The organism is Pseudomonas sp. Z3-6, assembly GCF_051131985.1.
In the GTDB taxonomy this organism is placed as follows: Bacteria; Pseudomonadota; Gammaproteobacteria; order Pseudomonadales; family Pseudomonadaceae; genus Aquipseudomonas; species Aquipseudomonas zanjanensis.
In genome coordinates, this window is record NZ_CP071644.1 from 4,302,336 (window position 1) to 4,763,708 (window position 461,373).

At 61.1% G+C, this 461,373-nt stretch carries 402 protein-coding genes, 4 tRNA genes, 6 pseudogenes and 2 riboswitches (2 of these 414 running past the window's edge); of the genes and pseudogenes, 198 read left to right on the forward strand and 214 right to left on the reverse strand.

Annotated elements, in window-relative coordinates; all coding sequences use genetic code 11:
- On the forward strand, window positions 1–883 hold the 3' portion of the coding sequence (locus J3P88_RS18505; protein WP_434570842.1) for an alginate export family protein. Its footprint begins 446 nt before the window's first position; only the last 883 of its 1,329 coding nucleotides appear in the window; its start codon lies beyond the left edge, outside the window; the stop codon is at window positions 881–883.
- Window positions 884–987: 104 nt separating this feature from the next.
- Here J3P88_RS18505 and J3P88_RS18510 read toward each other — a convergent pair.
- Window positions 988–1,176: pseudogene (locus tag J3P88_RS18510) on the reverse strand (methyl-accepting chemotaxis protein); the annotation flags it as partial.
- Window positions 1,177–1,281: 105 nt separating this feature from the next.
- Window positions 1,282–1,944, reverse strand: a pseudogene (locus J3P88_RS18515) (PAS domain-containing protein); the annotation flags it as partial.
- A 208-nt stretch (window positions 1,945–2,152) separates the two neighbouring features.
- Here J3P88_RS18515 and J3P88_RS18520 point away from each other — a divergent pair.
- Complete coding sequence (locus J3P88_RS18520) at window positions 2,153–3,640, forward strand: aldehyde dehydrogenase family protein (protein WP_434570844.1); 1,488 nt, start codon at window positions 2,153–2,155, stop codon at window positions 3,638–3,640.
- A gap of 452 nt (window positions 3,641–4,092) precedes the next feature.
- Here J3P88_RS18520 and J3P88_RS18525 read toward each other — a convergent pair whose 3' ends face one another.
- Window positions 4,093–5,031 carry an ABC transporter substrate-binding protein gene (locus J3P88_RS18525; protein WP_434570846.1) on the reverse strand — a complete coding sequence of 313 codons (939 nt, stop codon included), beginning with the start codon at window positions 5,029–5,031 and terminating at the stop codon, window positions 4,093–4,095.
- 273 nt (window positions 5,032–5,304) lie between these two features.
- A complete protein-coding gene (locus tag J3P88_RS18530; protein WP_434570847.1) occupies window positions 5,305–6,261 on the reverse strand; it encodes a threonine dehydratase in 957 nt (318 codons plus the stop codon).
- A 93-nt stretch (window positions 6,262–6,354) separates the two neighbouring features.
- Between J3P88_RS18530 and J3P88_RS18535 the strand changes: the two genes are divergently transcribed.
- Complete coding sequence (locus tag J3P88_RS18535) at window positions 6,355–7,158, forward strand: helix-turn-helix transcriptional regulator (RefSeq protein WP_186707393.1); 804 nt, start codon at window positions 6,355–6,357, stop codon at window positions 7,156–7,158.
- Window positions 7,159–7,389: 231 nt separating this feature from the next.
- Here J3P88_RS18535 and J3P88_RS18540 read toward each other — a convergent pair whose 3' ends face one another.
- Together J3P88_RS18540 and J3P88_RS18545 are read right to left on the reverse strand one after the other, a co-directional pair.
- Complete coding sequence (locus J3P88_RS18540; protein ID WP_434570850.1) at window positions 7,390–8,154, reverse strand: SDR family NAD(P)-dependent oxidoreductase; 765 nt, start codon at window positions 8,152–8,154, stop codon at window positions 7,390–7,392.
- 389 nt (window positions 8,155–8,543) lie between these two features.
- On the reverse strand, window positions 8,544–9,140 hold the full coding sequence (locus J3P88_RS18545; RefSeq protein ID WP_186707381.1) for a TetR family transcriptional regulator: 597 nt from the start codon (window positions 9,138–9,140) through the stop codon (window positions 8,544–8,546).
- Between the two features lie 513 nt (window positions 9,141–9,653).
- On the opposite strand from J3P88_RS18545, the gene J3P88_RS18550 reads away from it, so the two are divergent.
- From J3P88_RS18550 to J3P88_RS18585, 8 genes are all read left to right on the forward strand, one after another.
- Window positions 9,654–10,667: an SDR family oxidoreductase gene (locus J3P88_RS18550; protein WP_186707380.1), complete on the forward strand. Its 1,014-nt coding sequence runs from the start codon at window positions 9,654–9,656 to the stop codon at window positions 10,665–10,667.
- A 78-nt stretch (window positions 10,668–10,745) separates the two neighbouring features.
- On the forward strand, window positions 10,746–12,266 hold the full coding sequence (locus J3P88_RS18555; RefSeq protein WP_434570853.1) for a class I adenylate-forming enzyme family protein: 1,521 nt from the start codon (window positions 10,746–10,748) through the stop codon (window positions 12,264–12,266).
- A complete protein-coding gene (locus tag J3P88_RS18560) occupies window positions 12,256–12,867 on the forward strand; it encodes an HAD-IB family hydrolase (protein WP_434570855.1) in 612 nt (203 codons plus the stop codon). Before J3P88_RS18555 ends, J3P88_RS18560 begins: the two co-directional genes overlap by 11 nt.
- A 3-nt stretch (window positions 12,868–12,870) precedes the next feature.
- Window positions 12,871–14,634, forward strand: coding sequence for an FAD-dependent monooxygenase (locus tag J3P88_RS18565; RefSeq protein WP_434570857.1), 1,764 nt, complete (start codon window positions 12,871–12,873; stop codon window positions 14,632–14,634).
- Window positions 14,635–14,752: 118 nt separating this feature from the next.
- Window positions 14,753–15,832, forward strand: a complete 1,080-nt coding sequence (locus J3P88_RS18570) for an acyl carrier protein (RefSeq protein ID WP_434570859.1) — start codon at window positions 14,753–14,755, stop codon at window positions 15,830–15,832.
- A 77-nt stretch (window positions 15,833–15,909) separates the two neighbouring features.
- Window positions 15,910–19,320 (forward strand): beta-ketoacyl synthase N-terminal-like domain-containing protein, encoded by a 3,411-nt coding sequence (locus J3P88_RS18575; protein WP_434570860.1) that lies wholly within the window; start codon window positions 15,910–15,912, stop codon window positions 19,318–19,320.
- A gap of 57 nt (window positions 19,321–19,377) precedes the next feature.
- A complete protein-coding gene (locus J3P88_RS18580; RefSeq protein ID WP_018603832.1) occupies window positions 19,378–19,848 on the forward strand; it encodes an SRPBCC family protein in 471 nt (156 codons plus the stop codon).
- Window positions 19,849–19,933: 85 nt separating this feature from the next.
- On the forward strand, window positions 19,934–20,632 hold the full coding sequence (locus J3P88_RS18585) for an outer membrane protein (protein WP_434570862.1): 699 nt from the start codon (window positions 19,934–19,936) through the stop codon (window positions 20,630–20,632).
- 72 nt (window positions 20,633–20,704) lie between these two features.
- Here J3P88_RS18585 and J3P88_RS18590 read toward each other — a convergent pair.
- A pseudogene (locus tag J3P88_RS18590) lies at window positions 20,705–20,833 on the reverse strand (hypothetical protein); the annotation flags it as partial.
- A gap of 203 nt (window positions 20,834–21,036) precedes the next feature.
- Between J3P88_RS18590 and J3P88_RS18595 the strand changes: the two are divergent.
- The 4 genes from J3P88_RS18595 (at window position 21,037) to J3P88_RS18610 (ending at window position 25,976) form a co-directional block, all read left to right on the forward strand.
- The gene (locus J3P88_RS18595; protein ID WP_434570864.1) at window positions 21,037–22,743 is read left to right on the forward strand and encodes a molecular chaperone HscC; all 1,707 of its coding nucleotides are present in this window, start codon (window positions 21,037–21,039) and stop codon (window positions 22,741–22,743) included.
- On the forward strand, window positions 22,740–24,404 hold the full coding sequence (locus J3P88_RS18600; RefSeq protein ID WP_434570866.1) for a J domain-containing protein: 1,665 nt from the start codon (window positions 22,740–22,742) through the stop codon (window positions 24,402–24,404). Before J3P88_RS18595 ends, J3P88_RS18600 begins: the two co-directional genes overlap by 4 nt.
- Window positions 24,401–25,090, forward strand: a complete 690-nt coding sequence (locus J3P88_RS18605; RefSeq protein WP_434570868.1) for a DUF3829 domain-containing protein — start codon at window positions 24,401–24,403, stop codon at window positions 25,088–25,090. Before J3P88_RS18600 ends, J3P88_RS18605 begins: the two co-directional genes overlap by 4 nt.
- Window positions 25,091–25,187: 97 nt before the next feature.
- Window positions 25,188–25,976, forward strand: a complete 789-nt coding sequence (locus J3P88_RS18610) for a nucleotidyltransferase domain-containing protein (protein WP_434570870.1) — start codon at window positions 25,188–25,190, stop codon at window positions 25,974–25,976.
- An 87-nt stretch (window positions 25,977–26,063) separates the two neighbouring features.
- Here J3P88_RS18610 and J3P88_RS18615 read toward each other — a convergent pair whose 3' ends face one another.
- From J3P88_RS18615 to J3P88_RS18630, 4 genes are all read right to left on the reverse strand, one after another.
- The gene (locus J3P88_RS18615) at window positions 26,064–26,564 is read right to left on the reverse strand and encodes a GNAT family N-acetyltransferase (protein WP_434576533.1); all 501 of its coding nucleotides are present in this window, start codon (window positions 26,562–26,564) and stop codon (window positions 26,064–26,066) included.
- Window positions 26,565–27,121: 557 nt separating this feature from the next.
- Window positions 27,122–28,366: a saccharopine dehydrogenase family protein gene (locus tag J3P88_RS18620; RefSeq protein ID WP_122565818.1), complete on the reverse strand. Its 1,245-nt coding sequence runs from the start codon at window positions 28,364–28,366 to the stop codon at window positions 27,122–27,124.
- A gap of 25 nt (window positions 28,367–28,391) precedes the next feature.
- Entirely contained in the window at window positions 28,392–29,489 is a 1,098-nt protein-coding gene (locus J3P88_RS18625) for a carboxynorspermidine decarboxylase (protein ID WP_053122737.1), read from the reverse strand.
- A gap of 250 nt (window positions 29,490–29,739) precedes the next feature.
- Complete coding sequence (locus J3P88_RS18630; RefSeq protein ID WP_434570872.1) at window positions 29,740–30,675, reverse strand: Ppx/GppA phosphatase family protein; 936 nt, start codon at window positions 30,673–30,675, stop codon at window positions 29,740–29,742.
- Between the two features lie 210 nt (window positions 30,676–30,885).
- Here J3P88_RS18630 and ppk2 point away from each other — a divergent pair, with 210 nt between their 5' ends.
- The 9 genes from ppk2 (at window position 30,886) to yghU (ending at window position 40,731) form a co-directional block, all read left to right on the forward strand.
- Entirely contained in the window at window positions 30,886–31,803 is a 918-nt protein-coding gene (ppk2, locus tag J3P88_RS18635; protein WP_434570874.1) for a polyphosphate kinase 2, read from the forward strand.
- Between the two features lie 1,660 nt (window positions 31,804–33,463).
- Window positions 33,464–34,315: a putative selenate ABC transporter substrate-binding protein gene (locus J3P88_RS18640; protein WP_186707370.1), complete on the forward strand. Its 852-nt coding sequence runs from the start codon at window positions 33,464–33,466 to the stop codon at window positions 34,313–34,315.
- Entirely contained in the window at window positions 34,312–35,109 is a 798-nt protein-coding gene (locus J3P88_RS18645) for a phosphonate ABC transporter ATP-binding protein (RefSeq protein ID WP_186707369.1), read from the forward strand. The genes J3P88_RS18640 and J3P88_RS18645 overlap by 4 nt, the downstream gene beginning before the upstream one ends.
- Window positions 35,103–35,930 carry a PhnE/PtxC family ABC transporter permease gene (locus tag J3P88_RS18650; protein ID WP_434570877.1) on the forward strand — a complete coding sequence of 276 codons (828 nt, stop codon included), beginning with the start codon at window positions 35,103–35,105 and terminating at the stop codon, window positions 35,928–35,930. The genes J3P88_RS18645 and J3P88_RS18650 overlap by 7 nt, the downstream gene beginning before the upstream one ends.
- Window positions 35,927–36,694, forward strand: a complete 768-nt coding sequence (gene phnE, locus J3P88_RS18655; RefSeq protein WP_434570879.1) for a phosphonate ABC transporter, permease protein PhnE — start codon at window positions 35,927–35,929, stop codon at window positions 36,692–36,694. Before J3P88_RS18650 ends, phnE begins: the two co-directional genes overlap by 4 nt.
- Before the next feature lie 287 nt (window positions 36,695–36,981).
- Window positions 36,982–37,740 (forward strand): substrate-binding periplasmic protein, encoded by a 759-nt coding sequence (locus tag J3P88_RS18660; RefSeq protein WP_250963663.1) that lies wholly within the window; start codon window positions 36,982–36,984, stop codon window positions 37,738–37,740.
- Between the two features lies 1 nt (window position 37,741).
- The gene (locus tag J3P88_RS18665) at window positions 37,742–39,085 is read left to right on the forward strand and encodes a GGDEF domain-containing protein (RefSeq protein ID WP_434570881.1); all 1,344 of its coding nucleotides are present in this window, start codon (window positions 37,742–37,744) and stop codon (window positions 39,083–39,085) included.
- Between the two features lie 28 nt (window positions 39,086–39,113).
- Window positions 39,114–39,848: a substrate-binding periplasmic protein gene (locus J3P88_RS18670; protein ID WP_434570883.1), complete on the forward strand. Its 735-nt coding sequence runs from the start codon at window positions 39,114–39,116 to the stop codon at window positions 39,846–39,848.
- Window positions 39,849–39,891: 43 nt separating this feature from the next.
- Window positions 39,892–40,731, forward strand: a complete 840-nt coding sequence (yghU, locus tag J3P88_RS18675) for a glutathione-dependent disulfide-bond oxidoreductase (protein WP_434570885.1) — start codon at window positions 39,892–39,894, stop codon at window positions 40,729–40,731.
- Between the two features lie 794 nt (window positions 40,732–41,525).
- On the opposite strand, the gene J3P88_RS18680 is transcribed toward yghU, so the two are convergent.
- The gene (locus J3P88_RS18680) at window positions 41,526–41,816 is read right to left on the reverse strand and encodes a DUF3077 domain-containing protein (protein WP_434570886.1); all 291 of its coding nucleotides are present in this window, start codon (window positions 41,814–41,816) and stop codon (window positions 41,526–41,528) included.
- Window positions 41,817–43,001: 1,185 nt separating this feature from the next.
- The gene (locus J3P88_RS18685; protein ID WP_434570888.1) at window positions 43,002–43,475 is read right to left on the reverse strand and encodes a DUF2247 family protein; all 474 of its coding nucleotides are present in this window, start codon (window positions 43,473–43,475) and stop codon (window positions 43,002–43,004) included.
- 361 nt (window positions 43,476–43,836) lie between these two features.
- Between J3P88_RS18685 and J3P88_RS18690 the strand changes: the two genes are divergently transcribed.
- Window positions 43,837–44,406 (forward strand): DUF4291 domain-containing protein, encoded by a 570-nt coding sequence (locus J3P88_RS18690; protein ID WP_434570890.1) that lies wholly within the window; start codon window positions 43,837–43,839, stop codon window positions 44,404–44,406.
- Here the strand turns inward: J3P88_RS18690 and J3P88_RS18695 are convergent.
- The 8 genes from J3P88_RS18695 to J3P88_RS18730 all read right to left on the reverse strand — a co-directional run bounded on the left by J3P88_RS18695 (window position 44,395) and on the right by J3P88_RS18730 (window position 49,069).
- A complete protein-coding gene (locus J3P88_RS18695; RefSeq protein WP_434570892.1) occupies window positions 44,395–44,670 on the reverse strand; it encodes a hypothetical protein in 276 nt (91 codons plus the stop codon). The genes J3P88_RS18690 and J3P88_RS18695 overlap by 12 nt on opposite strands.
- A 278-nt stretch (window positions 44,671–44,948) precedes the next feature.
- Complete coding sequence (locus tag J3P88_RS18700) at window positions 44,949–45,179, reverse strand: hypothetical protein (protein WP_434570893.1); 231 nt, start codon at window positions 45,177–45,179, stop codon at window positions 44,949–44,951.
- A gap of 135 nt (window positions 45,180–45,314) precedes the next feature.
- A complete protein-coding gene (locus tag J3P88_RS18705) occupies window positions 45,315–45,767 on the reverse strand; it encodes a hypothetical protein (RefSeq protein ID WP_434570895.1) in 453 nt (150 codons plus the stop codon).
- A 139-nt stretch (window positions 45,768–45,906) separates the two neighbouring features.
- Window positions 45,907–46,170, reverse strand: a complete 264-nt coding sequence (locus J3P88_RS18710) for a hypothetical protein (protein ID WP_434570897.1) — start codon at window positions 46,168–46,170, stop codon at window positions 45,907–45,909.
- A 605-nt stretch (window positions 46,171–46,775) separates the two neighbouring features.
- On the reverse strand, window positions 46,776–47,420 hold the full coding sequence (locus tag J3P88_RS18715; RefSeq protein ID WP_434570899.1) for a T6SS immunity protein Tdi1 domain-containing protein: 645 nt from the start codon (window positions 47,418–47,420) through the stop codon (window positions 46,776–46,778).
- Between the two features lie 106 nt (window positions 47,421–47,526).
- Window positions 47,527–47,925, reverse strand: a complete 399-nt coding sequence (locus J3P88_RS18720) for an SMI1/KNR4 family protein (protein WP_434570901.1) — start codon at window positions 47,923–47,925, stop codon at window positions 47,527–47,529.
- Between the two features lie 400 nt (window positions 47,926–48,325).
- Window positions 48,326–48,619 (reverse strand): hypothetical protein, encoded by a 294-nt coding sequence (locus tag J3P88_RS18725; protein ID WP_114730989.1) that lies wholly within the window; start codon window positions 48,617–48,619, stop codon window positions 48,326–48,328.
- A gap of 69 nt (window positions 48,620–48,688) precedes the next feature.
- Entirely contained in the window at window positions 48,689–49,069 is a 381-nt protein-coding gene (locus tag J3P88_RS18730; protein WP_434570903.1) for an SMI1/KNR4 family protein, read from the reverse strand.
- Between the two features lie 378 nt (window positions 49,070–49,447).
- On the opposite strand from J3P88_RS18730, the pseudogene J3P88_RS18735 reads away from it, so the two are divergent.
- A pseudogene (locus tag J3P88_RS18735) lies at window positions 49,448–50,554 on the forward strand (FIST signal transduction protein); the annotation flags it as partial.
- A 3-nt stretch (window positions 50,555–50,557) separates the two neighbouring features.
- Window positions 50,558–51,475, forward strand: a complete 918-nt coding sequence (locus J3P88_RS18740) for a methyl-accepting chemotaxis protein (protein ID WP_434576536.1) — start codon at window positions 50,558–50,560, stop codon at window positions 51,473–51,475.
- A gap of 190 nt (window positions 51,476–51,665) precedes the next feature.
- Here the strand turns inward: J3P88_RS18740 and J3P88_RS18745 are convergent, their stop codons facing one another.
- A complete protein-coding gene (locus J3P88_RS18745) occupies window positions 51,666–52,061 on the reverse strand; it encodes a DUF4280 domain-containing protein (protein ID WP_003202818.1) in 396 nt (131 codons plus the stop codon).
- 198 nt (window positions 52,062–52,259) lie between these two features.
- Here J3P88_RS18745 and J3P88_RS18750 point away from each other — a divergent pair, with 198 nt between their 5' ends.
- From J3P88_RS18750 to J3P88_RS18760, 3 genes are all read left to right on the forward strand, one after another.
- The gene (locus J3P88_RS18750) at window positions 52,260–53,327 is read left to right on the forward strand and encodes a phosphotransferase family protein (protein WP_434570904.1); all 1,068 of its coding nucleotides are present in this window, start codon (window positions 52,260–52,262) and stop codon (window positions 53,325–53,327) included.
- A gap of 24 nt (window positions 53,328–53,351) precedes the next feature.
- The gene (locus J3P88_RS18755; protein WP_025213231.1) at window positions 53,352–54,119 is read left to right on the forward strand and encodes an SDR family oxidoreductase; all 768 of its coding nucleotides are present in this window, start codon (window positions 53,352–53,354) and stop codon (window positions 54,117–54,119) included.
- 236 nt (window positions 54,120–54,355) lie between these two features.
- On the forward strand, window positions 54,356–55,471 hold the full coding sequence (locus J3P88_RS18760; RefSeq protein WP_434570907.1) for a Gfo/Idh/MocA family protein: 1,116 nt from the start codon (window positions 54,356–54,358) through the stop codon (window positions 55,469–55,471).
- Window positions 55,472–55,653: 182 nt separating this feature from the next.
- Here J3P88_RS18760 and J3P88_RS18765 read toward each other — a convergent pair whose 3' ends face one another.
- From J3P88_RS18765 to J3P88_RS18775, 3 genes are all read right to left on the reverse strand, one after another.
- Complete coding sequence (locus J3P88_RS18765) at window positions 55,654–57,087, reverse strand: FAD/NAD(P)-binding protein (protein WP_434570909.1); 1,434 nt, start codon at window positions 57,085–57,087, stop codon at window positions 55,654–55,656.
- 261 nt (window positions 57,088–57,348) lie between these two features.
- Window positions 57,349–57,714: a hypothetical protein gene (locus J3P88_RS18770; protein ID WP_434570910.1), complete on the reverse strand. Its 366-nt coding sequence runs from the start codon at window positions 57,712–57,714 to the stop codon at window positions 57,349–57,351.
- A gap of 132 nt (window positions 57,715–57,846) precedes the next feature.
- Window positions 57,847–58,410, reverse strand: a complete 564-nt coding sequence (locus tag J3P88_RS18775) for a helix-turn-helix domain-containing protein (RefSeq protein WP_186729067.1) — start codon at window positions 58,408–58,410, stop codon at window positions 57,847–57,849.
- Between the two features lie 12 nt (window positions 58,411–58,422).
- Here J3P88_RS18775 and J3P88_RS18780 point away from each other — a divergent pair, with 12 nt between their 5' ends.
- The 7 genes from J3P88_RS18780 to J3P88_RS18810 all read left to right on the forward strand — a co-directional run bounded on the left by J3P88_RS18780 (window position 58,423) and on the right by J3P88_RS18810 (window position 65,848).
- Complete coding sequence (locus J3P88_RS18780; protein ID WP_434576540.1) at window positions 58,423–59,427, forward strand: DMT family transporter; 1,005 nt, start codon at window positions 58,423–58,425, stop codon at window positions 59,425–59,427.
- 360 nt (window positions 59,428–59,787) lie between these two features.
- Entirely contained in the window at window positions 59,788–62,712 is a 2,925-nt protein-coding gene (locus J3P88_RS18785) for a monovalent cation/H+ antiporter subunit A (protein WP_186707347.1), read from the forward strand.
- The gene (locus J3P88_RS18790) at window positions 62,712–63,056 is read left to right on the forward strand and encodes a Na+/H+ antiporter subunit C (protein WP_003202835.1); all 345 of its coding nucleotides are present in this window, start codon (window positions 62,712–62,714) and stop codon (window positions 63,054–63,056) included. Before J3P88_RS18785 ends, J3P88_RS18790 begins: the two co-directional genes overlap by 1 nt.
- Window positions 63,053–64,738, forward strand: a complete 1,686-nt coding sequence (locus J3P88_RS18795) for a monovalent cation/H+ antiporter subunit D (protein WP_186707346.1) — start codon at window positions 63,053–63,055, stop codon at window positions 64,736–64,738. Before J3P88_RS18790 ends, J3P88_RS18795 begins: the two co-directional genes overlap by 4 nt.
- Complete coding sequence (locus J3P88_RS18800) at window positions 64,735–65,223, forward strand: Na+/H+ antiporter subunit E (RefSeq protein WP_186707345.1); 489 nt, start codon at window positions 64,735–64,737, stop codon at window positions 65,221–65,223. Before J3P88_RS18795 ends, J3P88_RS18800 begins: the two co-directional genes overlap by 4 nt.
- The gene (locus J3P88_RS18805; protein WP_018612749.1) at window positions 65,220–65,498 is read left to right on the forward strand and encodes a K+/H+ antiporter subunit F; all 279 of its coding nucleotides are present in this window, start codon (window positions 65,220–65,222) and stop codon (window positions 65,496–65,498) included. The genes J3P88_RS18800 and J3P88_RS18805 overlap by 4 nt, the downstream gene beginning before the upstream one ends.
- Window positions 65,495–65,848, forward strand: a complete 354-nt coding sequence (locus tag J3P88_RS18810) for a Na+/H+ antiporter subunit G (protein ID WP_434570914.1) — start codon at window positions 65,495–65,497, stop codon at window positions 65,846–65,848. Before J3P88_RS18805 ends, J3P88_RS18810 begins: the two co-directional genes overlap by 4 nt.
- 187 nt (window positions 65,849–66,035) lie before the next feature.
- On the opposite strand, the gene J3P88_RS18815 is transcribed toward J3P88_RS18810, so the two are convergent.
- From J3P88_RS18815 to J3P88_RS18825, 3 genes are all read right to left on the reverse strand, one after another.
- Window positions 66,036–66,473, reverse strand: coding sequence for a DUF3995 domain-containing protein (locus J3P88_RS18815; RefSeq protein ID WP_434570916.1), 438 nt, complete (start codon window positions 66,471–66,473; stop codon window positions 66,036–66,038).
- 134 nt (window positions 66,474–66,607) lie between these two features.
- Window positions 66,608–67,618, reverse strand: coding sequence for an ABC transporter substrate-binding protein (locus J3P88_RS18820; RefSeq protein WP_434570918.1), 1,011 nt, complete (start codon window positions 67,616–67,618; stop codon window positions 66,608–66,610).
- Between the two features lie 153 nt (window positions 67,619–67,771).
- A complete protein-coding gene (locus tag J3P88_RS18825) occupies window positions 67,772–68,221 on the reverse strand; it encodes a hypothetical protein (protein ID WP_434570920.1) in 450 nt (149 codons plus the stop codon).
- Between the two features lie 427 nt (window positions 68,222–68,648).
- Between J3P88_RS18825 and J3P88_RS18830 the strand changes: the two genes are divergently transcribed.
- The 3 genes from J3P88_RS18830 (at window position 68,649) to J3P88_RS18840 (ending at window position 69,560) form a co-directional block, all read left to right on the forward strand.
- Window positions 68,649–68,885: a hypothetical protein gene (locus J3P88_RS18830; protein ID WP_434570922.1), complete on the forward strand. Its 237-nt coding sequence runs from the start codon at window positions 68,649–68,651 to the stop codon at window positions 68,883–68,885.
- Window positions 68,886–69,008: 123 nt separating this feature from the next.
- Window positions 69,009–69,239 carry a hypothetical protein gene (locus tag J3P88_RS18835; protein WP_186707341.1) on the forward strand — a complete coding sequence of 77 codons (231 nt, stop codon included), beginning with the start codon at window positions 69,009–69,011 and terminating at the stop codon, window positions 69,237–69,239.
- An 84-nt stretch (window positions 69,240–69,323) separates the two neighbouring features.
- The gene (locus J3P88_RS18840) at window positions 69,324–69,560 is read left to right on the forward strand and encodes a DUF2789 family protein (RefSeq protein ID WP_434570924.1); all 237 of its coding nucleotides are present in this window, start codon (window positions 69,324–69,326) and stop codon (window positions 69,558–69,560) included.
- Window positions 69,561–69,769: 209 nt separating this feature from the next.
- Here J3P88_RS18840 and J3P88_RS18845 read toward each other — a convergent pair whose 3' ends face one another.
- The 14 genes from J3P88_RS18845 to J3P88_RS18910 all read right to left on the reverse strand — a co-directional run bounded on the left by J3P88_RS18845 (window position 69,770) and on the right by J3P88_RS18910 (window position 87,128).
- The gene (locus J3P88_RS18845; RefSeq protein ID WP_186729057.1) at window positions 69,770–71,374 is read right to left on the reverse strand and encodes a methyl-accepting chemotaxis protein; all 1,605 of its coding nucleotides are present in this window, start codon (window positions 71,372–71,374) and stop codon (window positions 69,770–69,772) included.
- Window positions 71,375–71,551: 177 nt separating this feature from the next.
- Window positions 71,552–71,956: a TraR/DksA family transcriptional regulator gene (locus J3P88_RS18850; protein ID WP_003202859.1), complete on the reverse strand. Its 405-nt coding sequence runs from the start codon at window positions 71,954–71,956 to the stop codon at window positions 71,552–71,554.
- 327 nt (window positions 71,957–72,283) lie between these two features.
- Window positions 72,284–73,306 (reverse strand): ABC transporter permease, encoded by a 1,023-nt coding sequence (locus J3P88_RS18855; protein WP_186710404.1) that lies wholly within the window; start codon window positions 73,304–73,306, stop codon window positions 72,284–72,286.
- A gap of 146 nt (window positions 73,307–73,452) precedes the next feature.
- Window positions 73,453–75,006: a sugar ABC transporter ATP-binding protein gene (locus tag J3P88_RS18860; protein ID WP_186729056.1), complete on the reverse strand. Its 1,554-nt coding sequence runs from the start codon at window positions 75,004–75,006 to the stop codon at window positions 73,453–73,455.
- A gap of 73 nt (window positions 75,007–75,079) precedes the next feature.
- On the reverse strand, window positions 75,080–76,003 hold the full coding sequence (locus J3P88_RS18865; protein WP_434570928.1) for a sugar ABC transporter substrate-binding protein: 924 nt from the start codon (window positions 76,001–76,003) through the stop codon (window positions 75,080–75,082).
- 51 nt (window positions 76,004–76,054) lie between these two features.
- Window positions 76,055–76,207: a hypothetical protein gene (locus J3P88_RS18870; protein ID WP_186710408.1), complete on the reverse strand. Its 153-nt coding sequence runs from the start codon at window positions 76,205–76,207 to the stop codon at window positions 76,055–76,057.
- Between the two features lie 142 nt (window positions 76,208–76,349).
- Window positions 76,350–77,402 (reverse strand): Gfo/Idh/MocA family protein, encoded by a 1,053-nt coding sequence (locus J3P88_RS18875; RefSeq protein WP_434570930.1) that lies wholly within the window; start codon window positions 77,400–77,402, stop codon window positions 76,350–76,352.
- Window positions 77,403–77,801: 399 nt separating this feature from the next.
- Window positions 77,802–78,812: a Gfo/Idh/MocA family protein gene (locus tag J3P88_RS18880; RefSeq protein WP_434570932.1), complete on the reverse strand. Its 1,011-nt coding sequence runs from the start codon at window positions 78,810–78,812 to the stop codon at window positions 77,802–77,804.
- 29 nt (window positions 78,813–78,841) lie between these two features.
- Complete coding sequence (gene iolD, locus J3P88_RS18885; RefSeq protein ID WP_434570934.1) at window positions 78,842–80,773, reverse strand: 3D-(3,5/4)-trihydroxycyclohexane-1,2-dione acylhydrolase (decyclizing); 1,932 nt, start codon at window positions 80,771–80,773, stop codon at window positions 78,842–78,844.
- A gap of 167 nt (window positions 80,774–80,940) precedes the next feature.
- Window positions 80,941–81,762: a TIM barrel protein gene (locus tag J3P88_RS18890; protein WP_434570936.1), complete on the reverse strand. Its 822-nt coding sequence runs from the start codon at window positions 81,760–81,762 to the stop codon at window positions 80,941–80,943.
- Window positions 81,763–81,798: 36 nt separating this feature from the next.
- Window positions 81,799–83,301, reverse strand: a complete 1,503-nt coding sequence (locus tag J3P88_RS18895) for a CoA-acylating methylmalonate-semialdehyde dehydrogenase (RefSeq protein WP_434570937.1) — start codon at window positions 83,299–83,301, stop codon at window positions 81,799–81,801.
- A 30-nt stretch (window positions 83,302–83,331) separates the two neighbouring features.
- Window positions 83,332–84,141, reverse strand: coding sequence for a 5-deoxy-glucuronate isomerase (iolB, locus tag J3P88_RS18900; RefSeq protein WP_411385000.1), 810 nt, complete (start codon window positions 84,139–84,141; stop codon window positions 83,332–83,334).
- Window positions 84,138–85,031, reverse strand: coding sequence for a myo-inosose-2 dehydratase (gene iolE / locus J3P88_RS18905; protein WP_434570939.1), 894 nt, complete (start codon window positions 85,029–85,031; stop codon window positions 84,138–84,140). The genes iolB and iolE overlap by 4 nt, the downstream gene beginning before the upstream one ends.
- Window positions 85,032–85,190: 159 nt before the next feature.
- Complete coding sequence (locus J3P88_RS18910; RefSeq protein ID WP_434570941.1) at window positions 85,191–87,128, reverse strand: bifunctional 5-dehydro-2-deoxygluconokinase/5-dehydro-2-deoxyphosphogluconate aldolase; 1,938 nt, start codon at window positions 87,126–87,128, stop codon at window positions 85,191–85,193.
- Window positions 87,129–87,439: 311 nt separating this feature from the next.
- On the opposite strand from J3P88_RS18910, the gene J3P88_RS18915 reads away from it, so the two are divergent.
- Both J3P88_RS18915 and J3P88_RS18920 read left to right on the forward strand, forming a co-directional pair.
- Window positions 87,440–88,363 carry a MurR/RpiR family transcriptional regulator gene (locus tag J3P88_RS18915; RefSeq protein ID WP_003202885.1) on the forward strand — a complete coding sequence of 308 codons (924 nt, stop codon included), beginning with the start codon at window positions 87,440–87,442 and terminating at the stop codon, window positions 88,361–88,363.
- A 29-nt stretch (window positions 88,364–88,392) separates the two neighbouring features.
- Window positions 88,393–89,004: a glutathione S-transferase gene (locus J3P88_RS18920; protein WP_186729050.1), complete on the forward strand. Its 612-nt coding sequence runs from the start codon at window positions 88,393–88,395 to the stop codon at window positions 89,002–89,004.
- 1,103 nt (window positions 89,005–90,107) lie between these two features.
- Here the strand turns inward: J3P88_RS18920 and J3P88_RS18925 are convergent.
- Window positions 90,108–91,133, reverse strand: a complete 1,026-nt coding sequence (locus tag J3P88_RS18925; RefSeq protein WP_434570944.1) for a hypothetical protein — start codon at window positions 91,131–91,133, stop codon at window positions 90,108–90,110.
- A gap of 360 nt (window positions 91,134–91,493) precedes the next feature.
- Between J3P88_RS18925 and J3P88_RS18930 the strand changes: the two genes are divergently transcribed.
- The 10 genes from J3P88_RS18930 (at window position 91,494) to J3P88_RS18975 (ending at window position 104,721) form a co-directional block, all read left to right on the forward strand.
- Window positions 91,494–92,363 (forward strand): esterase/lipase family protein, encoded by an 870-nt coding sequence (locus J3P88_RS18930; RefSeq protein ID WP_434570946.1) that lies wholly within the window; start codon window positions 91,494–91,496, stop codon window positions 92,361–92,363.
- A 97-nt stretch (window positions 92,364–92,460) separates the two neighbouring features.
- Window positions 92,461–92,742: a peptidylprolyl isomerase gene (locus J3P88_RS18935; protein WP_186710432.1), complete on the forward strand. Its 282-nt coding sequence runs from the start codon at window positions 92,461–92,463 to the stop codon at window positions 92,740–92,742.
- 204 nt (window positions 92,743–92,946) lie between these two features.
- Window positions 92,947–94,815, forward strand: coding sequence for an extracellular solute-binding protein (locus J3P88_RS18940; protein WP_434570949.1), 1,869 nt, complete (start codon window positions 92,947–92,949; stop codon window positions 94,813–94,815).
- On the forward strand, window positions 94,815–95,873 hold the full coding sequence (locus J3P88_RS18945) for a microcin C ABC transporter permease YejB (RefSeq protein WP_434570951.1): 1,059 nt from the start codon (window positions 94,815–94,817) through the stop codon (window positions 95,871–95,873). The genes J3P88_RS18940 and J3P88_RS18945 overlap by 1 nt, the downstream gene beginning before the upstream one ends.
- The gene (locus J3P88_RS18950) at window positions 95,873–96,895 is read left to right on the forward strand and encodes an ABC transporter permease (RefSeq protein WP_186710437.1); all 1,023 of its coding nucleotides are present in this window, start codon (window positions 95,873–95,875) and stop codon (window positions 96,893–96,895) included. The genes J3P88_RS18945 and J3P88_RS18950 overlap by 1 nt, the downstream gene beginning before the upstream one ends.
- Before the next feature lie 25 nt (window positions 96,896–96,920).
- Window positions 96,921–98,501, forward strand: a complete 1,581-nt coding sequence (locus J3P88_RS18955) for an ABC transporter ATP-binding protein (protein WP_434576542.1) — start codon at window positions 96,921–96,923, stop codon at window positions 98,499–98,501.
- 144 nt (window positions 98,502–98,645) lie between these two features.
- Window positions 98,646–100,061 carry a sigma-54 interaction domain-containing protein gene (locus tag J3P88_RS18960; RefSeq protein WP_186729035.1) on the forward strand — a complete coding sequence of 472 codons (1,416 nt, stop codon included), beginning with the start codon at window positions 98,646–98,648 and terminating at the stop codon, window positions 100,059–100,061.
- 300 nt (window positions 100,062–100,361) lie between these two features.
- Window positions 100,362–101,753 (forward strand): GntP family permease, encoded by a 1,392-nt coding sequence (locus J3P88_RS18965; RefSeq protein WP_186706698.1) that lies wholly within the window; start codon window positions 100,362–100,364, stop codon window positions 101,751–101,753.
- An 8-nt stretch (window positions 101,754–101,761) separates the two neighbouring features.
- Window positions 101,762–102,538 carry a 3-hydroxybutyrate dehydrogenase gene (locus J3P88_RS18970; protein ID WP_434570953.1) on the forward strand — a complete coding sequence of 259 codons (777 nt, stop codon included), beginning with the start codon at window positions 101,762–101,764 and terminating at the stop codon, window positions 102,536–102,538.
- A gap of 227 nt (window positions 102,539–102,765) precedes the next feature.
- Window positions 102,766–104,721 carry an acetoacetate--CoA ligase gene (locus tag J3P88_RS18975; RefSeq protein ID WP_434570955.1) on the forward strand — a complete coding sequence of 652 codons (1,956 nt, stop codon included), beginning with the start codon at window positions 102,766–102,768 and terminating at the stop codon, window positions 104,719–104,721.
- A gap of 271 nt (window positions 104,722–104,992) precedes the next feature.
- Here J3P88_RS18975 and J3P88_RS18980 read toward each other — a convergent pair whose 3' ends face one another.
- Complete coding sequence (locus J3P88_RS18980) at window positions 104,993–106,117, reverse strand: PilT/PilU family type 4a pilus ATPase (protein WP_434570956.1); 1,125 nt, start codon at window positions 106,115–106,117, stop codon at window positions 104,993–104,995.
- Window positions 106,118–106,249: 132 nt separating this feature from the next.
- Here J3P88_RS18980 and J3P88_RS18985 point away from each other — a divergent pair, with 132 nt between their 5' ends.
- Window positions 106,250–108,787 carry a PAS domain-containing protein gene (locus J3P88_RS18985; protein WP_434570958.1) on the forward strand — a complete coding sequence of 846 codons (2,538 nt, stop codon included), beginning with the start codon at window positions 106,250–106,252 and terminating at the stop codon, window positions 108,785–108,787.
- 48 nt (window positions 108,788–108,835) lie between these two features.
- A complete protein-coding gene (locus J3P88_RS18990; protein WP_003182808.1) occupies window positions 108,836–109,111 on the forward strand; it encodes a peptidylprolyl isomerase in 276 nt (91 codons plus the stop codon).
- Window positions 109,112–109,256: 145 nt separating this feature from the next.
- On the opposite strand, the gene J3P88_RS18995 is transcribed toward J3P88_RS18990, so the two are convergent.
- The 17 genes from J3P88_RS18995 to J3P88_RS19075 form a co-directional block, all read right to left on the reverse strand.
- Window positions 109,257–110,174 carry a sugar kinase gene (locus J3P88_RS18995; RefSeq protein WP_434570961.1) on the reverse strand — a complete coding sequence of 306 codons (918 nt, stop codon included), beginning with the start codon at window positions 110,172–110,174 and terminating at the stop codon, window positions 109,257–109,259.
- Window positions 110,175–110,327: 153 nt separating this feature from the next.
- Entirely contained in the window at window positions 110,328–111,545 is a 1,218-nt protein-coding gene (locus tag J3P88_RS19000; RefSeq protein ID WP_434570963.1) for an amino acid deaminase, read from the reverse strand.
- Window positions 111,546–111,585: 40 nt separating this feature from the next.
- A complete protein-coding gene (locus tag J3P88_RS19005) occupies window positions 111,586–112,350 on the reverse strand; it encodes an IclR family transcriptional regulator (protein WP_058543922.1) in 765 nt (254 codons plus the stop codon).
- Between the two features lie 165 nt (window positions 112,351–112,515).
- Complete coding sequence (locus tag J3P88_RS19010; RefSeq protein ID WP_186706691.1) at window positions 112,516–112,905, reverse strand: RidA family protein; 390 nt, start codon at window positions 112,903–112,905, stop codon at window positions 112,516–112,518.
- Between the two features lie 38 nt (window positions 112,906–112,943).
- The gene (locus J3P88_RS19015) at window positions 112,944–113,750 is read right to left on the reverse strand and encodes an amino acid ABC transporter ATP-binding protein (RefSeq protein ID WP_434570965.1); all 807 of its coding nucleotides are present in this window, start codon (window positions 113,748–113,750) and stop codon (window positions 112,944–112,946) included.
- Entirely contained in the window at window positions 113,747–114,409 is a 663-nt protein-coding gene (locus J3P88_RS19020; RefSeq protein ID WP_053121514.1) for an amino acid ABC transporter permease, read from the reverse strand. Before J3P88_RS19020 ends, J3P88_RS19015 begins: the two co-directional genes overlap by 4 nt.
- Window positions 114,410–114,418: 9 nt before the next feature.
- Complete coding sequence (locus tag J3P88_RS19025; protein ID WP_014338685.1) at window positions 114,419–115,081, reverse strand: amino acid ABC transporter permease; 663 nt, start codon at window positions 115,079–115,081, stop codon at window positions 114,419–114,421.
- Window positions 115,082–115,135: 54 nt separating this feature from the next.
- Window positions 115,136–115,984, reverse strand: coding sequence for a transporter substrate-binding domain-containing protein (locus tag J3P88_RS19030; RefSeq protein WP_207961909.1), 849 nt, complete (start codon window positions 115,982–115,984; stop codon window positions 115,136–115,138).
- A gap of 411 nt (window positions 115,985–116,395) precedes the next feature.
- The gene (locus J3P88_RS19035) at window positions 116,396–116,737 is read right to left on the reverse strand and encodes a hypothetical protein (RefSeq protein ID WP_186706687.1); all 342 of its coding nucleotides are present in this window, start codon (window positions 116,735–116,737) and stop codon (window positions 116,396–116,398) included.
- Between the two features lie 56 nt (window positions 116,738–116,793).
- Window positions 116,794–118,440, reverse strand: a complete 1,647-nt coding sequence (locus tag J3P88_RS19040) for a phospholipase D-like domain-containing protein (protein WP_434570969.1) — start codon at window positions 118,438–118,440, stop codon at window positions 116,794–116,796.
- Window positions 118,441–118,644: 204 nt separating this feature from the next.
- Window positions 118,645–119,376: a vWA domain-containing protein gene (locus J3P88_RS19045; RefSeq protein WP_434570971.1), complete on the reverse strand. Its 732-nt coding sequence runs from the start codon at window positions 119,374–119,376 to the stop codon at window positions 118,645–118,647.
- Entirely contained in the window at window positions 119,301–120,305 is a 1,005-nt protein-coding gene (locus tag J3P88_RS19050; protein ID WP_434570973.1) for an ATP-binding protein, read from the reverse strand. Before J3P88_RS19050 ends, J3P88_RS19045 begins: the two co-directional genes overlap by 76 nt.
- Before the next feature lie 171 nt (window positions 120,306–120,476).
- Window positions 120,477–124,250, reverse strand: coding sequence for a cobaltochelatase subunit CobN (cobN, locus tag J3P88_RS19055; protein ID WP_434570975.1), 3,774 nt, complete (start codon window positions 124,248–124,250; stop codon window positions 120,477–120,479).
- Window positions 124,251–124,253: 3 nt separating this feature from the next.
- Entirely contained in the window at window positions 124,254–125,318 is a 1,065-nt protein-coding gene (gene cobW, locus J3P88_RS19060; protein ID WP_186706683.1) for a cobalamin biosynthesis protein CobW, read from the reverse strand.
- Window positions 125,319–125,414: 96 nt separating this feature from the next.
- A riboswitch (cobalamin riboswitch) is annotated at window positions 125,415–125,629 on the reverse strand.
- 170 nt (window positions 125,630–125,799) lie between these two features.
- Window positions 125,800–126,036 carry a hypothetical protein gene (locus tag J3P88_RS19065; protein WP_434570977.1) on the reverse strand — a complete coding sequence of 79 codons (237 nt, stop codon included), beginning with the start codon at window positions 126,034–126,036 and terminating at the stop codon, window positions 125,800–125,802.
- A gap of 75 nt (window positions 126,037–126,111) precedes the next feature.
- Window positions 126,112–126,330 carry a hypothetical protein gene (locus J3P88_RS19070; protein WP_434570979.1) on the reverse strand — a complete coding sequence of 73 codons (219 nt, stop codon included), beginning with the start codon at window positions 126,328–126,330 and terminating at the stop codon, window positions 126,112–126,114.
- A 618-nt stretch (window positions 126,331–126,948) separates the two neighbouring features.
- Complete coding sequence (locus J3P88_RS19075) at window positions 126,949–127,422, reverse strand: toxin-activating lysine-acyltransferase (protein WP_434576545.1); 474 nt, start codon at window positions 127,420–127,422, stop codon at window positions 126,949–126,951.
- A gap of 195 nt (window positions 127,423–127,617) precedes the next feature.
- Window positions 127,618–127,841, forward strand: a riboswitch (cobalamin riboswitch).
- Between the two features lie 101 nt (window positions 127,842–127,942).
- On the opposite strand from J3P88_RS19075, the gene J3P88_RS19080 reads away from it, so the two are divergent.
- The 4 genes from J3P88_RS19080 (at window position 127,943) to cobM (ending at window position 130,064) form a co-directional block, all read left to right on the forward strand.
- Window positions 127,943–128,131: a CbtB domain-containing protein gene (locus J3P88_RS19080; RefSeq protein WP_186729008.1), complete on the forward strand. Its 189-nt coding sequence runs from the start codon at window positions 127,943–127,945 to the stop codon at window positions 128,129–128,131.
- 11 nt (window positions 128,132–128,142) lie between these two features.
- Window positions 128,143–128,838 (forward strand): CbtA family protein, encoded by a 696-nt coding sequence (locus tag J3P88_RS19085; protein ID WP_434570981.1) that lies wholly within the window; start codon window positions 128,143–128,145, stop codon window positions 128,836–128,838.
- Window positions 128,835–129,239, forward strand: a complete 405-nt coding sequence (locus J3P88_RS19090; RefSeq protein ID WP_434570983.1) for a cobalamin biosynthesis protein — start codon at window positions 128,835–128,837, stop codon at window positions 129,237–129,239. Before J3P88_RS19085 ends, J3P88_RS19090 begins: the two co-directional genes overlap by 4 nt.
- A 78-nt stretch (window positions 129,240–129,317) precedes the next feature.
- Entirely contained in the window at window positions 129,318–130,064 is a 747-nt protein-coding gene (gene cobM, locus J3P88_RS19095; protein ID WP_434570985.1) for a precorrin-4 C(11)-methyltransferase, read from the forward strand.
- Window positions 130,065–130,430: 366 nt separating this feature from the next.
- Here the strand turns inward: cobM and nfuA are convergent, their stop codons facing one another.
- Together nfuA and J3P88_RS19105 are read right to left on the reverse strand one after the other, a co-directional pair.
- Window positions 130,431–131,015, reverse strand: coding sequence for a Fe-S biogenesis protein NfuA (gene nfuA, locus J3P88_RS19100; protein WP_003182850.1), 585 nt, complete (start codon window positions 131,013–131,015; stop codon window positions 130,431–130,433).
- Window positions 131,016–131,130: 115 nt separating this feature from the next.
- Window positions 131,131–133,422 (reverse strand): fatty acid cis/trans isomerase, encoded by a 2,292-nt coding sequence (locus J3P88_RS19105; RefSeq protein ID WP_434570987.1) that lies wholly within the window; start codon window positions 133,420–133,422, stop codon window positions 131,131–131,133.
- 154 nt (window positions 133,423–133,576) lie between these two features.
- On the opposite strand from J3P88_RS19105, the gene metH reads away from it, so the two are divergent.
- Entirely contained in the window at window positions 133,577–137,287 is a 3,711-nt protein-coding gene (metH, locus tag J3P88_RS19110) for a methionine synthase (RefSeq protein WP_186706676.1), read from the forward strand.
- 73 nt (window positions 137,288–137,360) lie between these two features.
- Here the strand turns inward: metH and J3P88_RS19115 are convergent, their stop codons facing one another.
- Window positions 137,361–144,245: an NEL-type E3 ubiquitin ligase domain-containing protein gene (locus J3P88_RS19115; RefSeq protein WP_434570988.1), complete on the reverse strand. Its 6,885-nt coding sequence runs from the start codon at window positions 144,243–144,245 to the stop codon at window positions 137,361–137,363.
- 171 nt (window positions 144,246–144,416) lie between these two features.
- Between J3P88_RS19115 and J3P88_RS19120 the strand changes: the two genes are divergently transcribed.
- The 3 genes from J3P88_RS19120 to J3P88_RS19130 all read left to right on the forward strand — a co-directional run bounded on the left by J3P88_RS19120 (window position 144,417) and on the right by J3P88_RS19130 (window position 147,314).
- Window positions 144,417–144,635 carry a DUF2970 domain-containing protein gene (locus J3P88_RS19120; protein WP_092255470.1) on the forward strand — a complete coding sequence of 73 codons (219 nt, stop codon included), beginning with the start codon at window positions 144,417–144,419 and terminating at the stop codon, window positions 144,633–144,635.
- Between the two features lie 542 nt (window positions 144,636–145,177).
- Window positions 145,178–146,836: a nitrite/sulfite reductase gene (locus tag J3P88_RS19125; protein ID WP_434570990.1), complete on the forward strand. Its 1,659-nt coding sequence runs from the start codon at window positions 145,178–145,180 to the stop codon at window positions 146,834–146,836.
- Complete coding sequence (locus J3P88_RS19130) at window positions 146,820–147,314, forward strand: DUF934 domain-containing protein (protein ID WP_123413203.1); 495 nt, start codon at window positions 146,820–146,822, stop codon at window positions 147,312–147,314. Before J3P88_RS19125 ends, J3P88_RS19130 begins: the two co-directional genes overlap by 17 nt.
- Before the next feature lie 210 nt (window positions 147,315–147,524).
- Here J3P88_RS19130 and sohB read toward each other — a convergent pair whose 3' ends face one another.
- Window positions 147,525–148,556: a protease SohB gene (sohB, locus tag J3P88_RS19135; protein WP_186706673.1), complete on the reverse strand. Its 1,032-nt coding sequence runs from the start codon at window positions 148,554–148,556 to the stop codon at window positions 147,525–147,527.
- A gap of 226 nt (window positions 148,557–148,782) precedes the next feature.
- Between sohB and J3P88_RS19140 the strand changes: the two genes are divergently transcribed.
- The 4 genes from J3P88_RS19140 (at window position 148,783) to J3P88_RS19155 (ending at window position 152,924) form a co-directional block, all read left to right on the forward strand.
- The gene (locus tag J3P88_RS19140; RefSeq protein ID WP_434570993.1) at window positions 148,783–149,493 is read left to right on the forward strand and encodes a histidine phosphatase family protein; all 711 of its coding nucleotides are present in this window, start codon (window positions 148,783–148,785) and stop codon (window positions 149,491–149,493) included.
- Window positions 149,494–149,544: 51 nt separating this feature from the next.
- Window positions 149,545–149,859 carry an SCP2 sterol-binding domain-containing protein gene (locus tag J3P88_RS19145; RefSeq protein WP_186706671.1) on the forward strand — a complete coding sequence of 105 codons (315 nt, stop codon included), beginning with the start codon at window positions 149,545–149,547 and terminating at the stop codon, window positions 149,857–149,859.
- A 214-nt stretch (window positions 149,860–150,073) separates the two neighbouring features.
- Window positions 150,074–151,792, forward strand: coding sequence for a hydrogenase maturation protein (locus J3P88_RS19150; protein ID WP_434570995.1), 1,719 nt, complete (start codon window positions 150,074–150,076; stop codon window positions 151,790–151,792).
- 268 nt (window positions 151,793–152,060) lie between these two features.
- Window positions 152,061–152,924, forward strand: coding sequence for a LysR family transcriptional regulator (locus J3P88_RS19155; RefSeq protein ID WP_434576548.1), 864 nt, complete (start codon window positions 152,061–152,063; stop codon window positions 152,922–152,924).
- Between the two features lie 150 nt (window positions 152,925–153,074).
- Here the strand turns inward: J3P88_RS19155 and J3P88_RS19160 are convergent, their stop codons facing one another.
- On the reverse strand, window positions 153,075–153,317 hold the full coding sequence (locus J3P88_RS19160) for a YdcH family protein (RefSeq protein ID WP_186731019.1): 243 nt from the start codon (window positions 153,315–153,317) through the stop codon (window positions 153,075–153,077).
- Window positions 153,318–153,534: 217 nt separating this feature from the next.
- Here J3P88_RS19160 and J3P88_RS19165 point away from each other — a divergent pair, with 217 nt between their 5' ends.
- On the forward strand, window positions 153,535–154,056 hold the full coding sequence (locus J3P88_RS19165; RefSeq protein WP_434570997.1) for a DUF4142 domain-containing protein: 522 nt from the start codon (window positions 153,535–153,537) through the stop codon (window positions 154,054–154,056).
- Window positions 154,057–154,154: 98 nt separating this feature from the next.
- On the opposite strand, the gene J3P88_RS19170 is transcribed toward J3P88_RS19165, so the two are convergent.
- Together J3P88_RS19170 and J3P88_RS19175 are read right to left on the reverse strand one after the other, a co-directional pair.
- A complete protein-coding gene (locus J3P88_RS19170) occupies window positions 154,155–154,940 on the reverse strand; it encodes a pyrroline-5-carboxylate reductase family protein (protein WP_434570999.1) in 786 nt (261 codons plus the stop codon).
- Window positions 154,930–155,634 carry a TetR/AcrR family transcriptional regulator gene (locus tag J3P88_RS19175; RefSeq protein ID WP_186706666.1) on the reverse strand — a complete coding sequence of 235 codons (705 nt, stop codon included), beginning with the start codon at window positions 155,632–155,634 and terminating at the stop codon, window positions 154,930–154,932. Before J3P88_RS19175 ends, J3P88_RS19170 begins: the two co-directional genes overlap by 11 nt.
- Window positions 155,635–156,088: 454 nt before the next feature.
- Between J3P88_RS19175 and choW the strand changes: the two genes are divergently transcribed.
- The 5 genes from choW to J3P88_RS19200 all read left to right on the forward strand — a co-directional run bounded on the left by choW (window position 156,089) and on the right by J3P88_RS19200 (window position 161,622).
- Entirely contained in the window at window positions 156,089–156,937 is an 849-nt protein-coding gene (gene choW / locus J3P88_RS19180; protein WP_434576551.1) for a choline ABC transporter permease subunit, read from the forward strand.
- Window positions 156,934–158,157, forward strand: a complete 1,224-nt coding sequence (gene choV / locus J3P88_RS19185; protein ID WP_434571001.1) for a choline ABC transporter ATP-binding protein — start codon at window positions 156,934–156,936, stop codon at window positions 158,155–158,157. Before choW ends, choV begins: the two co-directional genes overlap by 4 nt.
- Before the next feature lie 64 nt (window positions 158,158–158,221).
- On the forward strand, window positions 158,222–159,478 hold the full coding sequence (locus tag J3P88_RS19190; protein ID WP_434571003.1) for an aromatic ring-hydroxylating oxygenase subunit alpha: 1,257 nt from the start codon (window positions 158,222–158,224) through the stop codon (window positions 159,476–159,478).
- Window positions 159,479–159,487: 9 nt separating this feature from the next.
- Window positions 159,488–160,624: an FAD-binding oxidoreductase gene (locus J3P88_RS19195; protein WP_434571005.1), complete on the forward strand. Its 1,137-nt coding sequence runs from the start codon at window positions 159,488–159,490 to the stop codon at window positions 160,622–160,624.
- Between the two features lie 83 nt (window positions 160,625–160,707).
- Entirely contained in the window at window positions 160,708–161,622 is a 915-nt protein-coding gene (locus J3P88_RS19200) for a LysR substrate-binding domain-containing protein (RefSeq protein ID WP_434571007.1), read from the forward strand.
- Between the two features lie 13 nt (window positions 161,623–161,635).
- Here the strand turns inward: J3P88_RS19200 and J3P88_RS19205 are convergent, their stop codons facing one another.
- Window positions 161,636–162,076, reverse strand: coding sequence for a hotdog fold domain-containing protein (locus J3P88_RS19205; RefSeq protein WP_186706660.1), 441 nt, complete (start codon window positions 162,074–162,076; stop codon window positions 161,636–161,638).
- A gap of 163 nt (window positions 162,077–162,239) precedes the next feature.
- Between J3P88_RS19205 and J3P88_RS19210 the strand changes: the two genes are divergently transcribed.
- From J3P88_RS19210 to J3P88_RS19220, 3 genes are all read left to right on the forward strand, one after another.
- Window positions 162,240–162,872: a TetR/AcrR family transcriptional regulator gene (locus tag J3P88_RS19210; RefSeq protein WP_186706659.1), complete on the forward strand. Its 633-nt coding sequence runs from the start codon at window positions 162,240–162,242 to the stop codon at window positions 162,870–162,872.
- A gap of 290 nt (window positions 162,873–163,162) precedes the next feature.
- Entirely contained in the window at window positions 163,163–164,041 is an 879-nt protein-coding gene (locus J3P88_RS19215) for a glycosyltransferase family 2 protein (protein ID WP_434571009.1), read from the forward strand.
- Entirely contained in the window at window positions 164,042–164,902 is an 861-nt protein-coding gene (locus J3P88_RS19220) for an NAD-dependent epimerase/dehydratase family protein (RefSeq protein WP_434571011.1), read from the forward strand.
- 436 nt (window positions 164,903–165,338) lie between these two features.
- Here the strand turns inward: J3P88_RS19220 and J3P88_RS19225 are convergent, their stop codons facing one another.
- The 4 genes and pseudogenes from J3P88_RS19225 to J3P88_RS19240 all read right to left on the reverse strand — a co-directional run.
- Entirely contained in the window at window positions 165,339–167,492 is a 2,154-nt protein-coding gene (locus J3P88_RS19225; protein WP_434576554.1) for a glycosyltransferase, read from the reverse strand.
- Window positions 167,485–168,171, reverse strand: coding sequence for a 2OG-Fe(II) oxygenase (locus J3P88_RS19230; protein WP_434571013.1), 687 nt, complete (start codon window positions 168,169–168,171; stop codon window positions 167,485–167,487). The genes J3P88_RS19225 and J3P88_RS19230 overlap by 8 nt, the downstream gene beginning before the upstream one ends.
- Complete coding sequence (locus J3P88_RS19235) at window positions 168,165–169,685, reverse strand: polysaccharide pyruvyl transferase family protein (protein ID WP_434576557.1); 1,521 nt, start codon at window positions 169,683–169,685, stop codon at window positions 168,165–168,167. The genes J3P88_RS19230 and J3P88_RS19235 overlap by 7 nt, the downstream gene beginning before the upstream one ends.
- Window positions 169,665–170,888 (reverse strand): annotated as a pseudogene (locus J3P88_RS19240) (ABC transporter ATP-binding protein); the annotation flags it as partial. The gene J3P88_RS19235 and the pseudogene J3P88_RS19240, both read right to left, overlap by 21 nt.
- Before the next feature lie 186 nt (window positions 170,889–171,074).
- Between J3P88_RS19240 and J3P88_RS19245 the strand changes: the two are divergent.
- The 11 genes from J3P88_RS19245 (at window position 171,075) to J3P88_RS19295 (ending at window position 184,627) form a co-directional block, all read left to right on the forward strand.
- On the forward strand, window positions 171,075–171,893 hold the full coding sequence (locus J3P88_RS19245) for an ABC transporter permease (protein WP_434571015.1): 819 nt from the start codon (window positions 171,075–171,077) through the stop codon (window positions 171,891–171,893).
- A 140-nt stretch (window positions 171,894–172,033) separates the two neighbouring features.
- Window positions 172,034–174,481 (forward strand): glycosyltransferase, encoded by a 2,448-nt coding sequence (locus J3P88_RS19250; RefSeq protein ID WP_434571017.1) that lies wholly within the window; start codon window positions 172,034–172,036, stop codon window positions 174,479–174,481.
- 130 nt (window positions 174,482–174,611) lie between these two features.
- On the forward strand, window positions 174,612–177,020 hold the full coding sequence (locus J3P88_RS19255; RefSeq protein ID WP_434571019.1) for a phospholipid carrier-dependent glycosyltransferase: 2,409 nt from the start codon (window positions 174,612–174,614) through the stop codon (window positions 177,018–177,020).
- A gap of 12 nt (window positions 177,021–177,032) precedes the next feature.
- On the forward strand, window positions 177,033–178,055 hold the full coding sequence (locus J3P88_RS19260; protein WP_434571021.1) for a glycosyltransferase family 2 protein: 1,023 nt from the start codon (window positions 177,033–177,035) through the stop codon (window positions 178,053–178,055).
- A 92-nt stretch (window positions 178,056–178,147) separates the two neighbouring features.
- Window positions 178,148–178,834, forward strand: a complete 687-nt coding sequence (locus J3P88_RS19265; protein ID WP_434571023.1) for a class I SAM-dependent methyltransferase — start codon at window positions 178,148–178,150, stop codon at window positions 178,832–178,834.
- On the forward strand, window positions 178,831–179,238 hold the full coding sequence (locus J3P88_RS19270; RefSeq protein ID WP_250962195.1) for a GtrA family protein: 408 nt from the start codon (window positions 178,831–178,833) through the stop codon (window positions 179,236–179,238). The genes J3P88_RS19265 and J3P88_RS19270 overlap by 4 nt, the downstream gene beginning before the upstream one ends.
- A 2-nt stretch (window positions 179,239–179,240) precedes the next feature.
- Window positions 179,241–180,524: an NAD-dependent epimerase/dehydratase family protein gene (locus tag J3P88_RS19275; protein ID WP_434571025.1), complete on the forward strand. Its 1,284-nt coding sequence runs from the start codon at window positions 179,241–179,243 to the stop codon at window positions 180,522–180,524.
- Window positions 180,514–182,100: an FAD-dependent oxidoreductase gene (locus J3P88_RS19280; RefSeq protein ID WP_434571027.1), complete on the forward strand. Its 1,587-nt coding sequence runs from the start codon at window positions 180,514–180,516 to the stop codon at window positions 182,098–182,100. The genes J3P88_RS19275 and J3P88_RS19280 overlap by 11 nt, the downstream gene beginning before the upstream one ends.
- Entirely contained in the window at window positions 182,097–183,206 is a 1,110-nt protein-coding gene (wecB, locus tag J3P88_RS19285; protein WP_434571029.1) for a non-hydrolyzing UDP-N-acetylglucosamine 2-epimerase, read from the forward strand. The genes J3P88_RS19280 and wecB overlap by 4 nt, the downstream gene beginning before the upstream one ends.
- Window positions 183,197–184,303, forward strand: coding sequence for a glycosyl transferase (locus J3P88_RS19290; RefSeq protein ID WP_434571031.1), 1,107 nt, complete (start codon window positions 183,197–183,199; stop codon window positions 184,301–184,303). Before wecB ends, J3P88_RS19290 begins: the two co-directional genes overlap by 10 nt.
- Before the next feature lie 60 nt (window positions 184,304–184,363).
- On the forward strand, window positions 184,364–184,627 hold the full coding sequence (locus J3P88_RS19295) for a hypothetical protein (RefSeq protein ID WP_434571033.1): 264 nt from the start codon (window positions 184,364–184,366) through the stop codon (window positions 184,625–184,627).
- Window positions 184,628–184,901: 274 nt separating this feature from the next.
- On the opposite strand, the gene J3P88_RS19300 is transcribed toward J3P88_RS19295, so the two are convergent.
- Together J3P88_RS19300 and J3P88_RS19305 are read right to left on the reverse strand one after the other, a co-directional pair.
- Complete coding sequence (locus tag J3P88_RS19300) at window positions 184,902–185,219, reverse strand: type II toxin-antitoxin system RelE/ParE family toxin (protein ID WP_250962201.1); 318 nt, start codon at window positions 185,217–185,219, stop codon at window positions 184,902–184,904.
- A 2-nt stretch (window positions 185,220–185,221) separates the two neighbouring features.
- Complete coding sequence (locus J3P88_RS19305) at window positions 185,222–185,452, reverse strand: type II toxin-antitoxin system ParD family antitoxin (protein WP_250962202.1); 231 nt, start codon at window positions 185,450–185,452, stop codon at window positions 185,222–185,224.
- 109 nt (window positions 185,453–185,561) lie between these two features.
- Here J3P88_RS19305 and J3P88_RS19310 point away from each other — a divergent pair, with 109 nt between their 5' ends.
- Window positions 185,562–187,583 carry a DKNYY domain-containing protein gene (locus J3P88_RS19310; RefSeq protein WP_434571036.1) on the forward strand — a complete coding sequence of 674 codons (2,022 nt, stop codon included), beginning with the start codon at window positions 185,562–185,564 and terminating at the stop codon, window positions 187,581–187,583.
- On the opposite strand, the gene J3P88_RS19315 is transcribed toward J3P88_RS19310, so the two are convergent.
- The 11 genes from J3P88_RS19315 to thrS form a co-directional block, all read right to left on the reverse strand.
- Entirely contained in the window at window positions 187,580–188,620 is a 1,041-nt protein-coding gene (locus tag J3P88_RS19315; protein ID WP_411385046.1) for a zinc-dependent alcohol dehydrogenase family protein, read from the reverse strand. The genes J3P88_RS19310 and J3P88_RS19315 overlap by 4 nt on opposite strands.
- A gap of 119 nt (window positions 188,621–188,739) precedes the next feature.
- Window positions 188,740–188,979 (reverse strand): YceK/YidQ family lipoprotein, encoded by a 240-nt coding sequence (locus J3P88_RS19320; protein WP_434571038.1) that lies wholly within the window; start codon window positions 188,977–188,979, stop codon window positions 188,740–188,742.
- Window positions 188,980–189,133: 154 nt separating this feature from the next.
- Window positions 189,134–189,210, reverse strand: a tRNA-Pro gene (locus J3P88_RS19325).
- An 89-nt stretch (window positions 189,211–189,299) separates the two neighbouring features.
- A complete protein-coding gene (locus tag J3P88_RS19330; RefSeq protein ID WP_003179985.1) occupies window positions 189,300–189,656 on the reverse strand; it encodes a MerR family transcriptional regulator in 357 nt (118 codons plus the stop codon).
- Entirely contained in the window at window positions 189,637–189,939 is a 303-nt protein-coding gene (ihfA, locus tag J3P88_RS19335; RefSeq protein ID WP_002553164.1) for an integration host factor subunit alpha, read from the reverse strand. The genes J3P88_RS19330 and ihfA overlap by 20 nt, the downstream gene beginning before the upstream one ends.
- Window positions 189,940–189,942: 3 nt before the next feature.
- On the reverse strand, window positions 189,943–192,321 hold the full coding sequence (gene pheT / locus J3P88_RS19340) for a phenylalanine--tRNA ligase subunit beta (RefSeq protein WP_434571040.1): 2,379 nt from the start codon (window positions 192,319–192,321) through the stop codon (window positions 189,943–189,945).
- 26 nt (window positions 192,322–192,347) lie between these two features.
- Entirely contained in the window at window positions 192,348–193,364 is a 1,017-nt protein-coding gene (pheS, locus tag J3P88_RS19345) for a phenylalanine--tRNA ligase subunit alpha (RefSeq protein WP_186706639.1), read from the reverse strand.
- A gap of 109 nt (window positions 193,365–193,473) precedes the next feature.
- On the reverse strand, window positions 193,474–193,830 hold the full coding sequence (gene rplT, locus J3P88_RS19350) for a 50S ribosomal protein L20 (protein ID WP_002553161.1): 357 nt from the start codon (window positions 193,828–193,830) through the stop codon (window positions 193,474–193,476).
- Between the two features lie 30 nt (window positions 193,831–193,860).
- Window positions 193,861–194,055: a 50S ribosomal protein L35 gene (gene rpmI, locus J3P88_RS19355; RefSeq protein ID WP_002553160.1), complete on the reverse strand. Its 195-nt coding sequence runs from the start codon at window positions 194,053–194,055 to the stop codon at window positions 193,861–193,863.
- Between the two features lie 60 nt (window positions 194,056–194,115).
- Entirely contained in the window at window positions 194,116–194,667 is a 552-nt protein-coding gene (infC, locus tag J3P88_RS19360) for a translation initiation factor IF-3 (protein WP_169432615.1), read from the reverse strand.
- On the reverse strand, window positions 194,667–196,589 hold the full coding sequence (gene thrS / locus J3P88_RS19365; RefSeq protein WP_014337550.1) for a threonine--tRNA ligase: 1,923 nt from the start codon (window positions 196,587–196,589) through the stop codon (window positions 194,667–194,669). Before thrS ends, infC begins: the two co-directional genes overlap by 1 nt.
- 371 nt (window positions 196,590–196,960) lie before the next feature.
- On the opposite strand from thrS, the gene J3P88_RS19370 reads away from it, so the two are divergent.
- Window positions 196,961–197,263 (forward strand): hypothetical protein, encoded by a 303-nt coding sequence (locus J3P88_RS19370; RefSeq protein ID WP_186706638.1) that lies wholly within the window; start codon window positions 196,961–196,963, stop codon window positions 197,261–197,263.
- 289 nt (window positions 197,264–197,552) lie between these two features.
- A complete protein-coding gene (locus tag J3P88_RS19375; protein WP_003179963.1) occupies window positions 197,553–197,765 on the forward strand; it encodes a cold-shock protein in 213 nt (70 codons plus the stop codon).
- Between the two features lie 68 nt (window positions 197,766–197,833).
- On the opposite strand, the gene J3P88_RS19380 is transcribed toward J3P88_RS19375, so the two are convergent.
- Complete coding sequence (locus J3P88_RS19380) at window positions 197,834–198,148, reverse strand: I78 family peptidase inhibitor (RefSeq protein WP_434571044.1); 315 nt, start codon at window positions 198,146–198,148, stop codon at window positions 197,834–197,836.
- A 155-nt stretch (window positions 198,149–198,303) separates the two neighbouring features.
- Window positions 198,304–198,609: a hypothetical protein gene (locus J3P88_RS19385; RefSeq protein WP_186706636.1), complete on the reverse strand. Its 306-nt coding sequence runs from the start codon at window positions 198,607–198,609 to the stop codon at window positions 198,304–198,306.
- Window positions 198,610–198,736: 127 nt separating this feature from the next.
- Between J3P88_RS19385 and J3P88_RS19390 the strand changes: the two genes are divergently transcribed.
- Entirely contained in the window at window positions 198,737–198,934 is a 198-nt protein-coding gene (locus J3P88_RS19390) for a hypothetical protein (RefSeq protein WP_186706635.1), read from the forward strand.
- Between the two features lie 46 nt (window positions 198,935–198,980).
- On the opposite strand, the gene J3P88_RS19395 is transcribed toward J3P88_RS19390, so the two are convergent.
- From J3P88_RS19395 to J3P88_RS19430, 8 genes are all read right to left on the reverse strand, one after another.
- Entirely contained in the window at window positions 198,981–200,009 is a 1,029-nt protein-coding gene (locus J3P88_RS19395; RefSeq protein WP_003203636.1) for a nucleoside hydrolase, read from the reverse strand.
- 30 nt (window positions 200,010–200,039) lie between these two features.
- A complete protein-coding gene (gene rbsD, locus J3P88_RS19400; RefSeq protein ID WP_186730390.1) occupies window positions 200,040–200,444 on the reverse strand; it encodes a D-ribose pyranase in 405 nt (134 codons plus the stop codon).
- A complete protein-coding gene (gene rbsK / locus J3P88_RS19405) occupies window positions 200,441–201,355 on the reverse strand; it encodes a ribokinase (RefSeq protein ID WP_434571048.1) in 915 nt (304 codons plus the stop codon). The genes rbsD and rbsK overlap by 4 nt, the downstream gene beginning before the upstream one ends.
- A 23-nt stretch (window positions 201,356–201,378) precedes the next feature.
- Window positions 201,379–202,398 (reverse strand): LacI family DNA-binding transcriptional regulator, encoded by a 1,020-nt coding sequence (locus J3P88_RS19410; protein WP_186706632.1) that lies wholly within the window; start codon window positions 202,396–202,398, stop codon window positions 201,379–201,381.
- A 3-nt stretch (window positions 202,399–202,401) separates the two neighbouring features.
- A complete protein-coding gene (locus J3P88_RS19415) occupies window positions 202,402–203,379 on the reverse strand; it encodes an ABC transporter permease (protein ID WP_434571050.1) in 978 nt (325 codons plus the stop codon).
- Complete coding sequence (locus J3P88_RS19420; protein ID WP_186706630.1) at window positions 203,376–204,929, reverse strand: sugar ABC transporter ATP-binding protein; 1,554 nt, start codon at window positions 204,927–204,929, stop codon at window positions 203,376–203,378. The genes J3P88_RS19415 and J3P88_RS19420 overlap by 4 nt, the downstream gene beginning before the upstream one ends.
- Window positions 204,930–204,984: 55 nt before the next feature.
- Window positions 204,985–205,944, reverse strand: coding sequence for a sugar ABC transporter substrate-binding protein (locus J3P88_RS19425; RefSeq protein WP_186706629.1), 960 nt, complete (start codon window positions 205,942–205,944; stop codon window positions 204,985–204,987).
- Window positions 205,945–206,090: 146 nt separating this feature from the next.
- Window positions 206,091–206,543, reverse strand: a complete 453-nt coding sequence (locus tag J3P88_RS19430; RefSeq protein ID WP_434571052.1) for a hypothetical protein — start codon at window positions 206,541–206,543, stop codon at window positions 206,091–206,093.
- A gap of 205 nt (window positions 206,544–206,748) precedes the next feature.
- Here J3P88_RS19430 and J3P88_RS19435 point away from each other — a divergent pair, with 205 nt between their 5' ends.
- Together J3P88_RS19435 and J3P88_RS19440 are read left to right on the forward strand one after the other, a co-directional pair.
- Window positions 206,749–207,048, forward strand: coding sequence for a DUF1654 domain-containing protein (locus J3P88_RS19435; RefSeq protein WP_186706627.1), 300 nt, complete (start codon window positions 206,749–206,751; stop codon window positions 207,046–207,048).
- A gap of 5 nt (window positions 207,049–207,053) precedes the next feature.
- Entirely contained in the window at window positions 207,054–207,743 is a 690-nt protein-coding gene (locus J3P88_RS19440) for an endonuclease (protein WP_434571054.1), read from the forward strand.
- Between the two features lie 135 nt (window positions 207,744–207,878).
- Here the strand turns inward: J3P88_RS19440 and J3P88_RS19445 are convergent, their stop codons facing one another.
- Window positions 207,879–208,244: an SPOR domain-containing protein gene (locus J3P88_RS19445; protein WP_186706625.1), complete on the reverse strand. Its 366-nt coding sequence runs from the start codon at window positions 208,242–208,244 to the stop codon at window positions 207,879–207,881.
- Window positions 208,245–208,491: 247 nt separating this feature from the next.
- Here J3P88_RS19445 and csrA point away from each other — a divergent pair, with 247 nt between their 5' ends.
- Entirely contained in the window at window positions 208,492–208,686 is a 195-nt protein-coding gene (gene csrA / locus J3P88_RS19450) for a carbon storage regulator CsrA (protein WP_003179932.1), read from the forward strand.
- A gap of 193 nt (window positions 208,687–208,879) precedes the next feature.
- Here the strand turns inward: csrA and J3P88_RS19455 are convergent, their stop codons facing one another.
- From J3P88_RS19455 to J3P88_RS19465, 3 genes are all read right to left on the reverse strand, one after another.
- Window positions 208,880–209,335 (reverse strand): DUF2214 family protein, encoded by a 456-nt coding sequence (locus tag J3P88_RS19455; protein WP_186706624.1) that lies wholly within the window; start codon window positions 209,333–209,335, stop codon window positions 208,880–208,882.
- Window positions 209,336–209,648: 313 nt separating this feature from the next.
- Complete coding sequence (gene cysS / locus J3P88_RS19460; RefSeq protein WP_186730387.1) at window positions 209,649–211,031, reverse strand: cysteine--tRNA ligase; 1,383 nt, start codon at window positions 211,029–211,031, stop codon at window positions 209,649–209,651.
- Window positions 211,032–211,052: 21 nt separating this feature from the next.
- Complete coding sequence (locus tag J3P88_RS19465) at window positions 211,053–212,750, reverse strand: glutamine--tRNA ligase/YqeY domain fusion protein (RefSeq protein WP_186730386.1); 1,698 nt, start codon at window positions 212,748–212,750, stop codon at window positions 211,053–211,055.
- A gap of 248 nt (window positions 212,751–212,998) precedes the next feature.
- On the opposite strand from J3P88_RS19465, the gene J3P88_RS19470 reads away from it, so the two are divergent.
- Window positions 212,999–213,502: a peptidylprolyl isomerase gene (locus J3P88_RS19470; RefSeq protein ID WP_053121103.1), complete on the forward strand. Its 504-nt coding sequence runs from the start codon at window positions 212,999–213,001 to the stop codon at window positions 213,500–213,502.
- A complete protein-coding gene (locus J3P88_RS19475; RefSeq protein WP_434571058.1) occupies window positions 213,499–214,248 on the forward strand; it encodes a UDP-2,3-diacylglucosamine diphosphatase in 750 nt (249 codons plus the stop codon). Before J3P88_RS19470 ends, J3P88_RS19475 begins: the two co-directional genes overlap by 4 nt.
- 128 nt (window positions 214,249–214,376) lie before the next feature.
- Here the strand turns inward: J3P88_RS19475 and J3P88_RS19480 are convergent, their stop codons facing one another.
- The 7 genes from J3P88_RS19480 to J3P88_RS19510 all read right to left on the reverse strand — a co-directional run bounded on the left by J3P88_RS19480 (window position 214,377) and on the right by J3P88_RS19510 (window position 225,608).
- On the reverse strand, window positions 214,377–215,906 hold the full coding sequence (locus J3P88_RS19480; protein WP_186706620.1) for a DHA2 family efflux MFS transporter permease subunit: 1,530 nt from the start codon (window positions 215,904–215,906) through the stop codon (window positions 214,377–214,379).
- A gap of 194 nt (window positions 215,907–216,100) precedes the next feature.
- A complete protein-coding gene (locus tag J3P88_RS19485; RefSeq protein ID WP_186730384.1) occupies window positions 216,101–217,300 on the reverse strand; it encodes an efflux RND transporter periplasmic adaptor subunit in 1,200 nt (399 codons plus the stop codon).
- 15 nt (window positions 217,301–217,315) lie between these two features.
- Entirely contained in the window at window positions 217,316–218,785 is a 1,470-nt protein-coding gene (locus J3P88_RS19490) for an efflux transporter outer membrane subunit (RefSeq protein WP_434571060.1), read from the reverse strand.
- Window positions 218,782–219,255 (reverse strand): MarR family winged helix-turn-helix transcriptional regulator, encoded by a 474-nt coding sequence (locus J3P88_RS19495; protein ID WP_186706617.1) that lies wholly within the window; start codon window positions 219,253–219,255, stop codon window positions 218,782–218,784. The genes J3P88_RS19490 and J3P88_RS19495 overlap by 4 nt, the downstream gene beginning before the upstream one ends.
- 232 nt (window positions 219,256–219,487) lie before the next feature.
- Window positions 219,488–223,174 carry a translocation/assembly module TamB domain-containing protein gene (locus J3P88_RS19500; protein WP_434571063.1) on the reverse strand — a complete coding sequence of 1,229 codons (3,687 nt, stop codon included), beginning with the start codon at window positions 223,172–223,174 and terminating at the stop codon, window positions 219,488–219,490.
- Complete coding sequence (locus J3P88_RS19505) at window positions 223,171–224,898, reverse strand: autotransporter assembly complex protein TamA (protein WP_434571065.1); 1,728 nt, start codon at window positions 224,896–224,898, stop codon at window positions 223,171–223,173. The genes J3P88_RS19500 and J3P88_RS19505 overlap by 4 nt, the downstream gene beginning before the upstream one ends.
- Before the next feature lie 65 nt (window positions 224,899–224,963).
- Entirely contained in the window at window positions 224,964–225,608 is a 645-nt protein-coding gene (locus J3P88_RS19510; RefSeq protein WP_186706615.1) for a GNAT family N-acetyltransferase, read from the reverse strand.
- A gap of 177 nt (window positions 225,609–225,785) precedes the next feature.
- Between J3P88_RS19510 and xthA the strand changes: the two genes are divergently transcribed.
- The 3 genes from xthA (at window position 225,786) to J3P88_RS19525 (ending at window position 228,986) form a co-directional block, all read left to right on the forward strand.
- The gene (xthA, locus tag J3P88_RS19515) at window positions 225,786–226,598 is read left to right on the forward strand and encodes an exodeoxyribonuclease III (RefSeq protein WP_434571067.1); all 813 of its coding nucleotides are present in this window, start codon (window positions 225,786–225,788) and stop codon (window positions 226,596–226,598) included.
- A 216-nt stretch (window positions 226,599–226,814) separates the two neighbouring features.
- On the forward strand, window positions 226,815–228,149 hold the full coding sequence (locus J3P88_RS19520; RefSeq protein WP_186706613.1) for a substrate-binding domain-containing protein: 1,335 nt from the start codon (window positions 226,815–226,817) through the stop codon (window positions 228,147–228,149).
- A 492-nt stretch (window positions 228,150–228,641) separates the two neighbouring features.
- Entirely contained in the window at window positions 228,642–228,986 is a 345-nt protein-coding gene (locus J3P88_RS19525) for a DUF6124 family protein (protein WP_434571069.1), read from the forward strand.
- Window positions 228,987–229,306: 320 nt separating this feature from the next.
- Here J3P88_RS19525 and J3P88_RS19530 read toward each other — a convergent pair whose 3' ends face one another.
- On the reverse strand, window positions 229,307–230,545 hold the full coding sequence (locus J3P88_RS19530; protein WP_186708662.1) for a M20/M25/M40 family metallo-hydrolase: 1,239 nt from the start codon (window positions 230,543–230,545) through the stop codon (window positions 229,307–229,309).
- 85 nt (window positions 230,546–230,630) lie between these two features.
- Window positions 230,631–231,716 carry a diguanylate cyclase gene (locus J3P88_RS19535; protein ID WP_434571071.1) on the reverse strand — a complete coding sequence of 362 codons (1,086 nt, stop codon included), beginning with the start codon at window positions 231,714–231,716 and terminating at the stop codon, window positions 230,631–230,633.
- A gap of 268 nt (window positions 231,717–231,984) precedes the next feature.
- Here J3P88_RS19535 and J3P88_RS19540 point away from each other — a divergent pair, with 268 nt between their 5' ends.
- The 3 genes from J3P88_RS19540 (at window position 231,985) to J3P88_RS19550 (ending at window position 235,266) form a co-directional block, all read left to right on the forward strand.
- Complete coding sequence (locus J3P88_RS19540; RefSeq protein WP_434571073.1) at window positions 231,985–232,914, forward strand: alpha/beta fold hydrolase; 930 nt, start codon at window positions 231,985–231,987, stop codon at window positions 232,912–232,914.
- 144 nt (window positions 232,915–233,058) lie between these two features.
- Window positions 233,059–234,447 (forward strand): 2-oxoadipate dioxygenase/decarboxylase HglS, encoded by a 1,389-nt coding sequence (hglS, locus tag J3P88_RS19545; protein WP_434571075.1) that lies wholly within the window; start codon window positions 233,059–233,061, stop codon window positions 234,445–234,447.
- Between the two features lie 300 nt (window positions 234,448–234,747).
- Complete coding sequence (locus tag J3P88_RS19550) at window positions 234,748–235,266, forward strand: Hcp family type VI secretion system effector (RefSeq protein ID WP_434571077.1); 519 nt, start codon at window positions 234,748–234,750, stop codon at window positions 235,264–235,266.
- Window positions 235,267–235,767: 501 nt separating this feature from the next.
- On the opposite strand, the gene J3P88_RS19555 is transcribed toward J3P88_RS19550, so the two are convergent.
- The 6 genes from J3P88_RS19555 to J3P88_RS19580 all read right to left on the reverse strand — a co-directional run bounded on the left by J3P88_RS19555 (window position 235,768) and on the right by J3P88_RS19580 (window position 242,524).
- Window positions 235,768–235,941, reverse strand: coding sequence for a hypothetical protein (locus J3P88_RS19555; protein WP_434571079.1), 174 nt, complete (start codon window positions 235,939–235,941; stop codon window positions 235,768–235,770).
- 26 nt (window positions 235,942–235,967) lie between these two features.
- Window positions 235,968–236,210, reverse strand: coding sequence for a hypothetical protein (locus J3P88_RS19560; RefSeq protein WP_186730067.1), 243 nt, complete (start codon window positions 236,208–236,210; stop codon window positions 235,968–235,970).
- 66 nt (window positions 236,211–236,276) lie between these two features.
- Entirely contained in the window at window positions 236,277–237,347 is a 1,071-nt protein-coding gene (locus J3P88_RS19565) for a lipocalin-like domain-containing protein (protein ID WP_434571081.1), read from the reverse strand.
- Window positions 237,337–239,805, reverse strand: coding sequence for an FtsX-like permease family protein (locus J3P88_RS19570; protein ID WP_434576560.1), 2,469 nt, complete (start codon window positions 239,803–239,805; stop codon window positions 237,337–237,339). The genes J3P88_RS19565 and J3P88_RS19570 overlap by 11 nt, the downstream gene beginning before the upstream one ends.
- On the reverse strand, window positions 239,805–240,473 hold the full coding sequence (locus J3P88_RS19575) for an ABC transporter ATP-binding protein (protein WP_434571083.1): 669 nt from the start codon (window positions 240,471–240,473) through the stop codon (window positions 239,805–239,807). Before J3P88_RS19575 ends, J3P88_RS19570 begins: the two co-directional genes overlap by 1 nt.
- Window positions 240,474–240,826: 353 nt before the next feature.
- Complete coding sequence (locus tag J3P88_RS19580) at window positions 240,827–242,524, reverse strand: sulfatase-like hydrolase/transferase (protein WP_434571085.1); 1,698 nt, start codon at window positions 242,522–242,524, stop codon at window positions 240,827–240,829.
- Between the two features lie 375 nt (window positions 242,525–242,899).
- On the opposite strand from J3P88_RS19580, the gene J3P88_RS19585 reads away from it, so the two are divergent.
- The 16 genes from J3P88_RS19585 (at window position 242,900) to J3P88_RS19660 (ending at window position 261,071) form a co-directional block, all read left to right on the forward strand.
- Entirely contained in the window at window positions 242,900–244,264 is a 1,365-nt protein-coding gene (locus tag J3P88_RS19585; protein WP_411385072.1) for a UDP-glucose dehydrogenase family protein, read from the forward strand.
- The gene (locus J3P88_RS19590) at window positions 244,261–245,316 is read left to right on the forward strand and encodes an NAD-dependent epimerase (protein ID WP_434571087.1); all 1,056 of its coding nucleotides are present in this window, start codon (window positions 244,261–244,263) and stop codon (window positions 245,314–245,316) included. Before J3P88_RS19585 ends, J3P88_RS19590 begins: the two co-directional genes overlap by 4 nt.
- On the forward strand, window positions 245,313–246,059 hold the full coding sequence (locus J3P88_RS19595) for a sugar transferase (protein ID WP_411385074.1): 747 nt from the start codon (window positions 245,313–245,315) through the stop codon (window positions 246,057–246,059). The genes J3P88_RS19590 and J3P88_RS19595 overlap by 4 nt, the downstream gene beginning before the upstream one ends.
- Window positions 246,060–246,704, forward strand: coding sequence for a CpsD/CapB family tyrosine-protein kinase (locus tag J3P88_RS19600; protein ID WP_186708626.1), 645 nt, complete (start codon window positions 246,060–246,062; stop codon window positions 246,702–246,704). It abuts the gene before it with no gap.
- Window positions 246,705–246,724: 20 nt separating this feature from the next.
- On the forward strand, window positions 246,725–247,747 hold the full coding sequence (locus tag J3P88_RS19605; protein WP_186708624.1) for a polysaccharide biosynthesis/export family protein: 1,023 nt from the start codon (window positions 246,725–246,727) through the stop codon (window positions 247,745–247,747).
- A 15-nt stretch (window positions 247,748–247,762) separates the two neighbouring features.
- Window positions 247,763–249,355: a GumC family protein gene (locus J3P88_RS19610; RefSeq protein WP_411385076.1), complete on the forward strand. Its 1,593-nt coding sequence runs from the start codon at window positions 247,763–247,765 to the stop codon at window positions 249,353–249,355.
- On the forward strand, window positions 249,352–250,455 hold the full coding sequence (locus tag J3P88_RS19615) for a glycosyltransferase family 4 protein (RefSeq protein WP_186708620.1): 1,104 nt from the start codon (window positions 249,352–249,354) through the stop codon (window positions 250,453–250,455). Before J3P88_RS19610 ends, J3P88_RS19615 begins: the two co-directional genes overlap by 4 nt.
- The gene (locus J3P88_RS19620) at window positions 250,452–251,822 is read left to right on the forward strand and encodes an O-antigen ligase family protein (protein WP_434571091.1); all 1,371 of its coding nucleotides are present in this window, start codon (window positions 250,452–250,454) and stop codon (window positions 251,820–251,822) included. Before J3P88_RS19615 ends, J3P88_RS19620 begins: the two co-directional genes overlap by 4 nt.
- Window positions 251,819–252,778 (forward strand): glycosyltransferase, encoded by a 960-nt coding sequence (locus J3P88_RS19625; RefSeq protein ID WP_434571093.1) that lies wholly within the window; start codon window positions 251,819–251,821, stop codon window positions 252,776–252,778. Before J3P88_RS19620 ends, J3P88_RS19625 begins: the two co-directional genes overlap by 4 nt.
- Window positions 252,771–253,907, forward strand: coding sequence for a glycosyltransferase family 2 protein (locus tag J3P88_RS19630; protein WP_434571095.1), 1,137 nt, complete (start codon window positions 252,771–252,773; stop codon window positions 253,905–253,907). The genes J3P88_RS19625 and J3P88_RS19630 overlap by 8 nt, the downstream gene beginning before the upstream one ends.
- A gap of 12 nt (window positions 253,908–253,919) precedes the next feature.
- On the forward strand, window positions 253,920–254,924 hold the full coding sequence (locus tag J3P88_RS19635) for a polysaccharide deacetylase family protein (RefSeq protein ID WP_434571097.1): 1,005 nt from the start codon (window positions 253,920–253,922) through the stop codon (window positions 254,922–254,924).
- Window positions 254,921–256,225: an oligosaccharide flippase family protein gene (locus J3P88_RS19640; protein WP_434571098.1), complete on the forward strand. Its 1,305-nt coding sequence runs from the start codon at window positions 254,921–254,923 to the stop codon at window positions 256,223–256,225. Before J3P88_RS19635 ends, J3P88_RS19640 begins: the two co-directional genes overlap by 4 nt.
- A gap of 263 nt (window positions 256,226–256,488) precedes the next feature.
- Window positions 256,489–258,438, forward strand: a complete 1,950-nt coding sequence (locus J3P88_RS19645; protein ID WP_434576563.1) for a hypothetical protein — start codon at window positions 256,489–256,491, stop codon at window positions 258,436–258,438.
- On the forward strand, window positions 258,435–259,124 hold the full coding sequence (locus J3P88_RS19650; RefSeq protein WP_434571100.1) for an N-acetyltransferase: 690 nt from the start codon (window positions 258,435–258,437) through the stop codon (window positions 259,122–259,124). Before J3P88_RS19645 ends, J3P88_RS19650 begins: the two co-directional genes overlap by 4 nt.
- Window positions 259,125–259,129: 5 nt before the next feature.
- Window positions 259,130–260,305 carry a GNAT family N-acetyltransferase gene (locus tag J3P88_RS19655; protein WP_186708601.1) on the forward strand — a complete coding sequence of 392 codons (1,176 nt, stop codon included), beginning with the start codon at window positions 259,130–259,132 and terminating at the stop codon, window positions 260,303–260,305.
- Window positions 260,277–261,071: a carbohydrate deacetylase gene (locus J3P88_RS19660; RefSeq protein WP_434571102.1), complete on the forward strand. Its 795-nt coding sequence runs from the start codon at window positions 260,277–260,279 to the stop codon at window positions 261,069–261,071. The genes J3P88_RS19655 and J3P88_RS19660 overlap by 29 nt, the downstream gene beginning before the upstream one ends.
- A 139-nt stretch (window positions 261,072–261,210) precedes the next feature.
- Here the strand turns inward: J3P88_RS19660 and J3P88_RS19665 are convergent, their stop codons facing one another.
- Window positions 261,211–261,753, reverse strand: coding sequence for a hypothetical protein (locus J3P88_RS19665; protein ID WP_434571104.1), 543 nt, complete (start codon window positions 261,751–261,753; stop codon window positions 261,211–261,213).
- 161 nt (window positions 261,754–261,914) lie between these two features.
- Here J3P88_RS19665 and J3P88_RS19670 point away from each other — a divergent pair, with 161 nt between their 5' ends.
- Window positions 261,915–262,853, forward strand: a complete 939-nt coding sequence (locus J3P88_RS19670) for an alpha/beta hydrolase (protein WP_434571106.1) — start codon at window positions 261,915–261,917, stop codon at window positions 262,851–262,853.
- A 324-nt stretch (window positions 262,854–263,177) separates the two neighbouring features.
- Here J3P88_RS19670 and J3P88_RS19675 read toward each other — a convergent pair whose 3' ends face one another.
- The gene (locus tag J3P88_RS19675) at window positions 263,178–263,891 is read right to left on the reverse strand and encodes a FadR/GntR family transcriptional regulator (RefSeq protein ID WP_186708587.1); all 714 of its coding nucleotides are present in this window, start codon (window positions 263,889–263,891) and stop codon (window positions 263,178–263,180) included.
- A gap of 300 nt (window positions 263,892–264,191) precedes the next feature.
- Here J3P88_RS19675 and gudD point away from each other — a divergent pair, with 300 nt between their 5' ends.
- Window positions 264,192–265,535 (forward strand): glucarate dehydratase, encoded by a 1,344-nt coding sequence (gene gudD / locus J3P88_RS19680; protein WP_186708585.1) that lies wholly within the window; start codon window positions 264,192–264,194, stop codon window positions 265,533–265,535.
- A 354-nt stretch (window positions 265,536–265,889) separates the two neighbouring features.
- Here gudD and glgB read toward each other — a convergent pair whose 3' ends face one another.
- The 3 genes from glgB to J3P88_RS19695 all read right to left on the reverse strand — a co-directional run bounded on the left by glgB (window position 265,890) and on the right by J3P88_RS19695 (window position 273,688).
- Window positions 265,890–268,124 carry a 1,4-alpha-glucan branching protein GlgB gene (glgB, locus tag J3P88_RS19685; RefSeq protein ID WP_434571109.1) on the reverse strand — a complete coding sequence of 745 codons (2,235 nt, stop codon included), beginning with the start codon at window positions 268,122–268,124 and terminating at the stop codon, window positions 265,890–265,892.
- Between the two features lie 11 nt (window positions 268,125–268,135).
- The gene (gene treS / locus J3P88_RS19690) at window positions 268,136–271,480 is read right to left on the reverse strand and encodes a maltose alpha-D-glucosyltransferase (RefSeq protein ID WP_186708567.1); all 3,345 of its coding nucleotides are present in this window, start codon (window positions 271,478–271,480) and stop codon (window positions 268,136–268,138) included.
- A 210-nt stretch (window positions 271,481–271,690) separates the two neighbouring features.
- Entirely contained in the window at window positions 271,691–273,688 is a 1,998-nt protein-coding gene (locus J3P88_RS19695) for an alpha-1,4-glucan--maltose-1-phosphate maltosyltransferase (protein ID WP_434571112.1), read from the reverse strand.
- A gap of 212 nt (window positions 273,689–273,900) precedes the next feature.
- On the opposite strand from J3P88_RS19695, the gene J3P88_RS19700 reads away from it, so the two are divergent.
- Window positions 273,901–274,065, forward strand: coding sequence for a hypothetical protein (locus J3P88_RS19700; protein WP_434571113.1), 165 nt, complete (start codon window positions 273,901–273,903; stop codon window positions 274,063–274,065).
- Between the two features lie 160 nt (window positions 274,066–274,225).
- On the opposite strand, the gene J3P88_RS19705 is transcribed toward J3P88_RS19700, so the two are convergent.
- Window positions 274,226–274,726, reverse strand: coding sequence for an MgtC/SapB family protein (locus J3P88_RS19705; protein ID WP_186708554.1), 501 nt, complete (start codon window positions 274,724–274,726; stop codon window positions 274,226–274,228).
- Between the two features lie 140 nt (window positions 274,727–274,866).
- On the opposite strand from J3P88_RS19705, the gene J3P88_RS19710 reads away from it, so the two are divergent.
- From J3P88_RS19710 to mapR, 3 genes are all read left to right on the forward strand, one after another.
- Complete coding sequence (locus J3P88_RS19710; protein ID WP_434571116.1) at window positions 274,867–275,100, forward strand: DUF3203 family protein; 234 nt, start codon at window positions 274,867–274,869, stop codon at window positions 275,098–275,100.
- A gap of 375 nt (window positions 275,101–275,475) precedes the next feature.
- The gene (gene ccoG, locus J3P88_RS19715) at window positions 275,476–276,888 is read left to right on the forward strand and encodes a cytochrome c oxidase accessory protein CcoG (RefSeq protein ID WP_434571118.1); all 1,413 of its coding nucleotides are present in this window, start codon (window positions 275,476–275,478) and stop codon (window positions 276,886–276,888) included.
- 198 nt (window positions 276,889–277,086) lie between these two features.
- On the forward strand, window positions 277,087–278,496 hold the full coding sequence (gene mapR, locus J3P88_RS19720) for a GntR family transcriptional regulator MpaR (RefSeq protein ID WP_186730080.1): 1,410 nt from the start codon (window positions 277,087–277,089) through the stop codon (window positions 278,494–278,496).
- A gap of 149 nt (window positions 278,497–278,645) precedes the next feature.
- On the opposite strand, the gene J3P88_RS19725 is transcribed toward mapR, so the two are convergent.
- Both J3P88_RS19725 and J3P88_RS19730 read right to left on the reverse strand, forming a co-directional pair.
- A complete protein-coding gene (locus J3P88_RS19725) occupies window positions 278,646–279,392 on the reverse strand; it encodes an SDR family oxidoreductase (RefSeq protein ID WP_186708540.1) in 747 nt (248 codons plus the stop codon).
- A gap of 78 nt (window positions 279,393–279,470) precedes the next feature.
- Window positions 279,471–280,349 (reverse strand): Dyp-type peroxidase, encoded by an 879-nt coding sequence (locus tag J3P88_RS19730; protein WP_434571121.1) that lies wholly within the window; start codon window positions 280,347–280,349, stop codon window positions 279,471–279,473.
- Between the two features lie 226 nt (window positions 280,350–280,575).
- On the opposite strand from J3P88_RS19730, the gene ampC reads away from it, so the two are divergent.
- A complete protein-coding gene (gene ampC, locus J3P88_RS19735) occupies window positions 280,576–281,724 on the forward strand; it encodes a class C beta-lactamase (protein WP_434571122.1) in 1,149 nt (382 codons plus the stop codon).
- Window positions 281,725–281,901: 177 nt separating this feature from the next.
- On the opposite strand, the gene J3P88_RS19740 is transcribed toward ampC, so the two are convergent.
- From J3P88_RS19740 to J3P88_RS19755, 4 genes are all read right to left on the reverse strand, one after another.
- Window positions 281,902–282,450 carry a DUF4174 domain-containing protein gene (locus J3P88_RS19740; RefSeq protein WP_186730082.1) on the reverse strand — a complete coding sequence of 183 codons (549 nt, stop codon included), beginning with the start codon at window positions 282,448–282,450 and terminating at the stop codon, window positions 281,902–281,904.
- 136 nt (window positions 282,451–282,586) lie between these two features.
- Window positions 282,587–283,945, reverse strand: coding sequence for an erythromycin esterase family protein (locus J3P88_RS19745; RefSeq protein ID WP_434571125.1), 1,359 nt, complete (start codon window positions 283,943–283,945; stop codon window positions 282,587–282,589).
- Window positions 283,946–284,014: 69 nt separating this feature from the next.
- Complete coding sequence (locus tag J3P88_RS19750; protein ID WP_186708523.1) at window positions 284,015–284,800, reverse strand: sulfite exporter TauE/SafE family protein; 786 nt, start codon at window positions 284,798–284,800, stop codon at window positions 284,015–284,017.
- A 106-nt stretch (window positions 284,801–284,906) separates the two neighbouring features.
- The gene (locus J3P88_RS19755) at window positions 284,907–285,611 is read right to left on the reverse strand and encodes a hypothetical protein (protein ID WP_250964640.1); all 705 of its coding nucleotides are present in this window, start codon (window positions 285,609–285,611) and stop codon (window positions 284,907–284,909) included.
- Window positions 285,612–285,952: 341 nt separating this feature from the next.
- On the opposite strand from J3P88_RS19755, the gene J3P88_RS19760 reads away from it, so the two are divergent.
- Window positions 285,953–287,101: an aldose epimerase family protein gene (locus tag J3P88_RS19760; protein ID WP_434571127.1), complete on the forward strand. Its 1,149-nt coding sequence runs from the start codon at window positions 285,953–285,955 to the stop codon at window positions 287,099–287,101.
- Between the two features lie 161 nt (window positions 287,102–287,262).
- Window positions 287,263–288,084 (forward strand): aldo/keto reductase, encoded by an 822-nt coding sequence (locus J3P88_RS19765; RefSeq protein WP_186708516.1) that lies wholly within the window; start codon window positions 287,263–287,265, stop codon window positions 288,082–288,084.
- Between the two features lie 149 nt (window positions 288,085–288,233).
- On the opposite strand, the gene J3P88_RS19770 is transcribed toward J3P88_RS19765, so the two are convergent.
- A complete protein-coding gene (locus tag J3P88_RS19770) occupies window positions 288,234–290,597 on the reverse strand; it encodes a DNA polymerase II (protein ID WP_434571129.1) in 2,364 nt (787 codons plus the stop codon).
- Window positions 290,598–290,972: 375 nt separating this feature from the next.
- On the opposite strand from J3P88_RS19770, the gene J3P88_RS19775 reads away from it, so the two are divergent.
- The 5 genes from J3P88_RS19775 to J3P88_RS19795 all read left to right on the forward strand — a co-directional run bounded on the left by J3P88_RS19775 (window position 290,973) and on the right by J3P88_RS19795 (window position 294,928).
- Complete coding sequence (locus tag J3P88_RS19775; protein ID WP_030138503.1) at window positions 290,973–291,413, forward strand: CBS domain-containing protein; 441 nt, start codon at window positions 290,973–290,975, stop codon at window positions 291,411–291,413.
- A 69-nt stretch (window positions 291,414–291,482) separates the two neighbouring features.
- Window positions 291,483–292,079 carry a paraquat-inducible protein A gene (locus tag J3P88_RS19780; protein WP_186708496.1) on the forward strand — a complete coding sequence of 199 codons (597 nt, stop codon included), beginning with the start codon at window positions 291,483–291,485 and terminating at the stop codon, window positions 292,077–292,079.
- Entirely contained in the window at window positions 292,076–292,735 is a 660-nt protein-coding gene (locus J3P88_RS19785; RefSeq protein WP_186708494.1) for a paraquat-inducible protein A, read from the forward strand. Before J3P88_RS19780 ends, J3P88_RS19785 begins: the two co-directional genes overlap by 4 nt.
- Window positions 292,716–294,374 (forward strand): intermembrane transport protein PqiB, encoded by a 1,659-nt coding sequence (locus J3P88_RS19790; RefSeq protein ID WP_186730088.1) that lies wholly within the window; start codon window positions 292,716–292,718, stop codon window positions 294,372–294,374. The genes J3P88_RS19785 and J3P88_RS19790 overlap by 20 nt, the downstream gene beginning before the upstream one ends.
- A gap of 17 nt (window positions 294,375–294,391) precedes the next feature.
- Window positions 294,392–294,928 (forward strand): PqiC family protein, encoded by a 537-nt coding sequence (locus tag J3P88_RS19795; protein WP_434571132.1) that lies wholly within the window; start codon window positions 294,392–294,394, stop codon window positions 294,926–294,928.
- An 85-nt stretch (window positions 294,929–295,013) separates the two neighbouring features.
- Here the strand turns inward: J3P88_RS19795 and J3P88_RS19800 are convergent, their stop codons facing one another.
- Window positions 295,014–295,643: a glutathione S-transferase family protein gene (locus J3P88_RS19800; protein WP_186708663.1), complete on the reverse strand. Its 630-nt coding sequence runs from the start codon at window positions 295,641–295,643 to the stop codon at window positions 295,014–295,016.
- Window positions 295,644–295,865: 222 nt separating this feature from the next.
- On the opposite strand from J3P88_RS19800, the gene J3P88_RS19805 reads away from it, so the two are divergent.
- Window positions 295,866–296,300 carry a phage infection protein gene (locus tag J3P88_RS19805; protein WP_434571134.1) on the forward strand — a complete coding sequence of 145 codons (435 nt, stop codon included), beginning with the start codon at window positions 295,866–295,868 and terminating at the stop codon, window positions 296,298–296,300.
- Window positions 296,301–296,499: 199 nt separating this feature from the next.
- Here the strand turns inward: J3P88_RS19805 and J3P88_RS19810 are convergent, their stop codons facing one another.
- The 4 genes from J3P88_RS19810 to J3P88_RS19825 all read right to left on the reverse strand — a co-directional run bounded on the left by J3P88_RS19810 (window position 296,500) and on the right by J3P88_RS19825 (window position 300,497).
- The gene (locus J3P88_RS19810) at window positions 296,500–297,594 is read right to left on the reverse strand and encodes a DUF1615 domain-containing protein (protein ID WP_186710864.1); all 1,095 of its coding nucleotides are present in this window, start codon (window positions 297,592–297,594) and stop codon (window positions 296,500–296,502) included.
- A gap of 259 nt (window positions 297,595–297,853) precedes the next feature.
- Window positions 297,854–298,828: a porphobilinogen synthase gene (gene hemB, locus J3P88_RS19815; RefSeq protein WP_434571136.1), complete on the reverse strand. Its 975-nt coding sequence runs from the start codon at window positions 298,826–298,828 to the stop codon at window positions 297,854–297,856.
- 116 nt (window positions 298,829–298,944) lie between these two features.
- Window positions 298,945–299,802 (reverse strand): PhzF family phenazine biosynthesis protein, encoded by an 858-nt coding sequence (locus J3P88_RS19820; RefSeq protein WP_434571138.1) that lies wholly within the window; start codon window positions 299,800–299,802, stop codon window positions 298,945–298,947.
- Window positions 299,799–300,497: a glutathione binding-like protein gene (locus J3P88_RS19825; protein ID WP_434571140.1), complete on the reverse strand. Its 699-nt coding sequence runs from the start codon at window positions 300,495–300,497 to the stop codon at window positions 299,799–299,801. Before J3P88_RS19825 ends, J3P88_RS19820 begins: the two co-directional genes overlap by 4 nt.
- A 307-nt stretch (window positions 300,498–300,804) precedes the next feature.
- Between J3P88_RS19825 and J3P88_RS19830 the strand changes: the two genes are divergently transcribed.
- The gene (locus J3P88_RS19830; RefSeq protein ID WP_411387534.1) at window positions 300,805–301,479 is read left to right on the forward strand and encodes a histidine phosphatase family protein; all 675 of its coding nucleotides are present in this window, start codon (window positions 300,805–300,807) and stop codon (window positions 301,477–301,479) included.
- Between the two features lie 134 nt (window positions 301,480–301,613).
- Here the strand turns inward: J3P88_RS19830 and mnmH are convergent, their stop codons facing one another.
- Together mnmH and selD are read right to left on the reverse strand one after the other, a co-directional pair.
- Window positions 301,614–302,717, reverse strand: coding sequence for a tRNA 2-selenouridine(34) synthase MnmH (gene mnmH / locus J3P88_RS19835; RefSeq protein WP_434571142.1), 1,104 nt, complete (start codon window positions 302,715–302,717; stop codon window positions 301,614–301,616).
- Complete coding sequence (gene selD / locus J3P88_RS19840) at window positions 302,717–303,751, reverse strand: selenide, water dikinase SelD (protein WP_186710062.1); 1,035 nt, start codon at window positions 303,749–303,751, stop codon at window positions 302,717–302,719. The genes mnmH and selD overlap by 1 nt, the downstream gene beginning before the upstream one ends.
- A gap of 182 nt (window positions 303,752–303,933) precedes the next feature.
- Here selD and J3P88_RS19845 point away from each other — a divergent pair, with 182 nt between their 5' ends.
- Both J3P88_RS19845 and J3P88_RS19850 read left to right on the forward strand, forming a co-directional pair.
- Window positions 303,934–304,218, forward strand: a complete 285-nt coding sequence (locus tag J3P88_RS19845; RefSeq protein WP_186710061.1) for a hypothetical protein — start codon at window positions 303,934–303,936, stop codon at window positions 304,216–304,218.
- 263 nt (window positions 304,219–304,481) lie between these two features.
- Window positions 304,482–305,069: a hypothetical protein gene (locus tag J3P88_RS19850; RefSeq protein WP_186730093.1), complete on the forward strand. Its 588-nt coding sequence runs from the start codon at window positions 304,482–304,484 to the stop codon at window positions 305,067–305,069.
- A gap of 181 nt (window positions 305,070–305,250) precedes the next feature.
- On the opposite strand, the gene J3P88_RS19855 is transcribed toward J3P88_RS19850, so the two are convergent.
- From J3P88_RS19855 to J3P88_RS19870, 4 genes are all read right to left on the reverse strand, one after another.
- Window positions 305,251–305,967, reverse strand: coding sequence for an alpha/beta hydrolase (locus tag J3P88_RS19855; protein ID WP_434571145.1), 717 nt, complete (start codon window positions 305,965–305,967; stop codon window positions 305,251–305,253).
- Between the two features lie 65 nt (window positions 305,968–306,032).
- A complete protein-coding gene (locus tag J3P88_RS19860) occupies window positions 306,033–307,145 on the reverse strand; it encodes a succinylglutamate desuccinylase/aspartoacylase family protein (protein ID WP_434571147.1) in 1,113 nt (370 codons plus the stop codon).
- Between the two features lie 102 nt (window positions 307,146–307,247).
- Window positions 307,248–308,027 (reverse strand): ABC transporter substrate-binding protein, encoded by a 780-nt coding sequence (locus tag J3P88_RS19865; RefSeq protein ID WP_186710055.1) that lies wholly within the window; start codon window positions 308,025–308,027, stop codon window positions 307,248–307,250.
- 416 nt (window positions 308,028–308,443) lie between these two features.
- Window positions 308,444–308,878 carry a rhodanese-like domain-containing protein gene (locus J3P88_RS19870; RefSeq protein ID WP_186730695.1) on the reverse strand — a complete coding sequence of 145 codons (435 nt, stop codon included), beginning with the start codon at window positions 308,876–308,878 and terminating at the stop codon, window positions 308,444–308,446.
- A 103-nt stretch (window positions 308,879–308,981) separates the two neighbouring features.
- Between J3P88_RS19870 and ftrA the strand changes: the two genes are divergently transcribed.
- Window positions 308,982–309,941 carry a transcriptional regulator FtrA gene (gene ftrA / locus J3P88_RS19875; RefSeq protein ID WP_434571150.1) on the forward strand — a complete coding sequence of 320 codons (960 nt, stop codon included), beginning with the start codon at window positions 308,982–308,984 and terminating at the stop codon, window positions 309,939–309,941.
- A gap of 210 nt (window positions 309,942–310,151) precedes the next feature.
- Here ftrA and cobF read toward each other — a convergent pair whose 3' ends face one another.
- Both cobF and J3P88_RS19885 read right to left on the reverse strand, forming a co-directional pair.
- A complete protein-coding gene (gene cobF / locus J3P88_RS19880; RefSeq protein WP_434571152.1) occupies window positions 310,152–310,910 on the reverse strand; it encodes a precorrin-6A synthase (deacetylating) in 759 nt (252 codons plus the stop codon).
- Window positions 310,907–311,485, reverse strand: coding sequence for a histidine phosphatase family protein (locus J3P88_RS19885; protein WP_434571154.1), 579 nt, complete (start codon window positions 311,483–311,485; stop codon window positions 310,907–310,909). The genes cobF and J3P88_RS19885 overlap by 4 nt, the downstream gene beginning before the upstream one ends.
- A 299-nt stretch (window positions 311,486–311,784) precedes the next feature.
- On the opposite strand from J3P88_RS19885, the gene J3P88_RS19890 reads away from it, so the two are divergent.
- From J3P88_RS19890 to J3P88_RS19925, 8 genes are all read left to right on the forward strand, one after another.
- On the forward strand, window positions 311,785–312,639 hold the full coding sequence (locus tag J3P88_RS19890) for a MurR/RpiR family transcriptional regulator (protein ID WP_053183441.1): 855 nt from the start codon (window positions 311,785–311,787) through the stop codon (window positions 312,637–312,639).
- A 2-nt stretch (window positions 312,640–312,641) separates the two neighbouring features.
- Complete coding sequence (locus J3P88_RS19895; RefSeq protein ID WP_434571156.1) at window positions 312,642–313,286, forward strand: isochorismatase family cysteine hydrolase; 645 nt, start codon at window positions 312,642–312,644, stop codon at window positions 313,284–313,286.
- Window positions 313,283–314,635, forward strand: coding sequence for a glutamine synthetase (locus tag J3P88_RS19900; protein WP_434571158.1), 1,353 nt, complete (start codon window positions 313,283–313,285; stop codon window positions 314,633–314,635). Before J3P88_RS19895 ends, J3P88_RS19900 begins: the two co-directional genes overlap by 4 nt.
- Window positions 314,619–315,371, forward strand: a complete 753-nt coding sequence (locus tag J3P88_RS19905; RefSeq protein WP_186730699.1) for an N-formylglutamate amidohydrolase — start codon at window positions 314,619–314,621, stop codon at window positions 315,369–315,371. Before J3P88_RS19900 ends, J3P88_RS19905 begins: the two co-directional genes overlap by 17 nt.
- A 73-nt stretch (window positions 315,372–315,444) precedes the next feature.
- A complete protein-coding gene (locus tag J3P88_RS19910; RefSeq protein ID WP_434571160.1) occupies window positions 315,445–316,794 on the forward strand; it encodes an APC family permease in 1,350 nt (449 codons plus the stop codon).
- A gap of 111 nt (window positions 316,795–316,905) precedes the next feature.
- Window positions 316,906–317,922: an arginine N-succinyltransferase gene (locus tag J3P88_RS19915; RefSeq protein WP_186730701.1), complete on the forward strand. Its 1,017-nt coding sequence runs from the start codon at window positions 316,906–316,908 to the stop codon at window positions 317,920–317,922.
- A 61-nt stretch (window positions 317,923–317,983) separates the two neighbouring features.
- Entirely contained in the window at window positions 317,984–319,018 is a 1,035-nt protein-coding gene (gene astA / locus J3P88_RS19920) for an arginine N-succinyltransferase (protein ID WP_434571162.1), read from the forward strand.
- 173 nt (window positions 319,019–319,191) lie between these two features.
- Entirely contained in the window at window positions 319,192–320,061 is an 870-nt protein-coding gene (locus J3P88_RS19925; protein ID WP_053120909.1) for an isocitrate lyase/PEP mutase family protein, read from the forward strand.
- 139 nt (window positions 320,062–320,200) lie between these two features.
- On the opposite strand, the gene J3P88_RS19930 is transcribed toward J3P88_RS19925, so the two are convergent.
- Window positions 320,201–321,430 (reverse strand): acyl-CoA dehydrogenase, encoded by a 1,230-nt coding sequence (locus tag J3P88_RS19930; protein ID WP_434571165.1) that lies wholly within the window; start codon window positions 321,428–321,430, stop codon window positions 320,201–320,203.
- Between the two features lie 177 nt (window positions 321,431–321,607).
- Between J3P88_RS19930 and J3P88_RS19935 the strand changes: the two genes are divergently transcribed.
- The 3 genes from J3P88_RS19935 (at window position 321,608) to J3P88_RS19945 (ending at window position 324,188) form a co-directional block, all read left to right on the forward strand.
- Window positions 321,608–322,540 (forward strand): LysR family transcriptional regulator, encoded by a 933-nt coding sequence (locus tag J3P88_RS19935; RefSeq protein ID WP_186710034.1) that lies wholly within the window; start codon window positions 321,608–321,610, stop codon window positions 322,538–322,540.
- Between the two features lie 205 nt (window positions 322,541–322,745).
- On the forward strand, window positions 322,746–323,147 hold the full coding sequence (locus J3P88_RS19940; protein WP_186730703.1) for a MerR family transcriptional regulator: 402 nt from the start codon (window positions 322,746–322,748) through the stop codon (window positions 323,145–323,147).
- A gap of 141 nt (window positions 323,148–323,288) precedes the next feature.
- Window positions 323,289–324,188, forward strand: a complete 900-nt coding sequence (locus tag J3P88_RS19945; protein WP_434571167.1) for a hydroxymethylglutaryl-CoA lyase — start codon at window positions 323,289–323,291, stop codon at window positions 324,186–324,188.
- A gap of 856 nt (window positions 324,189–325,044) precedes the next feature.
- On the opposite strand, the gene J3P88_RS19950 is transcribed toward J3P88_RS19945, so the two are convergent.
- Complete coding sequence (locus J3P88_RS19950) at window positions 325,045–326,742, reverse strand: AMP-binding protein (protein ID WP_434571168.1); 1,698 nt, start codon at window positions 326,740–326,742, stop codon at window positions 325,045–325,047.
- 354 nt (window positions 326,743–327,096) lie between these two features.
- On the opposite strand from J3P88_RS19950, the gene J3P88_RS19955 reads away from it, so the two are divergent.
- Genes J3P88_RS19955 through J3P88_RS19970 form a run of 4 tightly spaced genes read left to right on the forward strand, consistent with a single transcriptional unit; the run spans window position 327,097 to window position 332,657 of the window.
- Window positions 327,097–328,260: an isovaleryl-CoA dehydrogenase gene (locus tag J3P88_RS19955; RefSeq protein WP_434571170.1), complete on the forward strand. Its 1,164-nt coding sequence runs from the start codon at window positions 327,097–327,099 to the stop codon at window positions 328,258–328,260.
- Between the two features lie 11 nt (window positions 328,261–328,271).
- On the forward strand, window positions 328,272–329,879 hold the full coding sequence (locus J3P88_RS19960; RefSeq protein ID WP_434571172.1) for a carboxyl transferase domain-containing protein: 1,608 nt from the start codon (window positions 328,272–328,274) through the stop codon (window positions 329,877–329,879).
- A gap of 13 nt (window positions 329,880–329,892) precedes the next feature.
- The gene (locus J3P88_RS19965) at window positions 329,893–330,711 is read left to right on the forward strand and encodes a gamma-carboxygeranoyl-CoA hydratase (RefSeq protein WP_186710025.1); all 819 of its coding nucleotides are present in this window, start codon (window positions 329,893–329,895) and stop codon (window positions 330,709–330,711) included.
- Window positions 330,708–332,657, forward strand: coding sequence for an acetyl/propionyl/methylcrotonyl-CoA carboxylase subunit alpha (locus J3P88_RS19970; RefSeq protein ID WP_434571174.1), 1,950 nt, complete (start codon window positions 330,708–330,710; stop codon window positions 332,655–332,657). Before J3P88_RS19965 ends, J3P88_RS19970 begins: the two co-directional genes overlap by 4 nt.
- A gap of 29 nt (window positions 332,658–332,686) precedes the next feature.
- Here the strand turns inward: J3P88_RS19970 and J3P88_RS19975 are convergent, their stop codons facing one another.
- The gene (locus J3P88_RS19975) at window positions 332,687–333,334 is read right to left on the reverse strand and encodes a LexA family protein (protein ID WP_186710021.1); all 648 of its coding nucleotides are present in this window, start codon (window positions 333,332–333,334) and stop codon (window positions 332,687–332,689) included.
- A gap of 131 nt (window positions 333,335–333,465) precedes the next feature.
- Between J3P88_RS19975 and J3P88_RS19980 the strand changes: the two genes are divergently transcribed.
- The gene (locus tag J3P88_RS19980; protein WP_434571176.1) at window positions 333,466–333,807 is read left to right on the forward strand and encodes a DUF6124 family protein; all 342 of its coding nucleotides are present in this window, start codon (window positions 333,466–333,468) and stop codon (window positions 333,805–333,807) included.
- A 259-nt stretch (window positions 333,808–334,066) separates the two neighbouring features.
- Here the strand turns inward: J3P88_RS19980 and J3P88_RS19985 are convergent, their stop codons facing one another.
- Window positions 334,067–334,282 carry a hypothetical protein gene (locus J3P88_RS19985; protein WP_434571177.1) on the reverse strand — a complete coding sequence of 72 codons (216 nt, stop codon included), beginning with the start codon at window positions 334,280–334,282 and terminating at the stop codon, window positions 334,067–334,069.
- Window positions 334,283–334,302: 20 nt separating this feature from the next.
- On the opposite strand from J3P88_RS19985, the gene J3P88_RS19990 reads away from it, so the two are divergent.
- Entirely contained in the window at window positions 334,303–335,454 is a 1,152-nt protein-coding gene (locus J3P88_RS19990) for a M14-type cytosolic carboxypeptidase (protein WP_186710017.1), read from the forward strand.
- Window positions 335,455–335,632: 178 nt separating this feature from the next.
- Here J3P88_RS19990 and J3P88_RS19995 read toward each other — a convergent pair whose 3' ends face one another.
- On the reverse strand, window positions 335,633–336,169 hold the full coding sequence (locus J3P88_RS19995) for a cytochrome b (protein ID WP_434571179.1): 537 nt from the start codon (window positions 336,167–336,169) through the stop codon (window positions 335,633–335,635).
- Window positions 336,166–337,248 carry a catalase family peroxidase gene (locus J3P88_RS20000; RefSeq protein ID WP_186710014.1) on the reverse strand — a complete coding sequence of 361 codons (1,083 nt, stop codon included), beginning with the start codon at window positions 337,246–337,248 and terminating at the stop codon, window positions 336,166–336,168. Before J3P88_RS20000 ends, J3P88_RS19995 begins: the two co-directional genes overlap by 4 nt.
- Before the next feature lie 169 nt (window positions 337,249–337,417).
- On the opposite strand from J3P88_RS20000, the gene J3P88_RS20005 reads away from it, so the two are divergent.
- Window positions 337,418–337,924 carry a sigma-70 family RNA polymerase sigma factor gene (locus J3P88_RS20005; RefSeq protein WP_186730707.1) on the forward strand — a complete coding sequence of 169 codons (507 nt, stop codon included), beginning with the start codon at window positions 337,418–337,420 and terminating at the stop codon, window positions 337,922–337,924.
- Window positions 337,921–338,673, forward strand: coding sequence for an anti-sigma factor family protein (locus J3P88_RS20010; RefSeq protein WP_434571182.1), 753 nt, complete (start codon window positions 337,921–337,923; stop codon window positions 338,671–338,673). Before J3P88_RS20005 ends, J3P88_RS20010 begins: the two co-directional genes overlap by 4 nt.
- 266 nt (window positions 338,674–338,939) lie before the next feature.
- Here J3P88_RS20010 and J3P88_RS20015 read toward each other — a convergent pair whose 3' ends face one another.
- A complete protein-coding gene (locus tag J3P88_RS20015; protein WP_434571184.1) occupies window positions 338,940–339,776 on the reverse strand; it encodes an IclR family transcriptional regulator in 837 nt (278 codons plus the stop codon).
- 246 nt (window positions 339,777–340,022) lie between these two features.
- On the opposite strand from J3P88_RS20015, the gene J3P88_RS20020 reads away from it, so the two are divergent.
- The 8 genes from J3P88_RS20020 (at window position 340,023) to J3P88_RS20055 (ending at window position 348,836) form a co-directional block, all read left to right on the forward strand.
- Entirely contained in the window at window positions 340,023–341,048 is a 1,026-nt protein-coding gene (locus tag J3P88_RS20020; RefSeq protein WP_434571186.1) for an ABC transporter ATP-binding protein, read from the forward strand.
- Entirely contained in the window at window positions 341,045–341,914 is an 870-nt protein-coding gene (locus J3P88_RS20025) for an ABC transporter permease (RefSeq protein WP_434571188.1), read from the forward strand. Before J3P88_RS20020 ends, J3P88_RS20025 begins: the two co-directional genes overlap by 4 nt.
- 6 nt (window positions 341,915–341,920) lie before the next feature.
- On the forward strand, window positions 341,921–342,715 hold the full coding sequence (locus J3P88_RS20030; protein WP_186710008.1) for an ABC transporter permease: 795 nt from the start codon (window positions 341,921–341,923) through the stop codon (window positions 342,713–342,715).
- A gap of 7 nt (window positions 342,716–342,722) precedes the next feature.
- Window positions 342,723–343,013, forward strand: coding sequence for a (2Fe-2S)-binding protein (locus tag J3P88_RS20035; RefSeq protein WP_186710006.1), 291 nt, complete (start codon window positions 342,723–342,725; stop codon window positions 343,011–343,013).
- Between the two features lie 706 nt (window positions 343,014–343,719).
- Window positions 343,720–345,075, forward strand: a complete 1,356-nt coding sequence (locus J3P88_RS20040; RefSeq protein WP_434571191.1) for an FAD-dependent oxidoreductase — start codon at window positions 343,720–343,722, stop codon at window positions 345,073–345,075.
- Entirely contained in the window at window positions 345,072–346,187 is a 1,116-nt protein-coding gene (locus J3P88_RS20045; RefSeq protein ID WP_434571193.1) for an NAD(P)/FAD-dependent oxidoreductase, read from the forward strand. Before J3P88_RS20040 ends, J3P88_RS20045 begins: the two co-directional genes overlap by 4 nt.
- 18 nt (window positions 346,188–346,205) lie before the next feature.
- Complete coding sequence (locus J3P88_RS20050; protein WP_186710617.1) at window positions 346,206–347,267, forward strand: ABC transporter substrate-binding protein; 1,062 nt, start codon at window positions 346,206–346,208, stop codon at window positions 347,265–347,267.
- 243 nt (window positions 347,268–347,510) lie between these two features.
- On the forward strand, window positions 347,511–348,836 hold the full coding sequence (locus J3P88_RS20055) for a leucine-rich repeat-containing protein kinase family protein (RefSeq protein ID WP_434571195.1): 1,326 nt from the start codon (window positions 347,511–347,513) through the stop codon (window positions 348,834–348,836).
- A 183-nt stretch (window positions 348,837–349,019) separates the two neighbouring features.
- Here the strand turns inward: J3P88_RS20055 and J3P88_RS20060 are convergent, their stop codons facing one another.
- Complete coding sequence (locus tag J3P88_RS20060; RefSeq protein WP_186710613.1) at window positions 349,020–349,724, reverse strand: YebC/PmpR family DNA-binding transcriptional regulator; 705 nt, start codon at window positions 349,722–349,724, stop codon at window positions 349,020–349,022.
- 219 nt (window positions 349,725–349,943) lie between these two features.
- Here J3P88_RS20060 and J3P88_RS20065 point away from each other — a divergent pair, with 219 nt between their 5' ends.
- Together J3P88_RS20065 and J3P88_RS20070 are read left to right on the forward strand one after the other, a co-directional pair.
- Window positions 349,944–351,350, forward strand: a complete 1,407-nt coding sequence (locus J3P88_RS20065; RefSeq protein WP_434571197.1) for a type VI secretion system Vgr family protein — start codon at window positions 349,944–349,946, stop codon at window positions 351,348–351,350.
- A gap of 125 nt (window positions 351,351–351,475) precedes the next feature.
- Window positions 351,476–352,024 carry a cytochrome b gene (locus J3P88_RS20070; protein WP_434571199.1) on the forward strand — a complete coding sequence of 183 codons (549 nt, stop codon included), beginning with the start codon at window positions 351,476–351,478 and terminating at the stop codon, window positions 352,022–352,024.
- 6 nt (window positions 352,025–352,030) lie between these two features.
- Here J3P88_RS20070 and J3P88_RS20075 read toward each other — a convergent pair whose 3' ends face one another.
- Both J3P88_RS20075 and J3P88_RS20080 read right to left on the reverse strand, forming a co-directional pair.
- Entirely contained in the window at window positions 352,031–352,939 is a 909-nt protein-coding gene (locus J3P88_RS20075; protein WP_434571201.1) for a 1-aminocyclopropane-1-carboxylate deaminase/D-cysteine desulfhydrase, read from the reverse strand.
- Window positions 352,940–353,165: 226 nt separating this feature from the next.
- Window positions 353,166–355,205, reverse strand: coding sequence for an FAD-dependent oxidoreductase (locus J3P88_RS20080; RefSeq protein ID WP_434571203.1), 2,040 nt, complete (start codon window positions 355,203–355,205; stop codon window positions 353,166–353,168).
- 242 nt (window positions 355,206–355,447) lie between these two features.
- Here J3P88_RS20080 and J3P88_RS20085 point away from each other — a divergent pair, with 242 nt between their 5' ends.
- The 3 genes from J3P88_RS20085 (at window position 355,448) to J3P88_RS20095 (ending at window position 359,008) form a co-directional block, all read left to right on the forward strand.
- Window positions 355,448–356,665: a DUF3422 domain-containing protein gene (locus J3P88_RS20085; RefSeq protein ID WP_186710597.1), complete on the forward strand. Its 1,218-nt coding sequence runs from the start codon at window positions 355,448–355,450 to the stop codon at window positions 356,663–356,665.
- 172 nt (window positions 356,666–356,837) lie between these two features.
- Window positions 356,838–357,968, forward strand: a complete 1,131-nt coding sequence (locus J3P88_RS20090; protein WP_186710595.1) for a carbon-nitrogen hydrolase family protein — start codon at window positions 356,838–356,840, stop codon at window positions 357,966–357,968.
- A gap of 2 nt (window positions 357,969–357,970) precedes the next feature.
- Complete coding sequence (locus tag J3P88_RS20095; RefSeq protein ID WP_186710594.1) at window positions 357,971–359,008, forward strand: AraC family transcriptional regulator; 1,038 nt, start codon at window positions 357,971–357,973, stop codon at window positions 359,006–359,008.
- A gap of 27 nt (window positions 359,009–359,035) precedes the next feature.
- On the opposite strand, the gene J3P88_RS20100 is transcribed toward J3P88_RS20095, so the two are convergent.
- The 3 genes from J3P88_RS20100 to J3P88_RS20110 all read right to left on the reverse strand — a co-directional run bounded on the left by J3P88_RS20100 (window position 359,036) and on the right by J3P88_RS20110 (window position 361,468).
- Window positions 359,036–359,170 (reverse strand): hypothetical protein, encoded by a 135-nt coding sequence (locus J3P88_RS20100; RefSeq protein WP_264083855.1) that lies wholly within the window; start codon window positions 359,168–359,170, stop codon window positions 359,036–359,038.
- Between the two features lie 119 nt (window positions 359,171–359,289).
- Complete coding sequence (locus tag J3P88_RS20105; RefSeq protein ID WP_186710593.1) at window positions 359,290–360,174, reverse strand: DUF2242 domain-containing protein; 885 nt, start codon at window positions 360,172–360,174, stop codon at window positions 359,290–359,292.
- A gap of 250 nt (window positions 360,175–360,424) precedes the next feature.
- Window positions 360,425–361,468, reverse strand: coding sequence for an AraC family transcriptional regulator (locus J3P88_RS20110; RefSeq protein ID WP_186730888.1), 1,044 nt, complete (start codon window positions 361,466–361,468; stop codon window positions 360,425–360,427).
- Between the two features lie 207 nt (window positions 361,469–361,675).
- Between J3P88_RS20110 and J3P88_RS20115 the strand changes: the two genes are divergently transcribed.
- On the forward strand, window positions 361,676–362,620 hold the full coding sequence (locus tag J3P88_RS20115; RefSeq protein ID WP_186710591.1) for a SphA family protein: 945 nt from the start codon (window positions 361,676–361,678) through the stop codon (window positions 362,618–362,620).
- A 247-nt stretch (window positions 362,621–362,867) separates the two neighbouring features.
- On the opposite strand, the gene J3P88_RS20120 is transcribed toward J3P88_RS20115, so the two are convergent.
- From J3P88_RS20120 to J3P88_RS20130, 3 genes are all read right to left on the reverse strand, one after another.
- Window positions 362,868–364,166: a D-arabinono-1,4-lactone oxidase gene (locus tag J3P88_RS20120; RefSeq protein ID WP_434576566.1), complete on the reverse strand. Its 1,299-nt coding sequence runs from the start codon at window positions 364,164–364,166 to the stop codon at window positions 362,868–362,870.
- Between the two features lie 116 nt (window positions 364,167–364,282).
- Window positions 364,283–364,654, reverse strand: coding sequence for a c-type cytochrome (locus J3P88_RS20125; protein WP_434571207.1), 372 nt, complete (start codon window positions 364,652–364,654; stop codon window positions 364,283–364,285).
- Between the two features lie 320 nt (window positions 364,655–364,974).
- The gene (locus J3P88_RS20130; RefSeq protein WP_186710588.1) at window positions 364,975–365,859 is read right to left on the reverse strand and encodes a LysR family transcriptional regulator; all 885 of its coding nucleotides are present in this window, start codon (window positions 365,857–365,859) and stop codon (window positions 364,975–364,977) included.
- Between the two features lie 130 nt (window positions 365,860–365,989).
- Between J3P88_RS20130 and J3P88_RS20135 the strand changes: the two genes are divergently transcribed.
- Window positions 365,990–367,633, forward strand: coding sequence for a GMC family oxidoreductase (locus J3P88_RS20135; protein ID WP_434571209.1), 1,644 nt, complete (start codon window positions 365,990–365,992; stop codon window positions 367,631–367,633).
- Window positions 367,634–367,838: 205 nt separating this feature from the next.
- The gene (locus tag J3P88_RS20140) at window positions 367,839–369,461 is read left to right on the forward strand and encodes an MFS transporter (protein WP_434571211.1); all 1,623 of its coding nucleotides are present in this window, start codon (window positions 367,839–367,841) and stop codon (window positions 369,459–369,461) included.
- A 43-nt stretch (window positions 369,462–369,504) separates the two neighbouring features.
- Here the strand turns inward: J3P88_RS20140 and J3P88_RS20145 are convergent, their stop codons facing one another.
- From J3P88_RS20145 to J3P88_RS20160, 4 genes are all read right to left on the reverse strand, one after another.
- Complete coding sequence (locus tag J3P88_RS20145) at window positions 369,505–371,982, reverse strand: TonB-dependent siderophore receptor (protein WP_434571213.1); 2,478 nt, start codon at window positions 371,980–371,982, stop codon at window positions 369,505–369,507.
- A gap of 96 nt (window positions 371,983–372,078) precedes the next feature.
- Entirely contained in the window at window positions 372,079–373,038 is a 960-nt protein-coding gene (locus J3P88_RS20150) for a FecR domain-containing protein (RefSeq protein WP_434571215.1), read from the reverse strand.
- Window positions 373,035–373,556: a sigma-70 family RNA polymerase sigma factor gene (locus J3P88_RS20155; RefSeq protein ID WP_053184044.1), complete on the reverse strand. Its 522-nt coding sequence runs from the start codon at window positions 373,554–373,556 to the stop codon at window positions 373,035–373,037. The genes J3P88_RS20150 and J3P88_RS20155 overlap by 4 nt, the downstream gene beginning before the upstream one ends.
- Before the next feature lie 102 nt (window positions 373,557–373,658).
- Window positions 373,659–374,066, reverse strand: coding sequence for a response regulator (locus tag J3P88_RS20160; protein WP_411385145.1), 408 nt, complete (start codon window positions 374,064–374,066; stop codon window positions 373,659–373,661).
- 240 nt (window positions 374,067–374,306) lie between these two features.
- Here J3P88_RS20160 and J3P88_RS20165 point away from each other — a divergent pair, with 240 nt between their 5' ends.
- Together J3P88_RS20165 and J3P88_RS20170 are read left to right on the forward strand one after the other, a co-directional pair.
- A complete protein-coding gene (locus tag J3P88_RS20165) occupies window positions 374,307–376,253 on the forward strand; it encodes a DNA topoisomerase III (protein ID WP_434571217.1) in 1,947 nt (648 codons plus the stop codon).
- A 672-nt stretch (window positions 376,254–376,925) separates the two neighbouring features.
- Window positions 376,926–377,255, forward strand: coding sequence for a hypothetical protein (locus tag J3P88_RS20170; protein WP_186710489.1), 330 nt, complete (start codon window positions 376,926–376,928; stop codon window positions 377,253–377,255).
- A 62-nt stretch (window positions 377,256–377,317) separates the two neighbouring features.
- Here J3P88_RS20170 and glsB read toward each other — a convergent pair whose 3' ends face one another.
- Window positions 377,318–378,226 (reverse strand): glutaminase B, encoded by a 909-nt coding sequence (gene glsB / locus J3P88_RS20175; RefSeq protein ID WP_186710491.1) that lies wholly within the window; start codon window positions 378,224–378,226, stop codon window positions 377,318–377,320.
- A 322-nt stretch (window positions 378,227–378,548) separates the two neighbouring features.
- Here glsB and J3P88_RS20180 point away from each other — a divergent pair, with 322 nt between their 5' ends.
- Window positions 378,549–378,743, forward strand: a complete 195-nt coding sequence (locus J3P88_RS20180; protein WP_053123348.1) for a hypothetical protein — start codon at window positions 378,549–378,551, stop codon at window positions 378,741–378,743.
- 9 nt (window positions 378,744–378,752) lie between these two features.
- Here J3P88_RS20180 and J3P88_RS20185 read toward each other — a convergent pair whose 3' ends face one another.
- The 12 genes from J3P88_RS20185 to J3P88_RS20240 form a co-directional block, all read right to left on the reverse strand.
- Complete coding sequence (locus J3P88_RS20185) at window positions 378,753–379,772, reverse strand: hypothetical protein (protein WP_434571219.1); 1,020 nt, start codon at window positions 379,770–379,772, stop codon at window positions 378,753–378,755.
- Window positions 379,773–379,984: 212 nt separating this feature from the next.
- Complete coding sequence (locus J3P88_RS20190; protein ID WP_434571221.1) at window positions 379,985–381,391, reverse strand: saccharopine dehydrogenase C-terminal domain-containing protein; 1,407 nt, start codon at window positions 381,389–381,391, stop codon at window positions 379,985–379,987.
- 115 nt (window positions 381,392–381,506) lie between these two features.
- The gene (locus J3P88_RS20195; RefSeq protein WP_434571223.1) at window positions 381,507–382,316 is read right to left on the reverse strand and encodes a DUF3618 domain-containing protein; all 810 of its coding nucleotides are present in this window, start codon (window positions 382,314–382,316) and stop codon (window positions 381,507–381,509) included.
- A complete protein-coding gene (locus J3P88_RS20200; protein ID WP_186710499.1) occupies window positions 382,313–382,744 on the reverse strand; it encodes a phage holin family protein in 432 nt (143 codons plus the stop codon). Before J3P88_RS20200 ends, J3P88_RS20195 begins: the two co-directional genes overlap by 4 nt.
- Window positions 382,744–383,397 (reverse strand): hypothetical protein, encoded by a 654-nt coding sequence (locus J3P88_RS20205; RefSeq protein ID WP_434571225.1) that lies wholly within the window; start codon window positions 383,395–383,397, stop codon window positions 382,744–382,746. The genes J3P88_RS20200 and J3P88_RS20205 overlap by 1 nt, the downstream gene beginning before the upstream one ends.
- Before the next feature lie 338 nt (window positions 383,398–383,735).
- Window positions 383,736–384,236, reverse strand: coding sequence for a ferritin-like domain-containing protein (locus J3P88_RS20210; RefSeq protein WP_434571227.1), 501 nt, complete (start codon window positions 384,234–384,236; stop codon window positions 383,736–383,738).
- A gap of 153 nt (window positions 384,237–384,389) precedes the next feature.
- Window positions 384,390–385,319, reverse strand: coding sequence for a ZIP family metal transporter (locus tag J3P88_RS20215; protein ID WP_186710504.1), 930 nt, complete (start codon window positions 385,317–385,319; stop codon window positions 384,390–384,392).
- Between the two features lie 64 nt (window positions 385,320–385,383).
- Window positions 385,384–386,265 carry a manganese catalase family protein gene (locus J3P88_RS20220; protein ID WP_186710505.1) on the reverse strand — a complete coding sequence of 294 codons (882 nt, stop codon included), beginning with the start codon at window positions 386,263–386,265 and terminating at the stop codon, window positions 385,384–385,386.
- Window positions 386,266–386,524: 259 nt separating this feature from the next.
- Complete coding sequence (locus tag J3P88_RS20225) at window positions 386,525–386,902, reverse strand: general stress protein (RefSeq protein ID WP_186710506.1); 378 nt, start codon at window positions 386,900–386,902, stop codon at window positions 386,525–386,527.
- Between the two features lie 662 nt (window positions 386,903–387,564).
- Window positions 387,565–387,813: a metallothionein gene (locus tag J3P88_RS20230; protein WP_186710507.1), complete on the reverse strand. Its 249-nt coding sequence runs from the start codon at window positions 387,811–387,813 to the stop codon at window positions 387,565–387,567.
- A 27-nt stretch (window positions 387,814–387,840) separates the two neighbouring features.
- Window positions 387,841–388,107 carry a hypothetical protein gene (locus J3P88_RS20235; RefSeq protein WP_434571230.1) on the reverse strand — a complete coding sequence of 89 codons (267 nt, stop codon included), beginning with the start codon at window positions 388,105–388,107 and terminating at the stop codon, window positions 387,841–387,843.
- Between the two features lie 62 nt (window positions 388,108–388,169).
- Window positions 388,170–388,679 carry a ferritin-like domain-containing protein gene (locus J3P88_RS20240; protein ID WP_186710509.1) on the reverse strand — a complete coding sequence of 170 codons (510 nt, stop codon included), beginning with the start codon at window positions 388,677–388,679 and terminating at the stop codon, window positions 388,170–388,172.
- Window positions 388,680–388,856: 177 nt separating this feature from the next.
- Here J3P88_RS20240 and J3P88_RS20245 point away from each other — a divergent pair, with 177 nt between their 5' ends.
- Window positions 388,857–389,684 carry an NAD-dependent protein deacetylase gene (locus J3P88_RS20245; protein ID WP_434571232.1) on the forward strand — a complete coding sequence of 276 codons (828 nt, stop codon included), beginning with the start codon at window positions 388,857–388,859 and terminating at the stop codon, window positions 389,682–389,684.
- 116 nt (window positions 389,685–389,800) lie between these two features.
- On the opposite strand, the gene J3P88_RS20250 is transcribed toward J3P88_RS20245, so the two are convergent.
- Entirely contained in the window at window positions 389,801–390,703 is a 903-nt protein-coding gene (locus J3P88_RS20250; protein WP_434571234.1) for a LysR substrate-binding domain-containing protein, read from the reverse strand.
- A gap of 241 nt (window positions 390,704–390,944) precedes the next feature.
- On the opposite strand from J3P88_RS20250, the gene J3P88_RS20255 reads away from it, so the two are divergent.
- Genes J3P88_RS20255 through J3P88_RS20265 form a run of 3 tightly spaced genes read left to right on the forward strand, consistent with a single transcriptional unit; the run spans window position 390,945 to window position 393,537 of the window.
- Window positions 390,945–391,643, forward strand: coding sequence for a CoA transferase subunit A (locus J3P88_RS20255; RefSeq protein ID WP_003200117.1), 699 nt, complete (start codon window positions 390,945–390,947; stop codon window positions 391,641–391,643).
- Between the two features lie 35 nt (window positions 391,644–391,678).
- Window positions 391,679–392,344 carry a CoA transferase subunit B gene (locus J3P88_RS20260; protein WP_003180355.1) on the forward strand — a complete coding sequence of 222 codons (666 nt, stop codon included), beginning with the start codon at window positions 391,679–391,681 and terminating at the stop codon, window positions 392,342–392,344.
- A gap of 11 nt (window positions 392,345–392,355) precedes the next feature.
- Entirely contained in the window at window positions 392,356–393,537 is a 1,182-nt protein-coding gene (locus J3P88_RS20265) for an acetyl-CoA C-acetyltransferase (RefSeq protein ID WP_434571236.1), read from the forward strand.
- Window positions 393,538–394,546: 1,009 nt separating this feature from the next.
- Here the strand turns inward: J3P88_RS20265 and J3P88_RS20270 are convergent.
- From J3P88_RS20270 to J3P88_RS20285, 4 genes are all read right to left on the reverse strand, one after another.
- The gene (locus tag J3P88_RS20270; protein WP_434571238.1) at window positions 394,547–395,434 is read right to left on the reverse strand and encodes a DMT family transporter; all 888 of its coding nucleotides are present in this window, start codon (window positions 395,432–395,434) and stop codon (window positions 394,547–394,549) included.
- Between the two features lie 97 nt (window positions 395,435–395,531).
- Window positions 395,532–396,425, reverse strand: coding sequence for a dihydrodipicolinate synthase family protein (locus J3P88_RS20275; protein WP_434571240.1), 894 nt, complete (start codon window positions 396,423–396,425; stop codon window positions 395,532–395,534).
- A 98-nt stretch (window positions 396,426–396,523) separates the two neighbouring features.
- Complete coding sequence (locus J3P88_RS20280; RefSeq protein ID WP_434571241.1) at window positions 396,524–397,759, reverse strand: aromatic ring-hydroxylating oxygenase subunit alpha; 1,236 nt, start codon at window positions 397,757–397,759, stop codon at window positions 396,524–396,526.
- Window positions 397,760–398,034: 275 nt separating this feature from the next.
- Window positions 398,035–399,003 (reverse strand): LysR family transcriptional regulator, encoded by a 969-nt coding sequence (locus tag J3P88_RS20285; protein WP_434571243.1) that lies wholly within the window; start codon window positions 399,001–399,003, stop codon window positions 398,035–398,037.
- A gap of 333 nt (window positions 399,004–399,336) precedes the next feature.
- On the opposite strand from J3P88_RS20285, the gene proV reads away from it, so the two are divergent.
- From proV to J3P88_RS20325, 8 genes are all read left to right on the forward strand, one after another.
- Complete coding sequence (gene proV / locus J3P88_RS20290) at window positions 399,337–400,497, forward strand: glycine betaine/L-proline ABC transporter ATP-binding protein ProV (protein ID WP_434571245.1); 1,161 nt, start codon at window positions 399,337–399,339, stop codon at window positions 400,495–400,497.
- 93 nt (window positions 400,498–400,590) lie between these two features.
- Window positions 400,591–401,544 carry a glycine betaine/L-proline ABC transporter permease ProW gene (gene proW, locus J3P88_RS20295; protein WP_250963964.1) on the forward strand — a complete coding sequence of 318 codons (954 nt, stop codon included), beginning with the start codon at window positions 400,591–400,593 and terminating at the stop codon, window positions 401,542–401,544.
- Window positions 401,545–401,598: 54 nt separating this feature from the next.
- Window positions 401,599–402,627 carry a glycine betaine/L-proline ABC transporter substrate-binding protein ProX gene (gene proX, locus J3P88_RS20300; protein WP_186728272.1) on the forward strand — a complete coding sequence of 343 codons (1,029 nt, stop codon included), beginning with the start codon at window positions 401,599–401,601 and terminating at the stop codon, window positions 402,625–402,627.
- A 200-nt stretch (window positions 402,628–402,827) separates the two neighbouring features.
- Window positions 402,828–404,147: an NAD(P)/FAD-dependent oxidoreductase gene (locus J3P88_RS20305; RefSeq protein ID WP_434571248.1), complete on the forward strand. Its 1,320-nt coding sequence runs from the start codon at window positions 402,828–402,830 to the stop codon at window positions 404,145–404,147.
- 132 nt (window positions 404,148–404,279) lie between these two features.
- Window positions 404,280–405,182, forward strand: coding sequence for a dihydrodipicolinate synthase family protein (locus J3P88_RS20310; RefSeq protein ID WP_434571250.1), 903 nt, complete (start codon window positions 404,280–404,282; stop codon window positions 405,180–405,182).
- 1 nt (window position 405,183) lies between these two features.
- On the forward strand, window positions 405,184–406,674 hold the full coding sequence (locus tag J3P88_RS20315; protein WP_434571252.1) for an aldehyde dehydrogenase: 1,491 nt from the start codon (window positions 405,184–405,186) through the stop codon (window positions 406,672–406,674).
- A gap of 164 nt (window positions 406,675–406,838) precedes the next feature.
- Window positions 406,839–408,185: a dimethylsulfonioproprionate lyase DddP gene (gene dddP, locus J3P88_RS20320; protein WP_434571254.1), complete on the forward strand. Its 1,347-nt coding sequence runs from the start codon at window positions 406,839–406,841 to the stop codon at window positions 408,183–408,185.
- A gap of 10 nt (window positions 408,186–408,195) precedes the next feature.
- On the forward strand, window positions 408,196–409,152 hold the full coding sequence (locus tag J3P88_RS20325; protein WP_434571256.1) for a GlxA family transcriptional regulator: 957 nt from the start codon (window positions 408,196–408,198) through the stop codon (window positions 409,150–409,152).
- A 90-nt stretch (window positions 409,153–409,242) separates the two neighbouring features.
- Here the strand turns inward: J3P88_RS20325 and J3P88_RS20330 are convergent, their stop codons facing one another.
- The 6 genes from J3P88_RS20330 to J3P88_RS20355 all read right to left on the reverse strand — a co-directional run bounded on the left by J3P88_RS20330 (window position 409,243) and on the right by J3P88_RS20355 (window position 414,254).
- Window positions 409,243–409,521: a transcriptional regulator gene (locus tag J3P88_RS20330; protein WP_186708361.1), complete on the reverse strand. Its 279-nt coding sequence runs from the start codon at window positions 409,519–409,521 to the stop codon at window positions 409,243–409,245.
- Window positions 409,522–409,572: 51 nt separating this feature from the next.
- Window positions 409,573–410,193, reverse strand: a complete 621-nt coding sequence (locus J3P88_RS20335; RefSeq protein WP_434571258.1) for a dimethylsulfonioproprionate lyase family protein — start codon at window positions 410,191–410,193, stop codon at window positions 409,573–409,575.
- 39 nt (window positions 410,194–410,232) lie between these two features.
- A complete protein-coding gene (locus tag J3P88_RS20340) occupies window positions 410,233–411,231 on the reverse strand; it encodes an Ldh family oxidoreductase (protein WP_434571260.1) in 999 nt (332 codons plus the stop codon).
- Between the two features lie 85 nt (window positions 411,232–411,316).
- On the reverse strand, window positions 411,317–412,216 hold the full coding sequence (locus J3P88_RS20345) for a glycine betaine ABC transporter substrate-binding protein (RefSeq protein ID WP_434571262.1): 900 nt from the start codon (window positions 412,214–412,216) through the stop codon (window positions 411,317–411,319).
- 353 nt (window positions 412,217–412,569) lie between these two features.
- Window positions 412,570–413,505 (reverse strand): electron transfer flavoprotein subunit alpha/FixB family protein, encoded by a 936-nt coding sequence (locus J3P88_RS20350; RefSeq protein ID WP_434571264.1) that lies wholly within the window; start codon window positions 413,503–413,505, stop codon window positions 412,570–412,572.
- On the reverse strand, window positions 413,505–414,254 hold the full coding sequence (locus J3P88_RS20355) for an electron transfer flavoprotein subunit beta/FixA family protein (RefSeq protein WP_434571266.1): 750 nt from the start codon (window positions 414,252–414,254) through the stop codon (window positions 413,505–413,507). The genes J3P88_RS20350 and J3P88_RS20355 overlap by 1 nt, the downstream gene beginning before the upstream one ends.
- Window positions 414,255–414,465: 211 nt before the next feature.
- On the opposite strand from J3P88_RS20355, the gene J3P88_RS20360 reads away from it, so the two are divergent.
- A complete protein-coding gene (locus J3P88_RS20360; RefSeq protein ID WP_434571268.1) occupies window positions 414,466–416,502 on the forward strand; it encodes an FAD-dependent oxidoreductase in 2,037 nt (678 codons plus the stop codon).
- Between the two features lie 322 nt (window positions 416,503–416,824).
- On the forward strand, window positions 416,825–417,208 hold the full coding sequence (locus tag J3P88_RS20365; protein WP_186708349.1) for a VOC family protein: 384 nt from the start codon (window positions 416,825–416,827) through the stop codon (window positions 417,206–417,208).
- A 335-nt stretch (window positions 417,209–417,543) separates the two neighbouring features.
- Here the strand turns inward: J3P88_RS20365 and J3P88_RS20370 are convergent, their stop codons facing one another.
- The 15 genes from J3P88_RS20370 to J3P88_RS20440 all read right to left on the reverse strand — a co-directional run bounded on the left by J3P88_RS20370 (window position 417,544) and on the right by J3P88_RS20440 (window position 435,691).
- On the reverse strand, window positions 417,544–417,813 hold the full coding sequence (locus J3P88_RS20370) for a hypothetical protein (protein WP_434571270.1): 270 nt from the start codon (window positions 417,811–417,813) through the stop codon (window positions 417,544–417,546).
- Window positions 417,814–417,909: 96 nt separating this feature from the next.
- Complete coding sequence (locus tag J3P88_RS20375; protein WP_434571272.1) at window positions 417,910–420,021, reverse strand: ATP-binding protein; 2,112 nt, start codon at window positions 420,019–420,021, stop codon at window positions 417,910–417,912.
- Window positions 420,022–420,293: 272 nt separating this feature from the next.
- On the reverse strand, window positions 420,294–423,374 hold the full coding sequence (locus J3P88_RS20380) for an error-prone DNA polymerase (protein WP_434571274.1): 3,081 nt from the start codon (window positions 423,372–423,374) through the stop codon (window positions 420,294–420,296).
- Complete coding sequence (locus tag J3P88_RS20385; protein WP_434571276.1) at window positions 423,371–424,792, reverse strand: Y-family DNA polymerase; 1,422 nt, start codon at window positions 424,790–424,792, stop codon at window positions 423,371–423,373. The genes J3P88_RS20380 and J3P88_RS20385 overlap by 4 nt, the downstream gene beginning before the upstream one ends.
- Before the next feature lie 7 nt (window positions 424,793–424,799).
- Window positions 424,800–425,432, reverse strand: a complete 633-nt coding sequence (imuA, locus tag J3P88_RS20390) for a translesion DNA synthesis-associated protein ImuA (RefSeq protein WP_434571278.1) — start codon at window positions 425,430–425,432, stop codon at window positions 424,800–424,802.
- On the reverse strand, window positions 425,432–426,049 hold the full coding sequence (lexA, locus tag J3P88_RS20395) for a transcriptional repressor LexA (RefSeq protein ID WP_434571280.1): 618 nt from the start codon (window positions 426,047–426,049) through the stop codon (window positions 425,432–425,434). The genes imuA and lexA overlap by 1 nt, the downstream gene beginning before the upstream one ends.
- 371 nt (window positions 426,050–426,420) lie before the next feature.
- On the reverse strand, window positions 426,421–428,292 hold the full coding sequence (locus J3P88_RS20400; protein ID WP_186708334.1) for a SurA N-terminal domain-containing protein: 1,872 nt from the start codon (window positions 428,290–428,292) through the stop codon (window positions 426,421–426,423).
- Between the two features lie 224 nt (window positions 428,293–428,516).
- Window positions 428,517–428,789: an HU family DNA-binding protein gene (locus J3P88_RS20405; RefSeq protein WP_002552737.1), complete on the reverse strand. Its 273-nt coding sequence runs from the start codon at window positions 428,787–428,789 to the stop codon at window positions 428,517–428,519.
- A 149-nt stretch (window positions 428,790–428,938) separates the two neighbouring features.
- Entirely contained in the window at window positions 428,939–431,335 is a 2,397-nt protein-coding gene (gene lon, locus J3P88_RS20410) for an endopeptidase La (protein WP_014339302.1), read from the reverse strand.
- A gap of 161 nt (window positions 431,336–431,496) precedes the next feature.
- Window positions 431,497–432,780: an ATP-dependent Clp protease ATP-binding subunit ClpX gene (gene clpX, locus J3P88_RS20415; RefSeq protein WP_063322129.1), complete on the reverse strand. Its 1,284-nt coding sequence runs from the start codon at window positions 432,778–432,780 to the stop codon at window positions 431,497–431,499.
- Window positions 432,781–432,892: 112 nt separating this feature from the next.
- Entirely contained in the window at window positions 432,893–433,528 is a 636-nt protein-coding gene (gene clpP / locus J3P88_RS20420) for an ATP-dependent Clp endopeptidase proteolytic subunit ClpP (RefSeq protein WP_186609760.1), read from the reverse strand.
- Between the two features lie 93 nt (window positions 433,529–433,621).
- Window positions 433,622–434,932: a trigger factor gene (tig, locus tag J3P88_RS20425; RefSeq protein WP_122568033.1), complete on the reverse strand. Its 1,311-nt coding sequence runs from the start codon at window positions 434,930–434,932 to the stop codon at window positions 433,622–433,624.
- A gap of 422 nt (window positions 434,933–435,354) precedes the next feature.
- A tRNA-Leu gene (locus J3P88_RS20430) sits at window positions 435,355–435,439 on the reverse strand.
- A gap of 58 nt (window positions 435,440–435,497) precedes the next feature.
- A tRNA-His gene (locus J3P88_RS20435) sits at window positions 435,498–435,573 on the reverse strand.
- Window positions 435,574–435,614: 41 nt separating this feature from the next.
- Window positions 435,615–435,691 (reverse strand) — tRNA-Arg (locus J3P88_RS20440).
- A gap of 281 nt (window positions 435,692–435,972) precedes the next feature.
- Between J3P88_RS20440 and folD the strand changes: the two genes are divergently transcribed.
- Window positions 435,973–436,827 carry a bifunctional methylenetetrahydrofolate dehydrogenase/methenyltetrahydrofolate cyclohydrolase FolD gene (gene folD, locus J3P88_RS20445; RefSeq protein WP_053120836.1) on the forward strand — a complete coding sequence of 285 codons (855 nt, stop codon included), beginning with the start codon at window positions 435,973–435,975 and terminating at the stop codon, window positions 436,825–436,827.
- 357 nt (window positions 436,828–437,184) lie between these two features.
- A complete protein-coding gene (gene pbpG / locus J3P88_RS20450) occupies window positions 437,185–438,123 on the forward strand; it encodes a D-alanyl-D-alanine endopeptidase (RefSeq protein ID WP_434571292.1) in 939 nt (312 codons plus the stop codon).
- Between the two features lie 684 nt (window positions 438,124–438,807).
- Here the strand turns inward: pbpG and J3P88_RS20455 are convergent.
- Window positions 438,808–439,002, reverse strand: coding sequence for a DUF6021 family protein (locus tag J3P88_RS20455; RefSeq protein ID WP_207961385.1), 195 nt, complete (start codon window positions 439,000–439,002; stop codon window positions 438,808–438,810).
- 101 nt (window positions 439,003–439,103) lie between these two features.
- Entirely contained in the window at window positions 439,104–439,781 is a 678-nt protein-coding gene (locus tag J3P88_RS20460; RefSeq protein WP_186708329.1) for a peptidase C39 family protein, read from the reverse strand.
- A 224-nt stretch (window positions 439,782–440,005) separates the two neighbouring features.
- Between J3P88_RS20460 and J3P88_RS20465 the strand changes: the two genes are divergently transcribed.
- Window positions 440,006–440,170 (forward strand): hypothetical protein, encoded by a 165-nt coding sequence (locus J3P88_RS20465; protein ID WP_186708327.1) that lies wholly within the window; start codon window positions 440,006–440,008, stop codon window positions 440,168–440,170.
- Between the two features lie 86 nt (window positions 440,171–440,256).
- Here J3P88_RS20465 and J3P88_RS20470 read toward each other — a convergent pair whose 3' ends face one another.
- Complete coding sequence (locus J3P88_RS20470) at window positions 440,257–441,006, reverse strand: TerC family protein (protein WP_053120828.1); 750 nt, start codon at window positions 441,004–441,006, stop codon at window positions 440,257–440,259.
- 26 nt (window positions 441,007–441,032) lie between these two features.
- Entirely contained in the window at window positions 441,033–441,284 is a 252-nt protein-coding gene (locus J3P88_RS20475; protein WP_024619156.1) for a hypothetical protein, read from the reverse strand.
- Window positions 441,285–441,422: 138 nt separating this feature from the next.
- Here J3P88_RS20475 and nhaR point away from each other — a divergent pair, with 138 nt between their 5' ends.
- Window positions 441,423–442,319: a transcriptional activator NhaR gene (gene nhaR / locus J3P88_RS20480; RefSeq protein WP_092472701.1), complete on the forward strand. Its 897-nt coding sequence runs from the start codon at window positions 441,423–441,425 to the stop codon at window positions 442,317–442,319.
- On the opposite strand, the gene J3P88_RS20485 is transcribed toward nhaR, so the two are convergent.
- A complete protein-coding gene (locus tag J3P88_RS20485; protein WP_434571296.1) occupies window positions 442,316–443,476 on the reverse strand; it encodes an MFS transporter in 1,161 nt (386 codons plus the stop codon). The two genes, nhaR and J3P88_RS20485, sit on opposite strands and share 4 nt — an antisense overlap.
- A 437-nt stretch (window positions 443,477–443,913) precedes the next feature.
- Between J3P88_RS20485 and sstT the strand changes: the two genes are divergently transcribed.
- Window positions 443,914–445,146 (forward strand): serine/threonine transporter SstT, encoded by a 1,233-nt coding sequence (gene sstT, locus J3P88_RS20490; RefSeq protein ID WP_434571298.1) that lies wholly within the window; start codon window positions 443,914–443,916, stop codon window positions 445,144–445,146.
- A 218-nt stretch (window positions 445,147–445,364) separates the two neighbouring features.
- Here the strand turns inward: sstT and J3P88_RS20495 are convergent, their stop codons facing one another.
- Entirely contained in the window at window positions 445,365–445,874 is a 510-nt protein-coding gene (locus tag J3P88_RS20495; RefSeq protein ID WP_186708319.1) for a DUF1993 domain-containing protein, read from the reverse strand.
- Between the two features lie 130 nt (window positions 445,875–446,004).
- On the opposite strand from J3P88_RS20495, the gene J3P88_RS20500 reads away from it, so the two are divergent.
- Complete coding sequence (locus tag J3P88_RS20500; RefSeq protein WP_411387015.1) at window positions 446,005–446,652, forward strand: YceH family protein; 648 nt, start codon at window positions 446,005–446,007, stop codon at window positions 446,650–446,652.
- A 124-nt stretch (window positions 446,653–446,776) separates the two neighbouring features.
- Here the strand turns inward: J3P88_RS20500 and J3P88_RS20505 are convergent, their stop codons facing one another.
- Window positions 446,777–447,598 (reverse strand): shikimate 5-dehydrogenase, encoded by an 822-nt coding sequence (locus tag J3P88_RS20505; protein WP_434571301.1) that lies wholly within the window; start codon window positions 447,596–447,598, stop codon window positions 446,777–446,779.
- 256 nt (window positions 447,599–447,854) lie between these two features.
- Here J3P88_RS20505 and J3P88_RS20510 point away from each other — a divergent pair, with 256 nt between their 5' ends.
- The gene (locus J3P88_RS20510; protein WP_434571303.1) at window positions 447,855–448,205 is read left to right on the forward strand and encodes a hypothetical protein; all 351 of its coding nucleotides are present in this window, start codon (window positions 447,855–447,857) and stop codon (window positions 448,203–448,205) included.
- Between the two features lie 171 nt (window positions 448,206–448,376).
- Here the strand turns inward: J3P88_RS20510 and J3P88_RS20515 are convergent, their stop codons facing one another.
- The 5 genes and pseudogenes from J3P88_RS20515 to J3P88_RS20535 form a co-directional block, all read right to left on the reverse strand.
- Window positions 448,377–449,897 carry a nucleobase:cation symporter-2 family protein gene (locus J3P88_RS20515; protein WP_186728258.1) on the reverse strand — a complete coding sequence of 507 codons (1,521 nt, stop codon included), beginning with the start codon at window positions 449,895–449,897 and terminating at the stop codon, window positions 448,377–448,379.
- A gap of 123 nt (window positions 449,898–450,020) precedes the next feature.
- Entirely contained in the window at window positions 450,021–450,845 is an 825-nt protein-coding gene (locus J3P88_RS20520) for an arylamine N-acetyltransferase family protein (protein WP_434571305.1), read from the reverse strand.
- Window positions 450,846–450,946: 101 nt separating this feature from the next.
- Window positions 450,947–451,741: an exodeoxyribonuclease III gene (xth, locus tag J3P88_RS20525; RefSeq protein WP_186728256.1), complete on the reverse strand. Its 795-nt coding sequence runs from the start codon at window positions 451,739–451,741 to the stop codon at window positions 450,947–450,949.
- A 70-nt stretch (window positions 451,742–451,811) separates the two neighbouring features.
- A complete protein-coding gene (locus J3P88_RS20530; RefSeq protein ID WP_434571308.1) occupies window positions 451,812–454,388 on the reverse strand; it encodes a bifunctional diguanylate cyclase/phosphodiesterase in 2,577 nt (858 codons plus the stop codon).
- A gap of 204 nt (window positions 454,389–454,592) precedes the next feature.
- Window positions 454,593–456,165: pseudogene (locus J3P88_RS20535) on the reverse strand (sensor domain-containing diguanylate cyclase).
- A 277-nt stretch (window positions 456,166–456,442) separates the two neighbouring features.
- Here J3P88_RS20535 and chrA point away from each other — a divergent pair.
- Window positions 456,443–457,801, forward strand: coding sequence for a chromate efflux transporter (gene chrA, locus J3P88_RS20540; RefSeq protein ID WP_434571310.1), 1,359 nt, complete (start codon window positions 456,443–456,445; stop codon window positions 457,799–457,801).
- 156 nt (window positions 457,802–457,957) lie between these two features.
- On the opposite strand, the gene arsN2 is transcribed toward chrA, so the two are convergent.
- A complete protein-coding gene (gene arsN2, locus J3P88_RS20545) occupies window positions 457,958–458,389 on the reverse strand; it encodes an arsenic resistance N-acetyltransferase ArsN2 (RefSeq protein WP_434571311.1) in 432 nt (143 codons plus the stop codon).
- A 289-nt stretch (window positions 458,390–458,678) separates the two neighbouring features.
- On the opposite strand from arsN2, the gene J3P88_RS20550 reads away from it, so the two are divergent.
- Complete coding sequence (locus J3P88_RS20550) at window positions 458,679–459,167, forward strand: hypothetical protein (protein WP_186728251.1); 489 nt, start codon at window positions 458,679–458,681, stop codon at window positions 459,165–459,167.
- Between the two features lie 579 nt (window positions 459,168–459,746).
- Here J3P88_RS20550 and J3P88_RS20555 read toward each other — a convergent pair.
- Complete coding sequence (locus J3P88_RS20555) at window positions 459,747–460,964, reverse strand: MFS transporter (RefSeq protein ID WP_434571313.1); 1,218 nt, start codon at window positions 460,962–460,964, stop codon at window positions 459,747–459,749.
- A 310-nt stretch (window positions 460,965–461,274) separates the two neighbouring features.
- On the opposite strand from J3P88_RS20555, the gene J3P88_RS20560 reads away from it, so the two are divergent.
- Window positions 461,275–461,373, forward strand: partial view of an AraC family transcriptional regulator gene (locus tag J3P88_RS20560; protein ID WP_434571315.1) — the 5' portion only. 819 nt of this gene lie beyond the right edge of the window; the window shows 99 of its 918 coding nt (coding positions 1–99); the start codon lies at window positions 461,275–461,277; its stop codon lies beyond the right edge, outside the window.

Consider the following 461,373-nt stretch of genomic DNA (forward strand, 5'->3'; position numbering starts at 1 on the left):
CGGCGACGGTTTCATCATCAATGACGATGGCCTGAACCTGGGCAAAGGCGTGGCCGATGGCGAACTCAACCGTGGCGGCGCCTATTACCTGGCGGCCCGGCATGCCTTCGACGAAACCGCCGTCGTGCGCCTGGGCGGCAAGGACGGCGTGCATGGCAGCCTGATGTGGATCAAGTCCGACAACCGCGCCCAGGCCAACACTGAAATGGCCGCCGGCACCCTGGAATACACCGCCGCACCAGGCACCCTGGGACTGACCTATATCCATGGCCTCGATGTCGACGACCGCTACGCCAGCGATTTCCAGAAGCAACGCGACGGCATGGACATCTACAGCCTGCGTGGCGCCGGCAATGCCGGCATCGAAAATGCTCATTTCTCTTTCGAGTATGCCTGGCAGGACAAGGACGCGGGCCCGGAGAAGGCCTGGTACGCCGAAGCCGGCTACACCTTCGCCGACCTGCCCTGGACGCCGGACCTGACCTATCGCTACAGCCGCTATTCCAAGGATTGGGACTCGATGTTCAACGGCCAGAACCGTGGCTACGGCACCTGGTTCCAGGGTGAAGTGGCGGGCAACTACGCCGGGCCCTTCAACAGCAACACCGCCATCCAGCACGTCGGCCTCAAGCTCAAGCCGGCGGAAAACGTGACCCTTGGCGCGCTGTTCTTCGACTACCAGACCCTGCACAGCCGCCAAGCGCCGAACCTCGATGCCCGGGAGCTGGACCTGTACGTGGAATGGGCGGTGAATGAACATCTGATCGTCACGCCGCTGGTGGGTTTGTACACGCCTGAGAAGGATGCGGACAACGGGGGCAATCAGGTGGGCGGCAACGGCACCAACGTCTACAGCCAGTTGGTGGTGGCGGTTCCGTTCTAGACGACCGACCTTAGGAGCTGCCGAAGATGCGATCTTTTGATCTTTCGCTTGAGATTCAAGTGTCTGGGGAAAGATCGCAGCCTCGTTGCACTCGTCAGCTCCTACTGCAACATGGTCTGGATCTGATGGGTTGCCTGCCGGGTGCTTTGCGCCAGCTTGCGCACCTCATCGGCCACCACCGAGAAACCGCGCCCGACATCTCCGGCCCTGGCCGCTTCGATCGCGGCGTTCAAGGCGAGCAGATTGGTCTGGTCGGCAATGCCCTTGATCACCCCCACCACCGTGGCAATCTGGGCGTAGGTCACCTGGTTCTGTTCCAGCATGCGCTGGTGGGTGGACTGGGCCGAGCGCTCATCGCTGATATCACGCACCGCACCGATGACCCGCACCAGTTGCCCATGGGGGTCACGTACCGCCCGACCGCGTTCGCGGCACCAGATGTAGTCCCGGCTCTTGTGGCGCATGCGGTATTCGAAGACGTATTCGCCGCTGCCCTGGGAACCGAGAATCTCGCGGTCGAAAATGGCCATGATCTTCGGCAGGTCATCCGGGTGGGTGATGCCGACCTGGGCATCCCAGCCATCGGGCAGGTCGCCAGGACCGTACCCCAGCAGCGCACGGAACTGACTGGAAAAACGCATGCCACTGGCCGGGTGCTGGAGATCGCCGTCGACCACGGTAATGTCCCAGCAGCCTTCCGTCAGGGTCGACTGCAGCAGTTCCCAGATCTGCGCGTCCTGGCGATGTTGCTGTAGCTGCTGGTTGTATTCGCCCAAACGATGTTCAAGCACCTGCTCACGCTCGCGGGCTTGCTCCAGTTGCTGGCGAGCCAGGTGCAACTCATGCTCGCTTTGCTGCCGGCGCAAGGTTTGCGCTTGCACTTGTGCCTCGGCCTGGTGCAACCGCGCGGCGACGCTCGCCATTTGCCCCGCATACTGTTCAAGGACCGTCCGCAGTGGCGGATACGCATCGAGCATCGGCGTGGCCTGCCTTTCACCGGCCAGCACACGCTGCACCTGGGCAATCAACGCCAATTTCTGTTTGTTGGTCTGGAGAAACATCGCCCGCCCCTTTGCCCATCAAGTCAAAACCGAATCTGATCGCAAACCGGCCAGGCTGGCTTGTCCCTGGCTGCACAGGACCTTGCTCCTGGCTGCCAATCGCTCGGGCTGGCAGCCACAGACATACCGCGCGGCAGGCACAGTCAAGCCGGGCGGTGGCGCCGGGATTACCCTCGGGCTTTCCCTTGTTCGCGATCAGGAAACCCTCATGAGCGATATTGCCCTGCTGCCTCAGGTCGAAGCCTTCCTCGCTAGACATCACGCCCTGTTCATCGACGGTGGCTACGTCGAAAGCCAGAGCCGCCAGACGTTGGACGTCGTCAACCCCGCCACCGGCCAAGTCATCGCCCAGGTCAGCGACGCCGCCCCCGGCGACATCGATGCGGCGGTGGATTCGTCCCGTCGCGGTTTCAAGCAATGGTCGCAAACCGCGCCAGCGGTTCGCGGCCATGTGCTGCTCAAGTTGGCGGACCTGTTGGAGCGCAACCGCGAAGAACTGGCGCAGATCGAAACCTGCCAGTCGGGGAAGATCATCCACATCTCCCGGGCCTTCGAAGTCGACCAGGCCGCGCACTTCCTGCGTTACTACGCCGGCTGGGCGACCAAGATCGGTGGCGAGACGATCACCCCCTCGTTGCCGTCCTTCGCTGGGGAACGCTACACCGCGTTCACCTTGCGTGAACCGGTCGGGGTGGTGGTCGGTATCGTACCGTGGAATTTTTCCACCATGATCGCCATCTGGAAACTGGCCTCGGCCCTGGTCACCGGCTGCAGCATCATCATCAAGCCCAGCGAGTTCACCCCGCTGACCATCCTGCGCATCGCTGAACTGGCCATGGAAGCCGGCCTGCCGGCCGGTGCCCTGAACGTATTGACCGGTGGCGGCCAGGTGGGCAAAGGACTGATCGAGCATCCTGGGACCAATAAGGTGTCATTCACCGGTTCCGTGCCCACCGGCCTGGCGGTGGGCCAGGCGGCCATGGGCGCCGGGCTGACCCGTGCGACCTTGGAACTGGGCGGGAAGAATGCCGCGGGGTTCCTGCGCGATATCGATCCCGAGGTGGCGGTCAACGGCATCATCGAGGCGGGCTTCCTGCATTCGGGACAAATCTGCGCGGCGGCGGAACGGTTCTTCGTCCATCGCTCGCAGATCGAGTCGATCATGGACAAACTGGCCCAGCGCTTGAGTAAGCTCACCATTGGCTCGCCCCTGGACGAACGCACCGAATTCGGCCCGGTGACCAACCGCCAGCACCAGCACAAACTCGGGGAGTTCTTCGCCAAGGCCCGCGCGCAGAACAACACCATCGTCCACGGCGGCAAGCTGATCGATGGGCCGGGTTGCTACGTCGAGCCGACCATCATCCTCGCCAACCGCCGCGACGACAGCCTGCTCAACGAAGAGACCTTCGGCCCGATCGCCACTTTTTTTCCTTACGACACTGAGGAAGAACTGCTGGAACTGATGAACGACACGCCCTACGGCCTCAGCGCCAGCCTCTGGACCAATGACCTGGGCAAGGCCCTGCGCATGGTTCCCGCCATCGAAGCCGGCACCGTATGGGTGAACATGCACACCCTGCTCGACCCGGCCGTGCCATTTGGCGGCAGCAAATCTTCCGGGATGGGCCGTGAATTTGGCAGTGCATTCATCGATGACTACACCGAACTGAAATCGGTGATGATCCGCTACTGAGCGGCAAAAGGGCTCTGGGACACTGACCCAGAGCCTCATTCACCACACATACATTGTGGGAGCTGAGCTTGCTCGCGATAGCGGTGGGTAGGCTTGCATTCATGTTGAAGGTGCCAACGCCATCGCGAGCAAGCTCGGCTCCCACAGGGTAATGGGCTTGCACAAATCCGGGGTTCACCACGAACCCCCTGTGGGAGCTGAGCTTGCTCGCGATAGCGGTGGGTAGGCTTGCATTCACGTTGAAGGTGCCAACGCCATCGCGAGCAAGCTCGGCTCCCACAGGGTAATGGGGTTGCACAAATCCGGGGTTCACCACGAACCCCCTGTGGGAGCTGAGCTTGCTCGCGATAGCGGACTGTCAGTCAATGATGATACCGACTGACCGAAAGCCTTCGCGAGCAAGTCCGCTCCCACGGGGCCTGCGGGTGAGTCAGGAAACGTGTTCGCGCGAGTTATTCGCCCAAGGCCTGGTTGAAGGACGTGTCGATAATCCCGGCGGTGGTCAGCGGGGCCGGCAGCGCCTTGACCTTGAACAGGAAATCCGCCGTGCTTTGCAGGTCGGCGGCGGCCTGTCGGTCCACCGGGCCGATGCTCATGTGAGCCTGGCGCAACCAATGGCGCGAGACGTTCTGGTCGAGGTTGGCCTTTTTCGCCCACAGGTCCGCGTATGCGTCGGTGTGGGTGTCGACCCAGGCACGTGCCTGCTTCACCCGCCCGAGGAAGTCGGCAATGGCTTCGCGCTTGTTGTCGATGGCCGGTGTCGAAGCGGCAATGGCGCTGAGGCCGGGCATGAGGTTTTTCGCCGTCAGGATAGGCCGGGCGCCGGAGAACAGGATCTGCTGCGAGATGTAGGGTTCCCACACCGGAAAAGCATCAATGCTGCCCTGGGGCAAGGCCGCCGCCGCGTCGATAGGCATCAGCTTGATGAAGTCCACATGGTGCTCCGGCAGGCCGGCCTGTTCCAGGGCACGCAGGGTCAGTTGCTGGCTCCAGGCGCCTGGCCAATAGGCGACCTTCTTGCCCTTGAGGTCGGCGATGGTCTTGACCGGTGAGTCCTTGGGCACCAGCAGCGCGATGGTGTCCGGGTTCTGCCGCGAAACACCGATCAGTTTCACCGGAGCCTGTTTGGCAGCCAGGAACAGGAACCCCGAATCGCCGAGGAAACCCAGGTCCAGGTCGCCGGTATTCAGTGCCTCGGCCAGGGGCGCGGCGGCCTGGAAATGTTTCCAGTCGACGCGGTAGGGAGCGCCCTCAAGCACACCCGAAGCCTCCATCGAGGCCCGCACGTTGTAATAGTTCTGGTCGCCGACATGCAGGACCAACGGCTCGCTGGCCTGGGACAACGGTGCGGCGAACAATGTGCTGAGGAGCAGAGAACGGAAGAACTTCATGAAGGCATTCCTGAATGGATTTCATAGAACATAACGCTCTTATAATCCCCACTAGAAATTCTTTTAACGCATAAGCTCATCGCCACAAAGCAGCCAGTGTCCAGGGTGCAACAATGCCGCAACAGACTGTTGGTTGGGTAACATCTCCTTGAAGCCACATTTCCCAGGCGACCGCTTCGATTCTTCGGTCATGGGTATACCCTCCAAAGCTATATCAATAACCGTAAGAAATAATCGATCTAAGCTGAGTCCTGAAGTGCCCACCGCGCCGGCTCAACCGATCAACCTCGCATACACTGGCCGGTCGATATTCCCCCCGGTCAGAATCACCGCCACCTTTTTCCCCTGCATCGCTTCACGCTCCTGCATGAGCGCCGCCAAGGCCGCGGCGCCCGCGCCTTCGGCGAGGTTGTGGGTGTCGGTGTAATACACCCGCATGGCCTCGGCAATTTCAGCGTCGCTGACCGCTACGATCCGCGCCGCAGCGGCACCGTAGATGGCCAAGGCCTCGGGAATGGGTTTGCGCACGGCCAGTCCGTCGGCAAAGGTATTGGCCGAAGGGGTTTCGCAAAGTCTTCCCGTTTCAAAGGACGACTTCGCCGCGTCGGCCTCGGTGGACACGACGCCCACCACGCGGGTTTTCAGGCCCAAGGCATCGCGGGCGGCGATGACTGCGCAAATCCCCGATCCGCAGCCTATCGGCACGTAGACCGTATCCAGGTCCGGCACCGCCTGGAACAGCTCAAGCCCGTAGGTCGCCACACCCTTGACCAATTCGGGATGAAACGGCGGCACCAGGTAGAGTCCCTGGGCGTGGGCCAAGCGTAAGGCCTCTTCGCGGGCCTCATCGAAATCGCGGCCATACTCGACCACCTCGCCGCCAAAGCCACGCATGGCGTTGTTCTTCTCCACCGAGTTACCTTGCGGCACGACAATCAGCGCTTTCAAACCCAAGGCAGTGGCCGCCAGCGCCAGGCTCTGGCCGTGATTGCCGCGCGTCGCCGTGACGATGCCTTTTGCCTCCGGGTGTTCGCGCTTGAGCCAATGCACGAAGGTCAGGCCACCGCGCGCCTTGAAGGCCCCGGTCGGGGTGTGGTTTTCATGCTTGACCCACACGGTGCAACCCAACCGTTCAGCCAACAACGGCCAGGCGTATTGGGCAGTGGCGGGCATGAATTGATAGAGATGGCGGGCAGCCTGTTCAATGTCGTCGCGGGTCAGTGTGTGCATGGTGGGCCTCCAGGTTTTTGCCCAGTCTAATCAGCGCGCCATCGACGGGCTTTCAGAAAACTGACCTGACTTTCGGGCCCGCTCTTCACTACTATGCAGTCCATGAGCTCGCGAAACCGCCAACCGCCGCCCCCACCTGAACCGGTCCGTCGTATCGAGGCCGGTCCCTGGGCGATCGAATTGCTGCCCGGCTGCGCCTACGCCACTCGCTATGTCGCGGCCCAGTCAGCCATCGGCTTTGCTTTCGACAGCCAGCGTGGCCTGCACGCCATCGGCAGCGACCGGGTCCGGCCGTTTGACGCGTTGCCCAACGGCCTGGCATTCGTTCCCGTCGGATGCGACGTGTTTTCCGAATCTCCCGCTGGCGGTGAATACCTGCGAGTCGTGCGTACCGACGGTATGGCGTTACCGGGGACGCATGCATTCAACAATCGCATTGACCCGCAGGCCATCACCCTCGCATTGAGAATGCGCAGCGCGCTGTTGCGTGCCACCGCAGAGGACGATTGGGAAGCCTGGGCGCTCGGGTTGGCTGAACGCGTGATCGATCACAAAGCGTTTTCACCACGCCCTCAAGGCTCCATCACGGACAGCCGGATGCGCCTGCTCGACGACTTCATCGACGCCAGTCTCGACAGCCCGGTGGGGGTCCAGGCCATGGCGGGGCTGCTTGGCTTGTCCGAGGGTTATTTCATGCGGGCGTTCAAGCAGGCGACTGGCAAAAGCCCGCACAGCTACCTGATCGACCGGCGCCTCGCCAAGGCACGGGCGCTGATGCGTGACTCAACCGCCCGGCTGACCGACATCGCACACACCTGTGGCTTCAACTCCCAGGCGCACATGACCACGCTGTTCAAGCAACGCCTTGGCATCAGTCCGGCGCAGTTGCGCAGGTAGTTGTTCGGGTCTGATACACCGTTATCGCGAGCAGGCTCGCTCCCACAAAGGTCGGCGGTGGATTCCGATCCCTGGAACGCCTCGAAACCACTGTGGGAGCGGGCTTGCTCGCGAAGACGGCGTTACATCCAACATCTTCACCAACTGACCCACCGCTTTCGCGAGCAAGCCCGCTCCCACAAGGTGACCGCGTTCGCTTCAAGTCATGCGCGTGCGCAGCACGATGCCCGACTAACCAGCGGTAACAGTCATGCCGCCGTCCGCCATGACCACCGCACCGACCACAAAACTCGCACGGTCCGAGGCCAGGAACGCCACCACCTCGGCAATTTCCTGCGGCTGTGCAGCCCGACCGATGGGCGCAGCTTCACCGTGCCGGGCGAGGAACGCCGGACCGTCCTCGACCACGTCATTGAGGATGTTGGTGACCACATCGCCAACCCCGATGGCATTGACACGAATACCCTGCTCGATGACTTCCAGCGCCAAGGTGCGCGTCAGTTGCGCCAGGGCCCCCTTGGAGGCGGTGTAGGCGGCAATGGTCGGGAAGGCAAAATAGGACGCGTAGGAGGCAATGTTGACGATGGCCCCCGATTGGTTGGGCATCATCGCCTTGACCGCTTCGCGTGAGTGCAGAAAGGCGACGGTGGCGTTGACCGCCTGGATGCGTTCCCAGTCCTGGCGCGTCATGTCGATCACTAACTTGTTGATGATGATCCCGGCGTTGTTGACCAGGATGTCCAGCCGGCCGAACTGCTCGACGGCCAGGCCCACGGCGCGCTCGGCGGCGCCATCCGCGGTGATGTCGGCCTCCAGCGGCACCAGCCCCGGACGGGCCAGCTCATGGACGGCGGGGTTGATGTCTTCAGCCACCACCTTGGCGCCGCGGGCATGCAACAGCAATGCGACAGCCCTGCCGATGCCACTGGCAGCGCCGGTGACCAGCGCAACCTTGCCTTCGACTTCGTGGGGAATAGTGGGTTGGATATCGGTCATGATCGCTCTCCTGCGTGAGCGGGCAGACGAGACATTCGCCGGCCCGGCGCCCATGGGCGCTGTCGTTATCGACGGCTTCACTGTCTCGCATCGGCGGATGCCGGGCTTTCGCAGGCTTGCTGGGACTGTCGGGGTCTTGCGCGAATCTGTCCGTGAGGGCCAAAGCATTGCTCTAGCTGAACCATCGCCATCGCGAGCAAGCTCGCTCCCACAGGGGAGTGGCGGTGGATGAGCCTCTCGCAGGCGCCCCAAAAAATGTGGGAGCGAGCTTGCTCGCGATGACGGTCGCACCGTCAACATCATTTCATGAGCTGTTGATCCAGGCAGCGGCATTAGCGAACCAGATGCTGGACGCCAATCGCTGGCCTGTCGGGAATAATGGCGGCGGACTACAAAGACTCTGCGGTCTGGATGAGCGAATTGAGCACCAGCTTTATTTCAGTCGCTGGATCTTTATGCCCTTGCAATATCAAGCCTTCGGCCAAGGCCGTGAAGGTCTTCGCAAGCGCGGCATGTTCCAGCGGTGGTTTCTTGCCAGCATGGTTGAATATGACAGTAATCAACTTGCCCAAGGCCTCGCTGTTTTCCTCATGCAGGTCATAGTAATGCTGCGAGAACGCTTCATCACGCAGGGCAATCAATTGCAACTCGGCGTCGAGGATCGCACAGCGGGTATTGTTCTTCAGGGTGTCGATATAGGCGTTCAAGCCATGGCTCAACTGCTCCGACGAATACCCCGACGTCAGGGTCGTACTCAATCGATCGATTTCAACGCGCTTGAAGCGTTGAGTCAGTTGCAGGAGCAAGTCCGATTTACTGGAAAAATTGGAAAAGAAGGCGCCTTTGGAGAAGCCGGCCTCCTCGGCAATGACGTTGACGCTGGCGGCATGAAAGCCTTTGCTGATCATCAGCTCAGTAGCGGTGTCGAATAATTTGTCTCTTGTTATTTGCTGGCTCTCTTCTCGACCTAGTCTCTTTTTAATCACGCCCTCGGCTCCTTTGGCCAGTCAAAATATGCACCTGTATCTGAATGCGACGAAGCGATTACTCACTGTAGTGAACCCGTGTTCGCCATCATATCTTATACGCGCCTCATTCAATCATTTACATTTTAACTTTCAAGAAGTGCCATGTATGTGCCATGTAACCGGGACAGCCTGCCGTGATGCAAGATGGACTATGCAGTCACGTTTTTCACACCGGGAACAGGTGAATCCAAACCATCGAGGCTCGTTGCTCGCGGGCGGGCTGGCCCTCTTTTTGACCTTCCTCAAGGCCGCATTTTCCGCATCTCCACGCCACGCTATCGGATGAAAAAATCCACGTAACGGCCGGTTCAGAGCCATCGATTCGCTAGCTTTGCGAAATACCGCTTGATTTCCAGATACCGAATGGTTTTTACTTGCGCCGTTGGTGGAGCCCAACGCCTGATCAGGGCATCGAGTCAGTGACACCGATCTCAATGCAATGACAGGTCACCTCACAGGAGCGGGATTTTAATGGAATATGCCTTCGTTACAGGCGCTACTGGCCTGCTCGGGAATAATGTCGTTCGTGCGCTGTTAAAACGAAACATCAAAGTAAAAGCCCTGGTTCGTTCCGCAGAGAAGGCCAAGAAACAGTTCAGCGGCCTGCCCGTCGAATGGGTCGAAGGCGACATGCTCAATGTCGACGCCTTCAGTCATGCACTGCAAGGGTGCGATGCCTTGTTCCATACGGCGGCTTATTTCCGCGACAGTTACAAAGGCGGGAAACACTGGCAAAAACTCTATGACACGAATGTGACCGGCACCGAGCGCTTGCTGCAAGCTGCTTATGACGCCGGCATCCGTCGTGCCGTGCACACCTCGTCCATTGCGGTGTTGAAGGGCAATAAAGATCAAGTGATCGATGAAACCATGTCTCGCAGTGAACAGGAGGCTGATGATTATTACTTGAGCAAAATATTGTCCGAACAGAAAGTCCAGCAATTCCTGGCGCAGCACCCGGACATGTTCATTGCCATGGTCTTGCCAGGGTGGATGTTCGGCCCGGGGGATATCGGCCCGACGTCCTCAGGGCAGTTTCTGCTGGACTTTGTCGGACAAAAACTGCCCGGCGTACTTCCCGGCAGCTTTTCCGTCGTCGATGCCCGGGATGTGGCCGAACATCAAATCGCGGCCATCACCCGCGGCAGGTCCGGAGAGCGTTACCTCGCCGCCGGCAATCACATGGACATGAAGAGCATCTTCCAGGCGCTGGCCAGCGTCAGTGGCGTAAAAGCCCCGGAACGAAAAGTGCCTTTGTTCATGCTGCGACTGATCGCGCTGATCTATGAAGGCTATTACCGAATTACCAAGAAGCCGGTACTGATCAGTACGTCTACGGTCAAGCTGATGGCGCAAGAACAAGACCGCACGCATTTCAGCCACAACAAAAGTTCAAGGGAGTTGCAATGCCAATTCCGCCCTGTCGCTGAAACCCTGACCGATACCCTGGACTGGTATCGGAACAACAACTACACAGATGCTTAATTGAGACCATTCATAAAGCCTGCCTCTGTAGTACTTTTTTGACACGCCCTATATCCAAGGATTGAAAGAGGTTGGTAAATGAAAAGCCTTTCATATAAAGAAGGTTTTCTGCATCGTTTTGTCGGTTTTTCGGAATCCTTTCCCGAGCAAGTGGCTATCCGACACTTGGACACGGAAGAAGACACCGTTACTTATCGCGAGCTGCGCATCAAGGCCGAAGCCTGCAATGGCGCCCTGACGGCACTCGGTGTATTGCCAGGTGATAAAGTCGCGCTGGTGCTGCCCAACGGGGTGGCCTTCATCGCTTATTACCTGGCGATTATCGGGCGGGGTGCCATTCCGGTCATCCTCAACTACAAGTTGACCTCTTTTGAAATGAACAGTGTGGTCAGCCTCGCCAGGCCGACCCTGGTGGTCACGACCCCAGTGCTATGGGTGCAACACAACGAGATATTCCAGCCCAACAACGGCGTCAGACACGCCCTGGTGCTGGACGACGGGAGCGAACCTTCATCGCCCCTGCCCGCCAGTGCAACGGCCGCCTCTCACTTGCCTCGACAGCTCGAACCCTTGTTGCTGCCCGAAGGCAATCCGATCGTCTCGGTGCAGTTCACTTATCGAGGCATCGGCAGGCCCCTGGCGGTTTCTCACCGCTACCTCGACCTGACGCAATCGAGCGATGGGCTGCACGAGCATTTTCACCTGCAAGGCGTCGGCTCCGTGCATCTGGTGACACTGCCGCTGTATGCCATCTTCGGCCTGTCGGTGATGATGGTGTTTCCCTTGAGCGTGGGCGCCACCCTGCTCATGACCAACACCCTGCTCAACCGGGACCTGGCAGAAGTCCTGTCCGAGCACCAGGTCACCTTTGCTTGCCTGGTGCCCGATGTCATTCGCTACTTCAATACGCGGCTGGCAAAACGCAAAGGCCCGCGGTTGCCGTTGCACCCGCAACTGATGCTCTACTCGGGCGGCAGCCACCTGCCGGCCGATGAAGCCGAAAAGCTGGGCACGCTGCTGGGCTGCAATCCGGTACTCCAGGGCTACGGCTTGACCGAAAGCATGCCGGTGCTCGTGCAGAGTTCGATTGGCCCGGTCCACCGCGGCGCCATGGGCCAGCCGATCAGCGGCGTGGAACTGCGCATCGTCGATGCCGAGGGCCAGGACGTGGCACCCGGGCGCATCGGCGAGTTACTGATCCGCGGCGCGATGGTGATCGGCGGCTACAACGATGCCGAGGACACCAATGCCCGATTCTTCCGCGACGGCTGGTTCCACAGCGGTGACCTGGTCTGGCGCGACGACGATGGGCATGTATTTTTCTTTTGCCAACGCCTGCGCATCTCGAAGATCAAGGCGCAGATGGTCGACCTGGTGGAAATCGAATCCATCGCCCTCAAGCACCCCGACGTGGTGCGCGCCAGGGCCTATATCGTCCCGGATCACAAGGAAGTCAACGTGCTGCACCTGTGCGTCGAAGGGACCGGCGAGCTGACCCAGAACGCGCTGGGCACCCTGCTTTCGCGTGACCTGTCGGGCTTCAAGCTGCCCAAGACCATCGAGATCATCCAGCTCAAGGAAGAGGCACATGCACATTAACAGCACCCAACCGGTACTGGCCGTTTTTGACTTCGACGGCACGTTGACCGACCGGCACACCTTCTGGCGCTACATGCGCTACATCGTCGGCACCCGTTCGTTCTGGCTGCGGATCATTCCCCTGCTGCCCAAGATGCTCAGCGTGATCCTGGGCATCACCCCACTGATGCAAGCGCGCCTGGCCTTCATTGCCTGTTACCTGGGCGGGCTGTCGGTGGAGCAAGAACGCGAGCACGCCAAATACTTCATCAGCGAACAGCTGCCGCTCTGGCTCAGGCCCGAGGCGCTGCGGCGACTGCAATGGCATCAGTCCATGGGGCATATCACCGCGCTGGTCAGCAACTCGCCGGAAAACTACCTGATCCCTTGGGGCCAGGCCGCGGGGTTTGACTATGTGTGCGGCACGCGCCTGGCCACGGCAAAAAACAAACTCACCGGCGGGATCGCCGGTACCAATTGTGTAGAGCGAGAGAAAGTCACGCGCCTGAAAGGCTGCCTGAGCAATCTGGATGATTTTTATATTTATGCCTACGGCGACTCATCAGGCGACGCTGACCTGCTCGGCATCGCCAACTCTCCCTTCTACAGAAACTGGTACTGATCGATGAACACGCTGAGCAACTTGGCCCCCAAGCATTTCAAGCGCCCTGACAGCGCCCCGACCGTCATGATCGTCGGCGCCGGGCCCATCGGCCTGTCCTTGGCAATCATGCTGAAAAAATGGGGCGTGGCGTTTCGCATCATTGAAAAGAACGCCGGCCCCTCGACCGCGACCAAGGCAATGGCGATCCATTCCCGCACCCTGGAAATCTTTCGAGACCTGGGGGTTGCCGAGCAAGCCATTCACGACGGTTTCACGATCAACCAGTTTTCCGTGCAGTCGAATGCCAAGCGAGTGTTGAACTACAACTTCTCCTACCTGGACGCGACCTACCCCCTGCTCTTGAGCCTGCCACAGCCGCAAACCGAGAAGATTCTCCTGGAGCGGTTGAAGGAACTGGGCGCGGAGGTGGAGTGGAACACCGAACTGGTGGACATCGAAAACCTGCCGGGTTCGGTGCGCATGACGCTCAAGCATGCCGACGGCACCGACGAAACCTTCGCCAGTCGCTGGGTGGCCGCCTGTGACGGTGCTCGCAGCAACATTCGAAAACGCCTGGACATGACCTTCGAAGGTTCGTCCTATGACCGCTTTTTCATGCTCGCCGATGCCGATATCCAATGGTCCGGCAGCCAGGATGAGGGCGCGTTTTTCCTCGGTGCACAAGACGGTTACGTGGCGGTTGCGCCGATCAGCGCCCAGTCCCGTTATCGGCTGTTCATCGAAATGCCCTACAACCTGCCGCCAGAAGGCGAGCGTCCGTCGCTGAGCCTGGAGAACTTCCAGCGCCTGTGCGAAGGACGTGGGCAGAAGATGACGTTGTCCAATATTTCCTCGACGACCATCGCCTCGTTCCAGCATCGCCGCGTGCAAACGATGCAACAAGGCTCGGTGTTCCTGCTGGGGGACTCGGCGCATATCGGCAGCCCCATCGGTGGCCAATGGATGAACCTGGGGGTTTCCGAGGCCTATAACCTGGCCTGGAAAATCGCCTATGTCGATCAGGGCCTGGCGGATCCGTCCTTGCTCGACAGTTACAACGAGGAGCGTTATCCGGTTGCCCTGGAAGTCGAGAACACCGCCCACCGGTTGACGGGACTGATTACCGTCCGGCGGCGCGCCCTGGTCTGGCTGCGTGACAACGTCCTGCCGTTGTTGAGTAAACGGAAAAAGGTCCAGCGTAAGTTGCCGTCAATGATTTCCGGTCATCAGTATCACTACGAAAAGAGTGATTACATCCAGGAATCGCTGACGAAGAAACAGCGCTACAACTGGAACAAGAAAGGTAAAAAAACCGAGTTCCCGAGTGCAGCACCTCGCGCCGGGCAACTGGCACCCGATGTCGAGTTGTGGCAACTGCAAGGGCTGCCCACAAAACACTTGATCGACCTGTTCCACGGAACGTTCACGCTGTTGATCTTCAGCGCGGCCGATCAGTTTTCACCTTTATTGCCGGGCCATTACGCCTTGGCCGAGTCGGTGGAAAAGGACTACCCAGGCATCAAGGCTTATTGCGTGATCGATGCCCTGAGCAGCGCCGGGCTGCCCTCCTGGCACTCGACACTGCTGGATCCCGATTGGCGACTGCACAAGCGCTACCACGCCAAGGCAGGCACGTTGATGCTGATTCGTCCTGACGGCTACATCGCTTTCCAAGGTGCCAATGCGATAACGCTGGCGACTTACCTGAACGTAAGGTCCGGGTTGCTCAAGGGCGCCAGAAAAACCACCTCTTATGAGATCGACGCAGTGGAACTCCAACTTTAAGTCGCCCAATGGCTATTGCCAATTTGCTTCATTGATATAAACAAGGCCCAGTCCTGGGCCATGATTTTTGATCTTTCTTTTGTATAGAAATATCGACCGACTTGGTTAGGAGAACCTGATGCGCTTGCAACTTAACGATGTGGTGCAGGAATTCATCGTGTCCAACGGGAGAATAGCCCACAGCTATTTCTCTCTGTCTGAAAAGATCATTGAGTCATTGTGCGAATCCAATGTCGCCAAGGAAGCGATATTGCTGCGCGTGTTGGAACAGGCCGAAACCGTCACGGCCCATTACTTCAATGCTCATCAACAAGTTCTCGAGGGCGTTTATGCCCATGGGATCGAAACCTCCGTCAGCCAAAGTGTTGCAGTGCTGGAGCCTGTTCACGCTAAACCGACCATATTGGCCCCGATGCCCGTCGCCGAAACCGTCGCAGAGACATCGGCACTCAGCTACGGGCAATGGTTGCGCGGCGAAATCAGCGCCGTCACCGGCTTCCAGGCACAACAGATCGACTTCGATCAAAGCTTCGAGAGCCTGGGGATCGACTCGCTGGGACTGGTGGATATTTTCGAGTCCCTGGCCCAGCACTTCCCGGAAAAGAAAGCGCTCACCGCTCAGCTCTTCGATGCCCCTACCCCGACCGCCTTGCTGGCCCGACTTGAAGCCGATCCACAGGCGCCGGCGGTGGATGTCCAGGGTTGGGTACTCGATCAACTCGCGGCGATCACCGGCTTTATGGTTGAGCAGATCGACCCGACACAAAGCTATGAAAGCCTGGGCCTGGATTCGCTCGTGCAGCTGGATTTCCTCGAGTCGGTCGTCGCCCTGTGGCCACAGCTCAAGGCTCACAGCTCCGAGCTGGCCAATGCCAAATTCCCGCAGGCAACCATTGCCCTGATCCAAGCCGCCCTGGCCGATCCCCAACCGCAAGCGACGCCCTCACCTGCCGCGGCCGCCACTCAAGGGCAGGCGGAAAACCTGCTGCTCAACGCCCTGTCGCCGTTGATCCCGGACGCCGCGCAGTCCATCGATATCCAGACGCCGTTCGCCCAACTGGGCCTCAACGGCTTCGCTCGGGAGGCGCTCTGCCATTCCATGGCGCAACAGTGCTCGGCCAGCGAGTTTGCCGGTGAAGCGTTGATGTCCCGTCGCACGCCCCAGGATGCCTTGTCGCTGCTGGCCAGACTGAGCTGAGCCCAGCAACGAGCAACAGGAATGGAATCCGGGTGACGAACCCGTCACCCAGCAGTTTGGCGATCAGGAGACAGGGTATGAGTGGCGCAGCAACAACAGCGGGCGATTTTTGCTTCAGCGCGATGGCGGGCGAGTTTCCAGGGGCGCCGTCAACGGAAGCGCTTTGGCAGTTGCTTTCCCAAGGGCAGGTCGCACCGATCGAATCGATGCCGACACGCTGGGACGTGGACAAGGCGTCGATCTATTCAACCAAGGCCGGCGAGAAAGATCGCACCTACCTGGACAGCGCTTTTTGCCTGACCGACGACGCTTCGACTCCGTCACGGCACGAAGGCCGACAGGTCGCCATTGGCAAGAAAGTGCTCCAGACGCTGTTCAGCCAACTGGCCGCACAGGGCTCGCCATTGAGTAGCGAACGCACGGCATTGGTGGTCGCAACCTCCTGGAGTGACGAGAGCTATTTCGTCACCGGCATGTCCGGAAAACCTGATGCACCGCTGGGCTTTACCCCGGGTGAACAAGTCGCGGCGCTGGCCGCGGCCTTTGCCTTGGGTGGGCCGGCGCTATCGGTGGACACCGCGTGCAGCTCGTTCCCCTACGCCTTGGACATGGCCCAGGCACTGGTCAATAGCGGCCAGGCGGACAACGCGATTGTCATGGCCCTCAACACCGTGCTGCCGCCGGCGCTGTTCCTGGGTTTCTCGCAGTTGACGGCGTTTTCCGCGCGGGCGCGGATGGAAGCCTTCGGCCAGGACGCCGACGGCATTGTACCGGGCGAATGTGCCGTTGCATTCCTGGTCGAACCACTCGCCCGGGCCCTGACCGCGCAGCGCCGTCCAATGGGCGTCTTGCGCGCCTTGGGCATGTCCGCCGACGGCGCCGAAGGCTCGGTGTTTGCCCCCGGCAAACAGGCCCAATACTCGGCTTACCAACGTGCTTATCGCGGCCTTGATCCAAAGGACGTGGACTACATCGAAACCCACGGCACCGGTACACCGCTGGGGGATGCGACGGAACTGGCATCGCTGGACAGCTTCTTCGCACCCCATCGCACGGGCGGCGAGAAAATCACCATCGGTTCGATCAAGTCGGTCATCGGCCACCCCCTGGCCGCTGCCGGCGGCGCTTCGCTCGCCAAGGCCCTGATGATATTGCGCCACAAAGGCATTCCCCCACAGCCGGGCTACCGCCCCAGCGCAAAAGTCGACGCCACCTGCCTGCGACTCGCCACCCAGCAGGTACATCCTCTGGAGGCGCGTCAGTCGGCGATCCGGATTGGCATCTCCAGTTTCGGCTTTGGCGGCGCCAACGCTCACCTGGTGGTGGATGAATACGTTCCCAACGAACGGCCTGCCGCAGCCCCCGCCAACACCTGCGGCGTGGTGATGCTGGACCTTGCCATCGTCGAGGCTGAGGCCGCGCTGGGTAGCCACCGTTCGTTGCAGGCATTCCAGCAGCAGCTCGACCAACCCGCGGCGCCTTCGGTCGTGTTCCCTTATGGGCGCTTCGTCGATTACACCCCGGCGCCCGGTCAGCCTTTGCTGGGCAAATTCCTCGCCCAGGACCACGTCATCGATATCGACGGCTTCGGCATGGGGCCCAAGCCGCTGGCCCACGTCGACCCGTTCAAACTGTTGATCACCGATCGCGTCAACCACTTGCTGCGACGCTTGCCAGGCGTGGCCGGTTCGCCCGGCACCGCGATGGTCATGTGCTGCAACATGGGCGGCGAGCGCTTCAGCAACGCCTACAGCAGCGCCCACAACTTCTTTGCGCGGACACAAGGCGCGGCGCCGGGCGTCGAAGTGACTGACGTGGCAACCATGCTGCCGAACATGCTGTCCGGCTACCCGGCGCAGATTTTTGACTTCAAGGGTTTCCATCAGACCCTGGTCGGCACCGCGGGCCTGTTCTGGCAAACCTTGCTGGCTTCGCCGCAATGGTTCGACAACGGCATCACCACCCTCCTGCTCGGTGCCGGGCGTTTTCTCAGCGGTGAAATCGAGGTCGAGCGTGCCCGGCGTACCGAAACCCAGCAGGGTGAAGGACTGGGGCTGCTGGCGGTGCGTCGCTATCAGCCGCAGGCCTCAGACAAACCGTTGCTGGTGATCCGCGCCGCAGTCCTCGCCCACGCCGCCGACTCGTTGGAAGCGGCTTGCCGGTTGGTGGGCAAAGCGCCGAGCGATTATCCGAACGTTGATGTCTGTGAGTTGCAGCCTGCTGCGACGCCTGCCAGCGGATCACTGCAGGAGATCACCGGCTTCCTGGCTGAAGCCAGTGGTATCGAAGCCCTGTTGGCGGTGATGTTGAAGGGCGCGACCCATAGCGTGATCGAGGTGCGTGAGGCCGGCAAGACGGTGATGTGGCTGTTTACCGAACGGCTTCGCCAATGGAGCCCGACCACAGCCGAGGCCAGCTCGCCCATCAAGCATCCGTTCATGCTGCGCTTTGCCCATTCGTCATCCCAGGAACTGCAGCAGGTCATCACGCCTGTCAGCCTGGTCCGCGAGCCACAGAACGATGGCGTCGACGTGCAACAGCTCAGCGACATGCTCACCAGTACCCTGCTCTCCGGGCTGCGGGTGCGGGTGCGCGCCATGGAAAGCCTGTTCGCCCTGCACCGTGGCGATACCACCCAGCGCCCGACACCCTGGCAGCGCAGCGCGGAACATAGCGTGATCACCAACGCCCGGCGCAGCCCTCAGTCGCTGCACGCCCAACTGGTGGTGAATGAAGCGCACCCCTACTTCTTCGACCACCCCTTGGATCACATTCCGGGCATCTTGCTGCTGGAGGGCGTGCTGCAATTGCTCGAACTGGCCATGCCGCCACTGAGCGGACGGGTCGCCTACATCAAGACCCTGACGATCAAGTTCCAGCACTACGTACAGAAGCACGGCACGGTCGATCTGCATGTGGAGCAAGGCGAAGATTCCCAGGTGTTCCATGGGAAGGTCATGCAGGCCGGGAAAGTGATGTGCACCTGCATCCTCGAAATGGCCTACAGCTCGGCGTTCGAGACCTCGCCGGCCAGCGACTTCACCGCCACGCCCTGCCGCGACAAGGCCCTGTTGCACAAGGCCCGGGCGGAAAACGTCATCGTCAGTGACATGAGCGGTGTCGCCCAGGGCCTGAGCGTGGACACGGTGAAACTGCCGCCGGAGCACTTCTTCCAGGCAGGCGATCCCCAGCACTATTCCATGGTGTATTTCCTCGAGGTGGCTCGCCAGTGCTACATGCAGATCGCCCACAGCCATTTGCGCATCCCGCTCAACACCCCGATGAACCTGCTGGCCTTGAGCTTCACCCTGGGTCGTCCCATCCCCAGGAACAGCCCGCTGTCCTTGGCGCCGCAGGCCGGTTTTGACGCTGCGCTCCAGGCCTTCAAGACCAACCGCATCTACATCGACCTGTTCAACCGGGGCGAAAAAATCGGTCAAGCGAGCATTACCGCCCAGGTGCTGAGTCAATCCGCACCGGCGGCCTGAGCATTGAATGGATCTGCCCTCCAGCATGACCGTGCCCCCCACAACCAAGGTGTCGCCGTGAACGATGTCAAAGTGCAAGTCATAGTTAAATCGCCTCCTTCTGAAATCTGGAAGATCTGGAGCAATTTTGCAGAAGCGCCGCTATGGGATACCGACGTCCGCCAGTGTCAACTCGACGGCCCGTTCCAGGTGGGGACGCGCGGCAAGTGTGTGCTCAAGAATGGCTTGAACATGCCACTGAAACTGGAAGCCGTGAGCCTGCACGAAAGCTATCGCAACAGCGCACGGCTGCTGTGGATCGACCTCGAATTCGATCACCAGATGCGCAGGATTTCTCCCGATGAAACCCATGTCATCCATAGCGCGAAGATTTCCGGCCCGCTGAGCTTCCTCTACCGCGGGCTGCTGCGCAAAGCGTTGACCGCAGCGATGACCACGGCACTGGACAACCTGTGCACGCTGGCTGAACAACGGGCCATCGGCGCCCCAGGACACGAGAAAACCGCGACGCCTTTGCACCTCGTATGAATACCTCCCGGCAGGAGGCGCGCTGAACGCGCCTTCCCGGACTCGCTTCGCCTACTTATCGATAACAGCACATTTCGGATCTAGCATGAACCTACAAAAAAACACCCAGTATCTTGTCATGGGCATCGTTGGCCTGGGTGTCATCGCCCCAGCATCGACCTTCGCCGACACACTTGGCCCTTATGTCAGTGCCATGGGTGGCGTGAACTGGGTCTCTAATCAGGACCTGACCCAGAACAACCTCGACTTCGTCGAGATGGAATACAATCAACCGCTGCACTCGGGCTACGCTACCGGGCTGGCACTGGGCTGGCGGTTCCCGGTCGGGCTACGGCCCGAGGTGGAGCTGAGCTACCGCCGCAACACCATGGACCAGTTCAATAACCGGGTCTACGAAGGCGGCACCAGCATCGAGGGCAAAGGCGAACAGGAAGCCACCAGCCTCATGGCCAACCTCTGGTATGACATCTCGAACCTGCCGGCCCCCTTGAGCCGCTTCACACCTTATGTAGGCGGTGGCCTGGGCTACGCCGTGCTGACCATAACAGGCCTGGAAGCTGGCGGCGTCGAGTTCGGCGGCACCCATCGCGACACCGTCACGGCCTGGCAACTCGGCGCCGGCGTCGCTTACGAGCTCAGCGAACATTGGTCCATGTCCCTGGATTATCGCTACTTCAAGACCGGCGAAGCGAACTTCGGCAAGATCCAGGGCCTGCCCCAGGCCGATGTGGAAACCGAATACAATGCCCAGTCCTTGATGGTCGGTTTGCGGTACTGGATGTAAGCGCTGGACGGATCGGCGCCTGGCCTTGGCCGGGCGTCGATTATCATCCCGACTAACGCAAAGTGCCTGGCGCCCAGCTTGTTCAATCATTGCCTCAGGTATCAGGCGCTCCAGTAACAGCGTCATCCCCTCTCGGAACAGCGGGTGTTCGTCTGCCACGATGATTCGACAAATCTTCTGGCCCCGAAACGCATCGTTCATTGCGCCTCAAACTGCATCTTGATGACTTCACTGATTCTCTGCGCAACGCCATTGGCCAGCGGCGTGACGGATCGGATCGACTTCATGCAAACTCGCCCATGATCACCCCAAAGTTTTCCATGAATACGCCGATACATGCCTGATAAACTGACCGGCTCGCAGATAGCCCCTTGCGACGCATCGATTAAGGAGATCCAACGGACATGATTGTCGGCATTGACCTGGGCACCACCCATAGCCTGATCGCAGCATGGCGCGACGGCGCGACGCAACTGGTGCCCAACGCATTGGGCGAGTGGCTGACACCGAGCGTGGTAGGCCTGGACGACGAAGGCCGCGTCATGGTCGGCCGCGCGGCGCTGGAGCGCCTACAGACCCATCCCCAGGTCACCGCCTCGCTTTTCAAGCGCTATATGGGCAGCGCCCGCCTCACCACGCTTGGTCATCAACAGTTCCGGGCCGAGGAACTCTCGGCCATGGTATTGCGCAGCTTGCGCGAGGATGCCGAGCGGCATTTCGGCGAACCCGTGGAAGAAGCCGTCATCAGCGTCCCCGCCTACTTCAGCGATGCCCAGCGCAAGGCCACGCGAATTGCCGGTGAGCTAGCGGGCTTTAAGGTCGAGCGACTGATCAATGAACCCACCGCAGCCGCACTCGCCTATGGCTTGCACCAGCGCGATAGCGCCAGCACCTTCCTGGTTTTCGACCTCGGCGGCGGGACTTTCGACGTGTCCATCCTGGAGCTGTTTGAAGGCATCATGGAAGTGCGCGCCAGCGCCGGCGACAACTACCTGGGTGGGGAAGATTTCGACACGCTGCTGCTCCAGGATTTCGTTGCCGCCCAGGCGGACAACACCGAGGGCCCGCTAGCCCTTGAAGACGCTCAGCTCTACGGTCGACTGCGCCGTGAAGCCGAACGTGTACGCAAATTCCTGGGCCAGGAATCAAGCGCAACGTTTGCAGTACGCCAGGGCGAGCGCGAATGGCGTCGCGAATACACCCAGGCCGGTCTGACCGATCTGTATGCGCCCCTGTTCAGCCGCCTTCGAGCCCCTATCGAAACCGCTTTGCGCGATGCCCGTATCCGTGCCAGTGAGCTGGACGAAGTATTGCTGGTGGGCGGCACCACCCGTATGCCACTCGTGCGCAAATTGGCCGCCAGCCTGTTCGGACGTTTTCCCTCGATCCAGCTCAACCCCGATGAAGCCGTGGCATTGGGCGCCGCCGTGCAGGCAGGGCTGAAAAGCCGCGACGCGGCACTTGAAGAAGTCGTGCTCACCGACGTCTGTCCTTATTCCATGGGCATCGAAATTGCGGTCGAGTATGGCGGCAAGCTCGAAAACGGCCATTACCTGCCGATCATCGAACGCAACTGCGTGGTGCCCGTGAGCAAGGTCAACCGCGTGTTCACACTCCAGGACCAGCAAAAGTTCGTGCTGCTGAAGGTCTATCAGGGCGAAAGCCGTCGGATCAGTGAAAACATTCTCCTGGGCGAACTGGAAATTCCGGTGCCGCCTATGCCTGCCGGGGAAGTGGGGATCGACGTACGCTTCACTTACGATACCAACGGCCTCCTGGAAGCCGATGCGCAGATCGTCCAGACAGGAGAGCGACGCAACCTGGTGATCGCCAATAACGCCGGCGTGCTGAATAGCGAAGAGATCAGCCAGCGCCTCAAGGCCCTGGAAGCGCTGAAGATCCATCCACGGGACGAACAACCCAATACCTTGCTGATCGCCCGGCTGGAACGCCTTTATCAGGAAAGCCGCGGTGATCTTCGCCAGCGGATCGATGAGCTGGCGACCCGCTTCGCCCAGATGCTCGATTCCCAGGAGTTGCACGACATCCGCGCGCTCCGGCTGCAAATCAGCGCCCAGCTCAACAGCCTGGAAGAAGGTGTCTGGCGATGACCTGTTGGGTGGTACTCGGGCTACCGGAGGACGCCGATAAGCGCAGCATCAAGCGCCAGTATGCAAGCCTGCTCAAACAGCATCGTCCAGACGAAGATCCCGAAGGGTTCCAGCGCCTGCGAGAGGCCTACGAGCAGGCTTTGGCGTGGGCTGATTGGCAGCAGGAAGTGGCCGTCGACGAAGAACAGCCCGCCCCCATCGAGCTACCCCTCATGGAACTGCCAACCCCGAGGCAGGCACCGACAGGGCCTTCCCCCAGCCAGCGTCTGGCGGCGCAATGCCTGGAGGCGATAGACGCGACCAACCTCGCCAGCCGCCTGACGCAGGCGCGTCTTTATGCCTGCGAGCGTGAATTCGAACACGGCCTGCTGGAGTTTTGCCTGGCGCAGGAAGATACCTACGACCTGGCCGAAGCGGCCATCGCCCAATTGCACTGGCTGACCCCTTGGCAACGCGAGGACCTGCCCAGCGCCGCCACCGAGCAACTGCGCGGCAGGCTCATGGATCTGGCATGGTCTCGCCTGACCGGGGCCTGGCACGATAGCCAACGCTTTCTCGATCTCGCCCGCCAGCTCGACGCCAGTCCTTGGCTACAGAGCCTGGACGCTCGGCAATGGCTGAACCGCTGCCTGGCCATGGCCCTCCTGCAGGCACCGACTTGGTCGGAACAGTTGTTCGACGCCATCTGCGCGCAACAGGGCTGGAAGCAGACCGGCCACCATAGTCCGTGTCCAGAACCCTGGTGGAGTCAACTGCTTGCCCGCAGCCACTGCGCTACGTTCCTTCAGCAGCAGGCTCGCCTCGCCCAGGGTTCCCACAGCAGCGAATCCCAGGCTGCACGCATGCTGTTTGGATCGGCCGATGAAAATGCCCGGATGCACTTGAGCATGAGCTTCAGCGCCGAAGATTGGGCAGCTGGCGAAACGCTGTATCGCAACGTCCAGCTTCGCTACCCCCGTCTACTGGACGAAATGCCTCAGTTGGCCCCGGAACTTTGGCGCCCGCTACGTCGCCACCCGCCGATCCTGGCCGTGCCACTGGCCCTGCTCGGCGCTTCGGCCTACATGAGCTGGGCCTTGGAGTATCAGCTTGGCGGCGCGTTCTACAGCAGTGTGATCAACATGTTCCTCCGCGCCCTGCTGTTCGGCGTTATCGCCTGGGGGCTCAAGGCATTCTGCAAAACACTGAGCCGTGGTGCCTGGCGCCTCGACCAATCGATCAATGCACGCTACGGCCACTGGTTGAGCTTGCGACGCCCCACCCCGCTGCCGATCCGCGAGAGCCTCTGGGTCGGCTTGCTAGGCATGCTCGTCTACATGGTTGGTGGCATTCTTGCAGCGGGAGCGTATTTCGGCATTCTCGGCGCGTTGGCGGGCTTGAGCCGGTGGGCCACGTCTAAACCTCACATTCCTTTCTTTTCTCGATTCTCTGAGCGGGTACCTCGAGGTGTCCTTATCGCATTACGCCTAGGGATGATCATTCCTGTGGTCTTGCTGGGCGCCGCCTTCGCCAAAAACAAGCCCCTCGCCGCAAACGAAGGCCTCCAGGCTTGGCCGCAACGAACATGTGCCGCTCCCAAGCAAACTGATTCGCCCTGCCCAACCCAACTGTCCGCAGCTCAGTGGCATACGCTTAAAAAACCACAGGTCAGTGAACCGTGATCAATACCCGATCCTTCATTTTTGTGGTTCTCGTTTTGGTGACATTGACCTGGCAAGCCCAGCGTTGGGCCGACCGGACAGATTCACGCAACAGCTACGTCAAGGCCTACGAACACTTGCGTCCGCCAGCTCAAGCCTTGAACTGGGAGTTGGAACATCAGCCGAACCCGCTTCTCGTGGAACAGCTCGACCAAAACCCACGTTTGCAAGCGGAGAGTAGTCAGGCCGCACCTTCGCAAGAAGCGTTAGAGCGACCACAATTGCTACTACGCGAGCAACAGTTGGCATCCATCGAAAAACGCCTGGGACATGACCAGCATTGGCACACGCTGCGCTTCATGATCCTGGCACGCCAGACCATCAACGCCCTAGACGCAATGACCGAAGGCGCCCCGCTGACCCCGCAACAACTGCTTGTCATGCATCAAATGCTGGCAACCGTCTGGACAGACGCCGATACCTTCGTGCTGGCTCTGCCCCGTCTACGCTCAGCCAACGACAGCCGCCCCGTGTGGACCCAGATCAACTTGGCAGCCAAAGATTGGATCACCGCCCTGGAGCGTCTGCAGCAGCACTGGGCCTCAGGGGCCGACGCCGCAGAACTGAACCAGGACCTCGCTGAAGCACGGGCCGGCTATGATGAGTTGCTGTCGCGATATAACGCTGCGGTGGAGCATCAGTATTAAGAAGTCGGGATTGTTATTCGAAGGGGCCCCTGCTTTAGAATCGCACAGTCACAAATGGTGATAGCGCATGCAAAATTCATCTGGTTAGAGTGAGCTTATGGTTCCCATAGCTGTTCAGGAAGAAGTTCGAGGCCGTCTGCGCCGTGCTGAAAATGAACATGAGGTGAAGGTCCTGCTCGCCGTAGAGTCAGGCAGCCGCGCCTGGGGCTTCGCATCCCCTAATAGCGACTACGACGCGCGCTTTATCTACGTCAATAAACCCGAGTGGTATCTCTCGGTCGGCCTTGAGGAGCAACGCGACGTCATCGAGTACCCAATCGTCGATGACATGGACATCAATGGCTGGGATCTGCGCAAGGCCTTGAGGCTGTTCTGGAAGTCAAACCCGGGGTTTGTCGAGTGGGTGCAGTCCACCATCGTCTACGAACATTCCGGCTCCTTTCACGAACGCGCCAAAGCGTTGCTACCGCAGGTGTACTCGGTTGAAAGCGGTATCTACCATTATCGCAGCATGGCGAAGACCAATTACCGGGGGTACTTGCAGGCCCCTGAAGTACCGCTGAAAAAATATTTCTACGTACTGCGGCCATTGCTATCGGTACGGTGGCTGGAGCGCTTTGATAAACCAGCGCCCATCGAGTTTGACAAGCTGCGCGAAGTCATCGACGGCGAACCCGAATTGCACCGGGCCATTGATGACTTGCTTGCGATCAAGCGCGCATCACCAGAAATGGGGCTTTCCCCGCAGATCATGCCGATTCAGAAATTCATTGAGCGTGAACTGCATCGACTCGAGGCCATCAAGCCGACCCGCAGCGAACGCAAGGAAGTCGAGCCGCTATTGTCGGAGCTGTTTCGCTCGGTACTGAAGGAAACGTGGGGATAGCCCAAGACATTGGCTGTATCGAAAGTCGCTTGGACGGATTTAAAACGTACAAGCGACTCCTGACACTGTCCGGCGTGGATCGAGTTTCTAGATCGAAAGCACAAGGCGGCTTCCATTCTCGATGTCCTCGCCATCCGACAGCGCTCCAGGCACAAACCCGCACCGTTCAAGGACCTTCTTTGAGCCGACATTGCTCTCATAAACATAAGCCACCAACTGCGTGAGGTTCCAACGCATCCGTGCCTCTTGGATCAGATGTTTCAGAGCCAGCGTTGCCAGCCCTTGCCCGCAAGCGCGTTGATCAATGCGATAGCCCACCTCGGCGCAACCGTGTGATGAATGGATGCCTTTCAGATTCGCTCGCCCCACTATCCTCCCGTTGGAATCTTCGATGACAAACGGGTGCCAGGCACCCTCAGCGAAATCGGCCAGGTAGCTTTCGATGTGATCGGCGACACCTGTCAATGAATAAAAGGCCGGGTCGCGTGGGTCGATCTGCGACTCGAACCATTCACGGTTGTGGATTTCGAAGGCCAGCAGCGCTTGTGCATCAGTGCTTTCCAACTCGCGAATTCTGAATGGTTTCACTGATTGTTTCTCCGGGGCCTGGAAGCGCAATCGTAAGGTCGGATGATCGTTCATGACCAGGGTTTCTGCTTGAGCCGTCTGGCGCTGGGGGCTGCTGCGCAGCCCAGCGGGAGCAAGCTCCCTCGCCACAAAAGCGGCGCAGGTGCGTTCGAGAGAATAGATAGATGGAGAAATCCGAAAGGCCTTTGTGGTTATACCGGTGGATGACTCACGACTCCCCCAAGCCAAACACAACACCGTGGCGAGGGAGCTTGCTCCCGCTGGGCTGCGCAGCAGCCCCAATAAAGCCGAATGCGGTCTGCTGAAACACCACTGGTGTCTGGCTTGAGGGTCGCTTCGCGCCCCAGCGGGAGCGAGCTCCCTCGCCACGGGTTCATTTTGATGGGGGTATAAACGAAAAATGCTCCGTACCTTTCGATACGGAGCATTTCTTCAAGGCTTCCTCAGATGGCCAGGGCTTCACGCGGTGGTGAATCGCCTGGTTCAATCGCCTGCAGAATTCAAAGGGATTCTGCAGTTCCTGTCGGGGAGTCGGAACGGAACCTGCCTGGCGTCCTTCAGGCGTTCTGGTTCCAGGGACGATCTCCATGCTCGTCCTTGATGCGCGTCGGCAAGCCCATCACATCCAGCGCCTCGAGGAACGCCTCGGCAGGCAGCTCCTCGACGTTGACCATGCGCTGCACGTCCCACTCGCCACGGGCCACCAGCAAGGCTGCGGCCACGGGTGGCACGCCGGCGGTGTAGGAAATGCCCTGGCTGTCGGTTTCGGCGTAGGCATCCTCGTGGTCGGCTACGTTGTAGATGAACATCTCGCGCGGCTGGCCATCCTTGGTGCCCTTGACCAGGTCGCCGATGCAGGTCTTGCCGGTGTAGCCCGGCGCCAGCGAGCTCGGGTCAGGCAGCACGGCCTTGACCACTTTCAGCGGCACGACTTCCAGGCCTTCGGCGGTCTTGACCGGTTGCTCGGAGAGCAGGCCAAGGTTCTTGAGCACGGTGAACACATTGATGTAGTGCTCGCCGAAGCTCATCCAGAAACGCACGTTGGGCACGTCGAGGTTCTTCGACAGCGAGTGCACTTCGTCGTGACCGGTCAGGTACAGGTTCTGCGAGCCTACGACTGGCAGGTCGTCGGTGCGCTTGACTTCGAACATGGTGTTGCTGGTCCACTGGCTGTCCTGCCAGCTCCACACCTGTCCGGTGAATTCGCGGAAATTGATTTCCGGGTCGAAATTGGTGGCGAAATATTTGCCATGGGAGCCGGCATTGACGTCGAGAATGTCGATCGAATCAATGCGGTCGAAATGCTGTTGTTGCGCCAGTGCCGCATAGGCATTGACCACACCCGGGTCGAAGCCCACGCCGAGAATGGCGGTGATGTTCTTCTCCTGGCACTCCTGGAGATGGTTCCACTCGTAGTTGCCGTACCAGGGCGGCGTCTCGCAGACCTTGCCCGGTTCTTCGTGGATGGCGGTGTCCAGGTAGGCCACGCCGGTATCGATGCAGGCACGCAGCACCGACATGTTGAGAAAGGCAGAGCCGACGTTGATGACGATCTGCGACTCGGTTTCGCGAATCAGCGCCTTGGTCGCTTCGACATCCAGAGCGTTCAGTGCAAAGGCCTTGATGTCGGCGGGTTGCTTGAGGCTACCCTTGGCCTTGACGCTGTCGATGATGGCCTGGCATTTGGAGATGTTGCGCGACGCGATAGCAATACGACCGAGCTCGTCGTTGTGCTGCGCGCACTTGTGGGCCACCACCTTGGCGACACCTCCTGCACCAATGATAAGTACGTTCTTCTTCAATTTCTTTATTTCTCCTTCCGCCAGCTCAAGAGAGGCTGGACAAGTAGTCGTCGTAAACAAACTCGCGAACCACCTCGACGCTGCCGTCGAGTTGCTTCACAACGATGGACGGCATCTTCAGGCCGTTGAACCAGTTTTTCTTGACCATGGTGTAGCCCGCTGCGTCGATGAACGACAGCCGATCGCCGATGGACAACGGACGATCAAATTTGTACTCGCCAAAGATGTCTCCGGCCAGACAGGATTTGCCGCACACCATGTAGGTGTGTTCGCCCTCGCTCGGTGCCAGCTTGGCGTCCAGGCGATAGATCAGCAGATCGAGCATGTGCGCCTCGATGGAGCTGTCCACCACGGCCAGGTGCTTGCCGTTGTAGAGCGTATCGAGCACGGTGACTTCCAGCGACGCGCTCTGGGTGATCGCGGCCTCGCCCGGCTCCAGGTAGACCTGCACGCCATACTTTTGCGAGAAGGCCTTGAGCCGTGCGCAAAAGGCGTCCAGGGCGTAGCCCTCGCCGGTGAAATGGATGCCGCCACCGAGGCTGACCCACTCGACCTTATGCAGCAAGTGACCAAAGCGTTCTTCGATAGTGCCCAGCATCTGGTCGAACAGGCCGAAATCGCCGTTCTCGCAGTTGTTGTGGAACATGAAGCCGGAGATGTGCTCGATGACCTGCTCGATCTTCACCGGATCCCACTCGCCCAGGCGACTGAACGGTCGCGCCGGGTCGGCCAGCAGGTAATCGGAGCTGCTCACCTGCGGATTGACCCGCAAGCCACGGACCTTGCCGGCGGACGCTTCGGTGTAGCGCTGCAATTGGCCGATGGAGTTGAAGATGATCTTGTCGCAGTTGGCGAGCATCTCCTCGATCTCATCGTCGGCCCAGGCCACGCTGTAGGCATGGGTCTCGCCGGCGAATTTCTGCCGGCCGAGCTTGAGCTCGTAAAGCGACGACGAGGTGGTGCCGTCCATGTACTGCTGCATCAGGTCGAACACCGACCAGGTGGCGAAGCACTTGAGCGCCAGCAAGGCCTTGGCCCCGGACTGCTCACGCACATAGGCGATCTTCTGCATGTTCGCCAGCAGCTTTTGTTTGTCGATGAGGTAGTACGGCGTTTTGATCATTTTCGAGGCCTCCGGGCAAGGCGAGCCAAAAAAGGATGCGCATTGTGCCTTCACTGACTGCAGATCGAAAGAGCGAAAAGCCCCGTTCGCGCAATCATCCTGATCCAGGCCGACGCTTTGCGATAACCGGACGTACCGGCCGCCCAGGCGACAAGAGGCTGGATCTGGCAACGAAGGGATAATCAAAAAGCGCTGACGCTCGACCTTGAGCCGTCACGGATAAGCGGCACGGCGGGTCAGCCGTCCGTGATCAGCTTTTATATATCAGGCCATGGAGCACACCGAACCTGAGGCCCGCTTCGCTAGCGAGCATGTCTGTAATACCGAAGACCTTGAACGCCGCCAGCATGATCGCCAGGCCACCGGGCAAGATGCCCAGGCGATGGCGTTGCAAGCCGGCCAACCTGAGTTGATCGACATGCCCGACTTCCAGCAGCCGCAGCGACAGGCGCAGCAACCCGCCGTAGGTGATGCCGCCTTGTCCGAAGTCGTTGAGGCCATTGGCCTTGAGCACCTTGGCCAACATCCGCGCCGTACCGGATGAGCCGATCACTTGCTGCCAGCCCTGCGCGCGATAATGCGCCGCCACGGCCTCAAACTGCAGGACGGCTACGCGTTCAGCCTCCAGCAGCGCCTGAGCGGTGATGCGTCCGCCCGGAAAGTAACGCGCGCCAAAGGTGCCACTGCCAATGGCAATGCTCTCCGTCAACAGCGGTTGGGCGCCCTGCCCCAAGATCAGTTCGGTCGAGCCACCGCCGATGTCCACCACCAATCGCGTCTGTTCGACGCCGGGCACCGTATGGGCCACGCCGGCATACACCAGCCGGGCTTCTTCATGCCCCGACAGCACGTCGATCCGAAACCCCAGGTGCCGCTCGGCACTGGCCAGGAACAGCTGGGCATTGGCCGCTTCGCGCACGGCACTGGTCGCCACCGCCCGCACTCGCCCGGCTTCAAAGCCGCGCAGTTTCTTGCCGAATCGGGCCAGGGCCTGCCAGCCTCGATCCAGCGCCAGCTCGTCCAGCGCCCCGGCCTGCAAGCCCTCGGCCAATCGGACCGGCTCGCGCAAGGTTTTCACTTCCTGGATCACCCTCTGTCGATTGCGCCTGACCGACTGGCCAATCATCAGGCGAAAGGCGTTGGAGCCCAGGTCAATGGCCGCGAACAGGGGGGCGTCGCCTTTCATAGCGGTATTCCTTGATTCATCAGCCAGCAGGCACAAGCGCTGCCAGACATACCACGATGGTTTGCGAGGATCCTGCCATGGGTTCGATGACATCTGGATGACACTCCCTGTTTTAGCCAACGACAAGCTCATGAAGCGTAGATGACCGTCACGACTATGTAACAAAGTGCAAATAGCGTGGACCGTGCCCCCACGACCGAGCTTTCCATCATGCTTTCCACCCAGGACACCTTGGTACAGCGCATTCACCGCGAATTGCTCGATCACAGTGACGAAGAACTGGAGCTGGAATTATCCGAAGACGGGTATGACCTGAACGCCCTGTTCGATGAACACACCCCGCAGAGCAGCGAAAAGGAAGCCCGCCGACTGTATTTCAGTGAACTGTTCCGCCTCCAGGGCGAACTGGTGAAGCTGCAAAGCTGGGTGGTCAAGACCGGGCACAAGGTCGTGATCCTGTTCGAAGGGCGTGACGCCGCCGGCAAGGGTGGCGTGATCAAGCGCATTACCCAGCGGCTCAATCCCCGGGTGTGCCGCGTCGCCGCCCTGCCCGCCCCCAACGACCGTGAACGGACGCAATGGTACTTCCAGCGCTACGTTTCGCACCTGCCGGCGGCAGGTGAGATCGTGCTGTTCGACCGCAGCTGGTACAACCGCGCCGGGGTCGAACAGGTCATGGGCTTCTGCACCGACGACCAGTACGAAGAGTTCTTCCGTACCGTGCCGGAATTCGAGCGGATGCTCGCCCGCTCCGGCATCCAGCTGATCAAGTACTGGTTCTCCATTTCCGACCAGGAACAGCACCTGCGCTTTCTCAGCCGCATTCATGACCCGCTCAAGCAATGGAAGCTCAGTCCCATGGACCTGGAGTCCCGTCGGCGCTGGGAGGCCTATACCAAGGCCAAGGAAATCATGCTTGAGCGCACGCACATCGCCGAGGCCCCCTGGTGGGTGGTGCACGCCGACGACAAGAAAAAGGCCCGGCTCAACTGCATTCATCACCTGCTGGGGCAAATGCCCTATGAAGAAGTGGAACTGCCGACCATCGAGCTGCCGCAGCGGGAACGGCAGGAAGACTATTCCCGCAGCCCGACGCCACCGGAGCTGATCGTGCCCCTGGTCTATTGAGACCCGCCTGGCAGGGACGCCCGGCATCGGCTTGTTCACCTACTGCCGTCACATATCTATGTGGGAGCGAGCCTGCTCGCGATAGTGGTGTGCCAGCCAACATCCATTCAACTGTCCGGACGCCTTCGCGAGCAGGCTCGCTCCCACACTGTTCCGAGGCGCTGCGAGTATTGATGTCTGGCCCAATTCCCCTGTGGGAGCGAGCCTGCTCGCGAAAGCGGTGCATCAGCCAACATCCATTCAACTGACCGGACGCCTTCGCGAGCAGGCTCGCTCCCACACTGTTCCGAGGCTCTGCCACTATTGATGCCTGGCCCAATTTCCCCTGTGGGAGCGGGCTTGCTCGCGAAAGCGGTGCATCAGCCAACATCCATTCAACTGTCCGGACGCCTTCGCGAGCAAGCCCGCTCCCACACTGTTCCGAGGCTCTGCGAGTATTGATGTCTGGCCCAATTCCCCTGTGGGAGCGGGCTTGCTCGCGAAAGCGGTGCATCAGCCAACATCCATTCAACCGACCGGACGCCTTCGCGAGCAGGCTCGCTCCCACACTGTTCCGAGGCGCTGCCACTATTGATGCCTGGCCCAATTTCCCCTGTGGGAGCGGGCTTGCTCGCGAAAGCGGTGCATCAGCCAACATCCATTCAACCGACCGGACGCCTTCGCGAGCAGGCTCGCTCCCACACTGTTCCGAGGCGCTGCCACTATTGATGCCTGGCCCAATTTCCCCTGTGGGAGCGGGCTTGCTCGCGAAAGCGGTGCATCAGCCAACATCCATTCAACTGTCCGGACGCCTTCGCGAGCAGGCTCGCTCCCACACTGTTCCGAGGCGCTGCCACTATTGATGCCTGGCCCAATTTCCCCTGTGGGAGCGGGCTTGCTCGCGAAAGCGGTGCATCAGCCAACATCCATTCAACTGTCCGGACGCCTTCGCGAGCAGGCTCGCTCCCACACTGTTCCGAGGCGCTGCGGAGTATTGATGTCTGGCCCAATTCCCCTGTGGGAGCGAGCCTGCTCGCGAAAGCGGTGCATCAGCCAACATCCATTCAACTGTCCGGACGCCTTCGCGAGCAAGCCCGCTCCCACACTGTTCCGAGGCGCTGCCACTATTGATGCCTGGCCCAATTTCCCCTGTGGGAGCGAGCCTGCTCGCGAAAGCGGTGCATCAGCCAACATCCATTCAACTGTCCGGACGCCTTCGCGAGCAGGCTCGCTCCCACACTGTTCCGAGGCGCTGCCACTATTGATGCCTGGCCCAATTTCCCCTGTGGGAGCGGGCTTGCTCGCGAAAGCGGTGCATCAGCCAACATCCATTCAACTGACCGGACGCCTTCGCGAGCAGGCTCGCTCCCACACTGTTCCGAGGCTCTGCGAGTATTGATGTCTGGCCCAATTCCCCTGTGGGAGCGGGCTTGCTCGCGAAAGCGGTGCATCAGCCAACATCCATTCAACCGACCGGACGCCTTCGCGAGCAGGCTCGCTCCCACACTGTTCCGAGGCGCTGCGACTATTGATGTCTGGCCCAATTCCCCTGTGGGCTGGGTGAGTTCATAGCCAGAAACGGTTAACATCCCTTTCCTTCGTCTACCCTCACAGAACGGCGTACCACCCCTGTGGGCTGACGCTTCAATATTTCCTTGCCTTCCTGTATCGGAGATCCTTCATGCTCAAGCCGTCCTTGGCGTTGGCCGCTGGTGTTGCCCTGTCGTTTTGCAGTTGGCTGGCGCAGGCCGCCGACACCCTGAAAGTCAGCGCGATTCCCGACGAAGCCCCGACCGAGCTGCTGCGCAAGTTCAAGCCACTGGGGGCTTACCTGGAACAGCAGACCGGCATGAAGGTCGAGTTCGTCCCCGTGAGCGACTACCCGGCCGTGGTCGAGGCGCTGGCCACCGACCGGATCGACATGGCCTGGCTGGGTGGCTTCACCTTCGTACAGGCGCGCCTGAAAACCGGCAACGCCATCCCCCTGGTCCAGCGCGAACAGGACGCCCAGTTCACCAGTAAATTCATCACCGCCGACCCTGCCGTCAAATCCCTGGCCGACCTCAAAGGCAAGAGTTTCGCCTTTGGTTCGGTGTCGTCGACGTCCGGCAGCCTCATGCCGCGCTATTTCATGCTCCAGGACGGCATCAAGCCGGAAACCTACTTCAGCCGCGTGGGTTATTCGGGCGCCCATGACGCCACCGTCGCCTGGGTCCAGGCCGGCAAGGTCGACGCCGGGGTGCTGAACGCCAGCGTCTGGGAAAAACTGGTCGCGGCCGGCAAGGTCGATACGGCCAAGGTCAAGGTGTTCGCCACCACCCCCACCTACTTCGACTACAACTGGACCGTGCGCGGAACCCTCGACCCGGCGTTGGCGGCCAAGATCAAGGCGGCCTTCCTGGCCCTCGATCCGGCCAACCCGAAGGACAAGGAAATCCTCGACCTGCAAGCCGCCAGCCGCTTCATCGAAACCAAGCCTGAGAACTACAAGGGCATCGAGGAAGCCGCGCGCGCCGCCGAACTGCTCAAATGACCCTGCAACTGACCCAGGTCAGCGTGACCCATGCCAACGGCGTCCAGGCGTTGCGGGGCATCGACTTGCACATCGGCGCCGGCGAACAGGTCGCGGTCATCGGCCCGTCCGGTGCCGGCAAGTCGAGCCTGCTCAATCTGCTGGCCACCGCCCTGCGCCCGGGCAACGGCGAGGTGCAGCTGCTCGGCGAGCGTGCCTGGCAGCTGCCTGCCCGTCAGCGGCAGCGCTTGCGCGCGCGCATCGGCCTGATCCACCAAGCGCCGCCCCTGCCGCCACGCCAGCGGGTGGTCACGGCGGTCCTGGCCGGAAAGCTCGGTCAGTGGGGCATCGGTAAAAGCCTGTTGAATCTGCTGCACCCGCTGGACATTCCCGGCGCCAGGGCGGCATTGGCCCGGCTGGACCTGGGCGACAAACTGTTCGCGCAATGCCAGCAACTGTCCGGCGGTCAACTACAACGCGTGGGCATCGCCCGGGTGTTGTACCAGGCGCCGGAGGTGTTGCTGGCCGACGAGCCGGTTTCGGCCATGGACCCGGTATTGGCCGAACACACGCTTTCGGTGCTTTGCCAGCATGCCCGGGAACACAACGTGACCCTGGTCGCCAGCCTGCACGCGGTGGAACTGGCCTTGGCGCATTTTTCCCGGGTCATTGGCCTGCGTGAGGGGCAGATCCTGTTCGACCTGCCCACCGAGGCGGTCGACCGTCCGCTGCTCGACACGCTCTACGCCAACGATCAACTGCAGCCTTCACCAACGCCCCCTACTACCTTGAGCGTGCAGATCCCCCGATGCTGACACGCGATACCCGAGACCCCGCCACCCGCCCTCGCCTGCTGATCAGCTTGCTGGCCCTTGTGCTGCTGTGGCCGGGCATCCGGTTCAGCGAATTGGACCTCAGCGTATTGGTGGCGAGTGACAGCCAGAGCGAGATGGGCCGCTTTGTCGCGGCGTTCTGGCCGCCCGCCCATGGCGACGAGTTCGTTGAACTGCTGTGGCAGGCCACCTTGCAGACACTGGCCATCGCCACGGCGGGCATGGCCCTGGCGTTGCTGCTGGCGGTGCCCGCGAGCCTGCTGGCCAGCCGCGCCCTGTCACTGTCGGCGGCCTCCCGTGCCGGCCACCCGGGCTATTGGGGCCAACTGCTGCGCTGGCCGGTACGCGGCCTGTTGATCTTCTTGCGCAGCGTCCCGGAAATCGTCTGGGCACTGCTCTTCGTCCGCGCCGTCGGCCTCGGCCCAACGGCCGGCGTACTGGCGATCGCGATCACCTACAGCGGCATGCTGGGCAAGGTCTACGCGGAAATCTACGAATCGGTCGACCAGCGTCCGGCCCACGCACTCTTGCAGTCCGGCAGCAGCCGACTCGTCGCCTTCTGCTACGGGATCCTGCCCAATGTCGCGGCGGAACTGTTGTCGTACACGGTGTATCGCTGGGAGTGCGCGATCCGCGCCTCGGTGGTGATGGGTTTCGTCGGTGCCGGGGGCCTGGGCCAGCAGATGGACCTGTCGCTGCGCATGTTCGCCGGCGGCGAAGTGGCCAGCCTGCTGCTGACATTCCTGGCACTGGTGCTGCTCGCCGATCAACTCAGCCGCCTGCTGCGCTGGAGGCTGGCATGAATCGCCTGATCAACGCGGCCATTGTCCTGTGCCTCGGCGCGGCGGTCATCGCCTCGTTCGTTTACCTCGGCATCGACCTGGGCGAGCTCGGCGACAGTCGCAATCTGCACCAGATGGGCGCTTATGCGCAGCGTTTCTTCAGTCCAGACCTGAGCCTGGCTCATTTGAAGGCGATCGGTCACGGCGCCCTGGAAACCCTGGCCATGTCGGCCCTGGGCACCCTGCTCGCGGCGGTGTTCGGCCTGCTGTTGGCCTTGCCGGCAGCCGGGCGCTTTGGCTGGCCCCTGCAGAGCGCATCGCGCCTGGTGCTCAACGCCTTGCGTGCCGTTCCAGAACTGGTGTGGGCCGCGCTGATGGTCCTCGCCGCGGGGCTCGGCCCGAATGCCGGCACCCTGGCCTTGGCGCTACACACCACCGGCGTGCTCGGCCGGCTGTTCGCCGAAGCCCTGGAAAATACCCCCTCGGAACCTGCCGACGCCATCCGCCTGCAGGGTGGCAACGCCGTGTTGGCGTTCTGTTACGGCACGCTGCCCAATCTCCTGCCGCAACTGCTGGCCTATGTCCTGTATCGCTGGGAAAACAATATCCGCATGGCCAGCGTGCTCGGCTTCGTCGGTGCCGGGGGCTTGGGGCAAATGCTCTACGTCAGCCTCAGCCTGTTCCAGGAAGCCCAAGGCAGCACGGTGATTCTGGCGATGCTGTTGCTGGTGTTGGCCGTCGATACGTTAAGCGGTTGGAGTCGCCAGCGTTGGGTCAAGGCTTGAGGGCGTTACCTTGCATTGATGTGGCATGAGCACAACTGCGCAACCCTGTGGGAGCGGGCTTGCTCGCGAAGGCATTATCAGATTCAACATCATCGTTGGCTGACAGTCTGCGTTCGCGAGCAAGCCCGCTCCCACAAAAGCTTTCCCCTGGGCATTTACCGCCCCCCATCGGCTGGGCTGGCGGTTCCGACAGGCCGGATTCAAGCCGGCGCCAGCCCAGCCGATAACCCTATCAATGATAGCCCCTGGCCTTGCCGGGCTCTGCCAGTTGCATAGGGTAATGATCAATGGGTTTGCCGCTGAATCGCCTGCTGATGTGGGGCGTCCTGATGTTCCTCGCTGCAAGCGCTTGCGCGGCAGAGACACCGTTGCGCATCGTGACGGAGGAGTTGCCGCCCTACAACATGACGCAGGACGGGCGCGTGACCGGCATGAGCACCGAGGTGGTCCAGGCCGTGCTCAAGGAAGTCGGCATGGACGCACCCATCCAGCCCATGCCCTGGGCCCGGGCCTACGAAATGGCGCTCAATGAAAGCAATGTGCTGATCTATTCGATCGTCCGCACGCCTGCACGGCAATCGCTTTTCCAGTGGGTCGGCACCATTGGCCCGACGCAGTGGTACATCTATTCCCTGGCAGACCGGCCGGTCAAACTCAACTCGCTGGCCGATGCCCATGGTCACCAGATCGCCACGGTCAATCAGGACGTGGGCGAGCAGTACCTGGTCTCGAAAGGCTTTCGCATCGGCGAAGACTTGCAGTCGAGCACCAAGTACGAACACAACTACCGCAAGCTCAAGGTCGACCACGTGGAGCTGTGGATTTCCAATGAGCTCAACGCGCTGTACCTGACGCGCCAGAACGGCGAAGACCCGGACAAGGTGCTGATCCGCTCCCTGGCGCTGCCCGAGCTGAGCAGCCCGGACGGCCTGAGCATGGCGTTCAGCCGCAAGACGCCGGCCGAAACCGTGGAGAAGTTCCGCGTTGGCCTTGAGACCATCCGGCGCAACGGGGTCTACGACGCCATCCTGCGCAAATGGTTATGACATGGATAACCCTTTCCGCACGACGTCCTCCCTGCCACCAGAGACCAAGGCGTTCAGCTCCCTGGGCCGGCGCCTGGTGCTGGCAACGCTGTTGTTCTGCCTGGTCTTTACCCTGGCCATGGTCACCTGGCGCACCTGGCAGGCTTGGGAAAACAACCTGGCGGACATGAATTCGGAATTGGCCCTGATCGATCAGGTGTTCCAGAACACCCTGGCCTACGCCATTTGGGAACTGGACCGTGAATCCCTCGACCAGCAAATCACCAGCGTCGCCGCGGCCGCTCCCGTGGGTCGCGTGGTGTTGAACATCTTGCGCCCGGGACAAGCGCCGGAAGTCATCGAACTCAAGCGCTACACCGTCGATCAATCGGGCGTGGTGCCGGTGCTGCATCGCCAACTCATTGCCCACCCCTACGCCGGGGCCCATGAAAAAGTCGGTGAGCTGACCATTGAAGGCGACAATAACCTGCTGTGGGAGCGCCTCTGGAGCGAAGCACGCGGCATCGTCATCACCCAGCTTATCCAGTCCTTGCTGCTGGCTGGGTTGGTCATGACCATGTTCAACCGCCTGGTGACCGTGCATGTGGTGCATATCGCCCGTCACCTGGGTGAACTCGCGCCGCACACCCTCAAGCATCATCTCAAGCTGCAACGAGCGGTGCAGCGCCAGGACGAACTGAGCCTGCTCGAGTTCCAGGTCAATGAACTCCAGGACAATCTGCGCGCGCACCTCGAACGCCAACACTCGGACGAACTGGCCTTGGCCGCCAGCCGCGATCAAATGGCCGAACTGGTCGAGGCACGCACGGCGGAACTGAAGGCGGCGAACCAGTCGCTTGAAGCGCTGTCCCGTCACGATGCCTTGACGGGCCTGGCCAACCGTCGCTATTTCGACGAATTGAAGGAGATCGAGTTTCGCCGGGCGATCCGCCACAACACCCCGCTGGCCGTGCTCATGTGCGACGTCGATTTCTTCAAGATCTACAACGACACCTACGGCCACATGCAGGGCGACCTGTGCCTGAAAGAGATCGCCGAAACCCTGCGCACTGTGTTCGGTCGCTCAGGCGAACTGACCGCCCGCGTAGGCGGCGAAGAGTTCGTCGTGGTCCTGCCCAACGTCGACGCGGCCCAAGCCTGCGAAGCCGCCCAACGCTTGCGCGCCAGCCTGGCGGAACGTGAGCTGCCCCACAGCGGTTCCAAGGTTTCACCTTTCGTCACCGTGAGCATCGGCGTCGCCGTCCTGGACCCGCAGACCATGGACCATTTCGATCAACTGTTGCAACGCGCCGACCAGGCGCTGTACCGGGCCAAACACCAGGGACGCGACCGCGTCGCCCTGTAATTACTCTCGCGCGCCATGAGGTCTATCTATGCACTATCGCCTGATACTCTGCTCGTGCTTGCTACTCGCCTCGATCAGCCTGCACAGCCACGCCGACACGATCGAAGTCGTGACCGAAGACTCCCTGTACGCCCATCAGCGTGACGACAAGGTCATCGGGCCGGGCATTCGCATCGCCGAAGAAACGCTGAAAAGCGCGCAGCTCACCGATTACAGCCTGTCGCTGTACCCATGGGCCCGGGCCTACGAAAAGGCGCTGCACGAGCCCAACGTGCTGATCTTCCCGCTGGACCGCACCCCGGCCCGCGAACAATTATTCAAATGGGTGGGTGAAATACATCGCGTGGCGAGCCGGCTCTATAAATTGCGCGACAATAAAGACATCGCCGCCAACAGCCTCGAAGAAGCCAAGCAGTACAGCATCGGCGTGGTGCGAAACGACGCCAAGCAGATCTACCTGCAACAACGTGGATTCACCCGGCTGGTCATCTCGGCCAACAACCACGACAACTTTGAAAAACTGCTGAATCGCCAGATCCAGTTACTGCCGATGCCGGAGAATACCGCGCGCCTGATGAGCAAGGATGCCCAGGTGGATTTCACTTCGCTGGAAGAGGTCTATACCCTCGACGAACAACCTCACAGAGTCCACTTGGCCTTCAGCCTGAGCACGCCGGATGACGTGGTCGCCAAGGCCCAACTCGCTTTCGAAAAACTCAAGGCGTCCGGTGAAGTCGCACGAATCATGAACGAACAGCGGTAGACTCTGGGGGATCACACCGCAAGCAACGATGAGGTATGTCCCGATGAGTAAAGCGTCCTACGTTCCGCCCAAGGTCTGGAAAAACGACGCCCCGTCTGGCGGCCATTTCGCCAGCATCAACCGCCCAGTCGCCGGGCCGACCCATGACAAAACCTTGCCGGTTGGCAAGCACCCGCTGCAGCTCTACTCCCTGGCCACGCCCAACGGCGTGAAGGTGACCATCCTGCTGGAGGAGCTGCTGGCGCTGGGTCATGCGGGCGCGGAGTACGACGCCTGGCTGATCCGCATCAACGAGGGCGACCAGTTCTCCAGCGGCTTTGTCGAGATCAACCCCAACTCCAAGATCCCGGCCCTGCTGGACCGCAGCGTGGAACCCGCCATCCGTGTCTTCGAGTCCGGTTCGATCCTGCTTTACCTGGCGGAAAAATTCGGCGCCCTCCTGCCCACCGACCCGGCAGGTCGCACCGAAACCTTGAACTGGCTGTTCTGGCAGATGGGCTCTGCGCCCTACCTGGGCGGTGGCTTCGGGCATTTCTACGCCTACGCGCCGGAGAAACTCGAATACCCGATCAATCGCTTCACCATGGAAGCCAAGCGCCAACTCGACGTCCTGGACCGCCGCCTTGGCGAAAGCCAATACCTGGCCGGCGATGACTACACCATCGCCGACATCGCGGTCTGGCCCTGGTATGGGCAACTGGTGCGCAACAACGTGTACGGCGCCGCCGAATTCCTGAGTGCTCACGAATACACCCATGTGCAGCGCTGGGCGGAAGAGATCGCCAAGCGCCCGGCCGTACAACGTGGGCAGCGGGTCAACCGCACGTGGGGCGATGAAGCGAGCCAAGTGCCGGAGCGGCATGCGGCTGGGGATTTGGGCTGAGGCCCTGTGGGAGCGGGCTTGCTCGCGAAAGCGGTGAATCAGCTAACATCGATGCTGAATGTGCCGATACCTTCGCGAGCAAGCCCGCTCCCACACTGGATCGGCGGTGAACCTCAGTTTTCTGACCAACACAGCCCCCTGTGGGAGCGGGCTTGCTCGCGATGGCGGTGGATCAGTTGGCATCGATGCTGAATGTGCCGACATCATGGCGAGCAGGCTCGCTCCCACACTGGATGGGTGGTGAACCTCGGTTTCTCGACCAGCACAGCCCCCCTGTGTGCGGGGCTTGCTCGCGATAGCGGTGGATCAGTTGGCTTCGATGCTGAATGTGCCGCCGTCATCGCGAGCAAAGCTCGCTAATTCCCGCTCTGCAAAAAAATCTGTTTGCCAGCTTACGAGGCCCATTGAGTTTTTTCAGGATATACACCTTCCTTCCAGAGCCTCGCCAATTTCATGCTTGCCCTCTGCGTCCATTCCCCGTCTTGGTCTAATGGGCACGCAGCAAGTACCGTTAGCGTTCCCCGTACTTTGTTTAGCCTAAGAACACCTACATCCGTACCCCGCCCAAAAGAGTAGTCAACGTAATCCTCGGTATCAGCAATCTTGTCCATTTCAATGTAAAAGGCCATATTTTTTCAGTCCTACCTTCATTACTTCAACAGCGAGGTTGGATATCGTGGAAAACCGGGGGGCAGAACACGATCTGGGTTCACCAATACCCCCCCCATATCCCGGGTCTGCCCCAGCCTGTCCTCATTCCGACGAATCGGAATGCTTGCAGTCCCGGTGTGTCGTTAGCTATTGGAGTGCTTCGATTCCCCGGGTCTAACCGTCATGACTTTCACTACATCGTCAATCACTGCCTTGCTCATCTCCATTAAATAATGAGCGGCCCAAGCATGACGGTCCGTCTTCCTTTCGAAAGTTGCGTCCTCTGCAAGCCGGTAGGCGAGATGCAAGAGATCTAACGCTTGTTGCAGCGCTTCATTTAACGGAACACCGCCGTTGACGCGGAACAGCGGACGATCGGAGCAATAATGGAATGGGGTGTAGCCGATGGTTTTTGCTTCTGCTGGTTCGGTCATTTGCGATCTCCACTGACTGAGATGCAGCAGGACCTCGATACAGAGCTGCGGAGCAGATGAGGCCGTTTTCTTGATCTATTGATATGCATTGTTCAACTCCCTTGATTCGAAGAGCTGCCGCATCCGTTACCAAGCGAATGGGTGGCAGCTGTGCGCAGGTTGGTAAACCGGGGAATCAAGGAAACCGGCACGTCAGAAGACGTCCCACGCACAGCTGCCATAAAACAAAATCGCAGGCCTGGAAGCCTGCAATCCTGTCCGTGCACTGTTACGCCTTATTCCACCGGGTTACCAAGCCCGGTCGCTGAATGTGCAGCGACATCCAGAGCGTAACGCGACAGAAAACCTTCGGCGAGAGGCTTAGGAATAGAATAATGCTTTTGGTGGGATTTTCAGAAGTTTCCTACGCGAGAGCCCGATGCGCGCGCAGAACCCTCCGGGACAGACACGTTCTGCGGACGCGGCTCAAATTCTCGAAGCACCTTTAAGAGGCTTGAGCACGCGTTGCGAGCAGAGGTACATCAAGAGGCACTGGTATTGGAGTAGATTTATGGGGATCCCTCAGAATTTGTCCCCCGTTATCCTGATACCTCCGACTGGCAAAACGTATCGCTCACCGAAGTGTCGATGATGATCTCGAAATGATCTTTGTCATGCTCGACTACCGGTGAAACTGAGCTGATTAGCTTGAGTTCAACGAGCTTCCCACAGATCTTGATCTTTTGGCGATTGAATGACCTTAGCTTCTCTTCATCAGTGCGATTTTCGACGTACGAACTGAAAATTTCTCGCTCGCTCCCTCCACTCTGGACCACGTTAGGACAAGACGCAGCTTCGAAGTCTTCACAGTAAGCTATTGGCACGGCAAGTTTATTTCAATGCGTAACTCGTAAAAAAAACTTGTTCTTCCAAGTTCTGTGCCAGAAAACAACCAGACAACACCAGCGGCAAACCCAATATTCTAAGGACGCCTAGAGATACAAATAAAATTCTTGACATCGCTCTCACTCGCAATTAACCGGTCAAATTTTATCCTAACGCTATCGGCTTCGTAGTATTTCATAAAATTCATTTCACCAGTTTTTACGAGTAAACGGGGACAGACCACATTTCCAAAAACCAAGACAGCAATCGCTGCGCTGCCCCTCCCGGCCGGCCTCGCTGAGTTCCCCGTCCGATAATTGCTTAAACGTGGTCTGCCCCGCTTCTCACAAGCAAAAACCGTTCTTTCAATGCAGCCACAACATCACGCATTGCTAAAAGCGGAGGAATCTCATCGTGAGAATATACGCTGCAAGAAGACATATCCTCTGGGTAGTCAAAATCCGCATAAGCTTCCTGAAGGAAATTTATCTTCTCTTCGTAAGAGCCATCTAATGCTTCTATCCGTAATAAGAATCCCAGTCGCCACTTATCTACGTCTGATGCACTATTTGTGCTCTCTAGCGTTAAAATCAGACCAACAAGTTCATCATCATTTAAATCCTCCCCCCCAGCAATGATAGCGACATTCTCATTGCTAGCATGACTGCCACTCACAAGCTGATTGACAGCGTAATCAAAAATGTCCTCTCTCTTTACCCACCCCCTTCTAAACCCAAAAACAAGTGTCGACCAACTCATCAAACCCAACCCAATCAGTATCTTGAACGGACACATTTTTTCCATCTTGTTTTTGGGACTCTGGTTAGGCAGCCGGGGGGAAACGGAGATAGACCACGTTTTCTAAATTAAGACAGCAATCGCTTTCCCAGGCGCCCCGGACGGCCTCGTTGAGCTCGCCGTCCAATCTTTGCTTCAATTTCATCAGAAAATGCGGCTTACCTCCATTTTTCCTGCCTGGCGGGGACGAATGGTGGTGGTTCCTTGGTTTACCGTAGAGAGGCCCCATTCCCAGCCGAGGGGGCTTCAGGCTTTTCCCATAGGGTGTATTCTTGGCCCATCATGCACGATCTCTCCTTCATTCGCGGCGCCCCCATAAAAAGACCTTTCAAACCGATCAGTTACAGCGAGAAAAGCAATGAATCAAACTGCTCTCCAACAAATTCGCGCTGTTTATGACGATAAAACCATTCGTGTTTATCAAGCCTATTCCGATGCCATTGCCGACAGCGCCTTAACACGCGGAACGTTTGTTTCGCCTCCCTTTAAAATGGAGCGCATGACGTGGATTAAGCCATCATTTCTGTGGATGATGTATCGCGCCGGTTGGGGATTCAAGGACGAAGGCCAAAAACGCATCCTTGCCATCGACATAACACGCGAAGGTTTCGAGTGGGCACTGGCACATAGCTGCTCTAGCCATTCTGAGCCTAACATGAGCCACGAGGAATGGAAACAACTCAAAAGCCGCTCCCCGGTACGTGTTCAGTGGGACCCAGAGCGCAATCTACTACTGCAACCACTGCCGTATCGTGCCATCCAGATAGGCCTCAGCCAAGAGGCCGTCCGTTTATATACCGAAGAATGGATTCAGCGGATTACTGACATAACACCACTGGCCCACAAGATCAATTCACTTGTAATGAATCAGCAGATGGATGAAGCAAAAAAACTACTACCTCCAGAAGCTCCACTGCTAGGAATATGAACCAAAAGGCCCATATACCACTTTGTTGTTCTGCATCGCCTCTTCAAACTCAAGCTGCGTTGGCATAGATTCAAAGTGATCTACCCACTGCTCTTTTATGTGTTCGAACCAGTCTCCAGAGTTCATCTCATGGATTGGCTCCAGAATTTCAATTGGACACAGACCATCATCAGAGAGCCGCTTTAGCGATTTCTGAGTAGCATCAACATAATCAATTCCAGACGCATAGCAACTTACATATGCCCCAGAAAAATCGGACGGCATGATTGACGACTCAAGCGGCCGAACATGAAAAGGAATAATAAAAATTATCGCCACCTTTACGCCTCTACTTAAGGAAAAAACGGAGACAAACTACGTTTCCAAACCAAGACAGCATCGCTTTCCGGGTGCCCCGGTCGGCCACACTGAGCTCCCCGCCCGATCATTGCTTCAATTTCATCAGAAAACGTGGTCTGCCCCCCGCTTCTCGCAAACTCAAGCTGCGTTAGCAGAGAATCAAAGTGATCTGCCCACTGCTCCTTTATGTCTCGGACCAGTCTTCATAGGGAAACGATTTTTATCAAATAAATTCGAGTTTCAACAAGACGATTTCGCACTTGATTCACATCAAAAACAAAATCTCCACCTTCAGGGCGATAGCACGCCAAAACTTCCACCGTCGCTTGCAAAAAATCATCTTCTGGATAAGCGTTATCAATCAACACTTCTAAACGATTTGCAGCTTCAATACTTGTATCTCTCCCATCAATAAAATGATCTAACAACGTCACTATCACCTCCATATTAACTTCTCTTTGATAAATTAAAGCGGAAATCCACTCTCACTTCTAGCTCAACAAAAAAATCGTCCCATACTGGAAAACAGTGACCGCGTGCCGCTATCCGTCTCCGCGCCTCATACCACCTCAGAAGTCCTCAAAATAATTTACTACCAAATCCAACTGCTCGATCAAATTTCTAGGCGGTCGAGTATCGACATATGCTTGAGCCAAAGAAAATGGATCTATGGTTTTTTCTGACCCAAAGGTCCCAAACTCTCCAATCACATACCTCGAAAAGGTCTTTGACTCAACGCTTTCATCAACTACCCAGCACCCGTCAAATTTACCAACAAGCCACTCCCCAATAAAATAGCCAATCCTTGTCATCAACCAAATGCGATTGCTATCGCTCACATCTTGCACTGCCATATATCTACTTATATAAGGTAAAAACTTTTCAGGCACAATCAGGATTTCATGAGGACTTTCACAACCTAATATTTTCGCAAAATCATGTAGAACGGGCATACGTTCCTTGCGAAACACATCAAACCTGTCCTTTCTCTTTTTCAACTGAACCTTTTCTTCATCCGTCATTTTTCTCATTAAATTTTCTCACATTATTTATAAATTACACAAATACTAATACAGGGACAGACCACACCTCCAACCAAAACGGTAGGGACTTTCCCAGATGCCACACAGAAGACGTGCCCCCCGCCAACCCGTCTTTACTTTATTCTACAAGCAACTGCCAACGCCCACTTCTTGCTTCCTCTTGCGACAGCTCCACAAAATCTATTATTTCAATAACCGTGTAATCAAGATTTGATTGTTGATTTAGCATCTTACGCTCACCAACTACCGTCAGAGCCTGTCGAACCTCATCACCAGAAACCGGGTAAAATCGCTTACCGACAACATCAATACTTGAATTACAGCCTTTACAAGCGAGGATCGTAACCCCACCTGAAAGCTCAAATTTCTCGACTACGGTCATCGTAAATTTCACTTATTAGAGTCCCTTTTCTCGAAGAGATGTTGCCTTCCGACTTCTCTAGCGCGTTGGTCGATGCGCCCAACCCAAAAGGTTCATTGCTGGCAAAATTTATCGCTTACTGCCCTATCGATGATGATCTCGGAATGGTCCTTGTCACGTTTGACTATTGGCGACACTGAGCGAATCAGCTTGATATCGAGGACCTTTCCACAGACCTTAATGTTTTGACGATCAAATGACTCTAACCTCTCTTCGTCACTATCATTATCAACGTGCGAAACGAAAATTACGCTGTAGCTTCCGCCGCTCTGGACTACCTCAGAACAGGTCGTAGCATCGAATTCGTTGCAATATATTATTGGTATTGCTAGCTTGTTCTCAATACGAAGCTCGTCAAAAAAAACCTGCTCCATCTCTATCAGACAACAACTAGACAACGCCAGCGGCAGAACCACCACTATCATGGCGCGTAGAAATATAGATAGAATTTTCGACACAACTCTCACTCGCAATAGATTGGGAATATTTTTAAGGCATTATTTTATTAGTCACTTCAGCAGCTATTGAAGACACCACTAAGACTCTCGACCGCATTGTTAGCCTCATCAGACTCTACCCTCCTCCCCCTCATCAGTAAGCACAATATTCGCCAGCAATGAACCTAGAGGAAGCCCCATCGTTTTCCTAATTATTTGGCCTATTAATGTCCAGTAGACATCAAGGTCTGAAACCTCTAGGTTTTCGACAACATCTTTACCATTGAGAAATAATGGCACCTTGTATCCGATACATTCTTCATAGCCAGGAGCAGAACCTTGAGCTAGCCACTGAATATGGAAGCTAACAGCTAAAGCCGCTTCTCGGTGTTCAATCAATTCTTTGTTATGGAAAGTCACGATATTGCAAGGAATCTCTAGCGCCTCTCCGGTTCCTGGCTCAAACATAACAACTCCAGGATGCCCCTCTTCCAACCGGCCTGAATCAAGCGCAAATATACGCCCTAGCCAATCGCAACCAAAGCATTGCACGCGTCCATCGAAATTGGGAAACGCATATTCAATAGTTTGGTTCCACTCCTCAACCGAGCTAGGCGTCATCACTCGGTATAATGCTCTATCAAATGAACACCCTCCAAACTCCGACGTCAGTTTAGACACTCTATAGTCATCGCCTTGAATATCCAGAGTAGCCAGGCTTTCATCGGCCACACGATAATCCTTGGAGAAAGAACTGCGAAAAATATCATACATGCATCAATCTCCAATCTTCCATATTGTCAACTCTAAAAAAACATGGAAGCAACTCACATTTTCTACAGCGTCCGCTTTTGTCTCCATGCCCTTGGGGCGCACTGGCTTATTCATCCTCGTTAGCTAAATAAGCAAACAGCCCCGGGAGATCGTAGGCTAGCGTTTCGGCATACCGTCGATCCATGCCTATAAACGGGATGCGTACTATCGGCATCGCTGCGTCATTGGTATCGAAGCCATACCCCTCTCCGCCTCCGCTCGAAGCGAATAAGAAAATGCCGGGAGCATAGATTTCTACTTCGTACTCCCGATTGAAGTCGGCCAACTCCTCTGCACTCCAAAAAACAATGTAATTCTCGCCTATGAAACCTTCGCCACCATTATGCTGCTTGAGGAAGTCGATATAGTTTTGGGGAAGTGCGACACCCGAGTGAATCGCGAGATCATTAAGGATCTCGAATTCAGCAGGGTCATTGAGCTCCCCCTCTATCAAATGATATTTCATAGCTAACAATACCTACTCCAATCACTTGGTTCGTCTGACGAATTTTCCTTACCAACTATAGCCCACAGCATCAGCTTCTCTCCCGTCAACCAAAGGGGAACTCCTGGCGTATCAGATACCTCTTCAATAGGAGCCAGAATTATTAACTCACCCTGTAATATTAGACGACAGTCTCCAAAACCTCGCTCCCCAACCCTAAGATCTATCAATCGATGTACGTCAGGTACTCACCACACGTTTCCGAAAATATTTCCGGATGGGCGCTGAACACTTTAAACAACTCCACGCCATCACCAAACTCAAGGTATTGAAGTAGAGCAGACTTAAGTCGGCATTGAACGCTCAAGCAAGCTCTCCAATAGCAGAAAACCGAAGGAAGTACAGGAACGGCCCCCACCCCTCACATCATCTTTCTTTGCCAAACACTTGATTTAGAGCTCCGCCACGCATGCCACCCAAGCGGAAGATCAGCCAACTCAATAACAGTTGGGTCGAGCATCACAATGCTTTGCAAACTCACGACCATTGCATCTTCTTCGCTGACAGGCTCCGATTGACTGGTATGAAACTGCCAAGCACCATCATCGCTATCATGCGAAACATAGGCTATCCAGCCACCCGATAAAACTATTTTCTGACTTGCAACGACCGCGACGTTCGGAGGATCACTAAACTGCCAACCTGCCGTTACCATACTTATCATCCTTAACTGCTTTTTGTTTTTTCTGTTTCCGTCTAATCACTACAGCCCCACTCGGCATAGTTAAATCATACACCCGCCAGCAATCCAACTCGTTAACGATATACCGATCCTTTTAAACTCATCAGGATCCATACTGCCCTGATCCACCAAGTACACACCTTCACCTGCAAGCGGAAGCATTATAGAACGACCACCACTATCGTCACCTATAGCAAGATAGGCCGGTGCATATTTTTCCACCTCGAAGGTCTTATTCCTCTCAACAAGGTCACTAGGAGAATATAAGACCACACCATTTTGCAATGAAAATCCGCCTACTGAATTAAGCACTTCCACATAAGGACTTGGCAGTTTCACGTGAAAACTTGCTTGCAACTCAGCTAGCTGAGCGCTCGGAATCGCATCATTAGCTACAGCCCCTTTAATATTTGAAATTTTCATCTAACCTCTCAGAAATCTGCCCCCATTACCACCTCATGAACCGCACCTGCAAGAGGAGACGACAAGTAGGTTTCCGTCTCACGCCAAGGATTGCTTCTGTCGGCCAAAAAAAGTAGCAAGAGGCCATCACCGAAGCATAGCGGCTACCATTTTTTCGTCTAGAGGTCAGAGACTGTTTTTTCATCGCCCTCCCCTGGCACCCATACGAAAGTCGCTAACCAACAGACCCAACAAACCCCAACCAAAAGCCCCTATGGCCCCCCCCCGCAACTAGCCCAAGCTCACGCTCACACAAGCCCCCCAGCCGTGACCGCTACAGCGAAAGGACTCCCCACGCATCCCTCGTACGCATCACGTCGCGCTCAACCGAGTCCAGCCATGAACCTACCGAACCTCTTCAACAAAGCCCGAACCCGCACCCAAGGGACGGTCAGCGTGGCCTGCACTTCGGGTGAACTTGACCAAACGCTGGCCGACCTACGTATCACCCCAACACTGATCACCGGTTTCGTCTCCCCTCACCTGGACATCGACCAGATCGCCGCCAAGATCAAGAAACGCTTCGCCCACAGCACCATCAGCCTGTGCACGACCTCGGGTGAGTTGTGCAACGGCGCCAATGCGCTGTATTGCCAGACCGGTGAAACCTGGGATCGGGTGGTGCTGCAGTTGTTTGACGCCAGTGTGATTGTGTCGGCCGAGGTGGTGATGGTGCCGCTGGAGTGCGAGGACATTCGCGGTGGCGGCAAGCGCTTGGCCATGCGTGAGCGGATCACGCGGTTGGTGAATAACATCAAGCAGGCGCAGGTGAGCACGCCCATCGATCATCGCGACACGTTGGCCTACGTGGTGTTCGATGGTCTTTCGGCTTCCGAGTCGTTCTTTATGGAAGCGCTGTATGAATCTGGCCGCTTCCCCTGCCTGTTCGTTGGCGGCTCGGCCGGTGGCAAGGCTGATTTCAAGAAGACCCTGATCAGTGATGGGCAGCGCAGTTATCAGAACCATGCGCAGATTGTCTTCCTGAAAACCGCGGCGGATGTGCGCTTCGGGGTGTTCAAGAGCCAGAACTTCCAACCCGCCGGGCTGACGTTCAGCGTGCTGACCGCGTCGGTCGAAGACCGTACCATCGACCAGGTCATCGACAGCCGTGGCAATATCAAGAGCATGGTCCAGGCGCTGTGCGATGCATTCGAGTGCAGTGCCCAGGCATTGGAGAAGAAGCTGGCCGATTATTCATTTGCGATTCGCGTGGGTGATGAGCTGTTCGTGCGGTCCATTGCCCGCATCGACCATCAACAGCAGATCATCCAGCTGTTTTGCGACGTGGCGCCTGGCGAAGAGTTGGTGATGGTCAAGCGCACGCCCCTGCGCGAGGCGACCCGGCTCGACTACGATAAATTCCTCAAGGGCAAAGGCGGCCAGCCGGTGGCCGCTATTCTCAATGACTGCATCCTGCGTCGGCTCAACAACAGCAGCGACCTGGGCAGCATGGCCGGTATTTTCGGGGATGTGCCGTTGGCTGGTTTCTCGACGTTCGGGGAAATTCTCGGCCTGAACCTGAACCAGACGCTTACGGCGATTTTCTTCTTCAGGGTCACCAAGGGCGCAGGTTTTGTTGATGAGTATGTCGACAACTTCATCGCCCACTATGGCGAGTTCAAGGCGTTTTTCCTACGCCGCCAGATCAAGAAGTTGGCGGGGCTGAACCATGTGGTGGTCAAGCAGATCAAGGCGTTCAAGCAGAATGATTTCAGCAGCGCCTTGGACACCCGTGGCCTGGACCCGACGATCCTGCCGGTGTTCGATGGCCTGACGGACCTGGGCCAGGTATTGGCGCAGGCCAGCCAGCAGCAGGCGCAGATGGCGACGAAGATCAAGCATTACTCTGGCGAGTTGCACCTGTCGATGGATGACCTGACAGGCACGATCGACCGGCAACACAACGTCGCCGAGCAGGCCGGCACGACCGTCGAGCAGTTGGCCACGCAAGCGGGTGAAGCGGTGGTCGGTGCCCGTGCGCTCGCCAGTTCGAGCTTGCGCATTCAGTCGATTGTCCAGGTCATCCAGCAAATCGCCGGTCAGACCAACCTGTTGGCCCTCAACGCCGCCATCGAGGCCGCGCGGGCCGGTGAAATGGGCAGAGGGTTTGCGGTGGTGGCCGATGAGGTCCGCAAGCTGGCGGAGATCACCCGCAAGAATGCGGCGGAAATCGGTGTGGACATTGATCTGCTCTCGACGGAGATCCAAGGGGTCGCCCAGCAGATCGAAGACCAGTCCGTCGCTGTGAGCGCCTTGCGGGCGATGCTCGACGCCTTGGAAGACTCGAGCCGGACCACCGAAGGCACGGCACAACGCACGAAAGCCATTGCGGATACCTTGACCGGGCTGACCCATGCCAATGCTTGAGATCGAATCGCCCAGACAGTGAATCGAGGGTAAGCGCCTGCCACAGATCCCCTTGTGGAACACTCCCTTGTGGGAGCGAGCCTGCTCGCGATGACGGCGGCCCAGTCACAGCATCACTGCAAACTGATCCACCGCTATCGCGAGCAGGCTCGCTCCCACAGGGTCAGTGCAATGCCTGCAAGATCGCCGGTCAGGGAATCAACATCTGCACCTGCCCCGGCACGACGATCTTGATCACCCCGGCCCAGGTGCACATCAAGGTGCTGTTGGCGTCGATGGCCGGCATGTTGCCCAGCAACAGGGTCGGGGCGCCGCCGGGGATCCATGGGGCGGCGGTGGCCGGGATGCAGGGCATGGGGGTCAGCACGCCCAGGGCCGCTGCGGTGGCGGCGGCCACGGTGGGGTTTGCCAGGCTCATGCACATGCCGAAGGTAGTGATGTTCACCAGCGGGATGTGATCCATGATGTTCGCCGCCGGCATCCCGCCGGTCAGCAGGCGATTGACCGGCAGCACATTGAGCACCGCCGGGGCTGCGCCGAAGCTGCATTGCAGGGTCGCGGTGCCACAGACTTGCGGGCATCCCATCGCGGTTGCTCCTTTGAAAGCGACAGATCCCAAAACCTTAGCTCGCCCCCATCCAACGCGCACGCCGCCATGCATCAAGCCCGCTGATTATCCGGCAACACGCTAACCTATAAGACCCTGGCGTGCTTGTGACGCCTCCCACGCGCCATTAGATTAGCCAATGATCGATGGCCTCCAAAATAAGCAGAAGGGATAAGCATGGCGTTTACTGATCAGTCCACCCGCGTGCGCGACGGTGAAGAACTCGATGCCAACCTGATCGACCCGTACCTCAAGGCCCACATTCCCGGCCTGACCGGCCTGCCGCAAATCAGCCAGTTCCCCGGTGGCGCGTCGAACCTGACCTACCTGCTGGAGTACCCCGAACAGGAATTCGTCCTGCGCCGGCCGCCGTTCGGCCACAAGGCCAAGTCCGCCCATGACATGGGCCGTGAGTTCCGCATCCTCAACCAATTGCGCGATGCTTTCCCGTACTGCCCCAAAGCCTATGTGCACTGCACCGACGAGTCGGTGATGGGCGCCGAGTTCTACGTGATGGAGCGGGTCAAGGGCATCATACTGCGCGCCGAACTGCCGCCGGAGCTGGGTTTTGACGCCGAGCGCACCGAAGCGCTGTGCAAGAGCTTCATCGACCGCCTCGTCGAACTGCACCGCGTCGACTACAACGCTTGCGGCCTGGCCGACCTGGGCAAGCCCGAAGGCTACGTGGCCCGGCAGATCCGTGGCTGGAGCGATCGTTACGAAAAAGCCCTGACCCCTGACGCGCCGAAGTGGGAGACGGTCAAGGCCTGGCTCAACGACAAGATGCCCGCCGACCACCCGACGTCGAGCATCGTCCACAACGACTACCGCTTCGACAACGTGATCCTCGACCCGGAAAATCCGATGCGGATCATCGGGGTGCTGGACTGGGAGCTGACCACCCTTGGCGATCCGTTGATGGATTTGGGCAACAGCCTCGCCTACTGGATCGAGGCCGAAGACCCGGCGCCGGTACAACTGTTGCGCCGTCAGCCCAGCCACGCGCCGGGCATGTTGACCCGCCGTGAGTTCGTCGACTACTACGCCGAACGCGCAGGGATCCGCATCGACAACTTCGACTTCTACTACACCTACGGCCTGTTCCGCCTGGCCGGGATCGTCCAGCAGATCTACTACCGCTTCTTCCACGGCCAGACCCAGGACAAACGCTTCGCGCAGTTCGTTCAGATGAACAAATTGCTGGAGCAGATGAGCCTGCAGGTCATCGCTAAATCCACGCTCTGAGCGCCCTCATAACAAGGAAACAGCATGTCCAAGACCCAGTTGTTCGACCTCGACGGTAAAATTGCCTTCGTTTCCGGCGCCAGCCGCGGCATCGGCGAGGCTATCGCCAAACTGCTGGCCCAGCAAGGCGCCCATGTGATCGTGTCCAGCCGCAAGCTCGACGGTTGCCAGCACGTGGCCGATGCGATCATCGCCGCCGGCGGCAAGGCCACCGCCATCGCCTGCCACATCGGTGAAATGGAACAGATCAGCCAGGTGTTCGCCGGCATCCGCGAACAGTTCGGGCGCCTGGACATCCTGGTGAACAACGCCGCCACCAACCCGCAATTCTGCAACGTCCTGGACACCGACCTGGGTGCGTTCCAGAAAACCGTGGACGTGAACATCCGCGGCTACTTCTTCATGTCGGTGGAAGCCGGCAAGCTGATGCGCGAGAACGGCGGCGGCAGCATCATCAACGTGGCGTCGATCAACGGTATTTCGCCAGGTGTCTTCCAGGGCATCTACTCGGTGACCAAGGCTGCGGTGATCAACATGACCAAGGTCTTCGCCAAGGAATGCGCGCAGTTCGGCATCCGCTGCAACGCCCTGTTGCCGGGCCTGACCGACACCAAGTTCGCCTCGGCGCTGGTCAAGAACGACGCCATCCTGAAGACCGCCTTGGCGCAGATCCCCCTCAAGCGCGTGGCCGACCCGAGCGAAATGGCCGGCGCGGTGCTGTACCTGGCCAGCGATGCGTCGAGCTACACCACGGGCGTGGCGTTGAATGTGGATGGTGGGTTTCTGTCCTGACAGCGGGCGCCATAAAAGACCTGTGAAATCCCCCAGTGGGAGCGGGCTTGCTCGCGAATGCGGTGTGTCAGTCACAGCTGTATTCACTGATCCACCGCATTCGCGAGCAAGCCCGCTCCCACAAAGGGATCTTCAGCAATCACGGAAATGAATATTTATTCCAATATTTGCAATTAGCGAATATTTATTCCATAAAGAACCCTTCTGAAAATAAAAACTCAAAAGGGCTCTTTCTCATGCGTGAACTCGGCATCGGTCTGATTGGCACCGGCTTCATGGGCCGCGCCCATGCCTTGGCGTTCCACAATGCCAAGGCGGTGTTCGACCTCCCCTTGAACCTGAAACTGGCGGCCCTGGCCGACGCCGATCCGCAGCGTGCCCGGCAATGTGCCCAGAGCTGGGGGTTCGAGACGGCCCACAGCGACTGGCAACAGCTGATCGACGACCCGAAGGTTCACCTGGTCGCCATCACCACCCCCAACCACCTGCACTTCCCGATGGCCATGGCCGCGTTGGCGGCGGGCAAGCCGGTCTATTGTGAAAAGCCGTTGGCGGTGTCCCTGGAACAGGCCGGGCAGATGCGCCAGGCGGCCAAGGCCGCCGGGGTGGTGACGCGGGTCGGCTACAACTACCAGCACAACCCGATGATTCAACGGGCGCGGGACATGATCCAGCGCGGCGAACTGGGACGGATCATCAGTTTCCAGGGTGAATTCAGCGAAGATTTCATGGCCGATCCGACCTCACCTTGGTCATGGCGCTGCGAAGCGAGCCATGCCGGTGGCGCGCTGGCGGACCTGGGCAGCCACTTGCTGGCCATGGCGCGGCACTTGTTGGGCGATGTCGAGGCCGTCTGTGCCGACAGCCAGACCGTGCACCACCAACGCCCTGCCAGCGCCGGCAATGCCGAACAGCGGGCCATCGCCGTGGATGATCAAGTCCATGGGCTGCTGCGTTTCGCCAATGGCGCCCGGGGCACGGTGAGCAGCAGTTGGCTCAAGCACGGCTACAAGAATCACCTGGGTTTCGAGATCAGCGGCACCCTTGGCACCCTGGCGTTCGATCAGGAACGGTTGAATGAACTTCGCCTGTGCCGCGTCGGCCAGCCCGGCTTCCAGCGTTTGCTGGCCGGCCCGGATCTGCCCGGCTATGCCGCGTTCAGCCCGGCTGCCGGGCACCAGTTGGGCTACAACGAATTGAAGACATTGGAAGTGCAGGAACTGATCATGGCGCTGGCCGGCGAAGGCGCCGGCGGGACGGACTTTGACGAGGCCTGGGAAGTGGAGCGATTGGCGGCGGCAATTCGCATCGCGGCGCGGGAGGAGCGCTGGGTCAAGGTCAACGAGCTATAACTTGCTGAGCAAACCGCTCATGTAAACGGCTCTTGTGGCGAGGGAGCTTGCTCCCGCTGGGTTGCGCAGCAACCCCAGAGAGGCTGAATGCAATCAATCTGACATACCGGGGTGAATGGTTTTGGGGCTACTTCGTAGCCCAGCGGGAGCAAGCTCCCTCGCCACGGGGGGCTGTGTTCAACCTAAAGAAGGGTTTGCAGTTCAACCAATCGCCCCGCCAACGCCTTGGCCTGGCTCGCCACATCAGTCACCGCCGTGCTCTCCCACCACATCCCCCGCAGCGGCGGGCCCATGGCGAACAGGCGGCTGGCCGGCTCGCCTTGAGCATCCAGCACCGCACCATCGGCACGCGCGGCGATGCCCAAAGCCAACGGCCCCGGTTGGATCAATCCTCGAGCCAACAACTGTTGCGGCAACGGTCGCGCAACACGACGCCAGTCATATTCAATGCCACTGGAGTTGATCAACGCGGCGCCCTGCACCACTTCCAATCCAGCCTCGCCCCGTCGACGAATATTGATCGCTACCGATCCTTCGCCAGACGCCGCCAACCCCTTGAACGACGCCGCCTGAATCCGCAACCGCCCTTCCCCATGCAGGCGCGCCACCAGCTCCGCGCTCAACGGTGGCGAGCGATGATGATGACTCTCCCACCACGGCCGCACATGCCGCACGAATTGCCGGCGCTGCAAATCGCTGGCCTGGTTCCACAAGCGCCCGATGTGCGCGCGCACCGTGTCCAGCGGCGCCTGCCAGTCGATCCCTTGGGCTTGGGCCTGGCGGCATTGCTCGCGCAGAGCGCGCATCAACTGGCGTGGCGAACGCAGGCTGTGATCTTCGGCGAGGAAATCCACCCAGGCGGGTGGCTGGCGGCGCACATGGGGCAGCAGGCCATGGCGGGAAAACACTTCGATCGGCCCGCGATGCCCGGCCTGTTCCAGCGACACCACGGCGTCGACCATGGTCAGCCCCGAGCCGATGATCAGCACGGTGGACTGCGGATCGAGCTGGCGCATCGCAGCGACGTCCCAAGGGTCGAGGGCTGCAGCGTTCAAGCCGCTGGATTCGGTCTGCGGGGTGCGCGCCGCCGGGAACATGCCGGTGGCCAGCACTGCAAAACGGCCACGCAAGCGTTGGCCGTCATCCAGCGTCACCATCACGGCGTCGTCGGCAAGCCGCAGGTCCACGGCCTCCCCGCGCACGTGCTCGGCGGTCGAGCCATTTTGTGCGCCCAGCTCGCGAGCCTCGGCCAGGCGTTGCTGCACATAGAGGCCAAACATCCCCCGGGGTGGAAACAACTCGCTGATGGGCACGTGCTGCTGATCCGACTCGGGCCAGCCGCCGGCCTCGATGAACGCGGTGAGCCATTGGGTCAGGTCATCGGCGTTGTCCGGGTCGACGCTCATCCGCGCCGCGTTGCCGTTCAAGGTATGGCCCAGCTCTACGGCGCTGTAGGCCTCTCCCCGTCCCAACTCGCTACGCGGCTCGACGATCAGCACCTCGCGCCGGCCCGGCAGGCGCAGCAGTTGCGCGGCGAGCATGGCGCCGCTCAAGCCGCCACCGATGATCAGGATGTCGGCGAGAGGTGGCGCGAGCGCAGTCGAGTCATTTTTCATTGAACGCTTCCATAAAAACAGTAAACGCCTCATTGATTACTCGTCATCGGCCAGGTGCACGGTGCGAGTTCCAATGAGATGAGCCACCTTACTGTCTTGCCTGATTTTTCGGAAGCTGGTTATAAAGCAGTTCACTTCATGCAGGGTCTGAGGGCCAAGAGATTAGCGATAGCTGAGCGAAGCCAGTAACGACTCTGCCCAATTTCCTGCTAGCTGACAACTGCCCCAGGGGCTCTAACCAGACTCAATCGCCGCGTCCAATCAGCTTGCAACAACCTTATAGATCTGTATGTCGGAGCTAATTGGGTCATCTTGAGATATCCGGGAAACCAACGACACCTGCGAACCCACAGGTAGGGGGTTGATACTACTTCCTAAGCTCCAACTCACCTTGCCGGCCTCCACGTGCTCATTATTGATCCACGTTGTGAACCTAAACATCCCCCCTTCGAAAAACATGTCACATTCGAGCATTTCCCCTAAGCCGGTTTTTGGAGGGAGGTCAGCAGTAACAGTAAAACCTCTAACAATCTCGGGCGGCACCGTCCCATTTATCGCACCCTCAATTCTTGGTTTTGGAAGAAATTTGGACATCCGATAAGTTCTGATTTCTTCTTTAGCGTTCATTTTTAGATCCTCGGTGATAATAGAATTTACAAGCGACGGACTATCACTTCATCCACCGCCAATAAAAGACTACGGATCCTATTCACAAGAAACTACTGTCAGAGTTGACAGGTGCCTAAATGAGTGGCGGACTCAAATCACCACATTGCGCACAAACCGCGTCGCCACCGAGCCATCGTTGCGATAGGCATGGGGCTGGTTGCTGGCGAACATGAAGAACTCACCAACGCCTATGCGGCGCTCTTCGCTGCCCAGCAGCAATGTCAGGCAGCCTTCGAATACATAAAGTTGTTCGCTCCATCCATCTGCGTCGCACTCAGAATGGTAATGCTCGCCTGGCTCCAGCCGCCATTCCCAAAGTTCTACCTCCCGGCTGGCGGTGGCCTTGGCGAGCAACACAGCTTTGCTGCCCGGGATCACACCGGCCCAGACCAGTTCGTTGATGCGGCTCGAGTCGCGGGCTTCGGGGGCTTGGATCAAGTCGCTGAAGGCGACATCGAGGGCTTCGGCGACCCGGTCCAGGGTCGTCAGGCTGACGTTCTTTTCGCCGGCCTCGATGGCCACCAGCATCCGCCGACTGACCCCCGACAGCTCGGCCAGCGCCGCCTGGCTGAGCTCGGCGGCATGCCGCAGACGACGGACGTTCTGGCTGACGTGTTGCAGGACGGAGGCCCGCTGGCCGGATTCTTTGTGCACTATATTGCTCACATGGCAGGGTTGCGCATTATACTGCCCAACTTCGGGCGCATTGTGCGTCCGCCTCAAGTGGCGCGCAAGGTCATGGCATCGGTGAATTCCCCCCAAGCTTCCTCCCGTTTCTCAAGGTTCAGCAAGGCCGAATGCGTGCTGGTGCTGATTACCATGATCTGGGGCGGGACTTTCCTGTTGGTGCAGCACGCCATGACGGTCAGCGGGCCGATGTTTTTCGTAGGCCTGCGCTTCGCTGCCGCGGCCGCGTTTGTCGCGCTGTTCTCCTGGCGGCATCTGCGTGAACTGACGCTGTTCGAACTCAAGGCGGGGTGCTTCATCGGCGTGGCGATCATGCTCGGCTACGGTTTGCAGACCGTCGGCCTGCAAACGATACCCAGCAGCCAGTCGGCGTTCATCACCGCCCTCTATGTGCCGTTCGTGCCCTTGTTGCAATGGCTGGTGCTGGGCCGGCGGCCAGGCTTGATGCCGAGCATCGGCATCATGCTGGCGTTCACTGGGCTGATGCTGGTGTCCGGTCCGGCCGGGGCCTCGCTGAACTTCAGCCCCGGTGAAATCGCCACGTTGATCAGCGCCATCGCGATTGCCGCCGAAATCATCCTGATCAGCGCCTATGCCGGCCAGGTCGATGTGCGCCGAGTGACCGTAGTGCAACTGGCGAGCACGGCGGTGCTGGCGTTCCTGATGGTGGTGCCGACCCAGGAAGCGATCCCGGATTTTTCCATGTTGCTGCTGGTCAGCGCCGTGGGCCTGGGGGCCGCCAGCGCAGCGATCCAGGTGGCGATGAACTGGGCACAGAAAAGCGTCTCGCCGACCCGCGCCACGCTGATCTATGCCGGTGAACCGGTATGGGCCGGCATCGCCGGACGCCTGGCGGGCGAGCGGCTGCCGGCGATCGCATTGTTCGGCGCGGCGCTGATCGTGGCGGCGGTGATTGTCAGTGAGCTGAAGACTCGCAGCAAAGGTGTTGTCGAAGTGGATGAGGGGCTTGAGCGCGAGCAGTGAGGCCGGTTACCGGCAACGGTGATTGAACCTGTGGCGAGGGAGCTTGCTCCCGCTGGGTTGCGCAGCGACCCCAAGGAAGCCGAATGCAATCAACCTGACACACCCGGGTGACTGGTCTCGGGGCTACTGCGTAGCCCAGCGGGAGCAAGCTCCCTCGCCACAGGGATAAGCGCGACATTGCGCAAGACCTCGCCCCAACGGCTCCAATACGCGTGCTGATTCCTGAGCGGTGTCCGCTGACCCAAACACGCAAAGTCAGAAAACTCCACCTACCTTGTAGGATTCTGCGACACCCTTGCGGTTGGTGATCGGGAATACGCCACGTATGATCCCTCACAACCTTCCGCCGAATAGAAGCCTATGTCACTGATAGTTCTATTGCTTTTGCCCTTCATCGGCAGCTGTGTCGCGGCGCTGCTGCCGCATAACGCCCGTAACGCCGAATCACTGCTGGCCGGCCTCGTCGCCCTGGCCGGCACGGTACAGGTGGCCTTGCTGTACCCGCAGATCGCCGACGGTGGCGTGATCACCGAGCGCTACACATGGCTGCCCAGCCTGGGCCTGGATTTCGTGCTGCGCCTGGACGGTTTCGCTTGGCTGTTTTCGTTGCTGGTGCTGGGCATCGGCACGCTGGTGTCGCTGTACGCCCGCTACTACATGTCGCCGGACGACCCAGTGCCACGCTTCTTTGCCTTTTTCCTGGCGTTCATGGGCGCCATGCTCGGGTTGGTGATCTCCGGCAACCTGATCCAGATGGTGTTTTTCTGGGAACTGACCAGCCTGTTCTCGTTTCTGCTGATCGGCTACTGGCATCACCGTGCCGACGCTCGACGCGGTGCCTACATGGCCTTGATGGTGACCGGCGCCGGCGGGCTTTGCCTGTTGGCCGGGGTGATGCTGCTCGGCCATGTGGTGGGCAGCTATGACCTGGACAAGGTCCTGGCCGCCGGCGACCTGATTCGCGACCACGCCCTCTATCCGATCCTGCTGCCGCTGATCCTGATCGGCGCATTGAGCAAAAGCGCTCAGTTCCCTTTTCATTTCTGGCTCCCCCACGCCATGGCCGCCCCCACGCCGGTGTCGGCGTACTTGCACTCGGCGACCATGGTCAAGGCCGGGGTGTTCCTGCTGGCGCGGTTATGGCCGTCGCTGTCGGGCAGTGAAGAATGGTTCTACATCGTCAGCGGCGCGGGAGCCTGTACGTTGCTGCTGGGCGCCTACTGCGCGATGTTCCAGAATGACCTCAAGGGTCTTTTGGCCTACTCCACCATCAGCCACCTCGGGCTGATCACCCTGCTGCTGGGCCTGAACAGTCCGCTGGCGGCCGTGGCGGCGGTGTTCCATATCCTCAACCATGCCACGTTCAAGGCGTCGCTGTTCATGGCCGCCGGGATCATCGACCACGAAAGCGGCACCCGGGACATTCGCAAGCTCAGCGGCCTGGTGCGGCTGATTCCGTTCACCGCGACCCTGGCGATGGTGGCCAGCGCTGCGATGGCCGGGGTGCCGCTGCTCAATGGTTTCCTGTCCAAGGAAATGTTCTTCGCCGAGACCGTATTTATTTCCGCCACGGCCTGGGTCGAGCTGGCGCTGCCGATCATCGCCACCCTCGCCGGGACGTTCAGCGTCGCCTACTCCCTGCGCTTCACCGTGGACGTGTTCTTCGGTCCCACCGCCACCGACTTGCCCCTGACGCCCCATGAACCGCCACGCTGGATGCGCGCACCGGTTGAGCTGTTGGTGTTCACCTGCCTGCTGGTGGGGATTTTCCCCGCCCAGGTGGTGGGTTCGTTGCTGGCCGCCGCCGCGCTGCCCGTGGTGGGCGGTCCGCTGCCGGAGTACAGCCTGGCGATCTGGCATGGCCTGAACGCGCCGATGATCATGAGCCTTGTGGCAATGTCGGGGGGGATCGTCTTGTACCTGCTGCTGCGCAAACAATTCAAGCAAGGCCACATCAACCGGCCGCCGTTGATCGGTCGCCTCAGCGGCAAGCGGCTGTTCGAGCGTTGCCTGGTGTTGATGATGCGCCAGGGCCGGCGACTGGAGCGCAGGATCAGCACCCGGCGCCTGCAAGCCCAACTGTTTTTCCTGGTGCTGGCGGCAGTATTGGCCGGGCTGATCCCGATGTTGCACAGCACGCTGGTCTGGGGCGACCGGCCGAAGATTCCCGGCTCCATCGTCTTCGTGACCCTGTGGCTGCTGGCGATCGCCTGCGCCCTGGGCGCGGCCTGGCAGGCCAAGTATCACCGGCTCGCGGCCCTGACCATGGTCAGCGTCTGCGGCCTGATGACCTGCGTGACCTTTGTCTGGTTCTCCGCCCCTGACCTGGCCTTGACGCAACTGGTGGTGGAGGTGGTCACCACGGTGCTGATCCTGCTGGGCCTGCGCTGGCTGCCACGGCGGATCGAGGACGTCTCGCCGCTGCCCAACAGCGAGCGGCGGGCGCGTATCCGGCGCGTGCGGGACTTGCTGCTGTCCATCGCCGTCGGCGGCGGCATGGCGCTGTTGTCCTATGCGATGCTTACGCGGCAGACGCCCAACGACATTTCGTCGTTCTACTTGAGCCGGGCCTTGCCCGAAGGCGGCGGCAGCAACGTGGTCAACGTGATGCTGGTGGATTTCCGGGGCTTCGACACCCTGGGGGAAATCACCGTGCTGGTGGCGGTGGCCCTGGCGGTGTTCGCCCTGTTGCGACGGTTCCGTCCACCGAAGGAAAGCATGCAACTACCGGCGCAACAGCGCCTGCTGGCGCCGGACGTGGTCACCGACCTGGTCAACCCGCGCCATGCCAGCGATACCGCCCTGGGTTTCATGATGGTGCCGTCGGTGCTGGTGCGCCTGCTGCTGCCGATCGCCCTGGTGGTGTCGTTCTACCTGTTCATGCGCGGCCACAATCAACCCGGTGGCGGCTTCGTGGCCGGGCTGGTGATGTCCGTCGCGTTCATCCTCCAATACATGGTCGCCGGCACTCAGTGGGTCGAGGCGCAAATGAGCCTGCGACCGCTGCGCTGGATGGGCACCGGGCTGTTGTTCGCCACCGCCACCGGCCTGGGGGCGATGGCCGTGGGGTATCCGTTCCTGACCACCCACACCTGGCATTTCGAACTGCCGCTGCTGGGGGATATCCACCTGGCCAGCGCGCTGTTCTTCGATATCGGCGTGTACGCGGTGGTGGTCGGTTCCACCCTGTTGATCCTCACCGCCCTGGCGCACCAGTCGGTACGGGCCCATAAACCGGGCCTGCAACCCAAACCCGTCGCCGCCGTCAAAGGAGCCACCGCCTGATGGAAGAAGTCATCGCAATCGCAATCGGCGTACTGGCCGCCTCCGGTGTCTGGCTGGTGTTGCGGCCACGGACCTTCCAGGTGGTCATGGGCCTGTGCCTGCTGTCCTACGGCGTCAACCTGTTCATCTTCAGCATGGGCAGCCTGTTCATCGGCAAGGAGCCGATCATCAAGGACGGCGTACCCCAGGATCTGCTGCACTACACCGACCCGCTGCCCCAGGCACTGGTGCTGACCGCCATCGTGATCAGCTTCGCCATGACCGCGCTGTTCCTGGTGGTGCTGTTGGCCTCCCGGGGGCTGACCGGTACCGACCACGTGGACGGTCGGGAGCCCAAGGAATGATGTTGACGCCTCATCTGATCGCCGCGCCCATCCTGCTGCCGCTGCTGACCGCCGCGTTGATGCTGATGCTGGGCGAGAAGCACCGCCCGCTCAAGGCCCGGATCAATTTGTTGTCCAGCCTGCTCGGCCTGGGCATCGCCGTGCTGTTGCTGCGCTGGACCCAGGACCAGGCCCTGCCCGCGTCCATTGGTGTGTACCTGCCGGGCAACTGGCAGGCGCCGTTCGGCATCGTCCTGGTGGTCGATCGCCTGTCGGCGCTGATGCTGGTCCTGACCGGCATCATCGGCGTCAGCGCCCTGCTCTTCGCCATGGCCCGCTGGGACCGCGCCGGTGCCAGTTTCCATGCGTTGTTCCAGATCCAGCTGATGGGCCTCTACGGCGCCTTCCTGACCGCGGACCTGTTCAACCTGTTCGTGTTCTTCGAAGTGCTGCTGGCGGCTTCCTATGGCTTGATGCTGCACGGTTCGGGCCGGGCGCGGGTGTCCTCGGGCCTGCATTACATTTCCATCAACCTTTTGGCGTCGTCGTTATTCCTGATCGGCGCGGCGCTGATCTATGGCGTCACCGGCACATTGAACATGGCCGACCTGGCCCTGAAGATCCCGCTGGTGCCGGAGGCCGACCGCGGCTTGTTGCACGCCGGCGCCGGCATCCTCGCGGTGGCGTTCCTGGCCAAGGCCGGCATGTGGCCGCTGAACTTCTGGCTGGTGCCGGCCTACAGCGCCGCCAGCGCACCGGTGGCGGCGCTGTTTGCAATCATGACCAAGGTCGGCGTCTACACGATCCTGCGCCTGTGGACGCTGCTGTTCTCCGGCCAGGCCGGCGCCTCGGCGTATTTCGGCGCCGACTGGCTGGTCTACGGCGGCATGGCGACCATCGTCTGCGCCGCCATCGCCATTCTCGCGGCCCAACGCCTGGAGCGCATGGCGAGCCTGAGCATCCTGGTTTCGGCGGGGATCCTGTTGTCGGCCATCGGCTTCGCCCAACCGAACCTGGTGGGCGCGGCGCTGTTCTACCTAGTGAGCTCAACCTTGGCGCTCTGCGCGCTGTTCTTGCTGGCGGAGCTGATCGAACGTTCGCGCTCGGCCAATGAACTGTCCCTGGACGACGACTTCGACACTTTGCCGCGGCCGTTGGAATCCTTGCAGCCGCCCAAGGGCATCAACCTCGATGACGAGCAGAAAGCCGTGGTCGGCCAAGTGATTCCCTGGACCATGGCCTTCCTCGGCTTGAGCTTTATCTTTTGTGCGCTGTTGATCATCGGCATGCCGCCGCTCTCGGGGTTCATCGGCAAGCTGAGCCTGCTGAGCGCCTTGCTCAATCCCCAAGGATTCGGCGCCAGTGCCGGGGCGCCGGTGTCGAACCAGGCGTGGGGCTTGTTGGCGCTGCTGATCCTCTCGGGGCTGGCCTCACTGATCGCCTTCTCGCGCCTGGGCATCCAACGCTTCTGGACACCTCAGGAACGCCCGTCACCGTTGCTGCGGCCGTTCGAATGCCTGCCGATCGTCGTACTGCTGGGCCTGGGCATCGCCCTGACCTTCAAGGCCGAGCCGTTGCTGCGCTATACCCAGTCGGCCGCCGACGCGTTGAACACTCCGGAACATTACGTGATGTCGGTACTCGCCACCCGCGCCGTGCCCAACCCCGAAGCCCGCGCCGCGTTGCGGGAGGTACAGCCATGAAGCGCCTGTTTCCCGCCCCGTGGTTGTCCCTGGCGTTGTGGCTGCTGTGGCTGGTGCTGAACGTGTCCGTCAGCGCCGGCCATCTGCTGATGGGTGCTGCATTGGGGTTCCTGGCGCCGTTGCTGATGCGTCCGCTGCGCCCACGGCCCATCCGTATCCGCCGGCCGTGGGTGGTGTTGCGCCTGTTCCTCCTGGTGGGCCGCGACGTGCTGGTGTCCAACCTGGCGGTGGCCTGGGGGGTGCTGAACGCCGCCCGCCGCCCGCCTCGCTCGCGATTCATCAAGGTGCCGCTGGACCTGCGCGATGCCAACGGCCTGGCCGCGCTGTCGATGATCACCACGGTGGTTCCCGGGACCGTCTGGTCGGAACTGGCCCTGGATCGCAGCATCCTGTTGCTGCACGTATTCGACCTGCCGGACGAGGCGTCATTCATCGCGCACTTCAAGGCCACCTACGAGCGCCCCTTGATGGAGATTTTCGAATGAGCCCGTTGCTGTCCAATGCGATCCTGTTGAGCCTGTTCCTGCTCTCCCTGGCGATGGTGTTGACCCTGTGGCGACTGTTCAAGGGCCCGTCGGCCCAGGATCGGGTACTGGCCCTGGACTACCTGTACATCGTGGCGATGCTGATGATGCTGGTGCTGGGCATCCGATATGCCAGTGACACCTATTTCGAGGCGGCGCTGCTGATCGCCCTGTTCGGCTTTGTCGGCTCGTTTGCCCTGGCCAAGTTCCTGTTGCGTGGCGAGGTGATCGAATGAACGGCGAACTGTCGATGTGGGTGGAAATCCCAGTGGCGATCCTGCTGGTGCTCAGCAGCTTCTTCGCCCTGGCCGGGGCGATCGGCCTGGTGCGCTTGAAGGATTATTTCCAGCGCATGCATCCACCAGCCCTGGCCTCCACATTGGGCGCCTGGTGCGTGGCATTGGCCTCGATCATCTACTTTTCGGCACTCAAGTCCGGGCCGGTGTTGCACGCCTGGCTGATTCCGATCCTGCTGTCGATCACGGTACCGGTGACCACCCTGCTGCTGGCCCGGGCGGCACTGTTCCGCAAGCGCATGGCGGGGGATGATGTGCCGGCCGAAGTGAGTAGCCGCCGGACCGACTGACAGGTATCTCGCGCCGGTACAGCTTTTGTGGCGAGGGAGCTCGCTCCCGCTGGGGTGCGCAGCAGCCCTTGGACCTGTCACCTCGGTGTGTCAGGCTGACTTGTGTTCAGCTTTTTAGGAGGGCTGCGCCCTCCAGCGGGAGCAAGCTCCCTCGCCACAACTGTGTTCGGCCGGGTGACGGCGTGAGTCAGGCCCACGCCACCGTCAACAATCCGGCCCCGAGCACCACGCACAACGGCGAGTAGACCCAGGTGTCGAGCCTGGCGAAGGTCGAGCCCTTGACCTCCTTGAAGAAACCCACCAACTCCGACTCGCCAATGGCTCGGGCGAACATCAGCAAGGCAATCGCGCTGATCAGCCACTGCAACGCCCGATGGGTGACCGGCTGGGCGAGCAGGCCGACCCGCAGGCATACCAGCAGCGCAATCATCAGCAGCGCCAGGGCCACCAGCAACGTCAGCCAGCCCGAGGGGTCGAACGCCGGTCGCAACGCGTCCCCCTGCTTCACCGGCACCTGGGGCACCACCGCCAGGGCCGCCCACCGCCCGCCCAGGGCCCAATACAAATGAATCAAGCTGATGGTCGCAAACACTGCGACCAGCGACCGAGCCAATAAAAGCGTCATTCGCCAGCCTCCTCAAAAAGGTTGAACAATCATCCTAGCTCGAATTTGGCATTTCGCTGGACGGGCGCAGGTTGCCAGTTTTCAGCGAATGACGACTTGCCCAGGATCAACTGTTCAATTGACTGACGTACTCGCTACAGACCGGCGGACACCTTGTCGGCGACGTCCTTGGGCAGCCAGGCCTGCCAGACCTCGGGATGGGCCTTGAGGAACGCCTCGGCGGCTTCACGGGGTGGCGTGCGTTTCTCGCTCATGTCGGCCAGGGCCTTGTTCAACGGCTCGATGGGCAAGTCCACCTTGCTGAAGAACTCGGCAATGTCCGGGTATTGCTTCTGGAACGGTGCGGAGACGCCAATCGACAGTTTCGAGGCCAGCGAGCGGGTCGGCTTCGGGTTGGGGTTGTCGGCGTCGGTCAGGGTTTTCCAGGCCTCGGCATCGAAAGGCGGCTCTTGCAACTGCACCAGCTTGAAGCGCCCGAGCAGCGGCGTGGGCGACCAGTAGTAAAACAGGATCGGCTTGCCCCGGCGGATCGTCGAGCTGATTTCCGCATCCAGCGCCGCCCCCGAGCCGCTGCGAAAATTCACGTAGCTGTCGGACAGGCCATAGGCCTTGAGCTTCTGCTTGTTGACCACCTCGGAGGTCCAACCGATGGGGCTGTTGAGAAAGCGGCCCTTGTCGGGGCTTTCCGGGTCCTTGAACACGTGCTTGTAGCGCGCCAGGTCCTCGACGCTGCGCAGGTCTGGCGCCAGGGGCTTGATGCCCTTGGCCGGGTCGCCCTTGATGACATACTCGGGCACCCACCAGCCTTCGGTCGCGCCTTTGACCGTATCGCCCAAGGCGACCACCTTGCCTTCGGCCTCGGCCTTGACCCACACCGGGCTGCGGCCGGCCCACTCCTCGCCGATCACCTGGATATCGTTATTGGCCAGGGCGGTTTCCAGGGTGATGGTGGTGCCGGGCAAGGTGTCGGTCTGCAATCCATAGCCCTTTTCGACGATGACCCGTAGGATATCGGTGATCAGGCTGCCGCTTTCCCAGTTCAAGTCGGCAAAGTGGATCGGCGCTGTGGCGGCCGACGCCGGAAGGGGTGAAACCAACACAGCGAAGGTGGCCCAGGCAGCCAGCCACTGTCGAACTCGTCTCATGCTTTGCACCTCGTGCCAGATAACAGCAATCCCTGAACGGCCCTGCGTAACGAAACGCAAGCCCCTGAATAGTTCAGTCAATTGACTGTAGCCGAGGTTCCAGCGAGATCTTGCGAAACTGTCAGCGGTTTGGGTGCACAGGCGCCGAAACGGTCACTCACTGGCCTTGAAAGTGACCAGTTCGCCCTTGCGCCACTTGGCGGCCTTGGCGGTTACCGCTTTCAAGGTCTTGGTCAAGCCTTCCTGCAGCTGTTCGTTGGCCGCGAACACGGTCACTACGCTGCGGCCTTCCTTGAACAGGATGGCCTGGCCCCCGGGAGTCGTGACGAAGGCGTAATCGCCAAGGCCATAGACCGTCAGCTTGATTTCGCGAAAGCGGATTTCAAACTTGCCGCCTTCGCGGCTAGGCAATACCGCCGCGCGAAAATGATCACCGACCTTGAGCTCAAGCCTGGGTTTGTCATCGACTACCAGGGCCGATTCGGTGTCGATTTCGGCAACATAAATACCTTCGGCGGTCTGCTCGGTGATGTAGACGAAACGTGACTGGAATTGTTTGACCAGTTTTGCCCGCAGGTCACCAAGTACAAATAACGCATGCATGTCGAGATTACTTACTGCCAAGGAAACATCCCCATCTTTGAAAAAGACCCGCCCCGCGCAAAGGACGGACCACGAGAACCCGTACCGACTGTAATGTCGTAATGGACCTGTCACTGAAATTCTAAATGAACGGCGCGCCCTGTCCCGGGCCGAGAGCAGACTAAAGGTTGCCGCTCTCGCCGTCTTTCCCGGGGAGTCGCCAGAGGCTGAAGGAAAACGCCACTCTGAGCTTCGGAAAAGATGGGACTACTAACTTTAGGGAAATTTCTCACTTAAAAAAGCATTTTTCTGACATCGAGCCCAAAAAAAATTGCTTTAGATAGGCGCAACCGTCCACACGGCACTGCTGATTCTAGAGCAGCCCAAGGCGTGGAGACTACTCGAAGTCGCCGGCAATTCGTCGGTAAATCATGAAAAGGAATTCATAATGATCGCTTTCCCTCCCCTGCCCTACCCCTTCGCCCCTTGCATCGCTGAAGCAGCCAACAGCTTTGACGGCGTCGATCGCCTGCCAATTTCGTTGATTCAACCGCGTTACCGGGTGGTCTTGGCCGGCAAGTGTTTTTTTCATATAGAAGAAACATCGACTGGACGTGTAAGAGGATTCCGAACCGACCATAACGAGGCCTGTCACCTGGCCAGGCGTCTCGAACAGAGCGCCTGAATGCCTCGTCCATGACTTAACTCAGCCGCCGACGGGCAACTGCTGCCATACTGCCCGTCCAGCGAAGATCGTCGTCCAATGGCGGATCGCGCACCCATAATGATTTTGAGGAGCAGGCGCGACGTGACGGAATTTGATATTGGCGAATTTTTTATCCGGGGCGAGGCCAGGGAAGTCGAAGGCGAGTTCCAAGCGGTCATTGTAATGCGTGCCAAACCACCGTTGACCACCGTCACCTGCCACCAGGTGGAAAAGGATCGCTGGTTCAAGACTTCGCAAGTCGCCGCCGAGGCCGCCAGGGAAGCAGCCAGGGCGCTGAAGGCCGCCGTGGACGAAGGCGCCTTGAAAGCCTGATTCCAATCGAACTCCTGATAAGCGCTTGCCTCAGATAAAGGAAGCACAGACGCGCCATGACGGCGCCGACCAGAGGAGACTCCCATGGAACAGCCTTCCCACGACCTCAAGACCCTGTTCGACCAACTCGGCCTGCCCTCCGATGGCAAGGCCATTGATGATTTTATCGTGGCCCACCCACTGTCCCCGGAAATCAAGCTGGTGGAAGCTGATTTCTGGTCGGACCAGCAGAAAGCGCTGCTCCAGGAATGGCTGCTCGCAGACGGCGAAGAAGCGGTGCTGGTGGACCAACTGAATGTGCGCCTGCACGACGGCAAGTAGCGGCAAGTAGCGGCAAGGCCCATTAATAGCATTCACCACCGCTCTTGTGGCGAGGGAGCTTGCTCCCGCTGGGGTGCGCAGCAGCCCTTGGACCTGCCGCCTCGGTGGGTCAGGTTGAGGAGGGTCAGCCTTTGGGGCTGCTGCGCAGCCCAGCGGGAGCAAGCTCCCTCGCCACAAAAGCTTCCTTGTCACATCCGTGGCGCTGAGGTCTAGCGCGGCTTCTCGGGTTTGTAGCCCAAGCGCAAGCCGCCCCAATGACGCCCCTTGAGCATGATTGGCACGGACAGGTCATGCATCAACTCCCCCGTGTCCCGGGTGTAGGTCTGCAACAGCACCGGTTGCTGGTGGCTGCCGCAGCGGATCCCGGTGCGATCGGAGAACTTGCGCTTGGTGCGGTTATTCAGCGTGTCCACCTGGGGATCGCCGGTCAGCGGCTGGCTGAAGACCTTATTGTGGGTCGGCACATAACCCTGTTGGGTGCAGGCAATCGCAAACACCAGGCCCTCGTGACGGGCCAGCAGCGGTTCCTGGATGGCGGGCAGGACCTGGTCGGTGTAGCGGTCGAAGCGTGTCTGGTATTTGGCCGGCTGGGTATTGGGGATCGGTTGATAGTTACGGTCGAACAAGTCCTCGAGGCTGACACGGCCCTGGTCGATATCGGCCTCGAACTGCGCGGCGATCTGGCTTGCCCCTTCCCGCGCGAGGTCGTAGACCCGCTGGTGATAATCGTCGAGGCCCACCTCGGCCAGGCGTTCGCTGATGGTTTCGGCCTGGCCTTCCATCTGCACCGCCGCCTCGGCCAGGCGCTGGGTCTGCTGGTCGCTGATGGACAGGTCGCTGCGCATCTGCTCGATGGCGTGGAACAGGCTGTCGAGTTGTTCGCGATTGGTGTCAGTGCCCTGGGCAATGGCACCGACCTGGGTTTCAACCCCTTCTGCAAGGCGGGCGATGTTCTCCAGGTGCTGGCCGGTGTGCTCGACCTGCTGCACACCACTGTCCAGGTCGGCGGCCAGTTGGCGGATCTGCTCCACCACCTGGGCGGTGCGCTGCTGGATGTCGGCCACCATCACCCCGACTTCGCCGGTTGCCGCGGCGGTACGCCCGGCCAGGCCGCGAACTTCATCGGCCACCACCGCAAACCCACGGCCATGCTCACCGGCCCGGGCCGCCTCGATGGCCGCGTTCAGCGCCAGCAGGTTGGTCTGGCTGGCGATCGATTGGATCACCAGGCTGACCCGCTGGATTTCATCGCTGCGTACGCTCAGGGCTTCGATCAATTCCCGGCTGTCATTCGCCCGCTGGCTGAGCTGGTGCATGCGGCTGATGGACTCCACCAGTTCGCTGCGCCCGGCCACGCTGCTGCGATGGGCCTCGCTGGCGGCGCCCAGGGCTTGCTGGCTGAGTTGTGAAGTGGCCTGTTCAGTGGCGATCATCGATTCGGCATTGCTGACGATCTGCGCCGCCGCATCGAGTTGGGACTGGACCTTGCCGGCCAGTTGCTTGACCGAATAGGCAACACCGGCGGCCGACAGGGCGTTATGGCTGGTGGTGTAGGACAAGTCGCGGGTCAACTCGGCCAGGGTGTCAGTGCTGGGTGCGGCTGCCGCGGCCACGCGTGAACGCAGGCGCGGCAACCAGACGATCAGCATCACCAGCGGCAGGCCCAAGTACAGCGACCAGCCGCCCAAGGCCATGCCGCACAGCAGCAAGGCCAGGGCCAGACTCTGCAAGGTCGGCGTCAGCCAGCGCGCCGCGCCTTTCGTTTCGGCTACCGAGGCCGGCACCGCACCCGCCAGCGTTCCGTCTGTCGCCATGTTCGTCACCCACATTCTCGTTGTTATGACCGCATTAAACGCCACTACCGAGCCATTATCCATGGTCCATTAGTCGTGTTCTTGCAGCAGGTCAACGGGAGTAGACGAACAGGTACCGGCGAAAGCAAAAGATCGCGGCCTTCGTCAAAAGGTCGCGATCTTTTTGAACAACGCGAATCAGGCCTGACGCTGGTGCTTGTCGATTTGTTCGTGACGTTCCTGGGCTTCGATGCAGTACTTGGTGGTCGGGCTGATCAGCAGGCGCTTGAGGCCGATCGGCTCGCCGCTGTCGTCGCACCAGCCGAAGCTGTCGTCGTTGATACGGTCCAGGGCCTGCTCCAGTTGAGGCAGCATGCGCTGGTCGCGATCGATGGCGTTGACCAGCCAGGTACGCTCTTCTTCTACGGAAGCAGCGTCCGCCGGGTCGGCCGGGGTGTCCAGGCTCTCAATGGCGATTCGGTTCTGTTCGATGCGCTCGTGGGTTTCGACTTTCATGTTCTGCAACAGCTTAGTGAAGAAAGCCAGCTGCTCGGCATTCATGTAGTCATCCGCCGGCATGGCCAGCAACTTTTCCTTTGTCATTGATTTCTCTATAAAAAAACGTGCATTAAGGCGAATTATGGAGCGTCCCGCAGCGCAGCTGCCACGCTCATCGGGTAAGGCGCCGTCTATTCCAAGCGCCACCCGGCACTCAATTTACGAGGGGCGGCAGTCTAAGGCCGAGTCGAGGCCTCAGCAACTGAAAACATAGGGAAAATGTCCGACAACCCCCTCAAATGTTCTCTGACAGGCTTTTGGCAGTCATCGGAGTGCGTTTATAACAAGAAATTCGGTGCAATTGCTGTATTAAGAAGACAAATGGCTACGCCACGCGGGTCAGGCGTGGCGCTTTGTCGCAACTTTCGGCTATCAGCGCTTGAGTTTGCGCTTGTTGCGGTACTGGTCGATGACCACCGCCACCACGATGATCAAGCCCTTGATGATGTCCTGAATGTAGGCATCGACCCCGACGAAGGTAAAGCCGCTGGCCATCACGCCGAGGATCAGCGCCCCGATCACCGTCCCGGTGATGCGCCCCACCCCACCCGCCAGGCTGGTGCCGCCGATCACCGCCGCCGCAATCGCGTCCAGCTCATAGGACATGCCCATGCCCGCCTGCCCGGTCGCCGCCCGCGCCGAGGCCACCACGCCGGCCAACCCCGCCAGCAACCCGGCAATGCTGTAGACGATCACCAAGTGGCGCTTGACGTTGATGCCCGATGTGCGCGCCGCCTGCATGTTGCCGCCAATGGCGTAGGTGTACTTGCCGTACTTGGTGTAGCGCAGGGCAATGTGGAAGATCACCGCCACCACCAGGAAGATGATCACCGGCATCGCGCCATGGCCAATGGCGGTATAGGAATCGGACAGCATGCTCACCGGCTGGCCTTCGGTGTAGTAGCGTGCCAGGCCACGGGCCGAGACCATCATGCCGAGGGTGGCGATGAACGGCGGGATGCCGGTAATGGCGATGATGCTGCCATTGATCGCCCCGGCCAGCAGCCCGACCCCAAGCCCCGCCACCACGGGTATCCACACCGGCAAGTCCGTCAGCGAGGGAAACACCGCCCGGGCGAAGTCCGAGGTCTGGGCCAGGCTGGCGGCGATCATCGCCGACAGCGCCAGCACCGAGCCGGACGACAGGTCGATGCCGGTGGTGATGATCACCTGGGTCACGCCGATGGCCAGCAGGCCGATGATCGACACTTGCAAGATCATCAGCACCAGGCGCTGGGAGTTCATCAGGAAACTCTGGTCACGCATGATCCAGCCGAACATTTCGAACACCAGGCCGATGCCGATCAGCACCAGGAAGATGCTCAGTTCCGTCGGCAACCGCCGCCGGGTCCTGTTCGGTGCTGCCGCGGGTTTGTTTTCCAGTATCGCGTTCATAGCCAATCACCTTTTTTGATCCGTGGCCAGGGAACTTGCTCCGCTGGGCCGTATTGCGAGCCGACACAGGGCCGCTTCGCGCCCCAGCGGGAGCAAGCTCCCTCGCCACATTTTTGCTCGACTTTATTTACCTGAGCCAAAAGGCATCAGGACAGGCCCGAGGCCAGTTGCATCACGCGTTCCTGGGTCGCTTCGCTGCGGTCGAGCGTGCCCATCAGGTCGCCTTCGTGCATCACCATGACCCGGTCGCTCATGCCCAATACTTCCGGCAGTTCCGAGGAAATCATGATCACCGCCATGCCTTCGCTGGCGAGATAGGCGATGAGCCGGTAGATCTCGGCCTTGGCACCGACATCGATGCCGCGGGTCGGCTCGTCGAGGATCAGGATGCGTGGATTGGTCATCAACCAGCGCGCCAGCAAGGCTTTCTGCTGGTTGCCGCCGGACAAGGTGTCGATGCACTGTTCCAGCGACGGGGTCTTGACCCGCAGCTTCTTGCACATGTCCTCGCACAAGGCGCGCAGGGCTTTCTGTTGGATGAAGCCGTTGCCGACGTAATGGGGCAGCACGGCCATCTCCATGTTTTCCAGCACCGACAGGCACGGGAACAGGCCACTGAGCTTGCGGTCCTCGGTCAACAGCGCGAAGCCTTTTTCGATGGCCATGTGCGGGTCGGTGATGCGCACCGGTTGGCCGTCCAGGAGGATTTCGCCGCCGGTGCTCGGGGTCACGCCGAAAATCGCTTCGGCCACGTTGGTCCGGCCCGAGCCCATCAACCCGGCGATCCCCAGGATCTCCCCGGCATGCAGGTCGAAGGACACGCCTTTGAAGATGCCGTCCAGGCTCAGGTCGCGCACCGACAGCACCAACTCACCGATGGGTTGCTCGCGCACCGGGAACAATTGGCTCAGCTCACGCCCGACCATCATCGAGATCAGGCTGTCGCCGTCCATGCTGTCGGCCCGTTGCAGGCCGATATAGGCGCCGTCGCGAAACACCGCCACTTCATCGGCGATGGCAAACACTTCGTTCATCTTATGGGTGATGTAGATGATGCCTTTGCCCTGGGACTTGAGGTCGGCAATGATCGAGAACAGGTGGGCGACTTCGGTCTCGGTGATGGCCGAAGTCGGCTCGTCCATGATCAGGATGTCGGAGTCATACGAGACCGCCTTGGCAATCTCCACCATCTGCCGCTCGGCAATGCTCAGGTTGCCCACCTGCTCCTCGGGGTCGAGCTTGATGCGCAGGCGCTCCAGCAGCCGGGCGGTGCAGCGGTGCATTTCGCCATGGTCGACCATGTGCAGGCCGTTGAGCTGCTCGCGGCCGATCCAGATGTTTTCGGCGATGCTCATGTGGGGCATCAGGTTCAGTTCCTGATGGATCATCGCGATGCCGGCCTGCAACGCCGCCAGCGGCGTGTCGAACGTCACCGGTTTGCCGCGCAGGCGCAGTTCGCCGGCGTCCGGCTGGTAGATGCCGGCGATGATCTTCATCAAGGTGGATTTGCCCGCACCGTTTTCACCCATCAGGGCCAGCACGGAGCCGGGGCGCACCCGCAGTTGAACATCGGACAAGGCCACCACACCGGGAAAGCCCTTGCTGACGTTGACGACTTCCAGCAGGTACGGCTCATCAAGTAATACGTCCGGCTGGAAAGTCATGGCCGGGGCGCTCGAAGCAGTCGCTGAAGCGAACATGATCAGGTACTCCCTCGGCAAGGTGGCGTTGCAACCTTGCCTGCTTATTGTTGTGGTGGGACCGGGTTGAACGTCACTTGAACTGATCGACGTTGTCCGGCGTGATCAAGCGGTACGGCACCACGACGGACGCCATTTTCTCGCCCTTGGCCATTTTGACCGCCGTGTCGATGGAGCCATCGGCCTGGCCCTTGGCGTCCTGGAACACCGAGACCGCCATTTGGCCTTTCTTGATGGCGTTCAAACCGTCCGGCGTGCCATCGACCCCGGCAATCAATACGCTGCCTTTCTCTTTACCCGCTTGCTTGAGGGCCATGGCCGCGCCGATGGCCATTTCGTCGTTGTTGGACACCACCGCGTTGAACTCGCGGCCTTGGGTCAGCCAGTCGTTGACCAGGGTCATACCCTTGTCCCGCGACCAGATACCGGTCTGTTCCTGTTCGATCTTGATGCCCGGGTACTTGGCCAGCACTTCCTTGACGCCCTTGGTGCGGTTGGTGGTGGAATTGTTCGCCAGGTCACCCAACAGGATCACGATGTCGCCCTTGCCGCCCATCTTGTCGGCCAGGTATTGCATTTGCATGCGCCCGGCTTCGAGGTCATCGGAGGCCACGGTGACCACCCCTTCCGGCAATTTCGGATCGTCCGGGCGGCGGTTGACGTACACCAGTGGGATACCGGCAGCCACCGCGGCCTTGGTGATGCGCTGGGTCGCGGCGGTGTCCACCGGGTTGACGATGAGCGCATCGACCTTCTGGCTGATGAAGCTTTCCACCTGGCTCAGTTGCTTGACCACGTCACTGCGCGCATCTTCGAACTGCAGGGTGACGCCATCGGGCAAGGACTTGGCCTTCTTGTCCATGGACTCGCGCAGGTAGGTCAACCAGGTGTCATCGAATTGGGACATGCTGACGCCGATCTTCAGGTCCGCCAGGGCAGCGCCGCTGGTGAGCATCAACGACAGGGCCAGCGAGGCGATACGGGTCTTGGTCTTCATGAACGGTCTTTCTCCACTTTTTTGTTGGTTTTATGGATAAGGCGTGACGGATCAGGAACGGGGCAAGCGCACGATAGGCGCACCGGGCATGCAACAGACCATGGCGCCCTTGCGCTGGATACACAGGGATTCGAACAGGGGGAGGACTGCGGACAGGCGCAGCAGATGTGGCAGGTGAAACGCAGAGCGGCTGAAGGTTTTCATCGACGGTACCTAGCTGTGTTTCTTGTTTTTGTTTCGTCTGTCGTCCGTTCAAGGTTGGCTTGGCGGGAGGCAGACAGGGTTGTCGGTAACCTGGAATCGACTTTATTGGAAAATATTTTCCATATCAACTGATTTTAGAATTTTATTCGTTTTTTATTCCATGTCCCACAGGCGCGGATAAACACACCACTTCGCCCTGCTCGGCACTCTGCCTGGCCGCATCGAGGAGGCGCGTGGTGGCCAACGCGTCACGGGCCTTCACCGGCAGCGGGCCAGCGTCCTGCAACGCGCTTTGCAGTTGTTGGTAGAACGCCAGCCAGCAGCCACGTTCGGAAGTCACTCGCTCGCGCTCGGTGCCGTGTTCGAACCAGCCCCAGCGTCGATGTTCTTCCGCCCCCCAGCGTTCGCCCTCGGTCGCCGGGCTCAAGCCGGCCAGCGCCTGGGCCTCTTGCCCATCCAGGCCTTCGACGGTGTAGCAGCCCTGGGTGCCGTTGACCCGAAAACGCGGGCGCGCTGCGTTTTGCACGCAATTGCCGCTCAAGTGGGAAATCACGCCGCTGGCATGGGTCAGGGACATGAAGAAACCGTTGTCGAACACCTGGTCCGGCTGCCGATAATCCAGCTCGGCGTAGACCCGCACCACCGGGCCGAACAATTGCAGCGCCTGGTCCACCAGATGGCTGCCGAGGTCGCGCAGAAACCCGCCGCCGCTGCCTTTGCCCACCGACGTTGGCGAATAACGCTCGACGCTGGATTCAAAACGGATGATTTGCCCGAGGGCACCAGAGGCCAGCAGTTTGCGCAAGGTCAGGAAATCCGAATCCCAGCGACGGTTCTGGTACACGCTCAGCGGCACGCCGCGTTGTTCGGCGGCCAACACCATGGCCTCGGCCTGGGCGGCGTCAGGGGCGAATGGTTTGTCGCTGACCACCGCCACGCCGAGTTCGATGGCTTGCATCACAATGGCCGGGCGACCGTCCAAAGGGGTGGACACCACCACCGCATCGACGCCGGCCGCCACCAATTGTTCGAGGGTGTCGAAGGCCTGGGCATCCGGGTGATCGCTGGCCAATTGTTGACGGCGCTCGGCGGACCGCGTCACCACGCCGACAAACGTAGCCCCTGGCAGGCTGCTGATCAGCGGCGCATGAAAGAACCGCCCACCCTTGCCGTAGCCGACTAGTCCGATTCGCATGAAAGCTCCTTATCTGGAAATAACGCCGGGCCCTGTGGGAGCGAGCCTGCTCGCGATGGCGGTGGATCAGCCAGCATTGCGTTGACTGACCCACCGCTATCGCGAGCAGGCTCGCTCCCACAGTTTGTTCCCGGATGACTGCGGGAACTCTGCTCACCACAAATCCCTTGTGGGAGCTGAGCTTGCTCGCGATGGCGGTGTACCAGTCGACATCAATGCAAGCTGACCCACCGCCACCATCGCGAGCAAGCTCGGCTCCCACAGTTTGACCGAGTACCTTTGAGGGGAACGCAGCCGACTGTGGGAGCGGGCTTGCTCGCGAAGGCGGCGGTACATTTAGCATTGATAGCGACTGACACTACGCCTTCGCGAGCAAGCCCGCTCCCACAGAGAATGAATCTAGCCGTAAAAATGTGGGCGCTCGGGCAAGTCGACCTTGACGATCTGCCCACTCTGTTGCGCCTCGACACAAGCATCCGCCGCCACCGCCGCGGCAAACCCATCCCAGGCCGACGGCCCGCCCACTTGCCCGGCGCGCACGCCATCGATGAAAGCCTGCAACTCGACGTCGTAGGCGGCGATGAAGCGGTCCTTCCAATCCATCAGGATCGCATTGGACAGCTTGGCGCCGCTGCGCAGTTGCACCTGGGACGGTTCCGGCAGCTTGGCGATGCCGGTCTCCCCCACCACTTCGCATTGGATGTCGTAGCCGTACTGGCAGTTGACGAACACTTCGACGTCGATGCGCGTGCCCCGGGCGGTTTCCAGCAGGACAATCTGCGGGTCCCGCAGGTGGGCCAGGGCCTTGCTGGTCTTGCGGGGGAACACCACTTGCACCGAGACGTAGTCATCGGCCAACAGCCAGCGCAACACATCCAGTTCATGAATCAAGGTGTCGGTGATCGCCATGTCGGCCTTGTAGTTCTCGCCCACGCTCGGGTTGCGGTGGGCGCAGTGCAGCATCAGCGGTTCACCGATCTGGCCACTGTCGATCACCGCCTTGAGCGCGCGATAGCCTTCATCGTACGGACGCATGAAACCGACCTGCACCAGGCGCTTGCCATGGGCCACTTCGGCGTCGACGATCTTGCGGCAGCCTTCGGCCGTGACCGCCAGGGGCTTTTCACAGAACACCGGCTTGCCCGCCGCAATTGCCGCCAGCACGAACTCTTCATGGCTCGGGCCCCAGGAGGTGACGAGGATCGCCTCCACGTCCGGCGCCTTGATCAATGCATGACCGTCGGGATAGACCTCGGCGGTCAATTTCAAGTCGGCCACCACCTTCGCCGCCTGGGCGAGGTTGATGTCGGTCACCGCCACCACCTGGCTGTTGAGCAAGGTCTGGCTGCAACGACGGATATGGTCCTGGCCGATGGCCCCGGTGCCGATGACGCCCAGCTTCAAAGACATTTGGAACTCCTTTCGTAGGGTTGGGGCAATCAGTATTGACGGGCCTTGGCCAGTCGTTCGTTGAGGGTTTTGGCGACGGCATCGGTGCGGGCGCTGGTGGACACTTGCGCCACGCCAACCCGCCACCACGACAGGTATTTGTGGATCATGGTCTTGGGCAGAACCTTGATGTCGATCAGCGTCGAGACCGTCTGGCGCCGCGCATCGGCCAGGGCCGCGTGCAACTCATCCAGCGTCTTGACCTTGTAGGTCTTGCAACCGTAGGCCGCCGCGCTCATGGCGAAATCCACTGGCACAAAGGCACCGTCGAGCTTGCCGGTCTCGGAGTTGCGGAAACGGAACTCGGTACCGAAGCTGTCCATGCCGTGTTCCATTTGCAGGTTGTTGATGCAACCGAACGTCATGTTGTCCAACAGCACCACGTTGATCTTGCGGCGCTCCTGGATCGAGGTCGCCAGTTCCGAATGCAGCATCATGTAGGAGCCGTCGCCCACCAACGCATAGACCTCTTTGTCCGGCTCGGCGAGCTTCACGCCCAGGGCGGCATTGACCTCGTAGCCCATGCACGAATAACCGTACTCGACGTGATAAGTGTCGACGCCCTTGCTGCGCCAGCTGCGCTGCAAATCGCCGGGCAGGCTGCCGGCGGCGGCGACGATGATGGCGTCATCCGCCAAGGCTTGGTTGAGCGTACCGAGCACGCGGCTCTGGGTCAGGCAGGAACCGGTGAGCTCGATGAATTCGCGAAACACCGCCGGGTCCATGTGGTCGTTGATTTCCGGGACGAAATCCTCAGCCTGGTAATCCGCCTGGTAGATACGGTCCACTTCGGCGTCGAGCTGGGCCTTCGCATCGGCAACCTGCCCGCCCCATTCGGCACGATAATCCCCCATCGCGGCCGACAAGGCCTCCAGGCCCGAACGGGCGTCGGCCAACAGTTGCACGCCGTCGAGCTTCAAGGCATCGCACGAGCTGATGTTGAGGTTGAGGAACTGCACATCCGGGTGCTGGAACAGCCATTTCGACGCGGTGGTGAAATCGCTATAGCGGGTGCCGATACCGATGATCAGATCGGCTTTCTTGGCCAGCAGGTTCGCCGCCAGGCAACCGGTTTCGCCGACACCGCCGACGTTCAGCGGATGGCTGGACACCACCGCGCTTTTCCCCGCCTGGGTCTCGGCAAAGGGAATCTCGAAGCGCTCGGCAAACGCCTGTAGCGCGGCGTTGGCGCCGGAGTAGCGTACGCCGCCACCGCAGATGATCAACGGCTTGCGCTTGCCCTTGAGCAACGCCAGGGCATCGCCGAGCATCGCTTCGGTGGCCGGCCGGCGGTCGATGCGGTGCACGCGTTTTTGCAGGAAGTAATCCGGGTAGTCGTAGGCTTCGGCTTGCACGTCCTGGGGCAGCGCCAGGGTCACCGCGCCGGTTTCGGCCGGGTCGGTCAGCACCCGCATCGCGTGAATCGCGGCGGTCATCAATTGCTCGGGGCGGTTGATGCGGTCCCAGTATTTGCTCACGGCCTTGAAGGCATCGTTGGTGCTGATGCTCAGGTCGTGGAACTGCTCGATCTGTTGCAGCACCGGGTCCGGCTGGCGACTGGCGTAGACATCGCCGGGCAACAGCAGCAGCGGAATGCGGTTGGCCGTGGCGGTGGCCGCGGCGGTCAGCATGTTCGCCGCACCGGGGCCGACCGAGGAACTGCAGGCGTAGATCTTGCGCCGCAGATGCTGCTTGGCAAACCCGATGGCGGCATGGGCCATGCCCTGCTCGTTGCGGCCCTGATGGACCACCAGGTCGCCGCTGTCCTGCTCCAGCGCCTGGCCCAGGCCCAGCACGTTGCCGTGGCCGAAAATGGTAAAGACCCCGGCGACGAACTTGCTCTGGACGCCATCGACTTCGATGTACTGGTTATCGAGGAATTTCACCAAGGCCTGGGCCATGGTCAGTCGTGTTGTGGTCATGCTTGCACCTTGTCTGGAATGCAAATCTGGCGGTTTGCTCACTCCCCTGTGGGAGCGGGCTTGCTCGCGAAAGCGGTATGTCAGGCCACATCAATGTTGGATGTACTGCCGCCTTCGCGAGCAAGCCCGCTCCCACAAGGGGGATCTTCATCAGGTTGATAACGGGCTCAGGCCCGTGAGCTTTGCAGGTGATTCATGCTCGCCCCCAACGCCTGGCGAATGTCGGCCAGCTCATGGACGCTCTCGGCAAATGGCTCGAAAGACAGGTAGCCGTCATAACCGCCGCTGAGCAACGCCTCGATCTGCTTGGCATTGCCAAGGATGTCAGCCTTGCCCACCAGCACCCGGTGGCCGTCACGAATGGTCGCCAGAGGTGCCTGGGCATCCTCGACGCCGGAGATGTGCACCAGCCCGGTCAGTTCGGGGAAGAACTCCTGCTCGCCGGCCAGATGATGGTGGAAGGTGTCGTGCACCAGGCGGAACACATCCAGCCCGCCAATGCTCTTGATCGCTTCCACCGCCGTGCGCTTGCGACGCAGCGAGCACTCTTCGAACCCCAGGGGCTCGATGAAACCGTAGATGCCGAAGGCGCGCAGGATCGGTGCCAGTTCACTGAGGGCAGTACGCAGCCCAGCCGCACGCTCGGCTTCGCTGCGCGGGTCGGCGCGGTCATTGAGTGGGCACATCACCAGCCCCTCGGCGCCGCACTCGCGGGCGTAGTCGGCCAGCCGCACGGCCTGGGCGCGGCGCTCTTCGTTCCACACATCGAAGGGGTACAGGGCGTTGATCGACAGCACCTTGATGCCGCGGGCCTCGCACAATTCACGGACGCGAGCCGGCGGCATGCCGTCTTCGATCTCGACACCCTTCAGGTCGTTGCGAATCTCGATGGCATCGGTTTTCAACGCCAGGGCCAAGTCGATGAATGCCGGCAGTGACAGGCGCGGGGCAACCATTCGGTTCAAGGCAAAACGCAGGGGCTTGTTCATTGTTGTTCTCCCTCCGGCAGTCATTCGAAAAATGCGTTATTGGGCAGTCGGCATGCTGAATTCAGGGCCCTTGGCGATGCTGTCGGGCCATCGCTGCATCACGCTCTTATAGCGGCTGTAGAAGCGTAGGCCTTCCTCGCCGTAGGCGTGGTGGTCGCCGAACAACGAGCGCTTCCAGCCGCCAAAGGAATGCCAGGCCATGGGCACCGGAATCGGCACGTTGATGCCCACCATGCCGACCTTGATACTGCGGGCGAACGCCCGGGCGATGCCGCCGTCGCGGGTGAAGCACGACACGCCGTTGCCGAACTCATGGGCGTTGATCAACGCCACCGCCGTGGCGAAGTCCGGCACACGCACGATCCCCAGCACCGGGCCGAAAATCTCTTGCTGATAGATGCTCATCTCGGCAGTGACCTGATCGAACAGCGTCGCCCCGACAAAGAACCCCTGCTCCGCCCCCGGCACTTTGAAGCCTCGGCCGTCGACAATCAGCCGGGCGCCCTCGGCCACGCCGGCATCGATGAAACCTTCGACCTTGGCCTTGTGCTCGGCGGTGACCAGGGGCCCCATGTCGGTGCCGGGTTGCTGGCCGTTGCCGACGTTCAACTGGTCGATGCGCGGCAGCAGCCGAGCGATCAGTTCGTCGCCGACGTCGCCCACTGCCACGGCGATGGAAATGGCCATGCAGCGTTCACCGGCCGAGCCGTAGGCGGCACCGATCAAGGCGTCCGCCGCCTGGTCGAGGTCGGCATCGGGCATGACGATCATGTGATTCTTGGCCCCGCCCAGGGCCTGCACACGCTTGCCGTGGGCCGTGCCCTGCTGGTGGATGTACTCGGCGATGGGCGTGGAGCCGACAAAGGAAATCGCTTCGATGTCCGGGTGCTGCAACAGCGCATCCACCGCCACTTTGTCACCCTGGACCACGTTGAACACACCGTCCGGCAGGCCGGCTTCGGTCAGCAAGCGGGCCATCAGCAAACTGGCGGACGGGTCGCGTTCCGAAGGCTTGAGGATGAAGCAGTTGCCGGCAACCAGCGCCAGGGGAATCATCCACAGCGGCACCATCACCGGGAAATTGAACGGCGTGACCCCGGCGCAAACGCCCAGGGGCTGGCGCAGGTTCCAGTTGTCGATGCCGCCACCGATGTTGTCGCTGAAATAGGTCTTGAGCAGGTTCGGCGCACCGCAGGCGTACTCGACGATCTCGATGCCGCGGGTGACCTCGCCGTGGGCATCGGACAGCACCTTGCCGTGTTCACGGCTGATGATTTGGGCCAGTTCGTCGTGGTGACGATCGAGCAGTTCCTTGAACTTGAACATCACCCGCGAACGGCGCAATGACGACTGCTCGGACCAGGCTGGGAACGCCGCCAGCGCCGAGGCCACCGCCGCGTCGACGGTACTCGGTTCGGCCAGGGCCACCCGCGCCTGCACCGCACCGGTGGCCGGATTGAAGACGTTGCTGGACCGCGGACTTTCGCTGTCCTGCACCTGACCGTTGATGTAATGGCCTACTACCGGGGCGTCGCTCATCGTGCTTGTTCTCCCTGCGTATGTGTGGGGTCAGAGATCCAGCAGCCAGCTGTGCTGCGGATCGTTGTGGAATTGCCAGACCCGCTTCGGGCCGGCCATGACGTTCAGGTAATACGACTCGTACCCGTAGGGCACGCTGACTGGGTGATAGCCCTTGGGGACGACCACCAAGTCGTTGTTCTCCACCGCCATGGCCTGGTCGATGCTGCGGTCGTCGGTGTAGACCCGCTGGAACACGAAGCCTTGGGACGGATTGACCTGGTGGTAATAGGTCTCTTCGAGGAAACTCTGGTGCGGCAGGTCGTCGGTGTCGTGCTTGTGGGGCGGGTAACTCGAGGAATGCCCCGACGGCGTGCGCACCTCCACCACCAGCAGCGAGTGCGCCGGTTCGCTGTCCGGCAGGATGTCGCAGACATAGCGGGTATTGGCGCCTTTGCCGCGCACGCTGCGCTTCATGCTGTCCGGGCGGATCAGCCGTGGGCCATGACTGTTTTGCGCCGAACCCGGTGCGGCGCACACGGCAATCTGCACGTCGCTCAGGGCGGTGACCTGGGCCTGGCTGCCGGGCGGCAGGTAAGCGGCATAAGGTGATTTGTCCTCGAACACCGACTGGCGATCACCGAGGTTGTCCCAATCGAAGGCGCCCTGCCCCGGCGCTTCGCCCTTGAGGCTGACGCGACCACTGAGCAGCACCAGGCACAATTCCTTGTCCCCGGCGGCCACTGGCAGGGTTTCACCGAGACGCAGGCGGTAGGCAGCGAAGCCGACGTATTCCAACTCGCCCGCCGGCAACTGGACCATGGTCCGGCCGCTGGATTGGCTCTTGATCAACAGGCTCATGACGGGCTCCTTTCGTTCAGCAAGGCGCGCAGGGTGTCGTAGCCCTTCTTGGCGTAGGCATAACTTGGGGCTACGGCAGGGTCCTGCTCGGCTTCCACCACCAGCCAGCCTTGGTAGTCGGCGGCCAGCAGCACGTCGAGCAACGCGGCGAAGTCGATGTCGCCATCCCCCGGCACGGTGAAGGTGCCGTTGATGATGCAGTCGGGGAAGCTCCAGAGGTTGTTGCGGGCCAGTTGCACCACCGGTTTGCGCACGTCCTTGAAGTGCACGTGGCAGACCCGCTCGATGTGTTTGCGCAGCACCTGCAACGGCTCGCCACCGCCCATGTAGCAGTGACCCGAGTCGAACAACAGGCCCACTTCGCTGCCGGTCAGGGCCATCAGTTTGTCGATGTCCGTGGGCGATTCGACGTAGGCGCCCATGTGGTGGTGGTAGGCCAGGCGCACGCCTTGGGATAGGGTGAAGCGCGCCAGTTCGGTGAGTTTGTCGGCGTAGGCTTGCCAGGCGTCATCCGTATGGAAACGCGGCCGCTCGACCAATGGAATCCGATGGCCCTGGATGGAATCGGCCACTTCGCCGTAGACCAGCACCGTCGCGCCGTTCTGCGCCAACAGCTCGACGTGGCTGGCGATGGCGTCGATTTCTTCCGCCGCCGAACGCCGGGCCAGGCGACTGGAATACCAACCGGAAACCAGCGCCAGGTCATAAGGCCGCAGCACATCGCCGACGCCCTTGGCGTCCTTGGGGAATTTGCCGTTGAGCTCAAAACCTTCGTAGCCGATGGCCTTGCCTTCACTCAGCGCCGTACTCAACGGCGTCTCGCCGCCCAACGACGGCAAGTCATCGTTGCTCCAGGAAATCGGGTTGATGCCAATTCGAATAGCGGGCATGGCTGCACCTTTTATTGTTTTCACAATCAGTAAGAACGACGCTGAACACTTGTGGGAGCGGGCTTGCTCGCGAAGGCGGCGGCATATTCAACATTGATGTTGCCTGACACACCGCTTTCGCGAGCAAGCCCGCTCCCACATTGGATCTGCGTTAACTCATCAAGCACGGGCACTGCGCCACGCCTCGATCAATTCCACAAACCTGCCCTGCACATCCCGGATCAGCGTTTCGTCGTCGATTTCCCCGGCCAGCCAGGCCCGGCTCGGCTCCTGGAAGATCGTACGGCCCACGGCAAACCCACGGCAGGTGGTGCTCCGACGGGCCTGGCGAAAGCCTTCGGCCAACGCGGCGGCCGGGGCATTGAGGCCCAGCAGGACCACGCCACGGCAATACGGGTCGCGCTGCTGGATCAGCTCGTCGAGCTGCTGCCACTCCTGCGCGCCCTGGGCCTCGATCTTCCACCACGCCGGGAAGATACCCAGGTTGTAGAGGCGCTTGAGGGCACGATAGAGCACGTCCGGGTGCGGTGATGGGTGATCCTTGGGCGGTATGATTTCCAGCAGCAATTCATGGCCGCTGGCCTGGGAGGCCTTGTACAACCCCATCAACTGCGCCTCTTGCTCCAGGCGCAGCAGCGGTTCGTCGTCAGGGTGAAATTGCACCAGGCACTTGATGATCTGCTCCTGTGGCCAAGCGATCAGGTTGCTGCCAATGGAACGCCCATGTTCGAAGGCCAGCGGCCGCGAACCTTGCACCTCCACCGGCCGCGCCACCCACCAGCCGCGCCCGGTGGCAGCGTTCAGCGAATCCTGGCCGAAGCGCTGGTCGGCCAGCAGACCGACGTCAGCCTCGATGCCCTGATGCCGCAGGTCGGCTTCGACCCGCGCCACCGCCTGGATGAATAGTTGCTTGAGCTCGCCGATGCTGCTCAACTCGCGACCGCCCTTCTGGGCCAGTTCCACCAATTGTCCGCGATGGTCGAAGGCAAAGATGAACAACTGTTTCCAAGCCTTGCGGGGTACGCTGACCTGGTGCAGCCGTTGCAACACGACATCCTGGTCGGGCCGGGTGATCGGCACCGGGCTCTGGAATAAATAGTCGAGCTCGGCCCGGGTCGGCATCGCCGGGGCGCAGGCATGGCGCGACACCACCAGGCCGCCACAGGCATTGGCCAACTGACAGCAGCGTTCATCGCTGGCATCTTCCAGCCAGCCGGCAAGAAAGCCCGACATGAACGCATCACCGGCGCCCAGTACGTTCAAGACTTCGACGCGAACACCTGGGTAAATCGCACCGTCTTCGAGCCGGGCCGGGATAGCGCCATGGATCACCGTGCAGCCCTGGGGGCCGAGCTTGACCACCAAGGTCGCCGCCGTCAGCGAGCGTACGGTGCGCAGCGCGGTCAGCAGGTCTTCGCTGCCACCGGCGATGAGGAATTCTTCTTCGGTGCCAACGATCAGGTCGAAACGCGGCAGGATGCCTTGCACGTGCTGGCTGACCTTCTGGTCGGCGACAAACCGGGTTTCTCCGTCAGCCTTGGCCGCCAGGCCCCAGAGCACCGGCCGATAGTCGATGTCGAGGACGCGCTTGACCTGGTGCTTTTGCGCATAGTCCAGCGCCTGGATACTGGCCTGGTAGACGCCATCGGTGGAGAAATGCGTGCCGGTGATCAGCAGGGCCTTGCTGGAGGCAATGAAGGTTTCGTCGATGTCTTCGGCGCGCAGCGCCATGTCCGCGCAATTTTCCCGGTAGAACACCAGAGGGAAGGTTTCCCGGTCCTTGATCCCCAGCAGGACCATGGCCGTCAGGCGCTCGGGATCGACCTTGATGCCGCTGACATCGCAGCCTTCGCGGGCCAGGGACTCCACCAGGAAACGCCCCATGTGGTCGTCCCCGACCCGGCTCAGCATCGCCGACCGAAGCCCCAGGCGCGCCGTGCCGAACGCGATGTTGGCAGAGGAACCGCCCAGGTACTTGGCGAAGCTCGAAACATCTTCCAGGCGCGCGCCGACTTGCTGCGCATAGAGGTCGACGCCCAGGCGTCCCAGGCAGATCACATCCAATTGACGCCCACTGGCAAAACGAGTCTGGCCCATGCTGGCTCCTGTTATTTTTATCAGCCTGCGCTTGTCGCCGACACCGGCGCCAACGCTGTTGGTGAATGCAGACTAAAACGAGCCGCAGGCAAGAATCAATAATTATTCTATAAATTTTTTACGTGGAATATTTTTTCCAATACGCTATGACCCAAGCGAACCAGGCACAGTGCATCGTTTCAGCACTGCTGCAACATTTGTCCGCCCATGATTTTCCCTGCGCCTACGCTGTAGACTGCGACCAGCCAACCTATTGTCGAGGGCCGGTCTTTTTTGGGCCGCCCTATAAGAACAAGCCAGAAGGATTTCCTATGACCCGCCCCGATGATCTGCCGGCGCCGTCCGAGAGCGCGTCCGAACCCGCCCTCCCGAGCCCACCGATCAATGCCGAGCGCCTGTTGCAACTGATCACCGACGAATACGAAAGCCTGCCGCGCCAGCTCAAACGCATCGCCAGCTACATGAGCCAGCAGAGTGACCGGATCATGGTGGATCGCATCAGCGACATCGCCCGGGAATGCGAAGTGCACCCCTCGGCCATCGTCCGGTTTTCCCAGCGCTTCGGCTTCAGCGGGTTCAGCGAAATGCAGGCGTTGTTTCGCGAGGCCTACACTCACAAGACCACCCCGGTGCAGAACTACCAGCAGCGCATCCGCAGCATGATCGCCAACAAGTCGCAGAAGGCCAGCGGTGGCGACCTGGCCCGCGAATGCGTCAACGCAACCTTGTCGGGCATCGAGCGCCTGGGGTTGGAGCTGGACGACCAGGCGTTCGAAAAGGCCGTGGACCTGGTGGTCAACGCCGACAACATCTATGTGGTGGGTGTACGCCGTTCGTTCGCGGTTGCCGACTATCTGGTCTACAACCTGCAGCACACCAACAAGCGCATTCACCTGGTGTCCGGCCTGGGGGGCAGTTACCGCGAGCAGATGCGCAGCGTGCGGGCCAACGATCTGGTCATTGCCATCAGCTTCACACCCTATGGCAAGGAAACCCAGCACTGCTTGCGCATCGCCCAGCATCACCAGGCCAAGACCCTGATCATCACCGACAGCAACCTTTCCCCCCTGGCCAAACGGGCCAATGCGGTGTTGCTGGTGAACGAAGGCAGCTCGTTCGCCTTCCGTTCGCTGAGCGCCACGTTGTGCCTGTGCCAGGCGTTGTTCATCGCCGTGGCTTACCGGCTGGAACTCAAGGTCGATGAAATCCATGAACAGGTCGGGTTCGAGGATTAACACCCACAAGACTTTCTGAAGGAGATGTCATGAAACTGATCGGCATGCTGGACTCGCCCTATGTGCGACGCGTCGCCATTTCCGCCAAGTGCCTGGGGGTTGCCCTGGAACACGAATCCGTTTCGGTGTTCAGGCATTTCGACCAGTTCCAGCGCATCAACCCGGTGGTCAAGGCTCCGACCCTGGTGCTGGACGATGGCAACGTGCTGATGGACTCGACGTTGATCATCGACTATCTCGAGGCCTTGGCCGCGCCGGGTAAAAGCCTGATGCCGGTCGACAGTGGGCAGCGGCTGCGCTCCCTGCGCCTGATTGGCCTGGCCCTGGCGGCGTGCGAGAAATCGGTGCAGATCTACTACGAACGCAACCTGCGCCCGACGGAAATCCAACACGCCCCCTGGGTTGAACGCGTGGAAGGCCAACTGGCGGCAGCCTATGACTTGCTAGAGCAGGAACTGGGGAAACAGCCACTGGTCACCGATGGCACACTCGATCAGGCCGGTATTACCGTGGCGGTGGCCTGGAGCTTCACCCACCTAGTGGTACCGGACCAGGTGCAGGGTAAGTCATTCCCGTCGATCAGCGCGTTCACCGCCTATGCCGAAGGGCTGGAGGCGTTTGTCAGCACGCCGATGGAATAGCGAACGAGCGCAACTTCTGTAGGAGCGGGCTTGCTAGCGAAGACGGTGGCACATTCAACATCATCGTTTCAGATAGACCGCCTTCGCGAGCAGGCTCGCTCCCACAACTGGTCCTGAGTGACTGCCGGCCTAATGGTCAACTCAAATCCCTGTGGGAGCGAGCCTGCTCGCGAAGACGGTGGCACATTCAACATCATCGTCTCAGATAGACCGCCTTCGCGAGCAGGCTCGCTCCCACAACTGGTCCTGAGTGACTGCCGGCCTAATGGTCAACTCAAATCCCTGTGGGAGCGAGCCTGCTCGCGAAGACGGTGGCACATTCAACATCATCATTTCAGATAGACCGCCTTCGCGAGCAGGCTCGCTCCCACAACTGGTCCTAGGTGATTGCCGGCCTAATGGTCAACTCAAATCCCTGTGGGAGCGGGCTTGCTCGCGAAGACGGTGGCACATTCAACATCATCGTCTCAGATAGACCGCCTTCGCGAGCAAGCCCGCTCCCACCACTGGTCCTGGGGACTGCCGGCCTAATGGTCAACTCAAATCCCTGTGGGAGCGAGCCTGCTCGCGAAGACGGTGGCACATTCAAACATCATCGTTTCAGATAGACCGCCTTCGCGAGCAGGCTCGCTCCCACAACTGGTCCTGAGTGACTGCCGGCCTAATGGTCAACTCAAATCCCTGTGGGAGCGAGCCTGCTCGCGAAGACGGTGGCACATTCAACATCATCGTTTCAGATAGACCGCCTTCGCGAGCAGGCTCGCTCCCACAACTGGTCCTGAGTGACTGCCGGCCTAATGGTCAACTCAAATCCCTGTGGGAGCGAGCCTGCTCGCGAAGACGGTGGCACATTCAACATCATCGTCTCAGATAGACCGCCTTCGCGAGCAGGCTCGCTCCCACAACTGGTCCTGAGTGACTGCCGGCCTAATGGTCAACTCAAATCCCTGTGGGAGCGAGCCTGCTCGCGAAGACGGTGGCACATTCAACATCATCATTTCAGATAGACCGCCTTCGCGAGCAGGCTCGCTCCCACAACTGGTCCTGGGCGACTGCCGGACTAATGGTCAACTCGCTCCCACAAAGGCGGCGCACGCCTTGAGTCAGCCTGGCGCGCGGGAGCGGACCTGGACCGTCACCCACTCGGACCGCTGGCTGACGTCATCCAGGCGCTCGACCTGATAAAACACGCTCACTGACCTGTCGCGCTGTTCCTGCCAATAACTGGCAGGAATCACAAACTTGAGCGATTGACCTGCCGTGGCCTCGGTGATTTCGCGTTCAAGCACATGAGTGGAGTTGCCATTGCACTGCAACCAGACCCACTCTCCCGCCTCAAGCCCAGGGTCATCGATGACAATCGTCACCCCTTCTTGCAGGGCGTCGACCTCCAGCCATCCGGCGTTCATTTCTAGAATCTGGAGCGCCTTCAGCGCAGGACGCCGCAGCGGACCGATGTGCAGCGACAAAGGCTCGGCACGACGCACCGAATGCCCGTGCCGGACCACATAGACCAAGGCCAGGTCGTGCCCTTCATGGGGTGCGATCAACGAATGATCGATCCAGAGCGATACCTTACGCCCCACCGCGTGGGCTTCTATGTCCAGCACATCGCGCCACAGCACGTTGGAATCCTTGCTGGCCGTCAGGATCAAGCGATCGCCGACCGCCATCCTGGCGTAGGGCCGGATGCTCACCCAGGTTCCTTCAGGCACCCGGTTCGGATCGAGACTGCCACCCACCGCATCGTTGGCAATGACGGGCAGCAGTTGCGGCGCGGCATCGCCGATCCCCAGTTGCAGGTGTTCCGACGCCAGCGTGCCCGGCAACCGTTTGCCCGTCACTTGGTAGGAGATCTCCAACGAGCCACCGTCCAACTCGGCGATATGCGGTTCGCGCACGACGAACACGACATCTCGCCCCACTTGCCGTTCGGTGACGAACCCGGCCACTTCATGCCGGTAGGGTTCGCCATCGTTGTTGAGGCCGTGCCAACGCAGCAACACCTCATCCCCGCACGTCATCATGGGATACGGCTTGACGGTAATCACAGCCCTGCGCCAAGCGGGGTTGATCACCCCGTCCCTGGCCGCCGCCAGGACCGGTGGTGGCAACCTGGTTTCGGACATTGAACGGGTTCGTTGAAGCGATGGATAGGTGATCATGTGCAAGCTCCAGTCCTTGGATGAAGGCACCGTTCCGATAACGGCGCCTGATGGAGCCATTAAAACCCGCCCGCGGCAAACCCACAGCCAGACAAGGCGACAGCGGGAGTGAGCCCTTGGCGCTCGAACCTGTAGCTGCAAACGACAATGGTTATCGGAGGTCTCCTACACCTTTGAGCGCCACCGGGTTACCTCCCACTATTCCCACTGTTTTTATTCCGATTTCCTTGGATCAGGGCGGTTCCTTCCTACACCACACAGGATGAGCCTGCATTAGAGTGAAGTCGCAAATTCAAGGTGAACCTCTTCGAAAAAGGTACGAACATGCAACGGAATGCAACCACTCAATTTCCCATCCTGCTGGTCCATGGGTTGTTCGGGTTTGACCAGATCGGCGGCTTCGAACTTTTCCATGGCATCAAACAGGCCCTACGCGCAGGCGGTGCCCGGGTGTTCATCCCGTACTTGTCGGCCACCCACTCCAACGAGGCCAGAGGCGAACAACTGCTGGCGCAGATCGATCGGGTCCTGGCCGGCGCCGGTACTACTCGGGTCAACCTGATCGGCCACAGCCAGGGCGCGCTGGCCGCCCGATATGCCGCCGCGCAGGCACCTGACATAGTGGCCTCGGTCACCTCGGTCAGCGGCCCCAACCATGGCTCCGAACTGGCCGACTTCCTGCGCAAGGCCCTTATCCCTGGACGACTGCCGGGGCATGTGGCACGGGGTGTCGCCACGCTGTTCGCTGACTTCATCTCGTTGCTGGACGGCCAGGCGCAGCTATCGCCGGCCGCCGTCGCCGCCCTGGCGGCTATGACCACAGAGGGCGTTGGTGCCTTCAATGACAAATACCCCCAGGGCCTGCCTAAGCACTGGGGCGGGAACGGACCGGAGCGGGTCAATGGCGTGCACTACTACTCATGGAGCGGCACGTTGCAAGAACCGATGGGTAAAGAACAGGCGCCTTTGCAGGCTTTCTGCCGCGCCTTTTCCGAATACTTCATCACCGAAGCCGGGCAGAACGACGGCCTGGTCGGGCGTTTCAGTTCGCACTTGGGCAGGGTCATTCGCTCCGACTACCCCATGGACCACATGGAGGCCATCAACCCTGGAAGCGGCAAGGCATGCTCGGGAACAGACCCCGCAGAGCTTTACCTGCGCCACGCCGAGCGCCTGCGCAAGGCCGGCCTTTGATCGCCGGGCCCAAGGTTTTGACGCAATTTTGACAACACCCCGTCGATGAATCCGGTAGGCTCAACACCTTTAAATACATTGAAAGGAATTTTGCCCCATGGCCAAAGCCACTGCCCGCCACATCCTGGTTTCCAGCGAAGACAAGTGCAACGAACTCAAGGCCCAGATCGAAGCCGGCGCCGATTTCGCCGAAATCGCCAAGGCCAACTCTTCCTGCCCATCCAGCCGTCAGGGCGGCGACCTGGGTTCGTTCGGCCCGGGCCAGATGGTCAAGGAATTCGACACCGTGGTGTTCAGCGCGCCGATCAATACGGTCCAGGGCCCGGTCAAGACCCAGTTCGGCTACCACTTGCTGGAAGTCACCAGCCGCCAGGATTGATTCCGGTACAGAGCCCCTTCACTCAAGGGTGATGTGATTCATTGTGGCGAGGGAGCTTGCTCCCGCTGGACTGCGAAGCGGGCCCAACCATTGGCGGCTGCTGCGCACCCGAGCGGGAGCAAGCTCCCTCGCCACAAGGGCTGGCGATTCAGCCGCTGCTCGCGTACAAATCATGTCAACGTTCACCCGGCTTTAAGGCTGACAATGCGACTGGCGTTTTCTTCACTGCTATTGACTGCCGCAGTCCTGCTCACAGGCGCCCCAGGCGTCGATGCAGCACCGCAACATGCTCTGACCGTCTATGGCGAACCCGCCAAATATGCCGAAGGCTTCGGCCACTTCGCCTACGCCAATCCCCAGGCCCCCAAAGGTGGGACCATGCGCCGCTCGGCCATCGAGATCGGCCACTTCGACCACATCCTGCCCTACATCGACAAAGGCATCGGCGTCAGCCAGATCGACGGGATGCTGTATTCACCACTGGCCCAGCGCTCGCTGGACGAGCCCTATACCGTTTATGGCCTGGTGGCGCAGAAGATGGAGGGTGCCGACGATGGCCTGTCCCTGCGCTTCTACCTGAACCCCAAGGCCCGCTTCGCCGATGGCAAGCCCATCACCGCCGAGGATGTGCGCTATAGCTTCGAGCTGCTGATGACCCAAGGCAGCCTGCGCTATCGCACCCAGTTCGCGGCGGTCAAGGACGTCGTGGTCGAGGACGCGCGCACCGTGCGCTTCAACTTCAAGAACAACGAAAGCCGCACGCTGCCCCTGGACGTCGCCACCCTGCCGGTCTTTCCCGAACACTGGTGGAAGATCCGCGATTTCGCCAACGGCGGCGGCTACGAGGCCCCACTGGGCAGTGGCCCTTACCGAGTGAGCAAGGTCGATTCCGGGCGCAGCATTACCTTCGAACGCAATGCCGATTGGTGGGGCAAGGACTTGCCGGTCAGTCGCGGGCTCTACAATTTCGACCATTTCAGCATCGAATATTTCGGCGACACCGACGTCGCCCGCCAGGTGCTGCGCGGCGGCGCCTATGACTACAACCGCGAATTTTCCGCCACCGGCTATTCCATCGGCTATGACGGCCCGCCCCTGCAGGACGGGCGCCTGCAAAAGGCCCACCTGGCCAAAGAGGCGCCCCAGACCGCCCAGGGTTTTGTCTTCAACCTGCAAAAACCGCAATTCCAGGACCGCCGCGTGCGCCAAGCCTTGGCGATGCTCTGGGATTTCGAATGGAGCAACCGCCAGATGATGCGCAACCTTTATGTGCGTCAGCAGAGTTTTTTCTCCAACACCGACCTCGCCGCCCGCAAACTGCCGGACGCCGGCGAGCTGGCGATTCTCGAGCCGTTGCGCGGGCAGATTCCCGACGAAGTCTTCACCCAGGTCTTCCAGGCCCCGAAAACCGATGGCAGCGGCGTGATCCGCGACAAACAACTGCAAGCCCTGGCCTTGTTGGAACAGGCCGGCTGGAAACCCGAGGGCGACCGCCTGGTGAACGCCGAGGGTAAACCGCTGAGCTTCACCTTCCTGAACAGCCAGAACGGTATCGACCGCCTGCTGCTGCCCTACAAGCGAACCCTGGCGCAGATCGGCATCGACATGAGCATCCGCCGCATCGACGCCTCCCAGTACGTCAATCGCCTGATGAGTCGCGACTACGACATGATCATCACCGGCTATCCCGTCAGCACTTCGCCGGGCATGGAACTCTACAATTACTTCGGCTCGGCAGCGGCCAACGACCCGGGGGCCAACAACTACATGGCCTTGAAGAACCCGGCGGTAGACACGCTGATCGACGGCCTGGTCAAGGCCAGCACCCAGGCCGACATGCTGCACCATGCCCACGCCCTGGACCGGGTGCTGCAATGGAATTACTACTGGATCCCCAACTATTACCCGCCTGGCAGCTCGACCGTGTGGTGGAACCGCTTCGGCATGCCAAAGGTCCAGGCCAGCAATGACGAAGCCATCGAAAGCTGGTGGGAAGTGAGCACCACACCGCTGACCAACGAGCAGATGCGCGCCGAACGCCTCAGGCGCGGCACACCCGGAGGGCCGCATTGATGTGGGCTTATATCGCACGGCGCCTGCTGCTGATCATTCCCACCCTGGTGATCATCCTGCTGGTGAACTTCGTCATCGTGCAGGCCGCACCCGGCGGCCCGGTGGAACAGGCCATCGCCCAGCTTCAAGGCATCGGCGGCGGCAGCGTCGGCAGCTCGGGCGGTGAGATGACCGGCAGCTCCCGAGCCAGTCGCGGCCTCGACCCGCAGTTGATCAAGGACATCGAAAAACAATACGGCTTCGATAAGCCGGCCCATGAGCGCCTGTGGCTGATGCTCGGCAGCTACGCCCGCCTCGACTTCGGCAAGAGCTTCTTCCGCGGCGCCACGGTCACCGACCTGATCCTGGAAAAAATGCCGGTGACCATCTCCCTTGGGCTCTGGGCGACCTTGATCACCTACCTGGTGTCGATCCCCCTGGGCATTCGCAAGGCCGTGCGCCACGGCTCGGCATTCGATGTGTGGAGCAGCACGGCGATCATCATCGGCTACGCCATGCCGGCGTTTCTTTTCGCGATGTTCCTGATCGTGATGTTTGCCGGCGGCACCTCGCTGAACTGGTTTCCGGTGCGCGGGCTGGTGTCGGACAACTTCGAGTCGCTGTCGACGCTGGGCAAGATCGCCGATTACTTCTGGCACCTGGTGCTGCCGGTCACCTCCCTGGTGATCGGCGGCTTCGCCACGCTGACGATCCTGACCAAGAACTCGTTCCTCAATGAAATCACCCGCCAGTACGTGGTCACCGCGCGAGCCAAGGGCATGAGCGAACGCCGGGTGCTGTACGGCCACGTGTTCCGCAATGCGATGCTGTTGGTGGTCTCGGGCATTCCCCAAGCCTTTATCAGCGTGTTCTTCGCCGGTTCCTTGCTGATCGAAGTGATCTTTTCCCTCGACGGCCTGGGACGCATGAGCTACGAGGCCGCCGTGTCGCGGGATTATCCGGTGGTGTTCGGCTCGCTGTTCATCTTTACGCTGTTCGGCCTGCTGATCAAACTCATCGGCGACCTCTGCTACACCTTGGTGGATCCGCGCATCGACTTCGCCGCGAGGAACGCCTGATGTTCAAGCTTTCCCCCTTGGGCCGCCGACGTTTCGAACGTTTCAAGAAAAACCGCCGGGGCTGGTGGTCATTGTGGCTGTTCATCGGCCTGTTCATCCTGAGCCTGGGCGGCGAGTTGATAGCCAATGACAAACCGCTGGTGGTCAGCTATCAGGGCTCGCTGTATTTCCCGGTGTTCAAGCGCCATACCGAACAGGAGTTTGGTGGGCAGCTGCCGTTCCAGGCCGACTACCGCAGCAGCTACGTGCAGAACCTGATCCACAAGGACGGCGGCTGGCTGTGGTTTCCACCGATCCCGTTCAGCGACGACACGCCCAATTACGACCTCAACCAGCCGGCTCCGAGCCCGCCCTCGGCGGTGAACTGGCTGGGCACCGATGACCAGTCCCGGGACGTGCTGGCCCGGGTGATCTTCGGCGCGCGGGTGTCGATCCTGTTCGCCCTGGCCCTGACCACCATCAGCGCGTTGATCGGCATCGCCGCCGGTGCGTTGCAGGGCTATTACGGCGGCTGGGTGGATCTGCTCGGACAGCGCTTGCTGGAAGTCTGGTCCGGGCTGCCGGTGCTCTACTTGTTGATCATCCTGTCCGGCTTCGTCGAGCCGAATTTCTGGTGGCTGTTGGGGATCATGGCGCTGTTTTCCTGGCTGGCCCTGGTGGACGTGGTCCGCGCCGAGTTCCTGCGTGGGCGCAACCTTGAATACGTCAAGGCCGCCAGGGCCCTGGGCCTGTCCGACCGCAAGGTGATCGTGCGGCATATCCTGCCCAATGCGATGAACGCCACCCTGAGCTACCTGCCCTTTATCCTCACCGGGGCGATCTCCACCCTCACCGCCCTGGATTTCCTCGGTTTCGGCATGCCAGCCGGCAGTGCATCGCTGGGCGAGTTGATCGCCCAAGGCAAGCAGAACCTGCAAGCGCCGTGGCTGGGGTTGACGGCATTTTTCACCCTGGCACTGATTCTTTCCCTGCTGGTATTTATCGGCGAGGCGTTGCGCGACGCCTTTGATCCACGATCTTGAAACAGCCATGAAGCGGAACCTTGAGATGAGCGACAACCTGATCGAAATCCGCGACCTGAGCGTGGCCTTCAACGACCAGACGGTGGTGCGCAACCTGTGCCTGGACATCCGCCCCGGCGAATGCCTGGCCCTGGTGGGCGAGTCGGGCTCCGGCAAGTCGGTGACGGCCCATTCGATCCTGCAATTGCTGCCCGAGACCGGCACTCGCACCACCGGCAGCATTCGCTACCGTGGCCAGGAACTGCTGGGGGCCGAGGCCAAGACCCTGCGGGAATTGCGCGGCAACCGCATCGCCATGATCTTCCAGGAACCGATGACCTCGCTGAACCCACTGCACAGCGTCGAAAAGCAGATCGGTGAAACCCTGATGCTGCACCGGGGCCTGGGCGGCAAGGCGGCGCGCCAGCGCATCCTGGAACTGCTGGCCCTGGTGGGCATCCAGAAACCCGCCGAGCGGCTCAAGGCCTACCCCCATCAACTGTCCGGCGGCCAGCGGCAACGGGTGATGATCGCCATGGCCCTGGCCTGCGAGCCGGAGCTGTTGATTGCCGACGAACCGACCACGGCGCTGGACGTGACCGTGCAGCGCAAGATCCTGCTGCTGCTCAAGTCCTTGCAGCAACGACTCGGCATGTCCTTGCTGCTGATCAGCCACGACCTCAACCTGGTGCGCAGCATCGCCCAGCGGGTGTGCGTGATGCAGGCCGGGGAAATTGTCGAGCAGGCACCCTGCGAAACCCTGTTCAGCGCACCGAAACATCCCTACAGCTGCGAGCTGCTGCACGCCGAACCGGAAGGCGAGGCCCTGCCCCGGGACGAACGCGAAGACGTGTTGCAGGTGCGGGACCTGCGGGTGAGTTTTGCCTTGGGCGGTGGGCTGTTCCGACGCAAGGAATACTTGCGCGCCGTGGACGGCATCAGCCTGAGCATCCAGCGCGGCAAGACCCTGGGCATCGTCGGCGAATCCGGTTCCGGCAAGTCCACCCTGGGCCAGGCAATCCTGCGGCTGATCGAATCCGAAGGCAGCATCCACTTCCAGGGCCATGCCCTTGAACAGTTATCCCACAAGGCCCTGCGGCCGTGGCGCAAAAAGATGCAGGTGGTGTTCCAGGACCCGTTCGGCAGCCTCAGCCCGCGCATGTCGGTGCAACAGATCATCAGCGAAGGCCTCGAAGTCCACAGCCCGTCCAGCGCCGAGGCGTGTGAGGCGCAGGTGATCCAGGCCCTCAAGGAAGTCGGACTCGACCCCCAGAGCCGCCACCGCTACCCCCATGAGTTTTCCGGTGGCCAGCGCCAACGCATCGCCATCGCCCGGGCCCTGGTGCTCAAGCCGGCCCTGATCCTGCTGGACGAACCGACCTCGGCCCTGGACCGCACCGTGCAGAAACAAGTGGTCGCCCTGCTGCGCCAGCTCCAGGAAAAGCACGGCCTGACCTACCTGTTCATCAGCCATGACCTGGCGGTGGTCCGCGCCCTGGCCCACGACATGATCGTGATCAAGGACGGCAAAGTGGTCGAGCAAGGCGCCAGCCATGACGTGTTCGACTCGCCCCAGCATCCCTATACCAAGGAGTTGTTGGCGGCGGCGCATCCGGGGTGGGCATAATCGGCGTCATGCCGTTGGACCGCGTCGCGGCCTTCGCGAGCAAGCCCGCTCCCACATTGGATCTTCAGCACACCGAAGATCCCCTGTGGGAGCGAGCCTGCTCGCGAAGAGGCCCGAACAGAACCCACACATTCTGGAACTAGCATGAACCCCACCGAAAGCCTCAAGGATTACAAGCGCGTGCGCACGCTGGCGATCCGTTCGTTGTTCGAGATCATCGAGCAGTCCAGCGAAGGCACGGTGATTGTCGACCGTGACGCGAATATCGTCTGGATGAACGAGCGCTACGCCCGTCGTTTCGGCCTGAACTCGGCGCAGGAGGCGATTGGCCGGGCCTGCGAGAGCGTGATCCCCAGCAGCCTGCTGCGGGAAGTGGTGCGCACCGGGCGGCCGATCCTGCTGGACATGCAGGACACCCCCAAGGAGCCGCTGGTGGTGATGCGGCTGCCGATCCACGACAGCGCGGGTGCGGTGATCGGCGCCATCGGTTTTGCCTTGTTCGATGAATTGCGCAGCCTGTCGCCGATGCTCAAGCGTTACCTGAGCATGCAAGAAGAGCTGGCCTCCACCCGTTCGCTGCTGCGGGCGCGGCAAACCAAGTACAACTTTGCCCATTTCATTGGCACCAGCAGCGCCGGCCTTGAGGTCAAGCGTCGTGCCCGGCGCAGCGCCAGCGCCGATTCGCCGGTGCTGCTGCTCGGCGAAACCGGCACCGGCAAGGAGCTGCTGGCCCAGGCCATCCACAGCGCTTCGCCGCGGGCACACAAGCCGTTCGTCAGCATCAATAGTGCAGCGATTCCTGAATCGCTGCTGGAAGCCGAGTTCTTCGGCACCGCGCCGGGGGCCTTTACCGGGGCCGACCGCAAGGGCCGCGCCGGCAAGCTGCAGATTGCCCAAGGCGGCACGCTGTTCCTCGACGAGATCGGCGACATGCCGTTGCCGCTGCAAAGCAAACTGCTGCGGGTGCTCCAGGAAAAGGAATACGAGCCGGTGGGCTCCAACGAGGTGCTGCAAAGCGACGTGCGGGTGATCGCCGCCACCTCTATGGACCTGGAAGCGGCGATCAAGCGTGGAGAGTTTCGCGCCGACCTGTATTACCGCCTCAACGTGCTGCCGATCCAGGTGCCGCCGCTGCGCGAGCGCCTGGATGACTTGCCGGCCTTGAGCGAAGCGATCCTGGAAGAGCTGCGCAGCCAGCACGAATTGAACCCCGCCGCCCTCGACCTGCTGCGGCAACACGCCTGGCCGGGCAACATCCGCGAACTGCGCAATGTGCTGGAACGGGCCGCACTGCTCAGCGATGACCTGGTACTCACGGCAACGGACATCCGCGCGGCCATCGGGACGTTCACGCCGGTGGCGCGGCCAGCGGACGTGAGCATTGAACCCCTGCCCCATGAAACCTTCAGCCAGGCCCGGGCGCGCTTCGACCGGCAATTGATCGAAACCACCCTCGCGCAATGCGGGGGCAAGGTGGTCGAAGCGGCCGAGCGGTTGGGGCTGGGAAGGTCGACGCTGTACAAGAAGATGGTGGCGTTGGGGATTGCCGAGTCTCAATAAAGAGACTCATATCTCTATATTTAGACTCCTGTTTTGGAGCGCTTCGCGCTCATCGCGAGCAGGCTCGCTCCCACATGGGGACAGCGTTTCTCCTGTTCAACGCGGTCAACTGAGGGAGCGAGCCTGCTCGCGATGAGGCCCGCACAGCTCCAGAAATCTCAAAACAGAGACTAAATCTTCAGATCACCTCCACAAAATCAAACAATATCCTTATATTTCAGCCAGTTACGCATCTGGCACAAAACTCGCTATAGCCCCGCCACCGCTTCACCACAACAATAACAATCCAGGAGACACACCATGAGTGTGATCATTGCCTTGGCAGCTCTCACGCTGCTGATGGTCGCCGCCTACCGTGGCTACAGCGTTATCCTCTTCGCCCCCATCGCCGCCCTCGGTGCCGTCCTGCTCACCGACCCGTCCGCCGTCGCCCCTGCCTTCACCGGGGTGTTCATGGAGAAAATGGTCGGTTTCATCAAGCTCTACTTCCCGGTGTTCCTGCTCGGTGCGGTGTTCGGCAAGCTGATTGAATTGTCGGGATTCTCCCGTTCCATCGTCGCCGCGGCGATTCGCTTGCTGGGGACGCGCCAAGCCATGCTGGTGATCGTGCTGGTCTGCGCCGTGCTGACGTATGGCGGCGTGTCGCTGTTCGTCGTGGTGTTCGCGGTGTACCCGTTCGCCGCCGAGATGTTCCGCCAGAGCAACATTCCCAAGCGGCTCATCCCGGCCACCATCGCCCTCGGCGCGTTCTCGTTCACCATGGACGCCCTGCCCGGCACGCCGCAGATCCAGAACATCATCCCCAGCACGTTCTTCAACACCACCGCCTGGGCGGCACCGTGGCTGGGGGTGATCGGTACGATCTTCGTGTTCAGTCTTGGCATGCTGTTCTTGCAACGCCAGCGCAACAAGGCCCAACGCGAGGGCGAAGGCTACGGCACCGAGCTGCGCAACGAGCCGGAAACCGCCGAAGACATCCAGCTGCCCAACCCCTGGATTGCCGTTTCACCGCTGCTGGCGGTGGGGGTCATGAACCTGCTGTTCACCCAGTGGATTCCCCAATGGTATGGCAAGACCCACAGCCTGGCGCTGCCGGGCATGAGCGCCCCGGTGACCAGCGACATCGCCAAGCTCACCGCGATCTGGGCGGTGCAGGCGGCGTTGCTGGTGGGCATTATCATGGTCCTGCTGTTCGGCTTCCGGGCCATTCGCAGCAAACTGGCCGAAGGCAGCAAGAGCGCGGTGGGCGGTGCTTTGCTGGCGGCGATGAACACCGCGTCGGAATACGGCTTCGGCGCCGTCATCGCGTCCTTGCCCGGCTTCCTGGTACTGGCCGACTGGCTCAAGAGCATTCCCAACCCATTGGTCAACGAAGCGGTGACCGTCACGCTGCTGGCGGGCATCACCGGCTCCGCCTCGGGCGGCATGAGCATCGCCTTGGCGGCGATGTCGGAAACCTTCATCAGCGCCGCCCACGCCGCCAACATCCCCCTGGAAGTGCTGCACCGGGTGGCCGCCATGGCCAGCGGCGGCATGGACACCCTGCCCCACAACGGCGCGGTGATTACCCTGTTGGCAGTGACCGGGCTGACCCATCGCGAAGCCTATAAAGACATTTTCTGCATTACGCTGATCAAGACCCTCGCGGTGTTCTTCGTGATCGGTGTGTTCTACGCCACTGGCATTGTGTGAGGTTCCCCATGACAACCCCTCTTTCGGGCAAGACCGCCCTGGTTACCGGCTCCACCAGCGGCATCGGCCTGGGCATCGCCCTGAGCCTGGCCAAGGCCGGCGCCAACCTGATCCTCAACGGCTTCGGCGATGCCTCGACGGTGATCGCCGAGGTGAAACAGTTCGGCGGCAAGGTCGGCCATCACCCGGCCGACGTCAGCGACCCGGCACAGATCGCCGACATGCTCGCCTACGCCGAGCGTGAGTTCGGTGGCGTCGACATCCTGGTGAACAACGCCGGGATCCAGCACGTGGCCGCCGTGGAGGATTTCCCCGTGGAGCGCTGGGATTCGATCATCGCCATCAACCTGTCCTCGGTGTTCCACGCCACCCGCCTGAGCCTGCCGGGCATGCGGGCCAAGGGCTGGGGACGGATCGTCAATATCGCTTCGGTACATGGCCAGGTCGGTTCGGTGGGCAAGGCGGCGTATGTCGCGGCCAAGCACGGGGTGATCGGCCTGACCAAGGTGGTCGGCCTGGAAACCGCCACCAGCAACGTGACCTGCAACGCCATTTGCCCGGGCTGGGTGCTGACGCCGCTGGTGCAAAAACAGATCGATGATCGCATTGCCACGGGCGTCGACCCGCAACAGGCACAGCATGACCTGCTGGCCGAGAAACAGCCGTCCCTGGAATTCGTCACCCCGCCGCAACTGGGGGAACTGGTGCTGTTCCTGTGCAGTGAAGCCGGCAGCCAGGTGCGGGGCGCGGCGTGGAATATCGATGGTGGGTGGTTGGCTCAATAGATACGCAACCTTGTGTGGTGAAAGCGCCCTTTGTGGCGAGGGAGCTTGCTCCCGCTCGGCTGCGTAGCGGCCGCCTATTGGGTCTGCTTCGCAGCCCAGCGGGAGCAAGCTCCCTCGCCACAGAAGCGACCTGGCTACAGGAAGCACCGTTTCACCGCTTGCTCCCTCGCCACAAAGTGCGCCTTGTGCTGCAATGTTTATAAGCCCGAAAAAACAAGAGGCACCCCATGTCCGACATCCTCTGGCAACCCAGCCCCGAACGCATCGCCCAGTCACGCATGGACGCCTTTCGCCGGTTCGCCAACGCGCGGCATCAGTTGCAACTGAACGACTACCCTGCCCTGCACGCCTGGAGCATCGACCAGCGCGAGGCCTTCTGGCAGGCCATCGTCGATTTCTTCGAGATTCGCTTTCACCAAGCCCCCGACGCGGTACTGGTGGAAGGCGTGCAAATGCCCAGCGCCCAGTGGTTCCCGGGCGCCACGCTGAACTTCGCCGAACACCTGCTGCGCCGCCGCGATGACGCCCTCGCCGTGGTAGCGCTGGCCGAAAACGGCGACGAGGAATACCTGACCTGGGCCGAACTCGCCGCCCATGTCGCCGGCCTGCAAAAAAGCCTGCAAGCGGCCGGCGTGACCCGGGGCGACAGGGTCGCCGCCTGCATGCCCAACACCTGGCAGACGTTGGTGGGAATGCTCGCCAGCACCAGCCTGGGCGCCATCTGGTCGTGCTCATCGCCGGATTTTGGCACCCAGGGCGTCATCGACCGCTTCGGCCAGATCGAGCCCAAGGTGTTGATCACGTGCGCGGGTTATCGCTATGCCGGGAAAACCATCGACCAACGGCCCAAGATCAACGAGATCCTTGAACGATTGCCATCATTGCAGCAATTGATCGTGCTGCCTTATGCCGAGCCTGACGCCCGCGTCGAAGACTTCAAGACCTCGGCTGCCGTCGCGTTGTGGAACGACTTTTACCAAAGCGGCGGCGAACCGGAGTTCGTCAGCGTCCCGTTCGACCACCCGCTGTACATCCTGTACTCCAGTGGCACCACCGGCGTGCCGAAGTGCATCGTCCATGGCACCGGCGGCGTGCTGCTGCAACACGTCAAGGAACATGGCCTGCACGTCGGCCTCGGCCCCGAGGATCGGCTGTTCTACTACACGACCTGCGGCTGGATGATGTGGAACTGGCTGGTGTCGGCCCTCGCCGTGGGCAGCGCAGTGGTGCTCTACGATGGTTCGCCGTTCCACCCCGGCCCCGCGCGCTTGCTGGACCTGATCGATCAGCAGCGCATCAGCGTGTTCGGCACCAGCCCCAAATTCCTCGCGACCCTGGAAAGCGAGGGCCTCAAGCCACGGCAGACGCACCGCTTGGACAGCCTGAAAACCCTCCTGTCCACCGGCTCGGCACTGGCGCCCCATAGCTACGACTACGTGTACCGGGACCTCAAGCCCGACATCTGCCTGGCCTCGATGTCCGGCGGCACCGACATTGTGTCGTGCTTCGTCAACGGCAACCCGCTGTCAGCGGTCCGCCGGGGCGAGATGCAGGGCAAGAGCCTGGGCATGGCCGTGCAGGTCTGGAACGAGGCCGGCACGCCGGTCATCGGTGAAAAAGGTGAGTTGGTGTGCACCCGGCATTTCCCGGCGATGCCCATTGGTTTGTGGAACGACCCTCGGCAGGAAAAACTTCGCGCGTCCTACTTCGCCCAGTTCCCCGGGGTATGGGCCCAAGGTGACTACGCCGAGGAACTGCCCCACGGCGGCCTGTTGATCCATGGACGCTCCGACGCCGTGCTCAACCCGGGCGGTGTGCGCATCGGCACGGCGGAAATCTATCGGCAGGTGGAAAAGGTCGAGCAGGTGCTGGACAGCGTCGCCATCGGCCAGCAATGGCAGGGTGATGTCCGGGTGGTGCTGTTCGTGCGCCTGCGTGATGGCGTGATGCTGGATGAGGCCTTGGAACAACGGATTCGCCAGGTCATCCGGGCCAACACCACACCACGGCATGTGCCGGCGAAGATCCTCGCCGTCACTGATATTCCGCGGACCATCAGCGGCAAGGTAGTGGAGTTGGCGGTGCGCAACGTGGTGCATGGGGAGGCGGTAAAGAACACCGATGCCTTGGCCAATCCCGGGGCGCTGGAGCAGTTTCGCGGTCGGCCTGAGCTGGCGAACTGACCGTCAGGGCCTCATCGCGAGCAAGCTCGCTCCCACAATGGATCTCCGGTGAAACGCGGGCCACTGTGGCGAGGGAGCTTGCTCCCGCTGGGCTGCGAAGCGGCCCCCATTGGGTCGCCTCGATCACTCCAATAGACCGCGCAAGCCGTTTTACGACGGCTGCGCCGCCGAGCGGGAGCAAGCTCCCTCGCCACAAGGTGAGTGTTTGCCTGGAATAGTCAGTCTCTGAGCATCAGAAAAGCGAGATTGCCCGCGGTGCACGATCACCTGATCAATCCATCAACCCCCACTCACCCGCCGACGGATCGGCCGGTGGCGCCGCCGCGCCCGACTCGCTGTGCAGCTTCAAACGCAATCGCAGGTTGTTCGCCGAGTCGGCATTTTTCAGCGCTTCTTCCTCATCGATGGCCCCTTCGACTACCAGGTTGAACAGCGCCTGGTCAAAAGTCTGCATGCCCAGTTCCTCTGACTTCTCCATGATCCCCTTGAGCTCACCAAGTTCGTTGCGCCGGATCAGGTCGGCCACCGTCGGTGAACCCAGCATCACCTCCACCGCCGCCCGCCGCTGGCCGGTGCGGGTGCGGGTGCGCACCAGACGCTGCGAAACAAAAGCCTTGAGGTTGTTGCCCAGATCATGCAGCAACTGCGGCCGGCGTTCTTCCGGGAAGAAATTGATCACCCGGTCCAAGGCCTGGTTGGCGTTATGGGCATGCAAGGTGGAAATCACCAGGTGCCCGGTGTCGGCGAAAGCCAGGGCATGCTCCATGGTTTCCCGATCGCGGATCTCGCCGATCAGCACAACATCCGGTGCCTGGCGCAACGTGTTCTTCAGCGCGGCATGAAAACTGCGGGTGTCGACACCGACTTCCCGTTGGTTGATGATGGATTTCTTGTGCCGATGGATGTACTCCACCGGATCCTCGATGGTGATGATGTGACCGCTGCTGTTGCGATTGCGGTAATCGATCAGCGCCGCGAGGGAGGTCGACTTGCCCGAGCCTGTCGCACCGACGAACAGCATCAAGCCCTGTTTCTGCATGATGGTGTCCAACAACACCCGGGGCAGCTTCAGGTCTTCGAAGCGCGGGATATCCAGCTTGACGTTGCGGATCACCATGGACACGTCGTTGCGCTGCTTGAAGATATTGACCCGGAACCGCCCGACGCCCGCCAGGGAGATCGCCAGGTTCATTTCCAGTTCCCGATCGAACTCAAGGCGCTGTTCGGCGTCCATCAAAGACTCGGCGAGACGGGCAATGTCGCCGACCTTGAAGGCCTCGTTAGCCAAGGGCTTGATCACCCCCTCGAAACGCGCGCATGGCGGCGCACCCGTGGACATGTAAAGGTCGGAACCATTCTGGCTCGCCAGGATTCGCAACAACGGATCGATTTCCATGGACTGAAACTTCCGCGAGACATCAATGAAACAAGCTGAGCCGAACATGAAATCTTTCAGCCCCACTCGCACTTACCTTCCTCAAAGGATAGTAGACGCCGTGGTACAGACACGACAGGCAGGGAGCGCGTGATGAACGCGACACCCGCCAGCAGCGATACACAACGCCTGGTCAGCCAGGTGGACTGGGCCCAGACCCCGTTGGGCACGGCCCGGGACTGGCCGCAGAGCCTGCGCACCGCCGTGGACATCGTGCTCCATTCGCCCATGCCCATGGCGTTGCTGTGGGGCGCGCAGCTGTCCCACCTCTACAACGACGCCTTCGGCCGACTGGCTGGTGACAAACACCCTCGGGCGTTCGGCCAGCCAACCCATGCAGCATGGCCCGAACTCAAAGGCACGACCGAAGGAATTTATCAGCGGGTGTTACAAGGCCAGACCCACACTTGCCGCGATCAGCGATGGCGCGTGCCCTTCGCCGGCCGTCTCTGCGATGTCTGGCTGGACCTGACCTACAGCCCGGTGCGGGACGAACGCGGCAGTGTCGCCGGCATTCTGGTCACCGCCATCGAGACCAGCGAGCGACGCCGCCTGGCCATGGAGTTCGAGCGGCGTTCCGAGGCCAGCCTCAAGGCCCAGCACGAAAGCGAAGAGCGCCTGCAACTGGCCCTGGCCGCCGCCGACGCGCTGGGCACCTGGGATTGGGACATCAGCGAGGACCGCTTTATTGCCGACGCGCATTTCGCCCTGTTGCATGGCGTCGATCCGGACCTGTCGCGACAATTGCCCATCAGCGCCTATCTTGAAGGCGTGCATCCCGAAGACCGGGCGATGGTTGCCCGCAGCATCAAGCACTGCATCACCCACGGCACCGAATACGCCGAGGAGTACCGGCTGCTGCAGCCCGACAATGAGTTGCGCTGGGTGTATGTGCGCGGCCGCTGCTACAAGGACCGCCACGGCCGGCCCAAGCGTTTCCTGGGCGCGGCCCTGGACCTGACCGAACGCAAGCGCACCGAGCAGGCCCTGCGCCAGAGCCAGACCGAGCTGCAACTGATCATCAACGCCATGCCGATCCTCATCAGCTACGTGGACCGCGAGGAGCGTTTCCGGCTGAACAACAGCGCCTATTTGGACTGGTACGGCATGACTCCGCAGGAGCTCTACGGCAAGACCATCCGCGAAGTGCTCGGCGATGAGGCCTATGCCGCCCGCGCCCAACAGATCGCCGACGCCCTGGCCGGCAAGCCGTGCAGCTTTGCCGTGCAGTCGGATCATCGCGACGGTCGCCCGCGCCATTCCTTGATCAATTACCTGCCGCGCCACGGCGCGGATGGTGCGGTGAACGGCTTCTACATCTTTGTGATCGACGAAACCGAGAGTCGGAAAACCGAGGAAGCCCTGCGCAACCTCAACGAAACGCTGGAGGAACGGGTCATCGCTCGAACCCAGCAACTGGCCGAGGCCAACCACCGGCTGCAGAGCGAGATGTTCGAACGCGAGCGCGCCGAAGAAGCCTTGCGCCATGCGCAGAAAATGGAAGCCGTGGGCCAGCTCACCGGCGGCATTGCCCATGACTTCAACAACATGCTGACCGGCATTCTCGGCAGCCTCGACCTGATGCAACGCTACATCGCCGCTGGCCGTGCCGCCGAGATCGGCCGCTTCACCGAAGCGGCGGTGTCCTCGGCCAACCGCGCCGCGGCCCTGACCCATCGGTTGCTGGCGTTTTCCCGTCGCCAATCCCTGGACCGCAAGCCGCTGGACGCCAACGAGCTGGTGCACTCGCTCGAAGACCTGCTGAGCCGGACCACCGGCGATCACATCGTGCTGCGCCTGCAACTGGCCAATGAGCTGTGGCCGGTCAGCACCGACGCCAGCCAGCTGGAAAACGCCCTGCTCAACCTGGTGATCAACGCCCGCGATGCGATGCCCGAGGGCGGCGAATTGATCGTCGAAACCGCCAATGTCTATCTCGACGGCACGGACATCAATACCCTGGAGCCGGTCAAGGCCGGCGACTACGTGATGATCGCCGTCAGCGACAACGGCAGCGGAATGACCCCCGCCGTGCTGGCCAAGGCCTTCGACCCGTTCTTCACCACCAAGCCCATCGGCCAGGGCACCGGCCTGGGCTTGTCGATGATCTACGGGTTTGCGCAACAGTCCGGTGGTCACCTCAACCTGGACAGCGTGCCGGGCCAGGGCACGCGGGTGCAGCTGTACCTGCCGCGCTTGCACGTTGCGCCGGCCCAACAACCCGCCACGCCGGAGACGGTCGAGGCACCACCGGCCATCGCCGGGGAAACCGTACTGCTGGTGGAAGACGAACCCGCCGTGCGCATGCTGGTGCTCGACCTGCTGAAGACCTTGGGCTACACCGCACTCGAGGCCCAGGACGCCATGATGGCACTGCCCCTGCTGGAATCGGAGCAACGCATCGACCTGTTGGTGACCGACGTCGGGCTGCCGGGCATGAATGGCCGGCAACTGGCGGAAATCGCCCGCCAGCACCGTCCGGGGCTCAAGGTGTTGTTCATGACCGGCTACGCGCAGAAAGCCGCCGAACGCCAAGGATTCCTCGAACAGGGCATGGACATGGTCGCCAAGCCTTTCACCCTCGATCTGTTGGCCAACAAGATTCGGACGATGATCAACCATGGCGGCTGACTTGAGGCATAATCGCCGCCCCGTCGCACCCTTCAGGTCACCGCTGCAATGAAAGCCCAAGCCCGCCATATCCTGGTGAAAACCGCCGAAGAAGCCGAACAGCTCAAGCAACGCATCGCCAAGGGCGAAGCGTTCGATGTGCTGGCCAAGAAATACTCCACCTGTCCCTCGGGCAAGCGCGGCGGTGACCTGGGCGAAGTACGGCCGGGGCAGATGGTCGGGGTGATCGATGCGGTGATTTTCAAGAAGCCACTGCGGGTGGTGCATGGACCGATCAAGAGCAAGTTTGGCTATCACCTGGTGCAGGTGTTCTACCGGGATTGAAGTGAATTGCCCTGACAACGCGATCCTGTGGCGAGGGAGCTTGCTCCCGCTGGCCTGCGCAGCAGGCCCATTTTTGCGACTGCTGCGCAGCCGAGCGGGAGCAAGCTCCCTCGCCACAAAGGCATAACCTGATTCCAAGGAGATGTCAGTCCTTGGGCATCAACGCCCCCGGCACCTGGATCACCCGGCTCGCCAACCGATGCCCCGCCTCGGCCGCTTCCACCGGGCTGCCGCCCAGCAAGCGGTTCGCCAGGTAGGCGGCGCTGAAGGAATCTCCCGCCGCCGTGGTGTCGACAACACGCTCTACCCGCACGGCAGGCACTTCATAAGACTGCCCATCGCAACGAATCAAACAGGCCTCGGCACCGCGCTTGAGCACCACTTCCGGCGTGCCCAACTGCGCATACGCAGCGAATACCGCCTCGTCATCGACATGGCCGAACAGCGCCTGTTCGTCATCCACGGTCAACAGCGCCAGCTCCACGTAAGGCAGTACGCTGCGATACGCCAGGCGCGCCGCCTCGACCGAGGCCCAGAGCCGTGGTCGGTAGTTGTTATCGAACACCACCTGGGCGCCGCGGCGCCGTGCCTCGATCAGGGCCTCAATGAGTTTGCGCCGCCCCTGCTCGCCGAGTACCGCCAGGGTGACGCCGCTGAAATACAGCACATCGTAATCCGGCAATGCGGCCAGGATCGGTGCGGCGGCCGGGGTGGTAAAACACTCGCGCACCGCCGCTTCGTTGCGCCAGTAGAGGAATCGCCGCTCGCCCGCCGCATCGGTCTGGATGCAATACAGACCCGGCAGGCGTCCAGGCAAGCGTTGGACCCTTTGCAACCCGATGTTTTCTTCGGCCCAGCGCTCACACATGGCATCGCTGAAACTGTCGTCGCCCAGGGCGGTGACGTAATCCACCGAGCCCCTGTCGCCCAAGGCGCGGGACAGGTACACGGCGGTGTTCAGGGTGTCGCCGCCGAAGCTTTGCAGCAAGCTGCCGTCGGCGCGTTGTTGCAGTTCGATCATGCATTCGCCGATCAGGGCGATGCGGGGTGTGGGGTTGCTCATGGATGTTCCTGATATTTCAGCGGTGTTTTACAGGCCGTCTTCGCGAGCAGGCTCGCTCCCACACTTAGGGGGTTGTGAACACAAAATTTGTGACACCTAAGGTCCCCTGTGGGAGCGGGCTTGCTCGCGAAGGGCGCGACTCGGTCTCAAGCCTCAGAAACAAGTCTCCATAGCCTCGACCACCCTCAGTTGCTCATCCACCAGGCATCCCACTCGCCACTTGTCGAACGTCAGGCACGGGTGGGAAGTCCCAAACGAAATGATGTCGCCCACACGCAGCTCACCCCCCGCCGCCACGCTCATGAACGCATGCTGGTCCATTACCGCCGTCACCTTGCAAGCGCTGACATCGTCCCCCACCACCGCGTCCGATCCGGGCGTGTAGCGCTTGAGCGGCACCGGTAACCCGGCGTCGTAGGCGACGTCGCGCTTGCCCAGGGCGATCACCGCGAAGCCCGGCTCCGGCAGCGATTGCACATGGGCCCAGACCTCCAGGGCCGGGTGCAGGCCTTCGTGCAGGTCGCTGCGGCGCTCCAGCACGCAGCACTGGGCCTCTTTGTAGATGCCATGGTCATGGGCCACGTAGCTGCCGGGCCGCAGCACGCTGAGGAACCGCCCGTGGGCATTCTGGGCTTCGAAGGATTCGGCGATCAGGTCGTACCAGGCCGACCCCGAGGCGGTGATGATTGGTTTGTCGATGGCAAAGACACCGCCGTCCTGTAACTGCACCGCCAGCCGTACCAAGGAGGCTGCGAACGCCCGGATGCCGCTGATGGCGTGGTCGCCGTGGATCACCCCTTCGTAGCCTTCGATACCGGTCAACGCCAGCGCCGGTTGACTGCGGATCGCCTCGGCCAGGGCCAACACCTCGGCTTCGGTCCGGCAGCCACACCGACCACCGACCACACCGTACTCGATCATCACATTGAGCCGCACGCCGCGAGAAGCGAAGTAAGCGCCCAGGTCAGCGACGTTGTCTGGATGATCCACCAGGCAATGGAATTCGAACGCCGGGTCGGCGAGCAGATCGGCAATCAGCGCCATGTTTGGCGTGCCCACCAATTGGTTGGCCATCAACACTCGACGCACGCCGTGGGCGTAGGCGGCACGGGTCTGCACGGCGGTGGCGAGGGTCAGGCCCCAGGCGCCGGCCTCCAACTGTCGGCGAAACAACGCGGGGGTCATGCTGGTCTTGCCGTGGGGCGCCAGTTCGGCACCGCTGCGGGTGACGAAATCCTGCATCCAGCGGATATTGTGCTCCAGGGCCGCGCGGTGCAGCACCAGCGCTGGCAGGCTGACGTCCCGCAGCAGGTGGGCGCCGACGGTGGCAGCGCCCTTCTCGACGCCGGCATTAAGGATGGCAGATGACATGTTCGAACTCCTCGCGCACGGCCGCTAGTGCCGTTGCTGTCTATTCATTGATGCGACGGGCCAGGTTGTTGGCGCTTTCGATCAGCACCCGGCGGTAGTCGGCGTAATTGTTCTTGGCGTCGGCCCGTGGGGCGACGATGCACAGGGTGGCGATGGCCACGCCGCCGGGGTCTTTGACCGGTGCGGCGAAGCAATGGGTGAAGGTATCGGCGACGCTGTCGAAGGAGAAAAAACCATCGAGGCCGGCCTGACGGATTTCCTTGAGAAATTGCTCCAGGGGCAGGCGCTCGCCGTCCGGCAGGATGAAATCGTCGGGGTCGATCAGGTCGACGATCTGCTGGTCGCTCAGATGCGCCAGTAGCAGGCGCCCGGACGCGGTCCATGGGATCGGCGCGTTTTCACCGATGTCCGAGGAGATACGGAAATGCCGCTCGCCTTCTTTCATCAGCGCGACGGTGTATTTGCGCCCGTTGAGCAGGCACATCTGCGCCGTTTCCCGGGTCTGGCGCACGATCTCCTGCAAGGCCTGGTCGGCCTCGCGGCTCAGGTCGAAATGCCGCAAGTGCGCCTGTCCAAGAAAATACAACTGGCGGCCCAGGTAGACGTGACCGTCCTTGCCCACCGGCTCGAGGATGCGTCGCTCCAACAGCGACGCCACCAGTTCATAGACCGTGGACTTGGGGCTGCCGATGCCGCTGGCAATATCGTTCGGGCGCAGCGGTTGGCCAATTTCCTTGAGAAAATCGAGGATATCGAACGCCCGATCCAATCCCCGGGCCCGGCGTTTGATGGTGTCTTCGGTCATGTTTTCGGTTCCTGAAATTTCACCCATAGTCGCATGTATCTTTACTGTGGCGAGGGAGCTTGCTCCCGCTGGCCTGCGCAGCAGGCCCAGTTTCTCGCGACTGCTGCGCAGCCGAGCGGGAGCAAGCTCCCTCGCCACAGAAGCGAATTTTCCAGAATATCGTGTTCAGCCTTTTTTCTTGTAGGCAATGCAATCGATCTCGACCTTGCAATCGACCATCATGCTCGCCTGCACGCAGGCCCTGGCCGGGGCGTGTTCCGGGTTGAAGTATTCGCCGAACACTTTGTTGAAACTCCAGAAATCCCGCGGGTCCTCCAGCCATACGCCGCAGCGCACCACATCTTCCAGGCCGTAGCCGGCCTCTTCGAGAATGGCGACCAGGTTCTTCATGGTCTGGTGGGTCTGCTCGACGATGCCGCCGACAATGATCTCGCCGTTCACCGCCGGCACCTGGCCAGACACGTGCAGCCAGCCATCAGCCTCCACGGCGCGGGCGAAGGGCCGTGGCTGGCCGCCGCCTGCGGTGCTGCCGGTGCCGTAACGCGTAATGCTCATGGGTATCTCCTTGTTGAATTGATTGATAGCTGAATGGATTAAAAACGGGTGTTCTTGAGGAATTCCGCCAGACGCGGCGATTGCGGCCGCTCGAACAGTTCCTTGGGTGGCCCTTGTTCTTCGATGCGGCCCTGGTTCATGAACACGATCTTGTCGGAGACCTCAAAGGCGAAGCGCATTTCGTGAGTCACCAGCAGCATGGTCATGCCGTCTTCGGCCAAGCCCTTGATCACGTTCAGCACCTCACCGACCAGCTCCGGATCCAGGGCCGAAGTGACTTCGTCGAACAGCATCAGGCTGGGGTTCATCGCAATCGCCCGGGCAATCGCCACGCGTTGCTGCTGGCCGCCGGACAACTGGCCGGGAAAGTGGTCGCGCCGCTCCAACAGGCCGACCCGCTCCAGCCATTTTTCGGCCAGGGCCACCGCTTCGTCCTTGTGCAGTTTTTTCACCTTGAGCAGGCCCAGGGTGACGTTCTGCAACGCGGTCAGATGCGGGAACAGGTTGAACTGCTGGAAGGCCATGCCGGTCATGGCCCGATGGCGGGCGATGACTTTCTCGGGGTGGCGCACGCGCTTGCCAGCCACCGCGTCATAACCGATGGACTCGCCGTCGAGCACGATCCGGCCGCCCTGGAATTCTTCCAGCATGTTCACGCAACGCAGCAATGTGGTCTTGCCCGAACCGCTGGAGCCGATCAGCGTGACCACATTGCCGCGCTGCATGCTCAGGTCCACGCCCTTGAGCACTTCCAGCGGGCCGTATTGTTTGCGCAGGCCGCGAATGTCCAGCAGCGGTTGGTTGTTTGAGAGCTTTGTACTGGAGAGTTTCGAAACGTCAGTCATGGCAACGCCACCCGCTTTTCAATGTGCCGCCCGAGCAATTCGATGGCGTAATTGATGATGAAAAAGAGAAACCCGGCGAACAGGTAAAATTCCAACGTCATGAAGGTCCGGGCGATGATCTGCTGGGTGCTGAGCAGCAATTCGGCGACGCCGATCACCGACAGCAAGGTCGAGGCCTTGACGATCTCCGTGGAGGAATTGACCCAGGTCGGCAAGATCTGCCGCAACGCCTGGGGCAACAGCACGTAACCCAGCGCCTGGTAGAACGTCAGGCCGATAGCCTGGCTCGCTTCCATCTGTCCACGGGGCAATGCCTGCAAGGCACCGCGCACGATCTCGGCCACGTGGGAGCCGCAGAACAGCGTCAAGCCCAGCACGCCGGCCTGGAACGCGCCGATCTGCCAGCCCAGGGCCGGGGCCATGTAGAAGCAGGCCAGCACCAGCACGAACACCGGCGTGCCGCGAATCAGGTCGACGTAGAAACGAAACGGCGCACGCATCCAGACACGGCCGTACGTCAACGCCAACCCGGCGACGACACCGATCAAGGTGCCCAACACAATCGCCAACAGCGAACACTGCACGCTGGTCAGGAAACCGGCCCACAGGGTGTCCCGGGCGACCCACAACTCATGCAACCAACTGGGGGATTCGTACATGGCAGACTCCTAACGGCGGATCGCCAGGCGCTGCTCGAAATACCGCAGCAGCATGGCAATGAGGTAACAGGCCGCGACATACAGGGCCGTGGTCACCAGCCAGGTTTCGATCACCCGGTAGCTCTCCACGTTGATCTTGCGGGCGTAGTAAGTCAGCTCCGGCACGGCAATCGCCGCCGCCAGGGAAGTGTCCTTGAACAGCGAGATGAAGTTGTTCGACAACGCCGGCAATACGTTGCGCAGCATCACCGGCACGGTGACGTAGGCCTTCACCTGCCACTCGCCCAGGCCGATGGCCAATCCCGCTTCACGCTGTCCCTTGTGAATGCTCAACAGCCCGCCGCGAAACACTTCGGTCAAGTAGGCCCCGGCGTACAGCGAGAGCGTGATGACGAACGACGGCAGCTTGTCCAGGCGAATGCCCAGGCTTGGCAGGGCGAAGTAGATCAACAGGATCAGCACCAGGATCGGCGTATTGCGGATCACCGTGACATACACCGACGCCAGCACCCGCAACACGCGATGCTTGCTGAGCAGCGCGAACGCCATCGCCAGGCCGATCACGCAACCGATGGCGATCGACACCAGCGCCAGGGAAAGCCCCAGGCCGAGCCCCGCCAGCAAGGTGTCGAAATCGCGCCAGACGGCGGCAAAGTTCAACTGATAATTCATGGTCGGCAGTACCTTCGACGGTGCGCCCACAAAGGGCGCCCCGGGCTCACAGGGTCATTTGAATTCAACGGGGAAACCGATCGCCGGCGACGGCAGCTCGACGCCGAACCACTGCTTGAACGACGCCGCGTAGGTGGGGAATTCCACACCGGTCATGGCCTCATGCAAGGTGGTGTTGACGAAGTTCAGCCAGTCCTGGTCGCCGCGCTTGACCGCGCAGGCGTAGGTTTGTGGGCTCCAGGCGTAGGCCGGGCTGCGGTAGCGCCCAGGGTTCTGCACCATCAGGTATTTGACCGAGGACTGGTCGGTGGCGGCGGCATCGGCACGGCCGGAGTTCACCGCCTGGTACATCAGGTCGACGCTGTCGTATTGGTCGACCTTGGCCTTGGGCAACGCCTGGTGCACCAGTTCTTCGGCGTAGACGTTCTGCAGCACCGCCACGGTAACGTCGTCATCCGCCGCCTTGAGGTCTTCGATTTCCTTGTACTTGCTGTTGGCCGGCAGCAGCAGGCCCACGCCTTCGCGGTAGTACGGCAGGGTGAATGCCACTTGCTGGGCGCGACTGGCGGTAACGGTGATGAACTGGCAGCTCATGTCGACCTTGTCGGTCAGCAGGTTGGGAATCCGCGCATCGGACGACTGCACCACGAACTCGACTTTCTCCGGGTCATTGAACAGGCCCTTGGCGACCATGCGCGCGATGTCGATATCGAAGCCCTGCAACTTGCCATCCGCTCCCTGGAAGTGCCACGGCGCATTGGTACTGCCCGTGCCCACGATCAATTTCCCCCGCTGCAGCACGCTGTCCAGCTTGCTGTCGGCCGCCTGAGCGACCCCCATGGCAGCCGTCGTGGCCACGAAGAGAAAAACACACGCTTTGAACAAGGAAGGTCGGCGTTGCATGGCAAGCACTCCAGATTGAGTTTATTCCGCTATACCGGAACATGGTATGTAACAACGGAATAGACAGCAGAAAGTGTGCCACAGGCTCGACGACCCCGGGTGAGAAAAATAGAAATTGAGGGAAATCAGGGAGATGGAAAACAAGATGATTGACGGCGTCCTGCAGGTCGCACCGCCATTGCTACCGTTGACCACGGCTGGCGGGTAGCAAGGACCCAACCCGGTGCAACTGCACCGAAACGAAACGGCGAGCGCAACGCAGAAGTGGAATTGCGAATAGGTACATGTGGGAGCGGGCTTGCTCGCGAAAGCGGCGTGCCAGGCAACCAAGAATTTGAATGTGCCGGCCTCTTCGCGAGCAAGCCCGCTCCCACAATGAATCAGCGGTGTTTTCAGGGGTGAGAGGGCGCGCTATTTGCGCTTGTAACTCTTGCTGCCGCCAGGCGTGAGGCAATAGACCCCGCCCCGGGGCCCGACGCAGTAATTGCCACTGCCGCACTGGCAACCGTCGGATGATTTGAGCAGCGATTGCGGCCGGGCATCGTTGCGAAGCCCCAGCACCGCGGAACAGGACTTCTTCGAAGCGCTGATGGAACCGTCGTTGCACAAGAAAGTATCGCCGTCACACCCGGCAATACCGCCCTTGCGCCCGGAACACGGTTGATTGGCGGCAAGGGCCGAAGTCCCCAGGGCCAACAACAGGATCGCTACACTGGTACGAAGTAGAGTTGACGTTCCGTGACAGGGTTTCATGGCAGCTTCCAGGCCGATAGATGGCCCTATGCTAGCACCTGATCAACTACTTACACCTAACGCCCGCAAAACCTCACCCGGGACAACATCCGCAAATCCCCCTCGCGGTAATAGTCATCGCTCCAGCTGTCATTCACCGCCAGCGGCTTGACCTGCTTGAGGGCGAGTTTTTTCGCGAAATAACGAAAGCGGTAATGCTCATAGAAACGCAGCAGTTCCAGGCCATAGCGGTCGGCCAGGTCGGTGTCGCCCTGGATGATCAGGTAATTCTCGTCGTTGCCACTGCTGGCCGCGGCGCTCAGGTTGTGACTGCCGCTGAGGATGGTCGGCGTGTCGCTGGTGAAGTCGGTGACGATGGCCTTGGTGTGCACCAGCAGATTGCCCTTCTGGCCTTTCATATTTTCCCGCAGCCAGCCTTCCAGGCCGGTGTTGAGCAACGCGGTGGCGGCGAACTCGGCGGTGCGGTCGGCATGGAAGCCGGTGATGCGGCTCCGGGTGTTTTGCAGGCCATAGCGCAGCACATCGTCATTGGGCGCGCCGAGCAAGGCGTCGAGGATGCGGTCGGGCAATACAAAGGCGGTGACGAACAACAGGTCCTTTCGCGCCCCCTTGATGATGTCGACGAAACGATCCAGGTCGCCCTCCCCGGTGCGCGGCGAGAACCCGGCGAACAACGCCTCTTGGGGCGCCATGGCGTTGTTCAGGTTCAACCATTGGCGAGTGGCATCGACATCTTGGGGTGTCGCCCAGATTTGCTCGAACACCTTGAGATAGCTGCTGCTGATCCGAGGATCGTCCAGCACATGCACGACGTTGGCCTGGCGGTAGACACCGTTGGCGGTGAAGTTGGTGCTGCCGCACAGCACGGCCTCCGGTTGTAACGAACCGCTGCCCTGCACCTTGCTCAGCACAATGAATTTGTTATGGAAAATGTTGTGGGTGACCCGCCCACGTTTGTTGGCCGCCGGCATGCTCTCGAGACTGGCTTCGTTGCGCGCGGTGGTGTCGTCTCCCGGCTCGGCGTGGTACAGCACTCGCACCCGGGCGCCGCGAGCGTGAGCGGCGGTCACCGCGTCGACGATCACTGGCAATTCGTATTCATAGATAGCGACGTCCAAGGCCCAGCTGGCATCCAGCGCCCGGTCGATGAAACCGATCAAGCGCCCCAGCAAACCGTTTTCCAGCCAGCGACGCGGGGCGTCGGGCCAGTCGTCGATGGACAGGTGCTTGTTGGCGTCGATCAACGCGTCCAGTTCGGGAAACTTGCGCTGGAACGCCTGGCTGGCGGCCACGGCACGGTTGAAAATCACGCGCTGGTTGGTCGGTTGCCCGTCGTCGCTGGTGACGGTGACTTCCAGGGATTCGCCCAACTGCGGTGCCTCGGGGCTGCCATAGGCCAGGTGCACACGGTAATGGATCGTCACGCCGGGGTTGACGGCGTAGTCGGCCCAGCGAAATTTCTGCAGGGGCGCCTTGTCACTGGGGGTGGCATGGAATTGGGGAAAGGTATGGGCCTTGTCGGGGAAGGTCAGGCTGTTGAACAGGAACAGCCAGGGCTTGTTGCCCTGCTGCTTCTCGATGGCAAAGCCCAGCAAGCCCTGGCGCCGGTGTTCAGCCAGGTCCATGGCGAGCAGCACGCCGTTGGTGCCAGCATAGGCCTTGACCCGAAAATCGTCCTGGGGATTGGTGACGAGTACGCGCATGGTTCACTCCTGTGAGGGGCTGGCTGAGCATAGTGCAGTGATGCGGGTTGGGTGGGCATATCCAGAACCGAGGTGATGCCTTCGCGAGCAGGCTCGCTCCCACATGGGTTCTGCGGCGTTCACGCATGATCTGTTCACAGAGATCAAATGTGGGAGCGGGCTTGCTCGCGAAAGCGTCCGACCAGACTCCTCACATTCAAGTCATCACATTTGATCGATATGCCGATACTCAGCCCCCAACAGCCTCGCCAACTGCCGGGCCCGGCCCAGGCGAATCGGGCCTCTTTCGATGTCGATCAACAGGCACGGGCAATCGAGGACCGGCGGTGAAAGCGCTTCCTTGACGCGTCCGTCGGTCATTACCAGCACCCGATGCTGCTCCGCCGGGTAGCGCTTGCGCCGCGCCACCAGCCAACGACCGGCCTCGTTCAACGCCGCCAGCAACGGCGTTCCGCCCCCTGCACCCAAGCCATCGAGCCAGTCGCGCAGACCGGCCGAGGCCTTTAGCCCCTGCACCTGCCAGTTCGGTTGCGTGCCGCTGGCTGTCAGCAGCGCCAAGCGGGCGCGTTGTCGGTAGGCGTCGTCGAACAATTGCGCCAACAGGCCTTTGCCGTCACTCAAGGCGCGGTGACGCCGGGTCGAGGCCGACGCATCGACGATGACCAGCCACAGCTCATGGGGAGACCGATGGCGATCGTGCCAACGCAAATCTTCATGTCGGCGTGGTCGGCCGTTGAGCAACGTCCCCGGCCAGTTCACCGCACCGCTGGCCGCCGCTTTGCTCCGGCCCTGGCGACCCTGGTCGAGACTTCCGGCGCGGGGTCTGGCATTCGCCCCCGCCGGCGAACGGGGGCGAATGCCTAGGGCTTTTTTGGCCAGCTCGGCACGTCGCGCCGGGCCCCGGTCGGCAATGCCCGCGCTGGCAGGTCGCCCCACTGGCCCTGGCCTTCGTTGGGTTCAGCGGTTTTTTCCGCCCCCGCCCCCCCCGGCGTCTGGGACGGCGCCGGTGCCGAATGCCCGCGCCGCCGGTGCCGCAAGGCAAACTCGGCGACCGCATCGATATCTTCGTCGGTAATCGCCGCGGCGCCGCGCCAGGCGGCATGGGCCCGGGCCGCCCGCAGCCAGACCAGGTCGGCGCGCAAGCCATCGACCCCAGCGGCAAAACAACGCTCGGTGATCTGCGCCAGCGCCGCATCATCGAGGGCGATCCCGGCCAAGCGCTCGCGCGCCTGTTGGCAGCGTTCGCGCAACTGCTGCTGGGCCGTCTCCCAATCGGTGCAGAACGCCAACGGATCGCTGTCGAAATCCAACCGCCGCCGAATGATCTGGCCGCGCTCGGCCGGTGCGGTGTGACCATCGAGGGCGACGTTCAGGCCGAAACGGTCGAGCAACTGCGGACGCAGCTCGCCCTCTTCCGGGTTCATGGTACCGATCAGTACAAAGCGCGCCGAGTGCCGATGGGAAATGCCGTCACGCTCGACCAGGTTGGTGCCGCTGGCGGCCACATCAAGCAGCAGATCCACCAGGTGGTCGGGCAGCAGGTTCACTTCATCGACATACAGTACGCCACCGTCGGCCTTGGCCAATACGCCGGGAGAAAACTGCGCGCGCCCTTCCCCCAACGCCGCGTCCAGGTCCAGGGTGCCCACCAGCCGCTCTTCGGTCGCACCGAGGGGCAAGGTGACGAACTGACCGCTGGCCAGCAGGTCCGCCAGGCCCCGGGCCAATGTGGACTTGGCCATGCCCCGCGGACCTTCGATCAGCACACCGCCGATTTTCGGGTCGATCGCGGCCAGGCACAGGGCCAGTTTCAGGTCATCGGCACCGACCACGGCGGAGAGTGGAAAATGGGGGGTGTGGGTCATGTTGAATGTCTCATGAGTGTTCGATAGTCCCCTGTGGCGAGGGAGCTTGCTCCCGCTGGGCTGCGCAGCAGACCCGAATCGGGCACCTCGGTCTGACAGATGGATTGAGTCACGGCTTTTGGGGTTGCTTCGCAACCCAGCGGGAGCAAGCTCCCTCGCCACAAAGGTACTTCAGCCATCCTCTTCAATGTCCAACAACAAATTTTCCAACGCCTCGCGATACTCGCCTGGATCCTGCCACATCCCTCGCTGCTGCGCTTCGAGCATGCGCTCGGTCATGTCCCGCAGGGCGTCGGGGTTGTGCTGGCGAACGAACTCCCGGGTGTCCGGGTCGAGCAGGTAGGCATCGGCCAGCAAGGCGTACTGATGGTCATCGATCAACTGCGTTGTGGCATCGAAGGCAAACAGGTTGTCCACCGTCGCCGCCAGTTCGAACGCGCCTTTGTAGCCGTGCCGCTTCACGCCGTCGATCCACTTCGGATTGGCGGCGCGGGAACGGATGACCCGGTTGAGTTCCTCCTTCAGGGTACGAATCCTGGGCAAGTCCGGCTGGCTGTGATCGCCATGGTAACTGGCCGCCGCATCGCCACTGAGGGTCTCGACCGCCGCCAGCATGCCGCCTTGGAATTGGTAGTAATCATTGGAGTCGAGCAGGTCGTGCTCGCGGTTGTCCTGGTTCTGCAACACCGCCTGCACCTGGCTCAAGCGCCGGGAGAACTGCTCCCGGGCGGCGGTGCCTTCATCGCTGGCACCGTAGGCGTAGCCGCCCCAGTTCAGGTACACCTCGGCCAGGTCCTCGCGGCTCTGCCACAAACGACCGTCAATCGCACCCTGCACGCCCGCGCCATAGGCACCGGGCTTGGCCCCGAAAATCCGCCAGCCGGCCTGGCGCGCCGCGGCTTCCGGCTCAAGACCCGACGCCTGCAAGGCTTCGCGCTCGCTGCGCACCTTGGCCGCCAAGGGGTTCATGTCGTCCGGCTCATCAAGGGCGGCGACGGCCTGCACGGCGGCGTCGAACAAGCGGATCAGGTTGGCAAAGGCATCCCGGAAGAACCCGGACACCCGCAACGTGACATCGACCCGGGGCCGGTCCAGCAGGCTCAGCGGCAGGATCTCGAAGTCATCGACCCGCTGGCTGCCGGTGGCCCACACCGGACGCACGCCCATCAACGCCATGGCCTGGGCAATATCGTCACCGCCGGTGCGCATCGTGGCGGTGCCCCATACCGACAGGCCGAGTTGGCGCAGGTGATCGCCGTGGTCCTGCAAGTGCCGTTCAAGGATCAGGTTCGCCGACTGGAAACCGATGCGCCACGCCGTGGTGGTGGGCAGGTTGCGCACGTCCACCGAGAAAAAGTTACGCCCGGTGGGCAACACGTCCAGACGCCCGCGGCTCGGCGCGCCGCTGGGGCCGGCCGGTACGAAGCGCCCGCCCAGGGCATCGAGCAGGCCACGCATTTCCGCCGGGCCGCAGGCGTCCAGGCGCGGGGCCACGATGGACCGCAGGTTTTCAATAATGTCGAAAACCGTCTCCCAGCCCACCCCCTCCAGTGGCTCGACGACACCGTCCAGCGCCCGCTCGATCAACTGCGCCGCGAACAACTCCAGGCGCTCGCGAGTATCACCGGCGGTGCGCCAAGGCTCGGTACTGACCTGACGCAACGCGTCGGGGCGCTCCCCCGTCCAGGGCTCGGCCAAGGCACAATCCAGCGGATCGAAACCCAGCCCGAACGCCTTCGCCAACGCTCGCAGCAGGCTCGACTGGGCGCCTTTGCCATCGCCCCGGGGAATGCGCAGCAACGCCAGCAACGTATCGATGCGCAGCCGCCCGCTGGGCGACTCGCCAAAAACGTGCAGGCCGTCGCGGATCTGCGACTCCTTCAAGTCGCACAGATAGGTGTCCAGGCGTGGCAGCCAGATCGCCGCGTCGGCATCGCTGTCCAGGGCGGCATCCAGTTGCAGCTCACGGTCGATGTGCGTCTCGCGCACCAGGTTGAGGATGTCCCGCTGCAGCTCCCGGGCGCGGCGCGGATCGAGCAATTGCGCCTCGTAGTATTCGTCGGCCAGCAGCTCGAGGTTACGCAGCGGCCCATAGGTTTCGGCCCGGGTCAGCGGCGGCATCAAGTGGTCGATGATCACCGCCTGGGTCCGTCGCTTGGCCTGGGCGCCCTCGCCCGGGTCGTTGACGATGAATGGATAGATATTCGGCAGCGGCCCCAGCAGCACGTCCGGCCAGCAGTTTTCCGAGAGCCCGACGCCCTTGCCCGGCAGCCATTCGAGGTTGCCGTGCTTGCCGACGTGGATCACTGCGTGGACGCCGTAGGCGTGGCGCAACCAGAAATAAAACGCCAGGTAACCGTGGGGCGGTACCAGGTCCGGATCGTGGTACACCGCGCTCGGATCGACCTGATAACCCCGCGCCGGCTGGATGCCGACAAACGTCAGGCCCAGGCGCAGGCCGGCGACCATCAGGCGCCCGTCGCGGAACATCGGGTCCTGCTCGGGCGAGCCCCAGCGCGCCAGCACCGCTTGGCGATTGGCCTCGGGCAGCGCGTCGAACAGGGATTGGTAGGCATCGAGGGCCAGGCTCTGGTGGCAGGGGCGCAGATCGAGGCTGTCCAGGTCGTTACTGACCCCGCCGAGCAATTGCTGGATCAACGCAGTGCCGCTCGCCGGCAGTTCGGCCGGCAATGGATAGCCCTCGGCCTGCAAGGCCCGCAGGATATTCAGCGCCGCCGCCGGGGTGTCCAGGCCGACACCGTTGCCGATGCGCCCGTCCCGGGTCGGGTAGTTGGCGAGGATCAGCGCCACTCGCTTTTGCCCATTGGGCAGGCGCGCCAGGGTGGTCCAGCGCTGGGCCAGTGCGGCGACAAAATCCATGCGCTCGGGCGCGGCGCGGTAGCAGACCACGTCGCTCTGGCTGCGTTCGCTGCGCCAGGCCAAGTCCTTGAAACTGATGGGGCGGCTGATGATTCGTCCGTCCAGTTCCGGCAAGGCAATGTGCATCGCCAGGTCCCGTGGTCCCAAGCCCTGCTCGTTGGCGCGCCAGCCGGGTTCGTTGTCCTGGGCGCAAATGGCCTGGATCACCGGGATATTGCGGCGAAACGGTCGCAGATGTGGGGCTTCGGGGCTGGATTGAGCGAAGCCGGTGGTGTTGAGGATCACCCCCGCTTCCACTTCGTCCAGCCAGTTCTCTACCAGCGCCAGGCAAGCCGGCTCCTTGAGACTGGCCACGGCAATCGGCAGCGGATTGAGCCCTGCCGCTTGCAGGCGCTGGCAAAACACGTCGATGAACGCGGTGTTCGCCGCTTGCAGGTGGGAGCGATAAAACAGCACCGCCGCCACCGGTTGCCCGACCTGCCAGTCGGCTTGCCAATCGCCGAGGCTGGCGCTGGTTTTCGCCGGGTGATAGATGGCCGTGCGTGGCAAAGCCTGCGGCTCGCCCCACGGATAATCGCGGCCGAACCATTGGCTGCCGAGGTTGTGAAACAGGTCCAGGGCATTGCCCAGGCCACCCTGGCGCAAGAACTGCCAGAGCCGGTCGCGGTCCTCGACGGCCACATTGCTCAGGTCACTGAGCTCCGGGTCCGGACGGTCATCCCCCGGCACCAGGATCAGCTTCACCCCGCGTCCAGCCAGTTCCATCAGGCGCTCGATGCCGTAGCGCCAATAGCCGATGCCGCCGTGCAGCGACAACAGGATCACCTTGGCGTGTTGCAGCACGTCTTCGAAATACAGGTCCACCGAGGCGTGGTTCTGCACCTGCATCGGGTTGGCGAGGCGAAACTGCGGGTAGTCGTCCGGCAACTGCCGCGCTGCTTCGGCCAATAGCGCCAGGCTGGAATCGCCGCTGCACAGGATCACCAGTTCGGCGGGGGTTTGCCCCAGGTCGGCAATGTTGTCATCCGACACGAAACCGCCGGGCTGGGTCCTGAGCAGGTGCATGGCTTAGGCGCTGAGGGCGGCGCGCAGCTGCGCTTCGAGCAGCGCGGCATCCAGCGCCTGGCCGATCAGCACCAGACGGGTGACCCGCGCTTCCTCGGCGCCCCACTGACGGTCGAAATGCTTGTCGAAGCGCGTACCGACGCCCTGGATCAACAGGCGCATCGGCTTGTTCGGGATCGCCGCGAAACCCTTGACCCGCAGCACGCCGTGCTGGACCACCAGTTGCGTCAGTGCATCCAGCAGCAGGCTTTCGTCGGCCTGGGGCAGTTCGATGGAAATGGAATCGAAGGCGTCATGATCGTGGTCATCGTCGTCGCCGTCATGGTGATGGTCGTGATGGCTGTGGCGGCCGTCGATGTGTTCTTCGGAACCGGCGCCCAGGCCGATCAGCACGTCCAGTGGCAGGCGACCGCTGCTGGCTTCGATGACCTTGACCGCTGGCGGCAGTTCTTCGGCGACTTCCAGGCGCACCCTGGCCAGGTCTTCAGGGCTGATCAGGTCGGCCTTGTTGAGGATCACCAGGTCGGCGCTGGCCAGTTGGTCGGCGAACAATTCGTGCAGCGGCGATTCGTGATCCAGGTTCGGGTCGAGTTTGCGCTGGGCGTCGACCTGGTCGGGGAAGGCGGCAAAGGTACCCGCGGCCACGGCCGGGCTGTCCACTACGGTGATCACCGCATCGACGGTGCAGGCGCTGCGGATTTCCGGCCATTGGAAGGCTTGGACCAGTGGCTTGGGCAGAGCCAGGCCGGAGGTTTCAATGAGGATGTGGTCGAGGTCGCCACGCCGGGCCACCAACTCACGCATCACCGGGAAAAATTCTTCCTGCACCGTGCAGCACAGGCAACCGTTGGCCAGTTCGTAGACGCGGCCGTTGGCTTCTTCTTCGGTGCAACCGATGGTGCACTGCTTGAGGATCTCACCGTCGATCCCCAGCTCGCCGAACTCGTTGACGATCACGGCGATGCGCCGGCCCTGGGCGTTGTCGAGCATGTGCCGCAGCAAGGTGGTCTTACCCGAGCCGAGGAAACCGGTGACGATGGTGACGGGGAGTTTGGCCAGTGTTTTCATCGGATGCCCTTTGGCAAGGTGGCGGGCAAACGGGACGACAACCGCTGGCACAGGCGTGCGGAAGATTTCGCCACCGGATCACCCCGCCCGGTTGTAGTGAGAATCTGTCTCGAGGCAGGTCTCCTGGCTGACGGCGGGCCGGTCTTTCGACTGGCAATTGCTGCGCCTTCCCGTGCGCCTTTGGCAAAAGGGCATGCACAGTGGCCTTGCAGAAACCTCACCGTTCACAGTTGCGGGGGCAGCCGCGGCTTGGACCGCGTTCCCTTCTTAGCTCCGGCGCATGCCGAAGAACCTCGAAGGCGCAAGGCTACGCAGGGTGTGGGGGCGGGTCAATCGCCAGAGCGTTTTGCGGTGCATGGGCGGGCCTCATCGCGAGCAAGCTCGCTCCCACAGTGGATCTACATTGGCCTTGAATTTTGGGCCCGGCGAAGATCCCTGTGGGAGCGAGCTTGCTCGCGATTGGCGCGACTCGGTACTCATCTTAGACCTTCCAACCGGCAACTGAGCCGCACATGGGGACAGATACATCTTCCGAGCAGGCTTTCATCAAGAAAATGGCAAAAATAACAAGTACCACCAACCTGACGGGTGGATGCAACTCAAACCCAGCCAATCGTTTTAGCAATAAAAAAATAGTCATCAATAGAAAAATAACGACAAGCCCCAACATAACATCCATGAACCCTATACAAAGTTCACGCCAGGAAAACGTCTCCATCGTGCCTCCGCCGAATCAGGAACGGCCTTTGTGAAAAAATGGCAACACCCACTGACACTATATTTCACCAGCTATTCAGCCACACAAGCGAATAGGCATATTATCTGAACATACGCGCACCATGATGAAGCCACCCCCCATGAAAACCAGATACTTAACCGACTGAGAAAACTCAAACCCAGTAATTTTTTTAATTAACAAACAGACAGCTGCCATCACAAGAAGCGCCACCCCTCCCCACACTCCGCCCGTAGCCAACACCATACAGACCTCACTCCAAGAAAACGCGCTCACCCCACCTCCTCAATAATTAATTGACACCCCACACCAATTACAAAAAACCCTCCAGACATCACCACAAACAAATCCGAATACTATAAAACCAAGAAACCCAACCACGAGCTTGCAACCTTTTGTCACAAGCTAAAGTTCGCGATAGAAGTCCACCCCGCATTGCGGCCACGCGCCCATACAGTGCAACCACGGACTTCCATCTGCGAATTCAAGTTAAGAAGCTAGGCAGCAGTATTTCCGAGCCCCCGACTCACATACCCTCCCGCCATACCGCCATAAAAACCTAACATCGCTGCCCCGGCCGCTTGTGCGGTGGTAGTGGGCGTAAAAAATCCAGCCACCGCGCCACCTAACATAGCTGCACCCGCTCCTGTCCAAGTGGCCGATGAGCCGCTTCCTGCCTGCGCTCCAACATACCCCGCCCCCGCTGCTGCAGCGCCAGCGACTGCCCCCAATGGACCTACAGCCCCACTGATCATCTCGATTTCAGCCAACGTCAAATCACGCATTTCCATATCTCCTTTCGGTCAATAAAGCGGTTCCAGTAAATTAGCTTACCGCCACCGCCAGCAAATCTTTAAAAGCACCAACCAAACAACCTTAATTGCCCTTGAAAATCTAAAAGCCCCGCAGCTTCATTGAACAGCTATTTAAACGTCCGCAATGTGCGGCATAGGGACGTTTGCGAGCCCAGTAAACTCTATTAACACCCTCCCCTCGGAAAATTTCCTTCATCCTCCCTATAGCCTCTCTTGCACCCCCGACAGGAAAACAAAAATCAATAATCCAAGTTCTACCCCCTTCGTTCCACTCCGAAGGGTGAAGCAAAAACTGTGGATCCGTGAGCAAGCGCTCCTCTGAATCAGGCGCCAAGTACGCCCAAGTCACATACCCCCTAGGCAGCCCAGTACGATCAAAGAAAAACACTATTTGCCTATGATCAATTGCAGGCGACAGCCAGAAATCCAATGTCAGCATCCGAAAGGTGGAATACTGCCTGCACATGAACATGACCATGCTGGCGAACCCTAAAAACTTTGCCTTCTCTTCTGTTATAGAACAGCGGCATTCAGTCCGCAGATCAAACTCCATTTTCACCTAGACACCCCTAACTGCGCCCCGCTAATTTCAAGCGCCTCCAAAAAAGTTCATGACTGAGTTACCTGATTAACAGCACCGCCTTGATTTGAAGGTGAATTAAATATCACTTAATGCTGGATGAATACCCTACATGTGTAGGGGTAGGCGGCACCTTGCCAATTGACGCCCCGCCCCCGCGCATGCTCTCCTGTGCGCCTAGTTACGGGTGCCCTTCACAGGGTGAAACGGGAAACCGGTGAATCGTGTGCTTTACTCCAAGCCCACGTCAGTCCGGTGCTGCCCCCGCAACGGTAAGCGAGCGAAGCGTCTGAACCACTGTGTCCACGGACATGGGAAGGGTGACGCTTGCAGGCCAGGCACAAGCCCAGCCCCTCGTGAGCCCGGAGACCGGCCCATGACTCAAGCATCAACAAACCCGCGGTGGGCGGGCGCTGTTCGAACCTTGGCGGGCTTTCGCCCGGGGTCTCATCGCGCTCGCATCCCCCACGGAACAAAAACAGAGGGAAGCGCCATGTCGACCATCAGCAGCACCGCCCGCTCCACCAGCAGCACCACCACCCTGAGCCAACGCCTGAGCGCCGCGATCCTGGCTTCGATCCTGGGGGCGGGGCTGGTCTATTTCGCCGGGTTCTCCCACATCGAAGCGGTGCACAACGCCGCCCACGATACCCGCCACAGCGCCGCCTTCCCCTGCCATTGAGAACCGACGACATGATCAAGCGTATCGCCCAGACCGCCGGTTTCAGCGGTTTGCTGGCCGCCCTGCTGTTGACCCTGTTGCAGAGTTTCTGGGTATCGCCGCTGATTCTCCAGGCGGAAACCTTCGAGAAGGCTCCGGCGACCGAGGTTCACGAACACGCCGACGGGGCCGCCCATACCCATGACGCCGAAGCCTGGGAGCCGGAAGACGGCTGGCAGCGGGTATTGTCCACTACCGGCGGTAACCTGGTGGTCGCCGTGGGTTTTGCCCTGATGCTGGCGGGCCTGTACACCTTGCGCGCACCGACTCGCACCTCCCAAGGCCTGCTCTGGGGCCTGGCCGGTTATGCCACCTTCGTCCTGGCACCGACCCTCGGCCTGCCCCCGGAGTTGCCCGGCACCGCGGCGGCCGACCTGGCCCAGCGACAAATGTGGTGGATTGGCACCGCGGCGTCCACGGCGGTGGGCATTGCCTTGATCGCCTTCGGCCAGCATTGGCTGCTCAAGGTACTGGGCGTGGCGACGTTGCTGGTGCCCCACGTCATCGGTGCGCCGCAACCGGAAGTCCATTCGATGCTGGCACCCGAAGCGCTTGAGAGCCAGTTCAAGATCGCCTCGCAGGTGACCAACGTCGCGTTCTGGCTGGCCTTGGGCCTGATCAGCGCCTGGCTGTTTCGCCGTGGCGACCAAGCTCACCACGACGCATGAGCGCCGCGCCGATCCTGGTGATCGGCCTGGGCTGCCAGCGCGGTTGCCCGGCCAGCATGCTGCGGGCCTTGCTCGAACAGACGTTGCTGGCCCACGGCATCGAGCTTCACCAGGTACGGGCCCTGGCCAGTATCGACCTCAAGCGTGACGAGCCAGGGCTGTTGGAACTGGCCGGGCAATTGGGCTTGCCGCTGACCTGCTTCAGTGCCGAACAGTTGGCCGAGTACGAGCCGCGGCTCAGTCACCGTTCCGAGATCGCTTTCGAGCGAACCGGTTGCTACGGTATCGCCGAAAGCGCTGCCCTGGCCTTGGCCGACCCGTTGGGCACCACGCCGTCAACACTGCTGATCCCCCGACAGAAAGGCCCCCAATGCACGTTGGCATTGGCGGTCGTGGTGTAAAACCCGATAATCGGCGTCCAGGATCATGAGCGATATTCATCTGGGCGACGCTCACCCACCTTTCTCAGGAGCCGGTCAATGACCGTGTACTTCATCGGCGCCGGCCCCGGCGACCCGGACCTCATCACGGTCAAAGGCCAACGACTGATCCGCCAGTGCGCGGTGATCATCTACGCCGGCTCGCTGGTGCCGACCGCCGTCCTCGAAGGCCATTGTGCCGAACAGGTGATCAACAGCGCCGAGCTGCATCTGGAACAAATCATCGAATTGATCAAGAGCGCCCATTTCAAGGGCCAGGATGTGGCCCGGGTACATTCCGGCGATCCGAGCTTGTACGGCGCCATCGGCGAGCAGATTCGCTGCCTGCGGGAACTGGGCATCCCGTTCGAGATCATCCCGGGAGTAACCGCGACCTCAGCCTGCGCCGCGCTGCTGGGCGCCGAACTGACCTTGCCGGACATCTCCCAGAGCCTGATCCTCACCCGTTACGCCGACAAGTCCCCGATGCCCGCCGGGGAGGAACTGGGCAGCCTGGCGCAGCACGGGGCGACCATGGCGATTCACCTGGGGGTCAATCATCTGGAAAAGATCGTCGACGAACTGCGGCCCCACTATGGCGGCGATTGCCCGATCGCGGTGATCCACCGGGCGACCTGGCCAGATCAGGATTGGGTGATGGGGAGGTTGGACGATATCGCGACAAAGGTACAAGCCAAGGGCTTTCGCCGCACGGCGCTGATTCTGGTAGGACGGGTGTTGGGCAACGATGTGTTCAGCGAGTCCTCGCTGTACCGCGCCGGGCATGCGCATCTCTACCGGCCCTGACTCCCTCAGCAAGAGCTAACCCAGATTCCCCTGTGGGAGCGAGCTTGCTCGCGATAGCGGCAGGTCAGTTGACGACGCTGTCGAATGTGCCGACGCCTTCGCGAGCAAGCTCGCTCCCACAGGGATTTGCAGCGACAAGAAAAGTGACGGTCACCGCAGCTCCCACAGGGTTCGGCAGGTGCCCACAGGTTTACGCGCCGATCACCGAAGCTTTTGTGGCGAGGGAGCTTGCTCCCGCTGGACCGCGAAGCGGTCCCCTGGCAACCCTGCATCATCACGAGAATGCATCGATTACCTGGCGATTGCTTCGCAATCGAGCGGGAGCAAGCTCCCTCGCCACAGCGTTTTGCGCGCAGCGAACACCTATCAGTAGTAGGCGTTTTCTTTCTGCGTATGGTCGGTCACGTCGCGTACGCCCTTGAGCTCCGGGATGCGCTCGAGCAAGGTGCGCTCGATGCCTTCCTTCAAGGTCACGTCGGCCTGGCCGCAGCCCTGGCAGCCGCCGCCGAACTGGAGCACGGCGATGCCGTCCTCCACCACGTCGATCAGCGACACCTGGCCGCCGTGGCTGGCCAGCCCCGGGTTGATTTCGGTTTGCAGGTAATAATTGATGCGCTCGTTGACCGGGCTGTCGGCATTGACCATCGGCACCTTGGCGTTCGGCGCCTTGATGGTCAGCTGGCCGCCCATGCGGTCGGTGGCGTAGTCGACGACCGCATCGTCCAGGAAAGCTTCGCTGAACGAGTCGATGTACGCGGTGAAGCTCTTGAGCCCCAACGCGGTGTCTTCGGGTTTCTCTTCCCCCGGCTTGCAGTAGGCGATGCACGTCTCTGCGTACTGGGTGCCGGGCTGGGTGATGAAGATGCGGATCCCGATACCTGGGGTGTTCTGCTTGGACAGCAGGTCGGCCAGGTAATCGTGGGCGGCATCGGTAATGGTTATGGCGGTCATGGAAACTCCTCGCAGGCTTGCCGGCAGTTTACGCCAATCATCGCGCCGGACAAAGTCCTAGTATTTTTGTCAGGAAAGCATCCGGCGGCACGGGGTTTGCCACCGGACCTGTCGATCAGAGGTTCTGGTAGCGATTCATGTCCAGCACACCGCTTTCCACGGGCTCCGTCTCCTGGATGTACTGGCTCAGGTCATGAAAGTAGTACCAGAACTGCGGGTGGCTGCGGCGAATCCCCCAGCGCTCGACAATCCGCTCGAACGCCGGCGCGTCCTGGGCGCCCTGCATGGCTTCGACGAAAGCCGGCACTTGCCCGGCCGGAATGTTGAACAGGAAGTTCGGATAGCTGCTGAGCACGCCCGGGTAGACCGTCAGCGTGTCCAGCCCCGGTTGGTAGCGCCGTTCCTCGCCCAGCAGGAACGCCACGTTGCTGTGGGCGCGGTTGCGCAGCAGGCTGTAGACCTCACGACGACCGCCAACGGTTTCGACGCGCAGCATCGTCGCTTCCGGCAGTTGATCGATCACCTTGAGCCCCGCCGCCGGGCGCGACACCAGCCGACTGAGGGCCTGCTCGGCGTTTTGCAGCGTCGGGTCGATGTTCGGGCGTGAGCAGTAGGCTCCGTCGCAGCGGTTGAGCGGATCGGGGCGCGCGTTCAGCTCGCCATAGCGGGCTAGCAATTGCTGGGTGAAATCGCGCTTGGGGTCGTGCTCGTCAAGCTTGAGGGCCGTCGGCTTGTCATTGTCGATGGCCTCGTAATCGAGCCACATCTTGACTTTGCCACCGTCCTGATACCAGTCGTCCAAGTAGTCTTCGCGGGAGTCAGCGGGCATCAAGCGCAGGAAGTTCTGTTCCGCGCCGTTGCGGATCAAGTCGAAATACAACCGGGTCTGGGCCTGGTGGGACACGTTGCCGAACACGTCGAAATTCACCGCCAGCTGATAATAGGTACGCTCCAGCAACGGGAAGTCGAACAGCCACATTGTCTGCGGTACCTCGCCGATCAGCCCCTTGGTGACCGAAGCACTGTCGAAATGCCGGAAAATGCTCAGCAGCGCGTTGTCGTTGCCGGCCCACAGCGTCGACCAGCTCGGTGCCGGCAGCTCGGCATAGCTGTCGCGGCGCAAGGCTTCGTATTCGTTACGTTTGTCCCGATAGTCGAGCCACAGGCTGACGACACTGCCCACGTCATCGTTCTGCCCCGGCATCGCCAACAGCGGCGTGGCCTGGCCGCGGTAGTTCGGATCGGTGATGTACAGGTCGTGCTCGGGGGCCTGGAACAGCGCCCAGAAATTGTCGCGGATCACATCCGTGGCGATCTGGCCACGGCACACCGGCCCGCGAATGAACGTGCGCACGAAGTACTCGGCGTTATCGAGCATGAACTGGTAGCGGGCCTGGGCCGGGATCGCTTCGAAGGTGGAAAAAGGATTGGCCCGGCGCTCCGGCCCATAACCCGGCAGCGCGCTGACCTGCCAGTTGCCGCTGTAGAACAGGCTCCTGATGCGTGCCATTTTCGCCGCGCTCAAGCCGTAGGTGATGTGGGTCTTGTGCACGATCACCCCCTGTACCGGCCAGAGCCGGTAATAAATGCGGGTACCAGGATCGTCGTTGGGACGGCGGGTGTTGATCAGGTCGATCGGCTGGCCCGTGGGTGTGCGCGAACGCACCCACTGGAAGAAATGCCCCGGCTCGCCGCCCTTGAAATAAATGTGCGCCAGGAACCAGTGTTCGAACAACCAGCGGCCCACCAGGCTTTCCCGGGCGCCCGGGGCATTGAGCAGGTTTTCCCATTGCACCACCTGCAAGGCTTCGGCGGCGCTTGGGGCCAGGGCCTGCTGATCGATAGGCGCACCGGCCGCCAGCCAGCGCTGCAGGGTCTGGTATTGCTGGTCAGTCAGGCCGGTGACGGCCAGGGGCATGCCTTCCTTGGGATGGGCGCCGGCATATTCGTCGAATTGACCCGGCATCGCGCAACTGTTGTCGCGGTTGAGGCCCAGGACGATCTCTTCCGGCAGCTTGGCGTTAGGCTGCAACGGCGTGCGATGGCCCAACTCCAGCATGCGCGCCATCAACGCAGCCTGGCTGCCCTGGGCGTCGAGCACTGAATAGAAGCCCTTGCGTTGCCAGGCGCGCGGGCCGGAGGCGTCATAGAACAAGCGGGTCGGGTCGGCCGCCTGGCGCCGCTCGCCGTCATACACCGACAGCTTGCTCGCCCCCCGCGCCGCGCCCTCGCCGCTGCCCAGGTTCAACTGGCAGGCGGAGTCGTAGCAGGCATGGCAGGCCACGCATTTTTCCGTGAAGATCGGCTGGATATCGCGGGTGTAGGAGATCGCGGAAGCGGGATTCCCGGCGGCTGCGGTAAAAGACAACAGCAGCAACAGACTGCCGAATAAGACGCGGTACGGCATGTCTCGGGTCCCTAAGAGATAATCCGGCGATTCTACCGGGCCAGCATCGCCTTGCAAACATGAGCGATATTCATGCAAAAGCCGTCATGATCAAATCCTGCACAGGTTTGCTATTATCCCGGCCTTCGTAATGGTCTTTTTTCCAGGTAGTCCTATGTCTGATCGCAGCGCTCGCCTTTATCTTCTCCAGCAAGCCCTCAAGGAACGCATCCTGATCCTCGACGGCGGCATGGGCACGATGATCCAGAGCTACAAGCTGGAAGAACAGGACTACCGCGGCAAGCGTTTTGCCGACTGGCCGAGCGACGTCAAGGGCAACAACGATTTGCTCGTGCTGAGCCGCCCCGACGTGATCGGCGCCATTGAAAAAGCCTACCTGGATGCCGGTGCCGACATCCTGGAAACCAACACCTTCAACGCTACCCAGGTGTCCCAGGCCGACTACGGCATGCAAGGCCTGGCCTACGAGCTGAACCTGGAAGGCGCGCGCCTGGCGCGTAAAGTGGCCGACGCCAAGACCCTGGAAACCCCGGACAAGCCGCGCTTCGTCGCCGGCGTGCTCGGCCCGACCAGCCGCACCTGCTCGCTGTCGCCGGACGTGAACAACCCCGGCTACCGCAACGTGACCTTCGACGAACTGGTGGAGAACTACACCGAGGCCACCAAGGGCCTGATCGAAGGCGGCGCCGACCTGATCCTGATCGAAACCATCTTCGACACGCTGAACGCCAAGGCGGCGATCTTTGCCGTGCAAGGCGTCTATGAAGAGCTGGGTGTCGAACTGCCAATCATGATTTCCGGCACCATCACCGATGCCTCCGGCCGCACCCTCTCCGGCCAGACTACCGAAGCCTTCTGGAACTCGGTGGCCCACGCCAAGCCGATCTCGGTCGGCCTGAACTGCGCCCTCGGCGCCAGCGAACTGCGCCCATACCTGGAAGAACTGTCGAACAAGGCCAGCACCCACGTCTCGGCCCACCCCAACGCAGGCCTGCCCAACGAATTCGGGGAATACGACGAACTGCCGGCCGAGACGGCCAAGGTCATCGAAGAGTTTGCCCAGAGCGGTTTCCTGAATATCGTCGGCGGCTGCTGCGGCACCACCCCGGCGCACATCGAAGCCATCGCCAAGGCCGTGGCCGGCTATGCGCCGCGTCAGATTCCGGAGATTCCCCGGGCCTGCCGCCTGTCGGGCCTGGAACCATTCACCATCGACCGCAGCTCGCTGTTCGTCAACGTCGGCGAGCGGACCAACATCACCGGTTCCGCCAAGTTCGCCCGGCTGATCCGCGAGGACAACTACACCGAAGCCCTGGAAGTGGCCCTGCAACAGGTCGAGGCCGGCGCCCAGGTGATCGACATCAACATGGACGAGGGCATGCTCGATTCGAAGAAGGCCATGGTGACCTTCCTCAATCTGATTGCCGGCGAACCGGACATTTCCCGGGTGCCGATCATGATCGACTCCTCCAAGTGGGAAGTGATCGAAGCGGGCCTCAAGTGCATCCAGGGCAAGGGCATCGTCAATTCCATCAGCATGAAGGAAGGCGTCGAGCAGTTCATCCACCACGCCAAGCTGTGCAAGCGCTACGGCGCCGCGGTGGTGGTGATGGCCTTCGACGAAGCCGGCCAGGCCGACACCGAGGCGCGCAAGAAGGAAATCTGCAAGCGCTCCTACGACATCCTGGTCAATGAAGTCGGCTTCCCGCCGGAAGACATCATCTTCGACCCGAACATCTTCGCCGTTGCCACCGGTATCGAGGAGCACAACAACTATGCCGTGGACTTCATCAACGCCTGCGCCTACATCCGCGACGAACTGCCCTACGCACTGACCTCCGGCGGCGTGTCCAACGTGTCGTTCTCGTTCCGCGGCAACAACCCTGTGCGCGAAGCGATTCACTCGGTGTTCCTGTTGTATGCGATCCGCGCGGGCCTGACCATGGGCATCGTCAACGCCGGCCAACTGGAGATCTACGACCAGATCCCGGTGGAGCTGCGCGACGCCGTGGAAGACGTGATCCTCAACCGCACCCCCGAGGGCACCGACGCCCTGCTCGCCATCGCCGACAAGTACAAGGGCGACGGCAGCGTCAAGGAAGCGGAAACCGAAGAATGGCGCGGCTGGGAAGTGAACAAGCGCCTGGAGCACGCGCTGGTCAAGGGCATCACCACCCACATCGTCGAAGACACCGAGGAGTCGCGGCTGTCGTTCGCCCGGCCGATCGAGGTGATCGAAGGCCCGCTGATGGCCGGCATGAACATCGTCGGCGACCTGTTTGGCGCCGGCAAAATGTTCCTGCCCCAAGTGGTCAAGTCCGCCCGCGTGATGAAGCAGGCGGTGGCGCACCTGATCCCGTTCATTGAGGCGGAAAAAGGCGACAAGCCAGAGGCGAAGGGCAAGATCCTCATGGCGACGGTCAAGGGCGACGTGCATGACATCGGCAAGAACATCGTCGGCGTCGTGTTGGGGTGCAACGGCTATGACATCGTCGACCTGGGCGTGATGGTGCCGGCGGAGAAGATCCTGCAGGTGGCCAAGGAGCAGAAGTGCGACATCATCGGCCTGTCCGGCCTGATCACCCCGTCCCTGGATGAGATGGTGCACGTGGCGCGGGAGATGCAGCGCCAGGATTTCCACCTGCCGTTGATGATTGGCGGTGCTACGACCTCCAAGGCCCACACAGCAGTGAAGATCGAGCCCAAGTACAGCAACGACGCGGTGATCTATGTCACCGACGCCTCCCGCGCCGTGGGCGTGGCGACCCAGTTGCTGTCCAAGGAGCTCAAGCCGGCGTTCGTCGAGAAAACCCGCCAGGACTATATCGACGTGCGCGAGCGCACCTCCAACCGCAGCGCCCGTACCGAACGCCTGAGCTACCCGGCGGCCGTGGCGAAGAAGCCGCAGTTCGACTGGAGCAGCTACCAGCCGGTCAAGCCGACCTTCACCGGTGCCAAGGTGCTGGACGACATCGACCTGAACGTCCTCGCCGAATACATCGACTGGACACCGTTCTTCATCTCCTGGGACCTGGCCGGCAAGTACCCACGCATCCTCACCGACGAAGTGGTCGGCGAAGCGGCCACGGCGTTGTACGCCGACGCCCGGGCGATGCTGCGCAAGCTGATCGACGAGAAACTCATCAGCGCCCGCGCCGTGTTTGGCTTCTGGCCGGCCAACCAGGTGCATGACGACGACCTGGAAGTCTATGGCGACGACGGCAAGCCACTGGCGCGCCTGCATCACCTGCGCCAGCAGATCATCAAGACCGACGGCAAGCCGAACTTCTCCCTGGCCGACTTCGTCGCGCCGAAGGACAGCGGCGTCACCGACTACGTTGGCGGCTTCATCACCACCGCCGGCATCGGCGCCGAAGAAGTCGCCAAGGCTTATCAAGAGGCCGGCGACGACTACAACTCGATCATGGTCAAGGCCCTGGCCGACCGTTTGGCCGAAGCCTGCGCCGAATGGCTGCACCAGCAGGTGCGCAAGGAACACTGGGGTTACGCCAAGGACGAAAGCCTGGACAACGAGGCGCTGATCAAGGAGCAATACACCGGCATCCGCCCTGCCCCGGGCTACCCGGCCTGTCCGGACCACACCGAGAAGGCCACGCTGTTCCGCCTGCTCGATCCCGAAGCCAGTGAAATGAAAGCCGGACGCAGCGGCGTGTTCCTCACTGAACACTACGCCATGTTCCCGGCAGCGGCGGTCAGCGGCTGGTATTTCGCCCATCCCCAGGCGCAGTACTTCGCGGTGGGCAAGATCGATAAGGATCAGGTCCAGAGCTATACCGCGCGCAAGGGCCAGGATCTGAGTGTGACGGAGCGCTGGTTGGCGCCGAACCTGGGTTACGACAACTAAACGGAAAGACTGCGGACCGGTCTGTCGACGACACAGGCATCGACAGATCGGCCTCTGTATCCCCAACAGCACATCAGTTGCGGTGGGACGGTCCGGGTTGGGGTGATCGATTACCGAACTGATCCGCTCCAGGCACGATGCTTCGCAAATCCTTCAACTCTCTTCGCGTCAGCTCAACCAGTTTGTCCGTGCGCAGGGCATCGATCGTTCTTCCCAACGCGTTGAGTTCCAAGTTGTACTGCTGCGTATCGATTCCGCCGTCAGCCCGGCGATCCTCCAATGCGTCCAGGAGTTCGTGGCGCCTGGTGGCGACAGCATTGGCGATGTCGCTCATCTGTTCTGGATGTCGCTCCTGCAGGTAGCTCGTCCAGTAGTCACGCGACGTCATGCTCACCAATAGCGCATCGCTGCGCTCTGCCTCAAGAATCGAGTTGCGCGTGCGCGCCGCCAGTTCTCCAGCGATCGGTGCGCCAAAAGCCATATGCGTAGGCTGCCCCGGCAAATCAATGCCGTCGCCCCATCCGCTCGTCAGGCCAATGCGATAACGCAGGCGTATTTCCGCCCGATCCCTGCCTTGACCAGCCGCTTCGGCCAACGTCTCGACCCGCTCCAGTCGGAACAACTGCCGCGACAAGCGCAGCAATGCCTGGCCCTTGAGCATAGGGCGGTCCAATGGAATATCACGCAAGCATTGAAAGACAAACACTCGGACTTCCAGCTCGCTGAACGTCAAGATGCGGCCATCGATGCAGGTCCCGTGGGTTTCGGCTACCCGAAACAGCAACTGGCGCAGCTCGCTGTTTTCGCTGGCAGCTTCCATGACGTTCCATACCCGTCGCGTCAGTTCTGCCCGGTTAAATCTGAAATCGAACGTGTCTGCCAACAGACCCAACAATTGGAAGAAGCGCTCGTGATCATTTTCTTCGGCCAACTGCGTCCAGATTCTTTGCCGAACCGTGACCTGCTCACCGTCAGCCCCCACCAGCCAGGGTGCCAACGCCTCGGTCGACGCATCGCCCGAAGGATCGAGAAGGGGTTCGACCGGAGCGACTGCGGCATGGATATCGTTACGGACATTGCCGCCTGCGCCGCCATCGGAGTCGTCATCAAAATCGGACATGTCGCCTTGCGGCGCCTCTGACAGGGCTATCAGGCCATCGATTTCGTCTCGGGAAAAACCCAAGACTTCCTCGCGGTCGCTCCGTTCAAGGTAATCCCTGAGTTCATAAAACACTTCGGGGGAAAGGTATTCGTTATCGTTGAGATCCATTCCGTCCAGCAGTCTCTGGTGAGTGACCTCCAGCAGCCCCGCCGGAAGATCCGTAAACTCGTTGCCGCTCAAGTTCAGCTCCTCCAGCGCTGGGGCATCCAATAGATGGCTGGGCCAGTTTCCGATTTCGTTATAGCTGAGATCCAGCGCTTCGATCTGGCCAAAATCGGGAGGATCGAACGTATCCAGTCTATTCATGGAAAGGTTAAGCGAACGCAGGCGGCCGTGAGTCAATAACGGGTAAGCCGCCGCGGGGGGCAAGTTGTTATAACCGAGCCCCAGGTGCTCCAATTGCTCCATTTGCAAGACAGCATTCGGTACGGCGCTCAGTCCATTGCCGCCCAGGTCCAATCGGTTCAGATGGGGAAAAGCGCCCAGGAAACCGTTTGAACCTTGTTCAGTCAACAGGACTCCTGACAGGTCCAGCGTCGTCACGCCAGGAAATGGCTCAATCAGTTCAGGCAAGTCGCCCAGTTGCAGGCCATGCAGACTGAGTGTTTGTCCTGCCCCACTGTGGCGTATCAGTCCCTCTTGCCAAACCTCACGGATGCTCTTGGCCGCCAGCGCGCGGCTTTGCGCGGAAACGGTGCCCCCTGCGACTCGGACTTCTCTGGTGAAGAGCCAGTCATTCAACCGACGAATCAGCGAGACACACGATTGGTGCCACTGGCTGACCTGGTCGTCGATCTGCGTCTCGGTTCTCCCGTTTTCACGCCATTGCCCGAGCTTCAGGGCTGCCTGTTCCCGGGTCAGGATCGGATCCAGCCGCTGCAGGCGCAGTTCGCGCCCCGCATCCCCCTCGACCACGGCCAACGCCTCGGGCGGCGGTAATAGAAGTTGAGCGATCGACCAGCTTGTTTCCGTCGGCGGGAATTGATCCGGTACAGACTCCTTGGCAAATCGGGCCAATGCCCCATGGGGAAGCCCTCTTGCATCTTCGACTCGCTGATGTGCCGCACTCAAGGCTGCCTCGCCATCAGGGCTGGAGAGGTTACCGTCCAAATGGGTCTTTAACAGGACTTCATCATTGGACAGCACGGTTGGCGGGAATGACTGCAGTTGGTTATCCCGCAAGTCAAGCCAGGAAAGCTGCGTCAGGTTCTCGGCACCGGTTGGCCAAGCTCGCAACCGGGTGGCTTTGAGGCCCAGTGCCTTGAGCCGGGTCAAGGCACTGACATCAAGACTCTCGAGCGGGTTGTTTTCCAGATTCAGTTGCTCAAGCATCGTCAACCCATTGAACTGCGCCTGAACAGTGGGAGTGACGAGCAGGTTGTTGTTGCGCATATCGAGTTGCGTCAAGGCTGGCAAGTCTTCGGCGTCGAAAGGCAGCTCGGTGAAGCCGTTGCCGCTTATTTCCAATGTTCGCGTACCGCTGAATGCCCTGAAAAAGTTGCGCGCCTGCTGGGAGGAAACATCCAGCGATCCCAAGCGCAGCGTTTCTACGTGGGAAAAGCTTGCGGGCGGCAACGCTGGAAGCGCCGCAAACTTCTTACCGGGAAGAGCAGACCCGGGAACCGGCAGCTCAAACAAAGAGCCGCCTGCGGTCGGCAAACCCAGGCGTTGGCGTACAGCGCTGCGCCAGCTGCCTCGCAACGCTCGAAACAACAGACCTCCGCTCTCCCACCACACTTGGGAAAGCATGGCGTATGACAAATCTTCCGCTCCCGTCGGCTCAAAAAACTGCGCAAAGATTCCATCGTGTTCCGCCCTGAGTGCTTCTACAGCAGCAAATCGTTCCTGAGGAGTATTGGAGGCACTGTCAAACGTCACGGGCAGGCGCCCGAAAGACTCGGCCTCCCCGACCAGCGAGCGCAATTGCCCGCGACAGTAGCCGTCCACCATTTGATCCACGTCCACCAAATGGCCGAACGCTCCCGAGTATTCACTGACGTACCGGTAGGCGCGCGAGAACGCTTGCGGAGTCAGCTCTGACCAATTCAGCGATAGCCCGGCCCACAACTTTTCGTGCCCTTCGAATAGTGCATCCGGCAACGTACGTATCGATGTGCGCGCCAGGTCCAGACGTTCGAGCCGGGGAAGACGCTGCACGTATTCAGGCCATTGCGATAACGTTTGAGGCGCCTCGATTTTCAACGTACGCAAACGGCTCAATGGTGTCAGGTCAAGGTTGTGCATGGCGGTCTGATCGAAACCTGAGTAATCGATGTGCAGCACCTCCAGCGAAGTCAGGGAAGAGAGCCTTTGTGGAAAACTCTCGGCCAGCGAGACAGCGGCGCTGGAGAACCGCAAGTGGGTGAGTCCTGGCATCTGGCTCACCGCGTGCGGCAGGGTAGTCAACGGTGGGTGCCCGAAGGACAGATCGAGGAATCCGGATTCCCTGAGGCCAATCTCCAATTTCGTGATCCCAGGGAAAAGTGCCAGGAAGGCATCCGCATTGGCGTCTGTCATGCCGCCGCCGATCACCGACAATTCCCGTACATGCGCAAAATGGGTGGCTATTGGGGGCAGCGGCACCTCACAGGAAAGCACCAGCCGCGCGCCTTCGGGGGATTCTTCCGCTAACGGGCGATTGCGCCAACAGTCCCTGAGCGCCTGGGTAAATCGATATCTGTGAACCTCGGCCGGGCTGCCCACCGTCTCGTCCAGCCATCGTTCAAGCGTGCCATCGAGCAACTCCCATTCGCGCTGGCGCGTTTGCAGTTCCAAATAGATCTGCCGTTCTGTCTTGCCCCGTTGTTGCCTGATGAACGCCTCGGCTTGCTGTTCGCTGGGATAAAGCGCCTCCACCCGCGCTTCAATGGAAGGGTGCATTCCCCTGCCCCGGCCGCTCGCGTAATACCCCTTGAGCGTTGCGCTCACGCGAACCGGTGGCTTGAAGCGCTTGGCGGGGGTTTCAAGCAGCTGTGTCATATCCCCACGATGCAAGTAGGCGTAATCGATGATCATGCGTTGCAGCTCGGGGCCTTGAGCATCTGGAAGCCCCAGTGCGGAACTCGCGCCATCGGGCAAAGCATGCAGGATCGCGTCGTAGAAGCTGCCGCCCCGCCAGGACACGCTATCAAAGACTTCCCCAAGCTCGTTGAATGCGTAGTAGCGAGGTCCGTTTTTGATCAGGTACGTTTTCTCAGGCGCACTCTTGTCGCCGATGCTTTCAAGCAACGCACCCGTGTTGCTTCCCTCGCGCACTTCCAGACGCAGCGTACTCTGCCAGCCTGGTAGTCTTTCCAGGGCGTGCAATGCCAGGCGTCGACTGTCAGCCGAAACGATGTTGTCGCTGTGCAATCCCGCATACGCACGAACCTGGCGTCCTTGCCGTGCGTACCAGCGAGCCTCTTCCAGCATGTTCAGCGGCGCACGTCGCCTTGCATCGAGACGGGCAAGATCCGCAACGCTACCGTGGGCGATAACCTCCTGGGCGGCGGCCTCGCTGAGGCCGGGACACTCACGCTGCAAAATCCTGACGCGACCGTCGACAGGTTCCGTGCCCTTGTAGAGGCTTTCGAAAATCCGCTGCCGGGAGAACGTTCCCAATCCTGCTGGATCTTGTGACGGGGCAATCACCTTACCTGCCTCGGCGTCCGCCTTGAACAGGCGCATCGCATCCCTCAACTCAGGAGGTGGCATTGCATTGTCCATATGCATTTTACGCAGCGCGTTGTCGCTGACGCCGCTGACATCGGCGAGCCTGAGCAGCATCTCATCCGAAAACGCGGCGGTCTCATGGCCCATGCGCCTGAGCAGCGTCAGGCGATCCCAAGTCATTGGCCGCTCCAATGAATGCCGCCAGGCTCCGGTGCCGTTATGCTCGAGGATGGGTTGATACGCCGCAGCGTCCGTCGGATGCTTGATGCGCCATTTGTGGATCGACTCATCGAAAAACTGCTCGTAGACCTTTCCCTGCAGACGGATGCAGGTCATCCCACCCACTACGTATTGTCCTTGAGCATTCGGAGCGTTCGTGTCGGAGAGCGTTACTTGGCTTTCATAGCGCCTCAGGTCCGGCTTCCACAGGCGGGTTTCGCCATTGGGCAAGGTCACGGACTCAAGGTGCTCGATCACGGGTTCGGGCTTGATTGCGGCGAACTTGCCGACCGCGGCGCCCACACCGGCCATCACGCCCATCAACGCCAGATTTTGCGCGAGATCGATCAAGTGAGCCCTGGCTGCCCGTTTGTCGCCCTCACCCCACTCGACTGCGCCTTCAAGAGTTTCGTATAACAGCTGTCCCGCCATGACCACCATCATGGCCTCGCCAAACACCGGAATGAACATGGACAAAACGTTCACGGTGTTGAGCCCTATTTGCAATAGGCTGGCCAGTTTCTCTTGCCTGGTCTTGGCGTCGACATCCTCCGTGGGGACCGCATGACTGCGCGCATCGGCCAGCACCTTTTCACGGTGTTGCTCATAGAGGTACTGCCACGGATCAAGGTTATCGGCCCACAACGTTCGGCCTTTCTGCGGCCACGTCGAAGGGGCGATGTAGGGATCTGGCTCGCGCGTTGCCTTTGAGGGGTCGGGAGGAATACCGGGGAGGTGAATCATCAGCGAAGAGGGCATCAAGGGTTCGAAAATACCCATCCATGGCGCAGGCAATTGGAGGCTGGGCAGGCCGTCCGCTTCCTGGATGAATTGGCTGAAGTAATAAGGCTGTTTGCCGTAGGGCACGAATCGACTGAAAAAACGCTGATAAGGTGTCGGGGCAATATTCTGCGATTGCCCGGTATCGGGCGTGGTGAGCAATTGCTTGAAGCGTGTTTCAAGCTGGTCGCCATCGTAACGCTTCAGCGGATGCTCAGGGTCATGGGGCACGTAGAGGATCACTTCATCGCTGTAGCGATGAAGTTCACAAATCGAAAACGCAACACAACCCACCAGTCTCTGTTTCATCAGGGACAGGTCTTCGAACCAGACCGGCTTCCCGCCGATCCAAGGGTCATTTTCACCCTCGATGACCGAAAGGATCATCGCGTGATCCCCTGGCTCGATATCCCCTGCCAACACTGCTTGCTCGGCTGCGGCCCTCATCGCAGCTTTCTGGCTGGCAATGAAGCGCTGGCGAAGCGCCGTTTCGGTCGCCGCGTCAGCCGGGTAGAAAAATGACTTGAGGTAGGCTTGGTATTTCGCGCCAATATCCAGGGTGCGGCACAGGGTGAGGAATTGACCGACCGACACGTTCAACGCCACGGGCGCAAAAGTGCCAGGCGTGTCCGTCGCTACGACAAATCCTGACGTTTCATGATAGGCGCCGTGCTCGCATTCCCAACTTTCGAAGTTGTGCAGCGCAACTTGCAGCATGGGCAACCTGAACAATGTGAACGAAGAAATCTCCACCTTGACCACGGTTGTTTCCCAGGGCCGTGTCAGGTGCAGCAAAGTCTTGTCGACATCCACCTCTGTCTCGAACTGATCTTTCAGTGCCTGGATCAACAGCGGCCTGGCGAACGTGTCGATGTCCAGGAACGAGGACAGGGTTGTGTCCAGTTGATTCTGCGCTACGACACTTTGCTTGAAGCAGGCATCCACGACCTTGCGCTGCTCTGGCGAAGCGTTCGCATACCAGGCCGGCATCTGCGTTGCGACTTGCCTTATCGCCTGCCTGCGTTGCGTCGAAGCCTCTATCAGCCATGCAGGCATGGCAGCTTTCAGGAAGTCCGCGTGCAGACTTTCCGTGGCTTGCGGTTTTGACTGTGCTTTTTCCGGGTTCTGTATGGGATCCGTCGGCATACATCGCTCCTTTGAATGAAGCGACAGCAGACCAGCTCGACTAACCGCACTGGCGGTACATAGTTATAGGCCCTTGGAAACTTGCGTAACGAATGGCAAAAGCAATCGAATTCATCCACACAGGCGCGGCTTGACTATGCTTGGAGCGACGCGACTTTCAACGAGGGATTTATGGACGATCCAGTGGACAACAAACCGCCAACCCTGCTTCAGATGATGCACAGCGTGCTGGCTGCGGCCTTCGGCGTGCAAAGCGGCAAGAACCGCGCCCGGGATTTCACCCACGGCAAGCCGAGCCACTTCGTGATATTGGGGATCACGTTCACGGTGATCTTCGCCTTGACGTTGTTTGGCATCGTCAAGCTGGTGGTGCATCTGGCGGGGCTATAACAGCTACCAACACAACACATAACCCTGTGGGAGCGAGCCTGCTCGCGAAAGCGGTGTGTCAGTCAACACATAGTCGACTGAACCACCGCTTTCGCGAGCAGGCTCGCTCCCACATTGAGTTGTGTGTTGGATTGAAATTACTGATGACTGACCCAGAACACCGCCGTGCCCACCACCAGGATAATCAGGAACAAAATGGCCCAGGCATCAACGGTACTGTCGCTTTTCCTTGCTTTGGTCGGATTGCTCATTGCATCGCCTCTTGTCGGTTTTGTAGGTGATTGCATAGGGACTCGACCACAGTTAAGACGATGATTGCCCGTACGACAAATGTGGGTTAGGCAATAATCAGTCTCATTAGTCGATTTGGTTCTTTACATATACTCAAACATCACTTTTGCGCATAACTCAAAACAGGTATCTTGCACCGGCTCCTCTAGGAGTGCGCGGCCGTGCGCGCAGAATTGCCGAGGCAGAACCCGATTCCAGCGAGCCAACATGCAGCTGTTTCTGATCGGCCCAAGCCTGAGACCGAGACTTATATGTACGTATATGACGAGTACGATCAGCGAATCATCGAGGACCGCGTCAAGCAGTTCCGTGATCAGACCCGACGCTATCTGGCAGGCGAGCTGAGCGAAGAAGAATTCCGCCCTCTGCGCCTGCAGAATGGCCTGTATATCCAGCGCTTCGCCCCGATGCTGCGCGTGGCTGTGCCTTATGGCCAGTTGACCTCGCGCCAGGTGCGCAAGCTGGCGCAGATTGCCCGCGACTACGACAAGGGCTATGCCCACATCAGTACCCGGCAGAACGTCCAGTACAACTGGCCGGCCCTGGAAGACGTGCCTGAGATCCTGGCCGAACTGGCCACCGTGCAGATGCACGCGATCCAGACCAGCGGCAACTGCCTGCGCAACGTCACCACCGACCAGTTCGCCGGTGTCGCGGCCGACGAGTTGATCGACCCGCGGCCGTGGTGCGAAATCGTTCGCCAGTGGACGACGTTCCACCCGGAATTCGCCTACCTGCCGCGCAAGTTCAAGATCGCCATCAACGGCTCGACCTCGGACCGTGCGGCCATCGAAGTCCATGACATCGGCCTGGAGACGGTCTACAACGCCGCCGGCGAGCTGGGCTTCCGTGTGCTGGTGGGCGGCGGCCTGGGGCGTACCCCGGTGGTCGGCGCCTTCATCAACGAGTTCCTGCCGTGGCAGGACCTGCTGAGCTACCTCGACGCCATCCTGCGGGTGTACAACCGTTATGGCCGTCGCGACAACAAGTACAAGGCGCGGATCAAGATCCTGGTCAAGGCCCTGACGCCGGAAGTGTTCGCCGAGAAGGTCGAGGCCGAGATGGCTCACCTGCGTGGCGGCCAGACCACCCTGACCGAAGCCGAAGTGCATCGCGTCGCCAAGCACTTCGTCGACCCGCAGTACAAGACGCTGGCCAATCAGGACGCCGAACTGGCTGCCCTCGACAAGGAACACCCGGGGTTCGCTCGCTGGCGCACCCGCAACACCCTGGCCCACAAGAAGCCGGGTTATGTCGCGGTGACCTTGTCCCTGAAACCAACCGGCGTCGCACCGGGCGACATCACCGACAAGCAACTGGACGCCGTTGCCGACCTGGCCGAGCGCTACAGCTTCGGCCAACTGCGCACGTCCCACGAGCAGAACATCATCCTGGCAGACGTTGAACAGAGCCAGTTGTTCACCTTGTGGGGCGAGCTGCGTGAGCAAGGTTTCGCCACCCCGAACATCGGCCTGCTGACCGACATGATCTGCTGCCCGGGCGGCGATTTCTGCTCCCTGGCCAACGCCAAGTCGATCCCTATCGCCGAATCGATCCAGCGCCGTTTCGACGACCTGGACTACCTGTTCGACATCGGCGAGCTGGACCTGAACATTTCCGGTTGCATGAACGCCTGTGGTCACCACCACGTCGGCCACATCGGCATCCTGGGCGTGGACAAGAAAGGCGAAGAGTTCTACCAGGTCTCCCTGGGCGGCAGCGGTAGCCGCGACGCCAGCCTGGGCAAGATCCTCGGCCCGTCGTTTGCCCAGGACGACATGCCTGACGTGATCGAGAAGCTGATCGACGTGTACATCGAACAACGTACCCCGGACGAACGTTTCATCGACACTTACCAACGTATTGGCATCGACCTCTTCAAGGAACGCGTCTATGCAGCGAATCATTAAGAACAACGAGGTCATCGACGAAACCTGGCACCTGCTGCCCAAGGACGCGAGTTTCGATGGCATCTCCAACTGTGACGACCTGATCGTGCCCCTGGCCCTGTGGCGCGATCATGCCCATGCCCTCAAGGCCCGCGACGGCGGCTTGGGTGTGTGGCTGGACGCCGACGAGGAAGCCGAGGAAATCGGTGATGATGCCAACCAGTTGCAGGTCATCGCCCTGAACTTCCCGGCCTTCACCGACGGGCGCAGCTACTCCAACGCCCGCCTGCTGCGTGACCGCTATGGTTTCAAGGGTGAACTGCGGGCCATTGGCGACGTACTGCGCGACCAGTTGTTCTACATGCGCCGTTGCGGTTTCGACGCCTTCGCCTTGCGCGCGGACAAAGACCCCTATGAAGCCCTCGAAAGCCTCAAGGATTTCTCGGTGACCTACCAGGCCGCCACTGACGAACCGCTGCCGCTGTTCCGTCGTCGCTGAAACCTGATACACAAAAAAGCCCTGATCCGGATGTACCGGTTCAGGGCTTTTTTTGTTGATGGATGATCGATGCCCAGCCCACCCCCGAACCACTGTGGGAGCGGGCTTGCTCGCGAAGGCGGTGTGTCTGGACAGAGGATGTTGGATGTGCCGCCGCTTTCGCGAGCAAGCCCGCTCCCACAGAGTTTAGTGTGAACATCCTCTGCCGAATTACCAGAACCGTTGCTGGGTCAGGCGGCTCCACCAACTGAGCAGCACACGATCCACCGAACCGCTGGCGGCCATGCCGATGCGTTCCTGCAGGCTTTTTCGTTCGGCGTAGTGCAGGTGGTACAGCTCGGCACCCTTGGCCCGTTCGGCCAGGTACTCGTCGCTGGTTTTCAGCTCGTCCACCAAGCGCTTGTCCAGCGCCGCGACACCCAGCCAGACTTCACCTGTCGCCACTTCATCGATGGCCAATTGCGGACGATAGTTGGACACGAAGTTCTTGAACAGCTCATGGGTGATGTCCAAGTCTTCCTGGAACTTCTCCCGGCCCTTCTCGGTATTTTCGCCGAACACGGTCAACGTGCGTTTGTATTCGCCGGCCGTCAACACTTCGAAATCGATGTCGTGTTTCTTCAGCAGACGGTTGACGTTGGGCAATTGCGCGACGACGCCGATGGAACCCAGGATCGCGAAGGGCGCGCTGATGATCTTCTCGCCGATGCACGCCATCATGTAGCCGCCGCTGGCCGCGACCTTGTCGATACAGACGGTCAGCGGCACGCCGGCCTGACGGATCCGCGCCAGTTGCGACGAGGCCAGGCCGTAGCTGTGGACCATGCCGCCGCCGCTTTCCAGGCGCAATACCACTTCATCCTTCGGCGTCGCCAGGGTCAGCAATGCGGTAATTTCGTGACGCAGGCTCTCGGTGGCCGAGGCCTTGATGTCACCGTCGAAGTCCAGCACGAACACTCGGGGCTTGGTCGCCGGCTTGTCCTTGTTTTTCTTCCCGGCCTTTTCAGCCTTGCCTTCGGCCTTGCGCAGCGTCTTGAGCTGATCCTTGTCCAGCAGCGTCTGTTCCAGGCGCTCGCGCAGCCCCTTGTAGAAATCGTTGAGTTTGCTCACCTGCAACTGGCCGGCCGACTTGCGCCGCCCCTTGCTGCGCAGCGCAGCAAAACTGGCCAGCACCACCAGGATGGCGATCACCAGCGTCACGGTCTTGGCCAGGAAACCGGCGTATTCGATGAAAAACTCCACAGCAACTCCTTAAATGCAATGCGCCACTGAACGCAGGCGCGTAACGGTCCCAGCATACCCATGCGCCTGCGTCGCGACCAGCCAAGAAACCTATGGTTACCTTGACGCGAGCGCGACAGGGCAAGGCTGCAACAGGCATTTCAAACAAGCGTATGTTTTTTCATTGACAGCTCACCGCCATCCCCATAACCTCGCCAAACCTTCAACGTACCGGGATGACGCGGACGTGGGCAGTATCTATCTGATTCGACATGGCCAGGCCTCCTTTGGTGCGGACGACTACGATGTCCTCTCGCCCAATGGCGTACGCCAGGCGCAAGTGCTCGGCGGCCACCTCGCCGAGCTTGGTGTCGTATTCGATCGCTGCCTCTCGGGGGACCTGCGTCGCCAACAGGATACCGCCGTCGGCGCGCTGGGCCAGATGTCTGCCGCCGGCCTGCCGGTCCCCGAGCTGGAAATCGACGCCGCGTTCAACGAGTTCGACGCCGACGCGGTCATTCGTGCCCTGTTGCCAGACATGCTCCCCGAGGAGCCCGAGGCGCTGCATATCCTGCGCAACGCTGCGCAGAACCGCGCCGAGTTCCAGCGCATCTTTGCGCTGATCGTCGAACGCTGGCTCAGCGGCCGGTATGACCCGCCAGGCCTGGAAAGCTGGCTGGGTTTCGTCGAACGGGTCCAGGCGGGCCTGCAGCGCATCCTGGAACAAGCCGACAACAGCCACAAGATCGCCGTGTTCACCTCCGGCGGCACCATCACCGCCCTGCTCCACCTGATCACCCGGATACCGGCCCGACAGGCCTTCGAACTGAACTGGCAAATCGTCAACACCTCGCTCAACCACCTGAAATTCAGGGGCCGCGAGGTGGCCCTGGCTTCCTTCAACAGCCATGCCCACCTGCAACTGTTGAAGGCCCCGGACCTCATCACCTTTCGCTGAGTCCGGATTACTGTAGACCCTTGCTGTACCACCCAAATAAGGATCGAAACCATGACCTCCGTAGCCGACGCCGTACAAGCCATGAAAGCCAAGTTCAACCCTGCCGCTGCTGCCGGCCTGGACCTGGTATTCGGTTTCCGCATCGACGATACCAAGCATTTCTCGCTGGTCGTCAAGGACAGCACCTGCGAACTGTTGGAAGGTGAAAACCCGGACGCCCAGGTGACCCTGGTGATGGACGCCGAAACCCTGGAAGGCATCGTCGACGGCAGCACCGACGGCATGCAAGCGTTCATGGGCGGCAAGCTGCGCACCGAAGGCGACATGATGCTGGCCATGAAACTGTCCGAGCTGTTCCCGGCCTGAGATTGAGTTCGCCCTCTTCGCGAACCTTTCGATTGCAAACGAATCCCGCCCCCGTGGCGGGATTCGTGTTTCTGCCTCCCTGATTTCCCACCGCACACAACCTTGATCCCTGTCAGTTCCCGCTTCACCTGCAACCGCTAACGTAACGCTTCCATCAAGGCCAGGGACGGCTCATCGGCAGCCTGCGCCTGCGCATCTCAAGGAAGAGAGATTCATGCCTCCACTGAAAATCGTTCTGCTGTCCAGCGCCTTCAACGGCCTGACCCAACGCGCCTGGCTGGACCTGCGCGAGGCTGGCTATCGCCCCAGCGTGGTGCTGTTCACCGATGCGGCCTCGGTCTGCCGGCAAATCGAAGAAAGCGACGCCGACCTGGTGATCTGCCCGTTTCTCAAGGACCGTGTACCCAAGCAATTGTGGCGCAACCCACGACGCCCGGTGGTGATCATCCATCCGGGCATTGTTGGTGATCGCGGTGCCAGTGCCCTGGACTGGGCGATCACCCGGCAGCTCGATCGCTGGGGCGTCACCGCCTTGCAGGCGGTGGAGGAAATGGACGCAGGCCCCATCTGGGCCACTCGCGAATTCGACCTGCCCAAGGGCCTGCGCAAATCCGAGCTGTATAACGGCCCGGTCAGCGACGCGGCCATTCATTGCATCCGCGAGGTGGTGAAAAAACACCGCGACGGTTTCGCCCCGGTACCGCTGGACTATGGCCGCCCTGACGTGATCGGGCGCTTGCAACCGAACATGACCCAGGATGATCGCAGCTTCAGCTGGCACGACAGCAGCGTTTTCATCCAGCGCTGCATCGACGCCGCGGACGGTCAACCCGGTGTGCTCGCCAGCCTGGCCGGCGAACAATTCTACCTGTACGACGCCCATCTGGATGTTCGCCATGGCCTGCCCGGCGAACTGTTGGCCGTGCGTGACGATGCAGTGCTGGTGGCAACAGGGGACGCGAGCCTGTGGATCGGCGCCCTGCGCCGCAAACCGCAACCCGGCGAACAGACTTTCAAACGCCCGGCGCGCCATGTCCTGTCGAACCGCCTCGAAGGCGTCCCGGTGCTTGACAGTTCCCTGGCCCGGCAACCGTTCAGCGACGAGCCTTATCAACCCATTCGCTACCGCGAATGCGGCCATGTGGGGGAGCTGACGTTCGAGTTCTACAACGGGGCGATGAGCACGGAGCAATGCCAGCGCCTGGTGGCGGCACTGCGCTGGGCCAAATCCCGGGACACCCAAGTGCTGTTGATTCGTGGTGGACGCGGCAGCTTTTCCAACGGCGTGCACCTGAACGTGATCCAGGCCGCCGCCGAACCCGGCCTGGAAGCCTGGGCCAACATCCGGGCCATCGACGACGTCTGCCTGGAGTTGTTCAGCGCCCGGCAACTGGTGGTCAGCGGCCTGACGGGAAACGCCGGGGCCGGTGGCGTGATGCTGGCGCTGGCCGCCGATATCGTGCTGGCGCGCCACGACATCGTGCTCAATCCCCACTACGCGACCATGGGCTTGTACGGCTCCGAATACTGGACCTACAGCCTGCCCCGCGCGGTGGGTCCGGACATGGCCTGGAAACTCACCCAGGACTGCCTGCCCATCAGCGCCCTGGAGGCATTGCGCTACGGCATGGTCCAGGAGATCGGCCCGCGTTGCCCCGACGAGTTCGGCCTGTGGCTGCTGCAACGGGCCAACCGCGCACTGCTCGATCCGGCCTACGAAAGCATCCGGGTGCGCAAGGCCGAACGCAGCCTGACGGCGATCCAGGCCTGTCGCGATGACGAACTCGCACAAATGCGCCGCGACATGGTGGACGATCGCCACGGCTTCGCCGACAAGTGCCGTCGTTTCGTCTTCAAGCACAAGGCCTGCCGTACACCCGAACGCCTGGTCGCACCTTGGGCACGGGCGGCACAACCCCAAGCCGTCGAATAACAGCCGGCTTCGAGACCATACTGCTCACTCAAGAACAACGATGCCCCTGTGGCGAGGGAGCTTGCTCCCGCTGGGCTGTGGGAGCAAAGCTTGCTCGCGAAACAGACGCCTCGATTCCGCGAGACCGCATCGCCTCCATCGCGGGCGAGCCTTGCTCCCACACAGCGGGAGCAAGCTCCTTCGCCACAGATCAGGCATGAACAGTACGAAGGTATCGGGAAGGCCTGGCAGCTCTTACAATGCCCGCTTCCCCCGCATCGGCCTGACCATGGACATCGACCTCGCCCGCACCTTCCTGGAAATCGTCCGCCACGGCAGTCTCGCCGCAGCGGCCGAGAAGCTGCATGTGACCCAGACGGCGATCACCGCCCGGGTCCAGAAGCTCGAAAGCCAGCTCGGCTGCGCGCTGTTCGTGCGCAACCGCGCCGGCGCGCGCTTGACCACCGACGGCGAGGCCTTCGTGGTCTACGCCAACCAGCTCGTGCAAACCTGGGAAGCGGCCCGCCGGGACCTGCCATTGCCCGAGGGCTATCGCAACGTCTTGCACCTGGGTGGCGAGGTCAGCCTGTGCAACCCGTTGATGCTGGCCTGGGCTGGAGCACTGCGCGAGAAAATTCCCGGCCATGCCTTGCGCATGGACATCCGCGACGGCGAAAAGCTGCTGCAGCAATTGGAACTGGGGCTGCTGGATGCGGCGGTGGTCTATCAACCCGAATACTGGCCGCGCTTGCAAGTGGAACAATTGCTGGAAGAAAAACTCATCCTGGTGCGCCTGGCCGCCCGTCCCGACCCCTACGTGTACATCGATTGGAGTGCGGATTTCCGACGCCAACACGACACCGCGCTACCGGACAAGGCCAAGGCCGCGGTGACCTTCAACCTCGGTCCCCTGGCCCTGCAATACATCCTCGAAAATGGTGGCAGCGGCTACTTCCGCACACGGGTCGTGCAGAGCTACCTGGACAGCGGCATCCTGGAGCGGGTGCCCAAGGCGCCGGAGTTCAACTACCCGACCTACCTGGTGTACTCCAGGGACCGGGATTCGGCGGCGTTGCAGCAGGCGTTCGAAGTGCTGCGGGAGATCGTCAGGACTGGCAGCGACTGGTCGCAGCGCTGGGATCCGTTGACCTGAGGGTTGTGTTGCGCCTGCCTGACATGAGGCCTGTGGTGGCCAGAGAGATTGCTCCCGCTCGATGCGCAGCGCTCACGAGATCCAGGGGCTGCTACGCAGCCCAGCGGGAGCAAGCTCCCTCGCCACAAAAGTCCTCACAAGCAGTCGGCGCTATGGCTCGCTCTTCATGTGAGCCATGATCTCGTCCTTGATCAGCAATCGCTTCTTCTTGAGCGTCTCCAGGACTTCGTCGGGCAGCACGGCGGAGGATGGCTTCTCGGCGTCGACCACTTCGGCATCCAGTTCGGAGTATTTTTGAAGTAATGAGTCGAGCCTTGGATTCTCGGCCCGTCTTTGCTTGATGTGGTCTTTTGTGCAGTTGAGATCCTGGCACAAATCGTGGGACACCGGCATGGAACACCTCCTTTGATGGATCGGTGGCAGGCGTCCTTTCGACGCCCATCGATTATCAGGATGGCCTCGTCGACGGGGTTCTGTCGACCGCCAATCCGACCAGCGGTGACCGTTCGTCGTACCGTCGCGCATTGCGATCAAACCTTTGCCAACGCACCGCTCTCCATTGATCAGTGACCACAAGAATCACTTGTACAACCTGTGTGGAGACTTACCTATGGACAGATTTACCCTGCGTCAACTCGGCCTGGCAGTTGCCCTGAGTACCAGCATGGGCATGGCATGGGCCGCGACTTCAAATGACTTTGTCGACAACGCGGCGGCCGGTGGCATTGCGGAAATCGAAACCAGCAAGCTGGCCTTGCAAAAAAGCCAATCGGCGGACATCAAGGCGTTCGCCAACAAGATGATCACCGACCATACCAAGGCCAATGAAGAGCTGAAGGCGCTGGCTCAGAAACATGACATCCAGGTACCCGACGACACCACGTTGATGAAAAAAGCCAAGGCGAAGATTCTCGACGTGCGCGATGAGTCTTTTGATCCAGCCTTCGCCAACAACCAGGTCAAGGCCCACGAAGAAACCATCGAACTGTTCAAGAAAGAAGCCAACACCGTTACCGACGACAAGAAAGCTGGCAGTACCGAACTCAAGGCGTTCGCCCAGAAGATGCTGCCGGACCTGCAACATCACCTGGATGAAGCCAAGAAACTTCAGGCTGCTCACCCAAGCAAGTAACGGCAAGCCCGTCCCTTGAGCCGCCATAGGGCTCGCTCAAGAAAAAACGGCGCTTCTTCCAATAGAGGAAGGCGCCGTTTTTGTATCTCGAATTCTTATCAGGCCTGAAGCCCCTTGCGAGCCACCGCGGCACCGGCCTGCAACGCCCTCCCCACCTGCTCTTCGAAATCCCCCTGGCTCATCACCTGCAAGGCTGCGGCCGTAACGCCCCGATAAGCCACCAAGGCGTCGATCATCTGCTGGGGGTCACGATTGGCCAACAGTTGACTGCTGTTGACCACGACATTTTTTGCGGCCATCTGCGCGATGTCGCCAGGTATGCCGGCCAGCATTGCCTGACGGGCCAGGGCCGTCATCAGCAAGGCCGGAAAAGCCGGGCCGGTGCCCGAGAGCGCAGAGAGGTAATCGATGAAGTCCTCTTGCTGGACTTCTGCCGCGGTGCCTACGCATTCGAACACACGCTGCACCAGGTTTTTCGTTGCCGCTCCTACCCCGGTCGAACAATACCAAGGCGTAAAGGACTGCTCGATTTCCACCGCCGCGTTGGGCATCGCCCGCACGATCGCTGAAGCTGACGTCTGCGCTGCAATCATCTGGGCCGTAATCCCGGCCATCAATGAAATCACGATTTTGCCCGTCGCATCGATGCCCAGGCTGGCGAAATGCTCGGGGCGCACCGCGATGATCACGACGTCGCTGCGATCCACCAACCGTTGGTTGTCCGTGACCAGGCGAGCGCCTTGCTCAGCCAACGGATGGTTGCCGGAGCGATTGGAAATGATCAGGTTCCCCGCCGGCACCAGTCCCTTGGCCAGGACCGCCCTGGCAATCGCGCCACCCAACCAGCCGGTGCCGCCAATGATCCCCAAGGTTTTATTGATCATCGGCATTGCCTTCGAAAGTGTCCGTCAACGGAACGAAGACCCCGGGCTCTTTTTCGGCATAGCCGAACTTCCCGTAGAAACGATCCAGCTCACGCTGCTTGGGGACCTTGCCGGTAAAAATGCTCACGTAATGCGGGATGCGCTGGAAGCGCACGGTGATCAGCTCAGTGGTGTTCATGGTGATGTAGCCGATCTGCGTCAGGTAGATCGTTCGGGCCCGTGCATCAGCGCCTTGAGTGTCGTAGCCGAAGCGCTTGAACATGCTCGCCAGGGCATTCATGCGCTGCTCGTCCACCACCGCCACCTCCTGGGCCACTTCAGCGGACTGAAGCGCCCAACTGCGCACGGCGAATTCGAATTGCGAGTCGAACAATTGCGGATTGAGCCAGCACTCGAACACATTCAGGATCGCCTCGGAAATGCTTTCGGCATAGCTTTCACTTTGCCGTATGAGTCCCCCTGTATTGGTCTCCCGCCAACGCGACAGCAACGCCGCCAGCAATTGCTCGCGATCCTCGAAAAACCAGTAGAAGCTGGTGCGTGACAAGCCCAGGCGCTTGGCCAGCGGCATGACCCGCACCGCATCGATGCCAGACTCCTTGAGGGCCTCATAGGCCGCTTCCAGCCAACCCTCCGGCGAGCCCCGCCAGCCTGCGTCCTGGGCCTTGCCACGTGCCTTTCCTACCTGGGGCATCCTGCTTACCTTCTTCAATCATGCGTAGCGCGAATGTACTTGGATGACCGCTGAATGTACACCCAAGTACATTTAATCGACTTTTTTGGCCCAGAAGTGGCGAATCATTGATGATAAAAACTCATGAGGCACTGATTTAAAATGGTTTGTCAGCCAAAGGCACCTGGATAACTATCTCCCATAGGCAACGGACTCCAAACCAAAACAACAACGAGCCGCCATTATGAATCTTGCAGTGCACTCCTTTGGAAAACCCTCGACATCCGGCCAAAGAAAGCCGGGGCGACTGGCGTTGTCACACGCTTCTTCTGTTACCCCTTCCCTGCCCAACCTTCGATAACTGCTGACGCGACGCCTCGCGCAGTCGTTTTGCGTTGCCTGCGAACCTGGCACGCGAAGCGGCGCCCGGGCGGTTGCTGGCATGCGGTTTCTTTCCATCAACCGGATCAGTGATATGTGGATGACACAAGAGAAGCTTCCCCTGGGCGAACACATCGCCCGGTATGTCGAATGGTTGACTCAACATGGCGCCGGTATTTTCGACGCCATCTCGCTGTCGCTGTCGGGTGTGATCACCGCGTTTACCACCGCACTCCTGTGGTTCAACCCCTTGGCGTTGATCGCTGTTTTCGCCCTGCTCGCCTACTACATCCAACGCAAGGTGAGCCTCACCCTCTTTGTCACCTTCGCCTTCCTGCTGATCTTCAACCTCGGTTACTGGCAGGAGACCATGGAAACCCTCGCCCAAGTGACCTTCGCCACACTCGTTTGCGTGGTCATCGGTGTACCGCTGGGCATTGTTGCCGCGCACAAACCGATGTTCTACACACTGATGCGTCCGGTACTCGATCTGATGCAGACCGTACCGACCTTCGTTTACCTCATTCCTACGCTGACACTCTTCGGTCTGGGTGTGGTCCCGGGCCTGATCTCAACGGTGGTATTCGCCATCGCCGCCCCCATTCGCCTGACCTACCTGGGCATCCGCGATGTCCCGGAAGAACTGATGGATGCCGGCAAGGCCTTCGGCTGTTCGCGCCGCCAATTATTGGCGCGCATCGAACTGCCCCACGCCATGCCCAGCATCGCCGCCGGCATCACCCAAAGCATCATGCTGTCACTGTCCATGGTGGTGATCGCCGCCCTCGTGGGCGCCGACGGGCTTGGCAAGCCGGTGGTCAATGCGCTGAACACCGCCGATATCTCGATGGGTTTCGAAGCGGGTCTTGCCATCGTGCTGCTGGCGATCACGCTCGACCGCATCTGCAAGCAACGTGAAACCCTGAAAAGAGGTGACGTATGAGCATCATCCGTTTTGAAGACGTCGACGTCATCTTCGCCGCTCGCCCGAAACCTGCCCTGGATCTGCTCGACCAAGGCTTTTCCCGTCCGGAGATTCTTCAGAAAACCGGTTTGATCGTCGGCGTGGAGAAAGCCAACCTGGCGATCAACAAAGGTGAGATCTGCGTGCTGATGGGCCTGTCCGGCTCCGGCAAGTCCAGCCTGCTGCGCTGCATCAACGGGCTGAACACCGTCAGTCGCGGCAAACTGTTCGTCGAACACCAAGGCCGGCAGATCGACATCGCCGTTTGCACCCCCGCCGAGCTGAAAATGATGCGCACCCAACGCATCGCCATGGTGTTCCAGAAGTTCGCCCTGATGCCCTGGCTGACAGTGCGCGAGAACATCAGCTTCGGCCTGGAAATGCAGGGCCGCCCGGAAAAGGAACGGCGCAAGCTGGTGGATGAAAAACTCGAGCTGGTGGGCTTGACCCAATGGCGCAATAAAAAACCCCATGAGCTGTCCGGCGGCATGCAGCAACGGGTCGGCCTGGCCCGCGCCCTGGCGATGGACGCCGACATCCTGCTGATGGACGAACCCTTCTCCGCCCTCGACCCACTGATCCGCCAAGGCTTGCAGGATGAGTTGCTCGACCTGCAGCGCAAGCTGCACAAGACCATCGTGTTCGTCAGCCATGACCTGGACGAAGCCCTGAAGCTGGGCACGCGCATCGCCATCATGAAAGACGGCAAGATCATCCAGTACAGCAAGCCTGAAGAGATCGTACTGAACCCGGCCGACGACTACGTGCGCAACTTCGTCGCCCACACCAATCCGTTGAATGTGCTGTGCGCGAAAAGCTTGATGACCCCGCTGGGCCAGTGCGTTTTCGCCCGCGACGAATATTGCCTGGATACGGCTCGAAACCTGTGGATGGTGGTCACTGCGCAGCGTCATTTGAGCAGCGTGCGAAAAGGCGCCACGACCGCACACGTCCAATCCTGGAATCCGACCCAGGCAATCGGGACCTTGGCTCGGCAACCGACGTGCGTGCCGCCGACCACTACCATGCGCGACGCCCTGCAGATCCGCTACGAAACCGGCCACCCCCTCATCGTGCAGGAACAGGCCGGTACCGTCCTGGGCATCGTGGGCGACGGTGAACTGTATCGGGCACTGCTGGGGCATAACCTGTCGCGGCCCGTGCCTTCCGCCCCCCTAAAAGAATTTTCGCTGGCTTGATGCGCCAGTCAACGGCTTTGCCCCCACCGCCACTACCCCGTTTGAGTTTGAGCGAGATCGGAAAATGACCCTTAATACCTTGAAAACCCATCGTGCACTTCTGACCGACCGCACTCCCGGTCATGGCATGCCGGGTGGTTTGTTTGGTCGCCAGGATGTTTTTGAAACCGACGTCGAGATCTTTTTCACCCAGCATTGGATTCTGGTGGGGGTCACCAGCGACGTCCCCGAACCCGGTGATGTCTCCACCCTCGATATCGGCAAGTCATCCATCCTCCTGGTGCGCGACGATGACGAGCAGGTGCAGGCCTTTCGCAATGTCTGCCGGCACCGCGGGGCTCGCTTGAAGCAGGCCGGCAAGTCGACGGTGGGCATGCTGGTCTGCCCCTACCACCAGTGGACGTACGACCTCGACGGTAGCCTGAAACATGCAGCGCACATGGGGCAGGCCTTCGACCCAAAGTGCAAAAGCCTGATTCCCGTGCACACTCGGGTTATCGGCACCCATGTCTTCGTCTGCCTGGGCGACGAACCGCCAGAAGACATCCAGTACCTCGATCAGGTCATGACACCGCGTTTCGCTCAATATGACATCGCCCGTTCAAAAATCGCCTTCGAATCGGAAATCATCGAGAACGGCAATTGGAAACTGGTGATCGAGAATAACCGCGAGTGTTATCACTGCGCAGCCACTCACCCGGAATTGACCGCCTCGTTCCTGCCCGAAGATTTCGGTTTCTGCACCGATGGCCTGGGGGAGGACTCACTCCAGGCGCTGGCGGAGTATCACCGCCGCAATGCCGAGACCAAGGCCAACTGGGAGCGCGAAGGTTATATCTGCGAGGCCGTCGAACATCTAGGTGAAAACGCCGTGACCCAGTTCCGCTCGCAGCGGCTGGCCATTGCCGGCAACGGCGAATCCCAGACCCTGGACACCCGTGTGGCGTGCACCCGGCTGTTCGGCGACCTCACTCGCCGCGACTTGGGCGACATGCATTTCTGGACCCACAACTCGTGGACCCATGTCATGAGCGACCACGCCGTGGTTTCCTACATCATTCCGTTGGCGCCCGACAAGACCCTGGTGCGCAGCAAATGGCTGGTCCATGCCGACGCGGTCGAAGGCGTCGACTACCACTTGGATAAGCTGACCGAAGTCTGGGTCGCGACCAACCTGCAGGACGCCAGCCTCGTCGGCATCACCCACAGCGGCACCCAGGATCCGGCCTACACGCCCGGGCCGTTCTCGGCCTTTACCGAAACCTATGTCGACCAGTTCTCGCGCTGGTACGCGGCGCGCCTCGCCGCCCACGGCGTGTGAGGAATGAACATGACGACTTACGAACACCTGACGCGCCCTGGAAACGCCAGCGCGGTCCAGCGTTTCACTGACCCGACCACCTGGGGCACGTTCGGTGCGCAGTGGCACAGCGGCGAGCAGAAAACCCTGCAATGCTGCGCCGTGCGCCAGGAGACCCACGATGTCAGGACGTTCATTTTTCGCTGTGCCGACTTCAGCGCCCTGAGTTTCGAGCCCGGTCAATTCATCACGATCTCGCCGGTCATTGGCGGGCAAACCATTGCCCGCTGCTACACCCTGTCGTCCTCCCCGACCCGGCCCTTTGCCTTTTCCATCACCGTCAAGCGCGTACCGGGGGGCGTGGTGTCGAACTGGCTGCATGACAACCTCAAGCCCGGCGATAGCCTGAAGGCGTCCGGCCCAGCGGGCAGCTTTACGCCGGTCGGCCATCCGGCCAACAAGTTGTTGTACCTGTCCGCCGGCTCCGGCGTGACGCCGTTGATGTCGATGACCCGGGCCGCCTGCGACATGGCTGGCAACCTCGATATCGTATTCGTGCACAGCGCCCGCACGCCCACCGACATCATCTTCCATGGGGAATTGACGCACATGCAGGCAGCCATGCCGGGGCTGCGGGTCATCAGTATTTGCGAAGGGCTTGGCGACACCACGCAATGGCAGCAACCGATAGGCCGGCTCGACTTGTCGTTGCTGAGCCAGCAAGTGCCGGACTACAAGGAGCGGGAGATCTTCACCTGTGGTCCCCAGGGGTACATGGAAGCGGTCAAGTCGCTGCTCAGGGAAGCGGCGTTCGATTTCGCCCACTACCATCAGGAAAGCTTCGACATTGCCGCACTGAATGAGCAACCGTTGCTTGAGCAGGCCGCTTCGCTCGATCAACCAGCCGAGTTCACGGTGACCCTGTCGCGCTCCGGCAAGACATTCAGCATGCCGGCCAATCAGACCGTGCTGTCCGCCGCCAAGAAAGCCGGCGCCATCGTGCCCTCCTCCTGCAGCCAGGGCGTGTGTGGTACCTGCAAGACCGCCCTGCTCCAGGGCACGGTGGACATGAACCACAACGGCGGCATCCGGCAGCGGGAAATCGACAAGGGCCTGCGTTTGCTGTGCTGCAGCAAGCCCACTTCCGACCTGGTCCTTGATCTTTAGCCGTTCCTCGCTAATTAGGTAGTCACTGCACGCCGGCTTCTGCACAATCTCTGTGCGCCTAACACTGATAAGACTGAAGCCTGATGAAACTGCAACCCTTGCCGCCCCTCAACAGCCTGGTGGCGTTCGAGGCCGCCGCCCGCCACTTGAGCTTCACCATGGCGGCACGGGAACTGAACGTCACCCAAGGCGCCATCAGCCGCCAGGTACGCTTGCTCGAAGATTACCTGGGCACGGCGCTGTTCACCCGCACGACCCGGGAGATCAACCTCACCGCCACCGGCAGCCAGTATTACGAAAGCGTGCGCGACACGCTGCTGCACATCGCCCAGGCCACCGCGGGCATACGCCATTGGCAAGGTGCGCAGCAAGTCACGGTGGTCACCAGCACGGCGATGGCGTCGCTATGGCTGCTGCCGCTGGTGTCGCAGTTCCAGCGCCAGAACGAGGAGATTGACCTGCGCATCATCGCGACGGATCAAGTCAGTGATTTTTCCCGGCTCGACTGTGACCTGGCGCTGTATTACTGCAGCACGCCGCCAACCAACATGAAAGTCACACCGCTGTTCAACGAAGAGATTTTCCCGGTGTGCAGCCCCGCTTATCTGGCGCAACACCCGGAAATCGAGACACTGGAGCAATTGGGTGGATGCACCTGGTTGTGGCTGGAAGACCAGCACAGTGACTGGATTGGCTGGAAAGAATGGTTCCAGCGCCTTGGCTACCCAGCGCCAGAACCTCGACGGCGCATCAATATCAACAGCTACGCCATGCTGATCCAATCGGCCCTGGCTGGCCAAGGGATCGCCCTGGCGTGGTCGGGCCTGCTCAGCAATCACCTGCAAACCGGCAACCTGGTGCGGCCAACGCACGCCATCCTGCGCACCGACGCGCAGTTCTGCCTGCTGGAACCCCAAGGCCGGGCCCCGAACAGACAAAGCGTCAACCGCTTCCGCCAGTGGCTGATGGCCCATCTGGCAGAAACGGTCGACGCTTGATGGGCCGGGCGATCTAGCCGATTTTCACGTTCATGGTGATGCGCGCCGTAAAGACCTTTATCCCCGCCTCGTCGAAGATCTCGACCGGGACAATCTTGTCGCCCGAAGTCTGCCAGTCGATATCGCTACCGTCGGCAATCGCGTGGATGGACGTCTTGGCCTTGGCCAGGTATTCGACAGTCATGCCTTTGGGAATCCAGCGAGCGCCACTGGGGATGGACACCTCGGTCATCATGCCGCCGGCCAGCTCTGCCGCGTTACACAGTGCGATGGCGTGAACGGACGCCAGGTGATTGGTGATTTCCTTGCGAAACGGCACCTTCACTTCGCCGCGACCGGGGGCCAACACCGAAATTTCCGGGTTGATGGTGCCGAAGTACGGGGCCATCTGGCAGGCCATATTGCTGAACGCGGACGGACCGACGCTTTGGTACATGCTGAGAGTCTGGCTCATGGGGTATCTCTGGTCAGGTGGGCTTGAGTCATGAACAGAACATCACTCCATTACAGAATATTGCTCTGTTACAGAACAATATTCTGTAATCTGCCGCCCTGTCAATCGCTCGTGCCAAGCCTCCGTTTCAATTAACATGGCCCCTTTTTGCCTGGGCCGAAAAATGGAACCTGTCGATCTCCTCGAGCGCTGTTACCCAGGGCGTCGTGCCGAGTCCAAGCGGCATATCCTTCGATGTGCCTTGGCGCTGTTCAACCAACAGGGCATCGAAGCGACCACCATCGATATCATCCGTGCCGAAAGCGAGATGAGCGTGGGGGCCATTTATCACCATTTCGAGAACAAGGAAGGCTTGGTCGCGGCGTTGTACATGACCGCCCTGGACGATCAGGCGCGGCTCAGGGACAGCTACCTCGGCGCTGTCACGTCGACCCGGGAGTGGGTGCATGCCCTGGTGTTCAGCTATGTGGATTGGGTGGTCAGCCAACCCGATTGGGCACGGTTCCAGTACCAGGCGCGCTTTGCGGTCGCGCGCAGCAGCTTCAACGAGCGGCTGGCCGAGGCGAATCTGGCCAGGAACGCCGAACTGAAGAAATGGTTCAGTGACCCGGCCCACCAGCAGGATCTGCAGGACCTGCCTTTCGAGCTGATTCCCTCACTGATCATCGGCTCGGCAGAAAGCTACTGCCGCGCCTGGCTCTCCGGCCGCGTCAAACGCAGCCCTGAAGGCTACCGGCAGCAGTTGGCCGAGGCCGCCTGGCGTGCCGTTGGCATGCACGCCGGCACCTCGTCCTGAAGGTTCCGAGCCACCCGAACAGATTCATTGCATAGCGGCCCAGCCCTAGTGGCCTGTGTGGCTAATTCGTGCACTCAAATTAACCGTACAGGCCACTAGTTGCGCGCCGTCGGCATGGCACGATGGCCGAAACTGGTCGATGGCCGCGAACCTGCTATCTTTGAAACAAACCTGAGTAGTTGCGATCCCATACGTATCCAGGTTTGTACAGGGAGTAACGAAGTTTGGAAGCAGTGGAACTGCTCGCTGTTGATGAATGGGCAACATCATGTCTACGTGGCGATTGTGATGTGATCATCGTCAACTACAACGCCGGTGAGCTTTTGCTGGCGAGTGTAGGGTCGGCCTTTGCCGCCGGGGCTTCCCGCGTGATCGTGGTGGATAACAACTCCCACGATGACAGCCTGGTGCAGTTGGAGCGAATCCACCCTGCCGGCGACTCGCTTCAGATCGTCCGAAATACCGCCAACCTCGGCTTCGCCGTGGCGTGCAATCAAGGTGCTCGCCTGTCTGCGGCCCCCAACGTTTTTTTCTTGAACCCGGACACCGAACTGGCCGCCAATGCCATGGACCGCATGCTGCAGGCACTGCGCAGCTCGCCCGAAATCGGCATGGTCGGAGGTTTCCTGTGCAATCCGGACGGCAGCGAGCAAGCCGGTGGACGCCGGGTGTTTCCAACGCCCAGACGCGCCTTCATGCGAGCTTTCGGGCTTTCGCGACTCTCGACGCTTTTCCCATCGCTGTTATCCGATTTTTTATTGCATAAGGAACCGCTACCCAGTGCCCCCACTGTCGTTGAAGCCATCTCCGGTGCTTGCATGCTGGTCAAGCGTGAAGCGATCGAGAGCGTCGGGCTGTGGGACGAAGACTATTTCCTTCATTGCGAGGACCTGGACTGGTGCATGCGCTTCCATCAGGCCGGCTGGCGCGTACTGTTCGTGCCGGATGCCCGGGTAATGCATGTGTTCGGCGGTTGCAGTCGCGATCGACCTTATTTCGTCGAATGGCACAAACACTTGGGGTTCCTGCGTTTCTATCGCAAGTTTTTCCGCCGTAAATACCCTGCCATCCTGTGGATCAGCGTGGTGATGGGAGTCTGGTTTCGATTCAGCCTGGTGGTCCTTCGCCACGCCACGACCCGGCTTAAGCATGCATGGGACCTTCGATAATTGCGTCTAGGCATATTGGGCGGCACCAGCCTCCTGGGCGAGCGCGTCCTGCCATTGCTGGCCCAAGCCGGTCACTCGACGAGCGCCTTTGCCCGAAGCTTGCCCAGCGTGTCCTGCCCCGGCGTCACCTGGCGAAAGGCTGACGACTGGCACGGACTGGCGCTGGACACCTTCCTGTCATTCGCGCCCCTCTGGGTGCTGCCCGACTATCTGGAGCGCCTTGCCAGCACCCAGGTCAAACGTGTTGTTGTCCTCTCCTCCACCAGCCGCTTTGCCAAGCACGCATCGCCCGACGCTCGGGAACGGGACGTGGCGCAACGCTTGATACGTGCTGAAGAACAGCTTGAGCAGTGGGCGGTCGAACGGCAAATCGAATGGATAATCCTGCGTCCGACCCTGATCTATGGCTATGGCCGTGACAAGAACATTTCGGAAATCGCGCGGTTCATTCAACGCTTCGGATTTTTCCCGCTTATCGCTGGCGGTACCGGGTTGCGCCAGCCGGTGCATGGGGATGACGTCATCCAGGCGTGCCTGTCCGCCGTGAGCACGCCTGACCTGCCCAGTGGCGCCTATAACCTCTCGGGGGGAGAGGTCCTGCCTTATTGCACCATGGTCAGGCGCATATTCCAGGCCATGGGACGCCCGGAGCGAACACTGCCCCTCCCTGCCCCGGTATTGAGCCGGGCCGTTTCGATCATGCGCTGCCTGCCACGCTACCGACATCTTTCCAGCGCGCTGGTGGGGCGGATGAAAGAGGATCTGGTGTTCGATCATTCCCACGCCAGTGATCGACTTGGCTTTGCGCCCAGGGCGTTTCAACTGATGGATGAGGACTTGCCTGGGCGCAGAGGCTGCTGACGGCGGTGGGTCAGCTGCAGGGATGTTGAGTTGGCGGGCCTCATCGCGAGCAAGCCCGCTCCCACAGGGGAACTGGGTGCATATGAATTTTGTGCCTACCGAGAATCCAATGTGGGAGCGGGCTTGCTCGCGATAGCGGTGTGTCAGTCAATGAAAATGCTTGAGATGGACTCTTCGCGAGCAAGCCCGCTCCCACAGGGGGACTGGGTGCATATGAATTTTGTGCCTACCGAGAATCCAATGTGGGAGCGGGCTTGCTCGCGATAGCGGTGTGTCAGTCAATGAAGATGCTGGACTCTTCGCGAGCAAGCTCCCACAGGGGGACTGGGTGCATATGAATTTTGTGCCTACCGAGAATCCAATGTGGGAGCGAGCCTGCTCGCGATGGCGGCATGACCGTCGACGAGGATGTTGAAGGTAATGGCCCTGTGGCGGCCTAACCCTTGTCCCCCGCCTCGTTGCGGTGAACATGGGCTTGCCAAGCGCCCCATTTGCTTTCGAAGTACGCCTGGTTCTTGTCCCAGAGGGCCTGGTACTCGCCACTGGCGATCAGCTTCCTGAACGAGGCCTGCCCGTAGTGATGGATAAACGCATCTTCGGCGCAGACCGTCCGATAGCCGGCCGCCTGCACGCGACGGCTGTAGTCGTCGTCCTCGAACATCCCGATCCCGAATGCCTCATCCAGATACCCCACTTCCTCGAGGACGCTGCGGCGAAAGGCGACACAAAACATCGCCAGCATCGAGATATCGAACGAGCGTCCCTTTCGGGCTTCGGTGTAGCGGCCTGCAAAGTCTTGCATCTGTTGAATGTCGGTATAGGAAACCTCGATTTTCGCTTCGTTGCCAACCGCATTCGTGACCGGCCCGACCAAGCCGATACTCGGATCCCGCACATGCCTGACCAGCGGGTCCAGCCAGCCGTCAGGCACGACCGTATCGTTGTTGAGCAGCAGCAGGACGTCACCATCGGCTTCGCGCAAACCCTGGTTGTTCGCCGCGGCAAAGCCCCGGTTGTCCGGGTTCAGGATGATCTTCGCGCTCGGCACCGCTTGGCGCAGGCGTTCAAGATAATCACCTGTCCCATCGTCCGAGCCATTGTCGACAACGATGAGCTCGTAATGGGGCCAGGTGGTGTTACGCAGAATGCTGTTGACGCATTGAATGGTCAGGTTGAGGTTGTTGTACGTCACGACCACGATGGAGACTTTTTCGTACAGGCCGACGATAGCCCGGTGCATGCTATCGAATCGATCCTTCCAATCATTGGCCCGGGCCAGCTCCACGCGCCGTTTGTACAGGGCCAGGTCGCGTTCGGCCAAGGCACGCTCGATCTGCTGGAGGAACTCATCGACCCCAGTGGCGAAGTACAGCAGGTCTTTATAAATGCTCATCTCCGTCAGTGGCGTGGAGATCACCGGCTTGCCTGCGCTGATGTACTCGTAGAACTTCACCGGATCAACCGCATGCGTCACGTTGTAGAGCCTGAAGGGAATCAGGCAGGCATCGAAATGATCCAGGTAAAGCGGCATTTGCGAGTACGGCTTGTGGCCCAACAGCTGCACATTGGGCTTGTGCTCGAGGCCCGCCAGATCCTCGACGAAAATGTCCCCCACCAGGACGAAGTTCCACGCTGGCCGCCGGTCCGCCAGCGCCGCCAGCAACGGATAATCAAGCCACTGGGCCAGGGCGCCGTAGTAACCAATGACAGGCCCGACAAGCCCGCTCAACACATCATTGGTAAAACAGTGCTGCCGGAAAAAAGCGAAATCCACCGCGTTTCGGACCAACACACAGCGTGGGTTGTAGGCACACCATTTTTCGTAAAGCAACGCGGCGGAAACGGTCACCAGGTCGGCCTGGGCAATCAGGGTCTTTTCCTCGCTCAGCAACTGTTCGCCGATGTTCGGAAAGCCATCCCAGTCATCCATGCAGTCGTAGTGAATGCGCCAGCCATGCACGGCGCGCAGGCTGAGTGCCACCGGGCTCCAGTAGGCGATATGCACCACCGAGAGGGCGGTCCTGATCTGCATGTCGGCAACCAACGCAGTAAGGGCTCGCAGCAAGGCTTGATGATTCTCAGGCGTCACGATCTTTTCGTAATACGCCGCTTGCGCGTCGCGCTGCAAGGCCACTTCAAAGACATTGGGCGCCACCGACGCCAATCGATAGAGCTGCCCCTGCTCCGGCACAACGGAGGGGACGATGTAAAACACTCGATAACCATTGTTCGCAAACTGGCTCATCAACTGCTGCGGTCGCTGAAAGCGCGCGGCCCACTCGATGTTGGCGAAGCAGAGAATATCCAGGCGTACTTTCGTGGCGAAATCAGGCGCCACCGCAACGTTCGGCAACGGCTCCGGTGCTGCCGGGTAGACGATTGCCGCGGCCGTTTCGGGAAATTCCCGGGTGGCGGCAAAACCATAACGCATCACCCGGAACAGTGAGCGCAGGGGGCGGGTGAAACGCCACGAACGGGTGTTTTGCAGGAAGTCGACTTTCGCCAGGGCGATATCGCGCTCGTTGATGGCCGCATCCCGTTGAGCCAAGGCGGCATCGCGGTCGATCAGGGCGCTGTCGAGTTTAAGCACGTGGGTACCCATGCAGCGGCGTGCTGTCACCCGGCGGCCACATGGAACTGACGGAGCCCGGCCGGTAGAACGTTGCCGTCAGGCTGCGGCGGGAAGATCGGCAGCCACTCACCACGGGGGTGACGGCATGCCATGAATGGTCCGAGCGCACCAGGATCGCCGAATTGCCCACCAACGGCTCGATCTCGGCCGCCACGGCGGTGGGATCATTGCGGTGCAGGATGGTCAGGCAGCCGCCGTCGTTGCGGTCCCAGGACTCATTGAAATACAGGATATGGGTGACCAGTTTGTCGGGCAGGTCCGGATGGGCTCCCAGGCTCGCACCGGGGCCGTAATGAAAGACGTTGACCTCCATCGGCACACTGCGCAGATCGATCCCGCTCAGCTCCGACATGGCCTCTCGATAGGCGGCCGAGCCGAGGTCCTGTGCCAGTCGCAACCACGCCTCGCTCAGTTCTTCGGGAAACGCGATGGTAGGGGTGCCCATGCTTACCAGGGCCCGCGCCTCATAGTCATAGTTTTTCTCGCCACCGTAACCACTCACCGTCTTGAAGTGATCGTGAGGAAAGGTTGCCGCCAACGCGGCGGCATCCTCGGTCGAATACAGATTGCCGATTTCAGCCCATGAGAACGGATGGGCCTTTAGCGCCGCTGGCGTGAGACGAGAGAGATCTAGCATTGTGGGTTCTTGTTCGCTGTCAGGTTTCGGATACCACGGGCGATGGAACGCAGTGGTGCGGTCATTCGGAATGAATTGGAGTTCTGCAACTCAAGCATCCTGGCGTCGCTGAGGGCCAGTTGCTGGCTGAGCTGGACAATCCGTTGCTGCTGGGCGAACTCCTGCGCTGCAAGGTTTTGTGCCGGTTCGATGATGGCCGGCTCTGGCACGACGGGGCTTGCCGGCCGTTCAGTCGACACGGGGTCACGGCCCTCGGCCGCGGCTTCGAGCAGATTGGGCAGATGCTGTAGAAACGCTCCCAACACCGGCTGGGACGCTGTTTTGCCCTGGCGAATGATCGCCGCGACCCGGTCCCAATGCTCGACCAACTGATCCGCCGCCGCACGCGCCGCGGGCGATGGACAGGTCTTGCCCACGCGGGCGAGCAACCATTGCGGATCGACCGTCGCCGCGTTCGGCAAGGCGTGGAGCGAGTCGAACCCCGCCAGCGCCGTGTACTTGCCCGTGGTCAGGTCCGCCGAGCAAAACACCGGGACGCCAAACGCCAAAGCGGTGATCGCCAGGTGGTAGCTATGGCCGATGACCGCTTGGGCCTGGCTGAGAATTTCCGCCATCAGTAGTGGCTCTGGCCAGAACGACAAGGTAACGGCCCCCGGCAGGCGCCCGGCAATGACCGACGGATCGTCCCCAAGGACGGGGCCAATCGGCACCACCAGGAACTGATAGCCCTGGAATGCCTCGGCGTGGTCTTCGAACAGTTTTATAAAGGATTCCACCACGTGAATGGCGTGGATCACGATGTAGGGCCCGGTCAGCCCGGCCTGTTCGCGCAGGCCAATGAACTCGGCCGAGGGTTGCTGCTCATCGATCAGGCGCGGCAAGCCAAACGCGGTATCGGGCAGCACTTCGATCTCGGCCTGTTGAGTCAGCGTGGCGAGGGAATCGCGCGACAGTGCATCGCGCACGCGCACGTACTGGCTCTGCTCAAGGGTCATTTTCAATAGCGGCCTGGCCCAGTCGGGAATATCGTTGCAATGCATCCCGGGGGCATTCCACATGACCGGGACCGCGTGTTGCAGCGCGATTAGCGCAGGGGTCAGCCAATAACCGGTGGGGTGGTGGATATCGGCGGTTGTCGGACCATAGCCGTGGGCAACGACTTTATCGAAGCGGATCAGGAAACCACCGCCGATCAAGACCCCATCCAGGCTCGCCGCGACATGGGGCAACTCCGTCAGCGATGTCACTGCATAAGGCCATTGCAGTCGGGTTTTCCCGTGGTAGGAAAACCGATGCAGGTTGACAGAACCCAAGCGCCGGGTCAGCTCCGCCTCGGCGATGATCGGAAACAGCAGATCGCCGTAGTTCTCCACGTCAAAGGTGCCGAATATGGCGACCTGCCACGTGCGCGTGTCCGGGTGCTCCGTCAAAACCTGTTCTCCTTGAGCGGCGCAGACCTTGGGAGGTGGTTCAACCGGTCGAGGGTCGATCCGCTGCAACCCCAAGTCAACCATGCCCAAGAAGTTCTTGTGGTTCGGCAACATGTCGAACGCCAAGGGCGCGACCTGCTTTTCGATCAGTTGCGAGGTGTCTTCCGTCGCGCCGTGCAACAGCTTGAGGGTGACATGATAGCGCCCCTCGGCGAGGTTGGCCGGGAAGCGCACCGTGATCGCCGCACGCCGCCAGCCGTTTTCGGGCGGGCTGGGTTGCAGTGCGAAGTTGCCCCCGCCGATCACCAGCAGCCTGGCCTCTTGAATGGTGAAGCTGATGTTCGGTTGCGTGACCGACTCATGCAGCAACGCCTCGACGCGAATCTCGATATCGTCGCCATACAGGTAGCTGGACGAAAGTTGCTGGGTGTTGGTGAAGCAGGCAGCGCTGATGTGCCCCTCTTCGGTCCCGAAGGCCATCCCCTCCTGCCCGCCCATGAATGACTTGCGCGTCACCGGTATCACGCCGCCACTGGCCCAGCGACGTTGCTCGTCCCGCATGTCGAGCAAGTGCAGCTCGGCCATTTCATCGGGCGAGCCGCTGGCCACGACCCGGCCCGCGCGCAGGTAGATGACCCGGTGGCAGAAGCGCTTGACCATGCTCATGTCATGGGAGACGAACAGCAGCGTCGTGCCTTTGGCAGCCAGCTCTTCCAGCCGGTTCAGGCATTTGAATTGAAAAGAGGCATCACCAACGGAAAGGGCCTCGTCGACGATCAGGATCTCCGGTTCGACACAGACCGAAACGGCGAAGGCCAACCGTACCAGCATCCCGCTGGAATAGATCTTGGTGGGCTGGTCGATGAAGTCGCCGATATTGGCGAAGGCGATGATGTCATCGAAGCGAGCGTCGATTTCCGAGCGATCCAAGCCCAGCACCGCCGCATTCACATAGACGTTTTCGCGACCGGTGAACTCCGGGTTGAAACCAGACCCCAGCTCGAGCAACGCCGCAATCCGACCATTGCCCTGGACACTGCCCCGGGTCGGCATCAACGTCCCGCAGATCAGTTGCAACAAAGTGGACTTGCCACTGCCGTTACGGCCGATGATACCGACGGTCTCCCCCCTCGCGATGGTCAGGGAAACATCGTCCAGGGCCCAGAACTCGCGATAGAACCGCTTCCTGCCGCGCACCAGCATCTGCAATAGACGGTCCTTGGGCGCATCATAAATCTGATAACACTTGCTCAGGTTTTCGGCACGGATGGCCACTTCAAACGACATCGACAAAACCCTTCCATGAATCACGGCCATTATTGCGGCGCTACTCAATCAGTCCTTCGCTGGGCACTGCGGATGAGTTAAGCACAGATGGGGAAAAAAACTTCGAATGAACCTGCACGTGGTCTACCCTCCAATGAGGACGCGACACAGGGAGCATCCGAATTTTGCCTTAAGGATCAAGCACCAATGCAGTCGTTCAGCACGTCCCCCATCGCCATGATCAAGAGTGTCCTGGTCAATCGAATCCTGATCTACGTATTGATCCGCAGAGAAGTCATCGGGCGCTACAAGGGTTCGATGCTCGGCGTCTTGTGGTCGTTCTTCACTCCGGTTTTCATGCTGGTGGTCTACACATTCGTGTTCAGCGTCGTCTTCAAGGCCCGCTGGTCGGGCGGCGGTGAATCCAAGAGCGAATTCGCCCTGGTGCTGTTCGCGGGCCTGTTGGTCTTCAACCTGTTTTCCGAATGCGTGAGCCGTGCGCCGGGCCTGGTGCTGGCCAATACCAACTACGTCAAGAAGATCGTGTTCCCACTGGAAACCCTACCCCTGGTGTCGCTCGGCGCAGCGCTGTTCCACATGGCTGTCAGCGTCCTGGCCTGGCTGATCTTTTATATCGTCCTGTTCGGAACGCCACCGGTAACCGCCCTTCTATTGCCATTGGTGCTTTTCCCCTTGGTGCTGATGACGCTGGGGCTCTCCTGGTTTCTCGCCTCGATCAGCGTCTACCTGCGTGATATCGGCCAGTTCATCGGCATCATCATCACGGCGATGCTGTTTCTCTCGCCGATTTTCTATCCCCTCTCGACGCTTCCGCAGGGCTATCAGGCCGCGTTGCAGGCAAACCCACTGACGCTGCCGGTGGAAATGGTTCGCGATGTGCTGTTCTGGGGCCGGCCGCCGCAATGGGCCTACCTGGCGGCTTATTCGGCCATTTCCGTGCTGATTGCCTGCGCCGGGTTTGCCTGGTTCCAGCGGACCCGCAAAGGCTTTGCCGACGTCATCTGACACTGTTGCATGGCGCCCCGCCCAGTACCCGCTATGCTGATTCATGCCACGGCGGGGAGCCTGGCTGGTGATTGACGCACACATCGTTACTGAAAGACCGAGTGTGCGTCGCCGTATTGACCAAAGGACCAGAAAACCGCATGGACCAGATCAACCGTCTTGTTGATTGCATTGACCAACTGACTCGCTCAACACAATCCAGAACCATTGAAACCTTGCAGTTGGTCAAGGAAATCGAGAATCGAGATCGGCTTATCGAACAACTGAACCTTGGTTCGAAAGCGCTTCGCACCCGTCTGTCGCTCCAAGAAGGCAAGACCGGGCGACTGCGCGAGCAACTGCGGGTGGCCGAACAGCGCCTCAAGGACGCCGAGGCATTAATCCAGACCAAGGAAAAAGAGGCTGTCGTGCTTTCCGATTGGGCGGTGGATCTGCGTGCCCAACTGGCGGCCAAGCAAGCCGAGATGTTCAAGCTTTCCGACTGGGGCAACGCCATCGAACGTGCACCGCTGCGTTATTCGATACGCAAGCAACTGTATAAGTTATCGCGTCGGGTCTACGCCTGGTTGCCACTCACCCCACAGCAGAAAAGCAAGCTGGCGCGTCGGCTTCGAAGTTGGTTGAAACCCGGCAAGGCAACACCGGGCGAATCATCGGCAGACGCCAGTTCTGCGCTGCAATCTCTGCCACCGCCGGTAAACCTTGCAGTACCGTCCAGCCTCGGGCAGCCCACGATCCTGATGTTCGGCGTGATCGATTGGCACTTTCGCATCCAACGCCCACAAAACCTGGCAAAGGAACTCGCCCGGGCCGGACAGACGACTTTTTATATCTCGAACAATTTCATCGACGACGAGGCCTCCGGCTTCGAAGCAGAGCCCTTGGAAGGTTCCAACCGGCTGTTCCAGATCCGTTTCAAGGTGCTCGGTGCACCGGCCATTTATCATGCCCCGCCATCAGCGGCCGCGATCCGCCAGTTGTGCGAAGGCCTGGCCATGCTCCTGCAATCGGCGAACGTCAACGCGGCGGATTGCATTGTCCAGCACGCCTACTGGTTCCCGCTGGCCAGGCGAGTGCCAAACGCCACGCTGGTCTATGACTGCATGGATCACCACGAAGGCTTCGGCAACGTGGCCCAGGAACTGCTCGACCTGGAAATCGCCCTGATGCGCCGGGCCGATCTGCTGGTGGCGACATCCGACTGGATCGAACAACACGGCAAGCGGGAAAACCGTAACGTTGAGGTGATCCGCAACGCCTGCGAGTTCAGTTTCTTCAGCCGACGTCCCGACAAGGTCTACCGGGCCCCCGGCAACAGAAAGATCATCGGTTACTACGGCGTCATTGCCGAATGGTTCGACCTGGACTTGGTCAAGCGGGTCGCCCAATCCTTCCCGCAGCACCTTATCCTGTTGATCGGCAGTGATATCGTCCAGGCAAAAAGACACTTCAAGGCCTTCCCGAATGTGGTCCTGGAGGGTGAAGTGCCGTATGCCTCCCTGCCTTACTACCTCCACGCCATGGACGTTTGCCTGCTTCCGTTCAAGGTCATGCCGTTGACCCTCGCCACCAACCCGGTCAAGGTCTATGAATACCTGAGCGCGGGGAAACCGGTGGTGTCGGTGAAACTGCCGGAGTTGAGCCAGTTTGGCAAACTGGTCTGGGCGGTTGAAGAGCCGACTGAGTTCATCTCGACCCTGCGCAGTGTCCTGGGCGCACTGCCGGAGGACAGCGCCACGCTGGCGGCCCGTCAATCGTTCGCCCGGGGCCAGACCTGGCAGCATCGGGCCGCCAGCCTGCGCGAGGCCATTGCAACCTTGCCCGTGCCCAAAGTCAGCGTCGTGGTGTTGACCTACAACAACCTCGAACTGACCAAGGCCTGCCTCGACAGCCTGTTGACCCAGAGCCAGTACCCGAACCTTGAAATCATCGTCGTCGACAACCACTCCAGCGACCAGACCCCGGCGTTCCTCACTGCCTGGGCCGACGGCCATCCAGACCGGATCGTGATCCTCAACCAGGACAACAAAGGATTCGCCGCCGGCAACAACCTGGGCCTCGCAGCGGCCAGCGGCGACTACCTGGTTATCCTGAACAACGACACGGTCGTCACCGCCGGCTGGATCAAAGGCTTGATCCGCCACCTGCAAGACCACAAGGAGATCGGCATCATTGGCCCGATCACCAACAACATCGGCAATGAGGCCAAAGTCAGCACCCGCTATGAGCGGATAGAAGACATGCCCGCCGAAGCCGCGCAAATGACCCGCGCCCGCATGGGCGAGTGGTTCGAGATCAACACCCTGGCGTTTTTCTGCGTGATGTTCCCGCGCTCGACCTACGAGCAGATCGGTGGCCTGTGCGAAGAGTACGGCCTCGGGTTTTTCGAGGATGACGACTACTGCCGCCGCATACAGCGCCGTGGCATGCGCGCGGCCTGTGCCGAAGATGTTTTCGTTCATCACCACCTGTCCGCCTCGTTCAACACCTTGGGCGCCAGGAAAAAACAGGCACTTTTCGAAAAGAACCGGGCGATCTACGAAAGCAAGTGGGGATCCTGGGTCCCGCACACGTACCGAGACGCCTAAACGTCCTTCGCATGCAAAGCGATTTACTTAAGGGAGCAGATGAAATGTGTGGCGAGGGAGCTTGCTCCCGCGCCACGAATCTTTGGTTTGCCTTATTGGACAGCGTTGTCCCTTTAACCGAGACGATATTTTGCCCAGATTCAGCCTGAAATATGCAGTAGTGCTGTTGGTTCTGCTGGCAAGTGCGGTGGTCGGTGTGTACGGTTTTTCGACGCTTGAACTGGCGTCCATGAACAGCAGTAGCCGGACGATATTGCTGTCAGTGGCAGTCCTCGCCGTCCTCACCGTCTTCACTCGCAAGCCACCGTTCATGCTTTGCCTGGGTTTACTGGCGTGCCTGGCCGTTGCCTGCGCGCAAGCTTGGCCGGTGATAGTGGTCGTAGTCTTCGCGCTGTCTGCCACGGTGCTCGGCAGGTGGATGCTCGGGCAAGCAGCCTCTGCCGACTGGAGTGTCCATCTGCTGGTAGGTGCCGGTACGTTCGGCACGCTAACGGGCCTGGCCGCGTATTGGCCGATCAACTACCCCTGGCTATATGGCGCGATGCTGTCGCTGCCGCTGCTACTGGGGCACAAGCACGTCACCGGGTTATGGCGTGAACTGCCGCGGCACATCCAGGCCACCCACTCAGCACACACACCCCTCCAGACCGGGCTCGACGTCCTGATCGGCGGCTTTGCCTGCCTTTACGTGCTGGTCGCCTTCATGCCGGAGGTCGGGCATGACGCGTTGGCCATGCACCTGTTCGTCCCTTCACACCTGGCCCAGCGACATCAATGGTCATTCGATGCCAGCACCTACGTGTGGGCCGTCATGCCCATGCTGGCCGACTGGATCTACAGCATCGTCTATATGCTGGCCGGCGAAACGGCAGCGCGCCTGAGCAACAGCGCATTCACCTTGCTGCTGGCGTGGCAGATCCGCAACATGACCCTCTGGGCCGGAGGCTCCGCCACCAGTGCCCGCTGGGCAAGCCTGATCTTCCTCTCAACACCCCTCGCCTTCGCCGAAAGCAGCAGCCTGCATATCGAGTCGGCGTGGACCGCCTTCATGCTGGCCGGCACCCTGGCGATCCTGAAGGTCGCAAGCTTCACGCCGGATCCCAGGGAACGCCTGTCGCAACTGCTCCTGGCCGGCGTCCTGCTGGGCTTCGCCCTGGCGACCAAGGCCGTGACGCTGAGCGTCCTGCCGGTCCTGCTGGTGATCCTGCTGGTGCAATTCAAGGCCTGGGTTGTGCCAGGCATCGTCAAGACGCTCCTGCTGGGCAGTGCCGGCCTGATACTGGCCGGCGCCACTCCCTACCTCTGCGCCGGGTTCTTGACCGGCAACCCGGTGTTCCCGTTTTTCAACGCCATCTTCCATTCGCCGCTCTGGCCCGACATCAATTTCGAACCGCCGGCCACGTTCGGTACCGGGATGACCTGGGATACCCTCTATCGAATGGTCTTCAAGTCGCCCCAGTTCATCGAGGGGCGCGTCGGTGCGGCCGGCTTCCAGTGGCTGTTGCTGCCCACGGCCGCCGTCGCCGTGCTGTTGAGCGGCAACAGAAAGGCCCTGTGCATTCTGCTGGTTGGCGCCGGCGCGATGTTCACGACGTTCCACTCAACGGCCTACCTGCGTTATGTGTTCCCGTCCTTCGCGCTGTTTTCGGTGATCCTGGCCCTGCCCTTCTCCGACGCCAGGGTTTTCCCCCGCAGCCTCGCCATCGTCGCCGGTGCCCTGCTGGTCCTGGCCAATACCCGTTTCATTCAGGCCGCGACTTATTACGGCGACATCAACCCCTCGGCACTGTTGAGCCAGGCAGGTCGGGAGGCCTATCTGTTGGAACGCCTGCCTATCCGGAAAATGGTCGACACCGTCAACGCCTTGAACAGCGGTGGTCAGCCCGTGGCGGTCTTTGCGTCGCCGCTGATGGCCGGTTTGCACGGCGATGCCCTTTACGCATCCTGGTACAACCTGAAGTGGAAAAACGAATTCGATGCGGCGGCCTCACCCTCGGCGCTCACCCAGCGCTTGCGCCGGCGTCAGGTGAACTGGCTGCTGATCGACCTCAAATCCCTTCCCCAGGCGCCTCTCGATCGGCTGCTCGCTGTGTCCACGTCGTCTGCCAGATTGGGTGACCTGGACCTGCGCAAGCTCAACGTCACGCAGGATGAACACCTGCTCAACCCGGAACTGTCCAGCCTCGAAGGCTGGAGCCTGACGTCACCCTCGGCGTATGACGCGGCGCGCAAGATCCTGACCGTCAACGTCAACACACCGGCCACGCAGCGGGTCGAAGTGACACCGGGACTGACGTACATCAACAGCGTGTCCGCACGCTGCGCAACAACGGCCACCACCGGCAGAATCCAGGCCAATTGGATGGACGACCAAGGCGATTTCATCACCGCCAGCATCGAGACATTTGACTGCACCACGCAATGGGAGACCCATGAAATGAGCGTCGTTGCCCCTGCAAATGCCACGTCCGCGATCATCTATGCGTCCGGGCATACCGACACTCCCGTGGCATTCAGGTCACTTTCATTCAGGCAATAGTGGGCGATATCGATGAACTCAAAAACCGAGCTTTTCACGGATGAACAGCGAGTCGCCGTCGTCATCCCCAGCTATCGGGTCACCGCGCACATTGTCGGCGTCATCGACGCCATAGGGCCGGAGGTCTGGCGCATCTATGTCATCGACGATGCCTGCCCGGACGGATCAGGCGGGCATGTCCAGGCCTCCTGTAACGACTCCCGGGTCAAAGTGCTGCCCCATGACGTCAACAAAGGCGTCGGTGGTGCGGTCATGACCGGCTATCGGGCAGCCCTCGCCGACGGTGCCAGTATCATCGTCAAAGTCGACGGGGATGGTCAGATGGATCCGACGCTGATCCCGCTGTTCATCGAGCCGATCCTGGCGGGTGAAGCCGACTACACCAAGGGCAATCGATTTTTCAATCTGGAAGAAGTGCAATCGATGCCGCGGCTGCGCCTGTTCGGCAACGCCGTGTTATCGCTGATGGCCAAACTGTCGACGGGTTACTGGGATCTGTTCGACCCTACCAATGGCTACACGGCGATCCACCGTGACGTCGCCCGGCTGCTACCCCTGGACAAGGTCAGCCAGCGCTATTTTTTCGAGACCGACATTCTGTTCCGCCTGAACACGGTGCGCGCCGTCGTGGTGGACATTCCCATGGAGGCCCGCTACGGCGACGAAGTCAGCCACCTCAAGATTTCGAAGATCGTGGGCGAATTCCTTTTCAAGCACCTGCGCAATTTCACCAAGCGCGTGCTCTACAACTACTATTTACGTGACATGTCCCTGGCGTCGATCGAGCTGCCGATCGGCATTCTGATGTTGTGGTTCGGCATCTTCTTCGGCAGTTATCACTGGTATGAATCGGCGCAGAATAGCGTCGCGACGCCCGCCGGCACCGTGATGCTCAGCGCCCTGCCCATGCTCATGGGGTTGCAGTTGATCATGGCGTTCCTCGGTTACGACATCGCCTCGGTACCCAGCAGGCCACGGCAATCCAGGCGCGGTAAAGCAACGTCATTGCGGGAAGAAAACTCATCAAAGCGCTAAGGGATTTTTTATCGGACCCGTCGCTCAAGGCATTGGATGTCGATGGCCTTGAACGCCTCGCACTTCACGGCAAAGTGCTTGAACGCAAGCGAATGCTGCGGGAAGTCTTCGTGGAGTTTCACCACGGGTTTCATCGCCTGGCAGACCGCTACTTCAAGGTCGAAGGCCTTGAGGTGGAGTTGGGGGCGGGCATCGCGCCCATGCGCGATTCGTACCCAGAAGTATTGGCCACGGACATTGTCGCCACCGAGCAACTGGACATGGCGCTCAATGCCGAAGCAATGAGCCTGGACGATCATTCGGTCAGGGCCTTTTATGGCCAGAACTGTTTTCATCACTTTCCTCACCCCGAGCAATTTTTCACGGAGCTGGAAAGAACGCTCAAGGTCGGCGGCGGCGCCATTTTGATCGAGCCCTTTCACGGACCCTTTGCCGCTTTTCTCTATAAACGCCTGTTCAAGTCCGAAGGCTTCGACATGCACTTCCCGTCTTGGGAGACACCCTCGACCGGCCCCATGAACGGCGCCAACCAGGCCCTCAGCTACATCGTCTTCGTGCGCGACAGACAGGCGTTCGAGCGCAAGCACCCAGGCCTGGAAATCGTCCACCAGGAAATCTGCGGCAATTATCTGCGCTACCTGGTTTCCGGCGGCCTGAACTTTCGCCAGTTGTTGCCTGACGCGCTGATCCCCGTGCTCAAGCTCGTGGAAAAACTGCTGCATCCGATGAGGCGACTGTTGGCACTGCATCACATCGTGGTGATCCGGAGGACGTCTTGACCTTTATCCGCTATGGCGCCATCCAGGTCATGGCCTATGCATTGGACATGGGTGCCTTTTTGCTGTTGATCGCGCTATTCGGGGGTCACCCCATCCTGGCCAACATTGCCGGCAAAGGCGTGGCCGGGGTGTTCGCGTTCTTTTTGCATCGACACTTCACGTTCCAGTCGACCCATGGCAGCAGCAAGGCGCAAGCGCTGCGTTATTTCTCGTTGCTCGCCATCAATATCCCGGTCGCTTCGGCGCTGTTCAGCGTGGGGCTGTATGTCGTCGACAGCCCTGCCCCGGTGAAATTTGTCTGCGACGTGATCTGCGTGGCCCTGACCTACTGGATCAGCAAACTGTTCGTGTTTCATTCCACTACGCCCCCGCCGGTCCCCACTGACCGAGCCGAAGGCGCATGACCATGAAGCTATTGATAACCGGCGCGACAGGCTACATCGGGCAACGTTTGTCCGCCCTCGCGACGGCAAGGGGATACGAGGTCATTTGCGCCACCCGCCAGCCGGGCCCTGCCCCCTATGCCTGGCTTCCTTATGACCTGCGGGGCCCGGCGCCCGAATGCCCGGCCGGCACTCAGGCGCTGATCCATTTGGCGGCCGACACCTCGACCGGTGCCGACAACGACGCGGACGATGAAGTCAACGCGGCCCAGGCGCTGATCCGATGCGCCCAACAAGGCTCGGCCAGGTTCATCTTCATCTCCAGCCAAACCGCCGAGCCCACGGCCCCGAGCGTTTATGGCCGGACCAAGTGGCGCATCGAACAGCATGTGCTGGCCGCCGGGGGCACCGTGATCCGCCCCGGGCAAGTCTACGGTGGTCCCGAACGCGGCCTCTTTGGCCTGTTGTCGGGACTGGTTCGCCGAAGTCCGTTCATTCCGATTCTCTGGCCAGCGCCATGCGTACAACCCATCCATGTCGATGACCTCGCGGCCTCGATATTGGCCGTCGTCGAGCGGGACGACATTTGTGCCGAAATCCTCAACCTGGGCGCCATGCAGCCGATTGCCTTCGACCGCTTCCTGGGGGCGATTGCAGCGCACCGGGTCCGTGCCGTTCGCCTGCCAATTCCCTTGCCGGTGGCATTGCTCAGGCTGTCGCGTCGGTTACTGGGGCACTCCTTGGGCGCGAAGCTGGGCCTGGAGCGGATTTTTTCCCTCATCCACCTGCCGCCCATGGACAGTGAGCGTTCCCTGCAAAAACTCGGCGTTCAACTGCGCCCGCTCGCCCACGGCATGCATCGCTCCGGCCGGGGACAGCGTCGGGGGCTTCTCCAGGAAGCCACGGTTCTCTTGAACTATCTGCTCAAGCGCCCGCCGCAAAGAAGCCTGGTCAGTCGCTATGTCAGGGCACTGGAGCGTGGGGGGAAAACCCGCCCCGTCATTAGCTCACGCTTGCTGATGAGCTGGCCGATACTGCTGACGCTGCTGGACACCCCCGGCGTCCTGGGCAAGCCCGACGGCCAGGCGCTGGCCTGGCGCCTGCAGGTTGCACTCGCTATCGCCGAAGCCAGCCCCCAGGGCGCCCAGGTGTTTCTCGGTGTCCAACAATCGCGCAGCCCTGTCGCCACGCTGGTTGCGCTGGGGCTCACCGCGATCAAAGCGTTGACGTGGAAACTAGCGGCGTTGTCAGGCCGGCCCTTTGCCCGCCAACTGCTGCGTGAAAGTGAAGCCCACCGTGAAGCCTGAATTCGATGTGATCATTGTCGGCAGTGGCCCGGCCGGGACGTCGGCGGCCTATCCGTTGGTCAAGGCGGGCTTGAAAGTCCTCATGGTCGATGCCCAGGCCAGCATCGGTTCATCGGTGCTGCCAACCCGCCCGTTCCTCAGCGCCAGGGCCAACGACGCGCATCAGTGGAAATGGATGATTGGCGATAACTTCCACGCCTTGAACCAACTGGATGCGGTATCGCCCAAGCTGAAGACACCGACCCACGCCCATGTCTTCGAAGGATTCAGCGCCGGCAATCGCATCGAGACCGACAACTTTATCGGCGTCGGCTCCCTGGCCACCGGCGGCTTGTCCAATGCCTGGGGCTGCGGCGTGGCAACGCTGGGTGCCAGCGACTTAGCCGGGCTGCCCATCGATCATGCCGAGATGCAAGCGTCCTACGAAACCGTCGCCCGCCGGATCGGCATCAGTGGCCGGATCGACGATGATCTTTCAAGCTATTTCGGCCTCGATGAGTGGTCGCAACCGCCGCTGCCGCTGGATGCCCTGCACCAACGTCTGCTCGATCAGTACGCCCGGCGTCGTTCGGCGTATCCCGAGCAGGGGTTTCGCCTTGGCCGCTCCAGGGTCGCCGTCTTGAGCCAGCCCCTGGACGCGCGCAAGGCCTGCGACCTGTCGGGAAACTGCTTGTGGGGCTGTCACAACCAAGCCTTGTACAGCGCGTCGCAAGAGCTGCAAAAACTCAAGCAGTACCCGGGATTCCAGCACGTCCAGGATTTCCTCGTGGAGGATCTGCAGAAACAGGACGGTTCATGGGCGGTCACCCATCATCGCTCCTCCCGGCGCTTCTGCGGTACACGCCTGCTGCTGGCGGCGGGCACCCTGGCCTCGACCCGACTCGCCCTCAAGGGCCTGAATCATTCGGCCCCGATACCGCTGCTGTCATCGCCGACAGCGGCCTTCCTGTTGTGGCTGCCAAAAATGCTCGGCACCCCGAGGGCGCCGGCATTTGGCTTGGGCCAGCTATCCTTCACCCTGGCGCTGACGGCCGGTGCGACGGCTTTCGGCTCGACATTCAACACCACAGGCTTGCCCATGACCGAGTTTGTCAACCGGATCCCCCTGAGCAAACGCTACAGCATCGAGTTGCTGAAAAACCTGCTCAGTGCCTGCGTCGTCGGGAACCTCTTCCTGCCCGGGCACCTGTCCCACAACACGGCGGCCTTGCGCCCCGATGGCTCGTTGAGCATCAACGGCCACGTGCATCCCGAACTCCCCGGACTCATGAAGACTGCCGAGACAAAGCTTCGCCGGATCTATTGGAAAATGGGCGCGCTGTTGATGCCCATGAGCTTCACCGTCGGCAGGCCGGGGGCAGATATCCACTATGCCGGCACGCTGCCCATGCACGCGACGCCCCGGATCGGGCAGACCGATCGCCTTGGCGAAGTCGCCGGCTTGCCCGGTGTGCATGTTGTCGACGGTGCCTGCTTGCCCAGGCTCACCGAAAAGTCCCACACACTGACCCTCATGGCCAATGCGGACCGGATAGCCCGCTCACTTGCCACCACGATAGGACATCAAAAGGCATGACCCACAAGGTACTTTGCATCGTTGGTACGCGTCCGGAAGCCATCAAGATGGCGCCCGTGATCAAGGCGCTCCAGGCCGAAAGGAATATCGCTTGCCGGGTGCTCGCCACCGCCCAGCACCGAGGCCTGCTGGACCAGATCCTGGACGGTTTCGCAATCACGGCCGACCTGGACCTGGACATCATGCGTCCCAACCAGTCATTGGCGGCCCTGACCTCTCGCCTGCTGCTCGAACTCGACAACGTCTTGCAAGCCGAGCAACCCGATGTCGTCCTGGCTCAAGGCGACACGACCACGGTCATGAGTGCCGCCCTGGCGTGTTTCTACCGGCAGATTCCCTTCGGCCATGTCGAAGCGGGCCTGCGTACCGGGGACCTCTGCAATCCGTTCCCCGAGGAAGCCAACCGGGTCATCGCCGGCAAGCTCACTCGCTGGCATTTCGCGCCCACCCAGGGCGCCGTGGACAACCTGCTGCGCGAAGGCGTCAGCGCCAGCGATATCACCCTGACCGGCAATACCGTGATCGATGCCCTGCTGATGACCGCGGCACAGGACTGCGCCTTGGCTGTCCCATTGGACGCGAGCAAGCGCCTGGTGCTGGTCACCTCCCATCGGCGGGAGAATTTCGGTGAACCGTTCCAGAATATCTGCCAGGCCCTCAAGCACCTGGCCGAACGGAACCCGGGCATCCAGGTCCTCTATCCCGTCCATCCCAACCCGAACGTCAAGGAGGTCGCGCACCAACTGCTCGGCCAGACCCCGAACATCCTCCTCTGCGCACCCCTGGATTACGCGCCGTTTATCGCGGCAATGAAGCGCTCGTACCTGATCATCACTGACTCCGGGGGGGTGCAGGAAGAAGCCCCGGCCCTGGGCAAACCCGTGCTGGTGCTGCGGGAGGAAACCGAACGCCCGGAGGCGGTCGACCTCGGCGTGGTCAAGCTGGTGGGCGCCAACCGGGACACCATCGTCGAACAGGCGCAGCGCCTGCTCGATGATCCCGAGGCTTACCAAGTCATGGCACGTGGGGTTTCTCCCTATGGCGACGGCAAGGCCGCAGCACGTATCGTCGATGTGTTAAGGCAGTACTTCCAGCCATGCGCATGATTTACCTGTCGCCGCTGCCATGGGCCAGCTTCAGCCAGCGCCCCCATCACTTCGTCGATTGGTATCACCGCCAAACCGGGGCGCCGGTGCTCTGGATCGATCCGTACCCGACACGCTTACCCACGCTGAATGACTTCAGGGGCAAGCCGTTCGTGGCCGATCAGCAAAGCGCCAGCGTTCCACCCTGGTTGCAGGTCCGCAAACCCCGTAGCTTACCCATCGAGCCCCTGCCAGGCTCAGCCATGCTGCTCAAGCGACTGTGGCGTAACCTGTTCAACGAGGCCGTGGCATTCGCTGCCCAAGGGCCCTGCATGATCTGCGTGGGGAAACCTTCCGAACTGGCCTTGCAATTGCTGGCGCTGATCCCGCAATGCCCCGCCGTCTACGATGCCATGGACGATTTCCCGGCCTTTTACCGGGGCCTGTCACGCAGGTCCATGGAACGTCGCCAGGCGCAGCTCATTCGACGGGTGGGCACGGTACTGGCGTCGTCCAACCCGCTTCGCGACAAACTCCTGGGCATGACCGATCAGGTAGCTCTGGCCCTTAACGCTTGTGACCTGCATGGACTGATGCCGGTCGAGCGCCTGGACCTGGGTGCCAAGCAGCAGGTGCTGGGTTATGTCGGCACGCTGGGTCGTTGGTTCGACTGGGACCTGGTCATCGCGCTGGCACGGGCCAATCCTGGCAATCTCGTCCGGCTGATTGGCCCTGTCTTCAACCCCCCGCCTTGCGCATTGCCGGCCAACATCGAACTGCTTCCGGAATGCTCCCATGCCAGTGCAATCGCGGCCATGGCAAGGTTTTCGGTGGGTCTGATCCCGTTCAAGCGTAACCGCCTGACGGCCTCGGTCGACCCGATCAAATACTACGAGTACCGCGCCCTCGGCCTGCCTGTCATTGCCACTCGCTTCGGTGAAATGGCCCTGCGCGACCGGGAGCCGGGCGTCTGGATCGTGGAGGAAGGCACCGATTTGCGCAAAACCGTCGTCGAAGCGCTCGCCAGTCAAAGCGATTGTTCGGCTGTTCAGCAGTTTCGTGACGCCCATCGTTGGGCCCAGCGTTTTTCTGCTATCAACCTCAAACACGCGCCATAACGGCCGATACCCCGGATAAGACCCCACCACTGGGGCGCAGGACGGAACGGTAGGTCAGTCATGACAGAAATTTATTTGCTGATAGCGCACGGCACGGATCAGGGCGAAGCTTACGTGCTGGGCTGGTTCGACGACCGGAGCAAAGCCCGGGAAGTGGCCGAACAGAAAGAATGGGAAGCGTACCGCGCCAGCCTGAAGAAGAAACATCCGTGGTCCAGCCACACACCGTTGGCACCGGACCAGACGGACTATCGTCGCTACTGGATCAAGACCATCTCGAAATTCGAGCATGTGCCAGTGCCGAGGTCTTTTGCGGTCCATTGATCATCACGGCTGAATATTCGACGAAACGCGCATGATCGGTGGCGGTCTAGACGATTAAGCCCATCCGATGAGAGCGTTCTTATGTTGAAATTCCTTGGCGGCACCGTAGGCATCATTTTCCTGATTGGCCTGATCGTGGTGATTGCGCTGTTCAAGTTCATTTTTTGAGCGTGGCGGCGGCGGTCTTTGGTTTGGTGTTCATTTTTTTCAGACGTGAAAAAGCCCAATCTTTGCAGATTGGGCTACGTCATTGCGGCCAAACGTTTCGCTTGCTTCATGACGACATCCATTCAGGGATATCCCGCATGGCGTGTAAAACTCGCCATACGTCAATGTGCTCATTGCGCTCTACGTAGAACACCAAATAGGGATAACGCTTCAGCGGCCAGCAGAGTAATCCGGAAATATCCAGCTCATGGGCGTACCTGGACATACCCGATGCCGGATGGCGGCTGATATGCGTATAGGCATTTTCCAGGGCGTCGATGAAATTGAGTGCCGCCTGCTCGGCCTGCTCACCTAGGTAATAGTTGATGGCGTCCTCTACATCCTGGCTGGCAAGAGCTCGCGGAATGACGGGTTTCGCCTTCATCCTCACCCTTTGCGCACCTTAGCCCGTAGAGATTCGAAGTAGTCGCCATTCACAGGAGCAGTGGGATCCGACTCAGCCCCGGCCAGTACCAGGCCACGAAGGTGCTGCCGATCCTGATCCTTGCGAATCAGTTCCCGCACATATTCGCTACTGGTGCTGTAGCCTCTCTGACTAACCTGATCATCTATAAAAGATTTAAGAGCGTCTGGCAGCGAGATGTTCATGGTACTCATGACTTTGCCTGTTTTTTGACAAAATTTGCCAAAGTATACACCCTTGGGCCTGCCTCGCCAGGGGCGAGCTCGCGGGGGGCCAACCATCAGACGTTCAGGTCGCATCGACATGACAGACATAGACACGGCTATTGCTGACTGGGAGCCGCTTAACCTTGAATGGCATCAAGGCTTCGCGTTCATGGACGGCGTGCTGCTGGGCGACGGGCAAGTGCCTGATGTGTACATCATGCTCAGCCCTGAAGGCGCACGCCCCGGCGAGTTGGCACAAGCTGCCAACGCCGGGCACTATCCGCCCTCGCCCTTGCTGGCCGGTCAGCCGGTTTGGCGGCATCGACGCAGCCCTTGGGTCTTGCGCGACGTCCGGCGCGATTACTACCTGCTTCCAGCCTACCGGGCGCGCCACGGCTACCACGCGCTCCAAGTCTTGCCGTTTCGGTTCGACAACGGCCTGGAAAGCCTCGGCCACCAGTACTGGCGTGACGCAGCCGGCGCCTATTGGTTCGGCGAGTACGCGATCAGCCAGATTCCCGAGGCCCGACCCGACAGCCTGGCCCTGTTGCCAGAGTCGCCCGCCTCAGTGACTTCAGCGTCCGCCCTGTTCAGCGACGGGATGAATATCTTTTTGCAGGGGCAACGTCTCGCCAGCGCCACGGCGCGGGTGCGGTATTGCAATCACCCGTCCTATCGAGTGATCGACGATCAGGTCTACAAGGGCTTCAAGCCCCTGCACCAAAAGGACGGCACGCCGCTGCCGGTGGCAAACCCGGACGACTTCCAGATGCTCGCCCAACGCTGGGGCACCGACGGACAGTCGATCATCGTGCAAGCGCAGCAAGGTTCAAGCATTTCCTACGAATACTTCTACCGCATCGACAATGCCGACCTGGCAACCTTCACCGTGCTGAATGAACGCTACGCCAAGGACAAGCAACGCGCCTATTACCTGACCGGCAAGAGCATCCGCTACGTTGGCGATTTCCACCTGCTCAAGTGCTGGCAGCCGACGTTCGATGAATGCGGGCGCGTGGCCAGCGCCAGCGAATACGAGGATGATTATTTTGCCGTGGACGACAGTTTCGTCTATGCCGCCGGGACCCGCATGCGTGACGCCCATGGCCCAAGCTTTCGCCATTTGGGGTTCGACTATTACCGTGATCACCTGCACGTCTACAGGCGCCAGAAACGCCTCGATGTCGACGCGCAAAGCTTCGTCGTGACCCAGCTCTGTCGCAATGACCAGGATTACTCTCCCGTGCTGGCAGGCGACAAGCACGGCCCGCTGGGCTCAGACGGGATCATCGATGCGGCCATGCAAGAGGCCTGGGCACCTTATTTCGAGGCCCATCCGCAGTTGGAGGGTTACTGGTGGCACCGTTTGCGGGCAACAACCGAGGCCGCGCAAACACACGCGCAAACGCAGCCGCTACAGGCCATCGGTCTCGGATTCGAACTAGGCGACCAGGTGTATTTCCATGGCCGCGCGATCAGCGGGTTGGACGCAGCGAGTTTCAAATTGCTCGACACGCACCTGTGCGGCGATGCCCAGGGCTTGTATCTGATCCCGTTTCATAACGCCGAAACGCAAGTGCCTGAACGGTTTTCCCAAGAACCCGCGGAGCACTTCCGCGCGCTCGGTGGGCCCTACCTGACCGACGGAAAAATCGTGTTCTGCCACCGGATTTTCTACCATTCTCCCGAACCGATTCGTAAGGCCCATGTGGCTACCTTCGAGTCCTGCGATCATGGCTGGGCCCAGGATCAAAATGCGGTGTATTACTACGGCGAAGCGAAAAAACGCCTACATCCCTCGGATACCCGCATTCTCGGCACCTATGCCGTCAGCCCTACCCTGATCCTCTCGGAAGGCAAGCCGCTGGATGTACCGTTCGACCCCGATGAAGTCCGCGTGCCCCATCCTGATTTCCTGCAACTGGGCACGCGCAAGTTGTTCTGTCACCGACGGCCCGTCAGCGCCAAGCGTATCGACCTGGCCACCCTGGAATTCCTGAGTGAGCGCTATGCCCGAGACAGGAACCGAATGTACTACTACGACGGTTATGCAACCCTGACCGAGGTCGACGAAGCACAGTATCAGGAATCCCTCGGCCAGCCGGTGGCAAGCGTCTAGAACTGCGTCACCACCGTCACCCCTGCCGTGTCGAACCGGTCCATGTTCATAAGCGCATCAATGGATTGTTCGAGGCTGATGGTCTTGCCCACCAGTTTTTCAGGTGCCAGCTTGCCGGAGGTGATCATGTCCATCATTGCGCCGTAACGGTGTGCCTGCATGCCATGGCTGCCGCAGATCTCCAGCTCATAGGCAATGACTTTGCTCATCGGGATCGCCGGCGTGCTGTGATCGGCCAGCATCAAACCGACCTGGACATGCCGGCCACGCCGTCTCAGATTGTTGATGGAGTTGAAGCAGGTCGTTGGATGACCGAGCGCATCCAACGAAACATGAGCGCCGCCCTTCGTCATCTCAAGCACCGCCTCGGTCACATCCGCCACACGGCTTGCATTGACCGTCGCAACGGCACCAAGCGACTGGGCAAGCTTGAGCTTATCGTCGGAGATATCAATCGCGATAACGTTCGCCCCGACAGCGTGGGCGATCATCACCGCTGACAGCCCCACACCACCACAACCATGAACCGCCACCCACTGGCCCGCCGTGACCTTGCCTTGATCGACCACCGCACGGAACGACGTGACGAACCGACAACCCAGGCTCGCCGCCGTGGCGAAGTCCATGTTGTCCGGCAGCGCAACCAGGTTCAAATCCGCCTGGTGAATCCCAACATACTCGGCGAAAGAGCCCCAATGGGTGAACCCCGGCTGAAACTGACTGTGGCACACCTGCTGGTTGCCGCTATTGCATTCCGGGCACGCGCCACAGCCACCGACAAAAGGCACGGTAATGCGATCGCCCACCTTCCATCGGGTGACGTCCTTGCCCACCTCCGCCACGATCCCTGCCAATTCGTGGCCGGGCACATGGGGCAGCTGAATATCAGGATCGTGACCTTTCCAGCCATGCCAGTCGCTTCGGCATACGCCCGTGCCGAGGACCTGGACAACCACACCGTGACGCTCGGGGGTTGGATCTTCGACGGTCATCACACGTGGGGGTTGGGAAAAGGCTTCGTAAACGACGGCTTTCATGCAGGATCCCTCTACTTTGGAAAAGCGCTTTGCCTGAACCCTGGCTCGCGGACTGGCCTGGGCACAAACAAACGTCAACAGTAGCCACAAACGCTCCTGCACGTAAGAGCCTCTGTCGCTTAGAGATTGCAGCTGTACTGATATTCGAAGGGAAAGAATACGGTATCGACCACCAAGGAGAACGGTGCGTCGATCAGCAGGAAAGGAATCAGCTTTCCTTTGGACGTGCCCACCAGCCACCAGTCAAAGCGCAGGCCGATGTAGGGGCACCGGTGCTTGTCGTAGTCCATCCGCATCGCGGTGGCCATGCAGCCGCTTAGGCTGGAGATCAGCACCAGTAGAACCGCTTTCCGTAGCACGTAGTGTCCTTATTATGCTTTTGCCCGGCTGCGCAGGCAGGCTTAGTCGGATCTTCAGCACCGGATGCGAAGGAACATGGCCACAAGTTTTGCGCACGCACAAAAAAGCCGATCTATCTGATCGGCTTAACTGTCTGATTTTACTCAGTAAATATGGTCGGGACGGAGTGATTCGAACACTCGACCCCTAGCACCCCATGCTAGTGCGCTACCGGACTGCGCTACGCCCCGACTAGGCGTGAATCTTGTTTCGCTTCTCAGCGGAACGCTCAGGAATATAACGCAAGCTTTTGAAAACTGGAAGTATTTAAAAGCAGAAATTATTTCTTGAGCACCACCAGCACATCTTCAAGCTCGGCGATCATCTGGCGGATCATCTGTTTGTACTGGGTTGTATCGTCCTTGGCCTCATCACCGGAGAGGCGCAGGCGTGCGCCGCCGATGGTGAACCCCTGGTCATACAGCAGCGCGCGGATCTGCCGGATCATCAGCACGTCTTGTCGCTGATAATACCGGCGGTTTCCGCGGCGCTTGACCGGGTTGAGTTGAGGAAACTCCTGCTCCCAATAGCGCAGCACGTGTGGTTTTACCGCACACAGCTCGCTGACTTCACCAATGGTGAAGTAGCGTTTGCCCGGGATGACGGGTAGTTCGTCGTTATGACTTGGTTCCAGCATAAGCCTCAACTCGGGCCTTCAACTTCTGCCCTGGACGAAAGGTGACCACACGGCGAGCCGTGATCGGGATTTCTTCTCCCGTTTTCGGATTGCGGCCAGGCCGCTGGCGTTTGTCCCGAAGGTCGAAATTGCCGAAACCGGACAACTTGACCTGTTCGTTGTCTTCCAGAGCGTGCCTGATTTCTTCGAAAAACAGTTCGACCAGTTCTTTGGCCTCCCGTTTATTCAGGCCCAGCTCCTCATACAGACGTTCCGCCATCTCAGCTTTCGTCAGAGCCCCCATACGTCACTTCCTTAACGTGGCGTTCAACCTGGTTTCGAGCGAGGTGAGGATATTTTGCGTTGCGGTATTCACCTCATCGTCATTAAGAGTGCGCGATGGATGCTGCCAGGTCAAGCCGACTGCAAGGCTTTTTCTATGCGGATCAATACCTTTACCCTGATACACGTCAAATAGCCTGAGGTCCGTTAGCCATTCGCCTGCATTTTCACGAATTACCTCCAGTACAGCACTGGAAGCGACCTTACGGTCGGCCAGCAGCGCAAGGTCACGGCGTACTTCAGGAAAGCGCGATAACTCCTGGAATTTCGGCATTTTCCCCTGTGCCACTTCGGCCAGGACCAGCTCGAAAACGAAGACAGGACGATCAAGGCCCAAGGTTTTCGACAGTTCCGGGTGAATGGCACCGACATAGCCGACTTCACGCCCGTCTCGCTCGATCCGCGCAGTCTGCCCCGGATGCAGCGCCGGGTGCTTGCCCGGTACGAAAGTGAATGCGTCGAGCGCGCCGGCGAAGCCCAGCACCGCTTCCACGTCAGCCTTGACGTCGAAGAAGTCGACAACATCGCGACCTTGCGCCCAGCCTTCCGGCAAGCGACTGCCACAGACGACACCGGCCAACATCGGCTCTTGCTTCAAGCCTTCCAACTGACCGACAAAACGCAGGCCGCTTTCGAACAGGCGCACGCGATCCTGCTGGCGGTTCAGGTTGTGCTGGAGCGACTTGACCAGGCCCGGCCACAGGGACGAACGCATGGCGGCCATGTCGTTGGAGATCGGGTTGGCCAGCAACAGCGGCTCGACGCCCGGGCTGAACAGCTCGAACTGGCGTGGATCGATGAAGCTGTAGGTGATCGCTTCCTGATACCCACGGGCCACCAGCAGGCGGCGCAGTTCCGGCAGGTCGCTGCGGGCTTCAGCCTTGGCTTGTGGCGCCAGGCGGGCTTGCGGGTAGCGAACCGGCAGGCGGTTGTAGCCGTACAGGCGGGCCAATTCTTCGATCAGGTCGACTTCCAGGCTGATATCGAAGCGATGGCTTGGCACTTCGACGCGCCACTGCCCTGCCCCATCGGCGCTGATGTTCAGGCCCAGGGCGCTGAGCAGGCGTTCGACTTCGGCCGAATCCATTTCCATGCCCAGCATCTGGGTGATGCGCTGGGCACGCAGGGTGATCGGTGCAATCTTGGGCAGGTGCTGTTCGCTGACAGTCTCGATGACCGGACCGGCTTCGCCACCGGTGATATCCAGCAGCAGGCCGGTGGCGCGCTCCATGGCTTCACGGGCCAGCTGCCAGTCCACGCCTCGCTCGTAGCGGTGCGAGGCGTCGGTGTGCAGGCCATAGGAACGAGCCTTGCCAGCGACGGCGATCTGGTCGAAGAACGCGCTTTCCAGGAATACATCGCGGGTGGTGGCGGATACGCCACTGTGCTCGCCACCCATCACGCCGGCAATCGCCAGGGCGCGGGCGTGGTCGGCAATCACCAGGGTGTCGCTGCGCAGGGTCACTTCCTGGCCGTCGAGCAGCACCAGCTTCTCGCCTTCTTCGGCCATGCGTACGCGGATGCCACCGTTGATTTCGGCGAGATCGAACGCATGCAGCGGCTGACCCAGCTCCAGCATGACATAGTTGGTGATGTCGACGGCGGCGTCGATGCTGCGCACGTCGGCGCGACGCAGGCGCTCGACCATCCACAGCGGCGTTGGCTTGGACAGGTCGACGTTACGGATGACGCGGCCCAGGTACCGCGGACATGCCGCCGGCGCCAGGACTTCAATCGAACGCACTTCGTCATGCACGGCCGGCACGGTCGCAACCGACGGACGCGTCACAGGAGCGGCATACAACGCGCCGACTTCACGGGCCAGACCCGCCAGGGACAGGCAGTCGCCACGGTTCGGCGTCAGGTCGACCTCGATGCTCGCGTCGTCCAGGCCCAGGTATTCACGAATGTCCTGGCCCACCGGCGCATCCGCCGGAAGCTCCATCAGGCCATCGTTGCCTTCGCCAATCTGCAGTTCGGCCTGGGAGCACAACATACCGTTGGACTCGACGCCGCGCAGCTTGGCTTTCTTGATCTTGAAGTCGCCCGGCAGTTCGGCACCGATCATGGCGAATGGGATCTTCAGGCCCGGGCGCACGTTGGGCGCGCCGCAGACGACCTGGAAGGTTTCCGCGCCATTGCTGACCTGGCAAACCCGCAGCTTGTCAGCGTCAGGGTGCTGCTCGGTGCCCAGTACCTCGCCCACCACCACACCGCTGAATGCACCGGCGGCCGGCGTCACGCTATCGACCTCGAGGCCGGCCATCGACAGGCGAGCAACCAGCTCGTCCTGGCTTACCTGCGGGCTTACCCAGCCGCGCAGCCATTGTTCACTGAATTTCATCCTGCTCTCCTAAAGGTTCGTTACGACTAGCGAAATTGCGCGAGGAACCGCAAGTCGTTGTCGAAGAACAGACGCAAGTCGTTCACGCCGTAACGCAGCATGGCCAGGCGTTCCACGCCCATGCCGAAGGCAAAGCCCGAGAATTCTTCCGGATCGATTCCGGACATGCGCAGCACGTTCGGGTGAACCATGCCGCAGCCCATGACTTCCAGCCAGCCCGTCTGCTTACAGACGCGGCAGCCTTTGCCGCTGCACATCACGCATTCCATGTCGACTTCCGCCGAGGGCTCGGTGAACGGGAAGTACGAAGGGCGGAAACGCACGGCCAGCTCTTTCTCGAAGAACACCCGCAGGAATTCTTCGATGGTGCCTTTGAGGTCGGCGAAATTGATGTCGCGATCAACCAGCAAGCCTTCGACCTGATGGAACATCGGCGAGTGGGTGATATCGGAGTCGCTGCGATACACACGGCCTGGGCAGACGATGCGGATCGGCGGCCGCTGCGATTCCATGGTGCGGACCTGTACCGGCGAGGTATGGGTGCGCAACAGCATGTTCGCGTTGAAATAGAAGGTGTCGTGCATCGACCGGGCCGGGTGATGGCCTGGGATGTTGAGCGCCTCGAAGTTGTGATAGTCGTCTTCGACCTCGGGGCCTTCGGCAATGCCGTAGCCGATGTGGGTGAAGAACTGCTCGATGCGTTCCAGGGTCCGGGTGACCGGGTGCAGGCCACCAGAAGTCTGGCCACGGCCAGGCAGGGTCACGTCGATGGACTCGGCGGCGAGCTTGGCAGCCAGGTCCGCCTCCTCGAACAACGCCTTGCGCGCATTGAGGACCTCTGTGACACGCTCCTTGGCAACGTTGATCAGCGCACCGACCTGCGGACGCTCTTCGGCTGGCAGGTTCCCCAGGGTCTTCATCACCTGAGTCAACTCGCCCTTCTTGCCAAGGTAGTGAACCCGGATTTGCTCCAGGGCATTGATATCTTCAGCGCTTTGCACAGCCTCTAGTGCTTGAGCGACCAGCGCGTCCAGGTTTTCCATGTACAGACTCCAGATACAAAATAGGGGAAGAGCTTTAAGGCTCTTCCCCTATTTATGACGTTTGACACCCGGGCCCACAGAGGTGGACCCCGGTGACTGCCGGGGGTACTTAAGCCAAGGTGGCTTTAGCTTTCTCGACAATCGCAGCAAACGCCGCTTTTTCGTTCACTGCCAGATCAGCCAGAACCTTACGGTCGATCTCGATGGACGCTTTTTTCAGGCCAGCGATGAAACGGCTGTAGGACAGACCGTTAACACGAGCACCAGCGTTGATACGAGCGATCCACAGAGCGCGGAACTGACGTTTTTTCTGACGACGGTCACGGTAGGCGTATTGGCCTGCCTTGATTACCGCTTGCTTGGCAACACGGAATACGCGGGAACGCGCGCCGTAGTAGCCTTTAGCAAGTTTCAGAATTTTTTTGTGACGTTTACGGGCAATGACGCCACGCTTTACACGAGCCATGAGTTACTTCCTCTATTCTTGATCCAAAAATTAACGAAGGCGCAGCATGCGCTCGACTTTTGCCACGTCAGACGGATGCAGCAAGCTGCTACCGCGCAGTTGACGCTTACGCTTGGTCGACATTTTGGTCAGGATGTGGCTCTTGAAAGCGTGCTTGTGCTTGATACCGTTAGCAGTTTTCAGAAACCGCTTAGCAGCACCACTTTTGGTCTTCATCTTTGGCATGTTCGGATACTCCGCATTCAGTTGATAAACATAATCGCAAGGCCTGCCGTGCCCTGGTGATTACTTCTTCTTTTTCGGGGCGATGACCATGATCAGCTGGCGTCCTTCCATCTTAGGATGCTGTTCGACCGAACCGTACTCGAGCAGGTCTTGTTCAACCCGCTTGAGGAGTTCCATCCCCAGCTCCTGGTGGGCCATCTCACGGCCGCGGAATCGCAAGGATACCTTGGCCCTGTCCCCATCACTCAGGAAACGTACCAGGTTGCGCAGTTTTACCTGGTAATCCCCTTCCTCCGTCCCTGGACGAAACTTGATTTCTTTTACCTGAATCTGCTTCTGGTTTTTCTTCGCCGCGGCAATCTGCTTCTTCTTTTCGAAGATCGACTTGCCGTAGTCCATCACCCGGCAAACCGGTGGGACTGCGTCCGCGGAGATTTCTACCAGATCAAGCTTGGCTTCTTCAGCAATACGAAGCGCTTCATCAATCGAGACGATGCCAATCTGCTCGCCGTCAGCGCCAATTAACCGAACCTCGCGTGCCGAGATATTCTCGTTGATCGGGGCTTTCGGTGCAGCTCGTTTATCTTGTCTCATTTCACGCTTAATAATAATTACTCCAAATCTGGGCGACCACGCCGGGAAACCGCTTGCGCGAGGAACTCAGCGAATTCGGCGACGGGCATCGAGCCCAGGTCAGCACCTTCACGAGTACGCACAGCGACAGTCTGCATCTCGACCTCCCGATCTCCAATAACCAAGAGAAAGGGAACCTTGAGCAAAGTATGCTCGCGGATTTTAAAGCCGATCTTTTCATTTCTCAAGTCGGACTTGGCACGAAATCCGCTTTGATTGAGAGTTTTTTCGACTTCAGCGGCAAAATCTGCCTGTTTATCAGTGATATTCATGATCACTGCCTGGGTCGGCGCCAGCCACGCAGGGAACGCGCCCTCGTAGTGTTCGATCAGAATCCCGACGAAACGCTCGAACGAACCGAGGATCGCGCGGTGAAGCATGACCGGGTGCTTGCGGCTGTTGTCTTCGGACACATATTCAGCGCCCAGACGGATCGGCAGGTTGAAATCGAGCTGCAAGGTACCACACTGCCACACGCGACCGAGGCAATCTTTCAGCGAAAATTCGATCTTCGGACCGTAGAAGGCGCCCTCACCCGGCTGCAGGTCGTACGCAAGCCCCGCGCTATCAAGGGCGGCGGCCAGGGCCGCTTCGGCGCGATCCCACAGCTCGTCGGAGCCGACGCGTTTTTCCGGACGAGTGGACAGCTTCATCTCGACCTCGGTGAACCCAAAGTCGCGATAGACGTCCATGGTCAGCTTGATGAACGCGGCGGATTCAGCCTGCATCTGCTCTTCGGTGCAGAAGATGTGCGCATCGTCCTGGGTGAACGCACGCACGCGCATGATGCCGTGCAGCGCACCCGACGGCTCGTTGCGGTGGCAGGCACCGAACTCGGCCAGGCGCATTGGCAGTTCGCGGTAGCTCTTCAAGCCCTGGTTGAACACCTGCACGTGGCACGGGCAGTTCATCGGCTTGATGGCGTAGTCGCGATTTTCCGACTGGGTGGTGAACATGTTGTCGGCGTAGTTGGCCCAGTGCCCGGATTTCTCCCACAGGCTGCGGTCGACCACTTGCGGCGTCTTGATCTCCAGGTAGCCGTTCTCACGCTGGACCTGGCGCATGTACTGCTCAAGCACCTGGTACAGGGTCCAGCCGTTCGGGTGCCAGAACACCATGCCCGGGGATTCTTCCTGGGTATGGAACAGGCCCAGGCGCTTGCCGATCTTGCGGTGATCGCGCTTCTCGGCTTCTTCGATGCGCTGGATGTAGGCCGCCAGCTGCTTCTTGTCCGCCCAGGCGGTGCCGTAGACGCGCTGCAACTGCTCGTTCTTCGCGTCGCCACGCCAGTAGGCGCCGGACAGCTTGGTCAGCTTGAAGGATTTCAGGAAGCGCGTGTTCGGCACGTGCGGGCCACGGCACATGTCGACATATTCTTCGTGGTAATACAGGCCCATGGCCTGCTCGTCCGGCATGTCTTCCACCAGACGCAGCTTGTAGTCCTCGCCACGGGCCTTGAAGACTTCGATGACTTCGGCGCGCGGGGTGACTTTCTTGATGACGTCGTAGTCTTTCTCGATCAGCTGTTGCATGCGCTGTTCGATGGCGGCCATGTCGTCCGGGGTGAAAGGACGTTCGAAGGCGATGTCGTAATAGAAGCCTTCATCGATGACCGGCCCGATGACCATCTTCGCGCTCGGGTACAGCTGCTTGACCGCATGGCCGACCAGGTGTGCGCAAGAGTGGCGAATGATCTCCAGCCCCTCTTCATCCTTGGGCGTGATGATTTGCAGCGTGGCGTCGCTGTCGATGACGTCACTGGCGTCGACCAGCTTGCCGTTGACCTTGCCGGCCAGGGTGGCCTTGGCCAGGCCAGCACCGATGGATGCGGCGACCTCGGCTACGGAAACCGGGTGATCGAACGAACGTTGACTGCCGTCGGGAAGAGTAATAGTTGGCATGGCGCCTCCTCTCCTAGTGGTGACCCCTACCAAAGGTCACGTGGGTTGGGATGAGCCAGTACAAGATCCAGTCCAGGCCATTCAATGACGAACGCCTGCCTTACAGCGGCAGGAGCCTTGCGGCCAACCGGGAAACCGAACCAGAGTGACTGGGATTCAAATCAGGGGTTATTCGGGTTCTTTGCCACCGGGACGAACGATCATCCGCAGCCTGGAAATAGCCGAGCCCGGCATGCTAGCACAGATGAACGGTCATCGCCGCGTGGGAATTGAAGCAGACGTAAATCCAGGGTTTTTATGCCAGAGTGCTGAACTGAAGCGAGCGCAACGCCTCAGATAACAAGACATCGACCCGAAAGGAGCATCTTCGCATGCGTCTGAATACATTGTTCGCAGTAGTCGCCCCCCTCGCCCTGCTGCTTCCACTGACCGCCCATGCCGACTGGCCAAAGGGCGAGCGCGAAAAATACATGGCCCAATGCACGGAGGCGGCAACACCCCAGATCGGCGCGGCCGCGGCCAAGTCCCATTGTGCCTGTGGCGCCGATGCGATCAAGTCCTACCCTGCCTCGGACATCCAGGCCTTGATGGACAACAAGGCCACCCCGGAGCTGCAGCAAAAGGCATTGGGGCAGATCGCCAAATGCAAGGCCAACCCGCCCGCGAAAAAATGAATAATCGGGGCCTTACGAGGCGCCCGACAGGGATAAAAAGGCTCGAATAAAGGCTTTTTTCTTTGATTTATGCAGGTTTTTCAGCTTTTTTTATCGTCTTTACTTTCGGCTGAAAGCCTTTAAAACCGGGCCTTTCAGCGGGTAAAGGCGATAAAGTAAACACGACTGATTGGCAAACAACGCCTGCGGGGGGCTCCCAAATCGAACATTTCGACTATGATACCCGGGTGTGCCCAGTTGGCCTGAGCAGCACAGTACACTGAAAATATATGTTTCTTGGAGATACACCATGTCTAATCGCCAAACCGGCACCGTTAAATGGTTCAACGATGAAAAAGGCTTCGGCTTCATCACTCCTCAAGGTGGCGGTGACGACCTGTTCGTACACTTCAAAGCTATCGAAAGCGACGGTTTCAAAAGCCTGAAAGAAGGCCAGACCGTTTCCTTCGTGGCTGAGAAAGGCCAAAAGGGTATGCAAGCTGCACAGGTTCGCCCAGAGTAATTTCTCGGCGCACTAAAAAAACCCCGTCCATGTGACGGGGTTTTTTATGGGCGATTGAAAAGCGTCGATCAGCCGCAGTTCACTCGATTGATCACCAGGCTGGCATCGGTATTGAGGTTCAGGCGATCGGAGCGATATTCAAGCGTCACCATGTCGTTGGGCTTGAGGATCCGCGCATTCTGCGCGCCGGCACGGGTACGGGCCTGCTCCAGCAGCTCTGGCGAAGCCTTTTTTCCTATGGCGAACTCGGCGGCCTTTGCTTCGCAGCGGGTGTTACCGGTCTCGGCCGCCACAGGTTCAGGGGTCGATTCAGAGGTGTTGCTGCAACCGCTCAAGATCATGGCGGCCAGCAAAGTACTCAATGACGCGAGCTTCCAAGGCATGAAGCCTCCTTTTTTCGATGAATAAACAGTGAGCGTGCGACAACCTAAACGGCGCTTGGTTGCAACACCGCAGCCATCAGACTGGGAAAGCTGGCAGTTTGCCTGAGCCCGTTCCCGCTGTTCAGGCTTGAATCGTGACTGGATATGAACGCGACTCAATAAACGTCGATGTAATCGAAGGGCGGATTGGGCCAGTTGTCCTTCAGCGCGTTGTAGATCTGCATGACCCAAACCTCGTCACTGGCAGCGACACGTCCGACGTAGCCCGAACCCTTCGCCCAGGTCTCGAGGCGAAACCGTAAACCGTCTATGTCGGTGCCGCCGACCACACCCGAGGACAAATAGGCGATGCCGCCTTTGGTCACGCGCAGCTGGGTATGCTCGTCATCACTGGCCGAGGCCAGCAACTGACGAACCGCCTCGACGGTCAGGCCATCAGGAGCGTTCAAATCGATCTGCACGGTGGGGCTCCTTAAAAATAAAAGACCAAGTGTCGCACAGCCCTCCCCCAATGCCTAAGTCGCAGTGCCAAATCCTCGACAAAAATGGTTAACTCAGCCTACAGACCTCCAACTAGCGAGCCCGACCATGAGCACCGTCAGCATCGAAGCCACCATCAATGCCAAATGGTCGCAGGGCCACAGCTCCTATAGCCCGGGCAGCCCGGAGGAACTGGCGCTCATCGGTATAGAATTGTTGGTGAAGGAGCTGGGAACGGAGGTCGCACGCGATTTCATCCAGCAAGCCTTCGAACGCTACCCGAGCATCGTCGACGCCGTGGATTGAGGCTCATGCACCCGCAGCTCCGGCCTGCGGGCACATGTCAGGCAAGTTACTTCAGGCGCGCCAGGCGCTCGGTCAGCAGATCGAAGAAGCCCTGGGCATCACCGTTTTCCACCCAGAACGCGTTCTTCGGTGCCTTCAAGCCGTCGTACCAGTCAACGATGGTCTGCCCGAACGTTGGCCCCTCGCGGCTGTCCACGACGACATTGACCGAACGGCCGGTGAACAATTGCGGCTTGAGCAGGTAGGCAATCACCGTCGCGTCATGCACCGGCCCGCCCGTCATGCCGTAGTGCTCCATGTCGCCCTTGACGTATTCGTTGAGAATATCGCCCACCAGCTTGCTGGCGTTATTGTTCAACGCCGCGATCTGCTTCAGGCGCGCTTCGCTGGTGAGGATCTTGTGGGTCACGTCCAACGGCAGGTAGGTCAGCTTCACGCCGCTCTTGGCCACCACCTCGGCCGCCTGCGGGTCGGCGAACAGATTGAATTCGGCCACCGGCGTGATATTGCCGCCGTTGAAGTGCGCGCCGCCCATGATCACCACTTCCTTGATGCCCTGGACGATATCGGGCTCCTGGACCAAGGCCAGCGCCAGGTTGGTCTGCGGACCCAGCATCGCAATGGTGATGCTGTGGGGCTTGGCAGCCTTTAGCGTGTCGATCAGGTAGTTGACGGCATTGCCCTCGGCCAACCCCTTCTTCGGCTCATGTACCGTGACACCCGACAGGCCTTCCTTGCCATGGATGTTTTCCGCGTAGATGGGCGTGCGCATCAACGGTTTCGGCGCACCGGCATAGACCGGCACGTCTTCGCGCCCCGCCCATTCACGGGCCAGGCGAGCGTTGCGCGAGGTCTTGTCCAGGCGCACATTGCCGGCGACGGTGGTCAGCGCACGGATATGCAGTTCCTCGGGCGATGCCAGGGCGAACAGCAACGCCACCACGTCGTCAGCGCCTGGATCGGTGTCGATGATCAAGTCAATTTTTTCCGCCGCCTGGGCGCTCGTTGCGGTGATCAGTGACAAAAGCAGCAGACTCCGGATCAGTTGATGCATTTTCTGAGCATAGCGGTGCATGGCGCACTCCTTGTGCAGGGTTGAACAGGATTAGAACGTCACTCCAGCGACCAGCACGATATTGCAGTACGGAGAGCACTCGCCGGTGCGAATGATCGCCCGCGCCTGTCGGCTGATGACCTTGAATTGCTCATGACTGACCAGCGTCCGCTCACCCAGCGCACCCTCTGCATTCAGCGCTTGCAGGGTCGTCAGGGCCGACGGTTGCTTGTCGAGGATTTCCTCGGCCAACACATGGCTTTCCACCTGCATTTCGCTGAGCACCACCTTCAAGGTGCTGACAAAGTCAGGAATGCCATGGGTCAGGGCCAGGTCTATCAATTCGACCTGGGGCGGCACAGGCAGACCGGCATCGCCGATGACCACCTTGTCTCCGTGGCCGAGGGAGGCGATCAGTCGAGACAGTGCCACATTCAACAACGGCGTCTTTTTCATGATTTGAAAGCCTGTACGTCCAGCAATGTGGGAATTGAAGGTTGCGCGCCGGATCGGGTGACCGACAGCGCGGCGGCGGCCTGACCGAAACGAATCGCTTCGACTTCGTTCTTGCCGCCGGCCAGGGCTGCCGCGAAGCCGCCGACAAAGGTGTCTCCGGCCGCCGTGGTGTCCACTGCCTTGACCCGCGGGGCCGGGAAATGTTCGAAGCTGGCACCGTTGGCGAACATCAAGCCCTGGGCCCCCAGGGTCACGATCACCTTGCCGGCACCGGCGGCGATCAGATGCGCTGCGGCGGCTTCGGCGGTTTCCAACGATTCCACCGCCAGCCCGCTCAGCACCGCGGCTTCGCTTTCATTGGGAATCAGATAATCGACACAGGCATACCAGTCGGCCGGCAACGCATGGGAAGCCGGTGCGGGGTTGAGAATGACGATTTTGCCCAACTCACGGCCGCGCTTGAGGGCATGGCCGACGGTGGCGTCCGGCACTTCGAGCTGGCAGACGATGACATCGGCGCTTTGCAGCACTGCATCGACACTGTCCAGGACCTCGGCGGTAAGTGCTCCGTTGGCGCCGGCGACGATGACGATCGCATTCTGGCTGTTGTCATCGACGACAATCAGCGCCACGCCACTTGAATCCTCCACCACGCGCACCGCCTGGCAGTCGATGCCCTCGACCAGCAGCGCGCCGCGCAATTGCTCGCCGTAGGCATCGCTGCCCACGCAACCCACCATCGATACCTGCGCCCCCAGGCGCGCGGCAGCGACCGCCTGGTTGGCGCCCTTGCCGCCCGGGATGGTGGCGAACGATTGACCAATCAGCGTTTCACCACCACGGGGCAGACGCGGCGCCCGGGTCACCAGGTCCATGTTCAGGCTGCCTATTACCACTACTTTTGCTGGCATACATCACTACTCATCAATTCGGTTCAGCGGTATTGGGCGAATGTACCGGACAGCGGTGCAGTCGACTCTCGCAGGACAATACTCGGCGTCACGATCCGCTGATCGGTGGCAAGGCTCGGCGTCGCGATACGCAGCAGCAGCACTTCGGCCGCCATCTCGCCAAGCTGCAGGATCGACTGCCCCACCGTGGTCAACGCCGGGTAAACATAACGGCTCATCTGGATGTCGTCGAAACCGATGACCGACAGTTCGCTGGGCACGCGCACGTTGCGTTCGGCGGCGGCACGCAGCACACCGATGCCGATCATGTCGTTGGCCGCAAAGATCGCGCTGGGCGGCTGCCGCTCAAGCAGTTGCGCAGCGGCGCGGTAGCCGCCGGTACTGGTGAAGTCGCTTTCGAGCATGCGCTCGACGGGCAACTCGATCCCCGCCTCTTTCAGCGCTCGGCAGTAACCGGCCAAGCGCATTTGCGCCACGCTGGTATTGGCCGGGCCGCCAATGAAGGCAATATCGCGGTGCCCCAGTTCCAACAGATGCCGGGTCGCCAGGTAGGCGCCGTATTCATGATCGATGCGCACCAGGTCCGCATCGACACCCTCGAGCCCGCGGTCGACGATCACCATGGGCGTGCGCACGTTGGCCAGCCCCTCGGCCAGGCCGACATCACCGCCGGTGGACGCGAAGATCAGCCCATCGATACGTTTTTCCAGCAATACCCGCAGGTAGCTGCGTTGCTTGTCCGGGTTGTCGTCGGAGTTGCAGAGGATCACGCAATAGCCGTTGCGCTCACAGTAATCCTCGATGCCCCGGGCCAGTTCGGCAAAGTAAGGGTTGAGGCTGTTGGGCACCAGCAGGCCGATGGTCGCCGTGGTCTTGGCCTTGAGCGACCGGGCCACGGCGCTGGGCACGTAGTCCAGGCGCTCGATGGCCGCCTCGACCTTGAGCCGCACTTCCTCGCTGACCGGTCGCGTCTTGTTCACCACGTGGGACACGGTGGTGTAGGAAATACCCGCGAGCGCCGCTACATCCTTGATCGTCGCCATGGTTCAAGCCCGCCGACTGGCGCGCTGGCTGCGGTAGGTATCGAGCACGACCGCCACCACGATCACCGCGCCGGTAATGATGCGCTTGGTCGGCTCGGTGGCGCCAATCTGCGCCAGGCCCGCCGCGAGCACGGAGATGATCAGCACGCCAAAGAAGGTGCTGATGACCGAGCCGCGCCCACCCATCAGGCTGGTGCCACCAATGACGACTGCAGCGATCACTTGCAGCTCGAGCCCCGAACCGGCGTTCGGATCCGCGGCCTCCAGGCGAGAAATCTGGAACAGCGCCGCCACACCGGCCAGCAGACCCATCACGCTGAACACCAGGATCTTGTAAGGCTTTGGATTGATGCCGGCCAGGCGCACGGCTTCTTCATTGGTGCCGATGCCGATCAGGTAGCGACCGAACACCGTGCGGGTCAGCACCGCTTGGGCAATGAAGATCACCAGCAAGGCGATGATGAACGAAGGCGAGATGCCAAAGGCGATGGGATTGGACAGCCAGGCGAACGAGTCGCCGATGTAGGCGGTCCGGGAACCGGTCATCTGGTACGCCAGGCCCCGGGCCATTTCCAGCACGCCGAGGGAGACGATGAACGATGGAATCCGCCATGCCACGGTGATCGAACCGGTGACCGTGCCCGCCAGCGCCGCCACGGCCATGCCGAGCAAGGCCGATGGCCAGACGCTCCAGCCCCAGCCGAGCACGGCCACGCTGACCGTCGAGGCTGCCAGTGCGAGCACCGAGCCCACCGACAGGTCGATGCCGCCGATGATCAGGATGAAGGTCATGCCGACCGCCAGTACCATGAGGTCGGGAATCTGGTTGGCCAAGGTGCTGAACGTGTCATAGGACAGGAAATGGCTGCTCAGGACCGAGAACAGCGCGACCATGGCCAGCAGCGCGCCAGCCAGGCCCAGGTAAGTCCCGAGGCCATAGAAGTTGCCACTCGATTTGCCGACGGCAGATGCGGTTTTCATGAAAAATCCCTAGGCGCTGCTTCGTTGAGCAACGCATCACGTTTCTGGTAGCCGGCGAATGCGGCGGCAAGCAAGTCATCCTGGGTCCAGCTGTCGCGCTCGAAGGTGTCGATCAAGCGTCCGGCGGACAGCACGCCGATCCGGTCACAGATCAACATCAATTCCCGCAGGTCACTGGACACCACGACCAGCGCCTTGCCCTGGCGAGTCAGCTCGCCGAGCAGTGCATAAATGTCGAATTTGGCGCCGACGTCGATGCCACGGGTCGGCTCGTCGAACAGCATGACCGCACAGTCGCGTTCGAGCCAACGACCGATCACGACTTTCTGCTGGTTGCCGCCCGACAATTCGGACACCAATTGGGTTGGGCTGGAACTGCGGATGCGCATGGCATCGACCTGCCGCTGGGCCAAGGCCAATTCGGCATCGCCATTGACCAGGCCGGCGCTGGAAATCTCCGGCATGTTGCCCAGGGCAATGTTGGCTGCGATGGATTGGGTCAGCAGCAGGCCTTCGCCCTTGCGGTCTTCGGTGATCAACGCAATGCCATGGGCCACCGCATCGGCCGGCGAGCGAATGCTCACGACCTGGGCCGGCGAACCCAGCGCCACCGTGCCACTGTCGGCCGGGTCGGCACCGAAGATCAGCCGCAACAACTCGGTGCGCCCGGCCCCGATCAGGCCGGAGATGCCAAAGATCTCGCCACTGCGCACTTCGAAGGACACGTCACGGACCTTGTCGGAACGGGTCAAGCCTTTAACCGTCAACGCCGGTGCGCCGATCTGGCGCGGACCAAGGTCGATATGCTCGCCCAGCTCCCGACCGACCATCAGGGTCACCAGTTGCTCGCTGTCGTAGTTGGCCATCGGCTCGACACAGACCAGGTTGCCATCGCGCAGCACGGCAATGCGCTGGGCGACTCGCGCCAGTTCTTCGAGGCGATGGGAAATGTAGATGATCGACACGCCGCGCGCCTGCAAGCGAGTGATCTGCTCAAAAAGCATCTCGACTTCGCGCGCCGTGAGCATGGCGGTCGGCTCATCGAGAATCAGCACATGGCAATCGCCGATCAGGTTGCGGGCGATCTCGACCATCTGCTGGTGACCGATCCCCAGCTCGCCGACCAGCGTGTCGGGATCGATGGCATCGAGGCCCACCTGGGCCATGGCCTCGATCGCCGCCTTGCGTAACTGCTTGCGGCTGATCCAGCCACCGTGGCTGGGCAGGTTGTCGAGAAACAGGTTTTCAGCCACGGACAGGGTCGGCAGCAGGTTGAGTTCCTGCATCACCATGCGCACGCCCAGCTCTTCAGCCTGGGTCCGGCTGCCAGGGCGATAATCCTGCCCTTGAAATTGCATCTGCCCGGTCGTCGGCGTCACCAGCCCACCGATGATCTTGGACAAGGTGCTTTTGCCGGCGCCATTCTCACCGGTCAGCGCCAGCACTTCACCGCGCATCAACGTCAAAGTGATATCGGTCAGTACCGGCTGGGCATAAGTCTTACCGATACCGCTGACGCACAGGACAGCGTTCGGGTCGCGAACGGACATAACAAACTCTCCAATGCGCTCGCCCGGATGGGCGAGCACCGTTGTGTCGCCAGGATTACGGCTTGGTCACCAGCTCGACCGGAGTTTCGATAACGCCGTTGGTGCCGCTGTCGACTTTTTCGCCCTTGAGCATCTTCAGCGCTGTTTCGATGCCGAACACCGCCTGCTTGGCGGCGAACTGGTCGGCAGTCGCCAGGACACGTCCGTCCTTGAGCATCGGCTTGATGGCGTTGATGTTGTCGTAGCCGACCACCTGCACCTTGCCGGCCTTGCCCGCCGCGCGCACGGCCGATACGGCACCGACCGCCATGCTGTCGTTACCGGCCAGCAGTGCCTTGATGTTCGGGTATTCGCTGAGCATCGACGCGGCCACCTGGTTGCCCTTGTTGATTTCCCAATCGCCGGATTGCAGGGACACGACCTTGACCTGCGCCGCTTCCATCGCATCCTTGAAGCCCGCGGTGCGGGCCTGGGCGTTGGTGGTGGTGGAGACGCCTTCGATGATGCCGACTTCGTCACCGGCCTTGAGTTGCTTGGCCAGGTATTCGCCCACCAGACGCGCGCCCTTGCGGTTGTCAGGGCCTACAAACGGCACGGTGATGTTCTTGCTCTTGACCACGGCCGGATCGAGCTGGTTATCGATGTTGATGACCGTGATGCCGGCATCCACGGCTTTCTTGATCACCGGCACCATCGCCTTGGAATCCGCGGGCGCGATGATCAGGGCATCGACCTTGGACACGATCATCTGCTCGACGATACGGATCTGGTTGGCGGTGTCGGTTTCATCCTTGATCCCGTTGGAGATCAGGTCGAAATCGGCGGAGTGTTCCTTCTGATAAGCCTTGGCGCCGTCTTCCATGGTCAGGAAGAATTCGTTGGCCAGGGATTTCATGACCAGGGCGACCTTGGGTTTTTCTGCGGTCTGGGCGAATGCCGAGGAGAGAGGCAGCGCAGCGGAGGCGGCCGCGAGCATGGCAACAGCGAGAAGGCGTCCAGCGAATGGCAACTTCATGGGTTCACTCCGATCTTATGATTATTGTGAGCAAATCAGTGCACGGAACGCCGCGCAAACGTTTGCGTGAAGTGAACTATGGTAAGGCTTCGGGGATTTGTCAACGTTGCGGTTTCATCGGCAACGTCGCCGCTCAACGCAGAGACTCAGGCCGTCGTGTTGACCACCGTACCCGAACCGGCGCCCTTGGCCAGTTCCGTGACCAAATGGCCGGTGACTTCCAGCAACGCGCCACTGGTATCGGCGATTTGCCCCTGGATCGCCATGACCGCCGAGGTCTTACCTTCCGGCGTCGGATAGTTGCGCGCCTGGGCGACGGCCAGTTGCTGTTGCTGCTCACGAAGCTGTTGCTGCAGCTCTTGCATCCGCTTGAGCAGCACCTGGACGGCAATGCTCTCGGTGCTACCACCCTCCTGCGCCTGGTCGGTTGCTTCGGCGCTGGCCCCCATGCCCGTGCGGACCTTGCCCGAGGCTCGCGTCGTACCCAAGGCCTCATCGGCGGCCTGGGCTTCTGCCTCGCTCAGCGCCGTCAGGGTGGCTGCGGATTTGCCGCCGATGGTCACGGCTGCCGCATTGGGAAAGCCGATGAAAAAGGCCATATCAAAACTCCATGAAGGGGGATTCCTACGAAGGACATCGCCCGCCGAAACATTTTCTTTAGCGCCCGCTGAGATCAATCGATAGCTTCGCCACCCTGAACGGGTGACACCTGTTTATGCAAGCCGAGAAAAAAATCCTTTCTCCTACACCAAAACGAAAAAAGTGCTGTCAGACGATCTTCTTGAATTTTAAGTAGTTGCGTAAATGCCTACGGTTAAATACTGTATGCCCGTACAGCTTAATAAGGATAATCCTGTGGCCACTCCCTCCGCTGCAACCACCCCCTTAGATTCCTATACGCGACTCGGCCTTCGGGTCTCGAAAATCATCAACGCCCCCACCGCGCAAAAAGCCAAGGCCGCACTGCTCTTCCGCCTTCCCGACGAGCCTGTGGATGAGTGGGAGCGCCTCCTGGAAGAAATCGACGAGAACGACAACGTGACCCTCGCCTATCGCGACGACGGTGGCGTGCAGGTTTTCTGGGTTGTGCCGAAGGAAGATTGAGCGTGATGAGTGTTCGCTGTTTAGCTTTACTGCTTGTGTTTATCGCCACGACCGCACAGGCCGGTGCCCCACGCACCTTCAACGAAGCCAAGAAAATCGCCTGGAAACTCTATGCCCCGCAATCCACGGAGTTCTATTGTGGCTGCAAATACACCGGCAACCGCGTGAACCTGGCCGCCTGCGGTTATGTACCGCGCAAGAATGCCAGCCGTGCCGCTCGTATCGAGTGGGAGCATATCGTTCCGGCGTGGCAGATCGGCCATCAGCGTCAATGCTGGCAAGCAGGCGGTCGCAAGAACTGCACCCGCTATGATCCGGTCTATCAACGGGCCGAGGCCGACCTGCACAACCTGGTGCCGAGCATCGGGGAAGTGAATGGCGACCGCAGCAATTTCAGTTTCGGCTGGCTGCCGGAGCAAAAGGGCCAATACGGCTCATGCCTGACCCAAGTGGACTTCAAGGCCAAGAAGGTCATGCCCCGCCCTTCCATCCGAGGGATGATCGCCCGGACCTATTTCTACATGAGCAAGCAATATGGCCTGCGCCTGTCGAAACAGGACCGGCGCCTGTATGAAGCCTGGGACAAGACCTACCCGGTCGAAAGCTGGGAACGCCAGCGCAACCAGAGCGTGGCGTGCGTCATGGGACGTGGGAACGATTTCGTGGGGCCGGTGGACATGAAGGCCTGCGGTTGACCTCCCCTTTGTAAACACCACAAACCCACTGTGGGAGCGAGCTTGCTCGCGATAGCGGAGTAACAGACAACAGTTTGTCGACTGATACACCGCTATCGCGAGCAGGCTCGCTCCCACAGGTTTTGTTCTGTCCGGTTATTGAGTGACCGGGTAATCCACCACCAACGCCTCGATGTTGCGTTTCTTCGCCCGGACCAACGCGGCCGTGACCTGTTCCTGCTTGGCTTTGGCTTCAGCCTCGGAGCTCAAAGGGCCGACCAGGACGCGTTCCTTGCCGTTTTCCCGCACCACGGTCGACATGAAGCTGTGCTCGATGAGCCAACCGGTCAGGTCGCTGACAGCCTGCGGTGTCTGCCCGCGAACCTCGACGGCCCACTGCGGTGCGGCAGCGGCGGCCGGTGCGGAGGTCACGGCGGGTTTCGGCTTCGGTGCCTCGACGTCACGCCCTTCCCCGCATCCTGCCAGTGCCAATACCGCAATTACCCAAGCCAATTTGCGCACAACGTTTCCCCTGGAAGACATGAGGCACGGATTTTAGCACCCGTGCCCATCTAGATCGCCGCAAACAATGCTCAAAACACGAGAATCCTGCCCGGCGTCTCTGTATAGTCGCACCCTGGGAATTAATGCAGCATCTGCACGTCAGAAAGAGGCACCCACATTGTGACACTTAGCACTAATCTATAAGCAGTACCGACAACTGCACTGTCTGAATCAGGTGCCCTATAAAGCAATCAAGGAGAACACCATGCTGATACTCACCCGCAAAGTCGGTGAAAGCATAAACATTGGTGACGACATCACGATCACCATTCTGGGCGTTAGCGGCCAACAGGTCCGGATCGGCATCAACGCCCCGAAGAACGTTGCGGTGCATCGCGAAGAGATTTATCAGCGCATTCAGGCCGGCCTCACCGCGCCCGACAAGCCGCAAACTCCCTGAGCCTTGCAAGCAGTCCGCAGCCAGCCCGTTTGCATCGTCGCAATGGCTGGCTAAAGATTCTGGTCGACCGCGCCGTACCCTGCCCTCCTCGCCTTCTTTCGTCCCGCCCGTGAACCGATACTAATGGCATGGCCTCTAGCATGGCTGTCAGACGTTTCGTTTTAATGATGACGAAGCAGGCGTTCGCGGCCGGTCAGCCCAGGCCCACGCCGCGCGCCATGCCTGTGGCGGCGACCACCATCAAGATCAGCAACAAGGCTTCGATGTGGCTGATCCGCGCAAGTCGGCCGGCTTTCGAAGGATCGATCGCCGTCCCTTTGCCCAGCGCCATCCGCCATTTGATCAGGGCGATCATCGGCACGATCTCCAGCAGCAGGATCAGCAGCAGCAAGGTCATCTTCAGGTGAAACAGCGGTTGGTGCAGATAATAGTCCGTGCCTTTTTCGAACCCGCCGAACGCTCGCATCCCACCGGTCACCAACAGCACCAGCGCCGACAAGCCCCACACGTTGTCGGCGACCAAGACACCCCGCACCGCATCCACGCCGCCCGCCAGGCGTCGTAGCGCCGTGCCGCGCGTCAGCACCGCCCAGAACCCGAGGGCGAACGCCAGCAAATGGATTGCCGCAAGCGACCAATGAGCCAACATGGAAGACTCCTGACAGAGAGAACGTCGAATCGACCTGACAGTACTAGCTCATAAAGCAATGATTGCCAGGGTTGGCATGCAAAAAACTGTGGGGGGTATCAGTGACAAAAATGCTGCCTGACACACCGCATTCGCGAGCAGGCTCGCTCCCACAGGGGATTTTTGGTGTATGCGATGGCAGTGAGCCGCGCAAAAAAATGTGGGAGCGGGCTTGCTCGCGAATGCGGTGTGTCAGTCAACAAATCATTAACTGAGGCACCGCATTCGCGAGCAAGCCCGCTCCCACAGGAGGGTATTGCAGGCTTTAAAGATCTTAGTCCGCCAGTCGCCAGGTCGTCCCGCCCTTCCCGTCTTCCAGCACCACGCCCATGGCGGTGAGCTGGTCGCGGATGCGGTCGGATTCGGCCCAGTCCTTGTTGGCCCGGGCGGTCAGGCGCGCCTGGATCAAGGCTTCGACCTCGGCGGCGTCCACCCGGCCTTCGGCGCCGGCCTGCAGGAAGTCATCGGCTTCGAGCTGCAACACACCCAGCACGCTGGCCAGTTCTTTCAGGCGGGCCGCGAGACCGGCCGCGGCATTGAGATCGCTCTCACGCAGGCGGTTGATCTCACGCACCATCTCGAACAGCACCGCGCAGGCTTCCGGCGTGCCGAAGTCGTCGTTCATCACTTCGGTGAAACGCGCCACGAACCCCTCGCCACCAGCAGGCGCCACGGCAGGCAGGCCCTTCAACGCGTGGTAGAAACGCTCCAGGGCACCCTTGGCGTCCTTGAGGTTATCTTCCGAGTAGTTGATGGCGCTGCGATAGTGGCTGGATACCAGCAGGTAACGCACGACTTCAGGGTGGTACTTGTCGAGCACGTCGCGGATGGTGAAGAAGTTGTTCAAGGACTTGGACATCTTCTCGCCATTGATGCGAATCATGCCGCAATGCATCCATGCGTTGGCGTACGTCTTGCCGGTGGCCGCTTCACTCTGGGCGATTTCGTTTTCGTGGTGCGGGAATTCCAGGTCGCTGCCGCCACCATGAATGTCGAAGGTCTCGCCCAGGCAGCAGGTGGACATCACCGAGCATTCGATATGCCAGCCCGGACGCCCGGCGCCCCATGGCGACTCCCAGCTCGGCTCGCCCGGCTTGGCGCCCTTCCACAGCACGAAGTCCAGCGGGTCTTGCTTCGACTCGTCGACTTCGATGCGTGCGCCGATGCGCAGGTCTTCGATCTTCTTGCGCGACAGCTTGCCGTAGCCCATGAACTTGGCGACGCGGTAGTACACGTCGCCATTGCCCGGTGCGTAGGCATAACCTTTGTCGATCAAGGTCTGGATCATCGCCAGCATGCCCGGGATGTGGTCCGTGGCACGGGGCTCCAGGTCCGGCTTGAGGATATTGAGGCGCGCCTCGTCCTCGTGCATGGCCTTGATCATGCGCTCGGTCAGCGCATCGTAAGGCTCGCCGTTTTCACGGGCACGGTTGATGATCTTGTCTTCGATGTCGGTGATGTTGCGCACGTAAGTCAGGTCGTAGCCACTGAAACGCAACCAGCGGGTCACCAGGTCGAAGGCGACCATGCTGCGACCATGGCCGATGTGGCAGTAGTCGTACACGGTCATGCCGCAGACGTACATGCGGACCTTGTTGCCATCCAGCGGCTTGAAGACTTCTTTGCTCTTGGTGAGCGTGTTGTAGATCGTAAGCACAGGGTTTCCCTTAAGACTTGATCACTGACCCCAGGAATCGCGCAAGGTCACGGTACGGTTGAATACCGGAGCACCGGGTTTCGAGTCCTTGATATCCGCGCAGAAGTAGCCTTCGCGCTCGAACTGGAAACGGTCTTCCGGCTGTGCGTTGCCCAGCGAAGGCTCGGCACGACAACCCGTAAGTACTTGCAGGGAGTCAGGGTTGATGTTGTCCAGGAAGCTGGCGCTGTCTTCGGCCTTCTCCGGGTTCGGCGAACGGAACAGGCGATCGTACAGGCGCACTTCGCACTCGACGCTGGCGGCGGCCGGCACCCAGTGGATCACGCCCTTGACCTTGCGACCTTCCGGGTTCTTGCCCAGGGTGTCGGGATCGTAGGAGCAACGCAGTTCGACGATGTTGCCGTCGGCGTCCTTGATGGCTTCGTCGGCGCGGATTACGTAGCTGCCACGCAGGCGCACTTCACCGGCAGGCTCCAGGCGCTTGTAGCCTTTTGGCGGCTCTTCCATGAAGTCGTCACGGTCGATGTAGATTTCCCGGGCGAATGGCAGGACGCGCACGCCCATGTCTTCTTTCGGGTGGCGCGGCAGCTCGAGGTTCTCGACCTGGCCTTCCGGGTAGTTGGTAATGACGACTTTCAGCGGACGCAGCACGCACATGGCGCGGGGGGCGCTGTGGTCCAGGTCGTCACGGATGCTGAATTCCAGCATGCCGAAGTCCACCACGCCGTCGGAACGGTTGGTGCCGACCATCTCGCAGAAATTGCGGATCGATTTGGGAGTGTAGCCGCGACGACGGAAGCCCGACAGCGTCGACATGCGCGGGTCGTCCCAGCCATTGACGTGCTTCTCGTCCACCAGTTGCTTGAGCTTGCGCTTGCTGGTGATGGTGTAGTTCAGGTTCAGGCGACTGAATTCGTACTGGCGCGGGGTGGCCGGCACCGGCAGGTGCTCGAGGAACCACTCGTACAACGGACGGTGGCTTTCGAACTCCAGGGTGCAGATCGAGTGAGTGATGCCTTCGATGGCATCCGACTGGCCATGGGTGAAGTCATAGTTGGGGTAGATGCACCATTTGTCGCCGGTCTGGTGGTGATGGGCGTGACGGATGCGGTACATGATCGGGTCGCGCAGGTTCATGTTCGGCGAGGCCATGTCGATCTTGGCACGCAACACCCGGGCACCGTCCGGGAACTCACCGGCGCGCATGCGGGCGAACAGGTCCAGGTTCTCTTCCACGCTGCGCTCACGGAACGGGCTGTTCTTGCCCGGCTCGGTCAGGCTGCCACGGTATTCCTTGGCCTGCTCGGGGGTCAGGTCGCACACGTAGGCGTTGCCGGATTTGATCAGCTCCACCGCCCAGTCGTGCAACTGGTCGAAATATTGCGAGGCGTAGCGCACCTCACCGGACCACTCGAAACCCAGCCACTTGACGTCGCTTTCGATCGCGTCGATGTATTCCTGGTCTTCCTTGGCCGGGTTGGTGTCGTCGAAACGCAGGTGCGTGACGCCGCCGAACTCCTGGGCCAGGCCGAAATTCACGCAGATCGACTTGGCGTGGCCGATGTGCAGGTAGCCGTTGGGTTCCGGTGGAAAACGCGTGACGATCTGTGTGTGCTTACCCGAGTCCAGGTCCGCCTGGATGATCGGGCGCAGGAAATTGACCGGCACGGCCGGGCCGGTCTTGGAATTCGAGGTAGGGTCGACAGTGGGCTTGCTCATAGGATCCTTGAACAGACAAGTGCGCGGCCGGGTGCGGCCTGATAAATCAAAGCCCGTATCATAGCCGATGCTGTCAAGCACCTGACAGGCCAGGCCGGCAAACGATTGAATTTAATCGACGGCCAGATGAAAAACAGCCTCGAATTTCGTGCCTGGCGCGCTAAACTGCCCAACCTGGCGATTGCAGCCGGACCGGTTGCGGGCGTTCGCGCCCCGAAACCCACGAATTTCTTGAAAGAGTAGTAATCATGACCCAAGTCAAACTGACCACCAACCATGGCGACATCGTCCTTGAACTGAACGCCGAGAAGGCTCCGATTACCGTTGCCAACTTCGTTGAATACGTCAAGGCTGGCCATTACGAGAACACCGTTTTCCACCGCGTGATCGGTAACTTCATGATTCAAGGCGGTGGTTTCGAGCCGGGCATGAAGGAAAAGAAAGACAAGCGCCCAAGCATCCAGAACGAAGCCGACAACGGTCTTTCCAACGACAAGTACACCGTCGCCATGGCCCGCACCATGGAACCGCATTCGGCCTCCGCGCAATTCTTCATCAACGTCGCCGACAACTCGTTCCTGAACCACAGTGGCAAGAACGTCCAGGGCTGGGGCTACGCGGTATTCGGTAAAGTCACCGCTGGCACCGACGTGGTCGACAAGATCAAGGGCGTCGCCACCACTTCCAAGGCTGGCCACCAGGACGTCCCGGCAGAAGACGTGATCATCGAGAAAGCCGAGATCATTGAGTGATACTGCTGATTTCAGACTTGCATCTGGAAGAGGAGCGCCCGGACATCACCCGGGCGTTTCTGGATTTACTGGCCACACGCGCCCGTTCGGCGCAAGCGTTGTACATCCTGGGCGACTTTTTCGAAGCCTGGATCGGCGACGATGCGATGACGCCCTTCCAGCGTTCCATCTGCCACGCCCTGCGCGAATTGAGCGACAGCGGCACGGCCATTTTCCTGATGCACGGCAATCGCGATTTCATGCTGGGGCAGGCCTTCTGCAAAGCGGCCGGCTGCACCCTGCTCAAGGACCCAAGCGTCGTGCAGTTCAATGGTGAGCCGGTGCTGCTGATGCACGGTGATAGCCTCTGCACCCGCGACGAAGGCTACATGAAGCTGCGGCGCTGGCTGCGCAACCCGGTCACGCTGTTCATCCTGCGTCACCTGCCGCTGGGCAGCCGCCAGAAACTGGCGCGCAAGCTGCGCAGCGAAAGCCGCACGCAAACACGCATGAAAGCCAATGACATCGTCGACGTCACGCCTGAAGAGATCCCACGGATCATGCAGCAATACGGCGTGAAGACCCTGGTCCACGGCCACACCCACCGCCCCGCCATCCACAAGTTGCAACTGGGCGAACACGCCGCCCGACGCATCGTGTTGGGGGATTGGGACAAGCAAGGCTGGGCGTTGCAGGTGGATGAACAGGGGTTTGCGTTGGCGCCGTTCGGGTTTGGTAATGCGCAGTTGGCATTGCCAGGAACCTGAAGCATACATAGATCCTGTGGGAGCGGGCTTGCTCGCGAAGGCGATGTGTCAGTCAACATAAAAAATGACTGTCATGCCCCTTTCGCGAGCAAGCCCGCTCCCACATTGGATTGCATCCAACCCTTGGATCAATGCCCTGCCGATGCAGGCCCAGCCTTCGCCGCGAACGGCGGTTTGGCCAGCCACACCAGCACGATCAACCCCATGAACGCCCACCCCAGCAACGTGAAGTAATCCACGGTGGAGAGCATGTACGCCTGGCTGTTGAGGATCTGGTCGAGCTGGGCATAGGCCGGCGCACTCGCGCCGCCGAGCTGGTTGAGGGCTTCGCGGGTGGTGGGCTCGAAGGTGCTGATGCTTTCGCTCAGGTAGGCGTGATGCTGGTCCGCCCGGCGGATCCAGATCCAGGTGGTCAACGAAGCGGCAAAGCTGCCGCCCAGGGTCCGCAGGAACGTCGCCAGCCCCGCGCCGTCGGCAATCTGGTGCGGCGGCAGGTCCGACATCAGGATGCTCAAGGTCGGCATGAAGAACAGCGCCACGCCAATCCCCATGAACAACTGCACCAGCGCAATGTGCTGGAAATCCACTTCGTTGGTGAAGCCGGCGCGCATGAAGCAGCTCAGGCCGATGGCCAGGAACGCCAGCCCGGCCAGCAAGCGCAGGTCGAACTTGTGGGCGTACTTGCCGACGAAAGGCGACATCAGCACCGGCAGGATGCCGATCGGCGCCACCGCCAGCCCGGCCCAGGTCGCGGTGTAGCCCATCTGCGTCTGCAACCATTGCGGCAGGATCAGGTTGATGCCGAAGAACCCGGCATAGCCGCCCACTAGCACAATGGTGCCGATGCGGAAGTTGCGATAAGCGAACAGCCGCAGGTTGACCACCGGATGACGATCGGTCATTTCCCAGATCACGAACACCGCCAGGGCAATGACTGAAATCAAGGCTCCGATGACGATGAAGTTCGACTCGAACCAGTCCAGGTCGTTGCCCTTGTCGAGGATCACCTGGAGTGCACCGACGCCGATGATCAACGTGATCAACCCGACGTAGTCCATCGGTTGATGACTGGTGACCACCGGCCGGGCCTTGAGCTGCTGGCGCACCACCATCACCGCAAAGATCCCAATCGGCACGTTGATGAAGAAGATCCACGGCCAGCTGTAGCTGTCGGTGATCCAGCCACCGAGGATCGGCCCGGCAATCGGCGCCACCACCGTGACCATCGCCAGCAGCGCCAGGGCCATGCCCCGCCTGGCCGGCGGGTATACGGCAATCAGCAGCGTCTGGGTCATCGGGTACAACGGCCCGGCCACCAGCCCCTGGACCACACGAAAGCCAATCAGCTCCGGCATCGAAGTGGAAATGCCACACAGGAACGAAGCGAGCACGAACAGCATCGTTGCCCACAAAAACAGCTTCACCTCGCCAAAGCGTCGGCTCAGCCAGCCGGTGAGCGGCAGGGCGATGGCGTTGCTCACCGCGAACGAGGTGATCACCCAGGTGCCCTGCTCCGAGCTGACGCCCAGGTTGCCGGAAATGGTCGGCAAGGCGACGTTGGCGATGGTGGTGTCGAGCACTTGCATGAACGTCGCCAGCGACAGCCCGATGGTGCTGAGCAACAGGCTGGGCGGCGTGAAGGACGCGTTATTGCTCATTGCGAGAATCCTATGAAGCGAAGGTGGCGAAATCCCTTGAGACGGCAAGCCCCCCCCTGTGGGAGCGGGCTTGCTCGCGAAGACGATTTCACATTCAACATCTGTGTTGGCTGATACTGCGCATTCGCGAGCAAGCCCGCTCCCACAGGTTTTTTTACCATCCTGCTAATGCACAGATCGCCCGCCAACAGTGGTCAGCGCTGCGCGGTCTTGCTCGCCGCGGCACTGTTGTCGTGGATCAGGCGAGTGATCATCGCGTCGGCATCGGCCAGTTGTCGGTCATAGACCTGGGTGCTGAACGAGGCTTTCTGCGGTGGTTGCTGGGCCAGCACCGGGCCGCTCTGGTCGTGCAGGTTGACGCTGACCTGGGTCGACAAGCCGACCCGCAGCGGATGCTTGGCCAGCTCCTGGGCATTGATGTGAATCCGCACAGGCACCCGCTGGACGATCTTGATCCAGTTACCGGTGGCGTTCTGCGCCGGCAGCAAGGCAAACGCGCTGCCGGTCCCGGCGCCCAGGCTGTCGATGGTGCCGCTGTACTTCACATCGCTGCCGTACAAGTCGGTTTCGATGTCCACTGGCTGGCCGATGCGCATGTCACGCAGTTGGGTTTCCTTGAAGTTGGCATCGATCCACAGTTGATCCAGCGGGATCACCGCCATCAGCGCCGTGCCCGGCTGCACCCGTTGCCCCAACTGCACGGTGCGCTTGGCGACATAGCCGGTGACTGGCGCGATCAAGGTGCTGCGGGCATTGGTCAGGAAGGCCTGGCGCAGTTGCGCGGCCGCGGCTTGCACATCGGGATGGGATGACACCACGGTATCGTCCACCAACGCGCTGGTCGTCTTGAGCTGTTGCCGGGCATTGGCCAGGGCGTTCTGCGCCGAGGTCAGGTCATCCCGGGCGTGGGACAGTTCTTCCTGGGAAATCGCCCCGCCGGCCGCCAGGTTCTTGCGTCGGCTGTAGTTTTCCTGGGCCTTCTGCACTTCGGCCTCTTGGGCATTGACCTGCGCCCGCATGCCGTCGACGTTGCTGTACAAGCCACGGACCTGGCGCACGGTCCGGGCCAGGTTGGCCTGGGCACTTTGCAGCCCGACTTCGGCATCGTTCGGATCGAATTGCACCAGCACCTGGCCTTCACGCACCAGGTCGCCGTCATCGGCACCGATGCTCACCACGGTCCCGGTGACTTGCGGAGTGATTTCCACCACGTTGCCATTCACATAGGCGTCGTCGGTGCTTTCGCTCCAGCGACCATACAGTTCATGCCAGCCCCACACCCCCAGGCCCGCGAGGATGACGATCAGCGTGAGTGCCAACAGCATGACCTTGCGCTTGCGTGGGTTGCCGCTGTCTTGGGTTTGTGCGGATTGAGTCGTTTCGGCAGTCGCCATGACAAGTACCTCGAATCAGTGGGTCGGCGTGGCAGGGGTCGGCGTGGCCGCCGCCAGGGTCTGGGCTTCGAAACCACCGCCCAGGGCCTGCATCAGTTGGATCGACAAATCGATCTGCTCGGCATTCAGGTTCGCCAGTTGGCGCTGGGCCTGGAGCAATTGCTGCTCGATGCTCAGCACGTCCAGGTAATTGCCGATGCCCGAGCCGTAGCGCTGGACCACGGTGTCGTAGGAGTTCTGCGCGATGTCGGTGGCATGTTGCTGGGCACCGATCTGGCGAGCGATGTCACGCAACTGGTTGATGGTGTCGCTGACATCGCCAAGGGCCGTGACCAGGCTCTTGTTGTACTGCGCCACCGCCAGGTCGTAATCGGCGTCCCGGGCATCCAGGTCCGCCCGCAAACGGCCGCCGTCGAAGATCGGCAGCGACACGGTGGGCGCCACGTTGAAGAAACGGCTGGGCGAACCGAACATCGCATCGCCCAGCAACGACTGCACTCCCGCCGCCGCGCTCAGGTTGAGGTTGGGATAGAACTGGGTCTTGCCAGCCTCGATGTTCTTGCTCGCCGCCTCCACCCGCCAGCGCGCCGCGACCAGGTCGGGACGGCGGCCCAGCAGCTCGGCCGGCAGGTTCGACGGCAAGGCGACCGCGCTGGCTTGCAGCACGTTCGGCCGGGCGATTTCGTTGCCGCGGTCCGGCCCCTTGCCCAGCAGCACGGCCAGGGCGATCTTGGCGCTCTGCAGGCGTTTCTCGGCGTCGATCAGGGTCGCATCGGCGCTGGCTTCCAGGCTTTCGGTTTGCTGGAACTGATATTCGCTGTCGATCCCGGCGCTGAGACGGCGCTTGCCCAGATCGAGCATTTGCCGGGTGCGCTTGAGGTCCTCGGCGGCCAAGTCATGAATGATGTGGGCCTGGCCCAGGTCGCTGTAGGCCCGGGCCACGTCGGCGGCCAGGGTCAGCTGCGCGGCCTGGCGATCGATCTCTGCGGCGCGGGCCTGGCCCAGGGCGGCTTCCCAGGCGGCACGCTGGCCACCCCAGAGGTCGAAATTGTAGTTGAAGTCCACGCTCAGCGAACGCAGGGTGCTGTAGGCCCCGCCCTGCCCTTGCGGGTCCTGGTCACGGGCCAGGCGCGAACGGCTGACGCTGCCGCTGGCATCCAGGGTCGGCAGGCGTGCGGCGTTGGCGGCATAGGCCGCGGCACTGGCCTGGTGGACCCGGGCGCTGGCGACTTGCATGTCCGGGCTGTCGCGCAAGGCTTCACGGATCAGACCGTCGAGTTGCGGGTCGCCGAGGCTTTTCCACCAATCGTTTTTCGGCCACGCGGCCGGCGACAGCGTGACCCCATTCAACGATTGTCCAGCCTGGAGACTCTTGGCCTCGAGGCTGACGCCTTCGGTCTTCAAGCCACTGTAGCTGGCACAACCGGCGAGGCTCATGGCCAACAGCACCAGGCTCAAGCGGGTACGCAAGGTTTGACGTTTCATTTCTCCCCCAATCGCAACACGGTGATGGGATCACCGGCGGCGAGCAGTATTTTCTTGAGGATGTCTTCGAGGGTTTGCAGCTCCTCGCGGCTGATGGCACCGGCCAATTGATTCATGGCGTCGGCACCAATGAACGGCAGGCGATCGGCGAGGGCCTGGCCAGCTTCGGTCAACACCAATTGCACCTGGCGCCGATCCTCTGCCGAGCGCTGGCGGACCAGGAAACCTTTCTGCTCCAGGCGATCGAGCATGCGCGTCATCGAGCCGCTGTCCAGGGACAGGTAGCGACACAGCTCGACCGGCGTGTCGATGCCGTGCTGGGCCATGATGATCAACACCTTGAACTGCGCGGCGGTGATGCCGACGGGTTCCATGTGGGTGTCGATGATCCGGTCCTTGAGCAGCGCGGCGCGGCCGAGCAGCATGCCGAGGTGGCAATTGTGAAATTCGTCAGGGGTGAAATGCTTCATCCGGGCACCGTTTGCTGCCTAGGCAGTGAATGTATGTCGAAATATTACTGCTTAGGCAGCAAATGTCAAACAAATCGTTAGCGTGCTATTCACCAACAGACGAAACGCAGACAAACCTGTGGGAGCGGGCTTGCTCGCGAATGCGGCGTGTCAGTCAACAAATCGCTAACTGATACACCGCATTCGCGAGCAAGCCCGCTCCCACATTGGACGTTGGGGATTCAGGAAGAGGTTAGAAATCGCGCTTGTAGAAGATATCCAGCGAGCTGGCGACGCCGCTGGCGGCTTCGAGGTAGACCTTCTTGCTGAGCTTGTAGCGCAGGGCGATGGTGTTGGCCGGTTCGAACACGCCGACGCCGTAGCGCAGGCTGAGCTTTTCCGAGAGATTGCCACTGGCGACCACGCTGGTGGTATTGCCGCTGCCCTGGGTGTCGAGCTGGAAATCATCGATGCCCAGGTTATTGGCCAGGCTGCTGGTCACCCCCGAACTGCCCATCAACCCCAGGCCCAAGGCGGCCTGGGCGAGCATGTTGTTGTCCTCGCCCGTGGTGCTCAGCGGTCGGCCCAGCACCAGATAGGACAATGCCTGCTCCTGGCTCATGGCCGGTTCGGAAAAGATTTGCGTGGTCGGTTGCTCGGCGCTGCCGCTCAAGCGAATGCCGGCAATCACGTCGTCGGTCTGGCGGATGGCTTCGATGTCCAGGTAGGGCTGGTCGATGGGTCCGGCGAACAGCAGCCGTGCCCGACGCACCGTCAGTCGTTGCCCGTAGGCACGATAGCGGCCATCGTTGAGCCACAGTTCACCGCGGGTGTCCATGTTGTCGCCGATGTGCACCTGGCCCTGGACGTTGGCCGTCAGGCCGAAACCCGAGAATGCGAGTTTGTCCTGGCCGACGATCACGTCGATGTCCATCGCCATGGCCAGCGGCGCCTTGCCCTCTTCGGTCTGGTGGCCGACGATCACCGTATCATCCGAGACCTTGACGGTGGACGGTGGCAGTTCGCGAACAGTGATCTCGCCTTTGGGCACCAGGACCTTGCCGGCAATGGAAAGCTGCTCGCCCTGCATCGTGATGTTCAGGTCCGGCGCCACGTCGAGCACCGCATAAGGCTCAACGGTGACCGGTAGTTGCGAGCCCTTGAGGGCCAGGTTCATGGACAGGGCCTCGCCCCAGCCGATGGTTCCGGTCAGGCTGCCCTGCCCGCGCTTGCCACTTTTCCAGTCGCCGTCGAGCCGTACCGTTTCGCCGACGATCATTGCCCGCACTTGCAAGGCTTCGAGGCTGACCGGCAGCTCCGGCCCGGAGACTTCGCCGTCGCTGAGCACCAGGTTGCCGTTGACCTGGGGCGCGAGCAAACCACCGGATAATGTCCCGCTGCCGTTCAGGTGACCGGTGAGGGTTTCCACCATCGGCACGAACGGCCGGGCCACGGACAAGTCCAGGCCGGTCAGGCGGAATGAGCCGCTCAAGGGCTTGCTCGCCAGCAGCGGGTTGATTTGCGCCTGGAGCATCAGTTCGCCGAGCCTGGCACCGACGAAATTCAGGTCGGTGTCGATGCGCTTGGGGGTCAGGCGGCTGTTGAGCGTCAGGGTCTGGTACGGGAAGTCCAGCCATCGCGGTTTATCACTCGCCTTATCCCGAATCCGCAAGGTGCCGCCACTGGCATCCACCAGGATGCGGCCATTCGGGCCGCTGGCCGGCAGGTCCAATTGCAGGTCCGCGTTGAGCCGGCCCTGCCAGGCAAAATCCTTGGGCATCCACTGGGCCAGGCTTTCGATGGGGAATTGCTTGAGGTGATAGCGCAGCTTTGGCTCCGGCATCAGCCGTTGGTCTTCACCGCACAGGCTGGCTTCACCGGAACGCCAGCAATGGGCGCCGACGTTGAGCGTGCCATCGGCCAGGCGCTCGAGTTTCGCTGGGGCTTGCAGGCGCCAGGCTTGACCGCCGGCCTGCACCTCGCCGCTGGCCAGGCGCCCGCGCCAACTGCCCTGGTCGAGGGCGCCGTCGAGTGCCAGGGTCGTGTCGAGCTGCGGCCCCTGCAAATCCAGGTTCAGTGATTGCCGCTTGATGTCGCCCTGCCCGCTGACGGTCAGCACGCCTAACGACGTTTCGCCGGCGCGGATGCCACTGGCCTTGAGGTCGAGCTTGCCGCGCTGGGCGCTGTCGAGGGTCGCAGCGAGGTTCAGGCTTTGCAGGCGATTGTCCTGCAACGCCAACTGCGTGCCTTGCAGGCCGAGCTTGCCTTGGGGCGCCTTGAGCGTGCCGGCCATGTCGACCCGGCCGACCACTTGGCCGCGCAGTTGCGGCCAGAGCTGGGCCAGGCGCGAGAGCTTGATGTCGATCTGGCCGGTGATTTTCTGTTGCAGGCTGGCGCTGCCGTTGATGCGGTTGTCTCCGAGGCGGATATCCAGCGCGCTGAGGTTCCACTGCTCGCCGGCACCGCTGGCCTTGGCCTGGAATTGCGCCGGTTGGCCGCGCAGCTTGCCCTTGAGGTCCAGGTCCGCGTCAAGGTCGAGGCGGTCGTTTTTCATTGCCCCTTTGCTGCGCAACGGCCCGGCCAGGGTCCCGGGCAGTTCGCCCAGCCAGTACGCCGGGTTGATGGCCGACAGTTGCAGCGCCGTGTCCCAGGCAATGCCGTCGGCAAATTGCAGGCTCAGGTGCCCTTCGGCCTTGCCCTGCCCCGCGGCGAGCTTGAGCTGTGGCAGATGAATTTGCGTCAGGTCGCCGCTGAAGGGGCTGTCCAGGCTGAAGGCTCCGGCCGGTCCGTCCAGGGCGGCCTGGAAGTTGCCCAGGTATTGACCATCGGTGTATGAGACTTCGCCATTGAAGCTGCGCAAGGTCACCTGCGGCTCGTCGATCAGCGGATAAAGGCGATGCCAGGGGAAATCCAGCCAGGCGACTTTCGCCTCGGCGCTCAGGCCTTCGCGCCAGTCCAACTGCCCGTTGAGCTTCAGGCTTTGCTGATCGCCAGCGTCCAGGTCCAAACCGGCGATGTGTGCGCCATTGGCGTTCACGGTGCCTTGTAGCAGCAACGCCACCGGTCCTTTCTCGGCCGGCAGGGTCGCCTTGCCGAGCAGTTGGTAGCCGTTTTTCAGATCGCCTGCGCCGGTCAATTCCAGCTGGTTGAGCAACAAGGTGTCGGGCAGATCGCCGCTGGCCTTGAAGCCGTCGGCAGTGATGCGCACCTTGGCCGGCAGGTTGTCCGCCAACGGTTGCAGCTCACCGGTCAACTGGCCTTGCAGGTAGCCGCTGCTGTCGGCCTTGAGGTTGAGGGTCTTGAGCAGGTTACCGTCGACTTTCAGCTCCAGGGCCCAGGGCGCCGCACCTGGCGCCGGCAAGGTCAATCGGCCTTCGGCGGTCAATGGCCAGTCGCCGCCCGGCTTCAACAAGCCGGACAGCTGCAGGCCCAGCGCGTCGCGCTGTAATTGCACCGAATCGATCTGCAGGCCCTCGGCGGTCCAATGGGCAACCAATTGCAAGCCCTTGAGCTGCTCGCTGCCGTTGAACGACAGGCTGCCGACTTGCACATCGCCCAGTTCGATCGCGAGCGGCAAGTCCAGGTCCGGCAAGCTGATCGGGCCGCTGCTTGGCTCATCGGCCGAGGCTGGCAATTGCAACGCGATCTGGTCGGCCTTGAGCTGCTCGATGCACAGGGTCATGCGCACCAGGCACAGCGGCGACCAGGCGAATATCAACCGATCCACCTCCACCCGACTGTCGCCCTGCTGCCACAGCAGCCGATCGGCGCTCCACTGTCCGCCCAGTCGGCCCTGGAAATTCTCCACGCTCAGCCCAGGCACCAGGCCAAGGGCCCAGCGGCTGCCAAAGGCCGTGCCCAGCGCCACGCTCAAGGCCAGCACGACCGCCAGCAATACCCCGGCGAGCGCCAGCAGCGTTGTCTTCAAACCACGCGTCACAGCTCAGGCCCCATGGAAAAGTGCAATCGAATGCCGCCCTCGTCGTCCATCGCATGGGCCAGGTCCAGGCGGATCGGCCCAACCGGCGACACCCAACGCACGCCAACACCCACGCCGGTCTTCAGGCTCGGCAGCTCCAGGCTATTAAAGGAGTTGCCCTGGTCGATAAACGTCGCCACCCGCCATTTTTCCGCGATGGAATATTGATACTCCAGGCTGCCGGCGACCATATAGCGACCACCGATACGGTCGCCCTCGGAGTTCTCCGGAGACAGGCTCTGGTAGTCGTAACCGCGCACGCTCTGGTCGCCACCGGCGAAGAAGCGCAGGGACGGCGGAATGGATTTATAGCCATTGGTGGCGCTCCCGCCGATCTGCGCCCGAGCCAGCAGCCGATGCTTGTCGAACACGGTGGTCAGGCCCTTGACCATGGCGGTGCCGTATAACAGGTTGTTGTCCGAACCCAGGCCTTCCTTGGCGACCTTGGTGTCGAACTGCAAACGGTAGCCGTTGTGCGGGTCGATGCGGTTGTCGCTGCGCAGGTAGGAATAACTCACGCCGGGCATCAACAACGTGCTCAGGCCCGCATCGTCGCCGAGGCGGTACTCCTCGCGCTGCCACTTGAGCGACACCACCCGCTGCCAGCCACTGGGCAACTTGCTGTGCCATTCCGGGCCCACGGTGAGCAGTTTGCTTAGGCTGTCGGTGCCGGCCAGTTCTTCATATTGATAACCGCCGGCGTAGCGCATCTTGTCGGTCAGCGGCGGGTCCAGCGGCACGTCGTACCACAGGCCGACGTTCTGCCGGGGCGCCGACACTTCCGCTTCCCAGCCATAACTGTGGCCCTGGGGGTTGACCCAGTGACGCGTCCAGTTGGCTTTGGCCCGGGGACCGACGTCGGTGGAAAAGCCCAGGCCCAGGCCCATGGTGCGCGGCTTGCGCGTGTCGAGCTTGACCGCCACCGGAATCACGTTATCGGTGGCAGCGGTGGGCGCGGCATCGACGCGCACGCCTTCGAAATAACCGCTCGATTGCAGGGCCTGGTTGAGTTCTGCGATGAGTTCGGAATCGTACGCCGTGCCGGCCTTGAACGGCACCATGCGTTGCAGCAAGTCTTCGTCGAACGGCGTGTCGCCCTCGAAGCTGACCGGACCCAAGGCATAACGCGGGCCGCTGTCGTAGACCAGCTCGATGTCGGCGAGGCCCGCCTGGGGGTCTACCAGGAGTTTCTGCTGGGTAAAGCGCCCACTGAAATAGCCATAGCGCGAGGCCTGGTTCTGGATGACCCGCTTGGCGTCTTCGTAACGACCATGGTTGAGCACCGCGCCGGGTTTCAGGCCGGCGTTGCCGGGTACGCGAAAAGCCTTGAGCGAAGCCGCCGGGCCATCGATGCGCACAGTGACATTGCGCAAGTGCACCGGCTCGCCGGGGTCGATGGTCAGCACCAGGCGCGGGTCCTTGCCGCCCTTGACCTCACTGTCGATTTGCGGCTGGTAGTAGCCCAGCGCCTGGGCGGCCTTGCGCGCCTGTTCCTCGGCGCCGCGACTGAAGCGCAGCAAGGCCTCCTCGTCACGATCACCCAAGCCACCGATGTAACCTTCTACGTTGGCCTTGAGTTCGTCGTTGGACGGCTGGACGCGTACTTCCAATTCACTTTTTGCCAGGGCCGCGCAGCTGAGGGACAGCAAGAGCGCACCACTGATCATTCTTCCTGAGCGGTTCATGGCGCGGATGCTATCACGAGCGTAGGTGCCTGATAGAGCCGGACATTTCCTAAAAGTTCGCCCGACTATGCCGTTGCGCTTTGCAGAACCTGCGGGTTGGCGTGGAAGAACACATGCTCGCGGATCGGTCCTACCGCCACTTCCCCGATTTCCTCGTAACCCTGGCGTTTATAAAACTCCAGGTAACGCGGGTTACCAGTGTCCAGCACCACGCCCCGGGAATGTTCGTCCACCGCACACCAGTTATGCACCGCCGTGAGCAACTGTTCGCCGAAATGCTTGCCCTGGAACTGTGGGTGCACCCCCAGCAGCGGCAGTACATGGACCGCATCGGACGGCAGGCAGGCCAGCACCGCTGCGTGATAGTCCAAGTAGCGCCTTGTGCAACGAAAACCAGTGCTCAAGACCATGCGCAGGCGCCAGGCCCAGCTTTCGGTGATGCCCAGGCGCCGTTGTGGCGGGGCGATCAGGGCGATGCCGATCAGGCGGTCGTTGACCAGCAGGCCGATGGCCGGCAGGTCCTGGAGAAAATGCTGCTTGACCAGCTCACGCACCGTGGCCCGTACCCGCTGTTCATAACCGGGACGCTCGGATTCGAACAGGTAGCTGAAGGTCGGCTCATGGCGATAGGCCTGGTACAGCAACGAACGGGCTTCACGGGAATAACCACTGTCGAGCATATGGACGTCGGCGATGGCGGTTTCAGGCATGGCGTTGGATCTCCTGGGGCGAGGCTCGGTAAGGCCCTGCTCTTATTGAGTACGAACTCGATAGGGTCGTGATCGTTCCTACATGCAAAGGACATTAGCAGCGCATTTGTCCTACTGCCACGCTGGCTCCCTTCCCACATGTCAGCTAGCATCGCAGTTTTGCCAGGACAGCCGACCATGAAGATCGTCTCCTTCAACATCAACGGGCTGCGCGCCCGCCCCCATCAGCTGGCGGCGCTGATCGAGAAGCACCAGCCGGATGTGATCGGGCTGCAGGAAACCAAGGTCCACGATGAACAGTTTCCCCTGGCCGAAGTGCAGGCCCTGGGTTACCACGTGCATTACCACGGACAAAAAGGCCACTACGGCGTCGCCCTGCTCTCCCGCCAGGCACCGCTGAGCCTGTACAAAGGCTTCGAAGGTGACGACGAAGACGCCCAGCGGCGCTTCATCTGGGGCACCTTCGCCGATGCCAACGGCGTGCCGGTGACCATCATGAACGGCTATTTCCCACAGGGTGAAAGCCGCGACCACCCGACCAAATTCCCGGCCAAGGAACGCTTCTACAACGATCTGCAGCATCTACTGGAAAGCCGCTTCAGCAACGACCAGCCGGTGGTGGTAATGGGTGACGTGAACATTTCCCCGGAAGACTGCGACATCGGCATCGGCCCGGACAACATGAAGCGCTGGCTGAAGACCGGCAAATGCAGCTTCCTGCCGGAAGAGCGCGAATGGATGGCCCGCCTGAAGAACTGGGGCCTGGTGGACAGCTTCCGCCACCTGAACCCGGACGTCACCGACCGCTTCAGCTGGTTCGACTACCGCAGCCGCGGTTTCGAGGACGAGCCCAAGCGCGGCCTGCGCATCGACCTGATCCTCACCTCCCACGGCCTGCTGCCACGGGTCAAGGATGCCGGTGTGGACTATGAGCTGCGGGGCATGGAAAAACCGTCGGACCATGCGCCGATCTGGTTGCAGTTGGGCTAAGTCCGAAGCATCCACATCCCCCTGTGGGAGCGGGCTTGCTCGCGAAGGCGTCGGCACATTCAACATTTACGTCGATTGACACACCGCTTTCGCGAGCAAGCCCGCTCCCACAGGAGATTTGTGGTGAGTCGGGCTAACAGGTAGCACCCCTGTCACCTTTCAGTAACCTGACTGACTTAATCTTCCGGCACTTCCTCGGGTTCAGCAGGTGTCGGCATGCGGCTGTGTGTTGTCTTTTTCATGGGCCTCTGGCTGCCGTTCGTGGCATGGGCCGGCAATTTGCCCATTCCCGAACACGGCCCAGCCTTGCGCCTGCAGGGTTCCAATACCATCGGTGCGGCGCTGGGACCGGCGCTGGTCAGGGGATTGATGGAGGACCAGGGGCTACTCAGGGTCAGCAGCGAAATCACAGGGCGCGACAATGAGCAGCGCATCGTCGGCCAGACTGCCGATGGCCGGCGGGTGCAGGTCGATATCGCGGCCCACGGCTCCAGCACCGGCTTTGCTGCCCTCAAACAGGCCAGCACCGACCTGGCGGCATCCTCCCGGCCGATCAAGGACAGCGAACTGAAGGACTTGTCGTCCCTGGGCGACCTGAAAAGTCCTGCCGCCGAACAAGTCATCGCCATCGATGGCCTGGCGATCATCCTTCATCCCCACAACCCACTGCGCCAGCTCGATACCGTACAGCTGGCTCGAATATTCAGCGGCGAGGCAAAAACCTGGGAAGCCGTCGGTGGCACGGGCGGGCCGATTCATCTGTACGCCCGGGATGAGCAGTCCGGCACCTACGACACCTTCAAGGAACTGGTCCTTAGCCGACAGGGAAAACGGCTGGATCCTACAGCGCGACGCTTCGAATCCAGCGAACAGTTGTCCGACGCGGTCAGCCAGGACCCGCAAGGCATCGGTTTCATCGGTTTGCCCTACGTGCGCCAGGCCAAGGCGCTGGCCATTGTCGACGGCGCATCCCAGCCCATGCTGCCGCTTAACCACCTGATCGCCACCGAGGACTACCCGCTTTCCCGGCGCCTGTTCTTCTATCTGCCACCCTGGGGCACCAACCCCTGGGCCGAAGCGTTGGTGGCGTTTACCCAAAGCGACAAAGGCCAGGCCATCGTCGCCGCCAACGGTTTCATCGCCCAGACCGTCCAAGCCATGGCCGTCGCACCGAATGCACTGATGCCCGAGGGCTACCAGGCCCTGAGCCGCCATGCCCAACGCTTGACCGTGAATTTTCGTTTCGAAGAAGGCAGCGCCAGCCTGGACAACAAGGCCCACCAGGACCTGGGGCGCGTGCTCGACTATATAAAGCAGCATGGAAAAGCCGACCGACGCGTGACCCTGGTGGGTTTTGGCGACGCCAAGGACGACCCGGCCCGGGCCGACCTGTTGTCCAAACTGCGGGCCATGGCGGTGCGACGGGAACTGGTCAAATACGGCGTGGCGCTACGGGAAGTGCGAGGGTTCGGGGCCTTGATGCCAGTGGCGGCCAACAGCGAGGATGAAGGCAGGGTTCGGAATCGGCGGGTGGAGGTTTGGGTTTACTAGCAACGACGCCATCAAACGCCTAACTCGCTCTTGTGGCGAGGGAGCTTGCTCCCGCTGGGTGGCGCAGCCGCCCCAAGCATTGTGTGTCGAACCAAAAACCTGGGCCTGCTACGCAGTCCAGCGGGAGCAAGCTCCCTCGCCACAAAAGCTTTATGTTTATCGCATTAATCTCGGCGTAAGACCGAACGACCTCACCTTGCGCCATTGCCTACAACTACGCCAGAATCCGCCGGCTTGTGCGCCTTGGGGCCAGGGCTTTATCGTTTCCGGGTCGCTGACGAATCAGCGATCGGGTTTGGTAGCCCGGTTTCCTGGCGCACGTGCATCCTGATGCAAGGGACTTCTACGTCCTCTGTTTTATGGTGGTCATGCGCAGGGCGTTCTCGGACGCGCCGGGTTGCCAGGTAACCGGTCTACCAACCTTCGTATGGCCACCACCCTTCGTTTGGTAGCGAGAGTGATGGCTCCAATTTCTTATCTGGAGTTTCATCCATGTTCAAACCAACACCCAACCCGCCGGACACCGATCCAGCCAAGTCAAAAGCGTTCGACAAAGCCGCCGACCGCGCCCTCGACCACTACCTCAAGCCCAAACCCAGCAAACCCGAGGCTGATGAAGGCCAACTCTTCACAGTCGCCAACGGTGTCGACACCGAAACCCTGCTCGCCAACCTCAGCGAAAACCTGGCCTCGGCCAACGCCATGCTCAACGACCTGGCCTTCGACCTGGAAGGCTCAAGGCGCCACATTGCCCTGGGCATCCACCAATTGATCGAATTGAGTGGACAGCTGGCAGACCGAGCGCTGGACAACGTCGAAGCCCGTCCCTCGACATAGCGCATCCCCCGTGGCGAGGGAGCTTGCTCCCGCTGGGTCGCGAAGCAACCCCAAGCATTGTGTGTTGAACCAAAAAACTTGGGCCTGCTGCGCAGTCCAGCGGGAGCAAGCTCCCTCGCCACGAAAGCCTTGTGTTTATCGTATTACCATCGATGTAGGAGCCAACCACCGAGTCTTGCAGCACATTCCCTTGCTCGCGAAGGCGGTGTGTCAGTCAACATGTGATCGACAGACAGATCGCTTTCGCGAGCAAGCTCGCTCCCACAGGGTTTCGAGGTGTTCACCCTATGCTCGGTTAGCACCCCGAACGACACAGCGCATCAGCGCCCCGCCAACTCCATGATCATCCGCGACAACAGATAAATCCTTGGCACCACGCTCTCGACTTCGGCGTACTCCTCCGGCGTGTGGATATTGCCACCCACGATGCCAAACCCATCCAGCGTCGGCGTACCGACCCCGGCTGACAGACTGGCGTCCGCCGCGCCGCCACTGCCTTCTTCGGTCAGTTTGCGCCCCAGTTCGCCATAGATGCCCTGGGCCATGGCCATCAATCGGTCCGACTCCGCCGTCTGCGGCATCGGTGGCAGGCCGCGCTTGAGGCTGGTGGTGACTTCGGTATCGGCGATCAGCTTGTCCTGTGAAACACGGGCCAGGTCTTTTTCGATACGGTCGAATTCTTCCGGCACCGCCGCGCGTACATCGGCCTTGGCGCTCGCCTGGTCGGGGATCACGTTGGTCCGGTCACCGGCCTTGAGTACCGTGAAGTTGATGGTGGTTTTCTTTTCCGCGTCGCCGAGCTTGCCCAATTGCAGAATCTGGTGCGCGGCTTCCATCGCCGCATTGCGCCCCAGTTCCGGCGCGACACCGGCGTGGGACGCCTTGCCCTTGACCTCCACCAGCGCCGTGGCACTGCCCTTGCGCCACACCACCAGGCCGTCGGCCGGGCGACCCGGCTCGAGGTTGAGGGTCACGTCGTGGGCCTTGGCGGTTTTCTTGATCAGGTCGGTGGCCACGTCCGAGCCGGTTTCCTCGCTGGCGTCGAGCAGGAAGGTGATTTGCGCGTAATTCTTGAAATCGAGATTCTTGAGCACTTTCAAGGCGTAGATCCCGGCGACGATGCCGCCCTTGTCATCCATCACCCCCGGCCCGTAGGCGCGGCCATCCTTGATGTGGAACGGGCGTTCGGCGGCCGAGCCCTCCTTGAACACCGTGTCCATGTGGGCCATCAGCAGGATTTTTGCTTTACCGGTGCCCTTGAGGGTCGCCAGGATGTGCTGGCTACCGTCCGAATTCGGCACCTTCTCGATGGTAGCGCCCAACTTTTCCAGCTCGTCGATGGCAATGTCACCGACCTGGGTCAGCCCTGGCACATAGCCGGAGCCGGAGTCGATATTCACCAGCCGCTCCAGCAGTTTCAGGGCCTCGCCCTGGTACTGCTGCGCATCGGTCAGGATTTGTTGATGGGGTTGCGCGAAGGCCATGGGGGTGAAGGCGCCAAGGGCCAGGCTCAGGCCGAGGCTGACGGCCAGACGGGAGCGAACAGCGGTCATCGTCATGATTTCATCCTTGTTCCGTATCGAAAGAGTGCCATAGGCACCCTACCCGACAATGAACCAAGGCTCTAGACAGCAGGTGGCCATCTCAGAGGGAAACAACCGATGCTTCCAGCACCGGCCGATGCCGGTGGCAAGTGACCCGGTTGCGCCCGCTGGTCTTGGCTTCGTATAACGCCTGGTCTGCATCGTTGAGCCAAAACGTTGCGTCGCCATACGCCGGGTTGAACACCGCCAGGCCAATACTCAGGCTCACTTTAAGCGCCGGATCCTGCTCGTAGCTGAGGGTCGCGAAGCGCTCACGCAAACCATCCATTGCCTGCACAGCGTTATGCAGGGTCAGGTCCGGCAAGACCACGCAAAACTCGTCGCCACCATAACGCCCGACAATGTCGGCGGCGCGCAGGTTCTGCCTGAGCAGCTTGCCGAGCCGGCGCAGCACGACGTCGCCGGCGCCGTGGCCATAGGTGTCATTGATGGCTTTGAAATGGTCGATGTCGATCAGCGCAATCGCGCCATGGGCCGTCCCGTCCGCTGGATGGCGCCCGCAACGCTGGAACTCCTCGTTGAGGCGATCTTTCCAGGCGCCATGGTTGAGCAACCCGGTCAGGCTGTCGGTACGACTCAGGGCCAGCAACTCACGTTTCTGCCGCCCCAGGGTGTAGGCCTGGCGAAAGCAGATCCAACCCAGTGCCATCGGATACAGGCACAGCAGCGGCAGACAAGCATAGATCTGCGTCGGGCTGGTCATGGGCACGCCGGTCAACGGGAAGATCACCATGCCCACGGCGATGCCCGCCACTTGGGCCACAACCCCGACGAGCAGGAAACGCAGACCACCGATGGCGACGTTGTTCATCGCCATCATCGCCAGCGTGACGGCCGTGGGCAACGGGTTGAATTGCATCGCCACGACCCAGAAGCCGCCGAGAAAGGCATCGATCAACAAGTTGCGGTGTTCGGCGTGGTACGGCACCGCGCATCGGCGAGCCCACCCATAGGACAGGTGCGGCCAGAGCAGGCCGTTGAACAGCATGAGGCCCCAGACCCAGGGCGGCGGATCGAGGGGATAGAGCGCGGCGCTGACCAGCAGCAACCCCAGCGTCAGGCCCAGGATGCGCGATACGTAGAGCCTCCTGGCCAACGACAGTCCCTTTTTTCCCGTCTTTTGCATAGACGCCTCTGCACCGCGGGTTTCCCGAATCATCGGGATGGGCTTGCCTGGAGTCTATCAGGGCGGCATCAAATAGCCACCACTGAATGCAGGGGTATTTTCTTCGTCAAAATGCGGGGCTCTGCTCGGATTTTGGCTATATATGACAAGGAAGTCCGTGACACCTCGCAAAGCAGGTTCCTGGGCAACGATGTTCCCGGGTTAAGCTTCACTGAACACCGCCTGATCCGTTTGATTACATTCTGTCGCAGCCCACGGAGGGCAAAACATGCTGGTGTTGTTCGTGGTTATTGCTGTACTTATCGCCTGGAGTTGGTTGACCTATCCCGGCATTGGCCATGTGATCTACGACATGAGCATGGCCTTGGAAGCACGCCTTTACCGGTTGCGCAAAATCACCGTGCCCATCAGTGAAATGACCGTGTCGACCTGGCAGGGCGGGCCTTATGAAGCGTCCGCCAGCATCCTGATGCTGCACGGCTACAGCGGCGACAAGAACCTCTGGCTGCGGGTTGCCCGACATCTTGTTGGTGATTACCGAGTGGTGATCCCCGACCTCCCCGGCCATGGCGAAACCGGCTTCAAGGCCGGCGGCGGCTACGACATCCCGACCCAGGCCCGGCGAATCATCGAATTGCTCGACGCCTGCGGCTTGGACAAGGTCCACGTGATCGGCAATTCCATGGGTGGGCATCTCGCCGCGTGGCTGGCAGCCACTTCGCCTGACCGCGTGCTGACCCTGGCGCTGCTCAATCCGGCCGGTGTCACCTCCCCCCAGCCCAGCGACATGGACCGCCAATTGGCCGCCGGTCATAACCCGTCCCTCGTGCATTCGCGGGAGGAGTTCATGCCGTTCTACGCAATGACCATGGCGTCGCCGCCCTGGGTACCCGGCATGGTCATGGCCGCGGTGGCCGAGCGTTATGTACAGCAACGCGAAGAACTGGCGGAGATCTACACCGACTTTCGCGCCAGCCCGCCAATGGAGCCCCACTTGGCCGCCATTCGTGCCCCTTCGCTGCTGCTCTGGGGTCGCCAGGACCGGGTGATCGACGTCAGCAGCGTACCCGCATGGAGCAAGGGCATCGCGGACTTGCGTGTGGAAATCTGGGACGGGATCGGCCACCTGCCCATGATCGAACAACCAGGGAAAACCGCGGCGCTGTACCGTGACTTTCTCAAGGGATTGGGGCAGTGATCATGATGCAAGCAACGCCCGGTGGTGAACCGGTGGGTCAGTCCCTGGCAGAATGAAGTCCTGAAGATTCTTCGTTTGCCGGGACCGGCGAAGGCTGCGATCTTTCGTCCAACTTTCCCACAGCCCTCGCCAGGAATTCCCACGATGAGCTTCGTCAGCCCCGACCTGATCCGCCAACGCTTCTCCAAAGCGATGTCCGACATGTACCGCGACGAGGTGCCGTTGTATGGCGCACTGATGGAGCTGGTGGAAGCCACCAACGCCCAGGTCCTGACCGAACAGCCGGAACTGGCCGCCCACCTGAGCAACACGGGCGAACTCGAGCGCCTGGACCTGGAACGCCACGGCGCGATCCGCGTCGGCACCGCCGCCGAGCTGGCGACCCTGGGGCGACTGTTCGCGGTCATGGGCATGCAGCCGGTGGGCTACTACGACCTCACGCCAGCCGGTGTACCGGTGCATTCCACCGCGTTTCGCGCCGTGCATGAAAGCGCCTTGCAGGTCAGCCCGTTCCGGGTGTTTACCTCGCTGCTGCGCCTGGAACTGATCGAGAATGCCGAGCTTCGGGCCTTTGCCGAATCGGTGCTGGCCAAACGGCAGATCTTCACCCCCGGCGCCCTTGAGCTCATTGACCTGGCCAAACGCCAGGGCGGCCTGAGCGAAACCCAAGCCGAGGACTTTGTCCTACAGGCCCTGGAAACCTTTCGCTGGCACCACAGCGCCACCGTCACCGCCGAACAGTATCGGCAACTGAGCGCCCAGCATCGCCTGATCGCCGACGTGGTGGCGTTCAAGGGCCCGCACATCAACCACCTGACGCCGCGCACCCTGGACATCGACATCGTCCAGGCGCGGATGCCCACGCATGGCATCACGCCCAAGGCTGTGATCGAAGGCCCACCCCGTCGCCAATGCCCGATCCTGCTGCGCCAGACCAGTTTCAAGGCGCTCGATGAGCCCGTTGCCTTCACCGACCAGCCCCAGACCCGGACCCAGCCCCAAGGCAGCCATAGCGCCCGCTTCGGCGAAATCGAACAACGCGGCGCCGCGCTCACACCCAAAGGCCGTGCGCTTTATGACCAATTGCTGAACGCCGCGCGCGATGCGCTGGGGGAATTCCCCAACGAAGCCAACGCCGGGCGCTACAACGTGCTGATGGCCGAACACTTCGGCGCATTCCCGGATAACCACGATGAGCTGCGCCAACAGGCGTTGGCGTATTTCCGTTATGTCCCGACGCCCAAGGGCCTCGCCGCCAAGGGCACCCTCGAGGCAGCGACCACCCTGGAACACTTGCTCGAACAGCAATACCTGCGGGCCGAGCCCTTGGTGTACGAAGACTTCCTACCCGTCAGCGCCGCCGGCATCTTCCAGTCGAACCTCGGCGACGCCGCCCAAAGCCATTACGCCGGGCAATCCAACCGCCAGGCTTTCGAGGCGGCGCTGGGGCGAGGGACCATCGACGAGTTGGGGCTGTATGCCCAGACGCAACAGCGCTCCATCGATGAGTGCAGGGCCGCATTGGGCGTATAGGAATACACCGAAGGATAAAACGGCAAGAAGTTGCCTGGGGGGCGCGTGCAGCGTGGCGCGCCTTCCTGGGTGATTCTGCCCGGATGGCGCGGTGTGCGGGTGGGCCGCGAGGATCTGTCATGCGCCGGGCAAGGGTTTGTGCGCTTTGTGACCGCCCTGGAAGATATAAGCACCAAGGGTCAAACCAACCTATTGATATCTATGGTTTTTTTGAAGATGGCACAGCTCTTGATAACCGTCAGGCCACCTCGGGGCGATTTCCGTCCCAGGCCCTTAGTTATCCAGGAAGGAGAGCATCCCTTGGCTACCCCCGCATATATGACCATTACAGGCGCCAAACAAGGTCTGATCACTGCCGGTGCGTTTACCATTGACTCGGTTGGTAATATTTTTCAGGAAGGTCGTGAAAATAAAATCATGGTGCAAGGTTTCCAGCATCGGGTGACTGTTCCGCGCGATCCGCAATCCGGCCAGCCGACCGGCCAACGCATGCACCAGCCCCTCATAATCACCAAAATGTTCGACAAGGCCACGCCGTTACTGCTTGCGGCCCTGACCAGCGGTGAATGCATGAATGAAGTCGAGATCCAATGGTTCCGGACATCCGCCTCGGGCAGCCAGGAACATTACTTCACCACCAAGCTGGAGGACGCGATTATCGTCGAGATCAAGGATTACATGTTCAACTGCCAGGACCCGGCGAACGCGCACTTCACCCATCTGGAAGACGTGCATTTCACGTACCGCAAAATCACTTGGACCCACGAAGTCAGTGGCACTTCGGGTTCCGATGACTGGCGTTCACCCATAGTCGGCTAATGTTCGAGCGCAACCACTCACGCATGGGCCACCGCTGTTGGCCAATGTGCAAACAAATAATTGAAAGTCATTGATTCAGGACGGTGTTCGCCCAGTGCGACGGCCTCGGCAATCCATGCACTGGTAAAGAGCCTGACACTGGGCGAACGGGGACAATAATAATGGAACTTTCAGACTATGTCCGGGAGAGTGTTTAAATAATTGTTTATCTTTGATCGTAACTGCCGCCGATTGATCATGACTCGCACAGTTACATTGTGACCGAACCGCGGAACCTGTGGCGAGGGAGCTTGCTCCCGCTCGGGCGCGCAGCGGCCGCTTTTGGGGCTGCTTCGCATCCCAGCGGGAGCAAGCTCCCTCGCCACAGTATTGAATGGCAACTCCTGCACTAGCCGTACAACCGGTTATACAAGACATGGACAAATACAAAAAAGTTATCCATGAATAAAAATTAAACAACCATTAAAAACTCTTTTTTAATACCCCTCGGCATGACGCACTTCATCCACGCCGTCCGTTTTTTTGCGCATCGGCATCCCCCGCATCAGGGTCACCGTGTTGCTGTTTGCGCTTGGCCGGGTCATTGGGCCGCAAGGCATCGTTATCGCGTTCCACTTCGCCGGGCAATGCTGGCGCGTCCGGGTTGGGCCGGGTTTGATCGGGGCTGTGGTTCATGGCGAACTCCTGGGGTCATTCGGGATTCAGGCATCGGGGTCGGCGACTTCTTCGGCGACATTGGCATCCGGGGAGCGCTGGTGCAGTTGCTCGGCCTGGGTCTTCAAATCCTGCCAGCGTGCCAGATCGATGGCGCCGCGGCCGAACAGGTCATTGGCCACCTGCATCAACTCAGTGAAATGAGCATCGGGGGACTGCTGCCGGTAGGCCTTGTCGTCGAACAGCCGCTGCCAATCGGCCAGCGACGGAAGCTTGAGGTCATCGCCCATGACGGACTCCTGCGAGACATTCATAGGTTATGAGGGTCGGCGTTCGCGGGGAGTTCCAGTGATTTTTCAGTAGCCGGTCATTTCCAGGTAACCCGTGCCGCCCTGGTTGCCGCTCAGCCGCACCGGGCCTTCCCAATAGGGAATGCGCAAGTCCATCCAGGCGTTGGGGTTGAGTGCCTGGGTGATGATGTCGAGTTGCTTGCCCGGGATCTTGATGGCCCAGCGTACCGGCATCGAGCGCCCGGCGACCTTGGCCGTGTCCAATGGCACGAGACTGATCTCCTCGGCGCGCAGGGTTTGCGCCCGGCCCTGGGCATCGACCCAGGTGCCCGTGAGGTAAGGCGCGCCGTGCTTGTGGCGCATGCGATAGAGCATCAGGTGCTGGCCATTGTCCAGGTGCAGGGAGAACCAGTCCCAGCCGGTCTGGTTGGCGGTCAGGGGCTGGCTGCTCCATTCGCGATCGAGCCAGGCCGGGCCGCTGACCGTGTAGCGCTGGCCGTCGATTTCCAGTTCACCGTCGGCCTGGAAAAACGGCTGGCTGTAGTAGTACGACGCCTGGCCCTGTTCGGATTTCTGGCTGAAACCTTGATCGCCCTGCAACACCAACGGACGGTTCGACGTCAGCCGCAAGGCATAGCTGAAGCGTCGGTCGCGAGCCTTCAATTGCATGTCCGCCAACGGCTCGGCCGCTGAAGCCTGGGTGCCGAATTGCCAGTCGTCGATCCAGGCCTCGAAGGGCTGCACTTGCACCCCGGCCTGCCCCACCCCACCTCGCGCATAACGTTCGGCGGCATAGTGCACGCTGTCGGAAGTGACCGCCGCATGACCGAGCCAGATTGCCTGGTTGCGCCAACCGCTGGCTTGGGGTGCGGCATCCAAGGCGCTGCGAAACAGCGTCCATTGCACGCCGAACTCTCGGCCTTGGGAATCCTTGAGGTTGGCGGTGATGTACCACCATTCGATGCGAAAACCGTCATGCATACCGTGGTCGGCCGGGAAACTGAACACCCGCCCAGGCACGACCGGCGTGAACGCGACAGCCTGGTCGCCGAGGCCGGCGAAGCCCTTTTGCGTCGGCGCCGAGTCATCACAACCGCTGAGCAACGCCAGCAGCAACAGGCCGGATTTAATCTTCATGAGCAAAGGTCCTCAGCAAATCCGCCGGCTGCGTGCGGTACAACGCATACAGCGGCCAGGCCGATGCCAGGAGCGTGGCGAGCATCGCCAGGGCCAGCAGTTGCGCCAACTGCAATGGGAACACCCGCAACGGCAGGCGCCAGCCGAAAGCCTGCACATTGATCACCGCGTCCAGGCACCAGGCCAGGGCGATGCCCAGCGGCAAGGCCAGGACCAAGGTCAGCAGCGCCAGTAGCCAGGTCTGGCCGAGGTTGAGCAACATCAACTGCCGACGCGTCACCCCCAGTGCCCACAGCGGCGCCAACTGGCCGAGACGGCTCTGGCTCTGGGTCAGCAGGCTGATGAACAACGCCACCCCGGCTACCGCCAGGGTCAGGCTGTTGAGGGCGGCGGTGGCGGCGAAGGTACGTTCGAACACCTGGGTCGACCAGCCCTTGAGCCGGGCCTGGTCGACGATGCGGCTGTCATCCAGGCCGAACCGGCCCTGCAATGCCGTCACTAGCGCCGGGATCGCGGACGGCTCGATGCGCAGGTTGAAACGGTTCGGCGTCAGGTTCGGCCAGTGCGCCAGCAAGTGCTCGACGTTGACCAACACATGGCCCTTGGGATTGCCGTAATCGGCGTAGACGCCGACGATGCGCAGTGCCCAAGGTCCTTGCGGCGTCGGCAAGGTCAACTGATCGCCGATCCTCACCTTGAGGCGTCGGGCCAGTTGTTCGCTGAGCATGAGGGTGTCGGCGGCGGCCAACTGCTCCCACGGCTTGTCGCCGGACGATTCCAGCAGCGGCCAATGCTGGCGATAGTGAGGGTGATCGAGGATGCCGTGGATATCCGTCGGCCAGCCCTGCAACGGGAGCGAGACTTGCCAGAGGGGCACAACGGCAGTGATCGCTGGTTGCTGCTTGAGCCAGGTATGCAGCTCCTCGGCCTGGGCCGGGGTTTGCGGGTTGATGTACAACTCGGCGCTCAGCCGTTGTTCGAGCCAGTTGCTGAACGTCTGGCGAAAGCCGGCGGTCATGCTGCCGGCGCCGATGTTCGCCGCCAATGCCAACAGCAGGGCCATCAGCGCGAGGCTCAGGGTCGGCAATTGTTGGCGACAATCGGCGAGAAACCATTGCCCGAGCACCGAGCGGCTGCGGCGCAACAACCACGTCAGCATGCCGCTGAGCAACACCGGCAAGGCCAGCGCCGCGCCCAGCAACAAGGCGGTCATCAGGACAAAACCGCTGGCCAGGCTGTCGCCCCAGACCAACGCCGATGCGGCAATCAACGCCGCCACCGTCGCCACCCAACCCTGGCGTCGCAGCCAGCGCCCATGGGCTTGATGCCAGGCTTGGGGATTGGCCAACGCCAGCAAGGGCAGGCGCGCCGCCCGCAACAGGCTGTCGGCGCCGGCCAGCAGCGCGCCAAGCAAGCTCAGGCCGACACCGCTGAGCCACCATGCCGGGCTGAGGTTCAAGTGCCCGGCCACCTCGGCGCCGTACAAACCCCGCAGGCTCGCCGCGACATCGGGCAATAACAGGCTCGCCAGCCAATAGCCGCTGAGCACCCCGGCGATCCCACCGAGCAAGGCCAACCCGCCCAGTTCCATCGCCAGGCTGGTGACCAGTACCCGCGCACTGACGCCACAGGCCCGCAGGGTTCGCAACAGACTGCGGCGCTGTTCCAGAGCCAGGCCGATGGCCGCGTGAACGATGAACAGCCCCACCACGAAGGATAAAAAGCCCAGGGCGTCGAGGTTCAGGTGGAAACTTTCGGTCAGGCGCGAGAGGTTGTTTTCTTCATCGGCGCGCTTGAATTGCAGTCGATCGCCGAACGCCTCCGGCAACGCGGCGCTGAACGTCGCGGGCAACAGCAGCCGCGACAGGTGGTCCGGCATTCCGAGTACCGCTTGGGCAAACCCGATGTCCATCAACAGCACGCCCGGCGCCATGTCCTCTTGGACATGCAGCGGCGGCAGGGGTCGTCCATCGACGGTTTGGGGCTGGTCGCCCTCACCCAGCCCCAGGGCCTGCAAAGTCTGCGAGGCGATCCAGGTACGACCGGGACTGGTAAAGAACTCCACCACCTCGCTCATCTCCCGCGCCTGTCCCGCCAACGCCGCACCGGGCGGCAGCGACACCGGGTCGATGCCCATCAGTTGCAGACGCTGGTCCTCGTGACCCTTGAGCACCACCCGGGCCTGCAACACCGGCGACACCGGCCAGCCCTGGCGCCGCAAATCGACAAACCATTGCTGAGGGAAGGTGCCGCCGCCGGGTGCAGTGAGGCTGGCCTGGGGTTCGCCGCCGATCAGTTGGCTGGCCCGGGCGTAGCTGTCCCGGGCCTGACTGTTCAGCGCTTGCACGCCGGTGAGCAGACTGGTGGCGAGCCAGAGGCCAGTCAACACGCTGAAGAACTGCACCGGGTGCTGGCGCCAATGACTGAGCAGGGCCTTGAGGGCCTGGCAGAAAATCATCACCCCTGGGCCACCTGCGCCAACCGTCCGCCATGCAACACCACGCGTTGGGCCAGGCGAGCCGCTACCCGGGGACTGTGGGTCACCATCAACAGGCTGGTGGGGCTGCCCTCCAGCAGTTCCAGCAACAGTTGCAGCACTTCGTCACTGTTGGCTTCGTCGAGGCTGCCGGTGGGTTCGTCAGCCAGCAACAAGGGCGGTCGAGAAGCCAGCGCCCGCCCCAGCGCCACCCGTTGCTGCTGGCCGCCGGAAAGCTGCTCAGGGTAACGCCGCAGCAACCCTGAAAGCCCGAGCCGCTGCACCAGATGGGCTTGCCAGGCCGCGTCATAGCGACCGCACAAGCGGGCCTGGAACGCTAGGTTGTCTTCCACCGACAAGCTGCTGATGAGGTTGAACTGCTGGAACACCAGGCCGATTTCCGTGCGCCGCCAATTCGCCAGCTGGCTTTCACTCATGCCGTCGAGTCGATATTCGCCACTGCGAATGCTCCCGCGATCGACCTTGTCCAGCCCGGCAACCAAATGCAGCAAGGTACTCTTGCCGCTGCCAGATTCCCCCATCAGCGCCAGGCTGCTGCCGGGCATCAGGGTCAGGTCGACACCCTGCAGCACCGGCAACGGGCCTTGGGGCGTGGGGTAGCTTTTGAACACTTGGCGGACTTCCAGCATGGGCAGCCTCGACGGGTGGGCGTGAGGCTCAGGATAGCGGAGGTTGGGCGCACTCAACACCTCCCACCCACTCACCCACCGCCATCGCGAGCAGGCTCGCTCCCACAGGGTTTACCGTTGATCAATCCGTGGCGTGATGGCTGGGTAGCTTTTGTGGCGAGGGAGCTTGCTCCCGCTTGAGTGCGCAGCGCTCATCGCTTTTTTTGGGGCCGCTGCGCGACCCAGCGGGAGCAAGCTCCCTCGCCACAGGGTCGTGCAAGACCTTGTGGGTATCCAACATCATCGCAAACTGACCCTCCGACATCGCGAGCAAGCTCGCTCCCACAAAGAGCCCAGCGCATGGGGGCCTTCAATCAATGCCCCGCCGCCATTTCGGCCTGGCCAGGCTGCGGCGTCACGATATGGTCCAGGTCAATATGCTTCCAAGCCGGTTTCGCCCCCAACCGCGCGTTGAAACGATAGTTGAACGTAAAATCATCCTCCGTCGGCTGGCTCAACGACCTGCCATAAACCGATTCAACCCCAACCGGGTCATACCCCATCAACTGCAACAGCGTCGGAAAGATGTTGTAGTGACTCGAACGATCCTTGTTCCGCGCCCAGGCGCCACGCCAATCAAGACTATCCAACTGACGGCCCTGGATCACCACCAACGGCACCAACCCCTCTTCGGGCATCGGGTCGCCACCACAATGAGTGTTGAGCCCGGGATTGCCACGCTCGTGCAGATCCTGACCATGATCGGAGGTGTAGATCAGCACCGCTCGGCTCAAATCGGCCTGCTGGAAGACTCGCCTGAAGAACTCACCAACGTTCCACAGCAAGGTGTTCTGGTACGCGTTGCGGTACAGCAACCAGTCATCTTTCTGCCCATCGAAGCCGTCGCGGCTGCCGGTATCGGCCACTTCCTGGAACTGCCCGCGCGGCAAGGTCGGGCGGTAGTTCATGAAGTCGTCGGGGTATTTGTCGTGTACCGGGAAATGCGCCCCCACCTTGTTGATCACCACCAGTTCAGCCTGGTGATCGTCCAGCAGTTCGATCAACTTCGCCGCCGCCGCCATGTCGCGGTCGCGCACGCTGGTCTGGTCGAATTGGACGAACTCATCGATGTCCTGTTTTTCCAACTCGGTCATCAGGTTCTGCAAGTTGCCGCCGGTGCGCTGGGCGTCGATGTAGACGGTACGCAAGCCGGCCTTCTTGGCGTACTGCCAGATCGACGGCCGAGTGCTATTGATGCGTATGTAGTCGGTCCGCGTCCCCCCGTAGCGCAAGGTGACATTGGTGTCGGCGCTGCAATTGGCTATGGACGCCGCGTAGCCGAAATTGAACATATCCACGCCCTCGGGCGGCGTTTTCAGGCCGCTGCGCACGCCAAACGGGGTGTTGATATCCAGGTAATTGCCGCCGACGCTTTCATCGATGATCAGCACTATGTCCTGCTCGATCAAGGATGATCGCCGCGTTAGGGTGACCGGCTCCCGGGGACCGATCGTGCTGTGCAAGGACTCGTAGGCCAAGAGATTCAAATAGGCCAACGGCGTGTACATCACCGGCAGGCCGCGCGCACCTTCGCCCGCCCGCACGAACAACACGCCACTGAGCAACATCACCCCCAGCACGGGCGCGACCACAGGCAGATAACCGGGCACTCGCAGCGTTCGTCGAGGCTTGAGAGCGATGCCGAACAACAGCAACAAGCCACCGATCACCGCGTTGATGATCACCTCGCGGTATTGATAGGCAGCCTCCTGGATAAAACCTCCCGAGTACACCAGCGAAACGAACTGGCTGTAGGTCAGGTAGCTGTCCGTGACCTGGGTGTACACCTCGAAAAACACCGCCGAAACAAACAACGCCAAGGCAAACACATGCCTCACTAACGTCTGGCGGATGTAGGCGCTCAACCACAGCGCCAGCACCAGCACCACGAACATGGCGCCGAACAGCACGGTCGCCAAGCCCAGGCCCAACGCGTCGAGACGGTCGAGGTAAGCGTCGTACCCCTTGAGCAGGTACAAAAGCAGGAGCAATTCCTTGAGGTAGCGGGCCATGTTTTCCTCGACCGGATCGCGGTGTCAAAAGCGCTTCGTTCCTGCACGTTAGCAGCCGGTTTTCAAAGTGCAAGAAACGTCCACCCACAACACGCGTCAAAAAAAAGTTACCCCAAAAACGACACGAAAATAGGTAACAAAATATAAAAATCTATGGATAACGACCGTTTATCGCTTTGTTAAATGCCGGACATCCCCAGTAAAACAGCCACTTTGCTAGAACAGTCAATGACTTGATATCAAAAGGCCCGATTTCACATGAATTGCCAACACTGACAACTGTCATTTTGCTGACACGCTTTTCTGAAGCTGCGCTATACCCCTCTAAACAGTTTCATCCGAGTTACATCATTCGGTTTGCGAGGCGCGCCAAAAATGGACGTGAGCGTATTTGGTACGGGGTATGTCGGGCTGATCCAGGCGGCTGCAATGGCCGACGTCGGACACCGCGTTTTATGCATCGATATCGACCCGAACAAGATCCGGCAACTGCAACAGGCTGTGCCAACCATCAGCGAGCCGGGACTGTCCAATCTGCTCGAAGACAACATCAAGGCCGGACGCTTGTCGTTCAGCTCCCAGGCCAGCGACGCGGTCAATCATGGCGAGTTGATCTTCATCGCCGTTGGCACGCCCGCCGATGAAGACGGCTCGGCCGACCTCAGCCATGTGCTGGCCGTCACCCGGCAGATCGCCGATTTCATGGACAGCGACCGCACCCTGGTCATCAAGTCCACCGTGCCGGTGGGCACCGCCGACAAGGTGGCCGAATGCGCCCGCCAGGCATTGGCCCGGCGCGGCCTGAAACAGCTGAACGTACGCGTCGTGTCCAATCCCGAGTTTCTCAAGGAAGGTAGCGCCCTGGCCGATTGCATGCGTCCGGACCGGATCATTGTCGGCACCGCCGATCCAGTGGCCCGCGACCAGATGACCGAGCTCTACGCGCCCTTCTGCCGCAACCACGAAAAACTGATGTTCATGGACAACCGCAGCGCCGAACTGACCAAGTACGCCGCCAACGCCATGCTCGCCACCCGCATCAGTTTCATGAACGAACTGGCCAACCTCACCGAACGGTTGGGCGCCGACATCGAAGCGGTGCGCAAAGGCATCGGCTCGGACCCGCGCATCGGTTATCACTTCATCTACCCCGGCTGCGGTTTCGGCGGTTCGTGCTTTCCCAAGGACCTTCGGGCCCTGCTGCACACCGCCGAACAAAGCGGCATGCCACTGCGCCTGCTGCGCAGCGTCACCGACGTCAACGACAGCCAGCGGCACATCCTCTTCGAAAAACTGGCCAAGCAGTTCCAGGATGGCCTGGCCGGCAAGTCGATTGCCATCTGGGGCCTGGCGTTCAAGCCCAACACCGATGACATGCGCGAAGCCCCCAGCCGCTACCTGATGGAAGCCCTGTGGCGCGAAGGCGCACGGGTCCAGGCCTACGATCCGGAAGCCATGTCCGAATGCCGTCGCCTCTACGGCTATCGCAAAGACCTCAATCTCTGCGCGACCCGCGATGACACCTTGGAAGACGCCGATGCCCTGGTGATCTGCACTGAGTGGAAGAACTTTCGCGTGGTGGATTTCGACCTGCTGGCCAGCAAGTTGCGCGCCCGGGTGATCATCGATGGCCGCAACCTGTACAACCCCGAACACCTGGCCGCCGCCGGGCTGTTGTATCGCGGTATCGGGCTGCGCCACACCGTGCCCGGCACCCCGGCGCCAGGGCCACAAGCATGAACATCCTGGTCACCGGCGCAGCCGGTTTCATCGGCGCCCACGTCGTGCTGCGGCTGCTGCGCGACGGCCATCGGGTGTGCGGGCTGGATAATTTCAACGATTACTACGACCCGCAGCTCAAGCACGACCGCGTGGCCTGGGTGAACGGCCAGGTCGGCAGCTTCCCCTTGGCGCGGCTCGACCTGGCCGACGCGCCGGCCATTGATGAACTGTTCCAAACCCGGCGCCCGGACGTGGTGATTCACCTCGCGGCCCAGGCCGGCGTGCGCTACTCCCTGGAAAACCCCCAGGCCTATGTCGACAGCAACATCACCGGGTTCCTGAACATCCTGGAAAACTGCCGTCGGTATCCCGTCAAGCACTTGATCTACGCCTCCTCGAGCTCGGTGTACGGCGCCAACACGCGCATTCCTTATTCAGTCCAGGACAATGTCGACCACCCGTTATCGCTGTATGCGGCGAGTAAAAAAGCCAACGAACTGATGGCCCACAGCTACAGCCACCTGTTTGGCATTCCCTGCACCGGCCTGCGGTTCTTTACGGTGTACGGCCCTTGGGGCCGGCCGGACATGTCGCCGATCCAGTTTGCCCGCGCCATCGCCGAAGACCGGGTGCTGCAACTGTTCAACCACGGCGAGCACCAGCGGGATTTCACCTACATCGACGACATCGTCGAAAGCATCGCCCGCCTGATCGACCGTGCGCCCCAGGTCACGCCCTTGCTGGATCACGAACAACCGGACCCGGCCACCAGCCGCGCGCCCTGGCGGATCTACAACATCGGCGGCCAGCACCCGGTGGCGCTGCGCACCTATGTCGCGCTGCTGGAAAAACACCTGGGACGAACCGCTCGCATCGAACTGCTGCCCCTGCAAGCCGGCGATGTACTCAACACCTGCGCCGACGCCAGCGACCTGGCACGGGCCACCGGCTTCCGGCCGTGCATCGCACTGGACGACGGCCTGGGTCGCTTCATCCAGTGGTTCCTCGATTACTACCCACTGCCTGCCCACGCGCCGCTCCCGGCCCAACCTCAGCGGAGGAGTCTATGACCCGACATGAACAAGCCATCGAGATCAACGCCCCCGGGCGCGACAAACGTGTCGATCCCGACCACCGCAGGCGCCTGGACGCGGCCATCCACCGCCAGGGCCGTGGATGGTTGACCGGTCGCGACGGCGGCCGGCCCTGGACGGTCTCGCGCACCAACCGTGTAGTGGCCTGCCTCGGCGCGCTGGCGATCCTGGTGGTGTTCTGCCCGCTGTTGCTGGGCCTGGCACTGCTGGTCAAATTTTCCAGCCCGGGCCCGGTGCTGTTCATACAGAAGCGCACCGGTTATCGCGGGCGGGTGTTCGGCATGTACAAATTCCGCACCATGGTCGCCGACGCCGAGGCTCTCAAGGAGTCGCTGCGCCACCTCAACAAACACGGCGCCGATGCCATCGATTTCAAGATCGACAACGACCCGCGCATCACGCCCATCGGCCGATTCCTGCGGCGCAGCAGCCTCGACGAACTGCCGAACCTGATCAACGTAGTGACCGGCGACATGCGCCTGGTGGGCCCGCGGCCGACCTCGTTCAACGCCTATCGCTACAAGGACAACCATCTTGTGCGCCTGAGCATCTACCCCGGCATGACCGGCCTGTGGCAGATCTCCGGGCGCAGCAATATCGACTTCGACCAGCGCGTGGAATTGGACCTCAGCTATATCGCTGAACAAAGCCTGTGGCTGGATTTGAAGATCCTGATGCTAACCCCCTTCAAAGTTTTCAGCGGCCACGGAGCGAGTTAAATGGACGGTTCAACGAATATCCTGACCATAGCCAGCCCGAGCGAGACCAACCTGACCTCGACCGTGCTCGACCCTTCCCTGCGGATCCTGCTCTTGACGTCCGCCAACACCGGCACTGGCACCAGCACCAGCGCCATGGCACTCGCCGCGCAACTGGCGCAGATGAGCAACGGTCGCGTCCTGCTGGTGGATGCCAGCCAGTCACCGCGCAACCTCAGCCAACAGCTGTCGTTGCACAAGGAGCGCGGCTTCACCGACCTGTTGTTCAACAGCCTTGCCCCGCCCCTGTTGCAGGATTGCGTGGTGCAGGCGTCCAGCCTGCCCTTCGACGTGCTGCCCCACGGTCGCCTCGGCCGCAATGCCGACCACCTGAGCCCCGAGCGCCTGCGCCCGCTGTTCAGGCAACTGGCGGCGCAATACCGCTTTGTGGTGATCGACGGCGACGCGGTGTATTCGGCCAGCGACACCCTGGTGCTCAGCACCCAGGTGGATGGCGTGGTGCTGGTGGTGCGCGGTGAAGACACCCGCTGGGAAGTGGCCCAGGCCACCCGCCAGCGCCTGTCCCAAGCCGGCGCGAAAGTGGTCGGCAGCGTGTTCAACCGCCGCAAGTACTACATGCCCAAGTGGCTCTACAACAACCTGTAAGCCTGCAAAAGGATGACGAGATGAACGCCAAGATGCTTGTCCTGCTGTTGCTGCCGCTTGCCGGTTGCTCCAGCACCACCGATACCCGCTCGATGCCGGTGCAGATCCTCACGGCCGCGCCGGCCAACGCCCAGGCCACCGACATGCCCAGGGTCGAACAAACCCTGAGGCCCCAAGATGTGTTGGATGTGATTTTTCACATCGACACCACCTCATCCCAGGCTTATCGAGTGCAACCTGGCGATCAGGTTGCCTTGAACTTCACCGCCGCCAGCCAGCTCAACGGCACGCAACAGGTGATGCCCGACGGCAGCATCGAACTGCCGGGCGCCAACACCTCGGTGAAAGTCGCCGGCCTGACCACCGACGAAGCCCGCCTGGCGGTGCAGCGTGCCTACAACCAGAAGATGCTGTTCCAACCCAACCGCAACCAATTGACCGTTCTGGTGACGAGCCCGCTGTCCGGCGAGACGAACTTGCGCAACACCCTGACCCACCCGGCCACGGGCATGAGCCGGGAAATCATCGTAGGCCGGGATGGCTACGCCAGCTTCCCGGAAATCGGCTCGGTGCCGTTGCAAGGCATGACCGTCACCCAACTGGAAACCTTCCTCAACGAGCGCTACGCGCAGCTGCCCGGCCACATGACGGTGGATGTGCTGCTCAAGTCCACCGCCGGCAACGAGATCTATGTCCTCGGCGAAGTGGCGCAGCCGGGTTCCTACCCGATCCGCCGGCCGATCTCGGTCCTCGAGGCCCTGACCCTGGCTCGTGGCACCAACGTCAAGGCAAGGCTCGACTCGGTGGTGATCATGCGTCGCAACGGCAATCAGGTTGAAGCCCGCCACTACGACGTGGAGAAGGCCCTGAGCGGTGACGCCTCGCAGATCGCCTACCTGCAACCGGAAGACATGCTGTATGTGCCCAAGACCGGCTTGGCCAAAGCCGGTGAAATGGCCAGGCAACTGGCCGACGTGGTGCTGTTCCAGGGCGTTGGCGTCAGCTTCGGCTACGACCTCGACAACGACAGCAGCGGCAACTGACCCAGGTGAATGATCATGAACCCCAAGGAAAACTATCTGCACGAGTTCTTCAGGATCTTCTTTGCCAACAAGCAGTGGGTGAAGCGCGTCTTCCTGATTTTCGCCATGATCGCCCTGGTGCTGCCGTTGATGCTCAAGCAGAGCTTCGACATCACCGCCCAGGTGATCGTCCAGTCGAAAAAGCTCTCCCAGGGCGACGCCACCACGTCGCTGAACCAGGAAAACGCCACCTTCATCCCGCCGTCCCTGGCGGACATGGAAACCGAGAGCAACATCCTGCGCTCGCCGGCGCTGATCCGGCAGACCATCAGTGTCCTGCGCGAACAGGGTGAATACACCCCAAGCCCCGGCATTCTCAACAAATGGGTGAGTGAACCGCTCAAGCGCTACATCACCCAGCCCCTGCGCGAGTACGTCGTCAACCCGCTGCGCGATGGCCTGGGGCTTGAGGTCGATCCGGTGCGCGACACCGTGCTCGATACCCTGACCGACGAGGCCATCGAGAACCTGAAGATCGAGACCCTGCCCGGCTCCAACGTCATCTCCATCGTCTACAGCTTCGGCGATCCGGCCCAAGGCACCCGGTTCGTGGCGCAACTGCTGCAGAACTACCTCAGCAACCGCCAGGACCTGCAGTCGATCGAACTGCCGCAAACCTTCTACGAGCAGAAGAAAGCCCAATACCAGACGCGCCTTGACGGCTTGGAAGGCAACCGCCTGACGCTGCTTGAAGGCGTCGGCTCTTCCGATCCCAAGGAAGAAATCACGTTCCGCTTGAATGCGATCAACACCGAGGAACAGGCACTGAACCTGTACCGGGATCGCTTGCTGCAAAGCCAACGCTGGCTCGATTACCTCAAGACCAGCCTGGCGGCGGCGAACAGCTCGCGGTTCAACGACTACACCTTCCCGTTCACCTTCACCACCACCGTGGACAACATTGCCTTCGAAGACCGGGAAATCCGGCAAATGGGCGAGCAATTGACCAGCCAGGTGAGCCGCTACATGAACGACCTGGCGATCTTCCAACCCAGCAGCGAACCGATGCTGCTGGCCCGGGAGCAGATCGTGCGCACGCGCCAGCAATTCCTCAAAGTGGTGAACAACCGCATCCAGGAACGCACCACCGACCTGGCGGTGGTCAGCTCGGTGATCAACCAGAAAGTCGAACGCATCGCAGCCTTCAAGGAACGCATCCACCAGTTGCAGGAAACCCAGAGCAAGCTGCGGCAGATGGACACCGAGATCAACGCCCTGCATGCGGCCTTCTCGACGTATGCCCAACGCTTCGCCGAGGCCAGCACCGCGCGTTCGCTGGACAACGACCTGTCCAACGCCCGGGTCCTGAGCCCGCCGTTCGAACCCACCGCCGCGGCCTTTCCCAAGCCGATGCTGATCATTGTCTTCGGCATGTTCAGTGGCCTGCTGCTGGCGATCGCCCTGGTCTACGTGCGTGAGTTCTTCGACCATCGCTTCAAGCACCCAGCGCAAATCAGCCAGCAACTGGATCTGCCGGTCTTGCTGGTGATCAACGAGCAGTCACCCGAGCAGATCAATCCACACCGCAACTGGAGCCTGCCCAGCCTTGTCCATTGGGTGAGAAATTGAACGCGCCGTTCGGCCCGTCCCGCCATGACAGCCCCTTGTCGATCATTCATCTGCTCGACAGCGGCGGCTTCTATGGGGCCGAGCGGATGCTGCTCGATCATTGCCTGGCGACACCCGGCCAACATCAGGTGGTGTTTCTGGCGGCGCCGCCGACCTTGATCACGCGGTTCCGCCAGGCCGGAGTCGATTGCCACCACTGCGCCAGTTGGGCCGAGTTGTTGCAACATTTGCGGCAACGGCGCGCCGAGCGACCACTGATCAATACCCACAACTTCAAGGGTCTGTTGTTCGGCTGGTCGGCGGCCACGATGCTGCGCCTGCCGCTGGTGATTACCCAGCACGGCTTCACGCCGCGCAGTCCAAAGCAGCGGTTCTATACGTGGCTGAGCCTGCAACTGTGCCGTACCGCGCCGGTCAAGCGTGTGGTTTGCGTGGCCGAAAGCATCGCGGCGCTGCACCGCCAGGCCAGCGTGCGGGCGGAAAAACTCGATGTGATCCCCAACGGCCTGCCCGCCGTCACGACGCCGCTGCCCCACCACGCCGACAGGCAGCGCTGGCGGGTCGGCTACGTCGGTCGGTTGAGCAGCGAGAAGGGCCCGGACCTGTTCCTCGACGCGATGATCCCGCTGTGCCAGCGCCATGCGTCGCTGCACGCGGTGATGCTTGGCGACGGCCCGGAACGCCAGTCCTTGCTCAAACGCATCACCGATGCCGGGCTGCCCACGCGCATCGAACTGCCTGGTTATCAGACAGACATGAACGGCTGGTGGAGCCGCCTCGATGCGCTGGTGATCAGTTCACGCACCGAAGGCACGCCGATGATCCTGCTCGAAGCCATGCAGGCCGGCGTGCCGGTGGTGGCGTTCGGCGTCGGCGGCATTCCCGATATCCTGCAAGACCGCCACAACGGCCTGCTCGCTACACCGGCCGACAGCGAGGCGCTGGCCAGCCAGATCGAAACGCTGTTCAGCGAACCGCCCCTGGCGCAGATCCTCGCCGACAACGCGCGGTGCACCCAACGCGACCGCTACGACCTGCGCACGCTGGCCGAACGCTGGTCACAACTCTATATCCGCACGGCACGGGAGGCTCGGCCATGATCGTCCCGCTCTCGATCGTCAGTCTGCTGGGGCTGGTCTGCCTGGCATTGCTGGCCAGTCCTTATCCGTTCCTGGCACCGGGCGCAGTGTTCGGCCTGGTGGGCGTCGCCATGCTGTACCGCAAGCCCAGCTGGGGTTTGCTAGGCATTGCCGCGCTGCTGCCGTTCGAAGGCCTGTTCAAGGACAACGCGTTTTCCGGCAGCAAATTCCTCGGCGTGGCGCTGATCCTGATCCTGATGCTGCAGTTGGCCTTGCACCAGATCCCTGGGACGCGCTTGCGCAGCAATATCTGGAAGCCGTTACTCGGCTTCATGGCGTTGTATGGCCTGAGCCTGTTGATCTCGGAAAACATCGGCGTGTCCCTGACGCATCTGCGAGAACTCGCCGTAGGGCTGATTCTGTTTGTGATCGCGCTGCTGATCGGCCGCGAGCTGAACCTGGATATGTTCGCCCGGCTGATGACGGTGAGCGTCGCCACGGCCTGCGTGCTCGCGATGTTTTCAGCCCGGTACCAGGATCAGGGCCGCGCCTCGGGTTTGCTGGAAGACCCGAACGCCTTTGCACTGTTGATTGCCTTTACCGTACCGCTGGCATTGCTGCTGACCCTACGCAGCCAGAACCTGTTGCACCGGTTGTTCTGGGGTGGCGCTTTCATCCTGTTGTTGGGCGGGATGACGAAGACAGAATCGCGTTCAGGGCTGGTTGTGCTGTTGCTCAGTCTGATGATCGGCTTGTATCACTATCGGGCGCAGCTACCTCGCATACGTCCTCGGCACCTGGGGTTCGCGATGCTCGGCCTGGCACTCATGGTTCCGGTGACAGTCGCCGTGATGCCGGCTGGCTACGTGGCGCGCATCCAGTCGTTGAGCATCCTCAGTTCCGGCACCAATGCCCACAAGGACGGTTCCTTGGGTCGTCGCGCCTCCTACATTGTGGTGGGCAGCCAGATGATCCGAGAGAACCCGATTCTCGGTTCCGGCCCCGGGACGTTTCCGCAGCACTACGCCCCCACCGGCTACGCGAAAGCATTCTCGGCCAATCGCAAAATGGGCGATCTGTACCGCCAGGCCCATAACACCTACCTGGAAATCTTCAGCGAAATCGGCGTACCAGGCGGCTTGATGTTTGTCGCTACGATTGGGCTGGGCCTCTATAACCTGATGCGCGCGCGCCAACTCTGGCTCCGGCGTAGGGACTGGGCCCAGGCGGACCTGCTGACGCACTTGGGCATGAGTTTCCTGTCGCTGGCGCTGTTCCTGATGTTCCTCAGCGCGCCGAACCACAAGTTGCTGTGGATCATGCTCGCCTTGACCAGCATTTTGCGCTACGACGCCGAACAGGCCGAGCCGCAGGAGGCCCGTTCATGAGCCGCGTAAGCATCATTATCCCGATGTACAACGAGGCCCGGCACATCGGCCGCACACTGCTGGCGGCGCAGGAAGCGGCTCGCCAGGCGCGGCAGGATTGCGAGTTGATCGTGGTGGACAACGGCTCCGACGACCATGGCCCGCGCATCGCCAACGAGCTGGGCGCGCGGGTGTTGATCGTACCTGGCGTGCACATCGGTGCCCTGCGCAACCGTGGCGCGGCGGTCGCCAGTGGGGAATGGCTGGCGTTCATCGACGCCGACATGGAAATGCCGGCCGACTGGCTCAAGTCACTGCTCGAAATGGAAGGCCGCCAGGGCGATGTGCTGGCGCTTGACCTGGATACGCCCGGCCAAGCGCCGTGGTTTGCACAGGCTTGGCAGCGCCGCAGTCAGCGTCCGGGCTCCCGCCCCTTGCATCGCGTGCAATGGTTACCCAGCGCCAATCTGTTGATGCGTCGCGCCTGGTTCGAACGGGTCGACGGTTTCGACGAGACCCTGCGCACGGGTGAAGACAAGGATTTCTCCCTGCGCCTGCGCCAAGCCGGTGCGCAGTTGTTGCTGGTCAACGAAAGCGTGGCCCTGCACTGGGGCTATGAAGGCAGCTGGCGCGAATGGATGAGCAAGGAGCTGTGGCGCCAGGGCAGTCACTGGCAGTTGTTGCGCAGCCACGGGCCGAGCCTGCGCCTGCTGCGGTTTCCCGCGCTGTCCATTGGCACCTGGGGCATGGATTTGCTGGCACTGATCGCCTTGCTTCAAGGCCAGGCGCGCCTGGGGCTGATGCTGTTGTTCATCAGCACATTGCCGGCCTTGGTGCTGAGCCTGCGCCAGAGCCAACGCGACCCGCGCCTGGCCTTGCAACTGTGGACCTTGCACGGGGTGCGCCTGCACCTGACCGGTGCCGCGCTGCTGCTCAATCTTTTCCAACGGAACGTCAGGAGACCTGCCCGTGGCTGAATATCTGTATTGGTCTTGCCTGTTGCTGCCGGTATACGCCTACCTCGGCTACCCCGTGCTGTTGACCTTGCTCGCCCCGCTGTTTCCGGTACGCCGCTACATCACGGCAATGCCCATGGACGTCAGCATCATCATTGCTGCCCATAACGAGGCGCGGCACATCGAAGCGAAATTGCGCACGCTGCTGGCCCAGGATTACCCGGCGCGCTCGCTGCAAATCATCCTTGCCAGCGACGGTTCCACGGACGACACGGTGGCCTGCGCGCGCAACGTCATCGACCCGCGGATTACCGTGCTCGACCTGCCACGCCAGGGCAAGGCGGCCGCCCTTAATACCGGCGTGGCCCACAGCAGCGGCGACATCCTGGTGTTCACCGATGCCGACAATCAATGGTTTCCCGACACCCTCGGCCATCTGCTGGTACCGCTAGGGGATCCTGAGGTTGGCGCCTGTGCCGGCCATATGGAGATTCCCGTGCCGGGCAAGGGCCTGAGCCTGGGCGATAGCCTGTATCGGCACTACGAAGGCTGGTTGCGGCGGGTGGAGAGTCGCACCGACTGCATGGTCTCGGCCGACGGTGCCCTGTTGGCGCTGCGCCGGGTTTTGTTCCAACCGATCCCGGCCCAGGTCAACGATGACTTTTTCCTCAGCACCTGCGCGCCGGCCGCCGGCAAATCCATCGTCTACGTGCCCCGGGCCCGGGTGACCGACCAGGGCGTGGACGAAGCCGACAAGCAGTTTCGCCGCCGCCAGCGGGTCACCGTGGGCGGGTTGCAGAGTCTGGCCCAGCGCCGGGAGCTACTTAACCCGCTGCGTCACGGCCTCTACGCCATCGGGTTGATCAGCCACAAATTGATCCGCCGCCTGGCGCCGGTGTTGCTCTTGCCGCTGTTGCTGAGCAACGCCTGGCTGTGGGACGACCATCCGTTCTATCGCCTGAGCCTGGTGGCGCAGTTGCTCGGCTACGCCATGGCACTGGTCGGCTTGATGGACGCCGGCCACCGGTTGCCCCGGCCCTTTCGCCTGGCGGCGTTCGTGCTGGTGACACTGGCGGGCATGAGTATCGGGCTCTGGCAGTTCCTGCGGGGCCAGCGCTACAGCCAATGGAACCCCGAGCAGAATCGCTAAGGAGAAGGGCCGATGTCGATCAAACACGTCTTCAAGCGCACCGGCGGCTGGCTGTACCTGAACACATCCCTGGGCCGCCATCCACTGCGTGGCGCCGGCGTGATCCTGATGTTGCATCGCGTGTTGAACAACGACCGCGCCGCCGAATTGCCCCATCGCAACGAGTTGTGCGTGGGGCCCGATGCGTTTGAACATTTGCTGATCTGGCTGCAACGGCATTTCGAATGTGTGCCACTGATGAGCTTGCTGCTGGCCGACCCTGAGAGTGTCCCGAATCGCCCACGGGTGGCCCTGACCTTCGACGACGGCTGGCGCGACAACGCCATGAATGCCTTTCCGTTGCTGCGCCAATACCAGGTACCGGCGAGTATTTTCCTGTCCACCGACTTCGTCGGCAGTCGCCAGCACTTCTGGTGGGAAAGCATCGGCGAAACCCTGTGGGGCAGCCACGGACAGGTGGCACGGCATTCGCTGATCGAGCAGTTGCAACACGTCGGGCGGCCGTTGCCGGTGCTGCTCGATGATATCGACGATGAGCGCCGCAGCCTGGCGCTGCTGCATTATCTGCAAAGCCTCAAGACCCTCGATCCACGCACCTTGAGCGAGCTCACGCAGGCCTGCCCGCACGGCTCGCAACCCCAGGCCCTGGACTGGCCCCAGGTGCGCCTGCTCGAAGATTCCGGCCTGGTCCGCTTCGGCCCCCATGGCGCCAGCCACGCGATCCTGACCGGGCTGGACGACCAGCGCCTGCATGAAGAACTGACCCGCAGCTGGACAGCCCTGGAAAACGGCTGCGCCCAACCCTTGCCGGTGTATTGCTATCCCAATGGGGATAACGATGCCCGCGTGCGCCAACAGGTGGCGGCCCACGGTTTTGCCTTCGCCCTGGGCACCGAGGCCGGGCTGTATCGCAACGATGGCGACCCTTTGAACCTGCCGCGTTTCGGCGTCAGCCAGCGCAACGCCTGCCACCCTGAATTGTTGGCCTGGCGTATTCGCCAAGGAGCCCGTTCATGAATCGCGCACATTACATCAGGCTTTTGGTGTTGAGCATGGGCACAAGCCTGGCGATGATCGGCCTGCGCCTGCTGCGCAACGTGTTGCTGGCACGGATCCTGGGGCCCAGTGAACGCGGGCTGTTGGCGCTACTGAGCACCCTGCCGGACCTGATCAGCGCCACCACCAGTGGAGGCCTGAATTCTGCCGTGGGTTATCAGGCGGCGCAGCATCGCTCGATGAGCCTGTTGCTCAGCCACGTGCTGGTCTTCGGCTGCCTGCTGGCGGGGTTGCTGACGCTGCTGGTGGTGGCGCTGGTGCGTGAATTCGGCGCCGAACTGGACATCACCCTGCAGCTGGGATTGCTGGCCTGGCTGCTGTTGCTGGCCGTGCCGCTGGCGGTACTCAAGAGCGGCCTGCTGACGCTGCACAACGCCTCCGGCGGCGTCGGTGTGTTCAACGCCTTGCGGTTGATGGAATCCCTGGTCCCGCTGTTGCTGTTCGTGGCGCTGTTCTGGATGTGGAAAGACACGGCGCTGGAAGCGGCGCTGATCAGCTGGCTGGCGGGCCTGAGCCTGGTCGTACTGGCAGGCTGGATGTGGTTGCGCCGAGATCATGCGTTCACGCTGCGCTGGGATCGCACCGGCCAGGACGAACTGCTGCGTTACGGTGTCCGCAGTCATCCGGACCTTTTGTTCCAGCAACTGATGATGCGCTCGGATTACCTGTTCATCGGTGCACTGCTGGGCAGCACGGCGCTGGGGCACTACGCCATGGCCAGCGCCGCGGCTGAACTGCTGCATATCGTGCCGGAAGCGGTCACCACGCCACTGATGAAACGCCTGCTGCAGCAAGACACAGACATGAAGCGCCTGACCCCGCTGGCCTTGCGCCTGACCGCCACGGCCATGCTCGCCGCCTGCCTGGGCATGGTACTGGTCGGCGAATGGCTGATCGTCACCATGTTCGGCATCGCCTATCAACCGGCGTACCCGGCCCTGCTGGCGCTGCTGCCTGGGGTGTTCGGGTTGTGCTACGCGAGCATCCTGCGCCTGGACCTGCTGGGCAAGGGCCGCCCCGGCAGCGTTTCGTTGCTGATGGGCGTGGGGGCGCTATTGAACCTGGCGCTGAACCTGATCCTGATTCCGAGCTACGGCATCGTCGGCGCCGCCGCCGCTTCGTCCATCGCCTACTTGGGTGTGACCGTTGCCATGCTGGTGATGTATTGCCGCCTGAGCGGCGTGGCGCCGTGGCAGACGCTGATTATCCTGCCCAGTGATTTGCTGCCGATGCGTCAGATGCTGCTGGGGAAATCCGCGTGAGCACCGTGGCCAGCAAAACCGCCATCGCGAGCAAGCTCGCTCCCACAGGGTCCGGTATGTGCAAGCACCACAAATCCCTTGTGGGAGCGGGCTTGCTCGCGAAAGCGGTGGGGCAGCTTGCGATGATGTTGAAAGTGACGGCCTCTTCGCGAGCAAGCCCGCTCCCACAAAAACCTGGCGCCGAGCACAATTTTCATGACCACAACAAATCAACTGTGGGAGCGAGCCTGCTCGCGATGAGGCCAGTGCGGCGCATGCTCAAAATGAGCGGTTGCCTGTGTTTCCTGCTTTTGGCCACTTCGGCCCAAGCCGCGTCCATGCAGTGGACCGGTATCCGTGACGGCAGCCTGTACCTGCAAACCGACCGTCCAGATGCTGTCACCGTACGCTGGGTGCCCGCCTGGCAGGCCGATGCCAATGCCGAACACGTGTATCTGCTCGACGGCCACGGGCGGTTGGCGGGCGAACGCCTGGTCAAGGCCGACCAGGTGCGCGGAGAGCAACAATGGCCCTTGCTGCCTGGCGCCGCCAGTTATCGGCTGGAGATTCCCGGCTACAGTTTCCGGCGCTATAGCGTCGAACACGACGCCCGCACCCGTGCCCTGTTTGCTCCGGCCAAGGTGCATTTCAGTGCTGAAGCCCACGATGGCGACGAGCTGTATTTCAAAGTGGCGGCTGGCGAACAGGCGGTGCTGGCAGGCAAGTTCCACGGCGGCGCGCGGGCATTGCAAGCCCGGCGCGTCGCCGATGGCAAACAGCTGCAACTGAACCTCAAGCCGTACCGCGCCTATTGGCAGTTCGACCAAGTGGCCCTACCGGTGACGGATGTTGAACAAGTCTGGCGCCTGCATGTACAGGGCAATGGCAAGCTGGCGTTCTGGCTGGACGGCACGGCCAACCTGTTCGCCCAAGACCCGGCGCACTTGCAACCGGTGCGCCAGGATCCGGGGCAGACCCACCTGACGCTCCACGACGAGGCGCTCGGCACGACCCCTAAACTGGGCATATACCTGCCGTACGAATTACTGCCGCCCTCCAGCTACGCGATGCTCGATGCGCTCAAACCCCAGGCGGCAAGCCTCTACAGTTTTGTCGATGTCATGGCGGCCAAGGTCAATCATGAAGACGCCTTCCGACGTTTGTATCAGGGCCGCTTCGGCATCAGCCAGGACATCACCCTGCTCGCCGCTACCCAGCGCCGGGCGGATCTGCAGGCCGACCGGACCAGTCTCAGCGGCTTGCAAGCCTGGCTCATGTCGACCCGGGCTTCGGGCGGCAACGGTATCCATTACCTCAGTTTTGCCGATGAGCCAAACCTGAACTACCCAGACTTCGCCAGTTTCCAGCAACTGTTCCAGAGCATGGCGGCCCAGGTCCGCGCCGATCCTGCCAACGCACGCGCCGGTGTCCGCATCGCCATACCCGCCAGTTCCCGGTTCACCAACGGCCCCTTCACCGACAATGCGGCAGACAAGCGCGGGATCGACTGGGCACGGCGCCTGCTCGCGACGTCCGACGACCAGATCGACGCCTTGGCCTGGCACGAATGGATGATCCGCGACCTGCTGGCGACCCGGGTCTACCGCGACAGCGTCCGTCAGGCCGCCAACCTGGTGGGGCTGGACAGCCAGGGCCGGCCCCGCAAGGCGTTGCTGTTGGACCAGACCAACATGTCCAGCGGCTCGAGCCTGAGCCCTTACGACCAGGAAACCCACTACGCCGCTTTGTGGTGGACGTCGGTGGCGATCAACGCCTCCGCGGATGGTTGGCTCGACATGCTCAACTGGTTCATGCTCGCCGACGAACCCGAATACCCCAAAGGCATGGTGCGGGTGCTGGACAATCAGCGCTTCGAGCTCAAGCCCGTGGGCCTGGCCCAGCAGTTCATCCAACAGCACTGGCTCAACCAGGTGCTGCGCCTGGACAACGACGCGTTTGAAGTCGACGTACTGGCCATGGCCACCGGAAAACAACGCAATCTGCTGGGCGTGAACAAAAGCACGCGAGCCCATCAGGTCAGCCTCGACGGCACGGCCTGCCCTCAGCCTGGCATGACCTTGATGTATTTCGGCCCGGACAACCGCAGCCACAACGCTGTGCTTGATTGCAAGGCCGGCCAGGTCGGGTTCCTCCTGCCAGGGGAAACCGTGTTCGCCCTCAGTTGGACAGCTCCCCTTCCCCCCAAACCTGCCACCCGTCAGGAGGCACCATGAACGCTCTGCAAACATTGCGAGATCGCATCCAGAAAAAAGGTCTGCGCGCCGTTCTAAAGCAGCTGTGCAGACGCTACGTATTTGCCCACACCCGACTGGTGTGGCTGGAGCATGACATACGGACCCCGCTCCCCCCCCATAACCTCAAGCCCTACCCACCGATGCGCCTGGAGCTCATCACGGTCAGCAATGCCGATGCGTTTGCCCGACACTTCGGCGACCGCGTCGAAACCATGCGCGAATTGGCGGCTGAAGGCTACACCGGCTTGATGTACCTGGATGATCAGGGCGACAGCGTGGGCTTCGCCTGGGCCAGTACACGGGACTATTTCGACCGCCATTTCTACCGCTGCAACTTTCCGATCAAGCCTGGCGAGTACTTTCAGTTCGGTGGCGAGGCGATTCGTCAATACTGGGGTACCAGTATCTCGGCGGACATGCAGTTGGAGGTGTGGAAAGTCATGGCGGACCAGGGTTGCAGCACGATGGTCGATGTCTGCGATCTGCAAAACATCCAGGCGATCAAGATGCACATCCGCATGGGCTTCCAGGAGCGCGGGCAGATCACCCACCTCTACCGTTTGTTCGGTCTTTGGCGGTTCCTGCGCAATACGTCTTACGCCGGCACGGCACTGGACGCGTTCCGTAAACCGGCGCAGCCGGCTGCCTCGACGTCGGCGGCCTGATCCCCATGGCGATCCGGTTCCAATGGTGTCGCTCCCTGGGCGCAGCGGATTTTCCTGTATCAGCTTATGAACAGCTGCTGACCCAGGTGGCCGACGCAACACCGTTCAACAGCCTGGCCTGGCTGCAAGCGGCGGAATTCGCCCTGTTGCCCGAGCAGCAGTTGCATGTACTGCTGGGCTGGCAAGACCAGGCCTTGTGCCTTTGCCTGCCTCTGATATCAGGACGTGAACGTATCGGCGGGCTGCGGTTCCGAGTGTTGCATCACTTGGGTTTTCCAATGACCGACCGCATCGCCCTGCTGGCGCGCCTGGACGCCGAAGACATGGGCCAGGCGCTGATGCAGATCCGTCAGCACTTGCCTCACGCGTTGCTGCAATTGAATGAAGTGATCGAGCCGATCGGTGAGCAAAGCGTCCTCAGCGCCTGGATGGCGCTGAGTTCAACCGGAGAACGGCGGCTCAGTTGCCGGGTTCCGGTGCATTTGATCAATGACAGTGACCGTCAAGAGATATCCGGCGATCCACGTTACAAATTGCGCCGGGCGCGCAAGCGGATCGCCGCCTGTGGCGCCGAGATCCGCCGGGTGACACCCGATGCCATCAGCATGGGGCAATTGCTGCGGACCCTCGCCGATGTCGAGGCGGTCAGCTGGAAAGGCGAAGAAGGTGTCGGCATTTTCGCCGACCCCAGGCGCCACCAATGGATGAACCACGCCTTCACCGCCCTCGCCGCCCAAGGCCTGGTGCGGGTGGTGCTGCTGGAGCTGAACGGCGAGTGCATCAGCTATCGCCTCGGCCTGCTGGACCAGGGCCGGCTGTACGATTACAACCTGGCGTTCCTGCCGCAGCATGCCGACCTGGGCAGCGGCCGGGTATTGCTTGAAGAGTGGATCCGCTGGGGGCTGGACGAAAACTGGCGCTGGATCGATGCGTCGCGGGTCAGTCTCAATAACTCCAATCATCAATTGCACGAGCGCATGACCGGCCTGCTGGAACACTGGCGTTGGAGTTTTTATTCCTGGCAGCCTGATGGTTTGCTCCTGGGTTTCGCCTTGCGGCTTTGGAAGAGCCTGAAACCATGGCTTGGCCAGCGCAAGACGAAACCAACCGCGGCGACGTCATCGTCTTCCTCCAAGCCCCAGGAGAACACCCATGCCTCGCCGAGCGATCATCAACGCTGACGACTTCGGGCTCAGCCTCAGCGCAAACGCATTGATCCTGCGGGCCTTCGAGACCGGCGTGATCAGTTCCGCCTCGGCCATGGCCAACATGCCGGGTTTCGAGCAAGCCTGTGAATTGGCCCGGCAACCACTGCTCAACGGCCACGTCGGCCTGCACTTCAATCTCAGCCACGGCCCGTCGCTGGGCCAGGCAATCGCATCGCGCCGGCTTTTTTGCGACGCCAATGGCCAGTTCGACCTGAACCTGTCGCGGTATTGCCTGCGCCTGGGTACGAAGGACCTGGCGGCGGTGGAAGACGAGCTCCACGCGCAATGGCAACATTGTCTGGATCAAGGCCTGAGCCCCAGCCACCTCGACTCTCATCAACACGTGCACAATATCTGGCCCATCGGCGAACTGGTGGCCCGCTTCGCCGCCCGGCAAGGCGTGCCCATGCGCCTGGCGCGCAACCTGGGGGTGAACTTGAACCTGCCCAAGCGCATTTTCAAGACCCTGCTCAACCGGCGCTTGCGCAGCCTGTGCGGGGCGACAGCGGATTACGTCTGCACGCCAGCCGACCTGGACCACGCCGCGCCGCCGGAACACGGCTCGCTCGAGGTCATCGTTCATCCGCTGCAATTGGACGGGGACTTTGGCGATGCCAGCCTGATGCCAGGAGACTCGTTGACCCACGTACTGCACAAGCGCCTGGCGGGCGTGCCCAAGGTCGCGCATGACCGGACCACCCAGGTGTTGAAGCTGGTTGAGCGTGGGGACGGGCACTGACAGGGACGCGTATACCTGTGGCGAGGGAGCTTGCTCCCGCTGGGTCGCGTAGCGGCCCCTCAGGCTTCAATGGTGACTTGTCGGGGACTGCTTCGCAGTCCAGCGGGAGCAAGCTCCCTCGCCACAAGTCATCATTGTTTCAACTACCGAGGCTCAGCCGCGCCAGCGAGGCACGGCGGTCGATGGCCTCACGCAACCGGCGCTTCTGCGCCTCCCAGACATTGGCATCCACCCGGGGTGAACGCATCAGCGCCAACATCGCTTCCTTGGCGTTGAGGTATTCGGCCCACGCATCCCGCGCCTTGAGACTGCGCCGCTCTTCCTCGCTCATGTCCATGCGCCGCAGGGCCAGGGCACATTCGTCCTGGATCAAGGGGCCGAGGGTCGCCTGGATCTTGTGGGGTGCCTTGAAACACGCCGTACCGGCGACGATCTCCCGCGCCCGGTCCAGGCCCCATTCCAACGCCTGGGCCAGTGGTTCATGCAAGGTGCGGTCGTAGAACTCTTCGACCCAAACGGATCCATTCGGACGATAAACACAGACGAAGACTTGCGTCATGCCCTGCTGATTGATTCTTGCTTGAACCTCGACCTGGGTACCGTCCTCCAGGATCTCTTCGTGGTTGCGCGCCGGCAACCGGCTGTTTACCCAAAGCCAATACTGTGCGCTTCTACGTCGCATCGCGTTGCCCTCCCCCTAAGGAATAGGGAGTAAGACACAGGGTTTGGGGATTTTCCAGCGCCGACAAGCGCGCTTCAGACGAATGACAGCCCGAAATCCCTGCGTCGATTTCGGAGAATCTGCTACAAGGCATCTTCGGTTTCGAGTAGCGAATGGCATCGATGTCTTCACTCTTACTTTCTGGCCTGAAACGCCGCTGGTTGGCCTGGCTGTGCATGAGCGCATTGGTGATCGGCCTGCCGGTGGGCTGCGGGGTGTTGCAGCACAAGGAACGAGAACTGGTCTTTCGCATCGAGCCGGGGACGGCGAGCTGGTTCAGTGGGTTGCCCAGTGGTGTGCAGGAATTCGACCTCAAGCCCAAAAGCTTCAAGGCCGGGGAAAATATCCACGGCTGGTGGTGGCCGGCCGAACGCAAGAACGCGCCGGCCATTTTGTATTTGCACGGCGTACGCTGGAATTTGACTGGCCAATTGTTTCGTATCCAACAACTGCGGGCGCTGGGCTATTCGGTACTGGCCATCGACTACCGAGGCTTTGGCAAAAGCCATGGGGAGCTGCCGTCGGAGGCCAGCGTCTATGAAGATGCACGCATCGCCTGGGAGCGTCTCGAAGTCTTGCAACCGGACCCAAGCCTGCGGCTGATCTATGGCCATTCCCTGGGGGGCGCCGTCGCGGTGGACCTCGCTGCGCAACTCGGCCAGCAGGTGGCGAAGGATGGCAAAGCCCGGGTCCGGGGCCTGGTCATCGAATCCACCTTTACTTCGCTGGGGGATGTCGCCACCGCGATGGCGAATACGTCCCTGCCGGTGCGTTGGTTGCTGTCGCAGAAGTTCGACTCCATCGACAAGATCGGCGAGATCAACATGCCGCTGCTGATTGTCCATGGCGCCGCCGACCGCTACGTGCCGCCACGGTTCAGTGAACAACTGTTCAACGCTGCCCGGGAACCCAAGCGCCTGCTGCTGGTGCCTGGGGCGACGCATAACAACAGCATGAGCCGGGCGGGCAAAAACTACCGGCAGGCCTTGGATGCACTGATGAAAAGCTCGCCATCGCCTGTGGCCGGAAACACCCCCGCTGCCCCGGCCAAAGCGGGTTGAGCCAATGAATCCCCATGCCTCCTGTGGGAAGCGGTGGGTCAGTTAGTAGCGATGTTGGCTGTGCCGCCGCCATCGCGAGCAGGCTCGCTCCCGCCGTTTGTCCGAGGAGTTCGCAAATATTGCATACACCAAAAACCCTGTGGGAGCGGGCTTGCTCGCGAAAGCGGTGGGTCAGTTGGTAAGGATATTGACTGTACCGCCATCTTCGCGAGCAAGCCCGCTCCCACAGGGTTCCGAGGCGTTCAAGAAATCGGCATCCACCGCTGATTCCCTTGTGGGAGCGAGCCTGCTCGCGATGGCGGTGGGTCAGGCGACGATGAGCCGTCAGGATCCCGCGCCGAACCGGTCACGGCTGTTGGTCAGGTGCAGCCACATGGCGGCGCGGGCGGCGTCCGGGTCCTGGCGCTTGATGGCGTTGAAGATCGCCTCATGCTCAAGGCTGGCAAACTGCGCCAGCTTGCTCAGATCCGCCTGGCCGCGCTCGGCCACGTTCACACGGGTCCTGGGAATCATCGCATTGCCCAGGTGCTGCATGATCTCGACAAAACAGGCGTTGTCCGTCGCTTCGGCGATGAGCAGATGGAAACGCCGGTCAGCTTCGACACAGCTGTCGTTGTTGTTGGACAACCGCTGGTAATCCTCCAACGCCTGGCGCATCCGCTGCAGTTGATGTTCGCTGCGACGCTGGGCCGCCAAGGCGACGGCCTGGGTTTCCAGGCCCAGGCGCAGTTCCAGCATCGCCCGCACCCCCGCAGCGGTGTCGACATTCAGCCGCAGCCCCTGCTCGCCGGTTTGCGCCAGCACAAAGGTGCCGATGCCGTGGCGGGTCTCCACCAGCCCCGAGGCCTGCAATTTGGAAATCGCCTCGCGCACCACCGTACGACTGACGCCATGGGCCTGCACGATGGCACCTTCCGACGGCAACTTCTCGCCCGGTTTCAACTGCCCCAGCAGGATGCTCTGGCTCAGCTTCGCCACCAGGTCATGGGCCAGGTTGTGGGTGCGCTTGCGCAGGGGGGCGTGGGTGTCTGGCGGCATGAACCGTTGTTCCTTGATACGGGCAGGCTGATCGTCGGATGAAACCTCGTCGCGCCCTGAACTTGTATGACAAGCTAGATCATCGCAGCCTACACAAGGTTGCGCCAGTACAAACGCAACCCTGCCTGAATTTTTTATTTTTTTACCAACCCCCGTAAACAAAGGAGCCCAGAGAGATTTTCAAGTGATCGCAATCAAAAAGCGACAAAGCTCACTTGTAAGACAAAAAAATCAAGTTGTATGATGTCTATCAACATCGCCCCGTCGCGATGCCCCATAAAAACAACGAGTGGGAAAGACATGCAGATTCAAGAAGCCACCAAAGCCCCGATCATTACCAGCATGCAGGTCGTACCCGTGGCCGGCCACGACGGCATGCTGCTGAACCTCAGCGGCGCCCACGGTCCGTTCTTCACCCGCAACATCGTCATTCTCAAGGACAACGCCGGCCACACCGGCGTGGGCGAAGTGCCCGGCGGCGAGCGCATTCGCCAGACCCTCGAAGACGCCCGTTCGCTGGTGGTCGGCAGCCCTATCGGCACGTACCAGAAGATCCTCAACACCGTGCGCCATGCCTTCGCCGACCGCGATGCCGGCGGCCGTGGCCTGCAGACCTTCGACCTGCGCATCACCATCCACGCGGTTACCGGCCTGGAAGCGGCCTTGCTGGACCTGCTCGGCCAACACCTGGACGTACCGGTCGCGGCCCTGCTCGGCGAAGGCCAGCAGCGTGATGAAGTGAAGATGCTCGGCTATCTGTTTTACGTCGGTGATCGCCAGCAGACCGACCTGGCCTATCGCAGCGAGCCGGATGCCGACAATGACTGGTTCCGCGTTCGCCACGAAAAAGCCCTGGACGCCGACGCCGTGGTGCGCCTGGCCGAAGCGGCCCAGGCTCGTTATGGCTTCCAGGACTTCAAGCTCAAGGGCGGCGTGCTCCAAGGCGACGCAGAAATCGAGGCAGTCACGGCCCTGGCCGAGCGCTTTCCACAGGCGCGCATCACCCTGGACCCGAACGGCGCCTGGTCACTCAAGGAGGCGATCCGTTTGTGCCGCGACCAGCACAAAGTGCTGGCCTATGCCGAAGACCCTTGCGGTGCCGAGAACGGCTATTCCGGGCGCGAGGTCATGGCTGAATTCCGCCGCGCCACGGGCCTGAAGACCGCCACCAACATGATCGCCACCGATTGGCGCGAAATGGGTCACGCCATCACCTTGCAGTCCGTGGACATTCCCCTGGCCGACCCGCATTTCTGGACGATGCAGGGCTCCGTGCGCGTGGCGCAGATGTGCAATGAGTGGGGCCTGACCTGGGGCTCGCATTCCAACAATCACTTCGATATTTCCCTGGCGATGTTCACGCATGTGGCCGCCGCGGCACCGGGCGACATCACGGCCATCGACACTCACTGGATCTGGCAGGACGGCCAGCGGTTGACCAAGGCGCCGCTGCAGATCCAGGGCGGTTGCGTGCAAGTGCCGAAAAAACCGGGGCTGGGGATCGAGTTGGACACCGACCAGCTGGCCAAGGCCCATGAACTGTACAAAGGCATGGGCCTAGGGGCGCGGGACGATGCGGTGGCGATGCAGTTCCTGATTCCGGGCTGGACGTTCAACAACAAGCAACCGTGCCTGGTTCGCTGAGTCGATCAACTTCCCTGTGGGAGCGAGCTTGCTCGCGATGGCGGTGGGTCAGTCACATTGATGTCGACTGACACTTCGCTATCGCGAGCAAGCTCGCTCCCACATTGGGTCGATGGTAGCCATGAGTTTGAGGCCACTCATGACTCCCACATTGGGATCTGGGGTGGCCTTTGATTTCATGACCGCCGCAAACACCTGTGGCGAGGGAGCTTGCTCCCGCTGGGCTGCGTAGCGGCCCCCTTCCGGCGGTTGCTGCGCAACCGAGCGGGAGCAAGCTCCCTCGCCACGGTCATCATCTGCCTTCAGACATCACTAACCCGCTGCCAGCTATCCGCCCGGCCCAGGCATTCAGGCTCAACCCTCCGGCCGCAGGATCAACACCGCCAACGGCGGCAGGTTGAGCTCCAGCGACAAGGCCTGGCCATGGCTGGGCACTTCTTCGGTGGAGGCTCCGCCGCCGTTGCCGTAGTTGGAACCGGCGTAGGTGTCGGCATCGCTGTTGAGCAATTCGACCCAACGCCCGCCGAACGGCACGCCGACCCGGTAGGCCTCGCGTGGCACCGGGGTGAAGTTGGCGACCACCAGCACCGGCCGGCCATCCTTGCTCCAGCGCAGCCAGGCGTAGACGCTGTTGAGGGCATCGTCACCGATCAGCCATTGGAAACCCTGAGGCGCGTCATCCTGGTCATGCAGCGCCGGTTCTTCACGGTACAGCCGGTTCAGATCGCTCACCAACTTCTGCACGCCCCGGTGCTCCGGGTATTGCAGCAGGTACCAATCCAACTGCTGGTCGTGGTTCCACTCGCGCCATTGGCCGAACTCACAGCCCATGAACAACAATTTCTTGCCGGGATGGCCCCACATAAAGCTCAGGTAGGCCCTGAGGTTGGCGAACTTCTGCCAGCGATCACCGGGCATCTTGTCGATCAGCGAGCGTTTGCCATGGACCACTTCGTCGTGGGAAATCGGCAGCACGAAACGCTCGGACCAGGCGTACACCAGGCCAAAGCTCAGTTCGTTGTGGTGATGGGCGCGGTACACCGGGTCTTGCTGGATGTAGTGCAGCGAATCGTGCATCCAGCCCATGTTCCACTTGTAGGCGAAACCCAGGCCGCCCTGCTGGGTGCTCTGGCTGACGCCCGGCCACGCGGTGGACTCTTCGGCGATGACCAGCGCACCGGGGGTTTCCAGCGCCACCACGTCGTTGAGGTGCCGCAGGAAATCGATGGCTTCGAGATTTTCCCGCCCGCCGTGACGGTTGGGCACCCACTCACCCGCCTTGCGCGAATAGTCGCGGTACAACATCGAGGCCACGGCATCCACCCGCAGGCCGTCGACGTGGAAATGCTTGAGCCAGTGCAACGCCGACGCCAGCATGAAGCCGTGCACTTCGGTGCGGCCCAGGTTGTAGATCAGCGTGTCCCAATCCTGGTGGAAGCCTTCCAGCGGGTTGCCGTATTCGTACAGAGCGGTGCCGTCGAACTGGGCCAGGCCGTGGGTATCGGTGGGGAAATGCGCCGGCACCCAGTCGAGGATGACGCCGATATTGGCCTGGTGGCAGGCGTTGACGAACGCGGCGAAATCGTCCGGCGAACCAAAGCGTGCCGTCGGCGCGAACTGTGACAACGGCTGATAGCCCCAGGAGCCGCCGAACGGGTGCTCCATGATTGGCATCAGCTCGATGTGGGTGAAGCCCAGGTCCTTGACATACGGAATCAACCGCTCGGCCATTTCATGCCAGTTGTATTGCCGGGCCACCTCCCCCGCCTCGTCGATTTCGCACTGCCAGGAGCCGGCGTGCAACTCATAGATCGACAACGGCGCGCCCGGTAGCTGGCGTTCGCGACGGCTTTGCATCCACTCATCGTCGTGCCATTCGATGTTCAGCGGCGAGGCGACCTTGGAAGCGGTGTCCGGCGGCATCTGCGTGGCCAGCGCCACCGGGTCGGCCTTGAGGGGCAGGATGCCGTGGGCGCCGAGGATTTCATACTTATAGCCTTCGCCAGCACCGAGCCTCGGGATGAAGATCTCCCACACGCCGGATGGATAACGGATGCGCATCGGATGCCGCCGTCCGTCCCAGACGTTGAAGTCCCCCACCACCGACACCCGTCGCGCGTTTGGTGCCCAGACCGCGAAGCGCACGCCGTCGACGCCATCGACGGTCTTCAACTGCGCCCCCAGGCAGGCGCTGAGATCACGATGGTTACCCTCGGCGAACAGGTAAAGGTCCATCTCCCCCAGCAATGGGCCGAAGCTGTAGGGGTCTTCGGCAACCTGCTCGCCGCCAGCCCAACGGGTGCGCAGCAAGTACGCCTGGGCGCGCGCGAAATGGCCGACGAACAGCCCCGGGGTTTCGGTGACTTGCAGCTCACCCAGTTCTTCGCCGCTGTCCCGGGCCAACACATGTACGCTCAGGGCACCGGGCAGGTAGGCACGGATGAACTGGCCGCCGGCGCCGTCGCCATGGGGCCCAAGGATGGAAAACGGGTCGTGATGTTCGGCACGCACCAACGCGTCGATGTCATGGGGCGCCGGCAACAAGGACTCCTTGGCCTGCCCCTGGGGTTCTTTATTCGAGACACTCATGATTCTCTCCACTAAATCGGTCCGGCTACGTCGGAAAAGGGTTGCAGCCCCTTCAACAACCCGACCAGGCCGTGCAGCGGCACGGGCAGCCAGGTGGGGCGATTCTCGGCTTCATAGGCCACTTCATAGGCCGCCTTCTCCAGGCCGAACAACGCCAGCGCGGCGTCTTCGCCTTCAGCATCCTTCCACTCATGGGCAAGACTAGCTGCCGCCAGCCGATATGCCTCGACAAATGCCTGGCGAGCCTCTTTCAAATAACGATCGGCGACCCGTTGCCGCGCCGCATCGGCATCGGCCGTGCTGTCGACGGTGTGCAAATGAATCGCCATGGCCGCCGCATAATCGAAGGAACGCAACACGCCACTGACATCCTTGTACGGGCTGTGCTTGCCCCGTCGCTCATGCAATGGCCGCGCCGGCTCACCTTCGAAGTCGATCAGGTAAGCATCGCCCTTGATCACCAGGACTTGGCCCAGGTGCAGGTCGCCATGGACGCGAATGCGCAAGCCACCGGCGGCCTTGCCGGCCAGTTCCTGGACATGGGCCAGGACGGTTTTCTTGTGCTCCAGCAAGCGTGCGACCATGGCCTGGTCGGCGGGGTTCAATTGGCCTTGGTTCTGCTTGAGCAGGCGCAAGGCGTTTTCCACCTGGGCGGCCACGTCCTTGCCGATGGCCTGTGCTTCCTTGGCGTTGGTGGTTTGCGGTGTAAAGTCCGGGTCGTCGGTGGCCTGGGCCAATACCTGGTGCATTTCCCCCAGGCGTTGGCCGAGCATGCCGGCGAAATCCTTCAGCTCGCCCAAGGCGTTGTAATGCTGCTCCTGCTCGGACACCGCGTCCGCCAGCTCATCGCGCAAGGCGCGTTCGAGGTTGTTCTGGGTCCATTCCCAGGCGTCGCCCTGGTTGCTCAGGTAGCCTTGGGCGATCATCAGCAACGCATCTTCGCCTTGGGCGTCGCGGCGAATCACCGAACCCAGCAGCGGTGAAATATTGCTGAAGCCGGCAGCGGTCAGGTAGGCACTCATTTCCAGTTCCGGGTGCACACCCGAGGCGACCTTGCGGATCAGCTTGAGGACGAGGCTGCCCCCCACCACCACCGAACTGTTGGATTGTTCGGCGGACAGGTAGCGCACCTCCGGCTCGTCTCCCAGGTTCAACGCGGCCAGGCCTTCGGTCGGCTCGAAACGCAACTCACCTTCGGCGAACGGCAGCACCGTGGCGGCCTGCATGCTGTGCAGTACGGCGCGCACGAAGCTTTCCAGGCTGAAGGCATCGGTGATCAAGCCCACCTGACGCACCCGACGAACCCGGGACAAAGCCAGCTGCTGCGGCAATGCCGCACCGACCTGGTCCTCGGCAAGCAGGCCGAACGGCAATTGGTAACGCAGGGTCTGGCCGCCACTGGTGACATCGATTTCACTGAGCAACACCGGATGCTGTGGATCGCCGAAGCGCACGCCATAGACAATATCGACCTTCTCGATCGCGCTGTCCTTGCCGGCGAACCAGCGCCGGTTCTGCAACCAGGTCGGCAGGATGGTTTGCTCCAACGTGGTGCGCGATGGCGCTTCGAGCAATTCTTCCAGGCGTTTTTTCAGCACCAACGTGGTGAAGTCCGGCAGGCTCTGGGCCGGTTCCACGTGCCAGCTCGGCATTTGGTTTTCTGCCGCCAGGGCGAACCAATAGAAGCCGTACGGCGCCAGGGTCAGGAGGAAGTTCAACTGGCCGATGGGCGGGAAGGCATTGCCGCCGAGCATCTCCACCGGGACCATGCCGGCGTAGGCCGACAGGTCCAGCTCGGCGGCCTGGGCGCTGCGGGACACGTTGGCCACGCACAGGATGATTTCGTGCTTGCCGTCAGGCCCGGTGTATTCGCGGGTATAGGCCAGGATCCGGCGGTTGCTCGGCGAGAGCATCTTCAGCGTGCCCCGGCCGAAGGCCTTGGATTGCTTGCGCACCGCCAGCATGCGGCGGTTCCAGTTGAGCAGCGAGTGCGGGTCGCCGGCCTGGGTCTCGACGTTGACCGACTGGTAGCCGTACAGCGGGTCCATGATCGGCGGCAGCACCAGGCTGGCCGGGTCGGCGCGGGAGAAACCACCGTTGCGGTCGATGGACCACTGCATCGGCGTACGCACCCCATCGCGGTCGCCCAGGTAGATGTTGTCGCCCATGCCGATTTCATCGCCGTAGTACAACGTCGGCGTACCGGGCATCGACAGCAGCAGGCTGTTGAGCAACTCGACGCGACGACGATCGCGCTCCAGCAGTGGCGCCAGGCGTCGGCGAATGCCCAGGTTGATACGCGCCCGACGGTCGGCCGCATAGTAATTCCACAGGTAGTCGCGCTCCTTGTCGGTGACCATCTCCAGGGTCAGCTCATCGTGGTTGCGCAGGAAAATTGCCCACTGGCAATTGGCGGGAATCTCCGGGGTCTGGCGCAAAATGTCGGTGATGGGGAAACGATCTTCCTGGGCCAGGGCCATGTACATGCGTGGCATCAGCGGGAAGTGGAAGGCCATGTGGCATTCGTCACCGTTCAGCCCTTGGGCGTCGACATCGCCGAAGTACAACTGGGTGTCTTCCGGCCATTGGTTGGCCTCGGCCAGCAACATGCGGTCAGGGTAGTTGGCGTCGATCTCGGCGCGGATCAGCTTCAGGACGTCATGGGTCTCGGGCAGGTTTTCGTTATTGGTGCCGTCACGCTCGATCAGGTACGGGATGGCATCCAGGCGCAGGCCGTCGATGCCCATGTCCAGCCAGTAGCGCATCACCGACAACACGGCCTTGATGACCTGCGGGTTGTCGAAATTGAGGTCGGGTTGGTGGGAATAGAAACGGTGCCAGAAGTACTGGCCCGCCACCGGGTCCCAGGTCCAATTGGACTTCTCGGTGTCGAGGAAAATGATGCGCGTGCCGTCGTACTTGTGGTCGTCATCAGACCAGACGTAGAAGTCCCGCGCCTTCGAACCTTTCTTGGCTTTGCGCGCGCGCTGGAACCAGGGGTGTTGGTCGGAGGTGTGGTTGATGACCAACTCGGTGATCACCCGCAGGTTGCGCTTGTGGGCTTCGGCAATGAACCGCCGGGCATCGGCCATGGTGCCGTAGTCGGGACTGACGCCGCGGTATTCGGCGATGTCATAACCGTCGTCGCGCCGGGGGGAAGGATAGAACGGCAGCAGCCAGATGGTGTTGACGCCCAGGTCGGCGATGTAGTCGAGTTTTTCGATCAGGCCGGGAAAGTCGCCGATCCCGTCGTTATTGGAGTCGTAATAGGATTTAACGTGAACCTGATAAATCACCGCATCCTTGTACCAGAGCGGATCCTTGATGAAGGTGGCAGACCGGGGTTTCTTCGCCATGTGCAACTCCTGATAATTCAATAAAGCCGCGGGATACAGGCTTGTGGGGTCTTGTTATGCGGCGAGGCCTTGTTCTGTGATGAGGTCTTTGTGGCGAGGGAGCTTGCTCCCGCTGGGCGCGAAGCGGCCCCCTTGAAATCACGACTGCTTCGCAGCCGAGCGGGAGCAAGCTCCCTCGCCACAACAGCCCTCACTCAACATCGCGCGGCATCACGCCACGCTGATCCGCCAAATCCCGAACGGCTGGTACGCCGGGTCGATCCGCATGAACTGGTACTTGCCGTACCAGGTCCAGCGATGTCCGTTCATCAGGTCCTCGCCCTGGGTCTGGGCATCGTCGGGCAGGCCCATTTCCCACAGCGGCAGTTCGAAATTGGCTTCCTGTGGGTTGTGCGGGTCGAGGCTCACCGCCACCAGGATGAAATTGCTGCCATCGGCCGTGCGCTTGCCGAAATAGAGAATGTTGTCGTTCCAGGCGTTGTAGATCTTCAGGCCCAGATGGGTATGCAGCGCCGGGTTCTGCCGGCGGATGCGGTTGAGCTGGGCGATCTCGGCAATGATGTTGCCCGGCGCGGTGAAGTCCCGGGGACGGATCTCGTACTTCTCCGAGTCGAGGTATTCCTCTTTGCCCGGTACCGGGGCCGACTCGCACAGTTCGAAGCCCGAATACATGCCCCACAGGCCTGAGCCCATGGTCGCCAGCGCCGCGCGGATCAAGAAGCCCGGGCGCCCCGACTCATGGAGGAAGGCCGGGTTGATGTCGGGTGTATTCACGAAGAAATTCGGCCGGTAGCACTCGCGCAACGGCGACTCGTTGAGCTCGCTGAAGTAGGTCGCCAGTTCGGCCTTGGTATTGCGCCAGGTGAAATAGGTGTAGCTCTGGGAATACCCGACCTTGCCCAGCCGCGCCATCATCGCCGGCGTGGTGAACGCTTCAGCCAGGAAGATCACCTCAGGGTATTGGGCCCGGACATCGGCGATCAGCCATTGCCAGAACGGCAATGGCTTGGTGTGTGGATTGTCGACCCGGAAGATCTTCACGCCTTCCTCGACCCAGCCCACCACGATGTCCCGCAGTTCTTCCCACAGGCTGGGGATCGCATCGGCCGCGTAGAAATCGACGTTGACGATGTCCTGGTATTTCTTCGGCGGGTTCTCCGCATATTTGATCGTGCCGTCCGGCCGCCAGCTGAACCAGCCGGGATGCTGCTTGAGCCAGGGGTGGTCCTGGGAACACTGGATGGCGAAGTCGAGGGCGATCTCAAGGCCGTGCTCAGCGGCCGCCGCCACCAGGCGCCGGAAGTCCTCGCGACTGCCCAATTGCGGATGAATGGCCTCGTGCCCGCCCTCCTCGCTGCCGATGGCATAGGGACTGCCCGGGTCGTCGGGGCCGGCGGTGAGGGAGTTGTTCGGGCCTTTGCGGAAACTGCGGCCGATGGGGTGGATTGGCGGGAAGTACAGCACATCGAAGCCCATGTCCTGGATCACCGCCAAGCGCGAATGCACGTCATTGAAGGTGCCGTGGCGCTGGGGATCGTCGGTGATCGAACGGGGAAACAGTTCATACCAGCTGGCAAACTCGGCCAGTTTTCGCTCCACATCCAACGAGTATTCGGGGCTGATGCTCAAGTAGGGTCGATGATCGGCCAGGGACATCAGGTCGGCACTGCGTGGGGCCAGGAACAGCGCCACCTGTTCGTTCGGCAACAGGCCGGAGAGTTCGTGGTGCAAGGCCGCCAGTTGCTCGCTCAGTTCACCGCTGCTGCGCTCGGCAGCCATGTGCACTTGATTGCGCCCTTCCTGCAACTCCAGGCTGATGGGCACCCCGGCAGCGAACTTCTTCTCCAGCTCGTAGCGAAAACTGGCGAACTGGTCGATCCAGGCCTCAATGCAGAACACATAGCGGCCTTGCTCCGGCACGGTGAACTGGCCGCGCCAGCCGTTATTGCCGAGGTCGCTCATGACCTCGCTGTTCCATACGTCATCCTGGAGCGAGCGCCAGCGGATGCGCACCGCCAGCTTATCGTGACCGTCGGCGAACACTTTGCTGGTCACCGTCACGTCCTGCCCGGCCACGGCCTTCGCGGCGAATTGCCCGCCGTCGATCACCGGCATGGTGTTTTCAATCGCGATACGCGGCAACAACAAGGCCTGAGACAACGGCAAATGCGGGTTGTAGGCCAGGTCAGACGGGTGTTCGGCAGTCATCGAGCATCGCTCCTTTTACGCCCCATGGACGCGCTTGTGGCGGTAAAGGCCCAACGGGTCCCTGAAAAAACTCACTTAAACTCCGAACCGGAACGACGGCTAAAAGTTCAGCGGGATTTGCCCCCGGGATGCATCCGGGATCAAACCCGGCGCTGGGTGGTCAACAACCATAAGCACGACTCAAGCCATGTGCGTTACGGAGACCCGTCCCGATGAGTATTCCCATCCCGGCCGAAACACCCGATCCGAACATCGACAACCCCACCATGCCCCCGCCCAGTCCTGATCCCGAGCCGATTCCCGAGGAAGACCCGCCGCTGGATCCGCAGCCGCCCAAGGGTGACCCGCCCAGCGAGAAGCCGCCGGAGCGGGTTTGATTCAAGCGTAGTGATAAAGGAACAGGATGACGAAAAAACCTGTGGGAGCGGGCTTGCTCGCGAAAGCGGCGTGACAAGCAATATCTTCATCGACTGACACACCGCCTTCGCGAGCAAGCCCGCTCCCACAGGGTTGTGTGTGTTCAGGCTGGTTCTCGTGTCACAGCTTGTCGTCCTTTTCCAGCGCCCGGACGATCATCGGCATCACACTGAAGATCGCCAGGGCCAGCACTGTGCTGAGGACTGCCGTGGCTTCCCGCCCCAGCCCAGCCGCAACGCCGATGGCGGCTGTCATCCAGAGGCCGGCCGCCGTGGTCAGGCCCTTGACGTGACTTTCGTCGCCGTCGTTGTTTTTCAGGATGGTACCGGCGCCGAGAAAACCGATGCCGGCGACCACACCCTGTATCACCCGGCTCATGGCATCGGCCTGGGACCCGGACATCTGTGGCACCAGGACGAACAGCGCCGCCCCCAGGGCCACGAGCATGTGGGTACGCACACCGGCCGCCTTGCCCTTGTGTTCGCGCTCGAAACCCAGGATGCCGCCCAGCAGCGCGGCCATGACCAGCCGCACCGTGACCCGGGTCATCTGCTGGGCATCGGTGATGTCGGCGAATTCCGCCTGCAGGGTTATCCAGACTTCATGCCACCAGGCGTTCATTGACAGTCCTCTTTTGCGTTGGATAAACGATGGACCGCAAGCGAAGCCAGAGGTGCAGCCGACCGCTGATCAGGCGCGACGAACCCTGGCTACCGGGCTGCGCCTAATGTTCAGGACATAACAAAGGAAGTGCTGCTGCCATGCCTATACGTATCGAAAAACAGACCTGCTATTTCGACAGCATCGCCGGCTCGCCACAGCGCCCCGCCAGCGAGCTGACCATTAAAACCGACCCGAAAAAGGCCATGTCGTTCGTGGAACTCGATGACAACCAGGTCTACATCACCGAGCCCGAAGCCGATGCCCTCACCGTGGCCGGCGCGGTCGACGAGCGCAGGCACCTCAAGGCCACGGACAGCGGCTCGGCGATCTGAGCCCATCTACCAGAGCAATAAAATCCCAGTGGTCAGAGCAATGTAGCCCTTGTGGCGAGGGAGCTTGCTCCCGCTGGGCTGCGAAGCAGCCCCAACACATCGCGACCGGTGTATCAGGACGACCGCGTTGCAACTCTTGGGGTTGCTTCGCAACCCAGCGGGAGCAAGCTCCCTCGCCACAAAGTGTTTAACGCCCAACCGTCGGTGCGTCAGCCTAAAAGGCGTTGTTTGTCCATCCATGGGTGCATCAAAGTGTCGCAGCGCCTGGGCTTCGCGGCATCTGATCCGGTTTTTATCGAAACACCTGAGTCTGTTATGCAAACAGTTCCATGGTCATAGTGCACCGGCCAGATAGAGGCTGATGAGCGACCGACCATGAGCGATAGAATCCCCGTCCAGTTGATACAGACGTTCGAACCTGCGCCAACCAAGATCAAGGCCAGGACCACCGACGCCCTGATCCACACCCGCAGCTTCACCGGCTTGTTCCGCACCTTGCGCATCAGCGGTGCGGGGGTTCTGTTCCTGCTGTTCTTCGGCACGGTGTGGTTGAACTGGGGCGGCCGCCAGGCGGTGCTCTGGGACCTTTCCGAAAGCAAATTCCATATCTTCGGCGCGACCTTCTGGCCCCAGGATTTCATCCTGCTGTCGGCGCTGTTGATCATCGCTGCCTTCGGCCTGTTCGCGATCACCGTGTTTGCCGGTCGCGTGTGGTGCGGCTACACCTGCCCACAGAGTTCCTGGACCTGGCTGTTCATGTGGTGCGAGAAAATCACCGAAGGCGAACGCAACCAGCGGATCAAGCTGCAAGCGGCGCCGTGGGGCCTGAACAAACTGTTGCGCCGCAGCGCCAAGCACACCTTGTGGTTGGCCATCAGCCTGCTCACCGGCCTGACGTTCGTGGGCTACTTCACGCCGATCCGCCCCTTGGCCGAGGAACTGCTGACCCTGCAAATGGCGGGCGTGAGCTTGTTCTGGGTGCTGTTCTTTACCGCCGCCACCTACCTCAACGCCGGCTGGCTGCGTGAGGCGGTGTGCATGCACATGTGCCCTTATGCACGTTTTCAGAGCGTGATGTTCGACAAGGACACCTTGACCATTTCCTACGACACGGCCCGCGGCGAAATCCGCGGCCCGCGCAAACGCGAGGTGAATCCGGCCAATATTGGCCTGGGCGATTGCATCGACTGCCAGATGTGCGTGCAGGTCTGCCCCACCGGCATCGACATCCGTGACGGCTTGCAGATGGAATGCATTGGCTGCGCCGCCTGCATCGATGCCTGCGACTCGATCATGGACAAGATGGGTTACGCCCGTGGCCTGATCAAATACACCTCCGAACATCAATTGCAGGGGGGCAAGACTCACCTGCTGCGCCCGCGACTGATCGGCTATACCGCCGTGCTCCTGGTGATGATCGGCGCGCTGGCCGTGGCGCTGGTGCAACGGCCCATGGTGTCACTGGACGTCAGCAAGGACCGCGGCCTGTTTCGCGAAAACAGCGCCGGCCAGATCGAGAATATCTACAGCCTGAAAATCATCAACAAGACCCAGCAGCGCCAGGACTATCAGCTGTCCCTGGTGGACGGCGACGGCTTCGTCCTGCAGGGCAAGACCCGGTTGAGCCTGGCCCCGGGGGAAATCGTCGATGTGCCGGTGTCGGTGGCGATGCTCAGCGAACGGCCCGGCAAAGGTTCCCTGGAAATGACCTTCAAGGTCGCCGACAGTGACGAGCCGGACAACAACAGCGTGGCCAAGAGCCGTTTTGTCGCACCGATGAATCGGTGAAGCCGTAAGATGCCGGGCACCTGTGGGAGCGAGCCTGTGAGGGCAAGCCTGTGGGAGCAAAGCTTGCTCGCGAAGAACGATGACACGACCTTACTGTTGATTTGTGTCGCCTGTATCGCGAGCAAGCTTTGCTCCCACACGCTCGCTCCCACAGTTTAAAAAGCGCAAACCACGCGTCATTCGAGACTGGGCCCCACCATGAAACGCTACGAAAAATTCGCCGACGACATCGCTGAACTGATCCGCTCGGGCATGCTGGGGCCGGGCCAGCGCGTGCCGTCGGTGCGCTACGCCAGCCAGACCTACGGCGTCAGCCCGTCCACGGTGTTCCAGGCCTATTACCTGTTGGAGCGACGCGGCATGATCCGGGCCCGGCCGCGCTCCGGCTACTTCGTCAACACCCATGCACCGAGCCCGTTTTCCGAGCCGGCGATCAGCAGCCAAGTGCACGAGTCCACCGAAGTCGACGTCAGCGAGTTGGTGTTTTCAGTCCTGGATTCGATCAAGGACCCGAACACCGTACCGTTCGGCTCGGCATTCCCCAGCCCGACGCTGTTCCCGTTGCAACGGTTGTCCCGCTCGCTGTCCAGTGCAACACGGGACATGGACCCGCGGATGGTGGTCACGGACATGTCACCGGGCAATCCGCAACTGCGTCGCCAGATCGCCCTGCGCTACATGGTTGGCGGGCTGATGCTGCCCATGGAAGAACTGCTGGTCACCAACGGCGCCCTGGAAGCCTTGAACCTGTGCCTGCAAGCCGTGACCGAGCCCGGCGACCTGGTGGCGATCGAGGCGCCGGCGTTCTATGCCAGCCTGCAGGTCCTGGAACGGCTCAAGCTCAAGGCGGTGGAGATTCCGGTCCACCCACGCGACGGTATCGATCTGGACGTGCTGGAGCAGACACTGGAGCGTCACCCGATCAAGGCCTGCTGGTGCATGACCAGTTTCCAGAACCCCATGGGCGCAACGATGCCCGAGGAACGGAAACAGGCGCTGGTAGAGTTGTTGCGTCGTCATCAGGTGCCGCTGATCGAGGACGACGTCTACGCCGAGCTCTATTACGGCCAACAGGCCCCCAAGCCCGCCAAGGCGTTCGACACCGAAGGGCTGGTGATGCATTGCGGTTCGTTCGCCAAGAGCCTGGCCCCGGGTTATCGCATCGGCTGGGTCGCCGCCGGGCGCTACGCGCAGAAGATCGAACGGCTCAAGCTCATGACCTCGCTGTGCGCCTCGATGCCGGCCCAGGCCGCCATCGCCGACTACCTGCAACACGGTGGCTACGACCGTCACCTGCGCAAGCTGCGCTACGCCCTGGAAGAACAGCAAAACGCGATGCTCGCCGCCATCGCCCGCTATTTCCCGGCCCAGACCCGGGTCAGCCAGCCCGCGGGTGGCTACTTCCTGTGGCTGGAGCTGCCCGAGCAGATGGATTCGCTGAAGCTGTTCCAGATGGCCCTGGCCCAAGGCATCAGCATCGCCCCGGGCCCGATCTTTTCACCGACCCGGCGCTTCAGGAATTGCATCCGCTTGAACTATGGCAGCCCGTGGACTGAAGCCTCGGAAAAGGCCATGGAGACGTTGGGGCGGATTATTCGATCGTTTTGAATACGATGTCGCTCTGAAAGTTGCCTTCGCGAGCAAGCCCGCTCCCACAGTGGATCTACTGCGTACATGAAATATGTGACCGCGGGGGAACAATGTGGGAGCGGGCTTGCTCGCGAAGAGGCCAGTGCAGACAACGAAAAACCCCGAGGTCAGCGCCCGCCCCCCAAATCCACAAACGTCCCGGTCGCATACGAAGCCTTGTCCGACAGCAGCCAGATAATCGCCTCGGCCACTTCATCCGGACGCCCGCCACGGGCCATGGGAATCGCCGACTCCAGCTTGCTGACCCGATCCGGATCGCCGCTCAGGGCATGAAAGTCGGTGTAGATATAGCCGGGACGCACCGCGTTGACGCGAATGCCTTCGCCGGCCACTTCCTTGGACAGGCCGACAGTGAAGGTGTCCAGCGCGCCCTTGGAGGCCGCGTAGTCGACATATTCTCCCGGCGAGCCCAGGCGGGCGGCCACCGACGAGACGTTGACGATGCTGCCGCCCTGCCCGCCATGTTTGGGCGACATGCGCAGCACCGCGTGCTTGGCGCACAGGATCGGCCCCAGCACGTTGGTCTTCAGTATCTTGAGGATGCGGAATTCGGACATTTCATCGAGTCGGGACTTATGGGCAACCGTACCGGCGTTATTCACCAGGGCGGTGACACGTCCCAGTTCGGCATCGACCCGATTGAACAGGCCGATGACTTCATCTTCGATGCTCACGTCGGCCCGCACGGCAATTGCCTGTGCGCCCTTGGCCCGAACCTGTTCGAGCACCTCTTGCGCGGCACTTTCATCAGACTGGTAATTGATGCAGATCCGATAGCCCGCTTCGGCAGCCAACAGCGCCGTGGCCGCCCCGATTCCGCGGCCGCCACCGGTGATGACGATGACTTTATCCACGCTTGCTTCTCCCCATTCCACGGATAGACGTGCGGCCCAAGAATAGCGTTCACGTCACGCTTTGCAAAACCGCTGCGCTTACCGGGCCAGGGCGCGCAGATCCAGGCGTCCATCCAACAGCGGCGGGCACCAGTAGTAACCACCGGTGATCGGCCGGCTCATGCGATACAGGCCATCGGTGATGCCGTCTTCCAGGCCACTCATGCGCCGCAATTGCGCCTCGAAGGCATCGAGGGAGAAACCAAACGCCAGGAACATCAGCCCAGCACGGTCGCCTTCGATCCAAGGCATGGAACGCCGGACCACGAAGGCCTCCGGGGCGAAGCTCTCCTGGGCGGTGCGCTTGACGTGAGCCGATTCCGGCGCGTCGTCGAGTTCTTCGTTGTCGCTCAGGCGCCGGCCCATGATGTTGTCGCGCTCATGGGGCTGCATCGCCGCGAAACCGTCCAGGTCGTGCTGCCACTGCTGGATCGCGGCGAAACTGCCTCCGCGCAACCCATCGGCGCCCTGGGCCAGGGCGGCAGCGATGGCCGCTTCGTCGTGAGGGTTTTCGGTGCCGTCTTCATAGCCGGTCAAATCGTGGCCGGTCATGTGGCGGAAGGTTTCGTTCATCTGCACCAGGCGCAGTGCCGGGGCCAGCGCCGCTTCGATGGCGCGACTGCGGTGCATCAGCTCGCCGCGGTCTTCACCGTGCAACCAGCACCACAGGGCATGCTGAGTCGAGGGGTTGTCCACGCCGACGCCGGCCAACGCAGGAAAAGCCCGCAGGCCATCGACCTCGGCGCCCAGCGCCTGGACCAACGATTCGCCGAAGCCGACCACGGCCCGGCCATCGAGCAGCAACAGGAGTTTGTCTAGCGCAGCCGGCAGTGCCTCGACCGATTCCAAGGCAAAAAACAAATGACGGGCCTGAGGCGGAACAGGGGTGGCGAGAATGCCGGGCTGGTAGTAACTCATGTGAACTCCTTTAGAAAGAGCGCAAGTTTACCCGGCAGCCGCCGCTTTGTGTGGTTTGGCTTGAAGCCTGGCCGCGTCGGGCAACCGGCGATTTTGTAGGAAGGTTCCCCCCGCCCTATAGGAAGACTCAGAAACATGCCTCAGCCTTGATAGCCTCGGATTGCCGGGCAGCCAGAAACGCCCTAGATTGTCCCCCCTCCAGGAAGGCCAACGAGAGCGCTGCACCATGCACATTGCCAGATCGATACTCGCCGGGACTCTTCTCCTGGCCTGCGGGACGTCCACAGGGTTTGCCCAGGAGCGCATTGAAGACACGGTCAATGCCGTCATCCAGCCACTGATGAAACAACAGGACATCGCCGGCTTGGCCGTGGCGATCACCTACAACGGCCAACGCCATTATTTCAACTACGGCGTGGCCGCCAAGGACACGAAAAAGCCGGTCACCGACCAGACCCTTTTCGAAATCGGCTCGGTCAGCAAGACCTTCACCGCCACCCTCGGTGCCTATGCCCAGGCCCGGGGAAAACTGGCCCTGACGGATCCGGCCAGTCGCTTTGCCCCTGAGCTGCGCGGCAGCGCCTTGGAGGGCAGCCGCCTGCTCGATCTCGTTACCTACACCGCTGGCGGCCTGCCCTTGCAGTTTCCCGACGAGGCGGATCATCCGGACCGGATGTTCAGTTATTACAAGACCTGGAAGCCGCTCTACCCGGCCGGCACCCAGCGACTTTATTCAAACCCGAGCATCGGCCTGTTCGGTTATCTGGCGGCCCGCAGCCTGGGGCAACCTTTTGACGAAGTGATGGAGCGCACGCTGATGCCGGGGTTGGGCCTCAAGCACAGCTATGTCCGGGTACCGCAGGATCAGATGGACCGATACGCCCAAGGCTATGCAAAGGACGGCAAGCCCGTGCGGGTCGGCCCTGGCGCCCTGGACGCCGAGGCTTACGGGGTGAAAACCAGCTCGTCGGACCTGCTTCGTTTCATCGAGGCCAACCTGCGACCTGAAACACTGGACGCGGATTTGAAGCAGGCCATCGCCACGACCCACACCGGTTTCTACAGGGTTGGCGGGATGAACCAGGGACTGGGCTGGGAGTACTACCCCGCGCCGTTCAGCTTGGATGACCTGCTCGCCGGCAACACACCGCAGATGGCCCTGACGCCTCAAAAAGTCGAACCTTTGAACCCACCCCTTCCAGCACCGGACGGCGCCTGGATCAACAAGACCGGCTCCACCAACGGTTTTGGCGCGTATGCGGCGTTCGTGCCTGGCAAGGACATGGGGATCGTCATGCTTGCCAACAAGAACTACCCGATCGAGGAACGGGTGAAGGCGGCGCATCGGATCCTGATGGCGTTGGAACAGCAATAACTCATGACGCCTCGGGGTGATGAGTTTCTCTGTGGCGAGGGAGCTTGCTCCCGCTGGGTCGCGCAGCGGCCCCAAACCAGTCATTCGATAATCCATTGAAAAAAAGCAGAGGGCTGCTGCGCAGCCCAGCGGGAGCAAGCTCCCTCGCCACAAAAGCGGCCTCGGCGCTAGCGGGAGTCAATCTTCCAAAGGCTTCGGCGCCGCCGCCGGCTTGGCGGCCTTGCCAGGCTTGGTGCCTTTCGCATCCTTGGCCGGTGCAGGCTCGGGCGTGGGAGGGGGCGCTGGTGGCGTTGCTTCTTTTTCCGCGGCGGGGAGTTTATCGACGGTGTCGAAGAGGTCCTTCAATTCAATCGCGCCGGAATGCTCGAGTTTCTTTTCCCCGTCCTTGCCCACCAGGATGATCTTGGTCTGGGCACCGGCGCCCAGCTTGAGGGAGCGAATCAGTGCCATGGTGCTTTGCGGGTCCAGGTCCTTGCCATCGCGCTGGCCGATGGTATTGAGCACGGTGTAGAGCACCATGTTGCGCTCGGAAAAACCCTGCTTGCCCGCCGGTTCATCCAAGGCCTTTTTCAGGCTGACCCAGGCCGGGTCGACCGTGCTGGGTGCAATGACGATCAGGGAACGCGACTTGCCGACTTCCGCCACCAGAGGGGAGTCGCCATCGGCAGCGAACAGAGGGCCGGCGATGGCCAGCAGGGTAGCGAAGGTCAACGACCGAATGAGCATGCGCCTCTCCTTTTGATAGTTACGCTGTACTGATTGCACAGGGCGGCGATTGTTCCGCGAGCGTCGCCCGATACTGCGCCTGCCTGCCTTGAAGCTTAGGCGAGCACGTTCATTGCGCAACCGCCCTGCACAGCGTTCAGAGGCCAAACGGGAACGTATCCTCCTCGTGTTCCAGGACCTGCGGCGCCGGCAATGGCGTAACGGCTTCGCTCTGTTCGAACCAGAGCCAGGCGTCGAACTGCTCGGCCAGCACCGCTTCGAAATAATGGCTCTGACGCTCGGTTTCAGGGCGGTAGATCACACCAATCGCGCGTTCGAGCAGTGGTTCGGACAGCGCGTCCAGGAGCGCCTCGTCAGGATGGGTGCGCCATTGCGTCAACGAGGCACGCACACCGGCCTGGAGGAATTGGTGCTCCCAACTGCCGGGCAGCGCTGGCCGCACCTGTTTGATCTTCATCGGCGCATCCCAGTCGTCCGCCGCCGCGACACTGCCACGGTCGGTGCCCATGCCCAGCAACACCGCGCTGCGGCCATAAGCCATGCGGCAGAGCTGGCCAATATTGAACTCCCCTTCCCAGCCCATGCGTGTCGCGGCAGCATTGCCGATGTGGGAGTTATGCGCCCAGACCAACGCCTTCGCATCAGTGCCCCGATGCTCCAACAAGGTTTGCAGGGTGTCGAACATGTGCCGGTCCCGCAGGTTCCACGATGACTTGCCGCCGCGGTACATGGCTCGGTAGTACTGTTCGGCGGCGCGCACGACCCGGGCGTTCTGGGTGGCGCTGAAGAAGGCCTCATCATCACTGATCATCGGATCCAGGCGTTTGGCCAACAAGCTGTTGAGCTGCTCGACTACGGCGTCTTCACACGTTGCCAGGTTGCCGCGCTCGGTGAAGTGACCATACAACGCCGGGTCGTCGTGCCAGGGCGTGAGGCAGCCATAACGGTGACGGGCATCACGGGCCATGTCCGGATGGCTGGTATCCAGATAGTTCAGCACCTCATCGATGGAGTGACGCAGGCTGTAGACGTCCAGGCCGCGAAACTCCACCCTTTGCCCCATGGGCTGCTCCAGATTGTAATCGCGCAACCAACGGACGAAGCCTTGGACTTCGCAATTGCGCCACATCCAGGTCGGGAATCGGGCGAATGCCTGCTGCTTCCACGCCGACGGCCCCAAGTCGCGTACACAGCGGTCGATTTGCCCGGCATCGGGCCAGTCCGCTTCGACGGCAACGATATTGAAACCGTGGCGCTCTATCAGGTGTCGGGTAATGGCGGCACGGGTCCGATAGAACTCATGGGTGCCGTGGCTGGCCTCGCCAATCAACACGACCTTGGCATCAGCGAAGCGATCGAACATCTCACCAAAGGCCGGGCTGTCCTCGGCAGGCAGTGGCTCGGCGTGGTGACGCAGGATATCGGCAATGTCGGTGCGAGGCTCGGCGCCACGCCGGCGTAGTCGTTGCAGCAGATCTCTGGCTGGGCTGTTCATGGGTCTTGGCCTCATCAGTACCTGGTTTACAGGTATGACTGTGGCTATGGACCCATGACTCCGATCAAATCAGAACGCGAGTTTGAAGCCGATCATCGCCAGCATCACCGCCAGGCAAGGCCGTAGGACCTCATCGGAGATGCGTCCCGACAAATGGCTGCCCAGGTAGATCCCCGGCAACGAACCGATCAGCAGGAAACCCAGGATATGCCAATCCATGTTGCCCATGCTCGCATGGCCCAGGCCTGCCACCAGGGTCAACGGCACGGCGTGGGCAATCTCGGTGCCCACCAGGCGCTTGGTGACCAGGAACGGATAAAGAATGAACAGCGCCACAGTGCCCAGGGCGCCAGCACCGATGGAGGTCAAGGCAACCATCGTGCCCAGCACCAGGCCGGTGATAACCGTCAGCACATTGAGTCGTGAACCGGAGGGGTTGTAATGACCGCCAGCACGATCATGGGCGAATTGCAGCAGGCGCTTCTTGAACAGGATCGCCAGGGCGGTGGCGAACAACACAAAGCCCAAGGCTTGTTTGATCACCGCGTTCATAGCGTCGGGCGAGCTGTGCAGGCTGCTGAGAAACCACAGCGTCAAGCCGACCGCCGGCACGCTGCCCAGGGTCAACCAGCCGGTGATTGCCCAATCGATATTGCGGTTTTTTGCGTGAACCAGGACACCGCCAGATTTGGTAATGGCCGCGTACAGCAGGTCGGTGCCCACCGCTGTCGCGGGGTTGATACCAAACCACAACAGGATCGGGGTCATCAGTGAACCACCGCCAACGCCGGTCATTCCAACGATGAAGCCGACCACCAGGCCCGCAACGACTAAACCGACATTACCGAAATCCATTGAACCCGTCTCGACACGACCGCGTGAAAAATCTGGCCGCGAGCATAGCGATTTTTCTTATAACCCCCTATATCGATGTGATCTATCTTTATTCCTTTTTCTCAGCTCACTGGACCGGCAGGAAGTTGAGGAACAGCAGGCTCTGGGCGTAGTTCAAGCCGATGCGCCGGTAACGCTCATCGAGCATCTGGGTCAGCAGGTCCAATCGGGCGACGATTTTGCCGAACTCCACGGCGAAACTAAGGTTGCTGCCCTCCTCCGAAATCTCATTGGAAAACAGCAACGGCGTGCCGTCCTTGTTCTGCCGCTGACTGAGCAGCCAAGTGGCTTTTTCGATGTTGCGCGCCGCGTTGCTGACAAAACGCGGGTCGATGGTATCGGTCATGTAGAACTCGAGGCGATTGCCATGAGCGGTGACCAGCATGCTGCCGATGGCGTAGATGAACGCCCCGACCCGATCACCGAGAAATTCCGGGCTCATGGCATAGCTCAGGGCGGCCAAGTCCTTCTTGCCCCCCAACGTCGGCAAGGGTTGTTGCTGCTCGATGGCCATGCGCACCTGTTTTTCCGCGGTGCGGGCGTCGAGAAAGCCGGACTTGCGCAGTTCCTCGGGGTTGCGCAGGTACAGCTTGCTCATCAGCAGGTAAAGGCTTTGCAAGTTGTCGTGCATCGACAATGTCGCCATGCGGTCGACGCTGGTCTGCAAGAACTCCTGGGGCCTGGCTTCGCTGAACTGCGTGACCATGTCCTGCCCCTGCTGATGGCTGCAGCCGCCGCTGAACAGCATCGACACGCCAACCAATCCGGCCATGCAGGCTTGGCGCAACCTCGTCACAGAAGAAAAAACACCGGCCATCGAGTCTCAATCTAGGCATGGGGAAGCGATGGGGGTCGCCGCTTCCAGGCCAAGGATAGAGCTGTAAAAACCGCAAAAGTGCGACGCCCGAGGTGAAAGCGTTCGCTTGGGCAAGCCTCGTTTCGCTCAATTAGTCTTACTTTTTAATTGATAAATCCCGATTTATAGCTATAAATCCATTTCCTAGCCGTAAATAGAAAGACTACTGAACAGAAAAACCTTCATCGTTGTCCGACCAAGTAACGGACTCGACCGCGTTAAAACAACAACAAAACAACAGGAAGGAAGGTCACACCATGCTTGAATCCAGACATCTGCTCACGGCCCTCGGAGTCTCTCTGATGATTGCCACCTCCTCCCAGGCCGCCGGCCTGACCAATGAACGCGTTGCCTTCGGCAAGACCGACGACGGCACCGCGGTTGAGAAATTTGTCCTGCGCAACAGCCACGGCATCGAGGCGACCGTCATCACCTACGGCGGGATCCTCCAGTCGCTGATCGTGCCGGACAAAAACGGCATGACCGCTGATGTCGTGCTCGGCTTCGACGATGTGCGGGGCTACCAGAAGAACGGCAGCGTGTATTTCGGCGCGACCATTGGCCGCTTTGGCAATCGCCTGGCCGGTGGGGCGTTCGAGCTGGATGGCAAGCGTTACCAGGTGCCGCAGAACGACAAGGACAATTCCTTGCACGGTGGGCCACAAGGGTTCGACAAACGTGTTTGGAAAGCCGAACCGAGCAATGACAAGGATTCGGTGGGCGTGACCCTGACGTACCTGTCGGCGGACGGCGAAATGGGCTTTCCCGGCAACCTGAAGACGGATGTCACCTACAGCCTCAACGACAAGAACGAGCTGCGCATCGACTACAAGGCCACCACCGACAAGCCGACCGTGTTGAACCTGACCAACCACAGCTATTTCAACCTGGCGGGTGCAGGCAACGGTGACATTCTCAAACAAGTCGCGACCCTGCAGGCGGCCCGTTACACCCCGGTCACCGGCAAACTCATCCCTACCGGCGAGCTAGCCCCCGTGGCCGGCACACCGATGGATTTCACCAAGCCCACCGCCATCGGCACGCACATCAAGGCTGATCACCCACAACTCAAGTTCGCCGAACCGAAACAGGGCGGCTTCGATTTCAACTGGGTGCTGGATGCCAAGGGCGATGTGGACAAACTGGCCGCCGAGGTGCATGACCCGCAGTCCGGACGACTCCTGCAGCTCTACACCAGCGAGCCTGGCGTGCAGTTCTACACCAGCAACTTCCTCGACGGCACCGTCAAGGGCAAGCAAGGCAAGGTGTATCCGCATTGGGGCGCGTTCACCCTGGAAACCCAGCATTACCCCGACTCGCCAAATCAGCCGGACTTCCCTTCGACGCGGCTTGATCCGGGCCAGACCTACACCCAGACGATGGTATTGAAGTTCTCCACGAAATAGAAAAGCTGCGCAACACCGGTAGGAGCTGTCGAGCGAAGCGAGGCTGCGATCTCTCCCCAGACAATTGAGTCTGGAGCGAAAAATCAAAAGATCGCAGGCTTCGCCAGCTCCTACTATCCTGCTGTCCATTGGATGATGGATCAGCACAACAGGAGAGAGTCATGAGGACGCTGGAATTGGCGGGTGTGTCCGTACCGGTCATTGGCCAGGGCACCTGGCGCATGGGTGAAGAACCGTCCCATCACAAAAAAGAAGTGGCCGCCCTGCGGTTAGGGATCGAACTGGGCATGACCCTGATCGACACTGCAGAGATGTATGCCGAAGGCGGTGCCGAGACCGTCGTCGGCGAAGCGATCACCGGCTTGCGCGACCAGGTGTTCCTGGTGAGCAAGGTCTATCCCCACAACGCCAGCCGCAAAGGCATTCCCCTGGCCTGCGAACGCAGCTTGCGCCGGCTCGATACCGATTACATTGATCTTTACCTGTTGCACTGGCGCGGCCAGTACCCCTTGGAAGAAACCGTCGAAGCGTTCGAGCGTCTGCGCGAAGAAGGCAAGATCGGCCGTTGGGGGGTGTCGAACCTTGACGTCGATGACCTTGAGGAGCTGGCTTCTCCGGCCTGCGCCACCAATCAAGTGCTGTACAACCTGCAGGAACGCGGCATCGAATTCGACCTACTGCCTTGGTGCCAGCACCGACGCATGCCGATCATGGCTTACTGCCCTGTCGGCCAGGGCGGGCACTTGCTCAAGGATCACACCCTGGGGCAAATTGCCGAGCGCCATCGCGCAACATCGGCCCAGATAGCACTGGCCTGGTTACTGCGCCAGGACAACGTGATTGCCATTCCCAAGGCGGTGAAGCCTGAGCATGTGCGCCTGAATGCCGAAGCGGCCAACCTCAGGCTCGAGCCCCAGGACCTGGCCGCCCTCGACCTGATCTTTCCCCAGCCCCAGGGCAAGCAGCGGTTGGCGATGGTGTAGTCCTCGCAAATCAAACGCTTTTTGTGGCGAGGGAGCTTGCTCCCGCTGGGTCGCGTAGCGGCCCCACTATCCTTGCGATCGCTGCGCAATCGAGCGGGAGCAAGCTCCCTCGCCACAAAAGCAGTCCGGCGCCTCGCAAACGACAGCCGTTAGAACAACCCCATCTGCCCCCCCACCAACGTTGAAAAGTCATCGTCCACAAACGGCAGGATCGCGTCCGCCACCGGCTGCAGCTGTTTGGTCACGTAGTGGTCGTAATCGATTGGCGCGCTGCGGGTTTCCAGCGGTTCGGGACCAGCGACAGTGATGACATAACTGATCCAGCCGCCATTCTGGTATTGCCGCGGACGGCCCTGGCGCTGGTTGAACTCATCGGCCAGCCGCGCGGCCCGTACATGGGGCGGGACGTTGCGTTCATAGTCGTCCAGCGGTCGACGCAGGCGCTTGCGGTAGACCAGCCGCTCATCGAAGGCACCGGACAGGGTCTGCTGCACATAATCGCGCACATAGTCCTGGTAGGGCTTGCGGTGGAAGATCCGCCCGTACAGCTCCTGCTGGAACTGCCGGGCCAGCGGCGACCAATCGGTCCGCACGGTTTCCAAACCCTTGTAGACGATTTCATCGCTGCCGTCGGCGCGAGTCACCAGTCCGGCGTAGCGTTTCTTGCTGCCCTCCTCGGCACCTCGGATGGTCGGCATCAGGAAGCGCTTGAAATGCGTTTCGAACTGCAGCTCCAGCGCGCTTTCCAGCCCGAACTCGGCACGCACCTGTTCACGCCACCATTGGTTGACGTGCGCCACCAGCTCGCGACCAATCCTGGCCGCCTCCTCCTGACCGTGGGCACGGCGCAGCCAGACGAAAGTGGAATCGGTATCGCCGTAGATCACCGAATGCCCCTGGGCTTCGATCAACTGGCGGGTGTGCTGCATGATCTGGTGGCCACGCAGGGTGATGGACGAAGCCAGGCGCGTGTCGAAGAAGCGACAGCCACTGGAGCCGAGCACGCCATAGAATGCGTTCATGATGATTTTCAACGCCTGGGACAGCGGCGCATTGTGTTCGCGCTTGGCGGTTTCCCGGCCTTCGGCGACCCGCGCGACGATGGCCGGCAGGCAGTGCCGAGTACGGGAGAAGCGCGCCCCGCGAAAACCGGGTACCGACTCTTGGTCATCAGGGTGGCGCAGCCCTTCGATCAAGCCCACCGGGTCGATCAGGAAGGTGCGGATGATCGACGGATACAGGCTTTTGTAGTCCAGCACCAGCACCGACTCGTAGAGCCCCGGTTGAGAGTCCATGACAAACCCGCCCGGGCTGGCCTCGGGCGGGCGCTGGCCAAGATTGGGGGCAACGAAACCCTGGCGGTGCATCAGCGGCATGTACAGGTGCGTGAAGGCTGCCACCGAACCACCGCTGCGGTCCGCTGGCAGGCCGGTGACGCTGGCCCGCTCCAAGAGGAACTTGAGCAGTTCGGTCTTGGCGAAGATCCGCGTCACCAGCTCGCAGTCCTTGAGGTTGTAGCGGGCCAGGGCCGGCTTGTCCTCGGCGAACATGCGATTGATCTCGTCCATGCGCTGGTACGGGTTGTCGATGGACTTGCCCTCCCCCAGCAGCGTCTGGGCAACATTTTCCAGGCTGAACGACGGAAAACTCCAAGTGGCCGAGCGCAAGGACTCGATGCCGTCGATGATCAGCCGACCGGCCGCCGAGGCGAAGAAGTGGTTGTTGCGCGCGCCGTGCTCGCGCCATTGCATTTCTTCGCCACCGCGCCCCAGGCGCAACGGCACCGCCAGCCGCCGGGCATGTTCATGCAACACCCGCAGGTCGAACTGCACCAGGTTCCAGCCGATGATCGCGTCGGGGTCGAAACGGGCGAACCAATCGTTGAGTTTTTTCAGCAGCAGCGTGCGCGATTCGCAATATTCCAGCTGGAAGTCCACGCCGGTATCGTCGCCGTTAGGTGGCCCGAGCATGTAGACCTGGCGCTCGCCGCAGCCTTCCAGCGCAATGGAATACAACTCGCCCTGGGCGGTGGTTTCGATGTCCAGGGACACCAGGCGCAACGGTGGACGGTAATCGGGCGCCGGTTTCATCTGGGCATCGACCAGCAGGCCATCCGCGGCCGGGGTACCGCCGAACCAGACCGGGGCGGTGATGAAACGCTCCATCAGGTAGCGCTCCGGCGGCCTGACGTCCGCTTCGAACACCTCCACACCGGCGCGGCGCAAGGTGGTGTCCAGGCGCATCAGCTGGGCATGTTGCTGGCAATACAGGCCCAGCACCGGGCGATGCTCGAAATCCAGCAGGTCCAGGGGGCGCAGTTCGATATCCTTCTCCCCTTGCAGCAAGGCTTCGAGCTGGCCGCGCTGGACCTGCGGCACAAAGGCCACCGACGTTTGCATCGGCAGGCGCACGCGCCGGGGACCGGCGTCGGTCGCCAGCCAGAACTCGACTTCGGTGCCGGCCGGGGTGTCGCGCCAATGCCGGGTCAGGACGAAGCCCTGCTGTAGATCCACCGCTGCAACCTCGAATTTTGCGTAGGCGACGATTCTACCTGTGGCGGGGGGACTTCACCTGACCAACTGACACACCACCCACCTGCTTAACTGACACCCACCTGCTTTTTGTGGCGAGGGAGCTTGCTCCCGCTGGGGTGCGAAGCAGCCCCAAAACCGACCACCTCGGTATATCGGGCGAATGCCAACAACCCGGGGCTGCTGCGCAGCCCAGCGGGAGCAAGCTCCCTCGCCACAGGGTGCATGGCGCCACTTCGGTGGTGAATTTACCGGCAATGACGTTTTTGGACGATTGGCCGCCGCTTTACCGCTTGCTCTGCGCCGTTGGGTCTACGATGCTTTAACCACCTGCAAAAACAACACCCGAGGCTCCCCATGAAAACCGTCGCGCAGTTGCTCCGGATAAAAGACGAGAAGAACCAGCAAGTGCACACCATCTCACCGGACGACATGGTATTGCAGGCCCTGATGCGCATGGCCGAGAAAAATGTCGGCGCCTTGCTGGTGGTGAAGAACGATGAGGTGCTGGGGATCATCAGCGAGCGCGACTATGCGCGCAAAATGGTCCTGCACGGGCGCTCGTCGGTGGGCACGAAGGTCAGCGACATCATGGTCTCCCCGGTGATCACCATCGACCCGCACCAAAATGTCGAGACCTGCCTGAGCATCATGACCGAGAAGCACTTGCGGCATTTGCCGGTGGTAGAAGACGGCAAACTCGTCGGGCTGCTGTCCATCGGTGACCTGGTCAAGGAAGCCATCGCCGAACAGGCCGACCTGATCCGACAACTGGAGCAATACATTCGCGGCGAATGATCCGTCGCAACGGGTTGCTCATTCTCAACACACTTCTATATTGAAGGGGTTGTTCCTGCGAGCATCCCGATGGCCGCCACCGACCGACTGATCATTTGTGAACATTGCGATGCGGTGTACGAGCCGGTTGTGCTCGCTCCGCACCAGAAAGCCGCGTGCGTGCGCTGTCACGCGGTGATCCAGCGCTACAACGGCCTGACCATCGAACAGCGCCTGGCCTTGAGCGTGACGGCCGCGGTGTTGTGGGCTTTCGCCAACATTTATCCCGTGATGAGCATCCGCCTCCAGGGCCTGAGCAACAGCGCGACATTGTGGGATTCCATCGTGGCGCTGAGCCAGGGCCCCATCACTTTCATCGCCCTGGTGACAGCGGTGGCAATCATCATTGCGCCGGCCTTCCAGCTGGCGCTGTTGCTCTGGGTCCTGGGCCATGCCTACCTCCAGCGGCGGGCGCCGGGGTTCGCCCTGTGCATGCGCAGCCTGGAAACCCTGCGGCCCTGGAGCATGCTGGAGGTGTGCCTGCTGGGCGCACTGGTGGCGGTGATCAAGCTCGCCGGCCTGCTGGACGTGCTGCCGGGCATCGGCCTGTTCGCCCTCGCGGCCTTGAGCCTGTTGATGATCCGCATTGCCGGGCGTGATGTCCGCGACCTGTGGGACAGCCTATGAGCGGCCAGCCGCTGGACACCCCGCCCGAGGCCCGCGACCTGAACCTGTGCCTGTGCCACAGTTGCGGCCTGGCCTGCGACATGACCGACGAACCCGATACCTGCCCCCGTTGCGACGCTCCCCTGCATCGCCGCAAACCCGACGCCATCACCCGCACCTGGGCCTACATGCTCGCCGCGCTGGTGTTCTACATCCCGGCCAACCTGCTTCCGGTCATGAACACCCAGATGCTCGGCGAGGGCGCCGACAGCACGATCATCAGCGGCGTCATCGAGTTCTGGCAAAGCGGCGCGTGGGACATCGCCCTGATCATCTTCATCGCCAGCATCGCGGTGCCCGGCATCAAGTTCGTCGTGTTGACCCTGCTGCTGGTGACCGCACAGCGGCGCAGCACCTGGGCCCAGGTCCAACGGGCGAAGCTGTACCGACTGGTGGAAGTCATCGGCTACTGGTCGATGCTCGACGTGCTGGTGGTGGCCCTGGTGGCGGCCCTGGTCAAGTTCCAGGCACTGAGCGATATCGAACCGCGACCGGGTATCCTGTTTTTCGGCCTCGTGGTGCTGTTCACCATGTTGTCGGCCATGAGTTTCGACCCCCGGCTGATCTGGGACACCCAACCTTCCGAGGAGACCATGGATGAAGTCGCAAGTCACTGACGGGCAACAACCCGCACCCGGTCGGGCTCACGTCAGCACCCGTCGCTGGACGGTATCGCTGGTGTGGATCGTGCCGATCATCGCGGTGCTGGTGGGCATTTCCCTGGTGGTCAACAACTGGCTGCAGGAGGGCCCGACGATCACCATCACCTTCAAGACCGGCCAAGGCCTGACCGCCAACAAGACCCAAGTGAAATATCGCAACGTGGTGATTGGCCAGGTCACCGACGTGCAATTGAGTGAAGACCAGAAGAACGTCACCGCCACCGTCAAGCTCGCCAAGACCGCCGACACCTTCACCCACGAAGACTCGGTGTTCTGGGTCGTACGGCCGCGTATCGGTGCCGGTGGGATCTCGGGAATCGACACGCTGCTGTCCGGCGATTTCATCGGTGCCGACGCTGGCCAGTCGAAAGTGCGCGCCAAATCCTTCACCGGCCTGGAAGCCCCGCCGCCGATCACCTATGGCGAACCGGGCAAACGCTTCACCCTGCACTCCCAGGACCTCGGTTCGCTGGACATTGGCTCACCGGTGTACCTGCGCAAGATCCCGGTGGGCCAGGTCGTGTCCTATGCACTGGACGCCGACGGCAAAGGCGTCGACATCGACGTGTTCGTCAACGCGCCCAACGACCGGTACGTCACCGAAAACACCCGGTTCTGGAACGTCAGCGGCGTGGACGTGAACGTCGGCGCCAACGGGTTCGCCGTCAAGACCGAGTCGCTCTCGGCCTTGCTGCTTGGCGGCATCGCGTTCAGGGCACCGGAATACAGTCCAAACGACACCATTGCCAGCGAAGACAAGACCTTCGAATTGTTTGCCGACCAGCAGAGCGCCCTCGCCCCACCCGACGGCAAGGGACAATACCTGGCCCTGCGTTTTGACCAGGCACTGCGCGGGTTGCGAGTCGGTGCACCGGTAGAGTTCCTCGGCGTTGAAGTCGGCCGGGTGGTGGCCATCAACCTGGATTTCGATGAGAAACAACGCAGCTTTCCGGTCAACGTCGGCGTGGTGATCTACCCTCAGCGCCTGGGCAAGGCCCATGAAAAACTGCTCAAGTCGCTCAACCACGATCCGGAAGACGAAGCCGCCGGTGCCCGCCTGATCGGCAGCTTTGTCGAGCGCGGCCTGCGCGCCCAGGCCCGCAGCGGCAACCTGCTGACCGGGCAGTTGTACATCTCGCTGGACTTCTACCCCAAGGCCGAAAAAGTCGCCTTCGACCCCAGCGCCCGCCCCGTGCGTATTCCAACCCTCCCGGGCAGCCTGCAGCAATTGCAGGAACAACTGCAGACGATGGTCGAGCGGATCAACAAACTGCCATTGGAGAGCATCGCCGGCAACCTGGATGGCAATCTGGTGGAGTTGCGCAAAGGCCTGGCCCAGTTCAACAGCAAGACCTTGCCCGGCGTGCAAAGCACCTTGCAGGACGTCAGCAAAACCCTGCAATCGGCCAACTCGACCCTGGCCGAAGACTCGCCGCAGCGTGAACAACTGACCCAGACCTTGGACGACCTGGGCCGCATGTCGCGCTCGTTGCGCGAGCTGTCGGACTACCTGAGTCGCCACCCCGAATCGCTGCTTCGCGGCCGGCCCAAGGACGCACCGGCACAGAACCTTACCTTGCCGGTGAAAGAATGATCACAGGAGCCCGCCCCATGCCACTGACGCTAAAACTCTCCCTGGTTGCCGTGGCCCTGCTGCTCGGCGCCTGTCGCAGCGATCCGATTCATTACCACACCCTGAGCCCGGTTCAGCCGGCAGGCCAGTCACGCTCTGGCATGGACATCCAGATCGAACAAGTGAGCGTTCCCCCCCAGGTGGATCGCACCCAGATGGTCATTCGCCAAGGCAGCAGCGGGTTGGCGATCCTCGAAACCGAATGGTGGGGCGCCAGCCTGGCGGATGAACTGCACAGCAGCCTGGACGAACAACTGAGCAACCCTGGCGCGCCGAAATCATCGCTGCGGGTGGATGTGCAGCGCTTTGACTCGATTCCGGGCCGCTACGCCCGCATGGACGTGCAATGGCGGCTACGAAGCCTGGGCGGCGATACCCGCCCCCTCGTTTGTCGCAGCAGCCTGCAGACACCGTCGGGCGCCAGTATCGACGACCTGGTGACAGCCCATCAGCAGAACGTCCGGCAATTTGTCGACCTTGTCGAGCAGGCGGCTGTACGCAAAGGCTGTCCTTGATCTGTAGGAGCTGTCGAGCGAAGCGAGGCTGCGATCTTTCGATCTTTCGCTTGAGATTCAAGCGTCAGGGGAAAGATCGCAGCTCCTACAACGGCCAATGCAGCGACAGTATCGGCGCCACGCGTGGATGGCGGTCGATGCGCTCCAACAATCCGTAGAATTGCGGGCGGGCGTTGAGCATCGCCTCTCGCGTATTTCTCCACTTGGTGATCACAGCCGCCAGGATATCCAACGCCCCCGGCTCGGCACCGCCGAGAAACGGTTGGGCCGGGAATTGGTCGGCAAACAGCGCCCAGTTGCGGTAGAGCCGTTGCTGGGTACCTGATACCAAGCGCTGCCGAGTCTCTTCGTCCGCATCGTCCAGCCAGCGCTCCGGAAAATCGATGATGCCGATGGGGGTGTAGCAGTTGGCCGCGATGTAAACCAGGCCTCGTATGGCTTGCGCACGTTGGGCTGCGTCGTCAGGGAGCAGCTTCGAGGCGGGAAAGGTCAGCCCGAGGTGAATCAGAATCGCCGATGCCTCGGTCAGCACCGAGCCATCTGGCAGTTGCAGCGTTGGAACCTGCTTCAGGGGGTTGAGGGCCTCGAGCTCTTTCGCTGCTTCACTTTCTTCCGTCGAATAGGCATCGACCCGCCGATAAGCCACATCACAAAGGTCCAGTGCCACCTCTACCGCCGACGAGCCGGATTGCCTGTGACCGAATAACTGATACATGAGCTTGCCTCCTGCCTGTGGGTTACCCGGTAGAACCTGCAAACCTGGCAGTGTTCCACCCGAAGGACGACGCGCACGCCAGGGGGACACCCTCATTGGATCAACCGACATCGAGCTATCACTGCCGTCGATGTTCACCATCATGCCAATGAAGTTCTCTTGATGATCGCCCGGGACAACAATGCCCCCACACAAACCACTGCACCCCCGGAGCACACCATCATGAAACGCCAAGTCATCCTCAGCCTCGCTTTCTCCGTACTGGCCGCCAACGTATTCGCCGCCTCCTCGCAACCCGTCGTCGTCGAAGGCGGTTCTGATCGCCTGATCGAAAACCGCGTAGCTGAAGGTGGTTCTGATCGCCTGCTGGAACGCCGTGTAGCCGAAGGTGGCTCCGACCGCCTGATCGAAAACCGCGTCGCCGAAGGCGGTTCTGATCGACTGCTGGAACGCCGTGTAGCCGAAGGTGGCTCCGACCGACTGATCGAAAACCGCGTAGCTGAAGGTGGTTCTGATCGCCTGCTGGAACGCCGTGTAGCCGAAGGTGGTTCTGATCGCCTGATCGAAAACCGCGTAGCTGAAGGTGGCTCCGACCGCCTGCTGGAACGCCGCGTTGCCGAAGGTGGCTCTGATCGCCTGATCGAAAACCACGCATGATTTGCTTGACCGTAATGCCTGAAAACAACGCAAGTCATAGGCAACACACCCCGTGGCGAGGGAGCTTGCTCCCGCTCGGGCGCGCAGCGGCCGCAATGATCGACAAGCCGCTGCGTAGCCCGCCCGACACACCCATCAAGACGACTCCCCCTTAAAAGCCCGGCCTCATCCACCGGGTTTTTTCATGCCCCGACATCTGCTAACGCCCCGCCGCCCGCGCCATGCAGCGCTGATAACGCTCATCCACCCGCTTGGCAAACCACGCCGTGGTCAGCTTGCGCGTGATCTTCGGACTCTTGAGCACGATCCCCGGCAATATCGCCCGCGGCAACGGCTTGCCCTCGGCGCGCTCAGCCAGTTCGAACACCCGCTTGTAGAGCTTGCTGTCCTCGAACGCCAGGCTATCGCCCTGCTCCAACTGATCGCGAATGGTCGGGTTGCGCATCCCCAACGACTTGCCCAGCGTGCGAACCGCCAGCTCCGTGCTGCCCGGCATGATCGAGTCATGGGCAACCAGATCGCCGTCCAGCGCCAGGGAAATGCCCGACGCCACGCTGACCGCATGCTGGAAAGCCGCGTTGCGACTGGCGTACCACCCGGCGTTGAAATCGGCGAAACGATACAACGGCTCGCTATAGCTCACCGGATAACCCAGCAAATGCGCGATACCGAAGTACATCCCGCCACGGCGACTGAACACTTCGCGACGAATCGAACCATCCACCGTATAGGGGTAATCCCGCGCATTGGCTTGGGCAAACGCGATGCTCACCTGCATCGGGCCACCGGTGTGCACCGGATTGAAACCGCCGAACAGCGTCTTGCCCAGCGGCACCATGCCGATGAAATCATCGAAAATCCCGCTCAGCTCTTTCTCGCTACGCGCCGCATTGAGTCGATCGCTGTAGCTTTTGCCATTGGGCGAACGCACCTGGAGCGCGCCGCTGACCAACAGCTCCGGAATGTGCACCTTCGCCGCCCGGCGGTTGATCTCTTGACGAGCGATCTTGCCCAGCCCCGGCACTGGCGGGTCGGCCTGGAACGTCGACTCCTGTTCGGTCACCGCCAGGACCGCACAGATATTCTGCGTCGTGGACGGAATCTGCTGGGCCGCAAAGGCCACGTAGATGTCAGTCGCCCAACCTTGGCGATCCGTCGTCTTGGCCGGCAATAATTGCACGATCTGCTTCTTGACCTCAGCGGGTTGGCGCTCGGGCTCCTGGGCCTGACGACTACCGCAACCGGCCAGGGCCAGCAACGCCGCGAGGCTGATCATCAATCGGTCGAATTGCATGGGGCTCCATCGGGTTTGTTGTTCCGGAGCAACCATACGATCAAAAGTGAATGCGGGCTATGCCCAATGTGGGAGCGGGCTTGCTCGCGAAGGCGGCGGCACATGCGGCATTGATATCAACTGACCCACCGCTATCGCGATCAGGCTCGCTCCCACAGGAGAACGGCGGTGTGCCTGGATTTCCCATCCAACCCAAAACCATTGTGGGAGCGAGCCTGCTCGCGAAGGCGGCGGCATTGGCATCATTGATGCAGGCGGATCAGATCCCGCTCAGTGCCAGATCCATGGCGAAGTAAGTGAAAATCAAATCCGCCCCCGCCCGCTTGATGGCACCAAGGCTCTCGCGTACCACGCGGGCCTCGTCAATGGCACCGGCCTGGGCGGCGAATTTGATCATCGCGTATTCGCCACTGACCTGATACGCCGACAGCGGCAGGTTCGAAGCCTGGCGAATGTCGCGGATGATATCGAGGTAGGCACCGGCCGGCTTGACCATCAGCGCATCGGCACCTTCCTGCTCGTCGAGCAGGGATTCGCGCAAGGCTTCGCGGCGGTTCATCGGGTTCATCTGGTAGCTCTTGCGGTCGCCTTTGAGCGCGCTACCGCCGGCCTCGCGGAACGGGCCATAGAGCGCCGAAGCGAATTTGGTGGAATAGGCCATGATTGCCGTCTGGCTGAAACCGGCGTCATCCAGGGCCTTGCGAATCGCCTGTACCTGCCCGTCCATGGCTGCCGACGGCGCGATCACATCGGCACCGGCGCGGGCCGCCGCCACGGCTTGCTTGCCCAGGTTGACCAAGGTCCGGTCGTTGTCCACTTCATCGTCGTGGAGGACGCCGCAATGACCATGATCGGTGTATTCACAGAAGCAGGTGTCGGACATCACGATCATTTCCGGCACCGCGTCCTTGCAGATCCCGGCCATGCGCGACACCAGGCCGCGCTCGCTCCAAGTGTCGCTGCCGTCGTTGTCCAAGTGATGGGACACACCAAACGTCATTACCGACCTGATGCCAGCACGGGCATAGCGCTCGATCTCACTGGCCAGCTTCGATTCAGGGATGCGCACCACGCCGGGCATGCTCTTGATCGGCACAAAATCATCGATTTCTTCTTCGACGAAAATCGGCAGCACCAGGTCGTTCAAGGTGAATTCGGTTTCCTGGAACAGGCTGCGCAAGCTTGCATTGCGACGCAGGCGGCGTGGACGTGCTTCGGGGAACTGGCTGGACATGGGACTCCTGGGCAAAAAAGGGTGCTCGATCACAGAGCGCAAAGCTTATGCCCTGGCCAGCCAGGGCACAAACGCCTGCTGGAAAACAGAGTGTTACCAGCCGAGCAATAATCGCCTCACAAGGTCAACGAGCCATTGATGCACGTCACGACTGCGCCGCCAATCCAGACTTCATCCCCCACCTGCTCGACATGAATGCGCCCGGCCCGGCCCATCGTCAGTCCCTGGCTGACCACGTAGGTCGCCGGCGCCAGGCCTTTGCCCAGCATCCATTGCGCGAGCCCGGCGTTCAGGCTTCCGGTGGCCGGATCCTCGGGCATGCCATCACCGGCGATGAAACCGCGCACTTCAAATTGGGCCTCATCGCCATCCACGGCCCGATTCCAAGGTGCGATCACGCCCACGGCCAGATCCAGCAACTGCGGGTAATCGGGTTCAAGCGTCAGCACCTGCTGGCGATCCTTGAGCATCACCGCCAGCCAACCGGCACCGTTATCGACCCATTGCGCCTCGACAATCGCCTCCGCGGCAAGCCCTAGCCCCTTGCGCACCCGCTCCAGCAGCTCGGCGTCCAGCGGACCGGACTTGAGCAAGGGTGGCGCGAGGAACGCCAACCCATGATCGCTGCGGCGAATCCTGACCAGGCCGACGCCGCACTCCTGCACGATCTCCTGCCCTTTCGGCACGCCGCCGGCTTCCAGCCAGGCGTGACAACTGCCCAAGGTCGGATGCCCGGCAAACGGCAACTCGGTCAAGGTGGTGAAGATACGCACCCGGTAATCGGCTTCCGGGTGCCGCGGCGCCAACAGGAACGTGGTTTCGCTGAGGTTGGTCCAATTGGCAAAAGCCGCCATGTGCCCGTCACTGAGCCCGTCGGCCCCCAGCACCACCGCCAGTGGATTGCCTTTGAGCGGCACATCGCTGAACACATCCAGTTGTTTGTAATCGAAACGGCGGGACGTCGGGCCACTCATTCCGGAATCTTCAACCCGCGCGCCACAGCCGGTCGCGCCAGGAAGCGCTCCAATACCCGCGTCACATTGGGGAAGTTCTGGATACCCACCAGATCACCGGCCTCATAAAAACCGATCAAGTTGCGCACCCAGGGAAACGTGGCGATATCGGCGATGGTGTAGCGCTCGCCCATGATCCAGTCCCGGCCTTGCAGACGGCCATCGAGCACCTTGAGCAGACGCTTGCTCTCCTCGACATACCGATCCCGCGGCCGCTTGTCCTCGTAGTCCTTGCCGGCGAACTTGTTGAAGAACCCCAACTGCCCGAACATCGGCCCGATCCCACCCATCTGGAACATCAGCCACTGGATCGTCTCGTAGCGCGCCGCCGATTCCTGGGCCAGCAACTGCCCGCTCTTGTCTGCCAGGTAAATCAGGATCGCCCCCGACTCGAACAGCGCCAACGGCTGGTCCCCCGGCCCATGGGGATCGAGAATCGCCGGGATCTTGTTGTTGGGATTCAGGGAGAGGAACTCGGGCGACAACTGGTCGTTGCTGGCGAAGTCCACTTTGTGAGGCTCGTACGGCAGGCCGATCTCCTCCAGCATGATCGAGACCTTCACGCCGTTGGGGGTAGGCAGCGAGTAGAGCTGGAGCCACTCAGGGTATTGGGCGGGCCATTTTTCGGTGATGGGGAACGGGGTCAAGTCGGGCATGGGGTCGGCTCGGAAATGAAAGAAAGCCCGAGGATAATCCAAGATGTAGGGCACGGCATCACTGCCCGTCACGGAATTCACCTCGTCCGTTCTTAATTTCGCAACATCCTGTCGTTAACGTTTGTCCCATCTCCTGACGGAGATCGCTACAGTGCACCGAAATCGAACCAAAGCGCTCAAAGGGACTCTGAGCAATGCCCCCGAGGATTCGACGAGGCGTAACGACAGGGAAAACACCCGAAGCCCGGCGCCTCGCGGTGCCAGGGTTTGTCAGCCTGACTCACGCGTGCCGAAGACTATTTATTCGATGATGAACCCACTGAATTTCGCCAGACGTTTCAAACACCGTTCGTGGCTGATGCTGCCGACGCTGCTTGTGGTCTGTGGCCTGGTGTTGTCGCTGGAGTCCAGCGTCAGCCGTGCCCAGCCAGCCGACGGTGTACAGACCCTGGTGTTCCTGCGCCACGCGGAGAAACCCGCCGGCGGCCTGGGCCAGCTCAACTGCCAGGGCCTCAACCGCGCCATCGACCTGGCCACCCTGTTGCCGGAAAAATTCGGCAAGGCCGATTACGTGTTCGCGGCCAACCCTACCCGCAATGTCGAGGAGGGCGAGCTGGACAACTCCTACAGCTACATTCGCCCGCTGATGACCATCAGCCCCAGCGCCATCAAGCTCGGGTTGCCGGTGAACATCAATTATTCGGCCAACGACACCAGCGACCTGGCTGATGAACTGCTGGACGACAAGTACCACAACGCCACCATCTATACCGCCTGGTCCCATGGTTACCTGCCGGAGCTGATCAACGAAGTCGCCGGGGAGGCCTTGGGCAAGAAGCAGACCATTACCGATGACTGGGCCTCGGGAGACTTCGACTCGCTGTATGTGCTGACCCTCACCTGGCACAACGGCAAGGCCAGCCTCACCAGCCAGAGCTATAAGCAAGGGTTGGATAATGGCCAGGAGACCTGCCCGACATAATCAGGCGGTATTCCCTGTGGGAGCGGGCTTGCTCGCGAAGGCGATGGCACAGTCAACATCCTCGTCAACTGATCCACCGCTTTCGCGAGCAAGCCCGCTCCCACAGGGATTGACAGTGGATATGGAACCTGTGGTCAACCGCCCCGGGCCGCCCGCTCCCGCAGATATTCCAGCACCGCCGCCTGCTCCCCCGAGAACTCGATCCGCAGCCCTTTCTTTTCCCGCTGGAACACGTACATCGGGTCGTAATACTCACGCAACAGACCTTCGATCCACCCGCGATGCAAATCGACGGCGCCGCTGTTGGCCTGTTCGGCCAAGGCGGCTTCCAGGATGTCCTTCAGGCGTCGGTGGCGGTCGCCGCCCAGGCGTTTGTGGATGTTGTCCAGGCTTGCCAGCAGTCGCTCGGCAAACAGCGAGAAGCCTTCGTCGCCGTGCACCGCGACAAATTCCGCGCAAAGGTCGATGACGTAATCCTGCAGGATCCGCTCGACCCGACGCTCCACGCTGTCCTCCAGCCAGACCATCGGAACCTGTTGCATGCGCTGATACAAGGACAGCGGCAAGGCGCAACTACCGACCGCACGGCTCTCATCTTCCAGCACAAATTGCCCGATACCGGCGGCGCGCTTTTTCAGCACGTCCACGGCCAGGCGATTCTCGAAATCGATGTTGGACGGCTGGCCCGTGGCGCGTTTGCCGAAGCTCGAACCGCGATGGTTGGCATACCCTTCCAGGTCCAGGCTGTTGCCCAGTTGGCCCAGCACTTGGGTCTTGCCGGTACCGGTCATGCCACCCAACAGCACCAGGTCGCACTGGGCGACTGCCTGCTCGAGGGTGTCCAGCAAGAACGTGCGCATCGCCTTGTAGCCACCGCCAACCCGAGGGTAGTCGATGCCCGCTTCGTCCTTGAGCCACTGTTGGACGATCTGCGAACGCAAGCCGCCGCGAAAGCAATACAGCAAGCCTTCGGGGTGGGCCTTGGCGAACGCGGCCCAAGCCTGGATGCGCTGGGCCTTGGTCTCGCCGGACACCAGTTGATGGCCCAGGACGATGGCGGCCTGCTGCCCCTGCTGCTTGTAACAGGTACCGACGCGTTGCCGTTCGTTGTCGGTCATCAACGGCAAATTGACCACGCCGGGAAAGGCACCCTTGATGAATTCCACCGGGGCGCGCGTGTCCATCATCGGTAAATCATTGAGGAAGATGTCGCGGTAATCGGTGATGTCATGGCTCATCAAGACACCTCGACCGCGTGACTCTGTCGCTCGACCAACTCGCCGATGGGTTCCAGCGCCAGACCGAGTTCAGCGGCCACCCGCAGGAACTCGTCCTCGCCTTCGGGGGTGACGGCAATCAACAAACCACCGCTGGTCTGCGGGTCGCACAGCACGCGCTTGTGCAGTTCCTGGACCCGACCGACCTTGCTGGCGTAGCTGTCGTAGTTGCGCAGCGTTCCGCCCGGCACGCAGCCCAGGTCGAGGTAGTACTCGACGCCTGGCAAACGCGGCACCGCGTCATAGCGGATACGCGCGGTCAGTTGGCTGCCGTCGGCCATTTCAACCAAGTGCCCGAGCAGGCCGAAACCGGTGACATCGGTCATCGCGGTCACGCCGTCGAGCTTGCCGAAGCGGCTGCCAGGCTTGTTGAGGGTGCACATCCAGTCACGGGCCAGGCCAACATCGGCGGCGCGCAGCTTGCCCTTCTTTTCCGCCGTGGTGAGGATGCCGATGCCCAGGGGCTTGGTCAGGTACAAGCGGCAACCGGCGGTGGCTGTGTCGTTGCGCTTCATGTGGCGCTTTTGCACCAGGCCTGTCACCGCCAGGCCGAACATCGGCTCAGGCGCATCGATCGAGTGCCCGCCCGCCAGGGGGATACCGGCCTCGTCACACACGGAACGACCGCCGCGAATCACTTCCCGGGCGATTTCCGGGGCCAACACGTTGACTGGCCAGCCGAGAATCGCGATGGCCATCAGCGGGTCACCGCCCATGGCATAGATGTCGCTGATGGCATTGGTGGCAGCGATGCGGCCGAAATCGAAGGGATCATCGACAATCGGCATGAAAAAATCGGTGGTCGAAACCACTCCACGCTCCTCGTCGATGGCGTACACCGCCGCGTCGTCGCGAGAAGCATTGCCGACCCACAGCTTCGGATCGAGGTTCTGCGCACCACTGCCGGCCAGGATCACTTCCAGCACTTGGGGCGAAATCTTGCAGCCGCAACCGGCGCCGTGGCTGTACTGGGTCAGGCGAATCGGCTCGCTCATGGGCATACCTCTATTCAGTCAATTGGCCGATTCTAGCAGCAACGCCACCGACTCAGTGCCGCGCCGAGCATTCGCCCATACAACAGGCTGGGGCGATTCCCCCCAGCCCATCAGATGGAATTTTCCATTTCTGGAGGGATCACTTGAACATCACCCCCGCTTATCCAGCCAGGAGACTGCCGATGCGCCTCGCACCCGCTGCTGCCGACAGCACTCATATTGATTACGGCCTCGACACGCTATTTGGTCGCGAAACCAAAAGCGTCCACTGCCAGTTCGATGTCAAACGCCTCGACGACGGCGAACCGCCCTGGTTCGCGCTGCACGTGCGCCCGCCATTGCCGACGGATCTGGAAAAGGCCCAGATCGTGGTGTTCAGCGCCGAAGGCAAACGCATCAGCGGCATTGTCCGGCGAGCCGAACGCCTGGCTGATGACAGCCTGCAACTGGACGTGGAACCCGACTGAGGTTTCCCAGGCACCGCCTGCCATCGCGAGCAAGCTCGCTCCCACCGGGGCTGTCGAACCCAATGGCGAGACCCACACCGCCCCACTGTGGGAGCAGCTTGCTCGCGATGACGTTAGCCCAGACGCCCCAATCCTGGGGGAGTGCTCCGGCGTTACCACACTCCTTTCGCTGAAATGACGCCTCTTCGGCACAGGCGCTGGAGTCCGGTGCGACGCCCATGGGATGATCGGCCTTCAAGCGCGACCATCCGTGGAGAGTTTCAATGTCATTGCTGAGTAAACAAGCCGCCGCCCTGTTGCTGGGTGCCATCGCCAGCCTGGTCGTGGCATCCGCCCAGGCGGCCCCGGCCAAACCTGCCAGTGATGCGCCGGCGCAGAAGGTATCGATGCTCGGCGGCAAGTTCATCTTCACCTTGCCCAAGGGCTTCACGGCGACGCCTTTGCCCCCCGGCGAGGCTGCCCAGGGCACCGCCGGGGCGACGGGGACGATGTACAGCAATGCCACCAGCAAGACCGTGGTGATCGCAGCGGAAAACGTCATCATCAACGGGGCGAATGTGAAGGATGACGATGGTGCGTTCCTCGACACCACCGTGGCCGACTTCGCCGTTCAGCGCCTCAAGTCCCTGCCGGACGCCAAGATTCTCAGCGAAAAAAGCCTGAAGCAAAAAGGCACCGGCCTGGGCCTGCGACAGCTCGACACCCAGGCGACCCAGGGCGGTGGACCGACCCTCGACAGCACCTTGCTGGCTGCCTCCGGCACGCGCATGGCGGCGGTGCAAATCATTTCCCGGGCCAGCGACAAGGCAGGTCATGTAGCGTTGGTGAAACAGATCGCCAGCGGTCAATAAGCGCCCCGGGGGCCACAGTGGACCTGGGTGTCCGCAACATCTAAGTTCGTCGCCGAACCCTGTGGGAGCCGGGCTTGCTCGCGATGGCGTCGGCCCACATGGCATCGATGCAAGCTGACCCACCGCTATCGCGAGCAAGCTCAGCTCCCACAGGGTTTCGCCCACAGGGACTTAATAGTGATCAGGGATTAAGCCGCTCCAGCCAGGCCCGCAGGTCTTGGATCTCCAAGGCACTGATGCTGTGGCCGACGCCCGGGTAGGCATGGAATTCCGGTTCCAGCGCCAGCGTTTTCAGAAAGCTGTTGGCCTCGGTGCCATCGTGATACGGGATGATCGGGTCTGCCGTGCCATGACCGATGAACACCGCCAGTGTTCGTCGCGACTCGTCGGGGGCCAGCTCTGCCCGCAGTACCGACAGGACCCGCCCACCCATCGCGGCAATGCCGCCGACGGCTTCAGGGTGTCGCAAGGCCACTTCATAGCTCATCATCGCCCCCTGGCTGAACCCCACCAGGTAGACCTTGCTTGCATCGGTCGAATATTTGGCCCGGGCCTTGTCGATGAAGTCCAGCAGCATTTGGCCGCTGGCCTTCAGGTCCGAAGTGTCACCGTCATAAGCGCCGTCGCCCTTTTTCGCGAACCACTGGTAACGGTCCCGCTCCATGCTCTTCGGCGCTCGCACCGAGAGGTAGTTGTAGTCCCGGGGTAGCTCGTCCTTGAGTTCGAACAGGTCCTGCTCGTTACTACCGGAACCGTGCAGGAAGATCACCAGCGGTCGGTTCCGGGCGTGCTCATCGACTTGGGCCAGGTAGTTGAGCGGCAAGTCCGTGTGCAACGAGGGTTGGGCCTGCAACCCGGATGAGACCAGCAACAGAAACAGGGCGAGCGCTTTGAACATCGATCTTCCTCCATCGTTTCGATAGCCGCACGGCAAGGCGCGTGCGGTGAGGTAGACAGCAGTTATCAGTCGTTGATCAATTTCCCCGTACGAATCGGTTCACGCCCGGCGACTTTAGCCTGCCAGATACCCGGCTGCGTATAACGTCCACGGTCCAGGGCGAACAACACACCGCTGGTGCCGGCCCGCACGGTGGTGACCAGATCGCCCAAAGGGTCGACCACTTCAAACAGCGGATCGCCCCGCTCCACCCATTCGCCGGCCTCCCGCAGAAAACTCACCACGCCATGGTGCGGCGCGAACAGGTATTGCGTGCCTTCGAACGGAAAGCCTTCACAGCACTGCTCTGGCGCGGGCGGCCATTCCCCGGCGATGAAACCTTGCTCGGCCAGGAACCCGAGGATGGCTTCACAACTGGCCTGGGCCTGCTCCACCCGGGTATCGCCCATGCTGCCCAGCTCCAGCGTTGTCGCCAGGTTCGCCGGTGGGATTGCCGCCGCCGGAAAGGCCTTGGCCAGGCGCAACCAGGGCGCGGAGCAGGATTCATCGAACGAACTGCCGCCCGAATCCTCGCACAGCAACGCCACACCCGCTTTCAAGCGTGCGGCCAGGGAACGCCATTGCGGCCACTGTTGCGGCAAGGCGTACAAGTGGATAGCGGCCTCGAAATCGCAATGCAGATCCAGGGTAATGTCGGCGTCGCAGGCGTGGCGCAGCAGCAGGCGATGCAGCGCTTCGAGTTGCGAGGGAGGTGGCGGCAGGTCATCGAGGACCTCGGTCATGGCCTGGCGGATCAAGGTGATATTGGCAGCCGGATCGTCGCCCAGGCGCTCACCGATACGCTGCGCCACCGGTGCGCTGAGCTCCACGAAGGAACGGTTGAAATTCTTGCCGCTGCCCAGTTCGAAACGCCCCATGTGGGCACTTTGCAGGTGTTGATCCAGGCCGATGGGGTTGGCCACCGGCACCAGTTCGATCACGCCCTTGAGCATGCCCTGGGCTTCCAGGTCGTTGAGCCGCTGCTTCAGCTCCCAGGCGGTGCGCATGCCCGGCAGTTCATCGGCGTGCAGGCTGGCCTGGATGTAGGCCTTGCGCGGGCCGTGGCCGTAACGAAACACACTGAGCCGGCGTTCGGTGCCCAGGTGACTCCATGGCAAGGTATGGTCGATGCGTTGCATGAGGAACTCCGAATGGCGGCATGACGATAGACGCAGGGTAAACAATCGCCCATGAAAAAGGCGGCCGGCCGGGTCAACGGCGGGCCACCTGGGGTTCAGCGATTAATGCCCATAGACATCAAAGGCGAAGTATTTGTCTTGCACCTTCTTGTACGTGCCGTTGGCGCGGATTTCGGTGATGGCCGCGCTGAATTGATCGGCCAAGGCCTTATCGCCCTTGCGCACCGCAATGCCGGCGCCGCCGCCGAAGTATTTCGCGTCTTCATAAGTCGGGCCGACAAAAGCGAAGCCCTTGCCAGCGTCGGTCTTCAGGAAGCCTTCGTCGAGGGTGACCGAGTCGGCCAGCGTGGCGTCGAGGCGACCGGAGACCATGTCCAGGTTGGCTTCCTGCTGGGAGCCGTAGCGCACCAGGTCGATCCCGGCGGGTACCAGCACTTCGGTGGCGAAACGGTCGTGGGTGCTGGCGCGCAGCACACCGACTTTCTTACCCTTGAGTTCGGTCAGCGGATCCTTGACCGCGGTGCCTTCCTTCATCACGAAGCGCGCCGGGGTGTGGTAGTACTTGATGGTGAAATCAACGTTTTTCTTGCGATCGTCGGTGATGGTCATGGACGACAGGATCGCGTCGATTTTCTTCACTTTCAGCGCGGGGATCAGGCCATCGAACTCCTGCTCGACCCAGACGCACTTGACCTTCATCTGTTCACACAGCGCATCGCCGATATCGACATCGAAGCCGGCCAGCTTGCCGTCGGGGGTTTTCATCGAAAAAGGTGGATAACCGGCTTCGATCCCGAGGCGGATCGGCTTGGCGTCTTCGGCCACGGCCGACAGGGACAATACGGACAGTGCCAGGGCACCGAACATGGCTAGCTTCTTCATTTTCGCTCCTGAGTGCGCAGGTATTTTATTGGATCGTTATAGGCAGATTCATAGCAGCGTTCGGTCAGCAAAAACCGAAGTGGCCGGGAGTCTAGAGGGGCACTCAGGAGGGAAATTATGTTGAGGCGACAAATAGTTATAAAAACAGCCAGGTGCGTCCGGCGGTCACAGGATTTGCGAAAAGCCTGACAGGGAAACACTCCAAAGGCAGGTACACACCCTGTGGCAGATAACCCCTGTGGCGAGGGAGCTTGCTCCCGCTGGGCTGTAGGAGCTGTCGAGCGAAGCGAGGCTGCGATCTTTCCAAGGCTGGTTGAGCATCAAGCGAAAGATCAAAAGATCGCATGCTTCGCCAGCTCCTACAGAGCCCAGCGGGAGCAAGCTCCCTCGCCACAAAAGCCTGGTTGCAGGAGGAGTCAGCAATCGCAGCTGATCGCCTCGTCCGCCACGCGCTCCACCGAGCCGGTCAGGCGAAAGCCTTCATCGAGCCAGCCCATGACTCCGCCGATCATTTCCTTGACCGGGTAACCCAAGGTTGCCAGGCGCACCGCCGCCTTGTTCGCGCCATTGCAATGGGGACCGGCGCAATACACCACGAACAAGGTGGTCTTGGCATAGGCCGCCAGTGCCTGGGCGGTGAGCGTGCGGGTCGGCAGGTTGATCGCCCCGGGGACATGGCCGCGCTCATAGGCCAGCGGTCCGCGAACATCCACCAGCACAAAATCGACATGACCGGCCTGTTGACTGGCGTGGACGTCGGAACAATCCGTTTCGAACGACAAGCGACGGCTGAAATGCTCCAAGGCAATATCGGAAGGGGCGGCAGGCACTTCGCGAACCAGGCTGGTCATGGGTGTGTACTCCAAGGGTAGATAAAAGCGTGGAGAGACTTTATCCCCCCGATGCTTGCCGCTACAGTGGCGTACAAGACACTCTGTGGGAACTTTCCGACAAATGCAGCCTATCTCGGGTTTGGTCGCGATCCTCGCCTACGACGGCCTGTGCACCTTCGAATTCGGTGTCGCCGTCGAGATTTTCGGATTGGAACGGCCGGAATTCAATTTCCCTTGGTACGAGCATCGGATCGTCGCGGTCGATGATGGCCCGATGCGCGCCATGGGCGGCTTCCAGGTATTGGCCGATGGCGGCATGGAACTGCTCGAAACCGCCCGGACCATTGTCATACCAGGCTGGCGCAGCCGCAGCGAGCCACCGTCCCAGGCGCTGCTCGACGCATTGCGCAGGGCCCATGCCCGTGGGGCGCGCCTGTTGTCGATCTGCTCCGGCGCCTTCGTGCTGGCCGCCGCCGGCCTGCTCGATGGCCTCGGCGCCACGACTCACTGGCGCTACACCGACGAACTGGCCAAGAGCTTTCCCGCCGTGCGGGTCGACCCGGATGTGTTGTACGTCGACTCGGGGCAGGTCATTACTTCGGCGGGCAGCGCCGCCGGCATCGATGCCTGTCTGCACCTGGTGGCACGGGACTATGGCCTTCAGGTCGCCAACACCGTGGCGCGCCGGTTGGTGATGACACCGCAACGGACCGGCGGCCAGGCGCAGTTCATCCCCTCGCCGGTCAGCCGTACGCCACGCAGCGACCTGTCAAGCGTCATGCAATGGGCCCGCGAGCGCCTGCACGAACCCCTCGGCGTGCGCGAGCTGGCCAGCCAGGCGGCCATGAGCGAACGCACCTTCCTGCGCCACTTCACCCAGGCCTGCGGTGTGTCGCCCAAGGCCTGGCTGCAACACGAGCGCCTGGCCCGGGCCCGGGAGCTGCTGGAAAGCACCGGCGACAACACCGACAACATTGCGCAACTGTGTGGTTATCGCTCGGTGGAAAGCTTTCGCGTGGCGTTTCGCAGCGTGGTGGGGTTGGCGCCGTCGGTGTATCGGGAACGGTTTGGGCGGGGATGAAGATGCCGGGGGATCATGCCCCTCCGTGGCGAGGGAGCTTGCTCCCGCTCGACTGCGCAGCAGGCGCTGTAGGAGCTGCCGAAGGCTGCGATCTTTTATCTTTCCCTTGGGACTCAAGTGCCTAGGGAAAGATCGCAGCCTCGTTGCACTCGACAGCTCCTACAGGCCCAGCGGGAGCAAGCTCCCTCGCCACAGGGTGAGGTGCAAGCGTCATCGTGGCTTACGCAACAAATACGTATCCATGATCCACCCATTGGCCTCTCGCGCGGCCTTGCGGGTGCGTTCGATGTCATCGGCCACGTCTCCCAGCCGGCCGGCGATCAGGATTTCATCCGGCATTCCCACATAGGCGCCCCAATAAATCTGCGTATCGGGATCGCTGGCCTGGCGATAGCCATCCTCGGCATCGAGCATCACCACCACACTGGCTGCATCGCCCACCTGCCCCGCCACCAAACGGCGTCCGGTGGTGATTTCCAGCGAACCGCCAATAGTGTTCAACGGCACTTTGTGCCGGGCGGCCAGGGCCTGGAGACTGGTGATGCCGGGGATCACCTCGAATTCGAAAGCGCAGCGGCCCGCCTCGAGAATCGCCTGCAGGATGCGCACGGTACTGTCGTACAACGCCGGATCGCCCCACACCAGAAAACCGCCCCGCTGGCCGCAGGACAGTTCTTCATTGATCAACCGTTCGAAGGTGGCCTGTTTGGCGCGATTCAGCGCTTCGACGCTGTCCTTGTAGTCCAGGTCGCCGCGTTGGCGTTCCGGGCTATAGGCTTCGACGAAACGGTAGGTCCGATCAACGATGTAGCGTCGACAGATTTCACGCCGCAGGTCCAACAGCTGGTCCTTGGCCGGGCCCTTGTCCATAAGGAAGACCACGTCCAAGCGGTTCAAGGCTTTCACTGCCTGCATCGTCAAGTGGTCCGGATCGCCGGTCCCAATACCAATGACGGATAACTGCTTCATCGCGGCGACTCCTGGCCAGGTTCCTGGGCGCGCAATCGCCATACGCCGTTGAAACGCAACTCCAGGGTGGACAACGGTTCGATGTCGATCCGGTTGAACGTGGCGGCCGGGCAACCCAAGACGGTCATCAGCGCGGCACGAATCACGAAGGGGTGGGTGACGGCCAGCAGATGCCCCGGTCGGGCCTCCAGACTGGCCAGCCAGTTTGCAACACGGCGACACAACCGGGCGACGGATTCACCACCATGGGGAGCCGCCTCGGCATCGTCGAGCCAGGTTTGCAGGGCCTGCGGTTCAACCTTGAGCAATTCATCGATGGACAATCCGCGCCAGCGTCCAAGGTCACAATCGGCCAGGGCCGGGTCCACCTGAGGCTCGTCGCCGAACAGCGCGGCGGTCTGGCGAGTGCGCAGCTCCGGCCCGCAGAGCAGTTGCCTGACGTTTCGATAGCCATGCTCGACCTGCCCACGGCGCCCCAGCCAGCCGGCGTCCAGGGCTTCGTCCAGACCGAAGCGCGCCTGCTTCTGGGCAACGGTGCGGGCGTGGCAGATCAACGTCAGGCGAGTGGTTTTCACACTGGATTCTCGGGTAATCGGACGGGGCCCATGGGCTGAATATTCACGGGTTTAGTTGTACAGCACCTTATACGAAATCAAATAACTGAGACAAAAAGGTGTTATTTCCGACGACTCCATGAGCAACGACTGACATACCAGGCCCACCTGACCAAGACCAATTCCTACAGGGCTTTCGCACAACTTTGGAGCATTTTAAACGGAACGTAAAAACCACTGGACATGTAGCACTAGCTACATAAATACTGTTTTCAGGAGTTATGAAAGAAAACCAACATTCATCCAGGCAAGGAGCACGGATGCCGCCCCTCAGAGACCTGATCACCGATCCCGGCCTGGTATTGACGCCGTCGGAACGCAAGGTCGTACGTGCCCTGCTCGATCATTACCCACGCAACGGCCTCGGTCCGATGTCACGCCTGGCAGACCATGCCGGTGTCAGCGACCCGACCATCGTGCGGCTGGTGAAAAAACTCGGGTTTGGCGGTTATGCCGAATTCCAGGATGCACTGCTCAGCGACATGGACCATCGCTTGCGCTCCCCCCGCACCCTGTTGCAACCGCGGGCCAAGTTGCAGCAAGGCGATACGTGGAGCCAGTACCTGGCCGCCAGCCAACGCAACCTCAGCGACACCCAGGCGCTGACCCAACCCGAAGACGTGCGCATTCTCGTGCAGTGGTTGCTCGACAGCCGCCATCAGGTGCATTGTTTCGGCGGCCGTTTCAGCAGCTTTCTTGCCCATTACTTGCTCAATCATTTGCGGCTGCTGCGCGCCGGCTGTTTTGCCCTGGAAGACAACGCCCAACTGCCTGACCGCCTGTTCGACGTGCAGCGCCAGGACGTGGTGCTGATTTTCGATTACCGTCGCTACCAGGCCCAGGCCCTGCGCGTGGCCAGCGCGGCCAAGGCGCGGCACGCCCGGGTCGTGCTGTTCAGCGACGTCTATGCTTCGCCGTTGCGCGAGCTGGCGGACCTGATCATCAGCGCCCCGGTGGAATCGGTCTCGGCTTTTGACAGCCTGGTGCCGGCGCTGGCCCAGGTCGAGGCCCTGATCGCCTGCCTGACCCTGCAATGCCCTGAGCTGGCCGAACGCCTGGAAGGTATCGACGCCTTGCGCACGGAATTCAACACGCACCTGTTGGAGGAAAAATAAGGATGTTCTCGCTCCCCCATCGCTCGCCCCGGGATTTGCCGTTCACTCGCCAACACACGGCATTGCTGTTGGTGGACATGCAACGCGCCTGGCTGGAACCGCAATTCGATGCCCACCTGCACAGCCCCGACGCCGCGTATTTCCTCCAGCGGGCCCGCCAGCAGGTCATTCCCAACCAGCAGCGCCTGCTCAACGCCATGCGAGACGCGCGGCAAAACGTACTGCACACCCACATCGAAAGCCTCACCGCCGATGGCCGCGACCGCTCCCTGGATCACAAGCTGTCGGACATGCACCTGCCCAAGGGCAGCCCTGAAGCGCGGATCATTGCCGAGCTGACGCCGCAGGAAAACGAAATCGTGCTGCCCAAGACCTCCTCCGGGGTGTTCAATTCCACCAACATCGACTATGTGCTGCGCAACCTGGAGACTCGGCACTTGATCGTCGCTGGCATCGTCACCGACCAGTGCGTCGACATGGCCGTGCGCGACGCCGCCGACCGCGGCTACCTGGTCACGCTGGTGGAAGATGCCTGCGCCACTTACACCGAACAACGGCACCTGGCGTGCCTGAACGCGATCAAGGGCTACTGCTGGATTACCGATACCGACACGGTACTCGCTCGCCTGCAGGAGATGCAGCCATGAGCCGCCCCGATGCCGCCGCCCTCCTCGCACCGCTGCCGGTCACGACCCTGGTGACCACCGACCTGATCGGCGTGACCCGTGGGCGCTCGTTTCCCAGCGATGAATTGCCCCACTACGTCGCTGCCGGCTGTGGCTGGGTGCCAGCCAACAGCGCGTTGACGCCTCAGGACATCATCGCTTCGACCAACCCCTGGGGCGCCTATGGCGACCTGCGGCTGGTGCCGGACCTGTCCAGCCGGGTGACCATCAACAATGGCCCCGATGCCCAAGCGCCGGCCCTGGACTTCATCCATTGCGACATTCGAGAGACCGACGGCCGGCCTTGGAGCGCCTGTCCGCGCACGCTGCTGCAGGATGAAGTGGAGCGTTATCGCAGCGAACTGGGCCTGCAAGTTTTCGCCGCCTTCGAGCATGAGTTCAATCTGGCTGCCACCCCTGTGCAGCCTGATCGCCTGGCTTTCAGCCTCCAGGCCCAGCGCCAGCAAGCCGGGTTCGCCGGCTGGTTGCTCAGCGCCCTGCGGGCCGGCGGCGTCGAGCCGGAAATGTTCCTGCCGGAATATGGCAAGCAGCAATACGAAATCACCTGCCGCCCGACCCTGGGCGTGGCCGCTGCCGACCGGGCCGTGAACGTCCGGGAAATCACCCGCGAGATCGCCCGGCAGATGGGCCTGGACGTGAGTTTCGCCCCCAAGACCTCGGAACATGCCGTGTGCAACGGCGTGCATCTGCACCTGAGCCTGCAAAACCTGAGCGCGGATCCGGTGCTGCATGACGCCGCCAGCAGCAATGGCTTGTCCAGCCTCGGCCAGCATTGGGCCGCGGGTGTGCTGCATTATCTGCCGGCGCTGTGTGCGCTGACCGCGCCGACGCCGCTGTCTTACGAGCGCCTGCAACCTCATCACTGGAGCGCCTCTTATGCGTGCCTGGGACAGCGCAACCGCGAAGCGGCGCTGCGCATCTGCCCTACCGTGAGCCTCGGCGGGAAACCACTGGCGAACCAGTACAACCTGGAGTTCCGCGCCATGGACGCCACCGCCTCGCCGCACCTGGCGATGGCCGCGCTATTGATTGCCGGACGGCTGGGCATCCAGCAACGGCTGCCATTGCAGGCGGTCACCGATGAAATACCCGATGAGCTGGATGAAACACAACGCCGCGCCCGTGGCATTATCGCCCTGCCGACAACCCTGGCACAGGCACTGGACTGCCTGCGCCACAGCGGGGCGTTGCTCGAAACCCTGCCCGGCCCGCTGGTCGAAACCTATTTCGCCTTGAAGGGCCAGGAGTTGGCCTTGACCCAGGCGCTCACACCTGCCGAGCGTTGCGAGCACTATGCACGAATCTATTGAATGTGCTGAAACGGGCCTCTACACCAGGCCAGCCTATCGATTGACCCGGGAAGACTCCGACCACCCGGTGCTGCTGGTGTGCGAACACGCCAGCCGTTTCATTCCCGTGGCGCTGAACGACCTGGGCCTGGATGAAACCGCGTCCCAGGAACACATTGCCTGGGACATCGGCGCCCTGCTGCTGGCCGAACGCCTGTCCGAAACCCTCGGCGCGACCTTGCTGTCGGCCAATTACTCACGGCTGTTGATCGACCTCAACCGCCCGCTGCACGTGCCCGATAGCATTCCGGCCCAGAGCGAGATCTACCAGGTCCCGGGCAACCACGACCTGGACGAGGCCACCCGCGAATATCGCCAGCAGTGCCTGTTCCATCCCTTCCATGATCGGTTGCGTGCGTTGATCGACCAGCGCCTGGCGGCCAACCGGCCGGTGCGCGTGGTGGGCATCCACAGTTTCACCCCGGTGTTCTATGGCCAGCCACGCGCACTGGAAGCCGGCGTGCTGTTCGGCGAAGCCAAGGAATACGCCCAGCACATCGTCGACGGGCTGAGCCGGCATTCGCTGCGGGCAGCGGGCAACCAGCCCTACAAGATCAACCCCCTGACCGACATGACAGTCCCGGTGCACGGCGATGGCCGCGGCCTGGATTCGGTGCTGATCGAAGTGCGCAACGACCAACTGCGCAGCCCCGAATCGGTACGGACCTGGAGCGCCTACCTGGCGCCCCTGTTGTAGAGGTGCAGCGGCAAGTTTTTAGCGACAAGCGGTAAGCAAAAGCAAATACAACAGCTGAAAAGGAAAACGGCTCATGAGCATTGAGGCATTTGGCTACAAACAGGAATTGAAACGCGGCCTGTCACTGACAGACCTGGTGGTCTACGGGATGATTTTCATGATCCCCATCGCACCGTTCGGCGTGTATGGCTACGTCAACGCCGAAGCCCCGGGAATGGTGCCGCTGGCCTACATCATCGGCATGGTGGCGATGCTGTTTACCGCGTTGAGCTACGGCAGCATGGCCCGGGCCTTTCCGGTGGCAGGCTCGGTCTATTCCTACGCGCAACGGGGCCTTAACCCACACGTCGGGTTCATCGCCGGCTGGCTGATGCTGCTGGACTACCTGCTGATCCCGCCACTGCTTTATGTCTACGCCGCCATGGCGCTGAACCATTTATACCCGGACATTCCCAAGGTCGGTTTCATCCTGGCCTTCCTGGTGAGCGCGACCTTCGTCAACCTGCGGGGCATCACCTTCACCGCGCGGATGAACATCATCTTTCTGCTGGCACAATTGGTAGTCTTGGGAGTTTTCCTGTTCTACGCCTGGAATGCCCTGCAGGGTGGGGCCGGTCACGGCCAACTGACCCTGGCGCCGCTGTACAGCCCGGAACACTTCAACTTCGCCTTGCTGATGCAAGCCGTGTCCATCGCGGTGCTGTCGTTCCTGGGCTTCGACGCCATTTCCACCCTGGCGGAAGAGGTCAAGGGTGACCCGGGGCGCAGCGTCGGCAAGGCGGCACTGGTGACCTTGCTGGTGATGGGGGCGATTTTTGTGGTGCAGACCTGGATCGCCACCGACCTGGCGGCCGGCATGGGCTTCAAATCCGCCGACACCGCGTTCTATGAAATCGCCGAGCTGGCGGCCGGCAGTTGGCTGGCCACCTTGACCGCGGTGGCCACGGCCCTGGCCTGGGGCGTGGCGGTGGCGATCACCTCCCAGGCAGCGGTGTCGCGCCTGTTGTTCGGCATTGCCCGGGACGGCCAGTTGCCCAAGGTGTTGGCCAAGGTCCATCCGAAACACAACACCCCCTACATGAGCATCTATCTGGTGGCGGTGCTGTCGTTGCTGATCTGCTACCTGTTCATCAACGCCGTGGACACCCTCACCTCCCTGGTCAATTTCGGCGCCCTGAGCGGCTTCATGTTGCTGCACATCACGGTCATCAACCATTACTGGCGCCGCCAACAGTCCGGCCAACTGATTCGCCACGTGATCTGCCCGCTGGTCGGCTTCGTGATCGTCGCGGCCATCATGTACAACATGGGCGTGGCTGCGCAGAAGCTCGGCCTGATCTGGATTGCCGCGGGGGTGGTCTATCTGTGCCTGCTCAACAAATTCGGCAGTCGTACCGCCCTGCCCGATCCGGCAGGTCAATGAGGGGCGGCGGTCGAAAGGGTTCGGCCAGCCGTGGTTAAAACGCGTGGACATCGACAGTGATCGTCAGGCCCGGTGCCAGTCACCGGGCTCCCTGGAACAGGAGTGCAATCCATGCTGGCCTTACGTCCAGTTCAATTAGCCGATCTGCCGCAACTGCAACAATTGGCCCGTGACAGCCTGGTGGGCGTCACGTCGCTGCCGGACGATACCGGGCGTCTTGAGGAAAAAATCCTCGACTCGTGCGCCTCGTTCGCCGCCGATGTGCAGGGGCCGGGGGCGGAGAATTATTTTTTCGTCCTGCAGGACTTGGAATCCGGGCGCCTGGTGGGTTGTTCGGAGATCCTTTCCAGCACCGGTTGCAACGAGCCGTTCTACAGCCTGCGCAACCGGCCGTTTTCCAGCGAGTCCCGGGAGCTGAACATCCAGCATGGCGTGCCCGCACTGTCGTTGTGCCAGGACCTCAACGGGCAAACGCTGCTGCGTGGCTTCCACATTGACGCCGAGCGGGTGCGCACGCCGGCATCGGAGCTGCTGTCCCGGGCCCGGCTGATGTTCATCGCCGCCCACCCCCAGCGCTTTGCCGAGTCGGTCATCACCGAAATCGTCGGTTTCAGCAGCGAAGACGGCCAGTCGCCCTTCTGGGACGCCATCGGCCAGCACTTCTTCGACCTGCCCTATGTCGAAGCCGAACGATTGTGTGGCTTGCAGAGCCGGACCTTTCTCGCCGAACTGATGCCGCAGTACCCGATCTACGTGCCCATGCTCCCGCCAGCGGCCCAGGCCTGCATCGGCCGTGTCCATCCCGACGGCCAGGAAGCTTTCGATATCCTCGAACGCGAGGGTTTCGAAACCAACAGCTACGTCGATATCTTCGACGGCGGGCCGACCTTGCATGCCCGTATCGCCCATATCCGTTCCATCACGCAAAGTCGCCTCACCACCGCCAGGCAGAGCCTGCAGATTGACGCCCGCGGCCTGTACCTGGTGAGCAACGAGCACCTGGGCAGCTACCGGGCCATTATTGCCGAGCTGGACGTCAACGCCGACGGCCCGGTGGCCCTGTCACCCGCCATGCTGACCGCCCTGGACATCCAGGACGGCGCGCGGATCCGGGTGGTTGCCCTATGAGCCTCATTCGAACCCATGGCTTGCACCGACGCTTGGAACGACACGACAAAGGAGCTGCAGCATGATTGTTCGTCCGGTGGCCATCACCGATCTGCCTGCCTTGCTGGACCTGGCCCGTTGCGCGGGGCCCGGGTTCACCAGCCTGCCGGCCAACGAAGAGCGCCTCGCCCATCGTGTTCGCTGGGCCCAGCGGACCTTTGCCGGGCAAGTCGAACGCGCCGATGCCGACTACCTGTTCGTGCTCGAAGACGATGATCGACAGGTGGTGGGTATCAGCGCCCTGACTGGGGCGGTGGGGCTGCGTGAGCCCTGGTACAACTATCGGGTCGGGGTCACGGTCAGTTCGGCGCCGGAGCTGGGGATCCAGCGGCAGATCCCGACGTTGTTTCTCAACAATGAGATGTCCGGGCAATCGGAAATCTGCTCATTGTTCCTGCACCCCGAGCAACGCCACGGCCACAACGGCCGCTTGCTGTCCCTGGCACGCCTGCTGTTCGTGGCCGAGTTTCCCCATCTGTTCGGCGAAAAACTGATCGCCGAACTGCGCGGCCACGCCGACGAACAAGGCTGTTCGCCGTTCTGGGACAGCCTGGGACGGCACTTTTTCAAGAAGGATTTCAGCTACGCCGACCAGTTGTCCGGCATGGGCAACAAGTCGTTCATCGCCGAGCTGATGCCACGCCAGCCGCTGTACACCTGCCTGCTCACCGAACAGGCCCAGGCGGTGATCGGCAAGGCTCACCCGAACACCGAGCCGGCGCTGAAGATCCTCAGTGCCGAGGGTTTCAGCCATAAGGGCTACATCGACATTTTTGACGGTGGCCCGGTGATCGAGGCGCCAGTGTCGAAGATCCGCAGCGTCCGCGACAGCCAGGCGCTGACCCTGGCTATTGGCACCCCGGATGAACGCGCACCGGTCTGGCTGATCCACAACCGGCGCCTGGAAAACTGCCGTGTGACCAGCGCCCGCGCGCACTTGCATGGCCACACCTTGGTGGTCGATCGCCTCATCGCCAAACGCCTGCAAGTGCAACCGGGTGATACCGTGCGCGCCGTGGCGTTGCCCAGGCAGGGGCAACAGGCGGTGGCGGCATAGCCCGCGTATCCGTTGGCTACCGGCCTTCGGGGCCTGGGACCGTTGCTCTGATGCCATAACGGCATCGTCCATACGCATTCGTCATCATCTTTGCGCTTGCCACGTGATAGCCTTTGGATCTTTCGGCGTTGACACTTTTGCTCAAGCCTTTCCATTCCATTGGTGGAACTCATATGTCCAGGCTTTCCCATCAAGATTTGCGTCGTAACTTTCGTCAACTACTGGCTTCCAAGACCTGCTACCACACCGCCTCGGTGTTTGACCCGATGTCGGCGCGCATTGCCGCCGACCTGGGTTTCGAAGTGGGCATCCTCGGAGGCTCGGTGGCATCGTTGCAAGTATTGGGCGCGCCGGACTTCGCCCTGATCACCCTCAGCGAATTTGCCGAACAGGCCACCCGTATCGGTCGCGTGGCCCAGCTGCCATTCATTGCCGACGCCGATCATGGCTATGGCAATGCCCTGAACGTGATGCGCACCATCATCGAACTGGAGCGGGCCGGCGTTGCGGCGTTGACCATCGAGGACACCTTGCTGCCGGCCCAGTTCGGGCGTAAATCCACCGACTTGATCGGCGTGGCCGAGGGCGTCGGCAAGATTCGCGCGGCGCTGGAAGCGCGAGTCGATCCGGAAATGGCGATCATCGCCCGGACTAACGCGGGGATCCTGCCGGTGCAGGAAATCATCAGCCGGACCCAGCAATATGAACGTGCCGGGGCGGACGGGATTTGCATGGTGGGCGTGCAAGACTTCGATCATCTGGAGAAAATCAGCGAAAACCTGACGGTGCCGCTGATGCTCGTCACCTATGGCAACCCGTTGCTGCGCGACGACAAGCGCCTGGCCGAACTGGGCGTGCGCGTGACCATCGACGGCCACGGCGCCTACTTCGCCGCGATCAAGGCGACCTATGACAGCCTTCGCGAACAACGGCAGATCTTCACCCAGGCCTCGGACCTCAGCGCCACCGAACTGACGCACACCTACACCCAGCCCGAGGAGTACATCCGCTGGGCCGAGGAATACATGAGCGTCAAGGAATAAGCGGACTCGCCCCCACAGGATCAGCCTGTGGGAGCAAAGCTTGCTCGCGATGGCGTGGCATCTCCCACATTGATGCAAGCTGGCCCACCGCTGTCGCGAGCAAGCTTTGCTCCCACAGAGGCCCATGGTGGGCCAGATCCTAGCCCTTGCTGCGCAGCATCTCCTTGGGCACGTACTTGCCGATCTCGAACTTGCCAATCGCGGCGCGGTGGACTTCATCCGGGCCGTCGGCCAGGCGCAGGGTGCGTTGCATGGCGTACATGTAGGCCAGCGGGAAATCGTTGGAAACCCCAGCGCCACCGTGGATCTGGATCGCCCGGTCGATGACCTTCAAAGCCACGTTCGGCGCGACGACCTTGATCTGGGCGATTTCGCTTTTCGCCACTTTATTGCCCACGGTGTCCATCATGTACGCCGCCTTCAGTGTCAGCAGGCGCGCCATGTCGATTTCCATCCGCGAGTCGGCGATCCTGTCGATGTTACCGCCCAGCCGCGCCAACGGCTGGCCAAAAGCGGTGCGGCTGACGGCCCGCTTACACATCAATTCCAAGGCGCGCTCGGCCATGCCTATCGAACGCATGCAGTGGTGAATCCGGCCCGGACCTAGGCGCCCCTGGGCAATCTCGAAGCCGCGGCCTTCACCCAACAGGACGTTTTCGTACGGCACCCGCACGTTATCGAACAGCACCTCGGCATGGCCGTGGGGCGCATCGTCGTAGCCGAACACCGGCAACGGCCGGACGATCTTGACCCCAGGCGTGTCCACCGGCACCAGGATCATCGAATGCTGGGCATGGCGTGGGGCATCGGGGTTGCTCAGCCCCATGAAAATCAGGATCTTGCAGCGCGGATCGCAGGCGCCTGAGGTCCACCATTTCTTGCCGTTGATCACCCACTCATCGCCGTCACGCTCGGCGCGGGCGGCCATGTTGGTGGCGTCCGAGGAGGCCACGTCCGGCTCGGTCATGGCAAAGGCCGAGCGAATCTCACCGCGCAGCAGGGGTTCGAGCCAGCGTTGCTTCTGTTCTTCGTTGGCGTAGCGCACCAGCACTTCCATGTTGCCGGTGTCCGGCGCCGAGCAGTTGAACGGCTCCGGCCCCAGCAACGAACGCCCCATGATCTCTGCCAATGGCGCGTATTCCAGGTTGGTCAGGCCGGCACCCAGTTCGGACTCTGGCAGGAACAGGTTCCACAGGCCTTCCGCCTTGGCCTTGGACTTGAGCTCTTCCATGATGGCCGTGGGTTGCCAGCGGTCGCCTTCGGCCACTTGCCGTTCGAACACCGCTTCGGCCGGGTAGACGTAGGCGTCCATGAACGCCGTGACGCGTTCACGCAGTTCCTGAACCTTGGGGGAATAGGCAAAATCCATGAGCAGCACCTTCTTGGCAGAGGTTGTTTTAGGTCATGAAATCGATGCTAGTTCAGCTACGAAAATTTACCTAACCTATTCTCGGCGTGTATTAACATTCATCACCGATATATGTTTCACTGATTCTCATCGCCACCCGGCACCTCACAACAAGCCCAAGAACAAGAGTGCAGCGCCATGAATCTGAGCAAGGTCGACCTCAACCTTTTCATTGTCTTCGATGCGATCTACACCGAAGCCAACCTGACCCGCGCCGGGCAGATCGTCGGCATCACTCAGCCAGCCGTGTCCAATGCCCTGGCCCGTCTGCGCGAGACCTTCAACGACCCCCTCTTCGTGCGCACCGCCCAAGGCATGGTGCCGACGCCCATGGCCCAGAACATCATCGGCCCGGTGCGCAACGCCTTGTCACTGCTGCGGGTGTCAGTGCAGGAAAGCCGGATCTTCAACCCGCTGCAGGCCGTCAAGACCTATCGCATCAGCATGACCGACCTCACCGAAGGCGTGATCCTGCCGCTGCTGTTCCAGCGCCTGCGTCGCCTGGCGCCGACCGTGGCGATCGAGAGTTTCCTGTCCAAGCGCCGTGAAACCACCAAGGAACTGGCCGCCGGCCGCCTCGATTTTGCCGTGGACGCGCCGCTCAACACCGACCCGCAGGTGCGCCACGTCAAGTTGATGGAAGATCGCTACGTGTGTGCCATGCGCAAGGGCCATCCCCTGGCGGGCAAGGAAAAGATCAGCCTCGACGATTACCTGGCCCAAACCCACGTGCACATCTCCAGCCGCCGCAACGGGCTGGGTTACGTTGACCTGGCCCTCGGCAAGATGGGCATCCAACGCAAGATCGCCTTGCGCTCCCAGCATTACTTGATGGCCTCCCAAGTGCTGCAGCAGACCGACATGGTCATGACCGTCCCCGAGCGCTTTGCCCGGCGTCACGATTTGCACGCCTTCCTGCTTCCGGTCAACGACGTGCCACCGGTGGAAACCCATCTCTACTGGCACGAAAGCACCGACCAGGACCCGGCCAACCGCTGGATGCGCGAGCAGATGATCGAGCTGTGCCAGCAGGTGACGGCCCATGAGAAGAAGCTCGATCAGGTGGTGTAAGGTTATAGACCGCGTCATCGTTCTTCGCGAGCAAGCCCGCTCCCACATTAGTCCTGAGTACATGCTGCATTTGTGTACGACGCAGAACCTGTGGGAGCGGGCTTGCTCGCGAGGAGGCCCGCACAGGCAACACATCCGCGATTGCTTGACGCGCACGTCAACCTGCCTTTAGCTTAGCGCCAACCCTTTCGTTTCGAGCGCTTCCATGAGCAGCCAGACCTACAGCATCTCCGACCTCGCCCGCGAATTGGATATCACGACACGGGCCATCCGTTTCTACGAAGAACAAGGCCTGTTGAGCCCGGAGCGACGGGGTCAGGAGCGCATTTACTCGCCGCGGGACAAGGTCAGCCTGAAGCTGATCCTGCGTGGCAAGCGCATTGGTTTTTCCCTCGCTGAGTGCCGCGAGCTGATCGAACTCTACGACCCCACCAGCGGCAACCAGAAACAACTGCACAGCATGCTGGCAAAAATCGCCGAGCGCCGGGAACAGCTCGAGCAGCAATTGCTGGACATCGAACAGATGAAGCTGGAACTCGACACCGCCGAAGAACGTTGCATCCAGGCGCTGGAGCAGACGCTCAAGGGCGAGGAAATCGCCCAGTAACAACACGACTCCCTTGTGGGAGCGGGCTTGCTCGCGAAGGCGCCCGGACAGTCAATATCAATGTCGACTGACACGCCGTCTTCGCGAGCAAGCCCGCCCCCACAATGGAGCAGCACTCGCCACTATTACAGGTCACTCTCCATGTCCCTCCCCTCCTTTGTACGCTTGATCGAAGTCGGCCCCCGCGACGGGTTGCAGAATGAAGCCCAGCCCATCAGCGTCGCCGACAAGGTGCGTTTGGTGGACGCCCTGAGCGCCGCCGGCCTGGGTTACATCGAAGTCGGCAGTTTCGTCTCGCCCAAGTGGGTGCCGCAAATGGCCGGGTCCGCCGAGGTGTTCGCGCAGATCCAGCGCAAGCCCGGTGTGACTTATGGCGCCCTGGCGCCCAACCTGCGGGGGTTCGAAGATGCACTGGCGGCGGGCGTAAAAGAAGTGGCGGTGTTCGCTGCCGCGTCCGAAGCGTTTTCCCAGCGCAACATCAATTGCTCTATCAAGGAAAGCCTGGAGCGTTTCGCGCCGATCATGGACGCCGCCAGACAGCACGGCGTCAGTGTGCGCGGCTACGTCTCTTGCGTGCTGGGCTGCCCGTATGAAGGGGCGGTCAAGCCTGAGCAGGTCGCGTGGGTCGCTCGGGAGCTGTATGCGATGGGCTGCTACGAAGTCTCCCTGGGTGACACCATCGGCACGGGCACCGCTGGCGCCACCCGCAGGATGTTCGAGGTGGTGGGCGCCGATGTGCCGCGGGACAAACTCGCCGGTCACTTCCACGACACTTACGGCCAGGCCATGGCCAATGTGTACGCCAGCCTGCTGGAAGGCATCGCGGTCTTCGACAGCTCCATCGCCGGCCTCGGCGGCTGCCCGTATGCCAAGGGCGCCAGCGGTAACGTCGCCACCGAAGACGTGCTGTACCTGCTCAATGGCTTGGGTATCGAAACCGGTGTCGACCTGGACGCACTGATCGCCGCGGGCCGGCAGATTTGTGACGTGCTCGGCCGCCCCAGCGGTTCGCGCGTGGCCAAGGCCCGCAGCGCACAGTGAGGTGTTACCGCTGGCTTTGTAACAGCGGCGAAACGAGTAACACGGAAACAATTTGTCGGGTTTGGTCCGTCAGGTTTTTCAGCCGAAAATCACAACCTATTGATTTGTATAGAATTTTAAAAGTTGGCACGCCACCTGCTATATCTCTGGCATAACAAGAATAAAAAAACGCAGCAAACCCAATAAAAACAAGACGAAACGACTCTGACATAACAAAAACAACACGGCAGAGACGCAGCTAACAGATTTTTTTGGAGAAGATGGGCTTTTCAGGGTGCTTCCAGGAGCAACCCGCAACCGGGCAGAGAACAATAAAACTACCTTCAGGTAGCTCCCGAATCGGTTGGATCGCAAAGCGAAAAAGCAAATCAGCGCTCAAAAAAATACGTTTGCTCTTGATCCCGGATGGGGATCGCCAAAAACAGCGGTAAAGGGCCACGGCTGCCAATAACAACAACAGGCCGCCCCTCAATAATAAAAAAAGAGCACGCGACGACAAAATTAAAGGGGAGCTTCGGCTCCCCTTTGTGCTGTCTGGGGTTTGGGTTTTGTGGGAGCGAGCCTGCTCGCGAAGGGGCCCGGACAGTCAATATCAATGTCGATTGACACACCGCTTTCGCGAGCAAGCCCGCTCCCACAAGGCAATGCTGTTCACTTAAGGCAATCGACAAACCCGTGGCGAGGGAGCTTGCTCCCGCTGGGCCGCGAAGCGGCCCCAAAACCTCTCAATCGCGGCGTATCAGGCACACCACACCCGCCGGTTTACGCCTGCTTCGCAGCCGAGCGGGAGCAAGCTCCCTCGCCACAGGTTCATCATTTTTAAGTGAAAGGCATTAGCCCCCACAGGGGATCTTGCTCACCCTTCTCTATCACGCAGTTCTTCGATGCTGATTTCGCGCATGCGGAATTTCTGGATTTTGCCAGTGACCGTCATCGGGAACTCTTCAACGAATTTGAAATGACGCGGCGTCTTGAAATGGGCGATGCGTTCCTTGCACCAGGCTTGCAGCGCTTGCTCGGAGGCGCTGTGGCCGGGGTGGAACTTGATCCAGGCGACGATTTCCTCGCCATAGCGCGAACACGGAATGCCGATCACTTGCACATCCGCCACCGCCGGATGGGTGAAGAAGAACTCCTCCAGCTCGCGCGGGTAAATATTCTCCCCGCCACGAATGATCATGTCCTTGTTGCGCCCGACGATGCAGACGTAACCCTGCTCGTCCATGGTCGCCAGGTCGCCGGTGTGCATCCAGCCCTGGGCGTCGATGGCATCGGCGGTGCCCGTGGGGTTGTTCCAGTAGCCGAGCATCACACTGTAACCACGGGTACACAATTCGCCGACCGCGCCATGCGGGACGACCTGGCCTGCCTCATCGATAATCTTGCTTTCCAGGTGTGGCTGGGTGCGGCCGACGGTGGTCACCCGCAGCTCCAGCTCGTCTGAAGGACCGGTCTGCAACGACACCGGACTGGTTTCCGTCATGCCGTAGGCAATCTGCACTTCAGCCATGTGCATCTCGTTGATGACCCGCCGCATCACTTCGATCGGACATGTAGCCCCAGCCATGATGCCCGTGCGCAGGCTGGACAGGTCGAAGTCGAGCCGCTGCGGCTGGTCCAGCAGGGCGATGAACATGGTCGGCACGCCATATAGCGCGGTGGCTTTTTCCTCGGCCACGGCTTTTAGCGTCAGCAACGGGTCGAAGGCATCGTTGGGGTAGATCATGGTGCTGCCATGGGTCATGCAGCCCAGGTTGCCCATGACCATACCGAAGCAATGGTAGAGCGGCACCGGGATCACCAGCCGGTCGCCAGCCGTCAGGCCCAGGCTTTCGCCGACCATGTAACCGTTGTTGAGAATGTTGTGGTGGCTGAGGGTCGCGCCCTTGGGAAAGCCGGTGGTGCCGGAGGTGTATTGGATATTCACGGGCTGATCGAAGTGCAGGCTGGATTGGCGCTCGGCCAGTTGTCCTGGCGTCACCGCCGCCCCCAGGGCGGCCAGTTGTGACCAAGGCAGAAAGCCTGACGGGGGTTGGGGATCGAGGCTGACTACACCGCGCAAATCCGGCAGGCGTTCGCTCTGCAACTGGCCGATCGATTGTTCCGCCAGCTCCGGAGCCAGCGCTTGCAACATGGCGTGGTAATCCGAGGTCTTGAACGCCCCGGCACACACCAGCCATTGGCACCCGGACTGTTTGAGCACGTATTCGAGTTCGGAGACTCGATAGGCCGGATTGATATTGACCAGAATGACGCCGATCTTCGCACTGGCAAACTGGCTGATGCACCACTGGGCGCAATTGGGCGCCCACACGCCGAGACGGTCGCCGGTTTTCAAGCCCAGCGCCAACAAGGCCCGGGCATGCAGATCGACGGCCTCAGCCAGTTGCCCCCAGGTATAACGCAACGATTGATGACGAACCACCAACGCCTCGCCCTCTGGATGACGGGCCACGGTCTGGTCGAAAACCTCGCCAATGGTTTGCGCCAGCAAGGCCTTGTCCTGCGAGCCGCGGGTGTAGCTGAGCTGCGAATGCGAACCGGTTTGATCCATGACGCCCCCTCTTGTCTTTATTAGTGGGTGTAGCGGTGGAACCTCATGCACGAATGTCGTAGTGGCTGGTAGGAGCTGTGTAGGAGCTGTCGAGTGCAACGAGGCTGCGATCTTTCCAAAGACACTTGAATCCCAAGCGAAAGATCAAAAGATCGCAGCCTTCAGCAGCTCCTACATGCGCTCGAGCGGGAGCAAGCTCCCTCGCCACAAAAGCTGTTTCAAAACACCCGTACTCTGGCTTAAGTTGACGTTAACGTAAAGGTCGATTGACAGCCTCTCGTCGCAGGCTTACGTTAACGTAAAGGTAGAGCATTTCCCGCTCTCCGCACCCGATAAAAAAGCCAAAGGTGTCCCATGAGCTACCCATCCCTGAATTTTGCCCTCGGCGAAACCATCGACATGTTGCGCGACCAGGTGCAAGCCTTCGTCAAGGCCGAACTGGCGCCCCGCGCAGCGCAGATCGATATCGACAACCTGTTTCCCGCTGACATGTGGCGCAAATTCGGTGACATGGGCCTGCTGGGCATCACCGTACCGGAAGAATACGGCGGCGCTGGCCTGGGCTACCTGGCCCACGTGGTGGCGATGGAAGAAATCAGCCGCGGCTCGGCCTCGGTCGCCCTCTCCTATGGCGCCCATTCCAACCTCTGCGTGAACCAGATCAACCGCAACGGCACTCACGAACAGAAAACCAAGTACCTGCCCAAACTGATCAGCGGCGAACACATCGGCGCCCTGGCGATGAGCGAACCGAACGCCGGCTCCGACGTAGTTTCCATGAAACTGCGGGCCGACAAGCGCGGCGACAAATACGTCCTCAACGGCAGCAAGACCTGGATCACCAACGGCCCCGATGCCAACACCTACGTGATCTACGCCAAGACCGACCTGGAAAAAGGCGCCCACGGCATCACCGCCTTCATCGTCGAGCGCGACTGGAAAGGCTTCAGCCGCAGCAACAAGTTCGACAAGCTCGGCATGCGCGGTTCCAACACCTGCGAGCTGTTTTTCGATGACGTCGAAGTGCCGGAAGACAACATCCTCGGCGCCCTCAACGGTGGCGTGAAAGTCCTGATGAGCGGCCTCGACTACGAGCGCGTGGTGCTGTCCGGCGGCCCGACCGGGATCATGCAAGCCTGCATGGACCTGATCGTGCCCTACATCCACGACCGCAAACAGTTCGGCCAAAGCATCGGCGAATTCCAGCTGATCCAAGGCAAGGTCGCCGACATGTACACCCAGCTCAACGCCAGCCGCGCCTACCTGTATGCGGTGGCCCAGGCTTGCGAGCGCGGCGAAACCACCCGCAAGGATGCCGCCGGGGTGATCCTCTACAGCGCCGAGCGCGCCACGCAAATGGCCCTCGACGCGATCCAGATCCTGGGGGGCAATGGCTACATCAATGAATTCCCCGCCGGTCGTCTGCTGCGGGACGCCAAGCTGTATGAAATTGGTGCTGGCACCAGTGAGATTCGTCGGATGTTGATCGGCCGCGAACTGTTCAACGAAACCCGCTAACGGAGCTGACCATGGCCACGCTGCACACTCAGCTCAACCCGCGCTCACCGGAGTTCATCGCCAACCGCGAGGCGATGCTCGGACACGTCGAAGCCCTGCGCACCCTGCTCGCGCACATTCGCCAGGGCGGCGGACCCAAGGCCCAGGAGCGGCATACTTCACGAGGCAAATTGCTGCCCCGTGAGCGCATCAACCGATTGCTGGATCCGGGCTCGCCGTTCCTGGAGATCAGTCCATTGGCGGCCCATGAAGTCTATGGCGAAGACGTGCCGGCGGCCGGCGTGATTGCCGGCATTGGCCGCGTGGAAGGCGTCGAATGCATGATTGTCGCCAATGACGCGACGGTCAAAGGTGGCTCCTACTATCCGTTGACGGTGAAAAAACACCTGCGCGCCCAAACCATCGCCCAGCAGAATCGCCTGCCGTGCATTTACCTGGTGGATTCAGGCGGCGCCAACCTGCCGCGCCAGGACGAAGTATTCCCGGACCGCGAGCACTTTGGCCGGATCTTCTTCAACCAGGCCAACATGAGCGCCCTGGGTATCCCGCAGATTGCCGTGGTCATGGGTTCCTGTACCGCTGGCGGCGCTTATGTGCCGGCCATGGCGGACGAGGCGATCATGGTCCGCCAGCAAGCGACGATTTTCCTCGCCGGCCCACCCTTGGTAAAAGCCGCCACCGGTGAAGTGGTCAGCGCCGAAGACTTGGGCGGCGCCGATGTGCACTGCAAGATTTCCGGCGTGGCGGATCACTATGCCGAAAGCGACGAACATGCCCTGGCCCTGGCCCGGCGCAGCGTGGCCAACCTCAATTGGCGCAAACTCGGTGAGTTGCAGCGTCGCCAGCCCATCGCCCCGCTGTATTGCAGCGATGAGCTGTACGGCGTGGTATCGGCCGATGCCAAGCAGCCGTTCGATGTGCGGGAAGTGATCGCGCGCCTGGTGGACGGTTCGGTGTTCGATGAGTTCAAGGCGCTGTTCGGCACGACCCTGGTGTGCGGTTTCGCTCATTTGCACGGCTACCCGATCGCAATCCTGGCCAACAATGGCATCCTCTTCGCCGAGGCCGCGCAGAAAGGCGCGCACTTCATCGAACTGGCCTGTCAGCGCGGGATCCCGTTGCTGTTCTTGCAGAACATCACCGGTTTCATGGTCGGGCAGAAATACGAAGCCGGTGGCATCGCCAAGCACGGCGCAAAACTGGTGACCGCAGTGGCCTGCGCCAAGGTGCCGAAATTCACCGTGATCATCGGCGGCAGTTTCGGCGCGGGCAACTACGGCATGTGCGGCCGCGCCTATGATCCACGGTTCCTGTGGATGTGGCCAAACGCGCGAATTGGCGTGATGGGGGCCGAGCAGGCGGCCGGCGTGCTGGTGCAAGTCAAGCGTGAACAAGCCGAACGCAGTGGCCAGCCCTTCAGCGCCGAGCAGGAAGCCGAGATCAAACAACCGATCCTCGATCAGTACGAAGAACAGGGTCACCCCTATTACTCCAGCGCACGGCTGTGGGACGACGGCGTCATCGACCCGGCCCAGACCCGCGATGTACTGGGCCTGGCCTTGTCCGCGTCACTGAACGCGCCTATCGAACCGAGCCGCTTCGGCGTGTTCCGGATGTAAACGGGGAATGACCATGGAAAACTTCAACACCCTCGAACTGCACACCGACCCGCGGGGCGTCGCCACCCTGTGGCTCAGTCGCGAGTCGAAGAATAACGCGTTCAACGCCGAAATGATCCGCGAACTGATCCTCGCCCTCGATCACGTCGGCAGCGATCCAAACCTGCGTTTCCTGCTGATCCGCGGTCGCGGCAAGCATTTCAGCGCCGGCGCCGACCTGGCCTGGATGCAGCAGTCGGCCGAGCTCGACTACCACACCAACCTCGATGACGCCCGGGAACTGGCGGAGCTGATGTACAACCTCGCCAAACTGAAGATTCCTACGCTGGCTGTCGTCCAGGGTGCGGCGTTCGGTGGCGCGCTGGGGCTTATCAGTGCCTGTGACATGGCCATTGGCGCCAATGAAGCACAGTTTTGCCTGTCGGAAGTGCGCATTGGCCTGGCCCCGGCAGTGATCAGCCCGTTCGTGGTGCAAGCCATCGGCGAGAGGGCGGCGCGTCGCTATGCGCTGACAGCGGAACGTTTCGACGGGCAGCGTGCGAAAGAGATCGGTTTGCTGTCGGAAAGTTACCCAGTCGAGACCCTGGACCAGCAGGTCGAACAATGGATCGACAACCTGTTGCTCAACAGCCCGGCGGCCATGCGCGCCAGCAAGGAACTGCTGCGTGAAGTCGGCAACGGCGCCCTGACCCCGGCGCTGCGACGCTATACCGAAAACGCCATCGCCCGCATCCGCGTCAGCGCGGAGGGCCAGGAAGGCCTGCGGGCCTTTCTGCAAAAGCGTGCGCCGAACTGGCAAGCCGAATCGAATAACAAGGAGTCGCGTCGATGAGCGCCCCTGCCCTCACTACGTTGCTGGTGGCCAACCGCGGCGAAATCGCCTGCCGCGTGATGCGCACCGCCAAGGCCATGGGCCTGACCACCGTTGCGGTCCACAGCGCCACCGACCGTGATGCCCGCCACAGCCGTGAAGCCGACATTCGCGTGGACCTGGGCGGCAGCAAGGCTGCCGACAGTTACCTGCAAATCGACAAATTGATCGCCGCAGCGAAAGCCAGCGGCGCCCAAGCCATCCATCCCGGTTATGGCTTTCTGTCCGAGAACGCCGGGTTCGCCCGGGCGATTGAAAGCGCCGGGCTGATCTTCCTCGGTCCACCGGCCTCGGCCATCGACGCCATGGGCAGCAAATCGGCGGCCAAGACGTTGATGGAGACCGCCGGAGTGCCGCTGGTGCCCGGCTATCACGGCGAATCCCAGGACCTGGAGACCTTTCGCGACGCCGCCGAGCGCATCGGCTACCCGGTATTGCTCAAGGCCACCGCCGGCGGTGGCGGCAAGGGCATGAAAGTCGTCGAGGACGTCAACCAACTGGCCGAAGCCCTGGCCTCGGCCCAGCGCGAGGCGCAGTCCTCGTTTGGCGACTCACGGATGCTGGTGGAAAAATACCTGCTCAAGCCACGCCATGTGGAAATCCAAGTATTTGCCGACCAACATGGCAACTGCCTGTACCTCAACGAGCGCGATTGCTCGATCCAGCGCCGCCACCAGAAAGTCGTGGAAGAAGCCCCCGCGCCCGGCCTGACCCCGCAATTGCGCCGGGCCATGGGTGAAGCCGCCGTGCGCGCGGCCCAGGCGATCGGTTATGTCGGGGCCGGTACGGTGGAGTTCCTGCTGGATGCCCGGGGCGAATTTTTCTTCATGGAGATGAACACCCGGTTGCAGGTCGAGCATCCGGTCACCGAAGCGATCACTGGACTGGACCTGGTGGCCTGGCAGATTCGCGTGGCCCAAGGCGAGCCATTGCCGCTCGCTCAGGCGCAAGTACCGCTGCGCGGCCACGCCATCGAAGTGCGGTTGTATGCCGAAGACCCGGCCAACGATTTCCTGCCCGCCACCGGGCGGCTGGCGTTGTATCGCGAATCGGCCGAGGGGCCGGGGCGGCGAGTCGACAGCGGGGTTGAAGAAGGCGATGAAATCTCGCCGTTCTACGACCCGATGCTCGGCAAGCTGATCGCCTGGGGTGAAGACCGCGAGCAGGCGCGCTTGCGGCTGTTGAGCATGCTCGACGAATTTGCCATTGGCGGGCTGAAGACCAACATCGGCTTCCTGCGACGGATCATCGCCCACCCCGCCTTCGCAACGGCGGAACTGGACACCGGATTTATCCCACGTTACCAGACGCAATTACTGCCAGAGCCCGGCGAATTGGATGACGCGTTCTGGTTCGCCGCCGCCCAAGGGTTCGCCTTGAGCCTGACCCCGCGTGTACGCGGCGATGATGCCGACTCACCCTGGGCCAGCACCACCGGGTTGCGTCTGGGGCTGCCCAGGGAAACCACCTTGCACCTGAGCTGTGAAGGCCAGGATCGCGCACTGACGCTGGACGGCACCATCTGTTGCGCGGAACTCAAGGGTGAGCAACTGACGGTCGAGCACCACGGCCTGCGCCGCAGCCACCGGGCCATTCGCCAGGGCGACAGCTTGTACCTGCAATGGGAAGGTGACCTGCACCGGATCGACCTGTACGACCCGCTGGCCGCAGCCGAAGCCAGCCACAGCCATCAAGGCGGCCTGGTGGCGCCCATGAACGGCAGCATCGTGCGGGTCTTGGTGAATGTCGGCCAGACAGTGGAGGCCGGGGCTCAACTGGTGGTGCTGGAAGCCATGAAAATGGAGCACAGCATTCGTGCGCCCCAAGCTGGCGTGATCAAGGCGCTGTACTGCCAGGAAGGTGAAATGGTCAGCGAAGGCAGCGCCCTGGTGGCGTTCGAAGAATAGGCATCGGCCCGCTCCCAGGGCCGATCCAGTCAGAACCTGATGGTGGCCTGCACCACCACACCGATGATGCGGCATTGCTCGGTGTACAGGTTTTTCGGGTAAGTCGGATTGAGCGGAACCAGGTAACGCTGCCCGCTCTCTTCGATCAATTTGCGAAAGGTCGCGTCACTGCTGCCGGGCAGGCAAGCGACCACCAATTTGCCGGGCACCGCCTCGATGGCCGGGTCCACCAGGATCGACATGCCCTCGGGAATGCTCAACCCGTTGGGTGCGGTCATCGCATCGCCCACCACCACCAGCCAGAATGCATCGCCCAGGGCGTGGTAGTCCGTCAGTTCGTAGCGCGCCTGGCTGTAGGCGCCAGGATCACCTTCACGAATCTCGCCCACCTCGTGCCACTCACTGACCGGGTAACGGAAGTACGGGTTGTACTTCTGCGCCAGGGCCATGCCTTCTTCGGTGGAGGTGTCCGGCTCGCGGATCACCATCGCCACTTCCAGAAACTCCAGCCCCAGCTCCCGCAGGACCCGGTTCATGTCGTCGACACTGGGCTGCCGGCGCTTGGTCAGCCAATGGCCGACGCCGCCCTGGGACATGCCCAACCGCTCTGCGAGCACCACTTGCGTGATGTGCAGCTCCTTCATCTTGGCCTTGACCAACTCTATCCATTTATCCATGTGCGGCACGATACGTGGGTGACCCCGACCCTCAAAACACAAATTGTAGTATTTAAATTGTCGTCACAATTACGGTAAGTACTATTCTGGGTTCAGGAGTTCAGCCCCCACACACGGAGATTTTCATCACCATGGACACACCCAATACAGACCAGCCCAGCAGCCCTTTCGATGGCACATTCCCTTCACTGCAGGATTGCCCGGCGGCCAAACGCGCCCTCGACTACTACTTGAAACCAAGTGTTTCACCAGCCCAGGCAGAACATCGCTTCTTCGAGGTCAGCCGCAGTGTCAACGCGGAAGAAGCCCTTGTCCACGCCTGCGACCTGTTGCGCTGCGCAGCGGCGACCGCCCATGAGTCGGCCAACCAGTTGGAGGGTTCGAGTCGTGACCTGGCGTTTTCGGTGGTGCACATGATCGATCTGGTCAAGGTGATGCTCGACCGATCCCTTGATGGCTACCCTACTCGCTAGCGGTAACCCTTTGGAATGTCGTCGCGAATGCGGACGAAGAGAAAAAATTTCCAATCGATGCGATCAAATCATTTGACTTCCAAATGATAATGATTATTATTGCATCAGCTGGTCGCGAGATCAGTCGATAGGCCAGAAGACCTTAGGTCGGACTTCTGGAATATCTCCTCATCAGGCTAATCACGGTTTTTGACCCGGCTTTTTGCCGGGTCTTTTTTTGCCGATTTTTCGGCTTATGTCTTCAGGCTAATGAAGTCTTTCAGGGTGCTGCCAATTCGATGGCGGCGATCATAACAAATGAATATCTGTTTACAAGAGTCGCCTCGCCACACAGGCGAAAACTAACGACAACCAGCACTTGAGAATCAATTGCAGACTCTCTAAGCTGGCTCCGCGTCCAGGGAGGACGCCCCCCTTCTTTACCTGATGCAAATCGTCCCGGTTTCGTCTTTCTTGCGTGTAAAGTAACGGTCATGAAAATCCTTTCCAGGAACCGTGACCGTGGCTAAATCTTCCTTTGATATCAGTGCCAATTTCGACAGCGGCAACATCGAGGTCGTCGACATCAGCAACCCGTTGCAGTCGTTGCTCAAGATCAGGCCCGACACCCGCAGCGCCCATTTCCAGTGGTTCCATTTCAAGGCCAGCGGCTTGCACGTCGGCCAGGAATATTCCTTCCGCCTGCTCAACGCCAGTCAATCGTCCTATAACAAGGCCTGGACGGGCTACCAGACCGTTGCTTCCTACGATCACGTCAATTGGTTCCGCATTCCGACCCAGTTTGAAGGCGACGCCCTGCGCTTTCACCTGGAGGCCGAGCAGCCCCACGCCTGGTTCGCCTACTTCGAACCCTACAGCCGTGGCCGTCATGACTGGCTGATCGAGCAAGCACAGCACAAGGCCGGCACCGAGCTATTGGCGGTCGGTAAAAGCGTCGAAGGCCGGGACATTCAACTGCTGCGCAAGGGCAGCGGCGCCGAAGGCCGGCGCAAAGTCTGGATCATCGCCCAGCAGCACCCCGGCGAGCACATGGCCGAATGGTTCATGGAAGGCGTGATCGAACGCCTCCAACAGCATGACGATGCGCAACTGAACCGGTTGCTCGCCAAGGCCGATCTGTACCTTGTGCCGAACATGAATCCGGACGGCGCCTTCCATGGTCACCTGCGGACCAACGCCATGGGCCAGGACCTCAACCGTGCCTGGCAGAACGCCAGTCCGGAAATCAGCCCTGAGGTCTTTTTCGTCCAGCAGCAAATGGAAAAGTATGGCGTCGATCTGTTTCTCGATGCGCACGGCGATGAGGAAATCCCCCACGTCTTCACCGCCGGTTGCGAAGGCAACCCGGGCTACACGCCACGCATCGCCGAGCTCGAAGAGCGCTTTCGCAGCCAACTCAAGCACCAGACCAAAGACTTCCAGACCGCTCACGGCTACACCCGCGACGAACCGGGCCAGGCCAACATGACCCTGGCCTGTAACGCAGTCGGGCAGAAATATGACTGCCTGTCCCTGACCCTGGAGATGCCATTCAAGGACCACGACGATCACCCGAACCCGATCACCGGCTGGTCCGGCAAACGCTCGATGCAACTGGGCAAGGATGTGTTGAGCACCATCGAGGCCATGGTTGACGAGTTACGCTGAGCCAACGACCTGATCATCTCCCTAGTCTAAGGTGAACACCTGTGGCGAGGGAGCTTGCTCCCGCTCGGCGGCGCAGCCGTCGTAAACCGGCTGACGCAATCTGCCTGAAAGATTGCGTCAGCCCATTTGGGGCGGCTGCGCCACCCAGCGGGAGCAAGCTCCCTCGCCACAGGGTTCATCAGCCCTTGCCGCGCAACATACTGTCCAACACCTCATCCCGGCGCACCCACGCGTGAAACAGCGCCGCCGCCAAATGCACCAGCACAGTCACGAATAGCAAATAAGCCAGGTACCCATGGGCCTTGCGCAGCAGCGCGAACGTCTGGGCGTGGGCAGGCAGGATCGAAGGCAGTTGCAACGAGTCGCTGAGCGTCACCGGGTCCCCCGCCGCCGAAATCATGCCCCAGCCCAGCAGCGGCAGGATCAGCATCAAGGCGTACAACAACACATGGGAGGCGTTTGCCGCCAGCACTTGCCAGCCCGGCAGATCGGCCGGCAGCGGCGGTTGACGAGTGGTAAAGCGCACCAGCAGACGGACGATCACCAGCAGCAAAATCGCGATGCCCAATGGCTTGTGCAATTGCAGCAGCCATTCATGGCGTTCGGACACCGAGGCGACCATGCCCGCGCCGATAAACAGCATGGCGATGATCATCAGTGCCATCAGCCAGTGGAGCAGTCGAGCCAGCGGAACAAAGTGACGAGGGGCGCTCATGGGCGGGACTCCTGGGTGGCGGGCAATTGGCTCACTTCGCTGGTACGGCGCAGATAGGAACTGGCATAGGCGGCGGAGCGCGCGACCAGCAGCGGATCGTCAGAACCTTCGATCCCTTGGGGCAGGATCAGCGGGTCATAGTTGATGTCGCGGCATTCGCCGTTGTCCTGGGCCTGGGTGCGCTCCAGCACCAGCGTGCCGGCATTGAGCACCTTGCGGTCAGCGGGCCAGGCCTTGCTGGCGTCGTTCACCGGATCCCCCGGGTTGGCCAGGGTGATGTTCAACTGCCAACGCAACGGCCCGGCGGCAAGACGCTTCGCCAAGTCTTGTTCGAGAAAGTCGGCGCCCTGGGGCGGCGTCGCATCGGCGGCGTCCTGGCTCAGCGGCACCACGCCCCAGCGAACGGCCTGGCGCTGCCCAGCGGGGTTGACCAGATAGAACGCGTTAATGCCGTTGTAGGTTTCGGTGGCATAGCTGGCCGACGGCTTGGCGGTCTTGATCCATTGCAGGAACGGCACCGCTTCGGGGTGCGCGGCAAAAAACGCCGGCACGGCCGCAGGGTTCGGTTTTCCAGTGGCAGGGTCCGGCGACTGGGCTTGCTGGAATTGGTAGAACGCTTCGACCGTGCCCACCGGAAACACCGGCATGCTGTTCATGCCGGTGCGCCATTGTTGGCCGTTGGCCTGGGTAAAACGCAGCGCCAGGCTGCGAATCGGCACACTGCCGTCCGGCGCATAGGGGTTGCCACTGGGCAAGGCGAAACGCCCCACCACTGGTGTTTGCGGCTGCGTGAACACCTGGGCGCTGGAATAGGCGCTGGCCTCGCCCGTGCTTTGGAAATAGCCCGCGACACAGACACCTTTGGAGTGGTTGCGTCGAAAGCCCGGATGCATGCCATTGTTTTTTTCCAGGACATTGACCAGCGCGTCCGGCGTCAAGCGCTGCGGGTCGAGGCTGCCATTGACGTAGGCAAATGCCCCGGCCAGCGCGGCAACAATCACCGCGATGCCGCTCAGGCGCAGGGTCAGGGCGGCGGCACTCAAGGGCCGCCGGCTCGACGAGGGTGAAGGATCAACCATGAGAAAGCTCCAGGGGCGCGAGGCCATTCGTTGGAAAGGACCCGTCAGACGAAGGCCCGCCAGGTTTATTCCCACGCCTCGTATTTATTTTTCCTGCACTGGAATAATCTCGTTCGCGGGGCGTCTTTCCAGTCCCGGTGCAGTGACTGCCCACAGAAACCACACTTTCATGAACACACTCGACGAACAGTTGCGCGAACTCATCCCCAGGCTACGGCGTTTTGCCGTGTCGCTGACGCGCAACCCGAGCAACGCCGACGACCTGGTGCAGATGTGCCTGGAACGGGCGTTGTCCAAATGGAACGACAAGCGCCCGGACGGCGATCTGCGGGCCTGGCTGTTTTCGATCCTGTATCGGCAGTTTCTCGACGGCCATCGCCGCTCCCGACGGTATGCGCGCATGCTGGAGTTTTTCACCGGCCGCGACGACGCCCACCCTTCGGCCGAGCGCAGCGTGATCGCGCAATCGTCCTTGCAAGCCTTCGATCAGCTCACGACGGAACAGCGCGCGCTGTTGCTCTGGGTGTCGGTGGAAGGCTTGAGTTACCAGCAAGTCGCCGACATCCTCGGCGTACCGACCGGCACGGTGATGTCGCGCCTGTCCCGCGCCCGCCAGGCCCTGCGCCAACTCAGCGATGGCGAAATCACCCGCCCCACCCTGCGGATACTCAAATGATCAGCATGCCCCCCAGCGACAGCGACCTGCACGCCTACGTCGATCGTCAACTGAGCGAAGCCGACCAGCGCCTGGTCGAGACCTACCTGGCCAACCAGCCTGAAGTCGCGGCCCGGGTCCGCGCCTGGCAACAGGACGCGCAGCATTTGCGCACGGCCCTGAGCGGCGCCTTGCAACAGCCATCCAACCCGGACCTCGACCCGGCCATGATTCGCCAGCGCCTGAAACATCGCTCCCGCCGCCACTTGGCCAACGCCGCGGTGTTGCTGCTGGCCGTCAGCGTGGGTGGCTTCGGTGGCTGGCAGGCGCGGCAGATGACCCTGCTCAGCGCCGCCGCCCCCATGGGCGATGCCCTGCAGGCATACCGGTTGATTGCTCAGCAGGGCATCCTCCCAGCCGACTACCAGAGCGGCGACGAACAGCACATGCAAGACTGGCTCGACCGTTACTTCACTCAGGCCGACCGGCTGCCCGACCTGTCCAGCGCCGGGTTCAAGCCGGTCAGCGGGCGCTTGCTCAGCACCGAGCAAGGCGCGGCGGCGATGGTGGTCTATCAGGACCCGAGCGGTCAGAAGATCAGCTTCTACGTGCGCCCTCCCGGCCCGAAGAATTTCCTGCTGCCCCGGGGCAGTCGCCGCGATGGCGAGCTGCAGGCCGAGTACTGGTCCGGGCCGGGCTACAACTATGCGATGGTCATACCGAGTGATACGCCGACGACGCAGCGGCTCAAGCAGACCTTGAATTTCTAAGCCCCCTGGCCAATGGGAAATCTCTGTGGGAACGAGCCTGCTCGCGAAGACGGTGTGTCAGGCGACATCACCTCGGCAGATACACCGCCTTCGCGAGCAAGCCCGCTCCCACAAGTAAACAGCGGCGTGCACAAATCACACATCCAATGTGGGAGCGAGCCTGCTCGCGATGGCGGTAGTTCAATTAAAGATGATGTCGACTGTCACACCGCTATCGCGAGCAGGCTCGCTCCCACAGGGAACGTCAACTGCTCTTGAGTGTGTATTCACCCCTGCCCAAACACCTGCGAAGGCCTTCGCAGCAACGGGTCGAACGGGTTGATCCGCGGCCCGATCAGCGCCGCTTCGCGCTTGAGCATATCCACCACCGTCGGCAGGCGATCGGGGCCCAACCGGTCGCTCACGGTGGCCACGCTCAAGGCCGCCACGGCCCGGCCATCACGGTCGAGAATCGGCACGGCCACCCCGGCCATGCCCTGCAATACGCCGGTGTTGCGTCCGGCGTAGCCCAGCGCGCGCACGTTCTCCACTTCCGTGCGCAGGAAAACTTCGTCGTACAAATGGAAATCCTTGAGCCGCGGCAGGTTGTATTGAATCACCGTGTCGCGCTCTTCTTCCGGAAGGAACGCCAGGATCGCCAGGCTGCCCTGCCCCACGCCCAACGCCACGCGGCCACCGATGTCGCCGGTGAATGTGCGAATCGGAAACGGCCCCTCGCTGCGGTCCAGGCAGATGGCATCGAAACCACTGCGGGCGAGCAAAAACAGCGAGTCCCCCAAGGACGCCGACAACCGCAGCATGGCCGGGCGCACCAGCTCGCGCAGGTTGCCGGTGTTCCCGGCCCGGGCCGCCAGGGCGAAAAAATCCAAGCTCAGGCGATAGCGTTTGCTGCGCGCGTCCTGCTCGACCATGCCCTCGTCCATCAGGCTGCGCAGCAGGCGATGTGTGGTGGGCTGGGACAGGCCGATGCGCTGGGCCAGTTGCGTCACCCGTTCACCGCCCTCCACCGTGTCGCCCAAGCTGCGCAACACGGCAAACAGCCTGGAGACTGCGCCGACACCGACTTCGCCTTTCTCATTATTCCGATCAGTGGAATTATTCATCTATTTTCTCATTACTCAATTTATCCACTGAATGAAATTGAAAATAGTCTTCGCTTCAGTGAAATAGTCCATTGAGCCCATCCTATTCTTCGTCCTACTCTTCGTCCATACAGGGGCGATTCGAACAACAGCGGCAGCCGACTTGAGGTCGAGCGCCAACGCACCCCAGCAGCACCCTTTCGTATCTGCCCATACAAAAAAGCGCGCCTTGCGGCGACGCATAACAATCCCAGGTGGAGCGCAGCGATGGCTTTTTTGCAACTTGAAGGGCTTGGCAAACGTTACGGCGACATCGACGCCGTGGTCGCCACCCATCTGTCGGTGGAAAAAGGCGAGTTCGTCTCGCTATTGGGGCCTTCCGGCTGCGGCAAGACCACGACCTTGCAGATGATCGCCGGCTTCGTCGAAGTCAGCAGCGGGCGCATCCTGCTGGACGGCCGCGACATCACCCACGCCAAGCCCGCCAGCCGCGGCCTGGGCGTGGTGTTCCAGAGCTACGCGCTGTTCCCCCACATGACCGTCAAGGACAACGTCGCCTTCGGCCTGCGCATGCGCAAAGTGGCCAACGCCGAGTTGCAACAACGGGTGGATCGGGTGTTGAAACTGGTCCGCCTGGACCGTCACGCCGACCGCTACCCACGCGAACTCTCGGGTGGCCAGCGCCAACGCGTGGCACTGGCCCGGGCGCTGGTGATCGAACCGCCGGTGCTGTTGCTCGACGAGCCGTTGTCCAACCTCGACGCCAACTTGCGCGAAGAGATGCAGTTCGAAATACGCCGCATCCAGCGCGAAGTCGGCATCACCACGCTGATGGTGACCCATGACCAATCCGAAGCCCTGTCGATCAGCGACCGGGTCGTGGTGATGCAGGCCGGGCGCATCACCCAGATCGACGCGCCGTACACCCTTTACGAGCACCCGCGCACCGAGTTCATTTCAGGTTTCGTCGGCAAAGCCAACCTGCTGGCCGGCAGGCGCGACAGCGCGGGTATCGTTCAAGCCTGCAGCCCGGCCGAGGGTGAGCTGACGCTGAGTTTACGTCCGGAAAAAATCGACCTGTGCGAGGTTGGTTCAGGACGACTGCAAGGCACCCTCACCAGCCGCTTCTTTCTCGGCAGCCAATGGCTGTACGGCGTCTCCACCCGCCTGGGTGAACTCTGCGTGGTGCGCCGCAACGATGGCTCGGCGCCCCTGGTCGAAGGCACGGCGGTGGGCCTGGATTGGGATCCGGCGCTGCTGCGGGTACTGAGCGCGGACGAGGTACCGGCATGAAGCTGATCGATGCGATGCGCCGCGGCCGGCAAGGCTACCTGATGTCCGCGCCGGCCCTGGCCCTGTACCTGGGCTTGTTGGTCATTCCGCTGGGCTTGACCTTGGTCTTGTCATTCAACGTATTCGACTATAGCTCGGGCATCAACGGCGACGCCTACACCTTCGTGCACTACACCAGCCTGTTGGCCGATCCGTACTTCTACGAGATCTTTTTGCGCACGTTCTGGATCAGCGCCCTGACCACCCTCCTGTGCGTGCTGATCGGCGTGCCCGAGGCGTACATTCTCAGCCGCATGGGCGCACCGTGGCGCTCGATTTTCCTGATCCTGATCCTCACGCCGCTGCTGATTTCGGTAGTGGTGCGGGCGTTCGGCTGGAGCCTCTTGCTCGGTGCCGACGGCCTGGTCAACCAGGCCCTGCAAGCCTTCGGCGGCGCGCCGGTGAAGCTGCTCTATACGCCGTTCGCCGTGGTCATCGCCCTGGTCCACGTAATGTTGCCGTTCATGATCATTCCGGTCTGGACCTCGCTGCAGAAACTCGACCCGGCCGCCGAGCAGGCCGCGCTATCCCTCGGGGCGAGCCAGTTCACGGTGATCCGCAAGGTGGTACTGCCGCAGATCATGCCCGGCGTGCTGTCCGGCACGCTGATTGTGTTCGGTCTCGCCGCCAGTTCCTTCGCGATTCCCGGCCTGCTCGGCGGACGGCGCTTGAAGATGGTCGCCACGTTGATCTACGACCAGTACCTGTCGGAGCTGAACTGGCCGATGGGCGCGGCCATTGCCGTCGCGCTGCTGCTGCTCAACCTGCTGATCATGCTGTCGTGGAACCGGATGATCGAAGGCCGCTACAAGAAGTCATTGGGGTAATGGGTCATGTCTAGAAACGGTCCTTTCGCGCTGTTGTTCCACGCCTTGGTGGTGATCTTCATGCTCGCGCCGCTGGTGGTGGTCTGCCTCGTCGCCTTCACTCCGGAAAACACCCTGAGCCTGCCGACCACCGAGTTTTCCCTGCGCTGGTTCCGCGCGGTGTTCGAGCGGGCGGATTTTGTCGACGCGTTCTACAACAGCCTGGTCCTGGCGTTCTGCGCGGCCTCGCTGGCGACCTTGATCGCGGTGCCGGCGGCCCTGGCGATCACCCGGCTCGAGTTTCCGGGCCGGGACTTCTTCAACGGCCTGTTCCTGTCACCGATCATCATTCCGCACCTGGTGCTCGGGGTGGCGTTGCTGCGCCTGTTTGCATTGATGGGCGTGAACGGCAGCTTCGCCTGGCTGATCTTCGCCCATGTGCTGGTGATCACGCCGTATGTGCTGCGCCTGGTGCTGGCCTCGGCCATCGGCCTGGACCGCAGCGCCGAACAGGCCGCGCAATCGCTAGGCGCCGGACGCTTCACGCTGTTCCGGCAAATCACCTTGCCGATGATCCTGCCGGGGGTGGCCGGAGGCTGGCTGCTGGCGTTCATCAACAGTTTCGATGAGGTCACGCTGTCGATCTTCGTCACCTCGCCGGCCACGCAAACCTTGCCGGTGCGCATGTACGTGTACGCCACCGAATCCATCGATCCGATGATGGCGGCAGTGTCGGCGCTGGTCATCGGGCTCACCGCGCTGACCATGATTTTGCTCGATCGGGTCTATGGCCTGGATCGGGTCCTGGTAGGCAAACAATGAGGGTGTCATGGCACTGCTGAAACGACTGGCCGAAGGCGACCGCCCGGCCCTGGACTTTATCCTCGACGGCCAGCCTGCCACCGGCCTGCTGGGCGACACGCTGCTGACCGCCGTGCTGACCTGCAGCGAACACTTGCGCGGCAGTGACTTCAGCGCCGAACCCCGGGCCGGCTTCTGCCTAATGGGTGCCTGCCAGGATTGCTGGGTGCGCCTGGGCGACGGCCGCCGCGTCCGCGCCTGCTCGACCTTGCTCGAAGCCGGACAGCACATCAGCCGCGAACCGGGGCGCCAGGTATGAACAGTGTCGGCGGGCACGGCCTCATCGCGAGCAAGCTCGCTCCCACAGGAGACCTGCGGCGCTTACAAAACCCAAGTCCACAACCAATCCCATGTGGGAGCGAGCCTGCTCGCGAAAGCGGTCTGCCTGCTGAAACCGTCGTTGGATGTGCCGCCGTCTTCGCGAGCAAGCTCGCTCCCACAGGAGACCTGCGGCGCTCACAAAACCCAAGTCCACAACCAATCCCATGTGGGAGCGGGCTTGCTCGCGAAAGCGGTCTGTCTGCTGAAACCGTCGTTGGATGTGCCGCCGTCTTCGCGAGCAGGCTCGCTCCCACAGGGGAACTGCGGCGCTCACAAAACCCAAGTCCACAACCAATCCCATGTGGGAGCGGGCTTGCTCGCGAAAGCGGTCTGCCTGCTGAAACCGTCGTTGGATGTGCCGCCGTCTTCGCGAGCAGGCTCGCTCCCACAGGGGAACTGCGGCGCTCACAAAACCAGCCTCCACAACCGACCCCATGTGGGAGCGGGCTTGCTCGCGAAAGCGGTCTGCCTGCTGAAACCGTCGTTGGATGTGCCGCCGTCTTCGCGAGCAGGCTCGCTCCCACAGGGGAACTGCGGCGTGCACAAAACCCAAGTCCACAACCAATCCCATGTGGGAGCGAGCCTGCTCGCGATGACGGCTTCGACAACAGCGCAAATCCCCCGGCCCTGCCCGTGAGGTGGCGATGAAACCGATAACCATCATCGGCGCCGGCCCGGCGGGTATCCGTGCCGCGCAGACCCTGGTCGCCCACGGCCTGTACCCCGTGCTGCTGGACGAAGCCGCCCGCGGTGGCGGGCAGATCTATCGGCGCCAACCGGCCAATTTCAAGCGCCCGCCGGACAAGCTTTATGGCTTCGAAGCACACAAGGCCAACGCCATCCACCAGGCCCTCGACCAATTGCGCGGACAGCTCGATTACCGTCCCGATACCCTGGTGTGGAATGCCGAGGCCGGCCTGCTCGATACCTTGCATGCAGGCCGCGCCGATCGCCTCGAGTACGCCGGCGTGATCGTCGCAACCGGCGCCACCGACCGGGTCCTGCCAGTGCCGGGGTGGACCCTGCCCGGGGTGTACAGTCTGGGCGCGGCGCAGATCGCCCTGAAGTTCCAGGGGTGCGCCATCGGCGAACGGGTGGTGTTCGCCGGCAGTGGCCCGTTGCTGTACCTGGTGGCCTATCAATATGCCCGAGCCGGCGCGAATGTGGTCGCGGTCCTCGACAGCTCACCGTTTAGCGCCCAGGTCCGCGCCCTGCCCGACCTGCTGGTACAACCGACCACCCTCGCCAAAGGCCTGTATTACCGCGCCTGGCTGACCACCCGCGGCATCCCCGTGCATCAAGGTGCGAGCCTGGCGCGTGTCGAAGGAGAACGGCGGGTGCAGTCGCTGGCATGGCGCAACGCAAGCGGCGAACACACACTCGATTGTGACGCGGTGGCCTTCGCCCACGGCTTGCGCAGCGAAACCCAACTGGCCGACCTGTTGGGCTGCGATTTCACCTGGAACACGCTCAATCGCGCGTGGCTGCCCCAACGGGACCGCGCCGGACGCAGCAGCGTGCCGGGAATCTACCTGGCCGGTGACGGTGCCGGCATCATGGGCGCCGACGCGGCAGAGCTGGCCGGTGAACGGGCGGCCCTGGCCTTGCTTGAAGACCTCGGCTACGCCACCGACCCACAGCGTTGCACGCAACTGGAACAAGCCCTTGAACGCATCGGCCGGTTCCGCGAAGGCCTGGAGCGCGCATTTGCCTTTCCTGAACACTGGGCTGCCGACGCCGCCGATCAACTGATGATCTGCCGCTGCGAAGAAGTCAGCGTTGGCGACATCCGCCGCGTGGTGAACGAAGGCCATTGGGAAATCAATCGGGTCAAGGCCCACTGCCGGGTCGGCATGGGCCGTTGCCAGGGGCGGATGTGCGGCAGCGCGGCTGCGGAAATCATTGCCCGCGAAAGTGGCCGCACCGTCTCCAGCATCGGCCGCTTGCGGGCCCAGGCGCCGATCAAGCCCGTACCGTTCGGCCTGGAGGTCGAGCCATGATCGAAGTGGATGCGGTGATCATTGGCGGCGGTATCGTCGGCGCCTCGGCGGCGCTGTTCCTGAGCCAGGCCGGACGCCGGGTGGCGCTCTTGGAACGCGACTTCTGTGGCTCGCACTCCAGCGGCGTGAACTACGGCGGTGTACGTCGCCAGGGTCGGCCGCTGTCGCAACTGCCCTTGTCGCAACGGGCCCATGAGATCTGGCGCCAGTTGCCCCAGTTGATCGGCATCGACGGCGAGTACCAGCGCAGCGGCCATCTCAAGCTGGCCCGCAGTGCCGCAGACCTGCAAGCGCTGCACGACTATGCCGCCGCCAGCCAAGGCTTTGGCCTGGATTTGCAACTGCTTGATCGCACGGCCCTGCGCGCGCGCTTTCCGTGGGTCGGCACCGTCGCGGTCGGGGCGTCGCTGTGCCCGGAAGACGGCCATGCCAATCCGCGCCTGGTATCGCCAGCCTTCGCCCAAGCCGCGCGCCGGCAGGGTGCGCAAGTCCACGAACAATGCGCCGTCAGCCATGTTGAGCACGAGGGCCAGCGCTTTGTCGTACGCACCGCAACGGGCCTGACGTTCCACGCGCCCTGGCTGCTGAACTGCGCCGGTGCCTGGGCCAGCCAGTTCGCCGCGCAATTTGGCGAAGCGGTGCCGATGCACACCGGGCACCCGGCGATGCTGGTCACCGAACCCTTGCCCTTGGTCATGGATGCCAGCACGGGCGTCGAGGGCGGTGGCATCTACGCCCGCCAGGTCTCGCGCGGCAATTGCGTGCTGGGAGGCGGCCAAGGTTTTGCGCTGGATGCCGCTCGCGCCCGGCCCGGCCAGAACGCCGTGCTGGATATCCTGTGCCAGGCCGTCGAGCTCTACCCGTTTTTGCAAGGCGCCCAGGCGATTCGTACCTGGAGCGGCACCGAAGGCTACCTGCCCGATCGCCAGCCGGTGATCGGCCACAGCAGCACCCAGCCCGGTCTATTGCACGCGTTCGGCTTTGCCGGCGCGGGCTTCCAGATCGGCCCGGCGGTGGGCCAGGCGCTCACCGAGATCATCTGCAGCGGGGCTTCGTCCACGCCGCTGGATGCGTTTTCCATCACCCGGTTTCACTCCATCTCCGTTGCTTGATAGAGGAAGGTCGCGCCAATGAATAACGTCAAACGCAGTGCATTGTTCGGTTTCTGCTCGCTGGGTTCCGCTTGCCTGGGCGCCCTGCTCCCGGTCACCCAGGCGTTGGCCGAGCCGACGCTTTACCTGGGCATGAACGGCGGCACCATGGAGCGGCTCTACGCCGACAAGGTCTTGCCGGCTTTCGAGAAAGCCAACAACGTCAAAGTCGTCATCGTGCCCGGCACCTCCGCCGACATCCTGGCGAAAGTCCAGGCCAGCAAGGGCAACCCGCAGATGCACGTGATGTTCCTCGATGACGGCATCATGTACCGCGCCATCGCGATGGGGTTGTGCGACAAACTCGAGGACAGCCCGACCCTGGCGCAGATCCCGGCCAAGGGACGCATCAAGGATCAGGCCGTGGCGGTCAGCCTCGGCGTGACGGGGCTCGCCTACAACACCCGGCTGTTCAAGGAAAAAGGCTGGAATACGCCCACCTCCTGGATGGACCTGGCCGATCCGCGCTTCAAGGACAAAGTGGTGTTCCAGTCGATGGCCTCGTCTACCTTCGGCCTGCACGGCTTCTTGATGTTCAACCGGATCCAGGGCGGTAGCGAAACCGACGTCGAGCCGGGCTTCAAGGCGTGGCCGAACACGGTGGGCCGCAATGTGCTGGAGTACATCCCGAGCTCGGCGAAGATATCCGAAATGCTGCAAACCGACGAAGCCGCGCTATTCCCCCTGACACCGACCCAGGTGACCGCGTTGAAACTCAAGGGCATGCCGGTGGAATATGCCCAGCCGAAGGAAGGCGCCGTGGTCCTCAACGTCGCCGAATGCGCCATCGCGCAGAACACCCAGCCGGAACTGGCGCAAAAACTTGCAGAGTTCCTGCTGACCCCGCAAGCCCAGGCCATCGCCCTGGAAGAAGGCGACCAGATTCCGTCCAACCCCAACACCCCGACCACCGACAAGACCCGTGGCCAGGTAGAGGCGATGAAGCAATACCTGGAGACAGCGATTGCCGTGGATTGGGACCAGGTCAACGAACAACGCCCGGCCTGGAACGCCCGCTGGAACCGCAGTGTCGAGCGCTAGGACCCGCTTTGCAGTTATCATGCGGCCAATTCACACCGAATTGAACAGATAACCTGTGGCGAGGGAGCTTGCTCCCGCTGGGCTGCGAAGCAGACCCCAAGCCTGACACCAAGGTGTGTCAGCCTGATTGCATGGCCGCTTTTGGGGCTGCGATGCAGCCCAGCGGGAGCAAGCTCCCTCGCCACAGGTTCTGTGCTGGTTTCAGTATTTGTGCCCGCCCCTTGATCAACAGCGAACCCTCCCATGCACACCCTCGCTCAACTACGCGCCGGCCAGCTCTCGGGGATTACCCGGCTGGACCTGGCCTGCGGCTTGACGGAGTTTCCCCGGGAAATCTTCGAGCTGGCCGATTCCCTCGAGATCCTCAACCTCAGCGGCAATCAGCTGGACACGCTGCCCGACGACCTGCATCGGCTGCCCCACCTGCGTGTGTTGTTCTGCTCGGATAACCGCTTCACCGAACTGCCCGAATGCCTGGGCCGTTGCAGCGCGTTGACCATGGTTGGTTTCAAGGCCAACCGCATCACCCGTGTCACGGGCGTCGCGCTGCCGCCAAGGCTGCGCTGGTTGATCTTGACCGATAACGACGTCGACGAGTTGCCCGACGAGCTGGGCCAACGCCCGCACCTGCAAAAACTGATGCTGGCCGGTAACCGTCTGCAGCAGTTGCCGGCGAGCCTGGGCCGGTGTCATCGCCTGGAGCTGCTGCGCATCGCCGCCAATCGACTGACCGAACTGCCGCAATGGTTGTTGAGGCTACCGAGCCTCAGTTGGCTGGCCTACGCCGGCAACCCGCTGGAAGCCCAAGCGGAAGCGGCGGCCCTGAATACCACTGTGCCTATCGACTGGTCGCAACTGGCGCTGCAACAACCACTGGGTGAAGGCGCATCCGGGGTGATTTTCCAGGCGCTCTGGCAAGCCCCCGGCCAGGTGGCGCGAAACGTCGCCGTGAAGCTGTACAAAGGCCAGATGACCAGCGACGGCTCGCCCCTGCATGAAATGCATGCCTGCATCACGGCCGGTCGACACCCGAACCTGATCGACGTGTTGGGCCAAGTCACCGGGCACCCCGAGCAACAGGCCGGGCTGGTGATGGCACTGATCGAGCCCAGCTACCGCAACCTCGCCGGGCTGCCGAGCCTGGCGTCATGCACCCGCGACGTGTATGCCGATGATCTGTGCCTGAGCGCCCCGGCGGCATTGCGCATCGCTCACGGCATCGCCTCGGCGGCGGCGCACCTGCACCGCCAAGGCATCTCCCACGGCGATCTCTACGGGCACAACATCCTGTGCAATGACCAGGGCGATTGCCTGCTGGGCGATTTTGGCGCGGCGTCGTTCCACGCCATCACGGATAACCTGCAAACCCGCGCACTGCAACGCATCGAGGTGCGGGCCTTCGGGATTCTGCTGGGGGAATTGCTGGCGCGGATCGAACCGGCGCTCGCGGCACAGGATCTTGCATGGCTGCAGGATTTGCAGGCGCGCTGCTGTCAGCCGGAGGTGCTGGCACGGCCGGGGTTCGATGAGATTGAAGGTTTGCTAAGCGAGTTCAAACACATCGACTAAACCAGCCCCCCAAACAAACACACCACCTATTGTGGCGAGGGGATTTATCTGTGGGAGCAAGGCTTGCCCGCGATGCGGACACCTCGTTTTCTCAGAGACCGCGTTGTTTTCATCGCGGGCAAGCCTTGCTCCCACAGAATGAGCGGCCCCCAGGAATACCCCCCTTGCCACAGGGTGTACTGCTTACCCCGCCAACCCGACAAACATGTCCTGCACGTCATCGTGATTGTCGAGGCCTTCGAGGAAGGCTTCGACTTCGGCCATCTGCTCATCGCTCAAGCCGCTGACCGGGTTCTTCGGCTGGTAGCCCAGCTTGGCCGACAACACGGTGAAGCCCTGCTCCGGCAAGGCCTTCTGTACCGCATCGAGGTCGGCAGGGTCCGTGATAAACAACGTCGCGCCTTCGTCACCCGGCTCGAAATCCTGGGCACCGGCCTCGATGGCGGCCATTTCCGGATCGGCATCCGGGCTGTCCGGCGCGGCTTCGATCATGCCGACATGGTTGAAGTCCCACGCCACCGAACCCGAGGCGCCCAGTTGGCCCTTGCGGAAGGCGACGCGAATTTCGGCCACGGTACGGTTGATGTTATCGGTCACGCATTCAACGATCAGCGGCACCTGGTGCGGCGCGAACCCTTCGTAGGTGACGCGGTGGTATTGCACGGTTTCACCGAGCTGGCCAGAACCTTTCTTGATCGCGCGTTCCAGGGTCTCGCGGGGCATCGAGGCCTTTTTCGCCTGCTCGACCACCAGACGCAAGTGCGCGTTGGTCGCGGTATCAGCGCCGTTGCGTGCGGCAATGGTGATTTCCTTCACCAGCTTGCCGAAGATCTTGCCCTTGGCGTTGGCAGCCGCTTCTTTGTGTTTAACCTTCCACTGTGCGCCCATTACTCACTCTCTTGTCTGACGCGCCGAGACATCTGCCGGCCGGCGCTGTGGCGCAAGTTTATACGGCCTAAACCGGCTGATCGACCAAAAAATTCACCCTGCCGGATCGACATTTTCACAGTGTGTTGTAGGGCGTTTCTGAAATAGCGGCTCACAAGCACCATTTCCTCCCGTGGTTTCGTACCCTCTGTGCCTCTCTCCCCGCCAGTAGGAGGCGCGATGCGCAACGACACGGAAAGTCCCTTCAGCCTGACGCTCACGCCAAGCGACTTGCAGCTGCAAGTCTTGCGCTTCAATGGCCGCGAAGCCCTCAACCAGCCGTACCGTTTCGACCTCGAATTGATCGGCCTGGCCCCACCGATAGACCCCGACCTGCTATTGGGGCACCCGGCCTTCCTGCGCCTGGACCGCGACTCGGGTATCCATGGGATTATCCACAGCGTTTGCCTGAGCGCCCCGGCACCGCGGCGCATCGGTTATCGCTTGACCTTGGTTCCCTACCTGCAGCAATTGGAACAAGGCCCACGGCGCCGGGTTTTCCATCGGCTCAGGGTGGTGCAGGTGCTGCAACGCCTGCTGGAAGACAACGGCCTGCCCGCCGACAGCTATCGTTTCGAGCTGCCCCACGGGCAGTATCCATGCCGCCCGTTCTGCATCCAGTACGACGAAAGCGACCTGACCCTCCTGCAACGGCTGTGCGAGGAAGAAGGCATTCATTACCACTTCGAACACACCCCCCAGGGCCACGTCCTGGTGTTTGCCGAAGACCCGAAGAGTTTTCCCACACGGCCCGTCGAACTGTCCCTGCGCCCGAACGACAATTCGATACCGGCCATCAAGCGCTTGTATTTGCGTCACCACGGGATGCTGCCTGGCTTGCCCATCGGGTTCAGCGATCGGGCCACGACCGACACCGAGGCCTGGGCGGCGAATCAACCCATTGAGCAGATCGACCATGAGGCCATGCACGGCGACCCGGCCTTGACTCACCGGTACCAGGCCGGTCGCCGCCACCTGGAACGGTTACGCTGTCGGCAGCGGGAAATCCATGGCCACAGTGACCAACCCGCCCTGCACGGCGGCGACATCGTGCAGATCTGCGAGCACCCGGTTTCCACGTTCAACGATCAATGGCTAATCACCGAGGTCCAGCACCGCGGCCGGCAGTTTTCGATTCTTGAACCGGACCTCCCCACCACATCGTCGGCCCGTGACTACCACAACCGCTTCACCGCCATCCCCTGGGCCACGGTGTTCAGGCCGGCCCTCAAACACCCCAAGCCCTGCATCCCCGGGTATCACCGGGCCCATGTACTCGGCCATCCCGGCCAACCGGCCCAGTCCGATGAGCGCGGGCAAGTCAGCGTCAGCCTCTGGGCGCCGGACCAGGAAGGCATCACGCTGCCCGTGTCGCGACTGACGCTGAACAACAGCCCCTCGCTGAGGGCCGGCAGCGAAGTGCTGGTGAGTTTTCTCGATGGCGACCCCGACCGGCCGGTGCTGTGCCCAGGGGCTGTCGATACCGGCGCAGGACACGCCGCCGCCCCACCGAAACCGTCCCGTGGCAACCCTGATGCCGGATTGCTGTTGGACTGGCTGCTGAACCCGCCAAACTTCACGCCCTGAGCCGGCGCGTGGCTTCTTGCCGGCAAACCTGATCTGGCTCAAGCAAACCCAGCGAAACGGGCATACAGTGGAGACACAACGCCGCTCTAGACGGCGCTTTTGCCCTGATTGTTGGAGATACCGCGATGCCCTGGAAAAACTCGGAAAACCGCTACAGTACCGTCACGGTAACCTTGCATTGGCTGATGCTGGTGCTGCTGGCCGTGGTTTACGCCTGCATAGAGTTGCGGGGAATTTTCCCCAAGGGCAGTGGCGGCCGGTCCCTGATCAAGGAAGCGCATTTCATGCTTGGCCTGACCGTGTTCCTGCTGGCCTGGCTGCGCCTGTTCGCCCGCACCAGGGGCAAGGCACCGGCAATTTTCCCGGCCTCCCCCGCCTGGCAAACCCTCCTCGCCCGCCTGATGCACTGGGCGCTGTATGTATTCATGATCGCCATGCCGCTGCTGGGCTGGCTGATCACCAGCGCCGAAGGGCACCAGGTGATGTTCTACGGTTTCGATTTGCCGTTGCTCATCGATCAAGACAAGGACTTTGCCAAGCAATTGGAAGGCTGGCATGTGCTCGGCGGCACCATCGGCTATTGGTTGATTGGCCTGCATGCCTTGGCGGGGCTGTATCACCACTACGTGGTACGCGACAACACGCTGTTGCGGATGATGCCCAAACGCGGCTGATCGCTGTCAGTCGAACCCTCGGCGGCCTTGCAGACCGCCGGTGTGGACAAAGATCAAACGGGTGCCAGGGGCAAACCTTCCGGCCTCGACGTGCACCTTGAGCGCCATCAAGGCCTTGCCGGTGTACAACGGTTCCAGTTCGATGGCCGCCGTGGTTTCGATGAAGGCAGTCAGCTCGGCATCGACCCGGGCGAAGCCACCACGGCTGCCGTCGAGCAATTCATAACGCGGATAACAAAGCCCCGCCTCCCCCACAATGTGCTCGACCTGCTGGGCCACGCCATGGTCCGGGGGCACCGCCAGCACACCGTAGACCGCACGCTTGCCCGCTTCGGCCAGCACCAGCCCAGCCAGTGATGTTCCCGTGCCGCAGGCCAGCCACCAGCCGTGATAATCCGCCCACCCCAACGCCGCCAATTGTTGATCGACACTGGCCGCCCAGGCCATGCAGCCTTGTGCCCCAGGCAATCCCGAACCGCCCTCGGGCACCGGGTGCAAATGTGGATAGCGGGCCTGCCACGGCCCCCAGAAACCTGGTGCATGTCGCTCTCGGTATCCGCCATAACCCAACCAATGCAATTCCATGCCGAATGCTGTCAGGTCGCGCACCGTCGGCGTGTCCTGGGGGTGACCGCGCAGCAGCCCGGCCGTGGGAAACCCGAAGCGCTTGCCGGCTGCCGCCAGCGCATGCAAGTGATTGGAATAGGCCCCACCCAGGCTCATGACCCCCTCGGCACTGGCCTCCTGGGCGGCGCGCAGATGATGGATCAGTTTGAACCACTTGTTGCCGCTGATCAGTGGATCGATCCGGTCCAGGCGCAACACCGCCACTTCAACACCGGCACGGGCGAGCCAGTCCAGGTGAAGGGGTTCGAGTCGGGGTTGGGGATGCCAGTCGAGGGCAGGAAGCAGCATGGCGGCAGGTCGGAGGAAATGGGCTGGCATCTTACCAGCTTGGTCGCGAAGAACCTGACACCACCAAAACCTGTGGGAGCGGGCTTGCTCGCGAAGAGGCAGGCACATCCAATATTTTCATTGACTGACACACCGCCTTCGCGAGCAAGCCCGCTCCCACCTGGAATCGGCGGCGACCTTGGCTTCCATATTTGCAAGCTAAGGTCGCGCCCACAGTTTTTGTGCCTTACAACTGCGCCGCCAACCGCGAGCCCTGGTTGATCGCCCGCTTGGCATCCAGCTCAGCCGCCACATCGGCACCGCCGATGAGATGAACGGTCTGCCCTGCCGCTTCCAGGCCTTCCTGCAACTCACGCAGCGGATCCTGGCCGGCGCAGATCACGATGTTGTCCACGGCCAGCACTTGCGGCTCGCCGGCTTCGCCGATGCGGATGTGCAGGCCGTCGTCGTCGATCTTCAGGTACTCGACGCTGTTGAGCATCTGCACCTGCTTGTTCTTCAGGCCCGTGCGGTGAATCCAGCCGGTGGTCTTGCCCAGGCCGTCACCGACCTTGGACGTCTTGCGTTGCAGCAGGAATACCTGGCGTGCCGGTGCATGGGGTTCGGCCTTGACCCCGGCGACACCGCCGCGCGCTTGGAGATGGGTGTCGATCCCCCACTCCTTCCAGAACGCCTCACGGTCCTGGCTGGTGGCGACGCCCTGGTGAACCAGGAATTCCGAGACGTCGAAGCCAATACCGCCGGCACCGATCACCGCGACACTGCGCCCCACCGGCTTGCGTTCGAGGATCACGTCCAGGTAGCTCAAGACCTTGGCATGCTCCACCCCGGGAATCGCCGGCACCCGAGGGGCGATGCCGGTGGCGAGGATGATCTCGTCGTAACCGCCGGCCACCAATTGCGCCACATCCACCCGGGTGTCGAGGCACAGCTCGACATGACTGGTCTGCAATTTGCGCTTGAAGTAGCGCAGGGTTTCGAAGAACTCTTCCTTGCCCGGCACGCGCTTGGCGACGTTGAACTGGCCACCGATTTCGCTGGCCGAATCGAACAGCGTCACCTGGTGCCCACGCTCGGCCGCCACCGTGGCCGCGGACAACCCGGCCGGGCCGGCACCGACCACGGCAATTTTCTTCACCTGGGTCACCGGCAGGTAGTTCAGCTCGGTTTCGTGGCAGGCCCGCGGGTTGACCAGGCAACTGGTGAGCTTGCCGCCGAAGGTGTGGTCCAGGCACGCCTGGTTGCAGCCGATGCAGGTGTTGATTTCATCGCTGCGACCGGCAGCCGCCTTGTTGACGAACTCCGGATCGGCCAGGAACGGCCGCGCCATGGAAACCATGTCGGCATCGCCTTCGGCCAGGATCTGCTCGGCCACTTCCGGGGTGTTGATGCGGTTGGTGGTGATCAGCGGGATGTTCACCGAACCGCGCAGCTTGGCCGTGACTTTGCTGAACGCCGCCCGTGGCACCTTGGTGGCGATGGTGGGAATCCGTGCTTCGTGCCAACCGATACCGGTGTTGATGATCGTCGCGCCGGCCTGCTCGATGGCCTTGGCCAACTGGACGATTTCGTCCCAGGTGCTGCCGCGTTCCACCAGGTCAAGCATCGACAGGCGAAAGATGATGATGAAATTCGGGCCTACCGCCTCGCGCACCCGACGGACGATTTCCACCGGCAGGCGCATGCGGTTTTCATAGCTGCCGCCCCAACGGTCGGTACGGTGGTTGGTATGAGCCGCCAGGAACTGGTTAATGAAATAACCTTCCGAGCCCATGATCTCGACGCCGTCATATTCCGCCTTCTGGGCCAGGACCGAGCAAGTGACGAAATCGCTGATCTGCTTCTCGATACCCTCCTCGTCCAGTTCCTTGGGCTTGAATGGGTTGATCGGCGCCTGGATCGCACTCGGTGCCACTTGCTTGGGGCTATAGGCGTAGCGCCCGGCGTGAAGAATCTGCATGCAGATCTTGCCGCCGGCCTCATGCACGGCCCGGGTGACGATCTGGTGCTTGAGCGCCTCTTCTTCGGTGGTCAGCTTGGCCGCGCCGGAGTAGACACCGCCCTCGTCGTTCGGCCCGATCCCACCGGTGACCATCAGGCCCACGCCGCCCCGGGCGCGCTCGGCGAAATACGCCGCCATGCGTTCGAAGCCACCGGGTTTCTCTTCCAGGCCGGTGTGCATCGAGCCCATCAGGGTACGGTTGCGCAACGTGGTGAAACCCAAGTCCAGCGGGGCCAGCAGGTGCGGGTAATGAGAGGCGGTCATCGGTAGCTCCACAACGGGCGATCACGGGAATAAAGCGCAAGCTCTGCGGCTTGCGTCTGTCATGGCCCACAGCGTAAGAGTCCGGCTGCGGCTGCTCAATGACCGTAACTGACAACTTAATGATCCAAATGCGCAGTCACCCATCAGGTGCCGCGTGACTCTCGGCGGGGTAAGCCAGTCCTACCAACGCTGGCTCACGTGCTCAAACCAAAAAATAACGCTAATAACAGAGTCGTCATTGCATGCATCCCCAACGAAAAATGCTGCACAACGAGTTGCACGCCCGCCCGTCGTTGTATTTCGACGAACCGGCCCACGTCTTCCACTTGGCATTCCTGGGCGACAACGCCCAGTGCAACGCTCTACTGGAGCGACTGTGCCCCGATACCGTCGCAGCAGACGCCGCACAAGGCATCACCCGCCTTGATGGGCATCCACTCAAGTGGGAGCGTCACGCCGAATTCTTTACCCTGACCCTGGTCGTGCCTGCCAGCAGCAACGAGCTGCAATGGACGACACTGCCCGAAAGCCTTGCCCGGGGCATCGAAGGTCACACCCAGCACCTGATCAATGCCGTTCAGGTGGTGGTGCGCGCCGAAGCCGGCCTCGACCTGCCCAGCTACGGTTTCAAGGACCCTTGCGGCTCATGCGTGGGCGGTGGCGATGCGGTGGTCTGGAGCGATTTTCGCCTGACCGAGGACGGCACCAATCGCCTCTTGTTCATCAACCGACGGCTCAACGCCTATCGCCAAGGGCGCATGATTCGGCGCCTGTTGGAAATCGAGACCTATCGCATGATGGCGTCCTTGTCCCTCAGTATCGCCAAGGCACTGGACCCGCAACTGAACGAATTCGATCGCACCCTGGTGAGCCTCTCCGAGCGCAACGCCAATGCCAGTGGGGTGCATGCCAAGGCCCTGTTGGAGGATATCGCCCTGCTGTCGCGCCAGGTCGTCAGCAGTTCGGTCAGGACTCGCCACCGCTTCAGCGCGACCCGCGCCTACGCGCAATTGGTGTTCGAGCGCCTGGGGGAGTTGCGCGAAAGCCATTTGGGAGATTGCCAGCGTTTGGGCGTGTTCATCGAACGCCGTTTCAAGCCCACGGTGCGTTATTGCGCCGCCACTGAACAGCGCCTCGAACAACTGGCCATGAGCGTCGCCAACCTGGGCGACCTGCTGCAAGCCCGCGTGCAAGTCGAGATGGAAGACCAGAACGCCGAGATCCTGCGCAGCCTCAATGCCCGCGCCGATGCCCAGATCAAGATCCAGCGCGCCGTGGAAGGCCTGTCGATCATCGCCATCACGTACTACCTGATCAACCTGTTCAAGTTGGTCTACAGCGGGTTGCACACCTTGGGCGCACACCTCTCGGCCCGCGACGCGCTGCTGGGCATGACGCCACCGGTGTTGTTGATCATGTTGCTGATTCTGATCCGGATCAGGAAGGCCAAGAGTCACTAGCCGCCCTGCCCAGCGCGAAGGGCGTCCACGGGTTCCATGGACGCCTTTGCGGACGCTTGCCGTGCGTACAAATCCTCACCCGCCCTTCGCTAATTCCTTGTTTTACCGTACCCTGCCCCGTGACGCTTGATGAAAAATCACGAACCTGAACACGGCCGCTGACTGTTCCCCCATGCGCAAATTTCTGTACTTGCTGTTTTCACTGGCCTTGATTGCCGCCCTGGTCACCTACGCACTGTGGACGACGGATCGGCCGGCCGGCCATTACCTGTCAGACCTGCGCATCACCCTGGCGGTCGACCAGGGCACGCCGGCCGACCGTGGCAATCTGCTGGGCATCCAGCCCGAACTGTTCCCCACCGACTACCAAAGCCCCGAGCGCCTGCATCGCAAACTGGCGGCCTATCTGCAGGCAGCCCGCGACCAGGGTTTTCTCAATGCCAAGACCGTCGTGGTCCTGCCCGAGCACATCGGCACCTGGCTGATGGTCGGTGGCGAAAAAGACGAGTTGTACCAGGCCACCACCCTGAAGGAAGCCATGAACTGGCTGGCGGTGAGCAATCCGCTGGCGTTCGTCCAGGCGCTGGTCAGCGCCGAGGGCAATAACCGATTGGACGATGCCTACCTGCGCATGAAAGCCGAGCGCATGGCCCGTGATTATCAAACACTGTTCGGCGGGCTGGCCAAGGAGTTCGGCATCACCCTGGTGGCGGGCTCCATCGTGCTGCCCGAACCCAGCGTCAACGAAGGCGAGCTGAAAATTGGCCGTGGCGCGTTGTACAACAGCAGCCTGGTGTTCGGCAGCGATGGCCGGCCGATCGGCCAGCCGCAACGCCAACGACATCCGGTGTTCGAGCAACAGGATGTGCTGGGCGCCGAGCACCCGGCCGCCCCCCTGGTCATCGACACGCCTGCCGGGCGCCTGGGCGTGCTCATCGGCAGCGACAGTTGGTACCCGCTCCACTACCGGCAGCTCAATGAACAGGGTGCGCAACTGATCGCGGTACCCGCCTTTGTCATCGGTCGCGGCGCCTGGGACAAGCCCTGGAGCGGTTATAAAGGCCTGTCCACGCCGAGCGAAGTGAGCCTCAGGCCTGGCGAAGTGAGCGAGGGGCAAGCCTGGCATCGCCTGACACTGACCAGCCAGTTGCCTATCAGCCAGGCCCGGGGCGGCGTCAGCGTGTTCCTGCGCGGGCAGTTCTGGGACAGCGGCAGTGCCGGCCAGAGCTTTATCAGCCACAACGGCCAGCACTTCCCCGACGGCGAAGCCCGTGGCGCCCGCCTGTTGAACTTGTGGTTGTAAGCATGAAACCGCAGCCGATGCGCCTGGGGGATCTGTCGGTAGGCTTCGTCCATAGCCTGGCTGACGCGGTCGCCAGCCATGGGCAAGACCCCAAGCCCCTGCTTGAACAGTACGGCCTCGACGCCGCGCGCCTGGCCGAGCCCGGGGCACGCCTGTCGATTCCACGGTACATGCGCCTGGGCCACGCCGCGATTCAGCAGACCCAGGACCCGGCCCTGGGCCTGCGCATGGGTCAGCTCGGCCGTTTGAGCCAGGCCGGGCTGGCCGGCGTCACCGCTGCCCAGGCGCCGACCGTACGCGAGGCGGCCCGCTGCATGATCCGCTTCGAGCCGCTGTACGGCTCCAATTATCGCGGCCAATCGAGTTTCCATGAGGATGCCCGCGGCGCCTGGCTGCGGTTCTATTCCATCAGCCCGTATAACGCCTACAACCGCTTCGTCGTGGACTCGATCATTGCCGGCTGGCTGGCGCAATTGTCCAGCGTCAGCGGCGTCGCGCTGCGGCCCGAACGCATAGACATCGAATTCGAGGAACCGCCGTATCAGGAGGCCTACCGCACACTCGGTGACTGCCCGATCCAGTTTGGCGCCGAACAGAATCAACTGCGCCTGGGCCTGGACAGCCTTGCCCAGCGCAACCCGCAGCATTGCCCCAGTACCTGGCATCACCTGGTTCAGTTATGTGAACGGGAACTGGAACAGCTGACCCGCACCCGCAGCCTGCGCGAGCGCATCATCCAGCTGCTGGGACCGTTGCTCAGCGGCGGCCGGGAACCCGACCTGGAAGAAGTGGCGGCTCGCCTGAAGCTGCCGACCTGGACCCTGCGTCGCAAGCTGGCCGAGGAAGGCACGCAGTTTCGCGCCATCCTCAACGACACCCGTCGCGACTTGGCAATGACCTACATACGCGATACCGAACTGGCGTTCGGTGAAATCGCCTACCTGTTGGGGTTTGCCTCAGCCGAAGCCTTTCAACGGGCCTTCAAGCGTTGGAATGACCAGACGCCTGGGGAGTTTCGCCGTAGCCACAGAGGGAGTTAAGCTTCAAGCTTCAAGCTTGCAGCTGCGTTACAACTCCGTTGCATCTTCGGCGGGTTCCAGCGGGTCCAGTTCGTAGGCCTGGTATTCCAGCAGCTCTTCCTGATAATCATCCATTACGCGTCCTTCCCCTGTCGTTGAACCAATGCCTGATGGCGCTGGCATCAGCATAAAGCTGCTTTATGAACAAAACATGAAGCAAAGGCTTCATGAATTAAACGTAGCACAGGGTCGGGAAATTACTGCGTGAAGTGTGGCAGGAAGTAACTCCCTGCCACTGGATCTCAGGAGGCCGGAAGCGGCTGGATCGGCTCGGTCGGGGCCGGCAACGAGCTGGACGGTGGTGGTGGCGGTGTCACGGTTTCTGTCGTCGGCGCAGACTCGAACGATTCAGGAGCAATCGGCGCGGGCTCGCTCGGCGGTGCGACAGGCTCCGACACCGCAGGAGCGGTTTCGACGGGGGCCGGCGCAGCCTCCTCGACGGGTGTGGCCGCTGCAGGCGCAGGCGCAACAGGCTCGGCCGCTGGGGCTGGAGCCGGATCTGGAGTCGGTGCAGGCATCAAGGCGGCCGACTCGGCCTTGGTTTCCGGTACACCCAGCTCGGCCTTCGGTTTGTCGGCATTCTCGGCGGCTTTCTTCGCTTCGGGAGGCAGGAACAGCTCTACCAAGGCAAAGAAACGCTCATAGAACTTGGCCGCCGACACGGTTTCGCTGGCGACCTTGACCATCGAATCATCCGAGGAGCCGATCGGCATCGACACCGAACCCAGCACGCCCACGCCCAGGCTGGCGGAGTTGTTGGTTTTCTTCAGGGCATAACGGTCCTGCAAGGCGTTGGCGAACATGGTCGCCCGGTGCCCGGTACCGCCATCTTCGGCACAGACCAGGTTGAAACTGATCTCCATATGGGTTTCGCCGGTCTGCTGGAAACTCTTGTGACCGCTGACCAGCTTCGGATCGCTGCTGGTGATGATATAGCCCTGGCTGAGCAACGCCCGGCGCCCGGCTTCGCAGGTGGCCGCGTCACTCACCGGATACGTGCGCGAGAACGTGCCGGAATCATCGAAGTTCTCGTGCTCATAGATGGCGGTTTTCTTCGACGAACAACCGGCTGCGGCGGCCAGCACCAATGCAAGCCCTACGGTGCGCATGGGAAATGATTTGAACATTGAACATCCTGAGAGAAACGGTCCGGGGCGTATTGTGCAACAGAACGCGACCAGGCAGCGTGGCTAATCTTGTTTCATGGGGAGTGCGAGTTTACTGGGGGTTGTTTGCAGGAAAAAGATGTCAATCCGGTAGATCGACGAACACCCGCCTCCAGGCAACAACCGGATACAAAAACCCTGGTTGTTCGGCCTGTCTCTGTTCATTTAGGGAAAGCCCACGCGACTTGAGAAATACCGTGTGGACATATCCTTAGAGCCGAGCGTCGGCGCTCTCATTGCGAAACGCGCTGGGGCTCATGCCGGTCCAGCGCCGGAACGCCCGGCGGAAGCTGCGCACATCGCTGTAGCCGACCTCTTCGGTGATGCGCTCGATGGACAGCTCGGGGTTGGCCAGCAGGTTCAGGGTGCGGCCGCGGCGCACCTGTTCGAGCAAGGTCTCGAAGGTCAGGCTGTGTTCGGTCAGGCGCCGACGCAGAGTGCGGCTGCTCATGTTGAGGTCGCTGGCGATTTTCTCGATGTGGCTGCCCCGGGTCAGGTCCCGGGCAATCGCCCGTTCCACGGTCTGGATCAGGTCGATCTTCTGGTGGACCTCGCAGGCCTCCTGCTCGAGCAAGGCCAATGCCTGGCGCAGCGCCAGCGGGTGGTGATTGGGCAAACGCATGTCCAGCCAGCGCACGTCGATCAGCATGCGGTTGTGCCGACAACCGAAGCGCACCTCAGGCCCCAGGATCCGCTGGTACGCCTGGGCATAGGACGGCGCGGCATGCATGAATTCCACGGCCTGGGGCTTGAAATCGGGACCCGCCAGCGCCCGGCCGTAGACCATCAGGCTGGCGAAGAACTCTTCCACGGCAAACACCTGGATCTCGGCAAAAGGCAGGCGGCAAGTGGCCTCGACCATGATCCGGTCAGTGGCCTCTTCGACACGGGTCACGGCGATGCCGCCGGTGGTGTGCTGGTAACGAACCCCGAGGGCGAAGGCATCGCGCAGGGTTTCGCACAGCGACAAGACGTGCCCCAGCAGGCCGAGGGTGCCGAGCACGTTGCGATCACCCACCCATAACCCCAGCCCCTGGTCAGGCAACAGCTTGAGTGCCCGTTGGATCATGACCACGGCCTGGCGATAGGAAATGCGCTGGGCGGGATCTTGCAGGTCATCGAGGCCGAACCCCAGGCCGCGACACAGGCTGGCGGCATCGAAGCCCTTGTCCGCCACCACCTCGGCCAACGTTTGCAGCAAAAATGGCGATACCAGCGCCAATTCATAGGTGGGGTCGATGACTTTCATCTGCATGGGGCGGGTTCCGGAGCACGTTAGGTGGCGTTTTTGTAACCGGTTATTTCATAAAGTTAGCATGAGCCGCTGGATAGAGGGGTAGAAAAATCTGGCCGCCCAAGTCCCCTGTCTGGCCGCCAATACCCTGCCCTGTCGGCGGCGAACGGCTTATTTGTATGACTCGGACCTCCGGTGCATTTCCAACAATAATAATGAGCCCCCCACATGAACCCGACCCGCACGACATTCGCCTTGCAATTGACCCTCGGCCTGGCCTGCGGCGCAGCCCTGCCCGCCTTGGCCACCGAATCGGGGGTCGACAACATCGGCCCTGGCACCGATGGCTTTTTCGTGTTGCCGCTGGAAGTCGACAGCCTTCCCGACCACATGGTCGCGTTCAACCTCTACTACAACCATTACAAGGCCCGGAAATTCAACATCAGTTCGTTGGGCGGCGAAGTGCCGGACGTCGAAATCGAATCCACGGCAGTGGTCCCACGTATCGATTACCTGAGCCCGTTGCGAGTGGCCGGTGGACGCGCGGGGATCTACATCGCCCAGCCCTGGCTCAAGCAGGAAGTCTCGGTGTTCGGCCTGCATGACACCCGTGAAGGCATGGGCGACACGACTATTTCACCCATTGTGCTTTGGGACATGGGCAAGCACCTGACCTTGGCCGCGGCGGTGGAAATCACCGTACCCACCGGCGAATACAGCACCGATCGACTGGCCAACACCAGCAACAATTTCTACACCTACAAGCCGCTGTTTTCCTTCACCTGGTTGCCCACGGAAGACACCGAGGTGTCGATGAAGACCACCTACAGCTTCAACCGCAAGAACAAGGACACCGACTACCGTTCCGGGCAGATTTTCCACTTCGACTATTCCGCCAGCTACCGGGTGACCGACAACCTGAGGCTGGGGCTCAACGGCTACTACCTCAAGCAGACCACCGACGACAAACAGTACGGCCGCACCGTGCAATTCGCCGGGCAGGATGTGGACGACGGGGTCCGCGGCCAGGTCTTCGCCATCGGCCCGGCGCTGCACCTGACCTTCCTCAAGTACGCCAGCGCCGAGATCCGCTGGGCCAAGGAGTTCGAAGTGGAGAACCGCACCGAAGGCGAAATGCTCTGGGCCAAGATCAGTATTCCGTTTGCGTTCTAAAGGGCTTTTTTGGCTGTTGGGCTTTTAGGACTTTTGTGGCGAGGGAGCTTGCTCCCGCTCGGCGGCGTAGCCGTCGTAGCCGGCTGAGGTGGTCTATCTGGAAAAATGGGTTATCCGATTTGGGGCTGCTGCGCAGCCCAGCGGGAGCAAGCTCCCTCGCCACAAGGTTTGTGCCTGACAGAATCAGCTAACCAGCTAACCAGCTAACCAGCTAACCAGCTAACCAGCTAACCAGCCATTTGAAGCCTCAGCTCACCCCCAGAATCGAGGCAAGATGCCCATTGAGAAACTTGCCGCCAGGGTCCAATACCTGGCGCACCTGGGTGAATTCAGTCCAGCGCGGGTACAACGCCTGGAGTGCCTTGGCGTTCAGCGAGTGCAGCTTCCCCCAATGCGGGCGGCCCTGGTATTTCCAGAAGATCGGCTCGATGGCGGCGAAGAAATTGTGGTGGTCCATCTGGTAATGCTGGTGCACGGAAATTGAGCAACTGTCCCGGCCTTGGAACATGCTCAAGGCGATGTCGTCGGCCTTCACGTAGCGGTATTCGATGGGAAACCAGGTGCGCAGGTCCTTGTCGCGGATCAGCGCGAGGATTTCCCGCAGGCACGCCGGACCGTGTTCGGCCGGGACTGAATATTCCATTTCGTTGAAGCGCACGGTGCGGGCGTTGGCGTAGATGTCATGGGAATCACCGACGCGGTCATCGAACTCGGCCACCAGCCGCAGGCTGTTGAGCAGCGCGCGCCGGACCGCTGGAAAATCGCTACCGTACTTGTCGAGGTTTTCGATCAGGGAGACGAACTCGTTGCCGCCCTCCTCCTCGGGACTGATCGGCGGCGTGGCCGGATCGGTGGTTTCGTTCAGGGTGATCGACAGCGCATAGTCGGAATGGGTGACGACTTGCATTTCCCAGTGCTGGTTGTCCCGGATGTTGGTGTGCACGTCCTCGAGCAACTCCTCGGTTTTCGCCACCCACTGGTGCTCGCGCAAGCGATAAGCCGCGCGGTTTTGTAACCGCACGCGGGTCACCAGCCCCAGCGCGCCAAGGGACACCCGGCCGGCCTGGAACACCTCGGGATGACGCAGGGCATCACAATCGAGGACCTCGCCGCTGGCCGTCACCAGTTGCAGGCCGACCACTTGGGAGGCGTATGAGCCAAAGGCCTTGCCAGTGCCATGGGTCGAGGTGGCGATGGCACCGGCCAAGGTCTGGTAATCGACGTCGGCCATGTTCGGCAGTGCCTGGCCGATGGCCTTGAGCGCCGGGCCCATGCGGGACATGGGCGTGCCGCCGCCGAACTCGGCTTGCAGGCTGGCGCCGTCGTGGTCCAGCAGGCCACTGAAAAAACTCAGCGACAACAAGGTGCCGTCGGTGGGCACCAGGGCGCTGAAGGAATGCCCGGAACCCACCGGCCGAATCCGCCCTTCGGCGCGGCGCACCACCTGCACCAGTTCGTCGAGGTCCTTGGGGGCCAGGCGCGCCGCCGGCAGGCAACTCTGCGCACCGGACCAGTTGCGCCACGGGATCAAGCGAGGCGCGCGCATCAGCTCGGCCAGGGCGCCCTGGCTGCCCAGTGCGGTAAAGGCGGCGACAACGCCGGCCTGTTGCAGCAACCGACGCCGTGAGTAGTCCATCGTCATGCCGAAAGTACCCGTATTTATTATTGGAAGTGTTGGCCGGACATGAAGGCGATCAGGGCCAGGAACTGCTCTTCGGAACAGTGCATGCACAGGCCCATCGGCGGCATGCCGTTGTAGCCGTTGATCGCGTGGTCCAGCAGGGTCTCGGCGCCCTGTGCGACCCGCGGGGCCCAGGCGTTCGTATCGCCGGTCAACGGCGCGCCGGCGCCGGGGTTGGCGTGGCAGAGTTTGCAGCTGCTGTCGTAGACCTGGGCCAGTGCTGCATCGCTGGGCATGGCCGTGAACACTTTCGGCGCGGGGGGCTTGGGCTCTTCGCCGCAGCCGGCGAGCAGGCTGCCGAACAGCACGATGACGGCGGAGTGAAGCAAGGTTGAAGGCGTGATTGCCAACATAGGGCCCCTCTTGGCTGCGCTTTTCTTGTTGTGGGTCAACACTAAGGCACGCCAGCGCGTCGGCTGAGGTCATTGGGGGCCAGAAAAGGGGGCTTGGGCGGCCAGTTGCCGGGGCACCAACGACCTTTGTGGCGAGGGGATTCATCTGTGGGCTCTATGGGTTCTGTGGGAGCAAGGCTTGCCCGCGAAGCAGGCGACTCGGTTCCAGATAGACCGTGTGTTCTTCATCGCGGGCAAGCCTTGCTCCCACAGAGCCCACAGAACCTTGCCTCCACAGAGCCTTGTTCCACATAGAGGCTCGCCACAGGGATATTGCGTGCTCAGGGCAACAACAACCCCTGCTCGCGCTCGCACAACTGCACCACGTAATCCCACAACACCCGCAGGCGTACGGATTTGTGCAGTTCGCGACGGGTGCTGATCCAGTAGCTGCGGCGGATGGTTTCGTCCGGCAGCAGCGGCACCAGCGTCGGGTCGCCGCTGGCCATGTAGCACGGCAACACGGCGATCCCCAGGCCCGAGCGCGCGGCCTGTTGCTGGGCGATAACGCTGGTGCTGTGAAACACCACCCGAGGGTTGCGGCAAAAACTGTTGAGGAACATCAGTTCCTGGCTGAACAGCAGATCGTCGACATAACCGATCCAGGCATGGCGGCCCAGGTCCTCGCGGCTGCGCAGTGCTGGCGAGCGATCCAGGTAGGCCTGGCTGGCGTACAGCGCCAGGCTGTAGTCGGTGAGTTTGCGGGTCACCAACAGGTCGGCCGCCGGGCGTTCGAGGTGGATGCTGATTTCCGCCTCACGGTTGAGGATGCTGACAAAGCGCGGCACCGCCACCAGCTCCACCTCCAGCCCCGGGTAGCGCTGGAACAGCCCGTCCATGCGACTAGCCAGGAACATGATGCCCAGACCTTCGGTCACTCCCAGGCGGATCTTGCCCAGGGGTGCGCTGGACTGGGTGATGTCCTCCTGGGCCAGCAACGCCACGTTCTCCATGGCTTCGGCGTGCTTGAGCAATGTCTCGCCGGCCGGGGTCAGTTCATAGCCCTGGGCATGCTGGACGAACAGCGCAGTGCCGAGGCTTTTCTCGATGGCCTCGATGTGCCGGGCCACCGTGGCGTGGGTGGTGTTCAGCCGTCGGGCAGCCGTCAACAAACGCCCGCTGCGTTGCAGCTCCAGGAAATAGCGCAGGTCATTCCAGTCGAACATGGGGCGATCCTTGAACGCGCCTGAAGGCGGGACTGTTTATAAACGCACAGCGGCTGCGCAAAAACTAACATTCTTTTGACGAAAACTAACAACTAGGATGGCTCTCACAACAACAAGAATGAGGTCGCGAATGCAACCTGTCGTCGATGAATACGATTACGTGATCGTGGGCGCCGGCCCTGCCGGGTGCTTGCTGGCCAATCGGCTTTCGGCCAACCCGCAACACCGGGTCCTGCTGCTCGAAGCCGGTGGGCGCGACAATTATCCATGGATTCACATTCCGGTCGGCTACCTGTTCTGCATCGGCAATCCACGCACCGACTGGTGCTTCAAGACCGAAGCGCAACCGGGCCTGCAAGGCCGCGCCCTGAGCTACCCGCGCGGCAAGGTCCTGGGCGGTTGTTCCTCCATCAACGGCATGATCTACATGCGCGGCCAGGCTGCCGATTACGACGGCTGGGCCGCCGCAGGCAATCCCGGCTGGGCCTGGAAAGACGTCCTGCCGCTGTTCCGCCAGAGCGAAAACCACTTTGCCGGCGCGTCTGAATTCCACGGTGACGGCGGCGAGTGGCGAGTCGAACGCCAGCGCCTGTCATGGCCGATTCTCGATGCCTTCCGCAGCGCCGCCGAGCAGAGCGGCATTCCCAGCGTCGATGATTTCAACAGCGGCGACAATGAAGGCTGTGGCTATTTCCAGGTCAATCAGAAAGCCGGAGTGCGCTGGAACGCGGCCAAGGCGTTTCTCAAGCCGATTCGCCAACGCGCCAACCTCACTGTATTGACCGACGTCGAGGTCGACCGGGTGTTGCTGCGTGACGACCGCGCCCATGCCGTCAGCGCTCGCTGGCAAGGCAAGGGCATGACCTTCAAGGCCCGCAAGGAAATCGTCCTGTGCGCTGGCGCCGTGGGTTCGCCGGGGATCCTGCAACGCTCCGGGATCGGCCCGCGCAGCTTGCTGCAACGCCTGGGCATCGGCGTGACCCATGAGTTGCCCGGTGTCGGCGGCAACTTGCAGGACCACCTGCAACTGCGGCTGATCTACCAGTTGGAAAACGCCCGCACCCTGAACCAGATCGCCGGGAGCCTGTGGGGCAAGATGGGCATGGGCCTGCGCTACCTGTACGACCGCAGCGGCCCGCTGTCCATGGCCCCCAGTCAACTCGGCGCGTTCGCCCGCTCGGGCCCGGAGCAGAGTTCGGCCAACCTCGAATACCACGTGCAACCGCTGTCCCTGGAACGCTTCGGCGAACCGCTGCACAGCTTCCCGGCGTTCACCGCGTCGGTCTGCGACCTGCGCCCGCAAAGCCGTGGCCGGGTGGACATTCGTTCGGCCGACCCACACGAGGCGCCGCTGATCCAGCCCAATTACCTGAGTCACCCCGAAGACTTGCGAGTCGCCGCCGACGCCATCCGCCTGACCCGACGCATCGTCGCGGCACCGGCCCTGAGCGCGTTCAAACCGGTGGAATACCTGCCGGGCCCCAGCCTGCAGACCGAAGAGGAACTGCACCAGGCCGCCGCCCGCATCGGCACGACGATTTTTCACCCGGTCGGCACATGCCGCATGGGCCAGGACGGCGACGCCGTGGTGGATGCGCAACTGCGCGTGCACGGCATCAAGGGCCTGCGCATCGCCGATGCCTCGATCATGCCGCGCATCACCTCGGGCAATACCTGCTCGCCGACGCTGATGATTGCCGAGAAGGCGGCGCAGATGATGCTCGAGGCAGACACCCGAATCACCACGCCGCAAAAGGAGCCTGCCACGGTCTGAAAAACAACAGAGTCCTACCTGTGGGAGCGGGCTTGCTCGCGAAGGCGGTGTGCCAGTCGACATCATCGTTAGCTGACACACCGCCTTCGCGAGCAAGCCCGCTCCCACAGGGAAATGTGCAAGCAAAAGGAACGTGTCAAATCAGGAGACGCCACCCCGGCGTCGCAGTGGAACAACAAAAACAATCACTGTGAGGGATACCGCTATGTCCGAGCATGTTCAGCCCCTGGAAGCCACGCGCAGCGCCGGCACCAGCCAGGAAACCCAGAAAGTCATCTTCGCCTCGTCCCTGGGGACGGTGTTCGAGTGGTACGACTTTTTCCTCTACGGCGCCCTGGCGGCGGTGATCAGCAAGCAGTTCTTTGCCGGGGTCAACGACACCACCGCGTTCATTTTCGCCCTGATGGCCTTCGCCGCCGGTTTCATCGTGCGGCCGTTCGGGGCCCTGGTGTTCGGTCGGTTGGGGGACATGATCGGGCGCAAGTACACGTTCCTGGCCACCATCGTGCTCATGGGCCTGGCGACCTTCTGCGTCGGCCTGCTGCCCAACTACGCCAGCATCGGCATCGCCGCGCCGATCATCCTGGTGGTGTTGCGCATGCTCCAGGGCCTGGCCCTGGGCGGTGAGTACGGTGGCGCGGCGACTTATGTCGCCGAGCATGCGCCAATGGGCAAGCGCGGTTTTCATACCAGTTGGATTCAGTCCACGGCCACCCTCGGGCTGCTGCTGTCGCTGCTGGTGGTTTTGGGTTGCCGCTACTTCACCGGTGATCAGTTCGAAGTCTGGGGCTGGCGCATTCCTTTCCTGCTGTCGATCCTGCTGCTGGGCATCTCCACCTGGATTCGCCTGAGCCTGCATGAGTCGCCGGCCTTCCTGAAAATGAAAGAGGAAGGCAAGTGCTGCAAGGCGCCGATTCGCGAATCCTTCGGCAAATGGGAAAACCTCAAAGTGGTGCTGATCGCCCTGTTCAGCATCAACGCCGGGCAAGCGGTGACCTTCTACGCCGCGCAATTCTATGTGCTGTTTTTCCTCACCCAATTCCTCAAGATGGACCCGGCCCTCGCCAATAGCCTGCTGATTGTCAGCGTGGTGATCGGCGCACCGTTCTTCATCTTTTTCGGCTGGCTGTCGGACAAGGTCGGGCGCAAACCGGTGCTGATGATCGGACTGCTGCTGGCGACGGCCCTGTACTTCCCGATCTTCAAGACCTTGGCCCACTACGCCAACCCGGCCATCGACCTGGCGAGCCGCCAGGCCCCCATCACCGTGATCGCCGACCCGGCCACCTGCACCTTCCAGTTCGACCCGGTGGGCAAGGCGCGTTTCGACAGCCCTTGCGACAAGGTCAAGACCTTCCTGGTCAAGCAAGGCCTGCCCTACAGCAGCGTCGCGGCCCCGGCCGGCAGCACGGTGCAGATCAGCGTCGGTGACGTGAAACTCGAAGGCTACGACGAGGCGGCCCTGCGCGGTGCGGTGACCCTGGCCGGCTACCCGCAACAGGCCGATGCGCAGCAGATCAACCGCCCGATGATCGTGGCCTTGATCGTCGCGCTGATCATCATCTCGGCGATGTGCTACGGACCGCTGGCGGCGTTGATGGTCGAACTGTTCCCGACCCGGATCCGCTACACCTCCATGTCCCTGCCCTACCACATCGGCAACGGCTGGTTCGGCGGTTTCCTGCCCACCGTGTCGTTTGCCCTGGTGGTCTACACCGGGGATATCTTCTATGGGCTGTGGTACCCGGTGGTGATCACCGGGGTGAGCCTGGTGGTGGGCATGATCTGCCTGCGGGAAACCAAGAACGTGGACCTGGATACCAACTGAGGGGCAGAACCGTGGCGAGGGCACTGGCGCCCTCGCCACCGCCTCAGAAGCGCGCCTTCATCGTCATGGTGAAGTTGCGCGGCTCACCGTAATAGTTGCCGAAACCCTCGGTGCCGATGGTGGTGTAGTAGCGCTTGTCGAACAGGTTGTTGCCATTGAGGGCCACCGACCAGGTGTCATCGATGCGGTAGCCAACGCGACCGTTCCACACCGCATAACCGGCCTGGGTGATCTTCTCGCCGCTGACCGGCGATACACGGAAGTTGTCGCTTTGGGCATTGACCCCGGCGCCGACACTGAACCGTTCCAATGCCCCGCCGAGGGCATAATCGCCCCACAGGCGCAGCACATGGCGCGGCACGTAGCTGTTGAACGAGCCGCCGTTGAGGCTGGTATCAATGTCGTCGAGGGTCTGGGTCTGGGTGTAGGTGTAGCCGGCCAGCAATTGCAGGCGCTCGATGACTTCACCGCTGATCTCGGCTTCGAAACCCTGGGCGCGCACCTTGCCGGCGTTCTCATAGCAGTAACCGTCCGAGGACGCACAGCTGGAGGCGTAGTCCGTCTGGGCCTGGTCTTTCTGCACTGTGCGGAACAGGTTGAAGGCACTGTTCAGGCGTCCCTCGAACCACTCGCCCTTGATCCCCAGCTCATAACTCTCGCCCACCAGGGGCTTGAGTGCCGAGCCGCTTTCGGAGCGGTAGTTGCCCTGGGGCGTGAAGATATCCGAATAGCTGGCATAGGCCGTCAGGTGCTCGTTGAGGTCCAGCAACACGGCGGTAAACGGCGTGACTTGGCCCGTCTCCGTGCTCTTGGCGTGCTCCGAACCGCCGGTGAGGAACTCCGAATCGGTCTTGGAGCTGTACCAGCTCACCCGGCTGCCGACGACAAACGTCAACGGGTCCGCCAGTTTCAGCCGCAGGGTCGAATACATGCCGTGCTGCTCGGTCAGGGTCTTGACCGGTCCACCGCGCGTCGAGTTTTCGATGAAGTAACTGTCGTCCGGTTCGGGAATATGCCGATCTGGCTCGAACACATTCTGCTTCCGGGGCAGCAGTGCCACCGAGAAGAAGTCATCCTTGTCCGAGCGGCTGGCGTTGAAACCGACGATCAACTCATGTTGTTGCCCCAGGGCGTCGAACTTGCCGTCCAGGTAGGCGTCGAGGCCGTAATCGACCTGGTCATAGTCGTACATGCTGCCCAGCATGTTGGTGGTCGAGGTACCGGGCGCCACCGAGCCCGATGCAAAGGCGTATTTGATGTCCTGGGTATTTTTGGTATAGACCCCGGCGACCTTCACGGCCCAATCGTCATTGAGGTGATGGGCGATATCACCGAACACCGTGGTCCGCTGGCTACGCCAGGTGTTCCACGACGGGTCCAGGCAGGTGGAGCGGCTGAGTTTCAGGTCGCTGCCGTCCCGGTAGCGCGGCAGCCCGCCCCAGCAGGGGCTTGCATCGACGTCTTCATAGGCAACACCCAGGCCGAGCGTCGTGTCGGGCGACAGGTCGAAGTCCAGGGCGCCGTAGTAGATCTGGTCCTTGCGCCGGGCATCGTCGTAGAAATAATGCCGGCTCTGCTCGGCGATCACCGCCCTGCCCCGCACGGTGCCGGAGTCATTCAACGGGCCACCGGTATCGACTTGCCCACGGTAGTTGTCCCAGGTGCCACCGGACAGGCTGAGTTCGGTCTGGGCCGTGGTCTGGCCGCGTTTACGCACGAAGTTGACGCCGCCGGACGTACCGCCCGCCCCCTTCATCATCCCGGCGGCGCCGCGCAGGACTTCGACACGGTCGTAATAAGCCATGTCGCTGCTGAAACTGTCGGCCTGGACATAGCTGTTGCCCATGTCCAGCGGAACGCCGTCGTATTGATACTGGCCAGACATGCGGAACCCGCGGGAATAGAAATACTTGCCGCCCATGGTCGAGTCGTAGACGGTGATGCCAGGCGTCTTCTCCATGACTTGTTCGATGGTATTGAGGTTCTGGTCATCGAGCATCTTGCGGGTGATCACCGTCACCGACTGCGGCGTTTCGCGCAGGGAGTGCTCGCCCTTGCTGATGGTGACCGCCCCCGTCGTGTAGGAATTGCTCTGCTCGGTGGTCGCCCCGAGCCGCTGTGCATCGATGCGGGTAGCGCCCAGTTCCATGACCGAACCGTTGGCAGGCAGCCGGCGCAGCAGGTACGTGCCGTTGGCCTGGGGCTCGGCTTGCAGGCCACTACCGCCAAGAATGCGGGCAAAGCCCTCGCCCACGCCGAAAGAACCTTTCAGGCCGGGCGATTGCAAACCTTCGAGTTGCCGAGCATCAAACGAAAGGGCAACGCCGGCGGCGCTGGAAAAACGGGTCAGCACATCCACCAGGCGGCCGGCGCCGATATCGTAGGCCTGCACCGCACTCTGCTGCGCCTCAGCCGCTGCAACCGGGCTTGCATTCACGGCCATGGCGCCAGCGGTCGTGACCGCCAGCAAGCCGATTTTCACTGCAAACACCAGACGGCCTGGCGCACTCACCCACGTCATATTTCCCCTCCCTCAAACGATCGATAAAAACTCACTGAGGAAGAGCCGAACGATGAGGATGAAAAGTGCAAGGGCTGGTTTTTTTATTACGCAGCATCAGCGCCGATCGCCACCGGCGACCTGGACCCAGAATCGGCTGTAGCGGGTCACCCGCAACGAAAAGCCACTTTCCAGCGCGGCCAGGGCGAGATCAGTGTCATCGACGGGAAATACACCGGACACCTTCAAGTCGCCAATCGCCGGATCCCAACGCAGCACGCCGGGACGGTAACGCGACAGTTCGTCCAGCAGCGCCGCCAGGGGACGGTCAATGGCGATAATGCTTCCCTTCTGCCAGGCCCCTACCGACACATCGTTGCCGCGTAGCGTCCCTAACGAACGCTCATTGAAATCCAGGCGCTGGCCGGCCTCGACGCGCATCCTTGCTCCACGTGCTGGCAGGCTCACCTCGACCGCTTTCTCCAGCACCGCCACTTCACCGCCCCGCGCCTGGCTACGGACAATGAAACGCGTGCCCAGGGCCAGCACCTCGGCCAGCCCCGTGACCACCTTGAACGGACGGCGCAAGGGATCGACCGCCGTCGTCACGAGCACCTCACCCCGCAACAGTTCCAGGCGTCGCTGCTGTCCGTCGAAACGAACATTGATCGAGGTGTCGGTGTTGAGCATGAGCGTGCTGCCATCGGCCAACTGGAACTCGCGACGCTCGCCCACCGCCGTGCGGTAATCGCAAAACAGGTTCTGCGTGGCCTGGCTGCGCCAGCTCAACCAACCCAGGCCGCCAGCGGATGTCAGCAGCAAGGCGCTGCGCAACACTTGGCGGCGGGAGCGCTGGTGGGTGTCGCTCAAGGTCGGTGCCGCCAGGACGCCCGGCACATTCGCCATTTGCTCGGCCACCGCGGCCATGCGCTGCCAGGCCTGGCCATGCAACGGATCGGCAGCCAGCCAGGCGCGCCAATCGGCCCGGTCCGCGTCGGTGCTAATCCCGGAATTGAGCCGGGCGTACCACCGTGCCGCCACACGGATGGCTTGCAATTCTTCGGGCGGCAGGTTCATGAAAGCTGCAATTGAATTTGCATGAGGCAGCAATGCTCCATGGCCTTGGCCATGTGATTGTTGACCGTGCGGACGCTGACGCCCAGGCGCTCGGCAATTTGCGGATAGGTCAGCCCATCGAACTGCGACAGGATGAACGCCTGCCTGACACGCGGCCCCAATCCCAGGAGCAGACGATCGATCTCCATCAAAGCCTGGAGCAGGATCGCCTGCTCTTCCAGCGAGGGGTGCTGCTCTTGCGGCATGGCGGCCAATGCTTCGAGGTAGGATTGTTCCAGCGAGCGGCGGCGAAACAGGTCGATCAACAGCCCTTTGGCGATCATCGACAGGTACGGGCGCGGCTCGCGGATATCCAGCGCCGTGCGCGCCTTGATGACCCGCACAAACGTATCCTGGGTCAGGTCAGCCGCATCGAAGGCATTGCCCAAGCGCTTGCGCAGCCAGCCCTGGAGCCAACTGTGATGATCACTGTACAGAACGTCGACAGCACTGCGTAGGGACAGATCGTTGGCGGGCATGGCAATGGAATAATTCGCGACTGATAATGACTCGCATTGTCATAGACACCATCGTCGCTTGCAACCCAAACGTGCACGGACACTCCCCCTCGCTGGAATCACTCAGTTGATCGAGTGATTTTTCACCGTGCTCTCCACCAGGTCCAACATCTGTCCCAACGCCCAAGGCTTGGCAATGAACGAGGCGTGGTGCTTGATTCCGGCGCTTTCCGGCGTCTCGAAACCGGACATGATCAGCAGCGGGATCTGCGGCCAGCGATCCCCCGTGAGGTTGGCCAGGTCCGCACCGTCGATCTTGCCGGGCATGGTGATATCCGTAAGCAGCAGGTCGACGTAGTGGGCGCTTTCTTCGAGGAACGTCAACGCCGCATCGGCGCTTTCCCGAGGCTCCACGACGAACCCTTCTTCCTCGAGGATTTCACAGAGGAACTCCAGAATGGTTGGATCATCTTCCACAACGAGAATCAAACGTGTAGTCGCCTGGCCGTCGCCATTTGGCATCGAATTCATGAAAGTGACTCTCCTTGACCTCGTAAACCTGCTTTGCGGCTTCAACCGCCTTGAAGTTATGAGCGATACCCTTTAGAGAAATTCATTCTGCGTGCCAACCGACCGCCGAATGTCACGCCAGCCACCTTGGCAACGCAGCGCAACGCTTATATCTGTATATCCATACAGATAAAACTTGCTCTGGCGCGCATCCGTGACCATGCTACAAGCCCATGAAATCTGCTTCAGGAAAAGGGCGCTATGCAGCTGTACCTGTGTGAAAAACCGTCCCAGGCCAAGGACATCGCCGCCGTACTCGGTGCCACGCGCCGTGGCGACGGTTGCTGGCTGGGCCCGGGCATCACGGTCACCTGGTGCATCGGCCACCTGCTGGAAACCGCTCCACCCGATGCCTACGACGCGCGCTACAAGCGCTGGGTCCTGGCCGACCTGCCCATCGTGCCGGCGCAATGGAAAATGACCGTCAAGCCGAAAACCGCCAGCCAGTACAAGGCGGTCAAGCGCCTGTTGGGGGAAGCGAAAGAACTGGTGATCGCCACCGACGCCGACCGTGAGGGCGAAATGATCGCCCGGGAGCTGGTGGAACATTGCCGTTATCGCGGGCCGATCCGGCGGTTATGGTTGTCGGCCCTGGACGAAGCGTCGATCCGCAAGGCCCTGGCCGCCCTTAAGCCGGGGGTCGAAACCTTCAACCTGTATCACTCGGCCCTGGGTCGCTCCCGGGCCGACTGGCTGATCGGCATGAACATGAGTCGCCTGTTCACCTTACTGGGGCGCCAGTCCGGCTACCAGGGCGTGTTGCCGGTCGGTCGCGTGCAGACACCGACGCTGCGACTGGTGGTGGACCGGGACCGCAGCATCGCCAACTTCGTGCCCGTCGCCTATTGGGCCATCGACGTGCAGCTCAGCCACGACGGCACGGCGTTTACCGCCCAGTGGCGCGCCGACCCGGATGCCTGCGACGACCAGGAGCGCTGCCTGAACCAGGCGCTGGCCCGGGATGCCGCCCAGGCCATGAGCAACGCCGCCACCGCCCGGACGCTGAAAGTACGTACCGAGCGCCTGCGCGAAGCGGCGCCGTTACCCTTCGACCTGGGCACCCTGCAGGAAGTCTGCTCGAAGAAGCTCGGCCTCGGCGCCCAGGAAACCCTGGACATCGCCCAGTCGCTCTACGAGACCTACAAGCTCATCACCTACCCGCGCAGCGATTGCGGTTTCCTGCCCTTGAGCCAGCACAGCGAAGCACCGGCCATCCTGGCCGCCCTTGCCCAGGCCGACCCCAGCCTCGCGCCACTGCGCGAGCATTTGCAGGCGCAGCGCAAGTCCCGGGCCTGGAACGACGCCAAGGTCAGCGCCCACCACGGCATTATTCCCACCGCCGCCGCCAGGAACCTGGACAAACTCGCCGGCAAGCAGCGCGCGGTCTATACGCTGATTCGCGCGCGCTACCTGGCGCAGTTCCTGCCCAACCACGAATACGACCGGACCCAGGCCGACTTCGACTGTGCCGGCCAGGCGCTGCGTGCCGTGGGCAAGCAGATCGTCGAGCCCGGCTGGAAACGCGCCCTGCCCGAAGCACTGGCGCCGGCCAGGGGCCGTGAAGCACCGGCGCCGCAGGTCCTGCCGGCATTGGCCGAAGGTCGCGATTGCGCGGTGGACGAGGTGAAACCCAAGGACCTCTGGACCCAGCCACCCAAGCCCTTCACCGAAGGCGACCTGATCAAGGCGATGAAGAACGTCGCCAAGCTGGTGGAAGACCCGTTGCTCAAGCAGAAGCTCAAGGACACCACCGGCATCGGCACCGAAGCGACCCGGGCCTCGATCATCCAAGGGCTGCTCGACCGCGGTTACCTGGTGAAAAACGGCAAGGCCCTGTCCGCCACCCCGGCGGCCTTCAGCCTCATCGACGCCGTGCCCCGAGCCATCGCCGACCCAGGCACCACCGCTATTTGGGAACAAGCCCTGGACATGGTGCAAAGCGGAGAAATGAGCCTGGAAGAATTCGTCACCCGGCAAGCCGCCTGGATGAGCAAGCACGTCGCCCGCTGCCAGGGCATGAGCCTGACCATCAGCGGCCCGGCCAGCCCCGCCGGGCGTGGCGCAACACCGTGGAAAAACAAGCGCAAGCCGGCCAAGCGCAAGGCTAGCGGTGCACCGCGCAAGGCGAGCAAGGCCAAGGCCACTTGAACAGCGCCGATTCCAAGCGCTGCCTTTGTGGCGAGGGAGCTTGCTCCCGCTGGGTTGCGCAGCAACCCCAATGCAGGCGACTCGGTCAATTTGACTCATGCACCGACAGGTTTTTAGGGCTGCTACGCAGCCCAGCGGGAGCAAGCTCCCTCGCCACAGGTGATCACTCGCAACCGTTTTTCATACCCAAACCGTTTTGTCCGACAATATGTAGTGACCAAAAATAATCACTACAAAACCGTTGACGCCTCCGATTTGCCCTTGCATGATGCAGACGTCTCCCCGATCGGGAGTACAGGCAACTGTTTGAGCAAGCTCGTCTGACCGCCGAGCTGTTTTTTGGATAAAGGACTGCCCACAAGGCAGATTGAAGGTGCTGACCTGGCATGACCGTCCGGTAACGAGGACGAGAAACGCTAGCGAAGATCCTCATGACGCGCGTGGTCGACCCTCGAAAGTTGACACTGCCTGAGATTCTTCGCTGTTTCTCTTCGTTGTAGCGCATTTGCGTAGCAGCCCTTCGATAACACTACACAACCGATGCACGACACCGTCGAAGTCAGACGGACGAACGCTGACGGCCTGGTTTCGGTAGCAGGCAGGCACTTACCGAGTAGCGAAGTTTTTTGCGAACCACCAGACAGATCAACCAAATGGTCAAGGGGCTTACACATGAATCTGAACAATCAACCATCTATTGATGAACTGGCTCGCATGTTCGCCGCACACAAGGACACACTGGACAGCCATATCCTGTGGATCAGCAAGACTGGCCAGGTGCGTATGGACTGCCTGTCGCCCTACACCCAAGAAGACGAGTTCGAAAAGAACACGCAAGAGCTGTGCGCCCGGCTGAAGATGTACCGCCGTGGCCAGGGCTACGTGGGCAAGAAGGCCGCGGCTGACAAAGACTTCATGGGCCGCGTGCTGCAAACGCTGACCCAGGCCTGGCAGTCGATGCAGAACACGTCCGAGGTCCGGGTTATCGACCGCCTCTGCTGAAATCCCCTAACAAAAGGGCCCGCGCCTGAACCAGGAGCGGGCCCTTTTTTTGTGAGACGGGACTAGAACACCGACCAGCCAATGCGCTGGCTCATCATCTCCAGCGCCGCCATGCCGGCCAGGGAGTTGCCGGCGGCGTTGAGTTCCGGCGACCAGACGCAGACGGTGAACCGGCCCGGCACCACGGCGACTATCCCGCCACCGACACCACTCTTGCCCGGCAGGCCGACGCGATAAGCGAAATTGCCGGCTTCATCGTACAGACCGCTGGTGGCCATGATGGAATTGACCTGTTGGGTCTGCCGGGCGCTGAGGATCTGTTCGCCGCTGTGTTTGCAGAACCCGTCGTTGGCCAGGAAGCAGAACGCCCGCGCCAGGTCGATGCAGCTCATCCGCAGGGCGCAGTGGCTGAAATAACTGCGCAGCACCGCTTCCACGTCATTGTGGAAGTTGCCGAACGATTGCATCAGATACGCCATCGCCGCGTTGCGGGCGCGGTGCTGGTACTCCGACTCGGCGACCTTGCCGTCCACCATCACCTGTGGGTTACCCGACAGGCGGCGCACGAAATCGCGCATCGACAGCGCTGGCGCGGCGAAGCGGGACTGGTTGATATCGCAGATCACCAACGCGCCGGCATTGATGAACGGGTTCCGCGGGCGGCCGCGCTCGAATTCCAATTGCACCAGGGAGTTGAAAGGCTGGCCGGAGGGCTCATGGCCCAGGCGCTCCCAGATCGCTTCGCCGGAATGCCCGATGGCCTGCACCAGGCTGAACACCTTGGAAATACTCTGCACTGAAAACGCTGTTTCAGCGTCGCCGGCGTAATACAACTCGCCATCATTGCCGTACACGGCAATGCCCAACTGATTGGGCACCACGGTGCCCAGGGCAGGAATGTAGTCTGCGACCTTGCCCTGACCGATCAGGGGGCGAACCGCATCGAGGATCTCGTTCAACAGTGCTTGCATATGCGCGGGGTCCAGTCATTCCCCGTTCGAGTGCGGGGATACAGACGCTAGACGCTGGTGGGCGGGGTCAGAGCACACTGAGTTGCGAGGAAAAAACGTGGCGAGGGAGCTTGCTCCCGCTGGGCTGTGAAACAGCCCCATCGATGATCGCTGCAACCTGACGGACCGAGTGGATGGATCAGGGCCGCTACGCGCCCCAGCGGGAGCAAGCTCCCTCGCCACAACAGCCGTGTTCGCCGCAATGAATGCAAGCGCTTTCAGTGACGCTGGTCGTCGAATCGAGCGGTCTATAGTTCAAAGGATCAATCGGCAGGAGTAGACGATGCGTCAGATCATGCAAAAAGAACCCTGGTGGGCCTCGCCGCCCCAGCCCGGGCAGGATGAAAGCGAACTGGAATGGGGCTGGCTGGTGATCTACAGCGAAGGCGAACCGCGCTTCGAGTTCATCAAGGAGCGTCCATCGGACGAACAGATCCGCCATCGCAAGGGTTGTCGCGTCACCCTCGGCTCGGAATGAGTCGGCCCGTCATGGCTTGAGGTCCGGCAAGACCACCGCTCGATTGGCCAGGTCCGCCTCCACCAGGTTGCCTTTGATTTCCTCGTCCAGGTAATACACCGGTGCCATCACTCCGCTGAGGGGATGCTTGAGTGACTTGAACCAGGCTTCGTCGAACGCCGCGCTCAGGCTCTTGCGGATCTGCGCCTCCATATCCGGCCGCTCACCCTCGTGGATGATCGCGCGAATACCCGCCACGCCCACCGAGATCAACGCCCCGGCCGCCTTCCCGGCCACGGCCGCCGCCGCACCGGTCGCCCCACGCGTGGCAAACTGGGCCTCGATTTTTTCGCTGGTGCGTTGCGCCACCGTTGCGATCACCGCCTCCGATGGCCCGGCCCCGGTGCTTGCAGCCTTGTTGACGTGATCGATCAGGGCCGCATAGGCCGGCAAGGTGTTCAGCGGCTCGGCGTGAACCATCTCGTACAACGAAGCATCACGCGCCGCCGGCGGACCCAGGCGGATGGCAGGGATGCCATGCAGGCGTCGGTTCATCAGCTCGTTCGGGATTCGATGCCGCTGGGCGATGACCTGGGCCTGTTGATTGAGCTGACGGATGTAGTAGCCCGTCGCGTTGGCCCTGATCGCCTCGGGATCGATTTCCACCGCCACCGGCGCCAGCACCTGCTCGCGATATTGCTCCTGCAGGTAAACCGCCAGGCGCTTGGCCGAAGAATCCGCCTCGCCCTCGGCACTGGCCGCGTACCAACTGACCTTCACCGCCAGCCATTCCTGGGTCCAGTAGCTGCTGAACCAAGGGATGAATTCAGCCTCGGTGCGTTCATACACCAACACGCGCCAATGCTCCATCGACCCGCGTGCATAGACGGCCGCCTGTTCGAGGGCGCTCTTCGACGCCGCGATGATCTGCTGGTCTACCTGTCGCCAGGTGTCCTGGGCAATCATCACCGTGGCAACCGGTGGACCGCGCTGTGGCGTGGCGCACCCCGCCAGAACGAGCACAACGGCCAACATCAGCGAACGCCGCAAAGTCGCGCCCCCCGGATTCCTGTAATCCATGGGGGTGAGTATAGGTCGCGATGAACAGGGATCCGGCCCAAACACGCCAAATACACCGCGGTTCCCTGTGGGAGCGAGCCTGCTCGCGATGGCGTCGTGTCAGTCAACATTCTTGTAACTGAACCACCGCTATCGCGAGCAGGCTCGCTCCCACAGGGGATTGGTGTCGCTCAGCCGCTCATTCAGAACCGGGTGAAATGCTCGAATTGCCAATCATCGGCCGCACCATCCCCGCGAGCCTTGTGAAGGGCACCGGTCGGCGTCCAATCGGTGCACTTGCCCACCAACGTCCCCAGGTAAGGCCGGGCGACTTCCAGCACGCATTCATAGTCCATTTGTTCCGGCTCGACGATGCCACGATCCGGATGTTCAATGGCCCAGACGATTCCCGCCATGACACCGGCCGCCACTTGCAGGCTGGTGGCGTTATTGAAGGGCACCAGGGCCCTCGCCTCGTCAATGCTCAACACCGAACCAAACCAGTAGGCGTTCATTTCATGCCCCATCAACAAGACCCCCAAGGCATCCACCCCACCGGGGTCGATTTCGCCGTTGAGGATCCGCTGCCGGGCCTGGGTTTCCCAGCCACGACCGATCAGCTCATGGACAGAAAGCCATGCATCGTTGCAGGGGTGATAGGCGTAATGCAGGGTCGGTCGATACACCAACTTGCGCTGGTCCTTCACGGTCAGCAAATCGGCCGTCGAAGCGGTTTCGTGGTGGGTGATCATCAGCCCCAGGCACGGCCCGCCCACCGGCGTCCAGGTCTTGATCAAGACGCTGGCGCTCGGGCGTTCCAGATAGATCGCGTTGCGGCTCCCGAAACCATGACGCCGGGCAGCCGCTGGCCAAGTCCGTTCATGGGACCCCCACCCCAACTCGGCCGGCTGACGGCCCTCGCTGATGAACCCCTCCACCGACCAGGTGTTGACGAACTCGTCGTCTTCCTTGGGACGCTGGGAGCGTTGGCTGTCGCGCTCGGCAAAATGAATGACCTTGATCCCCAACGCCATGCTCAGCCTGGCCCAGTCCACACCGCCCGGTTTTTGCGGCAGCGGCTGCTTCAATTGCGTCGCCAGTTCAACCAGCCCGGCCTTGAGCAAATGGGTGATCAAACCGGGATTGGCGCCATGGGCCACCACTGCCGTCGGGCCTCTGCCCAGTTTTTTGCGCAGGCCCAGCACTTGATAGCGCAATGCGTAATTGGTCCGATGGGAAAGGTCCAGGTGCGGATCCTCGTAGCCTCCCGCCCACGGCTCGACGCAGGTGTCGAGGTACAGCGCGCCCTTCTCGAACGCGTACGCCATGAGGTCCAGGGAGCTGACCTCGACGGACAGGTTGACGATGAAATCACCACGCTTGACGAAGCGATCGAGGATTTGTGCATAGGTTTTTCGGGTCAGGGCCTTGGGGATAAAACGGATTCCCCGCTCCTTGAACCAGATGTTGTGGTCGATCACCGGTGCGATGACGGTGATCTGCTTGATCTCGACGTGATCCTGCCCCAGCAGCAAGGGCAACGTGGCCCGGGCGATGGAGCCGAAGCCGATGAAGATCAGACGGCCGGTGAACGGGATCTGACGTTTCATGTGCTGCCTCCTTGAGAAGGGTGTACGGCCCATGAAATAACCGAACGGTGATCGAGGCTACTGTCAAGGTTGACAGGTGCGGCGCAGATCGCCCTGCGCCGCACCTCGCGTGCGCCTACGAAGTGCCCAGCCCGCCGGACATATCCGCGCCGGAGTGGGCCCGCCCGTTGGCCGGCGTGACGGCGGGCTCGTCACGGTGTTCGGTGGTTTTGCTCACCGTATCGCGCACCGTTTCATAACCCTCCCGCGCAGTGCGCTTGACCTTGTCGGCCAGGTCGGCGCTGGTCTTGCCCATCGTTCGCTGTTCGGTAGAGGTGCTGGGCAACGCCGCGCCCAGCATCGCCCCGAGGGCGATACCCGCCGCCGCCATCATCAACGGCTGCTCTTTGAGCAGACGGCTGAACTCATCGCCCAAGTGCTGCGACCCTTGGGCCATGCGCTCGCCCGCCTGATGAGCGCTGTGCCGGGCATGCCGGGCGCTGGCGCCCACGTCGTCCGCCAGGTGCGCAGCTTTGTCCTTGAGATGGTGAAAGCCTTCGCGCAATGAATCACTGCTGCTGTGCAGGTGTTCCCGGGCACTGTCCAGGCCACCGGCAAGCCCTTCGCTCCAACCGCTGGAATCCTGGTCCGGCCCGACGCGATAACCGACCCGCGGCGGATGGTTCTGGCCGAGCATCAGCCAGCACAAGCCAACCGTGGTCAACACGGTGGGTACCGGGTTGTTGCGCACCGTAGTGCCCAGGTTGCCGAAAAACTCGGCGCCATTTCCCTTCACGAGCCCCAGGGCCTGATCCAGCATTTGCCCTGGCGTGAACTTGCTGCCCAAGGCGTCGACGATATGGCTGATATGGGCGCGCTGCTCGTCGATTTCGCGCTCGATGGTCTCTGGGCTCTTTTCGGATTCGGTTTTGAATTCATCCTTCATGAGGCTTTCCTCCGCAGGGCTTCCTGATCTTTGTTCAAGGCATCGAGCGTTCGGTCAGGCTTGAAGTGGGACGGTTCGAACTGTTTCTTGCCCGACTGGACCATGACAAAACCAATGATCATGACCACGACGCCGACGATCAGCGCGGCCAGCCAGGGCGCCATCATCGTACTCAGGCCATACACCACCGCCATCAACAGGATGATGAAGCCGGCCATGAGCACCATGGCGCCACCGGCCACCGCAGCAATGCCCGCCTTGAGCGTGTTGAGGCTCGCCTGGAATTCAGCCTTGGCCAGCGCCAATTCCTTGGTGAAGAGCGAGGGGACTTCGTGGGTCAATTGCCTGAGCAACCCCATGACCGAGGCATCGCTTTCGGGCGTCGAGGCGCTGGCGGTACGCTGCATATCCGGGTCTGGTCGGTTCATCACAATTCTCCTCTGGTATTGGCCGAACCCGGCAGCGAGCCGGTGGCTGAATCACTGGGATGGTCCTGAACACTCGGTGAGGTCGGGGTGACACCGGTAGCCAGGCCGCTGCGGGTAGCGGCACCGGGGCCGATGGGATCAGGGGTCGATTCAAAAGGCCGCTGGGCGCCGAATCCTCCGGCGGGTGGGTTTGAATGGCCGGCGGCGGGTTCGTCGGCCTCGGTGGCGACCGGCGAGGCACCGGCCTTGAGGAATCGCGACAGCCCAAAGCCCACCGCGATGCTGCCGGCGAGGAACAGACCGGGGTTGTCCCGCGCCAGGCAAGAACCGTCATGCAGCAACTGTTCGGCACTCTTGTTGCGCAATTTGCCGGCCAGGCCGCTCATGCAATCGGCCATGTCCGCCAGATAATGGGATAAGCCGAGGGTGTCGTTGGCTTCGAGCTCCGACATGGCGGATTTGGCGCCACGCGCCAAGGCATCGATCTGGTCCGCCGCGGTATCGCGGTATTGGCCGAAATGCGCATCGGCCTTCTCGCGAGCGCTGCCGATCGCTTCGTTCACGTCCTCCTTGATGTGGTTCAGGGATTCCTCAGGCCGACCTTGGCTTGAAGTGCCGCTTTGTCGCTCGGGGTTGTTGTCCGGGATAGTCATGTCTGTCCATCGCCTCCGTGATGAAAAACTCAACAACAGGCAGTCGCTAAGCGATGCCTGGATAAGTGCCTCTCAGAACAAATGACGGGACGCGATGCGGGCTAGTTCCAACGAGTTTGAAGGCTGGACGCTGTGTGGTCGTTGAAGCCGCTTGATGGGTTTTTACGGCAAAAAAAATGGGCACTGATGCCCGATTCACGTAGACCTGTGGCGAGGGAGCTTGCTCCCGCTGGGGTGCGAAGCAGCCCCAAGAATTTCTGCGTTCAACCCCAAAACCTGGGACTGCTGCGCAGTCCAGCGGGAGCAAGCTCCCTCGCCACAAAAACGCGACGTCGAACTCAGGACTCCATCGTCGCCGCCTGGTTGCCGCCCTGCTCGGCAATCTTCGAGAGTTTCTCGTCGGTGGCTTTTTCTTCCTTGAGGGTCGCCAACAGCAGGCCGACCACTTCATCGCCCAGCTTCAGGTGCTTGGCCATGGCGATCAAGGTGCCGTAACTGGCGATTTCGTAGTGCTCGACTTTCTGCGCCGCGCCGATCAAACCCGCATCGAGCACCGCGCCTTTTTCGATTTCCTCGATCAGCTCCTTGGACTCTTCCACCAGTCCTTCCATGGCGATGCATTTCATGCGCTTGAGCTTGATCGCCGCCACTTCGACGAGGGTATCGATGCGCTCAATCTGGCCTTGGGTTTCCTCAAGGTGATCGTGAAAGGCTTGTGCGAGCAAAGGGTTGGTGGTGGCCCGAGCCATGCGCGGCAAGGCACGGGTGATCTGTTTTTCAGCACTGTAGACATCGGACAGTTCGTGGATGAACAGGTCTGTCACGGTTTTTCTGGCCATTTCAATCTTCCTCTGTTCAGAAGGCGAGCCTCGAAAGGTTGATGGGGTGAAGCCGGCAGAGGCGGCTTCACCTGTCATCAACACTGACCCAGGGGAAATTTCGGATGTTCCAGAAATTTGCCGAAACGTTGACAGAGGGTATCGGTGACGCGCTCAACCCAACGCCGTGTCGAGAAACATCATCACCGCAAAGCCCATCATCAAGCCGAGGGTGGCCGGGGTTTCATGGCCGTTGCGATGGGTCTCGGGAATCACCTCGTGGGAGACCACGAAGATCATCGCCCCCGCCGCCAGCCCCAGGCTGATGGGGTACGCGACGGCCACGCCCGACGACATGCCCAGGCCGATCACCGCCCCCAGTGGCTCCATCAGCCCTGAACCGACCGCGATGAGCGCGGCACGCAAGGTGCTGATACCGGTGACGCGCAGCGCCATGGCAATGGCCAGGCCCTCGGGAATGTCCTGGATGGCAATGGCGGTGGTCAGGGGCAAACCGACCTTGAAATCGCCGTCGGCAAAACTGACGCCGATGGCCATGCCTTCCGGCAAGTTGTGCAGGGTGATGGCCAGTACAAACAACCAGACACGATTGATCCGCTCGGCCTGGGGACCACGCCGGCCACTGAGTTCATGTTCGTGCGGCACGAAACGGTCCAGGCCGATCATCAGGGCCACGCCCAGCCCCAGGCCCACCACCACGACAAACGCGGCGAGCAACTGATTGCCACAGATAATCTGTGCCGCCTCGATGCCCGGCAGGATCAATGAAAACGAACTGGCGGCGAGCATCATGCCGGCGGCAAACCCCAGCATAATGTCCTGGGTACGCGAGGAGATATCCCGCAGCACCACCGCCATCATCGCCCCCAGGGCGGTGGCGGCAAAACCCGATGTTCCGCCCAGCACGGCGTAGCCGAGGTTTTGACGATTGGCGCCAACCAAGGCGTTGTAGCCACTGTAGAGCAACAACGCGGCCACCAATGCCAGCCCGAGCCAGAACGTAACCCCCAACAAGAGATTCTCTTGCACGGGGTTCAGCCAAGTGCGCCAGGGCGATCGAATCCGGGAAGTGGGCTGGTCCATCGAATGTCCTTACGGGTCTTGGCTCGAAATATCAGGCGAGGGAGTCGCCTCCCTCGCCATTTGTTTACAGTTTGTCACCTTGCATCCCCGAACCCAAGTCGGCGCCTGTGGTGGGGTTGCTTTCAGGGTTGGACATCGTCCGCGCCTTCATGTCCATCAACAGTGCTTCGTCCTTTTCACTCAACTGGACGCTGGCCAGGCCATCGCCACCGTCGACCGCCGGAACCGGATTCTCGACGAACTCCCAGTCCTCGCCCTGGTTCCATGGACCACGCACGGTAGGCTCACCCTGGGACATGTTGAAATACACGTTGGTGAACTCCGGCATGCCGGGCAGCTTACCTTGTGGGAAGTTGGGCTGGATGGCATGCAAGGCTTTTTCGAACGACAACTGATGGGCGATTTCACGGGTCATCAAAAAGCCCAACGCTTCCTTTACCCCCGGGTCGTCAGTGACGTTCATCAATCGCTCATAGACAATTTTTGCCCGGGCTTCAGCGGCGATGTTGGAACGCATGTCTGCCGTCGGCTCACCGATCGTGTCCACATAAGCGGCAGTCCACGGCACGCCGGCGGAATTGGTTAATGGCGAGCCGGCACCGTACAGGAGGCTGGTGATATGAGAGTCGTTACCGGCACCGTTGATGTCCCGGTACAGTTGGCCCTCCTTCTCCACCCCTTCAGCCATCTTGCCCTTGGCGCCCTTGTTCAACATGACGATGATCGAGCCGATCACTTCCAGATGACTGAGTTCTTCGGTGGCAATGTCCATCAGCAGATCCTTGCGCCCTGGATCGTCCTCGGACAAGGCCTGGGTGAAATAACGCGACGCCGCCGCCAATTCCCCCTGGGCGCCACCGAACTGCTCGAGCAGCAGGTTGGCGAGTCCAGGATTAGGCTCAGCGACACGCACGGTGTACTGCAATCGTTTGTTATGTAGAAACATGATTGAACTCCTCGCTCAGGCACACTTCATGAGCACACTGCCGACCGGCAGGCTCATGAAAATCTGAAGAAGTTAAATGAATAAAATTTAGTTTTTATTCAAGACGGAAGACGAGTGGTTAATTGCAACTCAAACCCCCTCACCCATCTCTTGAACAATCAATAGCGCAGCGAAGCCGGGCATGAAATACCCGACTTTTAATATCAAGGCCGGAACAGGTCCCATGCCAACGGCACGGGACCTGCGAGACCACGGGACATTACGATTTACGACCGCCACCGTGGCTGTTTTCACCGCCTTTCTTGCCAGCTTCGGAGGCTTTTTCCCGGTCGTTGGCAAAGTTGCCACCCGACGCCTGGCCACCTTTGCGGCCGGCTTCCGAAGCCCGCTCAGGGTCGTTGGCAAAATTACCACCCGAGGCTTGCCCGCCTTTGCGGCCAGCCTCTGCAGCACGTTCCGGGTCGTTGGCGAAGTTACCGCCCGACGCCTGGCCACCCTTGCGTCCAGCCTCGGATGCGCGTTCCGGATCGTTGGCAAAGTTGCCGCCCGACGCCTGGCCGCCTTTTTTCCCGGCTTCCGATGCCTTCTCACGATCGTTAGCGAAATTGCCAGGGTTGTTATTACCTGTGTTAGCCATTTCATTCACCTCGTTAGTTGATGTCAACGAACCTGTTGGCTCGTCCTATTCGGAAAATTTGACGCCGTTAAGGTTTTAAAAAAGAGCTGCAAACGGCGACGAACGGTCAACACCCTTATTTATATCCCCACTGCCCGGGTATTTATTGTGCCAGCCTATTAAACAAGCGGCGATTGATTGGCAGTGTTAAATATCGAAACTTCGTCCAACGAAGAAACCTGTGGGAGCGGGCTTGCTCGCGAAGGCGGTGGACCTGCTGGCATATAGGTTGGCTGTGCCGCCGTCTTCGCGAGCAAGCCCGCTCCCACAATGGCCCTGTGTTGTACCCAAACCTCAAGGTCACCCAATAACCCTGTGGGAGCGAGCCTGCTCGCGATGGCGTTGGATCAGCCTGCATTGGTGCTGACTGACACACCGCTATCGCGAGCAAGCTCGCTCCCACAATTGCCCCGCCTTCAACATTAAAAAACAGTGCGTGTCTTTCCACGCTGTCCGCCAAGGGCCCGGTGGCGCCGGCACCCCATTGCACCGGTCTCGTCACCCAAGCCTCGCGCCGTTCCAGGAAGCCAAAACTCGCGGGCTGCCGGTGTTGTCTTGCACCACCGCACTGACCGGCTTGCGGTGTCCGGGCACCCTGTCGCCGATGCCCGGATAGAGCAATGTCAGGGTGAAATCGGGTCACTGGCGGGGAACGTTTCTTCCAGTGCTTCATCCAGTTGGTTGTTGGTAATGTCCCGCTCGCCGACCTTGCCACTTCGTTCGCAATGACAATCCGCCGACGGACACGGCTCGCCATTGGGGTGTTGTTCTGCGCAGGCCTGGCTGCAATAGGCCTCGCCGTCATGATTGAACACCCGCTCGGGATCTACCTCGCAATGGCAGCCGGGGCAGCCACAACGCAGTTCGCTCATGTTCGTCCTCCTGAGGACCGGGTGTTGTCACGATCCCACCAGTAATTGAACCTCCAGGTTGGCCGCCGCGACGCCGTGCTTCGCTACATACACCTCATCGGTCCAACCTTTGGTCCGGTTGCGATACGTCTGGGTGCCAAGGGCCGTTGTGTCCCATTCCATGACATCGCCGATGTCGACGTCATTGGCGGGCCCCAGTTCAAGCACTGTGTGGCCCTCCTCTTCCGAAACGTAGACACCCACCCTGGCGCTCTGTCGATTGATGGCTCTTACCTTGCCGGTGGTCTGCTTCATACCTGTCCTCTTTTCTTTTGACGGCAGGTTTGGCGCGGTCGGGCCGCGCCACACTTTTCACCTCAGCGCTTGGCTTCGGTATGCGGATTGGCCGAACGTTCCAGGAACGCTGCGGTAATCTGCGGCAGGTGATCGCGCAGCCATTCAGCCATGGCGATTTCCTGGGGCAGAATCTGCTCGCAAGCCCTTTGGGTTTCCACATCGCCGGCCACTTTCGCCGCCTCGATCAACACGGTGTAGGACGCGATCTCCAGGTTCTCGAAGACGTAGCCACTCATGGCGCCCTTGACCACTTCGTCACTCATCGCCATGCCGCCCATGGCTTGACCGAACGCCATCAGCTTGCCGGCCATGTCCTTGAGCATCGACGGGCTACCGCCCAAACGCTGGATGCACTGTTCCACCAACTTTTGCTGCCCGAGCGTCTCCTCGATGTGCTGTTCGATCCGGGCCTTGAGGACCGGGTAATGTTCCAGGCGCTCGGCCTGGGCCTTGAGCATTTTCTCCGCTTGCTGTTCCATGGCATGGGCATCGTTGAGCCAATCCAGCAGGTTCTCTTTAGGGGTTGCCATTGCGTTCTCCTTATCAGTGTCATTGGCGCACTGCAGTGCGAGAGCTTTGAGATAGCGCACATAAGGTGGATGTCCCACGCCCGCGGAAAGTTTGAAGAAACACCTGCGCAGGGCGACGAAAGGCGTGCGGCAAGCCCGCTGCTAACCTCAACGATTCCAGGCCAGCGGAGAACCCACATGCCCGACGATCTTCAGCGTGACCCCGTCGAACAACTGCAGCAGTACATGGCCGGGCGCCGTTTCCTGGTGCTGACCGGCGCGGGAATCAGCACCCCGTCCGGCATTCCCGACTACCGCGACAGCGACGGCGTGCGGCGGGGCAAGCAACCGATGATGTACCAGGAGTTCCTCGCCAAACCCGAGGCGCGACGGCGCTATTGGGCGCGAGCGATGCTGGGCTGGACACGCCTGCGTCAAGCCCGTCCGAACCAGGCCCACGAGGCCTTGGCGGCGTTGCAGGGACAGGCCCGCATCAGTGGCCTGATTACCCAGAATGTCGACGCCTTGCACGACCAGGCCGGGAGCCAAGGCGTCATCGAACTGCACGGCAGCCTGCACCGTGTGCTGTGCCTGGACTGCGGCCAGCGCAGCGAGCGACAGCAGATTCAACACTTGATGGAAGCTGAAAACCCTTACCTGGCGGGCGTCGATGCGGTGCAGGCACCCGACGGCGACACCCTGCTCGACCCGGCGTTCGAGGCGCGCTTCCAGGTGCCCCGTTGCCCCCATTGCGAGGGCGAACGCTTGAAGCCCGATGTGGTTTTCTTCGGTGAAAACGTCGCCGCCGCCACCGCGACCCGCGCCACCCTGGCGGTGGAACAGGCAGATGGGCTGTTGGTGGTGGGCTCATCGTTGATGGCGTATTCGGCGTTCCGCCTGTGCCGGGCAATCAAGGACCAGGGCAAGCCGCTGCTGGCGATCAACCGAGGCAAGACCCGGGCTGATGAGTTGCTGGACTTGAAGGTCGAAGTACCGTGCGAAGAACTGCTGCCACTGCTGATCTGATACCACGCAATACCCTCTGTGGGAGCGGGCTTGCTCGCGAAGGCGGTGGGTCAGTCGATATCTGCGTAGCTGACCCACCGCTTTCGCGAGCAAGCCCGCTCCCACAGGGATTGTGGTTACTTCGATATCAACCGTACGGGCAATTCCTGATCCCTCAGCGTATCGAACAGCGCCTGCGCCGCCGCCGACAGCTCATGCCCCGGCTTGGTCAGCACCCCGATGGCCCGTTCGATCACCGGATCGCTCAACGTGATGCAGCGGGCCCCCAGCTCATGCATCTGCCCGACACACAGGGCCGGCACGGCACTGACGCCCAGGCCGCTGGCGACCATCCGCCCGACGGTCGCCAGTTGATGGCTCTCGAACTCCACGGGCAGTTTCATACCTCGGGCCTGCAGATGCTCCTCCAGCATCACCCGAACGGTGGAGGGTCGTTGCAACGTGATGAATGGCTGCTCCAGCAAGGTTTCCCAGTGGATTTCGTCGCGCTGGGCAAGCGGCGAGTCCAGCGGCACCACCGCGACGAAGCGATCGAGATACAAGGGCGTGAACGCCAACGATGAACCCTGCATCGGTTCGAACGCCACGCCCAGTTCCACATGACGATCACGAACCATTTCCAGCACCTGTTCGTTGATCACGTCGTTGACCGTGACGTTGACATTCGGATAGCGGGCGCGGAAGGTCTTGAGGATCGGCGGCAGCAGGTTGCCGGCAAACGACGGCATCGCCGCCAACGTCACGCGACCGCGCTGCAAGGTGAAGCGCTGGCGCATTTCATCCTCGGCGTTGTCCCAGTCGGCCACCAGCCGGCGGGCCAGGGGCAGCAAGGACTCACCTTCGGGGGTCAGCGCCACGTTACGGGTGTTGCGGCTGAACAGGCGGCCACCGAGGCCTTCTTCCAGGGCCTTGATGGTCAGGCTCAGGGCCGACTGGGACAGGTGCAGCCGCTCGCAGGCCACGGCGAAGCTCAGGCTCTGGGCCACGGCGAGGAAGGCGCGGATTTGCTTGAGGGTCATGGTCGTTCTATGTCCGGTTACGTAGGAGTTGCCGAAGGCTGCGATCTTTTGATCTTTATCTTTCGCTTGAAACTTAAGTGTCTGGGAAAAGATCGCAGCCTCGTTGCACTCGGCAGCTCCTTCGGGGTAAGCACTATTGAGTTTTATCAATCAATCTAATCTAAAAATCAACTTAACAAATATATGACTTGGCGCAACACTGCATTCCATTGCGACCCCATCAAGAATAAAAGAGGTGTCTATGGCAGGTTTCGACAAACGCGTGAGCTCTTATGAGGAAGCGCTGGAAGGCTTGAAGGATGGCATGACTGTCATCGCCGGCGGCTTCGGCCTGTGCGGTATCCCGGAAAACCTGATCGCCGAGATCAAGCGCAAGGGCATCCGCGACCTCACCGTGGTGTCCAACAACTGCGGCGTCGACGGTTTCGGCCTCGGCGTGCTGCTGGAAGACCGGCAGATTCGCAAGGTGGTCGCCTCCTACGTCGGCGAAAACGCCCTGTTCGAGAAACAGCTGCTGAGCGGCGAAATCGAAGTCGTGCTCACCCCCCAAGGCACCCTCGCCGAAAAAATGCGCGCCGGTGGCGCAGGCATCCCGGCGTTCTTCACCGCCACCGGCGTCGGCACGCCCGTGGCCGAAGGCAAGGAAGTGCGTGAATTCCACGGCCGCCAGTACCTGATGGAAGAATCCATCACGGGCGACTTCGCCATCGTCAAAGGCTGGAAGGCCGACCATTTCGGCAATGTGATCTATCGCCACACCGCGCAGAACTTCAACCCGCTGGCCGCGACGGCGGGCAAGATCACCGTGGTGGAAGTCGAAGAAATCGTCGAACCCGGCGAGCTGGACCCGACGCAGATCCACACCCCTGGCATCTACGTCGACCGGGTCATTTGCGGCACGTTCGAAAAGCGCATCGAACAGCGCACCGTGCGTAAGTGATCCCCTGCCCCCGGCCCGAATGAAGGAATAACACCATGGCACTTTCCCGCGAACAAATGGCTCAACGCGTCGCCCGCGAAATGCAGGACGGCTACTACGTGAACCTGGGCATCGGCATTCCGACCCTCGTCGCCAATTACATTCCCGAAGGCATGGAAGTCATGCTGCAATCGGAAAACGGCCTGCTCGGCATGGGCGCGTTTCCCACCGAAGCCGAAGTCGATGCCGACATGATCAACGCCGGCAAGCAGACGGTCACTGCGCGCATTGGCGCGTCGATCTTCTCTTCGGCCGAATCGTTTGCCATGATCCGTGGCGGCCACATCGACCTGACCGTGCTGGGTGCGTTCGAGGTGGATGTCGAAGGCAACATCGCCTCGTGGATGATCCCCGGCAAACTGGTCAAGGGCATGGGCGGCGCGATGGACCTGGTGGCCGGTGCCGAGAACATCATCGTCACCATGACCCATGCGTCCAAGGACGGCGAGTCGAAACTGCTGCCCCGTTGCAGCCTGCCGTTGACCGGTGCCGGTTGCATCAAGCGCGTGCTGACCGACCTCGCCTACCTGGAAATCCAGGACGGCGCCTTCATCCTGAAAGAACGTGCCCCGGGCGTCAGCGTCGAGGAAATCGTCGCCAAGACCGCCGGCAAATTGATCGTGCCGGACCACGTCCCTGAAATGCAGTTCGCTGCCCAGTGAGGAGAGATTCGATGCAAGAAGTCGTGATTGTCGCCGCCACCCGTACCGCCATCGGCAGCTTCCAGGGTTCGCTGGCTGCCATTCCCGCACCGGAACTCGGTGCCGCGGTGATTCGTCGCCTGCTGGAACAGACCGGTTTGTCCGGCGAACAGGTCGATGAAGTGATTCTTGGCCAGGTGCTGACCGCAGGTTCCGGACAGAACCCGGCACGCCAGGCATCGATCCTCGCCGGCCTGCCCCATGCGGTGCCGGCACTGACCCTGAACAAAGTCTGCGGCTCAGGCCTCAAGGCGTTGCACCTGGGCGCCCAGGCGATCCGCTGTGGCGACGCCGAGGTGATCATCGCCGGCGGCATGGAGAACATGAGCCTGGCCCCCTACGTCCTGCCGGCCGCTCGCACCGGCCTGCGCATGGGTCACGCGAAGATGATCGACAGCATGATCACCGACGGCTTGTGGGATGCCTTCAACGATTACCACATGGGCATCACCGCCGAGAACCTGGTGGACAAGTACGGCATCAGCCGCGAAGAGCAGGACGCCTTCGCCGCCGCGTCCCAGCAGAAGGCGGTCGCCGCCATCGAAGGTGGGCGATTCGCCGACGAGATCACGCCGATCCTGATTCCCCAGCGCAAAGGCGATCCCGTGGCGTTCGCCGCGGATGAACAACCGCGCGCCGGTACCACCGCCGAATCCCTGGGCAAGCTCAAGCCTGCCTTCAAGAAGGACGGCAGCGTTACGGCGGGCAATGCCTCCTCGCTCAACGATGGCGCCGCCGCGGTGATCCTGATGAGCGCGGAAAAAGCCAAGGCCCTGGGCTTGCCAGTGCTGGCGAAAATCAGTGCCTACGCCAATGCCGGCGTCGACCCGGCCATCATGGGCATTGGCCCGGTCTCGGCCACCCGTCGCTGCCTGGACAAGGCCGGCTGGTCCTTGGACCAGTTGGACCTGATCGAAGCCAACGAAGCCTTTGCCGCTCAATCGCTGGCCGTGGCCCGGGAACTGAAATGGGACATGGACAAGGTCAACGTCAACGGCGGCGCCATCGCCTTGGGCCACCCTATCGGCGCCTCGGGGTGCCGGGTCCTGGTGTCGCTGCTGCATGAAATGATCAAGCGCGACGCCAAGAAAGGCCTCGCGACCCTGTGCATCGGCGGCGGCCAAGGCGTGGCCCTGGCGCTGGAACGGGCGTAACCGACACGGGTTCAACAGGGGTTGTGCGGACCCACGAATATCCGCGTAGCCACTGGCACCACCCCCGGCGCGACCTCGGTTGCGCCGGTTTTTTTGCCTTATTTTAATCTGTATGGCTGCTGCCGCCATCGCGAGCAAGCTCGGCTCCCACAGTGGACTTGTGGTGTCAGCCATATCTGCATTCACCACAAAACCCTGTGGGAGCCGAGCTTGCTCGCGATGACAGCGGCACAGTCAATACTGATGCAAGCTGACCCACCGCTTTCGCGAGCAAGCCCGCTCCCACAGTGGACTTGTGGTGCCAGCGATATCTGCACCCACCACAAAACCCTGTGGGAGCCGAGCTTGCTCGCGATGGCGGCGGTACATTCAGCATTCCGGTGACAGGCACACCGCTTTCGCGAGCAAGCCCGCTCCCACAGTGGACTTATGGTGCCAGCCATATCTGCGTTCACCACAAAACCCTGTGGGAGCCGAGCTTGCTCGCGATGACGGCGGCACAGTCAATACTGATGCAAGCTGACCCACCGCCTTCGCGAGCAGGCTCGCTCCCACAATGGACTTGTGGTGCCAGCGATATCTGCACCCACCACAAAACCCTGTGGGAGCCGAGCTTGCTCGCGATGGCGGCGGTACATTCAGCATTCCCGTGACAGGCACACCGCTTTCGCGAGCAAGCCCGCTCCCACAGTGGACTTGTGGTGCCAGCCATATCTGCATTCAACACAAAACTCTGTGGGAGCCGGGCTTGCTCGCGATGGCGGCGGTACATTCAGCATTCCCGTGACAGGCACACCGCTTTCGCGAGCAAGCCCGCTCCCACAGTGGACTTATGGTGCCAGCAATACCTGCATTCACCACAAAACCCTGTGGGAGCCGGGCTTGCTCGCGATGGCGGCGGTACATTCAGCATTCCTGTGACAGGCACACCGCTTTCGCGAGCAAGCTCGCTCCCACAGTGGATTTGAGCGGTACGCAATGTCTGTGTTGCTCGGTATCTGCCAGGCCACTACCCTTTCGCCTTGATCGCATACATGCCACCGGCAATCACCAGACACGCCCCCACCACCGTCCAGGTGTCTGGCAGTTCGCCGAATATCAACAGGCCAATCAGCGTGGCAAACACCAGCAGCGTGTAGTTGAACGGCTGGAGCGTGGCCGCGGTTGCATACTTCAGCGCCTGGAGAAATAACAGCTGGGCCACCACGCCTGTCGCGGACAGTACCGCAATCAGGCCCCATTGCGTCGGGCTCGGCGCCACCCATCCAGGAAGACCTACCGAAGTGATGGTGATCGCGCCGAAGAAGCCCATGTACAGCATGTTCGTGGCGAACGAATCATGCTGGCTGATCCGACGCGTCAGCACACTGAAGACCGCGAAACCCAAGGCAGACGCCAGCGGAATCAGCGCTACAAGCTCGAAGACACCGGTGCCAGGCCGAAGGATGACCAGCGTCCCCGCGAAGCCCACGGCGGCGGCAACCCATCGACGCACGCCGATGAACTCACCCAGGAACCCTCCAGCCAACGCCAGTGTCATCAAAGGGAACACCGCATACAGGGCATGCATCTCCGCCAGTCCCAAATAGCGCAGCCCCCATCCAAACAGCACGATTTCACCCACCCCTATCAACGCACGGATGACCTGCAGGTAAGGATGGCCGCTTCGGCACGCAGTCCGCAGGCTGCCCTGATAGACGCTATAACCCACAGCAAAAGCCAGGAACGCCCAATAGCGCACCATCACCAACTGCGCGACGGGAAGGTCTTTGACCAGCACCTTGGTGATCCCGTCCTGGCTGGCAAACACCAGCATGGAGAGCAGGCACAGGAGAATGCCGAACTGGGGCCTGGGAACGTCATACGCTCGTGCAGCGCTGTCCAACTGATTGCTCATGGATCATTCCATCTGGAGGAGAATTGCTGCTTCGTGACGCCAGGCATCATCCATGCCCGGCACGCCATTCGCGTCATCGTAAGCCTGGGCCCGGTTGTCAGGCGAGCTCAGACTCGAGCGCGATCAACGGCGCAAGGGCAACCTTGAGCACATCGATTTTATCGGCGGACAAACGCGCCAAGGGCCGACGCGGATTCCCCGCCCCATAACCGCTGATCTCGGCAGCGGCGTAGACCGACTGCACATAGTCACCCTGCCAGATCAACGACATCACCGGCTCGATCGACCGCCAAACCTCCCGGGCACGTGCCCAGTCCTGTTTCATGGCAGCCTCCACCACGGCAACGCAAGCGCGCGGGGCCATGTTCGCCCCGCCCCAGATCAAGCCCGCGGCACCGGCGAAGAGCGCGTAGGGCACCAGCGCATCGGCGCCATTCATCGTCGGCAGCCCCGTGCGGATCAGCGAGGCTTGGGCGGCAAGGTCACCACTGCTGTCCTTGACCGAGACGAAGTGGGGTATCTCGCTCAGCCGGCGAAACAGCGACGGGGTCACTTCTACGCCCACCGCCTGGGGCACGTTGTAGCCTATGATCGGCACCCCGACCTCAGACACCGTCGAGTAGAAATCGACGATGCCCTGGTCGTCGGTCGGGCCTTCGAAAAACGGTGGCAACACCATGACGCCGTCGGCGCCACATTCAGCGGCATGACGGGTGCGCTGCACCAGTTCGTCCGCCAACAAGGCAGAGGTTTGCACAATAACGCGAGCACGCCCCTTGAGGACCTTGGCGCCGAAGGCCACCAATTGCCGGGACTCTTCCTGGCTCAGGTAGACATGCATGCCGGTCCCCGAGCTCAGGACAAAACCCTGTACGCCAGCAGCCAGATAGCGCTCGAGCAACGTCTCGAAGCGTGGATAGTCAATCTTGCCTTGGGCATCGAACGGCGTGGTCACGGCCAGGTTGAGGCCGGAAAAAGCGAATGCGGACATTGGATCGTGCCCTTTCTTGCTTTCCTGATCGGACGCACCGACAGCCCTTCCCGGGCTGTTTGCACGCAGTAGTGGCAACACATATCGTCGCAGGGAAATCAGCTCACCGATTTAAGTGGAATCTGGGCCTGGAGGCGCGTCAGCATGGTTTCGCAGTACCAATCATCGAACTGGCATACGCCATTTTCCGCAATGTCCGAAAAGGGTCCCGGCTCATAAGTCGGCGATGTCACACCGGCCTGCGTGCCTTCTACCAAACGACGGTCTTGATCGTTGGTGGCCAGCCAGACCTTCGTCAGCCGGTCAATCTCATAGTCCACACCTTCAACGGCAGTATTGGGCACCAGCCACTTGGTCGTCACCAGCGTTTCGCCGGGGCCGATCGGAAGCACCCGGAAGCTCAAGGCGTGATCGCCGAGAAAGTGGTTCCAGGTAGACGGGTAGTTGAAGTAGAGCAAGGCGCCAATATCCGGCTCGCCGCTTTTATCCAGGCGTCCCGCGACAGCCGGTTTACCATCCATGGTGTAACTCACGGCGCCTGCGGACAGTGGAATGCGTGTCATACGAAAACGGCCATTCGGATCCATGACCAGCTTGCTGGGCATACCCGCGATTTCGCAGCGATTCCAGTGTGCAGTCAGTTCCGGATCATCTTCGCCCCCGACCCCGGCCACCGAAAGGTTCTCGACAAAAGAATTCATCAACTCGGGATGCGTACCGTCACAATGGAAACACTCGCGATTGTTTTCAAATACGAGCTTCCAGTTGCCCTTTTCGATGAGGTTTGACTCGAAAGCCACCTTGCAATTATCGAGGAAATGAGGGGCTATGAAAGGACTTACAGAGTGCCTGAAACTTCCGAACTCAGGCGCCTCGTCAGCGACGCAGACATAAATGTAGGTATGAACAATTTCACAATGAACAGGTTTCAGATTGTATTGCGTCCTGTCGAAATCGGCGCCCATATTACCGGCAAACAAAAGGCTGCCATCCAGTTCAAACGTCCACTTATGATAAGGGCAGACGAGTTTCGCAACTTTACCTTGGGCGTACTCGCAAACTTTAGAGCCACGATGACGACAGGCATTATGAAAAGCCCGGACCTGGCCACTTTTATCCCTGATGATCAAGACGGGATAGTCGCCAATCTGCAAGGTCAAGTATTGCCCGGGCTTTTCAAGCTCAAAAGTATGCCCGGCAAAAATCCAGTCCTTGTGCCAGATCTGCTCAAGATCCTGACGAAAAACCTCAGGTTCAATATACAGTTCACGGGGAAGCGCGTGGCGCGCCTTACGCTTTTCGATCAGGTCGATCACGGATGCCTTGGTATTCATTATTACCCTCTTCACCTCAACCTGACGGTTAATGGCAAGTACGCCCAGAAAACGGTGTCATGGCCAACGGATCCTGTGCGCTGAAATGTCCAACGCCGCCGTTGAATTAATATTTTTCAACCATGTTTAATACGAAGGGTACGGTAGCCTGCCCAGCCGGCAAAACTACATTTTCGTTGCTCAACTGATAACTTAGCGTTATGACCCAGTGAATTCAGAAAATACCGTGCTGACCATCGCTACCGACCGAGAAGACTTGAAGGAAGCGGGGGAATTTATACGCTCCACCTGGAAAACTTCGAAAGAATCCAGTCGCGCACTCTCCGACAGGCATCTTCGTATTCAGTCCTTTCATTGCAGGCCACGTAATGAAGGCTGTTTCGAAGCGTCACTTGATGCTCGACAGGGCGAACGAGCTGCCCTCGCTCGACCATTGCCCCGACCAGCTGGTTCCAGCCCAGTGCGACGCCTTGATGGGTCAGGACCATGTTCATGATCAGGTTGTAATCATTGGCATGAAAAATAGGCGGACAGTCGGAAGGACGCTCATCGATATCAACGTTCAGAAAAGCCAGCCATACCCCCCAATCCACATGTTCAGCCACGCCCGACCGTCCATAGGGACTCAGGTTGAGCAGCGAAGAATCGCGCACCCCTTCCAGCGAGGTCAGTTCGGGATGCGCGTCCAAAAACGCCGGAGAGCAAACTGGATAAATAATATCGTGGCACAACTGATGACTCTTGTACCCGTCTCCCACTTTGCGAATTTTTGAAATGATGATGTCCGGTTCTATGCCCGGCTCCATATTCACAAAGTTCTGAGTGGTAATCAGGTTGAACTCAATATCCGGGTTAATCGCACGAAACTCCGGAAGATGCTCTGACAGCCACAATGCAGAAAAGGCCGGTGAGCAACAAACCGTCAGGATATGTTTCTGCGTCGGCGCGGTACGAATCCTTTCAGCCGCCTGTGCGATATTAACGAAGGACAGTTGTGCCGCCTCAAAAAAAATCTTTCCCTCGGCGGTTAGTTCTACGGTGCGCCCGGCACGCATGAACAGTTGAGCGCCCAAAGAGTCCTCCAGTTCTCGAATCTGCCGACTGATCGCGGCTTGCGATACGCACAGCGCCTCCGCTGCCCGCGTGAAGCTTTCATATTTAGCGGCGGCGACAAATGCTCTGACAGCCCGAAGGGAAGGCATTCTAAGCAGCAATGTATCAGGGTCTACGTGTCTGCTGAGCATGGTAAGCCCTCATCCTCCTGTCATCCGCGGAAGCGGCGGAGCCTAACTCAATAGCCTAGTCCAGGCCATACCAACGCGTCGTGATTGGACCAAGGCGGTCGTTTCGGCGGGTCTGGATAACGTTAGGTTATCCATAAAGCCCTGTAAATGTTGTTGGATTTAAAATCCGGATACTTATAGATTGAAAAAAAGCCCGAGCCCAAGGGCAAACAATAAAAAACAGGTGCATGTCATGCGCAGATCCATCTTTTATTACTGCCCGCCTAAATTACCAACGTTCGAATTCAATTCGATTTCGTGCGCTTGTAGCGTTATACGCAAAGGAGGGACGCAATGACGAGTCCAGACGAAATCATTTCAGTTAAGAATGTTTTTAAGATATTTGGCGCACACCCCGACGCGGCGATGAAAATGCTCGCCGCAGGGGCCAGTAAAAAAGATGTCTTTGAGAAAACAGGTCAAGTGATTGGTGTTTTCGACGCCAGCTTTGCGGTTAAGCGCGGTGAAATCTTTGTGATCATGGGGCTCTCGGGATCCGGGAAGTCGACGATGGTGCGATTGTTCAACCGCCTCATCGAGCCCACGTCAGGCAGCATTTATCTGAACGGCCGCGAAATTACCGGGTTGGCTGATAAAGCTCTTCTGGATGTTCGCCGCAAAGAGATGGGCATGGTGTTCCAATCCTTTGCCTTGATGCCGCACATGAGCGTTCTGGAAAACACTGCCTTTGGCCTGGAAATTTCCGGTATCAGTGAAAAGGAGCGGCATAGCCGCGCCAGGGAAGCCCTCAGCCAAGTCGGTCTTGCCGGACAGGAGCACAGTTATCCGCATCAACTTTCCGGCGGCATGCAACAACGGGTAGGCCTGGCCCGCGCGCTGGCCAACGACCCGACCATCCTGCTGATGGATGAAGCCTTTTCCGCCCTGGACCCGCTTATCCGCAGCGAGATGCAGGGAGAGCTCATCCGCCTGCAGGCAGAACAGAAGCGCACCATCATCTTCATTTCCCATGACATTGAGGAAGCCGTTCGCATCGGTCACCGCATCGCGATCATGGAGGGCGGTCAGGTGGTACAGATCGGCACGCCTCAAGAGCTGATCAGTCAACCGGCCAACGACTATATCCGCACCTTCTTCAAAGGCTTCGACAGCTCACGGATCCTCAAGGCAGGCGACGTGGCCAGGCTCGATCCGGAATGGGTTCGCAAGCTGAACGGCCAAGCGCCACAGTTCAAGGCCGGCCTACCGTTCGGTTACTTGATCGATGAAGGCGGGCAATTGCTCGGGGTCGTGGATATCGATACCAGTGGCGCAGGTGGCAGCACGCATTACACCCAGCACCAACAGCATCCCGTCTTTACCGATACCCCCCTGCACGAAGTACTGGAAATCGCAGCCAACCTGCCCTACCCGGTCCCTGTACTCGACCGTTCGGGCGCCCTCACCGGGACGCTATCAAAGAGCGAGTTACTGCAAACGCTGAGCCGCCATTAATACAGGCGCGCCCCTCTACGCTGGCGCGTCCCTGACCTGAAGTACCTGCGGCCTTCATACGCCGCTGCGGTGATGATGAAGAGGTAAACCCTGATGTCCGAGTTCAGTTTTCTCGACCCGTTTCAAGTCCTCACTATTCCATTGGGTGACTGGGTGGAAAGCACCCTCAATTTCCTGGTACACAACTTTCGCGATGTGTTCCGCGCCATCCGCTGGCCGATTGACCAAGTACTGAACGGCGTCGAATACACGTTGCAGAGCATCCCACCCAGCATCGGGATCATTCTGTCTTCCTTGCTGGGATGGCAGCTGGCCGGTAAACGCATGGCTCTGCTGTGTTTTGTGACGCTCACCCTGCTGGGCCTTATCGGTGTCTGGTCCGAGTCGATGACCACGCTGGCGCTGGTACTGACTTCAGTATTCTTTTGCGCCTTGCTAGGCATCCCCCTGGGTATTCTCTGCGCCCGTAGCGACAACCTGGAAAGGATCTTGCGGCCCGTACTCGATGCCATGCAGACACTGCCGGCGTTCGTTTACCTCGTCCCTGTCGTCATGCTGTTCGGCATCGGCAACGTGCCGGGCATCCTGGTGACCATTGTCTTCGCACTCCCCCCTCTGGTGCGCCTGACGAACCTGGGCATCCGCCAGGTCCCGGAGGACAAGATAGAAGCGGCCCGCGCGTTCGGCTGCACGCCGCGGCAGATGCTGACCCGCGTCCAGTTGCCCTTGGCGACGCCCACCATCATGGCTGGGCTCAACCAGACCCTGATGCTTTCGCTGTCGATGGTGGTGATCGCTTCGATGATCTCGGTGGGCGGCCTTGGCCAAATGGTCCTGCGCGGCATCGGCCGCCTGGACATGGGCTTGGCCACGGTCGGCGGGACTGGCCTGGTGCTGCTCGCCATCTTCCTTGACCGCCTGACCCAAGCCATGGGCGCACGCACCGGAGCCGACCCAAGCCTGCGCTGGTATCACACCGGTCCTGTCGGCTTTGTTCTGCGCTTGTTCGGGGCGAAACAACCGGTGGGAAGGAGCAAGACAGCTTAAACCCTCGTATTCGATCTGCCGCACACGAAGATAAAACCAAAAAGGTACGCGAAGATGTCTGAATTCAAGCTTTCCCGTAGCATTCTCAACTGCGCTGCAGTCCTTTCCATCGCGGCGATGTCGCTTTGCGCAAACGCTTCGGCCAACCAACCGGGCGACGGTGTAAAGATCACTCCTATCTTCCCCTCTATCGCTGAAGAACGATTCCGCGGCGAAGTGGCGATGGAAGGCCTCCGAGAGCTGGGTTACAAAGTGCAGGAACCCAAGGAGACCGAGTACGGCGTCATGATGATGGCCCTGGGCAGTGGTGATGCGGACTTTACGGTGCACTTGTGGGACAAATTGCACGATAAGTTCTATCAGCAGGCCGGGGGCGACAAGACCATGGTCAAGGCGGGCGACATCATGCCCGGCGTGCTCCAAGGTTACTTGATCGACAAGAAGACCGCTGAAGCTCATAACATCAAGTACATCACTGACTTGAAAAAACCGGAAATCGCCAAACTGTTCGACACCGACGGCGACGGCAAGGCAGACATGACGGGATGCAACCCTGGATGGGGCTGCGAGCTGATTATCTCCCATCATATGAAAGCCTATGGCCTGGATAAAACGGTCACCGTCAACCAGGGCTCCTATTTCGCACTGATGGCTGACACCATTACGCGTTATAAGGAAGGGCAACCGATTCTCTACTTCACTTGGGTTCCACAATGGATTGCCAATGTGTTGGTCGAAGACAAGGATGTGGTCTGGCTGGAAGTACCAAAAACCGACCTGCCTGATGGCAAGAATGATGTCGACACGATGTACAAGGGCAAGAATCTCGGTTTTGCAGTCGATAAGGTCGAGGCCGTGTTGAACAAAGACTTCGCCGATAAGAATCCAGCGGCGTTGAAGTTCCTTTCGGTGATGCAAATTACCACCGCTGACGAAAGCGCCCAGAACTTGAAAATGCAACAGGGCGAGAAAAAGCCTGCTGATATCCGCCGTCATGCCAAGGAGTGGGTTGCCGCCCATCGGCAGCAATTTGATGCCTGGTTGCAAACGGCTCGCGCTGCGGCGACACAAGCCAGCAAATAATAAGCATATCGAGGTGGGGCACGTCGATGACGGCCCCGGCCTTTAATAGCATTGCGTTCGTAGCCGCACTTCGCCTCAAACATAGTTAATTGAACTGCAAAGTTTTAACACTTACGTGGATTCTCAGCTCACGTGAAGTTATCGAGCACCCTTTTTTTGTATGACTGGCATCGGCTCGGTTGAATGGACAGGATCTTGAAATGTTAAAAGTATCTTCATTGCCTGCCGATGATCAATCTTGCGGGTGGTACCACTTGAGCAAGGGGCGCCAAATCAAGCCCGCCCATCAAGGCCATGGCAGCGCACGCTGGGCCATTGTCGGTGCTGGCTTCACCGGGCTTGCCGCCGCCCGTCAGCTCGCGACTCATTTCCCCGACGATCAGATCGTGTTGATTGACGCCCAGGAAGTGGGATTTGGCACTTCCGGTCGTAATGCAGGGTTCGCTATCGACCTGCCCCATGACATCGCCGCCGAGGATTACATTGGCGATATCGCCACGGCGAAGACCACACTGAAACTTAACCTGAGTGGCCTGAATTATTTAAAAGAATTAGTTGAACGCCACGGCATCGATTGCCAAATGAAACATTGTGGTAAATATCAGGCAGCCGTTGAACCACGGGGCATCGCCGTCCTGGAGGCCTACCGTCGCGGGCTCGATAAACTCGATCAGCCCTACCAGATGATTGAGGCTGGCGAACTGCCCGAACATATCGGCACGCATTTTTACCGCAAGGCCTTATTTACGCCGGGGACGTCTTTGCTTCAGCCCTCGGCGCTGGTCAAAGGTTTGGCCGACAGCCTTCCCAGCAACGTGATGCTATACGAAAACACTGCGATCACCCATGTGGAATACGGCACCAAGACGGTACTCACGCACGCCGCGGGCTCAATCACCGCGGACAAACTGATCCTGACCAATAATGCCTTTGGCATGAGTTTCGGCTTCCTGAAGGGCCGCATGCTGCCGGTGTTCACCTATGCCAGCCTGACCCGGCCCATGACCGAGCAAGAACAAGCTCGTCTTGGTGGCCGGCCTTATTGGGGTGTCATTCCTGCGGATCCATTCGGCACCACGGTACGTCGCACACCGGACAATCGTCTTTTGATCCGTAACAGTTTCAGCTTCAACCCGGACGGCCGCAGCGATGCAAAATACTTGAAACGTTTTGTCGCCCGGCACCAGGCCTCTTTCGAACAACGCTTTCCCATGCTGCCTGAAATGAACTTCGACTATACCTGGGGCGGCGCACTGGCTCTTTCACGTAACCATATGGGTTATTTCGGTGAACTTTCACCCAACGTCTATGGAGCTCTGTGCTGCAACGGATTAGGCGTTACCCGCGGGACGGCGACCGGCAAACTCTTGGCTGATTGGCTGGCTGGAGAACAATCCGAGCTCATTGATTTTGTCTTGAAATCACCCGGCCCCTGTCCTAACCCACCCGCGCCGCTGGTTTCAGCAGGGGTCAATATAAGTTTGCGCTGGGGGCAATATCGCGCGGGTAAAGAAAGTTAAACATATCGAAGAAACTTGAAGACGTTGGAGCTGCTCGCTCGATCTTCTGCGAGCGGTTCTCTTGGTTAAAAAAGGCTGCGCTGACTAGCTAGCGCCGCTTGATAGGCAGTGACACTAACTGGAGCGAGATGAATGAAATTTGAAGGCATTTACACACCGGCCGTTACGCCGCTGACCGCTGACGGCAGTATCGATAAGACCGCCTTCGCCGAAGTCCTGGAGTATCTGGTCGACGCCAAGGTCCACGGCATCATTATCGGCGGCTCGACCGGCGAATATTACGCACACACTGCCCAGGAGCGTTTCGACCTGGCCGCCCAGGCCAAGGACGTATTGCGCGGTCGTCTGCCGCTGATCGTCGGTACCGGCGCCATCCGCACTGAAGACTCGGTCGCCTACGCCGAAGCGGCGAAGGCCATCAAGGCCGATGCGTTGTTGGTGGGCTCGCCACCCTATGCACTGCCGACGCAAAAAGAGATCGCCCTGCATGTCAAGGCGGTGGACCGCGCCGCCGGTCTGCCCATCATGCTTTACAACTATCCAGGCCGCATGGGCGTGAGCATGGGCGAGGAGTTCTTCGACGAAGTCAGCGATGTGAAAAACATCGTCGCCATCAAGGAAAGCTCCGGTGACATGGCGCAGATGCACCGTTTGGCCTGCAAGTACCCGCACATCGCCCTGTCGTGCGGTTGGGACGATCAAGCCCTGGAGTTTTTCGCCTGGGGCGCCCGCAGTTGGGTGTGTGCCGGTTCCAACTTCATTCCCCGCGAACACGTCGCGTTGTACGAGGCCTGCGTGGTGGGAAAGGACTTCGACAAAGGCCGACGCATCATGGCGGCGATGATGCCGCTGATGGACTTCCTGGAAGGCGGAAAATTCGTCCAGTCCATCAAGTACGGCTGTGAACTGAACGGCTTGCGCACCGGTGGCCTGCGCGCCCCCCTGCACGGCCTGGACCCTGAGGAAAAGCAGGCGCTGCAAGGCGTCGTCACCGAGCTCAAGCGCAACATCGCGCAGATCACTGGAGGTGCCTGAAATGGCTGATTTACTGAGCAAAGAACAGTACGCGGCCATCGCCGCCCAGTTGAAATTTCCTACCCAAGCGTTCATCAACGGCGAGTTCCGTGATGCCCTCTCTGGAAAAACCTTCATCACGACGAACCCGGCCACGGGTGAACAGCTTGCCGAGATCGCGGCGTGCGATAGCCGTGACGTCGACGTTGCCGTAGCCGCCGCCAAGCAAGCCTTCGAGGATGGTCGCTGGCATAAGCTGTCGCCCGGCGCACGTAAGCAGGTGCTCCTGCGTTTCGCCCAATTGCTGGAAGACAACGCCCACGAACTCGCCGTGCTGGAAAGCCTGGACAGCGGCAAGCCGGTCAGCGAATGCCAGAACGTCGATGTGCCCGACACGATCCATACCCTGCGCTGGCATGCGGAGTTGATCGACAAGGTGTACGACAGCACCGCGCCGACCGGCCACGGTGCCGTTACCTTGGTGGTGCGCGAAGCGATCGGCGTCGTCGGCCTGGTCCTGCCGTGGAACTTCCCACTGTTGATGCTGGCCTGGAAAATCGGTCCATCCTTGGCCGCAGGCTGTTCCATCGTGGTCAAGCCGGCCAAGGAAACCACCCTGACCGCGCTGCGTGTGGCCGAGCTGGCCCATCAGGCCGGTATTCCAGCAGGCGTATTTAACATTACCCCGGGCGGCGGCCGCGAGGCTGGCGAGGCAATCGGTCGGCACATGGATGTGGCGATGGTCAGCTTCACCGGTTCGACCGACACGGGCCGGTTGTTCCTCAAGTACGCGTCCGAGTCGAACCTCAAGCGCGTCGTGCTGGAACTGGGGGGTAAAAACCCCGCCGTGGTGATGAATGACTGCGAAGACCTCGATCAGGTGGCCCAGTATGTGACCGCCGGCGCGTTCTGGAACATGGGCGAGAACTGCTCGGCCTCCTCGCGGCTGATAGTCCATGAAGACGTCAAGGATGAGCTGCTGCAACTGATCGGCAAGCATCTGCGCGACTGGAAAATGGGTGACCCGCTCGATCCTGAAAATCGCCTCGGCGCCATGATCAGCAAAACCCATTTCGACAAAGTACGTTCGTATCTGGAATACGCAGCCGAGCACAAACTCAATGTGATGCAAGGGGGCGAGACCGAGTCCGGCGTGTTCGTGCAGCCGACCATCATCGATGGCGTCGAACGTGACAGTCGCCTGTTTATCGAGGAGATCTTCGGGCCGGTCCTCAGCGTCACCAGCTTCAGCACGATCGACGAAGCCATCGAGCTGGCCAACGACACGGTCTACGGCCTGGCGGCCTCCGCCTATACCGGCAGCCTGCGCAATGCCTTGCGCCTGTCGCGGGAGATTCGGGCGGGCGTGGTCACGGTCAACTGTTTCGGTGAAGGCGACGCTTCCACGCCGTTCGGCGGCTACAAGGAGTCTGGCTTTGGTGGTCGCGACAAATCGGTCTGGGCACACGACCAGTACACCGAGCTGAAAACCATCTGGATAGATGCTTCGTAACCTGTTCGAGATCGCGATTTTGTGGCGGCTGTACTGGCTTCATCGCGAGCAAGCTCGCTCCCACATTCCTCCGGCGTACACATGACCCTGTGGGAGCGAGCTTGCTCGCGATGAGGCCGGCACAGCGGGCAATACCTCAAGCAGACTGAACACTGGACGCCATCATGACCCCTTCACCTTTTTCGATTCCAGCCAATGCTCGGCGCATCGACCCGGCCAGGCAGCGCGCAACCGCATTAAAAAAAGATGGCTCCGTCAATGACAACGACCGCGTCGAAATAGGCCCCACTCCCCTGGCGTTCGCGGAGTGGGAGCGTTTGGGCCTGGAGCCGCCCCATTTGCCCACCCTGCGTACCTATCGATTGCAACGACTGGTTGATCAGTTGGTCGCCCGTGACCTGGGCGGCATTCTGTTATTCGATCCGCTGAATATCCGCTACGCGACCGACACCACCAACATGCAGTTATGGACGGCCCATAACCCCGCGCGGGCCTGCTTCGTCGCCGCCAGTGGGCACGTCGTGTTGTGGGACTTCCATGGCTGCGATCACCTTTCCGCCCATTTGCCGCTGATTACAGAATTGCGCAGCGGCGCGTCTTTTTTCTTTTTCGAGACCGGCGAGCACACCGATCGACACGCCAGGCATTTCGCCGCGCAAATCGACGAATTGCTGCGCCAACACGCCGGAGCCAACCGACGCCTTGCGGTAGACCGAATCGAAGTCGCCGGCGTGCGCGCATTGGATGCCCTCGCGATCGAGATGTGCAGCGGCCAGGAAGTCACCGAATTCGCGCGCATGATCAAAGGCCCGGATGAAATCAAGGCGATGCGCTGCGCGGTGGCCGCGTGCGAAGCCTCAGTGGCCGAAATGCACCAGGCGATGCGCGCCGGTGCGACCGAAAACGACGTCTGGGCCGCCCTGCATTCCGGCAATATCCGCCGTGGTGGCGAATGGATCGAGACGCGCATCCTCAGTTCCGGTCCTCGCACCAACCCCTGGTTCCAGGAGTCTGGCCCACGGGTGTTGAGCGACGGCGACCTGTTGTCGTTCGACACCGATCTGATCGGCACCTACGGCATGTGCGTGGACATGTCCCGCAGTTGGATTTGTGGAGAACTGGAACCTACGGCCGAACAGAAACGCCTGTATCGAATTGCCCATGACCATATCGTCCATAACACCGAGTTGATCAAGCCGGGCGTGCGCTTCACGGAACTGACCGCCAAGGCCCATCGGCTGCCCGAGTCCTGCCGCGCTCAACGCTATGGTGTGCTTTATCACGGCGTCGGCCTGTGCGACGAATACCCGAGCATTCGCTATCCAGAGGACCTGGAGTCCTACGGATACGAGGGCGAGCTGCAAGCGGGGATGGCCCTGTGTGTCGAGGCGTATGTGGGTGAAGTGGGTGGCCGCGATGGCATCAAGTTGGAGAACCAATTACTGGTCACTGAAACCGGCTATGAGTTGTTGACGCATTACCCCTTCGACGACAGCTTTCTACACATATGAAGCTTGATTGATGAGCCATTTAATTGAAGGCCATAAACCATCAAGCATCGGTTTTCTCTTGCTTGAGAACTTTTCCCTTACGTGCTTCACGCAATGCCTGGACGTGCTCGTGACGGCCAATCTGATCCGGCCAGGCTCGGTAAAAGTGCATACATTCAGTCGAAACGACTCCGAAGTCGTCAGCGACCTGGCCATCCCCATCAGGCCGGATACCCCCCTGACCGACATCAGGATCGCCGCCCTGGATCTGATGATTGTCTGCGGAGGGTTGCGCACGCCTAGAGTCGTGCCTGATGGGTTGGTGAAACTATTGAACAAACTCGCCAGCATGCCCATCGCGCTCGGTGGGTTATGGAATGGCGCCTGGTATCTGGGCAAGGCCGGGCTGCTGGATGGCTACCGCTGTGCCGTTCACGCAGAACAACGGATCGCGTTATCCGAATTTTCGCCTAACACGAACGTCACGTTGGACGCCGTGGTATTCGATCGAGACCGGCTCACGGCGGCGAGTCCCGCGGGCGCTTTTCAGATGATGATGAAGTGGCTTTACAAAGCGCTTGATCAGAACGTCGCGAACGCGGTTTTTGACCTGTTGGATCATGACCAATCCAGGTTTCGGACTTCAGTACAGGTGCAAGACGGCAAGGTCAGCGCCCCGCTACGAGAAATCATCACCTTGATGGAGAGTAACCTGGAGGAACCGCTGGGCCCGGATCAACTTGCCGAGTGTGTTCAATTATCAAGACGTCAGGTGCAACGACTTTTCCAGGAACAATTGGGCGTCCCTCCCCAGCGCTATTACCTGGAACTGCGACTTAAAGGCGCCCAACACCTGATACAGAATTCACGCTTGGCGATCATCGATGTTTCAATTGCCTGCGGCTTTGTCTCAACCCCGCATTTCAGTAAATGCTACAGCGCCTTTTTTGGTTACCCCCCGTCGAGGGAACGTCGCCACGAACTATGAGCGCTGCCTGGGTACGCATCGCATTCCCGGACCGTCACCGCCTCCGCGTAGACGGTGAGCGGATGTCGATGGAGCTCAAACGTGCAGAACCTACATCAACTCATGGCGGGCGACTTCGATAGGCTGTAGATGGGCAGTGTCGCAATCCTTGCACAGCCGACGGGCGATGCTGTGGCGCCGCGTGTCTTTTTCTAAAAGCTCGACCGCCATGAACGCTTCGATACCCGCCCCACCTTCAACTTTTTCAATAAAACTCAGAATGGCCTTTTTCATGAACCAATGGGCGGTGCGATCCAACTTAGCCGACGCGGACTTCAGCCTGGCCCGCGTCTCTTCGTCCAACTTGATGCCCTGTGTGGTCACCGCCATATCTCTTCCTCTCAATCATTACCCGAGTTCATCGCTTCTTATAACGAGGCATTAGTGCATCAAGCCCCACAGGGCCAGTAGTGGAGCATCTCTCGACTTCATTGCATGGACACAGGAGGGCGGGTTGAAAACCAAACCTCCCGCGCCAGGACTCCACCACCCCACCGCCTCCCTATACCACTCGCCCGGCGACAGAACGAGATAGAACTCGGCAGGCGGGTGTTGGTGATAGGGGTAGCAGGTTTCGGGCAGCATGAGCGCCAACCCCAAGGTCAGGGTGGAACATTCAAATAACCCTCCGGGGCCGGCGATCATCCCGTGGCGATGCCGCTCCACAAAAGCGCTGTCCTGGTCGGCCCGGGCCTGGCGATTCATCCAGGTGACATGGGGCAAGAGCGTGCCTAACGCACCCCGTATCGACAGCAGGTCATCATCGGTCCTGGGCGCAGCTTCAAGTGCCTCGGATAAGTGGGACGCCAAAAAGCCTGGCAGTGCATTTGAAGCTTGCGCAGCCGTCCTGATCGTCCATTGGGCCGACTTCAGGGACGCGACATGCGCTTGCGCCTCATCGCAGCCGCTGCCCGACAGGATGTTTTGAAGCGAACACCTGAGCGAGTCGCCGCTGCGGAGAATGTCCTGACCCCACGCTGGATTTTCAGTGCTATTCATCATCGTTTCGATCCCATTTCCCGAGTGACGTATCGGAGCGGCTTACAGACAACTCAGTTGTTCCAGCAGGTCAACGGGAACACTGATCCCATCATTCTGCGCGGTGACCGTTGAATGTTGCCGTTCCCATCCCGGCCTGTGGACGCCCATCTGCGCCAGGCGGGTCAGTTGACTTGAGAGCCGCAGCTCGAATCCCGCCGAAAAGAAATCCGGCGCCAACAGCTGGATCAACAGGCCACAGCCAGGCGTCTGGTTTCCCTGGTTGAAGTCCGGCGCATCCAGCGACCAGTTGGCGCCCGTGAGCCCCGCCGCCAGAACCTCGACCATGAGCATCAGGTTGGCCCCACGGTGACCGCCAAAAGGCAGCAGCGCACCGCCCAGCGCCGCCAGGGCATTACGTGTGCCGTTGCCCTCCTGGTCCACCGCCCAACCCTTGGGAATATCGTTGCCCGTCGAAGCGGCGTGGGCGATGTTCACGAATGCCGCGGCACTGCAGGCCTGGTCGAACAACAAGGGGATGCCATCGGCCGAGGGCGCGGCAAACGAGAGCGGGTTGGTCGAGTAGGTCTTGCCCTTGGCGCCAGGAACGGCCACCAGCGCCGGTCCGTTTGCGACCGCCAAGGCAATCAGCCCGGCCTGGGCAAACCGCAGCGTGTAGTCGCCCAACTCACCGCTGGTAAAACTGTTGCATTGGCTCAACGTGGCCATGCCATTGGCGTGCGCGGCATGGCACAGCGAATCGAAACAGCGATCGACCCCCAACTGGGCAATTCCGCCTTGGGCATCGGATTTAAAGATCATCGCGCCAGCGCGGGAGATACTTGGCTCGGCACGTGGATCGATGCGTCCGGAGGAAAAGCCCGACAAGTAATCGGCAAGATGCCGGAACCCCACGGCCTGGTTACCGCGCGCTTGCGCAGCCACGGTGGCGTGGGCCAATGAGAGGGCAACCGCGGCTGAGCAGCCCTTCGCTGCGCAGAGGTGCTTCACCCAGCCGACCGCTTCATCCAGGGTAAAGCGACGGTAAGCGGTGGTCTTCAAGGGGATCGCCTGAATGTTCGTTCGATGCAGCCGATGCCCCTCACAAAGGGCATCGGACGGCAACACAACTATTGGATGACGGCCATTACTGAGCCGGTGTCGCGAAAGCGGTCTGGCTGCCGAACATCGCCTCGAAGCGCGGCTTGTTGGCGGCGTAATACTCCGCAACGACCTTGTCCGCCGAACTGTCACGAGCGGTCGCCATCAACTTCTCGAGGTCGGCCTTGGGGATCTTGAAGTTGGCGAAGAACCGGGCGACCTCGGGATGTTCGGCGCTGAAGCCTTTGCGAGCCACCGCGTGAATCTGCTCGGCGCCGCCGAAAATCTGCTTCGGATCGTCCAGGTAGCGCAGCGGCCACTTGGCGAACATCCAGTGCGGGCTCCAGGCGTTGATCAAGGCCCATTTGTCACGCTTGAGGTTGCGATCCAGCTCGCTCAACATGCCGGACTCCGAAGAGGCGACCATCTTGTAGCCCTCGAGCTTGTATTCCTTGATGGCCTTTTCCGTGAGTTTGTATTGGCCATTGCCCACTTCCGAGGTCAGGATCTTGCCGCCGAGTTTTTCCCGTACTTCAGGCTTGTTCAGGTCTTCGACACTGGCAATCTCGCTGGTGGGAATGGACGTTGGCACCGCCATGCCGATCCGACCTTCATACAACACGCCAAGGTCTTCGAGCTTGTCCTGGTATTTGTCGTAGAACGCCTTGTGAGTGCTCGGCAGCCAGACCATCGGGATCAGGTCGATATTGCCGTTGGCCAAGGCCTGGAACTGAATGCCAATATCGGCGAGCACCAATTTGACCGGTTGCTTCAAGTGGTCGCGCAATGCGGTATCCGCCAGCTTTACGGCAATTTCCGTATCCGACCAATTCACCCATCCGATGCGGATAGGCGTGGCTTCCTCGGCGTGGGTCATCAGGCTGCTGGCGGCCATCGCCAGGCCGGCAAACCAGCCGATACACGTCTTACTGGACAACGTCATCATGGTGCATCTCCGCGTACTGTATTAATAGTTATTGGCAGGGCAGCAGAAGAATTAACGTTCCCTCATCAGAGCAGAGTGCTATCACCCTCCTCAAGGGATTTAATGTTATGCATGGATAAGTTTTAGTTATGGGAACAGCTCATGTATTTCGGTCGCTCGGCCCTCCTCCGCCCTTTGGCGAAACTCTTTTGGTAATGCAGATTCCCTTAAGACTGTCGACAAACCGTGGCGAGGGAGCTTGCTCCCGCTGGGCTGCGTAGCAGTCCTTTTGTGAGCGCTTCGCACTGGAGCGCCAGCCCGGTCAAGCGGGAGCAAGCTCCCTCGCCACGGGTTCAGCGTTTTTCGTTAAGCACTCACAACGCTTTTTCGAGTGCCGGCAATGCTTCGAACAGATCCGCCACTAACATGTAATCCGCCACTTGGGCGATGGGTGCTTCAGCGTCCTGGTTGATCGCGACAATGACCTTTGAGCCGCTCATACCCGCCAAATGTTGAATGGCGCCACTGATGCCCGCCGCGATGTAAAGCTCTGGCGCGACGATTTTCCCGGTCTGCCCGACCTGCAAATCGTTGGGGGCAAAACCCGAATCCACCGCCGCACGGGAGGCCCCGACGGCGCCGCCAAGCTTGTCAGCCACTCGCTCGATCAGGGCGAAATTTTCTTTGCTCTGCATCCCGCGACCACCGGACACGACGACACGGGCGCTCGACAAATCCGGCCGTTCGCTGGCCGTCAGTTGTTCGCTCACGAAACGCACGTTGCTTGCGCTTTGCCCGCCCTCCACTGCCACCACTTCACAGCGATGTTCATGGGACAAGGCTTGGGCGAACGCCGAGGCGCGGACCGTGAGCAACTTGATCGGATCGAGGGACTGCACGGTGGCGATGGCATTGCCGGCATAAATGGGGCGCTGGAAGGTGTCCGCCGAAACAATGTGGGTGACGTCGGACAGCATGCCGACATCCAGGCTGGCCGCGACCCGTGGCAGCACATTGCGTCCCATGCTGCTGGCGTCGGCAACGACATGCGTATACCCCTCGGCCACCAGCGAAGTGATCAGTGGCTGGACATTTTCCGCCAGGGCATGCTCGAACATCGCCCCTTGTGCGAGCAGCACCCGGTCCAGGCCCTGGGTCAGCGCTGCCTGTTGCGCCACTGCCGACGCATCCGCCCCGCCCATCACCAGCAAATCCGTCTTGGCGCCCAACGCCAGGGCGGCGGTCACGGCACTCCATGTACCTGCCGTCAGTTGACCTGCACTGTGTTCGGCGATCACCAATGTGCGCATCAAATCACCCCCGCAACGTTCTTCAATTTATCCACCAGTTCGGCCACCGAACCGACGTTGATCCCGGCTTTGCGCACCGCCGGCGGCACTACGCCTAATAATCGAGCGTGTTCCTTCACGCACGCGCCCAAGGTGTCGGCGGCAATGATTTCAAGCGATTTTTTCTTGGCTTTCATGATGTTCGGCAACGAGGCATAGCGCGGTTGGTTCAGCCGCAAGTCGCAGGTCACCACGGCCGGCATGGCGAGGGCGACCACCTGGCTGCCACCGTCGACCTCACGCTCCACGACCCATTGCCCGTCGACCTGATTGACGGCCGAGGCGTAAGTGGCCTGGCCGCTGCCGATCAACTGCGCGACCATTTGCCCGACCTGGTTGTTTTCCTGGTCGATCGCCTGTTTGCCAAACAGGATCAATTGCGGCTGTTCCTGATCGATCACTTTGCTCAGGTACTTGGCGACGTTGAGTGGTTCGAGTAGCCCATTCGTCTCGACCAGCAACGCCCGGTCCGCACCGAGTGCCAAGGCCGTGCGCAGTTGTTCCTGCGCCACCGACGTGCCCACCGAGACCACCACCACTTCGGAGGCCAGCCCCTTCTCCTTGAGGCGAATCGCCTCTTCCACCGCGATTTCGCAGAACGGGTTCAAGGCCATCTTCACGCCATTGAGTTCGACGTCTGAACCGTCGGCTTTCACCCGGACTTTTACATTCGGGTCGATGGCACGCTTTACCGCAACGAGCACTTTCATGGTTCTTCCCATAGCCCCCTTGCACTGTGGATCGATGCGAGATGGCCGGCCGCACGAGCCGGTGCACCCCTGTTTCGACTGGATGGTAATCCTGGTTTTTCCGCCACGCAAGAAAAATGTACACCTGTGTCTCAATAGTTGACACACATGAACATTCAACATACCGTTATGTCAAACCAAGCCTGATGTTCTGTTCCCGGAGCGCAACACCATGTCCAGCGATCCTCTGCTGCAGCCCTATAAGATCAAGCACCTGACCCTCAAGAACCGGATCATGACCACCTCCCATGAGCCGGCTTATCCTGTCGACGGCATGCCGAAGGATTTGTACCGCGCCTATCACGTCGAACGGGCCAAGGCTGGCGTGGCGCTGACCATGACGGCGGGTTCCGCCGCCGTTTCCCGTGACAGCCCGCCGGTGTTCAACAACGTGCTGGCGTACAAGGACGAAGTGGTCAAATGGATGAAGGACCTGACTGACGAATGCCACGAACACGGCGCGGCAGTGATGATCCAACTGACCCACCTGGGTCGGCGCACACGCTGGGACAAGGCGGACTGGCTGCCGGTCGTCTCGCCGTCCCATCGCCGCGAAGCGTCCCACCGGGCCTTCCCGAAAAAACTGGAAGACTGGGACATCGACCGGATCATCAAGGATTACGTGGATGCCGCCGAACGCATGAAGGCCGCCGGTCTTGATGGCCTGGAACTGCAGGCCTACGGGCACCTCATGGATCAGTTCTGGTCGCCGTTGACCAACGATCTCGACGGGCCCTACGGCGGCTCGCTGGAAAACCGGATGCGCTTCACCTTCGACATCCTGCGTGGCATTCGCCAGCGTTGTGGCGAAGACTTCCTGCTCGGGGTGCGCTACACCGGCGATGAAGACCTGCCTGGCGGCTTCGGCGCCAGCGACGGCCTGCAGATCTCCCACATGCTCAAGGACAGCGGGCTGGTGGATTTCCTCAACGTCGTGCGCGGGCACATCGATACCGATGCCGGCCTCACCGACGTGATCCCCATCCAGGGCATGCGCAATTCGCCGCACCTGGATTTTGCTGGCGAGATTCGCTCGGCCACCGGTTTCCCGACGTTCCATGCGGCCAAGATTCCGGACGTCGCCACGGCGCGGCACGCCATCGCCTCCGGCAAGGTGGACATGATCGGCATGACCCGCGCGCACATGACCGACCCGCACATCGTGCGCAAGATCATTGAAAAACGCGAAGAAGAGATCCGCCCCTGCGTCGGCGCCAACTATTGCCTGGATCGCATCTACCAGGGCGGCGCCGCCTACTGCATCCACAACGCCGCCACCGGCCGCGAAACCACCATGCCCCATGAGATCCCGAAGGCGTCGGTCAAGCGCAAAGTGGTGGTGATCGGCACCGGCCCGGCGGGCCTGGAAGCGGCGCGGGTGGCTGGCGAACGCGGTCATGACGTCACGGTGTTCGAAGTGGCGGATCAGCCCGGTGGACAGATCCGCTTGACCGCCCAGAGCGAGCGGCGGCGCGAGATGATCAGCATCATCGATTGGCGCATGGCGCAATGCGAACGGCTGGGGGTGAAGTTCCATTTCAACACCTGGGCCGAAGCCGAGACCGTGATGGTCGAGGCGCCGGACGTGGTGATCGTCGCCACGGGCGGCTTGCCCCATACCGAGGTGCTCAAGCACGGCAATGAACTGGTGGTGTCGACCTGGGACATCATTTCCGGCGACGTCAAACCCGGCCAGAACGTGCTGATCTTCGACGACGCGGGCGACCACGCGGCGCTACAGGCGGCCGAGGTCATTGCCAACAGCGGTGCGAAACTGGAGATCGTCACGCCGGACCGGTCGTTTTCGCCAGAGGTGATGGCGATGAACCTGGTGCCGTACATGCGCAGCCTGCAAGACCTGAACGTCACCTTCACAGTGACCTATCGGGTCGATTCCGTAGAGAAGCGCGACGGTCAACTGATCGCCAACTTCGGCAGCGATTACGGCCAGGTGCACAAACAGCGCGTGGTCGATCAGGTGGTGGTCAACCACGGCACCCTGCCCCTGGACGACCTGTACTTCGAACTGCGCCCGCATTCGAGCAACAACGGCGCGGTCGAACAGCACAACCTGATCGCCGGGAAAACCCAGGACATCGTGACCAACCCCGAAGGTCGCTTCCAGCTGTTCCGGATCGGCGACGCAGTGTCGGCACGTAATACCCACGCGGCGATCTACGATGCGCTGCGGCTGGTCAAGGACATCTGAAATATTGCCCTGATCGTCAGGGTCAGGGACTGATGTTGCATTCAAGACGTTCGATGAGCCCGTGGCGAGGGAGCTTGCTCCCGCTGGGCTGCGTAGCAGACCCATTTTGTGAGTGCTTCGCACTGGAGCGCCAGCCCGGTCAAGCGGGAGCAAGCTCCCTCGCCACGGGTTCATCGTTTTCTCAAGTGATAGCGTTGCAACTAACACGATGCTTTTCCATGTCAGCACAGACCTTGAAACCAAGGGCTGCGGTCGCATTCGTACCGTCATTCATTTCTGAAATCCGCTCGTAAACCCAATGACCCAAAGAAAGGAAACCAAGATGTCCGTTTTTACCCATGTCACCGTCGGCACCAACAACCTGGCAAAAGCGCGTGCGTTCTATGACGCCACCCTGAAAGAGATCGGCCTCAAGCGTGTTGCCGACCTCAACGAGGCCGGCTCCATCTGGGGCGTCGACAAGCCGTCGTTTTTTGTCCTCAATCCGGCCAACGGCAGTGCGGCCACCATCGGCAACGGTGTCACGGTGAGCTTCGAAGCGCCGAACCGCGCGGCGGTCCAGGCATTCCATACGGCCGCCCTGGCAAACGGCGGCGTCTGCGAAGGCCTGCCAGGCCCGCGTGGCTGGGCGGACAACGCCTTCGCCGCTTATGCCCGGGACCTGGATGGCAACAAGCTGGCGGTGTATTGCTTCAAGGCTGAATAAACGCAGGCAGCACCACCGCTATCGCGAGCAGGCTCGCTCCCACAGGGATCGTGGGTGTTCATGAGTCTCATATTCACCACAGGAGTCTTGGGTGTTCATGAGTTTTGCATTGACCACAAGACCACTGTGGGAGCGAGCCTGCTCGCGAAGACGGTGGCACAGACAACATTGATTCAAGCTGACCCACCGCTTTCGCGAGCAAGCCCGCTCCCACAGGGATCTTGGGCGCTTATGAGTCTCATATTCACCACAAGACCATTGTGGGAGCGGGCTTGCTCACGAAGAGGCCGTCACAGTCACCTGCATGCAGATTGCCCATCGCTTTGGCAAGCAGCCTAGCCCCCATCGGTATCGATATCGGCATCCGTGCTTTCACCGGATTTCGGCCGGTCCGGATCAGGCTTGAAGCCGGGGCTGAAGGTGTTGTCATTGTCCTGGTGATGCTGCTTCTGATCGACCTCAGAGGCGGCGCTGTCAGCCTGGTCCGTTCCGGCAGGATTGACTGGCTCGGCATCAGACGCTTTGCCCGGAACCTGAGGGTCGATGGCCGGATCATTACGCGCAGACGGCGTCTGTGGCTGAGTGTTTGCGGGATCGTCGTTCATAGGCACCTCGTTCATGGCAGGGCCGGATGGTTGACCGGTCTTGAACATTCGAAGGTGACGCAACGGCTTCGGTTCCATTTGTTTAAAACGCAGCGATCAACCGCCCAACACGCTCCTGACCATCCGGGCCAATGCGTCCGGGCCGTAGGGTTTGCTCAACAGATGGGTGTCGGGGCTCAATTGATGGTTTCGGGAGATGATGTCCCGGGTATGGCCCGAGGTGAACAGCACCGGGACCGGCGGGCTCTGCACCTTGGCCCAAGCGGCCAGGTCGGAACTCTTGATCAGGCCAGGCATGACCACGTCGGTGAAAATCAGGTCCACCGCGGTGCCGTCCAGCAGCAGTTTCATCGCCTCATCGCCGTTGGCGGCCGTGAGGGTCCGATAGCCTGATTGCTCCAGCAGGTCCACCGACGCACTGCGCACCTCGTCGTTGTCCTCCACCACCAGAATCGTCTCTTGCCGGCCGGACTGAAGCGCGTCGTATTGCTCGGTTTCCCCTACTTCAGGCGCAAGGCTTCGAGGGAAATACATCCGCACCCGCGTGCCTTCACCCAGGTCGCTGGATATCTCGATATGGCCGCCACTCTGCTTGACGAACCCGAACACCATGCTCAATCCAAGCCCAGTGCCCTGGCCATCGGTCTTGGTGGTGAAAAACGGTTCGAACACTTGCTGCAGGACATCGGGCGGCATGCCGGCACCGCAATCGATCACCGACAGCCGGACATAGTCACCGGCCGGGATTCCCTTGCGGGCGCAGAACGCTTCATCGAGCACGATGTTATCGCCGAGCAGGCGGATCGTGCCCTCGCCGTCCATGGCGTCACGGGCATTGATTGCCAGGTTCAACAGGGCGTTTTCCAGTTGGTTGCGATCGACGTGGATGCACCAGGGCGCCTGAGGCAGGCTCACTTCAATCTGGATGGTTTCGCCCAGGGCCCGTTGCAGCAACTCACCCATGCCCTCATAGATGCGCCGAGGGTTGTAGACCGCCGGTGACAAGGGCTGGCGCCGGGCAAAAGCCAACAGCTGCGAGGACAGTTTGGCCCCCCGCTCCACGGCTTCGATGGAGGCACTGACCCGTCGTTGCACATTGGCATTGTCTCGTTCGTGGCGTGCCAGTAAATGCAGGTTGCCGGCGATCACCTGCAGCAAGTTATTGAAGTCATGGGCCACGCCACCGGTGAGGCCGCCAATGGCCTCGAGCTTCTGTGACTGGCGCAACTGTTCTTCCGCTGCCAGCCGCGCCTGCACCTCGTTGGCAACGCGCTGCTCCAAATCGCGGGTGAACTTGAGCAGCGACGCTTCGGCCGTCTTGCGCTCATCGATATCAATCAGCACCCCCGGAAAACGCAGGGGCTTGCCCGCCCCATCGAACTCGCATCGACCGCTGGCCAGTACCCACCGGTAAGTACCGTCCAGGCGACGAACCCGATATTCGGCGCTGTAAGGCGCGCCCGTGTGCACGGTCAGTTCGACCCGCTGGTTGACTTCATCGAGGTCGTCCGGGTGGATGCCCTGGCGGGCGATCTCGACTGGCAGCGCGTCCAGCGAGCAGTCGGGTGGGTAGTTGAAGGTACGGGCGAAACGCTCATCGCCCGACAGCGTGTCGGCCTGGATGTCCCAGACGAACGACCCCAGCAATGGCCCGGCCGAGAGCGCCAGTTGGATACGCTCATTGACCGCGCGGTAACTGCGTTCGGCCGCTTGCCGGGCGCGCTCGGTCAATACGTGCTCGGTGGTTTCCACCACAATCGCCAGTACGCCCGCTGGAGACTGGTCGTCATCGGGCACCGGGCTGTAATAGAGATCCATCCACACCTCTTCAGGCTTGCCATCGCGCAACAGGACCAGCTCTTTGCTGCGGTAGGACAAGGTGCCACCGGCCAGGCAGACGTCCAGTACATGGCGGTTGAATTCGGCGACTTCCGGCCACCCCAACTCCACCGCACACCCCAGCAGGTAGGGATGGCGGCCGCCAGCGAACTCGGCATAGGCATCGTTGTAGATCATGAAGCCCTGGCGGCCCCACAACATCACCATCGGCAGGGGCGAAGCCAGCAACAATTGGACAGCGCTGCGCAAGCTGGCGGACCAGTGCTCGATGGCGCCCAACTCGGTTCGGCTCCAATCGAACGCCCGGATACGCCCGGCCATCTCACCGCCCCACCCAGGGCACCCGTGATTCTGGGATAGAAACTGCATGGTCGACTCTGAGCCTCAAAATACCTGCAGGGAATCGGCACACAAATCCCTTGCGATCAGAGCTTCGAGCGTCGGGTTGGCGTTTGGTTTCATGCTGACCGGTTTGCGCACGATCCCTGTGGCGAGGGAGCTTGCTCCCGCTGGGCTGCAAAGCAGCCCCAAAAAAGGCGGCTGCAATCCTTCAGGTACACCGCGTCAATCGGTTTTACGACGGCTGCGCCGCCGAGCGGGAGCAAGCTCCCTCGCCACAGGGTTGTGGTGTTATAGCAACCTCAGCGGAAATCGCGGCTTTGCACCTGGATACCCGCCAACAATTCAGTCAGGTCGCTCAAACGCCCGGCGATCAAGTGGCGGACCTCGCCGACGCTTTCCCAGCGCCCGTCCACCCTGAGCAATTGCGAGCCCACCAGGGTCTTGCGCTGGCGCTCGGCCAGGTCGCGCCAGACCACCACGTTGAGGTTGCCGAATTCATCTTCCAGGGTGACGAAGGTCACGCCGCTGGCCGTGCCCGGGCGTTGGCGGCCAGTGACCAGCCCGGCGACGCTGACGTTGCGGCCATGCTCCACGTCCTGCAACTCCCGGGAGCTGCGGCAGCGCCGGGCGCGCAGTTCGGGACGCAGCAGGGCCAGCGGATGAGGGCCTAGAGTCGTGCCCAGTGTGGCGTAATCGGCAAACAGGTTTTCCCCCAGCGTGGGTTCGGGCAGGGTCACGGGCGGTTCTTCCTGGCTGGGCAAACCGGCGAAAAGGCCCAGTTGCTTCTGCACCCCGGCCACTTCCCAGCGAGCCCGATGGCGATCCCCGGCCAAGCCCTGCAAGGCCCCCGCGTCCGCCAGTTGCGCCTGGGCCCGGGCATCGAGTTGCGCGCGTTCACCCAAGTCGGCCACGTCGTTGAAGGGCCGCTGCCGGCGCGCCGCTTCGATACGGCGGGCATCCTCTTCGCGAAACCCCTTGACCAGGCGCAGCCCCATGCGGATCGCCGGTTGCCGGCCGTCCATGGGCTCGAGGCTGCACTCCCAATCGCTGGCGCGCACGTCCACCGGGCGGATCGACAGTTGATGCCGGCGGGCATCCTGGAGGATCTGGTCCGGGCTGTAGAACCCCATCGGCCAACTGTTGATCAAGGCACAGGCAAACGCCGCCGGTTCGTGGCATTTGAGCCAGCTGCTGGCGTAGGTCAGCAAGGCGAAACTGGCGGCGTGGGATTCGGGAAAACCGTAATTGCCGAAGCCTTTGATCTGTTCGAAGATTTGCGCGGCGAATTCAGCGGTGTAGCCATTGTTCTTCATCCCCTGCGCCAGGCGTTCCCGATGGGGCTCCAACCCACCGTGACGTTTCCAGGCAGCCATGGAGCGCCGCAATTGGTCTGCTTCGCCCGGGGTGTAGTCGGCCGCGACGATGGCGATCTGCATGACCTGCTCCTGGAACAAGGGCACACCCAGGGTGCGGTCAAGCACTGTTTTCAGCGCTTCAGAGGGATACGTCACCTCTTCTTCTTTATTTCTGCGCCGCAGGTACGGGTGCACCATCCCTCCCTGGATCGGCCCGGGCCGCACGATCGCCACTTCGATGACCAAATCGTAGAACCTCTCGGGTCTCAGCCGAGGCAACATCGACATCTGCGCCCGGGATTCGATCTGGAAGACACCGATGGTGTCGGCTCGCGAGATCATCTGGTAGGTCGCCGGATCTTCCTGGGGCAACGACGCCAAGGCATAACGCTGCCCCCGGTACTGCTCGATCAGGTCGAAACAACGCCGAATCGCGCTGAGCATGCCCAAGGCCAGGATATCCACCTTGAGCAGCCCGACCGCGTCCAGGTCGTCCTTGTCCCACTGGATGATGGTGCGCTCGGCCATGGCCGCGTTTTCCACCGGCACCAGGGTGTCCAGGGGCTGTTCGGAAATCACGAAGCCGCCAGGGTGCTGGGATAAGTGCCGGGGGAAACCGATCAATTGCTGGGTCAGGCCCAAGACCCGGCGCAACACCGGGCTGTCCGGGTCGAAGCCGCCTTCACGCAAGCGCTCCACCGGCGGCGCCTCGTCGCTCCAACGGCCGCAGCAATCGGCCAGGGCATTGACCTGGTCCGGCGGCAGGCCCAGGGCCTTGGCCACATCGCGCACCGCCCCGGCGCCGTGGTAACTGCTGACCACCGCCGTCAAGGCCGCACGATGACGACCGTAGCGCTGGAACACGTACTGCAGCACTTCCTCGCGACGGTCGTGTTCGAAGTCGACGTCGATGTCCGGCGGCTCGTTGCGCTCCCGGGACAGGAAACGCTCGAACAACAGGCTGGTGAGACTGGGGTCGATTTCGGTAATACCCAAGGCGTAGCACACCGCCGAGTTGGCCGCCGAACCGCGCCCCTGGCAGAGGATATGGCGGCTGCGGGCAAAGCTGACGATGTCCTGCACGGTGAGGAAATAGCTGTCATAGCCCAACTCGGCGATCAGGCTCAGCTCCTTGTCTATCTGTGCCCGCACCTTGTCTGTCACGCCATCCTTCCACCGCTCGCGCATGCCCCGCTCGGTCAGCTCCCGCAGCCAGGACGCCGGATCATGCCCCTCGGGCACCAGCTCACGCGGATATTCATAGCGCAGTTGGCCAAGGTCGAAGGTGCAGCGCCGGGCGATGGCCAGGGTTTCGTCGAGCAAGGCCCGCGGGTAGAGCTCGGCCAGATCCTTGCGGCTGCGCAAGTGGCGCTCGCCGTTGGGGTGCAGGCGCTGGCCGGCCTCGGCCACCGTGACGTGGTGGCGGATGGCGGTCATGGTGTCCTGCAAGGCACGACGACCGCGCACATGCATGTGCACATCGCCGCTGGCCACGGCCGGAAGATCCAAGCGTTCGGCCAGCGCCAGGCAGTCCGCCAGCCGTCGGCGGTCGTCCTGCCCGCAATGCAACTGGACCGTCAGCCACAAGCGCCCGGCAAAGATCGGCTGGAGCCAACGCCCGTGCTCCTCGGCGGCGTCCTTGCCCTCGGCGACCCACAACGCCAGCAGCCCCGGCAAAGGCTCGTCGAAGTCCTCCCGCACGATGCGATAGTGGCCCTTCTCGCTGCGGCGACGGGCGCGGGTGATCAACCGGCACAAGGCTTGATAGCCGTCCAGGTTTTCCACCAGCAGCACCAGTTTCGGACCGTTCTCGACCTGGATTTCGCTGCCGACAATCAATTGCAGCGCCAACTCCTTGGCCGCCTGCCAGGCCCGGACGATCCCGGCCAGGGTGCATTCATCGGTGATCGCCAAGGCCTGATAGCCCTGCTGCTTGGCGCGACGGCACAATTCCAGGGCACTGGAGGCGCCGCGCTGGAAGCTGAAGTTCGACAGGCAATGCAGTTCGGCATACTCAACGCTCATGCGAACCAGCCCTGCAGCCACAGCGGCCCGCCCTCACCCACCGGTCGATAGGCCCAGCCCCGTTGTCCGCTGCGAGTTTCGATCAGGTAATAGTCGCGGCGCACATCCGCGCCATCCCACCAACCGGTCTCGATACGCTCGGGCCCCATGAGGATCTGTGCCTGGCCTTGCGGCAAAGCCTGGGGTTCATCCAACAGCCAGCCGGGACGCTGCACGCCCTCGCGCGCCGGACAAGCCTGGGATCGGGGCTGGGAAGTCGTCTGCCAGGCGCACTCAGGCCGATGGTCGTCGCGAAACCCCAAGCCTTGCACGGCATCATCCCCCAGGCGGGCCCGCAGCCGTTCCCGCAGTTGCTCCCAGGGCAATGACTGTTGCGGGCGTTCGTCAAACAGCTCCAGGCGCTGGGGCACGAAACTCGGCAGGTCTTCGGCACACAAGCGAAAACCCCGCACCGGGGCCTCGACCTGCACTTGCTCCAAGCGACCGCGGGCCAGTTCGAAGAGCATCGCCGGGTCGCGTTCGGCGCTGAGCAGGCCGACCTTGATCACCGTATCCGGCAACCCGGCGTGTTCCAGGTGCAAGTCGAAGCGCTGCACGCCGCTGTCGCGTCCGCAGAGGAAGGCCGACAGGTCACCGGTCAGGCGGCGCAACGGGAACAGCAGCGCCTGATGGGATTGCACGTCATAGTTGAGTTCGATGCGCACATCGAAACGGTCGGGCGGCAGGTAGAACGACAGCGCCAGGGTGCGGCTGCCCGTCAACGCATCGAGGTGCTTGAGCACCTGGGCCTCGAAACGCCGAGCCAGGGTCTGTCGGGGCAAGGCCTGGACCTGGCTCAGGCGGCGCAGGCCCATGCGCGACAGCGCCGTGGCGACGTCGGGCTCCAGGCCAATTCGTTCCACGGGCATGTGGCCCAGGCAGTGCTGCAAGGTCTCGGCATCGGGCACCACCAGGGCGTCATAGGCATTGGCCAGCACCCGCGCCGCCACCGGGTTGGGGGCGGCGACGATGCGATGACGAAAGCCCAGCTCGTTCAGCTCGGCTCGCAAGCGCGCCTCGAACACCGGCCAAGGCCCGAACAGGCCCAGGCTCGACTCGATCTCGAACAGCAGAGTACGCGGGTAATGCACGCTGACCTGGGAGCTGAAACGGTAGGCCCAGGCCGCCAGGAACTGTTGCCAATACTCGATCTGCGCCGCGTCGTACTCGGCGGTGGCAAAGCCTTTGCTCAAGGCCTGGGCGGCGGTCATGGTCTGGCCGGGACGCAAGCCCAGGGCCCGTGCCGGCGCGTTCACCGCTTGCAGGACCCGGCGCTGGGCCGGACCGGTCAGCAAGGCCAGGGGCTGGTCGGGATCGGGGCGCTGACGCAGCGCGGCGTCCAGCGCCAATTGCGGGAAAAGAATACAGACCCAGCGCATCGCAACCTCAATGCCCGGTTTGTGGGGCGAGCGTGGCAAAGGCAATCGGCGCCGAACGGGCCAGCCCGCCCCGGCACTTGAGCACGCGCAATTGCGCCGGCCGGGTATCGATGGCGATGCGCAAAGCCGCCGGCGACGGGTTGATAGCCTCCTGGATCGGGCGCCAGGCGAACGCCAAGGTCTGACCGGTTTCCGCCGCCACTTGCAAACGGCGCAAGGCCCGGTCGTCCGCTTGGCGGGGCCAGCACAGCACCGCGCCACAACTGCCCGACCGCAGGCATTGTTCGGTGGCCCACAAGGCCTCACGCTCATCGGCACGGATGATCGACAACTGGCGTAGGTCGATGCCGGCGTTCTGCCAAGCCTGGGGATAAGGCACGAATGGCGGCGCCACCAACACAATCCGCTCCCCCGCCGCCGCCAGCCGCGCCAGGGTCGGCCAGACCAACTGCAACTCGCCCACGCCCGGCGCGGCGATGAGCAGCTCCGTCAACGCCGCTTCCGGCCAGCCGCCACTGGGCAACGTCGCGTCCAGTGCATCATGGCCAGTGGGTTGCGGGCTGGCAGCCGGCGGCGCAGGCCGGCCCTTCCAGACTTGGCCGCCGTTGAACAGCGTGTCCAGCGCAACGACAGCGCCCATCAGCCTTGCCTCACCAAACCACAGAACACTCCTTCTATCGCCAGGTCCTGGTCGGCCTCGACGATGATCGGCTGGTAGGCCGGGTTGCGCGGCAGCAAACGCACCCGCTCGCCGATGCGTTCGAAGCGCTTGATGGTGACTTCACCGTCCAGGCGCGCCACGACGATCTGGCCGTTGGCAGCCTGCGGCGTACGCTGCACGCCCACCAGGTCACCGTCGAGAATGCCGTCCTCGATCATCGAATCGCCCTGGACCCGCAACAGGTAGTCCGGCGCCTTGGTGAAGATCGCCGGGTCCAGGATCAGGCGACTGTGAACCTCAGCATCGGCGCCAATCGGCAGGCCGGCAGCCACTCGCCCCAACACCGGCACATCGAGCAGTTCGGGCCGCGACGGCTGGTTCAGCAAGCGAATGCCCCGGGCCTGGTGCGGATTGACTTCGATGAAACCAGCCTCGGTCAACGCCAGCACATGCTTGCGCGCCACGCTGCGAGAGGCAAAACCGAACGCCTCGCTGATTTCAGCGAGGCTGGGAGGCTGACCCTGATCGGCGATGCGTTCGCGGATAAACGTCAGGATGGCGGTGCGGCGGGGAGTGAGAGTCGTCATGGAGTACATTTGTACTCTTCTGGGATTTTCCTGACAAGCACCGCCAGTCAGTTCACACAGCAATACCCTGTGGGAGCGAGCTTGCTCGCGAAGGCATCAGCACATTCAACACCCAGGCAAGCTGACCCACCGCCATCGCGAGCAAGCTCGCTCCCAAAATGGGATCGAAGTACGACTGTCAGGACAGGTCGGTTGAAAGACCGTCTTCGCGAGCAGGCTCGCTCCCACAGGGGGAACGTCTTCGCGAGCAAGTCCGCGGATATACACACAAAACCCGCCCCCTCTCAAAAACCAAAAAAAACGGCACTTCCCATTTCTGAAGAAGCACCGTTTTTCCAGATGAACAGCCCAGCCAGATTCGGCCAAGCCTCAACAAGCAATCAGAAACGCTTGATATCCGCCTGACTCTCCAACTGCTTGCGGTACGCCGCAAAGTCCTGCTGACCCACGCGGGACGCAAGGTAGCGGCGATATTGCGCCTTCTCTTCGTCAGTCGGTGCAGCCGCTTCGTTTACACCGTTCAGACGCACGACCACCAGGCTGCCGTCAGGCAAGGTCACGCTGCTGAAGGTCGGCTTGTCCTTGGACTCAGGCTTGGGCATGCGGAACAGCGCTTGCAGCACCGCCGGGTCGATGCCTTCCTGGTTGCGGGTGACCGCCTCGGTGGCTTTCCAGCCCTGGCCGTCGACCGGTTTGTCCAGCGGCGTCTTGCCATCACGCAGGCTGGCGATCAACTCGTCGGCGCGGGTCTTGGCCGCTGCGCTGGCGTGTTCCTTGGTCAATTGAGCACGAATAGGGCCAGCCACTTTTTCCAGCGGCAGTTGCTCAGGCTTACGGTGCTCCTTGGCACGCAGGACCACGACGGTTTCCGGGTCCAGCTCGATGGCGGTGCTGTTGGCACCCTCTTCCAGCACTTCCGGGCTGAACGCCGCGGTCACCACCGCGCGATTGGCCGCAATGCCTTCGCCGCCTTCACGACCGAACGGGGCCGATGTGTGGACGGTCAGCTTCAGGTCCTGAGCCGGTTGCGCCAGGTCGGACGCTTCGAACGAGGCATCTTCCAATTGCTTGGTCGCCTCCACGAAACGCTGCTCCACCTGCTGGGTCTTCAGATCGCGGGTCAGTTTGTCCTTGAGGCTGGCAAAGCTCGGCACTTCAGGCGCTTCGACACCCAGCAGCTTGATCAGGTGCAGACCGAAGTCGGTGCGCACCGGTGCCGAGACCTGATCCTTGTTCAGGGCGTACAAGGCCTTTTCGAACTCCGGATCGTAGACGCCTGGGCCGGCATAGCCGAGATCGCCGCCGTTATTCGCCGAACCCGGATCCTGGGAAAACTCCTTCGCCAGCGCTTCAAACGATTCGCCTTTGGCCAGGCGAGCCTGGACCTCTTCGATCTTCGCCTTGGCCTGGGCTTCGGTGACCTTGTCGTTCACTTCGATCAGGATGTGCGCAGCCCGACGTTGCTCGGACAGATTGGCGATTTCTTTCTGGTAAGCCGCTTGCAGGTCTTCGTCCTTGACGCTGACCTGATCGAAGAAAGAGGCTTTCTTCAGCTCGAGGTAATCGATGACCACCTGGTCAGGCGTCATGAATTCCTTGGCGTGTTGGTCATAGTAAGCCTTGACCTCATCATCGGTCAGCTTCACCGACGCCGGATCGGCCTTGATGTCCAAGGTGGCGAAATCACGGGTCTGCTTTTCCAAGCGGGCGAATGCCAGCACCTGGGCATCGGTGACGAAACCGCTGCCTGCCAGGCCGGCGCGCAACTGACCGATCAGCATTTCCTGAGCCAGCATCTGGCGGAATTGCATACGGCTGTAACCCAGCTGGCGGATCACTTGATCGAAACGCTCGGCGCTGAACTTGCCATCGACCTGGAACTCAGGCGTTTGCAGGACCACTTGATCGAGCGCAGCTTCGGAGAAAGCGAATTTCGCATCGTGTGCGCCTTGCAGCAGCAACTTGCGATCGATCAGGCCCTTGAGTGCCGAATCGCGCAGCATTTTTTCGTCCAGCAGGGAGGCGTCGAAATCCTTGCCCAACTGTTGCATGAGCTGACGGCGTTGCATGTCGACCGCTTGGCTCAGCTCGTTCTGGCTGATCTCTTCGCCGTTGACCTTGGCCGCTTCATTGGTGTTCGAGGTGGCTTGAAAAATGGCTTCGAAACCGGTCAACGCCATCAATGCGACGATGATCCCGATGATGGTCTTGGCAATCCAGCCTTGTGAATTGTCCCTGATATTCTGCAGCATGCGTCCCCCAGAAACGGTTGAACTTCAAATTTAGGCAACCGTGGAGCGTGGGTAGAATCCGGATAGAAGAAAGGCGCATCCGAGGATGCGCCTTCTCGTAACTGGCGGAGCGGACCGGGCTCGAACCTGCAAGCCCTGGCGTGCCAGACCGGTAGCAACCGGTCGTATTACCGCTCCGCTGCCAAGCCAGGCATGACCCCGACCCGGATAAACTCAACGAAACCTTAGTTAACGGCTTCTTTCAGTGCTTTACCAGCTTTGAAGCCTGGCTTTTTGGCAGCAGCGATTTCCAGCGTCTTACCGGTCTGCGGGTTGCGACCGATACGAGCAGGACGATCGGTCACGGAGAAGGTGCCGAAACCAACCAGAACAACGGAGTCGCCAGCCTTGAGAGCGCCAGTGACGGATTCGATTACAGCGTCCAGCGCACGGCCAGCAGCAGCTTTCGGGATATCAGCGGATGCAGCGATAGCATCAATCAGTTCCGACTTGTTCACTCTAAGTCCCCTTATATCTATTTGAGATGATTCTAAGTTTTTTTGGTGAAAGCAAAAACGAGTGCTGAATGGCCTGCAGACACTTAAGAGCCGCTTTATAACAAGGGCTCTAAAAAACTGTCAAGGAAGGCCCCCCAGGCAAATGCGTATTAATGCGTGCTAATTCTTTCCTTAGAGTCAGACTCTCGCTTTTCTTCCTTCGCGACAATCTCCGGAGCCACATCCGGCAAGGGCTCCGGCGCGTATTGCAGCGCAATTTGCAGGACCTCGTCAATCCATTTAACCGGTTTGATCTGAAGATCTTGCTTGATGTTGTCAGGAATTTCCTTCAGATCGCGGACATTCTCTTCGGGAATGATCACGATCTTGATCCCGCCACGGTGTGCCGCCAGCAGTTTTTCCTTCAATCCACCAATCGCCAGCACTTGACCGCGCAGCGTGATTTCACCCGTCATGGCCACGTCGGCGCGCACCGGAATACCGGTCAAGGCCGAGACCAGGGCCGTGCACATGCCTACACCCGCGCTTGGGCCGTCCTTGGGCGTAGCCCCTTCAGGCATGTGGATGTGCGTGTCGCGCTTCTCATGGAAGTCCAGGGGAATGCCCAGGCTCCGGGCGCGGCTGCGAACCACCGTCAGTGCCGCGGTGATCGACTCGACCATCACGTCGCCCAGGGAACCGGTCTTGATCAGTTGACCCTTGCCCGGTACCACGGCCGCTTCGATGGTCAGCAACTCGCCACCGACCTGAGTCCACGCCAGGCCAGTCACCTGGCCGATCTGGTCCTGCTGCTCGGCCAGGCCGTAGCGGAACTTGCGCACGCCCAGGAAGTGCTCCAGCAGGTCCGCAGTGACCTTGACCGCGAAGCGTTTTTCCAGCGCATGTTCCTTGACCGCCTTGCGGCAAACCTTGGCAATCTGCCGCTCCAGGCCACGCACACCGGCTTCGCGGGTGTAGTAGCGGATGATGTCGCGAATCGCTTCCTCGTCGAATTCCAGCTCGCCTTTTTTCAGGCCATTGGCCTGGATCTGCTTGGGCGAAAGGTACTTCACGGCGATGTTGATCTTCTCGTCCTCGGTGTAGCCCGGCAGACGAATCACCTCCATCCGGTCCAGCAACGCTGGCGGAATGTTCATGGAGTTGGAGGTGCAGAGGAACATCACGTCCGACAGGTCGTAGTCGACCTCCAGGTAGTGATCGTTGAAGTTGTGGTTCTGCTCCGGATCGAGCACTTCGAGCAATGCAGAGGCAGGATCGCCGCGCATGTCGCTGCCCATCTTGTCGATTTCGTCCAGAAGGAACAGCGGATTGCGCACGCCGACCTTTGTCATCTTTTGAATCAATCTTCCCGGCATCGAACCGATGTAGGTACGGCGATGACCACGAATTTCCGCCTCGTCACGCACGCCACCCAGGGCCATGCGCACGAATTTACGGTTGGTCGCGTGGGCAATCGACTCCGCCAGGGAGGTTTTACCCACCCCGGGAGGACCGACCAGGCACAGGACCGGACCGCGAATCTTCTTTACGCGCTTCTGCACGGCGAGGTATTCAAGGATGCGTTCCTTGACCTCTTCCAGACCGTAATGGTCGGCATCGAGGATGTCTTCGGCGCGTGCCAGGTCCAGACGCACCTTGCTCTGGGCTTTCCACGGCACCTGGACCAGCCAGTCGATGTAGGAGCGCACCACGGTGGCTTCGGCAGACATCGGCGACATTTGCTTGAGTTTGTTCAATTCAGCCTGGGCCTTGGCCAAGGCATCCTTGGGCAAGCCGGCGGCATCGATGCGCTTTTTCAGCTCTTCGATTTCGTTGTGGCCTTCATCGCCATCACCCAGCTCTTTCTGAATGGCCTTCATCTGCTCATTCAGGTAGTACTCGCGCTGGCTGCGCTCCATCTGCTTCTTGACGCGACCACGAATGCGTTTTTCAACCTGCAACAGATCGATTTCGCCATCGAGCAATGCGAGCACGTGTTCGACACGGGCCGACAGATCGATGATCTCGAGAATTTCCTGCTTCTGCTCGATCTTGAGGGCCATGTGGGCCGCCATCGTATCGACCAGCCGTCCAGGCTCGTCGATGCTGTTAAGCGACGACAGGACCTCTGCAGGCACCTTCTTGCCCAATTGCACGTATTGTTCGAACTGTGACAGCAGGCTACGGACAAATACCTCTGATTCACGCTCGGGCGCATCGACTTCTTCGATCAGCGACACCTCGGCCCGGCAGTGGCCGTCCACTTCGCTGAAACGTTCGACAGTACCGCGCTGCTCGCCTTCGACCAGGACCTTGACGGTACCATCGGGCAACTTGAGCAACTGCAGAACCGTTGCAATCGTACCTACGCGATAAAGTGCGTCTTCGCCGGGATCATCGTCGGCTGGATTTCTCTGAGCCAGCAGCAGAATCTGCTTGTCACCCGTCATCGCAGCCTCAAGGGCTTCGATGGACTTCTCGCGCCCCACGAACAGCGGGATAACCATGTGCGGATACACCACGACATCGCGCAATGGCAGGAGAGGCAATTCGATGGTTGTCTTCATGATTTCGCCTCTACGGCGGCCCTAGGGCCGGAAACAGATGGAAGTAAGCTTGAAACCAAGATGGGGGCAGCCTTGAAAAAAAACAAGCGCTAAGACACGTCTAAAACGCGCTAAAAGCAAAGGGGCCCGAAGGCCCCTTCTTTATTCCGGCAGCGGGACGCTTAAGCGTCCGGTGCGGCCTTGGCAGCCGGCTCATTGTTTTCATAGATATACAATGGCTTGGACTTGCCTTCTATAACGCTTTCGTCGATCACGACTTTACTCACCTCGGACTGCGAGGGGATTTCATACATCGTGTCGAGCAATACGCCTTCGAGAATCGAGCGCAACCCACGGGCACCGGTCTTACGCTCCAGGGCACGTTTGGCGACCGATTTCAGCGCGTCGGAACGGAACTCCAGGTCTACACCTTCCATTTCGAACAGCTTGGCATACTGCTTCGTCAGGGCGTTCTTCGGCTCGGTCAGAATCTGCATCAACGCCGCTTCATCCAACTCATCCAGCGTTGCCAGGACCGGCAGACGACCGACGAATTCCGGGATCAGACCGAACTTGACCAAATCGTCAGGCTCGACTTCACGCAGGGACTCACCCACCTTCTTGCCTTCTTCCTTGCTGCGCACTTCGGCGTTGAAACCAATGCCGCCACGGGTGGAACGGTTCTGAATAACCTTTTCCAGGCCGGAAAACGCACCGCCGCAGATGAACAGGATGTTACGGGTATCAACTTGCAGGAATTCCTGCTGCGGATGCTTGCGACCACCTTGGGGTGGAACGGAAGCGACCGTGCCTTCGATCAACTTGAGCAAGGCCTGCTGCACGCCTTCACCGGAAACGTCCCGGGTGATGGACGGGTTGTCGGACTTGCGGGAAATCTTGTCGATTTCGTCGATGTAGACAATGCCCATCTGGGCCTTTTCCACATCGTAGTCGCACTTCTGCAACAACTTCTGAATGATGTTCTCGACGTCTTCACCGACATAACCCGCCTCGGTGAGGGTGGTTGCATCGGCGATGGTGAACGGAACGTTCAGCAAGCGGGCCAGGGTTTCGGCAAGCAGGGTCTTACCCGAGCCTGTCGGGCCGATCAGCAAGATGTTGCTCTTGCCGAGTTCGACCTCGTCATTCTTCTTGTCACGCTGGTTCAGGCGCTTGTAGTGGTTGTACACCGCTACGGCCAGTACCTTTTTCGCACGTTCCTGACCAATCACATACTGATCAAGGATGCCGCTGATTTCTTTAGGCGAAGGCAATTTATGCGCGCTGCTCTCGGCCTGGGCTTCCTGCACCTCCTCGCGGATGATGTCATTGCACAGGTCGACGCACTCGTCGCAAATGAAGACCGAGGGGCCGGCAATCAATTTGCGCACTTCATGCTGGCTTTTGCCACAGAAGGAGCAATAAAGCAGTTTGCCGTTGTCCTCGCCGTTGCGGGTGTCAGTCATTCGATCGATCCAAATCCGATAGGCTTGCAACACAAGATGAAGGCAATTGCGGGCTTTTTCAAGCCCGCAGGTGATCGGACCTGCCGATCAACCTCATTTTGAGCTGCTTATTTTAAGCGGGGCGCTGGCTGATCACTTCATCGATCAGACCATATTCACGTGCGGCTTCAGCGCTCATGAAATTGTCGCGATTGGTATCGCGCTCGATTTCTTCAAGCGTGCGCCCGCTGTGCTTGGCCATCAAGGTGTTGAGGCGCTCGCGGATGAAGAGGATTTCCTTGGCATGGATTTCGATATCCGATGCCTGGCCCTGGAAACCGCCCAGTGGCTGGTGAATCATCACGCGCGAGTTCGGCAGGCAATAACGCTTGCCATGGGCACCAGCAGTCAGCAAAAACGCGCCCATGCTGCACGCCTGACCGATACAGGTCGTCGAAACGTTAGGCTTGATGAACTGCATGGTGTCGTAGATCGACATGCCCGCCGTCACCGAACCGCCCGGGGAATTGATATAGAGATGGATATCCTTGTCCGGGTTTTCGGCTTCAAGGAACAACAGTTGCGCACAGATCAGGTTGGCCATGTAGTCCTCTACCGGGCCCACCAGAAAGATGACGCGTTCCTTGAGCAGACGCGAGTAGATGTCATAGGCACGTTCGCCACGGGCGGACTGCTCGATAACCATCGGGACCAGGCCGCCTGCGGCCTGGATGTCAGAGCTCTGCTGATAAAAAGAATTGCGGGACATGTCTCGCAGTCACTCCCAAATAGTTATGTCTTGAATACGCATAAGCCAGCACGAAGGCTGGCTTATGGGTGTTTATTTCTTACCGCAGAACCATCAATCGGCTTGTGGAGCTTCCACCGGCTTGACCGCTTCTTCGTAAGAGACCGCTTTATCGGTCACGCTAGCTTTCTGCAGAACAGTATCCACAACTTGTTCTTCCAGCACAACCGAACGGACTTCGTTCAGTTGCTGGTCGTTCTTGTAGTACCAGGACACGACTTGCTCAGGCTCCTGGTAGGCCGAGGCCATTTCCTGGATCAGCTCGCGAACACGGGCTTCGTCAGGCTTGAGTTCGAACTGCTTGACCACTTCGGCGACGATCAGGCCCAGCACGACGCGGCGCTTGGCTTGTTCTTCGAACAGCTCGGCAGGCAGTTGGTCCGGCTTGATGTTCCCGCCGAACTGCTGAACAGCCTGTACGCGCAGACGGTTCACTTCGTTGTCCAGCAGGGCCTTTGGCACTTCGATCGGGTTGGAAGCCAGCAGACCATCCATGACCTGGTTCTTGACCTTGGACTTGATGGCCTGGCGCAGTTCACGCTCCATGTTCTTGCGAACTTCGGCGCGGAAACCTTCCAGACCGGTTTCCTTGATGCCGAACTGGGCGAAGAATTCTTCGTTCAGTTCAGGCAGTTTCGGCTCGGAAACGCTGTTGACGGTCACGGTGAACTCGGCGGCTTTGCCAGCCAGGTCCAGGTTCTGGTAGTCCTCAGGGAAGGTCACGTTCAGCACGCGCTCTTCACCGGCCTTGGCGCCAACCAGGCCATCTTCGAAGCCAGGGATCATGCGACCGGAGCCCAGTACCAGCTGGGTAGCCTTGGCGGAACCGCCAGCGAACACTTCACCGTCGACCTTGCCGACGAAATCGATGTTCAGTTGGTCTTCGTTCTGGGCAGCACGCTCGGTCACTTCGAAACGGGTGTTCTGCTTGCGCAGGATGTCCAGCATCTTGTCCAGGTCGGCATCCGACACATCAGCGCTCAGGCGCTCGACGGCGATGGATTCGAAACCGGCAACCGTGAACTCCGGGAACACTTCGAAAGTAGCGACGAATTCCAGGTCCTTGCCTTTTTCCAGCACTTTAGGCTCGACGGACGGAGCGCCGGCCGGGTTCAGCTTCTGCTCGACGACCGCTTCGTAGAACGAAGACTGGATCACGTCGCCCACGGCTTCCTGACGCGCATCAGCTTCGTAACGCTGACGGATCACGCTCATTGGCACTTTGCCTGGGCGGAAACCTGGGATTTTGGCCTTTTGGGCAGTCTGCTGCAGACGCTTGTTGACCTGAGTCTCGATGCGCTCAGCCGGCACGGTGATGCTCATGCGGCGCTCAAGAGCAGAAGTATTTTCAACAGAAACTTGCATGGATATTCCTCGTTGCACAGACGTTGGCCGGGCGTTTCCGACCCCAGAATCAAGGGCATGCATTCTAGTAGGTCAAACTCAAGAAGTCACCCTACTGAAAACGCGCTGGAAACAGGCGCCGGATTTAGGACGGGACAAACGGTCATGCCCCACCCGGATTGCAAATACAGTCGATTCAGTCCAGGGCTCTGCGCCAACGCTTCTATATATAGAAGCGGCGTGTCCGATCGCGCAGCGCCCCGCCCCACAAGGAGACCGACGGGCATGCTACGCATCATCACGAAACATATTCGCGACAAACCGTCCGCTGTGCGCAACCGCAAAAACAGCGCCGACGCCAAGCACAGAACCACCGAAAACAAAAACGGCGCAGCCCTTTTCAGGTACTGCGCCGTTTTCTGCTATTTAAATAGCGACTTGTATGGTGCGGACGGAGAGACTCGAACTCTCACACCTTGCGGCGCTGGAACCTAAATCCAGTGTGTCTACCAATTCCACCACATCCGCGTATCAAGCTTTTAAAGCAAAGGCGCCAGATTGTTAGATCTGGCGCCTTTCTAGAATATGGGGTGGACGATGGGGATCGAACCCACGACAACGGGAGTCACAATCCCGTGCTCTACCAACTGAGCTACGCCCACCATATTGCCTTGTTGCCTTACTTGTGCCAAAGCTGCCTAATTGGCGCACCCGGCAGGACTCGAACCTGCGACCATCCGCTTAGAAGGCGGATGCTCTATCCAGCTGAGCTACGGGCGCCTTTTTAATCTGTATTCTTGGACGATTACAAACTAAGTGCTTTCAGTTTTGCCGAGTTGAAACAACCAACTCCGCTCGACCTTCTTAACCAGTGCTAGGCTGTGCCCGACAAGTGCGACGAATGTTATAGACGGCCTGATAGGTCGTCAACTCTTTTTTAAAAAAAATTCATTTAATTAAAGGGGTTAGGGGAATTTGCAGACCAAGCGCCTTTGCCCTCACGCCCCGGCGTGCGAGAATGCGCTCTCTTTTTTTCCCCTCTCGATGGTTAACCACGCGCAATGACTGCACAACTTATCGACGGCAAATCGATCGCCGCCAGCCTGCGCCAGCAGATCGCCCAACGAGTCACCGAGCGCCGCCAGCAAGGCCTGCGCACGCCCGGCCTTGCGGTGATCCTGGTCGGCAGCGATCCTGCCTCTCAGGTTTATGTCTCGCACAAGCGTAAAGACTGTGAAGAGGTCGGCTTCCTTTCCCAGGCCTACGACCTGCCTTCCGAAACCACCCAGCAAGCGTTGGCCGATCTGATCGATCGCCTGAACGACGATCCGAACATCGACGGTGTTCTGCTCCAGTTGCCGCTGCCTGAACACCTCGACGCCTCCAAGCTGCTGGAGCGTATCCGTCCAGACAAAGACGTCGACGGCTTCCATCCTTATAACGTCGGCCGCCTGGCCCAGCGTATCCCACTGCTTCGCCCCTGCACCCCCAAGGGCATCATGACCTTGCTGGAAAGCACTGGCGTGGACCTGTATGGCCTTGATGCCGTGGTGGTGGGTGCGTCCAACATCGTTGGTCGCCCGATGGCCATGGAGTTGCTGCTGGCCGGCTGCACCGTGACCGTGACCCATCGCTTCACCAAGGACTTGGCCGGCCATGTCGGCCGTGCCGACCTGGTGGTAGTGGCCGCCGGCAAACCCGGCCTGGTCAGGGGTGAGTGGATCAAGGAGGGCGCCATCGTCATCGACGTGGGCATCAATCGCCAGGACGACGGCAAGCTGGTGGGCGACGTGGTCTACGAGACCGCCCTGCCCCGCGCTGGCTGGATCACCCCGGTACCCGGCGGCGTAGGCCCGATGACCCGCGCCTGCCTGTTGGAAAACACGTTGTACGCGGCCGAAACACTGCATAGCTGACATATCGCTTCAATCCAGCCATAAACCCTGTGGGAGCGAGCCTGCTCGCGATAGCTTGGGATCAGCCAATATCAATGTTGGCTGAAACTCCGCTATCGCGAGCAGGCTCGCTCCCACAAGCGTTTTTGTCGCCTGATCCTTATCGACAGGCGTTGGCCTGTGCCGCGATTCCCTCGATCGCGAAAACTACGAATTTTTCAGATTCGATTCGCCAGAATCCCCCTTCATTAAACTTTATTTATTCACAACCCCTGGCGGTACAGGCATATAGCGCTGCTGTCGCCCATACTCCTAGAATGCGACGTTTTTTTTAAGTCGTTGCTCAACGGCACCTTCAACTCCATCGAGTCTACTCGCGTGAAAATCCATCTTTCGATCATCAGCCTGTTCATCGCTTTCACAGGCAGCTTTATCACGCAAAACGTCGTTGCGCAGGAAACCATCGCGGCCCCTCGGGATACGGCCAAGCTGCAAGTCGCCTCGGGCAGCGCGATGTTGCTGGACTTGCAGACGGATAAAGTCGTCTATTCGAGCAACCCCGACGTGGTGGTGCCGATCGCTTCGGTGACCAAGTTGATGACCGGCCTGATCGTGCTGGATGCCAAACAGAACCTGGATGAATACATTTCCATCACCATCGCCAACACTCCGGAGATGAAAGGGGTGTTTTCGCGGGTCAAGCTCAACAGCGAGCTGTCACGCCGGGATGTTTTGCTGATCGCCCTGATGTCTTCGGAAAACCGCGCCGCCGCCAGCCTCGCCCACCACTATCCGGGCGGCTATGCGGCGTTCATTGCCGCCATGAACGCCAAGGCCAAGGCGCTGGGCATGACCAGCACGCATTACGTCGAGCCGACGGGCCTGTCGATCAACAACGTCTCCACTGCCAGGGACCTGACCAAGTTGCTGATCGCCGCCCGCAAGTACCCGCTGCTGAGCGAATTGAGTACGACCAAGGAAAAGACCGTTACCTTCCGCAAACCGGTGTATAGCCTGGGGTTTCGCAATACCGACCATTTGGTTCACAAGGCCAACTGGGATATCCAGTTGACCAAGACCGGCTTTACCAACCAAGCCGGCCACTGCCTGGTGCTGGTAACGAAGATGGGCAATCGTCCGATGGCGCTGGTGATCCTCGACGCCTTTGGCAAGTACACGCACTTCGCCGATGCCAGCCGGATTCGTAGCTGGGTGGAAACCGGAAAAAGCGCCGCCGTGCCGGCGGTTGCCCTGCAATACAAGGCCGCCAAGAATCTCAAGAGCCGCCAGAGTGGGGTGGTGGAAGCCTCCAAGTAATCCACGAATCAAAAAGCTCCGACTCGTAACGGGGCGCCCGAGATCAACGTCCATCGCGAGGCGGCCTGATAGCCGACCTGGCTCTTGATGGGACCGCGTTTCTTCTGTGGGAGCGGGCTTGCTCGCGAAAGCGGTGTGTCAGTTGACGGTGATGTTGGTGGGCCGGCCTCTTCGCGAGCAAGCCCGCTCTCACAGATGGTCTTGGTGTTCATAAGTTTTCTGCTCACCACAGGCCTATTGTGGGAGCGAGCCTGCTCGCGAAGGCGGTGGGTCAGTGTGCGGTGATGTTGGATGGCCTGGCCTCTTCGCGAGCAAGCCCGCTCCCACAGGTGGTCTTGGTGTTCATAAGTTTTATGTTCACCATAGACCTATTGTGGGAGCGAGCTTGCTCGCGATAGCGGTGGCTCAGCCACATAGATGCCGGCACGTGCCCAGCTCTTGCTCTTGCTTTGGCTTTGATCTTGGTCTTGATCTGGGCGCCCCGTTAAACCACGCTGGCCGAAGTGAGGGCACACCGAGCCTAGGCGAGGTGCCGAGTGGTGGGGCAAAGCGCTTTTGGTTACTTTTGGCTGGTCCGGCTCCCGGCTCTTCCAAAAGTGACCCGCCGTAAGGGCGGCCCCCTAAGCCGCCGTTACCGCAGCAACGGACATACACACCAACCAAGCCTCTCAAAACAGATGACGTCTAGGCCTTCAAGTCACCCAGCGGATCATAAGGCTCAGGCTTTCGCTCATCCTTTTTATCCAGCGGCGCCTTGGCCGGCCCGACCGGATCGACCTGGGGATCCTCAAGGTCCGGCGAGTCCGGATCGAACCCCAAATCATCACCACTGGAATGCTCGGATGAATGTGGCCCCGTAGGTGTTTTCGACTGTGCCATGCGTGCCTCCTCCTATCATGGTCGGAAAAATGCCCAACCCTGACGATAAGAGCCTCAGCCCTGCCCGGTCGTGCCCGGCAAGTGACGAACGGGATGAACGATCAATGCGCGGCGCTGAGCGCCTTGGTGGCCCGCGCCGCCGCTTGCTCCTGCCCTGCCCCGGCCAGATCGGCCGCCGCTTTCAACCAACGCTGTGAGTCGACATTGGCCGGAAGCTGCGTAGGGCGCTGAACCAGCACCGCCCAGCCACCCGCGCTCTGGAAGGCCGATTCGAAGGCACTGAAACTCATCAACTGCCGACGATTCATGCCTGCACGCAACAACACCGTCTGCTTCTGGCGGTTGTAGCCGGCGAGAATCCCATACCGAGGCGCGGCCCAGAACGCCGAACCATCGACATAGCGCACCAGCACCGGATAACCCGCCGCGACCTGCTCCAACAGCGCGGGCAGCCTGGCGTCGAGGGGATACACCAGCAGCCCGTACTCGCGCGCCAGTGTTTGCATGTTTTTCTGCAAATGGGCTTCGCCACCGGGTAGATGCAAGGGTTTTTCCAACAGCCCTGGAGTGATCACGGTGCCTTGCAACGTCAGCAAGGCGGCCAGGGATTGCGGGGCGCCCTGGTGCATTTCGCCACGATAGAACGGCACGCTGTTGAGCTCTACCCGTTCCGGCAGGCGCTGGATCTGCGGCGATACGCTGCCCGCGCAACCCGCCAGGGCGACGAGGCAGGACACCGCCAGTACCAATGATCGAAACGATGGAATGACTGGCGACATGATGACTCTCTTGTTCAGGTACCCGGCATCCGGGCCAGGCGTGGGTCGACGATCATAAGGTGCGCACAGCCCTGGGTATAGCCATAACCATCGTTTTAAAAGGGCGATAGAACGAACCGATCCATACCCCAGCGCCATACATCGACAAGCTGCAACACTTGAGCGACTAGACTGTCCATTGTACTGGGTGCGTTATCCCGAACCGGGGATAGAAGGAGGCACAAATGAGCCTGACGACGACAATCCTGATGCTGATATTCGGCTGGCTGAGCGTAGCCACGGCCATGCTGTGGGGCGTGCTTCGAATCGCTCGACGCCACCATCACGCGCCACCTGCGCCATCGGGAAAAGCCGCCAAACCTGCCCGGCACCACGCCGCCGCGCACTGACCTCTCACGTTCAAACCCATCGTTCTCAAATCCAAAAAAAAGCCACCCGGGCCTGGACCCGGGTGGCTTCTGCCTGCTGCCTGGAATCAGGCGTTGTCGGGCAGCGCCTTTTCCTTGGCCCTGCGGGACAACATGTTCAACACCTCGATCGCCGCCGAGAACGCCATGGCCGCATAGATATAGCCTTTCGGTACATGGGCGCCGAAACCTTCGGCGATCAGCGTCATGCCGATCATGATCAGGAAGCCCAGGGCCAGCATGACGACCGTCGGGTTGTCATTGATGAACTTGGCCAGCGGTTCGGCCGCCAGCAGCATCACCAGCACCGATACGACGACGGCGATGATCATGATCGGCAAATGCTCGGTCATGCCCACGGCCGTGATGATGCTGTCGATGGAGAACACCAGGTCCAGCATCAGGATCTGACCGATGGCCGCGGCAAAGCCCAGCGTCACCCCGGACGTGGCCGACTTGGGATCATTCGGCGCCGGGTCCATGCTGTGGTGGATTTCAGTGGTCGCTTTCCACAGCAGGAACAGGCCGCCGGCGATCAGGATCATGTCTTTCCAGGAGAACGCCTGGCCGAGGATTTCGATGACCGGTTCGGTCAACTGCACAATGAAGGCAATCGTGCTCAACAGGCCCAAGCGCAGGATCAGCGCCATGCCGATACCGATCCGCCGCGCCTTGGCACGATGTTGTTCGGGCAGCTTGTTGGTCAGAATCGAAATGAAGATCAGGTTATCGATGCCAAGCACGATTTCCATCACGACCAGAGTCGCCAGGGCGATCCACGCGGTGGGGCTGGCGGCGAGCTGTAAAAGATAATCCATGGGTCAGTCCTGACTGATGTGACGCGTTAGATGGTTTTGGTAGGGGTTTGTGTTTCGTCAGCTTCGTCCGCTGGCTCTTTCTTCGGGCTGATCAAGCCGCCGGTGGCTTCGCTGATCGCCTGTTCGGCGGCCTTATGGGTATCGTCGATGGCCTGCTTGGCGGTTTCCGCAGCCTGCCCCATTAACTGCTGAGCACTTTTTTCAGCCTGTTCACAGCCCGCCAGTGTCGTTGCCGACATCACCAACAGGGCTGCAAGCCCCAGGGATTTATAGGTCATGGAATAAATGCCTCTTGAAGAATAGAAGGAGCTCGAAAGTGGCCCACCAATGGCCAGGCATTCTAGAGAGACGAATACTTCAGGATAATTCGTATTTTTAGCGGTTATACTTCGGTTTTTACGAAGCAATGTGAACCCATGCTCAATTATCGACAACTGCATTACTTTTGGGTCGTGGCGAAAACCGGCAGCATCGTGCGGGCGTGCGAGCAGTTGAACCTGACCCCACAGACCATCAGCGGGCAGATTTCCCTGTTCGAGCAAACCTATAACATCAAATTGTTTCGTCGTGTCGGGCGGCAGTTGGAACTGACCGAAGCCGGCCGCCAGACACTGCCCTACGCCGAACACATGTTCCAGTTGGGCGGTGAGCTGGAACTGATGCTGAGGGCCCAGCCCAACGAACAGCAAACCCTGTTCCGGGTCGGAGTCGCGGATGTGGTGCCCAAGTCCATCGTCTATCGACTCTTGGCGCCGACCATGGAGTTGAGTGAACCGCTGCGCATCACCTGTCGCGAGGACAAGCTCGAACGGCTGCTGGCGGACCTGGCGATCCAGCGCCTGGACCTGGTGATTTCCGACAGCCCGATGCCGACCCACCTGGACATCAAGGGCTACAGCCAGAAACTGGGGGAATGCGGGATCAGTTTTTTTGCCACCGCCGCGCTGGCCGAACGCTACGGGCAGGATTTCCCCCATGGCCTCAATGACGCTCCGCTGCTGATTCCCGGGCCGGAAACCGTAGTGCGCAGCCGCTTGCAACGCTGGTTCGCCGAGCAACAGATCCAACCGCGCATCGTCGGCGAATTCGATGACAGCGCCTTGATGCAGGCCTTTGGGCAATCAGGCAGTGGGATTTTCATCGGCCCGAGCGTGATCGCCGAAGAGGTCAAGCGGCAGTACGGCGTAGAAGTGATCGGCCAGACCGATGCGGTGAGCGAATCCTTCTATGCCATTTCCGTGGAACGCAAGGTCAGCCATCCTGGCATCGTTGCGATTGCCGAAGGCGCCCGTCGCGAGTTGTTCAGCGCTTAGTTATCCAGGCAAGTCGCGCGGGGCTTGAAAGTCATCAGGAGCAACGCCAGCAAAATCGAGACGAAGATGAACCCGGCGGCCGCGAACCCGACACTGCCCAGGCCCAGGGTATCGATGACCCGGCCACCGATCATCGCCCCCAGGCCAATCCCCAAATTGGCCCCGGCGATGTTCAACGAGGCGGCAAACGCCGGGGCCTGCGGGGCTGCCTTCATCAACCGCACATGGCTGACCAGAAACAACGCGGCCTGGGTCACGCCCCAGATGCCCATCGCCGCCGCCAGCGCGAGGGGTGAATGAATGCTTGGGACCAACGCCACCATGCCGCCGATCAGGAACAGGCAGAACACCATCGACGCGATCAGCGGATGGCGGTCCACCGCACGGCCGCCCAAGGAGTTGCCCAACAGCCCGACGGCGCCGAAGCCCATCAGGCACCAGCCCACCAGGGTGCCATCGAATCCGGCGAGGCGTTCGAGGATATCCGCCAGATAGGTGTAGGCGGTGAACATGCCGCTGAACACCAGGATCGACAACAGCACGTGCCCTTGCATCAACGGGCTGCGCAGGATCTTCAACTGCGAACGGAAGCTCACCTGATGCAGGTGCAGGTTGGTTTTCGGCAAATAGATAAACAGCAACAAGGCCTTGGCGAAGGCAATGACCGCCAGGATCGCGAAGGCACTGCGCCAGCCAAACGCATCGGCGATCAACGTGCCCACTGGAATGCCGAACACCGTGGCACAGACGATGCCGAAGCCGATCCGGGCGATGGCCCGCCCGGCCAGTTGCGGCCCGACAATGTCCACCGCCGTTTCACTGGCCAGCGCCCAGAACACCGGCAGGCCCAGGGCCGGGATCAATCGGGCAAGGGCCATTACCCAAATGTTGGGGGCAAAGGTGGCCAGCAGGTTGGCCAGACCGAACATCACCAGCACACTGATAAACAGCTTGCGCCGCTCGAAGCGGGCGAACCAGGCCGTGAGGAACGGCCCGAACGCCGCCACCGTAAACGCAAACAACGTCACCAGCAGCCCGGCCTGGGGAATGCTGACGTGCAGGTCGCGAGCGATGGAGGGCAACAGGCCGACGATGACGAATTCCGTGGTCAGCACGGTGAAACCGGCGGCCGACAGCAGGAAGATGGGTAACAACATGTGGAACTCCAGCGAAACGACGACACCAGCGTTTAGTGGCCTGTGTGGTTAGTTCGTTAGTTCAAGTTCGGATGACAGGAGTCCATAGCCAAGGCGCTGCGACGAGTCATAGCCCGCTATGGCGAGGAGCAGCAACGCAGGATATGGACTTCTGGCGCCGAACTTGACTAACAGAACTGACCACACAGGCCACTAAGGCCCGCTGGCGGAAAGAAGGTGAGAACGGCAAAGCCTAACAGAATGCACGCGTCTTACAAACGCACCTTATGGCCCGGATAAGGGTGACGGACTGTCACAGGTCCGTCAGATTTATTACCGGCTGTGCTAAAGTCCGCGGCCTGCAAATGCCGTACTTTCTCTCGGTTCGCTCATGTGGCCTGCCCGCTTGTTGCCCTGATCTGTCGACCGTTGAACACAATAAAATCAGAGATGCCGCTATGACAGCTTCGTCCGTTACCCCTTTGCAACGCCTTAAACGCACCAGCCTGGTGACGCAAATCATCATTGGCCTGATCGCCGGTATTGTCCTGGCATGGCTGGCGCCCGACGTGGCCAAGTCCAGCGCCTTCATCGGCAACGTCTTCGTCTCCGCGCTCAAGGCCGTGGCGCCGATCCTGGTGTTCGTGCTGGTCATGGCGTCGATCGCCAACCACAAGCACGGCCAGGAAACCCATATCCGCCCCATCTTGTTCCTCTACCTGCTGGGCACGTTCGCCGCGGCGGTGGTCGCGGTGGTTGCCAGTACGTTGTTTCCGTCCAGCCTCGTGCTGACCACCCATGACGTCGCGGTCACCGCACCCGGCGGCATCAGTGAGGTCCTACAGGGCCTGTTGCTCAGCGTGGTGGACAACCCGGTCCGCGCCCTGCTCAACGGCAACTTCATCGGTATCCTGGCCTGGGCCATCGGCATGGGCATCGCCATTCGCCATGCTGGCCAGACCACGCGCACCGTGCTCGAAGACCTGTCCAACGGCGTGACCGTGATCGTGCGCCTGGTGATCCGCTTCGCCCCGCTGGGGATCTTCGGGCTGGTGGCCTCGACCCTGGCCACGTCCGGCTTCGGCGCCCTGCTCGGCTACCTGCACCTGCTGACCGTGTTGATCGGTTGCATGCTGTTCGTGGCGTTGGTGGTCAACCCACTCATCGTGTTCTGGAAACTGCGTCGCAACCCTTACCCGCTGGTATTCACCTGCCTGCGCGAGAGTGGCATCACAGCGTTTTTCACCCGCAGCTCGGCGGCGAATATCCCGGTGAACCTGGAACTGAGCAAACGCCTAGGCCTGCACGAAGACACCTATTCGGTGTCGATCCCACTGGGCGCGACCATCAACATGGCGGGCGCTGCCATCACCATCACCGTACTGACCCTGGCGGCCGTACATACCTTGGGTATTGCAGTTGACCTGCCAACGGCCGTGCTGCTGAGCGTTGTCGCCGCCATTTGCGCCTGCGGTGCGTCCGGGGTGGCCGGCGGTTCGCTGTTGCTGATTCCCCTGGCGTGCAGCCTGTTTGGCATTCCCAGTGAGATCGCCATGCAAGTGGTCGCTGTGGGTTTCATCATCGGTGTCCTGCAGGACTCGGCGGAAACGGCGTTGAACTCGTCGACGGATGTGCTGTTCACGGCGGCGGCGTGCCTGGGTGAGGAAGCGAAGCTCGCGCGTACGGCTTAAAAGATCGGGGCAAACTCGACCCTATGGGACAACTGATCCACCGCCTTCGCGAGCAAGCCCGCTCCCACAAGGGTTATGTGGTGAATACAAAATCAATGTGGGAGCGGGCTTGCTCGCGAAGCAGGCGCCTCGGTCGATCAGAATCCCCCCAAATACCAAGGTCACAAAAAAGCCCGGGAACGGCCCAAACCGTCCCGGGCTTTTTCATGCCGGCGGGGTTAGAACGCGCCCATGTAGTCGCGCTTGCCCACTTCCACGCCATTGTGACGCAGCAATGCGTAGGTGGTGGTGACATGGAAGAAGAACTGCGGCAGGCCGTAGGTCAGCAGGTAGTTCTGGCCACTGAAGCGCTTCTCCTTCGGCGTCCCCGGACGGGTAACGATTTCGATGCCTTCCTTGCCATCGATCTGCGCAGGCGCGATGCCATCGATAAAGGCCAATACCTTGGCGATCAGGGCTTGCAGCTCGGCGAACGTGGTCTCGCTGTCGTCATACTTTGGCACTTCGATCTCGGCCAGGCGCGCGGACACACCCTTGGCGAAATCCACCGCGATCTGCACCTGGCGCACCAGCGGGAACATGTCCGGGTACAGGCGGGCTTGCAGGAAAGCGTTCGGGTCGATGTTTTTCGCGGTGGCGTGGGCTTCGGCCTTGTTCAGAACGTCGCTCAACGCGTTGAGCATCTGCTTGAAAACCGGGACGGAAGCGGCGTACAGGGAAATAGTCATGGCAATCTCATGCAGGTGGCAGGAAAGAATGAATCAAACGGCAGCGATTATAGCCACGGCTGATTGCACGGCTTGTCTTTTATTGCGCAAGGATTAGGCTAGGCGGCTTCCACAGCATAGGGAACGCGCGATGAGCATCGAAGAACAACAGCAGGCTGAAGAACCACGGCTCAATAGCACGGAAATCCGCATCCTCGGCGCGCTGGTCGAGAAACAGGCCACCAACCCCGAGACCTACCCGCTGACCCTCAACGCCCTGGTACTGGCCTGCAACCAGAAAACCAGCCGCGAACCGGTGATGAACCTTAACCCCGGCCAGGTTGGCCAGAGCCTGCGGGCGCTGGAAGGTCGCGGTTTTACCAAGCTGGTGATGGGCAGCCGCGCCGACCGCTGGGAACATCGGGTCGACAAAGCCCTGGAGCTGGTGCCGGCCCAAGTGGTCCTGATGGGCTTGCTGTTCCTGCGTGGCCCGCAAACGGTCAATGAGTTGCTGACCCGCAGCGGACGGATGCACGACTTTGAAGACGCCGAGCAAGTGGTGCACCAACTCGAACGCCTGATCTCCCGGGGGCTGGCGCTGCTGGTGCCACGCCAGGCCGGCCAGCGCGAGGACCGCTATGTGCACGCCATGGGCGACCCGGCGGACATCGAAGCGATTCTCGCCGCCCGCCAGCACCCGGTGGAGCGTGGCGCGGGCGGCGGTGTCTCGCTGGAGCGCATCGAAGAGCTCGAAGCGCGGATCGCCGCACTGGAAGAACGCCTGGCAAGACTGGAGTAACTTACTGGAATTCCGGCAGGAGCTGTGTAGGAGCTGTCGAGTGCAACGAGGCTGCGATCTTGTGACAGACAATTGAGTCGAAAGCCAAAGATCAAAATCAAAAGATCGCAGCCTTCGGCAGCTCCTACGCGGACCGGGCGAAAGCGACGGCTTTTTCGAATTGCTCCAGGTTGGGCCGCACGCCGGTGTACAGCACGAATTGCTCCAGGGCTTGGATCGCAATGACTTCCAGCCCGGTGATGACCCGTTTGCCTTCGGCCCGGGCGCGCACGATCAGGGGCGTTTCCGACGGAATCGCCACCACGTCGAACACGGTTTCGGCGGCGGCGATGGTCTCGGGCTCGAACGCCAACTGGTCGGCTTCCGGGCCGCCGGTCATGCCGATCGGCGTGACGTTGATCAGCATCTGCGGCCGTCGCGCACCCAGTTCAGCTTGCCATTCATACCCCAGGGATTCGGCCAAGGCTCGCCCTGCGGCTTCATTGCGGGCGACGATCAGCCCTTTTTTATAGCCCCCATCATGCAAGGCGCTGGCCACCGCCTTGGCCATGCCGCCGCTACCGCGCAAGGCAAAGGTGGCGTCCTTGGGCACGGCGTGGCTTTGCAACAATTGGGCAATGGCAATGTAGTCGGTGTTGTAGGCCTTCAGATGACCGTTGGTATTGACGATGGTGTTGATCGACTGGATCGCGGCGGCGGAAGGGTCCAACTCGTCCACCAGGGCGATGCAGGCTTCCTTGAACGGCATCGACACGCCGCAGCCACGAATACCCAAGGCGCGGATACCGCCCACCGCGCCAGGCAGGTCCTGGCTGCTGAACGCCTTGTAATAGAAGTTCAGGCCCAGTTGCTCATACAAATGGTTATGAAAGCGCAGGCCAAAGTTTCCGGGACGCCCCGAGAGCGACATGCACAGCTGGGTGTCTTTGTTGGGGTTGATCTGCATGCGTGTCTCCTTGCATTCACTTTCGGACAAACGGAACGCCGCCCCGAAAGGTCTATTGGATGATGATACCGCCAGGTCCGGCCAGATCCAGGCTGCTGGATGACGCGGCGCGGTAAAAAAAGCGCTACAGACCTTACACAATATTTACCCAACGGCGGCGCAAATCCTGAGAAAATCGCTGTCATAGCAGTATCCCCGCGACGCTCATCGGGTCTGTCGCAGACCACAGGCGCCGGGGCCGAAACGAGGAACAGCCATGAATCGTAGACTTCCCATCATCGCCCTGCTCATGGGGGCACTCACGGTCACCGGCCAGGCATCCGCCCACGGTCGTGGTGGTTGGGAGGGGCCCGCCGTGTTTGGTGCCATCGTCGGTTCGGCCATTGTCGGCTCGGCCATCATCAACCGTGATCGTCCGGTGTATGTGCAGCAACCGGTCTACGTGCAACCGCAACCGGTCTATTACCAGGCACCACCGCCGGTCTATTACCAACCGCAGCCGGTGTATGTAGAGCGGCCAATCTACTATCGCCCGGCACCGGTGTATTACGGGCCACCACGAGGCTACTACTATGGCCCGCCTCGTGGTCATTACGGTCGCTGGTAATCAGCCTTCCGGGTGGCACAAAAAAGCCTGTGATCGATGATCACAGGCTTTTTCATGTCCACTAGATAACCCCTGTGGCGAGGGAGCTTGCTCCCGCTGGGCTGCGCAGCAGTCCTAAAACAGGGCCGCTTCGCGTCCAGCGGGAGCAAGCTCCCTCGCCACAGGGCTTTGTCAGACGTGCTCGCTGCTTTTCAGTCGGCTCGGCCCATGTTCCGCTGGTTCGTGAACAGGCTCTGCCACCACCGGAATCTCGTTGCCGTCACAATCATGCAGCTTGCCGTCGCTGAAATAATCGCCTTCGCGCAGCGCTGCCAAGTCCTGGTAGCGCAACACCCGCTCGGTGCCGGCGGCGAAGACTGACTGTTGGTCGGAATTGCCCGTGGTGAAGTGGTTGAACGCCAGGTTCAGCATGATCGCCATGATCGCCGAGGAACTGATGCCTGAATGGAAGATGGTCGCGAACCAGCTCGGGAAATGATCGTAGAAGTTCGGTGCGGCGATGGGAATCATGCCGAAGCCGATAGAAGTGGCGACGATGATCAGGTTGACGTTATTGCGGTAGTCGACTTTCGACAGGGTGCGAATGCCACTGGCCGCCACCGTGCCAAACAATACGATGCCGGCACCGCCCAGCACCGAGGTCGGCACCGCGGCGATCACACGGCCCATGAACGGCAGCAGGCCGAGTACAACCAGGAACACCCCGCCGGTTGCCACCACGAAACGGCTCTTGATCCCGGTGACCGCCACCAGTCCGACGTTCTGGGCGAAGGCACTCTGGGTGAAGGAACCGAAGATCGGCGCGATCATGCTCGACAGCATGTCGGCCCGCAGACCGTTGCCCAGACGCCTCGAATCGACCTTGGTGTCGATGATTTCGCCCACCGCCAGGATGTCGGCAGAGGTTTCCACCAAGGTCACCATGATCACAATGCACATCGACAGGATCGCGGCGATATGGAATGTCGGCATGCCGAAATGGAACGGTGTCGGAAAACCGAACATCGGGCCTTGGCTGACCGACGAAAAGTCCGCCATGCCGAGGAACACCGCGATGACCGTACCGATGACCATCGCCAACAGAATCGACAGCCGCGAGATGGTTGCGCTGCCCATCTTGCTCAGCAGCAGTACCAGCACCAGGGTCACCGCGGCCAGGCCAATGTTCGCCATGCTGCCGAAATCGGCGGCGTGACTGTTACCGCCCATCGCCCAACGCGCCGCCACCGGCATCAAGGTCAGGCCGATGGTGGTGATCACGATGCCGGTGACCAGGGGTGGGAAGAACCGGGTGATGCGGGAAAACACTGGAGTGATCAACAAACCAATCAGGGACGCTGCGATCACCGCGCCGAGGATGGCTTGAAAGCCCCCCTCCCCGCCACTGCCGACAATCGCCACCATGGTCGCGACGCCCGAAAACGATACGCCCTGCACCAAGGGCAGTTGGCAGCCAAAAAACGGCAGGCCGAGGGTTTGCAGCAATGTGGCCAGGCCTCCCGCGAACAACGACGCGGCAATCAACAGACCGATGTCCGCCGGCGACAGCCCGGCCGCCTGGCCGATGATCAACGGCACGGCGACGATGCCACCGTACATGGTCAACACATGTTGCAGGCCGTAAGCCATATTCGCGCCGACGCCGAGGTTTTCGTCCTCGGGCCGTGGGAGTGAAACATGGGGCGTTTTCATGGTTCGGGGATTCCCTGTTTTTTGTTATGGGCACACTGTATTCAAAACTCGGGACAAATGTCCATAGAGTTGTATACAACTTGTTGCATGCCCATCAGGAACAGCGCCCCGACCCAGCGCCTTTTATGACTGCAGCAACCCCACCACCGCGGGCCGCAACAGCTCGCGCGGCGGTACGCGCAGGCTGAATTCCTGCTCCAGCAAATCGATCAACTCATCGGCATCAAGGATCACGCGTCGCTCACTCTCCTGCCCTATCCGGTGTACGGCATAGCTGTTGCCGTTAAGGGTCTTGCGCAACCCGTCGCCGGTGCGGGCCACCATCAACCGCCCCATGAACGGCGACTCAGGGTGATTGCAGACGTACCAATTGCCGACGGTGTAGTCGATGTCTTCCTGGCGCTGCAGGTCGAACAGGTACATCGGTCGCCATTCGTCGGCGACGTTGGCGCGCAACAAGTAACCGTCCGTGTGGGTCTCGATGCGGTACGGCTCATGGGGCGTGGCCTGGGCCTCACGACTATCGAGCAACAACGGCGCGGTGGGCACCATGCCGCCAAAGCCGACGTCGGTGATGTAGCGCACACCCTCGATCGTCACCAGGCTCAGCCGATGGGTCCGGGCGGTCCAGGCGCCCTCAGGCGCATTCATCACCACGCGCCCGGTGATGCCGCGGGCGTCGTAACCCAGTGCTTGCAACAGCGCCAGGAACAGCTGGTTAAGTTCATAGCAATAGCCGCCGCGCCCCTCTTCGAAAACCTTGCGCTCGACCGATTCAAGGTCGATGGGCACGGGCTGACGCAGCAACGTCGACAGGGTTTCAAAGGGGAATTCGGCAGTATGGCGCCATTGCAGTTGACGCAAGGTGTCGAGGGTCGGCGCCGGTGGTGCGTCGAAACCCAGGCGCCGCAGATAACGAGCCGTATCGCTCAGTTGGGGATGACTCATGAGGGTGTCCTTTTCCAGGGTCGGCGCAGCGCTCACAAGCGCACTGCTATTGGGCGCCAGGTATAAGGCATTCCCCTCACAGAGACAACAATCGCCCCCGGTCAGCGCTGTTTGCGCGAAGCCAGCCGGATCCAGGTGGGTGCATGATCGCTGGGGTGGGGCTGGTTCCTGACCCAGGCATCCACGCCCGCCTCGCTCAGGTAGGCGCTGGCGGCCGGGTTGAGCAACAGGTGATCGATGCGCAGCCCGGAGTTCTTCTGCCAGTGCTGGCGGAAATAGTCCCAGAAGGTGTAGATCCGCTCCTCCGGATAAAGGTGGCGCAGCGAATCGGTCCAGCCCTGGTCCAACAAGCGCTGATAGCATTCCCGGCTTTCGGGTTGCAACAGCGCATCCTTGAGCCAGGAGCGCGGGTTGTAGATGTCCATGTCGGTGGGCACCACATTGTAGTCACCGGCCAGCACTACGGGATGATCACTGGCCTGCAACCCTTGGGCATAGTCGATCAGCCGTTCGAACCAGGCCAGCTTGTAGTCAAACTTGGGACCCGGTTGCGGATTGCCGTTGGGCAAGTAAAGGCACCCTACCAACACGCCATGCACCGCCGCCTCCAGATAGCGACTGTGACTGTCGTCGTCCCCGCCGGGCAAGCCTCGGCGGCTCTCCAATGGCTGCGCACCGCGGGCCAGGATCGCGACACCATTCCATGACGCCTGCCCGTGCCAGATCGCCCCATACCCCACCGACTCCAGCTCCGCCGCCGGGAAGTCCTTGTCCCCCGCCTTGAGCTCCTGCAAACAGGCAATGTCGGGTTTCTCCCGCTCCAGCCATTCCAGCAGGTTGGGCAGCCGGGCCCGGATGCCATTGATGTTGAAGGTTGCGATCCGCAGGTTTTTCATAGGACCCTTACTCGAAATGCCACGTTACTGGCTGTGACCGTCAACCCGTCGCGGTGGTTGCAACGAGTCTTCAAGAGCCGGTTTTCGGTAAGGCCCGACCGTTCTCCAGCAACTGCGCAAAGGCCTGTTTATCGATCGGCCGGCTGAGGAAATAGCCTTGTACCTCGTGGCATTGGTCCGAGCCCAATGAACCGAGCTGGGCCAGGGTTTCCACGCCTTCGGCAGTGACCGTCAGCCCCATGGCCTTGCCCAGGTTGATGATCGCCTGCACCACGGCGCGGTCGTTGCTGCTGTTGCTCATGGAGGCGATGAAGCGCTTGTCGATCTTGATGCCGTCGAATGGATAGGTGCGCAGGTAACCCAAGGACGAGTAACCAGTACCAAAGTCATCCATGTTCAAGCGCACGCCCAATTCCTTCAGGGCATTCATGACCTGCAGGGCGCCATCGACGTCGTTGAGCATCACGTTTTCAGTGATCTCGAGCTCCAGGCGACTCGCCGGAAAACGGGTTTCGATCAACACCTGTCGCACATCCTCCACCACGTCACTGCGCTCGAACTGCGCCGGCGAAAGGTTGACCGACACCATCAATTCCCCCGGCCAGGTCAGTGCGGTTTCGCAGGCCTCACGCAACACCCAACGAGACAGCGGGACAATCAGGTCGGTTTGCTCGGCCAACGGAATAAAGGCATCGGGGCCCAACAAGCCTTGCGTCGGATGCTGCCAGCGAACCAATGCCTCGACCGCCACGATCTCCCGACCATCGACGGTGTAGCGCGGCTGGAAATGCAGGACGAATTCATTTTTCTTCACGGCCTGCCGCAGGTCGCTTTCCAGTTGGCGACGGTGCTGGATCTGATCGTTCATTTGCGAGGCGAAATAGCACCAGGTTTTCTTGCCCTCGGACTTGGCCTGGTACAAGGCAATGTCGGCGCAGCGGATCAGTTCACCGGGCACGTAACCCTGACGGCGACTGACGGCGATACCGATGCTGGCACCGATGTGCAGCGAATGGGTTTCGTAGAGAATCGGTTGCTGCAAGCTGTCGATCAACCGCTCACAGAATCGATCGATTTCCGTGGTGTGCTCCATGCCGTTGAGCACCACCACGAACTCGTCGCCCCCCAGCCGCGCCACCAGATCTTGCTCGCGGGTGCTGTCGCGCAGCCGCTGAGCCACTTCCAGCAACACCGCGTCGCCGGCCGGGTGGCCAAGGGAATCGTTGATCGGTTTGAAGTTGTCCAAGTCCACCATCAACAACGTCAGGGGGGCGGCATGTTCCTTGGCCACCAGCGCATCATCCAGGTACCGCGCCAGCTTGTTGCGGTTCGGCAAGCCGGTCAGCGCATCGTGCATCGACAGATGCTGGACCTGGGCATGGGCCGCCACTTCATCGGTGATGTCACTGGCCGTACCGCGATAGCCCACCACTTCGGTCTTGGTGTAGATCGGGCGTGCCGACACGCGACAGAAACGCAATTGCCCGGAATGATCGCGGTAGGAGCAGCGCAAGTTGCTGGTGCTCTGCTCCTCCGTCAGCTTGCCCAGCCAAAGGGCGATTGGCGTGGTGTCGCAATACAGCAGTTGCTCGATGTCCTGCCCCAGCCATTGCTGGTCGGAAAACCCGGTAACCGTATTGAAACGCGCCGACAGATACGTGATGCGCTGCTGACCGTCGATTTCCCAGATCCAGTCGGAAGCCGCCTCGGCCACGGCCCGGAAGCGCTCCTCGCTGGCCTCGAGGGCGTGCGCGGACCTTTCCAGGCTGTCGTAACTGGCGTCCACATGCCGTGCCGTGCGCAACGCATAACGAAAGAAGTAAGCGGTCAGCAGGGCCAGGATCAACAGCGCGGCCCCCAGCGGCGGCACCAGGGACCAGAGCAATTGCTGGCCCGGACGCTCGAGTCGGGACACCAGACTGTAGCCGGTACTGTCCAGTGGCACGGCTGGCTGGCCGGGCTCGAGCTCGGTGTCTTTCTTGAGATTCAAGTCGGAGAGGCCATAACTCTTGCCCATCTTGCGCAGCTTGACGGGCGTCAGTTGATCGACGAACAGCAACACCGAGGTGCCTTTGGCCTCGACCTGGGGCCTTTCGTCGTTGGGCAGGATCACCGACGCCGTGACGACGGCCGGCCAACCCTCGAACAATGTGTAGCGGATCGTCGACATCGTCAGGTCGGGCTGTGCCTGGAGTTGGTCCACCAGCTCCGCCAGCGGCGTGTCCATATAAACCGAGGCGTCATCCTCGACATTGCGTCCACGCACCACGGCATATTTGGTGCGTTGCCGATCGATGACAAACACGCCTTCGTATTCGTCATTGGTGAACAGGGTCTTGCCCATGTTCTGTTCGGCGTAGGCCCACTGCACATCGACTTCACCGTTAAGGTGGTCATAAGCCGTGGTCCAATAGGCATAACTGGCAATGTAGTTCTTCGATGCGGTGATACGATTCTCTAGGGCGCGCTCGATATAGAAATGCGTCTTGCGCACGTCCTCCGCGTCCAGCTTTTGCGCGATGTTGAACAGCGCGGCGATCGCCACCAGGACGCCCAAGACAAACAGTCCCGCGACGGCCACGACCAGACGACGGGTAATGGGGGTGTGACGTGCCGTGCCTGAAGGGGTATCGGCAGTGGAATCCATTGACCTGCTCCTATCCTGTCAACGCTGGCCTCGGTGCCTGGAAAAATGAGGACCGAGGCCAGTCGTTCGTAACCTTAGCAGCCACTGCTCGATCCGTTGGCGAGCCCACGATGTTTTGCGAAAGAGCCTACACGCTGCTGGAGACCCGCCCGCGCGATGCCTGAATAGTTGACCGTGGCAGGCTGCCGATGATTCCAACCGATCTCAACGATCCGAGCGCGCCAAGCTGTCGAACCCGCCTTCGGTCGATAACACCGCCACCCGGTTGCGGCCGCTGTGCTTGGCCTGGTAAAGCGCCGCATCGGCGCGCTGGATGAAGACTTCGATGCTGTCCAGGCTGCTGGGCACAAAGGCATAGCAGCCCAGGCTCACCGTGAGGTAGCCGGTCGGGGAGCCGGAATGGGTGATGTGCCTGTCGATGACAGTGCGCCGGATCTGCTCGGCCAACGCCATGGCCCCCGAAAGATTGGTGTCAGGCAACAACACGGCAAACTCTTCGCCGCCATACCGTACCGCCAGGTCGGCCTTGCGATGGCAACAACTCTTGAGCACCTTGGCCACTTCCGCCAGGCAATGATCCCCGGCCACGTGCCCATAGGCGTCGTTGTAGTGCTTGAAAAAATCGATGTCGAGCATGATCAGGCTCAAGGGGCTGCGCTGACGGGCGCCCCGGCCGAACTCGATATCCAGGGCCCGCTCGAACAACCGCCGGTTCGCCAGCCCGGTGAGGCTGTCGTGAGTAGCAATCAGTGCCAAGGCTTCCTGGGCCTTGCGCAAATCCGCTTCGATCTTTTCGCTGTTGCGGACCTGGCGCACGAATACCCAGCCGAACAAGCAGATGCCCAGGACCACCAAGCCCACGATGAGGCTGGATTGGAAAGCCCGGTCGTGCCAGCCCGCGAGAATCGATTCTTCGGACATCGCGGCGGTGACCACCAGCGGATAAGCCTGCAAATGTTGGTGCCCATACAACCGGATGACGCCGTCGATGGCTGAACGGATGGTCGCATCGCCAGACATCCCGCCGGTCAGGGCATGGTTGTAGATATGCTCCTCGTCCAACGGGCGGCCGATCCGCGCCTCATCGAAGGGGCGACGGGCCAACAGTGTCCCGTCAGACAAAGCCAGGGCCATCTCGCCTTGCTCATCCAGGCTGAAGCTTTTAAAGAACCGGTCGAAGTAGGACCATCTTGATGCCGGCCATCAACACGCCCTGGAAGTTGCCGTCTTTATCATTCAGGCGCCGGGAAACCGGAATGATCCAGTCGCCGTTTTGCCGACTGCGGACCGCCGGGCCGATATGGGCGATCAGGGAAGCATTCTGTTGATGGAAAGCGAAATACTCTCGATCCGCCACCCCTGCTCCCCTGTGCAGGTAGTCAAAGGAGGTGGTGATCCAGTGACCGTGCTTGTCGAACAGGAACAGCCCATGCAACTGCTCAAGCGATTGCACACGGCGGGCGAGGGTTTGTTGCAAGCGTGGCAATACCGCGGGGCCGACCCCGTCGATCTGGATCCAATCTGCCAGGCTGGCCAGGACCAGATCGGCCTGGAGGAAGGTGTCCTGGGCCTGCTGGGCCATGGCCCGGGTAAGGGTGGCCGAGGCGATGCGGGCCGACTCCAAGTCGTGGCGACGGGACTGCTCCAACTGCAGGAAAAGTAAACCGCACAGGCACAGGCACACCGCCGCGATAAACGTCACCGCGGCCTTGAGCAACGGCAGGCGTTTCAGGGCGCCGGCAGGGGTATGGAAAGGGTCGTAAATGGAGATAGGCAAGCGAGTTCCTGAAGGGGGCAAAAGCATGAGCAAATTCGCCCATAACCCTTAATATTCGTGAGCTTAGCCTACCGCTTGTGAGGCGGCAATTTGCCTGTGCAACGGAGCCGATGGGTGGCTTGAGTGGATCCAAAACGCCGCCCGCCAGCCGACTGAAATGCGCGTTCCTGAATGAAGAAGTACCCGTGTTTACAAGCAAACCTTCCTGGGGGCTATCTAAATTGCGTAACGCCCCATAACGTATGGGCGCCTTCGACTTTTAAGTGCCCCGCTGCCCATGAGCAAATCGACCCGAACCGATGACGAACAGCCCCTGACCCGACCCGGCGCCGTCAGCCTACGAGAAGCGTTCTGGTTCTGGCTCAAACTGGGCTTCATCAGTTTCGGCGGCCCTGCGGGGCAGATCTCGATCATGCACCAGGAACTGGTGGAACGTCGGCGCTGGATTTCCGAACGGCGCTTCCTGCATGCCCTCAATTACTGCATGTTGCTGCCAGGGCCCGAGGCCCAGCAACTGGCGACCTACCTGGGCTGGTTGATGCACCGAAGTTGGGGTGGCGTGGTCGCCGGGGCGTTGTTCGTACTGCCTTCGTTGTTCATTCTCATCGCCTTGTCGTGGCTGTACATCGCCTTTGGCGAAGTGCCGGTGGTAGCAGGTATTTTCTACGGCATCAAGCCGGCCGTGACAGCCATCGTGGTGCATGCCGCCCACCGGATCGGCTCCCGCGCGCTCAAGAACAATTGGCTGTGGGCGATCGCGGCGGCATCGTTCACGGCGATCTTTGCCTTTGATCTCCCCTTCCCGTTGATCGTACTGGGTGCGGCTGCCGTCGGTTATTTCGGCGGTCGCTGGGCACCGGATAAATTCAGCCTGGGCGGCCACGCTACCCAGCACAAGTCCTTCGGCCCCGCCTTGATCGACGACGACACGCCAACCCCGGACCACGCCCGGTTCAGCGCTACCAGGTTGGCCCGGCTGGTCGTCGTCGGCGCGCTGTTGTGGGTCGTGCCAATGGGCCTGCTGACCGCTGTGTTCGGTTGGGACGGCACAATGACGCAAATGGCCTGGTTCTTTACCAAGGCCGCATTGTTGACCTTCGGCGGCGCCTATGCGGTTTTGCCCTACGTCTACCAAGGCGCCGTCGGACACTTCGGCTGGCTGACCCCGACACAAATGATCGACGGCCTGGCCCTGGGCGAAACCACCCCCGGGCCGCTGATCATGGTTGTGGCCTTCGTCGGCTTCGTCGGCGGCTACGTGATGCAGGTGTTCGGCCCCGAACAGGCCTTTCTTGCCGGGGCCGTCGCGGCCACGCTGGTGACCTGGTTTACGTTCCTGCCCTCGTTCCTGTTCATCTTGGCTGGCGGCCCGCTGGTGGAATCGACCCACAACGCATTGAAATTCACCGCGCCGCTGACGGCGATTACCGCAGCGGTGGTCGGAGTGATCCTTAACCTGGCGTGCTTCTTCGGTTACCACGTGCTCTGGCCCAACGGTTTTGCAGGTGCCCTGGACTGGCCGTCGGCGATCATTGCAATTGCCGCGGCCGTGGCGCTGTTTCGCTACAAGCGCGGGGTGATCCAGGTCTTGCTGGCGTGCGGCCTGGCCGGGCTGGCGGTGCATTTGCTGCGCTAGTGGCCTGTACGGTTAATTCGAGTACTCAAATTCGAGTGCCAGGGCTTGCCAGGCAAGGCGCCATGACGAGTCGTAGCCCGCTACGGCGAGGAATGGCAACGCAGACTGGCAAGTTCTGGCGCCGAAGTTGAGTGCACGAATTAGCCACACAGGCCACTAGACGAGGCGCTTGCTCAGGTACGTCGCCGAAGCCGGGCACAAGGTCTTGAACTGGGCCGTCGCGCTGATCGAAACGGGCGCCAGCGAGCGGTCCCCCGGCTGATAGCCCTGGCCGGTAAAAAACGCGGCGGCGCTCTCGGTCAGCAAGTGAAGCCGCTCTGCCCCCTCGCGTTTTGCAAACGCTTCGATAGCGGCCAGCACCGCCGCACCAGTGCCCTTGCCTCGCAGCCCCTCAAGCACAACCAGCGAGCGCAGCAACCGCTCGGCCCCCTCTCCTTCTATGCCGGCAAACGCCACTTCAACGCCTTGGTGGCTGAAGCTGAAGAACTGTCGGCCAGGATACGTCAGGTCGTCCACGGGTAGGCCGGCCAAGCTAAGCGCAACGCGCAGTGGTCCCAGGTGGTTATTGCTTAGAGCTGTCATACGCATGGTTTGGGCTCGCTCCTATTCATTGGTTATCCTCTATTTTGGTTACAACCGACAGGGTGAACAGGAGGATGGAATTCCAATAACATGTCCCATCGTCAGGCACTGGAGATAACCGTGAGCATTTTTTCGATGAGCTGATGGAAAGCGTGCAACAGATGGACGAACTCGTCCACGCTAAGCAGCTACCGTCACCACCACCTTCCGGCAACCCACCACCTCATGACCCAGCGCAAACGAACCCCCCAGCCCATCAGCTAAGCTCAACCTATCATCACGACAGGGAATCGACATGAGCAAGGCAGACGAGCTAGCGGCCAAACTGAGGAAAACCCAGCAGACCCGCGCGGATACCGACAACTGTGCCGACCTGGCAATCGAGCACTGGCCCGCCCAGGTCTACGAACTGTATCGCCAGATCGAAATCTGGCTGGCGCCCGTGTGCGAGGCCGGCCTGGATATCCGGCGCAATCCCACCCACGTATTTGAAAGTCATTCCAGCGGTTCGACGTATAACTACGCGATCGATCAACTGGTGATCGAAGGCAATCATCGCCGCATTTCATTCGACCCGATTGCGCGTTTTTCGCCCCAGGGCGAGGGCTGCATTGAAGTCCATATGAAGGGGCAGGAACACTGCATCGTGCGCTCGCTCGGCGAGCATGGCGAATCGCTTTGGCATATCCAAGCCCTGCGATCGGCCGGGCAACCGCGTCCTGATCCTATCATTCTGGACGAGGACACTTTGCTCTCGCTGATAGAAGAAGGCCTCGGCCTTTAAGGCAAATGGGCGACTCTTGAGGTTAATGCCAGTCAGCTAAGCAGTAATCCTGTGGGAGCAGAGCTTGCTCGCGATTGCGGTAAGCCAGCCGACTACGATATTGGCGACTCTGCCGCTATCGCGAGCAAGCTTTGCTCCCACAGGATTTATGCCGTTTGCTGCTTAACTGACAGGTACTAACCCTAAAGTTCACCCATTTTCATCGCGGCGCTGATTCAAGCGTTGAGTCGGGCCCGGGAACCAGTAGCGTCAATGCTTGCGCCGGTCTTCCCACAAGTTTATTCAAGGCATTGTCGATTTCGTCAGCCGCACCTTGCGTATATTGGGCATCTGCCCAGACCCAGTACGGATCGGATATCAGCCCGCCCACGGCGTGCGCACACAATTCATCGCTACTGATGCCCATCTTCCCGGCAGCAGCGATCACAGCCATCAGGGCTTGTTCTAATTGGGAAATTCGCTCGGTAGTCACAATCAACCAACATGCTGGATAAACAGACCCCGAGCATAACAAGCCATCAATGTGCCACCAAGCTCAGGCGCCCAACGGTCGCCCTCTCCTGGCTTACAGGACTGGCCTCAATCCGCCGCGCTATAAGAGGCCGTATCCGAAATCGACGAAGGCTCTCGGACCGCTGAACGAGCAGCCAGCACCGTCAGCACCGCGGCCATCCCCAACACGGCCGCACCGGTTTCGAACGTCGCGCGATAGCCATTCAGATCAAACAGAACGCCACCCACGGTCGCGCCTCCGGCGATGGCAAGTTGGACGATCGCCACCATAAGGCCGCCGCCGGCTTCGGCATCTTCCGGCAGCGTTCGCGAAAGCCAGGTCCACCAGCCGACGGGCGCGGCCGTGGCCGCCAGACCCCACAGGCCGAGCAAGAGCGTCGTGACCGTGACCGACCCGCCGAACCCCACCAGCGCAATGGCAATCGCGGCCATCAGCAGAGGAATGACGATGAGCGTCCGATAGAGGTTGTTTTTCAAGCAGGCGCCGATCAGGAAAGTGCCCAGCAGCCCCGCCACACCGATCACTAGCAGCATGAAGGACAGCGTGGATACGCTCACTTGTGTCACCGACTCGAGGAACGGTCGCAGGTAGGTGAACAGCATGAACTGGCCCATGAAAAACGTGCTGACCGCCAGCATCCCCAGCGCGACCGGTGTCCGGGCCATCAACTTGAAGGCGTTGGTGGTGCCCCGCTTCGCCTGCGAAGGCATGGCGGGCAGGCGTAACAACAGCCAGACCAGGGCGATGGCAGCAACAGGCACGATGCAGAAAAACGCGCCACGCCAACCAATAATCGCCCCGAGGAAACTGCCCAGCGGCGCCGCGACCACCGTCGCCAAGGCGTTGCCGCCGTTGACGATGGCCAGCGCTTGCGGGACGCTATCTTCCGGCACGAGCCGCATGGCCGTGGCCGCCGACAGCGACCAGAAGCCGCCAATCGCCACGCCGATCAACGCACGTCCGACCATGAATACCGCGTAGTTTGGCGCGAACGCCACCACGGTACCTGAAACGATCATCAGCAAGGTCAGTCCCAGCAGGAGCCATTTGCGATCAACCCGGGCGGCGATCGAGGCGATAAACAGACTGGTGATCAGGGCAAAGGCGCCAGAGACGGCAATGCCTTGACCAGCCTGCCCTTCGCTGACCTGAAGATCCGCCGCCACCGGCGTCAGCAAGCTGACCGGCATGAACTCTGAAGCCACCAGTACGAACGCGGCGAGGGCCATGGCAAATACCGCGCCCCAGGCGGGCGGGTCTTGTGGCAATGATTTATCGGTCATTGAATGACAATCCTGTATTGCTTGATGAACCTGTGGGAGCGAGCCTGCTCGCGATGGCGTCGGCACAGCCAACATCGCTGTCTCAGGCAGACCGCTATCGCGAGCAAGCTCGCTTGCACCGTTTTGAATGGCGGCGTTCACCTATTCCGTGCCCGCTATCTTCATCGCCCAGGTCAATGCGCAGGTAGTGCATACCGATGAGATTCTTGCCTGATCCTAGGCGTTGTTCCCGCGCATATAGGCAGCGCTTCGCTTAGCGCGTTAATGTCCTGCCTATAGCGCTCGAGCCGAGACGACACCCGGAGCCGACATGGCCACCCAACGCAGATCCATACAAGAAACAATGACCGCCATCATCGACGACTGGACCCCACACCCGGGCGACGTCGAAACGCCCATCCCCGGCCTC

Excerpts from the sequence above, each read along its gene's own strand:
- J3P88_RS18830 (WP_434570922.1), top strand. The coding sequence starts at position 68,649 with ATGATCGCTTTCCCTCCCCTGCCCTACCCCTTCGCCCCTTGCATCGCT.
- J3P88_RS19900 (WP_434571158.1), top strand. The coding sequence starts at position 313,283 with ATGAGCCGCCCCGATGCCGCCGCCCTCCTCGCACCGCTGCCGGTCACG.
- J3P88_RS18540 (WP_434570850.1), bottom strand. The coding sequence starts at position 8,154 with ATGACCGATATCCAACCCACTATTCCCCACGAAGTCGAAGGCAAGGTT.
- J3P88_RS19040 (WP_434570969.1), bottom strand. The coding sequence starts at position 118,440 with ATGCGCGTACTCGTCACCAATCCCCAGGACGATTTTCGGGTCAAGGCC.
- J3P88_RS19985 (WP_434571177.1), bottom strand. The coding sequence starts at position 334,282 with ATGACCGTTACTTTACACGCAAGAAAGACGAAACCGGGACGATTTGCA.
- J3P88_RS20255 (WP_003200117.1), top strand. The coding sequence starts at position 390,945 with ATGGCAGGTTTCGACAAACGCGTGAGCTCTTATGAGGAAGCGCTGGAA.
- J3P88_RS20470 (WP_053120828.1), bottom strand. The coding sequence starts at position 441,006 with ATGGATTATCTTTTACAGCTCGCCGCCAGCCCCACCGCGTGGATCGCC.
- J3P88_RS20225 (WP_186710506.1), bottom strand. The coding sequence starts at position 386,902 with ATGGCTAACACAGGTAATAACAACCCTGGCAATTTCGCTAACGATCGT.
- J3P88_RS18855 (WP_186710404.1), bottom strand. The coding sequence starts at position 73,306 with ATGAACGCGATACTGGAAAACAAACCCGCGGCAGCACCGAACAGGACC.
- J3P88_RS19420 (WP_186706630.1), bottom strand. The coding sequence starts at position 204,929 with ATGTCCGTTCGCGACCCGAACGCTGTCCTGTGCGTCAGCGGTATCGGT.
- J3P88_RS20010 (WP_434571182.1), top strand. The coding sequence starts at position 337,921 with ATGATCAGCATGCCCCCCAGCGACAGCGACCTGCACGCCTACGTCGAT.
- J3P88_RS19695 (WP_434571112.1), bottom strand. The coding sequence starts at position 273,688 with ATGACTGCCGAACACCCGTCTGACCTGGCCTACAACCCGCATTTGCCG.
- J3P88_RS19535 (WP_434571071.1), bottom strand. The coding sequence starts at position 231,716 with ATGCAAAAGACGGGAAAAAAGGGACTGTCGTTGGCCAGGAGGCTCTAC.
- J3P88_RS19730 (WP_434571121.1), bottom strand. The coding sequence starts at position 280,349 with ATGAGTTACTACCAGCCCGGCATTCTCGCCACCCCTGTTCCGCCTCAG.
- J3P88_RS20260 (WP_003180355.1), top strand. The coding sequence starts at position 391,679 with ATGGCACTTTCCCGCGAACAAATGGCTCAACGCGTCGCCCGCGAAATG.
- J3P88_RS18670 (WP_434570883.1), top strand. The coding sequence starts at position 39,114 with ATGCACTATCGCCTGATACTCTGCTCGTGCTTGCTACTCGCCTCGATC.
- J3P88_RS20120 (WP_434576566.1), bottom strand. The coding sequence starts at position 364,166 with ATGCGCGCGCCTCGCTTGATCCCGTGGCGCAACTGGTCCGGTGCGCAG.
- chrA (WP_434571310.1), top strand. The coding sequence starts at position 456,443 with ATGAGCAAATCGACCCGAACCGATGACGAACAGCCCCTGACCCGACCC.
- J3P88_RS19710 (WP_434571116.1), top strand. The coding sequence starts at position 274,867 with ATGCCTATACGTATCGAAAAACAGACCTGCTATTTCGACAGCATCGCC.
- J3P88_RS20050 (WP_186710617.1), top strand. The coding sequence starts at position 346,206 with ATGAATAACGTCAAACGCAGTGCATTGTTCGGTTTCTGCTCGCTGGGT.
- J3P88_RS19780 (WP_186708496.1), top strand. The coding sequence starts at position 291,483 with ATGGCCGCCACCGACCGACTGATCATTTGTGAACATTGCGATGCGGTG.
- J3P88_RS18760 (WP_434570907.1), top strand. The coding sequence starts at position 54,356 with ATGCGTGAACTCGGCATCGGTCTGATTGGCACCGGCTTCATGGGCCGC.
- J3P88_RS19830 (WP_411387534.1), top strand. The coding sequence starts at position 300,805 with ATGATGAACCCACTGAATTTCGCCAGACGTTTCAAACACCGTTCGTGG.
- J3P88_RS20140 (WP_434571211.1), top strand. The coding sequence starts at position 367,839 with ATGTCCGAGCATGTTCAGCCCCTGGAAGCCACGCGCAGCGCCGGCACC.
- J3P88_RS19190 (WP_434571003.1), top strand. The coding sequence starts at position 158,222 with ATGACCCTTAATACCTTGAAAACCCATCGTGCACTTCTGACCGACCGC.
- J3P88_RS20355 (WP_434571266.1), bottom strand. The coding sequence starts at position 414,254 with ATGAAAGTGCTCGTTGCGGTAAAGCGTGCCATCGACCCGAATGTAAAA.
- J3P88_RS19795 (WP_434571132.1), top strand. The coding sequence starts at position 294,392 with ATGCCACTGACGCTAAAACTCTCCCTGGTTGCCGTGGCCCTGCTGCTC.
- J3P88_RS18815 (WP_434570916.1), bottom strand. The coding sequence starts at position 66,473 with ATGACGCTTTTATTGGCTCGGTCGCTGGTCGCAGTGTTTGCGACCATC.
- J3P88_RS19640 (WP_434571098.1), top strand. The coding sequence starts at position 254,921 with ATGAATCGCGCACATTACATCAGGCTTTTGGTGTTGAGCATGGGCACA.
- J3P88_RS19480 (WP_186706620.1), bottom strand. The coding sequence starts at position 215,906 with ATGAGCAATAACGCGTCCTTCACGCCGCCCAGCCTGTTGCTCAGCACC.
- J3P88_RS19105 (WP_434570987.1), bottom strand. The coding sequence starts at position 133,422 with ATGCCGTACCGCGTCTTATTCGGCAGTCTGTTGCTGCTGTTGTCTTTT.
- J3P88_RS19960 (WP_434571172.1), top strand. The coding sequence starts at position 328,272 with ATGGCCACGCTGCACACTCAGCTCAACCCGCGCTCACCGGAGTTCATC.
- J3P88_RS18890 (WP_434570936.1), bottom strand. The coding sequence starts at position 81,762 with ATGAACAAGCCCCTGCGTTTTGCCTTGAACCGAATGGTTGCCCCGCGC.
- J3P88_RS18535 (WP_186707393.1), top strand. The coding sequence starts at position 6,355 with ATGCAGTCCATGAGCTCGCGAAACCGCCAACCGCCGCCCCCACCTGAA.
- J3P88_RS19080 (WP_186729008.1), top strand. The coding sequence starts at position 127,943 with ATGTCGACCATCAGCAGCACCGCCCGCTCCACCAGCAGCACCACCACC.
- J3P88_RS19555 (WP_434571079.1), bottom strand. The coding sequence starts at position 235,941 with ATGAACCACAGCCCCGATCAAACCCGGCCCAACCCGGACGCGCCAGCA.
- J3P88_RS18785 (WP_186707347.1), top strand. The coding sequence starts at position 59,788 with ATGTCACTGATAGTTCTATTGCTTTTGCCCTTCATCGGCAGCTGTGTC.
- J3P88_RS19895 (WP_434571156.1), top strand. The coding sequence starts at position 312,642 with ATGTTCTCGCTCCCCCATCGCTCGCCCCGGGATTTGCCGTTCACTCGC.
- J3P88_RS20125 (WP_434571207.1), bottom strand. The coding sequence starts at position 364,654 with ATGTTGGCAATCACGCCTTCAACCTTGCTTCACTCCGCCGTCATCGTG.
- J3P88_RS19610 (WP_411385076.1), top strand. The coding sequence starts at position 247,763 with ATGAACCCCAAGGAAAACTATCTGCACGAGTTCTTCAGGATCTTCTTT.
- J3P88_RS18925 (WP_434570944.1), bottom strand. The coding sequence starts at position 91,133 with ATGTCCGAAACCAGGTTGCCACCACCGGTCCTGGCGGCGGCCAGGGAC.
- J3P88_RS20455 (WP_207961385.1), bottom strand. The coding sequence starts at position 439,002 with ATGGCACAGTCGAAAACACCTACGGGGCCACATTCATCCGAGCATTCC.
- cobF (WP_434571152.1), bottom strand. The coding sequence starts at position 310,910 with ATGAAGCAGTTATCCGTCATTGGTATTGGGACCGGCGATCCGGACCAC.
- J3P88_RS18860 (WP_186729056.1), bottom strand. The coding sequence starts at position 75,006 with ATGTTCGCTTCAGCGACTGCTTCGAGCGCCCCGGCCATGACTTTCCAG.
- J3P88_RS18895 (WP_434570937.1), bottom strand. The coding sequence starts at position 83,301 with ATGAGCGACGCCCCGGTAGTAGGCCATTACATCAACGGTCAGGTGCAG.
- J3P88_RS19585 (WP_411385072.1), top strand. The coding sequence starts at position 242,900 with ATGGACGTGAGCGTATTTGGTACGGGGTATGTCGGGCTGATCCAGGCG.
- J3P88_RS18715 (WP_434570899.1), bottom strand. The coding sequence starts at position 47,420 with ATGTATGATATTTTTCGCAGTTCTTTCTCCAAGGATTATCGTGTGGCC.
- J3P88_RS18965 (WP_186706698.1), top strand. The coding sequence starts at position 100,362 with ATGAGTGTGATCATTGCCTTGGCAGCTCTCACGCTGCTGATGGTCGCC.
- J3P88_RS18680 (WP_434570886.1), bottom strand. The coding sequence starts at position 41,816 with ATGACCGAACCAGCAGAAGCAAAAACCATCGGCTACACCCCATTCCAT.
- J3P88_RS18845 (WP_186729057.1), bottom strand. The coding sequence starts at position 71,374 with ATGGCGACAGACGGAACGCTGGCGGGTGCGGTGCCGGCCTCGGTAGCC.
- J3P88_RS19580 (WP_434571085.1), bottom strand. The coding sequence starts at position 242,524 with ATGGCCCGCTACCTCAAGGAATTGCTCCTGCTTTTGTACCTGCTCAAG.
- J3P88_RS18960 (WP_186729035.1), top strand. The coding sequence starts at position 98,646 with ATGAACCCCACCGAAAGCCTCAAGGATTACAAGCGCGTGCGCACGCTG.
- J3P88_RS19490 (WP_434571060.1), bottom strand. The coding sequence starts at position 218,785 with ATGAAACGTCAAACCTTGCGTACCCGCTTGAGCCTGGTGCTGTTGGCC.
- J3P88_RS19425 (WP_186706629.1), bottom strand. The coding sequence starts at position 205,944 with ATGAAGTTGCCATTCGCTGGACGCCTTCTCGCTGTTGCCATGCTCGCG.
- ampC (WP_434571122.1), top strand. The coding sequence starts at position 280,576 with ATGCACATTGCCAGATCGATACTCGCCGGGACTCTTCTCCTGGCCTGC.
- J3P88_RS18940 (WP_434570949.1), top strand. The coding sequence starts at position 92,947 with ATGCGACTGGCGTTTTCTTCACTGCTATTGACTGCCGCAGTCCTGCTC.
- J3P88_RS20305 (WP_434571248.1), top strand. The coding sequence starts at position 402,828 with ATGTTAAAAGTATCTTCATTGCCTGCCGATGATCAATCTTGCGGGTGG.
- J3P88_RS18750 (WP_434570904.1), top strand. The coding sequence starts at position 52,260 with ATGGCGTTTACTGATCAGTCCACCCGCGTGCGCGACGGTGAAGAACTC.
- J3P88_RS20365 (WP_186708349.1), top strand. The coding sequence starts at position 416,825 with ATGTCCGTTTTTACCCATGTCACCGTCGGCACCAACAACCTGGCAAAA.
- J3P88_RS18915 (WP_003202885.1), top strand. The coding sequence starts at position 87,440 with ATGACCCGCCCCGATGATCTGCCGGCGCCGTCCGAGAGCGCGTCCGAA.
- J3P88_RS20330 (WP_186708361.1), bottom strand. The coding sequence starts at position 409,521 with ATGGCGGTGACCACACAGGGCATCAAGTTGGACGAAGAGACGCGGGCC.
- J3P88_RS19065 (WP_434570977.1), bottom strand. The coding sequence starts at position 126,036 with ATGGAGACGTTTTCCTGGCGTGAACTTTGTATAGGGTTCATGGATGTT.
- J3P88_RS20505 (WP_434571301.1), bottom strand. The coding sequence starts at position 447,598 with ATGCAGATCAACCCCAACAAAGACACCCAGCTGTGCATGTCGCTCTCG.
- treS (WP_186708567.1), bottom strand. The coding sequence starts at position 271,480 with ATGGCGAAGAAACCCCGGTCTGCCACCTTCATCAAGGATCCGCTCTGG.
- J3P88_RS18730 (WP_434570903.1), bottom strand. The coding sequence starts at position 49,069 with ATGAAAATTTCAAATATTAAAGGGGCTGTAGCTAATGATGCGATTCCG.
- J3P88_RS19520 (WP_186706613.1), top strand. The coding sequence starts at position 226,815 with ATGCGGCTGTGTGTTGTCTTTTTCATGGGCCTCTGGCTGCCGTTCGTG.
- J3P88_RS19845 (WP_186710061.1), top strand. The coding sequence starts at position 303,934 with ATGCGCCTCGCACCCGCTGCTGCCGACAGCACTCATATTGATTACGGC.
- csrA (WP_003179932.1), top strand. The coding sequence starts at position 208,492 with ATGCTGATACTCACCCGCAAAGTCGGTGAAAGCATAAACATTGGTGAC.
- nhaR (WP_092472701.1), top strand. The coding sequence starts at position 441,423 with ATGCTCAATTATCGACAACTGCATTACTTTTGGGTCGTGGCGAAAACC.
- hemB (WP_434571136.1), bottom strand. The coding sequence starts at position 298,828 with ATGTCCAGCCAGTTCCCCGAAGCACGTCCACGCCGCCTGCGTCGCAAT.
- J3P88_RS19740 (WP_186730082.1), bottom strand. The coding sequence starts at position 282,450 with ATGCTCATTCGGTCGTTGACCTTCGCTACCCTGCTGGCCATCGCCGGC.
- cobM (WP_434570985.1), top strand. The coding sequence starts at position 129,318 with ATGACCGTGTACTTCATCGGCGCCGGCCCCGGCGACCCGGACCTCATC.
- J3P88_RS18955 (WP_434576542.1), top strand. The coding sequence starts at position 96,921 with ATGAGCGACAACCTGATCGAAATCCGCGACCTGAGCGTGGCCTTCAAC.
- thrS (WP_014337550.1), bottom strand. The coding sequence starts at position 196,589 with ATGCCAACTATTACTCTTCCCGACGGCAGTCAACGTTCGTTCGATCAC.
- J3P88_RS19315 (WP_411385046.1), bottom strand. The coding sequence starts at position 188,620 with ATGAAAGCCGTCGTTTACGAAGCCTTTTCCCAACCCCCACGTGTGATG.
- J3P88_RS20115 (WP_186710591.1), top strand. The coding sequence starts at position 361,676 with ATGAACCCGACCCGCACGACATTCGCCTTGCAATTGACCCTCGGCCTG.
- J3P88_RS18990 (WP_003182808.1), top strand. The coding sequence starts at position 108,836 with ATGAAAGCCCAAGCCCGCCATATCCTGGTGAAAACCGCCGAAGAAGCC.
- J3P88_RS19745 (WP_434571125.1), bottom strand. The coding sequence starts at position 283,945 with ATGAACAGCCCAGCCAGAGATCTGCTGCAACGACTACGCCGGCGTGGC.
- J3P88_RS20170 (WP_186710489.1), top strand. The coding sequence starts at position 376,926 with ATGAATCTGAACAATCAACCATCTATTGATGAACTGGCTCGCATGTTC.
- J3P88_RS20550 (WP_186728251.1), top strand. The coding sequence starts at position 458,679 with ATGAGCAAGGCAGACGAGCTAGCGGCCAAACTGAGGAAAACCCAGCAG.
- J3P88_RS19195 (WP_434571005.1), top strand. The coding sequence starts at position 159,488 with ATGACGACTTACGAACACCTGACGCGCCCTGGAAACGCCAGCGCGGTC.
- folD (WP_053120836.1), top strand. The coding sequence starts at position 435,973 with ATGACTGCACAACTTATCGACGGCAAATCGATCGCCGCCAGCCTGCGC.
- J3P88_RS18665 (WP_434570881.1), top strand. The coding sequence starts at position 37,742 with ATGGATAACCCTTTCCGCACGACGTCCTCCCTGCCACCAGAGACCAAG.
- J3P88_RS19570 (WP_434576560.1), bottom strand. The coding sequence starts at position 239,805 with ATGATTTTCTGCCAGGCCCTCAAGGCCCTGCTCAGTCATTGGCGCCAG.
- J3P88_RS19250 (WP_434571017.1), top strand. The coding sequence starts at position 172,034 with ATGGACCAGATCAACCGTCTTGTTGATTGCATTGACCAACTGACTCGC.
- J3P88_RS19305 (WP_250962202.1), bottom strand. The coding sequence starts at position 185,452 with ATGAGTACCATGAACATCTCGCTGCCAGACGCTCTTAAATCTTTTATA.
- J3P88_RS18530 (WP_434570847.1), bottom strand. The coding sequence starts at position 6,261 with ATGCACACACTGACCCGCGACGACATTGAACAGGCTGCCCGCCATCTC.
- J3P88_RS19625 (WP_434571093.1), top strand. The coding sequence starts at position 251,819 with ATGAGCCGCGTAAGCATCATTATCCCGATGTACAACGAGGCCCGGCAC.
- J3P88_RS19295 (WP_434571033.1), top strand. The coding sequence starts at position 184,364 with ATGACAGAAATTTATTTGCTGATAGCGCACGGCACGGATCAGGGCGAA.
- J3P88_RS20530 (WP_434571308.1), bottom strand. The coding sequence starts at position 454,388 with ATGGATTCCACTGCCGATACCCCTTCAGGCACGGCACGTCACACCCCC.
- J3P88_RS19655 (WP_186708601.1), top strand. The coding sequence starts at position 259,130 with ATGGCGATCCGGTTCCAATGGTGTCGCTCCCTGGGCGCAGCGGATTTT.
- J3P88_RS18625 (WP_053122737.1), bottom strand. The coding sequence starts at position 29,489 with ATGATCAAAACGCCGTACTACCTCATCGACAAACAAAAGCTGCTGGCG.
- pheS (WP_186706639.1), bottom strand. The coding sequence starts at position 193,364 with ATGGAAAACCTGGACGCGCTGGTCGCTCAAGCACTAGAGGCTGTGCAA.
- ccoG (WP_434571118.1), top strand. The coding sequence starts at position 275,476 with ATGAGCGATAGAATCCCCGTCCAGTTGATACAGACGTTCGAACCTGCG.
- J3P88_RS20230 (WP_186710507.1), bottom strand. The coding sequence starts at position 387,813 with ATGAGCGAACTGCGTTGTGGCTGCCCCGGCTGCCATTGCGAGGTAGAT.
- J3P88_RS19860 (WP_434571147.1), bottom strand. The coding sequence starts at position 307,145 with ATGCAACGCATCGACCATACCTTGCCATGGAGTCACCTGGGCACCGAA.
- cobN (WP_434570975.1), bottom strand. The coding sequence starts at position 124,250 with ATGCACCTGCTCAGGACCCAGCCCGGCGGTTTCGTGTCGGATGACAAC.
- J3P88_RS19150 (WP_434570995.1), top strand. The coding sequence starts at position 150,074 with ATGCCTCCACTGAAAATCGTTCTGCTGTCCAGCGCCTTCAACGGCCTG.
- J3P88_RS19085 (WP_434570981.1), top strand. The coding sequence starts at position 128,143 with ATGATCAAGCGTATCGCCCAGACCGCCGGTTTCAGCGGTTTGCTGGCC.
- J3P88_RS19230 (WP_434571013.1), bottom strand. The coding sequence starts at position 168,171 with ATGCTAGATCTCTCTCGTCTCACGCCAGCGGCGCTAAAGGCCCATCCG.
- J3P88_RS20060 (WP_186710613.1), bottom strand. The coding sequence starts at position 349,724 with ATGGGCGCACAGTGGAAGGTTAAACACAAAGAAGCGGCTGCCAACGCC.
- J3P88_RS19330 (WP_003179985.1), bottom strand. The coding sequence starts at position 189,656 with ATGCTGGAACCAAGTCATAACGACGAACTACCCGTCATCCCGGGCAAA.
- J3P88_RS18980 (WP_434570956.1), bottom strand. The coding sequence starts at position 106,117 with ATGGAAATCGATCCGTTGTTGCGAATCCTGGCGAGCCAGAATGGTTCC.
- J3P88_RS20025 (WP_434571188.1), top strand. The coding sequence starts at position 341,045 with ATGAAGCTGATCGATGCGATGCGCCGCGGCCGGCAAGGCTACCTGATG.
- arsN2 (WP_434571311.1), bottom strand. The coding sequence starts at position 458,389 with ATGCGTATGACAGCTCTAAGCAATAACCACCTGGGACCACTGCGCGTT.
- J3P88_RS19235 (WP_434576557.1), bottom strand. The coding sequence starts at position 169,685 with ATGGTTGACTTGGGGTTGCAGCGGATCGACCCTCGACCGGTTGAACCA.
- J3P88_RS19290 (WP_434571031.1), top strand. The coding sequence starts at position 183,197 with ATGCGCATGATTTACCTGTCGCCGCTGCCATGGGCCAGCTTCAGCCAG.
- J3P88_RS19145 (WP_186706671.1), top strand. The coding sequence starts at position 149,545 with ATGACCTCCGTAGCCGACGCCGTACAAGCCATGAAAGCCAAGTTCAAC.
- tig (WP_122568033.1), bottom strand. The coding sequence starts at position 434,932 with ATGCAAGTTTCTGTTGAAAATACTTCTGCTCTTGAGCGCCGCATGAGC.
- J3P88_RS19850 (WP_186730093.1), top strand. The coding sequence starts at position 304,482 with ATGTCATTGCTGAGTAAACAAGCCGCCGCCCTGTTGCTGGGTGCCATC.
- J3P88_RS20210 (WP_434571227.1), bottom strand. The coding sequence starts at position 384,236 with ATGGCCAGAAAAACCGTGACAGACCTGTTCATCCACGAACTGTCCGAT.
- J3P88_RS20005 (WP_186730707.1), top strand. The coding sequence starts at position 337,418 with ATGAACACACTCGACGAACAGTTGCGCGAACTCATCCCCAGGCTACGG.
- J3P88_RS20190 (WP_434571221.1), bottom strand. The coding sequence starts at position 381,391 with ATGAAACGTCAGATCCCGTTCACCGGCCGTCTGATCTTCATCGGCTTC.
- J3P88_RS20280 (WP_434571241.1), bottom strand. The coding sequence starts at position 397,759 with ATGAATACCAAGGCATCCGTGATCGACCTGATCGAAAAGCGTAAGGCG.
- J3P88_RS18850 (WP_003202859.1), bottom strand. The coding sequence starts at position 71,956 with ATGACAAAGGAAAAGTTGCTGGCCATGCCGGCGGATGACTACATGAAT.
- J3P88_RS20100 (WP_264083855.1), bottom strand. The coding sequence starts at position 359,170 with ATGCCAGCGCCATCAGGCATTGGTTCAACGACAGGGGAAGGACGCGTA.
- J3P88_RS20030 (WP_186710008.1), top strand. The coding sequence starts at position 341,921 with ATGTCTAGAAACGGTCCTTTCGCGCTGTTGTTCCACGCCTTGGTGGTG.
- J3P88_RS19115 (WP_434570988.1), bottom strand. The coding sequence starts at position 144,245 with ATGCCGACGGATCCCATACAGAACCCGGAAAAAGCACAGTCAAAACCG.
- J3P88_RS19395 (WP_003203636.1), bottom strand. The coding sequence starts at position 200,009 with ATGCACCGCTATGCTCAGAAAATGCATCAACTGATCCGGAGTCTGCTG.
- J3P88_RS18870 (WP_186710408.1), bottom strand. The coding sequence starts at position 76,207 with ATGAAAACCTTCAGCCGCTCTGCGTTTCACCTGCCACATCTGCTGCGC.
- J3P88_RS18875 (WP_434570930.1), bottom strand. The coding sequence starts at position 77,402 with ATGCGAATCGGACTAGTCGGCTACGGCAAGGGTGGGCGGTTCTTTCAT.
- J3P88_RS19200 (WP_434571007.1), top strand. The coding sequence starts at position 160,708 with ATGAAACTGCAACCCTTGCCGCCCCTCAACAGCCTGGTGGCGTTCGAG.
- yghU (WP_434570885.1), top strand. The coding sequence starts at position 39,892 with ATGAGTAAAGCGTCCTACGTTCCGCCCAAGGTCTGGAAAAACGACGCC.
- J3P88_RS19940 (WP_186730703.1), top strand. The coding sequence starts at position 322,746 with ATGAGCAGCCAGACCTACAGCATCTCCGACCTCGCCCGCGAATTGGAT.
- xthA (WP_434571067.1), top strand. The coding sequence starts at position 225,786 with ATGAAGATCGTCTCCTTCAACATCAACGGGCTGCGCGCCCGCCCCCAT.
- J3P88_RS19775 (WP_030138503.1), top strand. The coding sequence starts at position 290,973 with ATGAAAACCGTCGCGCAGTTGCTCCGGATAAAAGACGAGAAGAACCAG.
- J3P88_RS19510 (WP_186706615.1), bottom strand. The coding sequence starts at position 225,608 with ATGCCTGAAACCGCCATCGCCGACGTCCATATGCTCGACAGTGGTTAT.
- J3P88_RS19245 (WP_434571015.1), top strand. The coding sequence starts at position 171,075 with ATGCAGTCGTTCAGCACGTCCCCCATCGCCATGATCAAGAGTGTCCTG.
- J3P88_RS18650 (WP_434570877.1), top strand. The coding sequence starts at position 35,103 with ATGCTGACACGCGATACCCGAGACCCCGCCACCCGCCCTCGCCTGCTG.
- iolB (WP_411385000.1), bottom strand. The coding sequence starts at position 84,141 with ATGAGCCTGTTGATCAAGAGCCAATCCAGCGGCCGGACCATGGTCCAG.
- rpmI (WP_002553160.1), bottom strand. The coding sequence starts at position 194,055 with ATGCCAAAGATGAAGACCAAAAGTGGTGCTGCTAAGCGGTTTCTGAAA.
- J3P88_RS20055 (WP_434571195.1), top strand. The coding sequence starts at position 347,511 with ATGCACACCCTCGCTCAACTACGCGCCGGCCAGCTCTCGGGGATTACC.
- ppk2 (WP_434570874.1), top strand. The coding sequence starts at position 30,886 with ATGCTTTCCACCCAGGACACCTTGGTACAGCGCATTCACCGCGAATTG.
- J3P88_RS19455 (WP_186706624.1), bottom strand. The coding sequence starts at position 209,335 with ATGTTGGCTCATTGGTCGCTTGCGGCAATCCATTTGCTGGCGTTCGCC.
- J3P88_RS20360 (WP_434571268.1), top strand. The coding sequence starts at position 414,466 with ATGTCCAGCGATCCTCTGCTGCAGCCCTATAAGATCAAGCACCTGACC.
- J3P88_RS19565 (WP_434571081.1), bottom strand. The coding sequence starts at position 237,347 with ATGAAGATTAAATCCGGCCTGTTGCTGCTGGCGTTGCTCAGCGGTTGT.
- J3P88_RS19800 (WP_186708663.1), bottom strand. The coding sequence starts at position 295,643 with ATGTATCAGTTATTCGGTCACAGGCAATCCGGCTCGTCGGCGGTAGAG.
- J3P88_RS20375 (WP_434571272.1), bottom strand. The coding sequence starts at position 420,021 with ATGCAGTTTCTATCCCAGAATCACGGGTGCCCTGGGTGGGGCGGTGAG.
- iolE (WP_434570939.1), bottom strand. The coding sequence starts at position 85,031 with ATGCCCGCTATTCGAATTGGCATCAACCCGATTTCCTGGAGCAACGAT.
- J3P88_RS18610 (WP_434570870.1), top strand. The coding sequence starts at position 25,188 with ATGGTTCCCATAGCTGTTCAGGAAGAAGTTCGAGGCCGTCTGCGCCGT.
- J3P88_RS18575 (WP_434570860.1), top strand. The coding sequence starts at position 15,910 with ATGAGTGGCGCAGCAACAACAGCGGGCGATTTTTGCTTCAGCGCGATG.
- J3P88_RS19965 (WP_186710025.1), top strand. The coding sequence starts at position 329,893 with ATGGAAAACTTCAACACCCTCGAACTGCACACCGACCCGCGGGGCGTC.
- J3P88_RS18560 (WP_434570855.1), top strand. The coding sequence starts at position 12,256 with ATGCACATTAACAGCACCCAACCGGTACTGGCCGTTTTTGACTTCGAC.
- J3P88_RS19015 (WP_434570965.1), bottom strand. The coding sequence starts at position 113,750 with ATGACTGACGTTTCGAAACTCTCCAGTACAAAGCTCTCAAACAACCAA.
- J3P88_RS20035 (WP_186710006.1), top strand. The coding sequence starts at position 342,723 with ATGGCACTGCTGAAACGACTGGCCGAAGGCGACCGCCCGGCCCTGGAC.
- J3P88_RS20070 (WP_434571199.1), top strand. The coding sequence starts at position 351,476 with ATGCCCTGGAAAAACTCGGAAAACCGCTACAGTACCGTCACGGTAACC.
- J3P88_RS18525 (WP_434570846.1), bottom strand. The coding sequence starts at position 5,031 with ATGAAGTTCTTCCGTTCTCTGCTCCTCAGCACATTGTTCGCCGCACCG.
- hglS (WP_434571075.1), top strand. The coding sequence starts at position 233,059 with ATGAGCTTCGTCAGCCCCGACCTGATCCGCCAACGCTTCTCCAAAGCG.
- J3P88_RS19205 (WP_186706660.1), bottom strand. The coding sequence starts at position 162,076 with ATGAGCCAGACTCTCAGCATGTACCAAAGCGTCGGTCCGTCCGCGTTC.
- J3P88_RS19980 (WP_434571176.1), top strand. The coding sequence starts at position 333,466 with ATGGACACACCCAATACAGACCAGCCCAGCAGCCCTTTCGATGGCACA.
- sstT (WP_434571298.1), top strand. The coding sequence starts at position 443,914 with ATGACAGCTTCGTCCGTTACCCCTTTGCAACGCCTTAAACGCACCAGC.
- J3P88_RS19380 (WP_434571044.1), bottom strand. The coding sequence starts at position 198,148 with ATGCCTTGGAAGCTCGCGTCATTGAGTACTTTGCTGGCCGCCATGATC.
- J3P88_RS19435 (WP_186706627.1), top strand. The coding sequence starts at position 206,749 with ATGCCTACGGTTAAATACTGTATGCCCGTACAGCTTAATAAGGATAAT.
- J3P88_RS18685 (WP_434570888.1), bottom strand. The coding sequence starts at position 43,475 with ATGTGTCCGTTCAAGATACTGATTGGGTTGGGTTTGATGAGTTGGTCG.
- J3P88_RS19210 (WP_186706659.1), top strand. The coding sequence starts at position 162,240 with ATGGAACCTGTCGATCTCCTCGAGCGCTGTTACCCAGGGCGTCGTGCC.
- xth (WP_186728256.1), bottom strand. The coding sequence starts at position 451,741 with ATGAAAAACCTGCGGATCGCAACCTTCAACATCAATGGCATCCGGGCC.
- J3P88_RS18600 (WP_434570866.1), top strand. The coding sequence starts at position 22,740 with ATGACCTGTTGGGTGGTACTCGGGCTACCGGAGGACGCCGATAAGCGC.
- J3P88_RS19820 (WP_434571138.1), bottom strand. The coding sequence starts at position 299,802 with ATGAGTGGCCCGACGTCCCGCCGTTTCGATTACAAACAACTGGATGTG.
- J3P88_RS18520 (WP_434570844.1), top strand. The coding sequence starts at position 2,153 with ATGAGCGATATTGCCCTGCTGCCTCAGGTCGAAGCCTTCCTCGCTAGA.
- J3P88_RS20045 (WP_434571193.1), top strand. The coding sequence starts at position 345,072 with ATGATCGAAGTGGATGCGGTGATCATTGGCGGCGGTATCGTCGGCGCC.
- selD (WP_186710062.1), bottom strand. The coding sequence starts at position 303,751 with ATGAGCGAGCCGATTCGCCTGACCCAGTACAGCCACGGCGCCGGTTGC.
- J3P88_RS19415 (WP_434571050.1), bottom strand. The coding sequence starts at position 203,379 with ATGAAAACCGCATCTGCCGTCGGCAAATCGAGTGGCAACTTCTATGGC.
- J3P88_RS18595 (WP_434570864.1), top strand. The coding sequence starts at position 21,037 with ATGATTGTCGGCATTGACCTGGGCACCACCCATAGCCTGATCGCAGCA.
- J3P88_RS20150 (WP_434571215.1), bottom strand. The coding sequence starts at position 373,038 with ATGAACCTGCCGCCCGAAGAATTGCAAGCCATCCGTGTGGCGGCACGG.
- J3P88_RS19810 (WP_186710864.1), bottom strand. The coding sequence starts at position 297,594 with ATGCAATTCGACCGATTGATGATCAGCCTCGCGGCGTTGCTGGCCCTG.
- J3P88_RS19970 (WP_434571174.1), top strand. The coding sequence starts at position 330,708 with ATGAGCGCCCCTGCCCTCACTACGTTGCTGGTGGCCAACCGCGGCGAA.
- J3P88_RS19260 (WP_434571021.1), top strand. The coding sequence starts at position 177,033 with ATGAACTCAAAAACCGAGCTTTTCACGGATGAACAGCGAGTCGCCGTC.
- proX (WP_186728272.1), top strand. The coding sequence starts at position 401,599 with ATGTCTGAATTCAAGCTTTCCCGTAGCATTCTCAACTGCGCTGCAGTC.
- J3P88_RS18865 (WP_434570928.1), bottom strand. The coding sequence starts at position 76,003 with ATGAAGACCAAGACCCGTATCGCCTCGCTGGCCCTGTCGTTGATGCTC.
- J3P88_RS20510 (WP_434571303.1), top strand. The coding sequence starts at position 447,855 with ATGAATCGTAGACTTCCCATCATCGCCCTGCTCATGGGGGCACTCACG.
- J3P88_RS19300 (WP_250962201.1), bottom strand. The coding sequence starts at position 185,219 with ATGAAGGCGAAACCCGTCATTCCGCGAGCTCTTGCCAGCCAGGATGTA.
- J3P88_RS20515 (WP_186728258.1), bottom strand. The coding sequence starts at position 449,897 with ATGAAAACGCCCCATGTTTCACTCCCACGGCCCGAGGACGAAAACCTC.
- wecB (WP_434571029.1), top strand. The coding sequence starts at position 182,097 with ATGACCCACAAGGTACTTTGCATCGTTGGTACGCGTCCGGAAGCCATC.
- J3P88_RS18705 (WP_434570895.1), bottom strand. The coding sequence starts at position 45,767 with ATGACGGATGAAGAAAAGGTTCAGTTGAAAAAGAGAAAGGACAGGTTT.
- J3P88_RS18755 (WP_025213231.1), top strand. The coding sequence starts at position 53,352 with ATGTCCAAGACCCAGTTGTTCGACCTCGACGGTAAAATTGCCTTCGTT.
- J3P88_RS18740 (WP_434576536.1), top strand. The coding sequence starts at position 50,558 with ATGGCCGGTATTTTCGGGGATGTGCCGTTGGCTGGTTTCTCGACGTTC.
- J3P88_RS20105 (WP_186710593.1), bottom strand. The coding sequence starts at position 360,174 with ATGTTCAAATCATTTCCCATGCGCACCGTAGGGCTTGCATTGGTGCTG.
- J3P88_RS20385 (WP_434571276.1), bottom strand. The coding sequence starts at position 424,792 with ATGCGCTGGGTCTGTATTCTTTTCCCGCAATTGGCGCTGGACGCCGCG.
- J3P88_RS19370 (WP_186706638.1), top strand. The coding sequence starts at position 196,961 with ATGCGTCTGAATACATTGTTCGCAGTAGTCGCCCCCCTCGCCCTGCTG.
- proW (WP_250963964.1), top strand. The coding sequence starts at position 400,591 with ATGTCCGAGTTCAGTTTTCTCGACCCGTTTCAAGTCCTCACTATTCCA.
- J3P88_RS19430 (WP_434571052.1), bottom strand. The coding sequence starts at position 206,543 with ATGGCCTTTTTCATCGGCTTTCCCAATGCGGCAGCCGTGACCATCGGC.
- J3P88_RS20245 (WP_434571232.1), top strand. The coding sequence starts at position 388,857 with ATGCCCGACGATCTTCAGCGTGACCCCGTCGAACAACTGCAGCAGTAC.
- cobW (WP_186706683.1), bottom strand. The coding sequence starts at position 125,318 with ATGAAAACACTGGCCAAACTCCCCGTCACCATCGTCACCGGTTTCCTC.
- J3P88_RS19890 (WP_053183441.1), top strand. The coding sequence starts at position 311,785 with ATGCCGCCCCTCAGAGACCTGATCACCGATCCCGGCCTGGTATTGACG.
- J3P88_RS18585 (WP_434570862.1), top strand. The coding sequence starts at position 19,934 with ATGAACCTACAAAAAAACACCCAGTATCTTGTCATGGGCATCGTTGGC.
- dddP (WP_434571254.1), top strand. The coding sequence starts at position 406,839 with ATGACCCCTTCACCTTTTTCGATTCCAGCCAATGCTCGGCGCATCGAC.
- J3P88_RS19390 (WP_186706635.1), top strand. The coding sequence starts at position 198,737 with ATGAGCACCGTCAGCATCGAAGCCACCATCAATGCCAAATGGTCGCAG.
- J3P88_RS18570 (WP_434570859.1), top strand. The coding sequence starts at position 14,753 with ATGCGCTTGCAACTTAACGATGTGGTGCAGGAATTCATCGTGTCCAAC.
- J3P88_RS19660 (WP_434571102.1), top strand. The coding sequence starts at position 260,277 with ATGCCTCGCCGAGCGATCATCAACGCTGACGACTTCGGGCTCAGCCTC.
- J3P88_RS20315 (WP_434571252.1), top strand. The coding sequence starts at position 405,184 with ATGGCTGATTTACTGAGCAAAGAACAGTACGCGGCCATCGCCGCCCAG.
- J3P88_RS19000 (WP_434570963.1), bottom strand. The coding sequence starts at position 111,545 with ATGTCATCTGCCATCCTTAATGCCGGCGTCGAGAAGGGCGCTGCCACC.
- J3P88_RS20240 (WP_186710509.1), bottom strand. The coding sequence starts at position 388,679 with ATGGCAACCCCTAAAGAGAACCTGCTGGATTGGCTCAACGATGCCCAT.
- J3P88_RS18555 (WP_434570853.1), top strand. The coding sequence starts at position 10,746 with ATGAAAAGCCTTTCATATAAAGAAGGTTTTCTGCATCGTTTTGTCGGT.
- J3P88_RS18630 (WP_434570872.1), bottom strand. The coding sequence starts at position 30,675 with ATGAAAGGCGACGCCCCCCTGTTCGCGGCCATTGACCTGGGCTCCAAC.
- J3P88_RS20065 (WP_434571197.1), top strand. The coding sequence starts at position 349,944 with ATGCGCAACGACACGGAAAGTCCCTTCAGCCTGACGCTCACGCCAAGC.
- J3P88_RS20130 (WP_186710588.1), bottom strand. The coding sequence starts at position 365,859 with ATGTTCGACTGGAATGACCTGCGCTATTTCCTGGAGCTGCAACGCAGC.
- J3P88_RS18950 (WP_186710437.1), top strand. The coding sequence starts at position 95,873 with ATGTTCAAGCTTTCCCCCTTGGGCCGCCGACGTTTCGAACGTTTCAAG.
- J3P88_RS20195 (WP_434571223.1), bottom strand. The coding sequence starts at position 382,316 with ATGAAGGATGAATTCAAAACCGAATCCGAAAAGAGCCCAGAGACCATC.
- J3P88_RS20335 (WP_434571258.1), bottom strand. The coding sequence starts at position 410,193 with ATGATGAATAGCACTGAAAATCCAGCGTGGGGTCAGGACATTCTCCGC.
- J3P88_RS18805 (WP_018612749.1), top strand. The coding sequence starts at position 65,220 with ATGAGCCCGTTGCTGTCCAATGCGATCCTGTTGAGCCTGTTCCTGCTC.
- J3P88_RS19375 (WP_003179963.1), top strand. The coding sequence starts at position 197,553 with ATGTCTAATCGCCAAACCGGCACCGTTAAATGGTTCAACGATGAAAAA.
- choW (WP_434576551.1), top strand. The coding sequence starts at position 156,089 with ATGTGGATGACACAAGAGAAGCTTCCCCTGGGCGAACACATCGCCCGG.
- J3P88_RS18565 (WP_434570857.1), top strand. The coding sequence starts at position 12,871 with ATGAACACGCTGAGCAACTTGGCCCCCAAGCATTTCAAGCGCCCTGAC.
- J3P88_RS19005 (WP_058543922.1), bottom strand. The coding sequence starts at position 112,350 with ATGACCGAAGACACCATCAAACGCCGGGCCCGGGGATTGGATCGGGCG.
- J3P88_RS19675 (WP_186708587.1), bottom strand. The coding sequence starts at position 263,891 with ATGCCGCCAGACACCCACGCCCCCCTGCGCAAGCGCACCCACAACCTG.
- J3P88_RS18975 (WP_434570955.1), top strand. The coding sequence starts at position 102,766 with ATGTCCGACATCCTCTGGCAACCCAGCCCCGAACGCATCGCCCAGTCA.
- imuA (WP_434571278.1), bottom strand. The coding sequence starts at position 425,432 with ATGGGCGCTGTCGTTGCGCTGGACACGCTGTTCAACGGCGGCCAAGTC.
- J3P88_RS20015 (WP_434571184.1), bottom strand. The coding sequence starts at position 339,776 with ATGAATAATTCCACTGATCGGAATAATGAGAAAGGCGAAGTCGGTGTC.
- J3P88_RS20350 (WP_434571264.1), bottom strand. The coding sequence starts at position 413,505 with ATGCGCACATTGGTGATCGCCGAACACAGTGCAGGTCAACTGACGGCA.
- lexA (WP_434571280.1), bottom strand. The coding sequence starts at position 426,049 with ATGTACTCCATGACGACTCTCACTCCCCGCCGCACCGCCATCCTGACG.
- J3P88_RS19530 (WP_186708662.1), bottom strand. The coding sequence starts at position 230,545 with ATGACGATGACCGCTGTTCGCTCCCGTCTGGCCGTCAGCCTCGGCCTG.
- J3P88_RS20345 (WP_434571262.1), bottom strand. The coding sequence starts at position 412,216 with ATGATGACGTTGTCCAGTAAGACGTGTATCGGCTGGTTTGCCGGCCTG.
- J3P88_RS20520 (WP_434571305.1), bottom strand. The coding sequence starts at position 450,845 with ATGAGTCATCCCCAACTGAGCGATACGGCTCGTTATCTGCGGCGCCTG.
- choV (WP_434571001.1), top strand. The coding sequence starts at position 156,934 with ATGAGCATCATCCGTTTTGAAGACGTCGACGTCATCTTCGCCGCTCGC.
- J3P88_RS19930 (WP_434571165.1), bottom strand. The coding sequence starts at position 321,430 with ATGGATTTTGCCTATTCCCCCAAGGTTCAGGAACTGCGTGAACGCGTC.
- J3P88_RS20370 (WP_434571270.1), bottom strand. The coding sequence starts at position 417,813 with ATGAACGACGATCCCGCAAACACTCAGCCACAGACGCCGTCTGCGCGT.
- J3P88_RS20180 (WP_053123348.1), top strand. The coding sequence starts at position 378,549 with ATGCGTCAGATCATGCAAAAAGAACCCTGGTGGGCCTCGCCGCCCCAG.
- J3P88_RS18920 (WP_186729050.1), top strand. The coding sequence starts at position 88,393 with ATGAAACTGATCGGCATGCTGGACTCGCCCTATGTGCGACGCGTCGCC.
- J3P88_RS19010 (WP_186706691.1), bottom strand. The coding sequence starts at position 112,905 with ATGAGCATTACGCGTTACGGCACCGGCAGCACCGCAGGCGGCGGCCAG.
- J3P88_RS19600 (WP_186708626.1), top strand. The coding sequence starts at position 246,060 with ATGGACGGTTCAACGAATATCCTGACCATAGCCAGCCCGAGCGAGACC.
- J3P88_RS19275 (WP_434571025.1), top strand. The coding sequence starts at position 179,241 with ATGAAGCTATTGATAACCGGCGCGACAGGCTACATCGGGCAACGTTTG.
- J3P88_RS20200 (WP_186710499.1), bottom strand. The coding sequence starts at position 382,744 with ATGAACCGACCAGACCCGGATATGCAGCGTACCGCCAGCGCCTCGACG.
- J3P88_RS18790 (WP_003202835.1), top strand. The coding sequence starts at position 62,712 with ATGGAAGAAGTCATCGCAATCGCAATCGGCGTACTGGCCGCCTCCGGT.
- J3P88_RS20075 (WP_434571201.1), bottom strand. The coding sequence starts at position 352,939 with ATGCTGCTTCCTGCCCTCGACTGGCATCCCCAACCCCGACTCGAACCC.
- J3P88_RS20475 (WP_024619156.1), bottom strand. The coding sequence starts at position 441,284 with ATGACCTATAAATCCCTGGGGCTTGCAGCCCTGTTGGTGATGTCGGCA.
- nfuA (WP_003182850.1), bottom strand. The coding sequence starts at position 131,015 with ATGACCGCCATAACCATTACCGATGCCGCCCACGATTACCTGGCCGAC.
- J3P88_RS20090 (WP_186710595.1), top strand. The coding sequence starts at position 356,838 with ATGCGCAAATTTCTGTACTTGCTGTTTTCACTGGCCTTGATTGCCGCC.
- J3P88_RS20085 (WP_186710597.1), top strand. The coding sequence starts at position 355,448 with ATGCATCCCCAACGAAAAATGCTGCACAACGAGTTGCACGCCCGCCCG.
- J3P88_RS19605 (WP_186708624.1), top strand. The coding sequence starts at position 246,725 with ATGAACGCCAAGATGCTTGTCCTGCTGTTGCTGCCGCTTGCCGGTTGC.
- J3P88_RS19645 (WP_434576563.1), top strand. The coding sequence starts at position 256,489 with ATGAGCGGTTGCCTGTGTTTCCTGCTTTTGGCCACTTCGGCCCAAGCC.
- J3P88_RS20235 (WP_434571230.1), bottom strand. The coding sequence starts at position 388,107 with ATGAAGCAGACCACCGGCAAGGTAAGAGCCATCAATCGACAGAGCGCC.
- J3P88_RS19050 (WP_434570973.1), bottom strand. The coding sequence starts at position 120,305 with ATGACCCACACCCCCCATTTTCCACTCTCCGCCGTGGTCGGTGCCGAT.
- J3P88_RS19705 (WP_186708554.1), bottom strand. The coding sequence starts at position 274,726 with ATGAACGCCTGGTGGCATGAAGTCTGGATAACCCTGCAGGCGGAATTC.
- J3P88_RS19035 (WP_186706687.1), bottom strand. The coding sequence starts at position 116,737 with ATGAAACCCTGTCACGGAACGTCAACTCTACTTCGTACCAGTGTAGCG.
- J3P88_RS18945 (WP_434570951.1), top strand. The coding sequence starts at position 94,815 with ATGTGGGCTTATATCGCACGGCGCCTGCTGCTGATCATTCCCACCCTG.
- rplT (WP_002553161.1), bottom strand. The coding sequence starts at position 193,830 with ATGGCTCGTGTAAAGCGTGGCGTCATTGCCCGTAAACGTCACAAAAAA.
- J3P88_RS20020 (WP_434571186.1), top strand. The coding sequence starts at position 340,023 with ATGGCTTTTTTGCAACTTGAAGGGCTTGGCAAACGTTACGGCGACATC.
- J3P88_RS19575 (WP_434571083.1), bottom strand. The coding sequence starts at position 240,473 with ATGCTGGAAGTCCGCCAAGTGTTCAAAAGCTACCCCACGCCCCAAGGC.
- J3P88_RS20165 (WP_434571217.1), top strand. The coding sequence starts at position 374,307 with ATGCAGCTGTACCTGTGTGAAAAACCGTCCCAGGCCAAGGACATCGCC.
- J3P88_RS18810 (WP_434570914.1), top strand. The coding sequence starts at position 65,495 with ATGAACGGCGAACTGTCGATGTGGGTGGAAATCCCAGTGGCGATCCTG.
- J3P88_RS19755 (WP_250964640.1), bottom strand. The coding sequence starts at position 285,611 with ATGGCCGGATTGGTTGGCGTGTCGATGCTGTTCAGCGGCGGCTGCAGC.
- J3P88_RS19925 (WP_053120909.1), top strand. The coding sequence starts at position 319,192 with ATGTCCAGGCTTTCCCATCAAGATTTGCGTCGTAACTTTCGTCAACTA.
- J3P88_RS19590 (WP_434571087.1), top strand. The coding sequence starts at position 244,261 with ATGAACATCCTGGTCACCGGCGCAGCCGGTTTCATCGGCGCCCACGTC.
- J3P88_RS19470 (WP_053121103.1), top strand. The coding sequence starts at position 212,999 with ATGACCCAAGTCAAACTGACCACCAACCATGGCGACATCGTCCTTGAA.
- glgB (WP_434571109.1), bottom strand. The coding sequence starts at position 268,124 with ATGAGTGTCTCGAATAAAGAACCCCAGGGGCAGGCCAAGGAGTCCTTG.
- J3P88_RS18995 (WP_434570961.1), bottom strand. The coding sequence starts at position 110,174 with ATGAGCAACCCCACACCCCGCATCGCCCTGATCGGCGAATGCATGATC.
- J3P88_RS20485 (WP_434571296.1), bottom strand. The coding sequence starts at position 443,476 with ATGTTGTTACCCATCTTCCTGCTGTCGGCCGCCGGTTTCACCGTGCTG.
- mapR (WP_186730080.1), top strand. The coding sequence starts at position 277,087 with ATGAAACGCTACGAAAAATTCGCCGACGACATCGCTGAACTGATCCGC.
- J3P88_RS18720 (WP_434570901.1), bottom strand. The coding sequence starts at position 47,925 with ATGAAATATCATTTGATAGAGGGGGAGCTCAATGACCCTGCTGAATTC.
- J3P88_RS19485 (WP_186730384.1), bottom strand. The coding sequence starts at position 217,300 with ATGGCGACTGCCGAAACGACTCAATCCGCACAAACCCAAGACAGCGGC.
- gudD (WP_186708585.1), top strand. The coding sequence starts at position 264,192 with ATGCAGATTCAAGAAGCCACCAAAGCCCCGATCATTACCAGCATGCAG.
- J3P88_RS19465 (WP_186730386.1), bottom strand. The coding sequence starts at position 212,750 with ATGAGCAAGCCCACTGTCGACCCTACCTCGAATTCCAAGACCGGCCCG.
- J3P88_RS19975 (WP_186710021.1), bottom strand. The coding sequence starts at position 333,334 with ATGGATAAATGGATAGAGTTGGTCAAGGCCAAGATGAAGGAGCTGCAC.
- J3P88_RS19910 (WP_434571160.1), top strand. The coding sequence starts at position 315,445 with ATGAGCATTGAGGCATTTGGCTACAAACAGGAATTGAAACGCGGCCTG.
- J3P88_RS18930 (WP_434570946.1), top strand. The coding sequence starts at position 91,494 with ATGCAACGGAATGCAACCACTCAATTTCCCATCCTGCTGGTCCATGGG.
- J3P88_RS20145 (WP_434571213.1), bottom strand. The coding sequence starts at position 371,982 with ATGACGTGGGTGAGTGCGCCAGGCCGTCTGGTGTTTGCAGTGAAAATC.
- J3P88_RS19410 (WP_186706632.1), bottom strand. The coding sequence starts at position 202,398 with ATGGCGACGATCAAGGATGTAGCGGCGCTCGCGGGTATTTCCTACACC.
- J3P88_RS19945 (WP_434571167.1), top strand. The coding sequence starts at position 323,289 with ATGTCCCTCCCCTCCTTTGTACGCTTGATCGAAGTCGGCCCCCGCGAC.
- J3P88_RS19090 (WP_434570983.1), top strand. The coding sequence starts at position 128,835 with ATGAGCGCCGCGCCGATCCTGGTGATCGGCCTGGGCTGCCAGCGCGGT.
- J3P88_RS19670 (WP_434571106.1), top strand. The coding sequence starts at position 261,915 with ATGTCTTCACTCTTACTTTCTGGCCTGAAACGCCGCTGGTTGGCCTGG.
- J3P88_RS19620 (WP_434571091.1), top strand. The coding sequence starts at position 250,452 with ATGATCGTCCCGCTCTCGATCGTCAGTCTGCTGGGGCTGGTCTGCCTG.
- J3P88_RS20310 (WP_434571250.1), top strand. The coding sequence starts at position 404,280 with ATGAAATTTGAAGGCATTTACACACCGGCCGTTACGCCGCTGACCGCT.
- J3P88_RS18645 (WP_186707369.1), top strand. The coding sequence starts at position 34,312 with ATGACCCTGCAACTGACCCAGGTCAGCGTGACCCATGCCAACGGCGTC.
- J3P88_RS19650 (WP_434571100.1), top strand. The coding sequence starts at position 258,435 with ATGAACGCTCTGCAAACATTGCGAGATCGCATCCAGAAAAAAGGTCTG.
- J3P88_RS20285 (WP_434571243.1), bottom strand. The coding sequence starts at position 399,003 with ATGCTCAGCAGACACGTAGACCCTGATACATTGCTGCTTAGAATGCCT.
- J3P88_RS19935 (WP_186710034.1), top strand. The coding sequence starts at position 321,608 with ATGAATCTGAGCAAGGTCGACCTCAACCTTTTCATTGTCTTCGATGCG.
- J3P88_RS20400 (WP_186708334.1), bottom strand. The coding sequence starts at position 428,292 with ATGCTGCAGAATATCAGGGACAATTCACAAGGCTGGATTGCCAAGACC.
- J3P88_RS20135 (WP_434571209.1), top strand. The coding sequence starts at position 365,990 with ATGCAACCTGTCGTCGATGAATACGATTACGTGATCGTGGGCGCCGGC.
- J3P88_RS20220 (WP_186710505.1), bottom strand. The coding sequence starts at position 386,265 with ATGTTTCTACATAACAAACGATTGCAGTACACCGTGCGTGTCGCTGAG.
- J3P88_RS18765 (WP_434570909.1), bottom strand. The coding sequence starts at position 57,087 with ATGAAAAATGACTCGACTGCGCTCGCGCCACCTCTCGCCGACATCCTG.
- J3P88_RS19760 (WP_434571127.1), top strand. The coding sequence starts at position 285,953 with ATGCTTGAATCCAGACATCTGCTCACGGCCCTCGGAGTCTCTCTGATG.
- J3P88_RS19865 (WP_186710055.1), bottom strand. The coding sequence starts at position 308,027 with ATGAAGAAGCTAGCCATGTTCGGTGCCCTGGCACTGTCCGTATTGTCC.
- J3P88_RS19265 (WP_434571023.1), top strand. The coding sequence starts at position 178,148 with ATGCTGCGGGAAGTCTTCGTGGAGTTTCACCACGGGTTTCATCGCCTG.
- pheT (WP_434571040.1), bottom strand. The coding sequence starts at position 192,321 with ATGAAATTCAGTGAACAATGGCTGCGCGGCTGGGTAAGCCCGCAGGTA.
- J3P88_RS19765 (WP_186708516.1), top strand. The coding sequence starts at position 287,263 with ATGAGGACGCTGGAATTGGCGGGTGTGTCCGTACCGGTCATTGGCCAG.
- rbsK (WP_434571048.1), bottom strand. The coding sequence starts at position 201,355 with ATGCCAGCAAAAGTAGTGGTAATAGGCAGCCTGAACATGGACCTGGTG.
- J3P88_RS18725 (WP_114730989.1), bottom strand. The coding sequence starts at position 48,619 with ATGGTAACGGCAGGTTGGCAGTTTAGTGATCCTCCGAACGTCGCGGTC.
- J3P88_RS19495 (WP_186706617.1), bottom strand. The coding sequence starts at position 219,255 with ATGAAGCATTTCACCCCTGACGAATTTCACAATTGCCACCTCGGCATG.
- J3P88_RS20250 (WP_434571234.1), bottom strand. The coding sequence starts at position 390,703 with ATGACCCTCAAGCAAATCCGCGCCTTCCTCGCCGTGGCCCAGAGCCTG.
- J3P88_RS19825 (WP_434571140.1), bottom strand. The coding sequence starts at position 300,497 with ATGCCCGACTTGACCCCGTTCCCCATCACCGAAAAATGGCCCGCCCAA.
- J3P88_RS20265 (WP_434571236.1), top strand. The coding sequence starts at position 392,356 with ATGCAAGAAGTCGTGATTGTCGCCGCCACCCGTACCGCCATCGGCAGC.
- J3P88_RS19560 (WP_186730067.1), bottom strand. The coding sequence starts at position 236,210 with ATGGGCGATGACCTCAAGCTTCCGTCGCTGGCCGATTGGCAGCGGCTG.
- J3P88_RS18710 (WP_434570897.1), bottom strand. The coding sequence starts at position 46,170 with ATGACCGTAGTCGAGAAATTTGAGCTTTCAGGTGGGGTTACGATCCTC.
- iolD (WP_434570934.1), bottom strand. The coding sequence starts at position 80,773 with ATGACCACAACACGACTGACCATGGCCCAGGCCTTGGTGAAATTCCTC.
- J3P88_RS19075 (WP_434576545.1), bottom strand. The coding sequence starts at position 127,422 with ATGGAGTTTGATCTGCGGACTGAATGCCGCTGTTCTATAACAGAAGAG.
- J3P88_RS19995 (WP_434571179.1), bottom strand. The coding sequence starts at position 336,169 with ATGAGCGCCCCTCGTCACTTTGTTCCGCTGGCTCGACTGCTCCACTGG.
- J3P88_RS19955 (WP_434571170.1), top strand. The coding sequence starts at position 327,097 with ATGAGCTACCCATCCCTGAATTTTGCCCTCGGCGAAACCATCGACATG.
- J3P88_RS19665 (WP_434571104.1), bottom strand. The coding sequence starts at position 261,753 with ATGCGACGTAGAAGCGCACAGTATTGGCTTTGGGTAAACAGCCGGTTG.
- J3P88_RS19870 (WP_186730695.1), bottom strand. The coding sequence starts at position 308,878 with ATGACCAGCCTGGTTCGCGAAGTGCCTGCCGCCCCTTCCGATATTGCC.
- J3P88_RS19440 (WP_434571054.1), top strand. The coding sequence starts at position 207,054 with ATGAGTGTTCGCTGTTTAGCTTTACTGCTTGTGTTTATCGCCACGACC.
- J3P88_RS18690 (WP_434570890.1), top strand. The coding sequence starts at position 43,837 with ATGAATCAAACTGCTCTCCAACAAATTCGCGCTGTTTATGACGATAAA.
- J3P88_RS20000 (WP_186710014.1), bottom strand. The coding sequence starts at position 337,248 with ATGGTTGATCCTTCACCCTCGTCGAGCCGGCGGCCCTTGAGTGCCGCC.
- J3P88_RS18910 (WP_434570941.1), bottom strand. The coding sequence starts at position 87,128 with ATGGGCCAGACTCGTTTTGCCAGTGGGCGTCAATTGGATGTGATCTGC.
- J3P88_RS20205 (WP_434571225.1), bottom strand. The coding sequence starts at position 383,397 with ATGACTATCCCGGACAACAACCCCGAGCGACAAAGCGGCACTTCAAGC.
- J3P88_RS18985 (WP_434570958.1), top strand. The coding sequence starts at position 106,250 with ATGAACGCGACACCCGCCAGCAGCGATACACAACGCCTGGTCAGCCAG.
- J3P88_RS19525 (WP_434571069.1), top strand. The coding sequence starts at position 228,642 with ATGTTCAAACCAACACCCAACCCGCCGGACACCGATCCAGCCAAGTCA.
- J3P88_RS19155 (WP_434576548.1), top strand. The coding sequence starts at position 152,061 with ATGGACATCGACCTCGCCCGCACCTTCCTGGAAATCGTCCGCCACGGC.
- J3P88_RS19505 (WP_434571065.1), bottom strand. The coding sequence starts at position 224,898 with ATGAACCGCTCAGGAAGAATGATCAGTGGTGCGCTCTTGCTGTCCCTC.
- J3P88_RS19790 (WP_186730088.1), top strand. The coding sequence starts at position 292,716 with ATGAAGTCGCAAGTCACTGACGGGCAACAACCCGCACCCGGTCGGGCT.
- J3P88_RS19595 (WP_411385074.1), top strand. The coding sequence starts at position 245,313 with ATGACCCGACATGAACAAGCCATCGAGATCAACGCCCCCGGGCGCGAC.
- J3P88_RS18820 (WP_434570918.1), bottom strand. The coding sequence starts at position 67,618 with ATGAGACGAGTTCGACAGTGGCTGGCTGCCTGGGCCACCTTCGCTGTG.
- J3P88_RS18640 (WP_186707370.1), top strand. The coding sequence starts at position 33,464 with ATGCTCAAGCCGTCCTTGGCGTTGGCCGCTGGTGTTGCCCTGTCGTTT.
- J3P88_RS18770 (WP_434570910.1), bottom strand. The coding sequence starts at position 57,714 with ATGAACGCTAAAGAAGAAATCAGAACTTATCGGATGTCCAAATTTCTT.
- J3P88_RS19700 (WP_434571113.1), top strand. The coding sequence starts at position 273,901 with ATGAGTATTCCCATCCCGGCCGAAACACCCGATCCGAACATCGACAAC.
- J3P88_RS20500 (WP_411387015.1), top strand. The coding sequence starts at position 446,005 with ATGAGCATCGAAGAACAACAGCAGGCTGAAGAACCACGGCTCAATAGC.
- J3P88_RS18550 (WP_186707380.1), top strand. The coding sequence starts at position 9,654 with ATGGAATATGCCTTCGTTACAGGCGCTACTGGCCTGCTCGGGAATAAT.
- J3P88_RS19785 (WP_186708494.1), top strand. The coding sequence starts at position 292,076 with ATGAGCGGCCAGCCGCTGGACACCCCGCCCGAGGCCCGCGACCTGAAC.
- J3P88_RS19025 (WP_014338685.1), bottom strand. The coding sequence starts at position 115,081 with ATGAATTATCAGTTGAACTTTGCCGCCGTCTGGCGCGATTTCGACACC.
- J3P88_RS20095 (WP_186710594.1), top strand. The coding sequence starts at position 357,971 with ATGAAACCGCAGCCGATGCGCCTGGGGGATCTGTCGGTAGGCTTCGTC.
- J3P88_RS18695 (WP_434570892.1), bottom strand. The coding sequence starts at position 44,670 with ATGCCGTCCGATTTTTCTGGGGCATATGTAAGTTGCTATGCGTCTGGA.
- J3P88_RS19125 (WP_434570990.1), top strand. The coding sequence starts at position 145,178 with ATGTACGTATATGACGAGTACGATCAGCGAATCATCGAGGACCGCGTC.
- J3P88_RS19915 (WP_186730701.1), top strand. The coding sequence starts at position 316,906 with ATGCTGGCCTTACGTCCAGTTCAATTAGCCGATCTGCCGCAACTGCAA.
- J3P88_RS18780 (WP_434576540.1), top strand. The coding sequence starts at position 58,423 with ATGGCAGGGTTGCGCATTATACTGCCCAACTTCGGGCGCATTGTGCGT.
- J3P88_RS19855 (WP_434571145.1), bottom strand. The coding sequence starts at position 305,967 with ATGTTCAAAGCGCTCGCCCTGTTTCTGTTGCTGGTCTCATCCGGGTTG.
- rbsD (WP_186730390.1), bottom strand. The coding sequence starts at position 200,444 with ATGAAAAAGACGCCGTTGTTGAATGTGGCACTGTCTCGACTGATCGCC.
- J3P88_RS20040 (WP_434571191.1), top strand. The coding sequence starts at position 343,720 with ATGAAACCGATAACCATCATCGGCGCCGGCCCGGCGGGTATCCGTGCC.
- J3P88_RS18795 (WP_186707346.1), top strand. The coding sequence starts at position 63,053 with ATGATGTTGACGCCTCATCTGATCGCCGCGCCCATCCTGCTGCCGCTG.
- glsB (WP_186710491.1), bottom strand. The coding sequence starts at position 378,226 with ATGCAAGCACTGTTGAACGAGATCCTCGATGCGGTTCGCCCCCTGATC.
- ihfA (WP_002553164.1), bottom strand. The coding sequence starts at position 189,939 with ATGGGGGCTCTGACGAAAGCTGAGATGGCGGAACGTCTGTATGAGGAG.
- J3P88_RS18745 (WP_003202818.1), bottom strand. The coding sequence starts at position 52,061 with ATGGGATGCCCGCAAGTCTGTGGCACCGCGACCCTGCAATGCAGCTTC.
- astA (WP_434571162.1), top strand. The coding sequence starts at position 317,984 with ATGATTGTTCGTCCGGTGGCCATCACCGATCTGCCTGCCTTGCTGGAC.
- J3P88_RS19165 (WP_434570997.1), top strand. The coding sequence starts at position 153,535 with ATGGACAGATTTACCCTGCGTCAACTCGGCCTGGCAGTTGCCCTGAGT.
- J3P88_RS20555 (WP_434571313.1), bottom strand. The coding sequence starts at position 460,964 with ATGACCGATAAATCATTGCCACAAGACCCGCCCGCCTGGGGCGCGGTA.
- J3P88_RS20110 (WP_186730888.1), bottom strand. The coding sequence starts at position 361,468 with ATGCAGATGAAAGTCATCGACCCCACCTATGAATTGGCGCTGGTATCG.
- mnmH (WP_434571142.1), bottom strand. The coding sequence starts at position 302,717 with ATGAGCCATGACATCACCGATTACCGCGACATCTTCCTCAATGATTTA.
- J3P88_RS19750 (WP_186708523.1), bottom strand. The coding sequence starts at position 284,800 with ATGGATTTCGGTAATGTCGGTTTAGTCGTTGCGGGCCTGGTGGTCGGC.
- J3P88_RS20380 (WP_434571274.1), bottom strand. The coding sequence starts at position 423,374 with ATGAGCGTTGAGTATGCCGAACTGCATTGCCTGTCGAACTTCAGCTTC.
- J3P88_RS18825 (WP_434570920.1), bottom strand. The coding sequence starts at position 68,221 with ATGCATGCGTTATTTGTACTTGGTGACCTGCGGGCAAAACTGGTCAAA.
- J3P88_RS20465 (WP_186708327.1), top strand. The coding sequence starts at position 440,006 with ATGAGCCTGACGACGACAATCCTGATGCTGATATTCGGCTGGCTGAGC.
- clpX (WP_063322129.1), bottom strand. The coding sequence starts at position 432,780 with ATGACTGACACCCGCAACGGCGAGGACAACGGCAAACTGCTTTATTGC.
- J3P88_RS19175 (WP_186706666.1), bottom strand. The coding sequence starts at position 155,634 with ATGCCCCAGGTAGGAAAGGCACGTGGCAAGGCCCAGGACGCAGGCTGG.
- phnE (WP_434570879.1), top strand. The coding sequence starts at position 35,927 with ATGAATCGCCTGATCAACGCGGCCATTGTCCTGTGCCTCGGCGCGGCG.
- J3P88_RS19030 (WP_207961909.1), bottom strand. The coding sequence starts at position 115,984 with ATGCAACGCCGACCTTCCTTGTTCAAAGCGTGTGTTTTTCTCTTCGTG.
- J3P88_RS20270 (WP_434571238.1), bottom strand. The coding sequence starts at position 395,434 with ATGAGCAATCAGTTGGACAGCGCTGCACGAGCGTATGACGTTCCCAGG.
- J3P88_RS20325 (WP_434571256.1), top strand. The coding sequence starts at position 408,196 with ATGAGCCATTTAATTGAAGGCCATAAACCATCAAGCATCGGTTTTCTC.
- J3P88_RS19540 (WP_434571073.1), top strand. The coding sequence starts at position 231,985 with ATGCTGGTGTTGTTCGTGGTTATTGCTGTACTTATCGCCTGGAGTTGG.
- J3P88_RS19950 (WP_434571168.1), bottom strand. The coding sequence starts at position 326,742 with ATGGATCAAACCGGTTCGCATTCGCAGCTCAGCTACACCCGCGGCTCG.
- J3P88_RS19905 (WP_186730699.1), top strand. The coding sequence starts at position 314,619 with ATGCACGAATCTATTGAATGTGCTGAAACGGGCCTCTACACCAGGCCA.
- J3P88_RS19130 (WP_123413203.1), top strand. The coding sequence starts at position 146,820 with ATGCAGCGAATCATTAAGAACAACGAGGTCATCGACGAAACCTGGCAC.
- J3P88_RS20495 (WP_186708319.1), bottom strand. The coding sequence starts at position 445,874 with ATGACTATTTCCCTGTACGCCGCTTCCGTCCCGGTTTTCAAGCAGATG.
- J3P88_RS18840 (WP_434570924.1), top strand. The coding sequence starts at position 69,324 with ATGGAACAGCCTTCCCACGACCTCAAGACCCTGTTCGACCAACTCGGC.
- J3P88_RS18935 (WP_186710432.1), top strand. The coding sequence starts at position 92,461 with ATGGCCAAAGCCACTGCCCGCCACATCCTGGTTTCCAGCGAAGACAAG.
- J3P88_RS20275 (WP_434571240.1), bottom strand. The coding sequence starts at position 396,425 with ATGTCCGCATTCGCTTTTTCCGGCCTCAACCTGGCCGTGACCACGCCG.
- J3P88_RS20160 (WP_411385145.1), bottom strand. The coding sequence starts at position 374,066 with ATGAATTCGATGCCAAATGGCGACGGCCAGGCGACTACACGTTTGATT.
- J3P88_RS18800 (WP_186707345.1), top strand. The coding sequence starts at position 64,735 with ATGAAGCGCCTGTTTCCCGCCCCGTGGTTGTCCCTGGCGTTGTGGCTG.
- clpP (WP_186609760.1), bottom strand. The coding sequence starts at position 433,528 with ATGTCCCGCAATTCTTTTTATCAGCAGAGCTCTGACATCCAGGCCGCA.
- J3P88_RS18970 (WP_434570953.1), top strand. The coding sequence starts at position 101,762 with ATGACAACCCCTCTTTCGGGCAAGACCGCCCTGGTTACCGGCTCCACC.
- J3P88_RS20215 (WP_186710504.1), bottom strand. The coding sequence starts at position 385,319 with ATGGACCAGCCCACTTCCCGGATTCGATCGCCCTGGCGCACTTGGCTG.
- J3P88_RS19805 (WP_434571134.1), top strand. The coding sequence starts at position 295,866 with ATGAAACGCCAAGTCATCCTCAGCCTCGCTTTCTCCGTACTGGCCGCC.
- ftrA (WP_434571150.1), top strand. The coding sequence starts at position 308,982 with ATGCAGCCTATCTCGGGTTTGGTCGCGATCCTCGCCTACGACGGCCTG.
- J3P88_RS20155 (WP_053184044.1), bottom strand. The coding sequence starts at position 373,556 with ATGCCCGCCAACGATCTGTCCCTACGCAGTGCTGTCGACGTTCTGTAC.
- J3P88_RS19635 (WP_434571097.1), top strand. The coding sequence starts at position 253,920 with ATGTCGATCAAACACGTCTTCAAGCGCACCGGCGGCTGGCTGTACCTG.
- J3P88_RS18660 (WP_250963663.1), top strand. The coding sequence starts at position 36,982 with ATGGGTTTGCCGCTGAATCGCCTGCTGATGTGGGGCGTCCTGATGTTC.
- J3P88_RS19120 (WP_092255470.1), top strand. The coding sequence starts at position 144,417 with ATGGACGATCCAGTGGACAACAAACCGCCAACCCTGCTTCAGATGATG.
- J3P88_RS19310 (WP_434571036.1), top strand. The coding sequence starts at position 185,562 with ATGACAGACATAGACACGGCTATTGCTGACTGGGAGCCGCTTAACCTT.
- lon (WP_014339302.1), bottom strand. The coding sequence starts at position 431,335 with ATGAAGACAACCATCGAATTGCCTCTCCTGCCATTGCGCGATGTCGTG.
- proV (WP_434571245.1), top strand. The coding sequence starts at position 399,337 with ATGACGAGTCCAGACGAAATCATTTCAGTTAAGAATGTTTTTAAGATA.
- J3P88_RS20080 (WP_434571203.1), bottom strand. The coding sequence starts at position 355,205 with ATGACCGCCTCTCATTACCCGCACCTGCTGGCCCCGCTGGACTTGGGT.
- J3P88_RS18880 (WP_434570932.1), bottom strand. The coding sequence starts at position 78,812 with ATGTCTTTGAAGCTGGGCGTCATCGGCACCGGGGCCATCGGCCAGGAC.
- J3P88_RS19170 (WP_434570999.1), bottom strand. The coding sequence starts at position 154,940 with ATGATCAATAAAACCTTGGGGATCATTGGCGGCACCGGCTGGTTGGGT.
- J3P88_RS20460 (WP_186708329.1), bottom strand. The coding sequence starts at position 439,781 with ATGTCGCCAGTCATTCCATCGTTTCGATCATTGGTACTGGCGGTGTCC.
- J3P88_RS19160 (WP_186731019.1), bottom strand. The coding sequence starts at position 153,317 with ATGCCGGTGTCCCACGATTTGTGCCAGGATCTCAACTGCACAAAAGAC.
- metH (WP_186706676.1), top strand. The coding sequence starts at position 133,577 with ATGTCTGATCGCAGCGCTCGCCTTTATCTTCTCCAGCAAGCCCTCAAG.
- J3P88_RS19020 (WP_053121514.1), bottom strand. The coding sequence starts at position 114,409 with ATGTACGAATCCCCCAGTTGGTTGCATGAGTTGTGGGTCGCCCGGGAC.